This is a genomic window from Parvularcula sp. IMCC14364 (genome assembly GCF_030758415.1).
GTDB lineage: Bacteria > Pseudomonadota > Alphaproteobacteria > Caulobacterales > Parvularculaceae > Aquisalinus.
The window spans coordinates 2,269,192-2,730,564 of the sequence record NZ_CP132334.1 but is presented as its reverse complement, the minus strand read 5'-3'; the positions used below and the strand labels follow the sequence as shown (position 1 = coordinate 2,730,564).

Here is a 461,373-nt window from a genome sequence, read left to right as displayed (position 1 = left end):
CGTGTTTGGTGCTGCCGCATATTTTTTGTCATACATCCGGGCGACCCAGTAGCCACTCAGGATGAAAAAGATCATTACAGCGGGGCGGCCGATCTCAAGATTCGAGACATGGCTGATCACAACCGCTGTTGCCAGCAGGAGACGAAAAAGTCCGGGTTTCAAGAAAGACGCCAACACACTCATCCAGCCTTTTCGGGCAACTATGACGTGATAGGCTTAATATATCTTCACCATAACCGACCGCATCGACCGGTTATGGTGACTAAAGATGTGTGCTGATTAACCTGTCAGCAAGGGCTGTTAACAGCAGGTTACCGCCTCAGGGCTACCAGCTGCTCTTACCAGCCGCATTGGCGGCCTTGATTTTCTTCTTCCAGATATTCCAGCAATGGCTGGAAGTAGGAGAGAATAGCGGACCCATCCATTTCTCTGGTGCCGGTAAAGAGTTCCAGCGTGTCAGGCCATGGTTGGGCCTGACCCATTTCGAGCATGGCGTTGAAGCGCTCGCCCATCTCTTTCTGACCATAAAACGAGCAGCGGTGTAATGGTCCCTCCCAGCCGATCTGGTCACAGGCGGCCTTGTAGAACTGGAACTGCAATATATGTGCTAGGAAGTAGCGTGTGTACGGCACATTATTCGGGACATGATATTTGGAACCCGGGTCGAAGGCGTCTGCCGGGCGGTCATTGGGGGGGCGGATGCCCTGATACTGCTCGCGCAGTGACCACCAGCCGTCATTGTATGTGTCGGGCGTCAACTCACCGGAGAAAACCTGCCAGCGCCATTTGTCGACCAGAAGGCCGAAAGGCAGGAAGGCAATTTTTTCCAGCGCCTGTTGCATCAGCAACTCGATATCGCCATCCGCGCCGGGCACGTCGTCTGCCGATAAAAGGCCGATCTGCTGGAGATATTCCGGCGTGATGGACAGCGCAATCATGTCACCAATCGCTTCGTGGAATCCGTCATGGGCGCCGTTCTTGAACAGGAGAGGCTGGTCCTTGTAGGCGCGCTGATAATAATTGTGTCCAAGCTCGTGGTGAATGGTGCGGAAGTCTTCGCCATCCACATTGATACACATCTTGATACGGATATCTTCCTGGTTATCAAGGTTCCAGGCCGAGGCGTGGCAGACAACCTCGCGGTCATCCGGCTTCACAAACTGGGAACGCTCCCAGAAGGTCTCCGGCAAGGGCGCGAAACCAAGCGAGGAGAAGAATTCCTCTCCGGCTTCAACCATCCTGATCGGTGTGTAATCGTTCTCTGCCAGCAGGGCATCAAGATCAACGGTAGAACTGCCGCCGGTGCTTTGCGGCTTTACGATATCGTAAAGTGAGCCCCATTGCTGGGCCCACATATTGCCCAGTAGATCTGCCCGGATGGGCTCATCAAGCGGTACAACATCGTCTCCATACTGCTCATTCAGTTTATATTTTACGTGGCACTGGAGATTTTCATAGAGGGGTTCAACCTGCCCCCAGAGGCGGTCGGTCTCTGCGGCAAAAGCGTCCGGGTCCATATCATAGCCGGAGCGCCACATCTGCCCCACATCGGCATAACCAAGCTCACGTGCGCCCGCATTGGCGATTTCGACCATACGGGTGTAGCTGGCTTTGCTGGCTTTGGCTTCGGCGCGCCATTTGGTCCAGACTTCTTCCAGCTGGTCCGCATCGCGCAGGTTGCGCATCAGGAGTTCGGTCTCATTCTGCGGGACGGTTTCGCCCTCAAAGTCGATCTTGCCAGTAGAATAGGCTGAACTGAGGGCGGTGTTGATATTGGCAAGTTCCGTGGCCGCCCCGTCTGTTGACGGTGCAGGAATAGTGATGCCACCACGCAGGATATCGACCTTGCGCTGCAAGTCAGCGGGCAGATCAAGGCCCTGGAATTTCTTGGTTTCGTTGGCCAGTTCTACCATCTTCTCGGTCAGGATGGCGCTGTCTTCCGAAACAGCAATTTCGTTTTCCTCGTTGATGTCCGTCGCATAAGCCCAGTTGACGTCAGCCGAACGGGCAAACAACACATCAAGCTCAGCTTCTGCTTCGTTGATAAAGGCGCGCACATCCGCAACTGTTGGGCCAGCCTCTTCTTCAACGGCTGGCGCAGGTGGATTCTCAATCGGGGCCTCAGTTGTGCCCCCACAGGCTGAAAGTACAAACAGTGAAGCACCGGCAAGGCTTGCGCCGGTCAGTCTTTTGGTGGAAATCATGATATCCCTCATTATTCTTTTAAGAATTTGGGCAGGCGCCGCGCGGCCCTGACGCTGGGGAGAGTTTATCATGGACAAGGCCAGAGTCCAACTCTGCCAGAAGTGAGGCCAGCCGGGTGCGTGATATGATTTGCCACGTTTTTCGGCATAGTTTCCGGCACTGGTTCCCGATCGTCATCACGGGATGGCCGCATCCATGGCGACAGGTGCGGCCAAGGCGCAAAAGGGCGGAAACTGAAAAAATGAAAGACATGATGATTGACCTGTTCCTCCGATCGAAACATAGAACAAAAAGAAAACAAAGTCAATTATAAAGTTGTGATAGCCGTTCTGGAGAGGCGCGCCGGGCGTCATCGGGCATCATTCAGGAATGCCCAGGAAAGCTCAGATAAAAGTAACAGGGATGAAAAGGAAGTCAGGCCCCGGATGACAATCTTGCTGATGGTCCCGAGGCCTGGAAGGAAGATGCGTATCAGCCGCGGCACATGGCGCAGATCTTGTTGCCAGCAGGGTCGCGCAAGTAAGCCAGATAAAGTTTGAGGTCATTATTTTCTCGCCAGCCGGGCGCGTCCTCAATGGCTGTACCGCCATTTTGAAGACCAGCCTTATGAAAAGCATCTGCTTCTTCGGGCGTGGCCGCGGCGAAACCGATGGTGCCGCCATTGGCGCCGCAGGCTTCCTTGCCGTCGATTGGTTCTGACAGCATGAAAATGTTGCCATTGTGGATATACATGGCGCGCCCTTTCGGGTCTACGCGGCCGGGTTTGATCCCAAGTGCCCCAAGCGCCGCATCATAAAAAGTTTTTGATTCTTCGAGATTCTTTACGCCGATCATCAAGTGACTGAACATTCTGGTTTCCTCTTTTTGTCTTGCCTGAAGAGGTCACTCATATCGCTGCCTTCCGGTGATGTCTAATGCGCGTGGCAGTGCGATCCTGTGTTCAATCGGTCATCCCGGCCCCTTTCACACGAGCCGGGATGACCAGAGGAGATTACTCCACCCGCTCTCCATAGATATCCAGCTCAATCACGTCGCCAGTAGCAAATTCAGTCACCGGTCCGAACTGGGTCTCCTTGTCGCCGACAACTAGATAAATCATTTCCTCTTCGTCGAGATATGTTGCGGCGATCTTGCGGAAATCATCAAGTTGCATACTGATGAGCTCCTGCTGTTCATCCTCCACATAGGTATTGCTTTTGCCATATTTCGAAATCTGGCGCAGCGTGCCGAGTTTCGCGTTCAGGCTTTCAAAGGCGCGGGTGTTTTCCTTGATCAGCTTGGACTGTGTGGTTTCCACATCAGCCTGTGTAAAGGTTTCACCATAGGATGAGATCATGTCTTCGATGATCATCAGTGAATCCTTGGTGGCATTCGCCCGCACGCTGGTGCCGGCGATGAACGGGCGCGCCGTCAGACCATTGCCGATGGAGGAATAGGCGCCATAGGTATAGCCTTTTTCGATCCGCAGTGTTTGCGCCAGATCACCACTGATGCCGCCGCCCAGTTTTTCGTTTGTGAACTGAATTTTATTAAAGTCAGGATGGGCCGTTGGCACAGTCAGCTTGCCAATATAAAGGACACTCTGCTTGGAGCCCGGCACATCAATGAAATATGTTGTGCCGTCTGTGTTCTGCTCCGGAATATCATAGGTGGGCACTGGTTGGTCCGGGGCGGCAAAATCATCCGCGAAAGTAGCAAAGGCTGCTTCTGCCCTGGCCTGCGAGACTGCACCGGCGATGTGAATGCGCGGGCTCATGGTCTTCATACGTGCATAATGATCCTGCAAATCAGTCAGAGTCAGGGTGCTGACAGTCTCTGCCGTGCCGTCTGTTGGCAAACCAAGCGGATGGGCATCGCCATAGATGAGCTTGTTGAATGACAAGGAGGCAATCGCATTCGGGTTGGCTTCGCGCCCCGTGATGGCAGTCAGGGCGGCGGATTTTACGCGCTCGAAATCCGCTTCTTCCCAGCGCGGCTGGGCAAGAATTTCTTCAACCAGCGCGACTGTATCTTCAAAATTACGGGCGAGGGACGTGGCAGAGATAGTCACCTCCTCCGCAGACGCACTGACAGAAATGCCGGAGCCAAGCAGGCCAATCGCCTGTTCGAGCTCGGCGGCTGTGCGGGTTGCCGTGCCTTCATTCATGAGGCGCGCCAGCAGGCTGGAGACGCCTTTCTGCGCCAGCGGATCAAGGCTGCCGCCGCCATTGATTGTGATATCGAAAGTGACCAGCGGCGTTTCACTGTTCTCTATGCCAAGCACGCGAATCCCGTCGCCAAAGCTGGCTTCCCAGACATCGGGCATACTGACGAGCGGCAGTTCACCAAAGGGAGGCTCAGAGCGGTCATATTTGCTCGGGGTTTTCTCATAATCACCAATTTCGCCGCGCGTGACGTTCTCGCTGGCATTGTCGGCCTTCACTTCTTCAATGAAAACCTCTGCGAGCGCTGAGCCCTCAATGGCCAGGTCAGCTTTTCCTTTCGGCACAAAGCTTGTGATGACGGCAGGTTTGTCATCGATATATGTGTCATACACCCGCATGACATCCTCTGCCGTGACGGCAGTGAGCAATTCGGCCTGTTTGATGGCATAGGCCGGATCGCCCGCAAATTCATTGTCGATGGCCATGGTGTTGGATTTACCAAGCACCGTAGACAGACCGGAATACAGAATGGTTTCCTGTTCTGCCTTGATGCGCTGCAGGTCTTTCGGGTCAACGCCATTGGCCTCGAAATCAGCCAGTGCCGTTTCAATGCCATCCATCACATCATCAAGATCAGTATCTGCCTTGCCACGCACACGGATGGTGAAGGTGCCGGCGATTTCGTCAACGCTGGAATAGCTGCTGACATTCGGGGCCAGTTTTCGGGTGTCCACGATTTCGCGATAGAGCGGTGAATTCTTGCTGCCTCCCAGAATCTGGCCGAGAACATTCAGGGCCAAAGCATCCGGATGGTAATCTTCGACAGTGGGGATGGTGATGCGCAATTCCGGCAGACGGGCGAAGTTGTCTTCAAACCAGAGCGTCTTTGTCTCGGTGAGATTGGCTGGCATCGGCTCAAGCGGCGCGACATCCGGTCCGCGGCGAATTTCACCAAACCAGCGCGCCACTTTTTCCGTGGTCTCTTCGAGGTCAATATCTCCGGCGATGACCAAAGTCGCATTGGCGGCGCCATAATACTCTGTGTAGAACTCTTTCAGGTCTTCAAGCGTGGCGGCCTGTAGGTCCGGCAACAGCCCGATCGTGGTCCAGCTATATGGGTGACCTTCCGGATAAAGGTTTTTGCGGATTACTTCGGTTGTGTAGCCGTAAGGCGCATTGTCATAACGCTGGCGTTTCTCGTTCTTGACGACCTGAATTTCAGCATCAAGGGCTGCCTGTGTGACTGTGTTTATCATATAGCCGAGGCGGTCTGAGTCGATCCAGAGGATTTTGTCAAAAGCGTCTTTGGGCACCACTTCATAATAAATGGTGCCATCGCTCCAGGTGCCGCCATTGCGCTGACCGCCCCAGTCCGGGATTGCCTTGCGGTTCCAGCCGCGCGGCACGTTTTCGGAATCATTGAAGGCCATATGCTCGAAGAAATGCGCAAACCCGGTGCGACCCGGTTTTTCACGGTTTGAGCCCGCATGGATGACTGTGGTCACGGCCACAATCGGGTCCGATGTATCACGGTGGAGAATGACTTCCAGGCCATTGTCCAGCGTGAATTTTTCGTAATCAAGCTCGAATTTATCTGCAGCAGTTGCGGCTGCAGTGTTTGTCTGTGTGCTAACAGGTGTATTCTCACAGGCCGTCAGTGCGGCCATGGTGCCCAGTAATAACAGGTGTTTCAGCTTCATGATGTCCCTCTCATGCGGCTTTGGCCGCGTGTGTTTGTTGATTGAACTATATCATTCCGGCAGGGGCCTGTCAGGCCGGATCAGCTCTGACGGTGCGCTGTATTTTGCCGTGCGTAATGTGTCATGACCGGGCCCATGGCGAGCCCGGCGATAAATCCGCCGAGATGTGCCTGCCAGGCAAGGCCGCCCTGCATCCACAGCGCCAGAACGATGTTCAGGATAATGAGCCCGGCGATGGTCTGGAACACGGGCTTGAGCGACAGACCACGGGCGCGGCGGATGACGCCATCCCAGTATTGCCACACTGCAAGAAAGCCAAATACGGCGCCCGAGGCACCAATCGCGGGGATATTCGTATCTGCGAGCAGGGCAAAACCGATGCCGCCCCCGATCGCGCAGACCACGAACAATAAAAGCATCGCATTCACACCCGCCTGTTCAGCGATGAGCTTGCCGATAGAAAGGAGAATTACACTGTTCATCAGCAGGTGAAAGAGATCTGCATGCAGAAGGGCATGGGTGAGATACATGGTATAGGGTTGTAGCGAGAAGACCGGCTCTGCGGCACCGGTGGTCAGTGGATCCCAAAAAGCACCATAGAGAAACGCAAAGCCTCGCCAGTCCGGGGTGCCCACCAGTCCCTGGTCCGCACCTGTCAGGAAAAGTTCAATGACGGCCATGATGGCGATGAGCATCCACAGTGCTTTTGGTACATCGCCAATCGTTGGGGGGCGGACGGATGTATCAATCCTGTCAGGTGCGCTGCTCACACTTTCTCACTCAGCCGGATAGCGAGATGACAGCCTGCCTGAATTGCACCTTTCAGCAGGCTGTAGCCGGGTGCATCTTCCGCCCCTTCTTCAAGCGCTGTATCTTTGTGCTCCAGTTCGTCTTCGCGAAATTCAAGGATGGTATCGCGCAACTCAGGTTCCGTGTCGCCGAGCTCTTCAGCCTGTTCAGCATAGTGCTGCTCGATGACTTCCTCGACAGCGGAGGTGCAGGCCATGGCAGCTTTCTCGCCCATCAGGGCTGTGCCGGCGCCCAGTGCGAAGCCGGCGACGTTCCAGATGGGAGCGAAGACTGTTGGGCGGGCTCTGTTATCAGCAAGCAGGTCGTCAAAAGCACTGAGATGCTTCTGCTCGCTTTCTTCCATCTCCTTGAGCAGGTTTGAGAGGCGGGCCTTGTGTGGCAGGCGGTCAAAGACGGCGCGCTGCCCCTTATATATCTGCACCGCGCCATATTCGCCTGCGTGGTCAACGCGCAGCATCTCCTGCAGCCGCTTCTCGCGTGCGCCGGGGCGGTGGGCATTGATGAAAGTTGCCTTGCTCATAGACAAGACTTAGGCGTTCCAGCCGCGCCCGGCAAGGGTGGCCGTGTCTGAGGCAATGTTGCGCCAGGCCCCTGCAGCCGCCAGCATCATCAAGCCCAGTGAGATCAGAAAGTTGTAGCCCGCCATGGAGATGCCAAACAATCTCCAGGCAGCTTCCGTACACGGCACGACTGTATCCCCGAGCGCGTCCAGGGGATTGATCGGGCCACTGAGGTCCGTCGTGGCACTGCAGGTTTCCGGGCCCGGCCACCATTTCCACTCGACACCAGCATGATATCCGGAGAGCCAGGTGGAGTAGCCATAGACAAGTATCATAACAATGAGCCCGATTGTCAGGGCGCGCGTGGAATTGGTTACGACAATGACCCCGCGCGCGATGACAAAGACGGCAAGGGCCGCCCAGTGCACTTCACGCTGGTCGAGGCAGAGGGCGCAAGGGGGAAGGTCACCCACACGCTCGAATAGATGCGCCGCTGCCAGCAATCCCGCACTGGCAAGCCCGCAAATGAGTAATGCGCGTACAGGGATCGTCAGCAGGTAGAAAAACTTGCCCATCATGATGATACCAGACCCAGGAGCCAGTCCTTGGCAAAACTTATTGCTTCTGCGCCGAAAAAGACCAGAGCAGCAACCCACAATAACCCGATCAGAAGCCCGAGGATAATCAACAATCCGTCACGTTCAATCAGGCCGACAGACGCTATGGCGACCCCCACCCCCGGGGTGGAATTGGTCAGGGGCAGCGGTACCAGAATGGAGGCGCAGGGAATCAGCAGCAATGCGCCGGTGATCCGCATACCCACACCATCTGACAGGGCCGTCAGGCGCGGGTGCGTGACACGCTCAATCCAGCCGAGATAGCGCTCCGCCCGTCTCACCGTGCCTTTCATCATGGAAACCTGAAACTCACGTTTTGCCAGCCCCGCAGGCAGCCAGGGAGCCTCCTTGCCCATTGCCATCTGGGCTGCGAGTGCCAGCATTGGCAAGGCAACAATCTGGGGCAGCAGGTAGACAAATGGCAGGCAACAGGGCAGCGCCAGCAGTAAGAGCATCATGCCATAGGCGCGCTCATCCAGCGCCTCGACAAGTGCACCGAGGGATGCTTTGGGGCCATCCGGTTTCTCACCTTTGGCGGCTTTTTGTGCAGGCCCGGTAGTGTCGGTGCTGGGCTCACTGTCGGCCGGGTCCTTTTCAGAAGGGCGCGTAGTGGCCCTATCTGCCGCCCGGACTGCCAGTTCATCCAGCACAGCATGGAGTTTCGCGGCTGCCGAACGCGGCTGTTCTTTGCTGTCGGAGGAGGTACAAGGATCGGACGGTGACATGAACAGGCTTTCGCTTAAATGCATCGATATTGCTTTACGCCAACATGCGGGCAGAGACCAGTGCGATAAACAGGTGTGCCAGTTGCCATCCCAGCAGGGCTCTGTATGTAACAATTTATCAGACTTGCCGGGAGATTATGCGGTAGACTTTACGTTGTTACTGGCGCGGGGAGTTCAATGCTCTATTATACAAATCTCTTGCAGGCTGGTCTGAAGTTTTCCGGACAGCAGCTCATTGCAAACAGTTCCCTTCTTATTGCAATGCTGACTGTTTTGACCGCGCTTTACAGTGGTTTCGCCATGGCGATTGGCTCTTACGGCTATCACGTGGATGGGCAATATCAGCTACTCAGTACCGCAGTACTGGCAGGGTCTGATGGTGTTCTTGGTCGTGACTACGTACTCTATCTTGGTATCCTTCCTGGTAAAATCCTGTCTCTGTTCATTTGGATGGAAGCCGGCTGGTTTGTTATTTTTTGCTCGTTTCTTTCTGTGCTGGGCTGGATGATCATGACACGGCTTATTACTGCCGTCTGGAATGTGCCGCCACAGCGAATCTGGTTTGTGACACTGGTGTCGTTTGCCGCGTTTATATTCGTCAATGCTTTTTATATTACAGAGCAGCGCTTGCTTATCCCGGATAACAGTGCGCTGAGCTATCGTTTTGTCTTTGCTGTATGCCTGTTTCTGGGACTAAGCCTGTTGTTGGCGCGCGCGCGACTGCCCCGGCTTAGTATCGCGCTGGGGATAGCGCTGATGCCACTGATCTCATTTGATTATGGCTTGCCTTTGGGCGTATCAGCCGGAATTTATATCGCGATCAAGAACTGGTCCCGACCGATGGAGATTGTCAGGATCGGCCTGATGGCTATTGGCATGTTCCTGGCCATGGTGGCGTTTTTTACGCAGTTTCATCTGATTGACTTTGTTGAGCGGTATCGCGGTGTATCAGACGGGCAATACTGGTACTTCCAGAGTTATACAAACAAGATCTATGATTTTGAAACATTTTTGAACGGTATCAGGCAGTATATTGTTAAGAAGCCGGAATATTGGCTCCTGATATTTGCTACATTGGCAACAACGCGCCGACTAATTTTTGTCAACATTGCCATTGCGCTATTCGCTGCTGCTGTGCTGCTGGAAACGGTGGGCCACAGATCCGACCGGTACTATTATCCATTTTACAACGTTAATATACTGATCTTTATTGTTGTGAGTGTCAACTTTATCGCTGACAGGCTGGTAAGGTTAGGCGGAAATAAGCTGCCACTGGCTGATATCTACCAGTTGGTGCTGGCTGTTCTTGTCGTTGGTGGCGTCATGACGGCTACCTCCGAGCGTTTCGACAAGCAGGTAGAGCATCTCAAATCGGCCTACCGCACCTATAGCGGATTTATCAGCCCTGAAATGCATGCCTACTTCTCCCAGCATGAGGAAGTCCCAATGATCATCGGGGATTATTATTCTCCGGTGACCCATGTTTATAATGCGAATGTGCATACCAGTTCCGCCCTAGCACTGCATGCCCTAGGGGAGAAAAACAAGAGGGACTGGCAACGTATCCTGAGCGGCAATCAGGATATTGTGGTTCTGACTACAAGCCCGGATTACTCGCACTGGCATTTGTGGAGCATTATGCAGCAGACATGGTTCTACGATACTGTCGTGACTCACTACAGGCCGGTCATGTCTGATGCGCAACATGTGGTCTGGGAGGGTCGGCATGAAGCAGCGGTATGGGCAGATACCGCCCACACATGCACCGTAATACCAGGTGACAGCACAGTTCAAATGGAAGTAGAATTTGATCTGCCGGATACAGAGAAAATTTATAAAGTCACGATACCGGTAACATATACAGGTGATCATTCCCTGTGGCGGCTTAGATGGCGCAATGGCACCATGCTACGCGGCAAAAGTTGGCGTGATTTCGGAGCGCCAGCCCGTTCGGATAGCATTTCTTTTATCATCCCCGGCGGCAGGAGTGAGCTGAATATAAGGGCTGTCCGTGGCAGGGGGGGGCAGGCTCGGATCGACAAGTGCCAAATTTCGACGATCAGTGATATCGATCCCGCGATGCTTTTCCCGGCGCAAATTCTGGCCAATATGCTCCTCAGTATGGGAAAGGTATTTGGGGAATACTCTGAATATACAACGCCTCTGGACTTTACAGATAGTAACTGGACCAATGGTGTGCTGACGATAAATCAGAGTGCCGTCCTGTTAGTCAGTGCGGCAGATTTACTGGCACCATATTACGAACAGGGAATGCTGGTAGAGTTGTCCACAGGGGAGGTCAGGGGGATAGAATATGTGCGGCGGTCACCAAAGTATATCGAGATCTGGATGGATGGTGAAAAGCTTGAGCCATCCTTGCACGGTTCACCAGCGAAATTCCGCCTTGCACGACCTTAACCGGCTGTTCTTGTCAACTCCGCCAGTGCAAGGTGGCGGGCTGTACGGGGTTGGTGAAGGCCTCGCCTGAGGTTTGAGCGTCGTCCCAGGCTTTCTTGAGGCGATAATACCATTTGGCCTGAACATCTGCGTCATTGATCAGCATCAGGCGCGGATTGTATTGCAGGCCCTCCTTCTGCATCATGACGATACGGTGGTCCTGCCGCAGAAACGCCCGGCCCATGGGGATCAGGATCAGTTTCAGGAAGTTGAACATCGGGTTGGTCCAGAAGAAAGTCTGGGTGACTTCCGTATGATCTTCGTCAATGGGCGTGACGGTTGTTAACCCCAGGACTTTATGCTTGCCAACGGTGATCAGTTCCGTGCGGATGCCGGGAAGGCGGAAAGCGATTTCTGTCACTGGCTTGCCACCCAACAGTTTGTACCCGGCCGAGTTTGATGATGGTTCATGTGCGACCATGGTGAATCCCAGTTCAGACGGGGTAAATTCCTTGGCCTTCTGATGAATGGAATCAGAGGTGCGCCACCACCATGCCTGATGGACGAAGGGTCCGTGGGCTGGGTCCATCAGGCCGATCACGGCATTGTCAATATGGCAGTCAAACATGATGCGGTCGCGCATGCGTGGGCGATGATCCAGTTCAATGCCGGGGAGTGTGGGGGGCAGGGGAATATCTGTCTCCGGATCGTCTGTGAGCGCTGGCCGATCCTCTGCGTCGGGCATGAAAACCCAGACCAGTCCGTTTTTCTCGGCCACCGGATAGCGCTGCACCCTGATTTTCTCGACATCAATCTCCTGTCCGGGCACGAGAGACGGGATGGCGGCACATTTGCCGTCTGCGCCGAAGCGCCAGCCATGATATGGGCATTCGACCTGATCCGAGGACACGGTCTCTCCCACGGCGCTGTCGCCCGGGCCGAGCAGGCGTCCGCCCGATAACAGCACGCCGCGATGGGGGCAGATATCGCGCAGCGCGAAAACCTCGCCGTCTTTTTTGCGGCCAAATAGCACTGGCTCGCCCAGCAATTTCTTGTGGATCATCTTACCCGGCTTCAGGTCAGAGCCCTGAAAAGCAAAATACCAGATATTGCGCAAAAACATGTGGACAGCTCCAGCTGCAGGTTACTGGTCAATGCCCTTACAGGCGCAAGCTGCAAGAGGGCAAGAGGAGGGCGATAGCTTATGATGTGTTTTGCCCGATCCAATCCAGGAAGGGCTGGTGTGAGTGCGCCCCGCTGATCGGGAGGGCGACAATACAGGGACATTCATAAGGATGCTCTGTCAGAATCATGTCGCGGGCCGGGGCAGCTTTTTCGGTGGTGGTTTTGACAATCATCACGACTTCCGTTGCCTGTTCCACTTTGCCTTGCCAGTCATAAACAGAGGTCATGCCCGGCAACAGGTTGACGCAGGCTGCCATGCGGTCGGAGATCAGTTTCTCTGCCAGCGCTGCACCGGTTTCATGGTCCGGGGAGGTGACATATAGCAGGATCGCGTCGGCCATGTTGAGACCCCTGCAGGATCAGAAGCGGTAGCTGGCCCCGGCCTCGAGCACGGGATAGAGGTCAAACTCGTTGATGTCGTCCTCCAGCGCCTGCTCCTCTGCTTCAAGTTCGGCCAGGAAGAGCGGATCATTGGAGAGGGTGCCGCCAACAGAGCTCAGTTCCACATCCGGGGAATCAGACAGGATCACGCCGCCGCGCACAAACCACGACCAGCGGCGCTGCGTGTAAAAAGTTGTGTCCCAGCCAAGGCCGAAAAACGGTGCCACGTCAGCCGCGCTCACATCACCGACCAGGGTCCCGACCTGTGCGGCCGTGAAGGTCTGGCCGCCAATTTCGACCGTGCCGGTTGGCACTGCGCGAAGGCCCGCACCGCGCTCGCCAAAGTACACGCCGGCGCTGAACATGAAGGCATTGCGAAACGGGTGGTAATCTGCCGCGACAGAGACGGTGGAAGCATCAAACTCGACCCCATATTCGATGCCGTCATAATCCTGATCGCCAATATCGCCCTTGAGGTAGTTATAGCCGCCGCGTGCGACCAGGGTGGAGGTCAGGCTCGCCTTGGCTTCCAGGCTGATGCCGTTGGTGCCAAGGCCGATGCTGCCAGCAGCGCGGCTGTCCTGCGCGCTGGCTGGAAAAGTGGCTGCCAACAGGGCAAATGGGGCAAGGGCAAAGGCGGTGAAGAGCTTCATTTGGTGGCTTCCTCTTGTCGGACTATTGATTTTGACGAGAGCGTCGCCGGGTTCTTCTTTATGCCTGATTAATCCATTCCCTAAAAAAAGCCCGCTTCGGGGAAATCCTTGGCAAAATAGGGTGGGCAAAACCGGGTGACAAAACAGGGTGGTAGAGTCTCAGTTTGAATTCGATGGCAATTTCTCACCAGAAGCAGAAGTAGCCAGTCTGCAATCTTATGTCCGAACCCTGTATCATTCTTGCCGTAAAATTCAGCTGACCAGCGCATAGGCTCATCTAAGTTATGGGCGTCGTCAGCAAGGCTCGCCCATCTTTGAACCCTAGGCCCGTCCAAGTTGGAAACCCTGGAAGATCGAGATGAAATTCGATTACCTTGTCAGGTATAGAGACAAACAGCGTTTTATCACCACTTTCAACTTCAGTTAGAACAGATTCATATTGTTCTAGAAGGTCATGCAAATCACCGTCCGACGCTGCTATGAAAACTTCTCGCCTTATTTCCACCGGCGATTTTAGTTCTCCTAAAGCACGCCCAGGTATCGCTAGTTTTTGAACGCCCATAGCGTCTAAAGCTGACATTACTGGAATTTCTTCAAACGGTGGTAATTCAGAAACAAGAGTTCGCAAATGCTTATAGATTCCGGCTGTTATCTTGAGTGGCCCAAGTTTGGTCAGTATTTCTGGTGGCATATATTCGTCCGGCAGTTCGTGCTCAATGATTGCTTCAATTGCGGGCACAAGCACTACGTAATTTTCAAGTCTACGCAAACAGGCCCATGATCCTGGTGCGCAACCCGAAAAACCACAACATTCGCACAAGATAGTTTGGAAACTGTCGGGCTCGAATGAAAAACGATATAGGTTGTTGATTAAACAAACACCGTCAACGTTGATTTGGTTTGTTTCAATTTTCCCTTGGCCTGAATCCAAAAAATCAAACGTGCGCGGCTCTGAAGTTATCTTTTCTACCTCATGAAACATCGGTTTCAAATCCAAACTTAAGTACGGTAACAAGGGTGCAACTTACGTCACAAACCAGACGTCTGGTAGCCTAACCGCAACAGCAACTTCGGGCCAATAGCAGCCCTCCAGTTTCAAACTGAGACACTACCAACAGGGTGATTGTGTTGACAGGCATGGTCCTTTTGCGTAACTGCACTCGCTCAAACGGGTGATGTGTGACCGCCGTTGAAAAATGTGTACTGGAAAGGCCGGCGCACCGGAGCACATCGTAAATGAGGATCTGATGTCCAATCGCATCAATGCGAAATACAAGATCGACCGTCGTGTCGGTGAAAATATCTGGGGTCGCCCCAAATCTCCTGTCAACAAGCGTGAATACAAGCCGGGTATGCATGGCCAGCGCCGCGCGGGCAAGCTGTCTGACTTCGGCATCCAGTTGATGGCGAAACAGAAGCTGAAAGGCTATTACGGCAATATCAACGAAAAACAGTTCAGCAAGATTTACAAGAATGCTGCTGCCATGAAAGGCAACACGGCCGAGAACCTGATCGGTATTCTTGAATCCCGCCTTGATGCGCTGGTTTACCGCGCAAAGTTTGTGCCGACCGTTTTTGCCGCGCGTCAGTTCGTCAATCACGGCCATGTCATGGTCAATGGTGTGCGCACCAACATTCCGTCCTACCGCATGAAGGTCGGCGATGTGGTGGAAATCCGCGAAAAGTCCAAGAATATGGCGCTGGTGCTCGAAGCCCTGCAATCGCCTGAGCGTGACATTCCGGAATATGTCGATGTGGACCCGAAGAAAATGACTGCGTCCCTCATCCGCATCCCTGAATTCGCTGAAGTGCCCTATGCTGGCACAATGGAGCCAAACCTGGTGGTGGAATTCTATTCATCATAAGAGCGACTTCTTCCCATAAAGATTTTGCAGAAAGGCCTTCGCGATATCCGCGAAGGCCTTTTTTGTTAGAGGTGTTTTTACCCCCTTATTGAAACGGGTTGCTGCCTGTTTCTGTCGTGCTAGACTGTTCCTTGGGAAGGGGTTCTTGGGGTATGGAAATTCTGCAATATATTGTCGGTGGTGCACTGGCGCTGGCCCTTGTGCTGGTGGCGGCCATGCTGTTGCCGCTGGGGCGGCTGCGCGATCTTTTGCCCGGGCCGTTCCGGCAGCGCGGTGACTATCGCGGGCCATTGCTGCATCGCCCCACATTGCAGGATCAGCCGGGTGAAAAGTCGGCCCAGACCAACCCCGATGGCGGCGTGACGCTGATCACCGTGCATGGCACTTTTGCCAATGATGAGGCAGATAGTGGCGAGAAATGGTGGCAGCAAGGCTCTGACTTTCTGGTTGCACTGCAGGGGTACATCAAGGAGCCGCTGACGATCCTGCCGTTCCACTGGACCGGGTGCAATTCCGAACTGGACCGGCGCAAGGCCGGCAAAGAGCTGGCAGCGCTGATCAAACAGCAGCCCGTGGCACCTGTCGTGGTGGGCCACAGCCATGGCGGCAGCATCGGCATTCATGCGCTGGCGCGGCTTTATATGGCAAAACAGGCGCAGGCCACGGACATGATCCGCGGTTTTGCCACCATTGGCACGCCGATGATCCGCTTCAAGAGCAACGCCAACCCGTTCACCCGGTTCAACATTATCGGGCGCCTGATGCTGCTGGTGGCGGTCAGCCTGTCCATTCTGGCGCTGGTAGGGGCTTTCCCGGTTGATGAACTGATTGCCATACAGAACGGAGACCAGAGCGGTATTCCACTGGATGAAAATGGCGAGCCCAAAACCCTGATGACCTTTCTGATGGAGGGGCTGAAATCCCTCGTTACCTTCGGCTGGACGGAATATACCTCCATGAATTTCTGGTCCGCGATTGCCGTCTTCATTATCCTGCGCCTTTATGGCCGCCCCAATGCCATGCGTCAGAAATATCTCCAGCGCAATGCGCTGGCAGGTGTCTTCGGCCACAAACAGTTCTCGGCCAGTCACCGGCAGGATGAGGCGATCCGTATGCTGCGCAAGGGGGCGCTGTTTGAACCGAATCTGGTGGACAGCCAGACGATTTTTGTCGGCGTGTTCTCTTTCGTCTCCTTCCTGCTGGTCGGCCTGATCTATCTAGCGTTTATCCTGCAGGCAGTGGCCACGGATTCACATTACTGGCGCTCTGGTGATGGCGGCATCATGAGCCAGCAGAATTATGTTGTCGCAACGGATCAGGTGATCCAGCTGAAAGTTGAGGACGCGGCGCGGCAGAAAAAGATTTATGATCTCTTCGCGCCAAAGATATTGCATACGCGCAATGACCTGCGGGCTATTCCGTTTGCAGAATTGTGGGAGAGTGAGGCTGTTGCCGCTGTTCTGGAAAATGATGGTCTCTCCTGGATGCAGGATATCATCGCAGATCTGCCGGCAGAAAAGGGATATGTGCTTGTGCGGGCCGAGGATGAAGCGGCCCTGGCAGATTTGATCGCCACACGAATCGGGTTGACGGCGGACCTTGCCTCCATTCTGGGCGGGGATTTCATTCCGGACAATATCGAGTTCATTTTCTTTGCCTCTCTTGGGGAAGATAACAATGAAGCAAGCCGGAGCCTGCCTGTTTTGCTGGCGGTGCTGCCGGCCAGTGAGATGGAGCCATTGCTGAAATATGATGGCGGCCTGGGCCAGTGGGTGCTGCCCAAGGACACAGCTTTCCTGACCTCCAAACGCACGGCGACAGTGTTTGAGCGCCGCTGTGATGATAATGAAGGTACGCTGGCGCCGTTTGTCTGTCGTCTGTTTTATGCAGAGCCTGACCCATGGCAGCGCAGCCTGCTTTACAGGGGGGACTCGCTGGCAGAGGAGATAGAAAACTGGTTTACAGATCTATCGGGCATCACCAATGAAGTCACGCGCGCCTACGTGGCCCTGTTCACCATCATTTTCCTGGTAGGCGCAGCGTCAATCTTCTTCACCCTGATTTTGCGTCCCGCCCTGTCGAGCTATCTGACTGATACCATTAAAGGGACAGCTTATGGGAATGACGGGTACGGAGAAAAGGTCCATGACGTGATGCCGGGGCTGGATTTTGCTGATACCACTGTCGGGAACCTGCCGGAGACGGTGCAGCAGGAGATGATCGAGAATTCCATGCGCGATGCGCCTGATGCGATCAACCGGTTGCGCCAGTTGCTGGAAGATGGCGACATGGGCGAGGCTGGTGCGGACCCGATGATTATGGCAACGAAATTCGACAAGAGTGAGTTGATCCATAATGCCTATTTTCACTCACCGCTGTTCATTCAGTTCATGGCCGCCCTGATGATCGAGCGTTTCGGCCTGACGCCGACAGATACGTTCAAAAGTGACCATCAGGCGATGACTTATCGCTATATCCTGTAAGCGCATTTTGTATGCAGGAGACGACGATACGCCCGTTCAACCTGGAGGATGTGCCAGAGTTGGTGCGCGTCTTTCGCCGCTCTATTGCAGCGTTGGGGCCGCGGGATTTTGCGCTGGGCGATGTGATGATCCATAATTATGCCATGGCGCTCGATCTTGCTACCATGGCGGAAAAGCCACCGGATTTACACACGCCGTGACCCTCACGCTAAAACTGACCAGCTTGTGAGTTGGCAGCGCGTCGGCAGGGCGCTACATCCCGTGCACAGGAGATTTATTATGACGCGTCAACGCAAGATATTCTGGACATTCATCACGCTGGCCGTGCTCGGCGCATACTTCATCCTGTTTTTCTGGATGAAATCTGCGGGTGTGCACGCCAAGGCGGAAGAGGCACCGGCCTCTGCGCCGGCGGTGGAAGCATTACTGCCGGGAGAACTGGCCTATGCCTATTTCGCGGGCGGCTGCTTCTGGTGCGTCGAGAAAGACTTTGAGAAACTCGATGGTGTGGGCGATGTGATCTCCGGTTTCATGGGCGGTGCAGAAGAAAACCCCGTCTACGGGCGTCTGCAACCCGGCAGCTTGCACCAGGAAGCGGTGAAAGTGCCGTATGATCCCGCGCTGGTCTCCTATCGTCAGCTTGTGGACTATTTCTTTCGGCATATTGATCCTTTGGATGATGGCGGGCAGTTCTGTGACCGGGGGCATGAGTATAAAACAGGCATCTGGGTCAGCACCGTGCAGGAGCGTGAGATTGCCGAGGCGGCAAAAGCCGAGGCTGAACAGGAGCTGGGCGAGGCTGTCGTGACACCAATCTATGATGTGGTGCCGTTCTGGCAGGTGGCTGACTACCATCAGGATTTCTACAAGAAAAACCCGCTGCGCTATAATACATATCGGCTCGGCTGCGGGCGCGATGCCCGGGTGAATACGGTCTGGGGTAAATAATGCAGGGCGTCGTCCGGGGAGTTTTATGATGGCCAAATTTCAAAAAACAGTTTCTGTGCTGATGCTGCTTTCCGGCATATTCGTCCTGTCCGGTTGTATCGGGATTTCAGACGGGCAAGAGACCACTGACGATTTTGCGACGGATGGCCTTGATAGTGCGATATTTGCCGGGGGCTGTTTCTGGTGCGTGGACAAGCATTTCGAGAAGGTCGATGGCGTCACCGAAGCGATTACCGGCTATGTGGGCGGCAGCGGTGTTCACCAGAAGCATGAGCAATGGAAAATTGCCGGTTACCGGGAAGTCGCGCAGGTCTGGTACGACCCGTCTGTGGTGACATACCGTCAGCTGGCAGACTATCATTTGCGCCATATTGATCCGCTCAACGCCAATGGCCAGTTCTGCGATGAGGGTAATTCCTATTTCGGCGCGCTCTACTTTTCAACTGAAGATGAGAAAGCAGCGGCGCTGGCTGCGATTGATGCCGCGTCCCAAGAGCTTGGCGCGGATGTTGTTACATTGGTGGAACCTGCACAGCGTTTTTATGCAGCTGTGCCGCATCACCAGGACTACTACAAGAAATACAGCCTCAAATATAATTTCACCGTCTCGCGCTGCGGCCGGGAAGAGCGCCTGCGCGAAGTCTGGGGTGATGCCTATTCAGGGGGATGATCAACCGGGCAAAGCGGCGAGGTCTTTGACCTCTTGAAGCCGTCTGCGGCTCAGGCTGCTGCGCCAGCCAGTTCCTCACGCAATTCAAGGTCCCGTGCAGCGGCCCTGTCTGCGATCGCCAGATATTGTGCCGGAATGCCAATATTGAACTGTGCCCTGACTTCCTCCAGCGGCAGATGAAACAGGTTTTCCCAGTCTGCGCCCATCAGCCATCCGGCCCGTTTGCCCAGCTCATATCCTTCGCGGAAGCAGGCAAAAACCGGCATACCGCTGAACTGGCCCTTGATGTTCAGGCTGACCACTGTCCCGAGATAGGCAAAGCCCAGCACGCGAATTTGTGCATAGGTAAAGCCGAGCAGGGCAGCTTCACCAATGGCATCCCGGCCATAGCCGGTCATGACATGCCACAGGTCATGTGCATGGCGAAGGCGCATCCGGTTGATGATCCTGTCTTCGGAAATATGAGACAGTTCTTCATCCGCAGCTTCAATTTCTGCCTGAAACCCTTCCGGAGACAGACCTTCCCGTGAAACGAAATCAAGATAAGCCCGGCCTAAACTATCTTCCGGACACTGGCGCAGATAATCCCGGTCGCACAAGGCTTCGTAAAGGCTGCGCTTTTCCGCCAGCACAGCGCCGCCAGCAGGGGTTGTTTTGAAACGCTGAAAGTTCTTTTCACTTTGGCCGCCGTCAAGGGCGCTCATGATGCGGAAGACCTGTGAGGTATCCTCCTTGTTTTTTGTAAAAGCGAAAGTGGCTTTCAGTGCCTTCAGGGGGTGGAAATTCATATTATATCTGGGATCAGTTGTACTGGTCATGTGTTTTCTCCGTAAGGGTCACAATGCTGCAGGGTGACGAATGCGCTTCGTCGTTCTGCAGGAGTTTCTGGCGCGCTTTTGCCACGGCCGCTGCGTAATTTTCATCCTTCATCATGTCAGGCTGGATAACGGCGCCCATAACGAGCAGCACGGTGCGCAGCGTGTCTATCAGCGCTTCTACTTTCCCGTCACTGTCCGGATCCTGCCGAACCTGTGGGATGTAACTGGAAAAGGCGGTAAAAATATGTGTCAGGACGATACCGTTCTCAATCCGGAAATACTGGGCAAACCGCTCTGCAATCAGGATCCACATGCGCTGGCGCGCTTCGCCGATGACCTGGGCGATATCGCTTGAGTTTCCGCGCGCTTGCGACAGGGCAGCGAGAATCGCACCGGAGTTGCGGCTGTCATCAGTGAAAACATCGCGTACGGATGTCATGAAGGCATCCAGTTGCTCAAGTGGGGACTGCATCTGTTCTATGCGCGCAATATAATGCCGCTCATTGCGGGTAAAAGCCTCATCAATCATGGCTGAGAGAAGCCCGGCCTTGTCGCCGAAATGATGGTACAGTGATGTGGCGGAGACGCCTGCCTGTTTGCAGACCGCTGAAATGCTGAGCGCGCCATAGCCGCTCGTGCCGAGGATATCCAGTGCAGCTTCCAGAATTTTCTCGCGGCTGCGCGCGCCGCGGGCAAGCCGCTGGTCGCTGTGCTCGCGTATGGCAGTGGGGTCTGTGCTGGTCTGTTTCATATGGGGCAAATAAATTGTATCGTTCGATACATAATATGTAATGATCGTTACATATGTCAACCAGAAATATAGATGCCCATATCCGGCACTGGCAGTACGGCCCAAATGAGTGCCCGGCATAATGGGGTAAGGGAGGCGGTGCGCCTTCAGGCTGTGGTGGGAATTTCCGGCGCGTCATGGTCATCCGCTTCACCATGAGGGTCCTGATGAAGAAGGATGTCAGCGCCGGGGAACGTACCGTGCAGTTGCGCCTCAACCCGTTCGCTGATCTCGTGTGCATGGCGCAACTGGATATCGGGTCTGAGTTCCAGATGAAGCTGGATGTAAATCCGCCTGCCGGCACGGCGTGTGCGCAGGTGATGAAAACCCAACACGTCACCATCGGCCATGACAATCTGGCTGATGCGCTCCCGCTCAGGCGTTGAAAGCTCTTCATCCATCAACTGCGGCAGAACCCGGCGGCTGATCGAGAGGGCGGACCAGCCGAGAAAAACGGCAGCCAGAATGCCGGCAATGGCATCTGCCCGTAACCAGCCAAAATGCAGCGACAGAAAAATCGCCAGAAGTGCGCCGGCATTGGCAATCAGGTCCCCGGTATAATGTGCCCGGTCACCTTCCACGGCAATGGAGCCACTCTGGCGCAGGGCATAAGTCTGGAAAGCCACAAGCCCGGTGGACAGGACAAGCGACAAAAGCATGACCCAGATGGCCAGGTTGCCGGCGGCAAGTGGTGCCGGGGTGACCAGGCGCATGATACTTTCATTCAGCACAAAGAGAGCTGATCCAGTGATCAGGATAGCCTGTGCAAGGCCGGTAATTGCCTCGGCCTTGTGATGGCCAAAGCGATGTTCCGCATCTGCCGGTTCAGCAGCCCAGCGCACGCCGATGAACGCAAGGCCACTGCCGATCAAGTCCAGCGCGGAGTCTGCAAGTGAGCCAAGAATGGCGGTGGAGCCGGATAGTTGCCAGGCAATCAGCTTGGTCGCGATCAGGACAAGGGCAACACCGATGGACAGAACTGTTGCGGCCAGGGCCCATTTACTGCCTGTTTCATGATGGTCAAAAGAGCCGTGCATAATGCCAGAAATAGGCAGCTTGCAAGGGCAAGTCAAAAATTATTCTGTAGAGTGAGAATTACTCTCAGTTCTGCAGTTGCATTGCCGGTTTCAGAAAAGCCGTATGCTGGTCAGAATAAGACTGATGTCTTCTTCGCGCCCGGCAGAGTCCGCTGTCCAGATATGGATTTCCGGATATGGGGTAATATCAGCACGCTGAATGAAGGCTTGATAGGTCTGGCGCTCATAGAACTGGCTGAAACGGGCATCGGCGCCGCTGCTGCGCAACGGGCGCAGCTCTTCTTTGTGCTCGTAGGGCACATTGGCCGCGCGGCCTTCAAAGATATAATAGCGGGCACTTTCCATCTGGATGAGATACAGCGTTGAATCGCCGATGGGGTCACGCTTGACGACCTGCGAAGGTGCGGTGAGGCAGAAAGAGGCCCCGCCGGCAAAACAGTTATTGCGGTAAGAAGCATTGCCCCTGTCCGCCCCGCCGGAGGGCGATGAACTGCAGGCGGCAATCATCAGTGCCAGGCCTGTTATCAGGATACGTTTCAACATGTCTTACCCCTTACTACTTTACGTCGGATTACTCGCTGCCTGCTGACAGGAAGGCCGGACCTTCTCCCAGCACAGCCGGGTCAATGTCACCGATATTCTTCTCTTTTTTTCCATCATAGTCCAGTGCTGAAAGGACACGTCGGATGGCATTCAGGCGCGCGCGCCGTTTGTCATTGGAGCGAATGATCGTCCAAGGGGTCCGCGCGTCATGCGTGCGCTCAAGCATCAGGTCACGCGCCGCGGTGTAATCATCCCATTTGCTCAGGGCCTTGATATCAATCGGGGAGAGTTTCCAGATCTTGAGCGGGTCATGCCGCCGGTCGTGAAACCGCTTGAGCTGCATTTCCCGCCCCACATTCAACCAGAACTTGAACAGAAAGATACCTTCCCTGACGATCATGCGCTCAAAATCAGGTGCTTCCTGCAGAAAGGTCTGGTGCTGTTCCGGTGTGCAGAATTCCATGACCGGCTCGACACCCGCACGATTATACCAGGAGCGGTCAAACAGGACCATTTCGCCACTGGTCGGGAAATGTCGCACATAGCGCTGGAAATACCACTCGCCGCGCTCCCGGTCGCTTGGTTTTGGCAGGGCGACGACACGTGCATGGCGCGGGTTCATGTTCTGGGTAATGGCCTTGATGGTGCCGCCCTTGCCAGCCGCATCACGGCCTTCGAACAGCATGATGATCCGTGTACCCTTTTCCTGCTGCCAGTATTGCAGCTTGATCAGTTCTTCCTGCAGGGTTTCGAGTTGATCCTCGTAATCATCACGGTCGAGTTTTTCTTCATACGGGTAGCCGCCAGAGGACATGTCATTGTCCTTGATCCAGCCTGGAAGTTTTGGCTCATCAAGATCGAAAACATGTTCCTTGCCATCCAGTTGAAACTTGATGGGGTCTGAATAGTTTTTGGTCATTCTGTGGGTATGTCACTTTCATCAATTTCCCGGACCATGTTGATATAGACCGGTTCGACAGGGACTTCGCCGGCGAAATCACCGCGTCCCTCTGTCGGCACGAAGCTGATAGTATCCACAACGTCCATGCCATACACCACTTCACCGAAGACAGCATAGCCCCAGTCGAAGGCATATTCCTTGCCCTGATGGTCCAGTTCCGGGTTGTCTTTCGTGTTGATAAAAAACTGGGATTGCGCGGAGTCCGGGTCATCATTGCGGGCCATGGCAATGGTGCCGCGCAGGTTTTTCAGCCCGTTATCCGCTTCGTTGGTGATCGGGTCTCTTTTGCCCCGTTGGTACAAGGAGCGATTATAGCCACCCCCTTGTATCAATCTGCCAGGGACGACGCGATGAAAGATGAGCCGGATATAGTAGCCACTCTCAGCATAGGCGAGAAAGTTTTCGACTGTGACGGGCGCTTTTGTCCTGTTCAGCGCAAGATAGATATCACCTTCGCTGGTCTCCATTTTGACATGGACCAGCTCATCTTCCGCCTGCGCACTGGCGGGCAGAACGAGCATCAGGCAGGCAAGGCACAGGGCGATAATACGCATAAAAACTCCGTTAATCCTGAGGTCGGGTATCTTTCCGCATCTGGTTGATGCGGTCAACAAGGGCATTGGTGGAGCTATCATGCTGGGTGCAGGCGGGCTTGGTTTCGCCGAGATCGCCAAGTTCCGTCAGAATGTTGCCTGCCAGCACTTTGCCCAGTTCCACACCCCATTGGTCAAATGAATTGATGCCCCAGATATGTCCCTGACAGAATATCTTGTGTTCATACAGGGCGATGAGAGCCCCGAGTGTTTCCGGTGTGAGTTTCTGCATCAGGATTGCGGTTGTCGGGCGGTTGCCCGGAAATTTCCTGTGGGGGGCAAGGTTTTCGATCTCAGCATCGGATCTGCCGCTGGCCGACAATTCGGCAACGACCTGCTCCAGTGATTTGCCGAGCATCAGTGCCTCCGGCTGAGCGAGGAAATTTGCCAGAAGTTTTCTGTGATGATCGCCCCGCTCATGATGGCTGATAGCCGGGGCGATGAAATCTGACGAGATGATATCCGTTCCCTGATGAATGAGCTGGTAGAAAGCATGTTGGCCATTCGTGCCCGGTTCACCAAAAATAACCGGGCCTGTTGCGTGCGATGTTGCCATGCCATCGCGCATCACGGACTTGCCGTTGGATTCCATATCGGCCTGTTGAAGGTAGGCAGGAAGCCTGTGCAGTGACTGGTCATAAGGCAGAACCGCATGTGCGCTAATATCGAGAAAATTCCGGTTCCAGATACCAATCAGTGCCAGCAGTACTGGCAGGTTGTCACGCAGGTCAGCTATTTCGAAATGTCGGTCCATCTGCGCGGCGCCAGCCAGGAGACGGGCGAAATTGTCAAATCCGGTTTGCAGGGCAATCGGCATACCGATGACTGACCAGAGGGAATAGCGCCCCCCAACCCAGTCCCAGAAGCGGAACATGTTGGCTGTATCAATACCGAATTTACTGACCGCCGCTGCATTGGTGGACAGCGCGATAAAGTGCTTCGCGATGTCTGCCTGCCCGGCACCGGTGTCCAGAAACCAGTCCCTTGCCGAATGGGCGTTCGTCATCGTTTCCTGTGTGGTGAATGTCTTTGACGCAATGACGAAAAGCGTCGTTTCCGGATCAATACTGGCGAGTGTGCTGGCAAGGTGAGCACCATCCACATTGGAAACAAAGTGGGTTTTTCTGCCTTCAATATGATAGGGGGCGAGCGCTTCCGTCACCATGACCGGCCCAAGGTCGGAGCCTCCAATGCCGATATTGACGACCGTTTTCAGCGGTTTGCCGGTATGGCCCGTGAACGAGCCGGTATGGATACGATCACAGAAGTCGCGCATCCGGACCAGTTCGCCCTGTATCAATGGCATGATATCTTCGCCATCAACGTGATACTTGCCCTGTGCAGTATCGCGCAGCGCGACATGCAGGACAGCCCGGGTTTCGGTGCTGTTGATCTTCTCGCCAGCCACCATGTCGTCACGGCCCTGTTCAAGCCCCACATCCCTGGCAAGGCTGATCAGGTTATCCAGAACATCGTCCGTTATCAGATTTTTCGAATAGTCAACGAACAGGCCAGCGGCGTTGCCAGCATATTTTGTGGCGCGTTCAGCATCGGCGTCAAACAGACTGGCAATGCGCTGCTTCTGCGCGTCTTCTGCAAGAGCCTTGAGGGCTGCCCAGGCAGGGCTGCGGTCTGGAGAGGCATGAATCATGGGTTTGCTTTCAGGTTCGGGCATTCTCCACCGGATATACTATGGGGCTGAGGCACACCCAACCAAAAAACCCCGGCACGCTGGCCGGGGTTTTCGGAACTGGATGAAAAGTGAAAGACAACAGATCAGTATTTAACGCTGCAGCCATAAGGCGTTGTCTGTTTGGTGGGCACTTCCTGCCCGGAAACGACGCTGTTGACCGCTGTCAGAACATAGTTCTCGGCGTTGTCGATATCTGCGAGATTGGCGGAGCGGATCGAGTCAATCGCACCAGCATAACGCAAGGTGCCTGTGCGATCTGCGACAAACATGTGCGGCGTCGTTTTGGCATCAAAAGCCTGACCCATATTGCCATCTTCATCGAGAATGATGTGGGTTGGCTTGGCACCGCGTGATGTTGTCAGCTCGCGTGCTTGTGAGGCTGAAACATGGCCCTGCTTGCCGGGCGCGGAAGAAATCACGGTAATCCAGACCGCGCCTGCTTCTTCAGCAGCAACTTGTGTGTTCTGCATGTTGGACTTGTCGGCGTGGTAATGCTTGCGCACAAACGGACAATCGTGGTTGGTCCACTCCAGTACATAGACCGTGTCAGCGAGCGTTTCGTTGCTCAGGGTTACGCCATCAATCGTGGTTTCGTTAAAAGCAGGCATGGCTTCGCCGACCTTCGGGCTGGCGCTTGCGGGCATGAAAGCGGCGATGGCAGTGAGGCTGATGGCGATGGCAATGGTTTTCATGAGAAACTCCTGATGTTGTAATACTGCATTATAGGCTGGCAAATGTTTCCAGCATCAACTTGATTGATAACATTTGCGGGAGCACGACCGGCTGGTCTGCGCCGGGGGCATAGAAAAGATATAGCGGCACGCCGGATCTGCCTTGTTCTTCAAGGGCTTGGGTTATTTCCGGGTCCTGTAACGTCCAGTCAGCGACCATGTAGATGACACCTTTTTCATGAAAGGCCTCGACCACAGGTTTCTGGGTCAGCACGCGCTGTTTGTTGAACTGACAGGTGACACACCATGCAGCGGTAAAGTCAATAAATACAGGCGTGCCGGCAGTACGGTAGTCGTTCAGCGTTGCCGGGCTGAAAATTGCTGTCGGCAATTCGCTGACGTCACCTTCGCCAGGGGCAGAGCTGGCGCTGAGGGCAGTCTGTTTTTGCGGTTCAATGCCGCTGATCACAAAGGCGCTGCCTATGAGGGCCATAATGGCCAGGCCACGCGAAACCCAGCCGCCAGATGGTTTCTGGCTGCGGCCAAAGGCCCAGGCGGCGAAGGCGACCAGCAACAGGGCAATCAGTAACAGGACGAGCCCATCCGGTCCGGCCTGCAGGGTCAATGTCCAGATCAGCCAGATCAGGGTCGCAAACATGGCAAAAGAGAGTACCTGCTTGAATGTCTCCATCCAGGCACCGGGTTTGGGCAACAGGCGGGCAAGGCCCGGCACCAGCGAAATGAGCAGATAGGGCAGGGCCAGGCCGAGGCCCATGACCGCAAAAACGGCAAGGCCAACCGCTGCCGGTTGCACAAGGGCAAAGCCAACCGGTACGCCGAGGAATGGCCCGATACATGGCGCCGCGACAGCCACCGCGAGAAGGCCGGTAAAGAATGCCCCGGCATTGCCGCCTTTTCCGGCAAGATTGCTGCCAACCCCCTGCAGGCTGGTGCCAATCTCGAAAAGGCCGGCAAGGTTGAGGCCCACAAGGAAGATCACCACGGCAAAGGCTGAAATCACCAGCGGTGACTGGAGGTGGAAGCCCCAGCCGACCTGCTCGCCTCCGGCACGCAGGGCAATCAGTATCCCTGCCAGTATCAGGAAGGTCACGAGTACACCAGCCGTGTACAGAAGACCCTGTAAGCGGATTGTTGCCCGCTCCTCATGCGCCGCCTTGGCCAGATGTGCAGCTTTCAGGAAAACAACAGGAAACACGCATGGCATGATGTTGAGAATGATACCGCCAAGGAAAGCGAGCCAGAGAATGCCGATCAGGCCTGCCTCAGGCGCTGAGGAGGCATTGTTTGCAGGTATGCCCACCTGGTCTGAAGCGTGGTCTGCTGCCTGGTCCGTAGAAGCAGGCGATAAAGAGCCCAGTCTTTGCGCGGCGTCTTCCGGGGTGTCACGCTGGGGCGCTGATATGGTATATCCACGAATGGCGCGCCCCTTGCCGACTGTCAGCACACCATCAAGACTTTTTGTTTCTGCCGGATCATACATGAAGCCCGCGTCAAAAACGATGCTCAGCCCATTGCCGGTGGCGGCCACATCTTCCGGTCCCGAAGCGTCCACCATGTCGACGACAAAAGGGAAATAGTGAATGTCGCTTGAATCATCGAACTGATCTGTATCCAGATGTAAAACAGGTCTCCCGTTGAAGTCGAAGAAGCCGGCTTCAAAGTCGGCCTCGACCGGCTGGTCCAGTTTGGCATTCTCGATGACGGGGAAGCCCTGCGGGTCCGGTCCAGCCGGCTCGGCAACAACCGGAATGCTCAAGGTGAAATCACCACTCTCCGGGATGCAGATGTCGGCGCAGATCAGCCAGGTGGCCTTGATGCTGAAATCAGCATTCGTGCCGGGAACCGCCTCCGGTGGGGCGGTCAGCTCGACCAGAAATGTCGGCTCGCCTTCATGGCCATAATTGACAAGTGTTTCGAGCGGCAGACGATGTGGCAACGGGTAGAGTGGGTCGCTGGTGCTGAAGCCCGCCGGTGTGGTCCAGCGCAGATCAAGCGGCAGACCGGATTCACCGGGGTTTACCCAATAGACGTGCCAGCCATCGCGCAGTTTCTGGTGGAAGCCGACCAGAATGGTCTCGCCGGGCGCAATGCCTGCCTTGGCACTGAAAAACTGACTGACAGCATTGCCGGTCGTCACTTCGCTGGAAACGGCCTGCGCCCGCGCCGTCGGCGAGAAGGCCAGTGATATGGCGACGAACACAAAAGCGAAGAAAACCGAAATACGCTGCATGGCATTACCCAATTTGATTGCAAGGCTATTTGGCCCATCCTGACGGATAAGACCATAGCCCGCTAATCTGCCTCGCAGTGTTGTTATGACATGAAAAAAGCCGCGCCCGTGAAAGGCGCGGCCTGATTATTGTGAAAGCTGATGCAATCTACTGTTTGGTCAGTGGCTTCAGGATTTGATCAGGCTTGAGATCATGGCGGCGTACACGGCGGTCCATGATTGTGCGCCAGTTGGCCATGGACATCAGTTGCGCATAGAGGATCGGCAGAATGTTGGATTTGCGCAGCTCGATGAACTGCTCATCTGCCATGTCTGTCAGGCGTTTCTCTTCAACACCGATATATTGTGCGAAGGGCTGTGGGTCACTGCCTTCAGGCGTGAACTGTGCAACCTGTGTGGCCAGCAGATCATATTCTGCCAGCGTCTTGGCAAATTGTTGTGTGGTCAAACGGTCGCGCTCGTAATTGGAGCAGTATTCCATGACGCGCTTGGTTTCGTCGGATGGCTCATCCTTGTTAAAAAACTTGGCATCAGGTTTCTTGGTGATGCCCTCATATTCGACATCCACGACGATTGCCATGCGGTCAGAATTCTGGTCACTGGCCAGCGCGAAAGGATAGCGACGAATATAGCCGGGAATGTAGCAATTCTGTTCCCACTCACCCTTGTCATCGACAAACAGGTTGATGTCGTCGATCAGGCCAACAACGGCCATTGGCATCGGGTTTTTCTCATCAGCGAAAATGATCGGGTAGTGCTTTTGCGCCAGCGCAATTTCCGAGATGGTCAGGGGCACAGCACGCACGCCTTCACAGAAAGCGAAAGGCCGGTCAGGGCGCTTCACGCCAAGCGATCCATGTGATTCTTTGGTCAGCAGTTCCGGTTTGCGGAACAGGAACATTTTGCCTTCAATCTGTGGGGTGTCAGCCACTGGTGGCACTTCGCTCATTTTTCGTTTCTCCATAATGCTGATAATTTTCAGCCATTTCTTATCTGAAGCAGTCTCATAGCAAAAAGCATACCCGCGTCCAACTGTTTATCGATCTTTTGACCCATACTGGTCAGGCCTGAAATACTCAGGCAAGCTGCTTTGCGACAAGCGTGGCCAGCCTGTCCGGTTTCTCCATCGGCACCAGATGACTGCTGTCCGGCAGGAAGGTAGTGTTGATACCTCTTGCTGCCAGCCTGTCGCGGGCTTGTGCCATGACGGTGGACTCATGCTCGGCGATAAACACATGCACCTGTGTAGCGCTCCCCTGCACTGTGTCGAAGGCAGACCAGACATTCTGGCCCTGTGCGGCAAAGGTGGCGCTCTCCCAGGCGGGGGCGCAGGACAGGCGCATTTCATCCTCCTGCGTCTGCAGGCCATCTTCGAGATAGTCTTCCAGTACGCCAGGTGCCCAGCGCCTGAAAAATCCCTTGCGCCCATAGGTCTCAAGTGCAGTTGTTCTGTCCGGCCAGGTGGCGCGGCGCTGCGCGGCCTGCTTGGCAATCGGAAACATCTTGCGCAACACAGGTTGCAGGGGCGACATGGCGATCCATCTTGTCCAGTCCGGAATGATCACCGGCTCAATCAGCACAAGGCGGGTAACCCGAACCTTGCCGCGCGCCGCCACCAGCAGGCTTGTCGCGGCGCCCATTGAGTGACCCATCAGACGCCAGCCATCTTTTGGTTGTGGCAAGGAGAGAAGATATTGTTCCAGATCTTCGGCATAGATGTGCCAGTTACGCAACGTTGACGGATCTGCCGGGAGGCTGGTGCGCCCGTGGCCCCGCATGTCCGGCGCAGTGATATCATAGTCTTCTGCCAGGGGTGTCAGAAACTGCTTGTAGACACTGGCACACATGCCGGTGGCGTGCACGAACAGCAGCGGGGAATTTGCCGGATTTTCCCAGCGGCGTAAAGCCAGGGTGCCGCCGCGGCCAGCCAGCGCCGCGTGCTCATGGGTTGGTGCCTTGTTTGCCGGATTGCTCATCGGGCCTCTTGCAGCGCGAGTGTGTAGACAAGCTGGAGCTGGCGCACATCCTGTTCTGCACGGTGCGTATGGGGCTCTGTTTCGTTTGCCTGCGCAAACAGGTCCTCTGGTGTGGTGTCCGTGACAGCGCTGATAAGGGAGGCAATGTTATTGAGCCGGAAATTGGCCCGCACGCCGGCAGCTTCATAAAGACGATAGAGCCAGAAGCCGTCAAAACTCGGGGCATCAGAGTACACATCGGCATTGGCAAAGGCTGCATTCAGTACCAGCGCCACTTCCAGCGCAGCCGTGCCCTGCCGGACCAGTATGTCCGGCGAGATACCATGCAGCTCTTCTGCTGTTTTTTCCCACGCTTCCAATGACCACGAGGCGTGCGGCTTGACCAGCATGGAGCGTGCAGGCCAGCCATGAAATCCCCAGCCGACCTCGATTGGCCAGGATTTGGGGCCAAGGCCGGATGCTTCCAGATCAATAAAGGCGATTTGCCGACCGCTGATCGGCGGGAGCGTTTCACTCATTCCCGGATATGGCTTTTTGCTTGTTGTAGTTGCGCGAACCTAGAGTGCGCGCCCGGCAAGTGCAAAAGAAATATCGCGAGAATTTTCAGAGTGAGGGCGGGTCAGCCCTGCGCATCTTTCGGAACGTAAGTCCCTGTTTCCGGGTTCTTTTCGAACTCCAGCACGTCACTGTCGACTTTACCCTCAGCCTTACGTCTGGCATCGCGCAACGCGTCCTCGAATTTTCCGATCCGTTTGCGCACATGACGCACGGCTGCGGCGGCACCAAGTGTTGCCGCTGCGGTGGCAATAATGGTGGTGATAGCGGACATGACGGTGTTTCTCCTTATTGGCAGGATAGTAACACCGTTGCCCGCCCTTGGCGAGTCGGTGGCCATTAAACTGCGGCAAGCTGACAAATGGCCCGGCATGCGGCTGGCACGGTCAAAAGGGGGGCTGTCGCGGCCTTGGCAGTTGCTGTTTTATGGCAAGCGGCCCAGAAGAATAGGGTGAGGGCGCGGAAAAACTGCCGCCCGACTTATTGAGGAGAAGCAGATGTTTTTCAAATTTCCAAAAGCTGCAGGTGACGCCCTGAGAAATGTTGGCGGCAATATTGCTGATGCCATCAAGGACAAGTTCTCTAAAGACGACAAGGTCAAGGAACTTGATGTTGAAGAGATCAATGTCGAGGAGAAGGCTGAAGGTAAGGTTGTCATCAGTGGCAAGGCCAAAACACAGGCGGATGCTGAAAAAGCCATCATTGCGGCAGGCAATAATGCTGGCGTTGAAGAGGTTGAGTCTAGGATCGAAGTGGCGGAAGCGGCACCGGAAGCCAAAATGTATGAAGTCAAATCCGGTGACACCCTGTCAAAGATTGCCAGGGAATTTTATGGCGATGCCATGAAATATCCTGCAATTTTCGAAGCCAATAAACCACTCCTGTCCGACCCGGACAAAATCTATCCGGGCCAGGTGCTGCGCATTCCGCCGCTTGACTGATAGCGCCGGCCTACAGCCCGAACCGTGACCACTGGGTTCGGGTTTCCAGCGTATCAATGATTTCGTCCGCACTCACCAGTGCGGACGGCATTGCCTGAGGGTGTTGGGCAAGCAGTTTCTGAATCAGACTGCGCTCATCTGTCTCAATACGCTTGATCTTGATATCCTTGCCATATTTCTCCTGGAGCACGCTGCGCACATCGCCGATTTCATCAATCAGGCCATAGCTGCGGGCAGCATCCGCGTGCCAGTATTCTCCGGTGAAAATATTCTTTTCCGTGGTCAGTTTGTCGCCGCGTCGCGCCTTGACCAGATCAATGAAAATCTCGTGCAGGGCATCCATCAGCACCTGATGGCGCTCAACATCTGCTGGGTCTTCCGGTTTGAAAGGGTCGAGCTGGCTCTTGTTTTCACCGGCAGTATAGATACGCCGTTCAATGCCCAGCTTGCTCATTGCTTCGGGAAAGCCAAAGCCGCCGCCGATCACACCGATTGAGCCAACAATCGAGCTCGGGTCGGCGTAGACTTCATCCCCGGCAATCGCGAGGATATAGCCACCAGAGGCACCAACATCTTCGACAAAAGTCAGGACCGGGATTTCCTTTTCCTTTGCCAGAAGGCGGATGCGGTCCAGAATCAGCCGGGATTGAACGGGAGAGCCGCCCGGAGAATTCACGCTGAGGGCGACCGCCTTCAGATTGCCCGGTGCAAAAGCCTCGTCCAGCGCCTTTTCCACGCGCCGTAAGTTCAGGCTTTTGCCCGTGCGGCTTGAGGTGGCAATGACGCCGGACAACTCAAGATGGGTAACGACGGGTTTGGGCGCGCCGGTAAAGGGTAGCGCATCCCAGATCTTGCGGGGGATATCGGTTATTTTTGTCATGACAGGTGATGTAGGTATGCACGGGCGTGGCTGCAACAAATCTTTGAAAACAGGTGACTTTCTGTTCTGTTCAGCCATATTCACGGAACAGGCGCATATTGATCTCGATTATTGCGCCTGACATTGTTGTCTGCGAAAAGATGTACAAATGAGAATGAAGAAGGAGCTTCGCGGTGGGCGAACCGGCGAAAAGCATTGAGCGCGATCGCGACTTTACCGGGGCGGTGCTGGCCCTGCGAGGGTTGACAGCGGTCGATCTCGAGCGCGTCAACACGACCATTCTCGATCATATGCAGTCTTCCGTGACGATCATCCCGGAGGTTGCCGGGCATCTGATCAATGCAGGCGGCAAGCGTCTGCGACCGGTTGTGACGCTCGCGGCGGCGCGGGCCCTCGGTTATGACGGGGCACATCATATTTCTCTCGCTGCGGCGGTGGAACTGATCCACGGGGCCACGCTCTTGCATGATGATGTTGTTGATGCCAGCAAGATGCGCCGCGGCCTGAAGACGGCCAATCTCGTCTGGGGCAACAAGGAAAGTGTTCTGGTCGGAGACTTTCTTTTTTCAAGATCCTTTGAACTGATGGTCAAGACGGGCAGCCTGAAAGTGCTGCAGATCCTGTCACAGGCCTCGTGTGTTATCGCGGAAGGGGAAGTCCTTCAGTTGGCGACACAAAAGAACACGGCGTCCACCTTTGAGATGTATCTGGATGTGGTGAAAGCCAAAACAGCAGAGCTGTTTGCTGCGGCGGCGCAAGGCGGGGCTGTCGTTGCCGGTGCCAGCGAGGCGCAGGAAGAGGCTTTCCGCCAGTACGGGCTCAATCTTGGCATCGCCTATCAACTGGTCGATGATGCGCTTGATTATGCCGGGAATGAACAGGCACTGGGCAAGACGGTTGGTGATGATTTCCGCGAGGGCAAAATCACACTGCCTGTGGTCTATGCGATAGCGGCTGCCCGCAATGAAGAAGAGAAAGCCTTCTGGGAGCGTACAATCGGTGAGACCCGCCAGACAGAAGAAGACCTGAAAACGGCCATGAGTTACATGAAGCGGGATGATACGATCAGCCGGACCCTCGCTTGCGCCCGTCAGTATGCTGATAATGCGTTATCTGCGCTCGGGCAGTTACCCGGCAACGAAATGACAACCGCGCTGGCTGATCTGGCAGATCTTTCAGTCGCCCGCGCGTCCTGACTGTTCTTCGAGGCTGTTCTTACCTGACAGAATAACAAGCGCTGCTGCGAGAAAGAAGCAGGTGAGCGCCAGCGGCGCGAGAAATTTAAGCCCGGGGTCAAGCCGTTGCGTGACGAAGGCAAGGACAGCGGAAATGGTGCATAATCCGACATAAATGGATGCCACCTGAATATGGCTCATGCCACGCTGATTGAGGCGCTGGTAAATATGCTCCTTGTGGGCCTGGTGCAGCTTTTCACAGCGCAAGGCCCGGTTTGCCAGCGTGACCGTGACATCCAGAATAAAAGGTAGAAAGATGATCGGCAGAAAGACCGCATCAACCGACCCGGGACTGCCTTGAATACCCCCCGCGCTGACCGCCAGGACGGCCAGCAAAAACCCGAGCCCGTGACTGCCGGTATCCCCCAGAAATATCTTTCCGTGTGGAACATTGAGCAACAGGAAACCACAGGTTGCTGCGGCGGCGATGAGGCAAAGGGCAGACAGACCCGCCTGACTGGAACCAGCACAGGCGATCGCCATGGCGAGCAGCGCGACAACTGCGCAGCCCCCCGCAATCCCGTTAAGGCCGTCCATGAAGTTGAAGACGTTGGTAAAGGCAACAATCCAGATGACGGTGATGAGGAAGCCGAATGCCCCAAGTGGCACAGCCCCCAGCAAGGGCAATGGCAGTGTGTTGACCTGGCCAACAACAAGCGTGGCGGCAATGGCCAGTACAGTCTGACCGGCAAACTTGATCAGGGGACTGGGCGACCAGAGGTCATCAGCAAGCCCCAGAAGCGCAGCTCCCGTGCTGAAGATCACAAGCGCCATCCCATTCGCGTCGGGTATGCCGGACACGAGAGAGAGGCAGAGGGCGACAGCCACAAATGCGCCCATAATGGCAAGGCCGCCAGCACGGGAGGTTGGCACATTGTGACTTGAGCGGGCGACAACCCTGTTCTGCAACCATGATCGGGAGATGGCAAACCGGCAGACAAGAAAACTGCCCGCGGTTGCAGCCATTACTGCGGCCAAGATCTCCGGTCGCAGGAAAATGATTGTGTTACTGATTACCGAGGCAGTCATTCGTCAGATTTACACCTTTGCTGCTTTCCCCCACCAGCCGTTGCGCCGGGCTGACTGAGCTGCCGCCATAGCGGCATCAGCCGTTTCATACAACGCAAAACAGGTCGCCCCGCTGCCGGACATGCGCGCCCATATCACGCCGGACTGTGCCGACAACATGGCCAGAACAGGGGCAATTTCTGGGCAGAGCTGTTCTGCAAAGGGGTGCAGGTCGTTGCGTGTCTCCTGACCGAAATTACTGATATCCCTGAAACGCGGCAGCACCGGCAAGTCAGGCGCGGGCCTGCGCGTATCAAAGCGCCGGAATACCTCTCCCGTGGGCACTTCGTGCAATGGATTGACCAGGCATATCCATAAGGGCGGCAGTGCCGGGCCGGGCGCTACGGTCTCCCCCGCGCCGGTCATGATGGCTGTGCCGGTGTCCGACAGGTGGGGCATCAGGCAGACAGGTCCGTCTGCGCCAATCCCGAATGCGAGTGACAGCAGTGCGGCATCGCTGAGATCGAGATGCCAGAGCTGGCGGAGCAGAAACAGGGTTGTCGCAGCGTCAGACGTGCCCCCGCCAATGCCGGAGGCGGCCGGCACATTTTTTTCCAGGCTGATATGCGCAGTTTTGCGGGTGTTCCCCATTTTCTGCAGGGCGCGTGCTGCCTTGAGAATCAGGTTTTGCTCTGCTGGCAGATCACCCAGCTGAGCTGCGAAGGGCCCGGTGATGCCAAGCGTCATTTCATCGGCGGCGGTGACGGTGATCAGGTCCCCATAATCAGGAAACACAGTGAGGCTGGCCAGTTCATGCAAGCCATCGGATCTTACACCGCCCACATGCAGGCACAGATTGACCTTGACGGGGGCCAGTTTCTGCAAGGAGTCAGGCACGGGCGCTGCAATCAGCGTGCGCTGCCTGCAGCGATCGAGGCAGCCGGACTGACCACTTCATCGGCCAGCTTGCGCTCTATGGCTGCCTGCAGGTCTGTATCTGGATCAAGCGAAAGGGCCCGCCGCCATTCATAGCGGGCTTCGACGGGGCGGCCTGTCTGCCAGTAGGCATCGCCAAGATGGTCCGTAATCACCGCGTCTGATGGCTCCAGCGTAACGGCTCGCTCGAGATGCTTGACCGCTTCGGCATAGTTCCCCCGCTGATAATGTGCCCAGCCCAGACTGTCCGTAATGGCGCCGGATGTTGGCTCCAGTGACAGGGCTTTTTCGATCATGTCGAAGGCAGCATCAAGGTTCTCACCGCGCTCCGCCCAGCTATAGCCCAGGAAATTCAGGACATAGGGCTGGTCCGGGGACAGCTCGACGGCCTTTTTCAGGTCTGCTTCGCCGTCTGCCCATCGTCCGGCTTCGATGCGTGTCGCACCTCTGGCGAAATAATAGCGCCAGAGTGAGAAGCGCTCGGATTCCGAACTGGTGAGCTGCTCGGCGATCCGGATGGCTTCTGTCTGGGCGGCGTCTGCTTCTTCATCTGCACCCGCATCGGTCAACAGGCTTGCCACCTTGCTGCGCGCGTCAGGCGTCAGGGTGTCCTTGCCGGTAAAGTCCTGCAAGGAGCTCAGTGCCCGGTCATTTTCGCCGAGCAAAATCCAGGCGTCGGCAATATCCATCTGTGCGAATTCATAGAATGGATTGTCAAAATCTATCTTTTCAAATGCTTCAATCGCCTGTTCCGGCTGTTCGTAGCTGGTGAAGATAGCGCCAATAACATAATGCGCTTCATCCAGATCCAGATTGAGATAGGCTGCCAGTTGGGCAAAAGCGAGCGGCGTGTTCAGGGCAGCCTGCATGTTGTTGAAGCCAGCGCGCTGTGCAGCATTCTGTTGGCTGATGATCTGTTCGTAAGACCCCCAGGCAAAGGAATAGAAGGCAAGGGCAGCGCCCTCACGGCCATTATTCACGGCGCGAGGGATTTTGGTATTTTCCAGTTGCCGTGTGGTGCGGCTTTCGCGTGCCAGTGGCTCCCCAAGGCGGGCAAGGCCCAGCCTGCCTGCCCGGCGCAGAAGGCCGGTATCTTCGGACAGTTTGCGGTACAGGGACAGCGCCTGTTCACGTGTATTTTCACCTGTCGCGGCGCCGCGCCCGAGAAAATCCGCATAGGCAACAATGGCGCTTTGTGGCGAGATCGCCGACAGGGCGAGTTGGTAAGCCGCTTCCGCTTCCTCCTCGCGCCCGCCAAGATCAAGCATCATCGCCTGATGCAGCGGCGTGAACGAGGGATAAATATCCGCGCGACCAGAGGGGTTCATCGCCGCCAGTCCTGCATCCAGCCCCTCTGTTTCATATACCATCCATGCATTCACCAGATAGGCCAGGGTGCTGGCGGCACGCCCGTCAAAATCTTCTGACAGCAGCGCCTGCGCGGCCTCATAGTCTCCGCTGCGGATCAGCTCCGCGGCGACGGTGAATTCCGGTTTGGCAAGGCCTGGCAACATGCCCGCGGACTGGTCGAGGGTGGCATCAGCTGACTGGAATTCAGGCAGCAGCAGTTTCTCGGCGTAAGGGGTGGCATCAGAGATATTGCCAGCCGCCAGTTCATAGAAAAAGGTGCGCTGTAAAAGGCTTGTGTCCTGCGGCGCAAAGGCTGCGGCACTGCTATAGGCTTCGGCGGCAAGGCCAACCTGCTGCTGGCTGGCGGCATAGCGCGCTTTCAGATATTGCCCGGCAGCCGATGAATTATCAAAAGCTGCCAGATCATAGCTGCCGACACCACTGGTGCAGCTGCTGGTCAGCAGCGTTGCGGCGACGATGGCGATGAAAGACGGACGGGCAACAAGCCTGTTCAGCAATGTCAAAACGGCACTCTCCTCAGCGGCGCGGGCAACACGCCTGACGCGAATATCTATATGACCAGACGCCCCCGCGATGCGCAAGGCATCCTCTGGTTACATATTTGGATAGTTTGGCCCGCCAGCGCCCTCCGGTGTTTTCCAGACGATGTTTTGGGACGGGTCTTTGATGTCGCAGGTTTTGCAATGCACGCAGTTTTGCGCATTGATCTGGAATTTGGACGCACCATTTTCCTCAACAAACTCATACACTCCGGCCGGGCAATAGCGCTGGGACGGGCCGGCATAGACCGGCAGGTTCACGTTCACCGGCACGCTGGCCTCTTTCAGGGTCAGGTGCACTGGCTGGTCTTCTTCGTGATTGGTGAAGGAAAACGCCACATTGGTCAGGCGGTCAAAGGAGATCACCCCATCCGGTTTGGGATAGGTGATCGGTTGATGTTCGGATGCCGGCTCGGTGGACTGGGCATCGTTCTTGCCATGGCGCAGGGTGCCAAACGGGGACCAGCCGCCGGTCAGCGTATTGATCCACAGGTCCATGCCCGTCAGGGCGATGCCCCCGGCCACGGTGCCAAGGTTTGACCATAGCGGTTTGGCGTTACGGACTTTTTTCAGTTCATCATAAACCCAGGAAGAATTATATTTCTCCGTATAGGCTACAAGTTCGTCACCCTGTCGCCCGGCCTGCACCGCGTCATAGGCCGCTTCCGCGCCCATCATGCCGGTTTTCATGGCATTATGGTTACCCTTGATCCGTGGCAGGTTGACGAAGCCGGCAGAGCAGCCGATCAGCGCGCCGCCCGGGAAGGTCAGCTTTGGCACAGACTGGAAGCCCCCTTCGGTGATCGCCCGCGCGCCATAGGCAACGCGCTCGCCCCCTTCCAGATAGCGCAGAACATCCGGGTGATGCTTGAAGCGCTGGAACTCCTGATACGGAGAAAGGTAAGGGTTCTTGTAGTTCAGATGCACCACAAAACCGATGGAGACATAATTGTCGCCGAAATGATAGCAGAAGGAGCCGCCACCGGTGGCGTTGTTCAGGGGCCAGCCAAAGGTGTGCTGCACAAGGCCCGGCTTGAAATTCCCGTCCGGCACTTTCCACAATTCCTTGATGCCGATGCCATATTTCTGTGGCTCGCTGTCCGCATCGAGATTGAATTCGGCAATTAACTGCTTGCCGAGGGAGCCGCGCACCCCTTCGGCGATGAGTACATATTTGCCGTTCAGTTCCATGCCGGGCTCGTAGGAGTCTTTCTTCTCGCCGTCGCGGCCAATGCCGACCTCGCCAACGATGACGCCCTTGACCGAGCCATCGTCGCGTTTGAGATAGTTGCTCGCCGCCATCATCGGATAAATCTCGACGCCCATACCCTCGGCTTTTTCGGCCAGCCAGCGGCAGACATTGCCCATGGAGGCAATATAGCAGCCATGATTCTTGACCATGCCGGGCATGACGAACAGCGGCAACTGCAGGGACCCGGCGGGGCCCATCAACAGGAATTTCTCGTCCGTGACTTCCGTCTCCAGCGGGCATCCCTGTTCTTTCCAGTCCGGGATCAGCTCATCCAGCGCCTTGGGGTCCACCACCGCGCCGGAGAGAATATGCGCGCCCACTTCGGAGCCTTTCTCCACCACCACAACAGAGGTTTCAGTGCCGTTCTGCGCGTCCAGCTGTTTCAGGCGAATCGCCGCGCACAGGCCAGCTGGCCCGGCGCCCACAATCACCACATCAAATTCCATGCTTTCGCGTTCAATCGCTTCGTCGCTCATAATGCCTTACCTGTTCAGGTTCTTATCTGCTTTGACAGATACCTAGGCAGATTTCGGCAGAAAATCCATGGGGGGCCGCAGTCAAGCTGTTATCAAGCCTTTACGCAGTCACGCTTTTATCGGGTGCATGTTTTCGCCACTGGCGGCAGGGGGGGGGGGGCGTGCGCTGCCGCTTATTAGAAGCAGCCCGCAGATACCTCACAAGTCAGCGCAGGATTTTTCCGGGTCCTTGTTGACGATGACAGAGCGCAGATAGGCGCGTTTTTCGTCGCTGCTGGTCAGCTCGGAGGCGTCAATGCGGGTGTCTGTGGCGTAGGTCTCGAAATAGTCCTGATAATTGTCCTGGAAGCCACGACAGCGCTGTCCTTCTGGTCGGCGCTGGTTGATCCGGCCACGGATATAAGGCTCTTCACCTGTCTGCATGGCATAGCCGCGCTGGCAGCTTTCCCGCGTGGCAAAGCGCATTTCGGCGCGGCGGCCAAAGGGCGAGTCCTTGCCGAACAATCTGAAATATAGCGGCCCGACCTTATCCGTCCCCATGGTGATGAAAAAGCGGTGCAGCGCCCCTGATTTATTGAAGGCCAGTTCCTCTGAGAACATTGCCTCGGCGCGTTTGCGCTCGGCCTCGCCGCCGCCAATGGCAAACAGCCAGTCATGGATAATGGCCCCGGCATAGGTCCGGTCGCTGCGCAGGAAGGCGGACATGCCTTTCACGGAGAGAAGATCCGTGACGAAGCCTGCCGGGATGAGGAAAATCTCGCCCGTTTTTTCCCGGCAATAGAGAATATCCTCTTTCAGCACGAAATTGCGGCGTGTGCCGTCGCGCAAGAGATCCGCATCGTCATCCTCGTCAGAAACCACGGCCAGCTGGTCGTACAGCTCCTGCAGGGCACCACTCAGGACCGCAACAGGCGGGGGCGCCGCCGGCGCGGGGGGCGGGATTGAGCTCAACGCGAACTGTCGTGCGCCGTTTTCATCATACGTGCCGAGAATAAAAATATCACCGTAAAGGGATTCGTTCGGCAGAAATATAAAGGGCTTGTTCTGGAAGGAAACGAGCTCATAAGGCCACATGCGCAACGGCTGATCCGGAAAATCCGTAATCGGAATTTCAAATGCGGAGAATTCTTCATTCCAGAACGCATTCATTGTCGTGGGCGGGATAAGCGCATAAATGACGGCGCAGTCAAACGGCGCAAGCTGTTTCGCCGCGCGGCGGGGCAGGCAGAGAATTTCCAGGGCTTCCTCTCTGGTCAGGGCGCGCTGGTCCAGTTCCAGGGCGAAGCTGTCCTCATCATCGCGATAGGAAAAGTCGATGCGGCCGGTCTCCGGGTCGCGGCTGTCAAAGATGAGATTCTCCATGATGAGGTCGACAAGCGCGGCGAATGTCTTTTCCAGTCGCGCGCGTTCCTTGCGCGTCAGCGTTTCTTGCTGGTTCTGCGCCAGTGTCGTGAATTCTGTGCGCAGGTCATTCTGTTCACGGAGCAGAATTTGATCTTCGAGGGAGCGGTTGCGCTGATAACCCCCGAAAGGGTCCTGCCGCAGGGTGTCATCGACTCTATCTTCATCCGGTGTGGTGCGTTCATCCGCGAAGGCGGCCAGTTCCGGTGGCAGGGCCAGATCTTGCGTTATGGTGTCACGAGCCGGTGCTGCCGCCCTTGTGTCCGCTGACGGGCCCCGGGTGTTGGCACAGGCTGTCAGGCTGGCCGCGGCAAAGGCCGCCAGGGCCGCCAGTAAAAATCGCTGTTTCATGGATGATCCCTCTTCCCGTTGCCATGAGCCTACGCCAGCGAGAGGCGCTTGCAAAGAGGCGGGTGTCTGCCTGCCGCCCGGCCCATCTTTCACGTCGATTTCGACCCGGCAGGGATGGCGCCCCCCTGCAGCCATCCCTATATTCAGGGCGTAGCGAAAGCTACCGTCAACAGGGGAGACATTGTCATGAATGACTACATGACCCGCTATTCTGACGCCGGCCCAAGCCTGGCTGGCAACAACAATAATGGCCTGACACAGGCCGCTGCCGCGATCGCTTATGCCGGGGCGTTGCCGTTGATAATCGGCGCCATTCTGGTCTGGGCACGACCGATGGATATTGGCCCGCACCTGATTGATCTGATAATCCTGTGCGGCGGCGCCTTGCTGGCCTTTTTCGGGGGCATCCGCTGGGGCATCGCCGTGATGCATTCAACCGGGCCGACCTTCACCAACCTGTTCGGCGGTATCATGCCGTTACTGATTTCCTTCCCGATCTTCCTGATGGAGAACGATCTTGTGCGATTGCTCATCATCGTTGTGGCATTGCCGTTGCTCCTGTTCGATGATCTGCGGGCAACCCGCCGCGGCTCCGGTGCGCCGGACTGGTATCTCGGCGTCAGACTGCCGCTGACCGTGATGATGGAACTCGCCTTCGCCGCCACGCTGATCTTCGTGATCGTGAACTGATTGTTGGCTCCAGGCCAGGCGACGTCATATCGATCCGTCAGCATGTGGTAATCCGTAGGGAGACTTTAAGTGCGGCACAGGCGAGAACGCAGCACCGGGCCTGGGCCTATTCAATTCTTGAAAGGCTGGCATCTCGGCGCATCAACTTTCTAAAATTTGCCGTTCGGCAATTCGAGCGACGGATCGCACACCCACCTCTGTGCTGGGACACAACTCAAGCCGGCAAGTTGATTGCAATTTAGGGTGTGGACTCAATTGATCCAGCATTTTGCTGCGAAGAGATATATCATGTTGATGAAGTTCCTTCGAGATTTCTCGAACCGTGTAGCCAGCCGTCTCATGTCTTTCATTTTGTAGAAGAACCGCTCGACAATATTACGCATGGCGTAAAGGCTGGTGTCATGCGGGACCGGATTGCGCGCATTGGACTTGGCGGGAATAACCGCCAACGCACCTTCATCGGCGATATCGCGCCTGATCTTCGCACTGCCATAGGCTTTGTCCAGGACCATCGCCAGAGGCGGCATCTCCCAGTCGAGGAAGACATTCATCACCTGGCTGTCATGAACATGGCCGCCAGTGACCTCAATGCGCAATGGCCTGCCATTTTCATCTACGGCCACGTGAACTTTGCTTGTGCGACCGCCCCGTGAGCGTCCAATATCTTCCGCCAGTTCCCCCTTTTTGAGCCACTCGCTGCGCGGTGAGCTTTGACAATCGAGGCGTCTATGAAGATCAGACTGTCCTCACATTCTTCAGCGAGCGCATCGAATATGCCCTTCCAGACGCCGCGCTCGCCCCACCTGTTATACCGATTGTAAGCAGTCGTGTACGGTCCATATCGTTCCGGCAAGTCCCGCCATGGCGCGCCTGTGCGCAAAATGTAAAAGATGCCGTTCAGGATCGTACGATCATCTTTGCGCTTCGGGCCGCGGCTAACCTTTGGCAACAACGGTTCAATCACCGCCCATTCTTCATCCGACAAATCAAACCGCGCCATTTAAGACTCCCTTTCGGAAATCCCTGAATCACGCTTTGCACAAACAAATCAATCAGTTAAATTGGGTACAGACCCTAGTTGACCAATCGTCATGTGTATAACGTACTGAAATTGCGGGAACCCGCTGCGATTGTAATTGTACTGGCGACACGTTTGGATATTGTTTTATTGCTCATCTTTGGTCTGGCAGGACTGGTCATCGGCGGTGATCTTCTTGTGCGCGGAGCAGTCGATCTTGCCCGACGGATCGGCTTATCTCCACTGGTAATCGGCCTGACTCTTGTTGGGTTTGGCACCTCCACGCCAGAGTTGGTGACCAGCCTTCAGGCGGCGTTTGCAGGCTCACCCGGAATCGCGGTCGGAAATGTGGTGGGCAGTAACATTGCCAACATTCTGCTCATTTTGGGATTAGCTGCCGTACTCGCGCCTGTTGTTGTTGAACGCAATGCTTTCCGGCGGGACGGTGCCGTACTCGCACTTTCAGCATTGATGTGCCTGGTCGCCGTGCAATATGACTCCCTGAGCCCCACGGTGGGTATGGTCTTCATCACTGCTCTTATTGCTTATGTTGCCGTGACTATCATCCGGGAGCGAAGGTCCGTAGCGGCCGAGGCGTCCATAGCGATTGCACAACCGAAGGGCTTGGCAGAGGGAAGTGTTTGGAAAGACCTTGTCTTCGTCGTTGGGGGTTTAGGACTGACAATTCTTGGCGCGAGGTTTCTGGTCACTGGCGCAATCAGTATCGCCTCAAGCTTTGGTGTTTCTGAAGCCGTGATCGGCCTAACAATCGTAGCCGTGGGCACATCGTTGCCAGAACTTGTCACGACCATCGCCGCGGCACGACAGGGTCAATCCGATATTGCGTTCGGCAACATTGTTGGCAGCAACATCTTCAATGTGCTTTTTATTATGGGTGCCACAGCTCTCATCAAGCCGATCGAAGTGCCTGCCTCAATCGCGTCCTTCGATATCTGGATAATGATCGGTGCGACTGCACTACTACTATTATTTGCGGTGACCCGTTGGAGGATCAGTCGAATCGAAGGCGCTCTCTTGTTGCTGGCTTACGTCGCCTATACGGCTTGGCTGGGTTTGGGAGCCGCAAGTTGAAATGATTGCGTCGGATGAACGTGCGCCACAGACCGCTCATTGTTCATTCTAAGACGATCAGTCAGAGTGTTTGGCCAGCCCCCATTTCAGCCTCTTGCCGCACTCCGCCCCCCTTCATCCTTCATGTTGTCAGCGTAAACATTAAAATCTATGGGCCCCCCTTTGTCAGCCTTTAGTCTGGGTCTCCCGGCGCATTTCGCGCCTCAAAAAAATGGAGACCTCCTTATGACCGAATCAGCAAGGCTTACAAAGTTTCGACCAAGGATGAGAGCTGATCCAATGCAGTTCCCCACCCATTCAGAAAGCCCATTTCCTCGTGCTGCTGACGGTCGGCATCGTTCTTGTGTAAAGCCGTGGCAGTATACAGCGTTCCATCCGGGTGCTCTTTTAGCGTAATTATAGCCGTGAAAAAGGCTGTTTCATTTGGTCGCCAACCGCCGCGCAGAGCGTCTGTGAACACGATCCTTTCGTATTCCACGACTTCCAGAAAACAGCCTTCGCCTCCTTCCATAACGGTCCCATCGGGTAAATGCATCGTCGTATCGAACCCGCCTCCGGTGAACATGTCGTGCTTGTTGGAGACCGTCTTCACTGGAGCAGGTGCCCACCATTTGACGAAGTGCGAAGGATCTTTCCAAGCCTGCCACACCGTCGTTGGCGGGGCTTTGATAACGCGTTGAATGGTTAAATCATTTTCTGTTGTCATCGTTAGACTCCTGTAGTTCTAGGTTTTCTGCGTATTCTGCCAGGCGATCGGTGCGCCCTTCCCAAAGCATACGTTGCTCCTCGAGCCACCCTTGAGCTGCATTCAAAGACTGTTGTTCGATCTTGCAGGTTCGGACACGTCCGGTTTTTTGCGAGCTGATCAATCCAGAGGTTTCAAGCACTTTGATATGTTTCATGAACGAAGGCAGCGCCATATCAAATGGCTTTGCGAGATCGCTCACTGCCAGTTCGCGCCGTCCAAGTTGCTGCAGTACCGCACGGCGTGTCGGATCTGCGAGCGCATGAAAAACGGTGTCGAGGTTTGTTTGAAAGTTATCCATTTGGCTAATTATAAAGGTACTCAATAGTTAGATCAATGGCTAAGTTTCTGATTTGCCTGCCTTGAGAGAGGTCAGCCAGAACAAATGGCGCAGCGTCCAAAACTCGCCCAACTCCTATCACTCGGCATCGGCGTTGAACTGTCTGTAATTAGCGAATACCCGCCGGTTGTGAAACTCAGGGGCTGGCAAAGGCAGGCCACTTACCTGGCAGGCAAGCGCTGGTCGCTTGTGCGCGATGGCGCCCCTTCAGCCTCATTCCAGCCCCCATTTCAGCCTCTTTCTGCACTCAGCCCCCCTTCAGGCCTCATGTTGTCAGCGTAAACATTAAAATCTATGGGCCCCCCTTTGTCAGCCTTTAGTCTGGGTCTCCCGGCGCATTTTGCGCCTCAAAAAAAAGGAGACCTCCATATGACCGAAGCAACAGCCGCATCAGCCCCACTCAGCCACGGCCGGGACCTTCTGCTCACGCCCCAGTCCCGCATCACCAACCTGCAGACAGCCCTCGACAGCCTGACCCTGCAGATCGCCGATCAACGCAGCCTGTTCAATCCACAGGAAAAACGCGTGCGCCTGTTGCAGGATCAGGTCCGGCTCGTGGCCAGCCAGATCCGCTCTTACGAGAAACTCGAAGCCCTGAAAAAAGACATGGGGTTGAAAGTCACCATTGCCGAGGCGATGGCTGTGTACAACCAGCGGACCTGTACGCCCTCCCCAGCAGATGACGCACATGCAACAAGCACGGCAGACACAAAAGACACAGACGCCAGCGACACAGCCCACGCCCGCACCACATCACCCACAAAAAAATCTGACCGGACCGCCACGCCCGGCAATGAGATAATAGAGGCAGCTATCCCCGTTACAGGGGCGAACCCGCCGCAATCGGCCTCACCGCAGCCAGCCGCCGCCGCACAAGAAGACGCCTTGCCCGGCCTCACGCCGAAAAAAAATCTCAACCGGGCCGAACGCCGCCGTCAGGCAAAAGCTGTGCGCAAAATGCCAGCCGTGACAGCCGACCTGTTAAACGAGATCACCGCCATGGCCTGACCCGAGGATGGCCCCAGGGAGGGCACACGCAATCAGCCGGGCAGGGAGTGGGCCGAAGCGGGCATTGTTGCCCTATATAATTTAATGTGCAGTAATTGATTAGTTGATTGTCCGCGGGAAATCGAATGCTGAACTTCTTCAAATCTGTGCTTTTAGCTGCAATTGCCACAATTCCTGTATTCGCGGTCACTCTACCAATCCAAGCTATGCTCACCATGATGGTCGTTGACCTGCAACATGAGCGTAGCTTGTCGATAGATTTTACTGATTTGATGTCCGTAGGTGAATTCTTAGGGATTGCAGCGCTTGGGGGAATTGCCGCTGTCTACGCACTTGTAGTTGGCAGTATTGGCGCCATTATCGTCGACAAATTCTTCATCCCAAATGGCGGATCAAAAAAACAATATGCGAGAACTTTTGCAATTGTGGGCTTCATTGGTTCTGGGTTGTTTGCATTCATTTTCGCAGTCCCAGCTTTAATTGCCGGGTATGTTGCCGGCTGGGTTTATGGCGCAAATAGAAAACTTAACAATTGAACTCCGCGACATTCTTTGAACCAAAAATCAGCCGACTTTTTCAACACCACCGCGACTTTCGGCCATTGAATTCAAACTGTGTCGCGCCTCTGGGCCGACCGGCGGTGCGTCTTCTCTTGCGTCCAGTGTGTGATTTACATCACTTCAAATCGGCGTGAGAATACCCATTTATATCATGTAAGATAAACGCAACACATACCTAACCAGAGAGGAATAAAGTGTCACTGACACCTGTCATTCAGTCTTTCACCTTCATCATCTTATCCGTGCTGGCAATGGCCGCGCTCATCATGATCGGCATCGCTTAAGCCGAAAAAAAAACTGATACCAATATCACACCCATGAATACGGGGCCGGTCACGACCGGCCTTTTTGCTGTCCAGCTCGCGCCATGTGACTGGCTGCTCTTCCCGGGCGGCTGATGCCGGAATGGGGTTGCCGTCCCCGGAAATGTTGTAATCCACAACAATCAGCCAGGTTATTGACAGACTGTGATCTTCATCACTCGGATTTTGGCAGATCATTCCCACCTGTTCTTCATGAGGAAACGGGAAAGGAACCAGCCAGTGTTTATGTCCATTATCATGTCAGCCGGTGTAACAGGGTTCATTTTTGGCCTGCTGGTTCTGCTGACCATGATCGGGTTAGTATTGCCTGTCTGAGCCGCCGGGGCTGTCGCTTCTAAAGCCCGAACAGGTTGGGCAGGAAGGTGACAGTCTGCGGTACAAAGGTGATCAGCAACAGAACAGCCACTTCCACGAGAAAGAAAGGCAGGATGCGGGCGATAATCTTCGCCATACCCACCTGGGCGACATTCTCCACCACAAACAGGCACAGCCCGATCGGCGGCGTGATCAGGCCGATCATCAGATTGAAAATAACAATGATGCCGAAATGGGTGGGATCGATGCCGAGACTGACGGCGATCGGGTGCAGGATGGGCACCAGCACCAGCATTGCGGCAATGCCTTCCAGAAACAGCCCCACCAGCAGAAACAGGATGATCACCGCCAGCAGGAATGTCCATTGGGCGTCCACATAAAGCAGCACGAAGTCAGAGATCATGTTAGGCACACGGTTATAGGTCAGCAGCCAGTTGGCGGCAGCAACAGCCGCGATAATAATCATGATCACCGCTGCATCGCGCATGGCCCGCGCGAACACCCCCGGCAGGCGACCGGGCTTGATCTGGCGATAGACAAACAGGCCGATAAAAAGGGCACAGGCGACGGCAAAACTGGCCGCCTCTGTTGGCGTGACCACGCCAGCCAGGATCGTGCCGACAACAAAAACCGGCATCAGGAGCGGGATCACCGCCTCCAGAACGATTTTCCAGGCCGGGCCATGGTCCTCATCATCCGTGCCCCTGGCGTAGTCACCGGCGACGATCATCACATAGGCGGAAAGGAAGACCGCGAGGATCAGCCCCGGCACCACGCCGGCGAGAAACATCGCCGGGACGGAAACGCCCGTGACCGTCAGGGCATAGATGATCACCGGGATGGACGGGGGAATGATCGGGCCGATGACGGAAGAAGCGGCTGTCAGGGCAGCCGAGAAATCACGCGGATATCCACGCCGCTCCATTTCCGGAATGAAGATACGTCCCAGTGCAGAGGAATCAGCAATGGCAGAGCCGGAAAGCCCGGCGAAGATAACCGAGGCCCAGATATTCACCAGCGCCAGCCCAGCGCGCATCCGCCCGACCAGAAAACTGGCAAATGCGATGATCCGCCGGGTAATGCCGGATTCGTTCATCAGTTCACCAGCAAGAATGAATAAAGGGATCGCCAGTAGCGGGTAGGAATTCAGCCCGCCGAACATCTGCGTGGCGACAATGCGGATATGATAGGGAAATTCCCCCGTCGCCATGAAATACACAAGTGCTACCACGATGGCGAAAGCCACTGGCACGCCGATGACAAGTGCAGCGATCAACAGGGCATAAACCATCATCTCGCCCCTGTCTGTGTCGTCATGTGTGTGTCCGGGGCGGCTGGCACTGTGCCGCTGATCCGGTCGAAAAATTTCAGGAGCGCAGCAAGGCTAATCATCGCGCCGCCAAGGCACATGGCGAATTGCCAAGGATACATCTGGCCGAAAAAGGCAAGGGCGTCGATGCCCGTCGCCTCAGAAATGCTCCGGGCACTGCTGACAAGACCCGAAGATTCAATGTTGCCGCGGCGCTCGGCAAACAGCCAGCCGGAATAGCCCAGCATGGCTCCGGCGCCGACCATCACAATATCCACCCCGGCGTACACCCAGCGTTTCGCCGTTGCTGGCAGCGGATCCACAAAGATCGCGAGCCGGACATGCCTGTCCTGCAGATAGCCGAGCGCGCACCCGAACATGACGCCAAAAATGGCCAGATAGACCGGCAGTTCCTCACCCCATTCAAAGGACTTGCCAAAGGCATAGCGCCGGACCGCGTTGACGAACACGATCAGAAACATGAGGCCAAGGGAGAGTGCAGCGCCGATAGCAAACACCCTCTCTGCCACTTTCATCACGCTGCTGAGGAGCTTGCGCATGACCTCAGTCGCTGGCCGCGCTGACGGCTGCTTCAAGTCTGGTGATCCAGTCCGCATCGTCGCCCAGCTCCTGTTCCAGCCAGGCAATCACAGCAGGGCGCGCGCGGGCCCGGAACTGTCCCAGTTCTTCCTGCGTTGGAACATGCACCTCCATGCCTTCCTCGATGACGGTGGACAGGCTCTCTGCCGTATTGAACTGCTGGATCGCGCGGCTCATGGTCCCGGCAATGCGTGCCGCGCGGGCGACGACAGCCCGGTCTTTCTCCGGCAGGTATTGGTAGAATTCATCATTGATCAGAATAAAATCAACCGCGTAATTGTGGCCGTCAAGGATCATGTAGTCCTGCAACTTGTGCAGGTTGTTGTTATAGATTGTCCCGACGGGGTTCTCCTGGCCGTCAGCCACGCCGGTGGTGAGGGCATTGGGCAGTTCAGACCACGCAATCGGTGTGGGCTCTGCGCCAAGGGCCTTGACCATTTCGATATAGAGCGGAATGGGCTGTACCCTGATTTTCAAACCCTTGAGGTCCGCAGGTGTTTTCACCGGGCGTTTGCTGTTGGTGAAGTTGCGGAAGCCTGTTTCACCAAAGGCCAGCGTGCGCAGGCCTGTACGCTCCAGGCAGGTTGCTGCGAGTTCCGCCCCAAAAGGCCCGTCCAGAACATCCCATGCGACCGGCGCACTGGTAAAGGTGTAGGGTATGTCCAGCACATAGGCCGGCTTGCAAAGCTTTGAGAGGGCGGCAGACACAATCACAATCTGGGCTGTGCCTTCCTGAGCCTGTTGCACCAGATCATCTTCATCGCCCAGGGCTTTTGCGGGAAACAGCTGCACCGTGATATCTGTTTCATTCTCGACAATATTCTTGAAAATTTCCGCCGCGGCACCCTTTTTGGACTTCTGCCATTCTGCGCCATCCACATGCGCCAGACGGATGGTGATATCCCGCTGCGCCGCTGCCGGACTGACCAGTGCAGCGGATATCAGGATAAATATGATCGTGCGAACCAGGCCCCTCATGTGGTTCTCTCCCTTGTAGCTTTGGTGCAGCCTAGCCCAGGCCGTCCGGGGCTGACCAGAGGGCAAACGAGCGCACTGGCTCCGGGCTCCATTTTGCGGCAAACTGCCGGGATGACCAGAACAATCCTGATCTATGCCGTGGTGATGGCCGGGGCTGCTTTCCTGCTGGAATGGCTGGAATTCAGGCACCTGACCCACGCCTATTCCGCAGAGATTTACATCGTGCTGATCGCTGTAGGATTCACTGTGCTGGGGGCCTGGGTGGGGTATCAGCTGACGCGCCGGCGGGTGGCCGCTGGCTTTGAGCTGAACACGGCGGCGCTGAAGTCGCTCGGGGTCAGTGCCCGCGAACATGAAGTCTTGTCCTTGCTGGCAGACGGGCAGAGCAACAAGGAAATCGCGCGCAGTCTGGAAATTTCCCCGAATACAGTGAAAACGCATCTGGCAAATCTGTACGAGAAACTGTCGGTGCAGCGCCGCACACAGGCCATCCAGAAAGCGCGGGAGCTGGCGCTCATTCCCTGAAAAGCCACTCTGAACGGGTGAATATCGCCTGATCACCCGTTCGGGCGATAGATTTTCCGGGGGATAGCGGGCTTCGTAGGCGCTATCATGCCAAAAAAGGAGGGCACAGAAATGATACGTATCGCACTGACCTACGGCGCTATTGCCGGGGCCGTTATCATCACCAGTATGGTGATCGGGTTTGCGCTGTCTGACGGGAAGGGGTTCGGCTCGTCCCAGATACTTGGCTATCTGTTCATGATCGTGGCGCTGTCGCTGATCTTCATTGGCATCAAGCGCTATCGCGACAGGGATCTGGGTGGGGTAATCTCTTTTGGCAAGGCGTTTCAGCTGGGCCTGTTGATCTCGCTGGTGGCCAGCGTTGCCTACATCATCTGCTGGGAGGCGTATCTTGCCGCCACGGATTACAGCTTCATCACGACATATGTTGATGGCTTGCTGGCAAAATACGAAGCAGAGGGGATGCCGGCTGATGAGATTGCCCGCAAGGCAGAAGAGCTGCAGCAGATCAATGAGATGTACCAGAACCCGCTGACGCGCATCCTTATCACCTTTACGGAAATCTTTCCGGTCGCGCTGATCGTGACACTGGTGTCCGCCGCAATCCTGCGCAACCCGAAAGTGCTGCCAGCACGCGGTTAAGCTAAAACAAGCCTCTTGCTTGATTCTGTTTGCGTGCCCCGGCATAGAACCAGTCCCGGTTTTGTACCGGGCACGTTTTATTGAAGGCCCGACATGACGGAATCTGCCGAGACTATCAGACAGACTGTTGTCGAGCTGCTCTCTCATGTGAGTGGCTCGAAAGAGGTGCGCACCTATCTGCAGCGTTTTGCCGGGCTTGATGCCGAGCGTTTTGGCATTATCAAGATCGGCGGTGCAATTCTGGAAGAGCAGCTGGAAGAAACTGCCGCGGCACTTGCCTTCCTGCATCAGGTCGGATTGACACCCGTGGTGATCCATGGCGGCGGGCCGCAGCTGGACAGGGCGATGGCGGAAGCCGGGCTGGTACCGGAGAAGATCGACGGCTTGCGGGTCACAACCCCAGAGGTGCTGGAGGTGGCGCGCAAGGTCTTCCTTGCCCAGAATCTCAGGCTGGTCGAAGCGGTGCGCGCGCGGGGGGTTGAGGCGCATACGTTGAATGCCGGTGTTATTGAAGCTGATTATCTGGATCAGCAGCGCTTCGGGCTGGTGGGGCAGGCGACCGGTATCCAGCAGGATCTGATCCGCTCCGTGATTGCCTCCGGTGCAGTGCCGATCCTGACCTGCCTTGGCGTTACGCCGGGCGGGCAGATCGTCAATATCAATGGCGATGCGGTTGTCACGGCGCTGGTACATGTCCTGCAGCCGATGAAAATCATCTTCCTGTCCGGTGCCGGCGGCTTGCTGGATGACGGGGGTGAAATCATCGACACGATCAATCTGACCACTGATTACGAGCCGTTGATGCAGGCTGACTGGCTGCATTCCGGGATGCGTCTGAAGCTGGAGGAAATCCGCAAGCTGCTGGGGGATCTGCCGCTTGAAAGCTCGGTGTCGATCACCCGCCCGCAGGAGCTGGTGCGAGAGCTGTTTACCCATGGCGGCTCGGGCACCTATATCCGTCAGGGCGAGGGCATTGTTGAGTACACAGATCGCACCGCGATTGACGGTGTGCGCTTGAGTGCTCTTGTCGAAGAGAGTTTCAGTCGGCAACTGAAACCTGACTGGTGGGATGGTCTTGATCTGCGACAGGCAATTATCACCGAACAATATCGGGCTGCTGCGGTGGTGACGACCCTGCCGGGCGGGGGTGTGCCATATCTCGACAAGTTTGCGGTGGCAGAAAGCGCGCGGGGTGAAGGTCTCGCCAAGGGTGTATGGCAGCAGCTTGAACGGGCCGAACCACACTTTTTCCTCCGCTCCCGGAAAGATAATGGTTTCAATGATTTCTATCATAACCAGACGGACGGGGCTGTGCGCCGGGGGGAGTGGGTTGTCTTCTGGCGCGGCGATGTTGACCTTGTCTCTGCCGCGCAGACGATTGACCGGATAGCTGCATTGCCCGAGAGTTTTGACTGAGGGCAGGCCCGTCAGGGGATTTATCACTGTCTTGATTTTCCATGGCGAACGGCGACATGAAATTCTGCTATGCGCAGGTTCATTTTATCGGCTCTTTTCACGGCATTTTGCCTGTCTGTGGCTTCAGCACAGGCAAATGACAGCCGCGCTTTGCCGACCTTCGATAATGTAAAGGTTGGTGAGGCGCCGGGGGTATCCCGGGTGATCGTAATGTGTGGCCGGGCATGTGCCGCGCAAAAGCAGCCCGATGGGCGCTTTTATCTTTCAGGCGTGTCCGGCGCGCTGGATATTGATATGCGTGAGGCGGGAAAGTTCGTTTCTGCCCTGAATATACTTGATTTGCGCACCGGTGCTGTTCTGTCTGTCGATACAGCAGCACCGCCCATCCGTAGCGAAATTGCGCCATGTGGGCAGACGACAGTGTGCGTGGACTTTTATCATCCGGCGGGGACGGTTTCCCCGGATGTTGCCCCTGCTTCCCTGCAGGGAAATACCCAAACACGGCAAGCGTCCGCCCCTGAAATGGCGCGAAGGGCTGCACCAGAGCAGAGCGCCCCGGCCCAGCGGTCGCGCGCTTTGGGTGATGAGGTAAAGTCTCATCAAGAGACTGTGGCGCACAAGCAAAAAACGGCGCTGCTTGAGATGCCTGCTGATACGCAGGCCTGCACAGCCTATTATCAGCGACTGCAGCAGAATGGCTGGGATATGGCCGCTTACAAGAAGGTTGCCCTTTGTGCTGCATCTGCCGGTGATATAGCCCGCGCACGTGATCTTTTTGAGCGCTATCTGAAGGCCTTCCCGGATGATGCAGAGGCTGTCTCTGCCTATGCCAGTCTCGCCCCGGCAAAGCGGAATGTGGGCGCTGCTGCGGAGCATAACATGCGCTATGGCTTTTGACGGCTGCAAACCCTATAGTTTGGCATTGAATTAAAGAGGATACGGACGAATGCAGCGTTTTGGGATCAATGGCTGGCGGGTCGAGGACATGCCGGATGTGTCGGGCAGGCGCTATGCCATTACAGGCGGGAATAGCGGGATCGGCTTTGAAGCGGCGCGTGTTCTTGCCGGTGCCGGGGCAGAGGTTATCATCCTCTGCCGTAGTCCGGAAAAAGCCGACAAGGCTGTCGCCCAAATCAAGGCAGAAGCCCCACAAGCTGATATTCGCGCGATCGGACTTGATCTTGCCGACCTGTCTTCTGTGGCACAGGCAGCCAGCCTGCTGACGAAAGAGACAGACAGCATTGATGGCCTGCTGCTCAATGCCGGGATCATGATGCCGCCCAAGCGTGAAGTGACGCAGGACGGGTTTGAAATGCAGATCGGTGTCAATCATCTTGGGCATTTTGCGCTTGCCGGTCAGTTGTTCCCGCTGGTGGAAAAGGCGCAAGGGCGCATTGTCAGCGTCGCAAGTATTGCCCATAAATATGGGCGCAAGCGGATCAATTTCAAGGATCTGCAATCAGAGAAATCCTATAATCCTGTTCTGGCCTATTCGCAGAGCAAACTGGCCAACCTTCTTTTCACTCATGCAGTGAGCAGACGCCTGAAAAAGGCGGACAGTGCTGTTGTCGCGGCCGCCTGCCACCCCGGCTATTCTGCGACCAACCTGCAGTTTACCGGGCCTGGCAAACTGTGGAAGCCTGCCTTTGGCCTGATGAATATCATCTTCGCCCAGAGCGCAAAATACGGTGCCTACCCCACATTGTTGGCGGCAACAGACCCGAAAGCCAGGAGCGGCGGCTATTATGGCCCGACCGGTTTTCAGGATATGGGTGGCCCGGTCCGCGAGACAGAACCTGAAACTTTTGCCCGCGACAATAAAGCCGCCGATCAACTCTGGCAGGTATCCGAAGAACTGACCCGTTTTTCTTGGTAAACAGATTATTAGCTTTGTTATCAAACTGGATAAATGATCGTTATCATCTGACGATCAACAAAAACTCAACTTTTAGTATGTAAGAGCCTTCTCATACGTTTCTTTTTCTCAAGGGAGCAGGGCATATGAAAGGTATCGTTTTTACCGAGTTGATGGAACTTGTTGAGGATGCGCAGTCGCCTGCCTTTCTTCAGGAAGCCATCAATGAAGCCGACCTCCCGTCGGGTGGGGCTTATACGTCAGTTGGGACCTATCCCGTTTGCGAGATGGGGGCACTGGTTCAGGCCTTATCCCAGAAGATGAGTGTGCCTGTAACTGATTTGATGAAAACATTCGGCAAGCATCTTTTCGGACGATTTGCGCATATCTATCCGCAGTTTTTTGCCGACAGTTCGGATGCATTCAGTTTTCTGGCCTCCATTGAGGATCATATCCACAAGGAAGTGCTGAAGTTATATCCTGATGCTGAACTGCCGTCATTTGAAGTGACAGAGCATAGCGCGAACCGTTTTGTGATGATCTATAATTCCAGCCGGCACCTTGGTGATGTCTGTGAGGGGTTGATTGTTGGTTGTCTTGAGTATTTTGCCGAGCCAGCCAGCGTGACCAGAAAAGTCCTGGCAGACGACGCTGTATCCCGCATTGAATTCACCATTGTGAAGAACTGATATGTCAGAAAGCCTTTCAACATATGAAGCCATAGCGCGCCGTGAAAAAGCCGGGCGTAAAGCTGCCGAAACGCTTCTCGAAAGCAAGAGCCGAGAATTATACAACAAACATGTTGAGTTACAGAAGAATACTGAGCAGCTGGAATATTCCAATTCTATTCTGTCAGGCATCATGGCAACAGTTCCGGACAGTATCATTCTTTGCACAAAGGAATTTGTTGTCGAAGGCGTAAACAAGGCTGCTGAAGACTTGTTGCAGGTGAGCGCTGCGGATATTCACGGCATACATCTTGACAGTATTCTGTCCGGACTTGGCAGCAGGCTTGAAGATTTGCAGCAGGGGCATTTTCTGTTTGAGCAGGAGTATGTCAAATCGGGTGGTAGCTTTACAGTCCCGGTGGAAGTCAGGGGATATAAGGGGCCTGTTGGCAGCAATATCCATTATCTTCTGGTCTTCAATGATATCAGTACGAGACTGAAGGCAGAAAAAGCACGTACTCAGATGGCGCAGCAGATTGATGAGGCACGCCGGCTTGAAGCTATTGGTGCATTGTCCAGTGGCATAGCTCATGAAATCAATACGCCCATTCAGTTCATTGGCGATAACCTTGATTATCTGGTGGATGGTCTTGGCAAGATATATAAGTCGTATGCTCTCTATGAGGCTCTGCGGAAAGTTGTTTCCGGTTCCGGCATTCTGGATTTCACCTCGGAAATTCAGCAGATCAATGAGTATAACAGCACCATCTGCCTTGAGTCTCTTGTCAGTGAGATCGGGGAAGCGCTTGCTGAATCGCGAGATGGTATCCGGCAAGTCAGGGATATTGTCCTTCTGATGAAGGATTTTGCGCATCCGGGCACCGGGGATGACGATGAGACGGATCTGAATATTGTTATTGAAAATGTCATCCGGATATGTCGCAGCAGACACAAGACCGTCGCAGATATTAAGCTGGAACTGGACGAGAACCTGCCCAAAATACTGTGCCGTAAGGGGCAGGTGCAGCAGGTTCTTCTGAACATCGTCATTAATGCCATCGATGCTGTGGCAGACACTGAATCGGGTTATGGTCGTATCCGTATTCAAACAATGTCCAGCGAAAATTATGTATCTGTATTGATCAGCGATACAGGCGCGGGCATTCCCGATTCGTTGCGCCAGAAGATTTTTGACCCGTTCTTTACGACCAAGCCTGTTGGCAAAGGCACCGGGCAAGGGCTTGCCCTTGCCAAGGATTGCATCATCAAGGGACATGACGGGAAACTGACGCTTGTCGATATTCCCGGTTACGCAACCACGTTCCTCATTTGCTTGCCGATACAAAATAATCTGCTTACTAATCTTTATGGAGATGTAGAAAATGCCAGTGCCGCCTGAGAAAATTCTTCTTGTCGATGATGAACCGCGCCTGCTTGCCGGGTTGCGTCGGCGCATGTCCATGGATTTCAATATCATTACTGCCGAACGGGGCGCGAAGGCGCTTGAGTTGATTGCCGAGCATGATGACATTGGCGTTATTGTGGCTGACATGAAAATGCCGGAGATGAACGGTATTGAGTTGCTGAAGCGTGTCCGGGCAGAAGCGCCTGATATTCGCCGGATCATGCTGACCGGGAACTCTGATGAAGAGACAGCCATTGCCGCCGTGAATGAGGGGCAGGTGATGCGCTTCCTGCGTAAGCCGTGTGAAGCAGATGTGCTGAAAGAGGCGATCAGTCACGCCTTGAGCGATTATCAGTTCGCCAGGCAGAAGGCGGCGGAAGCAGGTGATCAGCTAGCTGATAATGTGCCAGCTGAAGCCGCACGGGACGCATTTCTGGCCATGATGAATCATGAGCTGCGTACACCGCTTAATCATATTATTGGTTTGGCGCATGTTCTGGAAGGTGACCATGGCGGGGTCAGTAATAATGATGCCGATTCAATCGCGCTCCTGTCGCAGATCAGAGAGAGCGGCAGCGACATGCTGCTGCTTGTCAACCGGATGCTTGAATTTGCGCGGCTGCGATCTGAACAGAGCAATGAAAAGCCCAGCGCTTTTGACCTGATTGCCTGCCTGCAATGGGAGATCAATGCCCTGCGCCCGAAGCTCAAGGCAAAACGCATCACCATTTCGCTGGACAGCCTCCGCCGCCATGTTGATGTTTTTGCCCATAAGCCTGAAATCACGATAGCCATGCGGGAATTGCTCAGTAATGCACTGAAATTCAATCGTCCAAATGGGCATATCAGTGTCATGGTCAAGACCGGGCCGGATTGCGTGCTGGTGCGGGTGGCGGATACAGGCGTTGGTATTCCGGAGGCCGTACTGAAGGATGTGTGCGAACCATTCAAACAAGGTGACAGTTCCCTGTCCCGTGAACATGACGGGATCGGCCTTGGACTGGCGCTGGTTTCGACGGTTGCCAAGGCAAACCATGGCTCCCTTGAAATCACGTCGAATGATGCTGCCGGGACGAGTGTTGTCATGTCCTTGCCGCGTGCTGAGGAAAATGTCGCTCGCGTTGCCTGAGGGCTGTGGGTTACCATTCTATCTTCTCCCCGTCATAGGCGAAAAAGCCGCCGCTTTGTGACGGGCTTTTCTGGTCCATGACCTGCAGTAACTGCCGGGCGCTCTCAGCCGGGGTGAATTTTTCATATGCCGTGGTGAAGTCACTGCTCAGGGCTGTGTCCACAGTCCCTGGATGCAGGGCAAGGCAGACCGATGAAGGTCGGCTGCGGGCTACATCAATAGCGGTTGTACGGACAATCTGGTTCAGGGCGGCCTTGGCGGCGCGGTAGGAAATCCAGCCGCCCAGGCGGTTATCGCTGATGGAGCCGACCCGTGCGGACAGGAACGCCAGTACTGACTTGCTGTCTCGGGGCAATAGCGGCGCGAAATGGCGTGCGACCAGCGCCGGCCCGAGGGCGTTGATGGCGAAGACTTCTGACATGTCGGCCATATCGAGATGGCGGATGCTTTTTTCCGGTCCCTTGCCAGCCGGGGCGAGGATGCCACTGGCGACGAATACCAGATCGGCTGTGCCATGATTTTTTTTCACCTGCGCCGCAGCGTCGGCGATGCTGGCCGAGTCCGTCAGGTCCAGCGCCGGGGCGCTTTCGCGGGACAGGGCGACGAGGGTGCCGCAACGCGGATTTTTTTTCAGCTCGGCGCAGGCCGCGCTGCCGATGCCGCCACTGGCCCCGATGACAATGGCGGTGAACTTATCGCGCAGACTTTCCATGGTGCCTGCCTAATAGACCGCCGGGACGCCGATCAGCAGCGGATGCAGCCAGATCATGAAGATGACATAGGCAGCGAGCCCGCCAAACAGGGCCACACCGTCATAGACCATGGGGCGGGCCCCAACCGTCGCGCCGGCCACGCCGCGTTTTTTCAGGGAAATCCGGTCGAGAATGGCCCAGACGAGAAACCCGCCAAACAGCAGGACTTCATGCAATAACCCGTTGCTGAACAAGTGGGCGAGGGCCCAGATTTTTATTGCCAGCAGCATCGGGTGCCGGGTGAACGCGGCAATGCGCCCCGGCAGGCCATAAGCAACCAGCAGGATGAATACCGGGATCATCAACTCTGCGGTAAAATTGGCGAGCCAGGCTGGCGGCACGTATAGGGACACCGGCGCCTGCCGGGCGAGGCCGAACCCCCAGATGATGAGGCCAAGGCCAAGGAAAGAGCCGAGTGAAAACAGTCCCTTGTAGCCGCCCGCACCAAAGCGCTCATGCAGGCTGGCGCGCAAGCCCGGCATCGCCGGAATTCGGTGAACGCCGAGAAAAAGGATCAGCCCGATGATAAGCGGCAGGTGAGACATGGTGCACTCCAGTGATTTTTTTTGGAGTATAACCGGCGTCACCCCTGGCGGCTATGGTTGCTGCTTTTGGTGATGGCGCCGTGCTGCCTGTTTTATGGCGGCAGTTCGGGACAGGGCCGTGCGCAGGGATTTCAGGCTGTTGCGGGCCTGGGCCGGCAATGTTTCGCGGGCAAGCAGCAGGTCGATATTGTCAAGATCTGTGCTCTCGACATCTGTGCCCTCACAGGGATTTTGATCCAGCAGCACCTCAAGCTCCGCGTCTGCCGGGGAAGAAGCGAAAGGGGCTGGTGCCGGACCGGCAGCTGCGCGGGCAGTGTGTCCGGCGCTCTGGGCAGAATTTTTTTTCTGCAGATTTTTCTGCGGCTTTTTTGGGGCCTTTTTCTGCATATTTTTCTGGGTCTTCCGGTGACGCGGCGTCTTGCGCGACTGGTTGCGCTGTTCTGCGTTGCCCTGATTTTCCCTTGCGTGGTCTGGGGCGGTGGAAACCGGCCTTGTGGGAGAAGCCGGAGTGGCGGGGATCGGGTGCTCCCCGGTTTGTGCCTTTTCCGCCTGCAGCCGGTCAAAGGCAGCCCCTGCTTTTTCGTCCCGCTCATGCAGGCGGCTCACCCGGCCAATCAGCTCCTCATGCATGGTGAAAAGGTGCTGATAGCCACGGATAATGCTGGTCACCATGCGGGTCTTGTCCAGCACCTGTTTGACGCGTTTTTCCTCGACGCTTTCCTGCTCGCTGCACAAGCCCATCACCTGGCGCGAGAGCCGGTCGAGCATCAATTCGCTGTACTCAATGCGCTGCAGGGTCTGGCCGGAGGCTTCGCGTAAGGCGCGCACCGGATCAGTGCCGGAAATATAGCTCTCCCGGTCCGCTTCCGCCGTCAGGTTTTGGCGTCGCCATTGGGCTGTTTCTTCATCTACCGGATAGGCGGCCGTGAACGCGGCGGCGTCTTCCGGCAGCATTTCAGTATCTGCCGGGTAAGCGGAGAGGTCACCCTCCGGGATGATGGTATCGCTTTCGGGCGGGCTGATCTCAGAGTCATACATGCACGCATCTCCTGCTGGATTTATCTCGAGGGGCAGCATGTTAAGGGCTGGCAGAAGGGGGCCCATAAGTTTTTCGGGGGGGTAGGCTCTCAGCGCTAATTAAAGCCGTTTAATTAGCGCTGAGAGCGAGTGACTCAGAGCCTGATCCAAAAGTATCTGGGTGATTTCAACGACTTATGATTCTCTTTGTTTGCTTAAGACACGGAGGATCAGATGAGTTGGAATGAAACCACCCGCACATATTATGACCGCAGTTTCCTGCGCTATGCAAGTGATCTGACGGACGACGAATGGGCTTTGATTGAACCTGAAATACCTCTTCCAAATCGGATGGGGCGTCCTCGCAAGTGGCCGATGCGGGAGATCATGAACGCCTTGTTGTATATCGCGTCTACTGGCTGCCAATGGCGCATGTTACCAAGGGATTTCCCGCCTTTTTCGACGGTTCAGAAATATTTTTATTGGTGGCGTGATGACAGATTGCTGGAAAAGATCAATCACCGCCTGCTGTTTGAATGCCGCGAAGCACACGGCAGAAGCCCACACCCCAGCGCAGGTGTGATCGATAGCCAGTCGGTTAAAACCACAGAAAGTGGCGGTATTACTGGCTTTGACGCGGGCAAAAATATAAAAGGCCGCAAGCGGCATATTCTGACGGATACGGAAGGCTTTCTGGTGACAGCACTTGTGCATGCCGCGGATGTACAGGATCGCGACGGCGCACCAGCGGTGTTGATGGAAGCGCGAGACAAATTTCCATGGCTTCGCCATATCTTTGCCGATGGTGGCTATGCGGGAGATAAGCTAAAGCGCAAACTTAAAAAAGTCGGTCCATTCCGGATGGAAATCATCAAGCGATCCGATAAAATGAAAGGCTTTAAAGTCCTGCCCCGGCGATGGGTCGTAGAACGCACATTCGCATGGTTAGGGCGATCACGCCGTCTCGCCAAGGATTGGGAACGATGCTGGACCTCAGCTATCGCATGGCTATTCATGGCTCACATCCGTATCGCAACAAGACGACTGGCAAGAGCATGTTTCATATGAAAGACTTTTGATTCAGACTCTCAAGTAGCGGTTTCTTCCGTACTGAAGTATGGTCTTTGGGAATGGATAAAAGAGAGGGTGTTGTGTTAAAGTCAGCGCTTCTTGCCAGTTTAGTCTTATTGCAACTGCCGCATTCAGAAATGTCAGAGTGGTGCAAAGCTGATATGGGCAGGAGTAACTTAATCATTTCCTGCAAGTGGGGAACAAACGATCAAGATAATTTATCCGGTTCGCCGGGGGGGGATGTAATTTCAGGTAAGTATGGTGATGATGTCATTCTTGGTTTGCGTGGTCCAGATCATCTTTTTGGCGGAAGTGGTTATGATAGGATTTTCGGAGGTGAGGATAATGATTATGTTGAAGGTGGAGGCGGCGATGATGACTTGCACGGCGACGAAGGAGCTGACACTTTAAGGGGGCAATTTGGTAATGATCGTCTGTCGGGTGGGTTGGGGCCTGACCTTTTATTAGGTGGTGAGGGAGTCGATCTGCTCTTCGGCGGGGAGGATGATGATACTCTTTATGGAAATAGGGCTGCCGATGTCTTGTTCGGTGAAGAAGGTGACGATCTGTTATACGGTGGGCGGAATAATGACATTATCTTTGGTGGACCAGGTAATGACTTCTTATCTGGTATGGGGGGCGCGGATACTTTCCTTTATGAGCCTGGTTCAGGTCAGGATATTATTGTAGACTTTAGTGCTAATGATGCTCTTGATTTGTCAAGGTTTGGCTTCTCTACAGTTGAGATTGCTATGGCTTTTATGAATGAAGTTGATGGAGACATTATTTTTGTATACAAAGGTGCTGAACTATTAATTTCTAATTACAAACTTTCAAAAATTGCGAATCAAATTTTTGTTCTCGATCCGGCGTAAGTCGAACTGTCAGATTGAGTCAAAAAGGTATTTTCAAGGGCAAAGTAAATGGGAACCCTGGTCTGTTTCACCAAGTCCATATTTTCAGGATCTATTAGAGCTTTGCAGCCTACAGCTATTCCGGCGAATTTGGATTCGCCACGCATTATTTCTTTAACATGTTTTATAAACATTGGTTGTCCATATCGTTCTATTTCTGCCTCTTGGGCGATGATTTCAACTTGATTAGCTTCGCAACATGCTTCCAGAAGTATATGTTGAGAGCTGGTGCTAACATTTTTCCCCCCTCTGATGTACTTGAGGAAGGACTTGTGCTTACTGACACGTGACCTGAGATCACCATGTACATCCAGGGCAAGATAATTATTATAGTCTTTAGTTGAGGTTATATCTCCGGAAGGGCCAAAGCGGAAATCAAATGATATTCTAGTTGTTTTTGTTTTATTCTTTAGGGATGCATGAAGTACAGTAGAACCAAATACAGCTATTTGCTCTTTTGCAGGCAAAACAATGGAAGGCTCGTAACCAAGCAGATCGAAGTCTTTTTGCAATAATTCTGGACTATTTGTATAGTGATTAAGTAACTTGTTGTTATGTTCGAGACTTTGGAGAGTTTCAAATGTTGCCCCAGCAACTACCCCTTGAAGGGGTACCCATGCAGTAAAAAATTCTTTACCGTGCCCATACCAGTAATCTGTATGCCAGCTTGTTCCGTGACTTTCGGGCTTGAAAATTCTGGGGGTTGGTTGGGATTGGATAATGAATTTTCCTCTTGGAATGGCGTATGCTTCGCAGAGTTCACTAGCCAGTTGTGCGTATACCTTCCTGAATTTACTGGTGGAAAAAAAATCCATCAAATCCCTTCTGGAAGGTTCGTGCGATGAAAGGCTATCCCTCCTTTTTAAAAGATCCAGCCATAATTCCTCGAAGGTTTTCCTGTGTCGGGTGTTTATGTATGTCACAATATCTGAGGTATAACTGCCAAACATACATCTTTGTCCCTATTGATACCCGCGAACACTTTATGATTGACACTCATGAGCAATACACCCCTAAGGAATTAAAAAAGCAAGTAGATTTTTGGGAAAAAGTCATTTTCTGCCGATGGAATTGGAAAAACACCCCGTTTAGAAACGTGAGACGTATGTGCCATGACTAAAGATCAAACTACCAACGAGAATGGAGATAGTTCGCAAGCTAATAATGGTACACCTGTTCTGGAGCTTGGCTTGGCTAAAGGTGTCCCTGTCCAGCAACTCAGCCGTGCTCCAAATTTTGGCGCATTGGGTTGGCGCGAGACGATGCGCACGACTGGTCTCTCGGTAGAGCCTGAACTGGAACTTGATCCTGAGAAGGTAAGGAAAACTTATTCCTTGGGACATTTCTTCCACGAAAAACATCATTCATATTATGGCATGCCATGGGTGATGGGAAAAGTTTACTTTGATTTACTTAAAATCAGAGGTCTGATGAAAAATCATAAAGTTCTAGATGCTGGCTGTGGTGCAGGTCGTATTGGTATACATCTTATAGATTACTTGGATCGAGGAAACTATCATGGTTTCGATAGCCACAGGCCTTCTTTAGACGCTTTTTCTGCATATGAAGTACCCTTGAGAGACTTGCAGAATAAAAGCCCGAACATATATGAAGACTATATGTTCAGTGTAGAGGGTATTGGGGTTAAGTTTGATTACATTCTTGATTTTTCTACAACAATTCATATTGAAGAAAATTTTCGCAGGGATATTTATCTTAAATTTCGCGATGCTCTTGCCCCTGGGGGGAGTATCATCTCTGCCCCTGGGACCATATTATTCCAGCAGCCCGAATTGAAGTCACTTGGATTTTACCATAGCCATAGACGACGACTGAAGGTGGAAGGTCTTGAAGAGTTTCATCGGGCTAAGGGAAAAAAAAGGTCGGAATATACATCTTGGAATGAAATTCAGACCCGTTCATCCTGATTGTACGCTTTGTAGCGGGTTACGGCTTCCTTGATGATTTCTTCGAGGGTCATGTCCATTGTGCCATTGGCAATGGACTGCTCTATCATCTGCTCAAAAGCGGCTTTGGAGGCTTCGCGCAAGGCGCGCACCGGATCAGTGCCGGAAATATAGCTCTCCCGGTCCGCTTCCGCCGTCAGGTTCTGTTGTCGCCATTGGGCTGTTTCTTCATCCACCGGATAGGCGGCCGTGAACGCGGCGGCGTCTTCCGGCAGCATTTCAGTATCTGCCGGGTCAGCGGAGAGATCACTCTCCGGGATGATGGTATCGCTTTCGGGCGGGCTGATCTCAGAGTCATACATGCACGCATCTCCTGCTGGATTTATCTCGAGGGGCAGCATGTTAAGGGCTGGCAGAAGGGGGCCCATAAGTTTTTTTTGGGGGGGTAGGCTCTCAGCGCCAATTAAAGCCTGTGCGTTCAATGGGTCGTCGCAACACATACGATAAATTCGATATGTGGAGCGACAGTGATGAGGAAGAAATACGTACGGGTTGGCTTTACACCGGCTCAAAAGGCAGAGCTGTGGGAGCGATGGCGACGCGGCGAACAAATGAAGTCGATCGGGCGAGAGTTCGGAAAACCATCTTCGAGCATTTTCAAACATATTCGTTCGACGGGTGGGTATACTCCGGTTGAACGTCGCCGCGCGCCCGGCTGTTTGAGTTTGGCTGAGCGTGAAGAGATTTCTCGAGGACTTATGGTGGACCGATCCATCCGATCGATTGCACGCGCTTTGGGGCGTGCTGCTTCAACCATCAGCCGGGAGATCAAGCGCAATGGTGGCGCCAGGCGTTACCGCGCGGTCAAAGCAGATAAGCGCGCCTGGAAGCAGGCCCTACGTCCGAAGCCTTGCAAGCTGGCCATGCATGATGAGTTGCGGCAAGTTGTAGTTTGCAAGCTTCAGCGCCATTAGTCACCACAGCAGATCGCCGGCTGGTTAGCGCGGGCGCACCCAAGGCAAGAGGCGATGAACGTGTCTCATGAAACGATCTATCGAAGCCTATACGTACAGGCGCGCGGTGTGCTGAAGAAAGAGCTCGTGCAGTATTTACGAACGTGTCGCCAGTTACGCGGTTCAAGACATGCGCTTAAAGGCAAAGACCCACGCGGACAGATCAAGGATGCGGTCTCGATCAGCGAACGACCTGCTTCGGTGGAGGATCGCGCCGTCCCCGGTCACTGGGAAGGTGACCTGATTTGTGGTCCCAAGCATAGCTTCATCGTGACCCTGGTTGAGCGTCACTCGCGCTATGTGATGCTTGCAAAGGTAGCCAACCGGCGCACTGAAACCGTCGTCGATGCGTTGATCGAACATGCCAACAGAATCCCAGACGAACTCTATAAATCCCTTACCTGGGATCGAGGCCATGAACTGGCAGAGCATAAGCGCTTCACTGTTGAAACGGATATCGAAGTCTATTTCTGCGATCCGCAAAGTCCATGGCAGCGCGGCACGAACGAAAACACCAATCGGCTATTGCGCCAATATCTCCCCAAGGGAACGGATCTGTCAGTGCACTCCCAGGAGCAGTTGGACGCGATCGCCAGAGAACTAAATGAGCGCCCAAGAAAAACACTGGACTATGAGACCCCAGCTGAGCGATTAAATACCTGTGTTGCGATGACCGGTTGAATCGGCACCGTTTAATTAGCGCTGGAGAGAGGGCGCGCAAATGGCGGATGAAGCCGAAGTCGTAATGTGCCCTACGCACTGGAAATGTGACGTCTCTTAATGGTATTTATGTTCGGGCAGGAAGTTGAATATGATTATGAACTTTGGCTGTAATTGTGAAGCGATTAGGAGTCGGTAATGAAGACTAAGGGTAAGACAGTGACTTCACTGATTGGATTGGTTTTATTCGTATGTGCATTCACTCCAAGCATGGTGGCAAAAAACTGTGATTACAGAGGGCAATATGTATGTCTCGAATTGCCGGTTGGGGCTAATGTTCTCTACACAGCTGGTGTGGACTTTTATGTTCATGAAGTTGCCATCAAGGGGGAGATTGTCGCCTCGATTTATGAGGGAGCTGCACCGCAAACCCTTTCTCAGTTGTCCGGTAGCTTAACAACTCAGGAGATACTAGGTGGACAGTTTAATGCGGTTACATTAGATTCTAATGATAAGAGCATCTATCTGCTCCAAATGGGCGAACCGCATAGCCAAGATTTTGTTGAGGTAACAAGTTTTACATCCAGCGGTCTTTTCTCGGTTACCCAGAATATATCAATTATCCAAAATTGAGCAAGTTGGGTGTATGAAGCCCAAAGCGTAGTACGCCAAACCTGATTATCCGGTCTGACCATAAGTTTCGCTAAAGGCTGCACTGTCTTCTAACGACTGCTCATATTGGTAGCTTGACGTCCATCAAGGTGGCGCTGATTTTGTCTGCTTACGGAGCACTTCATGAGTGCGGTGTGTTCCGGAGATTTGTCCCGTATCTGCGCAGCAGCATTTCATGCCGTAGCGCATTACGGGATGACGCGGGGAGGGATTTCTGCCCTGACCTCTGGATGCTTGAGAGGGCAGGGTCTGTTTTGCGTTATCCCCCGATACGGGCTTGTACACGGAAGGTCTGGGTGTTTTGGGAGACGCTGCCGACCATGCCGACAGACCAGTTATCTGAGGTTGAGCTGCGCATCTGGAAGCCGCCGCCAAAGGCTGTTTCCAGGCCACCAAAGCCGTCGTCATAACCGCCAAAGCCGCCGGCGATTGTCCAGGTTTCATCCTTGTTCAGATAAAGGTCGGGGATCGCGGCGAGAGAGGCGGTGCCTTCGCGCAGCTCGCCGATGGCGCCTGTGTTGATGGCGATGGCCGAGGCGTTGAGGTCAATCAGGCTCGAATTGGAAGCGATGGCGGCAGAGTTTGCCGAGATAGCTGTGGCGTTTGACGAGACGCTGGTTTGCAGGGCTGAAATATTATTAGCGTTCGTCGTAATTGCGGTACGGTTACTGATAATATCTGCCGAGTTGGTGTTAACCTGCGCCTGCAGGGCCCCGCCATCGCTGGCGAGATTGCCGTTGGCATCTGTTGTAACAAGCTCAATCGCGCCGGACTGGGCTGCGGCGCTTTCTGCCGAGGTGATGCCAGCCATGGTGACCGTGTTACTGCTGGAGCCGACCACAATCTGGTCTGCTCGCGTTGTCGTTGCGCCCTGACCGATAGCGACGGAGTTGTCGAACTCGGCCGATGCGTCCGCGCCGATGGCAACAGCGCCTGCGCCAGAGGCACTCGCGCCAACACCGTCATTATTTGCATCAGTACCAAGAGCAATAGAGTTGCTACCAGAGGCTGTGGCGTTCTCGCCAATCGCTGTCGACTCAATGCCGGTCGCTCGTGAGTCTTCGCCAAGCGCCGTTGCCCCTTCAGCCGAGGCGAAGCTGCCCTCGCCAACGGCCGTGGAGTCCTCGCCAAAAGCCTGGGCATTTGCGCCAAGCGCTGTCGCGTCATCTGCGCTTGCTGTGGCGGAATCACCTATGGCCGTTGAGTTTTCTCCCGTGGCAGAGGACTGGCCGCCAACAGCGACGGCAAAATCCTCATCTGCTTCCGCCCCAAAGCCCACAGCGGTGGCACCAAGACCATCAGCCTCCGCGCCCGCCCCCAGTGCCGTAGAAGCAGTGCCGTTGGCAGTTGATTCATAACCAAGGGCAGTTGAATCATCGCCTGTGGCACCAGTGTCGTCTCCGACTGCTGTTGATCCGTCCCCGGATGCATCAGCGTTGTCTCCTACCGCAGTGCTGTCATCGCCAGTTCCATCAAGACTGCCACCTGTAACACTGTTTTCCAGAGTTGTGAGGCGGGCATCCAAACCGCTGATCGCAGCCGTGTTCGTAGTGATATTGGATGTATTTATATTGACTGATGCAGAGATAATGTTCAGTTGGCCGACATTCACGGCGTCTGTATCTTCTGTCCCGTCTGCCACATTGGTAATCTGTCGCTCATTACCGTCAGAACCGACGGAAATGCTGTCTTCCCGGTCTGTAACGGACCCGGCGCCCAATGCCACGCTGTTTGCGAAAATCGCCGATGTGTTGGCCCCGAAAGCCAGGCTGTTGTCAGCCGCGGCTGAGCTCAAAGTGCCAAGGCTAATGCTGTTGACCCCGCTTGACAGGGCATCGTTACCCATCGCGATCGCGCTTTCTTCTTCTGCACGGGCATCAATGCCAACCGCGACGCTGTTATCAGCTACTGCATCCGCAGACGGGCCAAAGGCAGAGGCGTTTTCACCGGTTGCGTCCGAGTTATTGCCCATAGCGATGGCATTTCTAGCCGTCGCATTAGTGTTGGTGCCTATTGCTATGGCTGTTCTGGCGGTGGCGTTTGCATCACTGCCGATGGCGACGGTTTGTTGCGCTGTTGCGTCGGAAAGTGCACCGATGGCGATCGCAGAGAAGCCACTGGCGAGATTATCTGTTCCGATGGCGAGGCTTCTCTGCGCAGTGGCGATGGAAGATTGGCCCAGCGCCATGGATGAGTTGCCGCTGGCGACGGTATTGATGCCAAGAGCCACAGTGTCCGTATTGCTGGCCTGGGCGCCGTAACCGCCCGCGAAGGCCGCGCTGCCGGAGGCTTCTGTATCTGCGCCAAGGGCGACGGCGTAATCACCGCTCGCCTGAGCGCCAATGCGGACACTGGTATCAGAAGCGTCATCGACATCATCTCCGTCGCTGCCAATGGCGATGGCACCTTCGCCGGAGACAATAACACTCCGACCAACTGCAATGGCGCGTTCACTGGCTGCCATGGCACCGGCGCCAATGCCCAGCGCGTCGGCGGCTGTGACAAAGGCGCCAGCACCGACAGCAGTAGAATCCTCGCCAAACGCAGAGGAGGCATTGCCGAGAGCCGTGGCATCAGCGGCTGATGCCACGGACCGATAGCCGATGGCTGTCGCGCTGCCGCCACTTGCTACGGCAAGCGAGCCGACAGCTGTTGCCTGAACATTTGTGGCTTCTGCGGCCGCCCCGATAGCGGTTGAGGCGCTCCCGCTGGCAATGCTCTCTTCGCCGATGGCTGTGGCGCCGCTGCCGCCACTGGCTTCTGCATCTGTGCCGCAAGCGAGATTGCTGTCTTCGCTGCTGTTGTCTGTGGCGTTTGCAACACCATCGGCAATGCCGTCGCCGTCCGTGTCGAGGGTACAGGTCTCGGCATAGGCCGCTCCTGGCAGCATGGTCCAGCCCAAGGCTATCCCTAGGCATATTGTACTTACACTGAGAAAAGTTTTATTGAGAAAACAGGTCTTCATTTCAAGGTCCCTTCACCATAGCTCCACTGATGGGGACAGCATACAGGGCAGTGGGGGAATGACCAGAAATCTCATCCTTTTGCGGCGGTTTATGTGCAAAATTTTCTTCTTACGGGTCGGGCCTGGTGGTGGATGCTATATCGCTGCTCGCATTTGCTGTATTAAACACGCGGGAAACCGCGGCATGATGTGGCGGTGTTATGGCGAGAGGGACAGGTGAGGATACGCATTGCCCACGCGGAAGATGGCGCTGAGATTGCGCGCCTTTATGCGCCTATTGTCAGGGACACATTCATTTCTTTTGAGGAAACGCCGCCGGGCGCTGATGAGATGGCGCAGCGCATTGAGGCGACGGTGCGCACGCACCCCTGGCTTGTGGCGGAAAGTGATGCGGGCATCAGGGCCTATGCCTATGCCACGACACATCGCACGCGGGCTGCATATAAATGGTCCTGCGATGTCAGCGTCTATGTGGCTGAGGCGGCGCGGCGTCAGGGCCTTGCTTGCGTTCTTTACGGGCAATTATTCGCGACACTGACGAAACAGGGATTTGGCAGTGTATTTGCCGGGATCGCGCTGCCAAATGCAGCCAGCGTGGCCCTGCATGAGCAGATGGGGTTCAGCCCCGTGGGGGTCTATCCGCGTGTTGGCTTCAAGCAAGGCGCGTGGCGGGATGTGGGCTGGTGGGGGCGCGCGTTGCAGGCCCTGCCGGATCAGCCGTCACCGCCCCTGGCTTTCGGCCAGAACCGGGCGTGTTTCTATGACACGGTGCTTGCCGGTGGGGCGTAGGCAATCAGCGTGCCCGGGTTTGGGCCAAAATTGACGGTTGCGAAAGTAAATGCAAAGGCAGAAATCGGGACGTAAACAGCCTAATAACAAGCGCATTAGTCGCATGCAGAGCTACGACGATAAGAACCAACCTCGATTGAAGAGAAATCCCCAATACGTTCCGTCAGGAAGCCTGATTGACAGTTCATAATCGACATCGCCAGAGCTATCTGGAAATACGATAAGTGAAATCGAGGGCGAGAACGACAGTTCAACTTGTTTCGAGGAGCCGTCGGTGAATTGCGGAAGAGGTTTGTCTAGAAACCACCTCGGTCCATAAGCTCTAAAATTGCCATCGGATACGGTGTCGGAAATTAGGGGGCACTGACCGTCAACTATAAGTCGCCAGTTGTCACTCTCGACATGCAGCGTCAGTTCTCCGTGCACGGTGCGGCGACCATTTTTTAACAACTCAATTTTCGGAATGCCATACTCAAACCATATGTGTGTACCAATGCTGCGCCAGACATGACAGCAGCGGAGATCTTCGTGCGTACTTATTTCCTTCGGAAAACCCATTCTGGACAGCTTACCTGCGCGCGCCTATTCGGTAAAGCATTCGTCCGATAAAAGCTCCTGTACCGCCATTGGCGGTATGCACGGAATTGACCGTTCTTGGCGAATGCCCGTCGTTCAAATTGGGCGTAGCGCCTGGACATTTTTCGGCAGGGCTGCGGGCTCTTTTGTTCTGGCTGCCTGTTATTCATCTGTACGGATGAAAACTTCTTCTATGCTCAGGTCAAAGGCTTCGGCGATATCGAAGGCGAGGGGCAGGGAGGGGTCGAAGCGTCCGTTTTCAATGGAGTTTACGGAGTTTCGTGAGACCCCCAGATGTTCTGCCAATGCTGCCTGGCTCCAGCCGCGTGCCTGGCGTAATTCCCGGATATGGTTTTTCATGGTCGCCTAGCGGGCCGGGCCTGACATGCGCGCGCGCCACAGCATGTTGAGGGCAACGGTGCAGATTGCCTGGGTGGCGATCACGGCCATAAAGCTCAAGGTTACAATCATCAGGACAAGGTCTTCCTCAAGTGACGGGCCGTCAGCAAATAACATGACCACGCCAAGCAAGGCGTCGTGCACAGCCGGGACAGCGAGCAATATGGCGATGAGGCTGCCGCCGCTGATCCAGCCCCACTGGCTTGCAAAACGTGCCGCGCTGCGATGCCATTCATCCATCTCCTGATCTTTTACCGCTGCAATGATCAGACTGCCAATGACCACGATTGTGGTCGCGATGCCTGTGGCGAGGAAAACAATCGCGTCTGGCTGGTTGCTGAGCCATGGCAGGGACGCGAGAAAAGCAAGGGGCGCGAGCACGACAAGGATGCCGAGCCATCTGGTGGAGGCCGCCATGGCAGGGGATGTCTTTTTCATTTCCGTCTCCTTTTTTTCAGCGCTTCAGGCGCGCTGCCCGCTGGCTGGTGTAATGTGACAAGTAAACTTTGCATATCTGGTGGCAAATGACAAGTTTATTTGTCATATTTTTGCGCCCAGCCCTTTGCGGGCCTGTTCTGATCCTGGTGACAGCGCGCTGAGAGCGGCAGTGGCGGGTTTGCAGGAGTGGCCCTATATCTGCCGGGATGGAGTTGGACGCATGACACAGCATTCCCTTTTTGACGATCAGCCAGCGGCGGCGCAGGCGGGAGCCCCGGACTGGGTGCCGACACGGGCTGCCGGGCTGGCGCGGTTGCAAGCGTTCCTGCCCCATGCGGGCCGGGCCTATGCCAGCACCCGCAATCATGATTACGGCCCGGCGCGCCGGAACAATATCTCCTGCCTGTCTCCATGGGTCCGGCACCGGCTGCTGCGTGAAGAGGAGGTGCTGCGGGGAGTGTTGAAGAGATACAGCCTCAGCACAGCAGACAAGTTCGTGCAGGAAGTTTTCTGGCGCAGTTATTTCAAGGGGTATCTTGAACAACACCCTGATATCTGGGCGGACTATCAGCAGGGGCTTGACCAGGCGCTGGAAAATCTCGCAGGCAATAGCGGCTTGCGCGGGGCCGTTGAACAGGCATGGGCCGGGCAGACCGGCATTGGCTGTTTCGATGCATGGGTGCAGGAGCTGACAGAAACGGGGTATCTGCACAATCATGCGCGGATGTGGTTTGCCAGTATCTGGATTTTCACCCTGAAACTGCCCTGGGTGCTGGGGGCGGATTTTTTCTACCGTCACCTGCTGGATGGGGATGCGGCGTCCAACACATTGTCCTGGCGCTGGGTTGGCGGATTGCATACGAAGGGCAAGACCTATCTGGCAAGGGCCAGCAATATAGAGAAGTACACGGATGGAAGGTTTGCGCCGGCAACGGGCCTTGCTGATGAGGCCCCCGCGCTGGACGAAACGCTGCCAGCGCCCTTCCGGGCGTTTGTGCCGCCACCGGCCCCGAAAGTTGATGCACCTTTCGTGCTGCTCGTGACGGAGGAAGACTGCCAGCCACAGAGCCTGTCACTGCCTTTTGCGCCGGCCGCTGTGATCGGCCTGGTGGCAACGGACACGCGCTCCCCCCTGCCGGTTGGCGCGCGGGCAAAAGATTTCGCGCAAGGGGCCGTGGTTGACGCCGTTGAGGTGGTGGCGGCTGAGGGGGAGATCATCAGTCAGGTGAGCACACGCGATGACTGGGCAACGGCGCTGATGGAGATGGCGACACGCGCCGGGGCAAATATCGTGGTGACGGCTTATGCGCCGGTTGGTCCCGTCGCGGACAAGCTGGCGGGGGTGGCAACCATTTTGGCTGATAATGGCATCACACTAGTGCAGCTATTGCGCGATTACGACAGCGCGTGCTGGCCACATGCCCGCAAGGGCTTCTTCGGGTTGAAGAAGAAAATTCCCGTGTTGGCGGCAGAGCTGGGGTTGTGCGGATAAGTCGGTATAGGGAGGTATTCGCTCAGCCCATTGAGTCCACCGCATCGCGGTGACCGTGTTTGCGACGGTCCGCATTGCGGGTGCTGAAAGCGAGGGTGATCCAGCTTGTATGAATTGCGAGACCGATGAGGAAGACGGCGATGCCCGGCAGGGGCCCGAGGGTCATGCGGTCAAACAGTTCCTCCAGGCTTGTCAGCGGGGTCGGGTGGATGATGATCTTGCCATAATAGGCCAGTGCCTGAAAACTCAGTATCCACATGTAATTGCGGCGCAGGCGGCGACCCAGCGCGCGCCAGAAACCGATATGATATTGCGGGGTGAGATAGTCCTGCGCCAGTACATCTTGCCACTCGCCCGGCTCCGGCGTGGAAGAGCGCAACAGCATCGGGGCGTAGAAATTAGTCTCGATCCAGCGGGCCCTGGCGCGCCAGACATTGAAATAACGGTAACGGCGCGCTTCCAGAATCAGGAACATGAAAATCAGGATACCAACAAGCAGCAAAGGCAGGGGCGAGGCATCCGGGCTGGCGAAGCTGATCGACATGGCCAGACCGAGGGTGACCACGGACCAGTTTGTGGTGGTGTCCAGGCGGGTGCGCCAGATGGTTGAGCGGTAGACTTCACCCCGGTAAAGATGGGCGAGGGCGCCAATCGCCGCAGAATCGAGATTATTGCCCGTGCCGCCCGGCGGTGTCTCCCAGTCTTTCCAGTTATTTTCCATGGGCGTATTTGTCGGCAGTTTCAGCCCCGTTGGCAAGGTTGCATTTTGCCAGTGCGCTAAAAGCGTATCACTGGCAGATATGGCTCGCCGAAGACCGCAAGCGAAAAGCCGATACTGAGGCCGAGCCAGGCATAGAAGACATAAAGCCAACCGGGTCTGACAGTGCGGGCACTGAGGATCATCAGGAGCAGCAGTGACCCGGTGACGATGGCCGGGAGTGTCCATTGCCCAAGCCCCAGATCAAGGCTGATGCGCATCTCGTCATTCGGGTTGTTCATGCTGACAATGGCCGCCATCAGCCGCTGGATAGCGGCAACCACGACCAGATGCAGGCCAAGCATGGAGGCACTGCCCCGCGCCATCAGGAAACCGATGATGCCCTGACCATATGTCAGGGCGGGACCGGCAGCGGCGATCAGCAGGGCATGACCCGGCTCAACCGGGCCGACAGGGCGCACATGATTGATGGTGGCAACAGCTTCATAGCCAAGGGCAATGGCCATGATGAAATGGGCGGCCTCATGCGCGATGAAACTGAGAATAACGATAAGGACAATGGACGTAATCGTTTTCATGCAAATTCTCCTCTTCGCCCAAAGCACAGCTTAAGCAGGCTAATGGCTAGAGGCAAGTTCCGGAGCGGGGGTTGACTTTATGCGCTACATTTGTAGCATCGCGACAAATGTAGCGCTTTGAGGTTTGACCATGCTTGACCATTTGCCGCCGCGGGAACGCGAAATTGTCACACTACTTTATGAGCGCGGGGCCATGAGCCCGGCTGCGATCAGTGAAAACCTGTCAGAGGCTGTCAGTGCCCAGGCCGTGCGCTCCATGCTCTCGCGCCTGGAAGGCAAGGGCTATGTCAACCGGCGGCGCGAAGGGCGCGGCTTTGTGTATGCGCCAAAAATTCCGGAAGATACGGCGCGCCAGACCGCGTTGCAGAAGATTGTCGGCACGTTTTTCGGTGGCTCCGCTGTCAATGCGGCGTCGGCCCTGATCGGCATGTCTGACAAGCTGGAAGACGGCGATATTGAGCAGCTTGAAGAGATGATTGCGAAGGCGCGGGCTGGTAGTGATCCGTCATCTGACGAAAAAGGTGAGGTGTCATGATGTTGTGGGCGGTGGAACTTGCATTGAAATCTGTTGTGGTGGCCGCGCTGGTGCTGTTGGTGCTGTAGCTGTTACGCAAACGATCTGCGGCTGAGAGGTCTTTTATGGTCCATAGCGGCTTTGTGGCGTTGTTGTTTTTGGTGCCGGCAAGCCTGTTATTGCCGGGTGTATCTGTAACCCCGGTGAGCGGATTTGGCACCGCCGAGAGTCCTGTCCTGAGTGATGCGGATCGGCAGGTTCGGGAACTGGTGGCGGAGGCGACATCGCGTGCCCCCGAAACAGATAGTGCTGTGGTATCAGGGCAGGGAGAGGCCGCAGACGGGCCTTTCGTGGTCATCAGTAAAGAGATGGTTGCCGCATGGGCCCCGCAGTTGGTGCTGGCGATCTATGCGGTGCCTGCTGCGCTGATGCTGTTGATGATCCTGTTCAACCTGACGGAGCTTGTGCGCATTCGTCAGTCCTCCGATGTGGTACAGTCGCCCGTATGGCTGAGTGCGCTGGCGCAGGCGCAGTCTGACTTCCGATTCCGGGAAGGGGCGGCGCTGTTGATCAGTGAGAAAGTCAGTTCGCCGATCAGCTGGGGGTTCATCCGTCCGGTGATTGTTATTGACCCGGAGACAGTTGACGCCAGCAGCGACCAGGCAGCCGGTATTATTTCCCATGAACTGGCCCATGTGATCCGGGGGGACTGGCTGAAACTGTTGATTTCGCGCGCTGCTGTGGCGGTTTTCTGGTTCAACCCGCTGGTCTGGCAACTGGCGCGTCAGGCCCATCAGTTGCGCGAAGAAGCAACGGATGATACCGTTCTGATGAATGGTGCCAGCCGGACGGGCTATGCCAAATTGCTGGTGGATGCGGTGCGTCATGACAATACGCACGGGGTTGCTGCGGCCCATGGTGTTGCGGCGGGCAAAAACTCCCTGCGCCAGCGTGTCGAGCGGGTGCTGGATGAAAATGCCCGGCGTCAGGCGATGGCATTGCCCGCTGGTCTTGCGGCGCTCGTGGTCATGCTTTTATGCGCGGCCCCGGTTGCGGCCCTGACCTTTCAGGAAACAGCCCCGACCTATCCGCCGCTGCTTGCCAACATGCCGGAGATTGTGGAAGCGCCTGCCTTGCGCGTCACGCCGCCTGCGCCGGTTCTGCCTGATGTTTCTGTGCGGATGGAAAAAAAGGCACCGGCGATGCACGCGCTGGCACATGACCCCGATATTGACCAGCTTGTTGAAGCAAAAATTCATGGGGTCACGCCGACTTATGCCGAGGAAATCGCAATGGCCTATCCGGGTCTCGACAACATCACACTGGATGCGCTGATCGAGTTCAGGATTCACGGGGTGAGTGCAGACTATCTGCGCGGCCTCCAGCGCGCCGGATTTGGCACACTGGGTGTTGATGAAATTGTCGAGGCGCGTGTTCACGGCATCAGCGCAGAATTTGCACGGCAGATTGCCGATGCCGGTTTCCCGGATCTTGATTTTGACGACTTGCTGGAATTCCGGATCATGGGCGTGACGCCAGACTATATCCAGTCTTTCCGGGACATTGGCTATGACGATCTCGATGCTGATGACATGATCGATATGCGCGCCCATGGCGTGGACGTGCGCACTCTCAAAAAACTTTCCGACCAATAAGGATATTCCACATGCGTATCATAAAAAAAACAACAGTCAGTGCCGTGGTGGCAAGTGGTGCCCTGCTGCTGGCAGGTCTGGGATTGCCCGGTTCGGGCGTTGCCCAGGCAGCTGATGGCGCGATTGACTGGCGCATCACGCCCGCCACTGATGCCCTGCCAGAGGGACATGTAAAACTGCATTTGCGCCAGATCACCACACGTGGCGGGCAGATGAACAGCAGCGATCATTTTCCCCTTGAGGACCTTGAAGGGTTGCGGGCGCAGGACCTGAATGCTGCGGGCAGCCGGGAGGTATCCTTTGCCATGCGCCGCGATGCCGGGGAGCTGACCTGTGACGGGCAGGCGGGGGAGGGGGCCGGGATTGGCCTGTGCGATTTTGCTCCGTCATCAGCATTTTCTGATGCATTGGTGGCGCGTGGCCTCGATGCGCCCAAGGAAAGCGAGATGTTTCTGCTGGCCCTGCAGGACGCGAGGATTTCGCTGCTGGATGACATGAGCGCAGCTGGATATGACGTGCCTGAACTGGATGATTTCATCGCACTGGTCATTCATGGGGTAGACGGTGATTATGTGCGCGAGCTTGCGTCCGTTGGGGTGCGGCCTGATGATCTGGTCGGCTTTCGTATTCATGGCGTGACAGCCGATTTTGCCCGTGCCGTGCGCGATATGGGCCCCGGTTTCGCCGATCTTGACAGTGATGACCTGATGGCGATGCGGATACATGGCGTCACGCCAATCGTTGCAAACGAGTATGCGGCGCTTGGGTTTGATGGTCTTGAGCCGAAGGAACTGATCGCCTTTCGCATTCACGGGGTGACACCGGCTTTTATCGCTGCTGTCCGGGATATGGGGTATGAAGATATTACCGCGGATGAACTGATCGCGTTCCGGATTCACGGTATCAGCGCGAGCTATCTGGAGGCGTTTACCTCGCGCGGTTATGCGCTGCCGGCGCCGGATGAGGTTGTGTCGATGAAGATCGCCGGGTTTGACCCGCGCCGGATGAAGAAAAGCGCAGAATAGGCATTTTGCCGTTGCCGGCCGAATGGCTCTCTTGACCCCCGGGTTGACGATCAGTAGCGTCCGGCCAAACTGATCCGGGAAAGATTTATGGCCATGGCCGACGGTGAGAAGAAAGACCAGTCCTTTCAGGGGCTTATCATGACGTTGCAGCAATATTGGGCGGCTCATGGCTGCGTGATTTTGCAACCCTATGACATGGAAATGGGCGCGGGCACGTTTCACCCGGCGACAACCTTGCGCTCGCTGGGGGAGAAGCCCTGGAAAGCGGCCTATGTGCAGCCCTGCCGCCGCCCGACCGACGGGCGCTATGGCGCGAACCCGAACCGCTTCCAGCATTATTATCAGTTTCAGGTGGTGTTGAAACCGTCCCCGGACGATATTCAGGAACTCTATCTTGGCAGTCTTGACGCGCTCGGCATCGATCGGGCGATTCACGATATCCGTTTCGTGGAGGATGACTGGGAGAGCCCGACGCTGGGGGCCTGGGGCCTTGGCTGGGAAGTCTGGTGCGACGGGATGGAAGTTTCCCAGTTCACCTATTTTCAGCAGGTTGGTGGTTTTGACTGCAAGCCCGTGACCGGCGAATTGACCTATGGTCTGGAGCGCCTCGCGATGTATGTGCAGGGTGTCGATAACGGGTATGATCTGGACTTCAATGGCGCGGGTGTCACCTATGGGGATGTTTTCCACCAGCAGGAGGTTGAGTTTTCCGGCTACAATTTTGAATTGGCAAACACGGATGATCTGCTCGACCAGTTCCGGGAAGCGGAAGCGGCCTGCCTGAAAACGATTGAGGCAGGCAAGGCGGCTGGCAAGTCTTACGCGCTGCCGGCCTATGACCAGTGCATCAAGGCGTCACACCTGTTCAACCTTTTGGATGCCCGGGGTGTGATTTCCGTGACGGAGCGCCAGTCCTATATTCTCCGTGTGCGTACTCTATCCAAGGCCTGTTGTGAAGCGTGGCTGGAAAGCCCGCAGGGGCGCACGCAGGGCGCTGGTGTCGTGGATTATGACTAGCCGTCTGCAGGCTGGCCTTGGCGGTGTCGCGTGAGGGCGGTTGTTGCGCCTGTGCTTATATAGGGCAGCGAATGTGTGAAGGCAGGCTTGCAAAACAGCCTGCAAACCCCACATATTTTGTAAAGGGAGGACCTGGCATATGAAGCTTGAAGATATTGCCCTGATCGGGATTCTGATTATTTCCGGCATTGGTGTCTTGTTTTATGGTGTGCTGATTGTGCTTGGCACTATCGCGACATTTCCGTTCGGCCTGCCCATTCTGGCGCTGGGCGGCATATTTGTGTTTGTCTTTCTGGGCGTCGTCCTGCAGCGGATGAACAACAAGGAAGACGATTATTATGAGAAGAACATAAAGGAGTAGGCGGATGCTTGTGGCAACTGTGGAATATGTGGCTGGCAGGGATGTGGTGGAAACGATCGGTATCTGCCGGGGCAATGTGATCCGGGCGAAACATGTGGGTACTGATTTTGTGGCCAGCCTGCGCAATCTTGTCGGCGGGGAGATGACGGAATATTCCAAGCTGATGGCGGAAGCGCGCGAGCAGGCCTATGACCGCATGGTGCGCCACGCGGAGGAACTGGGCGCGGACGCCATTATCGGGATGCGCTTTACGACGTCGACCATTACGCCGGGTGCTGCAGAAATTCTGGCGTTTGGTACAGCCGTGAAGCTGGCGTGAGGGAGGCGGGCATGAAAAAAATTATTGCAGGCTTTCTCGCCTTATCCATGACAGCCTGCGGGGGAACACCTGTGGAAGAAGCTGCCGTTTCCGAGCTTGGCATCAAAACCTCCGCCCCCGGTCTGATTGAATTGATGCAGAAGGTCTCCGGCCGTGATGATGCTGACTGCATGAGCCCTGCTGAGAATGTCAGCGTCTGTGTCGTCAGTGAGGGGCGCGAAGTCTACAGCTTTACGTTCGGCGAGCATCCGGCTCATCCTGCGGCCTTGTTCAGGGGCTTTGTGGAAGTGGAGGCGCAGGACGCTTTGCAGCTTCAGCAGCGGGGCTGGTATGCTGGTGATGAAGCTGCGGCGATGGCGTTTTTCGAGCGCCGCGTTAGGAGTGCAGAGCAGCCCAGGCGAGAGTGATGGTTAGTCTCGGTCTGTTCTAGGCGCCGAAAACTCTTCTCCATATGTGCCGACGCAAGTGGCATATCGTACATCCAGTATCTGTATTTTGCAAGCGGATCAGCTCTTCCCGGTCGGGCATTACAGCAGGGGTTTTGATATCCCAGGCGAGGTCTAACCGCTCCAGAAACTTGATGAACCACCATCCGGGATCAGGTTGTCCGGGTAACAGGCCTATTTTTGCTGAACCCGGATAGGCATGATGATTATTGTGCCAGCTTTCCCCCATGCTGATAAGCCCGGCAACCGGAACATCCTTACCCTGCACACTTGCGCCCAGGACACGCCAGCTCATTCTGTCATTACGATGCTTTGTTTCGTGATGCGCGAAATAGCCAACCAGCCAGTGGCCCGTTACACTTATTGTGACGCGTAGCGCCACACCCCAGATGAGCCACGGTAAGCCACCCAGAAACAGCAGCAGCAGCGCAAGCGGGAGTTGTTGCCATATCCATGTTCGCTCCATCCAGGCATAGACTTTGTCATTACGTAATCGGTCCTCAAGCCTGAACTCTGGTTCATTCTCCAGTGCGACATCACAGTGGCATTGCCAGAAATAATCCTGCCAGATGCCACGTGCGTGGCACAGATAGTCATGACACGCCGGTTGGCGTTGTGCCCAGTCGCGCAGATCATGTTGCCGGATCATGCCGATGGGGCCAGCCATCCCGACAAGTGTACCCAGCCAGACCAGAAAGTATTCCAGCCAGAGCGAGCAGTCGAAGCTGCTGTGAATCAGACGCCGGTGCATACCGACAGAATGCCCCGCGCATAGTGTTGCTCCTGTCAGTACAAGGAAAACAAGGAGCGCTTCAAGGCTGAAGGTCAGTGGTGCGCCAATAATGGCAACTATCGTCATTGTGCCAATCCAGACTGACTTGGCCGGTTTCCAGATGACGTGCCCGCGTGCCGGATCTTCGTTGTTTATGGCAATGATGCGTTCAGACCCTTTCACCAGTTTCATGATGTACTCTCCTGCTCCTCAACATCCCGTAGAGCTTTGCTTTTTCGCTTGCGTTCGTATTTTATGGGGCGAGAGACCGGGCAGACTTCCTGCACATAGCCATTCAATGTGTTGACGAGGTTATCGGCAACAAGAGCATAGTGGGTATACTGACCAGCGCGCCTGCCCGTAATGAGCCGGGCATTTTCGAGAATTTGCAGATGTTTTGATATGGCGGGCTTGCTCATTTCAAATCGCGCTGCGATTTCGCCAGCAGTCAGCTTTCCCTCTGACAGATAAGCGAGAATTTTGCGTCTCGGGCCAGAGGCAAGCGCTTCAAAAACAGCATCCATGAAACTGATTAACCTTCTAAATAATTAACTAATAGGTTAATTATTTCGGCCTGTCTATATGGCGTTTGAGTCAGCATATCACATTGGGTAGATATATTAGCGATTGCGATGCCCTAATGCAGTGTTGCGTTGGCGGGGTCAGTGTCATCGGCCATGGCGGCGAGGCGCTGGAAATAGTCGGCGAGTTCTCTGGCGGCTGACAGGGGCATGACGAACTGCACTTCTTCCGGCTTGAAGGCCGGGTCTGCAGATGGTTTATGCTGAAAAGTGACCTGCACGGCGACCTTGTCGTCCTGAATCAGGGTTGTGGACGCGGTCTTCATCAGCTTGAAGGTGACGCTGCCGTCCTCATTGCGGGTCCAGACATCATTGTCTTTTTTCATCATTCCTGCCTTTCAGCGCCCGGATGTTTGCAGCGCCCAAGTGTTTGGTAAGGCAAAGCCTAGCTTCTAATCCCGTAGCGGGCAAGGCAGCACGGGTCTGGGTAGTGTCTCAGTTTGAAATTGGAGGACGGTTATTGGCCCATATGCGGCATTGAACGCTGGCCCTCGGTGGTCTTAGGCGCGACCACAAGCTGACGTTTTCAGCGCATCATTACGTCCTTTATAGTTCACTAAATTTCGTGGACATGTGTGCCGCGCATTCGGAGCCGCAAGACAACAGCGACTAGGGTGTGGACTCAATTGATCCAGCATTTTGCTGCGAAGAGATATATCATGTTGATGAAGTTCCTTCGAGATTTCTCGAACCGTGTAGCCAGCCGTCTCATGTCTTTCATTTTGCAGAAGAACCGCTCGACAATATTACGCATGGCGTAAAGGCTGGTGTCATGCGGGACCGGATTGCGCGCATTGGACTTGGCGGGAATAACCGCCAACGCACCTTCATCGGCGATATCGCGCCTGATCTTCGCACTGCCATAGGCTTTGTCCAGGACCATCGCCAGAGGCGGCATCTCCCAGTCGAGGAAGACATTCATCACCTGGCTGTCATGAACATGGCCGCCAGTGACCTCAATGCGCAATGGCCTGCCATTTTCATCTACGGCCACGTGAACTTTGCTTGTGCGACCGCCCCGTGAGCGTCCAATATCTTCCGCCAGTTCCCCCTTTTTGAGCCACTCGCTGCGCGGTGAGCTTTGACAATCGAGGCGTCTATGAAGATCAGACTGTCCTCACATTCTTCAGCGAGCGCATCGAATATGCCCTTCCAGACGCCGCGCTCGCCCCACCTGTTATACCGATTGTAAGCAGTCGTGTACGGTCCATATCGTTCCGGCAAGTCCCGCCATGGCGCGCCTGTGCGCAAAATGTAAAAGATGCCGTTCAGGATCGTACGATCATCTTTGCGCTTCGGGCCGCGGCTAACCTTTGGCAACAACGGTTCAATCACCGCCCATTCTTCATCCGACAAATCAAACCGCGCCATTTAAGACTCCCTTTCGGAAATCCCTGAATCACGCTTTGCACAAACAAATCAATCAGTTAAATTGGGTACAGACCCTAGAACCGGAACGGCAGAAGGAATTATTTCTTTATATAGAATAGTATTTGGATCTACGAGTAATAACTTCGAGAGTAAGTTAATACTTAGAGTCTGAATCAAAAGTCTTTCATATGAAACATGCTCTTGCCAGTCGTCTTGTTGCGATACGGATGTGAGCCATGAATAGCCATGCGATAGCTGAGGTCCAGCATCGTTCCCAATCCTTGGCGAGACGGCGTGATCGCCCTAACCATGCGAATGTGCGTTCTACGACCCATCGCCGGGGCAGGACTTTAAAGCCTTTCATTTTATCGGATCGCTTGATGATTTCCATCCGGAATGGACCGACTTTTTTAAGTTTGCGCTTTAGCTTATCTCCCGCATAGCCACCATCGGCAAAGATATGGCGAAGCCATGGAAATTTGTCTCGCGCTTCCATCAACACCGCTGGTGCGCCGTCGCGATCCTGTACATCCGCGGCATGCACAAGTGCTGTCACCAGAAAGCCTTCCGTATCCGTCAGAATATGCCGCTTGCGGCCTTTTATATTTTTGCCCGCGTCAAAGCCAGTAATACCGCCACTTTCTGTGGTTTTAACCGACTGGCTATCGATCACACCTGCGCTGGGGTGTGGGCTTCTGCCGTGTGCTTCGCGGCATTCAAACAGCAGGCGGTGATTGATCTTTTCCAGCAATCTGTCATCACGCCACCAATAAAAATATTTCTGAACCGTCGAAAAAGGCGGGAAATCCCTTGGTAACATGCGCCATTGGCAGCCAGTAGACGCGATATACAACAAGGCGTTCATGATCTCCCGCATCGGCCACTTGCGAGGACGCCCCATCCGATTTGGAAGAGGTATTTCAGGTTCAATCAAAGCCCATTCGTCGTCCGTCAGATCACTTGCATAGCGCAGGAAACTGCGGTCATAACATGTGCGGGTGGTTTCATTCCAACTCATCTGATCCTCCGTGTCTTAAGCAAACAAAGAGAATCATAAGTCGTTGAAATCACCCAGATACTTTTGGATCAGGCTCTAAGAGACAATAATTGTTGCACCGGTATGCTGAACAGGCGGGCACCCTTGTATTCAAATGAGGAAACAATCAGACTTGCACCAGCAACAGAGAAGGCAGCGCCTGCCCATATAATTGCTGTTACGGTCACGGCTTGATGATAAAGCGCAGCATAGATACAGGCGACACCGAGCAGGCTGATAAGTGCTGCAAGCGCACTGCCTTCAGCGGCAGAATTCAGCAACTCCCGTGAGACGGGGTTGTCTTCCCTGTTAATTGAACTGCGCACGTACTACCCTCTAGACGAGCAGACGTTACTCAAAATCGCTTAACATCCGGTATATGGTTAAATGGTTGTTCTTTAGTGCCCATATCCACCTCAGGTAGAGCTGGAAGCCGCCAGGGCTTTCAGCCCCTCGCGCCAGTTTGGGTAGAGAAATTTATAACCCAGGTCCTGCTTCAGGCGGTCGTTCCTGATACGCTTGTTCTCAGCATAGAAACTTCTTGCCATATCTGAAAGGTTGGCGTCTTCAAGAGAGACCAGTGGTGGTTTTTCACGATCTGACAGTTGTGCCGCATATTCGATAACGTCCTGTGGGGGGGCAGGTTCGTCATCTGCCAGATTGTAAAGGTTATGAGCGGGCAAACAGTTCGTGGCGGACCTTTCAAGAATAAGCCGCGTAATGGCTGCAATATCTTCTACATGGATGCGATTAAAAACCTGCCCTGGTTTGAAGACACGACGGGCGTCATCGCCCTGTCTTTGTAATGTTACCAGAGCATTTCGCCCAGGCCCGTAAATGCCGGAAAGTCTGAGAATGGTAACCGCAATGCGCTGTTCCTCGCTGAACGTGCGCCATTGCTTCTCAGCTTTCAGGCGTTGCCTGCCACGAGTCAAGGTGGAGACAGGTTCCGTATCCTCATCAATCCAGTCTCCCCCATGATCACCGCATACGCCTGTGGAAGAATAGTAGATAACACTGCGCAAGGCAGTCATCCTGCTTTTGACTTTTTTTATCATCTCAAGTGAAGGGCAGCCATTTGTGTCAGGGGCAGTTGAGACGAGAATTTCAGTGACATTTGAAAAATCAGTATCAGGAATGCCCTTGGCAGCGTCCCATATAAGAGGTTTGATGCCTTTTTTATCTAGTTTTTCAGCTTTTTCGCTTGAGCGGGTTGTGCCGCTCACCAGCCAGCGCTTTTCGAGCATTGCTTTTGCCGTGTATCCAGCTGTGTAACCCAAACCGAGGCAAAGCAGGTGGTTATGGTTCGGCGATTTATCCGTCATCCTCGTTTTCCAGATGTTCGAGAAATCCCCGCGCAGCATCTTCGATCAGATCGAAAACATGTTCAAAGCCATCAGCACCACCATAATATGGATCCGGTACTTCGCGCTCTGAGCAGCCTGCAAAATCGAGGAACAAACGAATATCACATTCCCTGTTGGCAGGGGCCATGGCCAGAAGTGAATGGTGGTTATTGAGATCCATGGCCACCAGATAATCGAATTCGTAAAAGTCAGCGAGGTCTACCTGGCGGGCACTTAGTTGTGACAGGCCTATCCCGCGCCGTTTTGCCGTCGCCTGCATGCGCGCATCAGGTGCTTTGCCAACATGCCATGCGCCCGTGCCGGCAGAGTCACAATAAACATCGAAACCTGCTTCCTTTGCCCGGGCGCGAAAAACGCCCTCAGCAGCCGGTGAGCGACAGATGTTCCCAAGGCAGACGAATAGAATACGCTTCATCGGGCAATTATGCGTGCTTTGCTGCGTCCTGTCATCCTGTTAGAACAAGCCATGGACCTTTCAGACAGAATTGTTGTTCTGACCGGCGCCGGCATCAGCGCTGACTCTGGCGTGCCGACCTTTCGGGACAGTGGCGGTATCTGGGCGAAATATCACTACCGCGATGTTGCAACGCCGGAAGGGTTCGCGGCGAACCCTAATCTGTTGCATGAGTTCTACAATCTGCGACGTGCAGGGCTTCCAACTGTGCAGCCAAACCCTGCGCATGATGCATTGGCACAGTTGGCGCAAGCGAAGCGTGAAGCAGGTGGCTGCCTCACACTTGTCACCCAGAATGTGGATGATCTTCATGAGCGTGGTGGCAGCAAAAGTGTCTGGCACATGCATGGAGAGTTGACCAAAGCCAGATGCACCAGTTGTGGCACCGTCCGGGAATGGGCCGATGCGTTGTCTGTAACTGTCTCCTGTCCTGATTGCGCAGAGCGCGGCACGTTGCGCCCACATATTGTCTGGTTTGGGGAAGTGCCGATGTTGATGGAAGAAATCGCCGAGGCTGTTGCAGAAGCAGACCTGTTCGTCTCAATCGGTACGTCCGGTTCTGTTTATCCGGCAGCAGGATTTGTGGGGGAGGCGAAGTCGCTCGGCATTCCCTGTATGGAAATCAACCTTGAGCCATCTGAAAACGCCCACCTCTTTGACGAGGCTTTTTACGGACCGGCGGCTGAGCAGGTGCCCGTCTTTGTTGGTCGATTGATGTCCGCTGTTAGCAGATAGTTGCTAGTGGCAGGAAACATCGGTGGGTGTGATTTGCGTCACATGCGGATCGGGAATCCGTGTTTAGCGTGGTTTGAACGATAGATGATCGAAAAATCAATCAGGCTCAGGCGGCCACAATCGATCATCCTCTTGTGTTGAAGGGCTGGGCAGCTCAGCAAATACAAGGACGGAAGTGTCAGTCATCGAGATGTAAATCTCACTCAGCAGGGATGTAAACCGGTGCGTGTGGTTCTCCCCAACAAACGCGCCTGTAGTCTAGGAGACTGATTATGCTGGGTAAAATTATACAGAATATTTTCGCTATCATCCTGCCACCTGTTATTGTGGCATTCCGCCGTGGCGGTGGTCTTTACCTCGTGATCAACCTTGCGCTGACTGTTTGCGGGTTTATCCCGGGCGTCCTTCACGCGCTCTGGGTTGTGAATAGCCTGGAAGAGGATGATGAAGACGTTTCAACAACTGGCGCTGCGACAATCAGCGCGAGCAGTCTCGTTTAAGGAAAAGATGTTCGCCTTGCTTACCCATTGCGGGGCGACGCATTTTCATCTGACGTCAGATGAACAGGCAGACTGGCCGGATTTCTCTCTCCCCCTTGGAATCTGGCTGGTCTGTTTTTTTCGGCGGCCTCAGTCTCCCATACAACCGTCTGGTTTGTAAATGCGATGTGTGGCTGCCGGATATTTGAGTAGCAGCGCCTTTTGTCTGGTTGGGCGTATGGTGAAACTGCCGCCGCAATTCGGGCAAATACCCTCCAGCTTTTCTTCCGCGCAGGTTTTGCAGAAGGTGCATTCGAACGAGCAAATACGCGCTTCTGTCGATTCTGGCGGCAGATCTTTGTCGCAGCACTCACAGCCGGGTCGCATTTCAAGCATCATCAACTCCCTGAAGATAGCTGGGTGAGTTCCTCCAGCGCCCAGCGCGCGGCTTCTCGCACCAGTTCGGAGGCATCATTCATGTTATGTTGCGCCACTGCAATCAGCTCAGGGCTGGCGCTGCTATTGCCTATGGCGATCATGACATTCCTGATGAAGCGGTCACGCCCAATGCGTTTGACGGGCGATGCGCGAAAGTGTTCCCGAAAGCCAGCATCATCCAGCATCGCCAGCTCGACGAGCAGAGGGGCTTTCAGGCTGGCGCGTGTATGAAACGCCATTTCTTCTGTTTGCTGTGCAAATTTATTCCACGGGCAGACCGCGAGGCAGTCATCGCAGCCATAAATGCGATTACCCATCGCTTTGCGAAATTCTGTCGGGATGTGCCCTTTGTGCTCGATTGTCAGGTAGGAAATACAGCGCCGCGCATCCAGTTGATAGGGTTGGGGGAAGGCGTTGGTGGGGCAAATATCAAGGCAACTCTGGCAACGGCCACAGTGATCTGCTTCCGGATTGTCTTCAGGTAAATCAAGCGTTGTAAAGATGGCACCGAGAAATAACCAGGAACCGAATTCCCGTGAAACAAGATTTGTGTGTTTGCCCTGCCAACCGAGGCCGGCTTGCGCCGCAATCGGTTTTTCCATAACCGGTGCTGTATCCACAAAGACTTTCACTTCGCAGTCATAGGTGGCGCAAAGCCATCGGCCGATACGCTTCAGGCGCTTCTTGATAAGGTCGTGATAATCCTTGTTCTGCGCATACACGGATATATTTGCCATCTCCGTGTATGTCAGTTTCTGCAGGGGATCTGCATCAGGTCCGTAGTTCAGCCCAAGCATGATGACGGAACGGGCAGCAGGCCACAGCGCATCGGGTGAGCGACGCTGTGATTGTCGCTCTCGCATCCATTCCATGGAGCCATGATGGTCGGCAGTGAGCCAGTCAGAAAGGCCATCACCCACTTTGCCGGGCAATGTCGCGGTGGTGAAGCCCACGGCGTCAAAACCTTCAGCAAGTGCCTTGGTTCTGATCTCTTCTTTCCCGTTTGTGGTCAATTTTCTGCCCTGCTTCGTCTGGCACGTTTCTTTCATATTGGAAGGCAGGAGTATAGAGAGCATGTCCCACGCCCCCCTGCAGTACAATCCTGCACCTGAAGATCAGCCGGAACAAGACAGTGCAGCACCCTCGCTGATGCCGGGGCGCATGGCTTCCCTGTTTTATTTCAGGACAGGTCCCCTGATCGCCACAGGTGTCTCGGCTGTTGTGGTAATGCCTTTGTTGTTTCTCGTCTTCACATCTGCGTCGCTGTTTGTTGTCGATCCGCCGATGGATGTGCTTGCGCTCTGGCTCGATGCGCGCGCTCTTGTGGTGGAACCGCCGTCGCTTGATGTTGCTGCGCGCAGCCTGGGAGAGGGCAGCTTCGTCTACCTGATGCTGGTGAACGTCGCCACCCTGTTCGGGGGCACGCCAGGTGAAGCGCTTCTCAAGGCGCAAGGCCTGATGGCAATCCTGCTGCTCTTGCCGCTTGCCTATGGGGCTGCCATGCGCTTGCCGTTGTTGCCAGCTTCAGCATTGACCTTGTTCATCCTGATGATCGTCATGGTCCCGGCGCAAGGCGTGTTGTCAGCACCGTCGATGTTTTCAATGGCCGTGTTCCTGTGGTTGAGTCTTGTACTCTGGGTACGTCCTCACAGGTCGATGTTGCGCTGCGCGCAAATGGAAGGCTTGTGTGCAGGGGTTGGTCTCTGGTTTCTCTACATGACAGCCCTGCCGCTTTTTTTCGCCGCTCTTACGGGGGTCACGGCAACGCTGGTACTTCAAGGCCGCCGTGGCCTCGTCTTTATCCTGATGGCTGTTGCGGTTTTCCTCATTCTTGCAGCCTGTGCTGAATTGTTGAGCCAGATGGTACTCGCGCAAAGCCTCGCCGCCTTGCGTTTTGAAGGGTTGGGTATTGCTCCGATAACGGCCCTGCCGGGTTTATCCCACCTGCTCGCACTGAGTATCATCGCCATAGCCTTGCTGACACGCGCTGCCAATCATGCGGTCATTACAGTCTTCCTGCTGTTGATGGTTCTGGCAGGAAGTGCTGCCAGCCTTGCCTTTGGCATGGACCCGCTGCCTGTGCTGCTGCTTGCAGCATTTGCCGCCACATTCGCGCATACGAGTTCTGCGGAGCGCCATGCGATCGGGTCCAGCCCCCGGCCCGCCCTTGCTGGCGTATTCTCCCTGTCAGCCATGTTGTTCTGTGCCGCTGGCTTGGCGATCGTGCAGGGAGGCGCATCCCTGAGCCATCAGTACAAAGCGCAGCCAATGGCAGAAACAGCACAGCTGGGGTTTTCTTTCGCGCAAGAGCCGCATTATGCAAAACTCATCCTGACGCGACAGCTTGATCCTGTTGTGCTGACACAGGGGATCAGTCTTTCCGCCGCAGATCAGGCCTTGCTCATGGGAGAGGGCCTGGCGCTGGCGGCACGTCTGCATTCACAGCAGCAAAAAGTTGCACTGGTCAGCGGCGGTAATCTCTCCCTGCTGGCGGAGGGCTTTCTGTCCCCGAAAGAGACAGCTCAGGTCGTACTGGCGCCAAGGTTGGTCATTGACCAGCGTACTGACGAGGCCAGAGTGTCGGCGCAGGCTGTTCTCTATACCCAGTACAGAAAAGCCCCTAAAACAGAACAGCTCTCGCCAGCATATGATCTTTGGATCCGGCAATAACCGGGGCAGATCAGGCGCGCTTGCCCCAGGCAATGAAATGCGGGTTATCAAATTCTCGCGCCACCTTGCCATAGGTGAGGGGGCCGGCCTCATCAGTCCCGTCCAGCGCGTTGACCAGACCACCCGCAGCCTCAAGCACGGCCTGACCGGCACCTGTATCCCACTCCATGGTGCGGCCCAGCCTTGGATAGACATCTGCTATGCCTTCAGCGACCAGACAGAATTTGAGGGAAGACCCTGCAGGGGTAAAATCTTTTGCGCCCAGAGCAGTTAACAGCTCTTCTGTCTCGGGTGAGCGGTGGCTGCGACTGGCAACGGCGATGAGATTATCCGTGTCCACGCGGCGCGCAGAAATCTCTTTTGCCGGTCCTGCCTCGGACATGTTTTGTCCGGGCGCGACGATGCGCAGCCACGCGCCGGTGTCCTGTGAGCCTGAATAGAGCTTGTCACATCCTGGCGCATAGACAACCCCCATCACGGGTCTGCCATCGCGGATCAGAGCGATATTGACGGTAAACTCGCCTGTCCTGTTGACGAACTCCCGGGTGCCATCAAGGGGGTCAACCAGAAAGAACTGATTGCCCAGTACCGGGATATTGCCTTCGGATGCGGCTTCTTCGGCCAGTACCGGCATATCAGGCGCGAGTTCTGCCAGCCCTTTCAGAATAAGGGCCTCTGCCAGTTTGTCCGCCTGCGTTACGGCAGAACCATCCGCTTTTGTATCAACGCCGAAGTTGGTTTGATAAATATCACTGATGACCTTGCCCGCCTCAAGGGAGATACGGGTCATGCCTTCCAGCAAAACTGAATCCGTCATGCTTGATCCTGTCCGATTATTGTGGGTGCAGGGCTAAGGGGCATGACGACAGATGGCAAGTATTATTGGCTGTTCGCGCAGGCAAGTTGCCTGGCGGACCGGGCGAGTAGCCGGTCGGCGACGACCTGAGCGAGCAGGCGATTGCCGGTCGGGGTCAGGTGATAATGCCCCTGTTCCCAATACAGTTTCGTGTCCGGCCTTGCGGCTTGCCGAAAAGAGTCGACGGGTGAAATGAAATGCGGTTGCGCGACAAGCTGCGCTGGCAACAGGCGGAAGGCGGAGCTGAACGATGTGCGCGTGTGGAAAGAGGGAATATCCACAACGAAAAATGCTGCATCATTCTGCGTGGCGACTTGTTCTGCATGGGTCAATAGCGCAACATCAAGAGGACTGGCATCGGGCCGGTCCGGCTGGTCCAGCATGGTCACTTCCTTGCTGACGGCGGTCACCGCTGTGTTGACCAGTGCACCGCCTGTCAGTGTATGTTTGATGAATGTGGCGGCCTTCTCGCGCGTTGCGGCATAAAGATGGCTGTTCTCGCTGACACTCTTGTAGAGCGGCATACGCTCAAGAAGCTGACGTGTACGAATGGCAGGCATGTAGGCTGCGCCGGTCTCTTGTAGCTGCCCGGCTTGATAGGCGTAAAGCCCGGCGCGCAGATTGTCGGCCGGGTCCGTGTGATGCCATTGAAACAGGACGATGTCCGGGGTGAAGGACAAGCCCTTGCTTTCAAGGGTGCGCAGCATCTCCGCTGTGCCGAAACCGGAAACAGCAAAATTCAGCACTTCCACCGGGCAGCGTTCGGCCCGCAGGGCCTGTTCCAGTTGCCAGGCAAAACTGTCCTGAAGGTCAGATTCATAGCCCATGAAATAGCTGTCACCAAACAGGGCAACACGCGTCACGCCGTGAGGTTTCTCAAGCGGATAGGATAGTTCGGCTCTCAGGCCCTGTTCATTGATGCGGATGGAAACACGCGTTTCCGGCGTCACCTGTGCGTAGTCAGCACCCGGCACGTTCATACGGATGCCATAGGGGGCAGCAGTGACATGGCGCGGGATGATTGCCTGTGGTGCCAGCAGGCGCAGGAAGGTTTCGGCAAAAATCAGCGCATAGCCGATGACGAGAATGCAGAGAATGGAAATGTGAAACGGTTTCTGCATGGGCCTAAAAATCGAAATAGATGAATTGCTGTCCGCCATCCGCTGACAGGAAGAAGATGCCACAGATCAGGAACAGCAGGGCATTGAGACCGGCAAACTGCCGCAGGGAAACAGAGCCCTGCTCTGATGCTCTCATCAGCGGTGGCATGAATTCCAGCTTGCCCGTGGTTGCCTGCATTGTCTGCACAAGCAGCAGGGGCCAGAGATAGAACAGCAACTGGCCGGTTTGTGGCAGGATGAAGAGTTCTGTGAAAATGGCACCGCTGGTCACGGCGCTGCCTGCCACAGCCATGGCCGTGAAGGCGTCCCCGATGCTTTGTGTCCGGAAGAAGGTCCAGCCGACGAGTGTCAGAACGGTCATGACAGCCCAGGCACCAAGATTGATACTGAAACTTCTGGCAGTCGGCCCCTGCTGGCGGGCAAGCCAGGCATCAACTGACAAAACGCGGTACACGGCGAGGATGGCGCCGTGGAATGCGCCCCAGGCAATAAAGGTCCAGGCAGCGCCATGCCATAAACCGCCCAGCAGCATGGTGATAAACAGGTTCCTGTATGTGAGGAGCCTGCCTTTGCGGTTGCCGCCTAGCGGGACATAGAGATAATCCCGCAGCCAGCTGGACAGGGAAATATGCCAGCGCCGCCAGAACTCTGACGGGGTGCGGGAGAGATATGGCAGATTGAAATTCAGCATCAGGTCGAACCCGATCATGCGGGCCAGCCCGCGCGCCATGTCAGAATATCCGGAGAAGTCGCAATAGATCTGAAAGGCAAATGCGATGATACCCACCAGCATAAGGACAGGTGCTGCTTCTGCCGGACTGGCAAAAGCAGCATTGGCAATGGGGGCGATATTGTCCGCGATGACGATTTTCTTGAACAGGCCCCAGGTGAATAACAGCGCGCCGCTGGTTGCCTTGTCGCCATCCCACTGGCGGGTGTTTTCAAATTGGGGCAGCAGGTTTCTTGCCCGCTCTATGGGCCCGGCAACAAGCTGGGGGAAGAACGCAACATAGGCGGCAAAATCAATCAGTCGCTCGGTCGGCTGCATCTGCTTGCGATAGATGTCGATTGTATAGGACAGGGTCTGGAACGTGTAGAACGAAATGCCGACCGGCAGAATGATCTGGACCAGAGACTCGTTGACGTTCATCCCGAGCGAGGAAAAGGCCTGCACAAAGCTTTCCGTAAAGAAACCAAAATACTTGAAGATGCCAAGGAGGCCGAGATTGAGTATAATGGATGTCACCAGATAAGCCTTGCGGCGTATGGGGCCGGAAAGTTGATCGAGACGGCGCAGCACAAGCCAGGCAACAGGCAACAGGCCAAGGATAGCGACGAGATAAATCCAGCTTGTGGCAATAGTCGGGAGTGTGGCGATGCAGGCAACTGCCAGTAACAGGCCAGCGGCCTTTGCCAGATGCGCGCGGCGATAGCGCGGGCCCGCAGTGCCCAGGCCACAGATAAAGTCACAGGCGGTTGAGAGAGCAATCAAAATCAGGAAGCGTTCATCCCACCAGCCGTAAAACAGATATGAGGCACCAAGGATCAGCCCGTTCTGCAGGCGCAACTGACCGCGCATCAGCCAGTACAGGCAGAAGAAGCAGGCAAAGAACAGAAAGAATATGCCTGAGTTAAATAACACGTCCCTGACACCTCATCCTGTACCGTGATGGTACAAATCCGTTAACAGATGATTATATGCGTCCAACTGCTGGCGGATCAAAGATAATGCTTTATTGCCGGGGATCAGTTAAAAAGACGTGCACGCTTTACCGTTTATTATGCATGACCTGATAAACCTGTTTCCAGAGTAGTGTTTGGACGTAGTATGGTAGAGTATCAGCAGGCGCTTGAGGGAGCGGGCTTGCGGGCGTTTACACGTCGGCAGGCAGGATTTTCCCGAAAAGTTTGTAGTGACATTTCCGCGATCAGTACGGTGGCGGTTGTCGGCATATCCTCGCTTCTGGCGTCGCTGTTGCTTGGTGTTTACAGCGAGCCGTCGAAATATCTCAGTGTCGGCATCCTTGGCGGAATCCTGATAGCGGAACTCTACAGCCACAAGGGATATTACAATTTTGACCGGTTGCTGAGGCCATGGGCAGTGCTGCCGGGTATTCTTTCCCTATGGGCATTGGCCCTCCTGATACTGACCTGTTTTGCGTTCCTGACAGATATTTCGCAGGACTTTTCGCGGCGCTGGCTAGTTTACTGGTTTGTGATCGGAGGTGCAGGCGTGGCGATCAGCCGCTTTGCCATGGCCTATCATTTTCAGGGCATGTGCCGTGTGGGGGGCTCGCTGAGCCGGCGTGTGGCTGTTGTCGGGGCAAGTACTCTGGCAGAGAAATTCATCAGTCTTTCCACAGAGGAAGATAAATCTGTGCAGATTATGGGCGTTTATGATGACCGTCATGGTGACCCGCAGCGTGCCGGGGGGCTGGCGATCAGTGGCAGTGTGGATGATCTTGTGGATAGTGCCATGCATGGCGGGTTCGATGATATTGTTATCTGCCTGCCATGGTCTGCCACGGACCGGATCAATGAGATATTCCGTCGGCTGTCTGTTTTGCCAGCCAATACTGTCGTATGCCCTGACATGCTGTGGCTCGAGAACAAACATGGCGGTATTTCGCATCTGGGCGGTGTGCCGTTGCTCAACATTCACCGTCGCCCGCTGGAAGGGTGGGGCGGCATTCTGAAGGCGGCTGAAGATCGGGTCGTTTCAAGCCTTTTGCTGGCGTTCCTGTCACCGTTGATGTTGCTTATCGCCTTGCTGATCAAGCTGGACAGCCGGGGCCCTGTATTGTTCAGCCAGAACAGGCATGGCTTTCAGCACGATGTTTTCAGGATACATAAATTCCGGACAATGACAGTTATGGAAAATGGCGCTGATGTGCGGCAGGCCACCAAGGGAGATATGCGCGTCACCCGTATCGGCGCTTTCCTGCGGCGGTATTCGCTGGATGAGTTACCGCAGCTCTGGAATGTGCTGAAAGGCGATATGTCGCTTGTTGGACCACGGCCCCATGCGGTGGCGCATAATGAGCAATATGCGCAGGTAATTGCAGATTATGCCGGGCGCCACCGGGTGAAACCGGGTATCAGTGGCTGGGCGCAGGTCAATGGTTGTCGGGGGGAGACATCTGAAAACGAGATGATGGAAGAGCGTGTCCGTCATGATCTCTATTATATCGAAAACTGGTCATTATTCCTCGATATACGGATTATACTGATGACTATATGGGCTGTGCTGTTCCCCAAGAACGCTTACTGATTATTTCTTCGCAAGCTGAGCGAGGCTTTATCGCTGCGGCTCATGTATCCAGTCTTTTTCTGATGGCGTTACTGACAGACCGTGGTGCCCGTTTTGCAGGTTGATCCGTTGCTTCGTCCGCGTCATCCTTGATGTTTTCCATGCTTAAGGAAAGCCTGCTGTCGCCGCTGCCATTCACCCCCGAGCCCGGGCAAGCCGGTGAAGATGAGAGCATTCTGCTCGTGGCATAAATGCTGGCATCCGTATGATGACCGTTTGTGTTATGGTTGATTGCGTCATGCCCATTCGAGGCAGGTATGCCCGTGCCTTCCCGATCCGTTTTTGCGCTGCTGGAGGCAGGGCGCAGCGAGGCGACGAGGGCTTCCTCGTCTGTTGCCGGGGCCGATCTGAGCGGCCTGTTGACCGATACAGATTCTTCTGATGGGGAAGCTGTACCAGGATCGTCTTCCGCCGGGGTATCCCCGAGCGGATATAAGGTCCAGCCTTCCCAGTCTTCTTCAGCGGCTTCGCGCCAGACATTTTCTTGTGATGCCGGGGGGGAGGGCGTGCCCGGTGTGCGCGTCATCACTGGCAGTGCTGTTTCAGCGGCGGCTTGATTGCGGCATCCTGGCGCTGGCTCGGCCACTGACATTGATACGGACACTGGCGGGCTGTCTTGAGGAGTTTCATCCTCACTGTCGGGCATTTTTTCGAGGCGCAACTGATCGACAGGCGGCTCTTCGTCAATGATATTGGTCAGGTCCTCGCCTGCATCTTCCGTGATATAATCCCAGAGGTCGAAGATATGCAGCAGCGCTTCGGCGCTGATCGCCCGGCCGGAGTGAAAGCTGGTTTTGCCTTCGCGGTTGACGTGAATGAGATGGAAGCCTTCTTCCGCATTGAGGGTTTTGCGCAATAGCTGATTGTCGAGCCAGTCATAGGCTTCGCCATTTTCTGCCGGCGCGAGGTCGCCATAGATTTCGATAATCTTGAACTCTGCTTCCAGTAGCGGATTGAGAATGCGGCGCAATTCGCGGCGCTGTTCCCGGCAGACCGGGTCATCCATATCCGGCCCGATCAACATCAGCGAGCGCGACAGGCTGAATTCGGGACGGCTGGAAGATTCGGTTACATCGACAGCCACATCAAGGGATTTCATGGCCCTCGGGCGCAGGGCAAAGATGCCGGCGGCAAGGCCAGCCAGCAAGCACACCACTGCGATGAGGAACGTCATTTCCAACCCGTCACCGTTTCCGTTCTGTCATATATCGCACAAACAGGTTGTGCATCGTTTAATGCCCGGAACAGCAGCTGGATAAGCCGACAATCGTCCCAGGGCGAGCAGGATCATACAAGGGGCACACTAACATTGCCCGATTACACTAAAGCTGTGGCATTGAAAACCGTGTCAACAGGTTTTAAGCCAATTAACAGGCAATTCCTGCCCGCCTGACGATCCTCCTTCTACTGCTGGTTGTGTTCTGTCACGGGCGTTCTACGAAAAGGTGATTCATGAAAGTAATAATTCTCGGTGGTGACGGCTTCTGTGGCTGGCCGACAGCCTTGCATCTGTCTGCGCGTGGCCATGAGGTGTTGATTATTGACAATCTCTCGCGCCGCAAGATTGATGTGGAACTGGAAGTGGATTCCCTGACACCGATCCAGCCCCTTTCCACACGCCTTGAGGCCTGGAAAGAAATTTCCGGCGAGAGCATCCAGTTTGAAAACTGTGACATTGCTCATAACTACATGCGCCTTCTCTATCTGATGGAGAAGTTCCAGCCTGATGCGATTGTGCATTTTGCCGAGCAGCGTGCAGCGCCATATTCGATGAAATCCTCCTGGCACAAACGATATACGATTGACAACAATATCAATGCGACCAGCAATGTGCTGGCGGCGATTGTTGAATATGAAGGTGACCCGCATTTGGTTCACCTGGGTACCATGGGCGTCTATGGCTATGGCACGGCAGGGATCAAAATTCCCGAAGGCTATCTGCCAGTGAAAATCGAAACCGAAGATGGCAGTCACATCGCGCAGGAAATTCTGTACCCGGCCAATCCCGGCTCTGTCTATCACATGACCAAGACGCAAGACCAGTTGCTGTTTGCGTTCTATAACAAGAATGACGACTTGCGCATCACGGACCTGCATCAGGGCATTGTCTGGGGCAGGCAGACGGCAGAAACCCGCAAGGACGAGCGACTCATCAACCGTTTCGATTATGATGGTGACTATGGCACAGTATTGAACCGCTTCCTGATGCAGGCGGCGGTTGGCTATCCATTGTCCGTTCATGGCACTGGCGGGCAGACGCGAGCTTTCATTCATATTCAGGACACGGTGAAATGTATTGAACTGTCGCTGGAAAACCCGCCCCAGAAAGGCGAGCGCGTGCATATCCTCAACCAGATGACCGAAACGCACCGGGTGCGTGATCTGGCGCAACTGATTGCCGACAAAACCGGTGTCACCATCGAGAATGTTGCCAACCCGCGCAATGAAGCCGACGAGAACGAGCTGGTGGTGGAAAACCGCCGCCTGCTCGGTCTTGGCCTTGATCCGATCACGCTGGATGCAGGGTTGATGGAAGAAGTGACCGACATTGCCAACAAGTACGCAGATCGATGTGACAAGACCCGCATCCCCTGTGTTTCCTACTGGAATGACGCCCGCAAGGAAACGGCGCAGGCGTCTGACTGAGGCGTCTGGCTGAGGCCGTCACGCGTTGCGGCCTGCTTTTGACAGGGCTTTGGCAAGTGCTTCGGCGGCCTGGGTGCCGGAGCGCTGGCCGCTTTGCGGGCCGGGACTGTTGCCCGTGCTGCCACCCGGATTGATCCCGCCCTGACCCAGCACCCGCAAGATGGCGTTTTCGATTGGTTCACGGACCAGCTCTTCCGCCGCGAGGCGGGCAAGGTCGTTCAGTATCTCCTCGGTCATGCTGCGGAAGGAGAGGCTGCCGTTTTTTGCCGCTGTGGCCAGTTCTTCTTCAATGTGACGGGCGGTGCGCGTGAAGGTCTCTTCCAGCAGGTCGGCAAGCGGCAACATTTCTTCGCGAATGGCGCGGGTGAGCTCTTGCGTTGCCGCGCTGTCAGGGGTGGGGCTGGTTTCACTCATGGGTTATTTCTCCGTGTTGATTTCGCTGTGTCTATTCTTCCGTAAGGGTTATTTTTCCGGCGGACTGTAATGTCAGCGCGGCCTGCACTTCCCCGGCATATGGCCCGGTCAAATCGAACCGGGTCAGCCTGAACGGCCCGGCAAGCTGGCCAATGCCGGGCAGGGTTACCTGCCAGTCTGGCGCTTGCCCGTCGAAGAATGCCTTGCGGGCCTGAGTCATGCCGGGATTGGTGGTGAACAGACCGCGCGCGGTAAGGCGGGCAAAGTTGAGACCGGCACCGGGCACCTGTTCGCGCCAGCCCGGAGAATGAAGATGCGTTGCCTCAACCGTCTCTGTCCGGAGCGATATGCTGGTTGCACTGAAGCCGGTGACCGGCAGAAACCCTGCGGGCGACTGGCCGTCACTGATTTTCAGGACAAGGTCTTTTCCGGCGTGCAAGGTCATGGGATGTGCACCGGCTCGGTCACGGCGCGATAGCGCATGACCGCGTGAAACGTCTCCGCATCAGCTTTCTGGAAAATATCGCCGAAGACATAGCGCAGGCAGACAAGCCGGGCACCAGTGACGTTCAGCGGTGCGTCCTGCAATATGTCGTAGACGGCGGACATGATTTCCTTCACCTCGGCACGGCCCTCATATCGCGACCAGGCATGAAGGCGCAGATCATGCTCGATGGCGCCGGGGATACCATCCAGCGCGCGCAAGCGGGTCTCGCCGATGGTGAGATAGGGGAAAACAACCTCTGGCGGCGGCTGATCATACACCCTTGGCGGGCTGCCGATCAGGGTTGGCAGGACAGGGTCGCTGGTCAGCGCCAGCCACAGGGCTTCCTGCAGGGCAAGGGCGGGTTTTGTCAGCATCAGGAAATTTCCTCCGTTTCAAGAACAAGATAAGGTTGTCGGTTGGCAGCAGGCAGGATCGAGCGGATGGCAAAAGCTGTGCCGTCGATGTCCAGCCGCGTGTCAAAACTGATGCTGTCATCGGCGCGCAGGCGCAGCCGCAGGCGGCGGATGCCGATTTGGCGCAGGCCTGTGCGCGCGGCTCTGGCGCGCCGCTAGATCAGTTCCGCCCAGAGTTGCCCGGCGGGCTGCCAGGTTACGCGGAACCCGCCCGCCCCATCGGGTGTGCGCACGGCTTCCAGCTTCGTGATTTTCGTGTTGAACCGGCCGATCACAGGGAGACCCTCCGGAAGGGGGCGAGCAAGCTGGTGACAGTGGCGGGCACGGAGGTGAGCCGGTCATTCTCATAGGGCTCACGGCGCGCGTGATAATGCGCAATGAGCAGGAGCATGGCGTGAAGTAGGGGGGCGGGCACCTCCTCGAAGCTGGGCCAGCCTGCCGTGAAGGTGATCTGTATACGATCGCTTTCTGGTATTGCCGTCTGCCAGACAATGCTGCCCGGCAATCCCGGCAACAGGGTATAGTCTGTTGCCGGAAGGGGCTGCCAGCCGCTGCTCCCGGTCAGGGTAGATATCTGTGTGACCGCCGTGACGGGGCCACGCGGCAGGGAGAGCGTGCGCGCGCTCCCACCAACTGTCGTTATGCCGGGTGATACGCTGCCGGGATATATCCAGCGAAAGGTCTGTGTCAGGATGGACAGACCTGCCAGCCGCTCGATCTGTTGACGGGCCGTTGTTGCCAGCCGTGTCAGGAGTGCGTCTTCATCCGTGTCTGCTGGATCAAGGCGCAGTTGCGCCCTGATCTGGCTGAGGGTGACGGGCTCTGTCGTCGTGGCTGTCAAAATCTCCAGCGACATGGCGCGTGCTCCTCAGTTGGCGGAAAATTTGAGGAGCTTAATCGCGGCAAAGTCCTGCACACCGCCGCCCACACGTTTGGTTGTGTAGAACAGGACGTAAGGCTTGACTGAGAACGGATCGCGCAGGACGCGAACACCAACCCGGTCCACGATCAGATACCCCCGGGCAAAGTCGCCAAAGGCAATCGAATCGCTCCCGGCGGAAATGCCCGGCATCTCCTCGACTTCCGTGACCGGATAGCCCAGAAGCGTGGAAGCTCCCCCGGCCTGTAGTGACGGCTGCCAGAGATAGTTGCCGTCATTGTCCTTGAATTTGCGCAGGCGTCCGAGGACGGAGCGATTCATGACAAAGCGGGCACCGGGGCGATAGGCGCGTTTGGGGGTGTAGATCAGATCGACCAGTGTATCGAGCGGGCTGGCACCGAAGTCACCGTCCACGCCGGTGGCGATATAGCCAAGCTGGCCCCAGCTTTCACTGCCTTCTGTCACTTGCGTGTAATCACGAAAGCCACGCGGCGTGTTGTTGCCATCGCCATTGACGAAGGCGGCGCTTTCCTGCGCGGCAAATTCCGCCTGGACCTCATCCGCGATCCAGCGCTCAAGATCGACAATCGCATCATCGAGCAGAACCTGGGTGGCGGCGGGCATGGCGTATAATTCTATGACCGGGAAATCGACAGCGGCAAGGGTGGGCGAGGCGGTCTCGGGCCGGTTGGCTGTTTCACCAACCCAGCCCGCGGCGGCTCCCGCAATCGAGACGGGCTTGCGATAATTATTCGCGCCGATCTGACGTACACTGGCAATCTGTCGCAAGGATGAGATGTCGCGCACGGCCGCGGTGATCAAGCGCTCTGTCTCCTGTGGGGCGAGATAGCCGCCATCGGGGTCTGACCCGGCGGAAAGGGACTTTGCGTCATCGGGCAAAAGCCCGCGCGTGTCCCCGCTGCGCACATAGCGGTTGAATGCATGGCGCTGTTCATCCGCCTGCGGCAGGCTGGTGCCATCGCGCGCCGGGCGGCTGCCGGTAAGGGCGAGCCGGTCGAGCCGGGATTTCTGCTCATCAAGCGCCGTGTTGATGCGGTCGAGTTTTTCCGTCGTCAGGATATCGACGGATCTGGTTGATTCCAGTTCTGCCAGACGACTGTCATTGGCGTGTTTGAATTCCTCAAAAGTGGCGAGGAAGTCATGCATGGCCTCGGCGATGCCTGGCTCTGCACGGTCAGGCTCATAGGCCCGTGTTTCAAGGGGGGTATTCTGTGTCATGCGTTGTTTCCTTTTGTTTTCAGGTGAGATGTGTCAGGCAGCGTGTTGCCTGGTGAGGGTACGGAATTTTTCTGCCGGGCCTTGTGCCGATCCGATCCGGGTGATCCGTGCCCCCGGCATCATGGGAAAGGTCACGATGGAAATTTCCCACAAATCCAGTTTCAGGATGGTGCGTCCGCCTTTATGACGGCGGGCAACCCTGGTGTTGAAGCCGATGGACAGGCCATTGAGGGCACGCCCTGTGAGCAGGGTATGCGCCTCTCTTCCGTGCGGGCTGTCCAGCAGTAACTCGCCGTGTACGAACAGGCCTGTTCTGTCTTCATGGAGATGAAGCCAGCGCCCGATTGGTGTGCGCGTGTCATGCTGCCAGAGCAGGCGGATGTCTCGCGCCTGCGCATGGGCAAAGGCACCGGAGCGGATGATATCACCGCCAAGGTCCGGCCGGTTGAACAGGGCGGCATAGCCTTCGATATTGGCGGTCCGGCTCACTGGGCGTTCTCGTCGATCTTGCGCTCAATGCGCTCCAGGGTCTCGCGCATGTATATGTTCTGCGCCTCAAGCCGGGCGGTGCGCTCGATCAATTCGCCGGTAATATCGGCCCGGCGCTCGAGCTGGCCAAGGCGTTCACTTGCTGCCCCGGCCCAGAGCAGGGCAGTGATGGTCTGCACAATGAGGGTTGCGAGAAGTGCCAGCGCAAGTTTGGGGTGCAATATGGGGGTGAGGGGGTCTTCGGTCATTGGTGGTATCCAGTCTGGTCATCTTCCGGGGGCGTGGCGGGGTAGCCGAGGGCGAGGCGTTTTTCTGCAACGGTCAGGAAATCCGCCTCGAGAATGTGGCCAAGGCGCTGGTCAGCACCGGGCGACAGGGCATCCATCTGGCTGGCGTCACTGGCAATCTGCAGACTGGTGCGCGCCGGGCAGAGCCAGCCAGTGAGCGCGGCGCTGAGTTTGTGGCTCAAGGGCATCACCGTCTGCCGCCAGAAGGCGATATTGGCCTCCCGGTAATTCGCATAGGTATTATCGCCGGGGATGCCGAGCAGTTGTGGCGGCACACCAAAAGCAAGGGCGATATCCCTGGCTGCGCCGTGGCGCAGATTCATGAAATCCATATCTGCCGGACTGAGCGACATTTGCTTCCAGTCGAGGCCGCCATCCAGCACCAGCGGGCGCCCGGCATTGTCGCGCCCCTGCCAGCCTGCTTCCAGTTCTGCTTTCAACTGGGCGAACTGCTCCGGGGTGAGATTGCCGGCCCCCTCCGGCCCTTTATAGACCAGCGCGCCAGATGGCCGGGCGGCGTTGTCCAACAGGGCCTTGTTCCAGCTGCCGGCGGCATTGTGGATATCAATGGCCGTTGCGGCCGCTTCCAGCGGGGCAAAGCCGTAATGGTCATGGAGCGGATGAAACAGCTTCAGGTGCAGGACTGGCAGAAAGCCATCAGAGAGCGGTGTAAAAACAGACTTGCGCCCGGCAACTTCGTATTCATAGCCGGCGGGCCAGCCATCGCGCCCGGCGCGAATTTTCATCCTGTCCGGGCGCAGGGCATATAGCTCACGCACGTCCCCCTCAATGCGCACGGCTTCGAGATAGGCATTGCCGCTGGTTTGCAGATAGCCGGTCAGTTCCTCGATCAGCTCAGCGCCGGACTGGGCCGGGTTGGGCTGGGCGAGCACCCTTTGCAGTGTGTGCTCACATAGCGGCCCTTTCGCATCGCGCAGGCACAACGGCACAGAGGCGACAGCTTCGGAAATCATCCTGATGCAGCGATAGGCGATGACATTGCGCATATAGCCGGTGCGGGCGAGTGCCTGATAGTCGCGCGGTGTCCACACAGGCTGGCCGGCAGCGTGCAGGGCGATGAGTGGCCCCGTCTGGCTGGCTTTTGCCTCTGCCATCTGCGGCGTGGCGGTGGCGAGGGCGGATTTGATCTGTGTCCATAAATTGTTCATGTTTTGTTCCTTTTTGACTATGCCCCAAAGCGCTCTGTAGTCAGATGATGGATCCGCGGGCTGGCATTTTCAGGGCCGACCATCAATTCTGTCAGGGCCCAGACAAGGGCATCCAGTCGATCCGGACTGTGGGCTGACTGCGGCGTGTGTGTGAGAAGTTGCTTTTCCAGCTTGGGGAAGGTGCCCGCATGGGCAACACGGCGCTGCTCATACAGGAGGGAGACAGGCTCAGCCCGCAGATGCTTGCCCCTGCTGGCGTGGACCTTGACGACCTTCATGCCGGGCGCGGCATTGCGCAGCACATTCACCGCCATGTCGCCGCCCTGATTGGCTTCGACCACGATCCGGTCTGCTGTATATCTGGTGCAGGCCGCGGCAGCGCGTGCGGCCCAGCCAAGCGGGGTCAGGCCGCCTGCGGAGCAATCTTCCAGCACCACGGCCAGCCCGTCGCGCCTTGTGCCAAGGCGGCCCGCAACAATGATGCCGCATTCGGCTGCATCATCTGCGCTGCTTGCGGGCGGGTCCACGGCGACAACGATCTCGTTCAGCTGCGCCAGCGGCGGCACCTTGCGGGCGCGCGCTTCCTCAAGCAGGGTCCGCTGCCAGAGGGCGCCGCGCACATCCTCAAGGATTTCGCCCTGCAGTTCCTGCGCGCCCAGGCGCGTGCCTTCATATTGCGCCACAATCTGTGTCAGGAAGGCCGGGGCAAGATTGGCAGTGTTGTCATAGGTCGTCATATGCGTCATGGCGGTGATCTCGCTGTCACGCAGTTTGCGCAGGGCTGGCAGGGGCTTGGGCGTTGTGGTGACGACTTGTTGCGGGGCACTGCCATCCCGGCCTTTCAGGCGCAGGGTCAGTTGCAGGTTCGACCAGGTGTCTTCCAGCTTGCGCCAGCTGGCCAGTTCGTCAGACCACGCGGTATCAAACTGATACCCGCGCAGGCCATCGGGGTCAGCCGCGGAGAAGCAATGGGCTTCCGCGCCATTGGGCCAGACCAGCTTGTGCCGGGAGGGCAGCCAGCGCGGCTCGTGGCCGGGCGAGGCAATGGCGAGCAGGCCGGACAGACCTTCGACCATCACTTCACGGACATTTTCAAAACTCTCACCCACAAGTGCGACCTTTCGTGCGATATTGCTTTCAATGCGGCTTTTTACCCACTCGGCCCCGGCCCGGGTTTTCCCCGCGCCGCGCCCGCCCAGAACCAGCCAGGTTGTCCACTGGCCTGCCGGTGCGCGCTGTTCCGGCCGGGCGAGATGTTTCCAGTTCGTCTGAAGCTTGCGCTGGATCAGAAATAATCTGCATATCAACCAGCGTATCGACATCCAGTCCTGCGATATCAGCAAGGACAGGAGCAAATTTGTCTTGAGCTTCTTTATCTCTGGCCACAATTTCCTTAGCCGTCTCAACGTTCGGGTCACCTTTTGCTGCTTGGTCATTGGCGTGTCTTTCCAGGGTTTGGGCGCGCGTTGCGGCGATGGCGATGGTGCCAATGGCGCGGGCACGCTGTTGCAGAAGTTGTTCTGTCTGCTTGGCGGTGCCCCCGTCCGCAGGCTGATTTTCCCAGTGCTCAAGTGTCTGGTCGAGCACACAGTCCACCAGCCGCTGCAGGCGACTGGAGCGCCGGACCGGCGCCAGGGTTTTGTCCGGCCGGTGCGTCGGGGTGTCAGGCGATGTTTTCATGTCATAGCTCCGTTGATCTTGACCGGCGCCGCCGGGCGCTGGCTCATTCAGGAGCGATGACTATATGGCCACGGGAGAGGGGGCCCATAGATTCAGGGGTTTGTCAGTGGAATCAGAGGGTTAGCCTGTTTAGACCAGGCCCATAAGTTTTTTCATCACGTTTTGTTTCAGATGAAATGGGCGGGTGGACGCTGTCCTAATTAAGGGCATTTATCTAAGAGCGCCGCTAATTAAATTTTGGGGGACAAATTTAATTAGTGGTGAAGGGAGGGGGCAAATGGCCAACTACGCTTAGCGTCATCCGCACTACTGCCTTGGAGGCAGGAATACTTCCTCATTTTAAAGTGAAAATATTATTTGACATTCGTCCGCCTTCCTATCATTAGGGTGAAATGATTACGCGTTTTACATATCCATTACGATATTACTCCCTGTAAGGGAGTATTTGCGCGCGCCCTGTTGGGGCCAAATTTCATATATTCAAGCACGCGATTGAACGTTGAAGCATTTGTTTTCACGTGGCGATCGATTGCGACTTTCAGGATGGTTGGCAGAGTGGTAAATGCGCCGGGCTGTAAACCCGGTCCCCTGTACGGGGTTCGGTGGTTCGAATCCACCACCATCCACCAAGTTATTTGGCCTTTGTTCCGCAAGAGGACGTTACTAAATATCGCGGTTCAGAGTCGCATTCAGGAGGCGTGTAATGATGTCAAGAGAAGGTGTGTGTGTGAACTCTGATAAAATCAGCGCATCAATCGTAAACAGCCACGGCCCTTCAGTCGTGTGGAGCATTACCCGTTCTGTTCACGGATCAAGGTCAGGAGGTCCAGACCGGCAAAAAGGGTTCGGGCTTTTTCGGTGAAATACGGACGGATTAAGGTTAGCAGCTGGATCATCCCCTGGCGGCGGCTATGGTCGAGGTCGATCTGGCCAGCCTCACGTATGCGCACATAGTCGAGCCAATGGCGCCCGACGATGAAGCAGGAAGTCACCAGGGCTTTGACGTCCGTCTCAGACAGATCAATCAAGCCCAGCCGCTCCACCCGCAAGAGCCGCTCTTCTGCACGGCTTTCTATGGCGCGATAGGTCAGCTGTAATCGGGCCAGCATCTCGTCCTCCTGCAAAGCCTGCAAGGGGTCGCGCAGCAAGTATCGAAATTCCCAGAGAATATCGAACATGCCAAAGAAGTGCTTTGCCATGCCATTCGGGTTCTCCATAATCTCAGCAGCGAGATGATTTTCAAGACGTGCCTCCAGGGCATCCAGATGGGCGACCACCAGGTCCTGCTTGGCTTTGAAGTGATACCAGAGTGTCCCATCAAGAACCTGGGCCGCTTCGGCCAGCTGGGCTGTCGAGACACGGTCAAATCCGCTTTCGTTGAAGAGGACAAGACTCGCCTGGAGGATTTTTCCCCTGGTCTTGGTGCCAAACAGAATTTGTGTTTCAGCTGTCAGGTCTTGTTGCGGGGCTGATACTTTTTTCATGGGAGAAAATGACGGGTTCTTTTTCAGGCTTTTGCGTTGCCTGATCATAGAGCTGATCTGCCTTCGGATGCAAAGTCCCATACAGCCGATCCCATATCACCGTGTAAAGCCCATAATTGTAGCGATAGGTTCTGTGATGCTGATTGTGGTAGGCGGATTTGTTGAGCCAATATCCAAACGGACTGTTTGCCAGAAACCGCGGCATCACTTCATAGCCGAGATGGCCATATACATTGTACACGAGCGACAACAGCCCGGCCGTGATGAGCGCAATCGCATGCAAGGGAATGATGAAAACGAGCACCAGGAGGATTGCTATTTCCAGCACGGCTTCAAAGGGGTGAAAGGCAAACGCGGAAAAGGGGCTGGGGTTTGTCGACAAGTGATGCGTTTTGTGTACCCGGTTATAAAACGCTGGCTCATGGACAATTCTGTGCATCCAATAGAAATAAAAGTCCTGGATCAACAAAACGACAGGCACCTGCAGGATCAGCCAGATAAGGCCATATGCATACGGATCAGTATATAACTGTGTCCAGCCGGCCGAAGTCATGACGAATATCAGGCCGACGACTGCGACAAAGATCAGCGTGCTCAGCATGGAATAGGCAATCTCGCGCATAATCTGTTGCCGGGAGAAGTCCCGGTTTTGCAATCTTCTCCAGGGGGCAATCTTGCCAAGCAGCGTGGATATGCCGAACCCGGTCCCTGCCACCAGAAAGTAACGCACCGCGATTAGCGCAAATACGACCCCGGCGATGGCCCCCCATCGCAATGCAACTGGCCAGTCACCAATGATGGGAGAAAGAAAGTCTGTGAGCATGATAACCTCGTTTTTGGGCATTTATCCAAATTTGGGCATTTGCCCAATAAATGTCAAGAGGCTGTTACGCAAACAGGGAGGCGGCGTCGGCGTGAAGAGTTGTCGTGCATGTGCCTGCCTGCCGCATGTCCGTAATCAATCGCTCACTTTTTGCTTGACAGGCGCCTGTGGCCCCGCTAGATGTGAGTGAACGATCACATAAAGGGAGGCCCGCCTTATGCCCGAGGCTGCCATACAGAAAAAGACAACGCCTGGCCGCAAGCCGGCCAGCAAGAAGAAAATGAGTGCTGCTGAACAGCGCGGCGTTACCGCCGTTGACGGCACAACCAAAGCAAAAATTGAACGTGCGGCGCTGACCCTGTTCCAGCAGGGCGAAATGGAGAAGGCAACCACGCGGGCGATCGCGGCGCGGGCCGGCATCTCCGAAGGGGCGCTGTATCGTCATTACACCAGCAAGGAAGAAATCTGGGAAGGCCTGTTCTTCACCATCCATGCGCGCCTGGGCGACCTCGCCATGGCGGCGGCGATGAGTGATGACCATGTGCGCGGCCAGGCGGCGGCGCTGGTCAATGCCTATTGCCGGGTGGCGGATGATGACTGGCAGCTTTTCTGCTTTCACCTTTTATCCTTACACAAATTTCTGCCACGCGAACATGACCTGACGCGCGACCCGGTGGTTGCCTCTGAAATGATCGTGCAGAAAGCAATGGACAATGGCCAGATTCGCAAAGGCGACCCGGTGCTGGTCTCCGGCATCGCTTTGGGGGTGGTGTTGCAACCGGCCCTGCACAAAGCCTATGGCCGCCTGCCGGGCAAGATGATGGATTATCAGACGCCGCTAACGGATGCTGTGGTCGCTGTCCTCAATCCGTTTGACTGAGTTGATCCGGTTCAATCCATGCGCTCAATCTTGTTTCAGGGAGCCTTCTGGCTCGTCTCGGTCTTCTTCGTGTTCAGCGGTGCTGTCTTGCTGCTGTTGCCGACACGGCGTCCCCTGATGATCTGGGCACGCCTTTATACGCGCAGTGTCTGCCTGTTAATGCGGCTGATCGGCGGCATTGACCTGCAGGTGCGTGGCCGGGACAGGCTGCCGCAAGGACCGATGATTGTGGCCAGCAAGCACCAGAGCTGGGGCGACGGGTTCTTCCTGTTTTCGCAGTTTGACGATGCGGCCTTCATCATCAGCGACCAGTTCCTGAAATATCCGCTGATTGGCCGGGTGTTCCGCAAGATGCAGGCGGTGGTGGTGGATAATCAGCGCGGCGGCCCGGCGGGGCGGGACGGCCAGTTGGCCGGAATGATCGAGGATTTACGCGCGGCGGCGCGCCCGGTGCTGGTCTATCCCGAAGGCAAGCTGTCGGCCCTTGGCCAGAAACACCGGTATCGCCGGGGCGTTTATTACGTCTACAAACTGTATGAATGTCCGGTGGTGCCGGTGGCGACAAATCTTGGCGTGCGCTGGCTGGACAAGAGCTGGTCTTTTGTACCCGGCCCGGCAGCGATCGAGTTTCTGGAGCCGATCCCGCCAGGTCTGCCGCAGAAAGAATTCATGGCGCTTCTGGAAGCGCGTATCGAAACCCGCAGCCGTGAAATGCTGCCTGAAACCTGTGCGAACGGTGCGGCGCAAGCCGCCTGAGCCTGAACCCGACTAAAGGATAATCTCATGCGTTCCTTCTTTTTCCGTCTTGCCTACTGGCTGACCTCGATCTTTTTTGCCCTTGGGGCGATCCCGCTCCTGTTGATTCCCGGGCGGAAGGTCATGATGCTGTGGATCCTGGGCTACACCCGCACGATGTGTTTCTGGATGGAGCATGTGGCGGGCATCAGGCTGGAGGTGAAAGGCCGCGAGAACCTGCCGGAAGGCCCGTGCATTATCGCCGCCAAACACCAGAGCTGGGGCGACGGTTTCCTGATGTTCTCGCAGTTTTATGACCTTGCGTTCGTGACCGGTGACCATCTGGAGAAGTTTCCGGTGGTCGGCAGTATCCTGAAGAAAATGGGCAGCATCATCGTCAATAATTGCGGTGGCCCGCTGGAGCGCGAGAAACTGCTGGCAGATGCCATGGACAAGGCCAAGGCAGATAACCGCCGCATCCTGATCTATCCGGAAGGGCACTTGTCTGAAGTGGGCAAAAAACATCGCTATCGCAAGGGCGTGTTTTACATGTACAAGGAATATGGCTGCCCGGTGGTGCCGGTGGCGACCAATCTGGGTCTGTGCTGGCCGCAACAGAGCAGTAAGGTAAAGCCGGGCACGGCAACGATCGAATTTCTCGATCCGATCGAGCCGGGCATGGAGAAGGGTGAGTTTATGCGCCTGCTGGAAGATGAAATTGAAACGCGCTCCTTGTCGCTGCTGCCGCATTTGCGCGCCGCGCAGCCGGGCAGCATGTCAGAGGCGCAGTCTGGAAAAGAGGCGCAGGCCGCCAAAGAGCCGGGAGAGGCCGCATGAGCAGTACCGGGATGAATATTGCAGGTGACGCGGCTGGCGAGACGGGCGGCAATTTTTTCTTTCAACGCCGCTTTCTGCCCATGTGGACGGCTTTTGTGCTCGGCGTGTTTACGGACAATATGCTGAAACAGGCCCTGTTGATTGGCCTGACCTACAAGGTGCTGACGCTGCCGGGCATTTCTGACCCGGCGGTGATCCTGCCCTTTGCCGGGGCGCTGTTCGCCATGGCGGTGTTCATGTTCTCGCCACTTTCAGGCCAGATCGCGGATAAATACGAGACGGCGTTCATGTTCCGGCGCACCAAGTTTATTGAATTTGTCCTGATGCTGATGGCCGCTGTGGGCTTTCTGCTCAATAACGGCCTGATCCTGATCCTGACCCTGTTTTTCATGGGCATCCAGTCGGCTTTTTTCTCGCCGGTGCGCATTGGGGCCATGCCGAAATATCTCACGCCGGGGGAACTCGTGCGCGGCAATGGCATCTGTTATGGCGGCCTGTTTGTCGCCAACCTGACGGGGTATGCCGTGGGCGGCGGATTGATTGAAGCCGCGTTCGGCCCATGGCTGATTTCCGCCATTCTGGTGCTGATGGCAGCTGCCGGCTGGGGCGCGGTCCTGTTTGCGCCGCGCGCTGCGGCAGATTCGCCGGACCTGAAAATCAACTGGAACTGGTTCAGCCAGGTGGGCAGCATGATCCGCATGGTGCGCGAAGAGCCGCCGGTCATCCGGCCCCTGCTGGGCGGCGGGATTTTCTGGTTCATCGCCGCCGCGATCACGGTGGCTTTCCCGATTATCACGATTGACGTGCTGCAGGCCAAGGGGACCGTGGCCACGGTCATGATGGGCATTTTCGCCGTGGGCGGACTGATCGGCGCCGCGATCACCACCCTGGTGCCCAAGGCCAAGTCCGGCCTGTCTCTTTCTGTGGGGGCGTTCGTGGTGGCAATCCTGATCAATGTCGCGCTGTTTGCCGTCAGCGAGATGATGTCGGTCCCGCGCGACGGGGAATTGTTGGGGGTCGCGGCATTTTTTGCCGAGCCCGGCGGCATTCTGCTGGCAGCATTATTCGTGGTGGCCTCGGCGGCCATGGGCGTTTTTCTGGTGCCGCTACAGGCCGCCGTGCAACGCCGGGTGCGCGAAGCACACCGGGCACGGATCATGGCCACCAGCAACATGCTGAACGCCTTTGGCGCGGTGCTCGGCTCCATGTTCGTGTTGCTGATCGCCATCACGCCCATGCGCCCCCATGACCTGCTTTTGGTGATCGGCGCGCTGGAACTGCTGGTTGTTTTGTACATGCTGTGCCGCACCGCCGCCGTGCCGGAAGGCCTGTATGATGAGGTGCTGTCAGGCAGGTGAGGCCGGGATTGGCCGTAGTGGCTATTCACCAAGATCTTAACGGTTGTCTTCATGCGCTCGGACTTTGGCAAGTGCGTAGTATTTGCCGCCGGAAAATGTGGTAAGGTTTGCCTGTGAAATTACTGTGGATCACTTTTATTTCCTGCCTAACCATTGTCGGCTGCCAGTCGGATGGCTTATCCCCACTCACCTCTTCAACATTGCCGGCGGATCCAGAGCACCTTCGCGCCGAGGCAGCAGGCCAGTTTCAAGTGGCCCGTTTTTGCAGTGAGCTCCGTATAACGCCAGGCCCTTTTGAAGAACAGCGTCGCTCACGCCGGTGCACCGCCCACCTGATGTTTGACGAAAGCAACGCGCTTCTAGTGCGAGGATCGTCGGGAAGCCTAAAGCGCCTGCGACCAAATAATCAGACTGACGACGCGAATCTGACATTGGAGGTTGAACCGGAGGCGAATGCCACTTTCGCCGAAAGCCGCCGGTTGGAGGTGAATGGGCCAAACTACTTCCTGCCAACTGTCGGCGGATCAGAGACCGGACCATCATCCATGCCGGTAGCGCGGACGGTAACCTTCGCGAGTTATCCACCACCGGCTTCTGCGCGCCAGTGGTTCGGCCCGATCGCGGTGCGTGAGGACGAAGCGACTGTCTGGTTGCGGCCGACCTTCGATGATTACGATGCAGATCGGTCGGAAGAGGACGCCCGCCTGATTCAACTGATAAATCAGGGGCGCACCCCTTACGTGCCTATTGCACATGAGATCGGCCTCTTTCTTGGGGATGCACCTTCTGTACTAGGAACGTTGTCACTGCCACGCCAAGGGGGTCGCGTTCGGGCTACATTCTCGCGCGACGGTGACGCGGTGTTCGGTAATTTCGACGGTGGAGTGTGTTGGCGCTGGAACCTGACCCGCACTGAGTTCGAAACTTTGACCTGTTCAACGGATCTGGCTCTGGCTTCGGTGGCCTGTGCAACATGCGCCGTTGAAGGCTGGCAAATCGTTCAAATCAGAGACGCTCGAAATGATTTACGGGTCATCAAGGAAGTAAATTCCCAGTCCGGTGCCCAGCGTGCCCGTCTGTGGAGCCGAACGCGCAACGAAACGCTGGCCAAATTGACCATCGCATCGAAGGCCAGGCCAGCGGGAATAGATTTCGACACGGATGTCGAGATATCTGATGATGGGGAATGGCTTGCAGTGGTTGCTAATAACGGAGAGGTGTTCGTGTTCCAAATACGAGACCTGATCAGTTCCTGATATTGTCTGGCACCGTCCCGTCGTTCTGCCTGTGCTTGAAAACCTGAATGCATATCAAAAAAACGCCGCTGATTGCGGCGTCGTGCCGGAAGGCCTGTATGATGAGGTGCTGTCAGGCAGGTGAGGCCGGGTTTGGCCCAAAATTGACGGTTGCGAAAGTAAATGCAAAGGCAGAAATCGGGACGTAAACAGCCTAATAACAAGCGCATTAGTCGCATGCAGAGCTATGACGATAAGAACCAACCTCGATTGAAGAGAAATCCCCAATACGTTCCGTCAGGAAGCCTGATTGACAGTTCATAATCGACATCGCCAGAGCTATCTGGAAATACGATAAGTGAAATCGAGGGCGAGAACGACAGTTCAACTTGTTTCGAGGAGCCGTCGGTGAATTGCGGAAGAGGTTTGTCTAGAAACCAACTCGGTCCATAAGCTCTAAAATTGCCATCGGACACGGTGTCGGAATTTAGGGGGCACTGACCGTCAACTATAAGTCGCCAGTTGTCACTCTCGACATGCAGCGTCAGTTCTCCGTGCACGGTGCGGCGACCATTTTTTAACAACTCAATTTTCGGAATGCCATACTCAAACCATATGTGTGTACCAATGCTGCGCCAGACATGACAGCAGCGGAGATCTTCGTGCGTACTTATTTCCTTCGGAAAACCCATTCTGAACAGCTCACCTGCGCGCGCCTATTCGGTAAAGCATTCGTCCGATAAAAGCTCCTGTACCGCCATTGGCGGTATGCACGGAATTGACGGTTCTTGGCGATTTTAAGCCGCTCACGGGATGACCGGTATTGGGTCACAGAGCGGGAATTAGACTTTGAACTCGCGGTTTGCTATTTTCTCCCAGGTTGTCGTGCAAGAGTACGGTGCCAAAGACGTCGCGACGAAAATATCAATGGATGGAGGCGCAAATGGCAAAACACAGAGTCTGCTCTCAGGCACCGTCCCGTTGTTCTGACTGCGCCTGAAAACCTGAGCAGATAACAAAAAAACGCCGCTGATTGCGGCGTCTTGTGGATGGACTGAATTTTGCTGCATCTGCTTTGTCCTGCCAGTTCGGGCAGGGCGCTCTTGTCAGATTATCCGGGCCACATAAACCGGGCCAGATCATCCGGATCAGATCATCAGATCGAGGCTGCTTTCGATCACGGCGGTGCGGTTGGACAACGCGCCATAGGCCTCTGCGAATACTTTCAGCATGTCCTGCGGGCTTTGCTGCAGCGGGTCATTGTTTTCGCTTGGCGGTGGCAATGGCACATAATCCGGCAGTAGTTCGGATGTTTTCACCGGCAGGGTGAACGGCTGCAACAACTGCTCGATACCGTCATCCGCGCTGCCAAGAGACAGCGTGGCCGAGAAGCCGGTGAAGGCGTCGCTGGCGCTGGCTGCACTGTCTGCCGCCTGTCGCTGGTCCTGGGTGATGAAAGTGATGCCGCTTTGCTTGCCAGCCTGTTCAACCGGCGGAAAAGACGCGCTGGAAAAACCAGTCTGTGCAGCGATGGTTGTAATAACCCCTGCCTGCACCTTGTCGGGCGGTGCAAACAGGCCACCATTTATGCCTGTAATACCTGACATTACCATGTCTCCCTGCCAGCTCGTCTGGCGTTAACAATTGTAAACAGCCCATACGGACCATTCACACTGGAGGTATACACGCCAGACACTAATAATTCGTGAAGACAGGGGGCAGGTATCGCAATATGGCGGGAACCCCTGTCATCAGGGTCCACCGGAAGCGTCCAAACCGTGCTGTAACCGCCAAAAATGGCGGAAAAACCACTTTTTCAGGAAAATGGTTAATAATTTATGTGCCCCCCTCTGTCAGCCCTTAAAGTGTCTCCCCCTTGAACGAAGGAGACAGAAAAAATGGCTTTTCACGACATACGGTTTCCACGCCATATCTCGCTTGGTGCGGAAGGCGGGCCAATGCGGCGCACGCAGATTGTGACACTCGCGAGCGGGGCGGAAGAACGCAACAGCCCCTGGGAGCGCGTGCTTGGTGATAAGCATCCCACGACAGAAATGCTGAAGCAGAACCTCGATTCATTTTTGAAATTTAGGGGCTAAATCATCTTGTGCGGTATACTTGCGATACGCACAAAGTGCGTTGCTGCATGTAGCAGGTGGGATTATATCTACCTAAAGCATACAAGGGAAAAAAGGGTTGGCCAGCGCGTAAGTTTCGCGCCCATCCCTGAAAATTCAGGACAGGGACTGTTGCATAAATGTCAACAGGGGGTTGGTTTTGTGAAAGTCTTGTGAAACCCGCGTCTGGCGACAGGCTTTGCTCTTAACAGGGTCTGAAAACCGGGCTAGTGACAGCGCGACATCAAGGTGTCAGGGAAACCGGATATTCAGCGCGCCTTATGGCTTGGGCAGCCAGCCGCTGTGTATCCATTGCGCTTCATGCTGATCCGCGGGCTGCGGGTTGCTCTGGAGCATTCAGGGAGAGACTTATGGCATCCGTACTCAAACGGGTATTTGATCTGTTTTTTATCGTGCTGATCGGGCTTGTGCTGCTTTGGGCGGCGTATAATTTCATGTCTGGCGGCGAAACGAACGCGCAGGCTGACTCAGAAGCTGCGCCGGCAGCTCTGACGCTCAATCAGCAATAGCGCTGAACTACTAAAGATTACGAATTTGCAAGTTGGCGATCCCGCGCAACTCTGCCCTGATAGGGGAGAGAAGAATGAGGGGTCGACATGCTTAAATCCGTTTTCAGCCTGATACTGTATTGCCTGCTGCCGGTCGCCGCTTTGGCAGGACCAGAGGCGGCAGAACCAGAGGATGCGCACGACCGGGTCGTGACCCATGGGGAATTCGCCACCAAAGACAGTGTGCATCATGCGGCCATCAAGGCGGCGGTCTATGACTATTTTCATGGTCAGGGCGAAGCCTCGGCGGAACGCCTGAACCGTGCTTTTGCCGCAGATCATGCCAGCATGGTCGGTGTGACCACCAATGAAGCGGGCGAGGCCGTGCTGCGCTCGTGGAAGGACATGGGCGAGATCATCACCGCCTGGTCAAGCAATGACAATCCGCCGGGCGCGACCCGTGACGGGGAGATTCTCAGCGTCAGTGTGGTGGATGACCGTCTGGCGGTGGTGCTGTTCCGTTCAACCGACAGGTTTTATGATGCGCTGACCCTGACACTGATTGACGGTGAATGGAAAATCATCGCCAAGGGCTTTGTCCTGCAATAGCCCGCGCAGTCCAGCCGACGAAAAACCTGTTCCCCTCTTGCGAAATTCGCTCAATGACCTGACATAGAGCCTTGGGTGCGTCTTGGGCGCGCCTTGCGCTGTGTAACCGATCACGCATGACCGGCAATCAAGAGGACCAGGTTTGGCCAGAGACCCGTATTCAGTTTTGGGCGTCAGCAAGTCGGCGGATGAGAAAACCATCCGCGATGCCTATCGTCAGCTGGCCAAGAAATACCATCCTGATCGCAACCCCGATAACAAGCAGGCCGAGGACAAGTTCAAGGCCGCGTCTGCCGCCTTCGATATTGTCGGCGACAAGGAAAAGCGCGCGAAATATGATCGCGGCGAGATTGGCCCTGACGGGAATCCGCGCGGGCCTTTTGCGGGCGGTGGTGGATGGCAGGGCGGGGCGCGTGGCGGGCCGCATCAGGCCAATGGCGGTTATGGCCCCGGTGCCGGGCAGGGGCGTCATCAGGGTTATGACGATATTGGCGACATTTTCTCGGATATTTTCGGCGGCGGCGCTGGCCGCGGGCAAGGCCCGATGCAGGGGCGCGATGTGCGCTACCGCATGGATGTAGAGTTTGCAGAAGCGGCCACTGGCGTGACCAAGCGTGTGACCATGCCCGACGGCAAGACCCTGAATGTGACCATTCCCGAAGGCCTGCGCGATGGCCAGACCCTGCGTCTGCGCGGCCAGGGCGAGCCCGGTTTCAAGGGCGGCCCGGCGGGGGATGTTTATGTGGAAGTAACCGTTCGCCCGCACAGGTTCTTCGAGGTCGAGGGCGACAATGTGATGCTGGAAGTGCCTGTCACCCTGTCAGAAGCAGTGCTGGGCGCGAAGATCGTCGTGCCAACGGTGCATGGTGATGTGTCTGTCGGTGTGCCCCGGGGCACCAGTTCGGGTGCCTCCCTGCGGCTGAAAGGCAAGGGCCTGAAGAATGCCAAGACCGGCAATACCGGCGACCAGATTGTCCGCCTGAAAATCGTGCTGCCGGAAACAACCGATGAGGAATTCGAGCAGTTCATCGCCAGCTGGCAGGGCGACAAAGACCAGAACCCCCGCGCCCGGATGAAAGCCTGAGGCAGGGTGATACTGACCTGCCCGGTTTGACAATCTGGCGCGGCTGCGATGTGATGCTTCCTCACGGCCTGTCATCAAGGCTCGATCAGTTGAGGGGACCCCCATGAAAAAGATTATCAGCGCCGTTATTCTGGCGATTGTCATACTGGTGCCGGCTGCCGGCGCCCAACAACAGCCTGACAACCTTAACGGCGTGATGCCAAACCTGTCTTTCGTGACCGTTGAGCCATTCCTGAACGAGCTTGGCTATGTGACCGAGCAGGGACAGTTGAACGATGGCAGGAAAGTGCTGCGGGCCACGCGCGATGACCGGGAGTTATTCTTCGAGGCGCGGGCCTGCCAGCGGGATGGCAGCAACTGCGCTGGTCTCGATATGTTCGCCATTGTGCGGGACAGCAGCACGTTGGATGCCGTCAACGCCTTTAATGGCGTTGTTCCGTACACCAAGGCATTTTATGCCAATGATGAGTTTGTGCTGCTCAATCGGTACCTGATTGCTGACTTCGGCATGATACGCGGCTCCTTCGCGGTCAATCTTGGCGTTTTTGAAAACTCGATCAATGAGTGGTTTCTGGTCAGTGAGGAACTGGTGACTGCGGTGGATTTCAAGCCGTTGTTAACACCGCCCGCTGTTGTGGATGAAAAGATCACCAATCTGGTCAGCCTGTCTCAGGAAAAGGAAGGCACGTTCAACGTCAAAGCCGCTCTGGGGTCAGGCCGCAGCGGGACATTCGACTTGCCACAGGCGAGGCAGCGTCATCAGCGTGATTGATTGACGCTCTCCCTGATGGCCCCCCCTGATGCGCCCCCACCCCTGATGCTAGGTGGGCTGTTGCAAAAAACTTATGGGCCCCCGCCAGTTTGGGCGTAGAATTTGCGTTGACTAAAAAGCCTTTGACGGTCTGCCTGGTCGCGTGACTGTCGGGGACGGCCCAGAAATTCAGGAAAACGCATGAAGTTTGTCACCATTGCCACGATCAGCCTTTTCGCCCTGACGGGCTTTGCGCATGTGCCGGGTGAAAAAATGGCGCAGCCACGACCGCCACAGGCAGCCCTTGAGGCTTGTGCGGACAAGGGCGAAGGCCAGAGCTGTCGCGCCACTGTCTCCGGGCGGACGCATACGGGTGTTTGCCGGACCCCGCCGGGGCAGCAGCAGCGCGCCTGCATTCCTGATCATATGACCAGCGGGCGAAGCAGTGTGCGCGGGCCAGATGATAACAGGGCGCTTGATGGCGGCGCGCCGCAGGGCGGTGGGCGCCGTCATATCACTGTTCAATCTGGTGGGACTCCCGATCTTTATCCCGCAACGGTGCCGCCGCTCACCCGCAGTCATGTGCGCGCGCGCATGGAGGGTGACTGCCGCCTGATTACGGCCAATGGCATTGCCGGGCATGAGACCGGGCCATTTCCCAATCCGGGCAATCCAAACCGTATTACCGAGCAACCTCATGAATTTTGTGTGCCCGCCATGCCGCGTTTTGCCAGCCGGATCACCGTGCTTGGCCTTGGCAGATTCGGCATTGGTCTAAATGGTGTGCCGTTTGATCCGGGGGCGGCGGAATTCTATCTGGGGAACAGGCGCGGAGGCTGGCAGTATGAAGCGCTTTCCGGCGCTATCGCCCTCGGGCTTGATGCCAATTATGCCCATGTGCAGCCTGGCGGTGCCTATCATTATCACGGTTTGCCTGCGCTGTATCTGGAAGGCGCGGGCCTCAATCCCGGTCAGCATTCGCCCCTGATTGGCTGGGCGGCTGATGGTTTCCCGATCTATGCCCTGTACGGATTTGGCGCCAACGGTGTCGCCGTGATCGACGTGACTTCCAGCTATCGGTTGAAGCAGGGTGCCCGGCCCGCAGGAGCGGCCAGCCCCGGCGGCTTTTACGACGGGACGTTTGTCAGCGATTATGAATATGTCGAGGGGGCCGGTGTGCTTGATGAATGCAATGGCCGGGTGATGCGCACGCCGGAGTTTCCGGAAGGCACCTATGCCTATTTCCTGACACCGGGCTGGCCGGTCATTCCGCGTTGCTACCGGGGCACGCCCTCAGCCGATTTTGCTGATCCCGGTCCCGATGCCGATCCCGATGCCGATCCCGATGCCGATCCCGATGCCGATCTGGGGCCGGGCGGGCGAGCGCTGCCGCGTTAAGAATAAGTTTACCTTTTCGCGGGGGGCATTGCTTGCGACTCGGACGCGAACACCCGTAACCAGTAATCTGGTTGAAATTCGGCATTAAACCCGGTGAGGGGAGAGCAGTGACGGCACCTGCCAAGATACAAAAATTGCGCGCAATTTTTGCTGCCGCGCCAGAACCTGTATTAGAGCAGTTGCGCGTCGCCATGGCTTTTGGAGAGAGGTCAGCAGCAGACAGCTTTCCCTATGGTGAAGTCTCAGACCTGATTGAGGAAGTTGCCGCGCAGCGCGGTCTCTCCATTTCCGAGCAGGCGCAGGAGCGGGAAACGGATTCCGGCGCCGGTGAGGGCGAGGAAGATGTTGATCTTGTCTTCAAGCCGGAGTCCTTTGAAGATGACGCGCCGCTGGTTCTTGAAGAAGAGGCGCGGGTTGACCCCGAACCTTATGTGCCGCCGGTATTCTCACCGCCGCGTAATGCCATGCACGCTTTCTTTGGTGCTTTCGAGCCATTGATTATTGATCCGCCGCGCTTCTTACCGCGCATTGACGGCTATATCTGTTCCACATCCCTGCCAGCGATATGGCGTTTGCTGAACGAGGAGGCCTCTGGCGGGGTCATCCGGGATGCCTGGCTGAAAGCGGAAATGCTGGACGAGCCGGAAGAAGAAGAATTCTATCGCGAGATTTCCGATCAGATGCATCTTGCGGCCCGCAGTGTGCTGGACGACCTGACCGCGCGCTCGCGCGAAGACCCGGCAATCCGCCGCGCCCTGATCAGTCGCCTCGGCTCCAATGCCATTTTTGGTGACCTGGTGGAATTCAAGACCCTGCTGCCCCTGGCTCGTCGGTTGCAGGAAGCCTTCACCCGGATGTTGCCACTGCTCCATATGCTGAGTGAAAAGAATGTGACTGCCATCGTGGATATTATCGCCGCTGAGGCGCGGGGCAATGCAGCGCTGGCTGGCTATCTGCAGTTGTCAGCGGTTTCCTGCCTTGCGCAGCCCTGGCAGGCGTTGCGCTTGCTGGTGCCGTTGCAGGCGGCGGATTTGCCGGGCGGCGCTGAAAGCTGTCTGATTGCAGATCATCTGATCGCCTTTGTCTCGGCCCAGCCGGAATGGCTGGAGCGCCTGATCCTGAAGGGCAGCTTTACGCCCGAAACACTTGATGCTGTCACGGCGTTTGCGGAAACCCTGAGTGGCATTTCCGCTGAGATCGACAGCCTTGACGACAAGCATGATTTTCTGGAGCGGCTCTCGCCAACCCGTACAGCCGGTGCTGATCTGTTTGGCGGTCTGGTCAAACGCGCGCTTGCAACGATCCATGATGTGCTGCCATTGCGCGATGGCGCTGATGGGCGTCTTGAGCCTGATGCCGGCTGGCTGGCGGTCTCCCAGCAGCGGGCAGATATTATTGAAGCGGCCAACGCGGCAGCCATTTTCCTGGTCGGGGCGGATGCGACCGCGGCTGTATTTGACCAGCAGGCTCTGCTGGACAGGGCGCGTGAGCGGGCCGCACAGGAAGTGACCGCCTTTGCCGAGCAGCTTGCCGAAGCGATTCGCCGTGCCGGCAGCGAAAACCGTCAGCAGGTCTCACGGTTAACGGGCCATGTTTCAGATCTCGTCCGCCACCTTTCCGGGGCAGATGTGGCCGAAAGAGTGCGTGAGCAGTTTGATGTTGCCCTCAGGGCAGCCTGAACCGGGGGCGAAAATTGCGGTTTTCAGTTGCCTGTACTGTCAGAAAGCCTTTTAAAACATGGGGTTAAGGCTAAACGGATTACCGATGTTTAATCCATTCGCCACTGCACGGTAATGAAGGAAAACACATATTCCATGTTGAACGTGGCCCCACTGGGCCATGGGGGTAATGCAGAATACGAAAAGGTTGCCGGTGCTGTATCATCAGTGCGGTAGTGATCGTGATAACGGAGCGTTGAAAGAATGAACAAGTACGGTGTGACAAAAATACTGTCGAGATCCACAGCCATTGCGGCCCTTGCGGCGACGGCCTTTGCGCTGTCAGCCCCGGTGCAGGCACAGGCCCCGCGGTTAATGACGCCAAGTCTGGGGATTGGCGGGCAACTGTCTTTTGCCGATCTGGTTGAGCAGGTCAGCCCTGCTGTTGTCAGCGTGAACACAGAAGCCTCTGTGCCGCGCGCGGTCCGCCGGATGCCGGAAGGGTTTGACGAATATTTCGAGCGCCGGTTCGGGTTCGATTTTGGTGACCAGCTAGAGCAGGAGGGCGAGGAGCGCCGTGCCGCTGGTCAGGGGTCAGGCTTTTTTATCGACCGTGAAGGACACATTGTCACCAACCATCATGTGGTGGATGGGGCTGACACTATCACCGTGCGCCTGAATGACGGCTCTGAACTGGAAGCTGAACTGATCGGCAGCGACCCGGCAACTGATCTGGCTGTGCTGAAAGTGGACAGCGATGCAGGCCAGCCATTTGTGGAATTTGCAGACAATGTGAACTTGCGCGTTGGCGACTGGGTGCTTGCCGTTGGCAACCCGTTCGGTCTTGGTGGCACCGTCACCAGTGGCATCGTTTCTGCGATTGGCCGCACCAATTATGCCAGCAGCTACAGCGATTACATTCAGGTGGATGCGCCAATTAACCGGGGCAATTCCGGTGGGCCGACATTTGACCTGAATGGCCGGGTGGTAGGCGTCAATACGGCAATCTATTCTCCGACAGGCGGCAGTGTCGGGATCGGTTTTGCGATCCCGTCAGAGACGGCACAGTTTGTCGTCAGTCAACTGATCGACAAAGGCTCCGTTACCCGTGGCTGGCTGGGTGTTGAAATCCGTCCGTTTGACAACAATCATGCGGCGGCTGTCGGCCTCCCGGATGCCAAGGGGGCGCTGGTTGTCAATGTTCAGGACAATACGCCCGCGAAGAATGCCGGCATGGAAAGCGGCGACATCGTCCTCAAGTTTGATGGTGAGGAAGTTGCGGACGCGCGTGAGCTGACACGGGCCGTTGGCGGTGTTGAGCCGGGCCAGACAGTGGACATGCTGGTGTATCGTGAAGGGCGCAACCGTACACTGAAAGTCAAACTGGGAGAGCGTGACGAGGCAGCTCTTGCCGGGGTCACGTTGCCGGAACCTGAAGAACAGCAGGAAGCAGAGGACGAACTGGCCGAAAATCTGGGTGTCAGCTTCCGTAGTCTGACCGCTGATGATCGGGAAGAGCTGAATCTTGAGCCAACTGTGGCCGGCGTTGTTGTCACCAATGTACTGCCGGGCAGTCTGGGCGCTGAAGCATTGTTGACACCGGGTACGGTTATTCTGGAAGCGGATCGTCGCAAGGTGACATCACCGGCCGATCTTCAGAAGAAGATCGAGAATGCGACAAAGTCCGGCAAGGAAGCACTCCTGCTGCGTGTTCATGTTGGTGGCCGCAAGGACTTCCGCGCCTTGCCGCTCGAGGAAGAAGAATGAGTCTATCCGGCTGACGGATAAGAGATGATTTTCATTGTCCGGGCTGCGGCCCGGACAAGTGTTTTGTTGACACAGCCCTCAGTGCAGGGCTGAACTTAGTTTCACCGGATAGGGCGCCGGCTGATGAAGTGGAGAGCTGAATGCGTATTCTGGTAATTGAAGACGATGCAGATGCTGCGGCCTTTCTGGTGAAAGGCTTGCGCGAGGCGGGACATTCCGTCGATCACGTCCTGGACGGGGCAACAGGCCTGAACATGGCAGAGAATGGTGGCTATGATGCTTATGTCATTGACCGTATGCTGCCGGAACTGGATGGCCTGACATTGCTGGAGCGTCGCCGCGAGGCAGGTGACGAAACGCCGGCCCTGTTCCTGTCCGCCCTCGGAGAAGTTGATGACCGCGTGGCTGGCCTGCAGGCTGGCGGTGATGATTATCTGGTCAAGCCCTATGCCTTCTCGGAACTACTTGCCCGGGTTGAGGCGCTGGGTCGCCGCCGTGCACCGACCAATGCGACAACAAAGTTCAGTGTTGGCGACCTTGAAATGGATATTCTGTCACGCACGGTGCGCCGCGATGGCCGAAAGATCGACCTGCAGCCGCGTGAATTCCGTCTGCTGGAATATCTGATCCGTCATGCGGGGCAGGTTGTGACGCGGACCATGCTGTTGGAGAATGTCTGGGAATATCACTTCGATCCGCAAACGAATGTTATTGATGTGCATATTTCGCGGTTGCGCGGCAAAATCGACAAGGATTTTGAAACGCCTCTTCTCAAGACTGTGCGTGGTGCCGGCTATACACTTTCAGACGAGGATTAGACCGGCACGGTGCGGGCATGATGGATGAAGACACACCTTCAGGGCCGCGCCAGCCCAGCATGTTGCGACGGCTGACGCGCACCACATCATTCCGCTTTGCCCTGATTACAGTCTCCTTGTTCATGGTCTCCGTGATGTTGCTCGGTGCGTTCAGTTACCGTGCGACGATCGGAGCTGCCATCACGGGGGTTGAAGATCAGATTGATGAGGAATTTGAAAATCTGCAGAAGATTTATCAGCTTGTCGGTCTTGCCAGCCTGCGCGGCACGGTAAAGGCGCGCGCTTCCAGCGAGAACCGGCTTCTGTTCAATCCCTATTCCAGTGATAGTCTGTATATCCTCATTGACAGCAAGACCAAGCAGCTGCCGGTGCGCGATCTGGAAGAAGTGCCCTCTGAGGCGCTGACATCGGACGGGGCCATCGAATTTGAATATCGGCGCGACAGGCGCAATCTTGAAAACACTTTCCTTGAGCCTGAGAGCTTTGAAACGCGCTATGCCATTGGCCGTCTCGAGCGATTTTATGATCCGCAGACTGGTGAACTGGAGGCGCTGATATTTCTGGCACGCGATATTTCTGACCTTGTCAGTATCAGGATGGCTGCGCGTGATGTGATCCTGACAATGGCGCTTGGCACGCTGGTGCTGGCGCTGTTGCTGGCGTTCTTTTCGAGCCGGTCGTTCCTTGTCCGGATTGACCGGGTGAACCGGACCGCTGAGGCTGTCAGGGCTGGTGATCTCTCACGGCGCGTACCGCTTTCCGGTGCACAGGACGAATTTGACAGTCTCGCCCAGAATCTCAATGCCATGCTGGATCAGATTGAACGGCTGATGGACGGGATGCGGCAGGTCAGCGACAATATCGCCCATGACCTGCGCTCTCCATTGACCCGTATTCGCAACCGGCTGGATACGGCCATCACCAAGCCGGACGCAGATACGCAGGACATTCTGCACAAGACCGCCGGCGACGTAGACCGGCTGCTGGCAACATTCAATGCCCTGTTGTCGATCACGCGCATTGAAGCGGGTGAGCAGACGAAGAAGCGTATGCAGAGAGTTGATCTGATTTCAGTCGTTAATGAAGTCCTTGAATTGTATGAACCAGCCGCCGAGGAGGCGGGGTTTGATCTGGTCACTGATCTGACGCCTGCACCGGAAGTATTGGGCTCGCGTGAGTTGTTGTCACAGGCACTGGCCAATCTTCTGGATAATGCTTTCAAATACGGCGTTCTGCCGGACCAGGAAAACAAGGACAGCCGCATCACGCCGCGTATCGAGATCAAGGTGGCCCCACGCCCCGGCGGCGGTGCGCTGCTGAGCGTCGCAGATAATGGTCCCGGTGTCCCGGCCTCTGATCGCGCGCGTATCCTCAATCGGTTCGTACGCCTTGAACAGAGCCGCTCGACGCAAGGCTCCGGCCTGGGCCTGTCCATGGTTTCCGCCATTATCAGTTTTCATGACGGCAATCTCACGATCGGTGACGGGCTGGCACGTCCTGCGATTGATGCAGAGGCGGATGGGATCGCGGGCGGGGCTGGCGCGGGTCTTGGGGTCCGGATTGCTTTTCCAGTAGCCCCGAAAACGCGCGCAACCAGTGCGACAAAAGCCGCCAGACCGTCACCGGGCAGTGATTCGCCGGGCATTCAATCGTCCTGACCTCTTATTTGTCAGGTTTTTACTGGATTTTATGTAATTTCCTTCTTGAAACCCAGCAAAAATCAGGGCTTTGTTCAAGCATCCGCTTACGGAGTTCGGGGCGGCAATTTTTTAACTGAATGGAACGAAAAATGAGCAAAGCAGAATTTATCGCAAATGTTGCCGACGCAGGGGATATGAGCAATGCAGAAGCAAAGCGCGTTGTAGAACTTGTCTTCGGTGAAATAGAAAAAGGCCTGAAGAAGTCCAAGAAAGAAGGAAAGTACACAATCGGTACTTTCGGCACTTTCACCATCACCAAGCGCGCCGCCCGCAAAGGCCGCAATCCGCGCACAGGTGAGGAGATCAAGATCAAGGCATCCAAGTCCCTGCGTTTCCGCCCGGCAAGCAATCTGAAAGAAGCAGCAGGCTGTAAGTAGCGCACACGCACATCGATGTGGAAAAGCCCGCATGCAGCATGGCAGCGGGCTTTTTTATTGCCTATAATGCTGATTGAAGCAGAAACAACAAGAGATCATGTCTGACAGCGACGCATTCAGCAGCCAGATCGGGGACATTGATAAATCCCAATGGCCACGGCTGCATGACGAAATGGTTCGTGCACGCCTTGAAACGGCGCTGAATTTAGACAGTCTTGATGCATCAGTGTGCGACCTGCTGGTGAAAGCGGCCAGTGGGTCGCCATATCTGGAGCGCCTGTTTCTCCGATGGCAATCACACTTGCCGCTATTGCTGGCCGCGCCGCCCGAGGAATTGACGGAGAGCATTATCCATGATGCGCTTTGCTGCACTGGGCCCGCCGAAACAGTCAAGGCTGATTTACGCAAGTTGAAGGATCGGCTGATGATCGTACTTTCCCTGTACGATCTTTCAGGTGTCTGGTCGGACTTGCAGGTCATGGACACATTGTCCCGTTTTGCTGATGCGGCTGTTATTGCTGCATTCAATTCTGCCTTGCAGGAAGTGATGCAGGTGACTGTGCCGGGCGCAGTTCAGGAAAGCGGTATGGCGGTGTTGGCCATGGGCAAGCATGGCGCGTTTGAGCTGAACTATTCAAGCGATATTGACCTTGTCGTTTTTTATGACGCAGGCCGGTTACAGACCTTCCTGGAGCGCGACGGCGTGCCGGAGCGGCTGCGCGATGCCAGAAAAGTTGCCGCGCGTGTAACGCAACTGGCTGTGAGTATTCTGCAGGATCAGACGGCGGACGGATATGTATTCCGCACTGATCTTCGTCTACGGCCTGATCCGGGTACTTCCGCAGCGGCCGTGACGATTGAGGCGGCAGAACGCTATTACGAAAATTACGGTCAGAACTGGGAGCGCGCAGCTTTCAGCAAGGCACGGATTATTGCGGGTCATGCTGACGTGCAGAAAAAGATAAAGGCTTTTCTGACGCCGTTCATCTGGCGCAAGTATCTCGATTTTGCGGCGATTGAAGATATTCATTCGATCAAGCGGCAGATACACGCTGTAAAAGGTATGGGCGGGTTTGACTTCGCGGACCATGATATCAAGCTGGGCCGGGGCGGCATCCGAGAAGTTGAATTTTATGTTCAGACACAGCAGTTGATCCTTGGCGGACGCAATCCTGCATTGCGCGAGCGCACCACGCTTGGGGGTCTTCAGGCGCTGGCAAGTGCGGGGCATATTCGCTGGGATGTGGAGCACGAATTAAGAGACGCCTATCTGTTTCTGCGCTGCCTTGAGCATCGCTTGCAGATGGTGAATGACGCACAGACGCATCAGATACCAAAAGATCCGGCGCATATTTTGCGCGTTGCACATCTTGCCGGGTATGATGATGCGGATGGCCTGAAAGCAGATACGTTGAGTGCCTTGAATACCGTTCATGATCACTATGCTGAACTGTTTGAAGAAGGCGAACGTCTGACACTTGAAAAAGGATCACTCGTTTTCACCGGGGTGGACGATCACCCTGATACGCTGAAAACACTTGAAAATATGGGATTTGATACGCCGGCTTCTGTTTCCTCGGCCATTCGGAAATGGCACGCAGGCGGAATTCGGGCAACGAGATCGGCAAGGGCGCGTGAGATACTGACCCGGCTTGTGCCGGTCATTCTGCAAAGTCTGTCGCGGACAGACACGCCGCAGCAGGCGTTTCAGGCCTTTGACCTTCTGTTGAGGCAACTGCCTGCAGGGGTGCAGTTTTTCTCCCTACTGCAGAGCAATGTGGAAATCCTGGATACGTTGATCCGTCTGTGTACGCTGTCGCCGCGTCTGGGGCAAAGCCTTGCATCCCATGCGCATCTTATTGAGTCGCTGGTCAGTGAAACATTCGTGAGTGCCGTCGTTGAGGATGATCGCAGCGATACAGAACCTGAGGATCTGTTGGCCCTGGTGCAGGAAGCCGGGAATTTTGAGGACCAGTTGAACACGCTGCGCCGCGAGGTGCGCGAAGCGCGTTTCCGCGTGACCTATCGTATGCTGATGACGCAGACATCTGTGCGTGATCTGGCGCGGCATTATTCAAGACTGGCTGATGCTGCCATTGAAGCGGCTCTGCCAACCGCTCATGTGGAAATGTGTCGCAATCATGGCCCTGTGACGGGGGAACTGGCCGTTATTGGACTTGGGCGCCTTGGTGCAGACAGCCTGACCATCGTCTCTGATCTTGATCTGATTTTTGTTTACGATACGCCGGATGGCGCGCGTTCGTCGCATGAGCGACCGCTGGATGCGGTCAACTGGTTCACGCGATATGTCAGGCGTTTTGTGACCGCCCTCTCGGCCCAGACGGAAGAGGGCAGTCTCTACGATGTGGACATGGCGCTGCGCCCGTCCGGCGGGGCGGGACCGGCTGCCGTACGGTTGCCGACGTTTCGGCGCTATTATGAAAGTGATGCCTGGACCTGGGAAGAAATGGCCATGGTCAAGGCCCGCGCCATCGCGGGTGATGCCGGTTTGGTGCAGACTATTGATGCCGAGATAGAGGCCATTCTGACGCGAAAGCGCGATGCGGAGAAAGTGCGCGGCGATGTGCTGGCGATGCGCTATCGTCTGTTGAAGGAGAAGCCACCAGCCCATGGGTTTGACCTCAAACGTCTGGCCGGTGGCCTGACCGATATTGATTTTATCTGTCAGTATCTGGCGCTTGTTCATGGCGCAGAACATGGGCGCTTCCCGCGGCATATTGCTGACATGCTGCCGGTTTTCGCTGCGCAGGGGATTATGTCCAGCACGCACCAGGCTCAGCTTCTGGGGGCCTGGCAGGATTATGAGATTGTGCTGCAGTTACGCCGCGCCGCGCTTGGCTATGCGCGCCAGGGGCAGGATATGTCTCAGGCCCTGCTTGAGGTCATCGGCTGGCGCCTTGGTGGTGAACAACCAGAACAGATCGAAGACCGCCTCATCACGCATACACAGCACGTAAAAGCCGTGTTCCGCGACATTGTTGGCCCGTTTTGACAGGGAAGTAAGCAAAAAAGGCGGATATTGCGACAGGTTGCCGGGCCTTCTATCGTTAGAGACACGTACCCGCTGGGATGAGTAACAATTTGGTCGTTCATGATCCTGACCTTGACTATGTGCGCGGCGTTGCCAGAGGGGACGCCGCTGCTGCGCGTGTGCTGGTCGATGCCTATGGAGACCGGCTGATGGCTGTTGCCTATCGTATGCTGGGCACCCGCGATGCTGCAGAGGACATCGTGCAGGAGGCTTTTATCCGCATGTGGAAACATGCCTGTACCTGGCAGCCGGAGACAGCTGTGTTTTCGACCTGGCTTCACCGGGTGACGATCAATCTGTGTTATGATCGTCTGCGCAAGGCATCAACCCGGTATGAGCACGCGGCTGGAGATGACCTGCCCGACAGTGCAGACACGCGGGCAGACGGGTTGCAGTCTCTAGAAGAGGCAGAACGGGCGGTATTGTTGCGGGCTGCACTGGAGCGATTGCCGGAGCGGCAGAAGACAGCCCTTGTGTTGTGCCATTTTGAAGAGATGACCAATGCAGAGGCGGCGGAGATTATGGAAGTGTCTGTGCAGGCTGTTGAGTCCCTGCTGGCACGAGCGCGGCGAGGCTTGAAGGGCGATGTGGTTTTGCAAACCGGTCTGTCAGGTGAGGCAGATAATGATACCCGGGAAACTGATATGCGTGCAGTGTAAGGAGTATATAGAGAATGCGTGATCCTGATAACAACAGTCAGATGGAAGAGAGCGCCGTTGCGGCCAGTGTTGATCTGCTGACCAGGCAAGACCCTGTGCCGGCCTTGAGTGATCGTGCACGTGATGCCATTGTCCAGGCCGTTGCAGCCAACGCAGACATGGCGCCGGAACGCGCCTCCGTTGCTGTCAGCTTTCTGGAAAATCTGTCACGGCGCTTTTCCGGTGGTCTTGAAGCATTGTTGCGCCCGCTTGCGCTTGGTACCATGGGCGCAGCTGGTGTGGCCGGTCTGGTCTTTGGCGGGCTGATGGGCACGCCTGCCGCCTATACTGATCTGACCCCTGAAGAAGAACTTGCCGGTTATTATGCGGTTGCCCTTGCTGATAACGGCTTATTCGATAGTGATCCTGCGGAAGGGACAAACTGATGCGTAACCTGTTGCTTCTCGCCTCACTGGCGATCAACATATTCATTGTCGGACTTTTTATCGGTGACAAGATCGGTAACGGGGCAGAGCGACGTGGCCCGGAGGGGCAGCGTCCGCCTTCTGCTGCGCAATGGGCTGTTGCGGGCAGTAATGATATTCTGCCGATCAGGTCGCTTGAGACATTGCCCCCTGATTTGCGCCAGCAGGCCCGGCGAACCATCCGGGATTCCCTGCCGGAATCCCGCAGGATGCAGCAGGAGATTGCGCGCCTGCGGGGCAAGGTTGGTGATGCGCTGCGTCAACCCGAACTGGATACGGAGCAGTTTGCACAGGCTGTAGACGCCCTGCAACGCAAGCAGTTTGAGCAGCAGCAACTGACGGCGGCTACAATTCAGAAAGTGTTGACAGATTTACCGGATGCGGAGCGGATTGCCTTGCTGAAGCGTATTGAAGAATATCGCCAGAAGCAGCGTTTGGAGCATCAAGAGAAGCGCCAGCGTGTTGGCGAAAGGATGCGCGAGCGTGCGCGTGAGCGGATGCAGCAGCAAGAGAACGCACCCTCAGACGAGGAAGAGTAAACGTCAGCCGTTACAGCGTGTAACGGCGGCTTTTGTGTTCTGGCGTTTTTCAACAGCATCATAAGCCTGTAAATGCAGGTCGCTGGAGAGAATGTTCAGGCCGTCAGTGGCAAGGCGCGCATATTGTGACGCATCGCCGGTGCGCTCGACTTCTTCATCCAGTGTGCGAAAAGACCCCCATGCAGCACTGACACCACGCGCATTCAACGCGGCCCAAAGAGCTGGCTCTTCACCTTGTGTGCCGGTCCAGGCTGTGATCCTGCTGGCGGGCAGGCCCTGTCTTTCAAGGCTGTCGAGACGCCCAGTATCAAAAATCTGTACAGATATCGTTGCGTCCGGGTCAGCTGAGGCTGCGCGCAGGGCATCATCTGTGGTGTAGGTAATAACCATTGCGTGCCGCAGGGCATCCATGGCGGCGACCACATCGACAACGCCATCAACTGGAGTGCCCCGTTTTACGTCAAGTTGCAGGATGGCCCGGTCTCTTGCCCAGTCGAGGGCTTGTTCAAGCGTCGGGATTGTAAAATCGGTCAGACGCCCCCGGTTATCGCGCAAGTTCAAGTCCTGTAGCTCAGTATAGGTTGTTTCTGACACCAAGCCTGTGCCATTGGTTGTGCGCTCCAGGTCTTCGTCATGCAGGAGAATGAAGACACCGTCGGCTGTTGTCCTGACATCGGTTTCAATCAGCATCGGACCGTGATCCAGCGTGTTCTCGAATGTCTCTATGGCATTTTCCGGAAACCCGCGGACAGGTCCTCCGCGATGTGCGCTGATAAGCATCACATCCTTGTCACGCAAGCACGTTAGGTACTCGGCAACGGAGGTGTACGGATTTTCAAAACCGGCTGCCAAACTCTCAGAGTTTGCGGCACCTGTGGTTTGCTCAGCGCTGACTTCCGTCATTGGCTCAGCAGGGTCAGTCGTCAGAGCGGCCTCAGGTGTGCAGGCAACCAGACATGTAGTTGTCACGAGGGCAAGAAGATACCTGTTACGGAAACACATCACTCAAAACTCCCTCTTGAGACATGCAGTATAGCGGCTCAATGTGACAGGCGCATGTGCCTTTTTGCCTGTCACTATTCAGGGAAAATTATTCAGCTGCGGTATCGTTGGCAACAGCGAGGCTGATGCCGGGGGAGGGCGTTGGCTCCTTCGTCAACACCTGTGTCTTGCCGTCCAGCAACGCGGGCAGGCTGACAGTGATGCCGGAACGGCGCGGCAGGGTGAAGGCGGCAACCGTGCCGCGGTTGGCTTCGCTGGCAAGCGCCAGGATACCATGCTGCAGCTCCATCAGGGATTTACACAATGCGAGGCCAAGGCCGGAGCCACGATTGGCCTTTGACAGATGATCACCCAGCAACTCAAAGGGTTCGCCCAATTTTGGCAAGCGGTCCTTTTCAATGCCAATGCCTGTGTCAGCTATCAGTACGGTAATTGAATCAAGGTCAGCCTGCGCGGTGATGCTGACAGAGCCGCCTTCCTGCGTGAATTTTACGGCATTGGAAAGCAGGTTGATAAACACCTGTTTGGTCGCACGGGAATCTGCCCAGACAGATGGCAGGCTCGAGATCGAGGCTGTCAGGGTGATGTCCTGGGCGCGCGTCTGCGGCTCTACCAGTCGCAATCCTTCCTGCAGGATACGCTCGAGGTCTACCGGGCCAATTTCCAGTTCCATGCGGCCAGCTTCGATTTTTGACATATCGAGCACATCATCAATCAGCGCCAGCAGGTGACGGCCACTTTGCAGTATGTCGTTGACATATTCTGCATACTTCGCATGCCCCAGTGCGCCGTACAGTTCTGACTGCATGACTTCTGAAAAGCCGTTAATGGCATTGAGGGGAGTGCGCAGCTCGTGACTCATATTTGCCAGAAACTCTGACTTGGAGCGGTTGGCTTCTTCCGCGCGCAGCTTCTCGCGTTCGTAACTCTCGACAGCATCGCGCAGCTCGACCTGTGACTGCTCGAGACGCTCCACGGTCATTTCCAGTTCGCGCTCTTTGCGTTTCTGCGCTTTGGCGCGGCGCTTCATGTCAGTGACATTCGTGATGATGCAGACCCAGCCATTTTCGGCAGTGCGCCTGCGGGCCACATGTCCCCAGCGGTTACCCGGCAACTCAACCTCAACGGACTGTTCGCTGCCATTTACAGGTGGTGAGAAATTGCGCGTGATCAGTCGGCTGATAGATGGATCAGGGCTTGCTTCTGCAATCATGCTGACGGTCATGCCGGTTGTCAGGCGTGTCGGCGGAATGCGGCAGATGTTACAGAATTTGCCGTTCCAGGCGGTCAGGCGCCCCTGTTCGTCCCAGAGCAGGAAGGCTTCTGGAATACTCTCAATGGCATCCTTCATCCGTGCTTCAACCTGCGTCAGTCGGTCATCGCCGAGGGCTGTCTGCCCGATCGGCAGGATCAGGCCGCCAGCACCGGACTCCTGTGCGTCAACACTGGCCAGCACCCACTGCCAGTCGTTCTCTGCTGTTCTAAGGCGGAACTGCCGCGCGCTTTGCGTCTCATTGCCGGACCACAGGGCAATCGCCCCGCGCGCATCTTTTGGGTGCACAATGGCAGTGGCCTCGCGCAGGGCGCAAATGCGCGGGGTGTGTTCAAACCCAAGCTCTGACATCAGGCTGGCCGGCAGGGTCAGTTGTGCGGTAATCTTGTCGTAAGACCAATGGCCGCAGCCTGCTTCACTGAACTGCTCAAGCTCCTGACCAAGCTGACGCAGCCCCAGACCGGCATTTTGGATAGCCCGCGCCTGTCTCAGGAAAGCCAGCACCATGGATCCGGCGATCAGGCAGATAGCCAGGAATGCAAGGCCGTACAGCGTCCAGACGGGTACGCGGTCATGTATATCAGCAGCCGGCGACAGCGCCAGGATGACACGGCCATCTTCCATGGGTCTCCATGTCGCAAGGACCTTGCCAAACGGCGCAATGCCAATGGCTTCACGGTCAAAAAGGGCGACGCCGGATGCGGACAGGTTAAGGCGTTCCAGATTGGTCGGACGCACCACGTAACCTTCAACGGCTCCGGCAGCGATATAGGAAGTCCGGTCCGCTGAAATGTCATAGACGGCAGTATGCTCACCCACAGCGTTGGCTGTGAGCAAACGCTTGACCTGTGTTGTCGTGACTTCGGTGCCCGTCATGGCAGCGTTCGTACGCAGCGCGCTGACCATATCGGCTGACTTTGTGGCGATGGCATTCTGGGTGAGTTCTGTCTCAATCCGCCGGGAATCGCTCTCCTGCGCGGCCTTGGTGAACAGGACCAGAGCGAGGCTGACAAAGAGCACCGCGCCAAGAACAATCGCCATTCTGACGGAAGGAAGGGCGATCCCGCTCAAGCTGTCCCTTTCATAGGGCTCGGCAACCAGCATGTCTGTTTCCGGCATGGGTAGGGCCGTCTCAGCGGCCAAGTGGGCAGCCTGATCCGGCTCGCTGTCAGCGATGTCGAGCTTCAGGGTAGAGCGAAGTGTTTTGCTTATCGTCATGGTTGGGGCATACCTGCGAAAGTGAACGCACTATTTACACTTTTGAAACTATTCCTATTCGCGGCTTCGTGTCACGCGTGAAAGGGTTAACAAAAGTCACTTTTCAGGTGTGTTTTCCCCAAAATCCAACAACTTAGGGGCTATTCTCCGTCAGCCAGCCGTTCAGCCATTTCATAGACATTCTTGGAGAGACCTTCTGTCGCACACAGGGCTTTCAGCTTTTCTGAGAGCTTGCCGCGGCGACCCGGCTCCAGTCGGCGCCAGTTCTCCGTTGCTGTCAGCAGTCTGGCGGCAACCTGCGGATTGACCGGATCCAGCTCCCTGATTCTGTCGAAGAAGAACGCGTAACCGCTGCCATCGGCCAGGTGGAAGGTGCCGGGGTTTTCCATGGCAAATGCGCCGATCAGCGCGCGCACTTTGTTCGGGTTGCGCAGGTCAAATGCTTCATGGGCCATGAGGCGCTGAATCTCTGCGAGGGCGCCGGGCAAACCCGACAGGGCCTGCCAGGCCAGCCACTTGTTCACGACCAGCGTTTCGTGCTGCCATTTCGCGTAGAACCCGGCCAGAATCTGCTCCCGTTCAGGACGGTCCGCAAACGCTGCAAGGGAAACGGCGGCGGCTTCATCTGTCATGTTGTCAGCCGTTTCGATCTGTTTCTGGATCAGGGACATGACCTCGTCATCCGGTTCTGCCATCAACAGGGCGAGTGCCGTATTTTTCAGTCCGCGCTGCCCGGCCTGTTCTGCTGCTGGCGAATAGGGCGGGGCTGTGCGGTTTGCTTCCCATGCCTGCATCAGCAGCGGGCGCAGTTGTTTCAGCAGAATGGAGCGGAAGGTCTTGCGGGCGGTCCCGATAGCCTCCGGGTCAATAATTTCCACACTGCGCACAATATCGCTTTCTGTCGGCACCCGAAGGATTTCGGCCTTGAAAGCCGGCTCGAGCGTTTCGTCCTGCAGGATGACGCCAAGCGCGTTCGCATAGGCGAAGACAGCTTCTTCCGGTTGGTCGATTTTCCCCTGTCCGGCGAAACTCTTGATGAGATCCTGAGCCAGCAAATGTGCCTGCGACCAGCGATTGAACGGGTCAGTATCAGACTGGATCAGGGTCAGGCGATCTGCCACATCAAGGGCCTGCTTCAACCGGACGGGAGCCGAGAAGCCCCGGCACAGGGAAGGAACGGGCTTCTCTGGCAAGCCTGAGAAGGTCAGGGTTTTTGCCTCGCCCTCCAGTTCAATCAGTTCTTCATCTGTCAACGGACCGTCTGTGCCAACCAGGGCCAGTTTGACAGGGATATGCCGTGCCGGTTTTTCCGGTTGTCCCGGCGTCGGGGCGGTTTTCTGGGTCAGGGTCAGAGTGTAGTTGCCATTATCCCAGTTGTCAGTCACCGAAATTTCCGGCGTGCCGGCATCTGAATACCAGCGGCGGAACTGACCCAGATCGCGCCCGCTGGCTTCTTCCATGCAGATCACGAAGTCGTCGACAGTGGCCGCCTCGCCATCATGTCGGTCGAAATAGATGTCCGTTGCCCGGCGAAAATCATCTGCGCCGACCAGTGTTTTCATCATACGGACCAGTTCTGCGCCTTTGTTGTAGACGGTGGCCGTGTAGAAATTATCAATCGTGATATAGCTTTCAGGCCGCACCGGATGTGCCAACGGGCCTGCATCTTCAGGAAACTGGCTCTGCCAGAGGCGTCGGACATCCTTGATGCGCTGAACAGGGCGCGAGCGCTGGTCGGCAGAAAATTCCTGATCGCGGAAAACAGTAAAGCCTTCCTTCAGGCAGAGCTGAAACCAGTCACGACAGGTGACGCGGTTGCCGGACCAGTTGTGGAAATATTCGTGCGCGACAATGCCCTCGATCAACTCGTAATCCATGTCCGTCGCTGTTTCAGGACTGGCGAGCACATAGGCTGAATTGAAAATGTTCAGGCCCTTGTTTTCCATGGCCCCGAAATTGAAATGGTCAACGGCGACAATCATGAAAATATCGAGATCATATTCCCGGCCGAATGTTTCTTCATCCCACGCCATGGAGCGCTTCAACGCATCCAGGGTATAGTCACATTTACCGACATTTTCCGGTTGCACGAAAACGCGCAAGGTAACGTCACGGCCCGACTTGGTTTGGAATTGATCTTCCACATGAGCAAGATCACCAGCCACCAGCGCAAAGAGGTAACAGGGCTTGGGGTGCGGGTCTGACCATTCGGCAAAGTGCCAGCCAGGGCGTTCATCGGACTCAGGCAGATCACCGCTCTGGACAGGGTTGCCATTGGCAAGCAGGACGGGATTGGCAGCTTTTTCGGCTTCAATTCTCACATCATAGGTAGACAGAACATCAGGGCGATCCATATAGTATGTGATATGGCGGAAACCTTCTGCTTCGCACTGGGTACAGAACATGCCATTTGACATATAAAGACCCGACAGGGCCGTATTGCCAGCCGGGTTGATGAATACTTCAGTCTCCAGCGTAAAACTGACTGGTACACGCGGGATAATGAGCTGCGTATCAGTAACTTCATACTGATCTTCCGCCAGTGCCTGTCCATCAATACGAACAGCCACGAGCTCCAATCCTTCGCCGTCAAGAATCAGCGGTTCGCCTTCGGCCCTGTCCGGCGCGAGGCCGATCTGCAGGCGTGCCAGCACTTTGGTCTTTTGTGGTGAAAGCTCAAATTCAAGCCGGGTATGACGTATGCCATAATCGGGTTGCTGATAGTCCTTCAGCCAGGTTTTGTTGACCTTGTCCGGGGCAGTGTCGGTTTTCATCTGGTTTTAGCTCTCTCAAAAGGCGAAACGCCCTGATAGCAGGAATGTTGCTGCGGCAAAACACTTAAACGGGGCATCGTTCAGGATGACTTTCCAGACTTGCGCCGCGCGGTGGCATACCGGACGCAAACAGGGCAATCGGTGCGGCCAGACCAAATGCCGGGAATTTAATCGCCGTCAGCAGGTATTTGGCCTGCAAAAGTCCCTCTGTGCCAGCAGGACTGCGGCTTATTGCGGGTCTGAGGTCAGGCCCGGGAGGCTGAATGCGTCCCTGAGCAACAAGCGTGAGGCGCGTGATCCGGTCAGGGATGGTGTTTTGGACGCACCTCTGGGGAGGCCGTACGTTTGTTTTACCACCGAAGGTAGTCTCAGGTTGTGCCGGGATCGGCGATATCATAGCGGTTGAGGTCATTGGCGCGGATCAGTTCATTGATCGCGTTGATGTATTCATCGGCGTTACCGGAAATATAGCCACCCACATATTGTGCAAGCGCGGCGCCTGACGCATCGTCTTTATCACCGTCTGTCATTTCAGCGCTTTGTGTACGGAATTCTGAAAAAACCGGGTGAGAGTTCAACAGGTCAGCATAATCGCGTGCGGCATCTATAATGGTTTCATAATTTGCCCCAGCGCGACCGCCAAAAATGGCGTTGCGTTGCATCAGGCCGTCTGCGCCGCCCCAGCCGGTTGCCAGAACAGACTGGGAAATCGCCAGTGAGGGCGGGATCTGGTTGATCCGGGCAAGGAGGTCGCCGGTCTCTTCATAGCGGCCCTTGTATTTACGGGCGAGGATATCGCGGCGTGTCTGTTCTTCCAGTGACAGGGCGGTTCCGTCAGCCTCCTTGTTCAGCATGGCGAGCAACTCTTCGCGTTCAGCAGCAATCTCACGATTGACCTGCGTCATGGCAAGGGCGACCACATCTGCATAGACGGGCTGTCGGTCTGCAACTGACAGGTCTGAAAAGTCTGCCGGGAAGGTGGCGATGAGACTGTCTTCACCTGCGCCAAGCATCTCGCCAGCGCCAACCATGGCGATCAGCTCCGAGCTGCTCTCCGGTTCCATGAAAATGTTCCGTACAGGGGAATTGGCGACAGCAAACCAGACGCCTGCCAGCAGCACCACGCTCATGGAACCGAGACGCGAGAAAACCTCTCCCCGATCAGGCGGCGCTGTTGCCTCACACAATTGCAGTTGCCGGGCCACAAGGGGCGCGGTCCAGCCCTGTACCACGAGAGAAACCAGAACGACGGCAAGGGCTACGGAGATATAAAGACTGGCATTGGGCGCGCCGCCAAGCAATGGCAGGATACCAAGAAAAACGGGTGTGGCACCGCGCAAGCCTGTCCAGGCGATGAACCCCTTTTCAGGCACTGTAAACTTGAAGGGCAGTAACAAAAGGAAGCTGGCCGCCGGGCGCGCAAGCGCGAAAAGAGCAATTGCGGTGATCGCAGCAGGCAGGGCCACGACAGCGATATGCGAGGGGGTAACGTAAAGGCCCAGCATCAGGAACAGGCCAGTCTGGGCCAGCCAGGCAAGTCCGTCGACGCCCGGCGCGGCATCTTCTGCAACCACGGGCGCGCGCCAGGCAAGGGTGACGCCTGTCAGGTAAATCGCCAGAAAGCCGCTGCCGCTCAACAGGTCCGCAAGGCCAAAAGCCAGCAGACCCAAGGCAATCGTCAGGATGGCTTTCAGGCCGACAGGTAACTTCACATGCCGGAAAAGATCAGCAGACAGAAGCCCGACACCATAGCCGACAAGGGCTCCCGCCGCGAGCATATATACCGGTTGTACCACCCATTCCCAGGATTGCAGGGGTTGGCCAGCGAGCGTTTCCACAAGACCGATCACCAGAATAATGGCAATCGGGTCGTTAAAGCCGCTTTCCACCTCCAGTGTGGAGACGACTTTTTCGGGCAGTTTGATACCACTTGCTGCCAGGGCAAAGACAGCCGCCGCATCGGTAGATGAAACAATGGCCCCAAGCAGCAATGCGCTTATGAAACTCATGTCAAACAGCAGCATGGCAACGGGGGCGACAATGAAGGCAGTCAGCACCGTTCCGGGTACGGCAAGCATGACGCCGGGGCGCAGCCCCTGTTTCAGGATGCGCGGTTTGGTGCGCAGGCCCCCTTCAAACAAAATGACAGCGATGGCAGCACTGCCAAGAAAATATGCAAGTGTAGACTGATCAAATTCAATGCCGCCTGGTCCTTCACGCCCTGCCAGCATACCCGCCATCAGGAAGATGAGCAGCATGGGCGCGCCCAGACGGCTGCCGGCCGCACCGACCAGGATGCCACCTGCGGCAAACAGGGCAAGCGTGAAGAATATGGGGCCGGTATCGGGCATGTCGGGGGTGTTCTCTCCTCGACAGTCTCCTACAGCAGTTTTGTTGGAAAATCCATCACTGATAGGCCCTGTAGGGTTTTAATCCCTGTACGCTATTTTATCCCGCAAGGCGCATTGGCTCAAGGCCACTCAAGGCCAGGGCAATATTTGGTTGTGCGGGCTTGCGCGGCATCACGCCGGTCGCAGCTTTGGCAAATGCTGCGATATGCGCCGGTGTTGTGCCACAGCACCCGCCGATGATGTTCAGCAGGCCGCTTTCCAGCCACTCACTGATATGGACGCTCATGCTTTCTGGAGTCTCGTCATAATCACCCATCGTGTTAGGCAGGCCTGCATTGGGATAAGCCGAGACATAAGTGTCAGCGATGCGGGAGAGTTCATCTACATAAGGGCGCATCAGATCAGGACCAAGCGAGCAATTAACGCCAATGGCCAGCGGGTTGGCGTGACGCACCGAGGTCCAGAATGCTTCGGGCGTCTGGCCGGACAGGGTGCGGCCGGACTGGTCCGGGATCATGACAGATATGATCAGGGGCAGATTGGCACCAGTCTCTGCATTGCTCTCCTCAAGCGCGAAAATGGCGGCCTTTGCGTTCACGGTATCGGTAATCGTTTCAAGCAGAAACAGGTCTACGCCACCTTCTGCGAGGGCATCTATTTGCTCTCTGTACGCTGTCTTCAGTTCATCAAAGTCTACATTGCGGGCACCGGGGTCATTTACATCCGGTGAAAGAGAGGCGGCCCGGTTTGTCGGTCCGATTGCCCCGGCAACAAAACGCGGCTTTTCTTGCGTGGCAACTTCATCTGCTGCGGCACGCGCGAGTTTTGCGCCTTCGAAATTCATATCGCGCGCGATGTCTTCCATGGCGTAATCCGCCTGGGCAATGGTCGTGGATGAGAATGTGTTGGTCTCAATAATATCGGCCCCGGCTTCCAGATAGGCGCGGTGCATGTCGCGAATGATGTCGGGACGGGTCAACTGCAACAGGTCGTTATTGCCGCGCAACTCTTTCTGCCAGTCCTTGAAGCAGTCGCCGCGAAAATCTTCTTCCGTCAGCTTGTAATTCTGAATGAAGGTGCCAGCGGCCCCATCGAGCACCAGAACGCGTTGTTCCAGCGCAGTTTTGAGCGCGTTGAAGCGGGAGTCACGGGAACTGGAATCGGACATGGGAGGGCAACCTGTTTCTTGGACAAATCATATAAAGATATCTTTATATGATTGCAAGCATCCGGCCAGAGGCCCCGGGCCAGAATATGCGGCCAGAATACAGGGCCAGAATACAGGCAAGTCAGGCTTGCAGCTTTCAGGATGCCCGCGTCAGGCGGTAGTTTTCGATGGTCAATGGCTGATTGATCGTGATTTGTGTCAGGGCGGTACCGCCAACAGACGCCAGCAGCTCATCTGCCGACTGTTTCTCATCGCCCACCAAACTGTGATAAAACCCGAGCGCCCGTTGCAGCATCCATTGCGTGTACGTCATGATGACGCGGGTGCCTGTAACGCCCTCCACACTGAAGTCGTGAAAGCCGATGCCGCGCGGAATGTCAGTATCCGGGTTTTCCTGTAACCATGTATCAAGATGGCTGACAGTGCTGGCCAGAACGGGAAGTTGCTCTGCCATCATGCGCTTCAGAACCGGCAGAAGCGTCTGTGGTATTTCATCGTCAGGCAGGAACGCTCCGCTCAGCGGTTCAGCCGGCTCCTGAATCCGTTCTGCCCAGCGCGCGACATTCGGCCCGTGCTCTTCCATGATCCGTCGAGAAGCGGGGTCGCGATACTGATGCGCATATAATGGGCCTGTCAGGCCAAAATCCCCGATAGAGGGGCGCGTGCCAAACAGATAGGGATAGTCAGCAAAATGAGCATCAAGATCGTGCAGCAGCGCCTCATAGGATTGCTCTATGGCCGGCGCTGTTTCCTCGGTGATGCCAAGGGGCAAACAGAAGCCGCGAAACTTCTCTGACAATTTTTCGCCAAGAGCCAACTGGTCTGCCTCTGTGGCTTCGGGCATGGCATTCTTGCCGAACTGTGCCATTGCCCAGTCGCGGTTGTACTGCCAGCGATAATGCATGGCCGGGATAACCAGCCAGTCATCGCCATAGATTTCGAGCAGCAAGGCAGCAAGTTTCTGCTTCGGCGTAGAGGGGTACACGGACGGACCGCCAAGTTTTTCCTCAAACCAGTCAATGATGATTGTTGTGTCCTGCAGAGTCTCGTCTTCAGGCGTGGTCACAATCGGGATGATCGGATATCCGACCCTTGGCACGATTGTGGACGTGTAGACCGCCATGGTTGAGCGGATTTCCTCAAAGGGCACGCCTTTCCAGCGCAGATAAGCACGCGCCTTGCCGGTAAACAGGGAGATTTCCTGACCATAAAGAGTGTAGCTGTCAGTCATCAGAAACCTGCCTGCCTTCAAGCTGTATGCTGATCAATCCCAGCTTTTTGCCCCGATCACAAATCCACCATCCAGCGGGATCACAGTGCCTGTGATATAATTGGCTGCTGGTGAGGAAAGGAATGCCGACAAACCGATGATGTCTTCGGGTTGACCAATGCGGCCCAGTGGCATCGCGGAACCAACGGCAGACTTGCCCTGGTCGCTGCCGAGAACAAAAGCTGTCATCTTGCTCTCAAATGGTCCCGGCGCAATGGCGTTCACAGTGATCTGGTCTTTCGCCAGCTTGTTGGCCAGCACTTTGGTCATCTGGTGCACGGCTGCCTTCGAGATTGGATAGGCGTAGTTTTCCCAGACGGGTGTTGTCAGGCCTTCTACCGAGCCGATATTGATAACGCGCGCGGTGCCATTGTCTTTTGCGGCTGCCCGGAGTTGAGGCAGGAGTTTCTGGGTGAGGAAAAAGATTGACTTCACATTGAGGTCAATCGTCCGGTCCCAGCCTTCTTCAGTATATGTCTCAAGTGGTTCCGCCCAGAGCGCGCCGGCATTGTTGATGAGAATATCAATCTTGTCTTCGCGCGCGGCAATCCAGTCACCAAAGGCATTCACCCCTTCGTTTTCTGACAGGTCGAAGGGAGCAGCTTCACAACCGAGTTTTTCCTGAATGGCCGCGCAGGCATCTGCCTTGCGTGACGTGACATATGTTTTCACGCCCATATTCACAAAGCCGGTTGCGATCATTTCACCAATGCCGCGCGTACCGCCGGTGACAACGGCGGTTTTGCCTGAAATGTCAAAAAGGTTTCTGTAGTCGGTCATCCGTAAATCTCCCTGTCTTCATTTTTTACCCACCTTGTGCGGGCTGCCGCTTTTTGACAAGCAGAACACTCAGTTGTTCCGGCAACCTGCCCTCAGGCCTGACGGCCCTGCGTAATCTGTCTTGCGAAAAGCTCTGCGGCTTCAGGGGCGAGGCGGAAGAACAACTCTGGCTCGATCAGTTCAATTTCCATCAGGATCAGATCATCCGCGCGGATGATAACATCAACGCGGGCATAATCAGCGGGAGCAGGGAGGAGTGTGAGGAGCTCTTTCGCCCTGGCAACAGCCCATGATGGGGGCGTGACCAATTCGGCGCTGCCGCCAAACTCTTCCTGACAGCGGATGTCACCTGCCTTGGGGCGTTTGCAAACGGCGTGTGAAAATTCACCCGCAAGGAACACAAGAGAGGTTTCTCCCAGTGTTTCAATCTCCGGCACCAATGCCTGCACCAGCATGTCGCAGGTGATGCCCGTCAAGGCCTGCTCGAGCATTCTCGTGTTGTGCGTGGCCAGCCGGGCCAGCCCCTTGCTGCTGGCGCTGATGATCGGCTTGATGACCATTTCTTCAAGCCCAAGATTTGCCGCTGCTGCTTGAATCTCTGCAACTTCTGGCCTGGCGACCAGGGTCGGCGGCAAGGGCGCGCCCTTCTTCTGCAGGTCCATGAGATAGGTCTTGTTCATGTTCCAGCGCATCAAGGGCACAGGATTGCTGACAGGCATGTTATCTGCCTCAAGATCGTCAAGCCAGCGTTTGAACTTAGTGGCGTGCGCTGTGTAATCCCATGGTGTGCGGATGACCACCAGATCTGTTTTCTGAAATGGCGAAAAAGGACCGTTCCAGGGAGCGATGGAAACGGTTGCTCCACGGGTTTCAAGAGCTGTGCGGAACAATGCGTCTTCCGGGATCAGCGCTGGCATTTCCAGGCAGGTCACCAGGGTAATGTGCATGGGAAGTCTATTCCACCAGTGGCGGAAAATCCGAGTCCAGATCAACCGGGCAACTGCGAGTGCCAAGTTCCGTCACGACATCCTTGAAGGCGATGCGGGTTTTTGTATAGGTCGAATTGGCCTTGATTTCCGGCAGCAGGTTTTCTTCGCGTTCAGCTTGCAGGGTGGCCTGTTGAATTGCGGCATAGTCCTGCGTCAGCTGATCCGACAGAGTCTCATATTGTGTGCACAGTTCTTCGAGTGTTGGGGCTCCTGCTTCAGAGCTACGTGGGTCAGTGGAACTGGCGTCAGGGGTATCGGCCTGCGCCATTGTCACAAAGGCCATTCCGGCAAACAGGATCGGGAAAACCATCTTACAACTCCTAACGCACCAGCGCCTTCATGATTGCTTTTTGCACATGCAGGCGGTTTTCCGCTTCATCATAGGCGATACAGGCGGGCGAGTCGAATACGGCGTCGGTCATCTTCACGTTCCGGCGCATGGGCAGGCAATGGCTGACGAGTGCCTCATTGGTCAGCGCCATTTTCGGTTCATCGACGATGAAATGCTTGTGGGCGTCGCGGATCGGTTTTTCCGGCTCCCAGTTGCCGAAATAGGGCAAGGCGCCCCAGCTTTTGGCGTAAATGACATCAGCGCCCTGATAGGCGTCGGTGATGTCATGCGAGATGGTGACAGTGTGCCCCTGAGCCTCTGCATCAGCCCGCGCCTGTGACATATAGCGCTCGTCCAGAATGTATTCCGGCGTGGGGCAGAGCAGCGTCACATCCATGCCGAACTTGGCTGCAATAACGAGCGCAGAATTTGCAACAGCGGTGTTCAGGGGCTTGGGGTGATAGGTCCAGGTCAGGACAAATTTCTTGCCATCAAGCGCGCCGCGCCCCTGTTTCTCAAAATGTTCCTGCAGCGTGAGAATATGGGCCATTTCCTGACAGGGGTGGGTGATGGTTTCCATGTTGATCACCGGTACGCTGGCATATTTGGCGAAGCTGTTCAGAATCCTGTCCTGTCGGTCTACCTGCCAGTCGATAAATTTCGGGAAGGCGCGTATGCCGATGATGTCACAATAGCGAGACAGAACGCCGGCGGCTTCCGCGACATGTTCTTCAGCTTCACCATCCATGACCACGCCATCTTCAAACTCAAGTGGCCACATGCCGCCCGATGGGGACAGTACCACGGCATGGCCGCCCAGTTGCTGTGCGCCCACATCAAAAGAGGTGCGTGTACGCAGGGAGTTATTGAGGAACAGGAGTGCGACAGTCTTGCCTTCAAGCGCCTTGCCATAAGGGGACTCTTTCAGGCGGCGGGCATCATCAAGCATTGCCTGCAACTCATTGCGCGTATAGTCCCCGGTATTGAGAAAGTGTTTCATGAATGGTTCCTGACCGCGAAGGAAGCAGGACGATACCAAGTGTGGCCGACAAGTAAAACCTTGCTGTGCCGGTTTACCTGCTGATAGGGTGCGTGAGGGCGTGTTCAGGATTAGTGAGGGTATTTATGTTTCCACTCATCAGGTATGTCGCGGCCTTTTTTCTTTCCCTTCTGCTTTCTCCGGCGGCCTTTGCCGACGACTATGTTGTGCCGGGCGAATTATGCCGTGGCTATTTTCTGGTCCCCGTCACCCTGAATGAGGAACGGGAAGACTCAACGCTCTGGTTCATTTATGACACAGGCGCCTCACGTACTATTGTTGACCCCGATTCTATCGCGCGGGTTTCGACCACCCTTGTCAAACCCGGGCAAACGGCGCGGATGAGTGATGCGCGCTCAGGGGCGCTGAAGTTCAATGTCTTTCGGGCACGGGTGCAGGAGCTGGATCATATCATCGGGGCGTTTGGTCGACCTATTGATGGCATCATGGGATATGACACGTTCCAGAAATTCCTGCTGACACTGGATTATCCGGCGGGAGAAATGCGGGTAACAACCGACATGAGCCTGCCGTCACCAGACAACCGGGAAGTCTTTTCAACACGCGGCCCGGACAAACGCCCCTGGCTGGATGTGTATTTTGACGGGCGCAAGCGTCGTATGCTGATCGACTCCGGGTCTGGTACATCGTTCGGGGTCAACCGGCTGGAGCGATACGATACGCTGACAGAGCCGGTGCCAACGCGGGTTGCGCAGCGGCTTGACCGGGTTGAATATATTTCAAGCGCCCGTTTTGACGGCACTGCGCGCATTGGCGGCTATGATTTGCCCCAGCCGATCCTGCACGGGTTTCCGCGCACGGAGTTGATCGGCGAACAGGTGATGCGGCATTTCGTCTGGACATTTGACGTGCCGAACAGGCGGGTCCGGATTACGCGCCCTGAAGATACACCGATCAGCTTTCCGTCCGATTATGGCCTCGGCGCGAACATGACAGTGAGTAAAGACGGTCTGCTTGTGGGCGACGTCTTTCCGGGCAGTGCAGCCATGGGGGCGGGCCTGCAATCAGGTGATGTCATCACCTCTATCAATGACCAGCCTGTTTTTGACCGTGGCTGTAGTCAGGTCGGTGCTGCGCCGCGTCCCGTGAAACTGGTTTATCGCCGGGAGGGCGTGGAACAATCCGTGACGGTCATGCCCGAGGTGATGGTGGAGTAGGTATCGTGCAGACCAGATGAGCCGGGAAGGGTTCGTTTTCAAGTGGCAGGTGGTGCACAGCCTGAATTCGAGGGCTGTCCCGTTCCCGGCTATCTGTTGCCAGCCAGACGAATACAGGGCAGTGCCCGACTGGCAAGGTGTCAGCAGGAACAATCAGGGAAGACTTGTTCCTGTATCTGATACTAGCTGGTGCGTGGGCAATGGTCTGTGATGTGCGTCACAGCCTGAAACCGGGGCTCTGGTCGTGTGTGGCTCGCATGAGTGCGCAGGGCGCGGCGCAAGATGTTGCTTTTACTGGTATTAATTTAGCGAGACTCAGCCGTTTTTCCGGATTGCCCATTCAACATTCATATTGCCGACTTCGGCATCTGTTTCATCGAAGAATGTGACCGTGACCCTGAAACGGGCCTTGCCGTCTTTTTCCACAAGCGCCCGTAAAGTCTCGCCACTCTGGTCGGTTTTGCCGGTTGCGCGCAGACCGCCCTTCGCTTTTTTTGTATATTGAATGCTGGCTTCAGCGGCGACCGGGGTCAGGCCAAGAATCTGATCAGCGAAAGCGCCGGTCATGGCTGCGCCAGAAACCGTCTCGCCGAGGGAGTACATGACGCCTGCGTGCATCGTCTGGATGTGGTTCATCAAGTCAGGCCTTAACTCAAGCGTGCCCTCTGCGGTGCCGTCCCCCATGTCGGTCAGGACGACACCAATGCTTTTGGCAAATGGCACCATTTCAATCAGCTGTATTTTCATCGCGTCGCGCATGTTCATGAGGTATCTCCTTGTTTGCGGGAGGCTATGACCCATGGGCTCGGACTGTCAAAATGCTTGCGCAGTTGGCGCTGCTGATGGTGGGCATGAATTATGTGGGGCGAAAGCGCTCCAGGAGGTTGCTGGTGCCGACCCCGCCTGCTTGCGTTGCGCCGCCGATGGCATAAATCCAGCCGTCGATCGCCACCCCGCCAAGGCCATGACGGGGAGTGCGCATGTCGGTTGAAGCTGCCCATTCATCTGTTTGCGGATCATAAACCCAGCATTCGCGGTAAACACCGCCGCCATTATTGAAATACTCGCCCCCAAAAGCATAAAGACGCCCCTGTACAGTGGCAGCAGCAAGACCGCCCTGACCCTGCGGCATCGGGCTGCCAGTGCGCCAGCGATCCTCCACCGGGTCGTAAATTTCTAGGTCCGTCACGTTCCCGCCGGTAACCGTGCGCCCGCCAGCGACATACAGCAGTCCATCAATGACAACGCCTGCGGCGCTGTTGCGTCTGGTAAGGGCAGGGGCCGCACGCTGCCACTGATCAGTGGCCGGGTTGAACACAAGATGTCTGTCTGTATCCACATGATCATTCCAGGTCTGGTTCCTGTCGCCGCCCGGTTTGCGCCCGCCCACCACATGGATCAGATCGCCGATGCTGGCGCAGACTGTCTCTCCGTGCACCTCAGGGGCTGGCGTCAGCGTATCCCACTGATCGCCACCGGGCGTATACACCCAGCTTTGATCCTGTGCTGCCCAGCGCTCCTGCGCCGTCAGTGCCTTAAAGCCACCAAGGGCATATATCTTGCCTTGATGGCCAACCAGATTGGGATGATGGCGCGCTTCGGGTAAGCTGGCAGCGAGATCCCATTTGTCCAGAGAAGGATCGTACACGATGTGCATATCCGAAACGCCGGTAATGCGATCAACCTCTGCCATATAGCCACCGGCCAGGTGGATTTTGCCATTCAGGACGGTCGGATAGATTTCCTGCAATTTGAGCGGCAGCGGCGCGCGGGTCTGCCAGCTTGTCTCACCAGCCTCTGCGGCGCGGCTGAAGCCGGGCATCCCGGTTAGGCAAAGCGCTGCGCCATAAGTGAATGACCGCCGCGTAACGTTAGTGTTCGAAATAGCCATGATTTGCTCCCGTTTTATCAAGTCTAGGCGCCTGCAGATTTCACGGCAAATATAATGCCTGTAATAAAACCTGCCTTGCGGCCCCCGAAGGTCCGCTCTTTCCGGGAAGTGAGGTGACGCAAGTGGTGCACTGGGCTAAGGGGTGGTGCATGACAGATATTTCCCCCCAGATTGACTGGCTCGCCCGTCTTGTTGCCCATGATACGACATCCTCGAAATCCAATCTCTGCCTCGTGGAGGATGTGGAGGCATACCTGCACGGACTTGGTGTGACGACGAAACGTGTGGCCAATGAGGATGGCAGCAAGACAAATCTTTATGCGGTTGTCGGGCCAGCGGTTGAAGGCGGTGTGGTTCTGTCAGGTCATACGGATGTCGTACCCGTAGCCGGGCAGGACTGGCTGACGGACCCGTTTGTCCTGACGGAAAAAGACGGACGGCTCTACGGGCGGGGCACATGTGACATGAAAGCGTTCTCTGCGATCGGTCTGTCACTGGTGCCTGAAATGCTGGCAGCGAATTTGACCCATCCCCTGATCTTCGCGCTTTCCTATGATGAGGAAGTTGGCTGCCTTGGAGCGCCGGATATGATTGATGAAATTGCCCGGGAAGTCCCCGCGCCTTCAGCCGTGATTGTTGGGGAGCCGACAATGATGAAAGTGATAGACGGGCACAAGGGCATCTCTTCTTTCAGGACGCAAGTTACAGGGTATACGACCCATTCAAGTCAGGCAAATCGTGGTGTCTCTGCCGTGATGATGGCGGCACGGATCATCAGTTTCATTGAAGGACTGTCGCGGGAGCTGGAAGAGAATGCCCCGCCAGCCAGCACATTTGACCCGCCGCACACAACCATGACCGTGAATGTGGTGCAGGGCGGTACGCAACTGAACATCATGGCGGGTGCCTGTTCGTTTGACTGGGACATGCGCAGTGTGCCGGGGGATGACGTGGGGGAAGTGTTTGGGCGCGTGCAGTCTTTTATGACGCAGGTTGAAACGGAAATGAGGGCAAAGCATGAGAGCTGTGCCATCACAACCGACTGGATGACCCGCGCGCCGCATCTTGCGCCAAAACCCGGCAACAGGGCGGTGGAGCTGGCGCAGGCGCTGACCGGGCAGAACCACACGGAGGTTGTCTCTTACGCAACTGAAGGCGGGCAGTTTCAGGAAGCCAATTTTCATACAGTCATCTGCGGGCCCGGGTCAATCGACCAGGCGCATCAGCCGAACGAGTTCATTTCGCTGGCGCAGGTCGAGGCTGGCACGGCTTTCATGCGCCGACTTATCGCGCGCCTGAGGGGATAAAATTTAAGACCTCTTTCACCTGTCTCAACAAGGTATGAAAATATGGGGTACTTTAATCATTTGGTTACGAAAAAAAATCCGGAAGCTGAGTAAAAAAGATGCAGTTTTTACCTGCACTTAATCCTGCTGGCGCAGGTTCACCTGAACGAACTGTCTTTGCTCAGGAGAAAATAGTGACGGGTAAACTTGTAACACGATGCCGGGCCTGTGGTTCCAAATCACTCTCACCGGCTTTTTCCCTCGGCGATGGACGGGATTATGTTTTCTGCGATCCGGACAAGGATGTGACAGCCTGTGGCCTGCTGCAACAGGCAACTATGACGCAAAGGGATGACAACGCTGTGTGTGAAGGCGTCTCGCGGTCGCATCGTCACAGACTGCGCGCTGCCGTCTCCGAGGCTATGGAGATGGTCACGACGCGTGATGGGCTTGCGCTCGATATTGGCTGCGGCGATGGCACGCTGACGTCTTTCTATCCACGCTGGATAGAAGCTGTCAGTGTTGACGTTGTAACGCCGGTTGAGGGGGCCAGCGACTGGGCCAAGGTGGTCACAGGGGCGTTCCCCGAAAAACCGGCCCTGTCCGCCATTCGCAAACATGCAGGCAATCGCAAGTTTGATATTATTACGGCGATTTCTGTTCTTGGCGAACAGTCAGCACCCGGTCAGTTCCTGTTGGCAATACGCGAGCAACTGGTGGATGACGGGATTGCCATTGTTGAGACAACCTATGCCTCTCTGGCATTGATGCGCAACCATGTGGATGCTTTTCATGAACAGGCAGAAGCTGTTTATACGTTGACAAACCTTGAAGCAGAAGTGCGCAAGGCTGGTCTCAAGATTGTGCGCGGGGCGATGACGGAAACGAATGGCGGGTCAATACGCCTGTTCCTTGCCCATGATGGCTATGCAGGCCATGATTATGTTCCGTGGCTGGAGCAACTTGCGCGCCTGTGGGATGAAGAATCTGTCCTCAACCTGGCCAACCGCGCAACATTCCAGGCATTTATTCAACGTGTCGAACGGAATAAAAGCGAGATGGCTGATATTCTCGATAACATGGAACGCTATAATCTGCACGCCCATGTTATCGGCGCAGACACTGCGATGCGGGCGCTGCTCGACACATATGGTATCAATGGGAACCATGTTTCCTTCGTCATCGGCCGTGGGCCAGATGAAGGGCGCACCCCCCGGAACCTGCCGGTCGGAGACGGGTTTGTCGAGGTTGTTGCAGAAGAAGATGTGCGTCTTGCCCAACCGGACTACCTCTTTGGCTGTGCATCGCAACGACGCGAAATTCTGGAGCACTGGCGCGATGCGATTTTCAATGGCGTAAAGGTTGTCTTTTTGACACCGGAAGTCGAAATCATCGATGACCGCAATTACGGTGCTGAGCTTGGCAAGGCGCTGGCGGTTACTGATGGGCCTGGCAGCGTTGATACATTGAAAGCTGTTCTGTCTACGGTACGCAGACCACGCCTGGTTGCTGTCAACACGGCGCTGGAAGCCTGATTTCAAAAAAGCTATCTGCCGGTTGTGATGAACCGGCGGTCACTGCCTTCCAGAACAACAGCTGTCAGCTTGCCGGTATTGAAGGCACCCGTATCAACATTGATACGCCAGCTGATGTTTTCCGGTTTGTCTCTCGGGGTGTGACCGTGCACGATGCAGCGGTTAGGCCAGTTATCCGGATTTGCTTCGTAAAACTCACGGCGTATCCATAGGAGGTCGCGCTGGCGCTGTTTTTCTATCTCAATGCCCGCGCGCAGACCGGCATGTACAAGAATGTAATCACCGGCAATATACATGTTTTCAAGCGAGATCAGGAAGTCGAGATGCTCGTCCGGCAGTTTCTCTGCCAGCTCGGTGCGCAATGATTCAGGGGAGCGCCCCTCGACCCCTTCAAGGCCATAGCTTTCGAGTGTTTGCTGCCCGCCCCAGTCAATCCAGCCTTCCATGTCGTCCGGGTCAGCCAGAAAATCGACCATGGCCTCCTCGTGATTGCCGCGCAGGAAGACCGTATCCGGGAACTGAAGACTGAAATCCATAAGGGTCTGCAGGACCTTTGCTGATGCTGGCCCCCGGTCAACATAATCCCCTAAAAAGATGAATTGCGGATCGACATCAGGCGCTTCGGCAAAATCATCATCCGGGTCACCAGCGAAGTCGGCCTGGCATTTTATCAAAAGCTGTTGCAGCAGATCGTCACGGCCATGGATGTCCCCGATGGCGAACAGTCTCTTGCCATCAGGGGCGTGAATTTCCTGTTCCGCCTTGCCGTCTGTTGCTTTTTGCTTCTTTTGCATTTGCAAGAAATAGCAGCCTATAGTTAATAGTTTCTGTTGCCTCGTTTTCTGCTGGCATTACCAGACGCAACGGGGCTTTCATGTTATCGGGCAATCATCTAATGCTGTGTGCGTTGGAAGGTATGAGAAATGGTCATAGCAGTTACAGGCGCTGCCGGATATCCTGGCTCTCACATGCTGCTTTCCCTGGCAGAAGCAGAAGAGGCCTATGTTCCTTTTGATACCGCCCGGATGCTTCAACGCACTTCGGGTAATATCGAACAGCTTGTAGTTGATCCACTGGCAGACCCTGAGGGGCTGGCACAGAAGTTCAAAGACAGGGAGGTGACGGAGGTTATCCATTTTGCCGGTGGTGGATTCGTGCCTCTGTCAATCGATGATCCGCTTACCTATTATCGAGATAACACACTGACAGCCTATACGCTGATATCGGCCTGTATGCGTGCCGGGGTGAAACGGCTGGTTCTGTCATCGACCGCCTCCGTTTATGGCGTGCCGGAGCGTATGCCGATCAATGAAACGGCACCGGTCTCACCAATTTCACCTTTTGGTGCTTCCATGGCGATGGCTGAACGGATTGCGGCTGACGTGGCGGCGGTCAGCAATCTCGACATTGTGGTGCTGCGCTATTTCAATCTTGCGGGCGCAGACCCCGCCTGCCGGGCAGGGGAGCGCGGGCGCCCGCGCCACCTGATAAAGGTTGTCGCCCAGATTGCCGTTGGCACCCGGCAGGAAAAATTACAGATTTATGGAGATGATTATTCGACGCCGGATGGCACCTGTGTCAGGGATTATGTGCATGTTTCTGACATGGCAGATGCGCATCTGGCGGCATTGAATTATCTGCGCAAGGGCGCGCAGACCGTCACGCTCAATGTCGGGTATGGATATGGTGCCTCAGTTCTGGATGTGGTGGCAGCCGCAGAACGTGTCATCGGGCGCAAGATTGATACCGAAGTCGCCGACCGGCGCGCAGGCGATCCGCCCTTGCTGATTGCCGATAATGCAGAGATCCGGACCGTTCTGGACTGGGCCCCGCGTTTTGATGACCTAGACTATATCGTACAGTCAGCGATCGACTGGGAACAGCACTGCAAGGACGAATCAGTGCAGTGATGATTTCCCTGAAATTCCTACTCAAAAGCTGGTGGATCAGGCTTATGCGTCTAGCCTATGGAATTCTCCTCGTTTTGATCATTGTGCTCAGTCTGCTGCCGACAGAGGACGCGATACCGGGCGGCAATCTCATATTTGGCTTTATCGCAAAAATACTTCTTGGAAGTGCAGACTATGCAGACAAGATTACGCATGTGGCCGCATATGCTGCGATCACCTGTGTCGGGATGCTCGGGATTATTCGCCCGCTGGGCCGTTGGCTGTTCATGCCACTGGCCATGTTATTGCTCAGCGGGCTGCTTGAGTTCGGGCAGGGCGCTGTTGCGGCAAGAACACCAGACCTGATGGATTTCGTCGCCAATCTTGTCGGCGTGACAGGCGGAGCGATTGTTGCCGGCCTGCTGCTGGCCGTTGCGCATCAGCAAACGAAACGCAAGCCCGTTACTGTATGAGGGCGGTCATCATCATCCCTGCACGCTATGCGTCAAGCCGGTTACCGGGCAAGCCATTACTGGCAGAAACAGGCAAGCCGCTCATTCAGCATACTTACGAGCAGGCAGCGGCGTCAAAAGCCGATGAGGTGATCGTCGCGACAGATGATGAGCGTATCGCAACGGCGGTTCAGGCGTTTGGCGGCAGGGTTGCCATGACATCAGCAGACCATGAAAGTGGTACAGCGCGCGTCGCAGAAGCTGCGCGTGATCTGGAAGCTGATATTATTGTCAATATGCAGGGCGATGAACCAGAGACGGAGCCGGACAGTCTCAACCATCTGATAGATGTACATGAGCGGGCATTGTCCGTGGCTGAGCCAGCTTTTGTCTCGACACTGGTTTGCCCTTTCAGCCCTGAGCCAGTGACAGGCCCCGGCTCACCGGAAGACCCGTCCTGTGTGAAAGCTGTGTTGTCAGGCGAGCAGAATGGTTATCGAAGGGCGCTGTATTTTTCACGCGCTCTTGTACCGTTCCCGCGTGATGATAATGGACGCATCAGTGACCCAACAGCTTATTATCTGCATCTGGGTGTCTATGCTTTCAGCATGGACAGTTTGCAGGCTTTCTCATCCTTGCCTGCCAGCGCGCTGGAGCATACTGAGAAACTTGAGCAGTTACGCATTCTGGAGGCAGGTCACAAAGTCGCCGCCGGGGTGATCAGTTCCGCCCCGCCGGGCGTGGATACGCCAGAAGACTATGCGGCGTTTGTCCGCCGACAGCAGCAAGCCAGTGAGGGGCATTAGCCCCGGCTGCGGGGTTTGACCGAGTTAAGATAGGCAGAAATCTTTTCCTGATCGTGATGGTCAGCATACTCGATCACCGTCAGTTTCTTGCCATGATGATAACTGGTGTAGTTCAGGGACGCCCCGTTCTCGACCAGCAACTTGACCAGTTCCACATTGTTTTTATCAATGGCTGCCATCAGTACACTGCCATGTTGGTCAGAAACGTAATTCGGATCAGCGCCATGTTGAAGCAGTTTTTTGGCAGCAGAAACATAGCCATGTGAGACTGCTTCCATCAGGGCACTGTGGCCATCAGCAACCAGATTGATGTCGGCTCCCTTGTCGAGCAGCCACATCATGGTTGCAAGGTCACTGTTATGTGTCGCGGCGATCAGCGGTGTTTCCTCGCCCTCCTGACAGTTGAGGTTTGCGCCTTTCCGAAACAGCTCAAGTTTGGTTTTGTGGTCCTTATCATAGATAGCCTCCATAAAGTCGCTACAGCAGAATTCACTATCAGCCTTGCTACTGCTGTATGACGTACGGGTATCATAATTATAGGCAGGCACCCCAAGGGCGGACCGGGTACTGGCATAGCTTGCCTTGATTTCCAGATCTTTCTGTCTATGCAAGGTGTATTCATATGCTTCTTCAACCACCGGCAATACCGCGGAAAAAGCCGTCCGGGGGGAGAGAACAAACAGCAGCACAATAACCGCCATCGCGCCCACAAGATTGGTCAGTTGTGGCCTGCCGAGGCGCAGCTGGCTCTGATAATCGGCATTGATCAGCCTCTTGATACGGTGGGAGAAAAAATTACCACGGCCGCTTTCAAACGCACCAACGGCGAGCAGGTTTTTGTTTGCGTCGGGTTCACGGATGAGCGCTTCTACGCTGTCCAGCAGAGAGCTGGCATAGTGCCGCGAGCAACCTGCTTTGCGCACCGCCCGATCATCGCAGGCCATTTCCCGCTCCGTGCGCAGATTTTTACAGGCGCCGTGCATGAAAGGGCTCCACCAGTAGAGCGCCAGCAGGACGCGCTGACCAAAGGCACACAAAAGGTCACCGCGTTCAATATGCGCAAGTTCATGGGCAAGCACATGGCGTAACTGTTCACGGGGCAGAATTTTGACCAGATGCGTTGGCAGCAGAATGCTGGGCCTCAACAAGCCCACAGCCATGGGGCCGTTGACCTTGTCGGTCACGCCAACACGGGCATATTCCGGCCAGTCCGGTGGCAGAATAGTGGCAGCATTTTCAAGCGGTTTGCTATCAGCGCGAAGCTTTCTGGTGGTTTTCCACGACATGAAAAGGCCGCACAGGGCGCGTACAGAAACGAAAAACCAGAGCCCGACAAGAACGGCCATAATCAGGGATCTGCTGAGGAAACTGTTATCAATCGTCTGTGTGACAGGTTGAACGAGTGCCGGGTCATAGCGATAGGCGTTGTTGAGCGCCGATGCCAGCGGCCCTGTTTTGCCTTCGGTGATCGCGATTTCCTGGCCCACCATGAGGCTTGGCATGAAGTTCAGGCTTGGTGTCGGCAGAAGTGTCAGGATGGGCATGGCCCCCAGAAGGAATACTGCAACCGCCCAGATCCATGAGCGATGCTCGGCGCTCCATTTATCTTTCTGATAGAGCAGCAGGCCCACAATGGAAAATATGAGAACGCCCTGCCAGACATGCCGGAAGGCTATTTCGGCAATCCACTGCAATCCTTCCATCCCTCGACCCCTTCAGATTATCAGTTTTGTTCTGTTTCGTGCTCGCTGAGCTCACGCCGCAATTCTGCTAGATCTTCCAGATCGATGCCTTCGATCTCGACAAGATGTTGTGCCAATGCCTGGGATGATCCCCCGAAAAACCGTGTCACAAGATTGGACAGGGCTTTCTGCCGTGCTTCAGCCTGGGAGATGAGGGGATAATAGATAAATGCCCGCCCTTCTTTCTCGTAACCGGCATACCCCTTGTCAGCCAGAATTTTCAGGATGGTGAGCACCGTTGTATAGGCCAGCTTCTTCTTCTGATTAAGCTGCTCATGCACATCGCGCACCGAGGCCTTACCGGCTTCCCAGAGGATGAGCATCACTTTCTGCTCGGCTTCAGTCAGTGAAACAGATGGTTTTCTTGGCATAAATACCTGCTTTCCGAAGATAGTACCCTCATGCGGATACATTTCAAACTATAAATTTAGTTAACATAAACCAAAAGGCAAGCATGTGCTGCATTCGTCAGTCGCGTGCGCCCGCAAAGACCTTTCGTTAACGATACTCTGATATAGCAAAGCCGTGACCGTGATGGATTGTGTCTGACGGCGGGAGGTAAGGCGTGACGGGGCTGACCAAGCCAGCAAAAGAGATGTCTGATATCGCACAACGCGCTTACCAGAATAGCCGCGACAAAATCCTGCTGCATAATACGATCAATTCGCAGCATGTTTCTGTCGCGAATGCTATTATTCTGGCTATTCTGCTGATCAACCAAAGCCCGTCCAGCCATCTTTTTGTCTGGATTATTGCCGTCGTCTCACTGACAATTCTCAGATATGCTTTCGGCAGGGTTGCTTCGAACATCAAGCCCGGCCTGTCATCTGTGCACCGTGTCACTCTCGATTCATTTAGTGCCCTCAGTGGTATCTGCTGGGGATTGACGCCGTTTCTGCTGCCGGCCAGTGCGGAAGGCATTTCCAGAGAACTGGTTGTGTTCATGATCGCTGGCATGACCGCTGGGGCGGCGCTTTCCTATGCATCGCATATTCGCTCGGTTATCGCGTTCAATTTGCCTGCGCTGTCGCTTCTTGCCTGGTTCCATTTGCTGCGTGGCGAAGCCGGCGATTATGTCATGTGCGCGGTGCTGGCGGTATATTTCTTTGCCACGCTGAGCTTGTCGCGGCGCGCCAGTGAGGTCTTGTCGCATGCCGTCACCAACGGGATTGCGGCCCAGACGCGCGAGCAGGAACTGAATGAAAAAGAAGCGGCGCTGAAAGACGAAGTCATCCGGCGCAAACAGAAAGAAGAAGAGTTGAAAAACACGCTTGCGCGCAGCCAGCGGGTTAATCTCAGTCTTGAAATGATTACCAAGGACGTTCTGGCGCAGCGCGAACGCAGCGACTCGGATGTGTTCGACGTATTGTTGCGCCGCTCAGCAAATGCTCTTGATGTCAGCCGGGCCAGTATCTGGCTGTTTACGGATGACCAGAAAGCACTTGAGAGATACAGGCTCTTTCATGATCGCCGGCATGTTGACCGGACGCCGCAGCGTATCGAGATTTCACAATGCCCAAGTTATTTTCAGGCGATATCAGAAAATCGTGTGGTCGATGCAAGTGATTCCTGTGCTGACCCGCGCACCAGATGCCTGGCGGAGGATTATCTGGTCCCGCTTGGGATTCAGTCATTGCTTGATGCGCCTATTGTGGACGGTAAATCCCGCCGTGGTGTGATCTGTTTTGAGGCGACGACCGAGCAACGAAGCTGGACGCCGGACGAAGTGGCTTTTTCCGGCTCTATCGCCCAGTTCATTGGTATGCTGTTGATGGCGGACAAAGCAGACGCCATGACGGAAAGCCTGCGTCTGGCGCTTGATGAAGCCAGACATGCCAGTGCCACAAAGTCATCTTTTCTGGCCAATATGAGCCATGAGATCCGCACGCCTATGAACGGTGTTCTGGGGGCGGCCGCCGCTCTGAAAGGGTCCGACCTTGATGCAGACCAGGCGAATCTGGTCGATATTATCCACGGATCCGGCGATTCGCTGATGACCGTGCTCAATGATATTCTGGATTTCTCCAAGATTGAGGCGGGACAGGTCAGTATTGAGCAAAGTAAATTTTCTCTGCGGTCTGTGATTGAAAAAGTTGAGTCTGTGCACGGCCTGAAAGCGGCTGACCGCGGACTTGAATTCTCGGTGGCTGTGGAAGAAGGTGTCGCTGACCAACTGGTTGGTGACTCGCACCGGCTCGCACAAATTCTTCATAACCTTGTTTCCAATTCCATCAAGTTCACCCATGAAGGCGGTGTCTGGCTGAATGTGCAGGCACAAGAGGATGACAATGACCCGGAAAAAGCCGCTATACTGATTACGGTCGAGGACAGCGGCATCGGCATGACGCCTGAAGAAAAAGAATATGTCTTCGATAAATTCGCGCAGGCTGATGATTCCACAACCCGCAATTATGGCGGCACCGGTCTTGGATTGTCGATTATCCAGAGTCTGGTCGAGGCGATGTCGGGTACGCTTGAATGCGAGTCAGAAAAAGGGCGCGGCACGGCATTCTATATCCGCTTGGCGCTGCCGCTTGCCGAGGGGGCAGAGGCAGAGGCCGACGAGGAAAATGAATGTGTTGTCGGTCAATTGGCGCAGAAAATATTGCTGGCAGAAGACAATGTGACAAACCGGATGGTTCTTGAAGCTCTGTTGAAGCCGTTTGATCTGTCTCTGACCTGTGTTGAGAATGGCCAGGAAGCAGTCGAGGCGTTCCAGGCAGACCGGTTTGATCTTATACTGATGGATATCCAGATGCCGGTCATGGACGGGACAGAAGCGCTTGCGAAAATCCGCGAAATCGAAGCGCGCGAAGAGCTTGTGCCAACGCCGATCATTGCGGCCACTGCCAATGCCATGGTTCATCAGATCGACGAATATATGAGCATCGGTTTTGACGGTCACCTCACCAAGCCAATCCGCATGGATGCGCTCATGAATGTTCTGCAGATGGGGCAGAATGCAAGCCACCAGAAAAATGGCGGGCAAAAAGCAGTCAGTCAGCGCGCTTGACGTATTCGACTGTCGTGGTGTTGACCACGATCCGCTCACCTGTTGTCATGAATGGGGGCACCATCACGCGCAAACCGTTATCCATCATGGCCGGCTTGTAGGATGAAGACGCAGTCTGCCCTTTTACGGTTGGCTCCGTTTCCACAACTTCCAGGACAACATGCTCAGGCAGCTGTATCGTCAGCGGGCGTCCCTCATGGCTTTCAACAATAACCTGCATGCCGTCCTGCAGGAAAGCAGCCCGGTCGCCCAGCATGTCGGCGCTGATATTGATCTGCTCATAGTTCTCTGCGTCCATGAACACATGACTATCACCTTCCGGATAGAGATAAGTGTGATCCTTTTGTTCAAGGCGGACCCGCTCAACTGTTTCTGAAGCGCGGAAGCGCTCATTCAGCTTGCGCCCGTCAAGCAGGTTCTTCAGCTCAACCTGCGCATAGGCAGGGCCCTTGCCCGGTTTGACAGCGTCTGTCTTGACAGCAACCCAGAGAGAGTCCTGATGCTGAATAACATTACCGGGACGGACTTCGTTTCCATTGATTTTCATACAGCACCCTTTTGCTGAAAGCCTTGAATTTGCAGGCTTTTGGCACGTTCAGGCAGGACCCGCAACCACTGACAGAGATGTTACAGCAAAGAATTGCTGCGCCGCAGCAACGAATTAGGGTTGTCTCAAAGCGGCGGTTCAGCTTTAACCATTCTTAACGGCTTCACAAAAATATCATAAACGAACGCCGATATATAATAATAAGAGGGTAGGAGACTTCCTGCGATAATTACCGGACCTGCTGCTTCAAGCGCGGTCCGGTTTTTTATTGGTCCGAGTTCCGGGCGCTATTCCAGCACATCACGCAACCACGGCCCATAGGGTGTTTCACCAAGGAAGGTGAGCTGCGATTGTGCTGATACCCTGTTGATCTCTTCCTGGGGTCTGAAACTCGGGTGGACGGCACGGCGCAAAGGTCTTTGACCGGGCGCCAGGGTAATGATTTCGGCAATCGCCTCAGGCACATCCATGGGATCAGTGTTTCGGCCACTGCCGTCCTCTGTGCCCATGCGGGGGATCAGGTCGGGTTATGCTGCCAGCCGCTCCTCTTCGCTGCGGTCTTTCAGGGCGGCGGTTAAGGTTATCATCATTGGTCGTCATGTTGACTTCTGCTGTTCGTGCTCAGTCATCAATGCGGATATCACCGATTATGATGTCACCGCTGCCACTTGTGCGTACACTGCCTTCATATTCACGGATGAACACATCACCGCTGCCAGAGATACTGACATCTGGATTTGTGGCAAGACCATTGAATTTGAAGTCGCCTGACCCTGAGATACGCACTCGCAGGTCTTCGGCGCGCCCCCGGCGGATATCCACATCGCCATTGCCGGTGATACCAATTTCAGATGGGCCATTGAGCTCATTGATGACGATGTCGCCAGAGCCACGAATGGAAATATCCGCACCGCCGTTGACATTACCAGCCTCAATATCGCCGGAACCGGCAATCTGGAAAATGCTCTCCCCCTCAATATCTCCGGTAATGATGTCACCGCTGCCGCGGATATCTGCCCTGAAGTTGCCGGCGATTTTCTTGACATCTATATCACCCGATCCGGCAATGCTTAAGTCAGCAGACTGAACATTGTTGAAGGCAAGGCTACCTGATCCGGCAATTCTGGCCTCAAGGTCTTCCGCAACAGAAGCGAAGATCAGGTCACCACCGCCGGTAATGCGAATATCGGCAGCTTTAACATTGCCTACAGTCCCTTGCACATAAAGCGTATTGCCAATCTGAACATCGCCATTGATATTCCCGACGGTCAGATGAACAGCCGCCCCTGCAAGGCTGAGGTCTGTGCCTTCCGGGACGGTGATCTGTATAACCGGGTAGTCTTCAAGGAATACCTTGAAGGCGTCCTTGCCGTGACGCTGCCAATCCATTTTGCGCCAGAATGTGCGCTGGTCCGGCTTTTCATTGCTGTACAGGCGCACAGCATTGCCATTCTGTTCTGCCTGAACCGGTTCCTTGTCCGCACTGCCGTTGTCGATCGTCACGGATATATCTGCACCATCGCCTGTCATGATACTGACGGTTGCAATGAAATCTTCGAGCACGATCCGGTCACTGCCGGTGAAGGTTTCTGTCGCTGACGCAGCAGGGCTGATCGCGGATACCAGCAGCAGGGTAAGCCCTGCCAACAGGCTGGACGCTTTCAGATGCAGCGGCGTGACGTATATTCTGGCTGATTGCAGCATTGATATTCTCCTCTCAGATCACCCTTTGTCAGCATGTGAGAGGATCGGCTGTGATTTTGCAATATGCAAATCGGTAAGGTTCGAGGGTCTGAAAGCTGCAACAGCCGCAATGTTGCGCCGCAGCATAGCTGCTGCTTTGCCTGTCGGGGCGGGGTGTTTTCGATTATATGTCCCTGGATCATGATCTGAATTTTATTTTGATCCCTGTACGGAGGTGAATATGCCGTTGAAGTTGACCGCAGAGGAAGTCAGCAGTTTCCTGATTGAGTTGTTCCCCGGCTGGAGCAAATATTATGATGTCCTGTCGCTCGATGAGCAGGGTATGAAACTGAAAATGTTTGTGCAGGAACGGCATCTGCGCCCTGGTGGCACGGTTTCGGGGCCCGCTGTTTTCGCCATGGTGGATGCCGGTGCCTATCTGTTGACGATGGCTCATATTGGCCGGGAGGCCATGACAGTGACGAGCAACTGCTCGATAGACTATATGCGCAAGCCTGCGGCAAAATGCGACATCATTGGCGACTTCAGGCTGCTGAAACTGGGCCGGACATTATGTGTCATGGATGTGCTCGTCTATTCGGAAGGGGACCCGGCGCCGGTCGCCCGGGCCAATATAACATACGCTATTCCGCCTGTGGGCACGCAGCCCGAGTGACGTTTGCTGTCTGCCAGGAAAGCGCGTAAACCAGAGAGAAAACGCAAGGAGGGTCGTGATCATGAAAGTTAATGGATTGCCCGTATGGGGCATATTACTGGGCGGATTCGTCTACTGGTTTTTCGGGTTTATTTTTTACGGCGTTCTGTTCACCGATGTCTGGATGAAGGCAGAAGGTGTCAGTCTTGCAGAGGCCGAAGCCGCGGCGGCGGCCCCCGGTGGCATGTGGTGGATGGTTGGTGGCTTTGTCATCTCTCTGACGATCACAAAAGGTGTGGCGTATGTGCTGAAATGGCGCGGCTGGCCGAATTTGCCTGGTGCCCTTGGAACCGCTTTCCTGCTCTGGGCGTTCTTTGCCGTGACCATGCTGGGCTATGATCTTGTCTATGTGCCCCGTCATGACTGGGCCGGTTTCTTTGTTGATATCGGGTACAATTATCTTGGCATGTCTGCTGCAGCGGTCATCATTACGTTGATGCGCTAGAAAAAAACCGGTGCCAGAAGAGTTGAAAGAGGCTGTCTTACCATGAAGGCTTCGCCATCACAGACAGATCACGGCCTTTTGCGGCGTGTTCTGTCACTGGGCGCGCGCCTGATAGCGCTTGGCATCGCCCTCACCATTTTATGGGTGATGCTCTACCGCGTTGTGCCAGTACCGGGGACAACCCTGATGGGTTGGCGCAGTATGCAGGGGCAGGCCATCAGCCGCGACTGGGTACCGCTGGACGATATTTCACCGCAACTCGTGCGTGCTGTCATCGCCGCCGAGGATACCGGATTTTGCCAGCATATCGGGTTTGATGTCGAAGCTATAAAAGTCGCGATTGCAGATGCGCGGGCTGGGTCCGGCTGGCGGGGGGCGTCCACCATATCCCAGCAAACCGCCAAGAATGCCTTTTTGTGGCATGGCCGGGACCCGCTGCGCAAACTGGCGGAAGTGTGGTTCACGGGCCTGCAGGAACTGATCTGGTCCAAGCGGCGCATCATGGAGGTCTATCTCAATGTGGCGGAATGGGGCGACGGCAATTTCGGGGCAGAAGCCGCAGCACAGGCCCGTTTCGGCAAACCGGCATTAGAGCTGACCGCCTATGAGGCGTCGCTGCTGGCCGCTGTGTTGCCAAGCCCGAACCGATGGTCGGCCAATCCGCCGGGGCCTTATGTGGCCAGCCGGGCCGAAACATTGCGCAAGCGTATGGCGACTGTGCGGCGCAATGGGCTTGATACCTGTATCTACTAGATACGGCAGACCATTGTGCAGTATTTCACTGGTGTGCAGAATTTCACTGGCCTGTCCCGGCGGCGGGTTTTATGCTTCGGGAAAATCTGGAGAGCCCCGATGAGTGTTTTCAAATCAATCGCGATGACTTCTTTTGTGCTGCTGCTGGCTGGCTGTGTCACGCCCGCGCCCAGCCGTCCTGTGGCCGATGTGCCTGTAGCCGGACCGGGTGAGACGGCACCGGCTGTTTCGGCCCGCGCCCCGCGTATGACGGACTGTGATCGTGTCATCCCGATCATGGCGCGCAACACGGCAGAGGGTATCGCGAAAGAGGATCAGTGGATTGCCCGAAATTATCCCGGTAGCCAGACAATCGCGCGGCGCCTGACCCAGTGTAATGGCAAGCAGGCCGAAGTCATCACCCTGCGTGATCGCAATGGCCTCGATGTGATGGTGACGTTCGATATCTCGTCCTTCTTCGGCAAGACATCCACCGGCGATGATCTTGACGATCTGCTGGACGGCTGAGTTAGCTGCCATCACTGCCTGAATTCGGTTGCGCTGCACAACGTGCGCGCCTAAACAGCCCGGATTATGCCAGACCTCCTGCTAGAAATTTTTTCGGAAGAAATCCCGGCCCGGATGCAGTCGCGCGCCGCCACTGATCTGCAGAAACTGGTGCAGGATGCGCTGTTTGGTGCCGGTTTCATGCCAGAAGGGGCCAAGGCATTTGCCACGCCGCGACGCCTGTCGCTGGTCGTGACGGGCCTGCCGGGCGCGCAGCCAGATCGCAAGGAAGAGAAAAAGGGTCCCCGTGTCGGGGCACCCGACAAAGCGGTCGCAGGCTTTCTGAAATCTGCCGGGCTCTACAGCCTCAATCAGTGTGAAAAGCGTGCCGACAAAAAAGGCGAATTCTATGTCGCCGTCATCGACGAGAAGGGCAAGCCCACAGCGTCGGTGATCGCCGGTTTTCTCCCGGAGTTAATCCGGAAGTTCCCCTGGCAGAAATCCATGCGCTGGGGCGACGGAGATTTGCGCTGGGTGCGCCCCATGCACTCCATTCTGTGTACGTTTGACAGCGAAATTGTGCCCTTCGAGGTGGAAGGCATTATCGCCGGGGATCGCACTTATGGCCATCGCTTCATGGCCCCGGCTGAAATTCAGGTGCGCAGTTTTGAAGATTATGAAATGGCCCTGTCCCGCGCCAAGGTCGTGCTGGATGGCGAGCGCCGGGTTGAGCAGATTCTGGAAGAAGCGAAGGGCCTCTGTGCCGCGCAGGGCCTGGAACTGGTCGAGGATCAGGGATTGCTGAACGAAGTTGCCGGCCTTGCCGAATGGCCCGTGACCCTGATGGGCAGCTTTGACGAGAAATTTCTCAAGCTGCCGGATGAGGTGCTGACAGCCACCATGAAAGGGCACCAGAAATATTTTTCTGTGCGTGACCCGAAAACCGGTGCGCTGACCAACCGGTTCATCTTTGTCTCAAATATCGAAGCGCCAGATGGCGGCAAGGCCATGCGCGCCGGCTATGAGCGTGTGCTGACAGCCAGATTGTCGGATGCCTGGTTCCTCTACAGCCAGGACCTGAAGACGCCGCTGGAAGATCATGCAAAGAAACTGCATGAGGTGACGTTCTTTGAAGGCCTAGGCATGATCGGTGACAAGGTTGATCGTGTGGCGGCACTGGCGCGCGAGATCGCGCCGACGGTCGGGGCTGATCCGGGATTGGCCGAAAAAGCAGCCCGCCTTGCCAAGGCTGACCTCGTCACTGGCATGGTCTATGAGTTCCCTGAATTGCAGGGCCTGATGGGCCGGTATTATGCTGAAGCACAGAATGAACCAGACCAGATAAGCAAAGCAATCGTCGACCACTATAAGCCTGTTGGCCAAAGTGATGAAATTCCTTCAGGGTCAGTAAGCGCTGCTTTGTCATTGGCTGACAAGTTGGATTCGTTGGTAGGTTTTTTTGCCATCAACGAAAAACCGACCGGGTCTAAAGATCCTTTTGCCCTTCGCCGGGCAACTTTGGGCGTTATACGTATTGTTTTAGAGAACACTCTACGCATTCGGTTGGGGGAAAGGCTGCAACCATCCTTACAACTGTACAAAAATAATCTTTCAGAATCATTCGGTCCAGGTTCAGTGAGCGAACTGTTGCCCTTCTTCCATGACCGCTTGAAAGTTTATCTCAAGGACAAGGGCCACAGACACGATCATGTGGATGCTGTGCGTCACCGCCCGGATGGTACGCTTGAAGATGACCTGGTCCTGATTGTGAAAAAACTCGAAGGCCTTGAGGCTTTCCTGCAAGCAGAAGACGGGGCGAACCTGATTGCCGCCTATAAGCGCGCGGGCAATATTCTGAAGGCGGAAGAAAAGAAAGAGGGCGCCTCATTTGCGCCTGCCGTGGACGCAGGCCTGTTGCAGGAACCAGCGGAAAAATCGCTCCATGAAGCGATGACCAGAGCGCAAGCTACCTTTGGCCCTGCCATTGAGCAGGAAGATTTCAGCACGGCGATGACGGCCCTTGCGGCCTTGCGCGGGCCGCTTGATGCGTTCTTTGAGGATGTGACGGTCAACGCTGACGATGATAAGCTGCGCCGCAATCGGCTGGCGCTGCTTTCCTCCATAAAACAGACCTGTGAACAGGTCGCAGATTTCTCACGCATTGAGGGTTAGACGTATGACGACGGAACAGAAATGGGTGTATAATTTTGGCGGTGGGTCATCTGACGGGGACGCTTCCCTCAAGAACCTGCTAGGCGGCAAGGGCGCGAACCTTGCCGAGATGGCCAGCCTCGGCCTGCCGGTGCCCCCGGGTTTCACGATTACCACAGACCTCTGTACCCTGTATTATCAGAACGACCGCAAGTGGCCGAATGGCCTTGAGCAGATGGTTGATAATGCTGTCGCCAGAATTGGCGAGGTTGTCGGCAAGGTCTTTGGTGACACCGGGAACCCGCTGCTTGTTTCAGTTCGCTCGGGCGCGCGTGCGTCCATGCCCGGCATGATGGATACGGTCCTGAATCTCGGTCTCAATGATGAAACAGTTGCCGGCCTGGCGACCCTTTCCGGCGACGAGCGTTTTGCCTATGACAGTTACCGTCGCTTCATTCAGATGTATTCTGATGTTGTGCTGGGCGTCGGCCACCATACATTTGAAGACCTTCTTGATACCTATAAGGAGGAAAATGATTTCTTTCTGGATACGGATCTGAAAGCGGCAGACTGGAAACAGGTTATTGCTTCATACAAACAGGCAGTGGAGCAGGAACTTGGTCGCCCCTTCCCGCAGGATGTGCGCGAGCAGTTGCGGGGCGCGATTGATGCCGTTTTTGGCTCATGGCGTAATGACCGCGCCAACACCTATCGCCGACTGCACAATATTCCCGAAAGCTGGGGCACCGCGGTCAATGTGCAAGCCATGGTGTTCGGTAATATGGGCGAAAGCTCCGCCACAGGCGTTGCCTTTACGCGCGACCCATCCACGGGTGAAAATGCCTATTACGGAGAATTTCTCATCAATGCCCAGGGCGAGGATGTTGTCGCCGGCATTCGCACGCCGCAGGCACTGACCAAGCGCGCACGTGAAGCCATGGGCGATGATGCCGCGTCTCTGGAAGAGGCCATGCCGGAGACATATAAGGAGCTTGAGGCTGTTTTCCAGAAACTGGAAAAGCATTACCGGGATATGCAGGACATCGAGTTTACCATCCAGCAGGGCAAATTGTGGATGCTGCAAACCCGCAACGGCAAGCGCACCGCCAAGGCAGCGCTGAAAATTGCTGTTGATATGTGTGATGAAAAGCTGATCACGGAAGAAGAAGCTGTGATGCGTGTCGAACCTGGCTCGCTCGACCAGTTGCTGCACCCGTCGCTCGACCCTGATGCGCCGCGTGATCAGTTGACCAAAGGGCTGCCAGCCTCCCCCGGTGCAGCCTCCGGGGAAGTGGTGTTCAATTCAGATGAAGCAGAGCGCCTTGCGCAGGAAGGCCACAAGGTCATTCTTGTCCGTGTTGAGACAAGCCCGGAAGATATACACGGTATGCATGCTGCGACAGGTATTGTGACCGCGCGCGGCGGCATGACCTCTCACGCGGCCGTTGTCGCGCGTGGCATGGGGCGCCCGTGTGTTTGTGGCGCGGGCGAGCTGCGTATTGAAAAAGACGGCTCCAGTTTCTCCGTCGCCGGACGGCAGGTTGCCAAGGGTGAGAAAATTACGATTGATGGCAATACAGGGCAGGTTTTCTTTGGCGAGGTGAAAACGGTGCAGCCGGAGCTTTCCGGTGATTTTGCGAAAGTCATGACCTGGGCAGATAAATGCCGCCGCATGAAAGTGCGGGCCAATGCAGAAACGCCACTTGATGCCCGCACCGCTCTTGATTTTGGTGCGGAAGGGATTGGCCTTTGTCGCACGGAGCATATGTTCTTTGATGCCGAGCGCATCATTGCAGTGCGTGAAATGATACTGGCTGAGAGCAAATCCGGGCGCGAAGCTGCACTCACCAAGTTGCTGCCAATGCAACGGGGTGACTTCAAGGAATTATTCGAGGTTATGTCAGGCTTTCCGGTAACCGTGCGGTTGCTTGACCCGCCACTGCATGAATTTCTGCCGCATTCGGATAACGAGATTGAAGAGGTCGCCAAGGCTTCCGGCATGGATGCAGAGAAGCTGAAGGCGCGGGCACACAGTCTGAAAGAATTCAACCCGATGCTTGGTCATCGTGGGTGTCGTCTTGGCGTGTCATACCCGGAAATCTATGAAATGCAGGTGCGCGCCATTATGGAAGCGGCTTGCGACGTGTCTGCCGGGGGTGATCCGGTGACGCCGGAAATCATGATTCCGCTGGTGGCGCAGAAAAAAGAACTCAGCCTCCTGAAGGAACGTGTTGATGCAATCGCAAAGGCGGTGCTGGCAGAGAAGGGGCAGGAACTCGACTATATGGTTGGAACCATGATCGAATTACCGCGCGCTGCGCTGACGGCTGACAAGATTGCGGAGGATGCAGAGTTTTTCTCTTTCGGAACCAACGACCTGACACAGACAACCTTTGGTCTGTCACGCGATGATGCCGGCACTTTCCTGCCGGATTATATCCGTCATGGCATTCTGGAGCGGGATCCTTTCGTCACGCTCGACCAGGAAGGGGTTGGCGAGCTGGTGGAGATTGCGGCAGAGCGCGGGCGCAAAACCAGACCGGATATCAAGCTGGGTATCTGCGGGGAGCATGGCGGCGACCCCGATTCGATCCATTTCGTCGAAAAAGTGGGTTTGGACTATGTTTCCTGCTCGCCATACAGGGTGCCCATTGCGCGCTTGGCAGCAGCACAGTCGGCGTTGGCAAAATAAAAAATCCCTTATGATTCAGTGGGTTAAAAATTTTGTGCGTTGCAAAAAAGTCACGCCTGTTGAAATGTGCTGAGTGGGTGCCACGTTAACCATTAACAATGCTGCATAATTTGCAGAAAATGCTTGGCATGGCTTTTTCAGAAAGGCATAAGCCGCTTTCGAATTCGCGAGTTTACAACTTGTTGGGGTAGTTTTGCGATCCTTGTTGCGTTAAGAGTTTCGTGGGTTGAATTGGGGTTCTCCCAAAGAAGGTTTTGATCGGGCGTTAAGTCCGGGACGATGTGATATGATATTGCACGCAGAAAATAACTCGGGCCTGAACTGGGCCATGCGCGGTTGGATGGCATCATTCGGTGTCACCCTGTGCCTGATGCTGTTCGTTTTCCTTGGCCATGCTGACTATCAGAAAGCTGTCGCAGCAGACATCCAGAACGAAGAAGAAGCTGCGCTTGCTGCCGTCGCCCAGGAATTCACTGCCTGGCAGGAAGCAAAAAGCGACGCCGCGCCATCCGCTACTAATTTTATCGACCTGGTGCAGGATACGTCGAAAGGGCTGACCGAGCTCGTCTCCTTTGATTTTTCTGTTATTGACCGTGCACAAGTGAGCGCCAAAGAACAGAGATGCCTGGCACAGGCGATCTATTATGAAGCCGGGTTTGAACCGGTGATCGGCCAGATGGCCGTGGCTGACGTTGTGCTCAACCGGGTTGAGAGCAGCTATTATCCCAATACAGTCTGCGGCGTTGTCTATCAGGGCTCGCATCGCAAGACCGGGTGCCAGTTCTCTTTCACCTGTGATGGGTCATTGAACCGTGGCCGTCACGAGCCAACCTATGCGACTTCCCAGAAGATGGCGGGTGCCATTCTTGCCGGTGTGCATATCCCGGTCAGTAACGAAGCTACGCATTACCATGCGGATTATGTCTCACCTTACTGGGCACCGAAGCTGACAAAAACCGCCGAGATTGGTGCGCATCGCTTCTACCGCTATCCTGACAAAAACAGACTCGCCATCACCGACGCCGCTCAGTAGCGCTGTTCTCAGGCAATATAGTCCAGGCCCAGATCGAGATTTGGTGCTGAATGGGTGATCCAGCCAGAAGATATGACGTTTACCCCCGTTTCGGCGATTGCCCGCACGGTTGAGACAGTGATGTTGCCGGAGGCTTCGAGAGTGGCCCGTCCTTTTGTCAGTTTCACAGCTTGTGCAAGTTGATCCGTGGACATGTTGTCGAGCAGAATCACGTCTGCGCCTTCCCGCAACACTTCCTCCAGTTGCGCGAGTGTATCCACTTCGATCTCCACCTTGACCATATGTCCAATGCGGGATTTTGCAGCCTTGAGAGCGTTGGTGATGCCGCCACACGCGGCAATGTGGTTATCCTTGATCATCACAGCATCATAAAGGCCAAAGCGATGATTGAAGCCGCCACCACAAGTCACGGCATATTTCTGGAAGGCGCGCAAGGTTGGCAGCGTCTTGCGGGTACAGACGATTTTTGCGTTCGTACCAGCCACAGCTTCGACCAGTTCATGCGTTGCCGTGGCAATGCCGGACAGGTGCCCCAGAAAGTTAAGCGCGACGCGTTCTGCGCTCAGGATGGCATGAACTGACCCTGTAATTTCCAGAATATCATCGCCTGTGTTGAGCATCGCCCCATCTGCACAGTGCCGGGTCAGTGTCACGCCAGGGGACACCAGGGTAAAGGCAGCCTCCGCCAACTCCATGCCAGCCAAGCGGCCTGTTTTACGTGCCCGGATGACGGCTTTGCCCTGCGCATCAGTCGGGATGGTGGCCAGTGTGGTCACATCACCGGCATCACCCAGATCTTCAACCAGAGCAGACTGGACGCTTGTTTCAATCAGGCGGCGGGGTAGGGGCAGATGTGGTGCCATCTCAAGTCTCCTCGTACAGCTGGGTTACGGGCATTGTGGTGACCTCGACGGAAAGCTGTTGGCCGCGTCGTGTCATGATGCTGTGTGCGGGCGCTGTTTCATCTGGAAAATCTGTACGCAGATGTGCGCCCCGGCTTTCTTGCCGTTTGAGGGCACCTTCAGCGATCAGATGAGCGGCGATCAACATATTGAGCCCACCGCTCGTCATCTCATTTGTAGCAAGGTCATCCCTGATAGTGGATGTGAGGTCAGTCAGGCCCTCTGCGTCGCGTAGAATACCTGCCTTGTGGGCCATGTTGTTGCGTAGAGATGTTGCGAGTGCATTGTCTGCCGGTTTTGAGGGCAGGCCCAGGCGGTTCGTCAGTTGACTGATTTCAATGGCATCAGTACTGGCAGTGCTGTGTGATATGGCGATGGCCGCGCGCTCTGCGAAAACCAGCGCTTCCAGCAGGGAATTGGATGCCAGTCTGTTCGCCCCATGAATGCCGGTACAGGCAACTTCGCCCACGGCCCATAATCCGGAAAGCGTCGTCTGACCATCCAGATCCGTGCGCACACCGCCCATATGATAATGTGCAGCGGGGGCGATTGGCAGCAAATCCGTGACGGGATCAATGTCAGCGTTGCGGCAGGCTTGATAAACAGTTGGAAACATTTCGGGAAAGCGTGCCCCGACAGATGATCTGGCATCAAGATAGGCGCCATCACCTGACGCAATAGCCGAGGCGACGGCGCGCGCCACAATATCTCTTGGTGCCAGTTCCATATCATCATGCACGCCCTGCATCAGGCGCTGCCCGGATCCGGTCACCAGAAGTGCCCCTTCGCCGCGCAGGGCTTCCGTGGCGAGCGGAGCAGGGTCAACACCCACATTCAGCGCAGTTGGGTGGAACTGGACGAATTCCGGGTCCATGATTTCAGCCCCGGCGAGCCATGCCATAGCCATGCCATGGCCTTGCGCACGTACAGGATTGGTGGTGACGGCATAAAGGCCGCCAAGGCCGCCTGTCGCCAGCACCGTTTGCGTTGCCGTCATCATCAGGCGTTCGCCTCTGGCAATATCGACAGCCAGTATGCCGGCAGCGCTGCACTGGCTGTCACGCAGGATTTCCTCTGCGACAATCCGTTCCCTGATCGTGATATGAGTTGCCTTTTGCGCCGCTTTTGTCAGACCAGCCATAATGGCCGCACCAGCCTGATCGCCCGAGGCGTGAACGATGCGGTCGCGGCCATGTGCGGCTTCGCGCCCGAGCTTGAGTTTGCCTTCATCATCCGTATCGAAAGAGATGCCGAGCCGGATCAGGTCCTCGACTCGCGCAGGTCCTTCTCTGGTCAGCAGGCTGGCGGCGGGCGCGTCAACCAGTCCGGCGCCAGCGGTCAGTGTGTCCTGCAGATGAAGGGCAGGGGAGTCTTCTGTGCCCATGGCTGCCGCAAGGCCACCTTGCGCCCAAGTGGAGGAGCCACCGCGCCCCAGCGGCGCAGCGGTTACGATTGTCACCGGTCGCGGGGCCAGTTTGAGAGCGGTAAACAGGCCTGCGATGCCTGCGCCGACAATCAGCACACTTTCGTCTGGCAGGTTATATGTTGTGGGCAGGGAAGCCATCTGGTCCTACGCGTAAAAAAGTGCCGCCGGGATAATCCCTGACGGCACCAGTTTTGTCATTGTATCAGGAGAAACCAATGACATTAAACTCTGGCTTCAATAGCCATAACTTCCGGCTTCCCGACATGCATGTAAGTCGACTGGCCTTTCTTCATCGGCAGATCGATCATGCGTTGTACGGCGCGTTTTGCCTTCTCGGCAATTTCTGGCGCGACCTCAACCTGATGTTCCATATTTTGCAGCGCTTTCAGGATGCCCGGCAGCGTGATGCGCTTCATATGCGGACACAGATTGCAGGGGCGCACAAAATTCACTTCCGGGTTTTCCAGAGCCACATTATCGGACATGGAACACTCCGTAATAAGAACAACATTGTGCGGCTGGTTATCTTTTACATAGCCGCTCATGCCGCTCGTAGAGCCCGCATAATCAGCTTCTGCCAGAACATCCGGCGGGCATTCCGGGTGCGCCAGAACAACAACATCCGGATTGCCAGCGCGAATTTCACGAATGTCGTCAGCGGTAAATCGCTCATGCACTTCGCAGGCACCGGCCCAGGTAATGATCTTGATATCTGTCATGGCCGCGACATTTTTAGCCAGATACTGATCTGGCAGCAGCATGACCTTGTCGACATTCCATTCTCTGGCAATCGCCTCGACAACCTCAACTGCATTGGATGATGTACAGCAGATATCTGTTTCCGCTTTTACATCGGCTGTGGTGTTCACATAAGTCACAACAGGTATGCCCGGATATTTCTCCTTGAGCAGACGAATATCGGCACCCGTAATGGAAGAGGCAAGCGAACATCCCGCTTCAAGGTCAGGTATAAGGACGGTTTTTTCAGGGCTCAGGATTTTTGACGTCTCGGCCATGAAATGCACGCCGGCCTGGACGATAATTTCCGCATCAGTTTTCGCGGCTTCTTTGGCCAGCATCAGACTGTCGCCCTGAAAATCGCCGACACAAGCGAAAATTTCCGGCGTCATGTAATTATGGGCCAGGATCACCGCATTCAGTTCTGTCTTGAGATCGTTGATCGCGGCGATGTAGGGCGCATGTTGCTCCCATTCCAGTTGCGGGATCAGTTTCTCGACCAGCGGATACAGGTGATCGGTTTTGGATTTCACCTCGGCCGTATATGGCAGGTGGTCCAGATCAATTTCATTCCCAAAAGCAGGCATTGGCGCCTCCATTCCCTTTTAGTGTTCGGAGCATCTGGAAAAACGCCGCAGATGCGCGGATTATCTTTAATGCTCAACTAGAGCATATATAGGAACCAAAAAACAGCCCATCAAGGGCAAAGGCAGAAAATAGCTGCGGAATATCTTAAGTCAAGAAAACAATATGCCATAAAAATCAATGAGTTAAGAGGTTCTGTCTACAGGTCGGGCGACGGGGTCTGGCGCAATCTGGGTAAAGTCAGACCCTTGATCGTGCGATCCTGTGCCGTTTTGCCGCTGGTGCTGTTGCGATCAAGGGTGAACAGGGCCGCCGGGCGCCCGCCCGTTTCAGCGCTGACATTGCCGGTTTTGCGCACGAGGCCCGCATTATCAATACCCCGGCGAAAGTTCTGCTTATGCAGGGGAAAGCCGATGATCGCTTCCACGCTGCGTTGCAGGTCCAGCAGCGTGAAGCTGGCGGGCATCATTTCAAAAATAATCGGGCGATACCGCAACTTGCCACGCAACCGGCCAATCGCGGTGGCCAGAATGCGGCGGTGGTCAGAACTCATGGCTGCGTCCGCAACCTGTAAAGTCGGTGTTGTGACCCGACCATCGCGGGCTGCTTCGGAGACAATGCCTGCTTCATAAAGAAGCTCGTAGCGATCGAGCGTGCGCTCTTCTTCCCAGCCAGTGGCTTCATAGCCAAAGGCCAGTCTTACCCGGTCCAGACGCAGGCGCTGCTGGCTTGTATCTTCAATGCTGGTTATCCAGTCCTGCAGGGCTGGTATGATCTGTGCGGCAAGAATTGGCGGCTCGCCATTGCGCCAGTCTTCCCAGGGAAAATGATCGTACCAGTTGCGCCAGGCTGTGGCTTCCATCTCAATCGGGTTAGCGCCCGGCGCAAGCGCCAGATACCCCACTGAAACGATCCTGTCGGCCTCACTGCCGCCGCGCAAGACAGCGCTGGGCGCTTCGCGGCCTTTGTCCCCGAAGGTGTAGAGTTGCTCCACATAGCCAAGATGCATCCGCGTCTGCTCGGTTACGAAAGCGCGCAGGCCCAACTCAAATGTCCGGTGCCGTTGCGGATCGAATGGACCATAGGGCAGACCCCAGAAACCTTCATCAGAGCGTGCGCAAAGGACCAGCGGTGTGTCGCCCTCAACAGCGGCAAGAACGGCATTGAGACCAATAACCAGATGACCGTCTGAAGAGCTGCTGTCAGGTTGCATGACATCCTGATAGATCAAACCTGAAAAATACTAAAGCTATACCGGTATTGCAGTTCTAATCCTAGTTGAAGCGGATACGGACTTCCGTGCGGCGATTTGCACGTAGCGGTACACCGTCTTTCGTCTGTATCGCCGGGTTTTCTTCACCGAACGCATCATACGTGATGAGCTCTTCTGGGATGCCGCGTGCCACCAGCGCTTTGCGTACTGACACGGCACGTCGTACTGACAGAGCATCATTATAGGCATTGCTGCCCGCTCTATCCGTGTTGCCCTCCAGGATGACTATTTTGAAGCTGAGGCCGTTCGTGCGGGCAATCGCATCATCAATCTTTGCCATCTCTTCGGGCAGGATATTGGATTTATCGAAATCAAAATAGATTATAAAGTCAACCGGCTCAGGTGGTGGCATGTCAACTAGAACTACTGGACATTCATCCATCATTTCAACCCGTCTACCATCGGGGCACTCTTTATACTGTACAGGTTCTATATAAGGCTCAGACGTGGCAGCAACAGGATTACTGCGGCGCATTGGACGCCCCAGTGGAATGTCAACCCAGGCTTCAACGGTATAGGCATTGTATTCCTGTGCGCCAAAACCATCATATGAAGCGGCGAACCGTGCAGAATTACCATTTGCCCAGTTTAGTTGAACCGCACTTTCAAATCGTCCGCGTAGAGCTTCATTCGGTACGGGAATGTTAGAGAAGGCGATGTCGTCCGGCGCCTCAAAATCCCAAATCGCAGCGACTGAGAATTGTGGCTCGATAGTTGTTCCATCCGGGAACGCATGGCGATAGGCAAGCTCTGGTTCGAACTCGGCGCGCCCCAGCTCCAGCGTTTGAGAGGGAATAGCTACGCCAGTTTTGCTTATGTAATCATTGATGCTCTCCCGAAAATAGGAAACGGACAGCGTTGGGGTTATCCGCCAGTTTTCCTGGAATACCTTGTTACCTGTCAATGCAATGCGACCGAGGGTTCTGTCGGTATCGAATTTGTCGTCCTCTACCAGTTCTTCGATGGTCAGGTTATTACTGGAAGACCCTAAGGCCGCGCGGGCATTCAGAAAAAGGTTTTTGGACAAGCGTGCTGACAAGTAAGGGCCGGCCATCCATCCGGTGCCATCTACTTCCTGAAACAGTCGCTCCTGTGTTTCGTCATCGAAGAAGTTTATTTCGTCGTTGGCACGGTCGAAACTGATTAGAGCCCCGAGGATTAGGTTATCACTCACATGGAAGTCAGCTCCCAGGTGAACTATGCCATACTCACTGTCGATATCCAGTTGTGTACCGAACCCGGCAACACCGTCATCAGCTTTGGTATAATGTCCCTCGACCCACAATTGCAGGCCCTTTTCCGGGGTGATCGCGTCTGTGCGTTCGGTTGAGGCGGCAAAATCGAATTGCACATTGCCGCCTGTAGCATTCATGGCGTAACGAACAGGCTTGCTGTTTTTTGTAGAAACGCTGTCATTGTTTTCCCAGAGAACTTCAGGGTTACGGCGATAGAAGTTTGTCCTATCCGGTTCTGCGTTCAGCATGTTACGGGCGCGACGATAAGCGAACCCTTTTGTGGCCTTCATACTCATATGCCGCACACGATCTTCATCAACCAGGTCTTCACTGATGAAGGTACAGATTATTTCCTCGTTCGGATCAAGGTCAATAGTCGCCCGGCGATTATCGAGGCTTGTGCTGCTTCCTTGATCTGCGTCACCCACACAATTTATTCTGACCAGGCCATAATCCTCATTCACCGCCTGTGTCACAATGTATGTGTCTGCCGCCAGGTCAGAGAAAGCTTCGCTTCCGGTTTGATTGACGGTCTGAATAGAGAACAAGCCGAGATTGTTCGATGAGAAACTGAAAACAGATTCATCATTATCGATCTGCTTTATGATTGTGATCGACCCTGGTCGCTGCTGGTTCGTAAAGGTACAGATGACATTAGAACCTGGTGCTAAGGTGACTGACAGGATCCCTGTTGTGGTGTCGCCGCTGTCACCATTGTCACAGGAGATATCTGTAATGTCGAAGTCAGTATTCAGTGTTTCGCTAACAGTAAACGTCCCCGCGGTCTGATCAGTAAAAGATATTGAGGCTGGTTGTGATGCTCTTGGCATCAGGTTGAAGCTGCCGAAGTCACCGGTAAAGCCGAAGGTTCCTTCCACGTCAGAAACTTTCGTAATAGTGAGTGAACTGCGCAATTGCGCATTATTGAAGGTACATTCAACATCAGCACCTGCAGTGAGGTTAATTTCAAGAACGCCTGTAGAGAGGCTGCCTGTGTCACCGTTGTCACAGCTGATATCTGTAATGGTGAAATCCACATTCGGTAATTCTGTTACTGTGTATGTCCCCGCGGCAAGACCAGATACAGGTGAAGTAGAGTCGGTCGTACCAGCTGCCGGGGATAATATGAACGACTCAAGGGTTGGAATATCGCTGGTAAAGCTGAAGTCACTGGCAACGTCCGAAGCTTTTGTTATGGTAATGGAACCGGTTTTCTGTGTGTTGTTGAAGGTACAAGTCAGGTTCTGTGCAGGTGACAAGGAGACAGTAACTGCACCCGTATCCGTATTACCGGTAGTACTGTCATTGCAGGAAATGCTGGCCAGGTCGAATTCGGGATTGCCACGTTCGGTTATCGTATAAGTGCCTGCGGCAAGGTCAGGGATTATTCGAGCGTTAGTGCCGCCGCTTGTAGTAAGGTCAAAACTGCCAATAGGGTCGGTGCCTGTGAAGCTGAACGTTCCATCTACATCTGTATTTTTTACAATCGTAATTGAACCGCGGCTTTGCAGGTTTTCGAATGTACAGACAATCGATTCACCCGGATCGAGATCAATTGTTATAGTACGATTGGGAACGTCAACATCAGAACCATTATCTATATCACCTGTGCAAGTGATATCTTCCAGCGTAAAATCACTGTCTGGTAGTTCAATGATTGTATAGGACGATGCTGCCAGGTCCAAGAATTCTCTCTCGCCTGTGCCACCGGTAACATCAACTGAAAAAACTCCGAGACCGCCGGCGAAGTTGAATGTCCCATCGGCATCAGATGTTTTCATGATACTAATCGAGCCGGTTTTCTGCGCATTAATGAAGGTACATTCAACGTCCGTTCCAGGATCGAGGTTGATCTCTAGAGAACCAGTTGACGTATCGCCGGTGTCCCCGTTGGTGCAGCTGATATCGGTAATGTTGAAATCCATGTTGGTAAGCTCTGTTACCGTATAGGCTTCTGCCGCCAGGTCGGTTATCTGGGCTGTGGAAGCGGTAGAGCCAGCATCCGGGGATAGCGTGAATGCATCAAGACCTGGAATGTCACTGGTGAAGTCAAAGTCACCGGCAAAGTCGGAAGCCTTGGTGATGGTGATAGAGCCAGTCAGCTCGGAATTTGTGAAAGTGCACGTTGCATCCTGACCTGAGTCCAGAAAGAAAGTGACGCTGCGATTTGCCAGATCAGGTGTAAAGGTTGTGTTGCATCTAATTTCATCCAGGCTGTAATTCGGGTTTTCAGCCTCAGTGAAAGTGTATGTTCCCCCAGTCACCGGTGTAATCAATGATGACCCCGTGTTGCCGGAAGTCGTAATGTCGAAATCGTTAATCGTTACGGCATTCGACTGTTCGGAACCGCTGAAACTGAAAGTTCCATCTGCTCCATTTGTGTTTTTGACAATCGTAATGCTCCCTTGTGCAGCAGGAACACAGGAGACTTGAATCTTACCCTCAGAAAAATCACTATTCTGTAGAAGTGATAAGGTGAAAGAGCGGTTGCTATCGCCTGGAATTGCATAGTTGCGGGTTTCCACGGCATCAATAACTTCAGGAGGAAACGTAACGGCTTCTACTCCGATGGTATCGTCTAAAACTTTAGCATCGATGGTGTCTTCTCGGGTGTCAGGGTTGGGCCCGGTTGCATCAATGACGAATTGTAGCGTTTCGTCAGCCGCAAACTCGTCACTAAAAGAAAGCTCCTGCAACTGATCATTAGGGCTATCTGTGTATAAGGGGTCAAAATCAAAAGTGCCGAGATTAGCTTCCGTACACCCGTTTGAGGGGCTGGTGATGCTCTGCGCGGTGGCCTGCGACGCGAATGTGGCAAGAAGCCAAAGCATCAAGATGATAGCAGAGCTGCACTTTGCTACTGTGAAGCGTGCGGATAAACACAGTGCACCTAATAGTGCGGAGACCCCATACTCCATGACATACCCCAAAAATTGTCCCCAAGACGCTTTAACTAATCATAAACAACCGGCTACGTCTATGATCTTGAGAAAAGCAGTTAACGGATAAATTCTAGCAGGGCGGGAAATGTCAAAGATTGGCGCCCCTCCGGGTTGTGCCGGGCAACTTGGTTATTTTCGTTATCATTTCGGAAAATTATACTTGCGTTGTATTTGCTCCTGCGATGTCCAAAGTTTCAGGCAGAAACGGGACGGAAAAGGTGTGGCCCGCAAGGCACTCGTTGCCCATGCCAATATGGTCGATAGCGTTGATCATGCGCCCGTCACGGCCCAGAAGCTCATCCGCTTTTGCGACCATCATCAGGCTGGGTTCCACATTCTCGCTTGAGGCACGTAACTCTTCTGCGATCATCTGTTCGTCTTTTTCAGGGGCGAGCGCGCATTGCAAAATGAAGGCAGCGGCGGGGGAGCGGCTCAGCCCAAGGCGACAGTGAACCAGAACGGCGCGGCTCCAATCGATGGTCTGTGCAAAGTCCAGCAGGGTTTTTATTCTGGCCGTTTCCTGCTCAGGGCAGGGCGGCATCATCATTTCTGCCACGGCCATGGAAAGGCTCAGGCGCAGATGCTGACCGGCCTCCACACCGCGCATGGTCGGGGCTTCTTCACCCTGATCCAGAATCGAGATCGCGCTGGCTGGCTGGTATTTTTCAACCGCAGCATCAATCTCATCATATGGGCAGACAACAATCATAGCTATGATAATGGGATGCGCGGGCCTGACTTGCCAGTCGCATCATATCACAATCAGGACAGTGCCTTGGCATGTTCCCGGTAAAGCTTTTCGAATCTTTCCAGGTAAAGCGCTTGCGATGCCTGCGTATCAAGCGCCTTGATTTCAACAGGCGCTATGCCGCGTGGGGCGGAGAATATCTTGCGCGCTTCAGCATCCTCAAACCCGGCAATCTGGCAGGCCTCAAAGAAGGCGCAGGCCCGGTCAGCCCGTTTAATGGTTTTCTCAATCGCCTCGGGCAGGTCTGCCGGCAAGCCAAAGCGCACATGCACAGCACGTTCCAGGCCTATTTCGACCTGTTTGTATTTGGCCCCCAGGGCTGCCTTAAAGGGGGAAATGACATCGCCGATGACATATTCCGGTGCATCATGCAGCAGCGCAGCCAGCCGCCATTTGACAGGCCAGCCCGGTTTCAACTGCGTGCAAATGTCTTCGACGATCACAGAATGATGGGCAACATTGAAAGGCAGTGTACCCAGAGTCTGACCATTCCAGCGCGCCACGCGGGCAAGACCATGGGCGATATCCTCGATTTCGATGTCCAGCGGCGACGGGTCGAGGATGTTGAGACGGCGCCCTGATAACATGCGTTGCCAGGCGCGGGGCGCCTCGCCTTTTTTCTGGTCAAGTTTGGCCATGTGCGTGTCAGGCAGCTTTCCGTACAATGACAGAACCGGCAGAATATCCTGCGCCAAAGCCGGAGATGACACCAACCTCGCCGACGCCAAAACCGTCACGGTGTTTGTGGAACGCAATGATAGAGCCGGCGGAGGATGTGTTTGCATATTCATCCAGGACAACCGGTGCTTCCAGTTCAGTGGCATCACGCCCCAGAACCTTGCGGGCGATGAACTGGTTCATGCTCAGGTTGGCCTGATGCAGCCACATCCGCTTGAGATTGTCTGTGCTGACACCATTATCGGCCAGGTGTTCTGAAATAAGCGCACCAACCATCGGCACAACATCTTTGAAAACCTTGCGGCCTTCCTGCTTGAACAGTTTGTCTGTATCCGGATCGGAAATATCAAGCTCGTCGCTGGTATGGTTCAGGAAGCCGAAATTATTGCGAATATTGTTGGAGAAAAGTGTTTTCAGCCGTGTATCAATAATGTCCCAACTATCAGGCGTGGGGTCGCCTTCTGCGCGCTCAACGATGACAGCGGTTGCCACATCACCAAAAATGAAATGCGCATCCCGGTCACGGAAATTGAGGTGAGAGGAGCATATTTCCGGATTGACCATCAGTACACGCCGGGCCCCTGTCTGTAACAGGCCGACGGCGTTCTGTATGCCAAAAGCAGCGGAGGCACAGGCAACGTTCATGTCGAAGCCATAGCCATCAATTTCGAGTGCCTGCTGCACTTCCACAGCCATGGCCGGGTAGGCGCGTTGCATATTGGAGGCTGCGCAGATCACCGCATCAATATCACTGCTTTGCAGGTCAGCGTTTTTCATGGCCTGGCGAGCCGCCAGAACGCCGATTTCTGCCATGATGGAGAGCTCGGTGTTATGCCGCTTTGGCAGCTTTGGCCGCATACGATCAATATCAAGGATACCTTCCTTGTCGAGGACATAGCGGGATTTGATGCCGGAGGCCTTTTCGATGAACTCGGCGGAGGACGGGTCCTTCGGGTCATCGGGGTGGTTGGCGTTGTGTTTTTCTACCCACGCATTGAAAGACGCGACAAGTTCTTCATTCGTAATGGTATTTTCGGGCGTGAAAAGCCCGGTACTGACGATGCGGGCAGGGATAAGCTCAGGCATGAGTCCTCGGATTGTTGGCGTGTCATCATTATGTGATGTTATATTGCGCCTTTCCAGCCGCAAGGGCAAGCGCCGCTCAGGTCTCAAGCAGCCATTTATACATGATATGCGCATCAGTCAGGCCCAGCCTTTTATGGTGGAAGGCCTTTGCAATAGTGCCCACAATTTCCATGCCGTTTTTCTGCCAGACATGGAGGGCCGCTTCATTACTGGCGATAACCAGATTATATTGCATGGCCGAAAAGCCCAGCTGCACAGCTATCTGCTGTGAGTGCTGGCAAAGCCGCGATGCGATGCCATGGCCCCTTTGAGTTTCAGCAACAATATAGCCGCAGTTGCACACATGATCGCCGAGCGTTGGCTGGTTCGGTCTGATGTAATAGCCACCTGCGAGCGTACCGTCCGGCAGGAAGGCATTATATGTGACACGCGGTGACGTCAGCCAGTAATGGCGGGCATCGGCTTCGTTGATGTCAGGCGCGACAGGGTAGGTTTCGCCTGCTGCAAATACGGGCTGGATCATTGACCAGACCTGTGGCCAGTCGTCGTCGACGCAAGGGCGCAGGTGCAGGTCAACTCCGGTCACGAGGCGCGTTATCCCAATCTGCGCACGGGCACATGGCGGTGGCAATCAACTGTATGGTCGTTGACCATGCCCACGGCCTGCATGAAGGCATAAACAATCGTTGGTCCACAGAACTTGAACCCGCGCTTTTTCAAATCTTTCGAAATGCGCTCACTCAGCGGCGTTTTGGCAGGTACATCGTCAAGCTCTTTCCAGACATTCTGGAGGGGTTTGCCATCCATATACTGCCATAGATAATCGGAAAAATCCTCACCGGCTTTCTCCATACGCAGATAAAGCTGGGCATTGGTGATGGTGCCTTCAATTTTTCCCCGATGCCGGATGATACCTTCATTTTGAAGCAGCCGTTCAATATTCTTTTCCTTGAAGCGGGCGATCTTCAGCGGATCGAAATCTCTGAACGCCTTTCGAAAATTTTCGCGCTTGTACAGGATGGTGCGCCATGAAAGACCAGCCTGGAAACCATCGAGGATCAGTTTTTCAAACAGGGCCTTGCTGTCATATTCCGGCACACCCCATTCTTCATCATGATACGCACAATATTTTTCATCGCCCTGGGGTACCCAGCCGCAGCGTATTTTTGTCATGTGACATCTCCCAGATAGGCAGGTTGCAGCAGCGTTATCGGTACATTTGTTTCAGTGGTCGCATCGCCAGAGGCTTTTGCCCGCCGGTCGAGGCGCACCATTGCAAGGCCTTTTTCGCCGCTGGCTGCTGTAATTTCGCCGATAGTGCTTTCGCCAGCCTTGATGGCCTGGCCCACTTCAAGTGGAGCGCCGTCTGTGTTGACAATCCAGGTGCGCTTACGGATTTCACCCTTGCGCTTCATGCGGCTTGCGACTTCCTGACCAACAAAACATCCTTTTCGGTAATCAATACCGTTCAGGGCATCGAAATTTATATCCAAGGGAAAAACTTGCTCCGCACCAAAACCAGTTCCAAAAAACGGCACCCCCAGGTTCAGGCAATGCGCGTCATGAGCCTTCTGGTCAGCGGGTGATGCATCAACGTGTTCATATGCTGCAAGCTGATCCGCAGCGACAAGCAAGCGCTGCCCAAGGCTGGTGAGGCGTGGATCATCGTGGCTCGCCAGCCCATCAGGGGTGAGGCTAACCGGCTGCGCGTCCTGCGACCAGATCGCCCCGACCCGCCAGGCAAATGTGGCATCCGTTACGTCAACACGCGCGCGTAATTTATAGAGTTTCAGCCTTTTGAGCAGCGTTTCGGCGATGCCAGCAGCACAGTCCAGCAGAAGGTTGCCCTGATGCCGGATTACAAAAAAATCGGCGATCAGCTTGCCCTGCGGTGTCAGCAAGGCCCCATAACAGGATGTCCCGTCTGTCAGGTTAGCAACATCCTGGGTCACAATGCCTTGCAGAAAGCTGACCTGATCGGTGCCGCAGACGGATATTATGGCTCTGTTGTCAAAAAGGGTCTTTACCAGGGGCATAAGAAAGGTGAAGGAGCTAAGTGGAGACTAACTGTTATAGAAAAAGCAGACCATTTTCAATGAAAGGGAACAGGTAAATCACGATGACGCAAAATAAATCCATTAAACCGGCCGTCGGGGCCGTTGTTTTTCGTGGTCAGGAAGTCCTGTTGGTCAAGCGTGGCAGGCCACCGTTACAAGGTCACTGGTCGATTCCAGGTGGCAAGATTGAGTTCGGTGAGGCTGCAGAAGATGCGGTACGCCGGGAAGTCATGGAGGAGGCCGGTATCGAGATCGAGGTGATTGGTTTGATCGACGTGTTTGAGGCTTTACCACAAAAGGACGAGGGCGGACATTACATCATGATTGATTATGTCGCGCGCCATATCAGTGGGGAGCCTGTTGCATCTGATGATGCTGAAGAAGCAGCGTTCCTGCCGTTTTCCGAAGCCTTGAGCCGTCTTGCCTGGGACCAGACACGCACGGCTCTTCAGCAGGCAAGGCTTGCATTACGCCGTGCAGAAGAGAGGCACGCAGAAAAAAGTCAGGCCTGACTTCAGAGCAGGCTGACTTTTTCCCGTGCCAGTTCATGTTCAACCATCGCGGCAAAATCGCGCAAGTCGTTGATCTGTTTCTCGCTAAGTTCACGCGGTTGAGTATCCAGTATGCAGAGCGTTCCAATCGCGTGGCCGCTTGGCATACACACAGGCACGCCAGCATAGAAGCGCACTTTTGGCTCGCTGAGCACCATCGGGTTTTCGGCAAAGCGCTCATCTTGCAACGTATCCGGCACGATCATGACTTCCCGTTTCAGGATTGCGTGAGCGCAGAATGACTGGTCCCGGGAGGTTTGCTCGACTGCCGTGCCCGTTTTTGACATGAAAACCTGCGTCTCAAGATCAACTGCCGTGATCAGGCAGATCGGCGCATCAAAATAGGATGAAACCAGGCGCGTGATGCGGTCGTAACGCTCTTCATTGCGTTTTGACATGAAGCCGAAGCGCTGGATTTCTGCAAGGCGCGCTTCTTCGCCCTTGATCAGTGGCGCACGCACCCATTTGCCAGCCTGCTGCAACAGCGCAGCTCTTATCCGGGTGCGGAGATATTCGATTGAGAATGGCTTGATGATCCAGTCCCGCAATTCTTCCGGTTGCGTTTCGGTGCAGTTTTCTTCTGAAGAAATCGCAATAACAGGCACAGCCGATCCGCCGGTATCCACGCGGTTGCGTATGGCGCCTACAACATCATCGAGGTCAAACAATTCGAGGTCCATGTCAGCGACGAACAGGGACACGGGTTGTGCGGCGATGGCTTCTTTAATTTCATCAGCTGTCTTGGCAATGATCATTTTGATCGAATCCGTTTTCAGGATGTCGGTCACGGTTTTAACTTCAGCTGGTGTGCCGAAATTAAGCAGGACAGCGTGCGTCATCAAGGCGGTCAGCGGGCGGGAGAAAGCATCGACTTCCGAGTCGCGCACAGGCTTTACGGAGACAGGCTGGATCTTGTTGGTCTGGCTGTTCCCCTTGATGCCAATCATGGTGCCTTGCGTGGCAGCCTCGGCCTTGATCTTGTTCTTGCCGCCAACACGTTTGTGCACGGATTTGACAATTGCATCAATCTGCTTGTCTGTACGCAACGGGTCGTGGTGTGTGAACATGAGTTTTTTTACATCGGCATATTGCGCCATGCGATAGGCATATTCATACGTGCTGTGCCCCCAGCCCATTTTTGTCTCATATTCATCAGCCGTGTACTGTGAATCATGAATCACCAGATCAGCTTCCGCGAGGAATTCGGCATGTTCATGGTCATTGCCGGTGATATTGCCGTGGCCCATGGCACAGGCGTGTGAATGTGGTTCATGGTCACAGGAATAAACGACAGAAGCGCCATCTGCCTCCAGACGATAGCCCAGCGTAAGCTGCGGGTGGTTGAGATAGCGGGCGCGCACCGTGATGTCCCCAATCCGGAATGAGCCTTCGACGAGATCATGGAAATGAAGCTTCGCGGCCATGTATTCCATGGAGACCGGGAAGTAGGTGTATTGCATCTGGTCGGACAGGGCCTGATTCATGGTCGGGCCAAAGCCGCTGGGACCATAGATGTGCCATTCATTACCGGGGACAAAATACGGCGTGAAAAACGGGAAACCCTGAATATGATCCCAGTGAGTATGACTGATAAGCATATGGCCGCTTACCTGGCCGTTGAATTCCTTGACCAGTTGCTGGCCCAGAGGGTGCACGCCGGTCCCGCAGTCAATCACGATCAGTGTGCCTGATTGTGAGCGCACTTCCACGCAGGATGTATTACCGCCGTATTTCAGCTTGTCTTTGCCGGATGTGGCGATGGAGCCACGCGTTCCCCAGAATCTGACCTGCATATGGGGTCCCCCCGAATCTTTTTCTCGGCGCGCTATCCCCTTCACGCCGTTATTTCAGTACCAATACCGTACAGGTGGTACAATATATCAGGTTATTGCGCATCCAGAGACAAAGCAACCAGATAATCGCGGTCTGAACCAGGATAAACAAGGCAAAACAAGCGTATGATAATTACCAGCTGCCAGTGTTCTCCATGCTGGCCCATGGTTCCATAGGAGGCAGATTTTCGCCGCGCTGCAACAATTCGATCGAAATACCGTCAGGCGAGCGCACAAACGCCATGTGCCCATCGCGCGGTGGGCGATTGATGGTCACGCCCTTATCCCTTAATTTTTGGCAAAGCGCATAAATATCATCGACGCGATATGCCAGATGGCCGAAATTGCGCCCCCCGTCATACTGTTCAGGATCCCAGTTATAGGTAAGTTCCACCATCGGGGCTTTTTTTTGCTCAGCCAGTTCGCGGTCCCCGGGGGCGCAGAGGAAAACCAGCGTGAAGCGCCCTTTGTCATTTTCATAGCGACTGACTTCTTCTAGCCCCAGCTTGTCGCAGTAGAAGTCGAGGGAGGCGTCAAGGTCCGAGACCCGGACCATCGTATGCAGATATTCCATTGGATTTCTCTCACGGGGTCGTTTGTGGTAAAAATATTGACCTTGCCACGGTGTGGCCAGATACCTTGTCCAGGGTAATGCGTAACAGGGAGACTGTCATGGGCCGTTGGTGTTATTTGATTATTTTGTCGGTGTTGTACACGATCAGCCCGTCACATGCGAATGATGATATTCAGCGCCAGCTAGACGCTGGACTCTCTGGTGCCAGAGACGCCGAAGGGCTTGTCGGGGCGGGCGCCATCATTGTTCGTAATGGCACTGTTGTTGCGCTCTCGGTTGATGGCGTGCGCCGGAATGGCAAGCCAGACCTAATTGAGCAGAATGACAAGTGGCATCTCGGCTCGGTGACTAAATCTATGACGGGTGTCCTGATCGGATTGCTTGTTGATGAGGGCAAGGTCAGTTTTTCACAGACTTTGCCTCAGTTGCTGCCGGACCTTGCCAATGAGATGGACGCTGGGTGGCAAAGAGTTACCCTGCACCACCTTATGACGCACACAGCCGGTATGCCTGGAAACTTCCCATTGTCAGCGAAGCTGAAATGGCCGGAAACTCATGAAGAGGCGCGTCTGGAGCGTCGGAAGGTTTTTGCTGCGATGCTGGCCAAGGCACCGGCAACACCACCTGGTGAAAAGTTCCAGTATTCCAATGCCGGGATCAGTCTGGCTGGTCATATTGCGGAGAGCGTCACAGATATACCCTATGAGACGCTAATGTTGGAAAAGGTCTTTCAACCGCTGGGACTTGAAAGTGCCGGTTTCGGGGCCCCCGACGGAGATAACCCGTGGAGTCACGCCTCACGGTTTTTCATCAAGATGGCCATGAATCCGGCGGATGGGGCAGACAACACACCCCTGATGAGTCCGGCGGGCCGAGCCCATATGTCCCTTCAGGATTTAGCCATCTATGGCCAACTGCATCTTGATGGATATCAGGGGCGCAGTGATTTCCTGATGCAGGATACGTGGGATATTCTGCATACACCTGTTCTGGATGAGTATGCCCATGGCATCGGTATTATGGAGCGCAAATGGGCTGGCGGCACCCTGATCTGGCATAATGGCACGAACACGATGTGGTATGCGTTGCTGCTGGTCTTCCCGGAGGCCGAAACCGTCATGGCGTTCACCAGCAATGACGGAAAGTTTCGCGAAGCAGAGCAGGCTTATTTCAACCTCGCAAGGGACATGATGACTTATATGCAACAGCATTCAGAGGAGGAGTAAAATATGAAAACCCTCACTGTTATCGCTGTTTTATCTCTCGCTCAGGTCATCGACCCAATCGCACAGGGCGATATATCAGTGGACACGCAGATATATTCCTTTGCCGAGCGTCAGCAGCAACTGATCGACATGGCTGAGCTCCTCGGGCAAATACATCATCTGCATCAAACCTGTCAGCCTTATGACTACTTTCCCGAGCGCTACAGGAACAGGATGAAAGAGCTGGTGACGCTGGAAGAACCAGTCCTGACAACCAGGAATGACATGGTAGCGGCATTCAATGACGGATTTCAGTCCACAAAGGCCCGCTTTGATTATTGCGGCCCAGAGGCAGAAACCGAGATGCGCAAACTCGGAGCAGATGGCACAGAGCTGACCCGGCAACTGGCCGGGCCATTCCGCCGTCCTGAACTAACAGACAAAAGCGCCGATTGACGGCATCGTAAAATCAGCGGCCGCGACTAATGCCTTGGGCACTGAAATCAAATGTTTCTACAGTTGTACCAGTCTCGATGGGCAGGCCGTTGCGGCGCCAGCCGCTGAAACCGTCCCGGATATAGATGATCTGCTCAAAGCCTGCATTGCGCAGCACAGGGAATGTCCACTCGGTTGGCGGTGAAATATTGTCATACACCAGGATTGGGCGGGTTGAATCGAGGCGACCGATTTCGCTGATGAAGTCGTCATCATGCAGGTAAATATGGATTGCGTCTTCGATATGGGCCGCGTTGTATTGATCATCGCGGCGCACATCCAGGATCAGGACATTTTCCGTCTGTTCAATGAAGAAAGCGGCTTGTGGTGACTGGAACAGGCTGTATGTGGCAGTCTCTTCCAGCTCATCGGCACGGCTCACACCAGTCAGGCAGACCATTGCGCTGCACAGCGCGGTCATAATGAGTAAGACATTTTGCCGCAACATGGCGGACCCCCTTTGGCGACATACTGTCGCCGTTACAGTGTCTCCTGGAACCTGACGGGCTCTCCAATCGCGCTGCCAACAAGTTCCCCGTTCGCCATGACTTGCCGACCCCGAATAATGGTCCCCATCGGCCAACCCTGGCAGGTCATCCCGGCATATGGCGTCCAGCCACATTTCGAGGCAACCCAATCATCTTCTATTGTACGCTTTTCCTGCAAATCTACCAAGGTAAAATCGGCATCATAACCAATGGCGAGGCGGCCTTTGCCGGCAATGCCGAAAATGCGGTTCGGGCCGTGGCAGATCAGGTCCACAAGCCTGGAAAGGCTCAAACGGCCTTCAGCGACATGATTGAGCATGACCGGCAGCAGCGTCTGTACGCCGGGCATACCGGAGGGTGATTGCGGGTAAGGTTTTGATTTTTCCTCAGAAGTGTGGGGGGCGTGGTCTGTGCCGATAACGTCAAAAACGCCTTGTGCCACGCCATACCAGAGGCCCTGACGGTGATGGGCGTCGCGCACTGGCGGGTTCATCTGGGCATAGCCTTTGAGCCTTTCATAGACTTCCGGCCCCTCCAGAGTCAGGTGCTGAGGTGTGACCTCGCAGGTTGCGATATCGTTGTTGGCAGCCAGCAGCGGTACTTCCTCAGCCGTCGAGATGTGCAGTACGTGGATGCGCCGCTTTACCTCGCGGGCGATGGCCAGCAGGCGCTGTGTGCATTTTAAGGCGGCTTCAGCCGACCGCACTTCGGGGTGCGAGGTCCAGTCACCTTCGCGTGCAAGACCCGCATTGGCGCGCAATAATTCTTCATCTTCAGAGTGGATCGCCACGCGTCGGCGGCCATGGCGCAGCACTTCGCGCACGCCGTCATCATCAGGCACCAGAAGGTCGCCTGTAGAGGCTCCCATGAAAATCTTGACACCGCATATACCGGGCAGCAGTTCCAGTTCCGCCAGTTCGCGGGCATTGTCGTGGGTAGCCCCGACATAAAAGGCGTGGTCGCACCACATGCGATGATGGGCGCGCGACAGTTTGTCGTTGATAGCCGCTTCCGTCACGGTCAGCGGGCTCGTATTCGGCATTTCAAACACAGTGCAGACGCCGCCAAGCACGGCCGCACGGGCCCCGCTTTCCAGATCCTCCTTGTGTTCATTACCCGGTTCACGAAAATGTACCTGGGTGTCGATAACGCCCGGCAGGATGTGCAGGCCAGTGCAATCCATAATCTCGCCGGCATCCGCCTGCTGCAGGCTGCCAATCTCCGCAATGCGTCCGTCACGCACACCCACATCACGCAGGCCTTCGCCATCATGATTGACGACAGTGCCATTTCTTAAAATCAGATCGAATGTTTTGGTCATGAAGGAAGGCTTAGCTTTTTTTGCCGGACCCGGCAAATGGGGAAGTGGCAGTTCATGCAAAGCTGTGCTTCTTGATGGTCAAGTATCGTTCTTTTTTTTCTCTCGGAAGCGTATTTCATTCCAGGAAACGTGCTTCGACCGCCCCTGCCTGAATTCTCTGAAATACTCATCGAGTCCTTCCACTTCCAGTCGTCGACGGTGGTAGTGTTTGAAACCAAGTTCTTTTAGATGAGGTTGTTGCAATAATATTGATCCGGGGGCCGATATAATCCTGCCCCCTTTTGCCAGCACCTTTGCAAACTTAAGATATGCTTCCTGGCGGAGATCATCATTCAGGTGCAGTGTAGTCGAGAAATCAAGGATCACATCAAACTGCGTGCCGATTTCTTCAAGGCTGAAGAGGTAATCTTCATACAGATTTGGTTTTTTACCTGTCAGATCATTCATTGGCACTTCGTATTGAGCAAAGGCGTCGAGCGACGGGCGGTGCGAGTCGGTGCCGTAGTAATGACCAGTTTCAAGGTATTCAATCAGATGGATACCAACCCGGCCAGCCCCGCACCCGACATCCAGCACTTTGTCCTCAGGTTTCAGTTCGCGGTCCACCAGCATGTCAAAATAGATTTTGCCCATAATCCAGGGCATCCCGTAAGTGAGGTGGTGTTTCTCCAGGATAAATTCGCTCAAAGAATAAGCATAGTCCGTCTGGCCGTCCTTAATTTCGAGAGTTCGTCTGGCCGACTGACCGGAAGTACGCATTGTTGTGCGCCAGTTTTCTACAGCGTGGTAAGGGGCCTTGCTCAGTTGGTGCACAGAGCACCCAACGCCAAGCCGTAACTTCTTGATGGGTGCACCAGACTTGTTGGCCTCTTGCTTTTTGTCCAGCATTTCATCCATAATTTGACAGATTTAACTCCGTAAACTCGTAACGGTCTTAAGGTAAACTCTGGCGCAATGTTAGCAAAATAGACGATTGATTCGTTTTGTGGTTTTCCACTAGCACACGAAGTTTAAAGCCGGTTATCATAAAAAAGGCGGGCATGTTGGCCCACCTTTGGTTTTCTGACTGTGTAGTCGCCGGGTGGGTTACAGCGCGGCTTCCAGTTCCGGTAGAACATCAAACAGGTCTGCGACCAGACCGTAGTCTGCAACCTGGAAGATTGGCGCTTCTTCATCCTTGTTGATGGCAACGATGACTTTGGAGTCTTTCATGCCGGCAAGGTGCTGGATCGCGCCGGAAATCCCCACAGCGATATAAAGCTCCGGGGCGACAACCTTGCCAGTCTGTCCGACCTGGTAGTCATTCGGCATATACCCGGCATCGACAGCCGCGCGGGATGCACCAATCGCGGCGCCAAGTTTGTCCGCAACCGGATAGATCAGCTTCTCGAAATTCTCGTTGGAGGCAAGGGCGCGTCCACCGGAAATGACAATTTTGGCCCCTTGCAATTCAGGGCGGTCAGATACCGTCAGCTCCTCTTTCACGAAAGCCGAGATTGACGGGAAGGTCACGCCATCACCGATTTTCTCGATACGGGCAGAGTTGCTCATCTCAGGCGCGGCAAAAGAAGTGCTGCGTACTGTGATGACTTTCTTTGCATCAGAGGACTTTACCGTCGCGATGGCATTACCCGCGTAAATCGGGCGTTCAAAAGTTTCAGCGTCTATGACGGCTGTCACATCAGAAACCTGCATCACGTCCAGTTTGGCGGCAACGCGTGGCATGAAGTTTTTGCCGGATGTCCCCGCGGGCGTCAGCAATACATCATAGTCTCCCGCAAGGGTGAGGATCAGCGCTTCATAATTTTCCGCAAGCTGTTTTTCATAAGCGGCATCATCGGCGTGCAAGACCTGACGCACACCAGCGATCTGGGCGGCTTCTGCGGCCACCCCATCGCTGCCAGTGCCAGCAACAAGCACATCAATATCACTGCCGATGGCTGCTGCCGCCGTAACGGCCTTGCCAGTGGCATCAGACAGGGAGTCATTATCGTGTTCTGCAATAACAAGAATAGCCATGATTTATAGAACTCCTGCTTCGTTTTTGAGTTTGTCGATCAGTTCTGCAACGCTCTCGACCTTGACACCGGCTTCGCGTTTTGGTGGCTCTGTCACCTTGACCTTGGTCAGGCGAAGGGCTGTATCGACGCCATAATCAGCAGGCGTCTTTTTATCGATCGGCTTTTTCTTCGCCTTCATGATGTTTGGCAAAGAGGCATACCGTGGCTCATTCAGCCGCAGGTCCGTTGTCACAATCGCAGGCAGGTTGAGGGCAACAGTCTGCAGGCCACCATCTACTTCGCGGGTGACGTGCAGTTTATCGCCTTCCTTGCTGACCTCCGAGGCGAAAGTGCCCTGCGGCCAACCAAGCAGCGCGCCCAGCATCTGACCGGTCTGGTTGCAGTCATCATCAATGGCCTGTTTGCCGAGCAGCACGATTTCCGGGCTCTCTTCCGCGACAATCTTCTGGAGAATCTTGGCGACAGCCAGCGGCTCCACTTCATCATCCGTGTGAACCAGAATACCCCGGTCGCCGCCCATTGCGAGACCCTGGCGGATCTGATCCTGCGCTTTTTCGGGGCCGATGGAGACAAGGACGATTTCCTCGACAGTACCGGCTTCTTTCATTTGAACGGCCTGTTCGACAGCAATTTCATCGAACGGGTTCATCGCCATTTTGACATTGGCGAGATCGACATCGCTCTGGTCGGCTTTGACGCGGACCTTCACATTATAGTCGATCACGCGTTTGACAGGGACAAGCACTTTCATCTGTGTTTCTTTCTCCAGCTGATCGGTTGAAGCGCCAGGCAGGCGCATGATTGGGGCGCACCCTAGTCGTGTGCAGGGGGAAATTCAATGTGGCGATGCAGCATTGTCACGAACGGTTTTTGCCAGGCTGCCAGAGGATTTCCCTCCCGAGGGACAGGCTGGTTTTGCGCGCGGCGATAAATAGGAAGTCAGACAACCTGTTCAAATAGGTTGTGACAGTCCTGTGCGCCATATCCCCCTCCGGCGCGTTCTCGCCAAGGCGCCAGACATCCCGCTCGGCGCGGCGGGCGATGGCCCGGGCCAGATGGAGTGCCGCCGGCGCCTGTCCGCCAGCTGGCAGGATGAAAGAGGTGAGGGGAGGCAGGTCGTCGTTCAGGGCGTCCATCTGCTCTTCCAGCCAGGTTGCCTGAGCCGGATCAAGCCGCAAGGCGCCTTCCATCTCATCTGGCGTCGCAAGGTCTGCCCCCATGTCGAACAGGTCATTCTGGATATGCGAGAGCAGTTTCTTGAGTGCATCGTCATCAAGACTGGCCAGCGCCAGGCCGATGGCTGCGTTTAACTCGTCAACGCTGCCAATCGCCTCGATGCGGGGCGATGTTTTGGCGACACGCGCACCAGAAACGAGGCCGGTATCTCCGGCATCACCGGTTCTGGTGTAAATCTTGTTGAGTTTGACCATGGCGAAACTGTTCAGCCTAACTGCCTTGTGATGCCAGCCAGACAAACAGCATCAGCAGCGCGATGGCTATGGCTTGTGCTGTCACCCGCAGGCGCATCAGCTTGTTGGAATTCTCTTTGGCAAAATCCCCCCCTCTGGCGAGGGAGTAGATACCCATACCCAGAAATACCAGCGTTGCCAGCATGGCAATGGGAATGAGGAAATAGAGCAATACGGTCATGATCTGTGTTCCTTTTCAGGCTCAACACATAGTGTCGCACGTCCCGTTTGTCGAATGAGATTGTATCTTACGGCAGCAGGCGTGTCAGTTCGCGCTTTCAGTGCCGGCAATCCCCTTGCCGAGGTCGCCTTCCTCAGAGCGATGGATGCCGACCTGGCTCATCAGATATTTTTTGATGTGAATATCCGGTGGTGCTACCGCGCCAAGGCCACCGTCCGTGACATCAGCAAGAAGCGGTGACTTCAACTCATCCTGCCGAAAGTTCATCCGCACACTGTAGGTGCGTTCAACCTGGTTGCGCAGATATTTCTGGGCATCATACCAGGCCGCCTTTTCCGGTGTTTCCTGACAGGTCGCCAGTTCTTTGCCTTTGGCGCCCCAGCGGCGTTCCGGACAGTGATAGGGGTCAAAAGACAGGTCAAAAAGGCGGTCCATGATGTGGTTCATGTTGAGCACAACGGTCGATCGGTCCATCCGCTGGTAGGTGATCTGACAGCGCTTCTTTTCGTCATCAAATGCGTTCAGCAGATCGCCCGTGAGATTGTTGCCAGTATAGTCAACGCCCGGCTGGCCATAACGATGCTTGGTGATCAGGTCTTCCGTTAGCCAACGCAACTCACGAAAGGCAGTCTTCAGGCGTGCATCGCGTGAGGGGGTGGAGAAACTCTCCCAGGTGCCATAGGTACCATAGATATTTTCCGGCAGGCGTTCCGGCGCATCTTTCAGGTGAACACCTTCGCGCACAGCGGCATCAACGGCCACTTTGCGGGCTTTCAGGTCACCGCAGATGGCTGTCATGGCGTTGCGCAGTTCACGGATCGGGTCAAAAGCATAATCCGGGTCAGCCAGACTGCGCCGTACAAATTCGTAATAATTCAGCACACGGTTTTCATACTGAAACTCAGCCATAGACCAGTTACGTGTGTCCTCCGGTCCATTGCCAACATATTGCACCATGGAGAACCCGGGCAGGTCCTCATTGGCAGTGGCCACAATGCGCCCGCCCACATATGAGCCATCGCTTGTCTTGGTGGCTCCGACCAGTCTGATCGGGCGCCATGCTTTCAGGCCGCCGCCAAATTCTGGCCCTGTGCGCATGAAGTTGGCGCCATAGGTAGTCCGGGAGATGGAAAAGTCAGGGTGGGAGGAGAAAATCATCACCCGGCCGTCTTCTTCAACCTCATAGACAAGGCCCACATGCCCATAGACATCATAAACAATGGAGCCGGGCACCACATGCTCCCGGTCGATTGCCACGGGATAGAAATCATCAAAACCTTCCGGCGCCCCGGTTACAGGGTGTGTACGGAACATGGCTGTTGACACTTCTCCCCTGATACGGCGCAGCAGGCCCGGTGCATTGACCGGCTTGCTGCCGCTGCGGGTAATAACCGAGCGTCGGCTGGCGACAATGTTCCCGGCAGAGGAATAGCGCGGGTCTTCGCCGGCTCCGTTGGCCGTGCGCATGGCATCCTGATAGGACCATGGCAGCCCGTTTTTCCAGGCATAATATCCGCGCAGGAAATAGGCCATGTCGGCGCAATCCCCGAGATAGATCGTATCATCTTCAAGATCACGGTACGGATTGGCCGGGTCGCGCAGGCATTCATCTATTGAGGCGCATTTGGTCCGGCCAAGGCTGGTGACGAAAGCCTCATAGCCGCGTTCATCGGCTTCGTCCCATTCTGTCTTGTAAATCTTCCAGGCGCTGCCGGTGTTTCTTGCCGGTGGAATCAGCTCGCGCAGCTCCATCGGGTCCCGGGTGGAATAAACGCCATCCTCGGTTATGATATAATTGTAGCTGTCAGCCGGCACCGCCGGGTTCAGATAGGTCGGCTGGCCGGGCACTTCCTCATCGGCCGCGATAATCAGGGGCGGAAATTCATAGATATGGGGAGATTGCGCCGCTGCCTTGCTGGCAAAAAGGGCAATCGCTGCGAGCGTTATCACTCCCGGTATTTTCAGGAAACCCGACTTGTACACCACCGACACTTCCCCAATTAGCGACAAAAATAACTGTAGCCTCAACTAAGGCTGTCGTTAAGTGCATAACAGGCAAGAATCTGACCATAGTGACCCGAAAGCGCCATCGCAGGCAGTGTCATCTGGAAAAATCACCCCAAAACACTGCTTTCAAAGAGGGAACGGTACACATGGCTGACTTTTCAAGTCTGGAAACAGCAGATTCCGATTCCTACATCTAGAACACAAGGTAAACAAAGAGAGGGATAATATATGGATCCGGTAGGCATTTTCGTGGGCATCCTGGTGGTGCTGTCAATTTTCATTCTGTTTTCAACGGTCAAGATCGTGCCGCAGGGCTTTGAATATACGATTGAGCGGTTCGGGAAATATCAGAAAACCCTCAGTCCGGGCCTGCACCTGCTGGTGCCATTCATTGATGCTGTGGGGCGGAAAATGAACATGATGGAACAGGTGATTGATATTCCGTCTCAGGAAGTGATCACCAAGGACAATGCCATGGTGCGGGCTGATGCTGTGGCCTTCATCCAGATTATGGATGCCGCGCAGGCAGCCTATGAGGTCTCCAATCTGCCCCGGGCAATCGAGAACCTGTCCATGACCAACGTGCGGACCGTGATCGGCTCGCTGGATCTCGATGAAGTCCTGTCCAAGCGCGATGACATCAATGGTCGGCTTCTCTCCGTCATTGATGCGGCGACAAACCCGTGGGGCGTTAAGGTCACACGTGTCGAGATCAAGGATCTTACACCGCCAGCGGATATTACCGAGGCAATGGCCCGGCAGATGAAAGCCGAGCGCCTCAAGCGGGCGGAAATCCTGACGGCCGAAGGCGAGAAGCAATCGGCAATCCTCCGGGCCGAAGGCGAAAAGCAGTCTGCCATTCTTGAGGCGGAAGGGCGCAAGGAAGCCGCGTTCCGCGACGCCGAGGCGCGTGAACGTGAGGCACAGGCTGAAGCGCAGGCAACTGCTGATGTCTCTGCGGCTATCGCTGAGGGGGATGTGCAGGCCGTGAATTATTTTGTGGCCCAGAAATATGTGGAAGCCTTTGAAAAACTCGCGATCTCGCCGCAACAGAAACTGGTCATCGTCCCGGCGGAAATGACCGGACTGGTCGGGTCTATCGGCGGTATCGGTGAGCTGACCAAGACCATCCTGGAAAAAGAGCCGCCGCGGGCAAATGGCTCTGTGCCGCCATCAACCAGCAGCAATTATTAAGTACTGGCGTATAAGGAGGGATTGATCTGATGGGCGATATCATCACATTTTTGGCGGAGATGCCATTCTGGTACTGGTGGGTTCTGGCCATTATTCTGCTGATTGCCGAAATCACAACCGGCACCACATATGTTTTATGGCCGGCCACAGCCGCCGTGATTGTCGGCGTGGCGGATATCTGGTTACTGGATGGTCAGTGGCACATACAGTTGTTTCTTTTTGCCGCGATAACATTCGTACTCACCATTTATGGTACACCCTTTGCAAAAAGATGGCTTCAATCCGGCAAGACCGACCACGAAAACCTGAATAAGCGCGGTGCCCAGAAGGTCGGCCAGCGCGCTGTCGTCTCGGTGGCTTTTTCTGGTGGCAAGGGCAAGGTGAACTATGGTGACACCCAGTGGATTGCTGAAAGTGACACTGACCTTGCAGAAGGCACGACCGTTGAAATAGCAGATGTGCGCGGTGCAACCATGATTGTCAGGGTACCAGCATAACCCCTGACAAGCCTGAATGGGGATACACTGATTATTCAGAATATCACCATTGCTGATCTGACAGATGATATTGTCATCTAGGGTCAGAATTTGAGGCTAAAGGCTGGCCCCGAAACCGATCAGGTTGCCAGCCGGGTCCCAGACATGGAATTCGCGCATCCCGTGCCCCGGTTGATCGACCGGGGCATTTTCAATCCGTCCTGGTGCAAAGCCGTCTTCCCGTGAACGAGAAAGAAGGTCTGCATGGAGATCATTCAGGGCCTGCACACTGGATAATTCTGTATAGCAGGCCGTATTCTCGGCAATATGCCGCTCTGCACATTGCCAGAAATGCACTGTCAGGGCGCCGCGGCGCACGATCGCATAATTGCCATTGTCAAAAACAGCATGGTTGGGGAACCCCAGATGCGTCACATACCACGCCGCCATCTCGCCCGGGTCAGGGGCGGCAAATTTTGGCGCTGTTTGCGATGCGTCCAGTGGGTCAGACATGGGTACCCGGATCAGGTGGCTGATTTCACGCTTTCAACCCACTGCTCCACACGGCGCTCAAGAATGGTCAGCGGCATGGCACCGCCACCAAGCACAGTGTCGTGGAAGCCCCGGATATCAAAATCATCGCCAAGTTCTGCTTCTGCATTCCGGCGTAGTTCCTGAATTTTCAGCATACCAATCTTGTAGCTTGTCGCCTGACCAGGCAGGACGATATAGCGCTGAACTTCCGATCCGGCCTGAGCTTCGGGTGCTGCCGTGTTGGCAAGGAAATACTCAACAGCCTGTTCTTCGCTCCAGCCTTTGGCATGAAGGCCTGTATCAACGACAAGCCGGACGGCGCGCCACATTTCAGAACCAAGCCGGCCAAACTCTGACAGGGAATCTTCGTATGTCCCCGGCATTTCCTTGGCAAGCCATTCGGAATAAAGCGCCCAGCCTTCCACATAGGCAGTGAAGCCAGCCTGTGTCCGGAAGGTCGGGACACTCTCCAACTCCTGTGCAATGGAGATCTGCATATGATGTCCGGGCAGGCCTTCATGATAGGCAATCACCTCAAGTTCACGCTTTGGCAGCGCGCTCATGTCAGACAGGTGCGCGTAATAGATACCGGGGCGTGCGCCATCCGGCGTGCCAGGGAAATAATGCTGGGCAGCACCATCCTGTTCTCGGAAGGCTTCGACCCGGCGAACTTCAAGGTCTGCCTTGGGCAAAATGCCAAAATATTCTGGCAGCACAGCCTTGATCTTGTCGATGGCAGCCGTAGCCTCATCAATATAGCCCTGACGGCCTTCATCTTCGTTCGGGAAGTAGAGGCGATCATCGTCTTTGTTATCGCGCAGGAATTTGAAGAATGCGGGCAGATCGCCGTCAAAACCAAACTCGTCCTTGATGGTGATCATTTCTGTGCGCAGTCTTGCCACCTCTGACAGACCAATTTCGTGAATTTCATCCGCTGTCAGATTGGTTGTCGTCTGGTTGGTCAGGCGCTCATTGTAATAGGCGATACCATCCGGCAGCGCGCTGACGCCCTGTGCGTCTTCGGTGGTGTTGACAATGTCCTCTTCCTGCCAGGCAATCAGTTCCTCATAGGCAGACTGCCAGTCACCAGTCAGGGCGGTGCGGGCTTGCGCTTCAAACTCATCAGCCCTGTCCTGACTGATGATTTCACGCTCGACAAGCGATGCCAGTTCGGACTGAACATCGGTCCAGATGTCGCTGTCCTTTTCGCTGTCGTCAAAAGGAACGCCGGTAATGATTTTTGACGCTTCATCAATCACGAATTCGAATGAAAAGCGCGGGGGGCGTACACCGCGTTCTGCATTTTCTTTCGACAGGTCAATCAACTGGCGCAAGGCGCGCGCTGATTCATTGATCCGTGAAATATAGGCTTCCATGTCGCTTTCGGTCTCGACATTGTGGAAGGTGATCAGCAGCTGCGGGAAGAAAGAGTGAATCGACTGCATCTGCTCGAAAATATAAGCATTATACTGGAATGGCACGGCGGCTTCGGCCAATTCCAGCTGATATTCCCATATGTCCCAGGAGATCTGGGCTTCCGGCGTCAGCTGGTCGTAATCGAACGCTGCTTTCATGTCGGCGACACTCTGGCGCTGCCAGTCCAGCTGTTCTAGCTGCGCGGCGCGGGAGAACTGGTCAATCTTGTCGTAATCAGTCTTGCGCCCGAGGAAAGTCTGCTGGATCGGGCTGAAAGCGAGCTGCTCCTCGAATTTCTCTTCAAACCAAATATTCAGTCGCGCAGATTCTGCGTCCATTGCCGCAGCGTCAGTGACCTGCTCAGCAGTGACAGCTGATGTTTCTGCTTCTGATGCTGGCATGACGGCATCTGTATCCGCGTTGCCACAGGCAGTCAGCATGGTGGTGGCGAGTAATATGGAGAGTGTTTTACGCATGGATTTTCCCTTTTTGTCCCCTTTGATTTCGCCTCTTGCGACGCATATTGATGGTGCTATCGCATATCCGGCCAATTGCGCAAACTTACGAAAAGATTAGTTAACACACGCGGGCAATATTCAGGTGATCGGGCTGATAGTTTTAGCGTGTGTTAACTCAAACTTGTCATGATGGGATATTGAGATGTTGAGATGCGCAAGAAGAACAACCGGCTGACAGAGCGATTTCAGACAATCGCGAGCACTAAACCTGTAGTGTCCACTGCACCACGGGTCCGGTCAACGCGTATGCCGCGCGATAATGAACGCATAACCTGTTACCGCTATGGCAAGATCAAATATGGCAATTTCGAGCCTGTGCAGGTTGTAATCAAGGATGTCAGCCCGAATGGCGCCCGGATTGTTCTGGAGCACGCCAGCAAACTGCCTGACATGATCCTTCTCAAAGCCCCCTCATCAGGGATCAAGTCCAGATGTCTTGTGGTCTGGCAACGTGGGCACACTGCGGGCCTGAAATTCATCTAGGCAGAAAATTTTTCCTGGTGAATGCCACCCATGGGCAGGGGCAGGGGCGGTGCATGTCTCAGCGTGTGGCGACCGGCACATCACCCGAATAATCATAAAATCCGCGTCCGGTTTTGCGCCCCAGCCAGCCAGCTTCCACATATTTGATGAGAAGTGGGCAAGGGCGGTATTTGGAGTCTGAAAGTCCCTCATATAGCACCTGCATGATGGACAGGCAGGTATCCAGACCAATGAAGTCTGCCAGTTCGAGCGGGCCCATTGGGTGATTGGTGCCAAGCTTCATGCCAGTATCTATCGCCGTAACAGTGCCAACACCTTCATAAAGCGTGTAGATCGCTTCATTGATCATTGGCATCAGAATACGGTTTACGATGAAAGCCGGGAAATCTTCTGACACCGCCATGGTCTTGCCAAGGCGCTCCACCAGCATCTTGCCAGCTTCAAATGTTTCCTGACTGGTCGCAATGCCCCGAATAACTTCCACCAGCTGCATCACCGGCACTGGGTTCATGAAGTGCAGACCGATGAACTTCTCTGGCCGATCGGTAGAAGCGGCGAGAGCGGTGATCGAGATGGAGGAGGTATTGGTGGCAATCATTGCTTCCGGCTTGAGGTCTTTTGACAGGCCGCCGAGGATTTTCTTTTTCAGATCAGGGTTCTCGGTGGCGGCTTCGATCACCAGATCACAATCGGTGAGGTCTGCCATGCTGGTCGATTTCTGGATGCGCGCCAGTGTGGCATCGGCGTCTGCGGCTTCCAGCTTTCCCTTGGCCACCTGACGGCCAAGATTTTTCTCGATAATGCCAAGAGCCTTGGTGATCTGATCCGCATCAATATCGTTCAGAACGATGTCAAAGCCCGCCAGCGAGAAAACATGGGCAATGCCGTTGCCCATCTGGCCAGCACCAATAACACCAATTTTCCGAATATCTGCCATATGCGATCTCCCTGATCCTGATTGCGGATTTTATTGGAGTCGACTGTAACAATTTTTTGCAGTGCAGCAATACTCAATGCCAGTGGTCAAGCTGGTTCAAAGGGTCTGGTTCAGTCAGGCGCAGCTTGTTGCTATCCCGGTCAATCCTGAGTAGGACGTTGATCTTTCTGGCGCATAAACGAGAGCAGGTTGTAATAGTATGCAGGTTGAGCAGGCACAGATCATTTCCTACAGGGATTTTCATAGGTCCGTGAACAAACGGATCAAATGGCATGAGTTTAATCTCAACTGCATGATTTCCCTCAAGCATCGCTACCTATATGTAGAAACGCCAAAGGTGGCCTGCAGCACCATCAAGCTTGCTCTGATGAAGCTGGAAACGGAAGGCCTGAATTACGATGCCAAGGTACCACATCCCACATTATTCGAATCGCCCGTTGTCAAGCCTTATCACCTGAGCGATGAACTGCTTCACGAAGTATTTTTCAGCGATAAGTTCTTCCGGTTTTCTTTCGTCAGAAATCCGTACACGCGCGTTCTGTCTGCTTACCTTGACAAGATTGATCGCAAGAAGAACCCTGTCAAACAGGTCAGACGTGCTTTGGGCCATGATGCAGAAGCAGACGTTGATATCACCTTTGAGCAATTTCTTGATGCTATCAACCTGACCAAACAGCGCGACCAGGACAAGCATTGGCGACCCCAGAGCGAGTTATTGCTTAATGGCTATCTTGATTTTCATTATCTCGGCAGGTTTGAAAACTTTGAGGAAGACTGGCGAAACGTGGCTGAGCGCATCAACCCCACTATGCTGGAAGACATGCGCGATATTCCCTGGCATGCGACAAATGCAGACGATCAGCTTAAGGAATTTTATACACCTGAACTGACAGAAAAATTCATGCACAACTATGCTAGTGATTTCGAGTTGTACAACTATGGCAAGGCAATATCAGGTTGAGGGGCGGGTGCTGCCATTGGCTTTTGAGCGCCGGGTGGCTCTGGCTTTGGCCTTGCTGCCAGCTTCGGAAACGCGGGTGATCCGTGTCCTGCGCCGTTTTGGCTTTTGCGCAGATGCCTGTTCGTCCTCGGCTGCCGTATTGACCTCAAGGCGCCGGGTGGCTGCCGCCAGTAATTCCTGAAAAGACTTCTCAAGGCATTCAATAAAAAAGGCGACATCGGGCATGATCTCACGCGATGAGGTTACGCCGAATGTAATCTCGCCATTATAGCTCGGTGTAGAGATGAACAACCCCATCCCGTTGGCCAGCGGAGCAAGGCCATAGCCGGTCACAAGTTTTGCTCCGCAGAAATAAAGTGGCAACTGCGGCCCCGGCACGTTGGAGATTGTCAAATTACTGATGTTCTGTGCGGCGTTGGAATTCTGAATGACCAGTCGACTGGCCAGCGCCATGGTGGCAGCTGGTACATGCTGGGTCAGGTCTGTCATCAGGCGGGCCGCGAGCCCTTCCTTGGCTGCCTTGGTTTTGCGGGTTGAGAGCACAATCGCTTTCAGCCGTTCCACCGGATGAGCGATGTTGGTGTGCAATGGCACTGTCATCGCAGAAATATTATTGCCGCCGCCAGCGACACCGTCGGCTCCGTCATTGCCGCGTGTGTTGATCGGTGCCGTCGTCACGAGTGACTCAGAGGGCAGGGCATCTTTGGATTTCAGGTAACGCCGCACGCCGCCACTGCAAACGGCGAGTACCACATCATTGACCTTGGCTTCAGGATAGGCTGTACGGATGATTTTCACATCAGACAGCTTGAACCGGGTCGCATCGAAAACTTTCTGCTGGCCAACCTTGCCGTTAAAAACTGTCTTCGGCACGCCGCCTGTCTTGCGAATGCGCGCGCGCCCGGCATTGATCAGGGCACGGGATATCTGTGGGCTTGACCGCATCACGGCCTGTGTCATGCGCACCGGCGAGCGGGCATTGTTGACAGCTGCCCGCATCAGCGTGCCCGGCAGGGTCGGCGCGTGTGTGCCATGGCCGCCCATGACAGGTTCAACCGGCAGGCCAGGAATGCCATCTGGCGTCACGTCCCACAATGTGCCGAGAAACTGTGCGGCTGAGGCACCATCCACAGCGGCGTGATGCAGTTTGAAGATCAGCGCGAAGGAGCCTTTGGGCACACCTTCCAGATTGTCGAGTCCTTCGACAATATATGCCTCCCACAAAGGGCGTCCCATATCGAGCGGCCGCGAGTGATACCGCGCCACATGGATACAGAACTGCCGCCAGTCTGCCGGTTCCGGCAGCCGCGCATGGCGGACATGGTTTTCAATATCAAAATGCGGATCTTCCACCCAATAGGGAAAATCCAGTTCCATCGGCACACGCATCAGGTGGCGGTTATAGATCGGCGAATGGGAGAGGCGGCTCTCGAGTTTTGCGATGATATCCTTGAACCGCACCGTGCCGCCGGGCGCCGTAGACTGGTCACAAATCTGTACCGCCGTGATACTGGCCACCACATCGGCATCTTCCATATACAGGAACTGGGCGTCCTGTGCGCTTAACTGGTCCATCGTGGATACCTGCTTACCTGCCGTCCCGATAATTGAGGGCGGCCATGACTTTCCGGTTGCCTTATAATGGTCAACTCTTTCCTCTCACTTAAGACAGGGTGAAGCAAAAGTGAATGCTGGCGCAATAGGTGCACATTCGCCTCGAGCTGAGTTGCCCTCTGGGTGATGCAGCGCACATGCGTAACAGAAAATTTACTTTACCACTGACTCGGCGGGCCGTAATTTTTGTTTATCGGGCCGCATGATGCGACCCTATCTGGAGATTTATATATGAAACACTTCCTTTTCGCTGCTTCAGCCATGTTGCTGGCCACAGCCTGCACGTCCACAGGCAATATCGAGCGCAACACTGCTGGTGGCGCGGCTGCCGGTGCCGTCATTGGTGCCATCATCGGCAACAATGTTGGTGACGGTGATGCGGAAACAGGCGCTGTCGTCGGCGCGGTTATCGGCGGTGCTGCCGGTGCATCTCGTGGTTCCAACCAGGATGCGATGACCTGTGGCCGTACAGAACGTCGCCGCCCTTATAGCCAGTTTGGAGCTGGTCAGCCATTGCAGTGGGACGCACAGTATTCCCGCCGTTTCTATGTTGATACAGCTTCCGGCCGCACATATTGGGAAAACGGTGAAGTCCGCACCTGCTAGTCTCAGCCGGATAAACAATCAGAGGAAGGCGCTCGAAACGGGCGCCTTTTTTTGTCGTGTATTTAAGAGCTTCCTGACGCGGATTTCTCCGTGGGCGTTAGGAAAGCAGGTCAACGGATACATTGCTTGCATATCAGTATGCGGGTCTGCCCCTTCTCATTCAGGGCGAACAGCAAAATAAAGCAGCAACAATCCGGGAGGTAACCGATGCAATATCTTGAGCAGTTTTTTGCCGGCTTTCCGGCGCTCGAGGGTGCGAGTGTCTGGCTGGCGGTCACGGTGGCGTTCTTTGGCATCATTCTGCTGGCCGTGATTGCCGATATCGTGGCGCGGCGGATTATCGTTGCGGGCATCCATCGTTTTCTGGCCGCATCTGACAGCGAGCGCGACAACATCATTCTGCGCAATAAGGTGTTTGAGAGCCTGTCCCATCAGGCCCCCGCCATTGTGATCTATATGCTGGCACCGGAAGCTCTGGCGCAGTGGCCTGCGGTCGGTGCGTTTGTGGAGACGGCCGCCCTCGTTTACATGGTGGTCAATGGTGTCCTTTTCTTTGATGCACTGATCAATTCTGGCCAGGAGATATATCGCACCTACTCCATCTCGCGTCAGTTTCCGATCAAGAGTTTCGTGCAGGTTGCCAAGATCGCGCTGTATTTTCTGGGGCTGGTCGCCATTCTCTCACTGGTTCTGGGGCAGTCTCCCCTGTCGCTGCTGGCCGGGTTCGGGGCGCTGACGGCCGTCCTGATGTTTGTGTTCAAGGACCCGATCCTTGGCTTTGTCTCCGGCATTCAGCTCTCCGCCAATCGCATGGTTGCAGTAGGGGACTGGATTGAGATGCCTAGTTACAATGTCGATGGCGACGTGATGGAAATTGCGCTAACAACAGTGAAAATCCGCAATTTTGACAAGACCATCACCACTGTTCCGACACAGGCATTGATCTCCGAGAGTTTCAAAAACTGGCGTGGCATGACTGAAACAGGCGGGCGGCGGATCAAACGGTCGCTGAATATTGATGTTTCGACAATTCGTTTCTGTGATGAAGAAATGCTGCGGCGTTTTTCAAAAATTCAGTTTCTCGCCGAGTACATCACCGACAAGCAGGCCGAACTTGATGCCTATAATAGCCAAAAAGGGGCGGACCCGGAAACGCTGGTCAATGGTCGCCGTCTGACCAATGTGGGCACATTCCGTGCCTATGTGGAGGCTTATCTGGATAACCACCCGAAAATCTCGAACAGCCTGACCTTTCTGGTGCGCCAGCTCCAGCCAACAGAAAACGGTCTGCCCATAGAAATCTATGTCTTCAGTCTGGATACGAACTGGATCAATTATGAAAAAATCCAGGCAGATATTTTTGACCATATTCTGGCAGCTGCACCGGAATTTGACCTGCGCATATTCCAGAACCCGACTGGCGGAGATTTCAGATCATGGCAGCGGGTTGTGGCGCAATAGCGGGTCTGGCCTGATCAACCGGATGCAATACCGGCAGGGCAGGCTGGCGTGTGGGCGGCGCTGAAGCTGGCAGGCAATCAGGAAATATCCCTTCCACTTCGAGCGCAGCGGCAAGGTCATCGCACCGCGACTGGACCGCCGTCTGTCCTGGCCAGCGCACGAGCCAGCTTGCCCGGGCCAGGAACTCGCTCTGGCGTTCGTTCTGGCTGGCCCATATCAGGCCGATCAGGGCTTTTTCGTCAGGTGAAATCCGGGTCGCGCAAGGGGGTGAGAGCAGGAGAGGGCGCCGCGCATGTTGATTGATCGCCTCCAGAAAGCTCTGAAGTTTACTCAGGCTGCAGCCTGCAGGCATCGGCCTGGCAAATCCGCGTGCCCTGTCTGCCCCGCAAGCGATGATGCGCATAGCTCTGATCAGTGTCAGGTTTGGCATGAAAGTTTCTCCTGTGCGTTGCCATGAGGGCCATAGTGTTGCAATTAAGAATGATTATCAATATAAACTTCCAATAGAAACTTGCTGATGAAAATTCATCACTTTCCCCGGTGCGTCCGCAGCTGGGGATTGCTATACTCATGCCCATAACAAGGAGATACATTATGGGCCTTCTGCTGCTCATTCTTGGCGGGCTCGCCACGGCCATATTTGTTGCCAGTCGCGTTATCGGGGCTGCGCGCGACGGTCAGGACGCGATTGATGACGTAAAAGGAGCGGTACGCCGGGGAAAATGGTCGCGTCAAATCGACCAGCGCGTAATCGAAAATGTGAATGATCCACGCGACTCGGCAGCCATACTCATGGTACAGATTGCTTCTTATGAAGGAGAGATCACTACCGGCCAGAAGCAGAAGATGATAGAATTGATGACAGAAGGCTTCGGGGCAACGCCGGATGAAGCCGAAGGGCTATATTCGTTCGGGCGGATGGCGATTGGTCAGATAAATGATGCGGCCAACTCCCTGGGCAAATTGATGCGCCCGGTCAAGGATGCGCTGACATTGCAGGAAATGAAAGACATGATCCGTATGCTGGAAGAAGTTGCGGAAGTTGAAGGTAAGCCCAGCGAGCGCCAGCGTGATCTCATTGTGCAGGTGCGGCGCGCCCTGTCGCTGGACAGGGCCTATCAGGCGTAATCCTTCACGCCAGACGGTATTCTGCGTTCAGAAGGCGTGTGCCATTCTGCACGACACGGCCCGTTGCAACATGGCGCTCAAGATGTGCCTGCACATTCAGCGCAGCGGCAATATGAAGTGATTTGTCTACGTCTTTATACATGTCAGCGACCATATCCATGATCCGCGTTTTGCCTGATGCCAGTTGTGCCAGTACCTGTTCATCACGCATCTCCCGATGTTGCTTCACAGCGTGGACGAAATTCTGCGGGTCTGTAACAGGCGCGCCATGTGTGGGATAATAAATCATGTCGTCACGCGCGGCCAACAGGTCAAGGCTGTGATAGTAATCTGTCATGTTGCCATCAGGGGCAGCCACAACAGTCGTTGCCCAGCCCATGATGTGATCGCCCGTAAACAGGGCTCGCTCCGTAGGCAGAGCAAAGCAGAGATGGTTGGAGATATGCCCGGGGGTTGCCAGTGTTTCCAGTTGCCATTCGTCTGTCTCAAGAACACTGCCATGAGCCAAAACATGGTCAGGCCGGTACTCAAGGTCTGCCCCTTCATCAAGGGCCGGCGCGCCAGTGCCATCACTTTCGGGGTGGGCTGTGGCACCGTAAACACGCGCGCCGGTTGCCTGTTTCAAGGCAGCAACGCCGCCACAATGATCCTTGTGGGTATGGGTCACGACAATATGCGTGATCTGACCGCCGCCCGCAGCTGCCAGCAACGCCGCCAGATGCGCGTCATTGACCGGCCCCGGATCAATCACGGCAATATCGCTGGTGCCTATCAGATAAGTACCGGTGCCGGTGAATGTAAACGGCCCCGGATTATTGCAAATTACCCGGCGCACCAGCGGTGACAGTTGGTCAACCTGCCCATAGGCAAAGTCAAAGGCCTTGATGAAGGGAATACTCATGCCGAATTGTGTGCCGTGAGTCGCGCTGTAACATAGTCGCGAAAGCTGTCAGCAAGGGCGCGCATGGCCACCAGCTTGTCATGGCGTGGCAGGGCCGTTGGCGGCCCCATGTCAGTCTTGTTGACATCGACAATATATATGCGCCCGTCCCTGCGGTCTCGCAAAACATCCATGCCGCCAAAGTCGAGGTTCATGGCCTGGGCGAAGATGGTTATTTTACGCTGCTCATCGGCAGAAAACTGCTCACTGGCTGATGTCACGACAACGCGGAAATTGTCATTCGAGAAACGCGCATTGGCCTTGCGCTGTTTCAGGTAAACGGTTGGCAGGTTGCCCCCAACAATCGGTGTACGAATGTCTGTGTAGATGCGCCCGTCTTGCGTGTTGTCGATCAGGTGCTGATACACCTGCCCGTCAGTTGAGGGGAAATAGGGGCAGGGTAAAATTTGCCCGTCATGCACGCCGTTGCGCTCGGATTTGCGCAAGGCAAGACCGTGATGGGTGCGGGGGTCAACATGCAGGGCATAGCCGAAAACACGCTCGAATGTTTTTGCCACCATGCTCTTCCGGATATCAAGACAGGCGCCGTTCAGAACAGGCAGGTCTACGGCGTCAAAAGGCAGGGCGGCAACATGCTCACTGTCCTCAAAATAGAACAGGATGTCAGCATCCGCCGGATTGCGGACAATATCGAGGTCTGCCAGATGGCTAACCGCCCAGATGGCATACCAGGGGTAGGGCATCGCCGGTGCAAAACTGATCCGTATTCGCTGTGATCTTTCCCGGCCCAAGCGCTGCCGGGCGTGACGGGTGGCGGAGATGGCCGACACTTCGGCTGCGAAACTGGCACCCCTGGCAAAGTCGCGCAGAAACTCTCCGGTCACCGGAATGCGCGCGCCGGTCTGCTTGACCACAATACGACCATTGCGCCAGGCAAAATCAGTCAACGCATATTCCTTAAAGGCAAAATCTCTCAGCATACCCGCATCACCACGACAGACTGACCTGTCATCATGGGCAATTCTGCCATGATGGCGCGCTGCTCTAAAGTAAAATCTGGGCTGGCTGGCCCCACTTTTGCGGGTGTCACGCGTATGTGTATCAAAGGTAAACAGCGCATTAACTTTTTTCTGTGGGGCCTGGCCTTTCTGGTTCTGATGACCCTTGGAGATATTTTGCTGTCCCGTGCCAATGCACAGGAAGCTGAACCGCATCGCGTGGGTTCATCAGAGATGGGGCCGCACGCAGAAATAGGCGGCGTGGTGCTGGGCGAAAATCTCGGCGGCGTACTCGATCGCATTTATGTCGCCGCCCCGCCAAACTGGCAGTTTACTGTCAGTGTCGCGCCGGGCAGCTTTCTGGATTGTGGTTCTGGTATGGCTGTTGCCCAGACTGATGAAGACGGGCGGGATGTTTTCCCCATGACATGTGGCGTCACCCTGCCGGAGACGCTGGTCATTCCCTCAGCCAGCAAGCCAGCGCGCGTTATCATCCATTTTTAAGTGATTGCAGCATTTGCTGCTGGGCACTGATATCATATCCAGCGGACCCGGCTTCTGCGACCAGCGTTGCCACATCCTCACCTGACTGTGCGAGTGCCATGGCCCTGACCATGACAGAGCGGAACCCGCTTTTGCAAAAGCCAAGTGCTTTCTGTTTATCAGCTGTGCGGGCGTTGAACAGCGCCAGATCTTCGTGGCTCAGGCCGCCTGCGCCGACTGGAATATGCACATAATCAATACCTGCAGCACCAGCTGCAACAGCGATATCCTGCGCGCTTGGCTGGCCTGGCTCTTCGCCATCGGGCCGGTTATTGATGATGATATCGAATCCCTGTGCGGCAATATTGCCGACCTGCTCCGGCAGTATTTGCCCGGCGGCGTAGAATGTGTTGTTGAGTTTCTGCATCGTGTAGTCCGTCCTTACTGTTGGATATGGCGTTTACAGGGCAGTCAGCGCCGCGTCTATCGGGGCATTTTTTGCAAAAAACAGCATTGCAGAAATCAGATGATGCGGCTATGTGCAGCTTCCTCAGTTGGGGCGTCGCCAAGTGGTAAGGCAGCGGTTTTTGGTATCGCCATGCGGAGGTTCGAATCCTCCCGCCCCAGCCATCTATAATCACTCTCACACTTTTAGCGGACTTTATTGAACCGTTGCACAACCCGTCGCAACCGGCTAAAGTGTGATTTCATAACAGTGCTATAAGCTGTCAAGTGGCGTGGGAAGGAAGAAATCCGGCTTTTTTGAACCGGATTGAAATAAAAGCGTTGCCTTTTGGTGATAATTTTTACAATCATTGAATGGGGCAATGTAGGGATAATTAAGATTTCCCCTTTAGCTACGTGACACTAATGGTGTCATTTTGGATTTGTGCGGCGCTGGCAAGGCGTCGTTCATAAGGTTTGAAGCGGCGATCGTGGTGATCGTCTCATAGTGACCGAAGCAATGCAGTAGGTGAGCAGATGATAAAAAAGATTGCTTTTTTGGGAACGGCCATGGTTATGGCCACTGCGATGGCCGCGCCGGCAGCCGCCCAGTTCAATTCCGCGCTTAATGAAGCAAGACGCACTCAGGATGAGGCCAAGGCCTCACAACAGCGTGTCGAGCGGCTTGATGATGAAACATCTGCCATTCTTGGTGAGTATCGCGCCAATCTGAAGCAGTTCGAATTGCTTACGCGCTTCAATGAGACCCGTCGGGCCGAAATTGAAAGCCAGGGTCAGCAGATCGGACGCATCCAGGAAGATCTGGAAAATGTCTCCACCTTGCAGCTGGCCATGGTGCCACTGATGGAAGACATGCTTGATAATCTTGAAGCCTTTATCAATGCAGATATGCCGTTCAACGAAACCGAACGTCAGGATCGTCTCGCGCGTCTGCGCAGAATGATGGCTGACTCAGAGGTTTCTGCAGCGCAGCGCTATCGCCTGATTGTTGAGGCTTACCAGATCGAAAACGAATTTGGTCGCACCGTAGACACATACGAAGGTGAAGTGGACACACCCGAGGGAGCACTCGCTGTTGAGTTCCTGCGTATCGGCCGCACCGCTTTGGTCTACAAGAATGCTGATGATTCCATTCTTCGTATTTACGATCGCGATACCGGTGATTTTGTAGACCTCGACAAGTCATTCCTCGAGGATGTGCGCTTCGGTCTTCGTGTTGCCAAGGAACAAACCGCACCTGACCTTCTGACGTTGCCTGTCAAGGCACCGATTCAGGCTCAGTAACAGCGACGAGACAAAGGATATAGTATCATGAAAGTTATTCGTACTCTGGGCATCTCACTTATCGCTGGTGCGACAGTTTTGACAGCAGGTGCCGCAAGCGCGCAGACTTCCCTGCAGGATGTTCTGAACAATGCACGTCAGGAGCGGGCAGCCGTTGCCGAGCAGAATCGCCAGCGTGAAGCTGAGTTTCTCTCTGAGCGCAACACGCAGCAGCAGAAGCTCTCTCAAATCCGCGGTCAGGTTAATTCAGCTACGGCTGAAAGTGACCGTCTGCAGGCTGAATTTGATGCCAACCGCGCTCAGATTGCTGAGCTGCAAACGCAGTTGACTGAAGCGCAAGGCGAGTTTGCCGAATTGTTCGGTGCTGCGCGTTCTGCGGCGACTGAACTGGCTGTACAGCTTCAGGGTTCTATCATCAGTGCCCAATATCCGGGCCGTGTTGATCCTTTATTTGAAACAGCGCAGAGCGAGACGCTTCCTCGTATTGAAGAGCTCGAAAATCTCTCCATCACGTTGCTGCAGGAAATGACAGGTCAGTCTGAGGTGGTAACATTCGATGCCATCGTGAAAACAGACAATGGCGAAGACAGTACTCGAAGCGTTACGCGCATCGGGCCTTTCGCGGCATTCTCTAATGGTGACTTCCTAGTCTACAAGGAAGGCATCCAGAAACTTCAGTTCCTGGCACGCCAGCCTGGTGCCGGTGCAAATGATGCAGCGCGTCGTGTGGAAAATTATTCTGGCAACGGCTATGTTGCTGGTGTGATTGACCCGTCACTGGGCACACTGCTTGAGCTTGCTGTACAGCGTCCATCCCTGCGTGAGACAATCGATCAGGGCGGGCCTGTTGGCTACACAATCCTGTTGGTGCTAGCGATTGCCGGCGCCTTCGGTATCTTCAAGCTTCTCTCCATCCTCGGCACATCCGGTGCGGTGCGTGGCCAGATGCGTAAAAAAGCTGCCGGTAAAGGTAATCCTCTTGGCCGCATCATGATGGCTTATCAGTCCAACACATCAGCTGATGTGGAGACACTGGCCCTCAAACTTGATGATGCCGTCCTTAAGGAAGTGCCAAAACTCGAAGGCGGCTTGAACCTGATCAAGGTGGCCGCTGCCGTTGCACCTCTCATGGGTCTGCTCGGTACGGTTATCGGTATGATCCGGACATTCCAGGCGATTACACTCTTTGGTACAGGTGATCCGCAAATCATGGCGGGTGGTATCTCTGAAGCGCTTGTGACCACTGTTCTTGGTCTGGTTGCAGCTATTCCGCTTCTGCTGATCCATGCGTTTGCAGCTGGTTCTGCGCGCAGTGTGACGCAGGTTCTGGAAGAGCAGGCTGCCGGCATGATCGCCGAGCACGCCGAGTCCCGGTCTTAAGGCTAATTGAGAAAGGAGCTCGGCTATGCTCGAGGTCTTGAATCCAGTAAACGCCTACGACTCGATCAGGGAGTTCCTGCAGGCTGGTGGCGATGTTCTTTTCGCCATCATGATAGCCACCTTTATCATGTGGGCACTCATCCTGGAGCGCGTGATCTTCTTCACAACTGCCAGCGCAGGTGTGCGTAAGCAGGCAGTGCGGGCCTGGTCTAATCGCAAGGATCACGCATCTTGGTATGCGCTGGCCGTGCGGGACAAGTTGTTGTCTGAGGTCAAACTGGCGTCGACGCAAAACATTACCGTCATCAAGGGGCTGGTTGCTATTGCTCCCTTGCTGGGCCTTCTGGGCACCGTGACCGGCATGGTTGAAGTGTTCAACGTCATGGCTGTTACAGGGTCTTCCAATGCCCGCTTGATGGCAGGCGGTATCTCCAAGGCAACAATCCCGACAATGGCGGGTCTGGTTGCTTCACTGTCCGGTATTCTGATGCTGAACATTCTGGAAGCGCGTGCGCGTGCTACTGTTCGGGATACATCAGAAGAGCTGGACAAGACGGTTGGGTAAGGAGCAGGTTTTATGATGAATCGTAAGCGTATCAGGCCTGCAGCCGAGGAGTCTGAAGTCAACGTCACGCCGTTGCTCGACATTGTCTTCATCATGCTGATCTTCTTTATCGTGACAGCGACATTCGTTTATGAAGATGGCTTCTCGCCAAATTTACCTGAGCCGACACCTGAAGTACCACAGAATCCGCCACCAGCCTTGCTGCTGTTCGTGCAGGAAGACGGGTTTGTGCTTGTGGATGACGTGCGGCTGATTGATCCACGTTCGGTGAAGCCGGTGGTCGAGGAATTCCTTGCCTCCAAGCCAAGGGGGGTCGTTCAGATTACGGCTGCCCTGGAATCAGATAGCGGCGTTGCCGTAACTGTACTGGACCAGGCAAGGCAGGCAAATCGTGCCGCGCCAATCGTTATCGCCAAAGCTGCCGAGTAACGGCGCAGGTGGTTTTGTAAGTAGTTGACTGTAACAGGGGCCTAAAATGGCAAGAAGACAAATCAGCAATGCTGCAGCAGATGATGAAGACGTAAACGTCACGCCTTTGCTCGACATCGTGTTTATCATGTTGATCTTCTTTATCGTCACGTCCACCTTCATCAAGGAAACGGGTACAGATGTTCTGCGACCAGATGCGCAGACTGCTGACAAGATCAAGCTGATCTCTCTGCTTGTTGCGGTGAATGAGAATGACGAGATCTGGATCAACAAGGAGCTGGTATCTCTCGACGAGGTAGAGTTCAAAGTGCGTGAGCTGCGTCGTGAAACTCCAAAAGGGTCTGCTGTTGTTCAGGTCGATCAGAAAGCAAGATCAGAGCTGATGATCGATGTTATTCAGAAAATTAAAGATGCGGATGTTGATGTCATCAATATCGCTACGCTGGAAGAATAAGGAGAGCGTCGGATGCAATCCCTGGTCAGACTGATACTTGGCACACCGCTGGCGCTTATCTTCACCGCCGCCCTCTTTCTGGTGATGTACGCCCTCATTACTGATGATAACCTTCAGCTTGATGACGAGCGTGATGCTGTCAAAATCGACCTGGGGCGCAAAATTCAGGATACTGAAATTGCGAACCAGAATGCCTTTGATCGGCCTAATCTTGATCAGCCACCACCACCACCACCTGCAATCAATACAGCTGATTTTCAGCCAGAAGTGCAGGGTGTGAGCGCCGTAACCCCTGAGTTTGATTCTAACCTCGACATAGGCACAGGCTTTAACCCGGACCGTGATGCACAGCCACTAGTCCGCATCCCGCCGCAATATCCTGATCGCTGTCAGGGGCGGACAGACCCCGGCGTTAGAAAACGCGTAACGGTTGAGTTCGATGTGACGCCGGATGGGCAGACTACTAATCCAAGAGTGATTTCTACAGATGACTCTTGTCTTAATAGGTATGCTGAGCGTGCAGTTCTGAACTGGAAATATCAGCCGAAGATTGTGAATGGTAATGCTGAGCCGCGCATTGGTGTTCGAACGACTTTCATCTTCATTCTTGAAGATGGATAATTCTCAGGCCCAGAATTAATCTGTATGCTATATATGTGAGTGTGAGCAACGTGATGAGCAAACTGAAAATGAATAGTCTAAAAGAAATACTGGCCTCTCTGTCATTAGGGATGTTCTTTCTTTTTGCGAGCTCTGATCTCATGTCGGCTCACGCCCAAAGTGATACGCTTAGCACGGGCACCGCGCGGGAGCTTACTAAAGCATTTGAACTAATTCAGGCAGCAGGTGATAATGCGGGCGACCCCGAATTTCGGCAGGCAATCGCAATTATTGAGCAGCTATTCCGAGATCGCGGTGACAGGATGACACCATATGACAAGGCCACATCCTACGAGTTACTCGGTAACTACAAGTTTCAGATCCAACCCCCTGATTATTCTGGTGCCTTACGTGCATTTGAGAATGCACTCGCTCAGAATGCTCTTCCGGAAGCTCGCGCCACGCAGATACGATATAATATAGCGCAGCTATATTTCCAGGAAGAACGTTATCCGGAAGCCCGTCGATTTCTTCAGGAATTCATCCGCATTCAACAAAATGCGGGCGTTAGCATAAATTCCAATACCTGGTATTTGCTTGCCGCTGCCAATACCGCACTGGAAGATTATCGTGGGGCACGGAGCCCTATGGAGAATGCATTGCGCGCTCACGAGCAGGAAGTTGCCGCTGGAACAACCACGCGGAAGAAGAGCTACTACGATTTGATGAATGCTATTTATTCTCAAGTAGGGGCTAATTCTGAACGTGGTGATCTGCTCGTACGTATGATTAGCTTCTTTCCGGAAGACACGTCATACTGGACACAATTGGCTGGATCGTATTCTCAGGCGGGACGCGATGAAGATGCTGCTGCTGTTGTTGAGCTAGCTTACAAGAATGGTTTTATTACCGATGAGACACGTATCATCCAGCTCGTACAGTATTACTCACTTTTGAATAACCCTTATCGGGGCGGTGTATTGCTTGAGCGGGAAATGGCGGCTGGTAATGTCCAACGCACACAGAAAAACCTCGAGTTGCTGGCCCAGATGTGGAACCTTGCGCGTGAGCAGAAGAAAGCTGCGGCGGTTTTGACGGAAGCAGCGGCTATGTCTGCAGATGGTGAACTTTATTACCGTCTCGGGCAGGTTTATTTTGCGGACGAGCAATGGCGTGAGGCCGAAGAAAACCTCAACAATGCTCTGAACCGTGGTGGCCTCACAGGTCGTCAGCGCGCCAATATCTGGCTGCTGATCGGCAATGCGCGATACAATATCGATACCAACAGTCCAACACAGCGCGCGCGTGCACGTGAAGCGTGGCGCCGCGTTGGCAGCACATCTGGTGCGACAAACGCTGACCGTCAGGCTGCAGCTGGCTGGATCAACTATGTCAATGCGGTTGAGCGTACAGAATGTAATCAGGATACAGTTGAGCGTACCGTGAAGCTCGATAACTATCGCAAAGACCGCGCATCATGCGAATCCATCATCGCTATCGCTGACCGCGCAGATACTGACTTCTCAACCGGTTTCTCTCAGGAACGTATTGAGCAGTGCCGTGCCTTGATCAGCAGTGTGATCGACGAGGATACGTCAATCATCACCTATGCGGATGGAACAGTTGACGGCGAGCCAGCTCCAGGATTCTGTCAGTAAAGGCGGCTCCGCGAGACTGTACTGGACAACAAAAAAGCTCTCCTTGATGGGAGCTTTTTTGATTCCTGCACGTCAATGTCAGCGATCTAGTAGCTCGGGTCTGCTTGTCCGCGAAAAATACCATCTGTCGTACCTTCATCGCCTGATTGGCGACAGGCGCTGTATCCCTGGCGCCACCCGGAGCGATAACCTGCATCATCTGCAAAAAGCGCTTCGTCGCGAATCAGCTTTGTGGAGAAATTCTTCTCGGATTCTACCGCGCTCTGACATCCATCCGAATATCCAGCCGGAAAAAGGGGGCTTTTCTCAAAGGCGGGTGCCCGGTCACTGACGCACGCTGTTAGCGCCGCGCAGGCGCTGGTCATGACGGAAAGGGCAAAAATCTTTTTCATTACAAATACTCCTGAACTTTACTTCTCATAAGGCATAAAGCGGGCCACGCCTAGCACCGCCTTAGCTTTGCGCGCAGAAAGCAAGCATTAACACTCCGGCGCTAGATTACCGGCACAGGAGTTCCGTCATGCAACATGCCAGTAAGTTTTCAGCGCAGGATACGCCCGCCGCCGGTGCTTCAACTGCTGTACCTGTCAGCGCCAAGCCAGTGCGGATCCGGCAGACGCTGGTACGTAAACTGGCTGATCTTGTGGTGTTGCCACAGGAAAAACTGACCCAGAACGACCGCGATTTTATCGCAGACATCCTTGCGCGCTCTCTTGAGCAGGTTGACACAGCCACACGCCAGGAAATCGCAGAGCGAGTCGCAAGTTTTCCCGAAATCCCCGTACAGTTGCAGAAATATCTGCTCACCTCCGAGGCGCAGGTTGCAGTCCCGGTATTGAAGAACATGCCGCAGATACAGGAATCGCTCCTGTATGATGCCTGTCAGGTTGGCCCCGCGCATCGCGCGCAAATCGCCTGGCGTGATGACCTGACGCAATCGATTATTGATCAACTGGTCACCTTCGGCGAGGCCGACGTGCTGAAACAGATACTTCGCCAGGACACAGTGGTGATCTCCCGTAATGCCATGGACTTGCTTGTGCGCCGCTCGGAAGTCGACGCGGATATCCGCAGCGCCCTGCTGCGACGGCCAGAGCTGCGACTGGATCACGGGCTTGCCATGTTCTGGTGGCTGAAAACTCCGCACCGCAAGTCTGTGCTGGCGCGCTTCGCCACCGACCGCAGCATCGTACAGGACGCCATGCATGACCTGTTCGTCGAAACCTTCACCAGCGACACCCCTGACCTGCATGTGAAATCCATCCTGACATTGATTGACCGGCGGCACCGCCCACGCGGGCGCAACGGAGAAATGGTGACCATGGAAGTGGTTGAGCGGACACTTGAGTTCGCCCGGCAAAACCCCGCTGATGATACATGTCATGCAGTGGGTATGCTTGCCGGTGTCAGCCAGGAGACAGCAGCACGGGTTTTGCGGGATTTCAGCGGCGAGCCTTTCGCGGTTCTGTGCAAGAGCATCGGCCTTTCACGCAAGGCTTTCCTGACCCTGTTTGATAATGATCTGCTCCAACAGGGGACCACACTGAATTACTCGGAAGAGAAGGTCGAAGATCTGCTTGGCGTCTTTGACAGTATCGCCCGCGATTACTCCCGCACCATCCTGCGGTACTGGGACTGGTCGCAGGACATCATGGAAGAATTGAGCCAGACCGCGCAGGAGCAGAAGGGCTCTGACAGTGGGAATGGGTATTTCGGCGCGGTCTGACATAAAACCAGCTGTGTCGACCCATTACCTCAAATTTTACCTGCCGTCCTAACCGGCCCTTAAGCACACTATGTCATAAGCATAGATGCTGGTTGTGGCCTTGCGTATTTTGGCTGCGACCGGCTTTTTTGTTTCTCCTGCGCTTGTTTGCGCGCTGCCCCCTTGCCAGATTCCTGAATAGCCCGCTAAGTACAGCTTAAGGGATTGATTTCGTCGTGAATTTTGTCATTTTCCACCAGTTCGCAAGGTGGGCTGACGCTCTACATGCCGAACAGGAAAAGACGTTGCAGTCGCAGGGGCATAACAGACAATAATGTTGCGCTACATCCTCAGAATAGCTGGAAGACACATCGCGCTCGCTATCGTGCTCGGCCTGTTGTGGTTGGCGCTGTCCGGTGAAGAGCACTGGGGCAATCCGACGCTGGCAGTCTTTGGCGCAGGCTCTGTCCTGTTATGTGTATGGCTCGCAGATCGCGCCGGGATGCTGGACAGGGAAGGCGTCCCGACCCGGATCTTCCCGGGCATTCTCAGTTATATGTTCTGGCTGACGCTGGAAATCGGCAAAGCGAATGTTGCGGTTGTCCGCCATGCCCTCAGCCCGAAGCTCTCTCTCAGCCCGGGCATGTTGCGGGTGCCGGCCTATCAAGCTAGTGATATGGGCAAGACCATCTTTGCGAATTCCATCACGCTCACCCCGGGCACCGTCACAGTTGATGTGTATGAAGGCAGTATTCTTGTTCATGCACTGACGGAAGAGTTGGCGGACGTAGACGGGATCACCTCAATGGGCGAGCGTGTCTGCGCACTGGATGTTCCGGAAGGGCGTGAATGGGCACGGCAGAAGCGGCTTGAAGCCATGCAGCCAGCGGCGCAAAGGCAGGACAACTCATGATGTTCATCGTTGCTGCTATTGCCATTGTTGTCGCAATGGTCCTCACCTTATTGCGTGCGATCCTGGGGCCGACGCTTTATGACCGGGTTCTGGCCGGGAACAGCTTCGGCACCAAAACCGTGCTGCTGCTGGGCTTGATGGGATATATGACGGGCCGCCCCGACTTTCTGGATATTGCACTGCTCTATGCGCTGATCAATTTTGCCGGCACGATCGCCATTCTCAAATTCTTCCGCTATCGCGACCTCTCTCCGACAATGCAGGATGTGCGCAAGCGCAATGAGGAGGGGGCATGATGGCCGCGGTGATCGACTTTCTCAGTTGGGCCCTGTTCCTGATTGGCGGGCTGTTTGTCTTCGCCGGCGCGCTTGGCCTTGTTCGGTTTCCTGACTTTTATACACGCATCCACGCGGGCGGCGTGACAGACACATTCGGCTCGGAGTTGATCCTGCTGGCCATGGCGTTGCAGTCAGATGATTTTACCACGATCATGAAGCTGTTTTTTATTGCCCTTTTTCTCTTGCTGACCAGCCCCGTTGCAACCCATGCGATTGCCCACTCTGCCTGGGTCGGCAAGCTCAACCCGCTGATCGGCAAAAATCTGCGCTACCCTGACAAAAGGGGGGATCTGTGATGGAATATCATACAGAGCCGACGCAGATTGTCTTTCTCAACGTCGCTATCCTGACATTGCTGCTGGTAACCGCGGTCACCATGGTGCGTGTGCGCCGTTTGTTTGCCGTGGTCATGCTGTCCGGTATTTACAGTCTTTTGTCTGCCCTGTTTTTCGTATCGCTGGACGCGGTTGACGTTGCCTTCACGGAAGCTGCTGTGGGTGCCGGCATTTCAACTGTCCTGATGTTGTCGGGCATGTTGCTGACTGCGCGGCGGGAAAAGCCTGTCGTCCCCGGTCATCGCCCACTGGCCCTGTTTGTCTGTGTCATTACGGGCGGTGTTCTGGTCTGGGCTTCAACTGATATGCCAGCCTTTGGCGATCCCGAAGCACCGGCCAATGCCCATGTGGGCAGACAATATATTGAACGCACACCATCAGATATTGAAGTACCAAATCTGGTGACAGCCGTGCTCGCCAGCTATCGGGGTTTTGATACGCTGGGCGAAGTGCTGGTGATTTTTACAGCCGGTGTGGGTGTGATGCTGTTGCTTGGCTCCGGCAGTATGCGTGGTGGTCGCAAAAGTGAAGACATTCCGCCGCAGCCTCAGGCTGAACTCGCGGCGGGCGAGGTGAAGCAACCACCCCGGGAAGGAGGCCCGTCATGATGGGCCATGTCGTCCTGCGGATCACGATCAAGATCCTCTTTGCCCCGATCATCCTGTTTGCGCTGTATGTGCAGTTTCACGGTGATTATGGTCCGGGCGGGGGCTTTCAGGCTGGTGTTATCTTCGCTGTGGCGTTCATCATGCACGCCCTTGGTTTCGGGATCGACAAGACGAAACAGGCTTTGCCCCCCAAAGTGCTGCCATCAATCATGGTGTCAGGGGTATTGTTATACGCCCTCACAGGTGTCTGGAGCGTGTTCTACGGAGGTAATTTTCTCGATTATGACCTGATCCAGCCGGAGTCACACCATCATGCCGGGCAGCATATCGGCATTATCCTGGTCGAGTTCGGTGTTGGCCTGGCCGTGGCTTCGACCATGCTGACTGTCTTTTATCATTTCGCGGGCCGCGAGCCGGAAATCGCGGATGAGGATTGGTAGGGGCTGGTGATGATCGAGTTTATCCTGGAGCGTTATAACTACCTGATCGTCATTACGCTGATGATGATAGGTCTGTATATTGTTTTCAGTCGGGGCAACCTGGTGAAGACGATCATCGGCCTCAATATCTTCCAGACATCCGTTTTCATTTTCTATATTACCGTTGGCAAGGTTGCGGGCGGTACCGCGCCAATTCTGCTTGGCGGCTATGGCGGCGGGCATGGCGATGGCCACGGAGATGATCATGGTAAAGGCAATGGCGCTGATTACGACAAGGCGCATGACACAGCCAACCACGGCGTAGTTGGTCAGGGCGCAGCCAGCCAGGGCCCAGCCAGCCAGGGCCAGGGCGATCATTCAGCCGCGAGCAGCGTTTATCCGGGCAACGACCTGGAGGCAGCTATTCGTTCCGCAGGAGATGAGGCGCAGGCAGCCGATAGCGCGTTGCGCAGTGTGCCGGCAGAATTTGCAGATGCCACCAATCAGTTGCAGGGGGAAGCAGGGCTGGCGGCTGGCGACACACTCAACCAGGCATCCACATCCCTGCACGATTTGCCCACGGATGTTGCTGATCATGCGGGTGATCACGCCAATACATTGCACCAGACCGGCGGCGCTCATGATGGTGATCCCCATGGGGCAGATTATGCCGGTGAGGCAGCAGCTTATGCTGGTGAAATTCTGTACTCGAACCCGCTGCCGCATGTCCTGATCCTGACGGCGATTGTTGTTGGTGTTGCAACAACAGCCGTGGGCCTTGCTCTGGCCGTGCGCATTCAGGAAGCCTATGGCACGATTGAAGAAGATGAGCTGGAAGCAGAAGATTACAAGGCTGAGTTTGGCCGTCCCATCACGGAGGAGGCGGCCTGATGAGTATAGCCCCCGGTCTTGAACATCTGCCAGCGTTGCCAGTCGTCATCCCGATGATTGCCGCGCCGATTGCGCTGTTGATGCGCCCCGGCACAACGCCTTGGCTCTGGGCCTCGCTTGTCAGCTGGGCCACGCTGATCTGCACCATTCTTCTGCTCGATCAGGTCTGGCATTCCGGCCCTATTGTCTATGAAATGGGGGGATGGGCCGCGCCGCTTGGGATTACCTATTATATCGACCTGGCCAATGCGCTTATCATGATGCTGGTTGCCGCCATGGCGTCGGTTGTCTTTCCGTATGCCCGCACATCTGTTGAAGCAGAAATTGACCGCCGCCAGATACCCGCTTTTTACACGGCGCTCCTGATCTGCATGACCGGACTGCTGGGTGTTGCCGGAACGGGTGACGCATTCAATGTCTTCGTCTTTCTGGAAATCTCGTCGCTCTCCACCTACGCGCTTGTCGCCATGGGCGCGCGCAAGGATCGCCGTGCCCTGACGGCTGCATTCAACTACCTGATCATGGGCACCATTGGCGCGACCTTTTATGTCATTGGTCTTGGGCTTTTATATCAGGCGACAGGCACGCTGAACCTGCTTGACCTTCATGACCGGCTGGCCAATCAGGATAATAAGGTGGTTGAAGCAGGCTTTGCCTTCATCATTACCGGGATTGGTCTGAAGCTGGCCATGGTGCCGTTGCATCTCTGGCTGCCAAATGCCTATTGCTATGCCCCGTCATCAATCTCGGCGTTTCTGGCTGCGACAGCGACCAAGGTGCAGCTCTATCTGATGTTGCGCTATGTGTTTTCGGTCTTCGGATTTGAATTCCCGTTTCTGGAAGTGGCCCTGAATGCGTTCCTCATTCTTGGTATCACCGGCATGTTCTATGCCTCGATCGTGGCTGTCTTCCGCGACAATGTGAAACAGATGCTGGCCTATTCCTCGATCGCCCAGATTGGTTATATGTTATTGGGTATATCCTTTGGCACCGTGGACGGCGTTGCCGCCTCCCTGATCCACATTTTCAATCATGCGCTGATGAAAGCTGCTCTGTTCATGGGGGTTGGGTGCGTCGTCCTGCGCCTTGGCTCCAGCCATTTCCATGCTTTCAGGGGACTGGCCAAGCGGATGCCCTGGACAGCCTGGGGGTTGATCCTTTCAGGTCTCAGTCTGGTTGGCGTGCCGCCGACGGTCGGGTTCATTTCTAAATTCCAGTTGATGGAAGCGGCCTTCGAGACCTCTACTTTTATAGATCCGTTGCTGGTCGTGCTGTTGATCGGTGCCAGCTCGTTGCTGGCGGCGGTCTATATCGGTCGCCTCATCTATACGATGGTTCTTGAACAGCCGCCGGAAGGGGCAGCCGCCATACCTGAAGCGCCGTACACGATGCGTGTTGCGCTATGGTTGATGGTGCTCGCGAATTTCTACTTCTTCTTCCACACCGATCTGACGGTTGATGTGGCGCATCAGGCAGCAGAATCCCTGATCTGCATGACGGCTGGCTGCGGGGGCGCATACTGATGTTGTCTCTCGTCTCCCATAACATGGCTGTCTATCTCGCATTGATTGTGCCTGTCTTCGGCTTGCTGGGTATCATGCTGGCGGACCGGCACCCGAATATCCGTGAGGGTGTGACCCTCATTACCGGCGTCATCACTTTCTACATGGCGCTGACAATTTTTGCTGCTGTAGGCGAGGGAGCACAGCCCGGCTTTGAATTTCTTGAGATCATGCCGGGCCTCAAGCTGTCGTTCCAGGTCGAGCCACTGGGGGCCATGTTCGGCCTCATTGCCTCCGGATTGTGGATCATCAATTCTCTTTATTCGATTGGCTATATGCGGGGCACGAACGAAAAGAGCCAGACCCGGTTCTATATGTGTTTCGCCATCGCAATCATGGCGGCGCTGGGCATCGCCTATGCGGCAAACCTGCTGACCTTCTTCCTGTTTTACGAAATTCTGACTCTCTCCACATTCCCGCTGGTGACGCACAAGGAGAATGCAGCAGCCCGCAAGGGCGGCTCGGTCTATCTGGGTATTTTGCTCGGCACGTCGATTGGTCTTCTGTTACCCGCCATCATCCTCACCTGGGTGCTGACCGGCACAACAGAGTTTTCCCTTGGTGGAATACTCAGCGAACGCCTCGACGCCAACTCGCCGGTGGTGATGGTCCTGCTGCTGCTTTATGCTTTCGGTATCGGCAAGGCGGCTTTGATGCCGATCCATCCGTGGCTGCCCAATGCCATGGTCGCACCAACACCTGTATCAGCATTTCTTCATGCTGTCGCCGTTGTGAAAGCCGGTGTGTTCGCTGTGCTGAAGGTCGCTGTATATGTCTTCGGGATAGATTTTCTGGCGGCCGGGACAGCCTCCGATGTTATCATGTGGCTGGCTGCTTTTTCCATCCTTGCGGCCTCTGCCATTGCCATGACGCAGGATAACCTGAAGGCGCGCCTCGCCTTCTCCACGGTCAGCCAGCTTTCCTATGTGACGCTTGGCGCCATGCTCGCGACGTCCATGGGCGTGATGGGGGGAGCCACACAGATTGCTGCCCATGCCCTTGGCAAAATGACGCTCTTCATGTGCGCCGGCGCGATCTATGTCTCGCTGCATAAATCCCTGATCTCGGATATGCGGGGCACCGGGTGGAAAATGCCGGTTACCTGGACGGTTTATATCGTCGGGGCCTGCTCGATCATTGGTCTGCCGCCTATGGCAGGTGCCTGGCCAAAATTCTTCCTGATGCTGAGTTCCGTGGAATCGCAACACCTGCTGCTGATCGGTGTCTTGATCCTGTCGAGCCTTATGAACATTGTTTACCTGCTGGCCCCGGCCGTGCGGGCCTTCATGGACCCGCCCCTTGGTGGCGGTGCAAAACCGCGCGAAGTTACCGAAGCACCGTTTTTCTGCCTGCTGCCACTGATCCTGACTGGCATTGGCACCGTGATCCTGTTCTTCCTAATGGGGCCACTGACAAATTACCTTGAACCGCTGATTGCCGGAGGGGTGCAATAATGGACCATCCTGAAATCCGTGAGGATGAAAAATCCGTTTGGGAAAAGCCGGGCACAATCCGTGTGATCTGGCTTTTACTGATTATCGGCTGTGTCTTGTTTGCCAGTGCGGGCTTCCTGCTCGCTGCACAGGGGCAACTCGTTTACAAACCGCATTTTGAGGACAAGACCGGTATTGCCGCCTTTTTTGGCAATATGGCGGACAACTTCCCGGCCTTTTACGCATTGGTCGGTTTTGTCAGTTTCTCCTTCATTGTCTTGGTTGGTCAGCATTTGCGCAAAATTCTGATGCGCCCGGAAGATTATTATGACTCGCCGGAGGCTGAAGGCGACGACAAGGAGATTGAAGCATGATCCCTTCCTTCCTGTCACCAGACATCAGCCCGGCTCTGATTACGATCATTGCCGGTATTGCCATCGCCTTCCTGCCGCAACTGTTCCGGAACGTGATTGGCCTTTGGGCTGTCATTCTCGGGCTGTTGCATCTGCTCAGCTATCAGGTGCCAGCCGTCGGGGAAGGCGCGCTTTTCGCCACATCCAGTTTCATGTCGCTGGACATGGTGGGTGTGCGAATCGACAAGCTCAGTTTTATCTTTGCGGTGATCTTCCATATCGCCGCGTTCATTAATGTCATCTATGGCTGGCAACACGCCACCCGGCTCGAAGCCTCCATGGGGCTCATCTATGCTGGGGCTGCTATTGGCGGGGCGCTGGCCGGTGACCTGCTTACGCTTTTTGTCTACTGGGAACTGGCGGCCCTTTCATCCGTGTTCATCGTCTGGGCCGGTGGTGGCCATGCCGCGTTCAAGGCCGGGATGCGCTATCTCGTGATCCAGGTATTGTCGGGCCTGTTTCTGCTGGCGGGCATTGCTGTGCATCTGGGGCAGGGCAATGACCTTGCGTTCAACGCCTTCACATGGCGGTTCGAGGATGGAGCGCTGAACCCGGTTGCCATCCTGATCCTTATCAGCTTCGGTATCAAGGCTGCCTTCCCGATCATGCATACCTGGCTGCAGGACAGCTACCCGAAGGCCAGCGCGGTCGGCGCTGTGATGCTCTCAGCCTTCACCACCAAGCTGGCGGTTTACACGCTGGCCCGTGGCTTTGCCGGGGTAGATATCCTGATCTGGATTGGCGCGACCATGACAGCTTTCCCCGTATTTTTCGCACTGATCGAAAACGACCTGCGCAAGGTGCTGGCCTATTCGCTCAATAACCAGGTCGGTTTCATGGTTTGCGCCATTGGCATTGGCACGCCGCTGGCGCTAAATGGCGCCGCCGCCCATGCCTTTGTGCATATTCTCTATAAGGCGCTATTGTTCATGAGCATGGGGGCCGTGCTCGTCCGTGTCGGGACAACCAAGGCGACAGAACTTGGTGGCCTGCACAAGTCGATGCCCTGGACGACCATTTTCTGCATCATCGGGGCCATGTCGATCTCGGCCTTCCCGCTGTTTTCCGGTTTCGTTGCCAAGTCGATGATCACGCTGGCCGCGTCCGAGGCGCACCTGCTGGTCGCTTATTTCATACTGCTTTTCGCCAGTGCTGGTGTGCTGGAACATTCCGGCATCAAGATCCCGTATTTTGCCTTCTTCGCCCATGACCAGTTTGCCCCATCTGTCACCGGCAAGGCGCGCCCGAAAGATGCGCCCGCACCGATGATGATCGCTATGGCGATCGCTGCCTTCTTGTGCGTGTTTATCGGGATACAGCCGCAATATCTGTTCGCCCTTTTACCGTTTGAAGCAAAATACACTGCCTACACGGCGGCTCATGTGGTCACGCAGATGCAGCTCCTGCTATTCGCCATTCTCGCTTTTGCACTGCTTGTGAAATACCGTCTGTATCCGGCGGAAATCCGTTCCTGGAATCTGGATGTGGACTGGTTCTGGCGTGTGCCTGGCCGCAAGCTGTTGATGTGGGGTATAGGTGTTGTTGCCTCGATCTGGCATACATTCTGGGGGGCAACAGTCAGTGTCACGCAGGCGATCATCCGTGGCATGTATGCGACCCACGGGCCCGAAGGGGCTTTGGCGCGGTCATGGCCGGTGGGCTTCATGGCTCTGTTTACGGCCATTGTTCTGGCCGTGATGCTGATCGTCACCTTCCTGACGAGCTGATTATTCTGACATTGGAAAAGCGGGAGCCCGTCTGCACACCTTGTCGAAAGGGGGGAGGTGAGATGTGCATGGGGCTCCCGTAAGCTATGGGTTCGGGGAGGGACTTAGAACCGATACCCAAGGCCAATACCGAAGACGACCGGGTTCAGATCGACATCAACCTTGTTGATGGCACCGCCACTGTTCAGGGTCGCGGTTGTTTCCATCTGGATGTATTTCACGTCGATATTGGCAGACCATTTCTCATTGAGCGGAATATCAAGCCCGGCCGCCAGGGCAATGCCGAAACTGTCGTCAAGATCAATATCCGTAGGGCCGACCGCGTTGGTCAGATTATCGGTGGCGTCTGCATCATAGAAAATGGTGTAGTTCAGACCCACGCCGACATAGGGCTGGAATTTTTCACCCGGTGCAAAACGATATTGCAGCGTCAGGGTTGGCGGCAGGGTTTTCACGTCGGCAATCTTGCCAAGTGGTGCCAGAATGCCTTCCCCGTGCAGATCATGCGGGCTGGTACCGAGGATCAATTCGGCACTCCAGTTTTCATTGAAAAAATACGTGAAATCGAGTTCTGGCACCCACGCATCGTCGATAGAAACAGAACCGCCCGCAAACATCGGCAGTACATCGCCAGAGCTTTCCTGCGGTGCCACGTTGATGGCGCGGGCCCGCACCAGCCAGTCGCCGTCGCCGGCAAAAGCGGGTTGAATCATGCTGCCAAGGGCAACGGTTGTCAGTAATGCAGTTCGGATCATCATGGTCAGTCCCCATTTCTTTGCTGTAACTGTCAGATTTCAGATAGGAAAAAGGGCCGGACCTTTTTTGATCTAGATCATCGAATCCGGAAGTTTCTCAGGCCACATTGTCCCCGTTGAAAGGGACAGGAATCATGAATCTGCCACTTCGCCCGAGAGATGCGAAAGAGGGTACCCGCGTCAGTCGCTCGCTTGGCTGCGCCTTGTGTTCTGTGCGCGAGCGGTCCGTCTGTACGGCGATGCACCAGAAGGACCTGCCAGAAGTCGAACAGCGCATGGCCCGCCGACATGCCCAGGCCGGTACGGCACTGATGACAGAAGGTGAGCCAAATGAGACGCTCTTTGTGTTGGTGAAAGGCAGCATCCGCCTCAGCAAGCAACTGGAGGATGGTCGGCGCCAGGTCACCGGTTTCCTGTTTCCGGGCGATATGCTCGGTATGCGCAAGACGCAAACGGCGGCCTACACGGCAGAAACCCTGGAAGACAGTTACCTATGCCGCTTCACCCATGGCTTTCTCGATCAGGCGGCGGAGCGCGCGCCCGCTGTTTCAGACAGACTTCTGCACCGCGCCCAGCATGAATATCACCGGGCGCAGGAACATATTGTCCTGTTGGGCAAGCGAATTGCCATCGAACGAGTTCAGTATTTCATCGAGATAGTGGATCGCGCCATCGGGCATGATGATCCGGCGCGCGGCCGGCTGGTACCGCTGCCAATGCCGCGTCAGGACATTGCAGATTATCTTGGCCTGCGGCTGGAAACGCTCAGCCGTACGCTTGGGCAGTTGCGCAAGCAGGGCCACCTGTTGCTGGTCAACAAGCATTTTCTGCTCCGTGCTGAAACCGGCAACGCCCCCCTGATCTGATTGCAGGATTGCCCCTTCCCACCATCGAATGTTCGTGATATGTTCTAATTGCTGGGATGGTGGACCAGAAACTTATGTGCCCCCCTCTGTCAGGCCTTATGGTCGGTCGCCCGATTGGATGAGGCCGCAACTGGCGGCGGGAGCGTTGCACAATGGAAAACCAGCCCGACTGGATGAAAACATATGACCAGATGCAGATATTGTGGCGGGATGCCTGTGCCGCCGTGGTCCGAGATATTGTGGCCGATGCGTTCGACATCGCGCCGGAGATGATCCACTCAAAGGCGCGCGGGCGGGAATATGTCGCCCGGGCACGCATGGTGGCAATGTATATGTTGCATACTACCTGCCGCATCTCCCAGAAACAGACGGGTCAGGCATTCGAGCGCAGCCGCAATGCGGTTTCTCATGCCTGTGCCAGGGTTGAGGACCTGCGCGATGATGAATATGCCGACATCATGCTGGATCTCATGGCCCGTCATATCAAGGCGCGCGTCGCAGAAATCGGTGTGCCGTCACTGCAGGCCGTGGCGGAGGAGCCGATCGAAGGACCGGCAGCCGACGTGCTGAAAGCACGCATCGTTGGCGGCGAAGACATGCAGGATCTGCCACTGATCAAAACCGCCAGCGGCAAACGCCTTCAGGTGGTGTTTCTGAAATGACTCAACACGGATCATGTTCCCCTTGCAGCGCCTCATGCAACCAGGGGCCGAGCGTGGAGACAATCACCGTTACGCCTTCTGGGGTCGGGTGGATGCCATCCTGCTGGTTCAGTGCCGGGTCACCGATGACACCGGCCAGAAAATTTTCCAGCAGAGGCACGCAATATGCCATGCTCAACTCATCGAAAACAGCATTGTATTCTGCGGCAAAAGTCGCCGTGGCGTTGCCAGGTGCGCGCAGGCCCGCAATGCCAACCCAGATCCCGCGGCTTGTTGCCTTGTCCAGCATCTCATCAAGGGCCGCTCTGGTCACAGCCGGGTCGATGCCGCGCAACAGATCATTGCCGCCAAGGGCTATCAGCACCCCATCCACCTCCGGCCCCACGGACCAGTCGAATCGTGCGGCAGCGTCCTGCATCCTGTCGCCGGAAACCCCGGCATTGATCACATCAATGTCCCCGCGTGCGCGTGTAGGGAATGTATCGAGCTTCGCATCGAGGCTCTGCGTCAGCAGGCGCGGATTGCTGAGACCAAAACCGGCGGTGATGCTGTCGCCCAACATCACAAGTCTGAAAGTGTCTGATTTTTCAGTGTCAGTTGACGCTTTGTCAGTGGTAACCCGTACGAATACTTCCATATCTTTTGAAGTATCGGGAGGGCGCGTCTCACCCGCAGTGACATCAGGGGCCGCCTCGCCACAAGCGGTGAGAAGCAGAAACAGAATTGAAAGTGAAAGCCGCATGAGATTGCCTGAGGGTAGAGCGCCGAAACTTTTTGCACGTTCGTGGCATATCCAGCCACGCAAGAACCATAAGAGGTCTGCAGCATGACGGCCAGTAAACTTCGTGTCATCCCGGCCTCTGCTGGCGAAACCGTTCTCCGGACCACCGACCTGCAACTGACATTGTCAGGCGCAGCGGGGTCTGTGGAAATCCTGCGGGGTATCAGCATCGACATGCGTCAGGGTGAAGTGGTGGCCGTGACCGGCCCGTCAGGGTCTGGCAAGTCATCCCTGCTGGCGGTAGCCGCCGGTCTGGAACCTGCTACCGGCGGCACAGTGGAGCTTTTAGGGCGTAACATTGGCGGGCTTAGTGAAAATGACCTGGCCCGGTTGCGCCGTGGCCGCATCGGGATCATCTTCCAGTCCTTTCACCTGCTGCCTAATCAGACAGCCCGGGAAAATGTTGCCGCTGCCATCGAACTGGCTGGCGAGAAAAATCCTGGCCGGGCGCGGGATCAGGCGATAGAGGCGTTGAACCGGGTGGGCCTGGGCGATCGCCTCGGCCATTTTCCGCGCCAGCTTTCCGGCGGGGAGCAGCAGCGTGTTGCAGTGGCGCGCGCAGCGGCCATCAAGCCTGACATTATCTTTGCTGATGAGCCAACAGGTAATCTCGACCAGCGCACAGGCGGCGGCGTCAAGGAGTTGTTGTTTGAGACAGCCCGCGCGCAGAATGCCGCGTTGATGCTCGTCACCCATGACCGGACTCTGGCCGGAGAATGCGACCGGATCATTGCGCTGGCAGATGGCAAGGTGGTGACCTGATGGATATCCGCTGGCCGCTGATCCTGTCTCTGGCCCTGTCGGATTTGCGCGGCGGTGCCAAAGGGCTAACGACCTTCATCACCTGTCTCGTGCTAGGCATCTTTGCGATTGCGGCCTCTGGTTCTGCCGCGAAAGCCTTCCAGACCGGCCTTGCCGGTGAGTCGCGCCTTTTATACGGCGGTGATATTCGTCTTTCCTTTGCCCAGCGTACCCTGCCAGCTGAAGCTGAGGCCTGGCTTCAGGCGCGCGGGCAAGTGACCCAAATGACTGTTGTGCGCCTGATGGGCGAAAGTGATGCAGCCCGCCGCCTCGTGGAACTGGTTTTCATTGAGGATAACTATCCCCTGCTGGGGGACATCAGCGTTGATCTGCCAGACGGCGCGACAGACTGGCGCAAAGCGCTTGAGAGAAAAAATAATCAGTGGGGGGCGCTGGCCTTTGATCGTGTCTTCAATGAATTATCAACACAGGCAGGTGACAGCCTGACCCTCCCGCAATCCGGCATCATGATAACCGGTCAGGCGACCAAGCTGCCGGACACATTGACCAGCGGCTTTGCCTTCGCCCCGCGTCTGATTGTCTCAGCGGAGGCCATGCCGGCGCTTGGTGTGCTGGGGGCGGGCTTCCGCTATCAGACAGAATATCGGGTGCTGTTGAATGATGGTGCGACCATGGACGCCTTTGTTGAGGACTTCAAAGCAGCGTGGCCGGATTATGCAACAGACGTGCAGACCAGAGAGCAGGGCGTCAACGGGTTGTCCGGTGTGATCGGTCAACTGGAATTGTTTCTGGGCTTCATCGGTCTGTCGGCCCTCATCGCGGGCGGGCTTGGTGTTTCTGCCGCAGCACGCGGTATCGTGGAAAGCCGTCAGAAATCCATCGCAACACTGAAAAGTCTGGGGGCGACAGGCGGCGAGGTGCAGGCGGTTCTGGCGGTTCAAATCGGCCTGATGGCCGTGATTGCAATTATTATCGGCCTTGTTGCCGGTGCCCTGACCCCTCTTGGCATTCTGGCACTTTATGGTGATCGTCTTCCATTTCCAGCTAATGCGGCAATTTTCCCCGAGCCATTGATATATGCAGCTCTTGCCGGCTTTGTCGCCGCCTTTGCGTTTGCCGCGATGCCCCTCGGGGCAGGCCGGGTGACACCGCCATCTTCCCTGTTTCGCGCCGGGCAAGGGGCAACACCTGCGCGCGAACGGGGGGGCGCCCTTGCCCTGTTTGTGCTGTTACTGATTATCGGGGCGCTTGCCAGTGATGTGCCGCAAATGGCTTTTGTGCTTGGGCTTGGGGCAGCGGTCAGCTTTTTCATTTTCTGGGGCCTTGGCAAGCTTGTGCAAATGGCGGCGCGCGCGCTTCGGCCACGTGTGGGTGGTTTTGCCGGGCAGGCCGTGGCCGGGCTGGCCGGTCTTGGCTCGCTCGCACCGCGCTCTGCCCCGGCACTGGGGCTTGGCGCAGCGCTGCTCTTTGCATTGGTGCAGATACAGTCGAACCTGATCTCTCAGATCAGGGATATTGCGCCGCAGAATGTGCCCTCCATGGTGCTGTTTCAGGTGCCCCTCGACAAGGTAGAGGCGGTGGATAGAGCGGTTGCAGAATCTGCTCCCGGCCTTTCGGCGGAGGATTACCGGCGCACACCGATGATTTCTGCTCGATTGATTTCGCGCAATGGCGCGCGCCTGAACCCGGATGACATGGAAGACAATCGCTGGTTTCTGGAGGACGGTCTTGACGTGACCTATGCGGCAACGCCGCGCGAGCCGGAGCGGCTTGTCGAGGGAGAGTGGTGGCCTGCTGACTATACCGGCGCGCTTCTGGTGTCGCTGGAAATCGAAGTCGCTCAGGAAGCAGGCATCGGCGTCGGTGATATACTCACCTTTGACATACTGGGCCGTCAGGTTGATGCCCGGGTGATCAATTTGCGCAGTGTGGACTGGGGCGGTTTTGGCGGCAATTTTGCCGTGATGTTTTCACCCGGCACGCTGGAAGCCGCAAATCCGAACAGCATTGTACTCATGCGCCTGTCTCCCGCTCAGGATGATCTTGTGGCAGCGGCTGTAGCAAGGATTGATCCCGGCATTACAATCTTCCGTGTGCGGGAGGCGCTGGATGCAGCCGCGCGCATCTTTGGCCAGTTGACCGTTGCCATTCGGGTTATTGCGCTGGTCGCCCTTTTTTCCGGCATAGCGGCCTGCTTTGCGGCACTCACCGCCGGGATGCGCGCCCGCATTTATGAAGGTGCCATCCAGCGTGCCCTCGGCGCAGATCAAGGTCAGCTTGTCGCTGCAACAAGTCTCGAAATTGCCTTGACGGCGCTGGTGGCTGTTATTGCCGGTGGCCTGATTGGCCTCTTTGCCGCCTGGTATCTTGTTGTACAGGTTTTTGAAGCGACCTGGGTTGTGGCGTGGGCGGAACTTTTAACCGTGCTTGGTATCACAGGCGTGCTGGGCGCCATCGCCGGCACGGTCATGGCGTGGATTGCGACCAGCCGGTCACCGCACAGTATTCTGACAGCCGGTGAGCTGAGATAACGGGCAACGAAAAAAAAACCTCACCCTGCCTTGTTAAAGGAGATGAGGTTGGCATGTGCAGCTTTCGTCAGGCGCTGGTCTGAGCACGAATACGCTCGATCATTGAGACAAGTCCGTTAGAGCGTTGCGGCGTAATGTGGTCCTGAAGATCGAGTTTGGCCAGCTCGGCTTTCGGGTCAATGCGGGCAGCATCAGCTTTTGTCTGCCCGTCATAGAGCGCAATCAGGAGCGCGATCAGGCCCTTGACGATATGTGCATCACTCTCGCCACGGAATTTCAATATGCCGCCATCAACGTCATCAAATGTCAGCCAGACCTGGCTTGCACAGCCACGCACCTTGTTCGTATCGGTCAGTTCTTCATCCGACAGCGGGGCAAGCTGCCCGCCAAGGTCGATGATATATTTGTAGCGCTCCTCCCAGTCATCGAGAAAGGAGAAATCATCTATGATCGTTTGAAAGTCAGGTATGGTCATCTCTGTCAGGCTCATCAAAAAAAGCCGCCCGAATAGCGGACGGCTTTGTCAGATATAGGGCTTTTTTGCTCCAGCGCTAGCGGGCACCTGCATTGGCGACCCAGCCGACGCAGGAAGAAACTTCGCCAAGACCGTGCTTGCCAATACAGAATACTTCTTCTGTGGAGGTGCGGGTGGCAGAGATACATTGGTCCAGATTCAGTTTCGCAGAATAGTAGCAGCGACGGGTGTTTTCACTTTTGGCATAGCCATTGACGATCGAGTCCGTCAGGTCGCCTACGGAATATCTGGCAGCCAGAACAAGCGCACGTGTCATGATTGGCCGGGCCTGCGCATTGCGGATAGGTGTCGCCACGCTGGATGACCAGGCCGGGCCCCACATCCGGTCAAACTGTTGCAGGCCGGGTGTGCGCACGCCGCCAGCCATAGTGGCCGGCAGTACAGGCGTTGCCATGCGTGCCCGGGAATAGGAGTAGTTTTCGGCTTCATAAAGCCGTGTCGGGCCATCACTGCTGAGTGCCCGTTTGGCCCAGCCCTTGTTCTGCATGGCATAAGCTTCGCTGATATAACGCTGCCCGATCCCTTCGATATAGGTCGCATCCTTGGCAGACATCATCCGGATCGCGTCCACAGCCGCTTCAGCGCCCGGCAGGTTGCGGATGGACGTAGGGTTGGAGCGCAGCTCGGCAAGAAAGCCTTCCCGGTCTTGCGCTACGCGAGCCTGGATGGATTCAACAAAGGCGGGCGTATCCGCCGCAACCAGAGCCGCATAGGCGATCCAGCCGGAGGAAAGGTCTTCCGGTGTATGAGAAGCAAGCCGGTTATGGGCATCACGCGAGACATTAGCGTTGTCGATCGGGGTGGCATCAACAATCTGCGCGTCATTCCGGAATTCGATATATTTGGCGGCGCGGGCCTCCAGGGGCGTAATTTCAGGCTGCACAAGTGTCTGCGCGCTCGCAGCGCCGAAAGCGGCGACGGCGCAAGTCATTGATGCTATTGCTGATTTTATCATTCTGGCGGGAGTTACTCTTCGGGTCTGCTGAAAAAAATCCTGCTGCCTGTCTGCCCTGCCTGACATGAATGTCTCCTTACGCTTGCCTAAACTCAACTGACCCCAAACACGGGTACGATGATTAACACATTTCGGGGAAAGTGAATCACTGAATTTGGCTTTAACAAAAAATTTATCTGATACCGGCGGGCCCGTCCTTGAAAACGCAATAAATACAGGCACTTCGCCCACTCAAAAGAATAATCCGCGGCTCTTTAGGAAGCATTAACATTTGTTGGTCAAAGGTTAATCCAAGATGATCAGGGCTGTTAAAAGTATACTGCCTTTCGCATATCCTGACCGGCTCTGGTCAGGTGACAGCGATGACGTGATCGCGCTGCACCGGCCGGATGGCAGATTGACCCGGGTCTCTGAATCCGTGCGCCATCTCCTCGGCCACACCCCTGAAGACCTGAACCAAAAATCCCTGACCAACATGCTCGCGCCTGCAGACCGCGCGCGTGTCATGTCGCTTTTCGCAGAAGTTGCGGAAAAGGGATCAAAGGGCCGGACGGAATGCCGATTCCTGACAGCGGATGGCCGCGTGCGCTGGACGGAAATTGCCGTCTCGGCAGACCGTGCCGGGCGCATACGCAGTATCATCCGGGATATCACCGATCGCCGTCAGCGCGATCTCGCGCTCCACGCCGCGCGCGACAAGGCAGAGACAGAAGCAGATTCCAGAGCCGGTTATCTCGCCGACCTTAGTCACGAAATTCGCACACCACTCAGCGCCATGATCGGATTCGCCGACATGATGCGCAACGAGACATTCGGCCCCGTCGGCCACGATAAATATGCCGAATATGCCGACCTCATCCACAAAAGCGGCGAACACCTTCTCTCGCTCGTGTCGGATCTGCTCGACATGGCGAAACTGGAAGCGGGCAAATTTACCCTCGATAAAGAGCCCGTTGATCTGCAGAACCTGATTACCGATTGCGTTGAAATCAGCAGGCTGGGCGCCGAAACTGCAGGACTGGATCTCAATGCCGATATAGCGCGTGATCTGCCAGCGGTTGTTGTTGATGCCCGCGCGGTGCGTCAGATCCTGCTCAACCTTCTGTCCAATGCGATCAAGTTCACCCGTCAGGGCGGCATTACTGTGCGCTTGCGTTATGATGAAGACCATCTCTGGTTGTCTGTCAGTGATACCGGCATCGGCATGAGCCGCGAAGCGCAGCAGCGCATCGGCGCACGCTTTGCTCAGGCGCATAAGGAAGGCGTGCGCGGCGCTAAAGGCACTGGCCTCGGGCTTGCCCTCTGCCACGCCCTCACAGAGTTGCATCATGGGGAGATGCGGCTGGTCAGCGAAGAAGGCACCGGCACACGCGTTTCAGTCTGCCTGCCACGTATCGATGCTCCTGATGCGGATGCTGCAACAAAGGACGATGCCTTTGCTGCGCTGGCTACAGCCTTGGATACTCAACTCTCCACAGAGAAAATGGCTGGCTGAAGCTACCGCCCTTTCAGGGCTTTTGCGGCTTTGGCTTCGTGGCTTTGATGTTTGATAAAAGCCGGGAGAAGGGCCATTTTGCGCTTAGCGGGAAGGCCATCTGCAAGTCTGAAAATGTTCTGGTAGAAAAAAGCCATCGCGCCAAAGCCGTTCAATGCCTTGATCAGCGGAATGCCTGAACCCGGGCCCAAAATTCCAGGACCAATGGCCAGCTCCTTTTCATAAGAGTGGGCGCTTGCAACGTCCCCTGACAGTAACTGTTCCGGCAATGCCGTATCTACGCATAATGGTCGCCCGAGACCGATCACGTCAGCAGCCCCGCTGGTTAGCGCCTCATCCATACCGGCGCGGGAGCGGAAACCGCCCGTCACCAACAATGGCATGGTGGCGATTTCGGCAATTCTCTCGGCATAGGCGATAAAATAGGCTTCGCGCGCTCTGGTTGAGGCGCTGATGCCTTCTTCAAAGACTGGCTCCATACCTTCAATGCCCATCATTCTGGGTTGCTCATAGTTACCGCCAGAAATCTCAAGCAGGTCAATACTGGTATCGTTCAGCCAACGGACGACCTGCAGGCAATCCTCAAGGGAGAAGCCACCTTTCTGAAAATCGGATGAATTGAGTTTCACAGAAATGGGAAAATCGGGACCGACTTTATCGCGCACGCTACTGACGATACGCAGAAGCAGTCTGGCGCGATTTTCAAGGGAGCCGCCCCATTCGTCACGGCGCAGGTTCGTCAGCGGGTTCAGGAATTCAGACACCAGATAGCCGTGCGCGGCATGGATTTGCACGCCTGTAAACCCTGCCTCCTGCACAACACGCGCTGCTTCCACAAAACGGTTGATAACGTCTTCAATATCTTCCGCGCTCAACGCGCGCGGTCGGCCAAACTGTCCGCCAGGCAAGGCCAGTTCGATGGCAGAGGGACCAACAGGTTCAGTGGCCACGATCTTCGGTGACTGGCGCCCGGCATGGGAAATCTGCGCCCAGATATGTGCGCCGTGCTCGGTTGCTGCCGAGGCATAACGTCCAAGGGCGGCCATCTGTTCGGCAGTCTGCGGACCGTCAATCGCCACATTACCGGGCCTTTCGAGATAGCGCCGGTCGACCATGATATTGCCCGTCAGCAGCAGACCGGCACCGCCGCGGGCCCAGCGTTGGTAGAGCGTGACATGACGTTCCGTGGCCCGGTTATGGTCATCGCCGAGGCCTTCAGTCATGGCCGCCTTGCACAGGCGGTTCTTCAGGGTCGCCCCACAAGGCAACGTGATCGGGTCGTTGATAGCGGTCATGGGCAGCACTTTCTGTTGCAGTGTTTGTGCGCAATCACATAATCGCAATCAAGGGTATTTATGCGGATTTTCTCAAGTCTGGTTAAAGTGCACCAATACGCCTGCTCAGCGAATACCTGGCGACAATCAGATCTCGCTCGGCACTGATGCGGGCAACTTCTGCATTGGCCAATTCAAGGTCTGCATCCAGAATATCAAGGCGTGTCCGTTGACCCACCTTGAATTCTTCGGTCACTCCCTTGCGGGCCTCACGCGCCGCTGTTACCTGTGCCATGCGTGCTGACAGAACTGATGCGCTGCTGAGTGTGTCGCTGAAAGCCGAAATGGTCTGTTCCCGAATGATACGATCTGTTGCCAGAACACGGTTGCGAGCTGCGGATGATCTGGCTTTGGCGGCGCGTGTCTGTGCGTCAGTGCTGCCGCCGTTCCACAGGGCCATACGGCCGGTCAGGAAGACGCCATATTGCTCTGCTTCTCCAAGGGCTTCACCAAAACGCTCACCATCGGCATAGGCGGCACGGGCTTCAAGCCCGATTTGTGGCAGGCGGGCGCCGCGCGCTTCCCGGATGGCGTATCTGGCCGCGTCCGCTCTTTCTTCTGCGGTTGCCAGATCAGGGTTGTCGCGCAGGGCGAGCGCAATGGCTTCTTCAAGTGAGGCTGGCTGATTTTCTGGCGCAACTGGCAGGGCAAGCGCGGCGCTGGCCTGTTGCCCGAAAACGCGCTGATAGGCAGCTTCAGAACGTGCGAGGGCTCCCGCTGCTGCCACACGCTCAGCTTCTGCAAGCGCAGCTCGGGCTTCTGCCTGTTTCAGGTCCGTGATGGTTGCCAGTCCCAGCTCGCGGCGTGATCTGGATTCTGCAAGACGCTCCTGTGCCAGAGTTTCGTTCCGCTCCCGGACAATCAAAATCTCCCTGTCGCGGACCAGATTGGCTGTTGAAATGATACCGGCGAGGAATATATCCTGCCGCGTCGCTTCGGCATTGGCTTCAGCGGCATTGCGCAAGGCAGCAGCTCCGCCAATAGCGCCTGAAACGCGCCCACTGGTAAACAAGGCCTGTTCCAGTACAGCGGCCGCACTGTTCGGGTTGCGCGTCCCGCTGAACTCTCCAGGGATGCCATCAATCCGCAGGGTTTCTTCCAGTGTTCCACTCTGTCCTTCGATGCGTATTTGCGGCAGCAGGGCACCGCGCGCTGCGCGCAGGTCAGCTTGTGCGGCATCGCGTTCAGCTTCTGCGGCAGCAATTTCCGGATTGGAAGTGGCGAGCGCCTCAAGAGGATCAATGGTTTCAGCAGACGCTGATGATCCCAGCACTAACAGATAAGCGAGTTCAAGCATGGAGTGCTCCTTCAAGGCTGATTTTGGCCGGACGCCCGTCTATGAAGGCACGCACAGGACGCCCACGTGTCACAACCAGAAAGGCCTGGGGCACAAAGAAGAATGAGACGATCGTTGAAAGCAGGACGCCGCCGGCAATGGCGGTCGCAAATGGTGGCCAGAAGCCACCTTCCGAAAGGATGAGAGGCAGGAACCCGGCAAAGGTCGTGAGAGTCGTTGAGGTGATATGACGGGCCGTTTCAAGGACGCCGTCACGGATCGCGTCAATATCACCGGCAACGGCTGCCGGATCATTCCTCAGCCCCGAGAGGATAATGATGGCAGCATTGATTGCCACTCCCATCAATCCCATCAATGCAATGATTGGCTGGAAGCCGAAAGGATAGCCAAAGACAGTCAGGCTCAGCATCCCTAGACCCATCGCAAATCCTGCAACAGCAAATACGATTATCATGAGGCGGAAGGAATTAAAGGTGAGTACAATCGTGGCAATGGTTGCAATGACAATCAGGCCGACCGAGGCAAGCAGGTTGCCCACGGCATCAGAGCGCGCTTCGGCATCACCGCCGAACCCGTATGAATAGCCGGGGGGCATAGTGAAATCCCGCTCTGCGGCCAGTTTCTGAAACGCTTCCACAGCCGTCGAAGGCAGCGCATCAGGCCGAACATAGCCGGAGATACGGTTTACGCGCTCTGCCTGGTAATGTGTAATCGTGGCCGGGGCAGGGCGCAGTTTCAATTCACCCAGACTGCTGACTGGCGTTGCCGCAATCGCCTGCCCGGCGGCGGCAGGGTTTGTTACGGTGATGGAGCCGACTTCATCAAATGTGCGCCGGTACTGATCACTCAGGCGCACTATAACGGGAATTTCTGTTTCCCCTTCAATAATGCTGCCCCCCTGAGCTCCCTGCAGTTTTGATGACATGGCACCGGCAACCTGTCCAAGGGTCAGGCCTGCCTGCCGGGCGCTGTCTTCATCTGCTTCAAGCCATAATTTTGGTTGTCCGCCCGGTATGGAGGCTTCTGTAGCAACGATTTCCGGTATCTCCGCAAAAATGGCCCGTGCCTGTTCGCCCAGTTCCTGCAGTGTGCCGAGGTCGCGGCCCGTGATGCGCAATTCCACCGGCGCCTCCGTTGGTGGCCCCTGAACGATTGTCCGTACAAGGACCTGCACATCCGGCAAAGCACGCTCAAGGGCGTCCTGCATCTCGCTCTGGATTTGCTTGAGGCCTTTGAGAGAGCGGGTCGTCACCATTGCCTCGGCGTAATCCTTGGCACCGTCAGTATTCATGATGACATTATAGTAAAAGGAGGGAGCTGAAGAGCCGACAAACCATTCGGCGGAGACAATCTCGGGATGCGCTTCCAGAACGGCATCCGCTATTCTGGTGGCGGCGACCGTGGCTTCAATGCTGGATTGAGGGGACAGTTTCAGCTCAACATGAAACTGGTTTCTGTCTGCTTCCGGAAAGAACTGGGATGGCAGGGTCGTTACTCCGATGAATCCCAATATCGGGAAGACCATCGCTGCCATCATAGAAAGGCGTGGTGCCTTCAAAGAGAGTTTGAGGACAGATGAAAAAGCGCTGCCAATGAAAGGGACAGTCAACCCCACACCCCCGGGGTTGGCGTCTGTCGCGACTTCTGGTTGATGTCGCGGTTTGCGCAAAATCAATCCTGCCAGTGCAGCAATGACGGTAATCGCGATCAGATAAGAGGAGATCAGCGCGATAATCACACTGTCCGCAATGGGGCCGACAAACTCGCCGGCTGGACCCGGCAATAAGGTAATTGGCAGGAAAGCAAGCACGGTCGTAATCGTCGAGCTGAGCAATGGCACCCACAGACGCTCCACAGATTCAGCCACGGCCGCCCGGGCACTCAGGCCTTTCGAGAGGCGTCGGGCGACAGCATCAGAGACGACAATCGCGGCATCAACCAGCAGACCGAGCGCAACAATCAGTCCGGTAACGGACATCTGATTGATGGGCTGACCGATCAAATTCATCATCATCAGAGAGGCAAGCGCCGTCATCGGGATTGCGAAGGTGACAAGCAGGGCCGAACGGAATCCAAGGGTAAAGAACAGGATAATGACCACCAGTCCCACACCGAAAAGCAGGTTCAGAATCAGAGTACCGAATCTTTCACCAGCGTATTCTGCCTGGTCAAAGATGGTGCGCAGTTCAATCCCTTGCGAAAGATCGGAGTCGAATGCGGCCAGTTCCTGGCGGACCTGCTCAGACCATTGTCCGACCCGAAGGCCTGTCTGCATCCGCGTACCGACAACGACCGCTGCGCGCCCGTCCACATAGGCAAGGTTGCTAGCGGGTGAGACAAGGCTTCGGCGCACTTCTGCGATATCACCGATACGGATGATGCCTGAATTTTCAGAAAATGACACAGGGATACTGCGCACCCGGTCCAGCGTGTCGAGTTCGCCGCGCACTTCTATCGGGTAGACATTGGTCTCCCCGAAGAACTGACCGGCTGATCCTTTTGAGTCAGCATTGGCAATGACCCGGGCTATAGCGCGCTCATCAAGGTCAATGGACTGCGCAATATCGCCTGCCAGTGATACTTCTATTTCCTCGCTTGAGGTACCGTGTATGGCAACATATTCTGTTCCCGGTACATCGCGCAGGCGTGACTGCAGTTCTTCAGCTGTCCGCTTCAAAATCAACCGGTTCGGATCACTTTCGGCATCCCAGATCAACGCCGTGATGACAGTGTAGGCATAGCCGCGATTATCAATAAATTCCGGCTCCAGCGCGCCTTCGGGCAACCTTGCAGCAGCATCAGAAACCGCATCGCGAATTTCAGAGAAGGCACCTTCGGTATCTTCCACGAGATCGTTCAATACAACGGTGACGGAGGAAAGGCCCACGCGTGATGTTGAGTTGATTGTATCAATTTCCGGAATTTCGCGCAGTTCGTCTTCGATACGCTGGGTAACAAGGCGTTCAACTCTTTCTGCGCCAGCCCCGGGGAAGGGCGTCAGGATAGTGGCGGCCCGATTGGTGATCTTCGGATCTTCTTCCTGCGGCATGGTGAACAGCGCCGTCAGTCCACCAACGAAGATCAGCAGGATAACAAGCGCCAGTGCCCGAGGCGCGTCAAACAGGAACGGTCTCATGACGCCCCCGGCAATGTCGTTGCCGTTTCGACAATCGTCACGCGCTGACCTGGCACAAACCTGAATGGTGCTGCCGTGACAACGCGATCACCTTCTTCAAGTGTGCCCGTCACAAAGACACGCGAATCTCCGATATGGATTATCTCCACATCCTTGCGTGCAATGATCTGGTCGTCGTTTTCATTGTCTATAACAATGTATACGGACCATAATCCGCGATAGCTTTCATTCAGCGCTGTTGCAGGCACCCATATGCCCGTGGCAAGGCGCTCCTCATCCAGTTTCAAGCGCACCAGCCCGCCGGGTACAAACCCGGGGTCTTCGGTAATTTCAAAGCGTGCCGTTACGGTTTGTGTGGAACTGTTGATCGCGTCACCAATCCCGGTGAGTTCTGCGTCAGCGAACAGGGTTGCTGCTTCCAGTGTGTGGGTATCACCGATGCGCATTCTGGCAGCAAAACTTGCGGGAATGCCGATCAGGGCGTCCAGTTTGCCGCTGGCATTGATCCGCACAATGGGCTGGCCCGAATTCACCGTTGCACCACTATCCACATAACGCTGGACGACAACCCCGTCGAAGGGTGCGCGCAAGACGGCATCGTTCAGATCCTGCCGGGCTGTCGCGAGGGATTGTTCGAGCTGGCGGGCGCGGGCGCGCAGGGCATTTCTTTCCGCTGTAATGTCGTCAAGACTTTGTTCGGTCGCATAACCATCGCCGACCAGACCTTCGATACGGCTGATCGTTGCCTCGGCTCTTGTCAGGGAGGCAGCGGCTTCATCCAGGGCAGCCTGCAATTCCCGTTGTCTGTTGCGCAGGCGTACCGGGTCAAGCTGCGCCAGTGCCTGTCCAGCCGTCACGCGGTCTCCAATTCGGGCGCTGACATCTGCGACTTCACCGGCAACCTGAAAGGCCACGTCAGAGACCTGCGCTGCTTCGATCCTGCCGGGGAAGCGGCGTGACGCGCTATAGCGATCCTGAATTTTTGCGGTTTCGACGGCCACCGGCAGCGGGCTGGCCGTTTCAGTATCTTCGCCAGCATTCAGGGAGAGGATGCCCGTCCCCATCAGGGCTGCCATGGCAACAATCACCACAAAACTGAGAGACCACAAAGTCACTCGCTGCAATGTCTTCAAAAACCCACGCATGGCATTATCCCTGTTTGGCGATCGTCAATTTATGATATATGACAAATAATGAAAAAAGTCACAAGTCATAATTTGAGATGACACAGACAGCGATTATGGATAGTGTCCCGCTCTTCTTGGAGATTCAGAATGCCGCGTGTAAATCTAAGTGAAAGCGAAGCCCGGACCCTGATTTTGGACAAAGCGAGAGAGCTTTTTCTCGATATCGGGTATAACAAGACAACGGTCGCAGATATTGCCCGCGCCTGCGGTTTCAGCTCAGCCAATGTGCATCGGCTCTTTGGTACCAAAGGCGCCATCAACGAAGCGATTGCCGAGCGCATGTTGACGGAAAAACTTCAGGACGTGCGCAGCGCCATCGCCAGAGAAACAACAGCCCGCGGTAAACTTGTTGCCGCGCTCAGCACCGTACATCAGAGCACGCTGGAAACATTCACAGAAAAAAAGCGCGTTCACGACATGGTGGCATGCGCCATAGACGAGCGCTGGCAGGCAATCCGCCGCTACCGTGTTGCCTTGCTGGACATCACCCGCTCAATCGTCCGTGAAGGAATGGAGAGCGGCGAATTTCAGGTTGATGATCTCGAAGCTGCGGCCATGGGTGTGCATATGAGCATCTTCCGCCTGTGCCATCCGGTGCTGGTTGTGGAAATGCTGGGGGAGCCGGATGAAGGCCACATGGACACGCATATCGACTTCATTCTGAAAGCCCTTGGCGCGACCCGCGCCGGGCAGGTGAAGCATTCTGCAATAGCTGAATAATGAAAAATGGTGCCCCAGGGGCGGCATCTAAATAAATAAATAATATATTGAAATATATAGAATATATAGAATTTAGTATATGAACGTACCCCCATTTATACCCCCAAAATACTTTTCGTGCCTATTAAAAATCCAACCTCGGCTTAAAACGAGCGTCTATATACGCTCAAAGATTGGGTCCTTAATCAAGGGTTGCTGCTCAATAGGGGCTTCGTCAACTTCATCAACCCTTATGCCTTCAGCCAGATAAATCTCGGTTTCGGGCACCTTCGGTGTGATTTCTTCCGGCGAATATCTCCTGCCTCATATCTCCCTCGAAGCAGCCGTTTGTTTCAGGGGCAGTCCAATGGTCACAGGATTGGTGCAGCGAGTCCAGTAAGCGCATATTATGCATCATTTTATGTCAATTTTTCAGTGACCGACTTGCACAAGTACCGAGTGGTGTCTGCATGCTACATTTCAAGGCATCCCGCCGACAAATCCGCTCGTGTCTGACCTTGCCACAAGGCAGATATGGACGCCCACATGGCGACAACCCTGTCGAGGGCATGACAGGTTTTTTGCCACCTCATCCAGATAGACATCCCGGTGCATGACTTTGATTATCAACCGTGTCGGTGACTCCTTCCAGGTATGCCTGCAAAGGATGCACTCGCATTGGCGCGGATCGACACGCCTGCTTGGTTTATCGTTCGTTCTCGCCAAAACGGATCCTGCCGTACCTGTTCGACCGTCTTGCATTTGGCCTCATGCAGGCGAGGTTCCCCGAAAACTAATGCCATGAAACGATAGCGCTTGAGTGGTTTTTTCCCTCGCGGATTAAGTTTCCGAGACGAGAGCAAGAAGGATGCCAAGTGGCTCAGGGGATTTGGGATGAATTCTTCCGGAACCAAATTCTTGTATGTAGGCTGAAGCCTCGGAACTCATGAGCCGTGCCATTGATAATGAGCGCTCCAACGCTGCTACCTGACCCTGCCAAAGCTCTACTGGGCCACTTTCGGGCGGAGAGCTTCTACGACGTTCAAGTGCCAGTTCCCTGTTTAGAATCTCGGCCTGGAAGTGTCCGAAGATTTGCATGGCAAGGTACTCAAGAGCAGGACGGGAACGCTCCAAGGTCGCAGATTGATAACTTTTCGCCTCTGTATTAAGTTGACTGAGATGGCTAGACCTCACTGTGCGCGCAACCTCTGGCCTCTCAAGCGCAGATAGCGGCGTTTTTCCACGAGCCACTGCATTGTTGGTAGACGACGTTAACGGCTGCAGGCAAAGGTCGAGTTGCTCAGTCGATAATCCGGTCCAGCCATCCTTCCCTTTGACGGAGCCGATGCGCAACATTTGCGCCGGCACTTCAAGCCGCACCCTGCGCTGAATTGAACGCAACAGGACCTGCAAATGCCGACGGTCGGCGGTTAGCGACTTCCTTTGAGCTTCAGTCGGTGCCGACGCCAAGATCTCATTTGCAGCGGGCGACCAAAGTGGTGGCAGAAGCTCGTCGGGAAAGGGATCCAGACTAACGACAGTCGCTATTACTATCGGACCGATATCCCGTGCTGGATGCCCTTCTGGAAGCCGCACGCTCGTCTGGACAACTGGCTTCGTGAGTCCAAATTGTTCCATGACGCCGGTCGAGTAACCGTGAACCAAAGCATCATGCAAATCGCCCCCGTGATCGAGAAAATGCAGTGGGCGAGCGGATTTCGAACCCTCGGCGGATCGCTCGCCATCATCAGTGAAAACGCCCTTGCGCGGAGGAGCGGTAATTGCTGAACGCCGGTAAATGAAAGGTACATGCCCCGTCATCCAGTTGTCCCGAGACGCTCCCGGCAGCAAGAATGGGCTGTCACCTGCACGCCCTCTCTCGCCAACTCCGTGGTACCAGATTGTCTGGAAGCCGTATCCGTCCACTTTGTCGACACGACCTCCCACATCGAAATCGGTCGAACTCGAGATTGCCCTGAGCCATGCGCCTATCGCGCGCTCTTCCTTGCGTATCGGCGTATCATTTGGACGCGCTCGATCATTCATCATTGCGGGAGCTGGGCAGGGCTGCTCATGCCAACTTTCGTATTCTGTCGACGCCCGCCTCAGTGTGAAGGGATCAGCTGACGCCAAGCGAGTATGCAGACCTGTCCCCTTGCCAGCGAGCGGTGATACGCCACGAGTTATTTGGCGTTTGATTGCAGCTTGGCCTAGTGAAGCTTGAACCTCAGTCAACTCGGACGGAGATAATGGAGGAAGAGGTGAATCGAAAACTCCAAGGGACGAAACCAAGTCGGCAATTGCTGCTTCTTGCGAACCTTCAAGCAGGATCCGCCAAATCTCAATTGTACGCTTGGCCCCCTTTCTATCACCTGTGGAACGGAGCCGGTCGACTCGACCGATCAACTGATCAATACTGTCAACCTCCCAAGGCAGAGAGAAAAAGATGATGCCTTGTGCGACGTGATGAAGATTGAGCCCTGCTTGCACCCAATCCCCCACAAGTAACAGGCGGCTGTCCCCGGACAACATAGGAGCAAGTGTCTCTTGAATTTCTCTCAGGTTGGTCACGCCTTCGACGTCTGTCGAAGCGGGACGGCGCAAGACCGAGATCGCATCCGCAAGATCGGGAAAGTAGCGAGGCAGCGCTGTCTTCAGCATATCGATGGTCGGGTTGTCACCACATACAATGATGAACGCCTTGTCCGGATTCCCGCCCCACTGAGCTGAGAGAATATCGAGGAGCGCGTCCAGGCGGCTGTCTCCAGGGTTCTCGAGCGAAGCAATACGCGCCTCTTCCGCCATCTTGCCGAGAGTGCCGCCACGCGTGGTCAAATCAGCCAAGACCGTACGAGCAGCCCTTGCGCTTCGCAGAAGAGCTTTGGCTGACGTCCATGCCGAACCTTGAAGTCCCTGCTCGGGATCGGCGTCCTGGAGAAGCATACCGGCAATTTCAAATCGCAACCGCTCCGGCGCCAAAGGCTGAATTCGGATTTCGTGGTTCCTTCGTTTAGGAAGGTACTCGCCCCAATCTGCGCGTCCATTTCGTATTACTCGCCGTCCCGCCCCTGCTCGAACGAAGCCACAGGTTCTTTCGAGCAAATCCTCTGGGTTGCGTATCGCTGAAATGGCCTGCGCCTCGCGATCTTCCAGAATCTCGTCAAGCGGTCGGCCCTCGATTCTGGCGCGAAAGGCAGCTTCAGGTTCGATCATCCGCAGAATGGGATCGCGCCACGAGGGATCGCCAAGTCGGGGTGTGGCCGACAGTACCAGCACCTGTCGAAACTCGTCCGCAACTTGAGACACGAACTGGATCGCATCGCGTGGCATGGTTTGCGGCTCGTCCACGATCAGCAAATCGAAGACAGTAGGGTCAGCGCTGATAGTACGTGCTTCCTGTCCACTTCGAGTCATAAGATCACGCGGTCTGGCCAGCGTGATTGGCGAAGTCTCGTCATCGCTTCCATCAATGGTCCCGGCTATCGCGGGCATTACGTGACCGCGAATCCAAGCCTCCTCTTGCCATTGCGACAAGAGATTGTCCGGTGCGATCACGAGAGTTCTGTGCGACGAATCTTGCCATCGCAAGGCATTGATTATCATCAGCGCCTGGACTGTCTTCCCGAGGCCGACCTCGTCAGACAGCAAATGCCGAATATGGCTGTCGCCCAGCACCCGGCGTACGGTCGCAAGCTGATGAGGTAACGGATCGGCGGCTACACCGAGAGCGCCTCCCAAGCCAATGCCAAGAGCGGATGTTTTGCGACGTAGAGCCTGTAGCCCGTTTATGAACCGCAGATATTGATCCATTACATTGGGCTCCCGTCTGGCATGTCCAACAGAGCCAGTTTTCGGCGGAGTGCAACGTAGCGGACAGCGCGACTGGTCTGTATGTCTGAAAGGCCCTTTGCCAGAAATCGGGGCCACTCATCTGCTTCGATCATCGCTCGCGGCGAAAGCCACAATTGCAGCATTGTCCGCAATTCGGCCCTACCAAGCCATCTAAGCCCCGGTCGTCGGAAGGCATCGACGTGGCAGGAGTCGAGCAGATCGACAAGATCATCCTCGGTAAGTTCAGCATACCAGGTATTCGTCAGTGCCTTCCACCGCGCTTCTGGCAGGATAAGGTGCCGGAACATTGGTAGAAGCGGGATGTCCCGAGCGCGTTCCAACGCCTTGCGCCATGTCGTCGAGGAACGGGCCATGTCGACCTCTTCGAACGCTTCGCGACCGCCAGCTTGTACGTGTCTACGCAGATCCTCATATGCATCGATAACCGCGAGATCTAGGTCGCCAGCAAGTTCGTCGTCCAATCGGGCCAGTGCGTCTGTTATATCGGGTACCGTTTCCCTCAGACGTGCGATCAGCCGGTCCCGAAGAAAAAGCTGGTCCGAATTGGATTCGATCTCTGGCAGATCCTCGCCTGAAACGAGACCGAGTGCCTCAGCACTTCTCAAAAGTGCGCCGTGTTGAGACAGGATCGAAAGATCGATGCCGGATTCGAGCTTGCGCCATGCCACGCCACAGAGCAACTCGATCAGTGTTTCTTCCAGGGATTCAACAACCGACCAGCGTCGCCAGTTACCGAATTGATCGCTCGCTTGGGCGAGTTGCCATGCAACATTGGCACGCGCAAGATCAATCAGGCCAACGCCATTATTCCGCGAGCTTGCCTCTCGCAAAAGCGCAGGAATTGAGGTGGAATCGGCTTCGTGCATACCAATGTGAAATTCTGACCTCTCTGAGATGATCAGGCCTGACGCTAGCGCCCCGTAATCTATGGCATCGGGGAGAATAAGCCGAGTGCCTGCAGGGACGATTTCTGACGTACACGGGATCGGAGACTGCAGGGTTGCAACCATGGAAGGCAAAACCCTGCCACCTTCATTTGTACTGATCCACTGATCCAAGTCCGTGTCATGGTGAAATTCGCGGTGCATTGGAGGAAGCGAAATGCTGAGTTGCATAAGACCATGAACATCTACTGTCAGGCGCAGGTCGGAAAGGCCTGCGGAGCCTTCAGCCAGCTGCGCCCGCAGCGCTCGAATTAGGGGTGAGTGCCCAGTTATTCGAGCAGGAAGTCGGTCAATGACACCCTCGGAAATCACCTCGGGTACCTCGGCCGATCGGAGCCGTAGCCTTACCGGGACTTCCTCAAGGTTGAGCGGTGCCGTAATCCTGATTTCCAAACGCCCAGCCTCCAGATCGGAGATATTGGCGTTGGTGGGAATAATACTGATCGATGCGGGCTCCAGGTCGGGTGGCTCGACAACTTCGAACCCAACTCGATCATGGTCATCGCCATCTGCAGGTCCAACCCAGTGCCTGCCTACACCAGGCTCAAAAACGGACCAGTCATCCTCTTGGAGATGGAGCGTTTCGCTGGCAGGCTGAACCCCGTCGAGCAGCAATGTTCGATGTGTCAAGCTCTGCGCGGCAAGTACTGGAACGCCACGCAGAAAACTATTCTGAGCACCCGACATTAACAGACCGAGAAGTGGTAGCGACGGTGCCTTATCGGAAACCTTGAAGCCATTTCGTCGCAGCAGTTCGACATCAGCTCCCGAAGATGTCTCAAGCCAACGAAACTCTGGCGTGCCATCGCGGTCGATCCGCAGCAATTGGAGCATTGAGGCATTTGGTGCAAGGGCTTCGTCCGGAAAGATGGCGCGGGCAGTCCGTTCGCCCCGCTCGGTGAGGAAGAAAGCCGATTGCCGGGGCTGCAAACTCTCAAGCGCCTCATAAGCGGGACCTTGCTCGACATGTGCTGCATCGCCACGGGATAGAGGGTCGGTAGGCATTCCGGTGAACTTGCCTAGCCCGATTTCCCCACCGGCGAGAAATGAACGGAGCGCGATGGTCTGATCGCTTCCTGAAGCCCTTATCCGGTCTCCCTGAATACGCAACGCGGCGATCACCTCATCACGTGATTGGGACGGCAGCGCAGGCCCTCTGACCAGAAGCTGCTTCGGCACGCTGTCAACAAGCGTGATTACGAATTGAGACGGCGCAATCGCGGTAACACGAGCTGATCTTCTTGCTGCAGCCTTGCGCGCTTCCGAAATTGCGCGATGTGAACTGAGGTCTTTCCTTATGTCATTGTCAATCCGCTGCAGGATACCGTGAGAAAGCCAGCCTTCTGCATCTGGCGCAAGAAGACGCCGCATGACCTCTGCAGCAATATCTTCCTGCTGCAACCAGTTCTCGAATCGACGACTGGCGTGCCCGGCAGCCAGCATTTTGAGATACTCAAGCAGGCCATCCATGTTTTCCGCCGAGATCCCCGCTCTAACGGATCGTCTCAGGGCATCCGTCAACTGCGGCTGTATCTCCAGCGGAACTAGCGCGTTGCCAATCGGCCAAGCGATATGCGGGAAATGACGCTCCCAAGGACTGTCACCCGGCCTTACCAGTCGAAAACTCCGATGTCCCAGATGAAACAAGCGGGACAATCCTGAACGGAACGCCGACCCGGCTTCCACGCCGAGTTCCTGAGCCAAGACCGGCCAGAAATCGGTACCCGTTCCACGGTACCGATAACCCACCTCAGTGGCCATGACGAGAAGTGGCAGATAGCTCCAAGACCACGCAGCGCCTTGTAGCTGGGGATCGGCTTCAAGCTGACCAGAGACTGCCGTTCTCAGCCCTTCCAGTGCGGCTTCGTCAAGGCCATGCTCAATTGCAAAAAGAGGAAGCTGGCCTCGCGCATCGGCAAGGTCTGCGAAATGATCGGCAAGTGCCTCATGTCTGTCTTTTAGCGCATTGCCGATATACATTTGTATTTCCCGAACTCGCCACTCTGTTGCCGAGTTTTAGTCCCATAAAGAATTTCACGGCACGATATAACCGTGGCAAGGTTGACTGCTAAGCAATTGAACGTCAATCGTCTTCCTGTGGTACTTTGCGAGGCATTCTGTGAACATCGAACACACTTTGATCACCGGCCTTCGTATACCATCGGGGTCCGGACCTCGCACCAGAAGAGCGATTGCGGATCTGGTGCGCCGTGTCGTAAGCGCCCGCCGTGGCGTCAGTCGGATTGTAGTGGTGGAATGGATTCAGCAGTTTATCGAGGGACCAGACCGTTCGGAAGCCTCGGCACTCGTCGAAAGCGTGATTGATGTTCTGTGTGAGATCAAGGACGTCGGTTTCGGAATGACACTTGGCGAGCCAGTCCTCGTGGCTTTGCCCGTACGTCGTATCGCGCTGCCTGACGGCAAGGTCGTTGCCATAGGAGATCATCGTATCGAGAGCGGCATGGGTTCTGAATATCTGGTACCAGATGTTGATGAGACCGCGACCGAGACTCTGATCGATTTCCTCGACTCCTTCGAAGGCTCGGCTGTCTTGACCGGGGCATCCGCTCTTTCTCCGAAGGGACGATGGACCGGCGATGGTGCGATGACTCCAGCGCTTCGCAGAGCGCTAACATTGAGCGGCGTGTTTGATCCTGTGACCCTGGAGTGGTCAACGAGCGAAGTGAATGCCGCCTTCATAAATGATTGGTTCGGACTCGCGGATAATGTCTCAAGCACGGATGCAGGCTGGGATGCAGATCAGCGCAGGGTGATCGAGGCGGATTCGGATGCCAGGCTTGTCGTTGAGGCGGGTCCCGGAACCGGAAAGACAGCCGTCGCCTGCGCGCGCCTCGCCTACCTGATCAACGAAGAAGATATCGAACCCAGCAATACCTGGATGATCAGCTTCACCAGGACAGCCGTGGCGGAAATCCGTGCACGGCTGCATTCCTACGTCGGCGATGCATCCTTTGGCATTCGGATCGCGACCATCGACTCGCATGCGTGGTCCATCCACTCTGGGCATGACCCGAATGCGAGGCTGACCGGATCCTACGACGAGAACATTACCCGCGTCATCGAGCTGTTGAAGGCTGATGAGGACGTGGCAGACGAACTGGCGCAGATCGAGCACGTTGTCATTGACGAGGCGCAGGACCTCGTCGGCCAGCGAGCGGACCTGATCGAGGCGCTAGTGGATCGGCTGCCTTCGGACTGCGGATTCACGATATTCGCCGACGAGGCCCAGGCGATCTATGGCTTCTCCGACGACATTATCGGGCGTCAAAAAGGGGGAGTTTCAGAGCCCGGCAAGCCGCTGCTCGACCGTTTGCGGGGCGTGAAGGCACTAGGCTTCACCACACTTGTCCTGACGGAAATATATCGAACGTCCTCCCCCGGGCTTCGCAAAATCTTCTCTGAACTGCGGAGTGATGTCCTCGACAAACAGAAGCACCGTGACGGATTGCACGTCGAGACAGCTGAAAAAATCCGGGCACTGGCCGACCAGCAAGGGCTGAAGTGGACGGAGATGAAGGTTGCTGACTTCTCCAGCAACGATCTTCTGCTCTTTCGAACTCGGGCCGAAGTCCTCATGGCGTCGCAGTTCTGTGATCTTCCCCATCGGTTGCGCCTGTCAGGATTCGGGGTAACGCTTCCGGCATGGCTGGCGATCTGTTTCGCAGACTTCTTAGACCCGTTTCTCGCCGAGCGACGCTTTCTCGACCTCTGGGCGGAGCGCATCGAGAACATGGCGGCGCCACAGTACGGGCCGGGCGAAGCTTGGCGGCACCTCATGCGCGTTGCAGGACGTATGGACGGCTCCGTCGACATGCAGAGGCTGAGGCGACGCCTTGGCCAGACCCGGCCCCCTGTCGAGTTGACTCTCCCCGAGTACGGTCTTCACGGACCTATCGTTGGGACGATTCACGCGAGCAAGGGTCGCGAGTCGAGCAACGTCGTTCTGCTGCTGCCGAACGGCGCGGAGTTCGAGTGCATCGAGGACGAGATAGAAGAGGCGCGCGTGCTCTTTGTCGGTGCCACGCGTGCACGCGCATCCCTCATAGTCGGGGAGAGCAACGCCTTCAGAGCATCGACGTTGCCATCGGGACGAGTTCATCGCTCGTCGAGAAACGGCAAGTCGACGATGGTCGAGATCGGTCGTGATGGCGACATCACCGCGCGGAGTCTCGTCGGCCGGAGTGAGTTTAGCCTTGCCGACGCCTCGGCGGGTCAAGCTTTTCTGGCCAAGGTCGCCGATGTGGTCACCACGTACAAATTGGAAGCCGATCCCGACCTCGATTGGCGCTACAGGATCAAGGCTGGTAGCGAGGGTCCCTGTGTTGGCGCCCTCTCGCGCAATCTCACGTACGACCTGTGGGAGATACTCGGGAACAAAAAACAGAAGAAAAGCCACAAGCCGCCCAGCTACGTGAACCATGTGAGAGGTCTGGGCTGTGCAACAATCGTAATGAGCCCGGACGACAATGAACTCGAGACATTGAATGAGCCTTGGGCTTCCTCCGGTTTCATCTTGGCACCGAGAATTGTGGCATTTCCACCATTTTTCTTTTTTGGCCGGAGATAGCAATCATTCAGGACAAAACCAACGAGGATGCCGCTGGGTGCCGTAGACACATTGGTGACACGGCTGAAGCGAGTGTTCAGGACCCAATTTCGAACGCGGGCACAGTAGTTGGAGCACGCCACTTGCTCACGGGCTGGGACGCCGAGCAGATGCGCGTGATCACTGCGGACAGTGATGCTCGGCTGATCGTCGAAGCAGGACCTGGTACGGGAAAGACGGCTGTCGCATGTGCTCGTCTCGCACACCTGATATCAGAAGAAGACATCGAGCCCAGCAAAATCTTGATGATCAGCTTCACCAGAGCAGCCGCAGCGGAAATACGTGCGCGCCTACACTCATACGTCGGAGAGGCATCCAATGCCATTCACAACGCAACAATCGACTCCCATGCGTGGGCGGTCCGATCTGGGCACGATCCCAATGCCCGTCTGACAGGGTCTTACGATGATAACATCGAGCGCGTAATCGCATTGCTGACGTCCGACGAAGATGTGGCTGATGAGTATTCCCAAATTGAGCATGTCGTAATTGATGAAGCTCAGGACATTGTTGGTCGCCGAGCGGAACTGATCGAAGCAATGATTAGGCAACTGCCAACTGATTGTGGAGTAACGATTTTTGCTGATGAGGCTCAAGCGATCTATGGTTTCTCAAAGCGCAATTCGAAGCGCGGCAATCATTTGAATGACGGATCGTTGCTAGAGAGGGTTCGCGCCAAAAATCTTGGATATTTTTCCGGCCTGCCTTTCCGGCAAGTTCATCGCACATCTTCGCCTCAACTCAGGACGATCTATTCGGACTTGCGCACCGAGTTGATGGAGTCGGAGCACCAGGTTCTAGAGCTTCGTGATTGGGTGGCGAATGCAATTGAAAGGCTTTCAGTCGGTGATTTTGAAAAATTCATAAAGAAACACCCCGCAGATTCACCGCAAGACCTTCTCGTTCTATTTCGAAATCGGGCAGATGTTCTCGACTTTTCCCAAGATCAGTCAGATGCTCACGGTCTTCGCCTTTCCGAATATGATGCAGGGTTGCCAGCATGGCTTTCGCTCTGCTTTTCGCATTACTTAGAGGCCTTCATTTCCGAGAAGAAATTCCGTGAGCTTTGGTCTATCAAAGTTAGCAGTCATGTTGGCACCCTAGATGAGTCGCGCGCCGCATGGTTGTCGCTCCTGAAATTGGCAGGTCGTCATGATGGGGTGGTGGATATGCTGCAATTGAGGCGACGCCTGGCGGGTGCCCGCCCTCCAATCGAGGTGGCCAGATCTGAGTTTGGGTTGGAAGGTTTCACGCTGAGCACAATCCATGCGAGCAAGGGACGTGAGGCGTATGTGGTGATCCTGATGATGCCCGAGGCCCGCAAGTCGCGGTCTGTCGAGGGTGTCGTGGAAGAAGCTCGCGTCCTATTTGTCGGCGCTACGCGCGCGCGCAACGAGCTTTACGTTGCGCCGAGCAAGTCCCTTTGGAGCGAAAAACTCGATTCTGGACGCGTCTACTGTTCCAATCGAAATTCTCGAGAACAACAGGTGTCTGTAGAAATCGGACGGAGCGGTGACGTCGAGCCGAAAGGTCTTATTGGTATAGCAGAGTTTAAATCCGCTGACGCCTTAGCCGCGCAAGATTTCCTCGCAGCTGCCGCAAACTCTGTCACTGCGTATCAACTACAGACGCACCCGGACAGCGAGTCGCGGTATGGTATTTTCTCGAGCGAAGCTGGGACATATGTTGGCAACATGTCAGCTTGCTTCTCGAGTGATATTAGAGAGATAGCGTCTAATTCTAGCAGCATGACCTACAGAATGCCTGACCGAATAGAAAATGTTAAAGCGCAGGGTTGTTCATCAATTGTGCTGGCACCAGAAGATAGTAAGAATGAAGCATTGCACGAACCTTGGGCGTCGTCCGGATTTTTGCTGACACCTAGAATCGCAGCATTCCCATTTTATAAAACTGACCGGAGTTAATGCTCATGCAGGACAAATCACAGGACAGGGATGTTGTCACGTATCGGCTCGCCGAGGACTTGGTCGGGCCGCGTGCAGAGAACGAGGAACTCACCTCGCGTCCGTCAGATGTCTATCTCACCGGCATCCTCTGGCCTCAGCGTACGGCGATGTTGGGGGAGGATGATGATCGCCTCGGAACCGCAGGCGCAGGCTCAGGCTCAGGAGAAGATAGCGACGGCGAGAACGATGCAGTCAGAACCGGATCTATCCAGAAGCCCTCTGTTGCGGGCGTATCGTTCAGCGTTGTTGCTTCGAGTGACATAGCGCAAGTGCGGGTCACCTGCAGCTTCGCCACGTACCGGATCGAAAAGCGCGACGACGTCGATATCTGGGTTCGCCAGCCGCATATGGTTGATATTCCAATCCTCGATCTCCAACCCGGCCCGACGCGCGGAATTGCGCTTGCCGAACACGGTGAAGGGCTGCCCAACGTCTCACTCAGTGTGCGATGCATCAATGCCGGCGGGTCCGTTCTGGTCACTCTTTCGCTCGTGAATTCGATAGTTCCAGAGCAGGGTCGAAACGAGATCGAGGCCGCGTCGCTTTTCCAGACGGCGCTTCGCATCGAACCTTGTGAAGGAACCCTGCTGGTGCCTAAGCCCCCTCGACGCGCGGCGTCGAGGCATCAAGGGAGGACCGATGGGGCCGCTTCAGTCAGTGACGAGGAAAGCGGGGCTCTGCTATACAGGAACGTAGCGGAGTTCGCTGTCGGGCATGTCTGCTCCGCGGATTGGGAATCGCCGGACTATGCAGCCGGAACGCGCCCCACTGCACGATGGGTCGGGACGACGTGGCTCCCTTCAGCAATAGTGGAAGGCGTCGATCCGAATGGTCACGCCTTCTTTTCCGAGCTTGGGAACGAAAGCGGTGAATTGGATCCGCTCTCGGCCGAGGCACTGGCCTATGCCGATACAGCGGCCCTTCAACAAGGGCTGCAGACCTTCTGCGACGCCTACGACCGCTGGGTACGGTTGCAGCGGAAGCGCTTGGACGACGCGTCGGACGTGAGCCCACAACTGAAGTCTGTGGCTGACGCGCATCTCGCCCAATGCGATGAAGCGCTTGGGCGTATGCGGGCATCAGTCGACCAACTAGGCGTCAATCCGCGCCTTCGGCGAGCCTTCCAGCTGGCAAACCTTGCCATGCATCTGCAGCATTCTTGGGACAGCTCCAAGAGCCACCACGGCCCTTTGCGCTGGCGTCCGTTCCAGCTGGGATTCCTGCTCCTCAGTGCGCCATCCTCGGTCATCCGTGATCACATGCACCGGGGCGTCATGGATCTCCTCTGGTTTCCCACCGGCGGCGGCAAGACCGAGGCATACCTCGCGCTGGTCGCGTGCATTGCCGTGTATCGTCGGCTCTCGGATGATCCGAGTGACCACAGCGGTGTCTGTGCCCTCATGCGCTATACGCTGCGCCTACTCACGACCCAGCAGTTTGCACGCTCTGCCGCGATGATCGTCGCCTTGGAGGCGATACGCTCCGGCCGAGTGTCGGCGCCAGACGGCCTGCCGCTTCAAGGTGACGAACCTTTCTCGATCGGCCTGTGGGTTGGAGGGGATGCTACTCCTAACAAGCGCACCGATGCATTCGCTTCTCTTCGAGGGTCTTCGGAGGTGGCTTCGCCAAAACAGCTCGCGCGCTGTCCGGCCTGCAGTGAGAAACTGACATGGTCAATGGCGAGCGCCACCTCACCCGTTGATGCCGAATGCACGAAAAACACGTGCAAGATGAACGGGGTCCTGCCTGTCTTCACTGTTGACGAAGATGTCTACGACAACCGGCCGACGTTGCTCATCGGAACGGCCGACAAGTTCGCTCAGATAGTCCGAGAAAAGCGAACCAATGACCTGCTTGGGGTTTCGGATGGCTCGCCGCCTGATCTCATAATCCAGGACGAGCTACACCTGATCTCCGGCCCTCTGGGGACGATCGCTGGAGCGTATGAGGCGGCTTTTGACTTGATGTTCGCCGCGCGCGGACATCGGGCGAAGGTCATCGGATCGACCGCGACGATCCGCAGAGCGTCGGAGCAGGTGTTGGCCCTTTTCGATCGCGAAGCATTCCAGTTCCCGCCGCCAGCGATCGATCACGACGATTCCGGTTTCGCGGTTCGCGACCGGCGGCCGAAGGCCGTCGGGAGACGCTATCTCGGCGTTACAACGGCCGGTCGATCGGCAAAGTTCACCCTGCAGGCCGTCGCGGGTTCCCTTCTGCAGACGGCCTATGCGGCATTCAGCGACGATGTTCGCCGGGACGCCTACTGGACGCTCGTCGGGTACTTCAACTCGCTTCGCGAGCTCGGCGGTGCGCTCGTCCTCATGCAGGACGACGTCACCGACAGTATCGCGCTAAATGCTGACGCTCGCTCCGAAGAGAGAAGACCTCTCAGCAACGTCGAGGAATTGACATCCCGGAGAACGCAGGAAGAAATCCGCGGGATGCTCGACCTTCTCGACATCAAGGTCGGGCTTCCGGGCGCTGTCGACGCAGTTCTTGCGACAAACATGGTCAGCGTCGGCGTGGACATTTCCCGGTTGGGACTGATGCTGGTCAACGGGCAACCCAAGACCATCGCCGAGTACATCCAGTCGACCAGCCGTGTCGGGCGGGGAGACGTTAGCGGACTTGTCGTTGCGGTCCTCAACAACGCCAAGGCGCGCGACCGTTCGCATTTCGAGACGTTCTGTAGCTGGCACCGCACCCTATACAGGGATGTAGAGGCGACCAGCGTTACTCCCTTTGCATCACGGGCTCGCGACAGGGCGCTGCACGCGGCGCTGGTTGCTGCGGTTCGCCACCTTGTTCCTGACATGCTCGACTCTCCCCGCATGGACGATGACGCAGAAGACCTCGCGATGGGCCTCATCGACCTGATCGTCGACCGGGCGAAGCGGATCGATCCAGAAGAGACTGCCGTGAGGGAAGAACTTGAACGCCGTCTCGACACATGGCGAGCAAGGTCCCCCACTGTCTACTGGAGCGACTACAAGGGGGGGAAATCCCTTCTCCAGAGCGCCGAGCGCGCAGCCGCTCGCCGGGCTGCCGGCCGCGATACCGGCGCTGCTTGGCCAACCCTCAACTCCATGCGGACCGTCGAGGCAGGAACCCCCTTCAGGATGGCCCCTGTCCTCAGGGCAAAGGATGATACACATGAAGAATGACCTTCAGGATCTGCGGCGAAGCGCAGTCGTTTCGACATTTGGTCCCGGCTCGGTGGTGGATTTCAGGGCAGGTGGAGGAGCCGTTTCGGCGATAGCAGCGGGACTCGAGGAATGGGACCGCTCCTTCCCTCCGGCTGGTCTGGCCCACCCGCAGGTCATTCGTGAGACACGCCTGCAAAAGAAACTTGGCGTGAAGGGATTCAGGACGCCCCCTGTGACCCTCGAACGGGGGAAGGATGACGATCCGGATACCAGGCGTCTCGTCGCTGTGCGTTTTCCAAAATGGCTACAGTGCCCCAGCTGCGATATCATCAAGCCGGAACGGCGATGGAAGAGCGATCCGGGCAAGGCCTACCGCTACTGCCCGACGTGCACGGAAAGATCCCATGGTGACAGCAAGGTTTTCGTCATCCCAGTCCGCTTCGTGATGGCCTGCAAGCATGGCCACGTAGACGAGTTCCCTTGGGACTGGTGGGTGGGGCACAGGCCGGATTGCGCGGTTTCGAAGCGCGAAAACCCAGAGCGTCATCCCGGTCTGATCCTGCGGTCCGAAAAACCCGGCCTCGCCGGCCTCATACTCAGCTGCCCGAAGTGCGGCGCGCGCAGGTCTATGGACGGCGTTTTCTCGAAGAAGACCTGGGAACGCGGGCCGAAATGTCGGGGGCATCGACCATGGCTTGCCGATGGCGATGAAACTTGTGGCAAGGAGCAGTACGCAGTCCAGCGAGGTGCGTCCAACCTTTACTTTTCGGTTACGGATTCAGCTCTCAGCATACCGCCCTGGTCCGACCGTCTTCAGGAAGTCTTAGGCGATTGGTGGAGTTCCCTTACGAATCTCGACGACCTGTCGAAGCTGGAAGAGTACATCGGCTTCTTGGCGAAGGGTGACCTGGAGAGCATCCTGAAGGAGTTGGAGATGTCACCCGCAGAACTGGCAGAGGCGATCCGGGCCCGCCTCACGTCATACGGGCAGCTGCGAACCGACGATCTGCGTCCGGCAGAATATCGGCAGTTCGTCACCGAGCCTGGTCGCAGTCGGACCCCCGACATCGACTTCGAAACCCGACGAGAAATCGTCTCCCCGGAGATAGCTCCATGGATCTTCCGAGTGGTGCGCGCTGTCCGACTTCGCGAAGTTCGCGCCATAAAGGGATTCACCCGGATCAATCCGCCCGGCGATCCGGATTCGCCCGAGGTGGCAAGGCTCTCGAAGGCTCCGCTTGAATGGCTACCGGCGATCGAGGTTCGAGGTGAAGGCATCTTCCTTGCACTAAACGAGGAACGGCTGTCGACTTGGGAGATCCGACCTGATGTCATTGCGCGCGTCTCCGAGTGCGAGGTTCGACATCAGGCGGACTGGAAGGAACGCTATGGCGATGACGCAAAGCCGCCGCAGGCGATCACCCCGCGCTACATGCTCTGCCACACCCTCGCGCACGTGCTCATGCGCCAACTGACGCTTGAGTGCGGTTATTCCTCTGCATCCCTTCAGGAAAGGATCTATGCCGGGACCGGCGATGAGCAGATGGCCGGGCTTCTTATCTATACCGCAACACCGGACTCGGACGGGACGCTCGGCGGGCTCGAACGTCAGGGAAAGACGGGGCGCATTGAGGGCATTCTGCAACGTGCGATCGACGCGATCGAGTGGTGCTCCTCCGATCCGCTCTGCATCACGGACATGATGGGTGCGGAAAACAGCTACTCGCATTCGGTATGCCACGCATGCTGCCTTGCGCCCGAGACGTCATGCGAAACGTTCAACAGCTTTCTCGATCGCGCGCTCCTGACCGGCGATGGGACGCGCTCGGGGCTTGGGTTCTTTGAAGATTTGGTCGCGAGGGCGTAATGGCGATACTTTGGCCCAGAACTATCCCACGATCCATTTTGGAAGATTCGCGCCGCAGCGCTGAGGTGCGGGTATATAACCAGCTTGCAAAGGCTCTCGATGATAGCTTTTCGGTTTTTTATACGCGCCCTTGGGTCGGACTTGATCGGCTTGGCAACGAAATTGATGGCGAATGCGATTTCCTAATCGCGCACCCGACACACGGAATTCTGGCGATTGAGGTAAAGGGTGGCGGCATAGAGTTTGATCCAGAAAGAGATCAATGGATTTCTGTGGACCGAGGGAATTTTCCACACAAGATCAAAGATCCAGTTGCGCAAGCAAGGTCCGCAAAACATGAGATAAGGAAACGCCTAAAAAATTCACGTCGATGGAATCCGCGCTTCATTCACGAAGCACAAGGAGTAATTTTTCCTCATTCCGAAAGGATCAAGGGAGATCTTGGGCCAGATCGCCCTCGCAAACTGTTCTGTTGCCAAGGGGAGTTCTACACCGATTTGCGCGGGTGGATTTCTCGCCGGATGAATGAGGGGCAGCGGCCACAAAACTGCGAAGACTTGGGAAAAGATGGCATGGCAGCACTGGAGGAGCTGTTGGCGAAGCCTTTCAAATTGAGCTTTGTAATTGGGGCGGCTTTGTCAGAGGCCGCTGAAGACTTTCAGGCACTTGAGCCCTCACAATATCAGATACTTGAGACAATTTCTGAGATCCCTCGCGCTCTTATCCGAGGTGGCGCAGGGACCGGCAAGACTGTGGTGGCGATCGAGGAAGCACTAAAATCCGCTGCGGCTGGACGGAAGACCCTTCTGACCTGTCACAGCCGCCCGCTGGCGACGAACCTCGAACGAAAGCTAAAAGATATTAAAAACCTCACGGTCGCCGGATTTCACGCACTTTGCGGGCACATCTCTCGCAAGGCTGGTGTCCCGCCACCTTCGAACATCAGTGAACGGGAACTCTATGAAAGTGCGCTGCCAAACGCGCTCTACCGCGCGATGGAAGTTCAGCCGGCACTCAAGTGGGACACTATCATTGTCGATGAAGGCCAGGACTTCAGTACCGATTGGTGGATCGCAATCGATGCCTGCCTGAGCCACGGTGGACACCTCCGCGTCTTCATGGACAGCAACCAGAGGGTCTACGAGCGCGCGGAGAATGGCGTTCATGATCTGAGCGTCGTTCCGGTTCGGCTTTCCCGAAACCTCCGCAACACTAAGAACATCCACAGTGCCGCTTCGGTGCATTATTCCGGCCCCGAGATAATCGCGGACGGGCCCGATGGCCTCGAGGTCTCGTGGATTAATGCCGAGAATCCCGATGCAAAACTCGAAGCCGCATACAAGGAGCTTCGACGGCTCGTATTCAAAGAGGAAGTCGCCCCTGGTGACATTGCTGTGCTTGTCAATGGGCCAGCCGCCCGGACGGGCTTCCTCGAGAGAAGTGGCGGAACAAGCATTCCTCTGACAGATGCCGAAACCATGGCGCTCGAAGACGTGGTGGTGGATACCGTGCGACGGTTCAAGGGTCTCGAACGACCGGCAATAATCCTGATTGTCAGCGGCGACGAAATGGACGGCCGCGAGCTGGCATATGTCGCGTTCTCGCGAGCGCGGGCCTATTTGTGCGTGGTGTCATCCCAAGGCGAAACCAAGTGGCTATCGGAAGGGTTGCAGGACACCTGAGCACACTCGTTGACAGGTCACACGGATCAGTTCAGAGCGCTCGAGAGGAGTCCGGCGATCTGCCTTGCTAGAAACGGCGGCACCGCGTTTCCGACTTGGACATACTGCTGGGTCCTGTTGCCCAGGAACAGGTAGTCGTCGGGGAAGCTTTGCAGCCGAGCGGCCTCGCGCACAGTCAGGCTGCGGCACTGCATCGGATCGGGATGTATGAAGTAATGTCCATCCTTGGAGATATGGCTCGTTACCGTAGTCGCGGCCGCGTCGGCCAGCTGGACTCGAAATCGATCACTGAAGACTCCGCTGTGCCAGTTCCGGTGATCCGGGCTGAGCATAAGCGGAAAATCGGCGGCTTTAGGGCTATAGCCGCGCACTGCCCCGAAGACAGCGGCGAACAGATACCGTCCCAGATCTGAGGCCATGTGCCCGCGCGTCTCGTGCTGGGAAATAGCCCGCAGTTCTGGCCGCTCGAGCCACCGCAGCATTTCATCGTTCGAGGTGCCATAGCCATCCGGCAGGCATGGCGCCGTCCGACGGCTCGGCGCGCCCGACTTCAAGCGCTTGGCAACGGATGAGAACGCCTCCCAAAGCGGGCCGTCCTCATTGCCCTTGTGGATGCTCGCCAAGAGTTTCGCCGCTTCGACGACCTCGTCTCGCCAAGCGGATGAATCGTCTCGACCACGACTTATCCCGCTGCGTAGCTCGGGCATAGTCCCGATCACGTCACTGACCGTTCGCGTCAGACCCGAGACGGCAATCTCGGCGCGCGCAGCCTTGCCCGAAAGGTCGGACCGAACTCCGACGATGATCACCCTGTGGCGCCGTTGCGGGACCCCGAACTGCTCGGCCCGCACGATGAAATCTGACGGTCGCGCTGCCTCTTGTAGGCTGGCTTTTCCATCTTCCACGCGGACTGCCAGCAGATCGTAGTGATTACCTTGGCCCGTACCAAGCGAGGACAGGTCCTCCATCAGCATCTCGAAGACAAGTCGGCTTTCGATAGTCGAGGACAGCATGCCCTTGACGTTTTCCATCACAAAAGCGGCGGGACGAAGCCTGTCGAGCACGCGAATATACTCTCGGAACAGGTAGTGCCGCTCATCTTCTTCAGGCACATAGCCGATCTTGCCCTTTGCCCGGGCGCGCCCGACCAGGGAATAAGCCTGACAGGGCGGTCCGCCGATCAGAATCGTATCGTCATAGTTTTTGCGCAGCTGTGCGATGGCACCGTCAATCGCCGTCGCAGCAGCCTCAGTGCCGAGTTCGAGTGCACGAGCCTCATCAATGGCAAGCTGCCACGCTTCGGCGTCGACTGCTGACCAATCAGGCTCGGGGACAAGCCCCGCATGGTAATCGATGAACTGGTCGGGCAAGGTGCCGTGAAGAGCCCGGTATTCACGAAGGAACGCGCGCAGCGTAAGGGTGCGATGGGCTGATGCCTCCTTCTCGACCGAGATGCCGATCCGGAACGGCGCATGTCCGTCCTCGACGAGAGAAGCAAAGCCCTCGCCAAGTCCGCCTGGACCGGCGAACAGATCGACAATGCCGAAAGTGGCTGACAAATCAGGCTCCTGACGAAATTCATTCCGTCGGTGTATACCAGGTTCCAGATCGAAGACTAGGGTGCACGTGACCGATATCGTAGACAAACAGACCCTCTCCCGGATGATGGCCGGGATCAAGGGGAAGGACACCAAGCCCGAACTGGTGCTTCGGCGGGCACTTCATGCGCGCGGCTTCCGTTACCGGCTGCATTCGAAAAATGTCCCCGGGCGACCTGACCTCGTGATTCCGAAGCATGACGAACAGTAAAATCGAAGTCATAGAGGTGAAGATACGAGGTGACGATACGAGGTGAACTCAGCAAGGTGAAGTCATTCAGGTGAAGTCATCAAGGTGAAGTCATTAAGGTGAAGTCATAGGCACCTCAAAAGATAGCATTCAAAGACGACAGTCTTCCAGCCCCGGTACTAAACTGCCTAAATGAGGGTGCTATAGAGTACCACTATTGTCCGGTGAACGTGTTTTTGGCATGGCGTTCCAAATGTCCAAATGAGGGCGTCACCACCACTGTCTGCCACTTCAAATGAAGCATGGGGAATGCCTATTCTCAACTCAGGGCGTTTGAGGTTACTAAATCAATCTAGGTTATTGGTGCACTCCGTATGGTAGGATAAGGATGTCATAGAAATGATGACGTGAAGGGAGCAAAAAACCCCCATTTCGGCACAGAATTGGTGACAGGGCGTCTTAGAATTGATGACGGGAAAGCTCATTTCTGCACAAGTTTTAGCACAGGCGGCATCCAATTAGGTTCATAAAGTATTGATATTGTTAAGCCTTAATGATTGCGCCATTTAACGAAACCCCCACACTGTCCTGCTTGGTGGTGAAAACGGCCCCTTGAAATCGCTCAGGCGAGTCACGGTACTCTGTCTAAATGAACCAGGAAAAAAGCTCAGAGAATATACCGATATATGTGAAGCGTTATGCGAGGATGCCCCATTGGACTATGCGGGAAGCCATAGCCCTAATATGTGGGATGAACCCCGACGAATTGACCGATTATACCGGGAAATACAGTAGGGGAACCACAGCATTTGACTTGGTTCGAGTAGCGCTATTGCGTGAAGAAATTGAAACAGTCAAACGCAAAAGTAACCCAATGTCTTCGACTTACCGCCCCCAGAAAATTTTCGAGGCAGCTAAATTGGCTGGATTGCGCGTCCCCGAGTACCTAATAAAAGAGGTCCAAAGATGTTATGCAAAACGGGAAGCAGTGCGCGAAGGAATTGAAAAGTCTGAAACATCTCAAGCTCGTAGTGACCTGACTACCACGGAACGCAACTCACTCCTGACCATTATCGCTGCTATGGCCAAGCGCGGCTATGGCCATGATGAAAACAACAAGAGCAAGAGTGCCGTCTCCGAAATTGTTAGTGATGCTGCGCTAATCGGATTGCGCATTTCAGATGACACTGTTCGCAAGTGGCTGGCGCAGGCAATCGCACACATGAAGGAAAACCAGGACATTCCCCCAAAGGCGGACTAATTCGGAAACCGAATCCGGTTTCATCAAGTGCTCGCAAACCCGCATTCGGCCACAGGCATGATTACACTTCGTAAGCCTACTTCATTCGAAATTGAATGGAGTCGAACCATGTCAGATACTGAATTCCCAAAAACCGGGCTCTTACGCCTGTCTTCCATCCTTGCCCCAGCCGGACCGATCCCGGTTTCCAAATCGACCTGGTGGCAAGGGGTGAAAGATGGCCGCTTTCCCAAGCCATTGAAGCTCGGCCCGAGCACGACGGTATGGCGCGCTGAAGACATCCACGCCCTGATACGCTCAGGAGTATAGGTCATGCGGTTGAGTGCCCAGCGTGCACGGCGCGTACACCTCCACCGTACCTATAAACTTGCCGAATTTGCGTTGGCAACCGGCACCTGTCGCGGCACGGTGCGCAACTGGATCAAACGCGGAATGCCTGCCATCGCTGGCAAGCCCACGCTCATACCAGGGCGGCTCGCCAAGCCGTGGCTGATCGAACAAATCAAAGCCAGAAAGAAACCGTGTGCGGTAGATGAATTGTTCTGTTTCGCTTGCCAAGAGCCTGTACGTCCGGCTTTCAATGAGGCGGAGATAGTCGAAAACCGGCACGGCGAAGCGGTCATGCGTGGCTTGTGTGCGACTTGTTCAACATTGATGCACAAGCGGGTTTCTGAAGCCCAAATTTCCGAAATTTGTCTTCATCTGATCGTTCAAGACGCGCGACGATCATCAACACTAACTGGATGTTTAGTTCCCCCCGTGAATTGTGCATTAGGAGCGCCCCATGAAGAGCCAAAAGTTCAACCCGGAAAATGAGCGCATGAAGCACACTTACGAGGTCTGGCTAAGGGAGGCGTGCGGCAAAAGCCAGCATACGTCAGAACGCGCCATTGCATCCGTTCACCGCTTCGAACAGCATAGCGGATACAGATCATTCAAAAAGTTACACCCTGATCAGATATGCGCGTTTAAGGCCACCATGATTTCACCCAAAACCGGCAAACCCCTATCTACATCAAACCGCTCTTCCATTCTTGCAGATTGCCGGGGCTTCTTCGCGTGGCTCGCCAGTCAGCCGGGATACAAATCTGCGATCCGGCATTCGGATTTGGCCTATTTCAATTTGACGGCAAATGAAGAGCGCGCGGCGAAGGCCGGCAAATTGAAAGACGTGCCTACCGCCGATGAAATTGAAGAGGCGCTGGCCGCTGCGCCGCATGAAACGGTGGTGCAACGCCGGGACCGGGCCTTGTTTGCTTTTCTCTGGCTGACGGGGGCGAGGGATGCGGCGGTGGTGTCTTTCAACTTGTCTCACGTGGACCTGAAAGAACGCGTGTTGCACCAGCTTGGCGCAGAAGCGAATACGAAATTTCGAAAGACATTTCCGACGTGGTTTTTTCCGGTGGGCGGGGAGGCCGAGCAAATCGTCGCGGGTTGGATTGAAGAGTTGCGTAACGAACATGGATTCGGTGTTAGCGATCCGATTTTCCCAGCAACGGAAACGGTGCGCAAGGGCAAGCGTGCATTTGGCGCGGTGGGGATCAGCAAGCGCGCGTGGCGCAATTCTCAACCGGTACGTGATGCGGTGCGCCGCATTTATGAGAATGCCAAGATTCGGTATTTCACGCCCCACCGCTTCAGGGATGCACTAACCCTCCTTGCCAGTGACTTCTGCCAAACACCCGAGGACGTCGCATCCTGGTCACAAAATCTGGGTCACGACGATGTACTCACCACACTCACAAATTACGGAAAAGTTCACCCCCACCGCCAAGCCGAGTTGATCAAAGGCATGGCGAGTAGAGAGCATGATTTAACGGGAGTCCCAACGAAATTGCTTTTGAAGGCTTTGGGAGAACGGACTCAATGAGTTTAGCAGTATTTTTCTCGGTGTGAGCTTACTCGTTCAGTTGCGAGCCCTCGGTCGCAAAGTCGATCTTCCCTCCAGTGATGCACTTGGAGACGACTGCTGCTTGAACCGGCCTTCAAATTCAGGAATGGTACGGCTCTACCAAAGGTGGCGGGGAATGGACGATTACGACTTTTTCAAACATCCCATCCTGAATAATCCATATGAGGAGCCAACCCGGCACCACGATCTGGATGAGAGCGGGCAGCCACGAAACACAGCGCCCATTGAGAGCCGACGTAAATGTGCTGATGTCACGCCGGTTCCGAAGGCGCGGCGCGGTCGCGGTGCGGACCAGCAGCAGGATATGCTGGTGGAAAAGTTGGGCAATCTCGACCCGACGCCGATCATCAACGAGATCCGCCAGCACGTTACCTCCTGGCGAAATCTGCCGACTTCCGATCAGTGGGGCGTAACGCCTGCTACCGCCAAGCTGCTGCGCCACTGGCGCGAGCACAAGTTCGCCTCGATTCGCCCGTTCTTCTGTCAGCGAGAGGCTGTCGAGACAGTGATCTGGCTGACGGAGGTCGCCCGCACCCAGAAACGCTATGCCCATATCTGGGACCACATCAAGGGCGGCAATGAGGAAGCCAACCCGGAGCTGATGCGGATCGCCATGAAGATGGCGACCGGCGCCGGCAAGACCACCGTCATGGCGATGCTGATGGCCTGGCAGACGGTCAATGCCGTGCGCTCGAAAAGCTCCCGCACCTATACGGACTCCTTCCTGATCATCACGCCCGGTATCACCATCTGCGACCGCCTGCGGGTGCTGCAGCCCAATGACCCGGACAGCTATTACAAGACCCGCGAGCTGCTGCCGATGGATCTGCTTCCGGATATGGGCCAGGCGAAGATCGTCATCACCAATTACCATGCCTTCCAGCGCCGCGAGAAAACAAAGCTCTCCAAGGGCACGCGCGGGGCGATCGAGGGCCGACGCGAAGAGAAGATCGACACGCTGGAAACCGAAGGTAAAATGCTGCGCCGGGCCGTCGGCGACCTGATGGGCAAGCGCGGCATCATGGTCATCAATGACGAGGCGCATCACTGCTATCGCCGGCGCGAGGATTCCACCGACGAAGATGACCTGAAAGGCGATGACAAGAAGACCGCCCAAGAAAACAACAAGGCCGCTCACCTCTGGATTTCCGGCATCGAGGCCGTCAAGCGCAAGCTCGGCGTGCGCGGTGTGTACGACCTTTCCGCCACGCCTTTCTTCCTGTCCGGCTCAGGCTATCCGGAAGGCACGCTGTTCCCCTGGACGGTCTCCGACTTCTCGCTGATGGACGCCATAGAATGCGGCATCGTCAAGCTGCCGCGCGTGCCGGTGCTGGACAACATGCCCACCGTCGATGGCAAGCCGGTCTACCGCAATCTCTGGGAGCATATCGGCAAGAAGCTGCCCAAGAAGGGCGTTGGCAAGAGCGGTGGCTACAACCCGGCCGACCTCAACAAGATCACCCCGCTGATCACCGCCATGGAGAGCATGTACTCCCATTATGTGAAAGTGAACGACCAGTGGGAAGCGGCCGGCCACGAAGTGCCGCCGGTTTTCATCGTGGTGTGCAACAACACCTCCACCTCGCGGCTCATCCATGACTGGATCGCTGGCTACGAAGTGCCTGAAACGGATGAGGCCCCGGCAACGGTTGTGCCGGGCCAGTTGAAGATGTTCAGTAATTATGATGAACACAGAAACCGCCATCCCAAGCCCAACACGCTGATCATCGACAGCGCCCAGTTCGAGAGCGGCGAAGGCGCCATCGACAAGACCTTCAAGGACGCCATGGCGCCGGAGATCGAGCAGTTCCGCAAGGAAGTCGGCGAGCGCGAAGGCGCAGAGGCGGCCAAGAAAATCTCCGACGAACAGCTCTTGCGGGAGGTCATGAACACTGTCGGCGAGAAGGGCAAGCTCGGCGGCTCGATCCGCTGCGTCATTTCCGTTTCCATGCTGACGGAAGGCTGGGACGCCAATACCGTCACCCATATTCTCGGCGTGCGCGCCTTCGGCACCCAGCTATTGTGCGAGCAGGTCGTCGGCCGCGGCCTGCGCCGCAAATCCTATGAGCTGAACGAGCACGGCCTGTTCGATGTCGAATATGCCGACATTATGGGCATCCCCTTCGACTTCACCGCCAAGCCGACCATCGCGTTGCCGTCTGCGCCGAAACCCGTCACCCGGGTGCGCGCCGTCAAGGACCGCGAAAAGCTGGCGATCTCCTTTCCGCGCGTCGATGGCTATCGCACCGAACTGCCGGGCCAGCGCATCACCGCGAAATTCACCGACGATTCCGTCTACCCCCTCACGCCGGAACGGGTCGGCCCGACGCGCACCCGCATGTCCGGCGTGGTCGGCCAGCAGGAGACCTTCTCGCCCGACAATCACCGCGACGAGTTCAAGCGCCCCAGCTCCATCGCCTATCGCATCGCCAAGCACCTGCTGATGACCAAATTCCCCAAGGAGGGGCAGGCGCTGAACATGAACCTGTTCCCGCAGGTCAAGCGCATCGTGCTGGAATGGCTCGATGGCGGCTATCTGCAATGCGCCGGTACCGAGCCGCATATGGCGACCTGGCCCGGCATCATCGACGAGGTCGCCGAGAAGATCTACATGGCCTGCCAGCCGGAGAATGCCGGCGAGGCCTCCGTCTCCGTCATTCTCAATGCCTTCAACCCGCGCGGCGACACCCGCTTCGTCAATTTCACCACCTCGAAGACCTGCTTTGCCACCGATCCGCGCAAATGCCATGTCAGCCATGTGGTCGAGGATTCCACCTGGGAAGGCGAGCTTGCCCGCGTCGCCGAGGACCATCCGCGCGTGCTGGCTTACGTCAAGAACCAGGGGCTGGGCTTCGAGATACCCTATCGCTACGGGCCGGAGACCCACAAATATATCCCCGACTTCATCGTTCGGGTCAATGATGGTCACGGCCCTGACGATCCGCTCAACATCATCATGGAGGTCAAGGGCCTGCGCGATGAAAAGGCCGTGCAAAAGGCCGAGACCATGAAGAAGCTGTGGGTGCCCGGCGTCAACAATCATGGTGGCTATGGCCGCTGGGCCTTCACCGAATTCCGCGGCGTCTTCGAGATGGAACAGGAATTCGCCAAACTGATCGACGGCTACGTCACGCAAACAGAACCCGCATAGAAAAGAAGACCGGACAATGGCGCGCAAATCCAAATCCCCGAAAAAGGTCGAGACGCTTTCCCACGAGCACGAGACCCGCAAGAACATTCCGACGGCGGAGCTGCAATCGATCAACGAGCAGCTGGAGGAGATGACGCCGGCAAAACCGGTCGCCTATCCCCGCGCACGGCCGCTGCCCAGGGGCGAGCACCGCGAGCGCGATGGCGATCTCGACCCGCAGATCGTCTGGAACGGCATGAAGATCAGGATCACCGAGGAACAGCGCCAGAAGCTGGCCGAGACCGGCGAGCTGGAATTGGGTGACGCCCAGCTGGTCTGGCGCGGCAAGGACACCCAGGACTGGTCCGACCTGATCGTCAATGTGCCGCCGGTCTATATGCAGGAAAAGATCCACCCCAAGGCGCTGATCGACGATCTGGTCCGCCGCTCAAAGGCAAAAGAGGAAGACGACGCGCCGGACCTGTTCGCCGATTTCAACGGCATCGATCCGGAGGCGCGTACCGAGTTCTACGAGCATGACCAGCACTGGTCGAACCGGATGATCCTCGGCGACAGCCTGCAGGTGATGGCCTCGCTGGCCGAGCGTGAACAGCTACGCGGCAAGGTGCAATGCATCTATTTCGACCCGCCCTATGGGATCCGGTTTAGCTCCAATTGGCAAGTGTCTACACGCTCCAGAACTGTGACGGATGGAAAATCTGAAAGCCTTACAAGAGAGCCAGAACAGGTAAAGGCTTTCCGCGATACCTGGAAGGATGGCATCCATTCTTATCTCACCTATCTGCGCGACCGGATGACGGTGATGCGCGATCTGCTGACGGAGTCGGGATCGATCTTTGTACAGATAGGCGATGAGAACGTGCACCGCGTTCGTGCGGTAATGGACGAAGTTTTTGGAGAGGAGTGCTTTGTTTTAGAAATTGTATTTAAAAAGACTGCAGGCCTTTCCAAATCGGCCGTTTCGGGAGTCACAGATTACATACTGTGGTATTGCAAAGATTCTCAAAGCACTAAATTGAGGCGGCTTTTTGATTTGAAACCGGAATTCGGAGATAGTGCATATTCAAGCGTTAGGTTGGCAGATCTTTCCAGCCGTAGAATGACGAAGCAAGAACGTGCCGGTGTGAAATCAATCCCGGAAGGGGCTTCTATCTTTCGCCAGCAAATCGCGCTTGCTGCCGGCCTAACACGGAGTTGTGTTTTCGATATTGATTTTCAAGGAAAGTCGGTACCGCCCAAACGTGGTGCTAGTTGGAAGTCAAATTTCGACGGAATGCATAGGCTTAAAAAGGCAGAACGGCTGCAAGAGAGCGGCTCAAGCCTCGCCTATGTTCGGTTCCTCGAAGACTTTCCAGTAAATCCAATAAACAATTTCTGGGCTGATACTGCTTCTGGAAGTGGTATGGACAAAGTCTACGTCGTTCAGACAAATGCGGAAGTAGTAAAACGCTGCATCCTCATGGCCACCGACCCCGGCGACCTCGTGCTCGACCCGACCTGCGGCTCCGGCACCACGGCGACGGTCGCGGAGCAATGGGGTCGGCGCTGGATCACCATCGACACCTCCCGCGTGGCCCTCGCCCTCGCTCGCACGCGGCTGATGAGCGCCAAATATCCCTATTATTTGCTCGCCGACAGCACCGAAGGCAAGCACAAGGAAGGCGAGCTGACCGGCAAGGTGCCGTCCGGCGACAGGGCGACAAGCGACATCCGCCAGGGCTTCGTCTATGAGCGCGCGCCCCACATCACCCTGAAATCCATCGCCAACAATGCCGAGATCGACGTGATCTGGGACAAGTGGCAGGAGGTGCTGGAGCCGCTGCGCGAGAAGCTGAACGCCACTCTCGGCCAGCAATGGGAGGAATGGGAAATCCCCCGCGAGGCCGATGACGGCATGCCGGACGGCGCCAAGGCGCTGCTCGAAAAATGGTGGGACGCGCGCATCGCCCGCCAGAAAGAGATCGACGCCTCCATCGCGCAAAAGGCCGATGTCGAATATCTCTATGATCGTCCCTATGAGGATAAATCCCGCATCCGGGTCGCCGGCCCCTTTACTGTGGAGAGCCTGTCGCCCCACCGCGTCGTCGCCATGGACGACCAGGAATTGCTGGACGAGCCGACGCCGCAGCAGAAAAAGCGCAAGAGCAAGCTCGCCCAGGAGGTCGATTTCGTCCAGGTGATCCTCGAAAACCTGCGCACCGCCGGCGTGCAGCAGGGCGCCAGGGAAGACCGCATCAATTTCACCACCATTGCCCCCTGGCCCGGAGAGATGGTCCATGCAGAGGGCCGCTTCATGGAAGGCAATGCCGAGCGCCGCGCCGCGATCCTGATCGGCCCGGAATATGGCACCCTCCACCGCACCGACATCATGGCCGCGGCGCGCGAAGCCTCGGAGGCGCGCTTCGACATCCTCATCACCTGCGCCTTCGGCTATGACGCCCATGCCAGCGACGTGACCAAGCTCGGCCCGCTCAACATCATCAAGGCCAAGATGAATCCCGATTTGCACATGGCCGAGGATCTGCGCCGCGACAAGAACGCCAATCTGTTCATGGTCATCGGCGAGCCGGATGTCGATATCATCGAGACCGGCGACGAGTTGCAGGTCCAGATCCACGGCATGGACATCTTCGTCCCCGCCACCGGCGAGATCCGCTCCGGCGAGACCGACGACATCGCCGCCTGGTTCATCGACACCGACTACAACGAAGAAAGCTTCTTCGTCCGCCACGCCTATTTCCTCGGCGGCAATGATCCGTACAAATCGCTGAAGTCGGCCTTGAAGGCCGAGATCGACGAAGAGGCCTGGGAGACGCTGAGGCGAGACACGTCCCGCCCATTCCCGCGGCCGGAAAGCGGCAGGATCGCAGTGAAGGTGATCAACCACTATGGCGATGAAGTGATGAAAGTTTTTAGCGTGTGACCAAAATGGAGCCAGGCAATGAACACATTGAAAATCTGATTGACGCCTATCTGGCCTGGCTCAAGGAGGATGGGCGATCAGCTCCCGCGGGAATTTATTGGCAGCGTGTGTGGGATATGATAGTACGCGATGTCGAAAGACAGCATCGTCCCAGGCTTCCTCTTGTGCTGTCTGGCATGTGGTACTCTTCTCATCAGGACAAGCAGGACCGACTGAAGGAACATCTTTTATTTTCGTTCAATAGAGGCAAACTCTTTCATGCATTGGCAATGCTGGAACGAATTCCGTCTGAAGGCTGGTGCCATGTCCAACCGGAACGGGAAAATGACTGGAACCGGCCGATGGCTGATGAAGCCCAATTTGAAGATTGGGACGAAAATGACGGATAACTCGTGTCAAGGTTTGAGAAATTGTATCTTCAAAAAGATAATTTGGACGTATTCGAAAGAGAGTGGTCCAGTGCCACTCTATGCTTCCTTTTAATATGAGTACGCAATTACGGGTCATGAACTTCCTCATCGCCGATACCTTCGTTAAAGCCGTCGCCAAGCTGGACAACCAGTCCCAGAAGGCCGCGAAGCTCACGGCGCTTGATTTGCAGATGGACCCGACCGGTAAGGGCAAATCATTCCATCGCATAGATAAATCGCGTGATGAGGGGTTCTGGTCTGTCCGTGCGAGCCGGGATATCCGCCTGATCGTGCACAAGGCCGGCGACCGCATGGTGCTTTGTTATGTTGACCATCATGACGAAGCCTATGCCTGGGCCGAGCGGCGGGTCTTTGAAACGCACCCGACCACCCGCGCCCTGCAGATTGTGGAGATCGAGGAACGCGTCGAGCAACCGCCGGCGCAGGATCTTGCAACCATTCCGGATCACCTGATCCAGCAACCAGTTCTGCCGCTCGCCGAATGTTCCGATGATGATCTATTGCAATATGGCGTACCGCCAAGCTGGCTGAAACGCCTGCGCAAGGCCGATACGGACCAGCTGCTCGACCTTGCCTCCCATCTTCCCCAGGAAGCTCAGGAAGCGGTTTTGGCGCTGGCCATCGGCGAGACGCCCCAGATGCCTGCGATCGAGCCTGAAGAGGCCGACGAGGCACTGCACCCGGATGCGCAACGCCGGTTCCGTTTTGTCGAGGGACGCGAAGAACTGGAGACAGCGCTCAACTATCCATGGGATCGATGGACCGTCTTTCTACATCCTTCGCAGCATGCCTATGCCTATCGCGATTATACAGGTCCGGCACGGATTGGCGGGTCTGCCGGAACAGGCAAGACAGTTGTCGCCCTGCATCGCGCCAAGTGGCTTTCAGAAAAGCCTGACGGCAAAGTCTTGCTGTCCACCTTCTCGCGGCCACTCGCAACCGCCCTGAAGCGCAAGATCGGGATCATGACTGGCGACGAGCGGAGCACCGTGCCCGCGATGCACGTCGCTTCCTTTGTGGATGCCGCATCAGAACTCTACACCTTGCACCATGGCCGGGAACCTTATCTGGCGAAAGAGGCGGACCAGCGCCGTATACTCGCAAAGCACACAGAGCATTTTTCCGACTTCTCAGATGCGTTTCTCTGGACAGAGTGGCGCGATGTGATCGACGGCTGGCAACTCGGCAGTCTGGAAGAATATCTGGATGTCAGCAGGACTGGCCGCCGCAGCCGTATCGGCCGGAAACAGCGAGAGATCCTTTGGCCAGCATTTGAAGCTACACGTCAACAACTGACGCAGCGGGGCATGAAGACCAGCGCCATGTTATTCGAGGAAGTCACGAATCTGTATCAGGACAAAAGTGACAAACCATATTCGGCAATCGTGATCGATGAGGCGCAAGATCTCGGCCCGCCGGAACTTCGCTTTTTTGCAGCGATCTCAGATCCGGGAAACAATGATCTCTTTTTCGCCGGCGATCTCGGCCAACAGATATTCCAACATCCATTCTCCTGGAAGCAACTTGGAATCGATGTTCGCGGTCGGTCGGCCACGCTCACGGTGAATTACCGGACCAGCCACCAGATCCGGAAGGCCGCGGACAAGCTCCTGCCGGAAGCGATGAGTGACCTTGACGGGATCACGTCCCGCCGCAAGGGGACCGTATCTCTGTTCAACGGCCCGGCGCCGCAGGTCATGAAGCTGGATGATCAGGAGGCGGAAATTGCGGCTGTTGCCAAATGGCTAGAAGAGTGTGTCGCGGAGGGCATCGAGGCGCACGAAATCGGCGTTTTTGTCCGCGATCGGGACCGCCTTTCCCGTGCCCGTGATGCGGTGGCCAAAGCCGGCCTGGAGATCGAAACCCTTAGCGGCTCCGAACGGGATACGGCAGAGCGCGTAGCGGTTGGTATTATGCACCTGGCAAAAGGTCTGGAGTTCAAGGTGGTGGCGGTCATGGCATGCGATGAAGAAGCCATGCCACTGCAATCCCGGATCGAGCAGGCGGTGGACGAAAAGGACCTTGATGAGGTTTATGACACCGAGCGGCATCTGCTGTATGTGGCCTGCACGAGGGCCAGAGAGCGATTGCTGATCACTGGCACGAGGCCGGCGTCTGAATTCCTCGACGACTTTGCAAACTGAATGGCGAGAAGTGGCTGACTGCGGGATTTTGAAGTATGTATTGGCGCTCAACTCTGAAGGCGTTTCAGTTTCTGGATTTCTGTTGCCCACCATTCCGCCATGCGCACACGCTCTTCCCAGTGCTCACTGCGGTCGTAGGCGCGGCGAACATCGTTTCCTTCGACATGGGCTAATGCCCGCTCAATTGCGTCCGGATGCCAGAGGCCGCTTTCATTCGCGAGCGTTGAAAAGGTCGCACGAAAGCCGTGTGCCGTCATTTCGTCTTTGCTGTAGCCCATCCGTCTTAGAGCGGCGTTGATAGTGTTGTCGCTCATGGGGCGCTTCCATGACCGTATTGAGGGTAGAATGAACTGGTAATTGCCTGAAAGCATTTTTAGCTCTTGCAACAATGCCACCGCATCCGTCTGTAGGGGCACACGGTGGGGGCGACGCATCTTCATTCGCTCGGCGGGTATCTGCCAGACACGTGCTTCAAGGTCGAATTCGGCCCAATGAGCGAGCCGCAATTCGCCCGGTCGTGGGTATAGTAGCGCGAGAAGCTGAAGCGCTATCTGTGTAGTTCGCTGCCCCTCGAAGTGGTCTATCGTACGGAGCAGCGCCCCAAATTGATCAGGATCGGTTATCGCGGCACGGTGGTTCCTGGGCGGGCGGCTGATTGCGCCTTTCAGGCCCGGCGTGGGGTCAGCCTCGAGCCATCCCAGTGCGATACCATAGCGCAAGACAGTGCCTATTACCGACCTGAGCCGGTTTGCAGTCTCCAAGGTGCCACGGGCCTCGACACGCTTCAGGGTTGATAGGATAAGCGAAGCCTTGATTTCAGACACCGGCGTTTTGCCAAAGTCGTTCGTGGCCATAGCCAGAAGCCATTCGTTCTTGGATATTGTGCTGGCCGCACGGCCCTCTTTGTGCTGTTTGTCGAGATAGAGAGACGCCAGCTTGGCAAAGCTGTGTTCGGTTTGGCGGTTCGTCTCTTCTGCTTGTTGCTTCTTTATTTCACCCGGGTCTCGACCTTCGACAACATGCTGTCGGGCTTCGTCGCGTGCCCGTCTGGCTGACTGAAGCGTCCTGTGCGGATAAGGTCCGAAGGAAAGCAACTTCTCCTTTCCGCCGTACCGGTACTTCATGCGCCAGAGCTTGGAGCCGGAAACGGCAACCTGAAGGTAAAGCCCGCCGCCATCCGCTAACTTATATGGTTTTTCTTTGGGTTTGGCGGCTCGAATTTGGCGGTCAGTAAGCGTCATTTGGGGGTATCTCGGTAGGTGTATCCTAAACAATGCCCCCAAATATACCCCCAATTCGGCCGGATTGTACAGGATGCCCCCAAGCCGCGTTGGACAACGATTTGGCTAAGGTATATGAATTTATTGACATTTTGGACAATTTAGGATGTGGAAAAATTTCAATATGGTGCCCAGGGGCGGAATCGAACCACCGACACACGGATTTTCAATCCGTTGCTCTACCAACTGAGCTACCTGGGCATACCGCTATGAGGCAGGTATGAAGACGACTATACCGTCGCCAGAATTCGGGTCTATAGGCGAAAAAGGGCAGGTTTGTCCATGCTCATTTTTGCTTCGATTTGCAATTATCTTGCCACGCAACTTTCACCACTTTGGAGATGGTGGGTATGGTCACACGCCTGACCGGCGTGCGTTATTGTGATACCTGATATGCACCACGCCAGTTGGCTAATGCGTGACGTTTACCAGCCATTCCGCTGATGCGTTGCCCAACGGATGGTGATAAGAGCCGGGAAAGTCAGGACAACAGAGCGCCGATAATGAGCAAGGACATTTACCAGAATCTTGACCAGCTTGGTCAGCAGACCGCCCTGCCGGCGACCCCTGAAGCCGCGCAGCTTGAGGCTGTCCCGAATCCGCATCCGGATGTGGATTATCTTGCCCGTTTCGTGGCGCCCGAATTTACCTCCCTTTGTCCGGTAACAGGACAGCCGGATTTTGCCCATCTCGTCATCGATTACTGTCCCGGCGACCATCTGGTCGAGTCGAAATCCCTGAAGCTCTATCTCAGCGCTTTTCGCAATCATGGCGCTTTTCACGAAGACTGTACGGTGGCAATTGCAAAAAGGCTGGTCGCGGTCATTGCGCCCAAATGGCTGCGCATTTCCGGTTACTGGTATCCGCGTGGTGGCATCCCGATTGATGTTTTTTATCAAACAGGTCTACCACCAGAGCATGTTTATGTGCCGGAGACCGGCGTCCAGCCATACAGAGGACGAGGATGATGCTGAAAAAACTGATAACTGTTTTTGCCACGCTGGGGTTGATGGGGTGTGAAACCATTGATGGTGGTCTGCTCAACCTGAACCCGGACCCGGACGCAGCCCCTGCTGTTGAAGCAGAACTTGCCGAAGAATCAGAAATGGCGGCAGCGTCCGATAATGAAGCGCCGTTGCCCGACGAGGTGGCCGTGCCCGAAGAGCAGGTGCGCGGACCCGGTGTTATTATTGCGGAGGCGGGCGTCGATGACTGGGTGCCTGTTGATCCTGAAAACACTCTGTATATTGATATACCACAGGGGCGCATCGTCGTGCAGCTCACGCCGGATCTGGCACAGGCGCATGTGAAACAGGTCAAGCAACTGGCCAGAGAAGGCTATTATGATGGCCTGAATTTTTACCGCGTGGTGCAGGGGTTTGTGGCGCAAGGCGGCGATGAAAGCGGCGACCGCAGAATTCGCACGGCAGCGCCATTCATGCAGGCCGAGTTCGACGAACCGATCCCGCGCGGACTGGCGTTCACACCACTTGGCAATGCGGATGGCTATGCCGATCAGGTCGGGTTTATCAATGGCTTTCCAGCCGGGATGAGCCGCCGGGAGAGAAAAGTCTGGCTCGCGCATTGTACCGGGGCGTTCGCTTTCGGGCGTGGTAACGAGCGCGACAGTGCCGCGACGGAGTTTTACATTACATTGCAGCCACAGCGCTATCTCGACCGTAACCTGACCGTTTTTGGCCGGGTTATCTGGGGGATGGAGCATGTGCAATCCATCACGCGTGGTGAGCCGGGTAATGGCGGTGTTATTGCGGATGCAACCAAGTGGACGCCCATTCGCGCTTTCCGGGTTGCTGCAGATGTGCCCGAGCAGGAACGGCTGCAACTTGAAACATTCAATACGAACACAGACCTGTTCCGTGAATTACTGGAGGCGCGCCGTAACCGTCCGGAAGCATTCTTTTATTACCGCCCGGACTTTCTGGACCTCTGCCAGATGCCATTGCCAGTTCGCATGACACCAAACGGCTAAAAGGGTGACGGGCCGCAAGATTGTCCATGATCCGCCTGTGCAACGTGGGCCATGGCTGGTGCATGGTGAAGAGACGGTCTTTGAAAATCCATGGCTGGCTCTGAAACGCTATCCCGTCACGCAGCCCAACACCCATGCGCCGGGTGAATACGGCGTGGTGCATTTCAAAAATGTCGCTGTCGGGGTTCTGCCACTTGATGAAGACGGTCACACCTATCTCGTGGGCCAGCACCGCTTTGCTTTTGATGCCTATAGCTGGGAATTGCCGGAAGGCGGTGGCCGACTGGATACGCTGCCAGAGGACACAGCCCGCCGCGAAATGGAAGAGGAGACTGGACTTGTGCCATCGGCTCTCATGCCACTTGGCAGTTGGCAGACTTCCAATTCGGTGACCGATGAGCGGGCAGTTGCCTTCATCGCAACAGGGTTAAAAGCCGGGCAGACAGCGCCGGACCCATCAGAAGTTCTTGCGCTGCGCAGACTGAAATTCGCAGACCTTCTCGCGCTTGTGATGCAAGGGGAGATAGCTGATGCATTTACAGTGCTGATGGTACAGACTGCTGTCCTGAAAGCACAGGCAGGGTTGCTGCCTGCAGAAATCAGTCGGCACCTGCTGACACAGGACTGAAGACAGGAGAGCGGCATGGCATCTGAAACAGCCCCGGCGCAAAACGGCTCAGCCAAAGACACGAATGTGATTGAATTGAATGTTGAAAAGACATGGGCGCGAATGCGTGTGGAAGCATCCGCCGCTGCCGCCCAGGAGCCTATCCTGGCGAGCTTTCTTAATGCCACGATCCTGCACCATAATTCGTATACCGCCGCCCTGTCATACAGGTTGTCACAGAAGGTGGCAGACCGGGAAATGAATGCCATGTTATGGCGGGAAGTCTGCGATGAAGCGTTCTCGGCAGAGCCTGCCATCGTGACAGCAGCACTGGCTGATATCCATGCTGTCTACGAGCGGGATCCGGCCTGCCGGGAGTTGATGCAGCCGTTTTTGTATTTCAAGGGCTATCAGGCCATTCAGTTACAGCGCATTTCAAGCTGGCTGTGGCGCAATGACCGTGAGGCGCTGGCGCTGTTTTTGCAATCACGCATGTCCGAGTTGTTCAGTATAGATATTCACCCTGCAGCCAGACTCGGACAGGGCCTGTTTCTGGACCATGCCCATAATGTGGTGATTGGTGAAACTGCTGTGGTGGGGGATGATGTGTCCATGCTGCATGGCGTCACGCTGGGGGGGACGGGCAAGGAAAGTGCCGATCGCCATCCGAAAATCGGCAATGGGGTGCTCATTGGCTCTGGCGCAAAAGTGCTCGGCAATATCCAGGTTGGGGATAATGCCAAGATCGCCTCAGGCTCCGTCGTTCTGGAGGAAGTGCCCGCAGGCTGCACGGTGGCTGGTATCCCGGCCAAAGTGGTCGGCAAATGTCCGGATCAGGAGCCAGCCAAGGAAATGAAACACGGCCTCTGGGTTATTTGATCCCTGTCAGGACAAAATACTCAGACTGTCATTGCAGGCGCAATGGCGTTGCGATCTCGGCTAGCACTTCCTCAAAGGTCTGCTTGATTTGAGCAGGCGTACTGGCTTCAATCACATATTTGCTCTGACCGGCACAGGTTTCAAACCTGTCTACACCAAAAGAGAGAATTTCCTAGAGTGCAGATCACTTGCTAAGGTGCGTTGGTGTAGAAACTTCTTTGAAAATCTCGTTCATGGCAACCCGGAGGGTTTGAGAATCAGATGCCTCATAGAAATGATCCTTACTGGTCGCGCAGTCTTTGAGGTGAGTCAGGTTGAGCGTATGACCGGTAGTACCGAACCACTCGGAGAGCTTGCCAGAACTGTAGCCGTTATTTGCCGGAAAGTAAGTTGTGTACAAAACGTAGAGTTCGACACCGTTATCTTTCAAACCCTTGCAGGCTTTCGGATTAACAGCCGTTGCACGCCTTCCACCGCCCCAGGGATACCATGGGTCGCTGGAATTGAATTCAGGGTCACCAGTGGCAATGAAATCGGCACCGTCTGTAATAAGTAGGGCAATCTGTTTCGGGCTTTCTTCAAGTTCGCCTATGCCAGATACTGGAATATAACTAGCTACTTCGCTGATGGATCGGTCAATCCTGGTAGGGTGGCCACGCCCCTTCAATACAGCATGTCGGTCAAATTCACCAGCAACCCATGAATAGTTATCACTACGATCGTCTTTGTCTGGATCTATGACTTCAGTAAGCGACCGGTCGAAAGTGTAAAACCCGATACGAATAACGCTATCCGGATGCTTTTTTTCTTCAATAATATCCAAGGCATCCTGCATTGCTTCATTGGCAACGTCCATTCGAATTTCGATTGGATGCTTGCGCCATTGGCTTATATTATTATGGCAGGCAAAAGCGCATGGTTTGTTATGCGTCCATGTTTGTGCCCCTAGATCATGCATATACTGAATATCAGAAGGGCTGGCGCCGATACCCATAGACTCTGATACATCGAGAATTACATTGAAATCTGTATAGGAGCCAATAGAGCCCTTGCCTTCAGCAATTCCTTTGGTCGAGATTTTGTTTTGGCCAAGTATGTTCATGAATTTTGTGGCGTAGTTATAAGTGTACGATACTTGTGCATTGATAGTACCGCCATCAACGCCACTAGCAATATTGTACGAAAGGTTTTCCTTGTTAACTTCTTTTGAAAGGCCATTTCGGAACATGTTGTTAGCAATGTTCTGCATTTCGGTTTCAAGCTCGGCGCGAGTCATGTTGTCAGCATTTCGACGTGCTGTGGCGACAGCCGCGATCACAGCAGCGTCAGCTGAGCGTTCAAGGTTCATACGCACCATGTATACGTATGAGAAATCCACGGCGGCTCCGGCAAGACCAATTAAGGGAACCATTGCCAGAGCTGTGATCATGGCGAACTGCCCAGTCTGATCAAGTATGAAAGAACGAATTTTTTTTACTAATTTCATTATCACTTGTATCCGTTCAGCAATTTATGCCTTCGCCCACAACAGTTGGTTCCCGCACAACAAGGTATCGGGACAGAATAAACCTGTTGTCATCTTCTGTCTGGGAAGCGTTTGCATAAAATTTTCTAAGTGGTCCATCTAGGTTATACCGCACACTTACCATAACTATTTCACCAGCATTTCCAGGGCAAAATTGACCAATGAAACTTTGGCCGAACCAATCTTGTAATCCAAAGACATTAGGGCGTGACATCACGCCTACTTCTATTTTATCGCAATCAAGCATTGGAGATGCCTCGAGGCATACAACTTGTGATTTGAAATCGCTTATGCTGTTTGCAACAGAGGTATTCTTTCGAATCTCCGTAGCGGAAGCATAGGCGACATAATCCAGATTTGCGACCTGTACTGTAGAGTACATAAAGAACATTATGCCGGAAAGGAGTGAAATATAGACAGGTGATAACAAGGCGAATTCTATAGCCACCGATGCTTTTTCTTCATATCTGAAAAAGTGTAAGAGCCTGATCCAAAAGTATCTGGGTGATTTCAACGACTTATGATTCTCTTTGTTTGCTTAAGACACGGAGGATCAGATGAGTTGGAATGAAACCACCCGCACATATTATGACCGCAGTTTCCTGCGCTATGCAAGTGATCTGACGGACGACGAATGGGCTTTGATTGAACCTGAAATACCTCTTCCAAATCGGATGGGGCGTCCTCGCAAGTGGCCGATGCGGGAGATCATGAACGCCTTGTTGTATATCGCGTCTACTGGCTGCCAATGGCGCATGTTACCAAGGGATTTCCCGCCTTTTTCGACGGTTCAGAAATATTTTTATTGGTGGCGTGATGACAGATTGCTGGAAAAGATCAATCACCGCCTGCTGTTTGAATGCCGCGAAGCACACGGCAGAAGCCCACACCCCAGCGCAGGTGTGATCGATAGCCAGTCGGTTAAAACCACAGAAAGTGGCGGTATTACTGGCTTTGACGCGGGCAAAAATATAAAAGGCCGCAAGCGGCATATTCTGACGGATACGGAAGGCTTTCTGGTGACAGCACTTGTGCATGCCGCGGATGTACAGGATCGCGACGGCGCACCAGCGGTGTTGATGGAAGCGCGAGACAAATTTCCATGGCTTCGCCATATCTTTGCCGATGGTGGCTATGCGGGAGATAAGCTAAAGCGCAAACTTAAAAAAGTCGGTCCATTCCGGATGGAAATCATCAAGCGATCCGATAAAATGAAAGGCTTTAAAGTCCTGCCCCGGCGATGGGTCGTAGAACGCACATTCGCATGGTTAGGGCGATCACGCCGTCTCGCCAAGGATTGGGAACGATGCTGGACCTCAGCTATCGCATGGCTATTCATGGCTCACATCCGTATCGCAACAAGACGACTGGCAAGAGCATGTTTCATATGAAAGACTTTTGATTCAGACTCTAATATTTTTTGGCTCAGCACTATGAAACTTTCATACTATCCCTATGAGGCGAATGTAGGTGATGCCGGTAAACTCTTATTTAAAGATTATACTGAATAATTTATATCAAATTTTATGGGTAACCTTAGGATGGATTTAACGTAATTGTACTATCCCGACTATTCGGGGATTAACTTATGCACTTACCTCATCAAATAGCACGATTTCGAAGATCGGATGACGGCGCGGCAGCCATGGAGTTTGTGATGGTTTTGCCGCTGTTGCTTCTGCTTCTGGCCGCGTCTATCGAGTTTTCCAGCTATTTCACTGTGTCGCGAAGAGCCGAGATGTCTAATAATTCAATGTTGCAAATTCTGGCTGACCAGGGCGCAGGGCAAGCCGGTGTAATGCATCATGTATGGTTTGTGCCCTCCTTGATTAACCATACGGCGCAATATGAATGGAGTTGGCATGGAGGATCGGAGTGGAGAACTCCCTTTGGGTTCACACAGATTATTTACCAAAAGAAAGACCCAGATTGTGAAGATGATGACTGTGAAATGCAACCGGTCAGGGATTTTATCTTTCAATTTGCTCTGGACGCACGCAATTGTAATGTTACACCATTAGAAGCTGGCGCACCAATTACAAGCCTGCAAAGCGCACCTTCCGCCGTTAGCGCTGAAGAGTTACCACTTTTTGTAGTAGGGCATGAGGCTCGTTATCGGCCCATGCTTGGAAGTGGTGTTCTCAACACTGTTGGTGATGGATATATCCGTATAAAGCGTTATGGCTTCGCCATGCGTTATGATGGTCAGCCGTACGAGTATCCTAATAATAGTCATGGTATGTACCGACAGTGCTGACAGCTTAACTCATCTATCAATATGGGTTTGTAGGAAACTGGTCATTCCAAATATAAACGAATTTTTACATTGTTCATTATGCTTCCGTTCATATTGAGGCCCTTAGCCAGAAGGTAAGGTGTGCAGCGTATTTTATTGACAAAATATAGCATTTATACTACATAATATATTATGAGCAGGAGCGCAAAAGAGGAAGAGCAGCCGGTTTACAACCGTCTGGCGGCATTGCGCACAGAGCGGGGACTATCCCGCAAGGACCTCGCGGTGAAGCTGGGGGTGCACTATCAGACGGTCGGTTATCTGGAACGCGGGGAATACAAGCCGAGCCTTGTGCTGGCCCTCCAGATTGCCAGCCTCTTCGACCTTCCGATTGAAGCCGTGTTTTCGCTTGAGCCAATGCAGTATTTGAGCGCGCAGGTTTTTGCCGACAGAAAGGCAGCAGAATGATGGATAAAGGAGATGAGCAGATGAATGAACGGGCAAAGGAACTGCGTTCTGAAATGCTGGACAAGGTTGAAGCGCGTGCAGAGGCAGCGATGAACGATGAGAGCTTTGACAGATTGCGCCCACAGCCGGTGCGTCGGGCACTGGGGTCAGCGCTTGTACTGTCGGCGTTAACGATCGCAATTACGGGTGTGCTGGACGGGCCATGGCTGATGCTGAACCTGGTCATTTTTGGCGGTCTCTGGTTTGTATTGGGTAGAGTTAATCGCGGTTTCACAGATTTTCCTGATGAACTTGTGGATGAACGGATACGCAGCACCCGCAACCAGGTTTATCGGTATGCATATATCTCGGTTGTTGCCTGTCTGGCGCTTGTGGTAATCATCACAGCCCTCGGGAATATTGCGTCTTTCGGGATCACACTTGGTGCAGAGCATTTTTTCGCTGGTGCCATGGCATTATTCTGGCTGACGCTGGTTATACCGGCTGTTATCTTTGCCTGGAAAGAACCGGAAATTTAATCCGTATCGGCGGTCAAGGGTATTTCCATTTTCTGGTCAATAATGACATCGCCTTTGCGAACAAGTTGGTAGGCCGCAGTATATGTCCCGTCCTGCCAGCCGATGGTCGGTTTCTTTTTGCCCGTATAAGCCCACCAGCTGATATTGTTGCGCGCATGGGTACGCCTGTTTTCGGCAAAGACACGCCCATCTGGTCCGATGACCTGCATCTGTTCTTCATCGCCTTCCAGAATACCAGAGACGTCCACCCAGAAGACGAGGGCCGGGGCCGCAGGGGTTAACTGAAATCTGTCATATGTGCCGCTTCGCGCGGCGTTGATTTCAACGGCACGGTCCGAGAACCCGCCAGACAGAAAAACCGCCGGGCGATAGGGCATTTTCGCCAGAGCAGAATCTGACCATAGTGGCACTGTTGCATCGCCGCAGACAAAATCATCTGTCAGCCCGACAAACGGGTCGAGTGCTTCCCCCTCATACCGCACAGTAAACTCCACATGCGGAAATTCCGTATTGCCTGACAGGCCGATTTCACCCAGCCTGTCCCCGGCGTGCACAATGTCTCCCGGCTGCACGCTGATGCTGCCCTGTCGTAAATGGCTGTATTGCGTCTCCCAGCCATTCCCGTGATCTATCACAACGCCATTACCGGCCTCACGGCCCTTGATCGCATCCGGGCCCGTTTGTCTGACGGAGATATCTGCCATGCCATCGCGCACAGCCTTAACCGTGCCATCAGCAGCGGCGATAACAGCGACGCCGTCTGCCATCTCCACCATGGTCGGAACGCGAAAATCCGTGCCCGTGTCACCGTCAAGGCTCAGATTGCCGCAGGCATAATCTGCCCGCGCCGGAGAGGGATCATGATCGACATATTTCTGGATGCTGCACACAGCTGTCAGGTCACACTCAACAGGCACTTCAAGGACCGGCGCTTCGAAAAACGTGATCAGGGCGGAGAGAAGTGAAAGAATCATCCGGTGGCTCTTACCCCCGGCCCAGGACCTGCACGGAGCCGTCATCTTCGACTACGCCCTGCACGCCAAGGCCGCCAATGGCGCGGCGGCGCGCGTTGATGGCTTCGATCAGGCGCAGGCGGCGCTGAAGTTCGTTCATCTCGCGGGCAAAGGCCACGCGCCGTCCTGTCATGTCGCGGGCCTCGTCACCCACAAGGCCGCGATGTTCCGCAAGCAGATATGCATGGGAAAAGATCTGTTTGGCAATCGCTTCCTCGCCGGTAATCTGTCGGCGCAAAACCGCTGCCTTGCCGAGTTTCAGGCAGGCTGCCACCAGTGACTTCTCATCGCTTTCCTCTCCCGGGCGCAGGCGCATGAGCGCTTCCGCCATCACGCTGTAGCCTTCAATATACGGCTTCAGCGCGCCATGGACGAAAAGGGGTGTGACCTTTTCCAGCACTTTTTCTGCGGGGCTGCCGCCACCGGCCAGCTGGCTTTCCCAGCCGGCATCGTGATGGCGCAGCTCTCTGTTGACGTCCTCCCGAAACTGATCTGACGGCGCATAGAAAAATTCGAACTTGAACAGGTCGCGTAAGGACAATGTCTCGTCCCAGAAATGCGTGGCGGCAAGGCCCGGTGCACTCTCAGCTGCTTTTGCCAGTGCCAGCTCGGCAATCGCTGCTGTGACGAAATGGTGCACAACCGTGTTTCGGTAATAGCTGACGGTAAACTGCTGTCCCTGGCCAATACCGAATAAAGGCTCCAACCCGGTTTCATGGCGCTCAAGCACGCCAACTTTTATCATCGCGCGGGCGACATCACGCAGCTTGTGGCTGCCACTGTCGCTAAAGTCATCCGTCATGGGAATATCACGCTGCCGGGCCCAGTCCCGCAATGCCTCAAGGTCAGCAATGATTTCCTCTTCTGTCAGCGCCTGCGGAGCAGCACTGATCATGGTCAGGGCGAGCACCCCGGAAGCGGAGAGCGGGGTCACTTCATTGCTGTTAACCGCTGCCTCAAAGGCGAGTTTCTGCAGGCGAACGGTCGCGGCTTCCTGTGTGGCTTCTTCATCTGCATCATTGGCACCCTCAGGCACTGTTGCGGGCAGGGAGGCGATGACCGGCCTGCCAAAAGCCATGAAGATGCGCCCCAGCGGTTTGCGTAACCCGGCAACATATCCAATGAACCATGCAAGGCTTTCCTTGCGCTTTATCGCGCCGCGCTGTTCGTCCTTGTACGATCCGATATCTGGAATAAGGTCATAATAAATGGAGACCGGCACGAGGTGCAGGTTGTCGATGCCGTTTTTCTCAGCCGCTTCTGTGACATATTTCAGGATGCCGTAGCGCGGCGGCATCAGTTTGCCGATGCGCGAGCGCGTGCCCTCCAGTGCCCAGGCGACGGGAAAGCGTTTTTCCAATAAATAGGATATATACTGACGAAGGCAGGCTTTATAGATCGGATCATCCTGAAAGGAGCGGCGGATGAAGATGGCACCACTTTTTTTGGCCAGTGTTCCCATGCCGGCAAACGCCATATTGATGCCACCGATTGTGTGTACCAGCGGGAAATTGCTCTGGCTTGTCTGGGCGATCAGGGCGGGACCATCCACATGAGACTTGTGCGTGAACATCAGCGCTGTCGGGTTATTGCGCACGATATCCCGAATTTCCCGCAGGTGCGTGTCATCTGTGACGATCTTGTTTTCATAGCCAAAGCCACACAGGCCACGCATGATTTTTGCCATCAGGGTGACATAGAAGCGGGTGGGGGTTGGCGCGATCTCTTTCAGGCAGCTGCGGGCGTGCGCTTCCACATCGTCCAGTGATTTGCCGGTCTGCCCGGCGAGGTCGCGCAGCTGCGCCTGAAAGTCGCGCCGGGCCATGATGGCGGGCACAACGAAGCGCGGCAGTTTTGCGCCGGCGCCCGGGACGCGGCGCTGTTCACGCTCTACAGTCAGCACGGCCTGACGGGCGACATATTCAACAAAAGCATTGTCATTCCGGTCACTGACGAATTTCTGCTCAAAGCGCTCAACCAGAGACTTCTTGGTCGCTGCTTCGCCGGCCACCAGCACGCAGCGCGTCGGATCGCCCGCCAGCACTTTTTGCTTGTTGCTCCGTTTGGTCGGGGCCAGCTTGTTGGAAAAGATGAAATCCTTGAACTTCAGGCGGGCGGCGTCTTCGCCACCTTCGGTTGTCCAGACGATGCCAAGCGGCACGATGAGATGATCGCGCGGGGCGTCAATGAATTTGTCAATGGGGGAGAGCGTTGCGGCGTCCTCGTCTTCCTGTCTGACACGCATACGGGAGATGGCTGCGGCGCTTGCTTCGGGTCTTGTGGTTTCAATCCAGCGCTCCAGCAGGTCGAACTCGAAGTCTTCTTCCGCATACAGGATGAAGTGTACAGGGCGCGTATTTTCATGCGGCCACGGATCGCCAATCTTACTCAGTCTGGAAATATCGGGTGCGTTCACGTTTCTCTCTCAGTGATCTCGATGGACTAGGGCGGGATGATCAGCCAGGTTCGGATTCAGCGCCGGTTTGTGTGCGCAGCAACCCCCGGAAAGCCTGCCGGGCAGTCGAGCCTTCGTGACAGACGCGATAGACTTCCAGCGAGATGGGCATTTCGATGTCATGCTCCTGGGCCAACTCCATCACCACCTTTGAGGTTTTGACCCCTTCGGCCACCTGGTTCATTTCTGAAATAATCTCATCAATCTTTTTGCCCTGGCCCAGTTTGAAGCCGACAGTGTGATTACGGCTGAGCGCGCTGGTGCAGGTTGCCATCATGTCGCCCATGCCTGCCAGCCCGGCAAAAGTGCTGGCGCGCCCGCCCATAACCCGTCCAAGCCGGGTCATTTCCGCCAGGCCACGGGTAATCACCGTAGAGCGGGTATTGACCCCGGCGCCGGAGCCATCGCCCATGCCAGCGGCAATGGCGATCACGTTTTTGAACGCGCCGCCAAGCTCGCAGCCGACCACATCCGTATTATGATAGACACGGAAGATGCCGTTGCCGAACACAGGCTGGAGCTGCTTCACGATCACTTCGTCCTCCATGGCGAGCACACTGGCGGCCGCGAAGCCATCAATGATTTCCTTTGCCAGGTTCGGGCCAGTCAGCACCCCCGGGGGGTGGCCGGGCAGCACTTCCTTGATGATTTCAGTCATCCGATAGCGGGTGCCCGGCTCAAGGCCCTTGGCAAGGCTGATCAGCGGCACCCAGGGGCGAACGTATTTTTTGACTTCATCGAGCGTATCACGCATCGCTTTTGAGGGGACGCCCAGTACAATGATATCCGCCTGCGCGACGGCTTCTTCCATATCGGTTGTGGCCTTCACGGCGGTGGCGATTTTTGCCCCCGGCAGATAGGTCGCGTTGGTATGATGGTCGTTTATTTCCTGCACGATGCTGGCGCTGCGGCCCCAGAGGATCGTCGGGATATTATGTGACATAAGCGAGGCGACAGTCGTGCCCCAGGAACCGGCACCCAAAACGGCCGCTGTCAGCTTCATAACAATCTCCCGTGTCGCCCGTCAGGGCGCGTGTCACCCTTTTGCGGGTGTTCTTATTGAAAACACACTTAAGCAATTCCGTCCGCAAACAGCAAGCTGCTGTTTTTCAAGGCAGAACTGTAACGGTCACTACGCCTTACTGGGTGGCGCGGCCGTTTGCCTTGCTGCGGGATTTGCTGGCCGATTTTGTGGCACTGTTCTTACGGGGGGTGCCTTTGCGTGTCGCCTTTTTGCTGGACGCTTTTTTCGCAGGCGCCCGTTTGCGGCTCTTTTTCGGCGTTGGCGCTGGTTCTGGTTGCAGATCCAGTTCAGGCGCCTCCGGTTCTGCAGGCGGCTCGGCATCTTCTGCGCTTAACGGCTCGTCCCAGTGATCGAGGGATATATCTTCCCCTGCATCGTCGAGCTGGCCCAGCGTCTCGAGGAAAAGATCGCGTATCTCATCAATATAGTCATCAAGATACTGGCGCTCCCAGTCGCTGGTGTCGATGGGCTCCAGCACGGTTACCTTGATGTCCGCGGCACGCGCAAAATTCTGGCCACGCGGCAGGGCATCAACCGCATTGTGAATCACGATCGGCACAATCGGCACGCCTGCCTGCATGGCAATATGAAAAGCGCCTTTCTTGAAGGCACCAAGCCGCGTGGAGACACTCCGTGTGCCCTCGGGTGACAGGGCGACGGAAAGCTTTTCTTTCTGCAATGCCTCAATAACCGGCTTCATGGCCTCGATGGCTTTTTTGGCATCGGACCGGTCAATCAGGATCACGTCGGCAAATTTGAATAACTGCCCGATAACCGGGAAGTCACCGATCTCTTTCTTGCCAATGCCAGTGAAATCGCGGCGCAGCAGTTTCGGGATAATCAGTGTATCAACCGAACTCTGATGATTGAAAATGAAAACAGCCGGGCGGTGGGACCAGAGATGTTCCTCCCCTTCCACATCAAGATTGATACCGGTAACGGCGGTAGCATAATCCGACCACAGGCTTGTCGCCATGTTCAGCATGTCGCGCTTGCGCCCGGTTGCAGCCCACATGGTCGAGGAAACCGCCAGGGCGGAGGGCAGGGCGCTATAGGCCATGCCGGTGCGTAGCATGGTGCCAACACCGGGGCGGCCCCGGCTGGTAAATTTATAAACCGGCCAGGAGCGTTCCTTGGCGATTTTGGCCAGCGGCTTGTTGGGGTTGAGAATGCGCGGGCGACCCACAGCTTCAACCAGCGGCAGGTCGTCATCACTGTCCGTATAGAAAAAGCTCTCGGAAAGTTTGCAGCCTTCTTCTGCGGCAAGGTCCTCGGCGGCCATGCGCTTGCCTTCGCCGAAACACGTCGGGCTGATCACATTGCCGGTGAAGATGCCGTCATCAACTTCCAGTTCCGTGCAGAGCAGAAACTCGATTCCAAGATCACGCGCCGCTGGCAGGATCTGGTATTTTGTGGCGGAAGAGATGATGGCCACCGTGTGGCCTTTTTCCAGATGCGCGTTCACGATGCGCCGCGCTTCCGGGTAGATTGATCCGGCGATGGATTTTTTATAAACCTCCTCGCCAAATTCCTCGAACCAGTATTCAGCGCGGCCTCGCAGGGTGTTGGCGGTCGCGTTCATCAGGGCAGAAAAGCCCACTTTCTTGGCGGCAAATTTCCGCACCGCTTCAAATTGCTGGACAAAATCCCGGGGCGAGAGTCCGCCACTCATGATCTGCTCGCGCAGGAACGCGGTTGCCGAATAGCCCGCGATCAGCGTGCCATCAAAGTCGAAAATTGCTGCAACCTGCGGCCCGCTTGGCGCGGCGGCAATATCATCTAGAATTTCCCGTAACTGTTTGTTACTGGCCATGTTTCACCATCCCTTTGCCTTACCAATACACGGTTAAGAGCAAAAGGTGAAGAATGAGTGAGGCAGAAGGCAAACGGGGTTGGGGCCCCGGTTGCGCCGAGCGAAATCTAAAATGAGGCAGAAGGCAAACGGGGGTGGAGTGTAAAAGAGCGATCTGGCGGGCTAAGTTGGCTTCAGCCCACCTGAGTGATCTTCCCCATATCAAAGCCGGTAAGCTGACCATGTCCGCTCTTTTCCGGGGGGAGTCTGTTCATGGGTTGGGGGGCTCAGGTCGAGGTTTAGCCTAAGGCTCTCGTTACGGTTGTGCTCATCAATATCAAGTCTTGATTATTTGCTTGCATGCTTTTCGCTAAACGTTACGTAAAATTGGCAGATAGCAGATGCAGAGTAAAATAAGTTAAGGAATTACAATTGCGTCACCCATCTCTGCAAAAAGCGTGTCTTTCACTCGAAAAGGCTACGCAGGCATACGAAACCCTGTGTACATGCAGGGATTTTAAGACATTTCGATTTGCTTGGGCTGATTTTTTGCAAGCTCATAATCATGTTTTTTCAATGTTAGCAAATTGGGCTAAGGATCGTCCAAAGCATAATGCGTGGTACGGATGTGTCAGAAAAATTCGACGCGAGGATGAACTCCTTTCGTATGTACATCAAGCTCGGAATGCATTTGAGCATGGTACTCAAGAGATACATGGAGAGAGTGGACCTAAATTCGTCTACAAACTAAAGGGACCGATGTTGTTGGTTCCGAATGGCATACAAATTCTTGGGGAGGTCACTGAAAGTCAAGAATGGAAACCACCGAGTCCAGAACTCCATACATTCATCAACTCTAAAAAAAGTTATGCACCGCCCAAGCGACATTTGGGTAGTCAAATTCCCGATCCAACCCCTCAGAAGGTAGCTGAGCTCGGGATAACTTTTGCTGAGCTTAAATTACAGGAAGCAGAAGAGCGAGAGTTAGAAGGATAAGTACCTTTATCGACTCATCAATTCTTCCAGCTGGTTGTTGATATGTTCGAACGCATCAATAATTTTGTCGAAAATGAAATCTAGTGCCCGTCCAGTTTCGTAACTTCCACACGAATGTCCGAAGCAATACCTTGGGACTGAGCAAAGCTCTTAGTCGCGCAGGAATAACATCTGCAGGAATTGGAAATTCGTTAATGTTGGTCATCACGAAAACTCATAGAAAATTCGGATTATTCAAAATTGATATATTGTGTGCATTAAACCGTACAATCACATTCGGTTTACCCCGGCAAGTCTTCTGGTCGGTCAATATCGGCCAGCACGGTGTGATCCGGCCAGTTGATCGTCAGCAGGCGGCTTTGCTCTGCGGCGATAATGTCGCGGGCCCCAAGCTCCCCCGTCAGCCCGGCTAGGGCGGGAAAAACATCTGCCGGAAACAGCACAGGATGGCCGGGTCTGCCTTCAAAGACGGGGCGGACGATGCTGCCAGGGGCACGACTGCCCTTACGGCCATGATTTCCATGTGCAGTAAACTGATCTACCACGGCTTGAAAAACAGTATCTGTCAGATAGGGCATGTCACCAAGGCAGAGGAAAACGCCCGCCACTTCCGGGTTCAGGGCCGTGGCACCGCAGGCAATCGAGCTGCCCATGCCCGTCTTGTAAGCCGGGTTATGCTGTACCCTGACAGCATAGGGTTGCGCGATTTGTGCGATCGCCTCGTGATCGTGCCCGCTCACTACGATGATCTGTCCAAGCCCGAGTTTGCAAACCGTATCAAGACTATGGGCGAGCAACGGCCTGCCATTGAGGGGGGCGAGCAGTTTATTGGCCGCACCAAAGCGCGACGACTGACCGGCGGCGAGGATAATGGCGGCGAGGTCATGCACCTTTTACGGGCTCACTTTTTCTGAAAGCGGCAATCACTTCAGCCAGAATGGAGACGGCTATTTCCTGCGGCGTGCGGGCGCCAATATCAAGGCCGGCAGGGCCGGAAATGCGGGCAAGCTGTTTCTCCTCAACGCCCATGCCGCGCAATTGTTCGCATCGCTGCGCGTGTGTTTTCTGGCTGCCGAGCGCTGCCAGATAAAAGCAGTCTGTACGGATAAGTTTGAGGAGCGTGGGTGGCTCCCATTCATGGTCATGAAACAGGAGAACGCCGGCTGACCACTGATCCGTGAAGGCGGGGCTATACCGCTCTGGCGTCGTCATATGGTCAACCGCTGTTGCAGGAAAGGAAGCGTCTGAAATATCCGTATCCGGCGTTGCGACATGCACCTCGAAATCGGCGGTCGCAGCCAGTGTGGCCAGCGCGGCAACGATCGGCCCGCGGCCAATGATCTGCAGGGCCGGGGCGGGTGTGTAGTTTTTGACCCATGTCTCATCTGGTGCCGGGTCCTGCGTGAAACCACGCATCTTCGGGGCTGTGTCAGCGTCACCCAGCAGGTTCAGGGCGACAGGCTGGCGCGCGCTGAGACCGGAAAGGACCTCCTCGATCGCGGACAGGGTAGGGGAACTGATCAGCACATCAATGCCCGCGCCGCAGGGCAGCTGAATATCCATGAAAGCAGATCCCTCACCATAGCGCAGCAATCTGGGTGTCCCGGTGCGGATCACCTGAACGGCTTCATCATGGATGGCCGCCTCAGCGCAGCCACCGGTGATATAGCCAAAATGACGGCCATCCTGCGTGACCGCGATCTGGCTGCCAACAGGGCGCGGCGAGGAACCATCGGCGCGTACTAATGTGGCCAGCGCAGCGCGGTGGCCCGCCTCCAGTTGCGCCAGATACCATGGCAGCACATTTTCATAGGTTTCTTTCATGTTCAGCATTGTGTTTTTTTCGGCGCTGCCGGGCAACCACAATCAGCAAGCATGACATGTTCTGGCGCTAAAGCTGCGGCTGACGGTTGTATTTGCCGGTGCTGCGTGTGATTCTGCGGTGAAAAACTACAGGGAGAATGTGCATCATGCCGGGGCCGCTGGAAGGTATCCGTATCGTTGAATTCGCCGGGATCGGGCCTGGCCCGTTTTGTGGCATGATGCTGGCCGATCACGGGGCGGAAGTCATTCGCATTGAGCGCGGCGGTATGCGCATTCCGCCCGTTGACCCGCTCGCGCGCGGGCGCAAGTCCATCGTCATCAATATCAAGCAGCCGGAAGGCGCTGAACTGGCGCGCAAGCTGGTTGATACAGCTGACGGGCTGATTGAAGGTAACCGCCCCGGTGTGATGGAGCGGCTGGGCCTTGGCCCGGATGATCTGCTCAAGCGCAATCCCGGGCTTGTCTATGGCCGGATGACGGGGTGGGGCCAGACCGGCCCTTATGCACAGGCGCCGGGCCATGACATCAACTATATTGCGCTTTCCGGTGTTCTTCATTCCTGTGGCCGGGCGGGTGAGAAACCGACGCCGCCGGTAAATTATCTTGGTGACTTCGGCGGCGGTGCGATGATGCTGGCTTTTGGCATGGTCAGTGCCTTACTCGCGGTGAAGAACGGTGCGCAGGGCCAAGTGATTGACTGTGCGATGACAGATGGTTCTGCTTTGCTGGCTAGCCTGACCTGGGGGTTCAAAGCCTCCGGCATGTGGCAGGATATGCCGGGACAGAATATCATTGATACCGGCTCCCATTATTATGATGTGTACGAAACGAAAGATGGAAAGTGGATTTCCATTGGCGCGATCGAAACACAGTTTTATGCGAATTTGCGCGATGCGCTTGGCCTCGATGACCCGGCCTTCGACGCGCAGCAGGACCCTGACAGCTGGCCGGAGTTGAAAGAACAGCTCACGGCAATTTTCAAAACCAGAACGCGCGATGAATGGTGTGCCCTGCTGGAAGATGCGGAGATCTGTTTTGCGCCGGTGCTGTCCCTGTCGGAGGCGCCTGACCACCCGCATAATCAGGCGCGCCAGACTTTCACGGAGGTGGATGGGCATAAGCTGCCCGCCCCGGCACCGCGCTATTCTGTCAGCAAGACAAGAGCCCCGTCTGCGGCCCCGGCGATTGGCGCGCATACAGACGAGATTTTGAGCGACCTGGGCCTCTCGGCATCACAAAGAGATGACCTGCGGGCAAGCAAGGCAATCAACTGAAAGGCGAGCAGAGCATGGCAAAGATTGAACACAAAGAAACAGCGCAGACACGCTGGAGCAGGTTCAAGCCGATCAAAACCGGCGAGGATTATGTGAATTCCCTGCGCGGGCGGGAGCTGACCGTGCACATGTTTGGCAAGACGGTTGATGATTACGTGGAGCACCCGATCATCCGCCCTTCAATCAATGCCCTGAGGAAAACCTACGAATTGGCCGTGGAAGACCCTGAACTGGCGACAGCGCATAGTGATCTTGTTGACGCGCCGGTGAACCGCTTTCTGCATATTGTAGGCGCTCCGCAGGATCTGGTGATGAAAAACAGGATGCAGCGCCGCCTCGGGCAACTGACAGGCACCTGCTTCCAGCGTTGTACCGGCCTTGATGCCATCAGTGTGCTGCATTCCATAACCTATGACATCGACCAGAAACACCAGACGTCCTATCATGAGCGTTTCCTGACCTTCCTGAAGCAGGCGCAGACAAATAACGTCATGATTGCGGCTGGCATGACCGACCCGAAAGGGGACAGGTCTAAGCGCCCGAGTGATCAGGCGGACCCGGACCTGTTCATGCGCATCGTCAAACGCGATGAGGACGGCATTTATGTGCGCGGTGCCAAGGCACATATGACGGGCGGTCTGAACAGTCACTGGATTGCGTTGATGCCGACAATGAATCTCAGTGAATCTGATCGTGACTATGCAGTGGCCGGTCTGGTGCCGGGGGATGCGAAAGGCATTACCTATATCTATGGCCGCCAGTCCTGTGACACGCGGGCCATGGAAATGGGAGAGATTGACAAGGGCAACGCGACCTATGGTGGCCAGGAAGTGCTGGCGGTATTCGATGATGTATTCATTCCGTGGGCGCACGTTATGATGGACGGCGAATATGAATTCGCGCAGGAAATGGTCGCGCGCTTCACCTCCTATCATCGGGCAAGTTATGTCTGCAAGACAGGCCTTGGCGATGTGCTCGTGGGGGCAGCGGCGTCTATTGCCGAATATAACGGGGCCGATCACGCCAGTCATATCAAGGACAAGCTGGTTGAGATGACCCATCTCAATGAGACGATCTATTCATCAGCCATCGCCTCCAGCCATGAGGCGCAAGAGCTGCCATCCGGCATCTATATCAATGACCAGATGCTGGCCAATGTCTGCAAGCATAACGTGACGCGGTTCCCATACGAGATTTCACGCTTCGCGCAGGATCTGGCGGGAGGGCTGATGGTGACCATGCCGGCGGAGGCTGATTTTGAGGATGAGACAACAGGTCCCATGCTGAAGAAATATCTGCGCGGGCGCTCCAACATGCCGGTGGAAGTGCGCCAGCGCATGTTGCGCCTGATTGAAAACATGACGCTTGGCCGCAATGCGGTGGGTTATCTCACTGAGTCCCTGCACGGGGCAGGGTCACCGCAAGCCCAGCGCATTCAGATCCAGCGTGGCATGGAGGTGGATACCAAGAAAACCTATGCGGAGGATCTGGCTGGTATAACAGGCCTGCGCGACGAGGAATAAGCAGGAGGGGGCCTGTTGACTTAAAGCCAGCGCCGCCAAGCAGTGGGCAGGCATCCACATTATCAGTTTCATAAGCTTCCCAACAAAAAAGCCGCTCAAACGAGCGGCTTTTCCGTTTGCTGAACTTTCAGCTGAGGATCAGTTACAACCTGTTTGATCAGGGTTGATGTCACACTCAGGACCTGTTGGGAAGTCTGGCTCGTTGCCAGCATCCGCCGCGTCTGTCGCGTCGTTCAGGTCTTCAAGAATTTCAGTTTCATCAATGTCGAAATTGATACCTGAATCTTCGGAGATGGCAGAGTCGCCACCAGATGCTTCATCAACATTGCCGATGCCACCTTCGCCGGTGCTGGCCCCTGTTGGCGCTGTGCGCAGATTGGAACTGAAGACATCCAGTGCCTCAACAGAAAGCGTGAACGGACCGAAGACGGTAGAGCCAGCGGCCGGCACAAAGGCCGCCTGGCCAGCTTCATCAAGACGCTTGCTGCTGGTTGTGGTAATCACGTCCAGTTCACCGCGCTTGTTCGTGCCCTGATTTTCACGGCCAGGGCCACGCAGAACAACCAGCAGGGCGTTGTCTGCATCGACACCCGATGTATCGTCGATCAGGCCTTCAGACCGCGCAAGGTCAACAGCATCCTGTCCGATAACACCTTCAATCATTGTGCCGCGTACACCCATGGTGGCGACAGGTGAGTTTAGCTTCACATTGTTCGGGTTCGACGCAATCTTGCCGGACATGAAGCGGAAAGTGCCGCGGGCGATATTTGCAGACATATTGCCGTCAGCGGTCGCCGGATTGTAGACAAACTCGTCGATTATGATGGAGGAGTTGGGACCGGCTGTGAAAACGGTCTCGTCTTTCAGCAGAATTTGCAGGGCACCTGCAGCACCACTTTCCACTTTGTCACCGAGGTAAACCTCGCCTTTGACGACCGCGTCACGCGGTGCTTCGCCAGCGGATTGCAGGGTCACATCGTTGCGCACAGCGGCATTGACGCCAATTTCAGTTTGCTGGGCAGCGGCCGGCATCAAGATAGATGCGGTTGCAGTCAGCATGGCGGCAGTCGCCACGCTTTTCAGGACAGTAGTGGGCACCATGGTCATATCTCCTCGTCTCCCGTGGTTGTTATGACCGCATTAACGGTCAAAATTCCAGATCAGCTGAACTTCAGCGCCTGTATTGTCGTAGTCGTAAACATCGAAATTTGCCTGACGGTCGTCATAGAAGACTGAAAATTCAACCCGCAGATCATCAAGTGTTTCCTGCAGATTGGCGTTTTCACTTTCGAAGACGGCCCCGACAGGCACGCCAACAGCGACGCGGGCATAATGCCGGTCTTCTTCGCGTGGCTCGGTTGCACCCGGCACAACAATTGTGTCCGGTGCGGCATATTCAACGTCACGATAGAAGTAACTACCAATCGCGTAGGAGCCGTTTTTGAAGCTGCGGCTGAGTGAAGTCGTGAAGAAGGCTGTGTCGAACTCGTAAGCTTCGAAATCAGCTTCTTTCTTCTGATAGCCGATGCCGACGCTGCCACGTGTCTGGCTGTCGAACTTATGGTTCACGGAGCCAATCACTGTATATTTGAGCCCGGCACGCTGATCTTCAAACAGGGTCTCTGTGTTGCCGATCGTGATGTTGTCATATTCCTGATAGCTCGCATCTGCATCAAGCTGGAGCGACGTTTGGGCCGTCATCTCACGGCGGACGCGGACGCTTGCACCGCCTTCACGCAGATACTGGTCACCGACAATATCAAGGTTCTTGAAATCAGCCAGAATGCGCCAGTCGTAAGGGCCATTGGCCCCCTCAAAGCCGGTGCGGGCGGCGATGAAGTTGAAATCAACGCGGCCGAAATCATCATAGCGCTTGCTGAGCGTGCTGAAGAGGGCAACAAATTTCAGATCCTGCTCGCCGCCAATTTCATATTCATACTTGCCGCGTGCGCGGAAAGTGAAGGCTTCATCAGACTGAGTAGGGGCATTATTCGGATCGATTGACGGGTCGTCATTATTGACCGCCACGTTATCATCATAGGTGAAGCCGACGGCAATGCTGCCGCTCAGCCTTGTCTTTCTCTGTTTGTTGTCAATACGGCCTTTGAAGTCTTCAAGCTGTTCCTGAAGTTGTGGAGACAGCGAACGCCCTTCAAGAATTCGTACTTCTCGCTCAGCGCCCGAGTAATCGGCGAGGCGATATAGCACTGCGGCATAGAACAGGCGGGCTTCGTCCCAGTTCGGGTCAGTCAGCAGAAGCCGTTCAAGCGTTGCAGCAGAAGCAAGAAGATTACCCGCAGCAGCTTCCTGGCGGGCGTAATCAATGTTCAACTGTTTGTCGTCAGGGTTACTGAAAACGTCGTCAAAGGTGATCGTATCCTGCGCCTGGGCAGCAGCCAGAGCGGAGATACTGGCGGAAACGGCCAGCGCAGCAGCGATTTTCGCAATGCGTCGGCTGGTTTCAGTCAAATTGGAAATAGCAAAAGTCACAGGATGAGTCCCCCTCCCTGTCAATGAGTACCACACTTATTTTTGAGTGTAGGATACTAAGTGAAACAAGAGCAAGCCCTCAAATACCATGCCAGAAATGTTTTTCTCCCACACCTTTATGGTGTGCCATGGCCGGATTAGCACCTCGGCAGTTATTTTCGGGCAATGTGTTGCTGGACGCCGGGGCCAACTCCGGGTTAAAGGTTAACAAATCGGCATTATGAGGGGGTTATCGTGGCTGATAATGCACAGAGAATTAGGCTTCTTGTCGGACGCAGCAAAAAGCTGATCCCGTTGTTTCTGGGGCTGGCAAGTGTGGTGCTGGCGCTTTTCTCTTTCTATAGTTTTCCCTCTGCCCTGAAAGATGTGGGCAATTTGCTGTTTGATGAATATCAGCGCCAGCAGCCGCGCGAGTATGTTGAGGCACCTGTTAAAGTCATCGATATTGATGATGAATCTCTGGAAGTGCTGGGCCAGTGGCCGTGGCCGCGGACAGATTTTGCCGATATGAGCATCAAGCTGGGCCAGATCGGCGCTGCGGCGGTGGTATACGACGTCGTGTTCTCTGAGCCTGACCGCACATCGCCGGGCAATATCGCCGGGATGCTTCTGAACAACGGTCTTTCTTTCGAGGCGTTCGACGCCATCACGGCCCTGCCTGACCATGATGCCTATCTCGGGCAGAGTTTTGCCCAGACCCAGACAAATATTGTCACAGGGTATTTTCTCACACCGCGTCTGGAAGAGGGCAGGGAGCAAGTGCTGCCGCCAGTGCGCTACGGCTTTGTAGAAATTGGTGCGAGCGCCAAAGATCAGATGCCGGCCTATGAAACATCTACGCGAACTTTGCCGGTAATCGACGAGGGCGCGCAAGGCTCCGGCTTCGTCAGTGTGGCCAGTATTGATGGCGGCGTGATCCGTAAAGCGCCATTGCTTGCGCGGATCGACGAACAGATTTTCCCGTCCCTGTCTCTGGAGGCATTACGTGTGGCAATCGGTGCTGGTACGATACAGATTAAAAGTTCTTCAGGCAGCGGGGAGTTTGGTAGTGGTAGTGAAGGCCCTGCTTTTGTTTCTACCGTTCGTATCGTTTCGGAAATTGGTGACTTCCAGATTCCGACGAATAGCCAGGGTGAGTTTCTGGTGCATTATTCCGAGGAACGCCCAGAGCGCCGCATTCCGGCCTGGAAAGTGATCAAGGCCGGGACAGGTACGCCAGGCGCCTATAGTATGCAGGAATTGCAGGAGCAATTAGCCGGACACATTATTTTGATCGGACCATCGGCACCCGGCCTGCTCGATTTGCGTTCCACACCCATGAACGGGTCGTATCCCGGGGTGCTGATTCACGCCCAGATGATTGAACAGATGCTTACAGAACAGTTTCTGGTCAATCCCTATTGGGGCCAGAGCGTTGTTGGTATTATCATCCTCGTCGGCGGGACAATCCTGGCATTCATGCTTTCATTCCTTGGTGCGGTGCGCGGGGGCCTGATCACGGTTATCTCCCTGATCGCGCTCTTCTTGTTCTCCTGGTTGCAGTACACGGAAAGCCAGATCCTGTTTGATCCGACCTTTGCGGCAGCAGCACTGGTTTTCATCTCCATGGTGACGATTATCTCCAGCTTCTATCTGACCGAATCTGAGAAAGCCGAGATTCGCGGCGCGTTTGACCATTACCTGTCGCCCGACATGGTTGACCAGATCGCTGAAGACCCGTCCCTTCTGCAGCTTGGTGGGGTTGAGAAGGACATTACCATCCTGTTCTGCGACATACGGAGCTTCTCGAAAATCTCCGAGCAACTGTCACCACAGGAACTGATTTTGTTCCTCAACAATTTCCTGACACCCATGACCGAAATTCTGATGGATTCAAAATCGACAATCGACAAATATATCGGCGATGCGATCATGAGTTTCTGGAATGCGCCGCTGGATGACCCGGACCATGCCCGCAACGCCTGTCGTGGTTCGCTGCAAATGATCCACACATTGCGGGAAATGAACAAGCAATTCCATAATGACCCTGAAAATGCACCGCTCCCGGTGGAGACGAATATCGGGATCGGCCTCAATTCCGGCCCCTGTAGCGTCGGCAATATGGGCTCGACACAGCGCTTTGCCTATTCGGTGCTGGGCGATGCGGTGAACCTGTCATCCCGCGTGGAAGGCCTGACCAAGCAATACAAACTGCACATCATCATCGGCAGCGCGACGGCTGAAGGGGCACCTGACTTTGCCCGCGTCGAGGTGGATCAGCTGCGCGTGGTCGGCCGCCAGGCACCAGAAACGATTTATACGCTGGTGGGCGACGAGAAAGAGGCGCAGACCCAGACCTATAAGGACTGGCAGCAACTCCAGACCGCTTATCTTGCTGCGTATCGTTCGCAGGACTGGGATGAAGCTGAGGGCATTGCGGCAGAAGCAAGACCACTGGCCGCAACATGGTTCGTGGACGGCTATTATGATGTCATGCAAACCCGCATCGATGAATATCGCCAGAACCCGCCAGGCGAAGACTGGGATGGCGTCTACCAGGCAACATCGAAATAGGCTTGCCCGGTTAGGGTACTGTTTCAGGTTTTCTGGGCTGCCTCAGGCAATCAGGTGTCTTGCAGACGTTAAGCCCGATGTGGATGGTTGCCTCTGTCATCCGGAAGGTTACCAGTCATTATCCTTAACTGTCTGATAACCTTAATGAAAATCTTCTTAAAAATTTGCTCTTCCTTAAACTGATCGCCGTATTCTGCCCCCAGTTTCTGGTGGGTACAGTATGCGTAAAATCTGTTTGAGCATGGTCTGTGTTGCGTTGTGGGGCATGGTTGCCGCAGCGCAGGCTGGCGATCAGGTGACCATTGAACTGTCGATGACAATCGCACCCAGCTGCAAGGTCACAGAGCAGGTCAGAACTGAATTGCAGGACAGACCGACAATCAATGTGCGCACGGCCTGCAATACGGAATATTTCCGCTTCATGCTGTCCAGCCCGTCAGATCAGTTACAGGTTGTCGCGGCGCAGAGCACCAATGCCGTAACAGATGTTCAGCCAGGTATGAATGAGGTTGCCGTCAGGCTGTATCGCCCTGGCCAGCAGGACTTTTCCTTTCAGCTTGAAGAAGCGCTACCGCCAACAGAGCCGGTATCAATAGAAATCATCTATTTCTGATTTGCCGCTGACAGGGCTCTAAAAGGGCACGAAAGTCAGTGTCAGGACATCATTATACTGTCCTGCAAATGTTTCAGGGAAGGGGGGGATTTCAATTCTCACCGTTTCGCTGTTGATCACGGCTGTATTGACATTGAGGGTGACCTCATCGCCGCCCTGTGGATCAATGGGTATACCGGATAAAAAGGCGTTATACGGAATTTCCCCAAAACTACTGCCTCTTTCATGTACGAGGTTACCCTCATTATCAGACATCGCAGTGACGGTCAGGTCTGTATTTGACCTGAACATGAAGCTGCTTTCGCCGGATGTGCCAGCTTCGAGTGTGCCAAGGTCGAGCTCAAGCTGTCCGTCACCGGCCTCTCCTTCAAAGCGCAATCCTGGCTCAACAGTGCTCAGCAGATTGAACGTGCTGACAATGGTTGTGCCAGATGACGCCTCAACCGTCAGGGTCTCGCCAAGGAACAGCCTGGCCAGCGCAAAATCACTCAGTCGTGCCCGCTGGGTGCCCACAGGCATCAGGTCAGTGGACTGAATAATATCGGTCGTGATCGCATTGCCGCCATCCGTCAGATCCAGCGGCCCGTTATTGATGGCATCGAGGAAAATGGGCTGTGTCAGACAGGTATCATCTTCATTAGATGAGGTTTTCTCGATAGAGAGCGAAATCACCAGCGGAATATCGTCCGATTGCGTGTAATTGCTGCCCTCTGTCTGGGTGATATCGAGGACGAGATTGGTGCAGGCCAGAGCAGATGGTGACAGCAGCAGTCCCGCTGTCATGATGGCAAGAGATGCGAGATACTTCATGCGCCGGGCCTCACGGTTATTTCTCCAAGATCAACATAGGCAGGATCTTCCCGGCCCACTGTAAACGTAAATTGCAGGTTTTTGCCAGCAACCGTACCAACATAAGTGCCGGGCTGCAGTTCATTGAAGGCAGCGCGGCCGGTCCTGTTGGTGAAAAATGGGGTGCGTTCGTCAGAACCTTCACGGCGCAGGCTGCCATAGGCAAGGGCAAGGGGTTCATCCAGATAACTCCGTCTGGCAACAACTGTGCGGAATGCTGCTGAGCCAACGGTGATGCGGGTGCCGGTCCGGGCACCTGGCTGGATGTAGTATCGACCGTCACCGATATTGTAGCCGGGCGGTGCATTCTTCACGCCAACCGTCAGGTTATCAATGCGGTAGGCGCCCCCTGGCTGGATAACGGCAGGGCCGAATATGTCCGCCTGTCCAAGGGGCGGGCCGGCATTGCCGTCATTGAGCACCACCTGTGCATTGGAGAGGGAGCCATGCTTGTCGACAAGATAGAAGCCACGCGAGGGGTCCCGGCCAAAGCCGAATTTGCCATCCGCATAGGCAATGCCGGACTGAGCACGGAATCGGGCATTCGTTCGTTCCGGCTGTCCGCTGGCATCTGGCAGGTTCTGGGTCAGGCTGATGTCAGTCTCGAACCGGTTGGTCTGGTACCCGAAATTACCGAAGATGTTTGTATCATTCGGCGTATCCTGCACGCTCAGGCGATAGTCATAATCAGGCACCTGCAGGCTCGGGCGACGGCTGAACTCGGCGCGGCTCGTTTCCGAGAGCGTGTCATAATTGGCGTTGGCGAACAGCCTGTTACCGAATGTTCGGGAGATATTGAAAAAAGCGCCAAAATCTTCCCGCCCGGTTGAGAGGTCTGTGTACCTGAAAATAGTGTTGAAATTCAGTCGCCCGAAACGACGGTTCACACCAAGTGAAAGGGATACATCAGGGTCATCGGCGGTGCGGCTTTGCGAATAGGATGTACCCAGAGAGATATTCGTGTCCAGAAATGCATCAAAATTATACGAGGCGTTGGTGTTGAACTCTGTATCTGACACAAAATCGAAACTGGAAAGTGTCGTGTAATCCTCGGAGAAATAGTCGAACTGTACCGACAGGAAATCATTTTCCAGAAACCGGTTAAATGGTCCGGCGCGATAATCAATGCTGCCGGCATAGCCCGTGCCAAATTCGTCGCTGAAACTGAAGGAGGAATCGAGCAATATAATGCCATTCAGGGCTGCCGTCACGAGCGAAGCGCCCAGTTGGGAAATTTCCTCTGAATAGGTGGCATTTGCTCCAAGCGTCAGGTTGTTGGTGATCCCCTGCATGTAAGTACCGGTAACAACAGGGTCTTCCGTGTAGGCAATATCAGACAGGTCTGCGTCATCACGCCGTACACCGCCAGAAATCGAAAACTGGTTCAGGCCTGGCTCCAGCAGGTTGATGTCCGTGGCAACGGAGAAATTGTCCACTTCGCGGCGACCAAATGAATCTTCCACAACGACAACCACATTATTGGTAATCTCGGTAAGGGGAATATCGTTCAGGGTCACAACACCAGGGTCTGCGCTGAATGTGTTGACCAGGATGCCGTTTGAATAAACCTCGATAATGGACGGGCGCTCAATCGTCAGCGAGGAGCGGCCAAGAGAGCGGACATTGCGCCGTGGTTGCAGCTGCGAGAAATTGCGCTCTACGGAAAAACCGAGAAAGTCAAAATCTCCGGCCAGCTGCAGCGGCGCAGAAAGCAGATCGCCAAAGGAATAGCGGATGGCGCGTTCAATATCATCCTTGAAGGCAATGATCCGCCCGCGCCGAAAGTCACTTTCCTCAGTGTTTGGATCATAGATATAGCTGCCACTGAAATCGACATTGATGCCGTCAATACCGCCGAAATTGGTAAAGCCGTTCAATTCCAGCCCGTATAGCGGGTCAAACTGGTCATCCAGCGTATCATTGGCGGAAAAAACGGTAGAAAGCCCGAAGGCAAAATTGGCAGCAGGCACCAGGGGCACATTAGGATCACGGAAGCGATCAGCCCCGGCAAATTGCTGGTTCTTCTGCAAGCCATCGGGCAACTGCGCCGCCACGGACAGGGTGGCCGGGTCGAGATAGAGATCGAGCCCGGTCATCTGCTCAATCCGCTCGATGGAGACCATCTCGTCGCCCATCGCCTCAAGGCTTTGGCGCATTTCGTCATTAATGGCGTCACCAAGACTGTTGGACAAGCCGCTCGGCGACACGGCTTTCAGTTCTTTCACGGTGGCCTGCGCCATCACGCCCGGTGCCCTGCGGCCCTCAATCAGAACCGGCAATGTCATGGTCACGGTGGGCTCTTCCGCCGCAGCAGCGGCCAGGTCAGCCTGTGCCTGTCTCTCGGCTTCTGCGCGGGCGGCTTCCTGTGCAGCTCTTTCGGCCGCTTCGCGTTCTTCGCGAGAAACAGGCGGAATGGCCGGCACCAGGGGGCGTATGCTTTCGGGTAATGTTCTCTCAGGCACGGCTCTGTCTGGCACGGTTCTATCCGGTACCTCCGTTTCAGTGCTCACATCACCTGCTGTGTCAATTTCCGTGTTGGCCCCATCCTCATCTGTCGTAACAGTCTGTGTTTCATCAGTCTCGGCAGGGGCAGCATCTTCTGCGATGCTGTCAGTGTCCGCTTCGTTATCAAGACCTGCACTTGCGTCAGAAAGGTTTGTATCGGTTTCATCTGCGCGCGTGCCGTCTGCACCACCGGCGATATCAGCGTCTGTGACTTCTTCCTGTTCTGTTTCATCAGGTTCTTCTACTGGAGCATCCGGTCCAGGGCGTGTCAGAAAAAATATCAACAGGGCTGTGGCCGCCAGCAAAAATAGCAGCGGTAAGCCTCTTCGAAAAAGGTTACTCATGATACTGAACTAAAAACTAGCGGCGAAATATTACCTGATGCTCGCCGTCAACTCCCCCTCAAGATTGATGTCCTGGTCTAATTCCCCAATATCCAGGCTGAAAGTTCTGACTGAGTTTGGTGGAATCAACGGATTGCCGACACCCTTGCCCGTCAGATCAATCTGCTTGCGCCCGTGGGCTGTTTCGACCACTACAGTCTTGCCAACAGTGGTGCCATAATCGTTGCCGCTATTCCTGATGGCGAAATCCAGTTTGTTATCATCAGTCTTTTCAATGCTGGATAAGGTGAGAGTAGCGTTCGGGTTATCAGCACGAATATAAAGTGCCACCCCGAAATTGTAAGCAACAGTTATCCCGGTTGCATCTTCCTGAACAACTGGGACCTCGGCAACTTTCATCACATAGGCAATGGTTTCCGCCATGCTTGGCTCGCCGATATACTGAACCCGGATTGATTGTGTACTTTGCGGTGCGATCAATGCCTGGGGTGGAAAAACGATAAAATCATCGTCGGCGGGCACAAATGTCTGTGTACCATCCTCGGCAATCAGTCTCTTTTCAACCAGAATTTCTACGGGCAGGTCGGTGGGTCTTGTATTGCGAACACGGATGACCCCAGCGCTTTCACCAGATGATGAGCTTAATGTCACCCGCATTGGAGTGACTTCATATGCAATAGCACTTAAGTTGAAAATAAAGAAAATAACAGAAAGTATTGAGGAAATATAATCCACTTTTTGAATTGATGCATTTATAATTATTCCTGAAGTAAGGGTTTTTTTACATAAGTCTATTATGGTGTATGTAGTGCCGCCATTTTCATCATGGATGTTATTACGGTGAAGAATTTGATGTAATGGATATTGTTACGGTGTCTGTATAAACACCTGCAAATACGCTGGTCTGGCTTATTGATCCCAGAACTTCACCTTGCTCAATGAGTACGCCATCAGCTGCGAAAGAGATGTTGCCCGGTACGCCAACCAAAAAATTTCCAGTTAGCTCTGTTTCAATAGGGGCCGTCAGTTCCCTCGATGAAAATTCAATGCCTTCTGTTCCGGTGTGTGTAACTGTGTATCGAATTTGATTTTCTTCCGTCAACGGCCCACCCAGCCTTTGCAGTTTCCCATTATTGGCGGAGCTAATGACGCGTGAGAAGCCTGACGGTTCATTGCAGGCATATGTTAATGCGAGGCTGGTGCCATCGTTGACATCAAGAATGATCCCTCCGCCTACGTCTGTTGTTGCATTCCCAGACAAAACGGCACTTCTCGTATTTCCGGTTACAACATCTGAGAGAGTGCCGAAGCTGAAATTCCCAGCGCTGCTGTCAGAATTATTGATAAGACTGAAGACACCACATTTCACATCGACAGTGCCTGTCAGATTCAAACTAATTGTATTGTCTGCATAGCTGGCTGACAGCGCTGTCAACCAGCTAGCTAGGCTCAGGACCTATTAATCTTGTGATCTGATACGAACGGTGATTCAAGATTGCAAAGGAGGCTTTGCAATGAGCGATTTGATTTGGTTATCGAAAGAGCAGTTGTCACGGATTGAGCCGTATTTTCCTTTATCCCATGGTGTTCCGCGCGTTGACGACAGGCGTGTATTGTCCGGGATCATCTTCGTGATCCGCAACGGTTTGCGCTGGCGTGATGCGCCGAAGGAATATGGTCCGCACAAGACTTTATACAATCGCTTTATCCGCTGGAGCCGCTTGGGCGTTTTTGATCGCATCTTTTCGAACCTGTCTGCGCAAGGGGACGTTTCCGAAACGCTGATGATTGACGCCACGCATTTGAAAGCCCATCGCACCGCGTCCAGCCTTTTAAAAAAGGGGCTTTTCCCAGGCACATTGGACGCACAAAAGGCGGCTTGAACTCAAAACTTCACGCCGTTGTCGATAACATGGGACGCCCGCTGATCATGTGCCTGACGGCTGGACAGACAAGCGATCATATCGGCGCAAAGCTGATCTATCCGGCACTGCCGGAGGGCGCGAAAACCCTGATCGGCGACAAGGGTTACGATAGCGATGAGTTTCGCAGTGCTCTCACCGCTAAAAACATTCAGCCCTGCATCCCACCGCGAAAAGGACGGCGTCATCCAGCGGAGTTTTGCGAAACTCTCTATAAACAACGCCACAAAGTCGAGATCATGTTCGGAAGACTGAAAGACTGGCGGCGCGTCGCCACCCGCTATGACCGCTGTGCTCACACATACTTCTCAAGCATCTGCATCGCAGCTACGATAATCTTCTGGATCAATCAATGAGTCCTGAGCCTAGGGTGTGGACTCAATTGATCCAGCATTTTGCTGCGAAGAGATATATCATGTTGATGAAGTTCCTTCGAGATTTCTCGAACCGTGTAGCCAGCCGTCTCATGTCTTTCATTTTGCAGAAGAACCGCTCGACAATATTACGCATGGCGTAAAGGCTGGTGTCATGCGGGACCGGATTGCGCGCATTGGACTTGGCGGGAATAACCGCCAACGCACCTTCATCGGCGATATCGCGCCTGATCTTCGCACTGCCATAGGCTTTGTCCAGGACCATCGCCAGAGGCGGCATCTCCCAGTCGAGGAAGACATTCATCACCTGGCTGTCATGAACATGGCCGCCAGTGACCTCAATGCGCAATGGCCTGCCATTTTCATCTACGGCCACGTGAACTTTGCTTGTGCGACCGCCCCGTGAGCGTCCAATATCTTCCGCCAGTTCCCCCTTTTTGAGCCACTCGCTGCGCGGTGAGCTTTGACAATCGAGGCGTCTATGAAGATCAGACTGTCCTCACATTCTTCAGCGAGCGCATCGAATATGCCCTTCCAGACGCCGCGCTCGCCCCACCTGTTATACCGATTGTAAGCAGTCGTGTACGGTCCATATCGTTCCGGCAAGTCCCGCCATGGCGCGCCTGTGCGCAAAATGTAAAAGATGCCGTTCAGGATCGTACGATCATCTTTGCGCTTCGGGCCGCGGCTAACCTTTGGCAACAACGGTTCAATCACCGCCCATTCTTCATCCGACAAATCAAACCGCGCCATTTAAGACTCCCTTTCGGAAATCCCTGAATCACGCTTTGCACAAACAAATCAATCAGTTAAATTGGGTACAGACCCTAGTGAGATCAGGACAAGTTTTTTCATTGAACTTCCTACGATACCGAAAAACGACACGATAATTGTGTGAGTCAAATAGACCAGAAACTTTACCAATATTAACAAAGGTTAATGATTTTGCGTCAACAGCAATGCCCCGGACAAATTTTCCGTATGTAAGAAATACGCCATCCGGTAACGTCTCGTTAACCATTTGGTAACGGACATGACTGATTCTTTAACCATAATCCTTTCGCCGCCCTGCTGTCCTGTTTTCCCGGAGTGACCCCATGCCCCTGAACCTGAGTGTGCCAACCGTGACTGAACTGAAACCCCGCATTTCTGTGATTGGCGTCGGTGGCGCTGGTGGCAATGCGGTCAACAACATGATTGAGAGCCAGCTGGAAGGCGTGGAATTCGTCGTGGCCAACACGGACGCGCAGGCGGTTGGTCTGGCGCTGGCGGATCACAAGATCCAGCTTGGCACCGCCTTGACGCAAGGCCTCGGCGCAGGGTCCCAGCCGGAAGTCGGCCAGGCCGCCGCAGAGGAGAGCCTGGCGGAAGTCATGGACCTCATTTCCGGCTCCAACATGCTGTTCATTACCGCCGGCATGGGCGGTGGCACGGGCACCGGTGCGGCGCCCGTCATCGCCAAGGCAGCGCGTGAGCGGAATATTCTCACCGTGGGTGTCGTCACCAAGCCATTCCATTTTGAAGGCGCGCGGCGGATGCGCATTGCTGATGCAGGCATTCTGGAGTTGCAGAAATATGTCGATACGCTGCTGATTATCCCGAACCAGAACCTGTTCCGCATTGCCGATGACAACACAACCTTCGCCGATGCTTTTGCCATGGCCGATGAAGTGCTGCATTCCGGTGTGCGCGGCATTACCGACCTGATGATCGTTCCTGGCCTGATCAATCTTGACTTTGCCGATGTGCGCTCTGTCATGTCCGAAATGGGCAAGGCGATGATGGGCACTGGCGAGGCAGAAGGCGACAAGCGTGCCTCGGAGGCGGCAGAAGCGGCGATCTCCAATCCGCTGCTGGATGAAGTTTCCATGAAAGGCGCGCGCGGTGTTCTCATCAACATCACCGGCGGCATGGACATGAAACTGTTTGAGGTCGATGAGGCCGCCAACCGTATTCGCTCGGAAGTTGATCCCGATGCGAACATTATTGTCGGTTCTACCTTCTCCAGTGAACTGGAAGGCAAGATGCGCGTGTCCGTGGTTGCCACCGGCATTGACGCAGAGCAGAGGCTGGTCGTGTCGAACCAGACTGCGCAGGGCACAGCGCCTGTTGCACCGCCTGTCCAGCAAGAAGCCCGCCCATGGCTGGGCGCGATTGCCCCGGCCACAACAGTGGACGTGCCGGACTTGCCCATGTCTGATCTCTCGGTTTCTGATGACGGCGATGTGACCATTCCGGCCACACATGAACTGTTCACGGAAGAACCAGCGGCACCTGCATCAAATGTGGGTCAGGCAAGGGCCACTGAAACCGGGCACGTGCCTGCCGCCGCCAGCCTTGCCGCCACAGAAGAGGCGACAAACCCGGTCGGCGATGTGCATGAGCGTATCCGCAAATTGCTGACAGAAGATGCCGATGAAGCAGACACCGGTACCCTGCGCCCGGCGACAGAAGCGGGCAACAAAGGATTGCGCAATCCGTTCCGTGAGGAGCAGAAGTCAAACCGCTCGCCACTCAACTCGGCCGTCAATCTGTTGAAAGAGACTTTCGGCGTGGACCAGCCCGCCACGCCCCCAGCGCGCAAACAGCAACCGCGCCGCAAGTCGGAAGCAGATGACCTGTTCCGCGAAGAGCGTGATCCGGATCTCGAAATTCCGGCCTTCCTGCGACGCAAGAACGGCCGCTAGAGAGTCCCCCAATTCAGGATCCGGCGCGCCCCTTGACCGGGCGCCGGATGTTACAGAAATTAACCTGTAATAACAGATGGTTAACCGCTGTCTGTAGTATTATGTAACATACCTTTATTTGAATGCGCGCGCCCTTGCGCATATTCACATTGTCCGGTGGGGGCAATTTTAATCCGGCCAATCTTAAGTATGGTCAGGCTGTAGTGTAGGGCGTAATTCCAGTGTTCGATCAGTTAGACACACATTCATCTTTTCTCATGCAAACCACTGTCAGAACATCTGTCTCTTGTGCGGGGACAGGGCTGCATTGTGGTGAGCAGGTGAATATGCAACTGCATCCGGCACCCGCTGGCACCGGCATCATCTTCCGCCGCATCGATCTTCTGACCTGCAATAGCCTGGATGCGCAAGCCGCTTCCCTGCATCAGGTTTCCATCAAGGCCTCACCGGCAAATGTGGCTGGTACCCAGCTTGGGACGTCGCTGGTGAATGACCATGGTATCGAGATTTCCACTGTCGAGCATCTGATGGCAGCCTTCGCAGGCTATGGCGTTGATAATGTCATTGTCGAAGTGGACAATGCCGAGCTGCCGATCATGGACGGAAGTGCCGAGCCCTTCCTCAAGCTCATCGAGCGCGCGGGCCTGCGCCAGCTGAACAGCCCGAAATTTGCCTTGCGCATCAAGGAAAAAATCAGTGTCCAGGACGGGGACCGCTGGGCCTATGCGCTGCCGCTGGATGAAGATGAAGTCCCAGGTTTCAATATCGATGTGCTGGTCGATTATATCGACCCGGCCATTGGCAAGCAGCGTGCCTCAATGACCGTCACACCGGCAGAGTTTCAGGCCAATGTCGCCCCGGCGCGCACCTTCTGTTACCTGAGCGACGTGGAGGCCATGCGCGCGCGCGGTCTGGCGCTGGGTGGCTCCTATGATAATGCCATCGTTGTCAATAACGGCCAGATCGAGAATGAAGGCGGCCTGCGCCTCAGCAACGAATTCGCGTCCCACAAGGCATTGGACTTGCTGGGCGACCTCTACCTGCTTGGTATGCCGTTGCAGGGCCGCGTCACCGCCTTCAAGCCGGGCCATGACATGAACACGCGCCTTGCCAGAGCCATTCTCGACAATCCGGACAAGGTCGAGCTGGTCAGCGTCAGCAATGCCGATGCTGAAAGCGTCCGTGCGCAGGCCTGATCCGCGCCCACGTTTCTGATTTTTAAGCCATTTTGACCCGCAACCCGCCCTCTGGAGGTTTGACCCGCCTGCGGTTTGCCAATAAGACATTCTGGAAAAGTGTTACTGGCATAAGTTTAGGAGCCATCGAATATGCGTATTGCAACCACTGTCTCTGTCAAAGCCCTTGCCGCCGCCTGCGCACTGGCTCTTGGTCTTGCTGCCTGCTCCGGTAACGACACGGACGCCCGGGATAAATTCGCGTATGTAGAGCGCCCGGTCGAGGCACTGTATCAGGAAGCTGTGGACAACATGGAGCGCCGTCGTTTCGACGAGGCGATCCTGTTCTTCGACGAGGTCGAGCGCCAGCATCCATATTCTTCATGGGCCCGCCGCGCCATGCTCATGTCAGCTTTCGTAAAATATGAGCAGACACAGTATGAAGACGCGCTGGCCGACATTGAGCGCTTCCTGTCTATTCACCCGGGCAACAAGGATGCACCGTATGCATATTACCTGCGCGCCATGTGCCATTACGAGCGCATCCGCGATGTGGAGCGTGATCAGGACATTACCCGAAATGCGCTGGAAGCCCTGAACGATGTCATGCGACGTTATCCGGACACGGAATATGCGCGCGATGCCCGCCTGAAGCTGGACATGACCTACGACCATCTGGCCGGCAAGGAAATGGAAGTGGGGCGCTTCTACCTGCGCCGCAACCAGCATGTCGCCGCGATCAACCGTTTCAATAATGTGGTCGATAATTTCCAGACCACCAGTCACACGGAAGAAGCGTTGCACCGTCTGGTCGAAGCCTATCTGGAACTGGGTGTCCTGCCAGAGGCGCAGCGCCATGCGGCAATCCTGGGGTACAATTATCCGGGTGGGGAATGGTATGAAGATACATATCGCCTGTTCCGCAGCCGCAATCTCGAGGACGTGTTCGAGGCCGCCCAGGAACAACGCACCGCCCAGGTCGACGGCTGAGCAATTCCAATACTGACATTTCAGTCTTTCTTCGCTGCGCTTTTGGCATAGCGGCAAGTAAACTTACACAGGCTGCCTGATCCGTTCTCATAAAACTGTTGCGGGAAAACTGATTGTTCTCTATATGTTCTATATCCGAATCCTGCTTGGGATGCCGTCATCCCCGCAGTGAATGGGAAAAGGAACGATGGATCTGGATTTTTCAGTTCGGGATAATGAGCGTCTTGAGGTATCCGGCAGCGCCGATACCTTATTGGGGCTGGCAGATAACGGCACTCCTAAAGCCGGGAACAAAAAGTCAAAACGCAGCCGATCATGCGCCAGCGTGAGATCAAGGTCGGCCTTGGCACAAGCACGGCTCAGGGAGTTGTTCATTCAGGATATTGTCCTGATCGAGCGGCTCACAATCCCGCTCGCTGACGGCCTGACGGCGCTCACCGGTGAAACCGGGGCAGGAAAATCCATCATGCTTGATGCGTTGGGCCTGGCCATGGGGGCTCGGGCGGACAAGTCTCTTGTCCGGCAGGGGGTAGCATCAGGGATCGTCAGTGCCGCCTTTGATGTGCCGACGGGGCACGCAGTCTGGCAGGCGCTGGCCAGTAATGGATTTGCGGAAGATATCAGAGATCAGGGAGAGATCATCCTGCGCCGTGTGCAGGAGGCTGATGGTCCCTCCCGCGCCTATATCAACGACCAGCCTGTCAGCATCAGTCTGCTACGTGAGATTGGTGCCGCGCTGATCGAAGTGCATGGACAACATGCGGGTCAGGGGTTTCTCGAAGTTGCCGCCCATCGCAGTCTGCTGGATGCTTTTGGCGGTCTGGAAGGACAGGTCAGTGCGGTTAAAGCGGCGTGGCAGCGTGTGCAAGCTGCGCGCGACACGCTGGATGAGAAAGAGGCGGCGCGCGATGCCGCCCTGCGCGAGGCCGATTATCTGCGTCATGTGGTTGAGGAACTGGGTGCATTGGCCCCAATGGCAGATGAGGAAGCCGCGCTTGCATCCCGTCGTGCGGCACTCATGGCCGCCGAGAAGGTTGCCGGCGAGATGGAAGAAGCTGCCAGTTTGCTCAATGATGATGCGACGGAGCGTCGCCTGACCTCTGTTCTGGCGCGGTTGGAAAAAATTTCCCCGGCTGGGCGGGAGGCTGCGGGAGAAGCCTCGGGCGCGATGACAGATACAGCATTGATGGAGGTTGTGACGCGCATTGATGCAGCGCTGACCGAACTGGCGGAAGCGCGGCAGACTGTTTCAGCCGCGCTTGAGAAATTTCAATATGATGCTGACGAACTGAACACAGTAGAAGAGCGACTTTTTGCCCTGCGTGCAGCCGCCAGAAAATATAATGTCCTGCCGGGGGACCTTCATCTGCATCTGCAACAGTCCGTTGAGGCCCTCAATCTCCTGGACCGGGACGAAGAGACCTTCGAGATCCTGAAAAAAAATCTGGCTGACGCGCGAGAGGCCTATGGCAAGCGTGCAGAAATGCTCTCTGCTGCCCGGCGCAAGGCGGCAGCAAAACTCGACAAGGCTGTCAAAAAAGAGCTTGAGCCGCTGAAGCTCGGCAAAGCGGTGTTCAAGGTCGAGGTGCAGACAGGGCAGGACTTGGCCGGCGCGACGGGCATCGACCGGGTGCAGTTTCTGATCTCGACAAATCCCGGGGCGCCGCTTGGTCCCCTGAAGCAGATTGCCTCAGGGGGGGAGCTGTCACGCTTTGTTCTGGCGCTCAAGGCGGCACTGATGGCACAGGAAAACCGGACCGTGATCATTTTTGATGAAGTGGATGCCGGGATTGGCGGCGCCGTTGCGGATGCGGTGGGGGAGCGTCTTGCAAAGCTGGCGGCCAATGCGCAGGTACTTGTGGTAACACACGCGCCGCAGGTGGCCGCCCGTGCCCGGGCGCATTTTCAGGTGGCTAAATCCGGCAGTAAAAAAATTACCACCCGCATTGCTGTTCTTTCACCCGAGCAGCGCATTGATGAAATCGCCCGAATGCTGTCAGGTGCAAAAATTACACAGGAAGCGCGTGCCGCCGCCGTCCGGCTGCTCGAGCAACCTGCCACTGGAGCAAAGAAGACAACTGCCTGATGACAGACCCGGTCAAAAGCACACAGCCAAAAGACGCCCTGAAAAAAAAATCTGTAGAAGCCCTGACCCGAGAGGAAGCCAGCGAGGAATTGGCGCGGCTCGCAGCAGAAATAGCGCAGCATGACGTGGCCTATCATCAGAAGGATGCACCGCAGATCAGCGATGCTGAATATGATTTCCTGCGTCGCCGTAATGAGCTGATCGAGGAGCGCTTCCCAAAACTGGTGCGCGAGGACAGTCCGTCAAAAAAAATCGGGGCGAAGCCGTCAGGCCGGTTCGAGAAAGTAAAGCATACGGTGCCGATGCTCTCTCTGGGCAATGCGTTCAATGATGAGGAAGCGCTGAAGTTTGATGAGAGCGTCCGCAAATTCCTGAATGTGCCGGATGAGGATGCCCTGGCCTATGTTGCCGAGCCCAAGATTGACGGTCTCTCAGCCAGTTTGCGGTACGAGGACGGGCATTTCGTCCTGGGTGCAACGCGCGGGGACGGGCAGGAAGGCGAGAATATTACCCTCAACCTGCTGACCATGCAGGCGATCCCCCGGGAAATAAAAAATGCGCCGGAAGTGCTGGAAGTGCGCGGCGAGGTCTATATGGCCAAAGCGGATTTCCTTGCCCTGAACGCGGCGCAGGAAAAAAAAGGCGAGAAGGTCTTTGCCAATCCTCGCAACGCCGCTGCCGGTTTTTTGCGCCAGAAAGACCCGGCCAATACAGCCCGCGTGCCCCTCGGTTTTTTTGCCTATACATGGGGCGCTGTTTCAGCCCCCTTCGCGCAAACCCAGTGGGATGCCTTGCAAAAATTTTCCGAGTGGGGCTTTGCCACCAATCCGGACACAGCTCTTTGTCAGAACATGCAAGAGGTGCTCGACGCCTATCGCGGGATAGAGCGGCAGCGTGCCAGCCTCGAATATGATATTGATGGCGTCGTCTACAAGGTGAACCGGCTCGATTATCAGGAGCGTTTGGGCTTCCGCTCGCGCACCCCGCGCTGGGCAACGGCGCACAAATTTCCCGCAGAGCAGGCGACGACCATTCTGGAAGAGATTGATATTCAGGTCGGGCGCACAGGGGCCCTCACGCCCGTTGCCAAGTTGCAGCCGGTCACGGTTGGCGGCGTCGTTGTCTCCAACGCCACATTGCACAATGAAGACGAGATCGCCCGCAAGGATGTGCGCAAGGGCGACACTGTTGTTGTGCAACGCGCCGGTGATGTGATCCCGCAGATCGTGGAGGTCATCCTTTCAGAACGCAAAAAAGGCGCAAAAAAATTTCAGCCCCTTGAGGCGTGCCCCATCTGTGGCAGCCATGCCGTGCGGGATATCAATGCCAACACGGGCAAGGAGGATGCCGTGCGGCGGTGCACGGGCGGGCTCATCTGTCCGGCACAGGCGGTAGAGCGCCTGAAACATTTTGTCTCCCGTCAGGCACTCGATATTGATGGTCTGGGGGCAAAGCAGATCGAAGCATTCTTCACGGATGGTCTGGTAAAAGAGCCAGCGGATATTTTCACGCTGGAAATGCGCGATAAAAAAAGCCTTACGCCGCTCAGAAACCGCGAGGGTTATGGCGAAACATCCGTGCGCAATCTCTTTGCCGGCATCAATGACCGCCGCGCGCCGGATCTTGCGCGGCTCATTTTTGCTCTTGGCATCCGCCATGTGGGGGAAACCACAGGCCGCCTGCTCGCGCAGACCTATGGCAGTTTCGAGGCTTTTCAGATCGCGGCAAAAAAAATCGCTGCTGGCGATCAGGCAGCAACGGATGAGTTGATTGCCGTTGATGGCATCGGCGGAACCGTTGTGGCAGCCCTGGGCGATTTTTTCGTGGAGCAGCATAATCTCGAAGCTGTCGAGAGACTGCTCGCGGAAATATCACCGCAGGTCGCAGAAAAAGTACAGTCAGACAGTCCCGTGTCGGGTAAAACGGTTGTGTTCACCGGCAAGCTGGAGCTGATGACACGCGATGAGGCAAAAGCCCGCGCCAGTGCCCTTGGGGCAAAAGTATCAGGCTCTGTCTCGGCCAAAACCGATATTCTTGTGGCTGGCCCCGGCGCCGGGTCAAAACTGACCAAGGCACAGGAACTTGGTATTCAGACGATGACAGAGGAAGAATGGCTGACCCTTATCGGCACTACATGATCCGGGCCTTGAAGGCCGCAAGTCATGCATTGGCTATTCCGGGTGATCAAAATCCCGTCACGCAGAAAGGTCAAAAAGCACTCAGGCGTGGAAATTTATTTCCGTAGGCTGAATAATTTTACCACAGCCCAGACGGGCACAACAATGACCGCGCCGACAGCAATATAAATCAGCGCCGTGCGCACAGTGCTCCAGCCGGTGTCGAGGAAACGCTCTGCCAGTTCGTAAATGCCTCTGGCGAGGCTTTCCCAAAGTTCAATCGGGGAAATGCCTGCCAGGGTCAGGACGGCACCGACCAGAAAACTTGCCACAAGCAGCACGGAAACAGTGCGCAACCTAGCACCGAAGCTACCCGTCCCACGGGTTGCCGGGCCATTATCGTGAAAGGAATTATCATCTACCATATAACTATATTAGGCATTCTGCGGCAGGCCTGCAATGGGTGAAAACAAGGCACGCCTGCTCAGCAGAGACAGTTCGTCAGCCCTGTTTCTGGATCTCGATCGTCGTCGGGAAGGGGATATTCACGCCCTGCGCGTCAAATGCTTCCTTGATTTTCCGGTTCATGTCCCATTTCACCGCGAAATAGTCAGAGCCTTTCAGCCACATGCGCACGGTGAAATCGACCGAGAAGTCACCAAGGCTGTTGACCTCAACGAGCGGGGCAGGCGTGTCCTGCACGCGCTCGTCATCCTTGATGATCTGCAGGATGATGTCACGCGCCTTGCCGATGTCATCATCATACGAAATGCCAAAGACCATATCGAGGCGACGGTCGGTATTCGCTGAATAGTTGGTGATCGTATCATCCCAGATTTTACCGTTCGGGATAATGATCTTCTTGTTGTCTACGGTTGCCATTTCAGTCGTGAAGATTGTGATGTCCTTGATCGTCCCGGCTTCTCCTCCGGCTTCCACATAATCACCGATTTTGAATGGCCGGAACGCGAGCAGCATCACGCCAGACGCAACATGGCCCAGCGTACCCTGCAGGGCGAGGCCGATGGCAAGGCCCGCCGCACCAATGACGGCGGCAAGGCTGGTTGTCTGCACACCGAAGCTGCCCAGCACCATAACCAGTACGAGCGCAAGAGCGGCATAGTAAACCAGACTGGAAATAAACCCGATCAGCATCGCATCGAGCTTGCCGGTGCGTGTCATGACTTTCCTGATGGCGCTCTTTATACGCCCGGCCACAAACAGGCCAATAATCAGGATAATGAGCGCACTGACCGCACTCATACCCCATTCAGCCGCTTTCTCCGCCAGTGTATTCATCAGCACCTGTACATTTTCAGAGCTCATATTGGCCGCATCGCCTGTATTTTCCTGCATCTCAATTCTCCTCTTTATTCCAGTTCACATTCGGTCAGATCGCGCCAGAGGCGCGTTAGTTCCCTATGCCAGAAGTACGTTCCCTGCATTACGCCAAAGGCGTATCATCCACATTGTGCCCGGTGACGCAGGGCATGATCGGCCAGCACACAGGCTGTCATGGCGACAGCCACCGGCACGGCGCGAATACCGACACAAGGGTCATGCCTGCCTTTTGTGACAATTTCTGTCTCTTCGCCTGATTTGGTGACAGTCTTGCGCGGTGTCAAAATGGAAGAAGTCGGCTTCACCGCAAATCGCGCCACGATGTCCTGTCCTGTACTGATGCCGCCCAGCACGCCGCCGGCATTGTTGGACAGGAAGCGTGGTCCGTCATGCCCGGCGCGCATTTCATCGGCGTTGCCCTCACCGGTCAGTGCAGCGGTTGCCATGCCGGCACCGATCTCCACTCCCTTGACGGCATTGATGGACATCAGCGCGGCCGCAAGGTCGGTATCGACTTTGCCATAGACCGGCGCCCCAAGCCCGGCGGGTACGCCCTGCGCGACCACTTCAATTATTGCGCCGAGGGAGGAGCCATCCTTGCGGGCCTTGTCGAGAATACCTTCCCACTGTTTTGCTGCCACGGGGTCCGGGCACCAGAGAGGGTTATCGTTGACGCTGTTCCAGTCAATCCGTTCACGGTCTATACCATGCGGGCCCATCTGCACCATGCCGGCGTGAATTTTCACCGCCCCGCCATAAAGCGTGGTCAGCACCTGTGCGGCGACAGCCCCGGCGGCCACGCGCGAAGCGGTCTCACGGGCGGAGGAGCGTCCGCCGCCGCGATAATCGCGCAGGCCGTATTTTGCTTCGTAGGTGTAATCCGCATGGCCCGGGCGATATTTGTCGCGAATATCCGAGTAGTCTTTCGAGCGCTGGTCCACATTCTCGATCATCAGGCAGATCGGTGTGCCAGTGGTGCGCGGCCCATCGCTGCGATCATCTTCAAAGACGCCGGACAGGATTTTGACGGCATCCGGCTCGCGACGTTGTGTCACGAATTTTGAGGTGCCGGGGCGGCGTTCATCCAGCCGTTGCTGGATCATTTCCGGCGTCAGGGTGAGTCCCGGCGGGCAGCCATCCACCACACAGCCGATCGCCGGCCCGTGGGATTCCCCCCAGGTTGTCACGCGAAACATCTTGCCAAACGTATTATCAGACATAAGTTTGTGTCATATCAATCACTTGCTCATACTACTAGACATGTTCCGGAGGCATTTCCAATGGCAGATGAAGGTCTGATCCCCAAAACGCCTACAGCCAAAGAATACAAGGCTGGCAAAGAGGCTTTCAACGTCGCAGAAGACCAGGGTGAGGTGTTCACGTCGGATGATCCTGTTGATCTGTTCATCAACTGGTTTCAACTCGCGCGAAAGCACGAAGTGAACGACCCGAACGCCATGTCTCTGGCCACAGCAGATGCGGGCGGCCTGCCGGATGTGCGCGTGGTGCTGCTCAAGGATGTGAGCAGGAGCGGCTTTTCATTTTATTCCAACAGCGAAAGCGCGAAAGGGGAAGAGTTGAGCGCCAACCCGCAGGCAGCATTGTGTCTCCACTGGAAATCCATCCGGCGGCAGGTGCGTGTGCGTGGCCAGGTTGAAGCGCTCAGCAACAGCGAATGCGATAACTACTTTGCGGAGCGCGCGCGGGGCTCACAGATCGGCGCCTGGGCCTCTTTTCAGTCGCGCCCTCTGGAAGACCGGGAAATTCTCCGCCAGCGCGTCACCGATTATGAGGAAATCTATGAGGACAGGCCCGTGCCACGTCCTGAAAACTGGATCGGCTGGGTTGTGCGCCCCCAGACAATAGAGTTCTGGGTCAACCGTCCTTTCCGCCTGCATGACCGGCTGCTCTTCACGTCGTCACCGGAAGGTTGGCAGCGATCCTGGCTGTATCCCTGATCGTTATTCTTTTGCCACGGTCTCAAGTGCGAGGGCGTGTAACTCGCCGCCCATCTTGCCTTTCAGGGCCTTGTACACCAGTTGGTGCTGCGCCACGCGGGACTTGCCGTTGAACGCCGCAGAGATGATCCGTGCTTTATAATGATCGCCGTCTCCGGCAAGGTCTTCAATCTCGACCTCAGCATCGGGCAGGGCTTCAAGGATCATGGATTTGATGTCTTCTTGTGCCATGGGCATGGTGGCTGTCTCCTTCTGCGGGGTCATGAGCGCGGGCAGTGTACCCTGATGAATATCGACAAGATCAATCAGGCCGATCATATCTTCCTCGTCCAGAATAATATCTTCACCACCGAACATTCCCAGTTTGGTGGCCTGAATACCGGCCATGGAAGCTTTCAGGATCAGGCTGTCGGCCGCATCAGTAGAGACAGCGACAAGGTAGCGTCCCTGATCTTCGCCAAACCAGTAAGCGGCCCGGCGCTCCTTTACCGGCGTTGTCAGCATCAGGCCAAGGCCGGCGCCCATGGCCATTTCAGCCGCTGCAACCAGCAGTCCACCATCGGCCACATCTGTCACGGCCGTGGGCAAGCCATCCTGAATGATCCTGCGGATGAACTCACCGGTCTCACGTTCTGCTTTCAGGTCAACCGGTGGCGGTGCTCCCTCAATGGAATCGAACAGATCACGCATATAGACTGACTGGCCAAGCCAGCCACGCGTGATGCCCAGCGCCAACAATGTGTCACCGGCTGTGGCCGTATCATTGCGGGCTGTGTGCTGAACATGTTCAATCAGTCCGACGCCGCCGATGGCGGGTGTCGGCGGGATCGCCTGACCGTTGGTTTCGTTATAGAGCGAGACATTGCCGGAGATCACTGGATAAGCGAGGGCTTCACAGGCTTCTGCCATGCCTTCGATGCAACCGACAAACTGGGCCATGATTTCCGGGCGCTCAGGGTTGCCGAAATTCAGGCAGTTGGTGATGGCCAGGGGCTTGGCACCTGCCGCGCAAAGGTTGCGCCAGGTTTCGGCAACTGCCTGTTTGCCACCTTCATGTGGGTCAGCCTTGCAATAGCGCGGCGTGACATCGGTAGAGATTACCAACGCTTTAGTTGTGTCATGCACGCGCACCACGGCGGCATTACCGCCCGGCGGCACGACAGTGTCGCCCATGACGGTGTGGTCATATTGCGACCATATCCACGACCGGGCGCAAAGGTCCGGTGTACCCAGAAGATTGGCCAATGCCATGAGCAGAGTGTCGCCACCGGGCTGGTCCGCCAGTGAAACCTCTTGCGCATTGAGCTCAGATGCAGCGCCGACTATCATCCCCGTCTCGGCCAGATTATCGGCCGCCTGCGTCAGGCCTGCGACCGCCGCTGCATCAGCTTCCGGGTGCAGCCGGACGTAAAGCTCTGCCTTGCCGGGAGCCGCTGACCAGCCGGCGGCTTCGACAGCGGTAATCTCGCTCAGCTTTTCCTCGATCAGGGCTTCGGCCAGCGCGCCCATTTCCTCAACGGGCTTGTCGGCACTGAGCGTGATCAGTGCTTCGCGTATGGTAACACGCGGATCCGCCAGCGGTGTCGGTTTCTCTGCCTTAGTATAAGGACGATCATAATTCGGGGCATCATCGGCCAGGGGCGGCACAGGCATGTCTGCCTGGATGTCGCCCAGATGCCGGATCACCAATCGACCCGTGTCAGTTGTCTCGCCGATCACGGCAAAGTCGAGATCCCATTTCTCGAATATTGCCCGGGCTTTTGCTTCTGCCTCTGGCTTGATGACCATCAGCATGCGTTCCTGACTTTCTGACAGCATCATTTCATACGCCGTCATGCCAGTTTCGCGTTGGGGTACTTTGTCGAGGTCCATGTCAAAACCGCCGCCGCCTTTCGCGGCCATTTCCACAGAAGAAGAAGTGAGCCCGGCGGCACCCATATCCTGAATGGCGATGATGGCATCTTCTGCCATCAGCTCAAGGCATGCTTCCAGCAGCAGTTTCTCGGTAAACGGATCACCAACCTGAACGGTCGGGCGCTTTTCTTCCGATGCATCGTCAAACTCGGCAGAGGCCATGGTCGCGCCGTGAATGCCGTCACGGCCCGTCTTGGCCCCGACATAGACAACCGGGTTCCCGGCACCGCGTGCAGCAGAATAGAAAATCCTGTGCTGTTCGGCCAGTCCCACACACATGGCGTTGACGAGGATGTTGCCATTATAACCGGCATCGAAATTCGTCTCTCCACCAACTGTTGGCACGCCCATGCAGTTGCCATAACCGCCAATCCCGGCCACTACACCAGACAGCAGGTGCCGCGTCTTCGGGTGGTCGATGGCACCAAAACGCAACGCATTCATGTTGGCCACTGGGCGCGCGCCCATCGTGAAGACATCGCGCATGATGCCACCCACGCCAGTCGCTGCGCCCTGATAAGGTTCGATAAACGACGGGTGGTTGTGGCTTTCCATTTTGAAAATGGCAGCGAGTTTCACGCCGTCCGGCCCATCGCCAATGTCGATCACCCCGGCATTTTCACCGGGCCCACAGATCACATGTTCTGCTTTCGTCGGCAGCTTTGCCAGATGCCGGCGAGATGACTTGTAGGAGCAGTGTTCCGACCACATCACAGAGAAAATGCCAAGTTCCAGCAAATTAGGCTCCCGGCCCATATGCCCTTTGATACGGTCATATTCTTCCGGCGTGAGGCCATGGTCGTTGATTACGTCAGGGGTGATTGTGGTCATCACAGATCATCCAAATGCTTGAATTGCGGAATTGAAAAAAGCTGTGCCGTCTTCACCGCCCAGCAGGGGTGAAATCACGCGCTCCGGGTGCGGCATCAGGCCGAGAACATTGCCTTTTTCGTTGAGGATGCCGGCGATGTTCCGGCTGCTGCCATTGGGGTTCGTCACATACCGAAAGGCAACGCGGTTGTCGCCCTCAAGGCGGTTTAGCGTTTCCTCATCAGCTGTGTAATTACCATCATGATGGGCAACCGGAAAATCTACATAGGGCTTTTCCGCCAAACCTTTCGTGAACTGACTGTCGCTGTTGCTCACCTGCAAGGTCTGCATTCCGCAGACAAACTCAAGCCCCGCATTGCGCATCAGGGCACCGGGCAACAGGCCGGTTTCCGTGAGGACCTGAAAGCCATTGCAGATGCCCAGAACAGGCACGCCAGCTTCTGCTTTTTTCACCACGTCCTGCATGATGGGGGAACGCCCGGCCATGGCGCCGGAACGCAGATAATCACCATAGGAGAAGCCACCGGGCAGCAGAATAAAATCTGTGTCCGGCAGACTGGTTTCACCATGCCAGACCATATCTGGCTTCTGACCGGTCGCCTGGTCAAGCGCGACAGCGGCATCCCGGTCGCAGTTTGAAGCAGGAAAAACAATGACGCAGGATTTCATGGCTTACCCAACCAGCTCAATCTCGTAATTTTCCATGACCGGGTTGGCGAGCAGCTTCTTGCACATATCTTCGACCTTGCTGCGGGCGCTTGTCTCATCTGTGTCGGTTAGTTCCAGTTCAATCACCTTGCCCTGCCGAACTCCTGAAACACCCTCGAACCCGAGACCGGCGAGGGCCCCTTCAATAGCGTTCCCTTGCGGATCAAGTATCGAGGGCCGCAGGGTTATATGAACACGCGCTTTCATCGCTCAGTCCTTCTTGTCGTCATTGTTGCTGACCAGCACAGGGCCTTTGGTATCGGATATTTCTTCGGTATCGGATATTTCTTCATTTTTGCGCAATATGCCCAAGCGTTTGGCAACTTCTGTATACGCATCGGTCAAGCCGCCAAGATCCTTGCGGAAGCGGTCCTTGTCCAGAATCTCTCCGGTTTCAATATCCCACAGGCGGCAGCTATCCGGTGAAATCTCGTCTGCCAGAATGATCCGCATGAGATCACCATCATACTGGCGACCAAACTCGACCTTGAAGTCAATGAGCTGAATACCAACACCTGCAAACATGCCGCACAGATAGTCATTGATGCGCAGGGTATAGGCCATCATGTCGTCTATTTCCTGCGGATTGGCCCAGCCAAATGCATTGATCTGGTCTTCGGAGACAAGCGGATCGCCCAGTTCGTCTTTTTTGTAGTAGAACTCAACCACAGGCCGGGCGAAAGGCTCGCCTTCCTTGAAGCCGAGCCTTTTGCAGATTGAGCCAGCCGCGACGTTGCGGATCACGACTTCGAGCGGAATAATCTCCACATGATAAATCAGCTGCTCGCGCATGTTCAGGCGTTTGATGAAATGCGTCGGGATGCAAATCCGCTCCAGACCGAGCATGACAAACTCGGAAATGCGGTTGTTGAGCACGCCCTTGCCTTCAAGCACAGCATGTTTCTGGTTGTTGAAGGCTGTGGCATCGTCCTTGAAATACTGGATGACGGTACCGGGCTCAGGCCCTTCATAGAGAATCTTGGCCTTGCCTTCGTAAATCTGCTTGCGACGCGCCATGCGGTGTTCCTTGAGATAAAGGGAATCGGCCTGCTTGCCGGAAAGCTTCGCTAGCATGTCCGGCAGGCTCTGCAAAGGGAGTCTTTTTGTACACCCGGCGCGGATTTCTGCTTTGTATGGCGCAGGTGAACACCATATGTAAGAAAGAAACTTTACCCCCGGAAGGAGATACCATGAACTCGTTTGATGATCGTCAGGACCGCTTTGAGAAAGAATTTGCCCACAGCGCTGAGCTTCAATTCAAGGTCGATGCAAGGCGCAACAAACTGGTTGGGCTCTGGGCAGCGGAACTTCTGGGCAAATCCGGCGATGAAGCCGCCGAATATGCCAAATCAGTCGTCATTGCTGATCTTGAAGAGGCGGGTGATGAAGATGTTTTCCGCAAACTGCGCGCCGACCTTGATCAGGCTCCGAAACCTGTTTCAGATAAGGAAATCAGAAGCAAGATGGATGAGCTGATGCCCGTGGCAAAACAGCAAATCCGCGACGGGGCTTGATCGCCCCTTACAGAAAAAGGGGCAGTCATGGGACGTCTGGACGGAAAAAAGGCTTTTATCACGGGCGGCGCCCAAGGTTTGGGGCGCTGTTTTGCTGAAATGTTTGCAGCCGAGGGCGCAGCGGTCGCCATCACGGATGTGCAGGCAGACGAAGTCCGCAAGACAGCAGAAGAGATCAACCAGGCGCATCCGGGCAAGGCTTTCGCCTTTACCCATGACGTGACCTCGAAAGAAGACTGGGAAACCTCCCTTGCCGGTGCAGCCGATGCGATGGGGGGAATATCCGTGCTGGTCAATAACGCCGGTATTGGCGGGGCCTGGGCAAATATCGAAACTGAAACATGGGAAATGTATCGCAAGGTCATGGACATTGATCTCGATGCGATTTTCGTCGGCACACAACTGGCGATGCCATACCTGAAGGATAACCAGCCGGGCTCGATCATCAATATTTCCTCTATTGCGGGCGTGCGCGCTGACGGAAATTTCCTTTCCTACAATGTTGCGAAAGCCGGTGTGCGGATGATTTCCAAATCCATTGGCCTTCACTGCGCCAAGGCCGGATACCAGATTACCTGTAACTCCATTCACCCGGTCTTCACGCGAACGGCGATTATCGAGCCGATGACATTGAGAACGGGATCACAGGAAGAGGGCGAGGCCAAGCTGGCCCGTCAAATTCCCATGAAGCGCATCGGGGAGCCATCGGATATCGGCTATATGGCGATTTATCTGGCGTCTGATGAAGCGAAGTTCATTACTGGCGCTGAATTCATGGCAGATGGCGGCATGACAGCACGCTGATGAGACGCTTTGCAGGCGCTGCCTGCCCACATTTGTGTGAACTGATGTGATTGGTATAATCACCAAAATTTGCGTCTCCGGTTGATATGTATTCAAGGGAACGAAATTATGGTGAGACATATTCTCGCAGTATTGCTGGCTGCGGCACTGATTTTTTTCGGGGTGCAGAAATTCGGGGCTGAGAATTTCATTTTTGAGCGTATCGCAGAGCGCTCCGGCATCAGCCTTTTTGAGCCGGGTGTACGCGTTCTGACTGGCCTTTTGGAAGTGACTGCGGGGCTGATGCTGATTTTACCGCGCACGCGCAGTTATGGTGCAGTGCTTGGCACAGCGCTCGTCGCGGGAGCGATCTTCTTTCACCTGACACCATGGCTCGGCATCCACACGCCAGCTTCTGCCGGGGGTGAGGAGAGCATTGGTCTGTTTATGACAGCGGTAACTGTGTTTGCCCTGTCACTCGCCAATCTGTTTTTGAACCGCACTGGCTTGCCTCTTATCGGCAGATGAATGCATCGGGCAACTGGCCCCATTCGGCCCAGGACCCGTCATAAAGGCAGGTTCTCTCATGCCCGGCAAGGGCAAGGCCCAGCGCCAGAATGGCAGCCGTGATCCCTGACCCACAGCTGACAATAACATCTGTGTTCGCCGTGATACCAGCTTGGCTCAGATGGCTGCGAATTTCCTCCACAGTTTTCATGTGGCCGTTTTCGATCAGACAGCTTGCGGGCAGGTTGTGTGAACCGCTTATATGTCCGCTTTTCAGGCCAGGCCGTGGTTCTGGCGCGCGGCCAGCAAACCTATCAGCAGGGCGCGCATCGAGGATCATGGCAGATTCATCGGCAACGATTTTTTTCAACTCTGTCAGTCCAATGACCTTGCCTGCCTCGAAGAAAGTTGAAAAATCTCCTGGCTCAATATGTACCGGCCCGCTTTCAAGCGGATATCCATGGTCAATCCAGGCCGGTAGGCCGCCATTGAGTATCTGCACATTCTGTACACCCATGATGCGAAGTGTCCACCACACGCGCGGAGCAGAAAAGATCCCGGTACTGTCATAGACAACCACCCGGTCGGTGCCTGAAAGACCCAGGTCACGCGCTGCTGCATCAAAATAGTCCGGCGAAGGCAGCATATGAGGCAGGGGACTTTGCTGGTCTGCGATGCCGTCTATATCAAAAAATACAGCGCCCGGAATATGCTGCGCCTCGTATTCCGTTTTGGCAACCCTGTCCGGGTCAAGGTGCCAGGAGGCATCAATGATTTTCAGATCAGGTTTGCCCAACGCTGCAAAAAGTGCGTCTGATTCAATCAGATAATCAGGCCGGTCCGGCAGGTCTTGTTCAATCAAGTTGCAGGGCCGCATCAAAAGCCTGGTGCATCAGGGCGACGGACATGCCTGCGCCGACCCGCCCCCGGAATTCACCATCGACCACAATCACCGCATAGCCGGTTTTGACATCATTCAGCGCGACCTTGTCGGCAACCCCCAGCGCTTCGGCTTTCTGTGCTTCCACCAGCAGGCTTTCATAAGTCATGTTGGTGTAGTCCAGACGGACAATATCAATTTCTCCATTGTCATACGTGTTCACCGCTTCTTCCAGCACAGGGTCGAGAATTTTGCAGGCAGAACACCACTCCGCCCAGTAGACCATGGCGGTGGCGTCTGCTGCACGCGCCTGTGATGACAGGGCGACAAGGAACAGGCTGCTGACGGCGGCAATTATGGATTTCAGGGACATGTTCGAATGCTTCCTTATGGGACAGGTGTATCTGCATGGGAACCTAATCGCAAACAGGCCGCATGCACAGTCACAATCAGGTGCGCAAAACCCGGTCAAGAGCAGGAATCCGGCCGACTTTAATTGAAAATAAAGACACGTCACGGATGATATGGTGGGGAGTTTAGGACAGGGATAAGCAATATGAAGCCTGACGTCATTCAGTCACTTGTAAATGAAATCAACGATGACCCGACCGTGCTCGCGCTGCTGTGCGGTATGCAGGACGACGCCATGATGCGGCTTATCCGGGCATGTGTCGAGATGGACCCCGAACATCGTCACGGCATTGCCGGCCTGATCGAAGGGCTCAAGGTCAGTTACGAAGAAGTTATTATCGAAAATGTGGTGGAAGTTGAACCATCACTTGAAACAGTCTGAGACTTGTTGCCGGCTAGAAGAATTTAACAGTCTGCCATTTTGATTATTCTTGCTTTAACCATAAGATCTTATTCTCTGTCCACAATTTTCAGGACAAGGGTGTGCCATGCATATTCATTATATTGAAGATGACGAACTTGACGCGAGTGTGCTGAAGCGTGCCGCAAAAACCAACGACACCCTTGATGTAACCGTCAGCAAGTCTCTTGAAGACCTCTCCGAGACGCTGGCGGCGCGGCCTGCAGACTGCATCCTGCTGGATGTCCTGCGACCTGAATCTGTGTCCATTGAAGATGATATTGCCAGAGTGCGGCAATATACAGATGCACCTATTGTCTTTATTACCGGGGGAAATGCCGGTGAATTGCGATTGCATGCGACGCGCGTTGGCGCTGATGCAGTTATTGACAAGGAAGACATTTCGCCGGCTGTGCTAAAGCAGATTTTCTACAATATCAGTGCACGCCATCAGGCGACACCTCAGCCTGTTGAAACTGCTGCCGCAAAGGGAACTGAGACACCAGAACCGGGTAAAGCACCGGCAGTTTCACTGAACTATCTGACTGACGGGCTGTCAGTTCTGCATGAGATCATGAAAGACAACGGCCACAACCGGACCGCTGATTTTGTTCAGGAATTACTGGAGACAAGCGAAGCCATCCGTGCCTACCTCACCAGTGATCTGTCAGGTACTGCTGAAATTGCGCTCCACACTATTTTGCGGCGTATGCAGAGCAGAGCGCGCGATATTGCGCGTAACAAGAAAATCCGTTTTTCAATGGAATGCGATAATACCTGGTACGCTCAGGCGGGCGATGAGACGCTGGCCAGACTCGGATTTCAACATTTTGTGGAGGGCGCGTTGCGGGCCTGTCCTGCCGACAGCCAGTTGCTCTTTTTCGCGGCCTGCCATGGCGAAGGCGTCAAGCTGATGCTTTATTTTGACAGACAGATTTTGCCGGATGCTTCCATCTTTTTCAGTGATGCCACACCGGCAGGCTCAATCGGGCAGGAATCACACTCTTCATTGCGCCTGGGGGCTGCCATTCTTGGCCTCAAGCCGGAAAACGTGCAGATCACGACATCTGGTACCGATCAGATGGTGACGGTTATTCTGTGAGGAACTTACCGGGTGCCTAACCCGTCAGCCTGACTTCATCCAGCCAGAATTCTTTCAGCCTCAGGACTGTTTGCTTGTAACCGCCCGGGCTGTCAGGCTTGACCAAATAGGCATTTGCATGTCTGGCATAGCACTCCTCAATATCTGTCTGACTGTCAGATGTTGAAAGGACAATCGCAGGAATTTTCTTCAATTCTTCATCAGACTTGAGCGCCGTCAGTAACTGCCGACCATCCATACCGGGCATATTCAGATCAAGGATAATGAAGCAATGGGAATGGTTCTCTTTCAACACGTCGAGCGCTTCCTGCCCATTACGGGCAGTGTCTATGATCAAGTCATCATTGTCCGCATCGGCTTCCAGGTATTTCTGGACAAAACGCAAATCAATCGGGTCATCTTCCACGAGCAGAATTCTTCTGGGCATATCTGCGTCCTTCAATAATAGGGTACTTCAAGAACGAAACAGCATCCGTCCTGATATTTCGGGTCTATGCGCAATGCGCCTTTGTGCAGATTTGCAATCCTGCGACAAAGCGCCAGTCCAATGCCTGAACCCTCAACTTCTTCTTTGTGATGCAGGCGTTTGAAAGGTTCGAAAACCTTTTCATGAAACTCTTGCGGAATACCAACGCCATTATCCTGTATACGGATTTCATGCACAAGTTTGACAGGGTTCTGCAGGGAACTGATCTTGATCACAGGGCGGTCAGCGCCGGCATATTTCACGGCATTGGCGAACAGGTTCTGGAACAGCTGTGCGAGCAGGTCTTCTGCCCCCAGCACAGTTGGTAATGCGTCAAATAAAATTTCGGCCTGGCTATCGTCCAGCACCTCTTCCAGTGATGCACTGGCTCTTTTGACAACTGAGGCAATATCCACAGGGAGAAGTTTGATCTGTTGTGTGTCGAGACTGAACAGGTGATACAGGTTTTTCACCATGGAGCGCATGTTCTGTACGGACGTTTCGAGATTTTTCAAAGTCTCAAGCGCGTCTTCGGATACAGCTGAATCAGCGATTTCGTCATGTAGTAATTGCGAGAACATGGCGGTTTGCCGCAATGGTGCCTGCAGGTCGTGGGCAGCGACAAAAGCAAATTCCTGCAGGTTCTTGTTGAGTTTTTCCAACTGTTCTTCGCGTTGTTTCAGGGTTGTTATGTCACTGGCAACAACAAGCAGCCTCTTTTCGCCGGAGGGAACCTCGAGCGGAATTTTATCGGTGCTGACCCAGCCCTGATCGCCATGTAAGGGCGTGTAGGATTCCACAATATTGCGCAGAGGCATGTTGCTGTTGATGACGGCGAGATCATCTTCATGATACTTTGCAGCCATTTCCGGGAAAAGTTTGTAGGTATCAGCATTTTCCAGGTCTTCCGGGTCTTCAAAACCCATTGACTTTGCAGCAGATGTGTTAGCGTGCAGGATCGTATTTCTGTCATCCTTGTACCAGATGCGTGCGGGCATGTTGTTGAACAGAATCTGCAACTCGTCCCGATTGTTGCGCAGCGCATTTTTTGATTCGATGAGTTTGATCCGTGCAGACAATATATCTGCCATCATGCTAGCATTATCCAGATCACTGTCAGAAAAGGGGCTGTTTTTTGCTTCAGGCCCCAGAAAACAGAGCGTTCCGTTGACCCGCGTCTCAGTCATCAGGGGCGCGCCGATATAGCAACCGAACCCGGCACGTGAAAACTTCTCGTGTACTGATTTCAAATCATGCAGCGCCACCGGTGCCTTTTCTCTCACCACCGCGGCGCAAACTGTTTCGCTCAACGGTAGCGTGTCTCCTGAGCTTACGGGCAGATTGCCGATTGTCTCAACAAGCTCATAGGTTTCGCCGTCATTGCGGGCATAGATGCCAAACGGGCAATCAAAAATTTTCCGCCCAATCTCAAGAATGCCCTGTGCGAACATATCAAGATCAAGGTCTGTATCAAGAGAAAGAAGGTGCAGTTCCTTCAGGGCAAGCTCGTAGCGCTTTGCGGGTGTGATTTGGGAGAAGTTTATCGTGACGCCGTCTTCACCGGTCTGCACCGCCTTGATGCGGAACCAGTCCTTGACGTCGTCCTGATTGTAATGGACTTCAAATTCCGCAGCCCGGCCCGTCGTCGCGACTTGATGATAGATGTCATAAAGCCCCTCGGCTTCATTGCCTGGAAATTCTTCCAGCAATGTTTTGCCGAGTAACTGCTCAGGTGTGCGCCCGGTTAAAAGGGCATTGGCTTCATTTGCGGCGACAAATCTGTAATCAACGACATCGCCTTGCTCATTCCGGACGGGCGTGAGGCTCAGGATCCCGGCTTCAGATGAATCGAGGAGTGACTGGTTGAACTGGGCGTACCGTCTTAGCTGTTCGGTGTGTTCACCGGGACGTACTTTCTCGCACGCGAAACAGACAAGCAGCGTCTTGTTCCCGGAAGATTCGATATGCAGACGGACCTCTGCGCTATAAACAGAGCCATCCTTGCGGTGATAGTCCGCGTCCATTTCTGGCATGGCTGCTGCCTGTCCGGCATCAGGGGCGATTTTGCAGGCAGAGAGTGCCTCAAACAGATCATTGCTGATGGCCCGCAGGGAAAGCTGTTCTGCTTCTGCAGCCGTGTATCCCAGATTGGTTCGTGCCTGTGCATTCGTGAACAACACATCCCCGCTGTTAGCATCAACCACCAGTGCCTCGCAGGGCAGGCTTTCCAGCACCGCCGCGGGATTCAGGGTATCAATGCCTGAGTTTTCTGCTCCGGCAGAAAAAAAAGCGGTTGTTGATCCGTCCATGGCATGTCGTCTTTGGGCAAAATTGGACAATACGATCTCGACTATAGGTGATGTTCGGCCGCCGCCACAACTATTAAGGGAAACTCTCGCGTTAGAATCATGTTTTAAGAAAAAAAATTTTCGGCAGGATTAAAATGATGAAAACCATTCTAGGTACTTCGCTAACCATAGTTTGGCTGTCTGCGGTTCCCGCGGTCTGCGCACAGGAAACTGGCAGTGAGTGGGAAGGGTCTGTTGAGTTCTCGGCAGCGAACGCGACAGGTAATTCGGAAACAACAAATCTCGGCTTAGGGCTGGTGGCCAAGCGCAAGGTCGGTCGGTTCCTGAACACGATCACCTCCGCAGCAAATTTTGCTGAGTCAGAATCTCTGGAAACGCAAAATAACTGGCTCGTTGCCTATCAGGTCGATTTTGACCTCGATGACCGGACATACGCTTACGGGCGGGCCCAGTACGAGGAAGATCAGTTTTCAGGGTTTGATAACAGACTGTTTCTCGGGGCGGGACTTGGCAGGTTCCTGATTGAGCAGGAAGGCAAGGTCTGGAAAGTGGAAGGGGGCCCCGGCTACCGGCTCTCCACGATTGAAACACCGGCACCACCTGTCCCGGCCGGTTTTGACGAAGAGGAGTCAGAATTCGCACTTTATGCTTCGAGTGACTTCGATATGACCATCCGGGAGGGCGTGGACCTGACCCATGATCTGGCCTCGACCTACACGCAGTCCAACACAACCGTGACAACTACTGTCGGGCTGGTGACGCAGTTGACAAATGCACTTTCCTCCAAGCTTTCCTACCAGGTTGATTACGAAACTGATCCGCCGGTTGGCCGCGAGGATACGGATACGCTGCTCAAAGCCTCGGTTCTGTTCACCTATTGAGCGGGCAGGCGAGGCGGATCAACGCCGCCGGAACGCAAAAAAATTATCATAGGATAACTCCTGCATTGCGTTACACTATAACTTTCTGCTAGGACGCGCCTTCAGGTAAGACAGCATCCTGCGTCGGATGCTTGTCGTGTACACAGGGCAGGGCGCAACCGGATGGTAACTCTTTTTCAGCTGATTGGCCGGTTTCTAAATAACATGGATGCCAGAGCGTGGGTGTCGCTGCTTGTTTCAGTGGCTTTATTGGCGTTTGTCCTGCTTATGCTTGTCTTTGGCGGCGAGCTTCTGCAGCTCGATCAGGGGCGCGTACAGGAATTGATGGTCGGCATCTCGGAGTCGCCATTCGCGCTTTTGGGCGTGATTTCTGTTTTCTGCCTGCTGGCGATGACTGGCTTTCCGCAGACGCTGCTGATTGCTGGCGCTGTAGCTGTCTTTGGCCCGCGCGATGGCGCGATCAATGCCTGGATTGCCACAATGTGTTCCGGCACGCTGACATTCATGATGGGTAATATCTTCGGCGGCCGCTTTGTCAGCCGTCTTTCTGCCGGGCGGGCAACCCGCATGATCGGCACGATCCAGCATCACGGCATTCTGTCCACGATGATGATCCGCTGGATACCCTCTGCTCCATTTATAGTTGTCAACGCGATGGCCGGGGCTGCACGTATTTCCATCCTTAAATTCTGGCTTGGAACAGGCCTTGGTATTATCCCGAAAATCATTTTCATTGCCGCGCTTGGCGGTCAGGTCGATGAGATACTCAAATTCTTCACTAACCGGGACCCGGAACATCTGTTTATTCTGGCGGCTATCATTGTTGGCTGGCTGGTTTTCCTGTTGTTCGTGCGGTGGCTTTTCATGCGCCTTCGGCTCCGCGACGCCGGGCAGTAAATCTGGCCTCGCAGCCTGACGGTGGTTGAAAATAATTAACCCTGTATAAGGCAAACAACTGTAATCTACTTACTCATATGCGTGTTGGGATATGCTATGACCAATATGCTCAGATAGTCGGGAAGTCAGATGTTATCGACCCTTTTTGGAATGCTCTCCGCCGACATGGCGATTGATCTGGGCACGGCCAATACCCTCGTTTATGTGAAGGGACGCGGCGTCGTTCTCAACGAGCCTTCAGTCGTGGCTATCGAAAACAAGGGTGGGCGCAAGATTGTTCGGGCCGTAGGCAACGACGCCAAGGAAATGCTCGGCCGCACACCCGGAGACATCGAGGCGATCCGGCCCATGCGCGATGGTGTGATCGCGGATTTTCAGGTTGCCGAAGCGATGATCAAGCATTTCATCCGCAAGGTGCATAACCGTCGCTCTTTTGCCAGCCCGCGCATCGTCATCTGTGTGCCGTCAGGTGCCACAGCGGTTGAACGTCGCGCGATTCAGGAAGCCGCGATGTCAGCTGGTGCCCGCAGGGTGGACCTGATTGAAGAGCCAATGGCAGCGGCTATCGGGGCCAATCTTCCGGTCACCGAGGCGACAGGTTCCATGATTGTTGATATTGGCGGTGGCACAACAGAAGTTGCGGTACTGGCGCTGGGCGGTGTCGTCTATTCCCGCTCTGTACGGGTTGGGGGCGACAAGATGGATGAGGCAATCATCAGCTATATCCGCCGCGAACATAACCTCCTGATTGGCGAGGCATCAGCCGAGCGCATCAAGAAGGAAGTTGGTGCAGCGATGATTGATGAGAGCGAGCAGACCAGAATGATCTATATCAAGGGTCGCGATCTGATGCATGGTGTGCCCAAGGAAGTAAAAATCAGTGAACATCAGATTGTGGAAGCGCTGCGCGAACCGGTGACACAGATTGTTGAAGCAGTAAAAGTCGCCCTGGAGGCAACCCCGCCTGAATTGGCGGCAGATATCGTTGATACGGGGATCATGCTAACAGGTGGCGGCGCTTTGCTGAAGCATCTGGACCGCGTCTTGCGGGATGAAACCGGCCTGCCGGTATCAGTCGCGGACGACCCCTTATCATGTGTGGCCATTGGTACAGGGGCTGCGCTTGAAAATGACAAGACCATGCGGTCGGTTCTGTCCACCGCCTAGCAAGGTAGCTGAGAAGTTGCGCACCTTTCAGGGTATCGGAGTTTGATGATGCAGGAACTCGGTTCTCAAAGCCGCGAAGGGCTTGGGCGGAAAAGCAACCGCCGGCTCAGCATCATTTTTCTGCTGGCCGTTTCCTTCATGATGTTTTCCTTCTCCTTGTACGGTGCGCAGGCATCTGTTTTTGAAAAAGCCCGGGAAACATTGCTGGATGCCGCAGAACCGGTCCTCAGCCTCTTCAATGCCCCGATAAGGTGGGTGGATAACCGGTTTGGGGATATTACGGACTATTTCAATTATCTTGAGCAGAACAAGCGTCTCCGGGAAGAGAATGCAGAATTGCGTGTCTGGATGAATGAGGCCGTCACTTTGCGCCAGCAGGTCGCCCATTACGAGCAGCTGCTGGAGATGCGCATGGAAACACCGGCAGAGCCGATTGATGCCCGTGTGGTTGGCGAAGCTGGTGGGCCCTATCGGCGGGCCTTGATTATCAATGCCGGGCGCAACCAGAATGTCGAGCAGGGGGATGCGGTGATTGATACGGCAGGCATGGTCGGCCATGTCGTGACCTCTGGCCGCTCTGCCTCCCGCGTCTTGATGCTGACGGATTTCTCCAGCCGGATTCCGGTCTTTGTCGAGGAAGCTGGCATTGAGGCCATTCTTGCCGGGCGCTTCCCTGACGAACCTGTTCTTCTGTTTCTTGAAACACGAGACGCGGACGAGATTGGCGCGGGTATGCGCATCGTCACGTCCGGCACGGGCGGTAAGCTGCCGCGCGGGATTCCGGTCGGCAGTATCGGCAATATGGGCGATGAAGAGATCACGGTCAGATTGTTTGCCAAATATAGCAGAACTAACGCCGTGCGCGTCCTCGACTACGAGTTTGTTGACGAGGAAGTCGGCAATGTTCTCGACGACGATGTTTCTGAACCAGCGCCGGACGGGGCAGCACCCCAATGATCCAGCCCGAACAGGGATTTGCAGGTATCCTGCGCGCTTTGACGCCAACCCTGCTGGGCTTTGTGGGTGTCTTGCTTTTGTCTTTGCCCTTGCGTCTGTTTGAAGGAACCGTGCCGACGCCTGTCTTCCCGCTGATCGTGATTTTTTTCTGGTCGCTATATGCGGCAGAATACATGCCGTCCGTTTCCACTTTCCTGATTGGTCTGTTGCAGGACCTTCTTCTGGGTGGGCCCATGGGTATGTGGGCGATCGCCTATCTGTTGACACAATATGCGATGATTACCCAGCGCAGTTACTTTTTGGGGCGCGAGCAGCATGTGGTCTGGCTTGGATTCCTTGTGGCGGCGTTGATGGCTGGCAGCATTATCTGGCTGGCCATGAGTATTTTTGCCAGTTCATGGATGCCTGTCTGGCCGGTCATCTGGCAGGTGCTGGTGACATTCGCTTTTTACCCTGTCATGGCGATAGCCTTTTCCAGCCTGCACGAACGGGTTATAATAGAACAATAGTATGCGCGTAGAACCCTTTGATACCCAGCGGCACATGATTTTCTCGCGCCGCGCAACCCTGTTCACCGCGGGGTCTGTGCTGCTGTTCGCTGGTCTGGGCGGGCGGCTCTATCAGCTTCAGGTACGTGACTATCAGCAATATCGCGGACTTGCCGACGATAATCGCTTCAACCAGCGGGTGATCGTGCCCATGCGCGGTGAAATCTATGATCGCTTTGGCGTGCCGCTGGCAACCAACCGGCAAAATTTCCGCGTGCTGTTGATTCCGGAGGAAGCGGGCAGCATCTCAGATGCGCTGGAGCATCTGGGACGGATCATCACGATCTCTGACAGCCAGAAGCAGAAAGCGGTGCGTGAGGCCCGGCGCGGGCGCGCCTTTACGCCCATTGAGGTGGCCAGCAATCTGACCTGGGATGAATTTACGAAAGTCAATTTCGAGTTGCCGAATTTCCCAGGGCTGCGGTCTGAGGTTGGGAACACGCGCAATTATCCCTGGAATGAAGCCATGGCATTTGTGGTCGGGTATGTTGGCGCACCCAGTGAAAATGATCTGCAACAGGAAGAAAACGAAGCGACCAGACTGCTCTATCGGCAGCCGGGTTTCCGCCTTGGTCGTGCCGGTCTCGAGCGCAAGCATGATGAGAAACTGCGGGGCAGCGCAGGATCGCTGACCGTGCAGGTCAACGCCCATGGCCGCGTCATTGAAGAATATCCTAATGACGGTGACAGGCCCGTGCAGGGGCAGCCGCTCGGCTTGACGATTGACAGTGAATTGCAGATTGAGGCCATGCGTGTGCTGGCCGAGCCTATTATCGAGCCTGAAGATGGTCAGGAGCCTGAGCCGGTCAGCGCCAGTGCCGTGGTCATGGACATTGAAACCGGTGACATCCTGGTCATGGCCTCTGTACCTGCGTTTGATCCGAATGAATTCAATGTGGGGGTCACCTCATCACGCTGGCGCGCGTTGAATGACAGTCCCTACAACCCGCTTCTGAACAAGACACTTAATGGTGTGTATCCACCGGGATCGACTTTCAAGCTGGTCACCGCGATCGCAGCACAGGAAGCGGGCATCAAGCCCTCATACAGGGTCAACTGCTCCGGCAAGATCTGGTTCGGTAATCGCTTCTTTGAATGCTGGAAGCCGGGCGGGCATGGCACCATGGATATGCGCGGATCGATCAAGCATTCATGTGACACATATTACTGGAATCTTGCCCAGCAGCTGGATATTGATCTGATTGCGGATGTTTCAAAACGCCTCGGCCTTGGCCAAACCTATGACCTTGGTCTTGGTACCCAGCAAAAAGGTATTGTGCCCAGCCGGGAGTGGAAGCAGCGATATTTCCGCTCCACGCCGGAACAGCAGACCTGGTTTCCCGGTGACACATTATCCGCCGCCATAGGCCAGGGCTATGTCGCTTCCACACCGTTGCAACTGGCGGTGATGACGGCACGTATTGCCAGCGGCAAGGATGTCTCTCCGCGGATCGTCAGGGTGGACGAGCGCGGTGTTGTGCCGCCACCGCCGTGTATGTCCCTGACGATCAATGATGAACATATGCAGATTATTCGTGATGGCATGGATGCCGTGGTCAATCAGTGGGGTACGGCATCGCGCTCACGACTGGAAAATCCGGAATGGCGTATGGCGGGCAAGACCGGCACCAGCCAGGTCGTCAGCCTGCAACGCGACCCGGTAACGGGCAAGCGTATCCGTAACGAAGATCTGCCGCGCGAAATGCGCGATCATGCTCTTTTTGTCAGCTATGCGCCTTACGAAAATCCGCGCTATGCCTGCTCGGTTGTAGTGGAGCACGGTATGGGCGGCTCGCGTACGGCCGGGCCGAAGGCTCGTGATATCATGCGCGCTGTGCTGCAAAAGGATCCGGCCATGCAACGCGCCTATGATCCGTCGCGCGACAAACCGGTTAAGCTGTCCGACTTGCAAAGAGCTGCGCAGCAGTCCGTCAGTGGAGGTATGCCGTGAGCACACTGATCATGATGGACCGCCGGCACGGGGTGCGCGCAAGGCTTGCTTCTCTCAACTGGTGGCTTGTTGTTCTGCTGACGCTTATTGCCGCGATTGGTGTCGCAACGCTTTATTCTGTGGCGGAGGGCGCCTGGGACCCGTGGGCGCGACAGCATACCCTGCGCTATCTTTTTGCGCTGGTGCTGATGATCGGTATCGGCCTGACACCGTTGCGGGTCTGGCTGTCACTGGCGTACCCGGCCTATTTCTCCATGCTGGCCTTGCTCGTGCTTGTGCCGTTTATCGGGGAAATCAATATGGGCGCGCGTCGCTGGATTGACCTTGGCGGGTTCCAGTTACAGCCATCCGAGTATATGAAGATTGCGCTGATTATGGCGCTGGCCCGCTATTATCACGGACTCGAATTCAAGAAGGTTTCCAACCCGCTTTACCTGTTCGTACCGCTGATGATGATTGGCGCGCCTGTCGGGCTTGTATTCCTGCAACCGGATCTGGGCACAGCGCTTCTGATTGGCGCGATTGGTCTTGCGGTGATCCTGCTGGCAGGTCTCAGCTGGCGCATGACGACGCTTGGCGCCATTCTGGCTGTAGTGGGAGTCATCGGCGCCATCCGCTTCGACCTTCTGAAGGCATATCAGATCAACAGGATTACCGCTTTTCTTGACCCGGAGAGTGATCCCCTCGGCTCAGGCTACCATCTGGCGCAGTCCAAGATTGCGATTGGATCAGGCGGTGTCTCGGGCAAAGGCTTCATGGGCGGTACGCAAAGCCAGCTTGAGTTTCTGCCAGAGATGCAGACGGACTTCATCTTCACGATCTTCGGGGAAGAGTTTGGCCTTGTCGGTGCCTTCGGCCTGCTGGCGCTATATCTGGCGCTGTTCATCATGGCGACCAACATCGCCATGAAGGCGAAATCTCATTTCGGCCGTCTGATGAGTATGGGGATTGGTCTTAACCTCATCCTCTATGTGTTGGTGAATATCGGCATGGTTATGGGGCTTGCCCCGGTTGTCGGCGTGCCGCTGCCGCTTGTCTCTCACGGGGGCAATGTGATGATTGCCATCATGGCAGGGTTCGGTCTGGTCATGAGTACGTGGGTTTGCCGCGATCAGGATACGCTGCGGACCAGTACGTCATATTATGGCAGTATCGATTAAAGGGGCCGAGTGCACTTTTCAGCAAAATTGCTGCCGAAAAAAATTATGACAGCAAAACTGTCAGGCAGCGATGGATTGCATGAGATCCTGAAAGGCCCCGCGCGACTGAGAGATATCGCCAGCAAGCTTTAGAAACGCTTGCTGCACGGTTTCGAGATTACGCTCACGCGCCCCGCTTTCAATCGTCTTTGCCCGTTCAGCGAGCTGAACGGCGCCAAGGTTCATTGCTGAGCCTTTCAACGCGTGAGCAGCTTTTGACATTTCATCGAAGTTTTGATCCCGGAAGCTGTCTCTCAACAGAACGAGCAGATCTTCACAGGAACTCCAGAAAGCATCAAGGATCGCATTGGCGGCATCAACCCCTGCAGCGGCCGCAAGTGTTTGCAGTTGCTCTGTATCAATAACGGTTGTTTGCGCGCTTTGCATCATACTCATACCTGACTGTTGCCGTACAATAAGCCCGAACGCCTTAAAAAGCCGTTAGCAGATAGACGGAAAAGCCACTGTCTATTCCTGTGCAAATTTGCTAAGAATCCTGAAAATTTGCTTAAATCACTGAACTGTAAGCGTAAAATCTGGAAGGGAACAACTATGGCGGGTGTCAGCAAAGCATCAGGACAGGAAAACTGGTCTTCTCGTGCAGCCTTCATTCTGGCGGCAATCGGATCAGCAGTGGGCCTCGGTAATTTATGGCGCTTCCCTTACGTTGCGGGTGAGAGTGGTGGCGGTGCTTTCGTGCTGATTTATATTCTCTGTATTGTGCTGATCGGTCTTCCGGTGCTGTGTGCCGAGTTGATGATTGGTCGCCGGGGTGGTGGTTCTGCCATCTCAGCTGTGACCAGACTGGCCAGAACAGAAGGGCATCCGGCTCTGTGGGGCACCTTTGCAGGGCTTGGCATTCTCGCCTCTTTCCTCATTCTTTCCTTCTACTGCATGATCGCCGGATGGGTTCTTTATTATGTCATCGCTATACTGGGTGATTTATTCAGCAACATTGCCAGCAATGGTTTGGGTGCAATTTCTGCCGGCGCTTTTGAAAGCAGTACACCAGAAGAGATCAGCGGACGTCTTGGTGCCTTACTTGCCAGGCCGGGTGAAGCAATCATCTACCAAGGTATTTTTGTTCTCCTTACGATCGGGATTGTCTCGCGTGGTATTAGCGGTGGGATTGAGAAAGCTGTCACAATCCTGATGCCTGCATTCTTTGTCATGCTGTTGATCCTGGTGGTCGTTGCTCTGGTACAGGGAGATGGTACTGCAGCGGTAAATTATCTGTTCAAGCCTGACTTCGCCGCGCTGGCCGCGGGGATAGCGGACCGATCGATCCTAAGTAATGCTCTGGGGCAAGCGTTCTTCTCCATCGGCCTTGGCTCTGCGCTGATGATTACCTACGGCATGTACATGAGCAAGGATGCCGATGTGCCTGGCTCAGCAGCCATCGTCTGTTCGGCAGATACAATCGTTGCCCTGATTGCCGGCCTTGCGATCTTCCCGATCGTTTTCCAGTTCGGGCTTGAGCCTGGCGGTGGTCCCGGCCTGATGTTTGGCACTTTGCCACTTGCCTTCCAGCAGATGCCGTTCGGGGCCGTTTTTGGCGCGGTGTTCTTCCTGATGGCGCTGTTTGCGGCCCTTACATCGTCAATTTCCCTCTTGGAGCCTGCTGTAGCCTGGCGTGACGGGGGAGCTGATCTTGCACCGGAAGCCAAGATGAAACGGCGTCTTCTGGCCTCAATAGGTCTTGGCGGTATCCTGTTTGCACTTGGTGTGATGCACATTCTGTCGCAGGTACCAACGGGACAGGCCAACTTCTTCAATAGCTGGGTACCGGTTGATTTCGGACCATTTGCTGGCAAGACATTCTTTGATTTTGTAGATGTGCTGACTTCACAATTCCTGTTGCCGATAGTTGCCTTGCTGACGGCTATTTTTGCAGGCTGGGTCGTTTCCAAAACAGCCTCGCGTGAGGAACTCGGATTCAAGACAGAATCCAGATATCGCGCCTGGTACTTCCTGATCCGTTTTGTGTGCCCGGCAGCGATCTTCCTGATCGTGCTGACGAGCCTTGGCATATTGTAAGAGCAAAAAGTCTTATACGGGATATGAACGGGGAGTTTCGGCTCCCCGTTTTTTATTTTTTGAACTTCTCTGTAGCTGCGATCAGGCCGGATATGATGCCCGGCTCGCTTGCTGCATGTCCTGCATCAGGGATGGTGACCAGTTCTGACTCGGGCCAGGCCTTGTGCAGCATCCAGGCTGTGCGCATGGGGGTCACAACGTCATAGCGCCCCTGAATGATAATGCCCGGAATACCCTTGAGCTTGTCAGCATTTTTGAGAATATGGTCGTCTTCCTCAAAGAAGCCCTTGTTGATGAAATAATGGTTTTCAATGCGCGCGAAGGCCAGCGCGAAATGGTCTGTGGCAAAACTTTTCATCCGCTCCATGGAAGGGTGAAGGGACACGGTTGAGCCTTCCCACACGCTCCACGCTTTTGCGGCTTCCAGCTGCTCGCGCCGGTTTTCGCTGGTCAGACGCTTCGCATAGGCGCCCAGCAAGTCGTCGCGTTCATTCGCTGGTATTGGAGCAATAAATTTTTCCCACGCTTCTGGGAAAATCCAACTGGCACCCTCTTGATAGAACCAGTCAATTTCGTCCTGTCGCAGTGTAAAAATACCGCGCAGGACAAGACCAGTAACCCGCGCAGGAAATGACTGCGCATAGGCCAGCGAGAGGGTTGATCCCCAGGAGCCTCCAAAAACCAGCCATTTCTCAATATCGAGATGGCTGCGTAACTGCTCCATATCCTCGATCAGTTGCCAGGTTGTGTTTTCCCGCAGTTCTGCATGGGGCGTTGAGCGCCCGCAGCCGCGTTGGTCAAACAGAATGATCCGGTATTTCTGGGGATCAAAATAACGCCGCATGGAGGGGGAGGTGCCACCACCGGGCCCACCATGGCAGACAACAACAGGTTGTCCATCGGGGGCGCCGGACACCTCGTAGTAAATCTCATGCAGTGTCGAGACCTTCAGCCTGCCGGTGTGATGCGGCTCAATCGCCGGAAAAAGGCCATATTTCTTGCTCATAGAGATTGTCGCTGAGATTGAATGAGTGTTAGTGTTTAGCAAGGGCAAATAAAAGAACAAGCATCTTGTCTCCGGTCGGCAGCCTTTACAGCCTGAGAGATGAGAAAATTTGTTCACAGTACGGGTGTGGTTGGGTCAATGAGTAGTGTTTCAGGACGGAAAGTTATCAGGCTTTTTTACACAATAGTTGTTATGGGCGTAGCAGCAGTCGGATTCTCTGGCTGCGCGTCAGTTAAAATTGCCATGCCGGGCGCTGCAACCGATGAAGCGGTTTCTCTTGCAGGCGTGCATGAGCGCGCAGCTCTGGTATCCGCGACCCGCCAACTGGACCGGACACCCTGGCCTGAAATCACCGAAGAAAATTTTTCTGGTCGCATGATGACAGCGCTTTTCGGCGGAGAGCAGAAAAATGATGGGGTCAGCCGTGATGCGGCTCTTGAAGCATATGCCGCGATGCTGGCGGCTGAGCGGAGCCCGCAGGCTGTTTTAATGCAGGATGCGAATGCCACGTTGCGACATGCAAGAATGGTCTCTGAGTCCGGTCGTCAGGCCGCCTATGCCATGAACCCGAGTTCGGGCGACATTTCCGTGCTGGAGAGCGCGATTGCTGATGTGCGTGAGTCCCGGGATATGTATGTCGGGACATTGCGGCTCCTGCGCAAGAAGGGCTTCGATATTGACAGGGATTTTGAGCAGGAGCTGAAAAAGGCTTTTACGCAAACCATTCAGGATATCGGTACATCGGCAGATATTGTCGCAGATCGCGTTTCTTCTGCTGCGACCGCCCAGTATGCGGATCAACAGACAGATCGCTGACGGTGTGAAGTCCATCGCCCGGTCAAAACCAACACGCGGGCGGCGTCAGTCTCTATCTTTCATATCATAACTGGGTTAGGGGTCAGGCAAAAGCTGACACCATCCCATGCTTCGAACACCTGCCACTCTTTACACAGCGCTCTATATCGGACAGTTCCTGTTTCTCGGTGTGCAGTTGCCTTTTTTTCCGGGCTGGCTGGAAGCGCAAGGTATTACTGCTGGCATGATTGGTCTGGTGATGGGGGGGGCTCTCATTTTGCGGCTTGTCCTGGGGCCGGTTATAGCGTGGTGGGCTGAGAACCAGCCCGATCAGCGCACCGCCCTGATGGCTGTATCCGCCATTATGGCAATCAGCTCACTGTTGTTGATGCTGCCACAGCCAGTCTGGTCAATATGTGTGCTGACCATCTTTGCCGTCTGGGCCTTTGGCTGTCTTGTGCCTCTTTCCGATACCGCCGTGATGCGGGCGGACAAGGCGGGGCTGGTGAATTACGGGCAGTCTCGCGGCGCCGGATCTTTTGCTTTCATAGTCGCAAATCTGCTCGGCGGATTTCTGATTGCCCAACATGGCGATAATGTGAGCGTCGTCTGGATGGGCATGACAGCCACCCTGACGCTGCTTGTCGCATACGCACTGCCCCAACGTACTGTTATGCTGTCCGGGAATGATCAGGTGCATACTACGGTGCGGCCCAATATCACCGAGGCCATGCGCCTGTTTCGCTCGCGTTCGTTCATCCTGATGCTGATTGCAGTTGGCCTGACACAGGGCACACATGCGGCCTATTATTACTTTTCTGAACTCCACTGGTCCGCACTTGGCTATCGCAGTGACCTGATCGGCCTGTTATGGACCCTTGGGGTGCTGGCAGAAATTATTGTCCTCTATAAAGGGCGCAGTTTCATACGTCGGCTGGGGCCGGTTGCCATGATCTCGATTGGTGCCCTTGGCGCGGTTATTCGCTGGCCCCTGACGGGCCTTTCACCCCCATTACCGTTGCTGATTATATTGCAGCTACTGCATGCGCTGACATTTGCCATGACCTATCTCGGTTCTGTGGAATTCATCTCCAGAGCTGTTCCTTCCGGTCTTTCCAATACCGGTATGACACTTGTCTCGACGCTCGGCGTTGGTGCGCTCACCGGGCTGGCGGCAATTTTTGTAGGTTTCGTTTTCAACGCTGATGCGCCATTGCCCGCTTATCTGTTGATGGGCGGCATGGGGGCCGTTGGCTTTGTTGCCGGCCTTTTACTGGCCCGCCGGTGGGATGGTGGTATTATCCGTACAGCACGCGCCTGATGGCTACGCCTGAGCACCAGTTACATAAGAGATAGTCAGAGATAGATTTGCTGGCTGCCATCCCACTTATCTTTGCCTTTGCCATCAGAATCTTTCTGTTCAAGTTCTGCTGTGTGCAGACGCTGTTCATAGAGACTCAGAAATGCCTGATGTGTGCCCGGTACTTCTTCCAGTTGATTGAGAAAGGCCTTTCCTTCCGCGATGTTGCCATCCCGCCAGGCATTCACCAGCCCGCGTTGTGTGTCAGCCATGCGCCGGAAAGTCTTGCTGGCTTTAAGGAAGGGGTTTCCCACAAGGCCGTAAATCTGCCTTGGTTGAGGGTTGTCATTGATCCGCAATGTATCAAGGTCGAGGAAAGCGAAATGATGTCGCAGGGCAGTAAAGACAGTCTCATCACAGACGATTGCCGGTCCGTACAGCCGGGAGCGCTCCCGCAAGGTGCCAGCCAGCGTGACAGATGGCCCGATAACCGCATATCTGTTGCGGGCACCACGGCCGACAGGTCCTGAGAAGCAGACATCGCTGGAGATCCCGATCTCAAGGTGACCCTGTTCAAAGGCCGAGCCTTTATCTTCGTCAGCAATGCGTGCCAGCGGGAAAGAGGCTTGCGAACTCTGCAGATCACGCGCCAGTGCGTTCATGTCTTCGATCATCTGCAAGGCACAGCTGCAGGCGCGCTCGATATGATTGGGGGCAAGCTCAGGCACATTCCAATAGCCCAGCAGGCGGCCATCCTCACCATAATCGACTGTGCCGCCAAGTTTGAGAATTGTCTGGCGCAGCTTGTCATTCGTCTTGGCACGAAACTGTATGTACTCATCCGGCTTATCGACAAAGTCGGCGATCATATCATCCGGGAGGCGGATTGAGGCCGATAGCACGGTTACCTGTCGGCGCACACCGTCCAACAGGCTTCGGCCTTTCTGCTTTTGCAGTTTGGCCATGGTCGTCGCCGGCAGGGCACCATGAAAGGCGCCGCGTACCTTGTCATCGCGCAGCACGGACGCGCCAAGGCTGCTCAGGCCATAACCAAGCTGTGCGCCAACCATGGCAAGGATCGCTGGTGCCGGGTCGATCAATGTTCCGTTGCCGGAGAAAACGAGCCAGGTGGCGATCATGAGCGTGATGCCTGCCACTGCAGTAAAGGCTGCCCCAATCACACCTGAATAGAACAGCAGACAGATAACGGCCGCAACGCCGAGCAAAAGGGCAAGACCGGCCTCCAGAAAGCCCGACCAGCCAGGGCGCGTCAGGCTTGCCCCGTCAGCGAGCTGGTCTGCCAGCAATACATGTATCTGTGCGCGTGTCAGGTCTCCACGCGGTGTCGGCACCGTGGCATTGCCGGAGACGCTTTCCCCGATAAAAACAGTTTTACCATCAAGGGACTGACGCCAGCTGTTATTACCGGCAATGACGCGCCACGCAGGAACGGTGGGCACGGATATATTTTGTGGAAAATACAGTCTGGTTGCACTCTGGCGGTCGAGCATGATCTCGTTGCCATTGACCGTGATACTGGCCAGAGGGTGACCGGCATTATGGATCAGGCTATCATGCGCTGTGGCCAGAATTTCACTTTCGCCTGCCATCAGGGCACTGAGCGACGTGGCCGGGACAGGCGCGCCATAGGCGTGCCAGATCAGTCTGGCGCGACGGAACACACCATCCGGGTCCACAGGCAGGGCGCTGACGCTCACCTGTGAGGCCGCTTCTATATTCTGCGAAATGCTGCCATTCGGCAGGCTGACGGGCAGAGACTGACCGTTCTGGGCTGGTCCGCTTTGCTGCAGGGTGATCCATTCTGCCCCTTCAAAAGAGGTGCGCATCCACCCTTGTGTGCCGCGCATCAGCGCGGCAGGATTTTCTGCCACAGCGATGGCAGAAGGCAGTTGCGCCAGAGCCTCGCCGAGCGCCACATCGTGGCTTGGCAGGCGCGCTATTTCAGACATCAGGGCCCGGTTATCTGCTGTACTGGAATTGAACCAGTAGCGGCCCACAATTTCCGGCGAGAGCGGGTCCGGCCCTTCGACCGGCACTGTGAGGACCACATTATCGGCACCGGACTCTCTGGCAATATTGACCAGTTGCGCCAGTTCCGTGCGCGGCCATGGCCAGGGGCCAATGCGTTCCAGACTGTCCTTGTCGATATCAACGATGACGAAGCGATCACTCTGCGCCGGGCTGCTCTCACGTGCATCCAGTCGCATGAACAGGCTGAAAATTGCCTCCCGGGGCTGACTGCCCGGTTGGAAAGCTGTTGTCAGGGCAAGGCTTGCCACCAGCAGAATGATGGCGATTGGCAGGATTGTCAGCCAGTTGTTTTCGCTCGCAAGTCTCTTTTCAAACACAGGGATGTCCCACTTTCGTTCTCATAATACAGCATACTATGCGTCACATTGTGCGATAGCTGAAAAAATCATGCCACAAAACGCACCTGTTAAGCTTTTAATTACCATGTATTTAGGGCTGGTTCAGGTTCTCGTGGCATAAAAGCATAAACATGAACCGGGTGCGCGGAGCAATCAGCGCCGTTTGGACAGGAACAGCATGGCCGAAGCAGCCTTTACAGCGACCGAAGAAAACGATGTCTGGCATCTCGCTGTGTCTGGTGCTTGGACGCTCGAAGCGGGGTTGAGCCAGATTGACAGCAAACTGCGCGCGTTTGCTGACGGGGCCATGGGGCAGAAACTGGAAATCAATCTGTCCGGGCTTGAACATCTCGACACAGCTGGCGCCATGGCGTTGCAACGCACCATGCGGGCCTGCTCCATGCGCGAAGAAATTGCCGAGCAGCCGTTATACGGGTTCAGCAACATCAATGACCGACACGCGCCCCTGCTGGCAGAAGCCTGCAATCATCTGTTGCCCTGCGAGATTGAAGTGGATACCGGAAACCCCTTCCTGATGCTCGTGGAGCGGCTTGGCCGCGGCGTTGCTTCAGTCGTGAAAGACACCAGGGATATTCTGAATTTTGTCTGGCAGGTCGTCAGCGGTATTGGCCGCATTATCCGGCGGCCAAGCCGATTGCGTCTGGCAGCGACTGTTCATCATATGGAAGAGTCAGGTCTGAACGCCACGATGATTGTCGGCCTGATGTCCTTCCTGATCGGGGCGGTGGTCGCGTTTATGGGCATTCGTATTCTGTCCCAGTTCGGGGCGGAAATCCTCACCGTCGAAATGATCGGTATTACTGTCCTGCGCGAGTTCGGTGTGCTGTTGACAGCGATCCTGATTGCCGGGCGTTCCGGCAGTGCTTTTACGGCGGCACTCGGGTCAATGAAATTGCGTGAAGAAATTGACGCCATGAAGGCCATGGGGATCGACCCCATGGAAGCGCTTGTTATTCCGCGTACCCTTGCAATGGTCATCATGATGCCGGCACTTGCGCTGATTGCCGCCATGCTGGGGCTGATTGGCGGCGCGCTGGTCGCTCTTTCTGCGGCAGAAATCTCGCTGAACCTGTTTTTCGCACGCATGCAGGACGTAATCCTGTTACAGAATTTCTTTGTTGGCCTGATCAAGGCACCGTTCTTTGCGTTCTTTATCTCCATCATCGGCTGCTATCAGGGCATGTGTGTGGAAGGCAGCGCGGAAGATCTGGGGCGGCGCACAACCATGTCTGTTGTGCAATCGCTCTTTGTGGTCATTTTTCTCGATGCCCTGTTTGCGATTCTTTTCCTGGAGCTTGGCGTATGACACAGGAAACGAGCAGTCATGAGCATGTCATAGAAATTGAAGACCTTGTCACCGGTTTTGGCGAGATCACTATTCATGACCATCTGAATCTTGCCGTCCGTCGGGGCGAGGTGATTGGTGTTGTCGGAGGCTCAGGCACAGGCAAGTCGGTCCTTTTGAAAACCATCATCAGTCTGATAAAACCCCGCTCAGGCAATATCAGGATGTTTGGCCAGAATGCCCTTTCCCTGAATGAAACGGAGCAGCGGCAGCTTGATCGACGACTGGGCGTGCTGTTTCAGGATGGCGCCTTGTTTTCTGCCATGACGGTTGCGCAGAACATCATGGCCCCGTTGCGTGAGCATCTTGATATATCTGATGCGCTGGCCAGTGAAATCGCAGCGATGAAAATAACCATGTCTGGCCTGCCACTGGACGCAGCGATAAAATACCCGTCAGAATTATCGGGGGGGATGCGCAAACGGGCAGGTCTTGCCCGCGCTTTGGCGATGGACCCGGAAATCGTTTTTCTGGATGAGCCAACCGCAGGACTTGACCCGATTGGCGCGGCAAAATTTGATGAACTGATCCTCAGTCTGCAGGATACACTGGGTCTTACCGTGTTCATGGTGACCCATGATCTCGACAGCCTGAACCGGATTACTGATCGCGTGGCTGTTCTGGCTGACCGGAAAGTATCGGCAATCGGGCCGATTGAAGAGGTGCGGCAGGATCCACATCCATGGATCAGGGAATATTTCTCCGGCCCGCGGGGCAGGGCAGCCATGGTATCAACCGTGCAAGCAAGTGAAGAAGCAACAGGCTAAGCCTGAGTGAAGAGAGTAGAATAATGGAAACATCAGCAAATTATCGGCTTCTGGGCACATTCGTGTTGGCAGCAGTGGTTATCGGGATTGGCTTTTTCTACTTCCTGGCACCTGCGGAAAATGACACGATCGAGTATGATGTTGTCTTCAACGAGCGTGTGTCCGGCCTGTCAGAAGGCAGCGATGTGCGCTTCAACGGCATCAAGATCGGTGAAATCCGCAGCCTCAAACTGGCCCCCAACAATCCTGAACAGGTTGTCGCCCGTGTCAGGGTGACGCGCGATGCACCGATCAAGGTTGATACGCAGGCGGAGATTGAGCTGGTTGGGGTGACGGGCCTAGCCATCATTCAGTTCACAGGCGGGAAGCCTGAAAGTCTGCTGCTGCGTGATGTTTCGCGACAGCGCATTCCGCGCATTGTGGCCAAGCCCTCTGCGATTGCTGATATTATTGATGGCGGTACAAACATCATCGCCGGGGCGCAGCGCGTTCTGGACCAGAAGAATACAGACACCCTTGCGAGAATTCTTGAAGATGTGGAAACCATCACGGACAGTCTTGCCAGCCGCGAAGAAGAAATCGGCAAACTGTTCGATAATGCTGCCAGTGCAGCGGAAGATTTTGCTGTCTTTGCGGAAAGTCTCAGCGAAACATCTGACAGTCTCGAGACGGTGATCATCTCTATGGAGCAAGTGTTCAACCGTGATGTGCCACAAGCCATTATCGAGTTTGATATCGCCGTTGCGGATGCTCAACTGTTGATGACCCAGCTTAACGGCCTGCTTGATGAAAATCGCGAAGCGATAGAGGCTTTCGCCCAGCAGGGGTTGGGTGAGGCAACCGGTATCATGGCAGATTCCCGTCGCCTTATCAGGACACTTGACGGAATGCTCCGTGAAGTCGAGCGTGACCCGACCAGATTTTTCTTCGGTGATACACGCCCCGAAGCTGCGAACTGAGGAGGCCTGAATGAAAGTGCCGATGAACAGAACGACGCGAAGATTGCGCAGGTTTGCGCTTGCAGCCGTTTCAATGATGGCTGTCGCAGGGTGTCAGTCGCTTCTTGTGGGCAATGGCGAGACACCACCACGCTACACGCTGTCGCCCGTGCCCGGCACTGTTGCTGCGCAAACGCAGCTGGCGGCACGCCTTGTTATTGCCGATCCTGTGGCAGAGGCTGCGTTTGAAACGTCCAGGATTGCCCGATCCCCTGAGCCGTTGCGATATGAGTATTTCGCGAACGCAGAATGGTCTGACCGCGCCCCGAACCTGTTTCGCATATTTCTTGTCCGGAGTTTCGAAAATAACGGTCGCATTCAGGCGGTGGGCGACAGGGTGACCTTACCGATTGGAGATTTTATTCTCGATACGGATATACGCAGTTTCCATGTGGAAATGCAGGACGGGCAGAACATTGCGCGTGTGGCTTATTTTGCCCGCCTGTCTGACCGGCGCAATAACAGCATTGCGTCACGTCTGTTCGAGGTTAATGAGCCGGTTAACGGCAGCGCTTTACCGTCCGCCGTTGAGGCGTTGAATAGCGCCGTCAACCGGGTCGGCAATGAGACTGTTGTCTGGGCAATATCGGAAATAGAGCAAAACATGCAGGCGGCGGATGTAGAAAGCTGATCCAGGCCTCAGGCTACTTAGCTATAATTTATGGTGCCGCCGGTGAAGGCTCAGGAAAAATAATCCATCGCATTACCAACGATCAGATAAACCTGCCCGATGGGTGAGCCGAGATAATCGTCAATCAGCGTGTCACCATCCTGTTCACCAGTTGCTGGTTCAAGCAACTGGTCGAATGTTTCCAGAAACTGATATACGTCCTGACGAAATGCCGGACGACGGGATGTTTCAAGACGAATACGATCCTTCACGGCCTCTTCGTCACGCCGCAAGATAATATGGGCAAAGATATTGCGCTCGCCACCTTCGAAGCGGGAGATAATTGCAGGCTGTGGCTCGCCGTAAAGCTGACGCTCAATATCGCGCATGAAATACTGCATTTTGCGGACAAGCCCGATAGCATCCGAATTCCCGGCCGGGTTGGTGCTTTTATCTGTGCCGGTATTTTTAACAGCAGTGCGCTCAAGTGTGAGGGGGTCATCTGTTACGTCAGCGGCTGCCAGAATGTCACGCCATGACTTCTCCTGACGTGTGCGGCGCACTTCTGCACTGTCGCGGGCAGCAGCTGCGGCATCTTCTTTCAGGAGCATCGGCGCATCGGCAGTCTTGCCTGTATCATCCCCCAATGCGAGAATACTGCTGATGGACAAAGGCTTGCGGGCAGGCTGGTCGTCATGGCGGCGCATCGGTCTTGCCCGGCTGTCCTGCGTCTGTTCCAGTTCGCTCATGCGTGCTGTCTGCTCTGCAATGGCTGATGCTAGGCGCTCTGCACGCTCTCGCTGGTCCTGAATCATGTCTTCAAGTTTCTGACTCTCTGCTGCCAATCTTGACTGAGCCTCTGACAGGACAGACGTATTGGCTTCGATCAGTTTGGCCATTTCAGCTGATTGTTGCGCTGTGTCTGTTTTCACTTTGCCAATCCGCTCGGCGCTGGTGGATACCGCATTCTCCTGTGAGGAAAGTTGCTCAGACACTGTAGAAAAAGCACTCAGGGTTTGTTCTGCTTTCTGTTCGAGGGTCTCCAGCCGCGACTGAATAGCCTGCTCCGCCTTGCCAAAGGCCTCCAACGAGATATCAGAATCAGTCCGGTCAAGCCCGGACTGTTCTGTGATGGCCTGAACCAGCCTGTCCGCTTCCTTGTTGAGGCTTTCTGTCAGGGAGATTAGCTGTGACCGCTCTTCAGCAATCCGGGTTGCGGCTTCGCCAGAACTTGTCTGCACGGATGTTGCTGCATGTTCCATCGCCGTGATCTGTTGCCGGATCATCTGCTCAACCGTGTCCAGTTTTTCCAGTGCGTCGGTAGAAAACAGACCTGTGCCTGTTTTTTCCGAGAGGGCGGTCAGCAATGTATCAGCCCGCTCCTGCTGGCTGACGATGATGGCTTCAAGGCGTTGTCCTTCGGCTTGCAGGCGTTCCTGCACCGAGGTCATGACCTGAGTGTTATCATCAAGCATCTGACGGATCATATCTGTCTGCTCTCCGGCCCGGGAAGAGATGGTGTCCAGCCTCTGTGCGCTCTCGCTGATGATGCCTTCTTTCTCGGCCAGTGCTGTGGTCAGGTTATCAAAGGCACCCAGAGCTCTCGAAGAGATCGCCTCAAGCGTTTCGATGCGTGTTGTAAGCTTTGCCTGCGCCTCTGCAAAGCGCGAATCGTCAGAGGCCATATCGGCGCTAGTGCGTGCATTTTCTGAAATGGTATCGGCAAAGCGGCCCGCCTCTTCATTCAGCTCCTGCATCAGGGACATCAGCTGCTCGCGCTCTTGCACAAGGCGTTCTGCGTTGTTGCCGGTTGCATCCTGTAGCAGCCCGGATGTTGTGCTAACGGCTGTGATCTGTTCACGGAGCATGGTTTCGACGGAGACGAGGCTGTCAATCGCACCTGAGAGCGCAGGGTTGTTTTCGGTCTGCTCATTGATGGAGGTCGCCAGTTGTTCAACCCGCGCGCGCTGGTCGGTAATCATCTGTTCCAGTTTCGCGTTTTCAGCGTTCAGGCCTTCCTGAGTCTGGGCGATGGCTGTTACATTCTCACCAAGCATTGCTGCGAGATGGCCGGCCTTTTCACTGGTTTGTGTTGTCAGTGTTTCGAGACGGGCACTGCTTTGCGTGACCGCCTGTTCCTGCGCTTCAATGGATCCGGCAAGTTTTTCAAAAGCGCTCAGCGCATTCTGCGCAACCGTTTCCAGATCCCCAAGGCGTGTTTCAAGGCCGGAATGTGCGTTTCGGGAAATCGACTCAGCAAAGCGCTCCGCTTCCTGATTAAGCTGTTCGGTCATCTGAATCATCTGATCGCGTTCAGTCTCAATGCGGCTGGCGCTTTCGCTGGAGGCTGTCTGGATCGTGCTGGCGGCAGTGTTGATTGTTTCCACCTGCTGGCGGATCATTTGCTCCACCATGGAGAGGCTCTCAAAGGCTTTTTCCAGCTCCGGGTTGTGTTCGGCCTGCGCGGCCACGGTTTCAGCCAGACGCTCTGCGCGGTCTTTCTGGTCCTGGATCAACTGCTCCAGCCGTTGGCCGTCTGCCTCCAGCCGTTTCTGGGCTTCAAGTATGTTCTCGGCATTTTCCTGTAACAGGTGCCGCAGATAACTGGTCTTGCCGTCAGCGGCTGACGCCAGGCTGTCGAGGCGGGCGGTGCTGCGGCTGACAGCACTTTCCTGTTCCTGCATAGTGTCTGCGAGGCTTTCAAAAGCTGTCAGGGCTTTGGCGGCCGTATCTTCCAGTCTGGTCAGTCTGTTTTCGAGATCAATTTCGGCCCCGGCGATGCGGGAATTGGCAGTCTCAGAGGACTCAAGGCCAAGGCGCGCCTTTTCGGCAATCGCTTCGGCAAATTTCTCCGCCTCGAGGTTCAACTTCTCCGTCAGTTGCATCAGTTGCTGGCGCTCACTGGCAACCTTGTCTGTGTTGTCATGTGACGCGCTTTGCATCGCTTCCGCAGCGCTGTCGATTGCCTTGATCTGTTGCCGGATCATGCTCTCGACAGAAGCAAGTTTGCCAAGGGCTTCATCCAGATGCACATTCAGGGAGTCGATCTGTCCACGAACGGCGGTGCCAACGATCCTGATATTCTGTGCGGCGCTGACATCCGGTTTCAACAGGCTCACGGCTGAGAATTCCAGATCTTCAGCTTTCCCTGCCATGCGCAAGCCAAGCGACAAAATATGTCCGATCACGTAAATCAGTATCGGGATCGTGACCATATAAAAGAAAACCGGCATGGTGAAGCCAAGACGGAAGCGGAACAGGCCGGTCTGGTTGTATTCCGCAAGGCTCGTGCCCAGCGGCCAGCCAAACAGGAAACAGCCAAGAAACGCAAAGGCTGCGACGCGAAAACCGAACTGTACCAGTTGCGCTCGACGGTTCCAGCGTTCTGATGGTCTGGTGAAATTGCCCACAGTGTGCTCGGGGTTCTTTTCTGTTCCTTCCACGGGGGTGCGAAGACTATGCACATTGCTGTCATCCTCGGCTGCCGGGAAGTCAGTCTCGTCATTGACGCTCATAGATTAGGGCCCACGCCGCTTGCGGTTCAACACATCTCGGCTTATTCACCAGAACAGGCTGGCGCCTTAGCCGCGATTTACCTTATGTGCCAGATATAACAGTCTTTTTGGCTGAGATGGTTAACGTCTGGTATGAAATGGGAGGTCTGGTGGCCTTATTTTCTGCTTTGGCGGCCAGAACTGGCCATCAGTCACTGATGATCCGGTAATTTTGGAGACAGACATGACGCGCGATCACCATTCGGACGCGGCTCAGGCGGAACTGGCTCTGTCAGCAGGGCAGGAACTGCCTGCACACACAGCGAAGCTGCGCACTTTTCTGGAAAGCAGATTGTTTCAGAATTCCATCCTGCTCTTGATTGTAGCTAACGCGGTCACGCTGGGGATGGAGACCTTTACGGAAATCCGGGCTGAGTATGCGCTCCTTCTGTATCGGGCCGACCTTATTTTTCTGGCTATTTTTGTCATTGAGCTGCTGATGCGCATTTATGCCTATCGGCGGCAGTTTTTCCGCAATGGCTGGAATGTCTTTGATTTCATCATCATTTCGCTATCCGTACTGGCCTTGCCAAACGCCTTTTCGGCCTTCCGCGCCTTTCGCGTTCTGCGGGTTTTGCATCTGGTCACCGTCATGCCGCGTATGCGTGTCGTGGTCAGTGCGCTGCTCGATTCAATACCCGGTATTTTTTCGGTCGGCGTGGTGCTGGTGCTGATCCTGTATGTGTTCGCCGTTATTTCCGCGAACCTGTACGGTCCGGATCACCCCGACCTCTTTGCAGATGTTTTCACCGCCATGTACACGCTGTTCCAGGTGATGACGCTGGAAGGCTGGCCGGATGTGGCCAGCGCGGTGGCTGAGACGCATCCGTCGTCGTGGATATTCTTCGTCATCTTTGTGCTGATTGCCACCTTCACTATGCTCAACCTTTTTGTCGCGATTGTTGTGCGCGTGGTTGAGGAAGACTCAGAAGACCTGGAGCACGTGCTGGTGCGCGAGAATGCGGAACTGCGCGAGGAATTGCAGGAAGTGCATGGTGAAATCGTTCAGCTGCAGGAGACCATGTCACGCATGGACCGGGCTTTGGCGCTGGCATTGCAGGACTTGCCAGCCGCAAGAGCGGACGACCGGGACAAGACCTGACAGGCCTGCCGGCTACTCATCCCCTGCCCATCCGGGTAACCGTTTGGCGAGGAAGGCCGCAAGGCCCTCGCGCGCTTCAGTGCTCTTGCGATGTTTGGCGCCGCGCCGGGCGGCATCTTCCACCAGTTTCTTGTTCAGTGGCTTGTCCTCGCAATAGCTGATGAGTTCCTTGCTGGCCTCTATCGCAGCCGGCCCGCCTTTCAGCAGTTGTTCAACAAACCCGCCAACCGTTGCTTCCAGTTGCGCGCGCATACACACGGCGTGGATCAGGTGAATATCCTTGGCTCTCTCCGGCGTGAAGCGCTCCCCGGTCAGCAGATAGCGCCGCGCCAGATGCGCGCCGATCCCGTCAATGATGAAAGGGGCAACAATCGAGGGGATGGCACCGAGATGCACAGCGGGCAGGGCGAAATAGGCTTCTTCGCTGGCAACAGAAATATCGCAGGCAACCGCAAGCGCGACGCCGCCCCCAACGCAGGGCCCGTCAATCATTGCCACAGTTGGCACGCGCAAGTCCTTGATCTGTAACAGGAGGTGCGCCAGCCGTCGGGATACATCATCCGAACCGGCCTGCGCCATGCGCTCCATCCATTTGATATCCAGCCCCGCGCAGAAGCAGTCATTCGCGCCAGTGAAAATGACGGCCCTGATCTCTTTTGAGGTGTTGATATTTGCCAGTGCCGAACTGAGCGCGTTGATCATGTCATCATTCAGCGCATTGCACACATCCGGCCTGTTCAAGGTGATGCGGGCCGTTCTGTTATCTGTAATATCAATCCTGACCGTATCGTTATCCATGCCCTGTCTCTCGCTTCCGGCTTTTCAGATTACCGTTTCGGCTACACTCGAGCAAATAGCTTGCCAGTCAACAGGTAATAGCGATCAGGCGTAGTAGCGCTTGCGTCTTGCGGCCGCGGCGCGCTGGATGAAAAAACTCGCCAGTGATCGCGAGGATGCTCTGGTGATGAAAACGCCGGTCCATACGCAGGTTGCGCCGATTGTCATGACGATCTCCTGATCGGCCAGGGCCGGGCTATCAATGAGGCAGAGCAGGAAGAGTGCTGATGCAGCACCGGGCGCGCCGCCAAACCAGGCGAGAAAGTGCTCTTCTTCGGTTGCAAGTTTCAGCGATTTCAGGGCAATCAATCTTGGCACAATGCGCAGCAAGGTGACGGCAAACAGCGCAAACAGGATCACCAGCGCATCAGCCTGTAACAGGCGTGGGCCAAGCACGAAACCGAACAGGACAAATGCCAGCGGCTTGGCGATCTGTTCATAACCGCTATGCAGCACGAACCGTTCTGACCTTTTCAGGCTGGATTCTTCTGACCACATGAGACCTGCCGCACACACAGCAATGATGGCGCTGCCGCCGAGCAGGGAGGCAAGACAGAAGGCGAGTAATCCGGCAGTGATCGTGACACCCGGCTTTGCCAGAGGGCTTTTTCTGTTCACCAGCCATTTATAGCCGCGTCCGCCCAGAAGGCCAATGGCCCCGCCAATGGCAAATCCGATTGCGGTGCGGAAGATTCCTGTTTCTACAATATCGCCGCTGGTGAGATGCGGGGTCATCGCTGCAGTTTCAATCATCACAGCAATCGGCAGGCCAACAACCAGCGCAGCAGCACTTTCAAGCGTAATACTTGCCTTGATGCGTTTGGAGATGGATGATTCCCGGAAGACACGGCGCTCAAGACTGGCGCCGTTCAACATCAGGGCTGCGCCAATGACGAGGGCTGACCAGACCGTCACGGAAGGGGAAAGGACAAACACGGACAGTGCGACGATCACCATGAAAAAGGGACCGGCAATGACCGCAAGGCGCAAGGCAGCCGGGGAGTTGAGATGCAGACGGCTGATGCGGAAATGGAGAGCAGCTGAAAACACAAGCAGCGCCAGACAGGCCTCCGCAATCAGTTTGACGACACCGGCGTCAGACATGGGCAGGCCGGTATATCTGTACAGAATACCCGCAAGTGTCGAGATGGCGAGCACTAACGCGGGGCGCTGGGTCAGGCTTGCCATGGCACCGGACCTGACAAGGGCAAAAAGTGTCAAGCAGACAACAGCTGCCAGAATTGAAAGCATCACAGCAGGGGACATATACGTAAACTTTTGAACTGTTATGCGAATCGTGAAGCGATGCGCTCTTTCAGGCAACAGTTTTTTGTCAGGTACTGAAAAAAACAGTACCCGTGATTGATTTTGGACGGTTGATCTTAATCAAGACCGGTAGAGAGATTATCCCAATCCTGATGACGCGATGCCCTCAGTTCACGCCATTTTCGTTGCCATGAGCGTGGCCAGAAATGCGTTATACGGTATTTTTTCTGCAGAAAATTCCGACTCTTGGGGCGTTTGGGGCGCAACAATCTTTCCGCGATATATTTTTCTGTGCTGTCAAAATTGAAAGGACCGTCTGCGGGGTCTTCGTGATGAACCGTAGGGTCCAGCTCGACTGTGTGCCGGAAAGCCTCGTCCAGCACTTCATCTTCAGATTTCAGATCAGCTTCAGAAAGTGGCTCGGCCTCGTCTGATGGCGCGCGGGTTTGTGCACTAAACACAAAGTGATAGTCTCGCGGCGATATCTCCGCTGCGGCATCGGGCGTGCTGTCGCCTTCTTCACTTCTGTCCGTAATTTCTATTTTATAGGCAGGGTCTGGCACGCTGTCTGCCATGGACAGATTCAGGCCCGTTCTGTCAGCATCCAGCACGGCTGCCTCTTGAGAAGTTTCTGAGACTGTCTCTGCTGGTTCTGCGGGCTCTTCTGTTTCCGCCCCAACCTTATCCAGCACTTCTGCGTCGGACAGAATCAGCGCGTCTTCGGCCGCATCAATACCATCGTCATCTGCCAATTCTTCATCCACCAACTCCTCGGTCACGCTCGACGGCGCAGCCGCAGGGGCACTTCTGCCAAGGGCAGCCTGTGCAAGAGACCCGCCCAGCAGCAATCCCGCTTCTGGTGCAGCATCTTCGTTTTGAACAGGTCTGGCAGGGGCTTCAGTTGCTTTGGCCGGTTTATTTTTCAGGGCAGGCGTGATGGACGCGGCGAGATCTTCCTCGTCATAAACTTGCGTCAGTCTTTCCTGCAGTCGGCGGGCATTTTCTTCGGCGTGTTCGCGCGCTGCGGCTTCTTCCAGCAAATGCTGTTTTTCAGCCAGCTCCTGTTCTGCCTGTTCGGCAGCAGCTTTCTGGGCCGCGGCTTTTTTTGCTGCCTTGCGTTTGGCGGCAAGGCGCAGTTTACGTTTTTTTTCTGCGGCGATGGCTTCGAGGTCTTCTGCGCCGCTTTGAGCATCATCATCAGACTGTGCACTGTCGACCTGTGCTTCATTCATTGTCCCCATCGACGCGGGGTCAGCTTGCGCTTCGGCATCCAAGGTCTGTGCTTCTCCCGCCAGACTTCTCAGTTGCGCCTTTGTGGCGTTTTCCAGAGACAAGGCACTGCGCACTTTCGCAATCATCGACGGATCAAAACCGTCAGCCTTGCCGATACTGGCAAGATAATTCCCCTGCGCTGCGTCGAAGCCCAGGCTGACCAGCGCTTCCAGTGATGCTTGATCTTCGACCCCCACGGCAACGGCCATGGCGTCATTTTCCTGCGCCAGTTCGAGGAGTTCAGAAATCGCCGTGAGGCCAGGCCCGCCGCGTACCGTGCGGGCAAAGCGCAGGATCGCAGAACCGCCTGTCTTGATCTCAGCGAAGGGAAAAGGCTTGAGGGCGCGCAGTTGCTCATTGGCGCGTCCCCGCATTTCGATTGCGAGACGCACGCCGGTAGCTTTCAGGCCATCAAACAGGTGCTCTGCTTCAGCGGCCGGATAATTATTGGGAATGGTTGGGCATTCCAGGGTCAGCAATTCTGCTGGGAAACCGCTCTCTTCAAGCAGTTCGTCAAGCCATGCCGGGAATGTATCGTCCAGCAAGTCTGCAAAAGCCAGATTAACAGAAAAGCCAGGGCCATCTGTGCCGCGCCAGTTCAGGTATTGTTCAAGTGAGCTTTCCACGACATAGCGGGTCAGCTCGTTCATGCGACCCTGATTTTCAAAAAAGGAGATAAAGGCGCCCGGCGGCAATACGCCAAGCCCTGGATGAACCCAGCGGACAAACGATTCCATACGCAGCAGCGCGCCGTCGGAAAGGCTGAAAATAGGCTGGAAAATGACCTCGAAGTGATTGTTATTCAAGGCATTATCAATATCGATGCTTGTCAGCCTGACTGCCTGTGCACCCATCGTCGTGTCCTCCTGCCCACTGTGGCGATCGCATTCTGCTGATCGTACTCAATACCGGTGACACAGGGTAAGTTGCCGGTCTTAATACGGTCTAAACAGGCGCAATCAGATCACGCCGGGGCTAGCAAGCCTTCATGCAGTGAGTCGCTATCTGGTTGCGAGTCACGCACTCGTGTGTGCTCTGGCAATCCGGCAACGCGACCAATGTATCACTGGCACTGGAACTCTCTTGCGCAAATGGCCAGCCTGCGCCGCTCCCGCCCTGCCTTCGCGACAGGACCGCCCAGCGCTGTTTCAGCCTCTGTCGATGGTTCCGTTGAGCAGGTTGTCGTTTTGTTGTGCGTGCCATATCAGCCTCCTTTCATTTCAAAGAGCGCGAAAGAATAAGGCCTCGCCAAAGGGGGCCCATAAGTTTTTTTGAAAAGGAGGGAAGCGTTGTCCTGACACACTTACGGGCTGGACCGAACGGCGCTTCATACCACATACCCGGGACCTGTATGCCTATCGTGGATGACAGGATCGGACTTGCGTGGCCTGCGTAATTGCTACACTCAATATATGCCATGATCCCGTGCGACCTGATGGGCATTAGTGCCAGCCCACCGGCAACAAGGAGAGCAACCCATGCAGAAATGGATCGTCCGGATTACGTTCTGGCTTGCCGCTGTCATCGCTGCGCCTATTGGTGCAATGGCGGGTGAAGCGCGCGTTGCTGTTGCTTCCAGCTTCGCCAGCCCGGCCCGTGATCTGGGCACGGCCTTTACCGCCGAAACCGGCCATGAAGTGATTTTCAGTTTCGGTTCCACGGGGCAGCTTTACGCCCAGATATCGCAAGGAGCGCCTTTTGATCTGTATATGGCGGCAGATCAGGCAAGGCCCGCCAGAGCCGTTCAGGCGCAATTCGCCAGCGCGGACAGTCAGATCACATATGCCTTGGGCCATCTTGTATTGTACAGCGCTGACAGGGACACAAGTGCCGGTGCAGGCCTCCTGTCACAGGATACGTTCAGACGACTGGCAATCGCCAATGCCAGCACAGCGCCTTATGGTGCCGCTGCTGTTGAGGTGTTGAAAAAACTTGGCGTCTACGAACAAATAAAACCTAAAATCGTTCAGGGGTCAAACATTGCGCAGACCTTCCAATTTGTACAAACCGGAAACGCAGAACTGGGCTTTGTCGCCCGCTCGCAGCTTGCTGCTGGCAGTTCAACCAGATTCTGGCTGGTGCCAGCCCATCTCCATACGCCGCTGCGCCATGATGCGGTGCTGCTCCGTCATGGGGACAGTGAGGTGGCCAGGGCCTTCTGGACATTTCTTCAGGGTGAAACTGGTCGTGCGATCATCACACGTCATGGCTTTGATGTGCCGACTGTGGAACAAAAGACCGCAGGCTGATGGAAGGTATTCTCCCCACAATCCGTCTGACGTTAATGCTGGCTTTCGTGAGTACTGTCATTCTGCTTCTCATCAGCACACCCGTTGCCTGGTGGCTGGTGCGCTCTCAGGCAAAATGGAAGGAAGTGGTGGCCGCGATTGTTGCCCTGCCGCTTGTCCTGCCACCAACTGTACTCGGCTTTTACCTCTTGATCGCACTGGGCCCGCAAGGGCCGGGGGGCTGGCTGGCCGGGCTTTCCGGTGGGCGCTCCATGGCGTTTACTTTTGAAGGACTGGTGATCGGGTCAGTCATCTATTCCCTGCCCTTTGTGGTGCAGCCCTTGCGCAATGCGTTTGAGGCGATTGGCAACAGGCCTCTGGACGTGGCTGCAACATTGGGGGCCAGTCCGGCGGACAGGTTCTGGTCAGTAGCGGTGCCGCTGGCCTGGCCGGGGTTTATCACCGGGGCGGTGCTTGGCTTTGCCCATACGATCGGGGAATTTGGTGTCGTTTTGATGATCGGTGGTAATATCCCGGGGGAGACGCGGGTCATATCGGTTGCCATCTATGATTACGTGGAAAACATGCAATGGCGCGAAGCACATATCCTGACGATTGGTATGCTGCTTTTTTCTTTCCTTGTGATTTTCAGCACCATGAGCCTGACCCGTAAGGCTGGGCGGATTGGCTCGTGACGCAAAGCGATGCAAAAATCGAAGGTCACTTTACCGGCGCACTCGACGCCTTTCAGCTTGAGGCGAGGTTCAGTTTCCCGGCGACTGGCGTTACCGGCCTTTTCGGCCCTTCAGGCTGTGGCAAGACTTCTTTCCTGCAATGCATAGCCGGCCTGCGGCGTGTCTCTGGCAGTCTCACTGTCGCAGGCACGGTGTGGCAGAGTGACGCACAGCGCATTTTCAGGCACCCGCATCAAAGACAGATTGGCTATGTTTTTCAGGAGGCAAGTCTGTTTCCACATCTCAGTGTCGCGCAGAATTTGACATTCGGTCAGGCGCGCGCGCGTCAGCGCGGGGTGTCAGAGCAGATCGATGAGGGCGATGTGATCCGCTTTCTCGGCTTGAGGCCGTTGCTGGCCCGCCAGCCGGGAGACCTCTCTGGTGGCGAGCGCCAGCGCGTGGCGATTGGCCGGGCGCTGCTCTCCCAGCCGCGCCTGCTCCTTCTTGATGAACCGCTGTCAGCGCTGGACGCAACGGCGCGTACAGAAATCATGACCTGCCTTGAGCGCCTCTCGTCGCAATTTGCCATTCCGGCGCTTTATGTCAGCCACGACATGCGTGAGCTGGAGCGGCTGGCAGACACGCTTGTGCTCATGGAAGCAGGACAGATTGTCGCTGCCGGGTCATTGTCAGCGATTCAGTCTGATCCATCCCTGCCGCTACTGCACATGATTGATGCAGCGGTAACAATGAAGGGGCGAGTACAGAGCATTGATGAGAGTTATCACCTCTTACAGGTCGGTGTGGACGGCGGCACACTTACTGTCTCCGGAAAAGATATGTCAGAGGGGGACACCTGTCGGCTGAGTATCAAGGCAAGTGATGTCAGTTTCGTCACCCGTCCTGCCCGGGAAACGTCCATACTGAACTGCCTGCCAGCCCGCGTCGTCAGTATCGACACATGTCAACGGGACCCGGCGCACCTTATGGTTCTGGTGGTATTGGACGACAGGGGAGAGGGGGAGCATATTGTGGGGCGTATCACACGCAAATCCGGTGACCGGATGGGCCTAGAGCCCGGTAAGCCGGTTTTTGCCCAGATAAAATCTATCGCGGTGATGCGCTCGGCTAAGCCACCTTGTTAACCAGATTTCAGCCAGACTTTCACCTTCCGAGCTGGTTTGCTATACTGACAGTCAGAAACAGGGACGATCCCATGAAAAGGCAGATCTTGCTGAGCTTCATATTCTCACTGAGCGGGGCGCTTCTCGCAACACCAGCACTGGCTGAGATGTGCCCGAAGGATGATGAGTTGAAACAGACCCGTGGCAGTTACGTGTTTGAAAATGGTGATGCAGCCTTCGTCAATGTCGTGGCAGAATGGGTTTCTACCAGTGTCTCTCTGGACGACAATGCCAGAATCGCAGGGCGTGTCGCCTGTACTTATTCCCTATACGATGGATCAGGGGCGGGACGACAGGAAATTGTTGCGCTGGTGCCGCGTACCAGCGGGGCTGTTCTCACCAATCCTGAATGGGATCTGACCCGCAACGCTGCAAGCTGTACGCGCGAGCGCCGCTTGTGTACCTGGGTCAGGTAGACAGGCTTGGCCTAGACAGGCAGGGCAGCATATTTCATTAGCCGGATCACATCCTTGCGCACCTGACTGCCGAATGTGGCGCCTGCCTTGCGGAAGGCCCCTCTGGATTTCCTGAATTTCAGGGAGATTGAGCGGCTGGCCCGCATGGCAAGCACCACGTCTGTTTCAATCAGTTCGGCACTGCCGCGCAGGCCGCTTGCCATCTGCCACTCCAGCTCAGCAAAGGCCTGACGAAAATAGTCCACACGAAAATGTTCAATCGGCATTTCGTACAGCACCTGCGCGCCGCAGACGATTTCCGTCCCGTCCGCTTCTTCCAGCGGCGTGAGGTCAATTTTGCCGTCTTCTTCCAGCGCGCCATATTGAATAATCAGGATACTGTCATTGAGACTGTTGCCCTCACGAATGCGCACATGACAGCGCTGGCGGGAGGTTTCCGCCAGATAGCGCGTGTCGGTTAACTCGCCAGCTTTACTGGCAAAGCCCTCGACAAAACTGTCGAGTTTGTCCTGCTGCAGGGGCACTCTCTTCTCCGGGTCTCCTGCAGTTAAAATCAGCCACGCAATGCAGTCAGTCAAGTTACAGGTATGTGACAGCGATCAATTATTTTCCAAACACGCGGGTGAAAATCGTGTCCACATGTTTGGTGTGATAACCGAGATCAAACAGGGCCTCGAGCGATGGCGCATCCAGATGCGCTGTCACGGTTGCATCAGCCTTGAGGTTATCCAGAAACTGGCCTTCACCGCGCCAGGCCGGCATGGCGTTGCGCTGGACGAGCCGATAGGAATCTTCACGCGAGACACCAGACTGGGTGAGCGCCAGCAATACCCGCTGGGAATGGATCAACCCGCCAAGGCTGTCCATATTGGCCTGCATCCGCTCGGGATAGACAACCAGTTTTTTGATCACACCGGCCAGTCGATGCAGGGCAAAATCCAGATGGATTGTCGCATCGGGCCCAATGCCGCGCTCGACAGACGAGTGGGAGATGTCCCGCTCATGCCACAAGGCGACATTTTCCAATGCCGGGATCACACTCATCCGCACCAGACGGGCAAGCCCGGTCAGGTTTTCAGTCAGGATGGGGTTGCGTTTGTGGGGCATGGCAGAAGAGCCTTTCTGCCCCGGTGAAAAATATTCCTCGGCCTCAAGCACTTCGGTGCGTTGCAGGTGCCGTATCTCCGTCGCGATATTCTCGATAGATGAGGCAATCACAGCCAGCGCCGAGAAATAGGCAGCGTGCCGGTCACGCGGAATGACTTGGCTGGAAACGGGCTCAGGTTTCAGGCCAAGCTGTCCCGCGACATATTCTTCAACCGACGGGTCGATATTGGCAAATGTCCCGACCGCCCCGGAGATGGCGCAGACAGCAATCTCCTCACGGGCCATTTCAAGGCGTTTGCGCCCGCGATCCATCTCCGCATAAAATCTGGCCAGTTTGATGCCGAATGTGGTCGGCTCGGCGTGGATACCGTGGCTGCGTCCGACGCAAACCGTATCTTTGTGTTCCTCAGCCCGAGACTTCAGGGCGTTCAGCACACGGTCCATCCCCGTCAACAGCAGGTCAGCAGCACGTGTTAGCTGCACTGAGAGACAGGTGTCCAGCACATCAGAAGAAGTCATGCCCTGATGCACGAAACGCGCTTCTGGTCCGACAATTTCCGCCAGATGCGTCAGGAAAGCGATGACATCATGCTTCACTTCCCGCTCGATCTCATCAATCCGCTCAACATCGAACGTGGCCTCGGCGCCCTTGTTCCAGATGATGTCCGCCGCCTCAGCCGGAATAGTGCCTAGCTCTGCCATGCGGCTGGCGGCGTGGGCTTCAATCTCGAACCAGATACGGAATTTGGTTTGCGGCTCCCAGATGGCCGCCATTTCAGGGCGTGTATAACGGGGGATCATGTCTGTTGATCTTTCGTCTGGAGTGGAAAAGGCGTTTGGTAATCTCTGACGAAGCCAGACGCAAGGTTGACCTTATGCCGTGACCACCGGAAAGTGTGAGCTATTGAGGAGAACAGGATGCGTCTAGCTCATATACTTGCCGTCTTTGTGCTGGTTCTTGCCGGTTGCGCCTCCGGTGGGGCGAGCCTGCCAAGTGACGAAGGTTTTGATATCACCGGCTATTTTGATGGCCGCATTCTGGGGGATGGCATCATCGAGCGCAATGACAGGGTGGTCAGCCGCTTTGACATGATCGTGGATGCCGAGTTCGACGGCCAGATCCTGACACTGGATGAGACCTTCCTGTTCGACAATGGCGCAGATTTTCGCCGTGTCTGGCGTCTTGAAAAAACCGCCCCCGGTGTCTGGACAGGTGGCGCTGAGAATGTTCAGGGCACAACAGCGATCAGGATTATAGATGGCGTGGTCCACATGCATTATGTGGCAGCGTTCCCCTATAATGAGGGCATGATCAGTCTGCGGTTCAATCAACGACTGATCCCGATGCAGGGGGATGCTGTGCTGAACAGATCGCGACTGTCCAAGTTTGGCATCCCGGTTGGCACGGTCACGGTAATCTTTCAGCCGGAAACATGATCCCCAGTCCGGGCGCTGTCTGGTGACGGTCGAGCTAGAGGGCGTTCACGGCATATGCAGCACGGTGGGGAGCAGGAGGGCCTAAAGGTCTGACGTGCACCCGCCCTCAAGGCTTTCAATCCAGGCGACAATCAACTCAACACCTTCATCATGGGCAAGGGAGCGGCCAAGTTCCGGCATCATCTCAGCCGGATTGGTCGAGGCCATCCTGTAGGTGAAAATGGACGCATCCGGATCGCCTGGCACAATGTCAAAATGCCGCCCGCCTGTGCCCGTGCCTGCCGCAATCGGTGTTTTGCAGATACCCAGATTAGGTCCATACGGATCATCAGGCTCCAGATGCAGCCCTGACGTGTCTGCCGCTCCGACAGTATTGTGACAATGCGCACAGTTGGCATCGAGATAAGCGCGCGCGCGCCGATCCAGGCTTTTTGAAGTATCTGTCCAGACAGCATTGCGCGGCGCATTATGCGGGGCGGGGGCGCTTTCAAGCAGACCTGCTGATTGCCAGTGAACAAGCTGGTTTTCTGCACCGCTATCATAAACGAACGGGCCATTCAGGTGGCGTGCTTTGGGGCCAATCGGCTGGATGGCGCGAGTTGTTGCATTGGTGGCGTGGCAGCCGGCACACTGGTTCACATCCGGCACCAGATAGGCGAACTCTGCCGCGTCTTCCATAGCCGCATCCCTGACCAGCGTCAGGCGTTTGATTTCGCCGGCTCGCTGCAACATGGCATCTGTCTGATCGTCGTTCCAGACATAGGGCAGGGCGACCCAGCCGCTCTCGCGCCGGGCCAGCACCCGCGTTTCAATCAGCCGCACATTTTCCAGCGTCAGTTTGTTTTCAGGCAACCCGTCCGGTCCGTCAGATTTCAGCACCAGTCCCTCAAAATCGCCTTCAGGCGTCTCGTAATAGAATGTCTTGGTGATGACGGTGCCAACTGGAAAATCCAGAACCTCACCCTCGCGATAGGCAGCTTTTGTGCCATCGGGCAGCCAGACAGTGCGCAGCTTGTGGGCGTAGTCTGAAAAAAGTGGTGTATTCAGATCATACGGCATCACGTTTTCTGACAGGGCCAGCGTGCCATCGGCAATGGTCACCTGCCCCCAGGCGCTCAAGGTATCGGGGTTGGTGTCAGCATGGAACACAGGCTGGGCCTGCTCACCAGAGCAGGCTGTCAGAACCACCAGCGCCAGACAGGAACCGAGAAACGTTTTCATCAGAGATCCAGACTGACCGCAGGCAGGCGCTCCAGCGTACAATTATGCTGGGCTGTATCTACTGTCGGGTTATCATTGCCGTTTGGCATATCCACATTCAGGACTTCCACATCACCATTATCAATGCAGATACGGTCCTCACCGGCCAGAACACCGTCAGGATATTTGTCCATGTTCACATAACCATCCCAGAGAACATCAGGGAAGCTACCGTTCAGACCAAACATCATGGTTTTCAGGGCTTTCAGGTCGAGACCGTCAGGAGCATTTCCACCGCCAGAAAGTTCATTGCCATGCACGAAAATACCCTCTGGATAAGGATCGAAATCTTCCTGTGTTGAGAGCCCTTCATACCCGGCAGAATAAACGCTGGAGATAATGATGTTGGCTGTCTTGTTGTCAGCAATCCGGTTATCGAAAATTTCAACCTTGTCATTGGAGTTAATGACGACACCGGAGCCAGCCGGCACACTGGCCACCGGGGTGCCAGGATGGCCGAAATTGCGCGTATTATTCTCATAAACGTCGTTATTATAGACCCGTGTGCCATAGCCGGGCTGTGGCAGGTTCGGCATGTTGAACACGAGAATGCCGCCCGTATTATTGGTGGCGATGTTTTCGTACACATCGGCTCCGATGGAATTCTCGATTTCCAGACCGGCAACATTATATTCCACGCGATTACGACGCACAATGATGTTCCGTGACTGGCCGACATAGATACCGGCATCAGAAGCACCGATTGCGACACTGTCTTCAATCAGTACATTTTCACATTGAACCGGATACATGCCATACGCTCCGTTGGAGGTTTTGGGCTCACCGTTCCACGCAGTGCGGACACCGCGAATGACGACATTTTTGCTTTCGTTGATTTTCAGCGCATCCCCTTTGGTATCTTCAATCGCCAGATTCTCAATCGTGAAATTGTCACCCGTGACCAAGAGCCCTTCGGCCCCGGCAACCTGTCCCTTGAAGGAGAGAACAGTTTCATCCATCCCGGCACCCCGGATTGTCACATTATCCACGGAGAGCGAGAGGCTGCGGTCAAAGCTGTAATTACCAGCCGGGATTTCAATCACGTCACCGGGCTGGGCGTCCAGAAACTGCGCCCGCAAGGTTGCGGCATAATCCGCTGCTGCGGTTGAAGCGGCGCTGTCTCCTTCACCGTTCCCGGCGTCTGTTTCGGTGTTCTGCCCGCAAGCTGCCAGCATCAAGACGCCTGTCAGCGCAATTATGGATGTTCTCAAAGTCAGCATATCCAACCCTCCTGTTATTTTGAGGTAATCTCGCCTGTCTTTCATCCGGATGCAAGACAGCAATGCGGCTGCCGGTCAGCGGTGGTGTTCCACATGGCTGTCGATCAAGGCGCGGTTATAGACCGCGAGCGCGCGCACCTGCGTAATATAGCCGATAACGTGGTTACGATCCTTGGCCGTCGTGACCGGCATCCCATCGAGATCTTTCTCCCGCATCATCGCCAGTGCTTCTCCCAGAGAGTGGGAGGCGTATACCCGCTCCGCCTTGTCATCGAGCGGCGCTGCATCGGCAGGCATGGTCCGCATCACATCGCGCACCCGTATGGTCTGGAGAATAACGCCCTGTGGCCCTTCGGAGAGGTCATAGCCACGCTGGTTTAGCTGCCAGTGGAACCAGGAACTGCCGAACGTCGCCTGCGCAATCATGGTCGCAATGCCCACCGCAAACATCAGCGCCACCGTCATCTGATAGTCACCAGTCAATTCAAAAACGATCAGCGTGGTCGAGATCGGCGCTCCGAGAATCGCGCCGGAAACGGCACCCATGCCGACCATCGCATAAAATGTCGGACTGGCCGCAATATCGGGAATGAACAGCGCCAGTGTTGCCCCATAGGCTGCCCCGGAAATGGCGCCAAAAAAGATGCCGCCAGAAAACACGCCCGTCCCGAAGCGACAGGACAGGCAAACAGCGGTCGCCACAATTTTCAGGATGAGGAGAGCAGTCAGCAGCAAGATGGAATAGCTGCCATAAAGCGCTTCCGTTGTCGCTTCATAACCAACGCCCAGCACTTCTGGAAAATACAGTGCCACAGTGCCCATAAAGACCCCGGCGACAGGGGGTAAAAGGGCCGGTTCGATTTTATATTTTGCAATCTTGCGCCTGACCCATTTCTGGCACGAGGCTGTGAGTTGCAGAAACGAGAAGGCGACAATGCCGCAGATTATGCCGAGAAAGGCCGCCAGCGGAAAATCCGCAAGACCGGAGGTGCCATAGATAGGCACAAGAAATCCGTGCACATCCAGATCGAAAAAACGCTGATAGGACTGCACCACAATGGTGGCTGTAATGCTGGCGAGCGCGACCGGCCCGAAGATCGACAGCGCGTAATTGCCGAGCACGACTTCCAGCGCAAACAGGACCCCGGCAATGGGCGCATTGAAACTCGCGGCCACGGCGGCGGCGGCCCCGCAGCCAAGCAGTGTGCGGGCATCCTTGCCGGAGATTTTCCAGCGCTCTGACAGGGCGGTGGAAATCGCTCCCCCAAACAGCACCGCCGGGCCTTCCCGACCGGCAGAGGCACCAGAGCCAAGGGCCAGCGTGGCAATCAGCGTATTGGCCATTCCGGCCCGGAAGGAAACATGACCCGGTGGGCCAGCGCGCGCTTCAATTACTTCGGCAACGCCCTGGCATTTGGTGTCCGGCAGCCATTTCAGCCGTCTTGCAAGATAGAGTAGCACCCCGACGAGTACGCCGCCGATCACCGGCGCCAGCCAGATGCGGCCAGGATCAAGTTCGCGTGCCGAGCTGGCGATCATCCGTGTGCCCTCGCCATAGGCAAGCCGGGTCAGCCACTCGATGCCTTGCGTAAAAGCCATGACTCCGTGGGCGGTAATCAGGCCAATCACGACAGCCAGTATCCAGACTTTGTAATTGGCAATATTCGCCCCGCGTTGCAGGGAATGGCGCAGCCACAGGCGGATGCGGGAACTGCTCGAATGCGGTTTGAGCGGACGGGTGGGCATGGAATTTTACCTACCATGCTTCGGGATTTCTGCCAGCGCCAATCCGGGCAATCCGCGGCCTATCGCGATCATCTGCCCATTATTTTGCAGATTCTTCTTTCAAGCGTTTCAGGATGTAAAGGCGCAAGGCAGAGGAGAGGTTGTGCGGGTCTGCCGCGCTCATGCGCTCGCGATCTATTTGCGCAATCAGGCTGGCAAGCGAGCGCGCCTCCAGCGTGGCGAGGCGCGAAAGCTCATCCCAGAACGGCTGTTCAAGGGAAATGCTGGTGCGGTGCCCCGCGATTGAAACTGATCTTTTTTTCATTACTGCGCCAAAGGTCGTATTGGCGGCAGAAGATCAGGATTTGGCCCAATCGTCTACGCCATGCTGGCGAATGCGGGAGGAGGCGAGCTCGATCCCGTCGATGATGCCGGCCATGTGAGAGAGTGCGCCTTCGCTGCACTGCGCCGGATCTGCGCCGATGGCGCGGTAAAGATCCTGCAGGTCGATGTTCCGCGCGTACATGAACTGTGCCAGTTCAATACGGATGCGGCCTTCGGTCGGTTTGTCAGACATGTTTTCGTCCTCATTTTATACACAACTTGTCCCAGCCTAACCCGGATGGCGCAGTGGGCAAAGTCATTGATAATGGGGCATCAAGAATCATGCCGCGCAGCTACTTGTTCACAGCAGGCCTTCCGTGCGGAAGCTGTAATGCTGCCCCCGGCCGATCACCAGATGGTCATGCACCCTGATGCCCAGCGGTTTGGCCGCCTGCACAATTTGTGCTGTCATCTGAATATCTGCGCCCGAAGGCGTCGGGTCGCCGGATGGATGATTATGTACCAGAATGATGGCGGAAGCATCCAGGGCCAGGGCGCGTTTCACGACCTCGCGCGGGTAAACCGGCGTATGATTTACCGTGCCGGTTTGCTGTTTTTCATCCGCAATCAGTGCATTCTTGTTGTCCAGAAAAAGGATGCGGAACTGCTCTATTTTTTCATAGGCTGTCGCTGCTGTGCAGTAATCTATGAGCGCCTGCCAGGAAGACAGCACCTGCCGTTTCAGGATATTCTGTTGTGAGAGTTTGAGCGCCGCCGCCTGTACAATTTTCAGCTCCGTCACTACTTTTTCGGAAATGCCCTTTACCTCCTGCAGCCGGGCAGAGGGCGCGGCCAGCACATCGGCAAAACTGCCGAACCGCTCGATCAGCTCCTTGGCAAGGGGCTTCACGTCCCGGCGCGGGATCGCCCGAAACAGAACAAGTTCCAGCAACTCATAGTCTTGCACACCATCAACACCGGCTTTGACAAAGCGCTGGCGTAACCGGTCGCGATGGCCGACCATATGATTGGCTTGAGAATTGCCCTCGCCCTCAGTCATCGGCTCGCGCCATCAGATCGCGTATGGGGGCTGATCCAGGCCCTTGGGTGAGGCGGTGAAGACTTCAAAACCGTCTGCCGTAACGCCAATGGAATGTTCAAACTGTGCCGTGAGGGAACGATCCCGCGTCACGGCGGTCCAGCCGTCTTTTAGCATTTTCACATCCGGCTTGCCCGCATTGATCATTGGCTCAATGGTAAAAAACATGCCCTCGCGCAGGGGAATATCCGGCGCACGGTGAATCTGCAAAAAGCTGTCGCGGTATTCCGCATAATGCACAACATTCGGCGCATCATGGAAGACGCGGCCCAGCCCATGGCCACAGAAATCGCGGACAACAGAGAATCCGGCAGCTTCCGCATGACTCTGGATGGCCCGGCCAATATCGCGCAAGGTGTTGCCCGGTTTCACGGCCTTGATGCCTTTCCAGAGGGACTCAAAGGTGACATCCGTCAGCCGTTTGGCCAGCACTTTTGGCTCGCCGGCAAAGAACATTCGGCTGGTGTCCCCATGCCAGCCATCAACGATCACGGTTACATCGATATTGGCAATATCCCCGTCTTTCAGCTTCTTGGGGCCGGGAATGCCATGGCAGATTACATGGTTCAGTGAAATGCAGGTGGAATGCCGATAGCCGCGATAACCTATAGTCGCCGGCACAGCGCCGTGATCCATCACGAATTCATAGGCGCGGCGGTCCAGGTCTTCTGTTGCAACCCCCGGCTTCACATGCTCTGCCAGCATATCAAGGCAGGACGCAGCCAGCTTTCCGGCCTTGCGCATGCCTGCAAAATCTTCCGCCGTGTGCAGGCGAATTTCCCCGGTGCGCCGGGGTGCTTCTGTCATTGTGTCTGTCATAAAGGCGAATGTAAGCGGCTTGGCCGCAAATGTGAAGCAGGGAGGCGTTCTTTACGCCGCAGGCTACGGCGAATATGCTGGGTCAATCAGACAGTGAGTGCCGCCATGAACGAAGATACGAAAACGCCTGACGTCGAGAACAATTCCCGCTCACGCGGTGCATTCAATATAGGCACGTTCCTGCTGGTATTCGGCTTTATCTGGATCGTGTTCGACAATATTGCGCTCGCCGTGCTGTTCGGCCTGATCATGGCGGGCGGCTCGGAAGTGGCCCAGCGCGCGGCCAGCAAGAAGTCCGATCAGGACTGACAGTCTGCCGCGCGTGTCTCAGGTGTCATCGCGTATGCGCCTAGTAGATACATATCGCTATGTGCTCTGTATGCGCGCCTAAAAGCAGTAGTCAGACGGCACCTGCGCGCTTTATCAGCAAATGCGTGTGAGCGCCTGACAGGCACTATGTGGCACCTGATGACAGCTACACTAAAGCACCGCATTGCCTTGCAACGCCTCATGGGCAACAACGGCAGCAAGAAGACGGAGCCCATATATGACAGAAAAATGCCTGATTATCGGCGCAAGCCATGCTGCTGCCCAACTGGTCTTTTCCCTGCGGCAGGAAGGCTGGACAGGCGAGATTGCCGTTTTGGGGGAGGAAGCGGCGCTGCCCTATCATCGCCCGCCATTGTCGAAAGATTTTCTCGCCGGTAACAAAAGTCTGGATGACCTGCTGATCCGTCCGGCTGAAGCCTATGCCGCGGCTGATATCCGGTTTGCGCTTGGCACCCGGGCCAGCCGGATTGAGCCGGAGGCGCGGTTGGTGCATGCGGAAAATGGTGATGCCTATGATTATACACATCTGGTCATCGCCACCGGGGCGCAAGTCCGCCATCTGCCTGTGCCGGGAGCAGAACTGCCGGGTGTCTTCTATCTGCGCAATTATGCAGATGTGGAAAAAATTCAGGCCAGCATGGCCCCCGGCCGCCGGGCTGTCATCATCGGGGGAGGCTATATTGGCCTTGAAACCGCAGCCAGCCTGACGGCAAAGGGCATGTCAGTTACAGTAATCGAGGCAATGCCGCGCATCCTGCAGCGGGTGACCGCGCCGGTGATGTCGGCATTCTATGCCCGCGTGCACCGTGAAGAGGGCGTGACGATTGTTGAAGGCGAAGCGGTCAGCGCTATCGGCGAAGAAAGGGGGGTGCTGACGGTCAACACGGCAGAAGGCAGTGCCTTTGCAGCGGAGATGGTGATCGTCGGTATCGGCGTTGATCCCTGTACGGCCCTTGCACAAACAGCAGGCATCGCGTGTGACAATGGCGTCCTCGTCAATGCCCATGGCGAGACGTCCGTAGCAGGTATATATGCAGCAGGCGATGTGACCCGCCACCATAACCCAATTTACGACCGACAGGTGCGCCTTGAATCCGTGCCCAATGCGACCGAACAGGCGAAAATTGTGGCGGCGGCCATTTGCGGCAAGCCGAAGCCCTATAACAGCCTGCCATGGTTCTGGTCCGATCAGTTCGACCTGAAACTCCAGATTGCAGGGCTATCGGAGGGGTATGACGATATTGTCCTGCGCGGTGACCCGAAGGCCGGGCGCTCTTTCGCAGCCTTCTACTTTGCCGGGGAGCGCCTGCTGGCTGTCGATGCCGTGAACCGGCCCCAGGAATTCATGCTCGCCAAGCGGCTGATCCCGATGGGGACAATACTGGACAAGGCAAAACTCTCAGACGACACCGTGCCGGTAAAAGACTTTATGGTGAGGTAGGGGAGACTTAAATAATTCTGTCTGTGCAGAAATTATTTTAAAAATAAGGCGTCATCTGGTCGGCGTTAGCGTGCTGCCTGAGCTGTTTTTACGAGCAGTTCAGCCTGATTGTGCGTACCCGTTTTGGCAAGGATCTGCTTCAAGTGCCAGCGTGCTGTCTCATAGGTGATGTCCAGTGCGTCAGCAGTTGCGCGCAGATTGTAGGATTCGGAAAATGATGTCAGCAGGGCCTGCTCCTTGGCAGACAGGCCATAGGTTTCAGACACCACGAACACGCCGGAAAGTGTTGGTGTCACTGGCAGGTCAACGCAGATGACGGCGAGATTGTCTGTCATGGTGCGAAGGCGCATCTGTGCAGCCTCGGGCAGCGGGCTGGCACGTAAAATCACAGGTGCATTATATCCGGGGTCTTTCAGCGGAAAAGCCTGGCCGATCCCCTCATGCAGTACGCTGTTCAGGGCAGCTTCCAGGCGGTTCTGGTCAGCGGGTGCGGCGGCCTGCAGGCGGTTATGGGTAACCTTCAGCACTGAAGTGCGGGCGGCTATAGTCTCTGCTGCATTATCCGGTCCCAGAACGCGGCCCTTGTCGTCCAGGATCAGTACCAGCCCTGGTGCCTGACCGGATATTTGAAGGCTTTCCCTGATCGCATGCTGGGTCAATTGCCAGTTCATCTTAACGGCATTGACCAGATGGGGGATGAGTGTCTGCAGCATGGCGCCCTGCGCTGGTGTGAAGGCGTCCTGTTTCAGTCTGCGTTGAAAGCCGATGGCAGACTGAATGCCGGCATTGTCATCCAGAATAGACACAAGTGAATCGCCGATATCGGCCGTGACCAAGTGATCGTGATAATACTCGGTATGCGTGATTTCAGAGATTGGTTTCAACTTCTGGACGTGTATGGCCGTGCCAGGCAGAACGCTCTGTAATGGTCCCCACCATGGATCCTGCCGATGATAAATTTCATTATAGGCTAGCAAGCGCTCAGGGTCATGATTGTGCTGGACTGTGCTCGCCATGACAGAAGAAGTGTCGCCCGTGACAAAAACGGCTTTGTCGGCCTCAAGCAGGCTGGAAATTGCTGCAAGTGCGTTGGGCCAGTGTTCGGGTGCCATCACTGCCTGATAGACGAGCGCAATCGCAGTATTCACTTCACTATACTTGTCCACGAATTCCCCGACTCGATGCTTTTTTGTAACATTATTATCAAGCTACTGCATCTGTGTGGCACGTCAGTATGACACTTTCATGAAGATTTCAAATACTAATTCGTGATGGGATAATATAACATACGGATTTTGTTGAGTAATTTTGCTTCTTTCAATGCGTATCATCGCTCAAAAAGCGGAATTTTTCATGTTTTGTTAAGAGCCTGATCCAAAAGTATCTGGGTGATTTCAACGACTTATGATTCTCTTTGTTTGCTTAAGACACGGAGGATCAGATGAGTTGGAATGAAACCACCCGCACATATTATGACCGCAGTTTCCTGCGCTATGCAAGTGATCTGACGGACGACGAATGGGCTTTGATTGAACCTGAAATACCTCTTCCAAATCGGATGGGGCGTCCTCGCAAGTGGCCGATGCGGGAGATCATGAACGCCTTGTTGTATATCGCGTCTACTGGCTGCCAATGGCGCATGTTACCAAGGGATTTCCCGCCTTTTTCGACGGTTCAGAAATATTTTTATTGGTGGCGTGATGACAGATTGCTGGAAAAGATCAATCACCGCCTGCTGTTTGAATGCCGCGAAGCACACGGCAGAAGCCCACACCCCAGCGCAGGTGTGATCGATAGCCAGTCGGTTAAAACCACAGAAAGTGGCGGTATTACTGGCTTTGACGCGGGCAAAAATATAAAAGGCCGCAAGCGGCATATTCTGACGGATACGGAAGGCTTTCTGGTGACAGCACTTGTGCATGCCGCGGATGTACAGGATCGCGACGGCGCACCAGCGGTGTTGATGGAAGCGCGAGACAAATTTCCATGGCTTCGCCATATCTTTGCCGATGGTGGCTATGCGGGAGATAAGCTAAAGCGCAAACTTAAAAAAGTCGGTCCATTCCGGATGGAAATCATCAAGCGATCCGATAAAATGAAAGGCTTTAAAGTCCTGCCCCGGCGATGGGTCGTAGAACGCACATTCGCATGGTTAGGGCGATCACGCCGTCTCGCCAAGGATTGGGAACGATGCTGGACCTCAGCTATCGCATGGCTATTCATGGCTCACATCCGTATCGCAACAAGACGACTGGCAAGAGCATGTTTCATATGAAAGACTTTTGATTCAGACTCTAATGGATTTGTTGCTACAGGTAACCTAGGCTCAGGACTCATTGATTGATCCAGAAGATTATCGTAGCTGCGATGCAGATGCTTGAGAAGTATGTGTGAGCACAGCGGTCATAGCGGGTGGCGACGCGCCGCCAGTCTTTCAGTCTTCCGAACATGATCTCGACTTTGTGGCGTTGTTTATAGAGAGTTTCGCAAAACTCCGCTGGATGACGCCGTCCTTTTCGCGGTGGGATGCAGGGCTGAATGTTTTTAGCGGTGAGAGCACTGCGAAACTCATCGCTATCGTAACCCTTGTCGCCGATCAGGGTTTTCGCGCCCTCCGGCAGTGCCGGATAGATCAGCTTTGCGCCGATATGATCGCTTGTCTGTCCAGCCGTCAGGCACATGATCAGCGGGCGTCCCATGTTATCGACAACGGCGTGAAGTTTTGAGTTCAAGCCGCCTTTTGTGCGTCCAATGTGCCTGGGAAAAGCCCCTTTTTTAAAAGGCTGGACGCGGTGCGATGGGCTTTCAAATGCGTGGCGTCAATCATCAGCGTTTCGGAAACGTCCCCTTGCGCAGACAGGTTCGAAAAGATGCGATCAAAAACGCCCAAGCGGCTCCAGCGGATAAAGCGATTGTATAAAGTCTTGTGCGGACCATATTCCTTCGGCGCATCACGCCAGCGCAAACCGTTGCGGATCACGAAGATGATCCCGGACAATACACGCCTGTCGTCAACGCGCGGAACACCATGGGATAAAGGAAAATACGGCTCAATCCGTGACAACTGCTCTTTCGATAACCAAATCAAATCGCTCATTGCAAAGCCTCCTTTGCAATCTTGAATCACCGTTCGTATCAGATCACAAGATTAATAGGTCCTGAGCCTAGACCATATTGATATTGATAATGACGATAACGTCTTCCAGACTGTTGTAACAGCTGCCGTATCCATTGGTGGTTTTGGTACCTATACAGTCACTTCAGATGGTGTCTGGACTTATGTTCTGGATAGCGAGAACGAAGATATAGCGGCTCTTTCTGGAGGCGAGACTCTCGTTGATACGTTTGAAATTCTGGCTGAGGACGGCACTTCCCAAACGGTAACAATCTTCATTTCAGGTGCCAAGAACCTGATTATTGGTACAGAAAATGCGGATGAGCTGAACGGATCCGATGTTGGTGATGATATTCGCGGCTTGGGCGGTGATGATATTATCAATGGTAATGATGGGCGTGATTGCATTGATGGCGGCGACGGCGATGACCGTCTGTTTGGTGGCCTTGACAATGATGAGATATTCGGTGGTGCCGGTTCTGATTTCATCGATGCTGGAGACGGAGCTGACTTTGTTGAAGCTGGCGGTGGTCGAGATGTGATCCTGGGTGGAGATGGCGCGGATCTGATTTTCGGTGGTGCTGGTGATGATGAAATTCACGGTGGTTCTCAAATCGACTTCATTGAAGGCAATGGCGGTCGTGACCTTATCTTCGGAGACAATGGTGCCGACTTCCTGTCTGGTGGTGGTGATCGAGATGAGATCCACGGCGGCCGTAATGACGACCATATTATTGGTGGTGATGGTGCTGATGTCATCTTTGGGGGTGAAGGTGATGACCTGATTGAGGGGCGCCGTGGCAGTGATACTATTTTTGCTGGTGAAGGTGATGACCAGATCATAGGCAATGGCCTGCGTGATACGATCTTTGGCGAAGAAGGCAGTGATAACATTCGTGCAGGTGGCGGAGATGATATTGTGTCCGGTGGCTTTGGCGACGATATTATCTCAGGTGATGCTGGGTCTGATGTCCTGGATGGTAATGAAGGAAATGACCTTATATTCGGCGGCGGCGGTAACGATACAATTAACGGTAGTGAGGATGATGATGAAATTTCTGGTGGGGGTGGAAATGACATCATCTCTGGTGGATCAGGTACTGATATCCTGACTGGCAATGGCGGTAGTGATACGTTTATTTTCACTATCGGCGATGAGCAGGACCTGATCACTGATTTTCAGGATGATGTTGATGTGCTTGATCTGCAGGGTTTCGGATTTGCAGATATATCTGACGTCACAGCGCAGATGTCTGAAGTAGATGGGGATGTGATCTTCGCTGATGGCGACGATATTGTAACCATTGAAAATATTACCATTGCAGCTCTGACAGACGACATCCTGTTCTAGGCAGCAACAATCAACTATCGATAATCCCTTTAAGGGCGCTGAGAAGTCAGCGCCCTTGATATTTTTTGTTCGTAACGCAAAACCTGGGCCGCAAAATCTTCTCTCGCGACTATTGAAATTGCTTGAAATAAACTGATTTTCCTGTATTCGAACGCCTTCAACTGACCAGGAAAGAGGTCCTTATGTTCGCCCGCTAATCGTGCGTTGTTTGCCCAGTCAACAACATGAACAGCGCGTTAGCCCAAATGTTGTGACAAGGAGAAACGCTGATGGCGCTTCGCGATCCCAGATTTGACGGTGATGTTATTCCCGTCTCTTTTGCCGGGACCTCCCCGGATAATGCAGACCATTTTATTGTCCGTGACGGTGTTGAGTATGCGGGCAATCATATCATTATAGATTTGTGGCAGGCATCGAGACTGGATGACGTGCCTTATATGGAAAAAGTATTGCGCAAGGTTGTTGAAACCTGCGGTGCAACATTACTCCATATCCATTTGCACCATTTCACCCCCACGGGTGTTTCGGGCGTTGCTGTGCTCGCAGAGTCCCATATCAGTGTTCACACATGGCCAGAGCGTCAGTTTGCTGCGTTTGACGTGTTCATGTGCGGGGATGCCAGACCAGAACTGGCTGTGCCGATATTGCAGGATGCATTTGGGGCAGCGCGTGTTGACGTGAACACGATCCGTCGTGGTCTGGTTGCGGAGCAAATTCGTGAAGCAGTTTGAAGAAACGCTTTACGATGCTGTTAGCCAGCAATTCCGCATTGATAAGCTGTATTTCGAGAGCAAAACCGATCACCAGCACCTGATGATTTTTCATAATGCCCAGCTCGGTCGTGTCATGACCCTTGATGGCGTTGTGCAGACAACCGAAGCAGATGAGTTCATTTATCACGAGATGATGACGCATGTGCCGGTATTGGCCCACGGCAATGCAAAACGGGTGTTGATCATTGGAGGTGGCGACGGCGGTATTTTGCGCGAAGTCTGTCGGCATAATATTGATCATGTGATGCAGGTTGAAATTGATCAGGCTGTTGTTGATATGGCAAAGCAATATCTGCCTAATCATTCAGCTGGTGCATTTGATGATCCGCGCCTCGATCTTGTTATTGCGGATGGTATGGAATTTGTCAGGTCAACGGATCGCACATATGATATCATCATAGTAGACAGTACGGACCCTATTGGCCCCGGAGAAGTTCTTTTCACAGAGGACTTTTATGCACAGGCCAAGCGATGTCTGGCTGATGGCGGGGTGATGGTTACACAAAATGGTGTGCCATTCTTTCAGCCTGATGAGCTGAAAAATACACATCAACGCCTGCAACAGCGCTTCAGGGATGCGCGATTTTACTGTGCGCCAATCCCAACTTATTATGGTGGCTTTATGTCTCTTGGTTGGGCAACGGACGACAGGGATTTATGTAAAGTCTCCGCAGAAGTGCTGCGGGGGCGTCTGGATCAGGCTGCGTTTTCCTGCCGATACTACACCCCCGAGATTCATGCGGCCTCGTTCGCTTTGCCGCAATATATGCGCGATATCTTGGTGAATTGATCTGATGGCTGATGAGCGGCCTGTGAAGGTTGGTAGTACCGATAATGAAGAGGCCTTGTATCGCGACCTAGCCAGAGAGTTTGGTACACCACTTCTCGTTTATGATCAGACTGTCGTAGAACAGCATTACAATGCCTTGAGTGAAGCACTGCCTGGAGTCAGATTATTCTACGCAGTCAAGGCATTGCCTCAGGCACAGGTTATTCAGACCATTGACCGACTTGGTGGCGGTTTTGATGTTGCGTCAGGTGGCGAAACGGATCTTTTGCTTGGTCTGAAAGTTTTTGGCCGACGTACAATACATACGCACCCAGTCAAGAAGGACGAGGAGATTCGCACTGCCCTTCGCTATGGTGTCACAACCTTTGTGATAGACAATACGTATGAGTTGGAAAAGTTTATCCCTTATCGCAGCCGTGTCGGGCTGGTCTTGCGGGTGAGTTTCCGCAGTCCCGGCGCGATTGTTGATCTTTCCCGAAAGTTTGGATGCAACCTTGCTGAAGTGTCTGCGATTGTTCGGCGCGCCAATGAACTGGGAGTGCATGTGAAGGGGCTTAGCTTTCATGTTGGGTCTCAGTGTACTGATGCCAATAAGCATGTTGAGAGCATAGAAAAGTGTAGTGCCGTCATGCATCAGTTGAATGCTGAAAGCAGCAACCTGATGAATGTGCTTGATATAGGTGGTGGTTTTCCAGCCGATTATGACCGGAAAGGCGTTCGTATAAGTGAATTCTGTGCGCCAATACGAAGGGCTTTAGCGGGTTTACCACCTGACTGGGATATTCTGGCGGAGCCGGGACGGTATCTGGTAGCTGCAGCCGTTACCAGCATCACATCTGTGGTGGGGCGTTCTGTCCGGGACGGGCTTAACTGGTATTACCTTGATGATGGGGTGTATGGATCGTATTCAGGTCAGATTTACGACCATGCCTGTTATCCGTTGCAGGTTTTTGGCGAGGGTGACCTATACAGAAGTGTGCTTGCTGGCCCCACTTGTGATTCCATTGATATCATTGCTGAAGATATCATGTTGCCTGCTTTACATACCGGTGACCTTGTGATTGGCCATGAAATGGGGGCCTATACTGCGGCAACGCGTACCCGATTTAACTCACTACCGGATGCAAGGTTTCTCGATCTTGCCACAAGAAAAGTCGTTGATTGAGAAGCATTGCATTAAAGCGACCTGGTGATGATGAGAGGTATTTTATCGCGCCACTGAACTTGGGCCCCTATCCCGAAAATAGTCTCGATCTGCGTTTCTGTAACAGTTTTGGCGGGGGGGCCATCGGCCATTATCTTTCCTTCTTTCATCCAGATCAGGCGATCTGAAAAACGCGCAGCAAGGCTGATATCGTGCATGATGACCAGGGCGCTGTTTCCTTCCCGTACATAGTTTTGGATCAAAGACATGATCTTGAGCTGGTGTTTTGGATCAAGTGCAGTGACGGGTTCATCTGCCAGCATAATGGGTGTCTGCGCAGCAAAAACTCTCGCACAATGAATACGCGCAAGTTCACCGCCAGAGAGTTGATCCGTAGGCCTGTCCTTCAAATGCTGGATTTCACATTTTGCGAGTGCATCATTGATTATCTCGGCATCATCGAGTGACAAGCGCCCCATGGTGCCACCCCACGCGAAACGACCCATGGCGACTGTGTCAATGACGCGCAACGGCCAGGCCAATGGCCTTGCTTGCGGTAGGTAGGCGATCAGTTTTGCGAGATCCGTATGCGGCACCTCCTTAACAGGTTGACTATCAATGCAGACAGAACCAGCTGCGATTGGCAGGAGCCCCAGTATGGCTTCCAGTAGGGATGTTTTTCCTGCTCCGTTGGGGCCTATAATAGCTGTCAGCTGTCCGGCAGTCTGGGTCAGGCTGACCTCTTTCAGGACAAACTGTTCCGCCTTTCTGGCAGAGACACTATCCAACTTCAGATCAACCATGATTGCTCCTTAGTCTGGAGGCAATCCAGATGAAAAGAGGCGCCCCAAAAAGCGCAGCAACCACGCCCAATCGCAGTTCGCTATTCGTTGGGATCAATCGGACACCAATATCAGCCAATACCAACATTATGCCGCCGAGTAGTGCTGCTGGCCAGATCGTTCGTGCAGGATCATATTTCATAAGTGGCCTGACCAGGTGGGGGGCGACAATTCCGACAAAACCTATCGCACCAGCTATCGCAACAGCTGCTCCAGTTAAGAGCCCTGTGCCAATGATCGTAAAAAGCCGTGTACGCCGCAGGTCCACACCCATACTGTGTGCGGTATTTTCGCCAAAGGCGAGCGCAGCGAAGTTTCGCTTTGTGATCAAGATAAAGACGAGGCCAATGGTCATGAAGGGGAGAATGAGGGCGATGTCATTGTAGCTACGGTTCGCAACCGAGCCAAGCGTCCAGCTGATCAATTCAGCTAGGCTGAATGGGTTGGGGGCAAGGTTCAGAAGTAACGCCATCAAGCCGCCGGCAAAACTGGAAAGACCAACGCCAATCAGAATAAGTGTTGTGATGGATGCATGGCGGAAAGCGGCAACTGAGAGCAGGGCTGTCGCTGACATCGCGCCGGTTATTGAAGCCAGAACCGGTATTAAAGGAGAGAAAACCGCAAGGCCGTAAAACAAGGTCAGTGTAGCGCCCAGAGTTGCGCTAGCAGAAACGCCCAGAACACCTGGTTCAGCCAAAGGGTTACGCAACAGCCCCTGTAATGCAGCGCCGCTCATGCCAAGTGCCGCACCAACAATAAAAGCTGCCATAGCCCGTGGTAGCCTGATTTCCCATAGTACAATTATATCCGCGGCTGTGCCGGTTCTCAAAAAAGCCCCAAGCAGTCTCTGCGGTCCCATCGCTGTGCTGCCGATCATACAAGCAGCCATTACACTGATGATAGCAGACAGCGCCAACCAGAATATGATGCTCCTGTCAGTCATTGGCAGACTTTCCGACGGGGGTCTGTGTGGCAGACAGCGCTTCAACCGCATTGGCGACAGGCCATGCAGCACAGGCCGTCCATGCACCAGGTAAATTGACAATCTTTATGTCAGCAAGCAAACGCTGCACTACAGGGTGCCTTGTGGGCGTCCAGATATCGCTTACCATATCGGATGTTTCAAAAAAACCGGTCGCGATTATGTCAGGTACTTCGTAGACCAGCTCTTCCAGTGGGAGGCTGCTCGCCCAGCCATTTTCTGTACGGAAGTTTTCATGACCTGACCGGGTAATAATATCATCAATCATAGTATTTTTGCCAGCCACAGCACCTTTTGATGTCAGGTATAATACGCTCGATATAGGCGAACCGTGCCTCGTCTTTGCAGGATTGTGTTTCAGTTGCTGAATGAGCGTGAGTCCGCGTTCTTCATAACCAAGAGCATTTGCAGCTTTGACGATGATAGTTTCAATGTCGGTAATATTGTTGGCGTAACCTATCTGGACAACCTGAATGCCCGACCTTTCAAGCAGACTGGTGATTGTTGCTCCGCCGCCATAACTGCGCACGACAACATCTGGTTGTTGAAGCAATATATCTTCCGCACGTGGCCTGACTTTAGGTAGGCCTTTTGCCTGCGCACGAAGATAGGAAAATGAGGCTTCAGAATCCGGAGAGAGGCCAATTATTTCTTCACGGGGGAGGAGCGCCATAACATATTGATCTGAGCAATAGTCGAGGCTGATGACGCGGCGCCTTTTGTCACCATCAGTATTTTTACCATCTGATCCTGCGCTACATGCACAGATCAAGATTATGAGTGCTGCACAGATAAAGCGCATGTCAGTTTACTTTAAGGCCAATAAAAAACTGGCTGCCCGGTTGCTGAAAGCCTGTAACATCTTCAATATCTGTGTCAAAAATATTCTCTCCCCGGAACGTCAGGGATGTATGTTTGCCCATGCGATAACTGGCGGTCGCAGAGACTGTCGTGTACGCGTCCAGGGATATATCTCGCTGGGGAAAGGAAAAGAATATGTCCTTCTGTTGGCCGACATAATCTGCCGCGAAGCCTATCTGCATCTTTTCATTGGAGGCAGGCAGCCAGTTTAAGCTCAGGCTTCCGGTGGTCCCGGGTACCCTTAACTCGGTTTCTTGCTGTTCATTTTCCGAGGAAAGATTTGTATAGGCAGCATTCAAAAGAAGCGATTCTTTGAGAGCCCATTCCAGACTGGTCTCAATACCTTTTCTTTTGCTCTTGCCATTCCGGTTCAGGGCTATCGATGTGAAATCAGCGTTGAAGTTTGTGAAAATCTCGTTTTCAAGTTCGGCTTCAAACCATGTCATCGAGAGACGTGCAGGGCCAATACTCTGGGTCAAACCGACTTCGTAGCTGCTTGATCTTTCAGGCTTCAGATCAGGATTCTTTAGAAAGTTGGCTGGAAAAAAACCAAACAACTCTGTGAAGGTCGGGTTTTTAATGCCTTGTCCTGCACCAGCACGTAAGCGTGTTGTCTTTGTCAGTTGGTAAGCGACACCGGCACGCCAGGTGTTTGCATTTTCAAACATATCGTCATTATTGTCATGCCGAGCAGAAGCCTGCACTGCCCAGCGATCCGTGTTCAGCAGCAGTTCGATAGCAGTACCTATTGTATCAAATGTCTGCTTCTGGTTGGCGTCCCCGAAAACAGTGTTCGCTGAAGTCCTCTCATACTTTTCGCTTTCGACGTCGATCAGTCCGTTTACAACAAGATCGTATCCGGAGGAGGAGAATGTGACAGATGGACTGTATGAGAGTCTTGCTCTTTGTCCTGTTGTCTTGTCATCAGTATTTCCCGAAGAAACATTATCCCTTTCAACACGGGTATATGAGCCTTGAATTTGATGACTGATATTCGTCCACTTACCTGACAGGACCACGCCGCTGGTAAGTTGTCTGCTGTCAGTCTGGGTATCTGTGTCTTCAAGTGTGCCGTCAAAATCTGTGTCGGCATCAGTCTCAACTTCATCTATTGCTATGCGCAGTAATCCAGTTGCAGACCAGTTTTTGTTTAACTCCATGCGGCTATTTGCCATGAAAGTTAAGCTTTCACTTCCATCCCTGGTGCCTCCCGTACCTGATGTATCCACACCATCTGTTTGAAACCCGGCTGTGCCCAGAGAGAGGCCGAGCTTTCCTAAGTCGATGAAGTGTCGCCCGGACGCGCGCAGGGTATTGTTTGAGCCTGTTTCGGCTGAGGCAGCGGTGCCGGGGGCAGAATCTGAAACCACATTTATCACACCACCAATAGCATCTGACCCATAGAGGGCAGACTGTTCTCCTCGAAGTATTTCTATGCGTGAGATGTTCAGGCTGGGCCATAAGCCAAAATCTGTTTCCCCTGTCACAGGATCAGATATTTCGATGCCGTCCAACAGTACCAGCGTGTGATTTGCTTCTGCACCACGTATTCTGACCTGCGTGAGGCCGCCCCGCGCACCAGCACGGGAAACGCCAATGCCAGGTGACGCCCTTAGCTGATCAGCAATGTAAGGAGCTTTGCGAATGTCCAGATCGTCTGCATCAATTACCGTGATGCTGACCGGCGTTTCTTCTATTGATGAAGGACGTAAGCCTGTGACGAAGATCTCATCTGTTTCGAAGGCGTGGCCAGCAGCTGAATAAGACCCCAGGATAAAAGGGCAGGCGAAGCATATAATCATGCGCAGCATCAATCTCTCCATACCAAACGACAGATGTCGCGGCGTTGAAGGCCTGCGCATGTCGGCACAGACAGTTCCACTCATGTCGCTGCAGAGGAAAAATCATATCCGGCCCCGGTGGCTATTCCCGGCCTGAGGCGAGCGACGTGATGGCAGGTTTCCTGGCTTGCGTCTTGATCATGCTTTGCCGCCTTCCCGAGAAACTCAGTGGCATATGGCAAGCACCTGTCGCTTACAGTTGCGGGTACAGCGCTGGCATCTCACCAGCTTCCCTCTTAGCCCCGTCAGGGCACCATCAGCCCTGTCATGAAGTTAATATCGGGTTGGTGTCAAGTGCCGGACTGTGACTGCGAAGCACCGCAAGGGGGGAATTACTTATCAGGCTAGAAACGGTACGAGGCGCCAGCTTCCAGAATGGGATAGAATTTGTATTCGTCAATATCGTCCTGCGCAGAGGCTTCTTCAACTTCCAACTCGCTGATCAGGGCAGGGTTATTTGAAAGCGTACCGCCTACAGATGTTAGCTCGATATTGGGGGAGCCTGAAACTGTGACCCCGCCGCGCACAAAATAGGACCATTTTTTCTTCGTATAGAATGCATTATCCCATCCAAGACCGATGAATGTCGCAATGTCATCCATCGCGGCCACACCGACAATGTCGCCAACCTCGCTAGCCGTGAAAGTCTGACCACCAATCACGACACTATCTGTTATATTGGCATCGAGGCTTAATTCGCGTTTGCCCATGTAAAGTCCGATACTCATCATCCATGGGTTCTTGAATGGGTGGTAGTCAGCTGCCATTGAAAGAGTGTTGATGTCGATCTGGCTATCGTACTTGATTCCATCAAGTTCCTCACCGTTAAGCTCAAAGTTCAGCCAGTTGACGCCGCTTCTGGCAACGAGCGTGCTGCTGAGTTTGGCTTTTAACTCAAGGGTAACGCCGGTTGACCCGCCGCCAAAGGCGCCAGCAACACGACCTGCTTCTTCGCTTTCAGCAAGCGCTGAGGACGGGAGTAACAGCAGGCAGCAAATCCCTGATAATAATGTACGACTGATCATGGCTTAAACCCGAGAAGCTATGATTTAAGGTTTACAAAAGATTTCGTTAACGGGTCATTAACGATTGTGTACGGGATAAAATGATCAGGCGGAACGACGGACTTGTTGCGCGGGGAGCGGTTGTTTCAACCGGGTCAGCACCTCCTGCTTGGAGCCATCCATGGTTATTTCGCCCTGATCCATTACGATAACACGATCCACAAGGTCGAGTAACTTCATCCTGTGTGTACTAATGACCAGCGTTGTCTCTTTCAGATTCTGTGTCAGTGACTGAATGAGTTGCTGCTCTGATGTATGATCCATCAGTGAAGATGGTTCATCCAGAGCAAGGATAGTTTTGGGCTTTAATAAAACTCTTGCGAGACCAACTGACTGGCGCTCACCAGCAGACAGGAATTCTCCGCGTGGCCCAACTCTCATGCTGTATCCATGTGGGTGTCGCCGTGCAAAACGCTCGACACCGGATAGTTCAACGGCGCGATTGAACTCTTCTTCTGTATAATCCTCTGTACCAAGGCAGATATTGGCGCGGAGACTATCGTTAAACAGAACGATTTCCTGCGGCATAAAGCCGACTTCCTGACGCAGACGGCGTGGGGAGTATTGCCGTGCGTCATATCCGTCTATCACCATTGTACCGGAGCTTGGCAGGTAGAGCCTCGGAAACAGATGCAGTAACGTGCTTTTGCCGCTGCCATTTTTTCCAATGACACCAATTTTTTCACCGGGCTTGATTTCCAGATTGATATTCTTGAGGGCCTCGACATCTGTGGATTCGTGTCGGCACCCGACATTATTCAGTTGCAGATGGCCACGAAAGGTCCGGCTTTCTCCGCCATCCTGCTCACCGCCTTCCTCCTCTTTCTCCGAGATCATCGAGAATGTGCCTTGAAGGATTTCCTTGAGTGTCCAGATTCTGGATGTTTGATCGACCAGCTGACCGATGGGCATGATTGCCCGGCCAACCAGAATGGTTGAGGCTGCGAGGCTGCCGATAGTCATCACGCCCGCATCAATCCTCAGCACACCAAGGACAAGTGTGCCAACGATTGTCGCCTGCACCACGGAGTTCAGGATGTTAGCAGAAAATCGCACATTCTGTCTGGCGAGATGTCCTTTGATAGCCGCAGCATCAATCACACGTTCAAATTTTCTGAGCAGCGAGTGCTCCGATCCATTGGCTTTTACCGCCGTCAGGGAGTCAAATGTTTCGGAGATCATGGCGGACGCCGCGCCGCGCAATATTGAAGCCTGTTGGGCGTTTTCTCTCGAATGCCACGTACCAATGAAAATGACGGATGCCACAATCATGATGCCGATCAAAGGTGCCAGCACCACATAACCACCGATATTGGCGATAATTGCCAGAACCACGAAAGCGAAGGTAGTGTCAGCGATTATGGACGTCAGAAATGCGGGCATTAACAGGCAAATGGTTTCAAGTTCTGATTGCACGTTACTGACTTCGCTGGCCGACGAAGGCTTCCTGGAAAGGCGTATGGTCAGGAGCCGCCTGTACAGATTCATCTGCAGGCGGTGCGCAATACCCAGGCCAATAGCATCTGTCAGTTTGCCTTTTACAAACCGCAAGCTCAGATCTGCACCCAGAACAAGTATAAAGCCGATTGTAAGGGCCTGCAGGCTGGCAAAGGCCGAATGGGGTACGACCCTGTCGTAAACGGACATGATAAATAATGGCAGGGCGATAAGGAAGATATTGCAGATAATCGCAGCCAGCAAAAGTTGGCTGAGGGCTGCTCTGTCATTCTTCCAGATGAGATTGAACAACCATCTGAGCATCTGATCAGGTGAGGTGGTACTAGCATGCACCTGTTCGACCATGTTGGGGCGGGCTTTGATGAAATGGCCCGAAAGGTGCTGGTTCAGTTTCTCGGCGCTGACGCAGGACTGGTCCTTACCTTCAATGATGTACCCGGTATTTGTTCTGTTCCAGATAATGAAGGACGCAGCGGATTTCGTGACGGCAACGATGGGAAAGTCCGTGGCTTTCAGCTGGCTCAGGTCTACTTTGGCAAGTTCCGTTTCAATGCTTGCTTCGCGGGACAGCATTTCAAGGGAAGTTCGCCCGGGTTTTTGCCCATATTCTCTGATCGCGTTCTTTTCTGACCGTCCGTTGCCAGGATCAAAATGAGTTGCGAGGCGGTTGATGGAGGCAGGTAATGGAATAGCGTCTGGCAATTTGCCTGTACTGAAGGTGCCTGACAGCAAACGGTTATCGGTCGTGTTTTTGCCGTTAGGTCGCCTTTGGAGACCATTCATTGCCGCAAGTCTTTTTTTCAGCGATTCCAGCATGCCCATAGTCCTGTTCCGGTCAGCCAAGTACGACCTAGTGTTTAACGCTACGGAGGAATTAGTAACGATTGGTTAATGCTTTCTGATTAACCAAGGTTAAGAATTTATGGATGTGTCAATGAGAGAAGGCGAACAGGAAACCGATTTCGGCCGTCTCGAAGAGCATGGCATTGTGGGCCACAACAGGTTGATCGCGAAAGAGGGAAGCGTTCAACTCTTGTATACTATTGCCTTGTTTCTGTTGATTTTTCTGGTCTGGGCGTCCGTAACAAGTGTTGACCGCGTTACCAGAGGGAGTGGTCGTGTGGTGTCTCAGGAGCGTAACAACTTCGTCCAGCACTATGAGGGCGGGATCATCAAACAGATCCTTGTTTCCGAGGGCGAGAGAATCGAAGAGGGGGCGACCCTGGTTCGTATCGAGAACAGCTTTGCACAAGCTGAACTGGATTCTTCCACTTTGGAGCTCAGCACGCTTCGTATCCGCGCCAGTCGATTAAGGGCCGAGTCTGAAGGGCTTGCCGAGATCAATTTCAGTGAGGAGCTGGCGAGTGGCTTCCCCGATCAGATCATTCAGGAAACAACATATTTTTCCCGCCGCCGGGAAGGGCAGGCTGAAGTTCTCAGCGTTATTGACGAGCAGATCGAGCAGAAAGAGCTTGAGCTCTCTGAACGTCGTTCGCATCTGGCAAACCTCATCCGTGAGCAGGAGTTGATGTCCGAAAGATTGATCAGTTTGCGAGAATTGAGCGGACGTGGTGCTATTTCAAGAAACGAGCTGTTGCAGGATGAGACCCAATATCAGCAGATTGTAACACAAGTTTCAAACCTCGAATTCCAAATACCGCAGACAGAGGCAGGTCTTGCTGAAGTTAAGGCGAGGCGTCGCGAATCCGAGTCCCGGTTCCGGTCAGAAGCACAGCGTGAGTTGCGGGAAACCGAGGTTAAGATCGAGTTGCTGGACGAGCGTATTTCTGCCCTGCAGGACAGGAGCCAGCGGTTTGACGTTACCGCTCCAACAAGCGGTGTTATCAACAAGCTGTTCGTGAATAATATTGATGGTGTGGTGCGCCCTGGGCAGAACATCGCCGAGATTGTTCCGGATAACGCGGCAGTAGAAATTGAAGCAAAGCTGCTGCCAAGTGATCGAGCGCAGATATGGCCTGGCCTGCCGGTTATTGCCAAAATAAGTGCGTATGATTTTTCGACCTTTGGTGGATTGCCGGGTAAAATACTGGAAATCTCACCAGATGCGCTGGTTGACGATGATGGTAATGTCTATTTCCGTGTACGCATTGAGGCAGAGACGGGTGATCTCGGTGAAGACACTTCTGTTGTGCCGGGAATGCAGGCCGAAGTTGATATTCTGACAGGCAAGCAGACAATACTAAGTTATTTATTGCGTCCTGTGCAGAACATTCGCGAAAATGCGTTTAGGGAGTGAGATAACTCGTGATGCGCAGGATGCGGCAATATATCACAAGGAAATATCACTGGGTGGCAGCATTGGCTGCCAAACGCTTTTATCCTGCGCTAAAACCAGCAGCAGCAATAACTGGTGGCATCGTTGTGTGTATAGCCGGAAAAGCGTTCGCGTCCAATGACGGGCCACCAGCTGGGAGTTATTTGTCCTATTATGCAGCGCGCGCGCCTGAGGGTGCTTCTGTGCTGTTAGATCGGCCTTCGATCCGGCAACAATTGTATTTGTCTGAAGGTAACGCAGATCAACTAAAAAAGGCTGTTGAAACTGGCCCGGTTGGCACGACGAGACCAGACGACAGTCTGGACGAGCTTCTTTTTAATCCTCCTGATACAGATGGGTTGTCTCTGGAGTTGCGAGATGTTCTTGCTTATACTTTAATGAATAATCCTGATCTCGGGATTGTTTACTGGCGCCTTCAGGACAGGGATGCTGCCATCAGGGGGGCGAAAGCGGCCCTTTTGCCGACGGTTGAGGCTGGTTTTGGTACAGGAGTTGAGTCGGTTTCGGGGGAGAGGGTCGCTTCAACAGACGGCCTGAATCGTCAGGAGGCATCGTTTCGGATTAGCCAGTTACTGTTTGATTTCGGGCGATCCATGCTTGCCGTACAGCGTGCTGAGGCATTGTATAACTCGCAGGAGTTTCTCTTTCGGGATAAGGTTGCTGAAACTATTCAGGCGACCATCATCGCTTACCTCGATTTGATGGCCAGTACCGAGTTGCTTGCAAGCAGTCGGGAAAATGTTACTGCTCATGAGCGCATTTATAATCTGGTGCGCCTGAACGGTGAAGGCGGCAATGCGACCGAAGCCGAAGTTAATCGCGCGCTGACTCGACTTGAGCGTGCGCGCACAAACATGATTGACTTTGAAAATCGCCGTGAGGCAGCTATTGGTGCTTTTCGCCGAATTACAGGTCTTGAGCCTGGAACGCTCGTGCGCCCACAGTTTGATATGTCGTCTGCCTACGACCTGAATGAGAGCAACCTTGATTATGTTCTCTCCCGCCACCCTGCTCTTGAATCTGCATTTCGGGATTATAACTCGATAGATCATCAGCTTGAATCCGCGAAGCTCGCCTATCTTCCCGAGGTGCGTCTAGATGTCACCGGGAAGTATCAGGACAAAGTGCTTGGTGATACCCCATGGCAGCAGGACGGGCGCGTCATGGTGACGGCGTCATGGAATGTTTATGATGGCGGGCTGGCAAGTTCGCGCAAAGATCAGCTGGTCGCGCGTCGCAATGAAGTCGAGCAGCGTATGGCCAAGGTGAGAAATGAGCTGCGGCAGGATGCATACAATATCCTTAGCGTACTCAGGACCAGTCAGAACAAGACGTCCATATTCGAAACACAGCTTGCTGCCAGCATGCGTGTGGTTGAATTGTATTTTCTGCAATTTGAGGCTGGGCGCAGAACCCTTTTTGAGCTGCTGGATGCGCAAGCTGACCTGAATCAGGCACACGAAGAGCAAATTACCAACAAGTATGAGAATCTGTCGGCTGGTTTCGCCAGTCTGCGCCTTCAAAACAGGCTGACATCCACGATTTCAGAGCAGTTTTCCCTCGATCTGGAAACATCTGAGTAACCAATTTCAGGTCTACTGAGGTGTGAAAAACCGCGCCACTGCTGCGTCTGACGTTTACGGCCAAGGGCTATTGGGAAGCCCTTAAACCAAGGCGTCAGGTGTTACTGCCCATTTCACCGGGTGGTTGCCAGTCAGCTGGTGCATTGGAGTAGATCGATATGGCAAATTTGCCTGAAACCGATGCAAATATGACGACTGCAAACAGGGAAACTGCGACTGGTGCCACAGGTGTCGGTGGTGTTTCTTCCACCGTTGAAACGATCACCATCGAAAAACCTGAAGCCGGATTGAAGGCAACATATCGCCTACAGGGCAAGCAGCCTGTTTTCGAATTCAATTTCGATGATGTGGCTGTCGAGCTTGTTGATGTCGATATCGTGCTGACTTTTGCTGATGGTGCGCAGATTGTTCTTCTGGAAGCTGGTCTTGAGATCGCGCTGGATGAAACCATGCAAATGCAGTTCACCGATGTGCTCATCTCCGGACAGGAGTTGCTGGGGCGCGTCGGAGAAATCAGTGTCGATGATGACTCCGAAGTCAACTTGAGTTCACTGGATGAGCAGCAAGCTGGCGGCGATGAGACGCCAGAGCCCCAGCAGGTCATAAAAGTTGTTCAGAAAGAGATTCAGGTTGAAGTCGAGGTGGAGGTTGAACCGCCAAGAGCAGCAGAGCTTGATCTGATCGATACTGAACTCGGCAGCACAGACAACGAAGAGGATCGGTCCCGTATCGAGGAGAAGCTCTCCAACTTTACGGGGCGATATAACAGCCCGGAAGACTCTTCTGCTGCTGCGACAAGTACGGATGAAGAATCCGAAACATCTGTTTTTGATCTGGGCGTATCTGACATTACCGTTGAACTTTTTGGTATTACACGCCAGTCCTCAACGGGTCAGATTACCGGTGGGGCAGAAGTACGCGGCGGTACTGCTGAAGAGCCAGCAGATGAGGATTCCAGTTATGCCGCGCAATTCCGTACGGAGCTTGTGACTGGTACCGATCAGGATGATATTATCTATGCGGATGACCCTGATATAGCCCCAAGCAATACAAGTGCCCGTGTATTCGAGGTCACCGTCGACATTCCGTTTGAGGGATTCACCCCTACGGGTGCTACGATTTCCGGCCTTCCACAGGGTTGGGTCATTCTCAATGCAGAGGAAAATGGTGGCACTTACAGAATTCAGGTAGATCCTGATGATCCGAATCTTTTGATTCTGGAAATACGGTATGTCCTTGAAGACCCTACATCCGAGCCTGATGAGGATGGTTATTTTGGCAGTACCACGCTGACCATTCAGTATGATGTTATCAGCGATTCCGGCCAGCTTGGCACGACAACGGCGACGACCCAGATTGTCCAGGCTGTTGTGGAATCGGAGGAAGATCAGACTGCGACCGACCCCATTACGGGGGATCAGATTGTTGTGCTGGCGGTGAACCCGCCCGGAAATGATATCAATGCCGGTGATGGTGATGACATTGTTTTCGCCGGTGTTGGTGCGGATCGTATAGATGGTGGTGGCGGCACTGATTTTGTCTCTTACGAAATCTCCAATCGTGCAGTTTTCATCAATCTTTCTACTGGTGAAGCTGAAGGCGGATATGCTGAAGGCGACCAACTCATCAGTATAGAGGGTGTTGGTGGTTCCAGCTTCAATGATGTTCTGATCGGCAGTAATGGTGACAATCTTTTTGAAGGTGGTGCCGGAGCTGACCTCATTGATGGTCTTGGTGGTATTGATACAGCCTCCTACGCCTCCTCTGACGAGGCAGTTCTGGTTGACCTAGAACAGGGAATTTTCTTTGGCGGGCACGCTGCAGATGATCGACTTGTCAATATAGAGAATATAATCGGATCAGCATTTGATGATACGCTGATTGGCGATGCTGGTGATAATGAACTCTCAGGGCTGGCGGGCGATGACCTGTTGATCGGTGGGCTTGGTGCAGACCTGCTCAATGGCGGTAACGGTTTTGATACGGCTGATTATTCAGGCTCTAATGGCGCGATCACCATCGACCTTCTCAACGATATTGGGCTCGGTGGTACCGCAGAGGGAGACATTCTAAGGTCCATAGAGAGGATCGAAGGATCTGCATTCGATGATGAGATCAGTGGTGATGACGCTGATAATATCTTTTCTGGTAACGCGGGAGACGACACGCTCAGGGGGCGTGGTGGTAACGATACGCTGATTGGTGGTGATGGCGACGACACACTGATTGGTGGTGATGGCGACGATCTTTTACAGGGCGGCGCCGGTTCCGATACTGCGGATTATTCTGATGCTGCAGCCGGTGTTGCGGCCAGTCTTTTGACTGGTACTGCGACGGCAGGTGCCAGTAACAATGACACGCTCGAGGGGATTGAGAATCTGACAGGTTCTAACTTTGCCGATCGTCTCACTGGGTCTGATATAGGAAATATACTAAGCGGTGGTGCCGGTGATGATACGCTCATTGGTGGCGCTGGCGCCGATACGCTGGATGGTGGTGCAGGGAATGATCTTGCGGATTACCTTACATCCTCTGATGCCGTTTTCATCAATCTTGCTACGGGTATAGCATCAGGCGGTGACGCAGATGGTGATATATTAATCAGTATTGAAAGTGTCAGCGGCTCTGGCTTCGCTGACATACTTATTGGTAACGCTCAAGATAATGAGTTGTTTGGCAATGGCGGTAATGACATTCTGATAGGGGGTGCTGGAGCCGACCTTCTGAGTGGCGGCGATGGTACAGATACTATCGATTATACGTCTTCAGTAGGCAGTGTAACTGTAAATCTGGGCTTGGGTTTCGGCGTCAATGGAGATGCAGAAGGCGATACCTATATTGATATTGAGAATGTCATTGGCACCAATTTGAATGACAGTATTACTGGTGATGATCGCGCCAATACGCTTGAGGGGCGCGGTGGTGATGACATACTTTCCGGTGGAGCTGGTGCTGACATTCTTCTCGGTGGTGCCGGTTTCGATATTGCTGATTATTCTGGCTCAACAGCTTCTGTTTTTGTCAATCTGGCATCCGGGCTCGGCGCAGGCGGTGATGCCAATGGTGACCTTATTATTGATATTGAAGGCGTCTCTGGTTCCAGTTTCGACGATGTACTGACGGGTAATGAAGCAGATAACGTCCTGTCTGGTGCGGCTGGTGACGATGAACTGGATGGTGCCGGTGGGGATGATATCATCAGTGGCGGACTTGGAGATGATCTGTTGCGCGGTGGCGCAGGTGCAGACAATCTGGATGGCGGCAGCGGTACAGATACGGTTGATTATAGTGGTTCTGCAGTAGGCGTTAGCGTCAACCTCGATACTGGCGCGGCTGCTGGTGGTGATGCACAAGGTGATACACTTCAGAATATAGAAAATATTATAGGTACGGCTGCTTCTGATACTCTGACTGGAAACGATCAAAGTAATGAATTGACTGGTGGGAGTGGCAATGACGTCCTGGCGGGCCTTGAAGGAGCTGACGTTCTTGATGGCGGCGGCGGACAGGACCTTGCGGATTATTCCGCATCTGCCGAAGGCGTAACCGTTGACCTTGCATCCGGTGCCGGTGTCGGGGGGGACGCGTCAGGTGATACACTCATCAGCATTGAAGATGTGACCGGTAGTAATCAGGATGATGTTCTGATTGGTAATATTGGTGCCAATACACTTCGTGGTAATGCGGGTAATGATCAGTTAAGCGGTGGATTGTCCAATGACCAGCTCTTTGGTGGTGTCGGCAATGACGTCTTAACTGGCGGTGCCGGTGCTGATATTGTGGATGGTGGAGATGGAAGTGATACAGCTTCATATGTTGACTCCACATCAGCCGTATCCATTAACCTGGCAGACGGCACAGCCAGTGGCGGAGATGCCACAGGGGATGTGCTGACCTCAATCGAGAACCTCTCAGGTTCTTCGCAGGACGATCAGCTTGTCGGGAATGCTCAAGCCAACACGCTGCTAGGTAATGGCGGCGATGATTTATTATCTGGCGGTTCTGGTGATGACACGTTGCTTGGTGGTTCAGGAGATGATGTTCTTGAGGGCGGTCTTGGCGGAGATGTCCTTGATGGTGGTGTCGGTTCTGATACGGCCGTTTACACGCTTTCATCCGCTGCTGTTTCAGTCAATCTGGATACACTGACAGGCTCTGGTGGCAGTGCGGATGGTGATACCTATCTGAGCATCGAGAATGTGACGGGGTCGGCGTTTGACGACACCCTGATCGGCAGCACAGAAGACAATGTGCTTGTCGGTGGCGCCGGTGACGACACACTAATCGGTGGCTTTGGTGCTGACACGATTGATGGTGGCGCGGGTACAGATACAACAAGCTATACGGACTCACTTGCTGCCGTTTCAGTCAACTTGCTGACAGGTCAGGGCTTTGGTGGTTCAGCCGAAGGTGATCAGTTGATTGCCATAGAGAATGTCACCGGGTCAGATTTTGATGATACGCTGATCGGGAACAACTCAGCAAATGTTCTGACAGGCGGTGCCGGTAATGATATTCTGGAAGGGGGAATTGGTGCTGACTTCCTTGAAGGTGGTGCAGGTCTTGATACCGCCCAGTATCTGGGATCATCTGCTGCTGTCAGCATAGACCTTCTTGCCGGTACGGCGACGGGCGGTGATGCAGCTGGCGATACGCTGAGTTCGATTGAGAACCTGTCAGGGTCAGCTTTCAATGATGTACTTGCCGGAGATGCCGGGGCGAACGTTCTGTCCGGCAATGCAGGTGATGATACGCTGCGCGGTCGTGGCGGTGACGACACACTTTCCGGTGGGTCTGGTGATGATCTTCTGCAAGGCGGTGCCGGATCAGATATTCTGGATGGTGGCACCGGTGAAGACACTGCAACCTACGATGATGCTGGCGGGGCCGTCACGATTGACCTGACGGCTGGTACGGGCACAGGTGATATTGCCGAGGGTGATGTTTTTACCAGTATCGAGAATGTGATTGGTTCTGCCTTTGACGATGTACTGATCGGTAATGGCGATAACAATGAGCTTTCCGGTGGTGCAGGCAACGATATCCTCATCGGCCTGGAAGGCGGAGACAGACTCGATGGCGGAACGGGGCAGGACACGGCCAGCTATGCCTCATCAGCTGGTGCAGTCACGATTGATCTGTCAGCTGGTACGGCCAATGGCGGTGATGCCTTTGGTGATATACTAATTAGTATAGAGAATGTTATTGGCTCCAGCCAAAATGATGTGCTGACTGGCAATGCCCAGGACAATATTCTGGATGGTGGCGCCGGTAACGATACCTTGCGCGGCAATGAAGGCGCAGACGACCTTCGCGGCGGGGCTGGCGTTGATACTGCAGATTATTCAACCTCAGATGCTGCTGTTACAGTTGATCTGCAAACGGGTACTGCCACTGGTGGCCACGCGAATGGCGATGTTCTGGTTGATATTGAGAATGTAACTGGCTCTGCCAACGGTGATGTTCTTACAGGTGATGCTGGCAACAATGTGCTGATCGGTCTTGGTGGTGGTGATACACTGACGGGTCTTGCCGGGGATGATAACCTTCAAGGTGGTGCAGGTAACGACACGCTGCTTGGCGGCGCAGGGGCAGATCTGATAACCGGCGGTACAGGCATCGATACGGCAAGTTATCAGGGGTCAGGGGCTGGCGTTACTGTAGATCTTTCAACAGGCGTGGCGACCGGGGGTGATGCTGAAGGCGATACACTGAGTGAAATCGAGAACCTGATTGGATCGGATAACGCAGATATACTGACGGGCAGTAGTACCGCCAATGTCATACGTGCCGGTGATGGTGACGATACGCTTGCCGGGCTGGGCGGCAATGACATTCTTGATGGCGGCGTTGGCATAGATACGGTTGAATTTACGGCTTCAACTTCGGCTGTTTCTGTTGACCTCTCAGCTGGCACTGCCAGTGGAGCAGGTACCGGCACAGATACACTCATCAGTATCGAGAATGCGATCGGGTCCGAGTCCGGTGATGTTCTGAGCGGCTCTGGCGGCGACAATGTGCTTGAAGGTCGCGGCGGTGATGATACGTTATCCGGTGGCGCCGGAGTTGATACTCTACTTGGCGGTTCGGGAGATGATGTTCTGGAGGGCGGTCTTGGCGGCGATGTCCTTGATGGTGGTGTCGGTTCTGATACGGTCGTTTACACGCTTTCATCGGCAGCTGTTTCAGTCAATCTTGATACGCTGACAGGCTCTGGCGGCAGTGCCGATGGTGATACCTATCTGAGCATCGAGAATGTGACGGGGTCGGCGTTTGACGACACCCTGATCGGGAGCACCGAGGACAATGTGCTTGTCGGTGGTGCCGGTGATGACACCCTGATCGGTGGTTTTGGTGCTGACACGATTGATGGTGGTGCGGGTACAGATACAACAAGCTATACGGACTCACTTGCTGCCGTTTCAGTCAACTTGCTGACCGGTCAGGGCTTTGGAGGTTCTGCCGAAGGTGATCAGCTGATTGCCATAGAGAATGTCACCGGGTCAGATTTTGACGATACGCTGATCGGGAACAACTCTGCGAATGTTCTGACGGGCGGTGCCGGTAATGATATTCTGGAAGGCGGCATTGGTGCTGACTTCCTTGAAGGTGGTGCAGGTCTTGATACAGCACAGTATCTTGGGTCTCTTGGTGCTGTGAGCATAGACCTTCTTGCCGGTACGGCGACAGGGGCAGATGCAGCTGGTGATACGCTGAGTTCGATTGAGAACCTGTCGGGGTCCAGTTTTGATGATGTACTTGCCGGAGATGCCGGGGCGAACGTTCTGTCCGGCAATGTAGGTGATGATACGCTGCGTGGTCGCGGCGGTGCTGACACGCTGTCTGGTGGTGCGGGTGATGACCTGTTGCAGGGCGGTGCGGGGTCGGATGTTCTGGATGGCGGTTCGGGTACAGATACAGCAACGTATGATGATGCGACGGGGGCGGTAACGGTTGACCTGAGTGCCGGTACAGGGACCGGTGATATTGCCGAGGGAGACACATTCAACAGCATCGAGAATGTCATCGGCTCTGCTTTTGACGATGTACTGATTGGTAATAGTGACAATAATGACCTTTCCGGTAGTGCCGGGAATGACACTCTGATCGGCGGCGAAGGCGCTGACAGACTGGACGGTGGCGCAGGTCAGGACACGGCCAGCTACGCTTCATCAGCAGGTGCAGTTACGATTGATCTGTCAGCTGGTACAGCCAATGGTGGTGATGCCTTTGGTGATGTCTTGATCAGTATAGAGAATCTGATTGGTACTAATCTGAATGATACGCTGACTGGCAACGCTGAAGATAATACCCTGGATGGTGGTGCCGGTGATGACACCCTACGAGGGAACGAAGGTGCGGATCAGCTTATTGGCGGTGCCGGTGTTGATACGGCTGATTACGCGACCTCTGATGCAGCCGTAACTGTTGATCTGCAGAATGGTACTGCAGCGGGCGGTCATGCGACGGGCGATACCCTGACCGGTATTGAGAATGTTACCGGTTCTGCCAATGGAGACGTGCTCACAGGGGATGCTGGTAACAATGTTCTGATCGGCCTTGGCGGTGCAGATACCCTGACCGGCCTTGACGGGGATGATGATCTTCAGGGCGGTGCTGGTAATGACGTTCTGATCGGTGGTATCGGGGCTGACCTGATCTCTGGTGGTACCGGTGTTGATACAGCCAGCTATCAGGCCTCGAGTGCCGGTGTGACGGTTGATCTCTCCACAGGTGTTGCCACAGGTGGTGATGCTGAAGGCGATACGCTGAGCGAGATTGAGAACCTGATCGGGTCAGACAGTGATGACAGCCTGACCGGTGATGACAATGCCAATGATATCCGGGCGGGAACAGGTAATGACCTTCTGGCCGGTCTTGGCGGTAATGACACGCTGGATGGTGGTGCGGGTACTGATACGGTGGACTTCACCGCATCTGGCTCATCTGTGTCGGTTGACCTTGGTGCGGGCACGGCGAGTGGTGCCGGTACAGGGACAGATACGCTGATCAGCATCGAGAATGCGATCGGGTCCGAGTCCGGTGATGTTCTGAGCGGCTCTGGCGGCGACAATGTGCTTGAAGGTCGTGGCGGCGATGATACATTATCCGGTGGCGCCGGAGTTGATACTCTACTTGGCGGTTCGGGAGATGATGTTCTGGAGGGCGGTCTTGGCGGCGATGTCCTTGATGGTGGTGTCGGTTCTGATACGGTCGTTTACACGCTTTCATCGGCAGCTGTTTCAGTCAATCTTGATACGCTGACAGGCTCTGGCGGCAGTGCCGATGGTGATACCTATCTGAGCATCGAGAATGTGACGGGGTCGGCGTTTGACGACACCCTGATCGGGAGCACCGAGGACAATGTGCTTGTCGGTGGTGCCGGTGATGACACCCTGATCGGTGGTTTTGGTGCTGACACGATTGATGGTGGTGCGGGTACAGATACAACAAGCTATACGGACTCACTTGCTGCCGTTTCAGTCAACTTGCTGACCGGTCAGGGCTTTGGAGGTTCTGCCGAAGGTGATCAGCTGATTGCCATAGAGAATGTCACCGGGTCAGATTTTGACGATACGCTGATCGGGAACAACTCTGCGAATGTTCTGACGGGCGGTGCCGGTAATGATATTCTGGAAGGCGGCATTGGTGCTGACTTCCTTGAAGGTGGTGCAGGTCTTGATACAGCACAGTATCTTGGGTCTCTTGGTGCTGTGAGCATAGACCTTCTTGCCGGTACGGCGACAGGGGCAGATGCAGCTGGTGATACGCTGAGTTCGATTGAGAACCTGTCGGGGTCCAGTTTTGATGATGTACTTGCCGGAGATGCCGGGGTGAACGTTCTGTCCGGCAATGTAGGTGATGATACGCTGCGTGGTCGCGGCGGTGCTGACACGCTGTCTGGTGGTGCGGGTGATGACCTGTTGCAGGGCGGTGCCGGATCAGATATTCTGGATGGTGGCACCGGTGAAGACACTGCAACCTACGATGATGCTGGCGGGGCCGTCACGATTGACCTGACGGCTGGTACGGGCACAGGTGATATTGCCGAGGGTGATGTTTTTACCAGTATCGAGAATGTGATTGGTTCTGCCTTTGACGATGTACTGATCGGTAATGGCGATAACAATGAGCTTTCCGGTGGTGCAGGCAACGATATCCTCATCGGCCTGGAAGGCGGAGACAGACTCGATGGCGGAACGGGGCAGGACACGGCCAGCTATGCCTCATCAGCTGGTGCAGTCACGATTGATCTGTCAGCTGGTACGGCCAATGGCGGTGATGCCTTTGGTGATATACTAATTAGTATAGAGAATGTTATTGGCTCCAGCCAAAATGATGTGCTGACTGGCAACGCTGAAGATAATACCCTGGATGGTGGTGCCGGTGATGACACCCTACGAGGGAACGAAGGTGCGGATCAGCTTATTGGCGGTGCCGGTGTTGATACGGCTGATTACGCGACCTCTGATGCAGCCGTAACTGTTGATCTGCAGAATGGTACTGCAGCGGGCGGTCATGCGACGGGCGATACCCTGACCGGTATTGAGAATGTTACCGGTTCTGCCAATGGAGACGTGCTCACAGGGGATGCTGGTAACAATGTGCTGATTGGCCTTGGCGGTGCTGATACGCTCACCGGCCTTGCAGGGGATGATGACCTTCAGGGGGGGGCTGGTAACGACGTTCTCGTTGGTGGCGTAGGGGCTGATCTTCTCTCTGGTGGCTCGGGTGCGGACACAGCCAGCTATCAGGGTTCAGCTGCAGGCGTTACCGTGGATCTTTCTACAGGTGTTGCCACAGGTGGTGACGCAGAAGGCGATACGCTGAGTGAAATTGAGAACCTGATTGGCTCTGATAATGACGATAGTCTCACGGGGGACGGAAACGCCAACGATATCCGGGCCGGGACAGGCAATGATATTCTGGCAGGGCTCGGAGGCAATGATACTCTGGATGGCGGTGCCGGAACGGATACTGTTGACTTTACGGCGTCTGGTTCTTCTGTGTCTGTCGATCTCGGCGCTGGCACTGCCAGTGGGGCAGGTACCGGCACAGATACACTCATCAGTATCGAGAATGCGATCGGGTCCGAGTCCGGTGATGTTCTGAGCGGCTCTGGCGGCGACAATGTGCTTGAAGGTCGCGGCGGTGATGATACGTTATCCGGTGGCGCCGGAGTTGATACTCTACTTGGCGGTTCGGGAGATGATGTTCTGGAGGGCGGTCTTGGCGGCGATGTCCTTGATGGTGGTGTCGGTTCTGATACGGTCGTTTACACGCTTTCATCGGCAGCTGTTTCAGTCAATCTTGATACGCTGACAGGCTCTGGCGGCAGTGCGGATGGTGATACCTATCTGAGCATCGAGAATGTGACGGGGTCGGCGTTTGACGACACCCTGATCGGGAGCACCGAGGACAATGTGCTTGTCGGTGGTGCCGGTGATGACACCCTGATCGGTGGTTTTGGTGCTGACACGATTGATGGTGGTGCGGGTACAGATACAACAAGCTATACGGACTCACTTGCTGCCGTTTCAGTCAACTTGCTGACCGGTCAGGGCTTTGGAGGTTCTGCCGAAGGTGATCAGCTGATTGCCATAGAGAATGTCACCGGGTCAGATTTTGACGATACGCTGATCGGGAACAACTCTGCGAATGTTCTGACGGGCGGTGCCGGTAATGATATTCTGGAAGGCGGCATTGGTGCTGACTTCCTTGAAGGTGGTGCAGGTCTTGATACAGCACAGTATCTTGGGTCTCTTGGTGCTGTGAGCATAGACCTTCTTGCCGGTACGGCGACAGGGGCAGATGCAGCTGGTGATACGCTGAGTTCGATTGAGAACCTGTCGGGGTCCAGTTTTGATGATGTACTTGCCGGAGATGCCGGGGTGAACGTTCTGTCCGGCAATGTAGGTGATGATACGCTGCGTGGTCGCGGCGGTGCTGACACGCTGTCTGGTGGTGCGGGTGATGACCTGTTGCAGGGCGGTGCCGGATCAGATATTCTGGATGGTGGCACCGGTGAAGACACTGCAACCTACGATGATGCTGGCGGGGCCGTCACGATTGACCTGACGGCTGGTACGGGCACAGGTGATATTGCCGAGGGTGATGTTTTTACCAGTATCGAGAATGTGATTGGTTCTGCCTTTGACGATGTACTGATCGGTAATGGCGATAACAATGAGCTTTCCGGTGGTGCAGGCAACGATATCCTCATCGGCCTGGAAGGCGGAGACAGACTCGATGGCGGAACGGGGCAGGACACGGCCAGCTATGCCTCATCAGCTGGTGCAGTCACGATTGATCTGTCAGCTGGTACGGCCAATGGCGGTGATGCCTTTGGTGATATACTAATTAGTATAGAGAATGTTATTGGCTCCAGCCAAAATGATGTGCTGACTGGCAACGCTGAAGATAATACCCTGGATGGTGGTGCCGGTGATGACACCCTACGAGGGAACGAAGGTGCGGATCAGCTTATTGGCGGTGCCGGTGTTGATACGGCTGATTACGCGACCTCTGATGCAGCCGTAACTGTTGATCTGCAGAATGGTACTGCAGCGGGCGGTCATGCGACGGGCGATACCCTGACCGGTATTGAGAATGTTACCGGTTCTGCCAATGGAGACGTGCTCACAGGGGATGCTGGTAACAATGTGCTGATTGGCCTTGGCGGTGCTGATACGCTCACCGGCCTTGCAGGGGATGATGACCTTCAGGGGGGGGCTGGTAACGACGTTCTCGTTGGTGGCGTAGGGGCTGATCTTCTCTCTGGTGGCTCGGGTGCGGACACAGCCAGCTATCAGGGTTCAGCTGCAGGCGTTACCGTGGATCTTTCTACAGGTGTTGCCACAGGTGGTGACGCAGAAGGCGATACGCTGAGTGAAATTGAGAACCTGATTGGCTCTGATAATGACGATAGTCTCACGGGGGACGGAAACGCCAACGATATCCGGGCCGGGACAGGCAATGATATTCTGGCAGGGCTCGGAGGCAATGATACTCTGGATGGCGGTGCCGGAACGGATACTGTTGACTTTACGGCGTCTGGTTCTTCTGTGTCTGTCGATCTCGGCGCTGGCACTGCCAGTGGGGCAGGTACCGGCACAGATACACTCATCAGTATCGAGAATGCGATCGGGTCCGAGTCCGGTGATGTTCTGAGCGGCTCTGGCGGCGACAATGTGCTTGAAGGTCGTGGCGGCGATGATACATTATCCGGTGGCGCCGGAGTTGATACTCTACTTGGCGGTTCGGGAGATGATGTTCTGGAGGGCGGTCTTGGCGGCGATGTCCTTGATGGTGGTGTCGGTTCTGATACGGTCGTTTACACGCTTTCATCGGCAGCTGTTTCAGTCAATCTTGATACGCTGACAGGCTCTGGCGGCAGTGCGGATGGTGATACCTATCTGAGCATCGAGAATGTGACGGGGTCGGCGTTTGACGACACCCTGATCGGGAGCACCGAGGACAATGTGCTTGTCGGTGGTGCCGGTGATGACACCCTGATCGGTGGTTTTGGTGCTGACACGATTGATGGTGGTGCGGGTACAGATACAACAAGCTATACGGACTCACTTGCTGCCGTTTCAGTCAACTTGCTGACCGGTCAGGGCTTTGGAGGTTCTGCCGAAGGTGATCAGCTGATTGCCATAGAGAATGTCACCGGGTCAGATTTTGACGATACGCTGATCGGGAACAACTCTGCGAATGTTCTGACGGGCGGTGCCGGTAATGATATTCTGGAAGGCGGCATTGGTGCTGACTTCCTTGAAGGTGGTGCAGGTCTTGATACAGCACAGTATCTTGGGTCTCTTGGTGCTGTGAGCATAGACCTTCTTGCCGGTACGGCGACAGGGGCAGATGCAGCTGGTGATACGCTGAGTTCGATTGAGAACCTGTCGGGGTCCAGTTTTGATGATGTACTTGCCGGAGATGCCGGGGCGAACGTTCTGTCCGGCAATGTAGGTGATGATACGCTGCGTGGTCGCGGCGGTGCTGACACGCTGTCTGGTGGTGCGGGTGATGACCTGTTGCAGGGCGGTGCCGGATCAGATATTCTGGATGGTGGCACCGGTGAAGACACTGCAACCTACGATGATGCTGGCGGGGCCGTCACGATTGACCTGACGGCTGGTACGGGCACAGGTGATATTGCCGAGGGTGATGTTTTTACCAGTATCGAGAATGTGATTGGTTCTGCCTTTGACGATGTACTGATCGGTAATGGCGATAACAATGAGCTTTCCGGTGGTGCAGGCAACGATATCCTCATCGGCCTGGAAGGCGGAGACAGACTCGATGGCGGAACGGGGCAGGACACGGCCAGCTATGCCTCATCAGCTGGTGCAGTCACGATTGATCTGTCAGCTGGTACGGCCAATGGCGGTGATGCCTTTGGTGATATACTAATTAGTATAGAGAATGTTATTGGCTCCAGCCAAAATGATGTGCTGACTGGCAACGCTGAAGATAATACCCTGGATGGTGGTGCCGGTGATGACACCCTACGAGGGAACGAAGGTGCGGATCAGCTTATTGGCGGTGCCGGTGTTGATACGGCTGATTACGCGACCTCTGATGCAGCCGTAACTGTTGATCTGCAGAATGGTACTGCAGCGGGCGGTCATGCGACGGGCGATACCCTGACCGGTATTGAGAATGTTACCGGTTCTGCCAATGGAGACGTGCTCACAGGGGATGCTGGTAACAATGTGCTGATTGGCCTTGGCGGTGCTGATACGCTCACCGGCCTTGCAGGGGATGATGACCTTCAGGGGGGGGCTGGTAACGACGTTCTCGTTGGTGGCGTAGGGGCTGATCTTCTCTCTGGTGGCTCGGGTGCGGACACAGCCAGCTATCAGGGTTCAGCTGCAGGCGTTACCGTGGATCTTTCTACAGGTGTTGCCACAGGTGGTGACGCAGAAGGCGATACGCTGAGTGAAATTGAGAACCTGATTGGCTCTGATAATGACGATAGTCTCACGGGGGACGGAAACGCCAACGATATCCGGGCCGGGACAGGCAATGATATTCTGGCAGGGCTCGGAGGCAATGATACTCTGGATGGCGGTGCCGGAACGGATACTGTTGACTTTACGGCGTCTGGTTCTTCTGTGTCTGTCGATCTCGGCGCTGGCACTGCCAGTGGGGCAGGTACCGGCACAGATACACTCATCAGTATCGAGAATGCGATCGGGTCCGAGTCCGGTGATGTTCTGAGCGGCTCTGGCGGCGACAATGTGCTTGAAGGTCGCGGCGGTGATGATACGTTATCCGGTGGCGCCGGAGTTGATACTCTACTTGGCGGTTCGGGAGATGATGTTCTGGAGGGCGGTCTTGGCGGCGATGTCCTTGATGGTGGTGTCGGTTCTGATACGGTCGTTTACACGCTTTCATCGGCAGCTGTTTCAGTCAATCTTGATACGCTGACAGGCTCTGGCGGCAGTGCGGATGGTGATACCTATCTGAGCATCGAGAATGTGACGGGGTCGGCGTTTGACGACACCCTGATCGGGAGCACCGAGGACAATGTGCTTGTCGGTGGTGCCGGTGATGACACCCTGATCGGTGGTTTTGGTGCTGACACGATTGATGGTGGTGCGGGTACAGATACAACAAGCTATACGGACTCACTTGCTGCCGTTTCAGTCAACTTGCTGACCGGTCAGGGCTTTGGAGGTTCTGCCGAAGGTGATCAGCTGATTGCCATAGAGAATGTCACCGGGTCAGATTTTGACGATACGCTGATCGGGAACAACTCTGCGAATGTTCTGACGGGCGGTGCCGGTAATGATATTCTGGAAGGCGGCATTGGTGCTGACTTCCTTGAAGGTGGTGCAGGTCTTGATACAGCACAGTATCTTGGGTCTCTTGGTGCTGTGAGCATAGACCTTCTTGCCGGTACGGCGACAGGGGCAGATGCAGCTGGTGATACGCTGAGTTCGATTGAGAACCTGTCGGGGTCCAGTTTTGATGATGTACTTGCCGGAGATGCCGGGGTGAACGTTCTGTCCGGCAATGTAGGTGATGATACGCTGCGTGGTCGCGGCGGTGCTGACACGCTGTCTGGTGGTGCGGGTGATGACCTGTTGCAGGGCGGTGCCGGATCAGATATTCTGGATGGTGGCACCGGTGAAGACACTGCAACCTACGATGATGCTGGCGGGGCCGTCACGATTGACCTGACGGCTGGTACGGGCACAGGTGATATTGCCGAGGGTGATGTTTTTACCAGTATCGAGAATGTGATTGGTTCTGCCTTTGACGATGTACTGATCGGTAATGGCGATAACAATGAGCTTTCCGGTGGTGCAGGCAACGATATCCTCATCGGCCTGGAAGGCGGAGACAGACTCGATGGCGGAACGGGAATTGACCTGGTCGATTACTCAGCGTCAACAGCTGCAGTCGGTGTTAATCTGCAATTGGGCGTTGGTGCTGGTGGAGACGCCCAGTTCGATATCTTTATTGATATTGAAGACGTCATCGGATCAAACTTCAATGATGTGATAATTGGTACGGCCGGTCAGAATGTTCTGACAGGCGGTTTGGGTGATGATTCCCTGTCTGGTGAAGCAGGAGATGACATGCTGCTTGGTGGTCTTGGTGATGATACCTTGATTGGTGGTGCGGGCGCTGACTTGCTGGACGGTGATGCGGGTACGGATACAATCAGTTATGAATCTTCCGATGCTGCTGTAACCGTTGACTTGGCTGGTAATCTTGCGACTGGCGGCCATGCAAACGGTGATACATTCTCCAGTATTGAAAATATCATTGGTTCAACATTTAACGACACACTCTCCGGCGACGCAAATGCAAATACTCTGACGGGCGGGTCGGGTGACGATACGTTATTTGGCGGGGCGGCGGCAGATATTCTGCTTGGCGGTGCTGGTGCTGATACATTCCTCGGCAGTGTGGACGGGGATGTCATAAATGGTGGCAGCGGCTTCGATACAGTCGATTATTCGGCGTCGTCAGCAGCTGTGTCCGTCGATTTGCAAATCGGACTTGGTGTTGGCGGTCTTGCTCAGGGTGATGAGTATACTTCAGTTGAGAATGCTGTAGGGTCCGGATTCAACGACACATTGATTGGTACGGTTGGCGCAAACATACTGGATGGTGGCGCTGGGAATGATTTTCTCGAGGGCGGTGCCGGGGCTGACAGTCTGATCGGCGGTGCTGGCGTTGATACTATCAGCTATGGTAACTCCGATGCCGGTATTGATATTTCGTTGGCGCTGGGCACAGCTAACGGTGGTCATGCGTCAGGCGATACATTTTCTGGTATCGAGAATGTTGAAGGGTCACTACAGGACGATATTATTGAAGGCGATGCCGGCCAGAATGTATTATCCGGTCTTGCCGGCGCAGATACACTGAAAGGCCTCGCGGGCGACGATACATTGGAAGGTGGCGCCGGGGATGACACGCTGATTGGTGGGCTCGGTGCAGATACTCTTGAGGGGGGCTCCGGAAGCGATACCGCATCTTATGTGGATTCTTCTGTTGCTGTGACGGTTGATCTATCGACTGGAACTGGCCAGTTCGGCACAGCTGCAGGTGATACATATGTGAATATTGAGAATCTGACTGGCTCTGATTTTGACGACCTTCTGATCGGTGATGCGAGCAGTAACAGGCTTGATGGTGGTGCTGGTGATGACCGCCTTATCGGTCTTGGCGGTGCGGATGAACTGATCGGTGGTGCCGGTACGGATGTTGTTGATTATTCCGGTTCATCAGGAGCAGTTATTGTTGATCTTGGCCTTGGTGTCGGCACAGGGGGAGATGCGCAGTCAGACACATATAGTGGTATTGAGGATGTCATCGGATCAATTGGTGATGATGTTCTGAGTGGTAACAATGATCAGAATTTCCTTCAGGGTCTTGGGGGCAATGACACGATCAGTGGCGGGTTCGGTGATGATCAGCTTGAAGGTGGTGATGGTAATGACTTGCTGCAGGGCGGCGCTGGTGGAGACATTATTGATGGCGGAGCGGGCGTAGACTTTGCTGATTACAGTGGTAGTTCTGATGCTGTAAACATCAACTTGCAGACAAATACTGTGTCTGGCGGCACGGCAACCGGCGATACGCTTATATCGATCGAGAGCCTGATTGGTTCAGATAATGATGATACATTGACTGGCGATACTGGAGTGAATGAACTTCGTGGTGGTGCTGGCAACGATACGCTTAGTGGCGGCGCAGGTGATGATAACCTTCAGGGTGAATTCGGCAATGATACACTTATAGGCGGTGTAGGCGCTGACTTTCTTGATGGCGGGCTTGGGTTTGATACCATTGATTATACATCTTCAAGTCAGGGTGTATCAGTATTCCTCAACTCCGGTCTGGGTTTCAATGGTGACGCAGCCGGTGATACAATAATCAGTATAGAGAATGTTATTGGGTCAAATCAGAATGACGTCATAACTGGCGACAATATCATCAATGTATTGACTGGTAATGCAGGCGATGACCAGATTGAAGGTGGTGATGCTGGCGATGTTCTGGATGGGGGTGCGGGTGTTGATACCTTATCTTACGCCGGTTCAGATGCTGCTGTTACAGTAAATCTTTCGACTGGTTTCGCCTCTGGCGGTCATGCCGAAGGGGACATATTCTCCAATTTTGAGAATATCGGCGGCTCGGCAAATGACGATACGCTCACAGGTGATGCCGCCGCCAATGTCCTTTCCGGCGCTTCAGGCAATGACGTGTTGGCGGGACTTGCTGGCGCAGATACACTGAATGGTGGTATCGGTTCTGATACAGCCGATTATTCTGCTTCGACTGCCGCTGTTACGCTAGACCTACTGACGTCAACATTTTCTGGCGGCGATGCGGCTGGGGATACGCTCCTCAGCATCGAGAACCTTATTGGTAGTGATGGAGATGATTCCCTCACAGGCGATGGGAATGATAACCGCCTTGAAGGTGGTGATGGCAATGATACTGTTTTCGGTAATTCTGGAAACGATACGCTGCTCGGCCAGGAAGGTGACGACATCTTGAATGGTGGCTTCGGGGCTGATGTTCTCGATGGTGGTGCCGGTATTGATACCATTGATTATACAACGTCTACACAAGGTGTAAGTGTCAGTCTGACGACGGGAATTGCCCTTGGCGGTGAAGCTACGGGTGATACACTGATCAGTATCGAGAATGTTGATGGAACGCTTCTTGATGATACTATAGAAGGTGACGGCTCTACGAATGTTCTGCGCGGCTTTGCTGGCAACGATTCGCTCGATGGCGCTGGCGGTGATGATACGCTGGATGCAGGTGATGGTGATGATCTCGTGCGCGGCGGGAGTGGTGCTGATACCCTCATTGGCGGCAGCGGTGTCGATACGGTTTCCTACACCGGCTCTTCTGCTGGCGTCACCGTGAACCTTGCGACAAATACAGCTTCGGGCGGTGATGCAACAGGCGATACGCTTGCAGGTTTTGAAAATATTACAGGCTCTGATAATGCAGATTTTCTCACGGGCGATACCAATGCCAATGTGCTGACAGGCGGCAGCGGCAATGACATTTTGAATGGTGGGTTCGGCGCAGATACTTTGGCTGGCGGTAGTGGTACTGACACTGCCGATTACAGTACTTCGGCTGCAGCTGTAACGGTCAATCTGACGACGAATAGTGCCACTGGCGGCGATGCGGCGGGCGATGTGCTGACCAGTATAGAAAACCTCATTGGCAGCGATAATAATGATAATCTGACCGGGAACAGCCTCTCCAACGTGCTATCCGGCGGCGCAGGTGATGATACTCTTAGTGGCGCGGAAGGCAACGATACACTTGAAGGGGGGGACGGTACGGACACTCTATTTGGCGGTGTTGGTGCGGATGTACTTGATGGTGGTGCCGGCGTCGATACGGCGAGTTATTCTTTATCGCTTCAGGCAGTGACGGTTGACCTTGTTTCAGGCACAGGTTCTGACGGTGATGCGACCGGCGATACTCTGACCGGGATTGAGAATCTGGTTGGCTCCAGTTTCAACGATACATTGTCCGGTGATGGCGGTGCCAATGTGCTGACTGGCGGCGGCGGTGACGATGTTCTTGAAGGTCGTGGTGGTGCTGACGTTCTGCAAGGCGGTACAGGTGAAGATACAGCCGATTATTCTGCGTCAGCTGGCGCTGTCACGATTGATCTGACTGCTGGTACAGCCAGCGGCGGTGATGCTGCTGGTGATACGCTGTTCAGTATAGAAAATGTTATCGGATCAGATCAGGATGATGTGCTGATCGGTGATAACCAGTCCAATATCCTGGATGGTGGTGCCGGTGACGACACCCTGCGCGGTCTTGAAGGTGCTGACGACCTTCGTGGGGGTACAGGTATTGATACAGCCGAATATACAGGCTCCAATGCTGCTGTTACGGTTGATCTGCAAAGTGGTACCGGCACAGGTGGTCATGCGACCGGTGATATCCTGTCCGGTATTGAGAATGTCACGGGCTCAGCAAACAATGATATTCTGAGTGGTGATGCAGCAGACAATGAATTACTTGGCGCTGCGGGTGATGATACATTGACGGGCCGTGCTGGCGATGATGTTCTTGATGGCGGCACAGGCAATGACTTCCTTCTTGGTGGTTCTGGTGCTGACCAGATTACAGGTGGTGCTGGCACGGACACGGCCAGCTATCAGGGCTCAAGTTCCGGTGTAAGTGTAGACCTTGCTGCTGGTAGCGCCAGTGGTGGAGATGCTGCTGATGATGTTCTGACCGGTGTTGAGAACCTGATTGGCTCCGATAATGCAGATACCCTGACAGGTGATGCGAATGCGAATGTTATCGAGTCCGGTGATGGTGATGACACGCTGGCTGGTCTTGGTGGTGATGACACCCTTGATGGTGGTGTCGGGTCTGATACGGCGGACTTCTCGGCTTCTGCGTCTTCTGTCACGGTTGACCTTGCAGCGGGCACAGCTACTGGTGCTGATATTGGTACAGACAGTCTTCTCAATATCGAGAATGCTATTGGCACAGCGGCGGACGATGTTCTTGTCGGCTCTACGGATGACAACCGTCTTGAGGGACTTGGCGGCAATGACGCGCTGACAGGTGGTCAGGGCGCGGACACGCTTCTGGGCGGTGATGGTGATGATACGCTGACAGGCGGTGTTGGTGCGGATGTACTTGATGGTGGTGCCGGCGTCGATACGGCGAGTTATTCTTTATCGCTTCAGGCAGTGACGGTTGACCTTGTTTCAGGCACAGGTTCTGACGGTGATGCGACCGGCGATACTCTGACCGGGATTGAGAATCTGGTTGGCTCCAGTTTCAACGATACATTGTCCGGTGATGGCGGTGCCAATGTGCTGACTGGCGGCGGCGGTGACGATGTTCTTGAAGGTCGTGGTGGTGCTGACATTCTGCAAGGCGGTACAGGTGAAGATACAGCCGATTATTCTGCGTCAGCTGGCGCTGTCACGATTGATCTGACTGCTGGTACAGCCAGCGGCGGTGATGCTGCTGGTGATACGCTGTTCAGTATAGAAAATGTTATCGGATCAGATCAGGATGATGTGCTGATCGGTGATAACCAGTCCAATATCCTGGATGGTGGTGCCGGTGACGACACCCTGCGCGGTCTTGAAGGTGCTGACGACCTTCGTGGGGGTACAGGTATTGATACAGCCGAATATACAGGCTCCAATGCTGCTGTTACGGTTGATCTGCAAAGTGGTACCGGCACAGGTGGTCATGCGACCGGTGATATCCTGTCCGGTATTGAGAATGTCACGGGCTCAGCAAACAATGATATTCTGAGTGGTGATGCAGCAGACAATGAATTACTTGGCGCTGCGGGTGATGATACATTGACGGGCCGTGCTGGCGATGATGTTCTTGATGGCGGCACAGGCAATGACTTCCTTCTTGGTGGTTCTGGTGCTGACCAGATTACAGGTGGTGCTGGCACGGACACGGCCAGCTATCAGGGCTCAAGTTCCGGTGTAAGTGTAGACCTTGCTGCTGGTAGCGCCAGTGGTGGAGATGCTGCTGATGATGTTCTGACCGGTGTTGAGAACCTGATTGGCTCCGATAATGCAGATACCCTGACAGGTGATGCGAATGCGAATGTTATCGAGTCCGGTGATGGTGATGACACGCTGGCTGGTCTTGGTGGTGATGACACCCTTGATGGTGGTGTCGGGTCTGATACGGCGGACTTCTCGGCTTCTGCGTCTTCTGTCACGGTTGACCTTGCAGCGGGCACAGCTACTGGTGCTGATATTGGTACAGACAGTCTTCTCAATATCGAGAATGCTATTGGCACAGCGGCGGACGATGTTCTTGTCGGCTCTACGGATGACAACCGTCTTGAGGGACTTGGCGGCAATGACGCGCTGACAGGTGGTCAGGGCGCGGACACGCTTCTGGGCGGTGATGGTGATGATACGCTGACAGGCGGTGTTGGTGCGGATGTACTTGATGGTGGTGCCGGCGTCGATACGGTAGATTACACCGCTTCTTCCGTTGCCGTCACGATTGACCTTGACGCCGGGACGGGCATCGGTGGCGATGCGCAAGGCGATACGTTTACAGACATAGAGGATGTGCGCGGATCCGCATTCAATGATATTATTCTTGGCAATGCCTCTGCAAATACCCTGACGGGTGGTGCGGGAGATGATACGCTTGACGGCCGCGCGGGAGACGATACGCTTCTGGGCGGCGGCGGTGACGATGTTCTTGAAGGTCGTGGTGGTGCTGACGTTCTGCAAGGCGGTACAGGTGAAGATACAGCCGATTATTCTGCGTCAGCTGGCGCTGTCACGATTGATCTGACTGCTGGTACAGCCAGCGGCGGTGATGCTGCTGGTGATACGCTGTTCAGTATAGAAAATGTTATCGGATCAGATCAGGATGATGTGCTGATCGGTGATAACCAGTCCAATATCCTGGATGGTGGTGCCGGTGACGACACCCTGCGCGGTCTTGAAGGTGCTGACGACCTTCGTGGGGGTACAGGTATTGATACAGCCGAATATACAGGCTCCAATGCTGCTGTTACGGTTGATCTGCAAAGTGGTACCGGCACAGGTGGTCATGCGACCGGTGATATCCTGTCCGGTATTGAGAATGTCACGGGCTCAGCAAACAATGATATTCTGAGTGGTGATGCAGCAGACAATGAATTACTTGGCGCTGCGGGTGATGATACATTGACGGGCCGTGCTGGCGATGATGTTCTTGATGGCGGCACAGGCAATGACTTCCTTCTTGGTGGTTCTGGTGCTGACCAGATTACAGGTGGTGCTGGCACGGACACGGCCAGCTATCAGGGCTCAAGTTCCGGTGTAAGTGTAGACCTTGCTGCTGGTAGCGCCAGTGGTGGAGATGCTGCTGATGATGTTCTGACCGGTGTTGAGAACCTGATTGGCTCCGATAATGCAGATACCCTGACAGGTGATGCGAATGCGAATGTTATCGAGTCCGGTGATGGTGATGACACGCTGGCTGGTCTTGGTGGTGATGACACCCTTGATGGTGGTGTCGGGTCTGATACGGCGGACTTCTCGGCTTCTGCGTCTTCTGTCACGGTTGACCTTGCAGCGGGCACAGCTACTGGTGCTGATATTGGTACAGACAGTCTTCTCAATATCGAGAATGCTATTGGCACAGCGGCGGACGATGTTCTTGTCGGCTCTACGGATGACAACCGTCTTGAGGGACTTGGCGGCAATGACGCGCTGACAGGTGGTCAGGGCGCGGACACGCTTCTGGGCGGTGATGGTGATGATACGCTGACAGGCGGTGTTGGTGCGGATGTACTTGATGGTGGTGCCGGCGTCGATACGGTAGATTACACCGCTTCTTCCGTTGCCGTCACGATTGACCTTGACGCCGGGACGGGCATCGGTGGCGATGCGCAAGGCGATACGTTTACAGACATAGAGGATGTGCGCGGATCCGCATTCAATGATATTATTCTTGGCAATGCCTCTGCAAATACCCTGACGGGTGGTGCGGGAGATGATACGCTTGACGGCCGCGCGGGAGACGATACGCTTCTGGGCGGCGGCGGCGATGATACGCTGATTGGTGGTGCCGGAGCAGACGTTCTTGATGGCGGTGCTGGCGATAATACAGCGGATTACACTTCATCAACAGGTGGTGTCACCGTGAACCTGGCAACAGGGACAGGCATCGGCAGCGATGCGCAAGGCGATAAATTGTTCAATATACAGAACCTTGTTGGGTCATCACAGGGTGACACATTGATTGGTGATGACAATGACAATACACTTGATGGTGGTGCCGGTGACGACACTCTGATCGGTGGTCTTGGTGCGGATGAGCTGATTGGCGGTGCGGGTGTCGACCTTGCGGACTATTCCGGCTCTGGTGCTGGTGTGACGGTCAATCTTGATCTGCAGCAAGGAAATGGCGGTGAGGCAAATGGCGATACTCTGACGGGTATCGAAAACGTCACAGGTTCAAGCCATGCAGACGATTTGACAGGTGACAGTCAAAGCAACGAGCTAAGAGGTCTTGCCGGAAATGACATACTCCAGGGCGGCGGCGGTGATGACAGCCTCTTTGGTGATGATGGCGATGACACACTAATCGGCGGCGTAGGGGCTGATGCTCTCGATGGTGGCGTCGGTATTGATACCGCCAGCTATCAGGACTCTGCAGCCGGTGTAAATGTGGATTTGAATGCCGGGACCGCGAGCGGTGGTGATGCGGCTGGTGACACTCTGGCCAATATTGAGAACATCACGGGTTCTGCCAATAATGATACGCTGGCAGGCGATGCGGTATCAAACGTACTGAGCGGTCTGGATGGTGATGACACACTGCGTGGTGGCGCCGGTACTGATACACTGGACGGTGGAGATGGTAATGATACGCTGGCTGGCGGTGCGGATGCCGACTCGTTGATCGGGGGTACCGGTTCCGATACAGCAGATTATACAGCGTCTGCAACAGGCGTCAGCGTGTTTCTGGATACTGGCATTGGTGTCGGTGGAGATGCCGATGGCGACACGCTTTCTGGCATAGAGAATGTTACAGGCTCAGATACTGGTGATGATACTCTGCGTGGTGACAGTTTTTCAAACACACTCAGCGGCCAGGGTGGGAATGACGTACTGACCGGCCTTGCTGGCAGCGACGTATTGTCCGGCGGGGATGGTGATGACATACTGGCCGGGGGAGCAGATGCTGATATCCTGCAAGGGGGTGCCGGTTCTGACACCGCAGATTATTCATCATCAACTACTGGTGTGACTGTTGATCTGAATGATGACAGTAATAATGCTGGCGGGGATGCTGCGGGCGATATCTTCTTCGACATCGAGAATGTTACAGGTTCAGGTGCTGTAGACAGTATTACGGGTGATGCCGGGGCAAATATTCTAACTGGTCTTGCAGGCGATGATGTACTGACCGGCCTTGCTGGTGCCGACACGCTTGATGGTGGCGCTGGTTTTGATACGGCGGATTACTCTGCATCTGCTTCTGCGGTCACGATTGATTTGGCTGCAGGAACAGCAAGCGGTGGTGATGCCACCGGTGATACGCTTCTTGATATAGAGGCGCTGACAGGGTCTGATTTTAATGACAGCCTGACAGGCGATTCGGCTGCCAATACGCTGATTGGTGGCGCCGGAGACGATACTCTGATCGGTGGCGCGGGTGCCGATACGCTTACTGGTGGTGCTGGTACTGATCTTATAGATTACAGTACCTCTGCAGGTGCCGTGACGGTAAATCTGACGACAGGCGTAGGCAGTGGGGGCGATGCCAATGCCGATGTCATTACCGGAGTAGAGAATGTTATTGGCTCTGGCGGTGATGATACCCTGATCGGTTCTGCGGTTGCCAACAGACTGGAAGGCGCGGATGGAGCTGATACGCTAAGAGGCGCAGGAGGAGATGACACTCTTCTGGGTGGGGCTAATGCAGATATTCTTGAAGGGGGCGCTGGTGCAGACGTCATAGATGGTGGCACAGGCGCTGATACTGCAAGTTATGAGAATTCAGCAACGGCTGTAACGATTGATCTTGAGACAGGTACAGTTTCTGGTGGTGATGCCACAGGTGATACACTGATCGATATTGAAAACCTGCTGGGGAGCGCCAACGACGATAGCCTGACAGGCAATGACGCGATAAATGTAATCAACGGTGGAAGTGGCAACGATATCATTATCGGCCTTGGCGGTGCTGATATCCTGGACGGCGGCCTTGGCACTGACGTAGCTGACTACTCTGCTTCTGCTGCGGGCGTATCCGCACAGCTTTTTGTCGGTAATCTCGGCGTTGGTGGAGATGCTGAGGGCGACACGCTGGCAAATATCGAAAACCTGATCGGCTCTGATTTTGATGATAATCTGCAAGGCAACAGCGGCATCAATACGCTGACTGGTGGTGATGGCAATGATATCCTGAACGGACGCGAAGGAGCGGACACGCTGGATGGCGGTATTGGCTTTGATACTGTAACCTACGAAACGTCTTTGGCTGGTGTGACGGTTAATCTGCAAACAGATGTAAATACCGGTGGTGATGCTGCGGGTGATTCCATCAGCAATGTCGAAGAGGTCATTGGCTCGTCCCTCGCGGATGACCTGACTGCGGCTGATACTGGCAGCACGCTGCGTGGTGCCTCTGGCAGTGATACGCTTCGTGGCGGGAGTGGTGTTGATCAACTCTTTGGTGACGGTGAAGACGATATCATTGAAGGTGGGGGCGGCGCTGATGCCATTGATGGTGGCGCGGGTAACGCTGACACTGTTTCTTACGAAAATTCTGCTGCTGCCGTAACCGTGAATCTGCTGACTGGCGTCAATACAGGCGGTGATGCTGCCGGTGATACGATCGTAAATGTTGAGAACATTACCGGGTCGGCAAATGATGACTCCCTTACGGGCAATACCATCGCAAACACAATCAGGGGCGGAGATGGTAACGACCTGATTGAAGGGGGCGGTGGAGCTGACATTATCTTCGGCGGCGGCGGTATTGATACAGCTACCTATGTCAATTCAGCTTTTGCTGTTACCGTGAATCTCAGCAACAGTGCCAATTTTGGTGGTGATGCTCTTGGTGACCAGTTGAATGAAATCGAAAATGTTACAGGTTCGATTTTCAATGACAGCATCACAGGTGATAGCCAGAACAATGCCCTTGATGGTGGTGATGGTGATGACTTCCTTGAAGGCCTGGGCGGCGCCGATGCGCTGACCGGTGGTCTTGGTACAGATACGGCCAGCTATCAAAGTTCAGCTTCTGGTGTGACGGTTTCTTTGCTGACCAATACTGGTACTGGTGGCGATGCTCAGGGTGATACTTTCTTCAGCATCGAGATTATTGAAGGATCTGATTTCGCAGATACGCTTACAGCTGCGATTGGTGGATCTACACTTTTCGGTGAAGGTGGTGATGACACGCTCATTGGGGATGCGGGTATTGATACGCTCTTCGGTGGCGATGGGAATGATACTTTCTTTGGCGGTGATGAAGCTGATGTCATCTCAGGCGACGGTGGTGACGATATTCTGCACGGTGAAGGCGGTGATGATACGCTGAATGGTGGCGACGGAGACGACACTTTCCGCGGTGGTGCCGGGGCTGACAGCTACTTTGGCGGCAATGACTCAGACACAGCTGATTATTCGCTTTCTGATGCTGCCGTGACGGTGAACCTGCAAGCGGGCACTGGTATGGGAGGGACCGCTCAAGGTGATACTTATGACAGTATCGAGAATATTATCGGGTCTGATTTCGATGACACCCTGACAGGTGATACCGGTGAAAATACTATTGATGGCGGCGAAGGCAATGATACGCTGATTGGCGGCTTTGGCTTTGATGACCTGGATGGCGGTTTGGGGGTTGATACTGCCGACTATTCTGCCTCTTCTTCGGGTGTAACAGTGGACCTCTTGGCCGGAACCGGGGCAGGCGGTGAGGCGCAGGGTGATACGCTGATCAACATCGAAAATGTCACTGGCTCTAACAGTAATGACGTGCTTCGTGGTGATTCTGGCGACAACGTACTGACTGGTAGAGGTGGCAATGACACATTCGTCGGCAATGGCGGTAATGACACCTATGATGGTGGTGCAGGTGGAAATATCACAAACGGTGATGTTGTGACTTACGCTAGTTCCACATCAGCTGTGACGGTAAATCTTGCTAACATAGCATTGAATGTCGGTGATGCAGCAGGTGATACGTATATAGACATTGAGCGTTTTGTTGGCAGCTCATTCGATGACACCATGATTGGCGATACAGTTGCTGTGGGCTTTTTCGGCGGTAACGGTAATGATACACTCACAGGCAGTACCGCGGGTGACAGGATCGACGGTAACAATGGTAATGATATCATTGACGGTGGTGATGGCAACGATGATCTGCGCGGAGACGCTGGTAACGATATCATTGACGGTGGTGAAGGGAATAATACCATCCGCGGTGGTGGTGGTAATGACACCATCACGGCTGGCTCAGGGAATGATAATATCATCCTCAATGATGGCAATGGTGACAATACTGTCGATGCTGGCGGTGGGAACAATACTGTTACAGGCGGTGAAGGCTCGGATAACATCACGACTGGTGCAGGTGTTGATACCATTACAGGCGGTGGTGGTAATGACACGATTGATTCCGGTGATGGCGATGATGAAATCAGCGCCGGTGCCGGTGAAGATCTGATCTTGGCATCTGAAGGTGCGGATCAGATTGACGGTGATGCTGACTTTGATACGGTTGATTATTCTGCTTCAACTTCTGCCATCACGCTTTTCCTGAACGGTACTGTCAGTACAGGCGGTCTGGCCGATGGCGATATCGTTATTCAGGTGGAGCGCGCTATTGGCTCTGACTTCAATGACTATATTGAAGGCTCTGACGTGGATGATAACGTGATCGAGGCCGGAGATGGTGACGATACGCTTGTTGGCGGCGGCGGTGCTGACGTGCTTGATGGTGGTAATGGCAGTGACACAGCCTCTTACGATAATTCCACGGCTGCCATAACGGTTAACCTTGCAACAGGCGTGGCCACAGGCGGTGAAGCTGAAGGTGATACATTTGTTTCTATAGAAAATATATTTGGCTCTGAAGGGAACGACAACCTGACAGGTGACACCAACAATAATATTTTCTCTGGTGATCTTGGAAACGATACCATCTTGGGCGGCGATGGGAATGACACACTGAACGGTGGTATCGGGAATGACACCATTGATGGTGAAGGTGATGATGATATCATCAATGGCGGTACTGGTTCTGACAACCTGACTGGTGGCGCTGGCAATGACACGATAAATGGTGGCGATCAGACTGATACAATCTTTGGCGGTGATGGTGATGACATCATTGATGGAGGCAACCAGAACGATACGATCCACGACGACGCTGGTAATGATACAGTTACAGGCGGAAACGGTGATGACTTTTTTGTCGCTGGCGATGGAGCTGATGACTATACAGGTGGATCGGGTGCTTTTGATACGATTGATTTCATCAATGCAACGGCGGGTATTACGGTTGACCTGTTAAATGGTGTAGGCATAGGTGATATTGCGGATGGTGACACTTACGCTACCATTGAACGAGTGTTTGGATCTAATTTTGGTGATACAATCATAGCGGCTGCATCGGGTACTGAACGAGTTCTTGCGCGCGGTGGTGATGACACGATTTTCAGTGGCGGCAGTGATGAAAGAATTGATGGCGGTAGCGGTAATGATACTGTCGACTATACAAATTCCGGCTCTGGCGTAACAGTAGGCTTGGATGGTAGCCAGGTTACCGGCGGACATGCGACCGGAGACATTCTCAGTAATCTGGAAAACGTCACAGGATCGAATTTCAATGATAGCCTGACCGGTAACAGTGCAGTGAATATTCTCGATGGTGGTACTGGCGATGACACCTTGGAAGGACTCGGTGGCGCAGATGAGTTGATCGGCGGGACTGGTAACGATACCGCTTCCTATGATGAGTCAACGGGTGCTGTTACAGTCGACCTAGTTGCGGGCACCGGTGCTGGAGGGCACGCAGACGGTGACACACTCGATTCAATAGAGAACGTTATCGGCTCCGATTTTGATGACACCATAACAGGCGATGCAAACGTCAATATACTGAGTGGTGGTGCGGGTCTGGACATAATAAGAGGTGGTGCCGGCGATGATGTTATCAATGGCAATGCTGATGAAGACAGCCTCTTTGGTGAAGATGACAACGATACCCTGAATGGCGGTTCAGCTGATGATACACTTGACGGTGGTGCCGGCAATGACGTCCTAAATGGCGGTACGGAAGATGATACGCTAATCGGTGGTGCTGGTACTGATACATTGAACGGTGACAATGGCGATGATATCCTGATTGGTGGCGCAGATGCGGACGTACTCGATGGTGGTGCAGGTACAGATACTGTGGATTATTCAGCATCTGGTGCCGTGACTGTCGACCTGACGGCGGGAACCGGTGCTGGTGGTGATGCTCAGGGTGACACACTTACAGACATTGAGAACGTGATTGGTTCCGCGTTCGATGATACAATTACTGGCAATGCCGACGATAATGTACTGACTGGTGCAGCGGGGAATGATAGTTTTATCAGCACTGCCGGTGCAGATACATACAGTGGTGGTGCTGGTACTGACAGCGTAGATTATTCTGCTGCCGGGTCTGGCGTCACTGTTTTCACGGATGGCACATCAGGCATTGGCGGTGAAGCAGAGGGCGATACACTCAGCAGTATTGAAACCGTCGTCGGCACTGGCTTCAACGATACGTTGGTTGGTACAGGGGGCAGCCAAACGCTCCGCGGTGGTGACGGTGATGACATTATTGTTGGTTCTGGTGGTGCCGATACGCTTGATGGCGGTAACAATACTGACACCGTAGACTATTCTGCTTCCACGAGCGCTGCAACAGTTGACCTGAATGCCGGATCAGGCAGCCAGGGTGATGCAACTGGTGATACGTACACAGATATTGAAAATGTTACAGGGACGTCTTTCAGTGATACGCTAACTGGAAGTAGTGTAGCGAATGTCCTGACCGGCGGCAGTGGCGGGGATACGCTTAATGGTCTGGGTGGTGATGACACCCTGTTTGGTGATAATGGAGCAGATATACTGATCGGTGGGGCGGGCGCTGATAGTCTGACAGGTGGTGCGGGAACGGATACCGCCAGTTATGAGACAGCTGGCGCTGGCGTCACGGCTAATCTGGCAACCGGTGGCACGGCGGGGGATGCCGCAGGAGACACATATGCTACAATCGAAAACCTGACAGGGTCTTCTTTTGCCGATACCCTCACGGGTGATGCAAATGACAATACAATCATCGGCCTTGCTGGTGGTGATGCGATTGACGGAGCCGGGGGTACTGACACTGTAGACTACAGTGATTCAAATGGCGGGGTCACAATCAGTCTTGATGGCGCAGCAGGCAGCGGAGGTCACGCTGCAGGCGACACACTGAACAATATAGAGAATCTGACAGGTTCGGACTTTAACGACATCCTGACAGGTGATGCTGGCATCAACATCATAAATGGTGGTAGCGGAAACGACACCATCGAGGGGGGGGCTGGCGCTGACGTGCTTGACGGGGAAGCTGGCGATAACACGCTTTCTTATGAGTCTGACACGACAGGGGTAAATGTTGATCTTGGTACCGGTGTTGTCTCTGGCGGTGACGCACAAGGTGATACAATCAACAATTTCGTCAATGCCTCGGGCGGGTCCGGGAATGATATTCTGACCGGGAACGGTGCCGCGAACATACTCACCGGTAATGGTGGTAATGACACTTTGAGCGGTGAAGCAGGCAATGACGCGCTGAGTGGCGGTGCTGGTAATGATACATTGATCGGTGGTGCTGGTGCGGATGACCTGAATGGCGGCGTTAATACTGATACAGCAGATTACTCAACATCTAGTGCAGGGATAACAATCACTCTTGACGGTAGTGCGGGCAGTGGTGGTGATGCGGCCGGAGATACGCTGATCTCCATAGAACGTATCATCGGCTCTGACTTCGCAGACAATGTTACCGGCACAGCCACTGCGGAAGAGCTTCTCGGTGGTCTTGGAAACGACACGCTCGAGGGTGGTGCCGGTGCGGATATTCTGAACGGTGAAGGGGGGACAGATACCCTCTCATACGCATCAGATACATCAGGTGTCACAGTCGACTTGGGGACGAATACCGTATCCGGAGGAGATGCAACTGGCGACACGATCAGTAACTTTGAAAATGTAACTGGTGGCGCCGGAAATGACACCCTGACGGGGAGTTCTGGTGCGAATATTCTGACCGGTGGGTCTGGTAATGACACGCTGGTTGGTCTTGGCGGTGCTGACACGCTTGCTGGTGGTGCCGGTACAGACACAGCCGACTATTCAGCCTCTACGGGCGGCGTTACGGTTGATCTTGCTGCAGGAACAGGTTCCGGTGGCGATGCTGCCGGAGATACATTGAATGGTATCGAAAATGTTCTTGGTACAGCGGCAGATGACGCGCTTTCTGGTGACGGAAACAATAATGTACTGACGGGTAACGGCGGTGCCGATACGCTGTCTGGTGCAGGTGGCGATGATACGCTTTCTGGCGGTGCAGGAGATGACACGCTCAGTGGTGGTGCCGGTGCAGACGATCTCGATGGTGGTGCCAATATCGATACTGCTGATTATTCTGCATCAGGTTCAGGCGTAACGGTTGATCTCGGGGCCGGTACAGGCCTTGGCGGTGATGCCCAGGGTGACACACTCACAGGAATTGAAAATATTCTCGGTAGTGGGGCTGCTGATACGCTGACTGGTGATGGTGGTGCAAATGTGCTCACCGGCAACGCAGGCGCAGATAATCTGTTTGGTGCAGGCGGTGATGATACACTAAGCGGTGGTGCAGGCGATGATACCCTTGAAGGGGGCGCGGGTGCTGATGACCTTGACGGTGGAGCAAATACAGACACGCTCTCTTATGCGTCTGACACAACAGGCGTAACGGTCAATCTTGCAACGAATACTGTCTCTGGTGGTGATGCTACAGGTGACACAATCAACGGCTTTGAAAACGCAACTGGCGGTTCGGGCAATGATGCAATGACCGGTAATGCATCTGCAAACACACTGATTGGCAATGGTGGCAACGACGCCCTTTCTGGCGCTGACGGAAATGATACGCTTAACGGTGGCAGCGGGAATGATACGCTGAATGGCGGAGCTGGTGCTGATACGCTTATTGGTGGCGCAGATACTGATACAGTTACTTATGCAACATCTTCTTCTGGCGTTACGGTCAGTCTGGATGGTAGTGCGGGTACTGGTGGTGATGCACAAGGTGATACACTGAGCGGTATTGAACGTGTTATCGGTTCTAATTTCAATGATCAGATTACCGGTACGGCCGCGGCTGAAGAGTTACGCGGCGGCACCGGAAATGATACGCTTGAAGGTGGTGCGGGTGCTGACGTTCTTGATGGCGGCGGAGATACCGATACACTTTCTTATGCGTCTGACAGTAGCGGTGTGAACGTGAATCTCGGCACGAACACGGTTTCCGGTGGTGATGCTGCCGGTGACACGATCAGCAATTTCGAGAATGCCACAGGCGGTTCCGGCAATGATACCTTGACGGGGAGCTCTGCTGCAAACGTCCTGACAGGTGGCTCAGGCAATGACACGCTTGCAGGGCTTGGCGGCGCTGACACGCTCGCTGGTGGTGCGGGCAACGATACGCTTGAAGGCGGTGCGGGGGCAGATGATCTTGATGGCGGCGCCAACACAGATACTGTATCTTATGCTTCTGACACCGCGGGTGTTTCTGTTAGTCTGAATACCAATACAGTTTCCGGTGGTGATGCTGCTGGTGACACGATCAGCAACTTCGAGAATGCCACAGGCGGTTCCGGCAATGACACTCTAACGGGGAGTTCTGCTGCAAACGTCCTGACTGGTGGCTCAGGCAATGATACGCTTGCAGGGCTTGGGGGCGCTGACACGCTCGCTGGTGGTATTGGTACTGATACTGCGGATTATTCTGCATCAGGTGCCGGTGTGACAGTTGATCTTGGAGCGGGCACTGGGTCTGGTGGTGATGCTGCTGGTGATACATTGAGCGGCATTGAAAATGTTATTGGAACGGGCGCCGCAGATAGTTTGACTGGTGACGGTAATGATAATGTACTCACCGGCAATGGCGGCGCTGACAACCTTCAGGGCGCTGGCGGTGCCGATACTCTCGCTGGTGGTGCTGGTAATGATACGCTTGAAGGTGGTGCGGGTGCTGACGTTCTTGATGGCGGCGGAGATGCCGATACACTTTCTTACGCGTCTGACAGTAGCGGTGTGAACGTGAATCTCGGCACGAACACAGTTTCCGGTGGTGATGCTGCTGGTGACACGATCAGCAACTTCGAGAATGCCACAGGCGGTTCCGGCAATGATACCTTGACGGGGAGCTCTGCTGCAAACGTCCTGACAGGTGGCTCAGGCAATGACACGCTTGCAGGGCTTGGCGGCGCTGACACGCTCGCTGGTGGTGCGGGCAACGATACGCTTGAAGGCGGTGCGGGGGCAGATGATCTTGATGGCGGCGCCAACACAGATACTGTATCTTATGCTTCTGACACCGCGGGTGTTTCTGTTAGTCTGAATACCAATACAGTTTCCGGTGGTGATGCTGCTGGTGACACGATCAGCAACTTCGAGAATGCCACAGGCGGTTCCGGCAATGACACTCTAACGGGGAGTTCTGCTGCAAACGTCCTGACTGGTGGCTCAGGCAATGATACGCTTGCAGGGCTTGGGGGCGCTGACACGCTCGCTGGTGGTATTGGTACTGATACTGCGGATTATTCTGCATCAGGTGCCGGTGTGACAGTTGATCTTGGAGCGGGCACTGGGTCTGGTGGTGATGCTGCTGGTGATACATTGAGCGGCATTGAAAATGTTATTGGAACGGGCGCCGCAGATAGTTTGACTGGTGACGGTAATGATAATGTACTCACCGGCAATGGCGGCGCTGACAACCTTCAGGGCGCTGGCGGTGCCGATACTCTCGCTGGTGGTGCTGGTAATGATACGCTTGAAGGTGGTGCGGGTGCTGACGTTCTTGATGGCGGCGGAGATGCCGATACACTTTCTTACGCGTCTGACAGTAGCGGTGTGAACGTGAATCTCGGCACGAACACAGTTTCCGGTGGTGATGCTGCTGGTGACACGATCAGCAACTTCGAGAATGCCACAGGCGGTTCCGGCAATGATACCTTGACGGGGAGCTCTGCTGCAAACGTCCTGACAGGTGGCTCAGGCAATGACACGCTTGCAGGGCTTGGCGGCGCTGACACGCTCGCTGGTGGTGCGGGCAACGATACGCTTGAAGGCGGTGCGGGGGCAGATGATCTTGATGGCGGCGCCAACACAGATACTGTATCTTATGCTTCTGACACCGCGGGTGTTTCTGTTAGTCTGAATACCAATACAGTTTCCGGTGGTGATGCTGCTGGTGACACGATCAGCAACTTCGAGAATGCCACAGGCGGTTCCGGCAATGACACTCTAACGGGGAGTTCTGCTGCAAACGTCCTGACTGGTGGCTCAGGCAATGATACGCTTGCAGGGCTTGGGGGCGCTGACACGCTCGCTGGTGGTATTGGTACTGATACTGCGGATTATTCTGCATCAGGTGCCGGTGTGACAGTTGATCTTGGAGCGGGCACTGGGTCTGGTGGTGATGCTGCTGGTGATACATTGAGCGGCATTGAAAATGTTATTGGAACGGGCGCCGCAGATAGTTTGACTGGTGACGGTAATGATAATGTACTCACCGGCAATGGCGGCGCTGACAATCTTATCGGCGGCGCTGGAAACGATACACTTCTTGGTGGCAACGGCAATGATACGCTAACTGGCGGTGCCGGTGCAGACGATTTGGATGGCGGTGCTAATACAGATACTGCAGATTATTCCAGCTCCAGCTCTGGTGTAACAGTTGACCTCGATGCAGGCACAGGTTCTGGCGGTGATGCTCAGGGTGATACGCTCACAAATATTGAAAACATCACAGGCTCTTCTCAAGGTGATGTGTTGCGTGGCGACAGTGGTGATAATGTCCTTAATGGCGGCAACGGCAATGACACTATCGATACCAATGGTGGAGCAGACACTGCCAATGGCGGCGCTGGTAACGATACTTTCCTGATTGATTATGATCTGATCGATACTTCAGCAGCGTCCATCAATGGTGGAACTGGTCAGGACACGGTCGTACTCGAAACTGCCTCAACAGCGACTGTAGATGAGGTTGGGTTGTTTGACATTCTGTCAGATGTGGAAATCATTGATTTCTCTGACGGTAACGTTGATGCCGACCTTGATCTTGATCTCTCAGATATCCAATCCGTGACTGACAGCAACAACAGCCTCAGCATTCTGGTGAATGCAACAGGGGACATAGTAGATGTGACGGGCTTCTCATCTGTCTCGACGGTTGGTTCGACAACCACCTATACGTGGACTGACGGTGGTGGTGGGGTTATCGGTGAGCTTGCTGTAACGACAGTTTAATGAACCTGAACTTTAGGTCACTCGTTTTTCATCATGCATGATGCTAGGAAAGTCTGGGGCATGAAATTGGCGCTGGCGTCTCGTTAGTGCTGACGGCAACAGGTCACATTCATAAAGCAGGCCAGAGAAAAGGCGCCAGTTTAATTGATGCTTGAGCGGAGAAGATCCTAGGCTCAGGACCTATTAATCTTGTGATCTGATACGAACGGTGATTCAAGATTGCAAAGGAGGCTTTGCAATGAGCGATTTGATTTGGTTATCGAAAGAGCAGTTGTCACGGATTGAGCCGTATTTTCCTTTATCCCATGGTGTTCCGCGCGTTGACGACAGGCGTGTATTGTCCGGGATCATCTTCGTGATCCGCAACGGTTTGCGCTGGCGTGATGCGCCGAAGGAATATGGTCCGCACAAGACTTTATACAATCGCTTTATCCGCTGGAGCCGCTTGGGCGTTTTTGATCGCATCTTTTCGAACCTGTCTGCGCAAGGGGACGTTTCCGAAACGCTGATGATTGACGCCACGCATTTGAAAGCCCATCGCACCGCGTCCAGCCTTTTAAAAAAGGGGCTTTTCCCAGGCACATTGGACGCACAAAAGGCGGCTTGAACTCAAAACTTCACGCCGTTGTCGATAACATGGGACGCCCGCTGATCATGTGCCTGACGGCTGGACAGACAAGCGATCATATCGGCGCAAAGCTGATCTATCCGGCACTGCCGGAGGGCGCGAAAACCCTGATCGGCGACAAGGGTTACGATAGCGATGAGTTTCGCAGTGCTCTCACCGCTAAAAACATTCAGCCCTGCATCCCACCGCGAAAAGGACGGCGTCATCCAGCGGAGTTTTGCGAAACTCTCTATAAACAACGCCACAAAGTCGAGATCATGTTCGGAAGACTGAAAGACTGGCGGCGCGTCGCCACCCGCTATGACCGCTGTGCTCACACATACTTCTCAAGCATCTGCATCGCAGCTACGATAATCTTCTGGATCAATCAATGAGTCCTGAGCCTAGTCAGTGTGCACAATGACCGAGTTTACGTAATCCTGCTCATGCGCTTCCTTGACGTGGATATTAATCTGCGGCGCTTCATAACCATTATCCAGCAATACATTACGGATAGACATGGCGCGGTAATACGCAAGCCGCTTTGCCTTCGTATAGGCCGTAATGTTAGGGTCGTAGTAGCTTGATATTGAGAGTGACTTGTCCTGTAAGGTCGCGCTGTTTTCAGCGAGATACTCAGCGACCATGCCTTTCGACTGTTCGTCAACCTCAACCGTCAGGCTTGAGAAGCCAAGCTTCAAGGCGTTTTCGGTTCGTCTGACGGTTGATAGTTGCGGATCGGCCTCATCTGAAATTGGTTTGTCGGCAACTTCAATTTCCAGTTTGAAGGGCATGTTAGGGGGTGTTTGTTCACCAACTTGCACCGGCACTTTTGCGATGCTCAAAGACATGATGAAAATCGCGATCGCCAGAATAATCAGCAAAAAAGTGACCACCATGACGATGGTTGACAGGGCATCAACAAACCCTGGCCAGTGATTTTCTTCCTGCGCTTGTGCCACTTGAGTATTTTACCGTTACTTAACTCTTTTTTCAGACGCTCGGTCTGCATAGTCAGTAACCTTATAGCCCGTTCATGGTTAAGGCTAAATTAAGTGCTGTAGAATAATAGTACGGACACGACTAATGAGCAGGGTATCATCATGAACAGCTTGAAGGTGCAATCAACCAGGATATTTATTATCCTCGCTATCATGATTGCTATGTCTGTATGGCAGTTTGATTTTATAAGGAGTGGTGTTGAGGCTAATCCGCCACTGAACTTCACCATTTTGGGTACTTTCCTCTTTGGTGTCATCCTTGTGGGACAGGCGCAGCTCACGCTTAGAAATGAATATCACGCATTTTATGCGCTTGTGGAAATGTATGATGACACTCGGCAAGCTGAGCAGAATCCTGATGCCCACATGGCTGCGAAATATGCAAGATGCAGACAGCTTGGTATTGTCTTCAAGAAACCACTCATTCTTGGCCAGTCTTATCAGTTGCTTTCAGAGCAGTTGCTGAAAGACAAGGAATTGCAGATCTCTGCATCAACCATGCAGACACTTCTGGCAGGTATTGACGAAAGATTGAATGATGTACGCGCACTGATTGGCTATATTTCCGGCATTCTCGTTTTCCTTGGCCTGATCGGTACATTCGTTGGTCTCATGGTTACGCTGGCATCTGTCGGTGATATTCTTGGTGGCCTGGATCTCACGGCCGGTGACCCAACGACTGTGGTTGCAGGTTTGATGACAAGCCTACAGAAGCCACTCGGCGGGATGGCCACGGGCTTTTCATCTTCGTTGTTTGGTCTCGTAACATCGCTGGTTCTGAGCCTTATGTTGCAGCTTTTGGTGAAGACTGGCGGCGCTTTGAAATCAGATTTTTCTGACTGGTTGTCGAATGCAGTGGAAATTCATGAAGGCATGGAGCGTGCTGATAATGCGGGAGGCTACCCGGCACAGATCGAGGAGCGTCGTCTCGCATTGTTGATGCGCACAGCCCGGCATTGTGTAAACATGACTAATGCCCAGAGCAGGGCGATCCGTGAATTAACGCGCACAGTCGATAAGCTCGTTATAGAGGCAAATGATAACCGCCAAATGACAACTGAAATGACTGGCTCTTTGAGGACACTGTCTGATCAAAGTAAAGTTGTGCATACGGCGCTTGCCAGATCTATTGAGGCATTTCATCAGGTTTCGCATACAACTGATTTGCGTAATGAGTTGACCGAATTAACAGCACTTATTGCGGCCGAACAATCTGAGAAAGAAGACCAGAATTCAAAGATTCTGCGCCTCATGTACAAAAAGATGCATACGCCTCAACCGGTAGAACCAGCCTCAGATTTAGAACAGCAAGGTGCTGAGCTGTCTAAGGAACTGAAGGAAGATTCAGAGGAGCTCAATATAGCACAGCTCAAAAACATGCTTGGGGCGCTATACCGAAGTCAGAAAAAAGGTTCTGCTGCGGAGGGGGCTAAAGCAGCTGATCATACTACTGATATTCGAGCAACCGGATCGAGAGGTTAGTCATGCTGGAAGGGTTATTGAAAAAAAGAGCGCCAGAGGCAGAAAAACAAACATCACAAGTTGACCCTGTCGCTTATTCAAGTGCGAGCTATACACCGCCCTCGACCAAAGTATCTGCCAAGCTGGCTAAGAAGTTGCAAAAGGATGTGAAGCGTCACAAGGATCGTCGTCAGGCAGAACGTCATGAAAGTTTTGCGATTGCCCGCCTTAACTTCCCTAACCGTGGTTTCTCCCTGGACGGTGCCATAGTAGAAGTATCTCCCTTTGGACTGACATTCCGTCCGGCAACTCACTACCTCGAATGTCGCAAGGATTCTTCTATACAGATCGTATTCGAAGATATTCGCAAGAACGGTATTATTCGCTCAAGCAGGTTTGATGGCTATGGCATCCAGCTCCTAGATAAATTGACAAAAGAAGAGCTGGAGTTCATTTTTTCCACCAGTGACGAGAACCTGTATTTTGAAGCTTCATAACTTCAAAAGATATACTGTACGCTTCTCTAAAAAAGTCTGCTTAAGCAGACTTTTCCACGATCTGGTCAATCCGGCCAAAAATGGATTGTCCTGTATGATTCAGCATCTCGATCTCAACCCGGTCTCCGAATCTCATGAACGGGGTCGAGGGCTGGCCATGGTTGATTGTCTCAATCATCCGTATCTCTGCAATACAAGAGTATCCTGCTCCCCCCTCTGCGATAGGTTTGCCAGGTGTACCGTCTTCAAGTTTGTTTGAAACAGTACCAGAGCCAATGATCGTACCGGCCTCAAGGGGGCGTGTTCGGGCTGCGTGGGCAATAAGTTGGCCGAAGTTAAACGTCATATCGATGCCAGCATTTGCCTTGCCAAATGCGGTGCCATTGTAGGTTACCAGCAGCGGCAAGTGCAGTTTGCCATCTTTCCAGCTTTCACCAAGTTCGTCAGTTGTTACCGCGCAGGGGCTGAAAGCACTGGATGGTTTCGACTGGAAAAATCCAAAGCCTTTGCTCAACTCACCGGGTATTAAGCCCCGCAAGCTGACGTCATTTACCAGCATGACAAGTTTCACATGTGATAGCGCATCTTTAGCCGATACGCCCATTGGCACATCGTCTGTAATGATGGCAATTTCACCTTCCATATCAATGCCAAAGCCTTCGTCCTGAGGCATCTGAATATCTGCGCGGGGATCCAGAAAAGAATCGGAGCCGCCCTGATACATCAAGGGGTCAGTCCAGAAAGAGGCTGGCATTTCGGCACCGCGGGCTTTGCGCACGAGTTCAACGTGGTTCACATAAGCGGAGCCATCAGCCCATTGAAACGCACGCGGAAGAGGAGAGTGGCATCTGTCCTGCTCAAACTTCTCGCCTTCTGAAGGATTACCGTTGAGTTTGTCGGCAAGTTTCTGCAATTCAGGTACTGCGTCCTGCCAGTTATCAAGAGCCTGCTGCATCGTCCCGGCGACGTGGTCAGCAGCAAGGCAGCGGGTTAAATCGGTCGAGATAACATACAGGGCGCCGTCTCGTGTATCATTTTTCAGTGTGGAAAGCTTCATTGGGTTATATCATCCAGGCGTGTCGTTTAGTCATGATCTTCGCGGGCTGCTTCATGCAGCCATGCTGCATGCTGTGGGGCTTTCTTGGTTCTCGACCATTCTTCCAGCATGTCGCCCGCGACCCGGTTCAATTCTGTTAACTGATCCTCAGTACCAGTATCAGCTGCAACCTCCAAACGATGCCCGTTCGGATCAAAAAAGTAGATGGACTTGAATATCCCGTGATTGGTTGGCCCAAGCACGTCCAGGCCCATCGCTTCCAGATGTTTCTTCATGGTCAGCAGGTCATCAAGAGATGCTGTGCGCAGTGCGATGTGCTGCACCCATTCAGGCGTGTTCAGATCCCGGCCCATTTCAGGCTGCTGCGGTAATTCAAAAAATGCGAGGACATTATTGTTCCCGACTTTCAGGAAAACATGCATATACGGATCATAGGCGCCAGTAGAAGGCACATGGTCCTCAGCAAAGGCAATGTCGAATTCCGCGCCAAGCGCTTTTTCGTAGAATTCGACAGTCTCCCTCGCATCCTTGCACCGATAGGCAACGTGGTGAAAACCATCAAGCTTTGGCAGGGTCATGATGCGGCCTTTTCTTCAACGCTCAAAACGCCGCGATTGATCTGGTCGCGCTCTATGGACTCGAACAGGGCTTTGAAGTTGCCTTCGCCAAATCCGTCATCGCCCTTGCGCTGAATAAATTCGAAGAAAACCGGACCGAGCTGTGTTTCAGAGAAAATCTGCAACAACAGACGGGGCTTTCCGCCTTCCGTTGTACCGTCCAGCAGGATGCCACGGGATTTCAAGGCGTCAGTATCTTCGCCGTGATCTGGCAGCCGCTCGGACAGCATTTCGTAATATGTTTCCGGCGGGGCTGTCATGAAAGGAATGCCGCATGCCTTGAGGTTGTCCCAGCAGGCCACAAGATCATCACAAGAGAACGCGATATGCTGTATGCCTTCGCCATTGAAGTCACGCAGGAATTCCTCGATCTGGCCTTTCCCGCCTTCACCTTCTTCGTTCAGCGGGATACGGATTTTTCCATCAGGTGCTGTCAGGGCTTTTGATGTGAGGCCGGTATATTCACCTTTGATGTCGAAAAACCGGATTTCCTTGAAGTTGAACAACTTCTCATAGAAGTCGGCCCAGTACGCCATGCGGCCTGTATATACATTGTGTGTAAGGTGATCGATGACGTTGAAACCCGCTCCTTTTGGCTGGCGCTCAACCCCTTCGAGATACTCAAAATCTATGTCATAAATGTCTGGGCCATTATCAGTATAACGATCGATCAGATAGATGATTGCGTTACCGATACCGCGAATGGCAGGAAGACACAGTTCCATCGGCCCTGTCTTAACCTCAACTGGCTCTGCACCTTGCTTGATCAGATAGTCGTAAGCCTGCTTTGCATCGCGAACCCTGAATCCCATACCGCAGGCCGAGGGGCCGTGCTCTCTGGAAAAGAACCATGCAGCAGAACGTGGCTCGTAGTTTGTGATCAGATTTATGCCGCCCTGGCGCCATAACGTCACATCCTTGGAGCGATGGCGTGCAACTTCTGTAAAGCCCATGGATTCAAACACACCCTCGAGAATACCTTTCTCGGGGCTCGAAAATTCAATGAACTCAAACCCGTCAAGGCCTGCCGGATTTTCGAAAAGGTCAGCCATGATATTCTCCCAAGGATAAATTTTGTTGCAATTCAAACAAGTTGTGATAACAACTAATTATTGTTCCCCTTGCTGTCAAGTGTATTATGGAAGCCATCAAACTTGAGACCTTTTTGCCGTATCAGCTGGTATTGCTGGCGGACCAGATTTCCCAGAGAACATCTGTCATTGCGCGAGAGCAGAGCAATCTCAACCTCTCTCAATGGAGGGTTATGGCAGCTATTGCGGATCAACCCGGGGCAAGTGCACAGCGTATTGTTTCTGTCACGCCCATGGATAAAGGTATCGTCAGCAGGGCGGTTAAGTCCCTGATCGATCAGGGGCTTGTTTTGAGAAAATCGTCTCATACAGATGGCCGCATTGGTCACTTGCACCTTTCTGAAAAGGGGGAGCGTCTGTATTCAAGCATTTCAGGGCAGGTACAGAATTTTGCTTCAAGGCTTGAAGAGGGCCTGTCGCGGGAGGAGCGCGACGCATTTGTGATCATGCTGCAAAAGTTATCTACCACATTTTGACAAGGCTGAGATTGCCCTTCATGCTACTCTCAAAAAGGGGAGTGCCTGGATATGAAGAACACATTACTTACATGCTTCATGGTTGCGATGTTGTCTGCCTGCACATCTATATCAGAGTCCGTAACGGTAGCTGAACCATCCCCCACAAGAGCTGAAATAACGATGGGCGATGGCAGCGATAACTGGATCAAGACAAAAGGTGCGACGCGCAACGGCTCAACGTTCATTTTCCCGGAAGTCAAGATAGACGGGAATGGATGGCTGGTGATGCATCCGTTTACGGACGGTAAGCCTAATGGCAAAATATATGTTGGGCACACTTACATTAAAGACGGACTGAACACGAATATCAGCATTTCAGTTGATCCTGAACCCGTCTCTGGTGAGATGTTTATCGTCATGCTTCACCGCGATGTTGAAGAAGACCGGATCTTCGATTTCGTATTTGTCGACGAGTATCACGTCGAAGACAGAGCCGTTTTTGAAGGCACCAAAATGATCGCGCACGCCTACCAGGCGCCGTGATCAGGCTTCCTGTTCTGCAATGAATTTTTCCGCTTCAAGGGCGGCCATGCATCCCATGCCTGCAGCAGTTACTGCCTGACGGTAGGTTTCGTCTGTAACGTCACCTGCGGCAAAAATCCCGGGGATATTGGTTGCGGTAGAGTCAGGTGCCGTGATGACATATCCGTTTTGTTTCATGTCGACTTTTCCTGAAAAAACTTCCGTGGCAGGGGCATGGCCAATGGCAACGAAAAAGCCATGCACCGGGAGTTCAGTTCTTTCACCATTTTTCAAATTCTTAAGCCGCAGTGCCGTAACACCCAAGGGGTCTTCCGTGCCAAGAACTTCCTCAACTTCGTTATCCCATATCACTTCGATCTTCTCGTGATTAAGTAGCCTGTTCTGCAAAATGCGCTCAGCCCTGAGGCTGTCGCGGCGGTGAATGAGAGTCACTTTTGACGCGAAGTTGGTCAGGAACAGTGCTTCTTCAACGGCTGTATTGCCGCCACCAACAACGGCAACTTCCTTGCCCCGATAGAAAAATCCATCACAGGTAGCACAGGCCGAAACGCCGAAGCCCTGAAATTTCTGTTCGGATGGCAGGCCGAGCCATTTGGCCTGAGCGCCAGTCGCAATCACGACACTATCGGCTGTATATGTGGTGCCGCTGTCACCGGTCAGCCGGAAAGGACGAGCTGTAAAGTCCACGTCAGTTATAATGTCAGATATCATCTCCGTGCCGACATGCAGTGCCTGCTTTTCCATCTGCTCCATCAACCATGGTCCCTGTATCACATCAGCAAATCCGGGGTAGTTTTCCACGTCTGTGGTGATTGTCAGCTGCCCGCCGGGTTGCAGACCTTTGATCAGCACAGGCTCAAGCATGGCGCGGGCGGCATAAATGGCTGCTGTGTACCCGGCAGCCCCTGAGCCGATGATAAGGACTTTGGCGTGTTTGCTTGCGGCATTGTCTGACATGATGGCTGAACTTTCGTTCTGTTTTTCTGAAGGCGCATATGTACTGCTTGCTGATGCCGGTTCAAGAGGGGGCAGCATGTCATTCCCCAACCATCGGCTCACGATTTCGCGCGCGGCGCGATCTGTTTCGCGTAAAGGTTCATAGGTCCAGCTTTCCAGCGGAAGAGACACGAGCCTGACAATCTCTTTCTCCTGAAGGTCGCGATGAAAGCGCGCAAATTTTTCACTGCCACCTGACATTGGCAGAAGTGAGACTGGTTTGCCAGTGAAAGCTGCATCGGTGATCATGTTAGTGCTTTCTTCTGTAACCAGAATATGGTCGGCGATCCCGAGGAAAGCGAAATATGGATTGGCCAGATGGCCGAGCGGAGTGCCGTCCCATAGGAAAATGTTTTTCCCCTCAAGCCGTAATCGAAGCTGGCGTATATTTGCTGCGCCTGTGCGGCGCGATGTCGTGACCAGAATGGTTGACCCATTTTCCGACAATCGTTCGATCGTGTCGATGATATTATTGAGATGTTTTCTGTCGAGCCGATATGCCTTGCTGTCACCACCGATAAGAACAGAAATAACCGGCCGATCTTCCAGGGATAACAGGGTGCGTAGCTGTTCTGCTTCGGCAGTGATTTTTGCGCTATCAAGCCGGTTCGGCGCGCCATGTATGGGAAATACATTCTCCGCATCCAATGCATCGTGATAGGGAGGGACGACAAGGTCAAAGTTTCTGGCCGGATGACGTGGATCCTGTGTCTGGACGACAAAGCTGTGTCCTGATCTTTTGGCGGCAATGGACAGGGGGATGGTCAGCCGGCCGCACGCTATCCAGAGATCAGGCATCGTATCAGCAACAGCCGTGTTCGCAAATTCAGCGTCATCGCCATTCTGGTCTGTTACAGATGCCACCTTGCCAAAAGGATTTTGTCCCCATGTCCAGGCAGGCAGAAATTTCCATGGCCATTTCACGTCAATGCGCTTGATGCAAATTTCCAGCGGAAAGGTGCGCCCTATCGCTTCGGCAAGCCCGAGTGCCTGGTTCTCCATACCGGCGCGACCATCACTGATGACCCAGCATTTTTTTTTGGCATCATTTTGCATTCGGGCTGCTTATCAGCAAATGCTGGTCTTGGCCAAATTTTAGCGATAGCTTTGAAAGCGGGTTTACCCTTGTCTGTTAATCTGGGGCGTATGTGTAAAACGATCAAAACTAGTCTTGTTTCAGCGTTGATTATCCTTGCTATGGCGGGCTGTGCGAGCACTGACAGCAATGCTGTCGCGCCTAAATTTTCAACACCGGTTGACGGTAAAGTCTATTCAGGGTTTTCCCTTACCAAAGACAGACTTGGCGGGCAGGGGGGGCGTATTCATCATGGCATAGACATCCCCGCGCCGACCGGGACGCCTGTCAGGGCGGCTGCGTCAGGGCATGTCCGCGTTGTTGGCCGCCAGAGTGGCTATGGGAACATCATCATTATCGACCATAGTGAGGACTGGCAGACGCGGTATGCACACCTGTCTGAGTTTTTTGTCTCTGAAGGAGCGATGGTTTCTGCCGGCTCGACGATCGGTCTGGTCGGGCAGACAGGCAATGCCACCGGTCCGCATCTGCACTTCGAAATACGGGATAAAGGACAACCCATTGACCCGGAAAAATTCCTGTACTGAGGAATTTTGCTTACCCTATTTGAATGCCACGCCAATAACTTCGTATGAACGTGACCCGCCTGGCGCAGCAACTTCCGCGCTATCGCCTTCTTCCTTACCGATTAGCGCGCGGGCAATCGGTGAGGATATGGAAATCCTGCCCATGTCGAGATCAGCTTCGAAGTCGCTGACGATCTGGTAGGTCTTCTCCTCGTCTGTATCCTCATCGGCGATTGTGACTGTAGCGCCAAAAACCACTTTTTCCCCTGAAAGTTTGGTGACATCGATGACCTGCGCACGGGTATACTTGTCCTCAAGCTCCATGATCTGGCCTTCAATCCAGCCCTGACGCTCCTTGGCGGAATGGTACTCAGCGTTCTCTGAAAGATCACCATGCGCCCGCGCTTCAGCTATGGCTTCAATAATTGCAGGGCGCTCGACAGACTTCAGATGCTTGATATCTGCTTCAAGTTTTTCGTATCCCTGCTTGGTGATAGGGAATTTATCCATGTCTGCTGCTTTCTCTCGTCTGGTGTGTCATTTTTTTGCGTGTCCGGTGAAACGAACACAAATACCCGCATCAACGATGCGGGCTTGAACTTCTCTTGTAATCAGGATCACTGATAATAAGCCTGCAGGGGCAAAACTTCAAGTACCTCTTTTTGCAGAACTTCCAAGGCACGCACGGTCGCACGGGCGCCAGACATTGTCGTGATGCAGGGAATTTTCTGCTGCAGGGCTGTCGTTCTGATGGAGCGTGAATCCGAAACGGATTGCGCTGTTTCCGTCGTGTTAAAAATCATCTGGACTTCGCCGTTCTTAAGAGCATCGACGATATGCGGCCGCCCTTCCAGCACTTTATTGACGCGCTTTACCGCCAACCCCTGTTCACTGAGGAAGTCTTGTGTGCCGCCTGTTGCAATCAGGGTGTATCCAAGATCGATCAGTCGCTGGGCAGGCTCGATCAGCATATGTTTGTCAGAATCTTTTACGGAGACAAACACGCAGCCTTCCAGAGGTGTTTTTACGCCGGCACCAATCATGCTTTTGGCTCTGGCGCGATCGAAATCGCGGTCTATTCCCATCACTTCGCCTGTGGAGCGCATTTCCGGGCCTAGTACAGTGTCCACGCCGGGAAATTTCGAGAATGGGAAGACGACTTCTTTCACGGCGACGTGTTTATAGGTCTGCTCTTTGATGACGAATTCGCTGAGCTTTGCGCCTGCCATCAAGCGGGCGCCAATACGGGCAACCGGTAGGCCAATGGCTTTCGCGACAAATGGTACGGTGCGTGACGCGCGTGGGTTTACTTCGAGGATATAGATTGTTTCACCCTTGATCGCATACTGAACATTCATCAATCCGACCACCCCAAGTGCTTTGGCAAGTTCTTTTGTTTGACGTTTCAGCTCTTCAATCGTCTCATCACTGAGCGTATAGGGGGGTAGTGAGCAGGCACTGTCGCCTGAATGCACGCCAGCTTCTTCAATATGCTCCATGACCCCGGCGATGATCACATCCTGCCCATCAGAGAGCGCGTCCACATCAACTTCAACAGCATTCTGAAGATACTGATCCAGCAACAATGGCAGCTTGGGGGTAATCTCGATATCTGCATTTTTCAGATAGCGTTCCAGATCAACAGGCCCGCGTACAATCTCCATGGCCCGCCCGCCTAAAACGAAGGAGGGGCGCGTCACAAGAGGATATCCAACCTCAGCCGCTATTTCTGTCGCGATGGTCCTGTCGCCAGCGGTGGCGTTTTTGGGCTGGTTCAGTCCCAGAGATTGCACAAGCGTCTTGAATTGTTCTCTGTCCTCAGCGAGGTCGATTGCGTCTACGCTCGTACCCAGAATGGGCACGCCAGCACGATCCAGCCCCGCGGCCAGTTTGAGTGGGGTCTGCCCTCCATACTGTACAATAACACCTTCCAGGGTGCCTTTCTTCTGCTCCACATGGATCAATTCTAAAACGTCTTCTTCTGTCAGAGGTTCAAAATACAGCCTGTCGGATGTATCATAATCTGTAGACACCGTTTCCGGGTTACAGTTGACCATAATCGAGTCTATGCCTGCATCAGCAAGTGCAAATGCGGCATGGCAGCAGCAATAATCAAATTCTATGCCTTGCCCAATCCGGTTTGGACCGCCCCCAAGGATGATCGCCTTGCGCGTCTCTTCCGGTTGGCTCTCACATAATGCATGCTCCCCGCTGACGGGCTCATAGGTCGAATACATGTAAGGTGTTTTTGCAGCAAACTCTGCCGCACAGGTATCAATTCTCTTGTAGACAGGGTGAACGTCCAGATTGTGTCGGTGCTGGCGTACATCCTCCTCGGTGCCATCGCATAATTGTGCAAGACGTTTATCAGAAAAGCCCATGGCTTTTAGCTGTCGCAGGCTTTGCGCGTCTGTCGGTAAACCGCGTAACGCAACGCGCTCCTCTGCATCAACAATCCCCTGGATCTGGTCGAGAAACCATGGGTCATAATTAGTGATGATCCGGACCTGTTCTATCGGCAAGCCAAGGCGGAAGGCTTCAGCCGTCACTCTCAGACGCTCGGGCGTGGGGGCTGCAAGGGCCGCACGTACAGCGTTTACGTCATCATCGCCGCCGATGCCTTCAATGGCGATAGGGTCAAGGCCGCATAAGCCTGTTTCAAGGGAGCGCAGCGCTTTTTGCAGGGATTCCTGAAAGGTGCGGCCAATGGCCATGGCTTCGCCAACCGATTTCATCGCGGTAGTCAGGAGCGGCTTGGCGCCGGGAAACTTCTCGAAGGTGAAGCGCGGAATTTTAGTGACAACATAGTCAATGGATGGCTCAAAGCTTGCTGGCGTTGCACCTGTTATATCATTGTCCAGCTCATCCAGCGTGTACCCGACAGCCAGCTTTGCAGCGATTTTGGCAATCGGAAAGCCGGTTGCCTTGGAGGCAAGCGCTGACGAGCGAGATACGCGCGGGTTCATCTCGATGACGACCAACCTGCCATCTTCAGGGTTCACCGCGAATTGTACATTTGACCCGCCGGTCTCAACACCAATTTCGCGCAATACGGCAATAGAGGCGTTGCGCATGATCTGATATTCTTTGTCCGTCAGTGTCATTGCTGGTGCGACGGTGATTGAATCGCCGGTGTGCACGCCCATCGGATCAACATTTTCGATTGAACATACGATGATGCAGTTATCCGCCTTGTCGCGAACAACCTCCATCTCATATTCTTTCCACCCGAGCAGACTTTCATCGATCAGGATCTGTCCGACTGGAGAAGCATCGATCCCGGCACGGATAATATGCTCGTACTCTTCCCTGTTATAGGCCACGCCGCCGCCGGTGCCACCAAGTGTAAAGGCGGGCCGGATAATGGCCGGAAGGCCAATTTCATCAATATAGCGAATGGCTTCCGCCACAGCACCAGCCCGGTCATAGCCGGTGACAGTACCGTTTTCATCAAGCACCGGTCTGGCGGAAACCGTCGTGGCACGCGGATTTTCGAGACCGATGGAGTCCATTGCCTTGCGAAAGCGTTCTCGATTCTCTGCCTTGTCGATTGCGTCGGCCCGAGCGCCAATCATCTCCACACCGTATTTCTCGAAAACACCGGCTTGCTCAAGGTCCAGCGCACAATTCAGGGCGGTCTGCCCGCCCATGGTGGGCAGCACGGCATCCGGGCGTTCGCGTGCAATGATTTTCTCCACAAACTCCGGTGTAATAGGCTCCACATAAGTTGCATCAGCCAGTTCCGGGTCTGTCATGATCGTCGCCGGGTTGGAGTTGACGAGAATGATCCGGTATCCTTCCGCCTTGAGAGCCTTGCAGGCCTGAACGCCGGAATAATCGAACTCGCAGGCTTGACCGATCACAATAGGACCGGCCCCGATAATGAGGATGGAGGAAATGTCTGTTCTTCTGGGCATGAATTGACCTGATTTCGCGCAAATTGCGGCAGGTTTAGTCAGCCACAGGCGAGTCTTCAAGCGCTAATAACGCTGATGACAGATACCAGGCTTTAACTGCCAGCAAGAACATGATCTGCGACAAAAGGATTGCTCTTTCGCTCGGCCCCGAAAGTGGACATTGGGCCGTGGCCCGGCACGAAGCGCATGTCGTCGCCAAGCGGCCAGAGTTTTTCCACAATGGAGCGGATCAGTGCCGGCGGATCACTCATGGGAAAGTCCGTGCGTCCGATGGAGCCTTGAAAGATGACATCCCCGACCAGGGCGATTTTCACCGACTGGTTGTAGAAAACAACATGGCCAGGCGTATGGCCGGGTGTTGTCACCACGCCGAATTCATTGCCATCAAGTTCAACAATATCGCCATCTTCCAGCCAGCGATCAGGGGTGACGTTGCGATTGTCGCCCGGGAACCCATACTGGGCCGCGAACGTCTCGATCTGATCGAGCCAGAAAGTTTCTGGTTTGGCTGGCCCTTCAATGGTAGCCCCTGTGCGCTCCTTGAGGTCCATCGTGGCACCGGCATGATCAAGATGCCCGTGAGTCAGCCATATTTTCTCTATGGTAGCGTCCATCTGTTCGGCCGCAGAAAGCAATTTTTCCGGCTCACCACCGGGATCAACAATCGCAGCTTTGCCGGAGGCGGCACGAATAATCGAACAATTTTGCTGGAATGCCGTGACGGGCACAATTTGTATCTGGAACGGTGGTGTTTGCGTATCGGTCATGGGGCTCACATAAAAGCTGCCAGCAACTTTTCCAAGTAGTCTGTCAGCGGCGATTGGAAGACTCGCTTTTGCTGATCTATATATGCTATTCTTGAACGACTCGTCAGAGTGAATGTTCTCACGGGAGAGTTCGCACGACATATTTGTGCGGCGCCGAAGGAGCAACCGCCCCGGAATCTCTCAGGCACCAGGGACCGTGAAACATACTGAAGGCTGGAAAAGGGCTTGAAGCCCTACCGACGGAGCAAGCGGACCTGTGTCAGGTCTGGCGGAAACTCTCAGGTCTCACCGACAGCCGGGGCAGCGCGATTAGAGGCGCAACCCAGAGGTGAGGCTGTATGTCTGAAGAAAAGACAGATTTGAAAAAACTGCCCCTGCATGACCTTCATGTGGAGTTGGGCGGCAGGATGGTACCCTTTGCAGGCTATGAAATGCCCGTGCAGTACCCGCTTGGTGTCATGAAAGAGCATCTGCATGTGCGCGAGAAGGCTGGCCTTTTTGATGTATCGCATATGGGGCAGTGCTTCCTGAAAACCCGGGAAGTCGAGCATGGAAGCGCTGAAGCACATAAGAAAGTAGCCGCGGCCATCGAAACGCTTGTGCCGGGTGAAATTGCCAAACTCAAGGAAGGCCGGATTCGTTACTCCCTGCTGCTGAACGATATGGGCGGCATAGAAGACGATTTGATGATCACCCATATGCCCGGCGATAATTATCAGGGCTGGCTATATCTGGTGGTGAATGCTGCCGTGAAAGAGCAGGATTTTGCACTGCTGAAAGAGAAACTTGGCGACCGGGCCGAGCTTGATGTCAAAACCGATCTTGCTCTTTTGGCGCTGCAGGGGCCCAAGGCAGCAGATATTCTTGTCTCGCTTGGCGTTGATGTGGCGGAAATGCCCTTCATGTCAGCAAATGTTGCCCAGATGGATGACATCTGGTTTTTCATCAGTCGCTGCGGGTATACGGGTGAGGACGGTTTTGAAATATCCGTACACGATCATCAGGCAGAGGCTGTCGCGCGCAAACTTTTGGCGCATCAAGATGTTGAAGCGATTGGACTTGGCGCGCGGGACAGCCTGCGGCTGGAAGCCGGTCTGTGTCTTTACGGCCATGACATGACTGCAAAAGAAACCCCCGTAGAGGCAAATCTCACATTTGCGCTTGGCAAACGGCGGCGCGCCGAAGGGGGCTTCCCCGGCGCAGACCGCATTCTCTCACAACTCTCAGCAAAGCCGGAAAAAATGCGTGTGGGGATCAAACCCTCTGGCCGCGCGCCAGCGCGTGAGGGGACAGAAATTCAAAACATGGATGGCGTCAGGATCGGTGAAATCACATCAGGTGGTTTTGGGCCTACCTTTGAAGCGCCAGTTGCCATGGGGTATGTGGATATTGACCATGCTGATGTTGGGGCGGCGGTGCAGTTGATGATCCGTGGCAAGGCAGTACCTGCCGAAGTGGCAGAAATGCCCTTTGTCCCCCAGCGTTATTATCGAGGTAAGTAAGGGAAGCGAGGATTATAAATCATGACACTGAAATTTACAGAAGACCATGAATGGGTAAAGCTTGAAGGTGATACTGCAACTGTTGGCATCACCCCCCATGCCGCCGAACAGCTTGGCGATGTTGTGTTTGTAGAACTGCCGGACAAAGGAAAGGCCTTTAGCCAGAATGACGACATGGCGGTGGTTGAATCCGTTAAGGCGGCATCTGATGTTTATGCACCGATTTCAGGAGAAATTCTCGAGGTGAATAACGATATTGTGGATGCACCTGAGAAAGTGAATGAAGACCCGGCAGGGGCGGCCTGGTTCGTGAAAATCAAGCCATCTGACGTATCTGAGCTGGACAAGCTGATGGATGAAGCGGCGTATAAAGAATTTATTGGATAACCTGTTGAAGCCTGCGCGGTAACGGGCTGGAGTAATTGTTATGAGATATTTGCCATTAAACGAGATTGACAGGGCGCAGATGCGTGAGGTCATCGGTGTCACCGACATTGATGAGCTGTTTGCGGATGTGCCAGGCGAAACGCTGAACCCGACACTCGATCTGCCGGATCACCAGGGCGAGTTGCAGGTTGAATCACTCCTGGGCGAGATTGCAGCAAAAAACCGTGCAGCCGGCGCAGGACCGTTTTTTGTCGGGGCAGGGGCCTACAAACATCATGTGCCTGCGACAGTGGACCATATCATTCAGCGCTCGGAATTCCTCACGTCCTACACACCCTATCAACCAGAAATTGCGCAAGGCACGCTGCAATATCTGTTTGAATTCCAGACGCAAGTAGCTGCGCTCACTGGAATGGATGTGGCGAATGCCTCCATGTATGATGGCTCGACGGCCTGTGCTGAAGCGGCCCTTATGGCAAAGCGTATCACCAAGCGTGGGCGCGTCATCATGTCTGGCGGACTTCATCCGCACTACGCCTCGGTGACCCGCACCAATTCGGAACTGATCGGGGATGAAGTCGTTCTGGCACATGCCACGCCAGACGGGAAAGGCGAGATCCTTGACCTGATTGACGATGACACGTCCTGCGTCATTGTTCAGACGCCGGATATTTTTGGAAATGTGCGTGACCTCACACCGATCGCAAAAGCAGCGCATGATAAGGGTGCTTTGCTGGTTGCGGTGGTCACTGAAGTTGTGTCGCTGGGCGCATTGAGAAGCCCCGGCGAGATGGGGGCGGATATCGTAGTTGCAGAAGGCCAGTCTATTGGTGTGAGCCTGAATTATGGCGGGCCTTATGTGGGGCTCTTTGCCACGCGTCAGAAATATGTACGCCAGATGCCTGGGCGCCTTTGCGGCGAGACAACGGATGCTGCCGGGCAGCGCGGGTTCGTGCTGACATTGTCAACGCGTGAGCAACATATTCGTCGGGACAAGGCAACGTCGAATATATGCACCAATTCCGGCCTGTGCGCGTTGGCCTTCACGGTGCATATGAGCCTTCTGGGCGGGGCGGGCTTGCGTCAGTTGGCGACATTGAACCACGAAACGGCCTGTGCTGCTGCCGATACGCTGTCTGCAATACCCGGTGTGGAACTGGTCAATACGTCCTTTTTCAATGAGTTTACACTGCGACTGCCGCGCAATGCGGAAGACGTGGTTGAAGAGCTTGCCGCGAAGAACATTCTTGCAGGTGTGCCTGGTGGTCGTCTGTGGCCGGAGGAAGAGGATAAATCTGATCTGCTGATCGTCGCCGCTACGGAATATGTCACCCCTGCTTATATAGAAGCTTTTGCGACGGCCTTGAAGGAGGTGTTGTAATGTCCATGAATAACCAGGGTCGTCCCACCCGTCCGGAGACTGACGAGATGACTGAAACAGCTACCTTCACGGGCAACCGCGCCCTGCAGATCGAGGAGCCTCTGATCTTTGAAGCGGGAGACATGCAAGGCACTGGCGTTGACCTGCCTGCGCCAAAGGGTATCAAAAATCGTCTTGGTGGCTTGGCGCGTCAGGACAATATTGGCTTGCCTGGTCTCGCTGAGCCTGAAGCAATGCGCCATTTTGTCCGCCTCAGTCAGAAAAACTATGCCATCGACATGGGACCATTTCCGCTTGGCTCCTGCACAATGAAGCATAATCCGCGCCTTAATGAAAAAATGGCACGGCTGCCCGGTTTTGGGGACATTCACCCCCTTCAACCAGTGTCGACTGTACAGGGCGCGCTGGAGTTGATTGATACACTGGCGACCTGGCTCAAAGAGATGACAGGGATGCCTGCCGTGGCCATGTCACCAAAAGCCGGCGCGCATGGCGAATTATGCGGCATGATGGCGATCAAGGCCGCGCTTGAAGCACGCGGAGAGGCCGCAACCCGCATTCGTGTGCTGGCACCTGAATCCGCACACGGCACAAATCCGGCAACAGCCGCCCAGTGTGGCTTCAAGGTTGACTCTATCCCGGCTGACAAGACGGGCCGCGTAGACCTTGAGGCATTCCGCGAAAAGCTGGGGCCTGATGTCGCTGGCATTATGGTCACCAACCCGAATACGTGCGGGCTCTTTGAGCGGGACATTCGCGCTATCGCAGATGCTGTGCATGAGGCCGGTGGCTATTTCTATTGTGATGGCGCCAACTTTAACGCCATCACCGGCAAGGTGCGCCCGGGAGATCTGGGCATTGATGCCATGCATATCAATCTGCACAAAACCTTTTCTACCCCGCATGGCGGTGGTGGTCCCGGTTCAGGCCCGACAGTCCTGTCAGCGGCGCTGGCCCCATTTGCTCCCATTCCATATGTCGTGTCCGGTCAGGATGGATTTGAGCTGGTCGAAAAACGTGCACAGGATGAGGGGCAGAGTTTTGGGCGCATGACGGCGTTTCATGGCCAGATGGGCATGTTCGTCCGGGCACTGTCATATATGCTGAGCCACGGTGCAGATGGCCTGAAGCAGGCCGCAGAAGATGCTGTGCTCAATGCAAATTACGTTCTTGCTCGCCTGAAAGATGAAATGACACCGGCCTTTGAAGGGACGTGTATGCATGAGGCGTTGTTTGATGATCGCTTTCTGGCAGATACAGGTGTTGATACGCTCGATTTCGCCAAAGCGATGATTGATGAAGGATATCATCCAATGACGATGTATTTCCCGCTTGTTGTACATGGGGCGATGCTGATTGAGCCAACAGAATCTGAATCAAAACAGGAGCTTGACCGTTTTTGCGATGCGCTGCTGTCCCTGGCCAAATCGGCAAAAGCTGGAGAGACAGGCAAGTTCAAGGCTGCGCCCGTTCACGCGCCGCGTCGGCGGCTGGATGAAACAGGGGCTGCGCGCAAGCCTGTCTTGCGCTGGACAGCGCCAGAGGGCGACGCCGCAAGCCTTGCAGCTGAGTAGTGACTTTTACAATAGAGCCGGTCCGCAACGCCACAGATCTGAAAGTGGCGGCCCGGCTTTTCTGTGAGTACGCTGAGGATCTTGGCGAGGATCTCTGTTTTCAGGGTTTTGAGCAGGAACTGGCAACTCTTCCGGGGTGTTATGCACCGCCTGAAGGCGATATTTTTCTGGCAAAACTGGCTGATGGTACGCCGGCTGGCTGTGTGGCGTTCCGCCCCATGGCGGATGTGGCCATTTGTGAAATGAAGCGCATGTATGTGCCCCCGGCCGGCCGGGGGCAGGGTATAGGCAGGGCATTGGTCAAAAAGGTCCTCGCAGCTGCCCGTGCTGCAGGATATCACATCATGCGTCTGGACACTCTGCCGCGTCTGGAAGCGGCGCTGCATCTTTATGCAGACGCAGGGTTTTCCCAAACCAGTGCATATTACCAAAACCCGCTTCCCGGCGTGGTGTATTTGCAAAAGCAACTTTGAATTTGCTCGAAAACTCCCGAAAAACTAAGAATTAGGTGCTCATTTAAGCAAGGGTCTTGTCTGGAAAGGCCCGTTGACACGTAGATAAAGCGGGGATTTGGGGGAATCCTTCGCGAGAAGCTGTGAGGTTTCCTGATTTATTTCTATAGTAAATGTTTCGTTTTTCGAATGATTGCGCTATAGCGGCTTCATCGAGTTGCCGTACAGGCGCTCACCCGGGGCAATATAAGCTGAGATTTAGTCGAGATGCAGTCTGCATCGTCATCCAGTTACGATCCCATATTTTGACTTTTAAGGAGTATAGTTGTGAAATTTTCCAGGACTGGCGTATCTGCGATCGCCGTAATTGCTGTTTTATGTTCGCCTGCCGCCGCGCAGGTCGACGAAATTGTCGTAACAGCCACCAAGCGGACAGAAAGCCAGCAGGACGTGCCTGTAACGGTGCAGGCGCTGGGCGAGCAAAGGCTTGATGATCTTCGCATCGACGTTTTCTCGGATTATCTTGTGCAGCTACCGGGCGTTACCGCTGGTGGCTCCGGACCTGGCCAGAACACAATTTACGTACGCGGGCTTGCCTCCACGACCCCTAACCTCACAACTGCTGGGGTTGCTGGCCTTGCTCCCAACGTGGCGCTTTACCTTGATGAGCAGCCTGTTTCACAGCCGGGACGTAACCTTGATGTTTATGCTGTTGACCTTGAGCGGGTGGAGGTTCTCTCCGGCCCACAAGGCACACTGTTCGGTGCCAGCTCCCAGGCAGGCACCATCCGCCTGATTACCAACAAACCACGCCTTGGTGAGTTTTCTGCCCGTGCCAATTTCGGCACGTCCTTTACGGAGGAAGGGGAAGAAAGCTATAAAGCGGATGTTACAATCAACATTCCGGTAAACGATCAGTTTGCGCTGCGCGGCGTTATCTATAATGATCAGCAGGGGGGCTATATTGATAATGTTCAGGGCTTCCGCGATCTGTCAGAGTCAGCCAGATATCGCCCTCAGGGGACTGTGCGGGCAAACGGGACAGTGGTCGGGCCAAACCGGGCCGGTTTTTCTTCCACTAATCCGAGCAACAATATCAATTTTGAAGCTGCGGATAACAGCGGCCTTGTTGAAGAGGACTTCAACGATGCCAGCTATGCCGGTTTCCGTCTGAGTGGTCTTTATGAGTTCAATGATGACTGGAATTTGCTCGTTGCGCATTCGCGCCAGCGCATTGAATCTGATGGCGTCTTTTTTCAGGACCCTGAACTGGATGATCTTGAAATTCAGCGTTTTGAGCAGGATGAAATTGAAGATGACTACCACAACACGGCCTGGACAGTAGAGGGCCGGTTGGGCGCGCTGGAAGCCCTTTACACAGGAGCTTTCACAAAGCGTGATACCGAGCAACGTGTTGACTATACGGATTATCTTTTCGTTGGTCAGTATCTGCCCTATTATATTTGCGATTACTACACGACCTATAGCACAAGTGCGCCACTTTCCGGCACCTGCCATGAGCCAAACCTTTATGTTGCCTCAACCACAGAAACGGAAATCCTGACGCAGGAATTGCGCTTCAATACTCCCGCCGAACATCGTCTGCGTGCCACATTCGGTGCTTTCTATAGTGACCTTGAACTGCTGGAGCGCAATGATTTTGCATATCCAAGCAATCAACAGGTGGACGCCAACAACGACGGTATCCCGGATGGGTATCCGCCAAACTTCGCACAACCCACAGCTTTTGCGACCAGTCGTGACGCCTTCCCGGCTGATGTGGTTTTCCGCAATGATATTAAACGTACGGACGAGCAGATTGGTTTCTTCGGCGAGGCAACTTTCGAGTTCAATGAATTCTTTGCCCTGACGGTTGGTGCGCGCCAATACGACATTGAGGTAGACTTTGAGGGGAGTGCGAACGCTTCTTTCTGTAATCTGTTCAGTCAGGTTGATGAAAATGCTTTTGGTACCAATATTTCTGACCTTTACGATGGAGATGGTGTATTTACGTTCATCAACAGCTGTGATGACAGCTTGCGTCAGACATATGCACTGGATTCTGCCTCCAATCCGCCTCCGGGCGCTATTGTTGTGAGCAGTCAGGCTGATATTGAGGCGACAGGTCTGAGCAGTTCTCAGGCATTTCAGGTTTTCAATGCCCTCAACGCACCAGACAAGGCGACAACAGACGGGGTCATTACCAAAATCACCGGTACCTGGACGCCGAATGATGATGTCCTGATCTATGCAACATATTCTGAGGGCTTCCGTCCCGGTCTTCTGAACCGCCCTGGTGGTGCAGCAGGACCCAATGGTTTTACCGTCCCATTTGCACTTGATACCGATGATGTGAAAAACTATGAGCTCGGCTGGAAAACAAATCTCGCTGACAATCAGGTTCGGTTGAATGGTAGTCTTTTCTTTGTTGAAATCGAGAAGTTGCAGACTACTATTTTTGATCCAAGTGTGACCAACCTGTTCTTCTCGGATAATGCGGCCAATGCGGAAATTACAGGTTTGGAAGCAGACTTTGAATATGCGCCGGTTGATGTGCCCGGCCTGAACATCACGGGTGCCTTATCCATTCTTGATACAGAGATTACCGAGGTTCTCACGCCAACGAATGATGTGGTTGCCGGGACTTCTCTGGCTTATGCCCCTGAATTCCAGGGCAACATTCGGGCGCGATATGAGTGGGATATGGAAAGCAGTCCATACACTGCACATGTCCAGGGGCAGGTCACGCATTCCAGTGAGTCTTTCAGCGACATCATTACGATCAATCGGGCAGAAATCGATGGCTGGACTGAACTGGATCTTTCTGCCGGTATCCGCGATGAGAAATGGTCCGCAGTATTGTTTGTGGATAATGTCACGGATGAGCGTTCTGAGTTGAATAACAATTTCGTATTCGACCGGGAACGCGTAACTGTCAGTCGTCCCCGTACGGTGGGCCTGAGATTTTCTGTAGAATACTAGACTTCAAGTCTGGCTGACGTGAATGAGTAAGGGGAAGGCGCATCATTTGATGGCCTTCCTTTTTGAGTTTTCAGAAAACGGTGAGCGGTGACGGAAAACGGCGAGACATCAGGCGGGCAGCTGAAGCAGGCTCAGAAACTGATTTATGAAAACAATTTCGGGAAAGCTCTCGAAGTTATAAGCGATATATTGTCCGATGAGCCCGAGAGCATTGACGGTTTATACATGAAGGCCGTTTGTGAGCGTTATCTTGAACGCCATGCACCTGCACTGAAGACACTGGAAAATCTGAAAAAATTTGCACCTGATTTTGGGCGTGCCTGGCAGGAAGAAGGGCATGTTTTCAGGGAGCTGAACAAAGTTGATATGGCTTTGCATGCTTATGTGCAGGCCAATCGCAGCAACCCGGCGCTGACGGCCAGTTGGCAATGGCAGGCGAAATTGTTCCGTCAGGTGGGGGATGCCGCGCAGGCCTCACAAGCTGAAGCTCAGTTACGGCGGTTGACCAGCTTGCCACGAGAACTGCTTGCGGTGACGAATTTCATTCACGAAGGCAAGTTGCAAAAAGCAGAAGATCTGTGCCGGATTTTTTTACAGAAACACCCCCGAGATACAGAAGCCATGCGCCTGCTGGCAGAAATAGGTACGCGTTTCGGAATTTATCAAGATGCCGAGTTTCTACTCGAAAGTGCCGTTGAGTTTGAGCCGGAAAATGTGCAGTTGCGTCTGGATTATATCCAGGTTCTGCGCAAACGGCAGAAATTCGAGGCGGCTCTGGAGCAGGCGAAATACCTTCATGGTAGGGAGCCGGACAACCCTCTATTTCAATCTCATCTGGCCATCGAGTCCATGCAGATCGGTGATCATGAGACAGCTTTTCAGTACTTCGACAAAGTCCTGAAAAAAGTTCCCAATGATGCAGCGACACTAACGTCAAAAGGTCACGCTCTGAAAACGTATGGCCGCAATGAAGAAGCTGTTGCCAGCTATCGTGCAGCCTATGAGGCGATGCCGGAGCATGGTGATGCTTTTTACAGTCTGGCAAACCTCAAGACCTATAGATTTACTGATGACGAAATCGGCAGGATGAGAAAGGCTGTTGCAGGATCTCATCTGACCCATATGCAGCGCGTTCACTTCAATTTTGCTTTGGGTAAGGCTTATGAAGACAGGGCTGATTATGAAAAATCCTTCGAATTTTATCAGCATGGAAATGAGTTGAAACGCCTTCAGAGCCGGTATGATGCGGATAAGATGACGGCTGAAATCAATGCCCAGAAAGAGATATGCACGCCTGACCTCTTCAGCAAGCACGTGAATAAGGGTTGCGCTGCGCCTGATCCGATCTTTATTGTCGGGTTACCGCGTGCCGGCTCCACATTGCTCGAACAGATACTTGCCACGCATAGTCAGGTGGATGGTACGTTGGAGTTGCCCAATATCCTGTCACTGGCTCATCGTCTTCGTGGGCGTATTTCGAGTGCTGAAGAAACCAGATACCCATCAATTCTGCATGACCTGACACCAGAACAGCTTGCGACCTATGGTGAGGAATACATCGCCAATACGCGCATACACCGTCAGCAAGCGCCATTTTTCACGGATAAGATGCCAAACAACTTTCGTCATATTGGACTTATACATCTGATCCTGCCAAACGCCCGAATCATTGATGCACGCCGCGAACCAATGGCTTGCTGTTTCAGCGGGTTCAAGCAACTGTTCGCAGAGGGACAGGAATTCACTTATGGCCTGCGGGAAGTTGGTCAGTATTATCGCGATTATGTCAGCTTGATGCAGCATTGGGACAGCGTGCTGCCCGGGCGTATCCTGCGTGTGCAATATGAAGATGTCGTGAGCGATCTGAGGGCGCAGGTTATGCGCATTCTCGATTTCTGCGGCTTGCCGTTCGAAGAGGCCTGTGTCGATTTTTACAAAACGGAACGGTCTGTGCGCACGGCCAGTTCCGAGCAGGTACGCCAGCCAATCTATCAGTCTGGCGTCGCCCAATGGAAGCATTACGAAGAATTTTTATCCCCCTTGAAAACAGCCCTTGGCCCGGCACTAACGGAGTATCAAGCATGAGTGACGATAACGAGATTTTGCCGGAAGATGTTGCTCCTGAAGAATCCTGTTATGATACAGAGTATCAAACGGGTCAGGATAATATAGATTTCCTGGGGCTGGATCTGCACAATCCGGTTTTTTTCGTCAGTGCTGGCCTCATCCTCAGCTTCGTTGTCGGTGCGCTTCTTTTTCCTGATGCAGCCAGCGTGTTTTTGACCGGTGCCAGAAGTTGGACACTGGATTATTTTGACTGGTTCTTTGTTATCGCGACCAATCTCGTTTTTCTTTTCTGTGTATTTATCGCCTTCTCCCGGTTCGGGAAAATCAGACTGGGTGGGGACGATGCAAGGCCAGAGTTCAGTACCAAGTCATGGTTATCGATGTTGTTCTCTGCTGGCGTTGGCATTGGCATGTTGTTTTATGGTGCAGCTGAGCCAATGGCGTATTACACGGACTGGTTCGGCACACCTCTTGATGTCGAGGCGATGACGCCAGAGGCACGGCGGCTGGCCTTCAGTGCAACGATTTTTCATTGGGGGATAACGCCATGGGCAATTTATGCGGTTATTGGGCTGGCCCTGGCATTTTTTACCTTCAACAAGGGATTACCCCTGACGATACGCTCTGCATTTTACCCGTTATTCGGGGAGCGTGTTTGGGGTTGGCCAGGACATCTGATCGACATTCTCGCCGTCATTGCAACCTTGTTCGGGTTGGCAACCTCACTTGGTCTTGGTGCCCGGCAGGCCGCCAACGGTCTTGAGTTTCTGTTCGGCATAGATGGCTCCATCGGCACCCAGATACTGCTTATTGCCGGGATCACAGGCTTGGCTATTTTCTCTGTCATCCGGGGCCTGGATGGCGGTGTCAAAATACTCAGCAATGTCAACATCGTGATTGCGATCCTGTTGCTGCTGTATGTGATTATTGCAGGGCCGACAGCAGCGATCCTGCAGAGCTTTGGCACCAATGCCGTGAATTATGTCCTGGACACGCCGCGGCTCAGTAACTGGATAGGTCGTGATGATACAGAGTGGTTCCATGGCTGGACCATCTTCTATTGGGCCTGGTGGATTTCATGGTCCCCATTTGTCGGGATGTTTATCGCCCGTGTTTCGCGCGGCCGGACAATCCGTGAATTTCTAGGGGCCGTCATGGTTGTGCCGGTCGTTGTCTCTGTTATCTGGTTTTCCTCCTTTGGCACCGCCGCGCTTGAGCAGGTAGACAGCGGCGTTGGTGCGCTGCCTGATGGCATCAGTGAAGTATCTCTGGTCTTGTTCCAGATGCTGGAAAATCTGCCCTTTTCAGAAATTGCTTCCCTTGTTGCGATCCTGTTACTGATTGTTTTCTTTGTCACATCCTCGGATTCAGGGTCACTTGTCATCGACAGCATTACAGCCGGTGGCAAGCTGCATGCGCCTGTGCCTCAACGCGTGTTCTGGGCCTCAATGGAGGGGCTGGTGGCCATCGTGCTGCTTGTGGGCGGAGGCTCTCAGGCACTGACCTCGCTCCAGGCTGGCACGATTGCAGCGGGCTTGCCATTCACGCTTGTTCTACTGGTCTGTTGCGTCAGTCTTTATCGTGGCTTAATGACGGAAATGCCGTCCCGAAAATGAGGCTGGCCCAGCTCACGATTACGAGGTGATTGCGACATGTCTGAACGCTCCGATGCCGCCCTGATTGCGCTGCGCCAGATTTTGCGGGCAACAGAGATCAATTCACGTGCACTGGCAAAATCGTCCGGCTTGACGCCATCACAACTCATCCTGTTACAGGTCCTGTCCAAATCCGGAAAGGAGACCGCAGGCAGAATCGCAAAGGAAGTTTCTCTCAGTCAGGCAACTGTCACGACGCTGATCGACAAACTGGAAGCGAGGGGCGCTGTCACCCGTTGCAAGGATGAGCAGGATAAACGCCGTGTTATGGTGGAACTGACAGGCATTGGTCGCGCAACTCTTGAAGAGACACCAGACAGTCTGCAGGAGCGATTTGAAATACGTTTTCAGAAACTTGCAGACTGGGAGCAATCCTTCCTCATCGCGGCTCTGGAACGCGTCGCCCTGTTACTGGATGCAGAAGACCTCGACGCCGCCCCGGTCCTTGATGTCGGCGGCATAGCAACCCCGGGCACATGACCAATAAACATCTGTGAGAATGGCGCACCGGGGAAGATTCGAACTCCCGACCCCTTGATTCGTAGTCAAGTACTCTATCCAGCTGAGCTACCGGTGCATTTCACGCAACAGATTCTGCGTTGCGAGTGACCGTATAAAGCGCAAAGCAGGGGCGATTGCAAGGATAATTCACGCTGAATTCTTTCAGGGTTTTACAGCCTCTTCTGCGGTATACACCCCGCGCGCGATGGCGCGGGCCAGGCAGTCTGCTGCAAGAGTACCGAGTCTTGTCATGCTGAGCGGCGCGGGCTCCGGCAGGTCCAGTCGGCCTGTGCCGAGGGCGAATACAACGTCCCCATCGGCAGGGGCGTGAACCGGACGGATGGCACGGGCAAGACCATCCTGTGCCATGATCGCCAGCCGTTTTGCCTGCGGTTTGGAAAGCGCCAAATTGACAGCCACAGCGGCGATGGTGGTATTGGTTCGCGCTATCGGCATTCCGATCTTGGTATCCGGCGGAAAGCCTTCACTTGGCGGCATATCCTTGCCCGGTCGCCGCCCGCCAAATTCATCATTCAGTTCATAAGGCCATGCCCAGAAGCAATCGCTGCCCGGCATATAGGGGGAGCCGAAACTGTTGACCGCCGCGATGGCACCAATCTGCCATCCATCTTCAGTAATATATGAAGCGGTGCCGAGGCCACCCGGATAGGCGCCCGCTCTGGCACCAAACCCTGCACCGGCGCGCCCCTGTTTCACTTCCGGGCCCGCGGCGGCATATGCCTCGGCGCCGAGTGCTGTGTAGGGAGGCTTGTCACCCCAATCCTTGTTGCCGCTATTGGCGAGGTCATAGAGAATCGCCGCTGGTACAATGGGTGAGACCGGCACACCCTCCTGGGGGATGAGAGAAAAGCCCCGCCCGTCTGCGCCCATGGCCGCCGTGACGCCGTCAGCTGCCGCCAGGCCATAGACAGAGCCACCCGAAAGCACGAGCGCGTCAATTCTGTCCACCAGCGTTTCCGGTAAAAGTGTGCCCGTTTCGCGGGTGCCTGGCCCACCACCGCGAATATCTGCCCCGCAAACACAGGGCGGATCAGGCAGGATGACACTCACGCCGGTCATGGCATCAGGATCGACAGCCTCACCGACTAATATGCCGTCAACATCGGTGATGGCGTTGCGGGGGCCGGGCGCGGCTTTTGCTGCTGTCATGATTTTTCCTGTCATTGCTTTCGCCTTCAATTGCGAAATGAGTCGAGGCGAGGTTACAAAGGCGCGATAATACGTGCCGTTGCTGGAAAGGACCACCATGTTGCGCAAATTGATGACTGGCTCACTGTTTCTGTTGGCCGCGTGCGGCGAACAGCCAGCGCCCTCGGGAAATGCGACCGTTCCGGAAATACCTGAAAGCACCCGGCAATATGCGGTTGCTGCGGCGCATCCACTGGCGGCTGAGGCTGGTCTTGATATTCTCGCGCAAGGGGGGACCGCAGTTGATGCGGCGATTGCTGTTCAGGCCGTGCTGAGTCTGGTGGAGCCACAGTCATCTGGCCTCGCAGGGGGGGCTTTCATGCTGCATTATGATCCGGCTACGGAGAAACTGACGTCCTATGATGGGCGTGAAACGGCCCCTGCCAGTGCAACACCGGAGATGTTCCTGAATGAAGATGGCACGCCTATGGGTTTTTATGATGCCGTCACCGGGGGCCGTTCTGTGGGGGTGCCGGGCGTCGTGGCCATGCTGGCAATGGCACATGAAAAACATGGCGCGTTGCCATGGGAAACACTTCTTGCGCCGGCGCTAGACCACGCGCGGGAGGGTTTTGCTGTTACGCCGCGTCTTCACCAGAGTATCTCCAGAATGGCGACCCGTGGCCGACTTGGGCAGAGTGAAAAAGCTGCGGCATATTTTCTGGATGCGGATGGTGAGCCTTGGCCTGTCGGCCATGTGCTGAAAAACCCGGCTTATGCCACCACATTGCAGTATCTTGTTGATGAAGGTCCCGCTGTCTTTTATGCGGGGCAGGTTGCCGAAGAGATGGCCCTTGCCGTCAATGCTGCTGCTGGCGCTGCGACAATGACGCTGGATGATTTCCTGAGCTATCAGCCTCTGGAGCGCACACCGGTATGTGCGGCATACCGTACAAAGAAAATTTGTTCCATGGCACCGCCCAGCTCCGGTGGTGTCACCGTATTGCAGATCCTCTTGCTCCTTGAGCAGACAGGCTTTGCAGCTAAAGCACCCGCATCACCTGCGGCCTGGCATCTCCTCTTGGAGGCGAGCCGACTGGCTTATGCGGATCGTAACATTTTTCTGGCGGACCCTGTCTCCATGGGCGGAGCAGACTTTAGTGCCGACGATCTTGTCGGGAGCCTTTTGAGGGCTGATTATATTAGCGACAGGGCGGCACTGATCCAGGAAGACCGTTCTTCGATTGAGGTAAGTGCCGGTGATCCTGTCTCCTATTTGAGTACTTCAGCAGAAACACCGGGCAAGGACGCTTCACCAGAGCCGCCATCGACCAGCCATTTCTCGATCATTGATGCCGATGGTCGGGTTGTCTCCATGACAACGTCGGTAGAGTTTCCGTTTGGCAGCCATCTGATGGCAGGTGGCATGATACTGAATAATCAGCTAACAGATTTTTCCTTCCTGCCTGAGCGAGACGGAAGGCAGGTTGCCAATGCAGCGGCCGCGGGCAAGCGACCGCGTTCCTCCATGTCACCGGTCATCGTTCTGAATGAGGACGGGTCCGTTTATGCTGCGCTTGGCTCGCCGGGTGGATCAGCGATAATCGGCTATGTGGCCAAAACACTTGTTGCCCTGATTGATTGGGAAATGTCTTTGCAGGAGGCAATAGATCAGCCGAATATTGTGGTGCCCCGCGGCGGCGTGCTGGTGGAAGATAACACCCTTGATGAAGCGCGTCTGGCTGATCTTGAGGCTTTTGGCCATGCGGTTCAGCAACAGGACCTGAACAGCGGCGTTTACGGGTTTGTGCTCAAAGCTGATGGCAGCATCGAGGGAGGAGCGGACTCACGTCGTGAAGGCGTCGTCCTGACCGGGCAGTAATCTGGCCATGAACAGTCAACTCACCAGGGATAGAAGATATTCTCCATAGCTTGATTTTTCCAATGGCTGTGCCAGCTCTCTTAGCTGGCCTGCATCAATGAAGCCTTTGTGGTAAGCGATCTCTTCAGGACATGCCACGCGTAACCCCTGGCGTTGCTCTATGGTCTCAATAAAGTTTGAAGCATTGAGAAGAGATTCATGTGTGCCGGTGTCCAGCCAGGCATAGCCACGGCTCAGGCGTTCAATCGTCAGTGTCTGTGCCTGCAGATACAACATGTTGAGGTCGGTAATTTCATATTCACCGCGCGCTGACGGTGTAAGCGATTTCGCTTTTTCAACGACGCTGTTATCGTAAAAATAAAGTCCTGTAACAGCCCAGTTTGATTTTGGACTCTTGGGCTTCTCTTCTATTGATGTGGCCGTGTCATTTTCGTCGAAACTGACAACGCCATAGCGCTCAGGGTCGCGCACATAATATGCAAACACCCGTGCGCCTTCAGTCAGGGCCGCTGCGGAAGTCAGCTTTTCCATCAATCCTGATCCGTAGAATATGTTATCACCGAGTATGAGGCAGGCCGGGTCATTACCAATGAACTCTTCACCAAGAATAAAAGCACAGGCGAGGCCGTCCGGTGATGGCTGCTTCACATAAGAGAGGTTTATTCCCCAGGCGCTACCATCACCAAGCAAAGCCTGAAATCGGGGCTGCTCCTCAGGAGTCGTAATAATCAATATATCCCGAATTCCGGCCAGCATCAGGGTGGACAGGGGATAATAGATCATCGGCTTGTCATAGACAGGCAATAGCTGCTTCGACATGGCAAGTGTCAACGGGTGAAGGCGTGTGCCCGCCCCGCCGGCCAGAATGATCCCTTTCATGAAGTATGCTCCTTACGGATAATGTTTCTGGTTGTTTCCCTGACCCGGTGTTCCCATGGCACAGGCTTGATGCCAAGGTCGTCTGAAAGTTTACCCATATCGAGTACGGACCAGGCGGGCCGCTTTGCAGGTGTCGGATATTCATCAGTTGAAATGGAAGTGACAGGAATGTTCTCGCCAGTTTCCTGTTGCAACTGGTCAAAAATGGCACAGGCATATTCATACCAGCTTGTCTGGCCAGCACCTGTATAATGATAAATGCCTGAAATTTCCTGGCTGATTTCCTCACGACGGGCCAAATCAGCCATTTTTATCAGTACTTCCGCAATATCGGCAGCATGGGTGGGGGAGCCTTTCTGGTCTTTGACAACCTGCACTTTACCCTGTTCGCGGCCAACCCGCAGCATGGTCTTCAGGAAGTTACGATGCGTTTCGCTGTAGACCCAGGCCGTACGCAGAATAATGTACCTCGGGTGTAAGGATATAATCTGTTGTTCTCCTTGCAGCTTACTCATGCCGTAAACTGTTTGCGGGTTTGTAAGGTCATCTTCCCTGTATGGCCGGTTCAGGTTGCCATCAAATACGTAATCAGTAGAGATATGCAGCAGCACGCAATCGTCAGAGCTGGCCTTGGCAAGATTGGCAGGTCCTGCGGCATTTAACTGATATGCAGCATTCTGGTCGCTCTCAGCTTTATCTACATCAGTATATGCCGCACAATTTATGATAATATCAGGTTTGATCTGCCCGATGGCTGACATGGTCGCATCTGCATCAGTTATATCAAGTTGCGTGTGGTTCAGGGCAAAGGCGTGGAATCCGAAGTCGCCAGCACGCTGCACCACTTTAGAGCCTACTTGCCCGTTGCGTCCGGTAATCAGAATTTTCTTTTTCAAGTTTAACACGTCAGGCGGTAACTTTCCCCAGGCGCTCGCCAGCGTATTTTCTCTGTCTTATGTCCTGCCACCAGTTCTTGTTATTGACGTACCAGTGTACGGTCTTTTCCAGACCTTCCCCAAAACTCACAGTTGGCGTCCAGCCAAGCTCGGTTTTTATTTTTGAGCAGTCGATGGCGTAGCGAGCATCATGCCCTGGTCGGTCAGTCACAAAAGTGATCAGATCTTTGTGCGGCCCTTTGCCTTGCGTTATTTTATCCAGGCTTTCGCACAGAGCGTGCACAACCTCCATATTTGTATGCTCTGCATTACCGCCAAGATTATAGGTGCTGCCAGGTACGGCATTTTCACTAACCTGTATCAGGCCATCGGCATGATCTTCGACATACAACCAGTCCCGTACATTCATGCCAGTGCCATATACGGGCAGGGGTTTCCCCTCAAGTCCATTGATAATCATCAGGGGAATGAGTTTTTCAGGAAACTGGTAAGGGCCATAATTGTTGGAGCAATTAGTTGTGATCACTGGCAGTGCATATGTCTCCCCCCATGCCCGGACCAGATGATCGGAAGCTGCTTTGGAAGCAGAATACGGAGAGTTGGGCGCATACGGTGTCTTCTCCGTGAAAAGGCCTTCTGCGCCCAAAGAGCCGTAAACCTCATCTGTGGAGATATGCTGGAAGCGAAACCGTCTCTGACCTTCAGTGTCCAGTCCGCGCCAGTAGTCCAGAGCCGCGGAGAGAAGATTGAATGTGCCGATGATGTTCGTCTCGATGAAGGCAGCAGGCCCGTCTATGGACCGATCAACGTGAGACTCAGCGGCAAAATGCATGATGATGTCCGGGCGCCAGCCGGCGATGGTTCCTCTGACAAGTTCTGCATCGCGAATGTCGCCTTGTACAAACTCATAGCGTTCGTGATGTGCCACCGCGTCCAGCGATGACAGGTTGCCTGCGTAGGTCAATGCATCAAGGTTTAATACCTTGTATTTTGTATTGGATATGAGCTGGCGGATGACGGCTGAACCAATAAAACCGGCCCCGCCTGTGACGAGATATCTCATTGATGTACTTCCGGTTCTTTCAGGCAGGCGACAGAAAAAGGTTTTATAGCGGGGTCATACCTAAAATAAACCGCGCTTTCAGTGAGAAGTGGTGCTGTGCGGTCCTTGTCAGACAGGATGATACTCTCATCGGGAAAGGGCCAGCTTATATTCAGCTCGGGGTCATCCCAGGCCAGGCTGGCTTCCCTGTCCGGCGCAAAATAATTGTCCACTTTGTAGACTACTTCTGTATCCGCTTCCAAAGTGCAATAGCCGTGTGCGAAGCCACGCGGGACCAGAAGTTGCTGCCAGTTTTCGGCAGACAGCTCTGCACTCACATGCTGCCCGAAGGTCGGAGAGCCATGGCGAATATCAACGGCCACGTCCAGAATAGCGCCTTTGACGACCCTTATTAGTTTCGTCTGCGCTGCGTCGCCGTACTGGAAATGCAATCCCCGGATGACAGCTTTATGTGCCGATCGCGCATGGTTGTCCTGAATGAAAGGCGTGGAAATGTTCAACGCCTCCAGCCACTCCTGACGAAAAGTTTCAGAAAAAAAACCGCGATCATCACCAAATTTGGGCGGCGTGATAAGTATGATCTCGGGAATGGTGAGGTGTTTTAGCTCCATGTGCTCTCTAAACTTTTCCAAAACTGCGTCACTAGGTCCGATATTAAGTAATCATACGGGTATTTTCATACCATTAAGCATCTGAAAGAGCGGCAAAAAACACTATATGCGCTGGCTTGCCCCGTATTTTGCAGGCAATGGTTGTGCTGAATACCCTCAGCCCTGTTTTGATTCGGAAAAAAGGTTACCTGACTCTTAATCTATGGCATGATCCTTGCCAGATGGAGAACAACGATCACCATTTTGGAGTATGGATATGGCTGACTTTACGGGAACTAACGGTAACGACCTGATCGAGGGTACTGACGGTGCTGACACAATCAATGGCCTTGGGGGAGATGATGTCCTTCGCGGTCTGGCCGGTGCAGATACGATCTCAGGTGGCAATGGGGATGATGAAATTTCTGGCGGCGACGGGAACGATATCCTGAGCGGCAATAACGGCAGTGACTTCCTCTTCGGCGGCAGGGGCGATGATACCCTGCGCGGCGGTGCCTCGCGCGACCAACTCTTTGGTGAGATCGGGGCTGACATTCTTTTTGGCGGCGGCGGTAATGACGACCTTTTCGGCGGTGACGGCAGTGACAGCCTTAATGGCGAAGGCGGCAATGACTTCCTGAGTGGTGGCGCAGGTGCTGATTTCCTCCATGGCGGCAATGGCAATGACCGTCTCGAAGGAGACGATGGCAATGATGAGATCCGTGGTGGTGACGGCGATGACTTCATCGATGGTGGCGTCGGTGATGATGACCTAACCGGATCCGGTGGTCAGGACACCATCTTTGGCGGGGCTGGTGCTGACATAATCCGCGGCGCAACAGGTAATGACATTCTTTTTGGTGGTGCAGGGCGTGACTTCATCATTGGCGGTAACGGCTTTGATGTCATTGAAGGCGGCAGCGGCAGTGATCGCATAGAAGCCAATAAGGGCAATGATACCGTTTTAGGTCAGGGCGGCGATGACATCATCAATGGTGATGGCGGGGCTGACACCATCTTCGGAAACGGTGGCAATGACACTCTGGAAGGTGGTTCCGG

General features: G+C 54.8%; 390 protein-coding genes, 4 tRNA genes, 6 pseudogenes and 2 riboswitches (2 of these 402 cut by a window edge). Of the genes and pseudogenes, 197 read left to right on the top strand and 203 right to left on the bottom strand.

Features of this window, described 5'->3' with window-relative positions; all coding sequences use genetic code 11:
* From RAL90_RS12700 to RAL90_RS12665, 8 genes are all read right to left on the bottom strand, one after another.
* A protein-coding gene (locus RAL90_RS12700) for an acyltransferase (RefSeq protein WP_306251194.1) crosses the window boundary here: on the bottom strand, positions 1-162 show its beginning. It extends 834 nt beyond the left edge of the window; only the first 162 of its 996 coding nucleotides appear in the window; the start codon lies at positions 160-162; the stop codon falls past the left edge of the window.
* Between the two features lie 176 nt (positions 163-338).
* A complete protein-coding gene (locus RAL90_RS12695; RefSeq protein WP_306251192.1) occupies positions 339-2,204 on the bottom strand; it encodes a M2 family metallopeptidase in 1,866 nt (621 codons plus the stop codon).
* 472 nt (positions 2,205-2,676) lie between these two features.
* Complete coding sequence (locus tag RAL90_RS12690; protein WP_306251190.1) at positions 2,677-3,054, bottom strand: VOC family protein; 378 nt, start codon at positions 3,052-3,054, stop codon at positions 2,677-2,679.
* A gap of 142 nt (positions 3,055-3,196) precedes the next feature.
* Positions 3,197-6,049, bottom strand: coding sequence for a pitrilysin family protein (locus RAL90_RS12685; protein WP_306251188.1), 2,853 nt, complete (start codon positions 6,047-6,049; stop codon positions 3,197-3,199).
* Between the two features lie 80 nt (positions 6,050-6,129).
* Entirely contained in the window at positions 6,130-6,819 is a 690-nt protein-coding gene (locus RAL90_RS12680; RefSeq protein ID WP_306251186.1) for a rhomboid family intramembrane serine protease, read from the bottom strand.
* Complete coding sequence (locus RAL90_RS12675) at positions 6,816-7,379, bottom strand: demethoxyubiquinone hydroxylase family protein (protein WP_306251184.1); 564 nt, start codon at positions 7,377-7,379, stop codon at positions 6,816-6,818. Before RAL90_RS12675 ends, RAL90_RS12680 begins: the two co-directional genes overlap by 4 nt.
* 9 nt (positions 7,380-7,388) lie before the next feature.
* The gene (locus RAL90_RS12670) at positions 7,389-7,937 is read right to left on the bottom strand and encodes a disulfide bond formation protein B (protein WP_306251182.1); all 549 of its coding nucleotides are present in this window, start codon (positions 7,935-7,937) and stop codon (positions 7,389-7,391) included.
* A complete protein-coding gene (locus tag RAL90_RS12665) occupies positions 7,934-8,725 on the bottom strand; it encodes an exopolysaccharide biosynthesis protein (RefSeq protein ID WP_306251180.1) in 792 nt (263 codons plus the stop codon). Before RAL90_RS12665 ends, RAL90_RS12670 begins: the two co-directional genes overlap by 4 nt.
* Before the next feature lie 153 nt (positions 8,726-8,878).
* Between RAL90_RS12665 and RAL90_RS12660 the strand changes: the two genes are divergently transcribed.
* Complete coding sequence (locus tag RAL90_RS12660; RefSeq protein ID WP_306251178.1) at positions 8,879-11,119, top strand: hypothetical protein; 2,241 nt, start codon at positions 8,879-8,881, stop codon at positions 11,117-11,119.
* Between the two features lie 13 nt (positions 11,120-11,132).
* Here the strand turns inward: RAL90_RS12660 and RAL90_RS12655 are convergent, their stop codons facing one another.
* The 4 genes from RAL90_RS12655 to RAL90_RS12640 form a co-directional block, all read right to left on the bottom strand.
* On the bottom strand, positions 11,133-12,221 hold the full coding sequence (locus RAL90_RS12655) for an aromatic ring-hydroxylating dioxygenase subunit alpha (protein ID WP_306251176.1): 1,089 nt from the start codon (positions 12,219-12,221) through the stop codon (positions 11,133-11,135).
* 79 nt (positions 12,222-12,300) lie between these two features.
* Positions 12,301-12,624 carry a divalent-cation tolerance protein CutA gene (cutA, locus tag RAL90_RS12650; protein WP_306251174.1) on the bottom strand — a complete coding sequence of 108 codons (324 nt, stop codon included), beginning with the start codon at positions 12,622-12,624 and terminating at the stop codon, positions 12,301-12,303.
* Between the two features lie 18 nt (positions 12,625-12,642).
* On the bottom strand, positions 12,643-13,317 hold the full coding sequence (locus RAL90_RS12645) for a hypothetical protein (RefSeq protein ID WP_306251172.1): 675 nt from the start codon (positions 13,315-13,317) through the stop codon (positions 12,643-12,645).
* 277 nt (positions 13,318-13,594) lie between these two features.
* Positions 13,595-14,299: a hypothetical protein gene (locus RAL90_RS12640; RefSeq protein ID WP_306251171.1), complete on the bottom strand. Its 705-nt coding sequence runs from the start codon at positions 14,297-14,299 to the stop codon at positions 13,595-13,597.
* Between the two features lie 265 nt (positions 14,300-14,564).
* Between RAL90_RS12640 and rpsD the strand changes: the two genes are divergently transcribed.
* The 5 genes from rpsD to msrA (RAL90_RS12615) all read left to right on the top strand — a co-directional run bounded on the left by rpsD (position 14,565) and on the right by msrA (RAL90_RS12615) (position 19,283).
* On the top strand, positions 14,565-15,182 hold the full coding sequence (gene rpsD / locus RAL90_RS12635) for a 30S ribosomal protein S4 (RefSeq protein WP_306251169.1): 618 nt from the start codon (positions 14,565-14,567) through the stop codon (positions 15,180-15,182).
* A gap of 152 nt (positions 15,183-15,334) precedes the next feature.
* A complete protein-coding gene (locus RAL90_RS12630) occupies positions 15,335-17,665 on the top strand; it encodes a triacylglycerol lipase (RefSeq protein ID WP_306251166.1) in 2,331 nt (776 codons plus the stop codon).
* An 11-nt stretch (positions 17,666-17,676) separates the two neighbouring features.
* Positions 17,677-17,865 (top strand): hypothetical protein, encoded by a 189-nt coding sequence (locus RAL90_RS12625; RefSeq protein ID WP_306251164.1) that lies wholly within the window; start codon positions 17,677-17,679, stop codon positions 17,863-17,865.
* Positions 17,866-17,944: 79 nt separating this feature from the next.
* Positions 17,945-18,613 (top strand): peptide-methionine (S)-S-oxide reductase MsrA, encoded by a 669-nt coding sequence (gene msrA / locus RAL90_RS12620; protein ID WP_306251162.1) that lies wholly within the window; start codon positions 17,945-17,947, stop codon positions 18,611-18,613.
* A gap of 28 nt (positions 18,614-18,641) precedes the next feature.
* Positions 18,642-19,283, top strand: coding sequence for a peptide-methionine (S)-S-oxide reductase MsrA (msrA, locus tag RAL90_RS12615; RefSeq protein WP_306251160.1), 642 nt, complete (start codon positions 18,642-18,644; stop codon positions 19,281-19,283).
* Positions 19,284-19,333: 50 nt separating this feature from the next.
* Here the strand turns inward: msrA (RAL90_RS12615) and RAL90_RS12610 are convergent, their stop codons facing one another.
* The 13 genes from RAL90_RS12610 to RAL90_RS12550 form a co-directional block, all read right to left on the bottom strand.
* Complete coding sequence (locus RAL90_RS12610) at positions 19,334-20,101, bottom strand: Coq4 family protein (RefSeq protein WP_306251158.1); 768 nt, start codon at positions 20,099-20,101, stop codon at positions 19,334-19,336.
* Positions 20,085-20,957, bottom strand: a complete 873-nt coding sequence (locus tag RAL90_RS12605) for a TetR/AcrR family transcriptional regulator (RefSeq protein WP_306251156.1) — start codon at positions 20,955-20,957, stop codon at positions 20,085-20,087. Before RAL90_RS12605 ends, RAL90_RS12610 begins: the two co-directional genes overlap by 17 nt.
* 41 nt (positions 20,958-20,998) lie before the next feature.
* Positions 20,999-21,928 carry a cation diffusion facilitator family transporter gene (locus RAL90_RS12600; RefSeq protein ID WP_306251154.1) on the bottom strand — a complete coding sequence of 310 codons (930 nt, stop codon included), beginning with the start codon at positions 21,926-21,928 and terminating at the stop codon, positions 20,999-21,001.
* A 90-nt stretch (positions 21,929-22,018) separates the two neighbouring features.
* Positions 22,019-22,471: a hypothetical protein gene (locus tag RAL90_RS12595; protein ID WP_306251152.1), complete on the bottom strand. Its 453-nt coding sequence runs from the start codon at positions 22,469-22,471 to the stop codon at positions 22,019-22,021.
* A 28-nt stretch (positions 22,472-22,499) separates the two neighbouring features.
* Positions 22,500-23,390 carry a polyphosphate kinase 2 gene (ppk2, locus tag RAL90_RS12590; RefSeq protein ID WP_306251150.1) on the bottom strand — a complete coding sequence of 297 codons (891 nt, stop codon included), beginning with the start codon at positions 23,388-23,390 and terminating at the stop codon, positions 22,500-22,502.
* A complete protein-coding gene (locus RAL90_RS12585; protein WP_306251148.1) occupies positions 23,387-23,986 on the bottom strand; it encodes a peptidylprolyl isomerase in 600 nt (199 codons plus the stop codon). Before RAL90_RS12585 ends, ppk2 begins: the two co-directional genes overlap by 4 nt.
* Positions 23,987-23,996: 10 nt before the next feature.
* Complete coding sequence (pgi, locus tag RAL90_RS12580) at positions 23,997-25,676, bottom strand: glucose-6-phosphate isomerase (protein WP_372340478.1); 1,680 nt, start codon at positions 25,674-25,676, stop codon at positions 23,997-23,999.
* A gap of 125 nt (positions 25,677-25,801) precedes the next feature.
* Positions 25,802-26,410, bottom strand: coding sequence for a redoxin family protein (locus RAL90_RS12575; RefSeq protein WP_306251144.1), 609 nt, complete (start codon positions 26,408-26,410; stop codon positions 25,802-25,804).
* Positions 26,411-26,438: 28 nt separating this feature from the next.
* Complete coding sequence (locus RAL90_RS12570) at positions 26,439-28,640, bottom strand: protein-disulfide reductase DsbD (RefSeq protein ID WP_306251142.1); 2,202 nt, start codon at positions 28,638-28,640, stop codon at positions 26,439-26,441.
* Positions 28,641-28,788: 148 nt separating this feature from the next.
* A complete protein-coding gene (locus RAL90_RS12565; RefSeq protein ID WP_306251140.1) occupies positions 28,789-29,589 on the bottom strand; it encodes a SapC family protein in 801 nt (266 codons plus the stop codon).
* Positions 29,590-29,716: 127 nt separating this feature from the next.
* Complete coding sequence (locus tag RAL90_RS12560) at positions 29,717-30,616, bottom strand: alpha/beta hydrolase (protein ID WP_306251138.1); 900 nt, start codon at positions 30,614-30,616, stop codon at positions 29,717-29,719.
* A complete protein-coding gene (locus RAL90_RS12555; RefSeq protein WP_306251135.1) occupies positions 30,613-31,134 on the bottom strand; it encodes a hypothetical protein in 522 nt (173 codons plus the stop codon). The genes RAL90_RS12560 and RAL90_RS12555 overlap by 4 nt, the downstream gene beginning before the upstream one ends.
* A gap of 101 nt (positions 31,135-31,235) precedes the next feature.
* The gene (locus RAL90_RS12550; RefSeq protein WP_306251134.1) at positions 31,236-31,445 is read right to left on the bottom strand and encodes a hypothetical protein; all 210 of its coding nucleotides are present in this window, start codon (positions 31,443-31,445) and stop codon (positions 31,236-31,238) included.
* 223 nt (positions 31,446-31,668) lie between these two features.
* Between RAL90_RS12550 and lysM the strand changes: the two genes are divergently transcribed.
* Positions 31,669-32,112: a peptidoglycan-binding protein LysM gene (gene lysM / locus RAL90_RS12545; protein ID WP_306251132.1), complete on the top strand. Its 444-nt coding sequence runs from the start codon at positions 31,669-31,671 to the stop codon at positions 32,110-32,112.
* 10 nt (positions 32,113-32,122) lie between these two features.
* On the opposite strand, the gene RAL90_RS12540 is transcribed toward lysM, so the two are convergent.
* Complete coding sequence (locus RAL90_RS12540) at positions 32,123-32,992, bottom strand: S49 family peptidase (protein ID WP_306251130.1); 870 nt, start codon at positions 32,990-32,992, stop codon at positions 32,123-32,125.
* Here RAL90_RS12540 and RAL90_RS12535 point away from each other — a divergent pair.
* Both RAL90_RS12535 and RAL90_RS12530 read left to right on the top strand, forming a co-directional pair.
* A complete protein-coding gene (locus RAL90_RS12535; RefSeq protein ID WP_306251128.1) occupies positions 32,991-33,113 on the top strand; it encodes a hypothetical protein in 123 nt (40 codons plus the stop codon). The two genes, RAL90_RS12540 and RAL90_RS12535, sit on opposite strands and share 2 nt — an antisense overlap.
* A gap of 52 nt (positions 33,114-33,165) precedes the next feature.
* A complete protein-coding gene (locus tag RAL90_RS12530) occupies positions 33,166-34,188 on the top strand; it encodes a polyprenyl synthetase family protein (protein WP_306251126.1) in 1,023 nt (340 codons plus the stop codon).
* Here RAL90_RS12530 and RAL90_RS12525 read toward each other — a convergent pair.
* The 5 genes from RAL90_RS12525 to RAL90_RS12505 all read right to left on the bottom strand — a co-directional run bounded on the left by RAL90_RS12525 (position 34,168) and on the right by RAL90_RS12505 (position 41,561).
* On the bottom strand, positions 34,168-35,256 hold the full coding sequence (locus tag RAL90_RS12525; RefSeq protein WP_306251124.1) for a glycosyltransferase family 4 protein: 1,089 nt from the start codon (positions 35,254-35,256) through the stop codon (positions 34,168-34,170). The genes RAL90_RS12530 and RAL90_RS12525 overlap by 21 nt on opposite strands.
* Before the next feature lie 9 nt (positions 35,257-35,265).
* Positions 35,266-36,132, bottom strand: a complete 867-nt coding sequence (locus RAL90_RS12520) for a 4-(cytidine 5'-diphospho)-2-C-methyl-D-erythritol kinase (protein ID WP_306251122.1) — start codon at positions 36,130-36,132, stop codon at positions 35,266-35,268.
* A gap of 11 nt (positions 36,133-36,143) precedes the next feature.
* Entirely contained in the window at positions 36,144-38,123 is a 1,980-nt protein-coding gene (locus RAL90_RS12515; RefSeq protein WP_306251120.1) for a tetratricopeptide repeat protein, read from the bottom strand.
* Between the two features lie 12 nt (positions 38,124-38,135).
* Positions 38,136-39,809: an electron transfer flavoprotein-ubiquinone oxidoreductase gene (locus RAL90_RS12510; RefSeq protein WP_306251118.1), complete on the bottom strand. Its 1,674-nt coding sequence runs from the start codon at positions 39,807-39,809 to the stop codon at positions 38,136-38,138.
* Between the two features lie 198 nt (positions 39,810-40,007).
* Entirely contained in the window at positions 40,008-41,561 is a 1,554-nt protein-coding gene (locus RAL90_RS12505) for a DUF1353 domain-containing protein (protein WP_306251116.1), read from the bottom strand.
* 186 nt (positions 41,562-41,747) lie between these two features.
* Between RAL90_RS12505 and RAL90_RS12500 the strand changes: the two genes are divergently transcribed.
* A complete protein-coding gene (locus RAL90_RS12500; protein WP_306251114.1) occupies positions 41,748-42,251 on the top strand; it encodes a DUF3429 domain-containing protein in 504 nt (167 codons plus the stop codon).
* Between the two features lie 251 nt (positions 42,252-42,502).
* Here RAL90_RS12500 and RAL90_RS12495 read toward each other — a convergent pair.
* Positions 42,503-43,251 (bottom strand): annotated as a pseudogene (locus RAL90_RS12495) (IS5 family transposase).
* Between the two features lie 153 nt (positions 43,252-43,404).
* Here RAL90_RS12495 and RAL90_RS12490 point away from each other — a divergent pair.
* A complete protein-coding gene (locus tag RAL90_RS12490; RefSeq protein WP_306251112.1) occupies positions 43,405-44,361 on the top strand; it encodes a calcium/sodium antiporter in 957 nt (318 codons plus the stop codon).
* 244 nt (positions 44,362-44,605) lie between these two features.
* Here RAL90_RS12490 and RAL90_RS12485 read toward each other — a convergent pair whose 3' ends face one another.
* The gene (locus RAL90_RS12485; protein WP_306251110.1) at positions 44,606-45,067 is read right to left on the bottom strand and encodes an SRPBCC family protein; all 462 of its coding nucleotides are present in this window, start codon (positions 45,065-45,067) and stop codon (positions 44,606-44,608) included.
* Complete coding sequence (locus RAL90_RS12480) at positions 45,051-45,407, bottom strand: helix-turn-helix transcriptional regulator (protein WP_306251108.1); 357 nt, start codon at positions 45,405-45,407, stop codon at positions 45,051-45,053. The genes RAL90_RS12485 and RAL90_RS12480 overlap by 17 nt, the downstream gene beginning before the upstream one ends.
* A 408-nt stretch (positions 45,408-45,815) precedes the next feature.
* On the opposite strand from RAL90_RS12480, the gene RAL90_RS12475 reads away from it, so the two are divergent.
* Together RAL90_RS12475 and RAL90_RS12470 are read left to right on the top strand one after the other, a co-directional pair.
* Positions 45,816-46,454 carry a hypothetical protein gene (locus RAL90_RS12475; RefSeq protein WP_306251106.1) on the top strand — a complete coding sequence of 213 codons (639 nt, stop codon included), beginning with the start codon at positions 45,816-45,818 and terminating at the stop codon, positions 46,452-46,454.
* Positions 46,455-46,579: 125 nt separating this feature from the next.
* Positions 46,580-46,990 carry a hypothetical protein gene (locus RAL90_RS12470; protein ID WP_306251104.1) on the top strand — a complete coding sequence of 137 codons (411 nt, stop codon included), beginning with the start codon at positions 46,580-46,582 and terminating at the stop codon, positions 46,988-46,990.
* 260 nt (positions 46,991-47,250) lie between these two features.
* Here RAL90_RS12470 and RAL90_RS12465 read toward each other — a convergent pair whose 3' ends face one another.
* The 4 genes from RAL90_RS12465 to RAL90_RS12450 all read right to left on the bottom strand — a co-directional run bounded on the left by RAL90_RS12465 (position 47,251) and on the right by RAL90_RS12450 (position 50,539).
* Positions 47,251-47,514: a hypothetical protein gene (locus RAL90_RS12465; RefSeq protein WP_306251102.1), complete on the bottom strand. Its 264-nt coding sequence runs from the start codon at positions 47,512-47,514 to the stop codon at positions 47,251-47,253.
* A 157-nt stretch (positions 47,515-47,671) separates the two neighbouring features.
* Positions 47,672-48,946 (bottom strand): TRAP transporter large permease, encoded by a 1,275-nt coding sequence (locus RAL90_RS12460; protein WP_306251100.1) that lies wholly within the window; start codon positions 48,944-48,946, stop codon positions 47,672-47,674.
* Positions 48,943-49,521: a TRAP transporter small permease gene (locus tag RAL90_RS12455; RefSeq protein WP_306251097.1), complete on the bottom strand. Its 579-nt coding sequence runs from the start codon at positions 49,519-49,521 to the stop codon at positions 48,943-48,945. The genes RAL90_RS12460 and RAL90_RS12455 overlap by 4 nt, the downstream gene beginning before the upstream one ends.
* A gap of 4 nt (positions 49,522-49,525) precedes the next feature.
* Entirely contained in the window at positions 49,526-50,539 is a 1,014-nt protein-coding gene (locus RAL90_RS12450; protein WP_306251095.1) for a DctP family TRAP transporter solute-binding subunit, read from the bottom strand.
* A 111-nt stretch (positions 50,540-50,650) separates the two neighbouring features.
* Between RAL90_RS12450 and RAL90_RS12445 the strand changes: the two genes are divergently transcribed.
* The 8 genes from RAL90_RS12445 to RAL90_RS12410 all read left to right on the top strand — a co-directional run bounded on the left by RAL90_RS12445 (position 50,651) and on the right by RAL90_RS12410 (position 58,179).
* Complete coding sequence (locus RAL90_RS12445; RefSeq protein ID WP_306251093.1) at positions 50,651-51,064, top strand: response regulator transcription factor; 414 nt, start codon at positions 50,651-50,653, stop codon at positions 51,062-51,064.
* A gap of 111 nt (positions 51,065-51,175) precedes the next feature.
* Positions 51,176-51,706, top strand: coding sequence for a DUF4199 domain-containing protein (locus RAL90_RS12440; RefSeq protein WP_306251091.1), 531 nt, complete (start codon positions 51,176-51,178; stop codon positions 51,704-51,706).
* Between the two features lie 93 nt (positions 51,707-51,799).
* The gene (locus RAL90_RS12435) at positions 51,800-53,122 is read left to right on the top strand and encodes an acetylglutamate kinase (RefSeq protein ID WP_306251089.1); all 1,323 of its coding nucleotides are present in this window, start codon (positions 51,800-51,802) and stop codon (positions 53,120-53,122) included.
* Positions 53,123-53,191: 69 nt separating this feature from the next.
* Entirely contained in the window at positions 53,192-54,019 is an 828-nt protein-coding gene (locus RAL90_RS12430; protein WP_306251088.1) for a tetratricopeptide repeat protein, read from the top strand.
* Positions 54,020-54,068: 49 nt separating this feature from the next.
* Complete coding sequence (locus RAL90_RS12425; protein WP_306251086.1) at positions 54,069-54,998, top strand: oxidoreductase; 930 nt, start codon at positions 54,069-54,071, stop codon at positions 54,996-54,998.
* 125 nt (positions 54,999-55,123) lie between these two features.
* Complete coding sequence (locus RAL90_RS12420) at positions 55,124-55,666, top strand: heme NO-binding domain-containing protein (protein WP_306251083.1); 543 nt, start codon at positions 55,124-55,126, stop codon at positions 55,664-55,666.
* Between the two features lies 1 nt (position 55,667).
* A complete protein-coding gene (locus RAL90_RS12415) occupies positions 55,668-57,044 on the top strand; it encodes an ATP-binding protein (protein WP_306251081.1) in 1,377 nt (458 codons plus the stop codon).
* Complete coding sequence (locus RAL90_RS12410) at positions 57,028-58,179, top strand: hybrid sensor histidine kinase/response regulator (protein WP_306251079.1); 1,152 nt, start codon at positions 57,028-57,030, stop codon at positions 58,177-58,179. Before RAL90_RS12415 ends, RAL90_RS12410 begins: the two co-directional genes overlap by 17 nt.
* Positions 58,180-58,189: 10 nt before the next feature.
* Here the strand turns inward: RAL90_RS12410 and RAL90_RS12405 are convergent, their stop codons facing one another.
* The 3 genes from RAL90_RS12405 to RAL90_RS12395 are packed head-to-tail and all read right to left on the bottom strand — an operon-like array spanning position 58,190 to position 60,514.
* Positions 58,190-58,891 (bottom strand): SDR family NAD(P)-dependent oxidoreductase, encoded by a 702-nt coding sequence (locus RAL90_RS12405; protein WP_306251077.1) that lies wholly within the window; start codon positions 58,889-58,891, stop codon positions 58,190-58,192.
* Positions 58,892-58,900: 9 nt separating this feature from the next.
* Positions 58,901-59,476 (bottom strand): NnrU family protein, encoded by a 576-nt coding sequence (locus RAL90_RS12400; RefSeq protein WP_306251075.1) that lies wholly within the window; start codon positions 59,474-59,476, stop codon positions 58,901-58,903.
* Between the two features lie 51 nt (positions 59,477-59,527).
* Positions 59,528-60,514: a hypothetical protein gene (locus tag RAL90_RS12395; RefSeq protein WP_306251073.1), complete on the bottom strand. Its 987-nt coding sequence runs from the start codon at positions 60,512-60,514 to the stop codon at positions 59,528-59,530.
* Positions 60,515-60,727: 213 nt separating this feature from the next.
* Between RAL90_RS12395 and RAL90_RS12390 the strand changes: the two genes are divergently transcribed.
* Complete coding sequence (locus RAL90_RS12390; RefSeq protein ID WP_306249540.1) at positions 60,728-61,561, top strand: IS5 family transposase; 834 nt, start codon at positions 60,728-60,730, stop codon at positions 61,559-61,561.
* Positions 61,562-61,623: 62 nt separating this feature from the next.
* A complete protein-coding gene (locus RAL90_RS12385; RefSeq protein WP_306251072.1) occupies positions 61,624-62,439 on the top strand; it encodes a calcium-binding protein in 816 nt (271 codons plus the stop codon).
* On the opposite strand, the gene RAL90_RS12380 is transcribed toward RAL90_RS12385, so the two are convergent.
* Positions 62,412-63,293, bottom strand: a complete 882-nt coding sequence (locus RAL90_RS12380; RefSeq protein WP_306251070.1) for a hypothetical protein — start codon at positions 63,291-63,293, stop codon at positions 62,412-62,414. The two genes, RAL90_RS12385 and RAL90_RS12380, sit on opposite strands and share 28 nt — an antisense overlap.
* Positions 63,294-63,590: 297 nt before the next feature.
* On the opposite strand from RAL90_RS12380, the gene RAL90_RS12375 reads away from it, so the two are divergent.
* Positions 63,591-64,406, top strand: coding sequence for a class I SAM-dependent methyltransferase (locus tag RAL90_RS12375; RefSeq protein WP_306251068.1), 816 nt, complete (start codon positions 63,591-63,593; stop codon positions 64,404-64,406).
* Here RAL90_RS12375 and RAL90_RS12370 read toward each other — a convergent pair.
* Positions 64,388-64,747: a hypothetical protein gene (locus RAL90_RS12370; RefSeq protein ID WP_306251066.1), complete on the bottom strand. Its 360-nt coding sequence runs from the start codon at positions 64,745-64,747 to the stop codon at positions 64,388-64,390. The genes RAL90_RS12375 and RAL90_RS12370 overlap by 19 nt on opposite strands.
* 168 nt (positions 64,748-64,915) lie before the next feature.
* On the opposite strand from RAL90_RS12370, the pseudogene RAL90_RS12365 reads away from it, so the two are divergent.
* A pseudogene (locus RAL90_RS12365) lies at positions 64,916-66,079 on the top strand (IS30 family transposase).
* Positions 66,080-66,256: 177 nt separating this feature from the next.
* On the top strand, positions 66,257-66,691 hold the full coding sequence (locus RAL90_RS12360) for a hypothetical protein (protein ID WP_306251065.1): 435 nt from the start codon (positions 66,257-66,259) through the stop codon (positions 66,689-66,691).
* A gap of 298 nt (positions 66,692-66,989) precedes the next feature.
* On the opposite strand, the gene RAL90_RS12355 is transcribed toward RAL90_RS12360, so the two are convergent.
* Positions 66,990-69,632 (bottom strand): hypothetical protein, encoded by a 2,643-nt coding sequence (locus tag RAL90_RS12355; RefSeq protein WP_306251063.1) that lies wholly within the window; start codon positions 69,630-69,632, stop codon positions 66,990-66,992.
* 279 nt (positions 69,633-69,911) lie between these two features.
* Here RAL90_RS12355 and RAL90_RS12350 point away from each other — a divergent pair, with 279 nt between their 5' ends.
* Positions 69,912-70,484, top strand: a complete 573-nt coding sequence (locus RAL90_RS12350) for an arsinothricin resistance N-acetyltransferase ArsN1 family B (RefSeq protein ID WP_306251061.1) — start codon at positions 69,912-69,914, stop codon at positions 70,482-70,484.
* Between the two features lie 738 nt (positions 70,485-71,222).
* Here the strand turns inward: RAL90_RS12350 and RAL90_RS12345 are convergent.
* Positions 71,223-71,420: a helix-turn-helix transcriptional regulator gene (locus RAL90_RS12345; RefSeq protein ID WP_306251059.1), complete on the bottom strand. Its 198-nt coding sequence runs from the start codon at positions 71,418-71,420 to the stop codon at positions 71,223-71,225.
* A gap of 6 nt (positions 71,421-71,426) precedes the next feature.
* Entirely contained in the window at positions 71,427-71,897 is a 471-nt protein-coding gene (locus tag RAL90_RS12340) for a hypothetical protein (RefSeq protein WP_306251056.1), read from the bottom strand.
* A gap of 220 nt (positions 71,898-72,117) precedes the next feature.
* Between RAL90_RS12340 and RAL90_RS12335 the strand changes: the two genes are divergently transcribed.
* Positions 72,118-73,389, top strand: a complete 1,272-nt coding sequence (locus RAL90_RS12335; RefSeq protein ID WP_306251054.1) for an FAD-binding domain-containing protein — start codon at positions 72,118-72,120, stop codon at positions 73,387-73,389.
* Between the two features lie 22 nt (positions 73,390-73,411).
* On the opposite strand, the gene RAL90_RS12330 is transcribed toward RAL90_RS12335, so the two are convergent.
* Both RAL90_RS12330 and RAL90_RS12325 read right to left on the bottom strand, forming a co-directional pair.
* On the bottom strand, positions 73,412-74,146 hold the full coding sequence (locus RAL90_RS12330; protein ID WP_306251052.1) for a DUF2270 domain-containing protein: 735 nt from the start codon (positions 74,144-74,146) through the stop codon (positions 73,412-73,414).
* A 20-nt stretch (positions 74,147-74,166) separates the two neighbouring features.
* Positions 74,167-74,685, bottom strand: coding sequence for a hypothetical protein (locus tag RAL90_RS12325; RefSeq protein WP_306251050.1), 519 nt, complete (start codon positions 74,683-74,685; stop codon positions 74,167-74,169).
* A 130-nt stretch (positions 74,686-74,815) separates the two neighbouring features.
* On the opposite strand from RAL90_RS12325, the gene RAL90_RS12320 reads away from it, so the two are divergent.
* The 7 genes from RAL90_RS12320 (at position 74,816) to RAL90_RS12290 (ending at position 79,983) form a co-directional block, all read left to right on the top strand.
* A complete protein-coding gene (locus RAL90_RS12320; protein ID WP_306251048.1) occupies positions 74,816-75,220 on the top strand; it encodes a BlaI/MecI/CopY family transcriptional regulator in 405 nt (134 codons plus the stop codon).
* Positions 75,221-75,324: 104 nt separating this feature from the next.
* Entirely contained in the window at positions 75,325-76,854 is a 1,530-nt protein-coding gene (locus tag RAL90_RS12315; RefSeq protein WP_306251046.1) for a M56 family metallopeptidase, read from the top strand.
* Between the two features lie 11 nt (positions 76,855-76,865).
* Positions 76,866-77,879, top strand: coding sequence for a hypothetical protein (locus tag RAL90_RS12310; RefSeq protein WP_306251045.1), 1,014 nt, complete (start codon positions 76,866-76,868; stop codon positions 77,877-77,879).
* Between the two features lie 93 nt (positions 77,880-77,972).
* Positions 77,973-78,896, top strand: coding sequence for a glycine--tRNA ligase subunit alpha (locus RAL90_RS12305; protein ID WP_306254057.1), 924 nt, complete (start codon positions 77,973-77,975; stop codon positions 78,894-78,896).
* Between the two features lie 139 nt (positions 78,897-79,035).
* The gene (locus RAL90_RS12300) at positions 79,036-79,257 is read left to right on the top strand and encodes a hypothetical protein (protein WP_306251043.1); all 222 of its coding nucleotides are present in this window, start codon (positions 79,036-79,038) and stop codon (positions 79,255-79,257) included.
* A gap of 4 nt (positions 79,258-79,261) precedes the next feature.
* Positions 79,262-79,576, top strand: coding sequence for a YbjQ family protein (locus tag RAL90_RS12295; protein ID WP_306251041.1), 315 nt, complete (start codon positions 79,262-79,264; stop codon positions 79,574-79,576).
* A gap of 11 nt (positions 79,577-79,587) precedes the next feature.
* Positions 79,588-79,983, top strand: a complete 396-nt coding sequence (locus RAL90_RS12290) for a hypothetical protein (protein ID WP_306251039.1) — start codon at positions 79,588-79,590, stop codon at positions 79,981-79,983.
* A gap of 19 nt (positions 79,984-80,002) precedes the next feature.
* On the opposite strand, the gene RAL90_RS12285 is transcribed toward RAL90_RS12290, so the two are convergent.
* The 8 genes and pseudogenes from RAL90_RS12285 to RAL90_RS12250 all read right to left on the bottom strand — a co-directional run bounded on the left by RAL90_RS12285 (position 80,003) and on the right by RAL90_RS12250 (position 85,564).
* A complete protein-coding gene (locus RAL90_RS12285) occupies positions 80,003-80,986 on the bottom strand; it encodes an acyl-CoA desaturase (RefSeq protein ID WP_306251037.1) in 984 nt (327 codons plus the stop codon).
* Positions 80,983-81,318 (bottom strand): metalloregulator ArsR/SmtB family transcription factor, encoded by a 336-nt coding sequence (locus tag RAL90_RS12280; protein ID WP_306251036.1) that lies wholly within the window; start codon positions 81,316-81,318, stop codon positions 80,983-80,985. Before RAL90_RS12280 ends, RAL90_RS12285 begins: the two co-directional genes overlap by 4 nt.
* 113 nt (positions 81,319-81,431) lie before the next feature.
* A complete protein-coding gene (locus RAL90_RS12275; RefSeq protein WP_306251034.1) occupies positions 81,432-81,701 on the bottom strand; it encodes a hypothetical protein in 270 nt (89 codons plus the stop codon).
* Positions 81,702-82,000: 299 nt separating this feature from the next.
* Positions 82,001-82,719 (bottom strand): annotated as a pseudogene (locus RAL90_RS12270) (IS5 family transposase); the annotation flags it as partial.
* A 211-nt stretch (positions 82,720-82,930) separates the two neighbouring features.
* Entirely contained in the window at positions 82,931-83,764 is an 834-nt protein-coding gene (locus RAL90_RS12265) for an IS5 family transposase (RefSeq protein WP_306251032.1), read from the bottom strand.
* 68 nt (positions 83,765-83,832) lie between these two features.
* Complete coding sequence (locus tag RAL90_RS12260) at positions 83,833-84,108, bottom strand: hypothetical protein (RefSeq protein WP_306251030.1); 276 nt, start codon at positions 84,106-84,108, stop codon at positions 83,833-83,835.
* A gap of 90 nt (positions 84,109-84,198) precedes the next feature.
* The gene (locus RAL90_RS12255; RefSeq protein WP_306251028.1) at positions 84,199-85,107 is read right to left on the bottom strand and encodes an SDR family oxidoreductase; all 909 of its coding nucleotides are present in this window, start codon (positions 85,105-85,107) and stop codon (positions 84,199-84,201) included.
* Positions 85,097-85,564 carry a low molecular weight protein-tyrosine-phosphatase gene (locus tag RAL90_RS12250; RefSeq protein ID WP_306251026.1) on the bottom strand — a complete coding sequence of 156 codons (468 nt, stop codon included), beginning with the start codon at positions 85,562-85,564 and terminating at the stop codon, positions 85,097-85,099. The genes RAL90_RS12255 and RAL90_RS12250 overlap by 11 nt, the downstream gene beginning before the upstream one ends.
* A gap of 51 nt (positions 85,565-85,615) precedes the next feature.
* Between RAL90_RS12250 and RAL90_RS12245 the strand changes: the two genes are divergently transcribed.
* Together RAL90_RS12245 and RAL90_RS12240 are read left to right on the top strand one after the other, a co-directional pair.
* Positions 85,616-86,338 (top strand): NAD-dependent deacylase, encoded by a 723-nt coding sequence (locus tag RAL90_RS12245; RefSeq protein WP_372340477.1) that lies wholly within the window; start codon positions 85,616-85,618, stop codon positions 86,336-86,338.
* A gap of 272 nt (positions 86,339-86,610) precedes the next feature.
* On the top strand, positions 86,611-86,838 hold the full coding sequence (locus tag RAL90_RS12240) for a YqaE/Pmp3 family membrane protein (RefSeq protein ID WP_306251021.1): 228 nt from the start codon (positions 86,611-86,613) through the stop codon (positions 86,836-86,838).
* 129 nt (positions 86,839-86,967) lie between these two features.
* Here the strand turns inward: RAL90_RS12240 and RAL90_RS16370 are convergent, their stop codons facing one another.
* Both RAL90_RS16370 and queG read right to left on the bottom strand, forming a co-directional pair.
* Complete coding sequence (locus RAL90_RS16370) at positions 86,968-87,213, bottom strand: DUF1272 domain-containing protein (RefSeq protein WP_372340476.1); 246 nt, start codon at positions 87,211-87,213, stop codon at positions 86,968-86,970.
* 2 nt (positions 87,214-87,215) lie between these two features.
* Positions 87,216-88,304, bottom strand: coding sequence for a tRNA epoxyqueuosine(34) reductase QueG (gene queG, locus RAL90_RS12235; RefSeq protein ID WP_372340475.1), 1,089 nt, complete (start codon positions 88,302-88,304; stop codon positions 87,216-87,218).
* A gap of 25 nt (positions 88,305-88,329) precedes the next feature.
* On the opposite strand from queG, the gene RAL90_RS12230 reads away from it, so the two are divergent.
* The gene (locus RAL90_RS12230) at positions 88,330-89,925 is read left to right on the top strand and encodes a hypothetical protein (RefSeq protein ID WP_306251017.1); all 1,596 of its coding nucleotides are present in this window, start codon (positions 88,330-88,332) and stop codon (positions 89,923-89,925) included.
* Between the two features lie 10 nt (positions 89,926-89,935).
* Here RAL90_RS12230 and cysQ read toward each other — a convergent pair whose 3' ends face one another.
* From cysQ to RAL90_RS12215, 3 genes are all read right to left on the bottom strand, one after another.
* A complete protein-coding gene (cysQ, locus tag RAL90_RS12225) occupies positions 89,936-90,742 on the bottom strand; it encodes a 3'(2'),5'-bisphosphate nucleotidase CysQ (RefSeq protein WP_306251015.1) in 807 nt (268 codons plus the stop codon).
* A gap of 62 nt (positions 90,743-90,804) precedes the next feature.
* Positions 90,805-91,902: an SGNH/GDSL hydrolase family protein gene (locus RAL90_RS12220; protein ID WP_306251013.1), complete on the bottom strand. Its 1,098-nt coding sequence runs from the start codon at positions 91,900-91,902 to the stop codon at positions 90,805-90,807.
* A 4-nt stretch (positions 91,903-91,906) separates the two neighbouring features.
* Positions 91,907-93,544, bottom strand: coding sequence for an MBOAT family protein (locus RAL90_RS12215; protein ID WP_306251011.1), 1,638 nt, complete (start codon positions 93,542-93,544; stop codon positions 91,907-91,909).
* Between the two features lie 186 nt (positions 93,545-93,730).
* Between RAL90_RS12215 and RAL90_RS12210 the strand changes: the two genes are divergently transcribed.
* Positions 93,731-95,173 carry an undecaprenyl-phosphate glucose phosphotransferase gene (locus RAL90_RS12210; RefSeq protein WP_306251009.1) on the top strand — a complete coding sequence of 481 codons (1,443 nt, stop codon included), beginning with the start codon at positions 93,731-93,733 and terminating at the stop codon, positions 95,171-95,173.
* A gap of 40 nt (positions 95,174-95,213) precedes the next feature.
* Here the strand turns inward: RAL90_RS12210 and RAL90_RS12205 are convergent, their stop codons facing one another.
* Positions 95,214-96,386 (bottom strand): hypothetical protein, encoded by a 1,173-nt coding sequence (locus tag RAL90_RS12205; RefSeq protein WP_306251007.1) that lies wholly within the window; start codon positions 96,384-96,386, stop codon positions 95,214-95,216.
* 278 nt (positions 96,387-96,664) lie between these two features.
* Between RAL90_RS12205 and RAL90_RS12200 the strand changes: the two genes are divergently transcribed.
* Positions 96,665-97,858: an NAD-dependent epimerase/dehydratase family protein gene (locus tag RAL90_RS12200; protein WP_306251005.1), complete on the top strand. Its 1,194-nt coding sequence runs from the start codon at positions 96,665-96,667 to the stop codon at positions 97,856-97,858.
* An 18-nt stretch (positions 97,859-97,876) separates the two neighbouring features.
* On the opposite strand, the gene RAL90_RS12195 is transcribed toward RAL90_RS12200, so the two are convergent.
* The 9 genes from RAL90_RS12195 to RAL90_RS12155 all read right to left on the bottom strand — a co-directional run bounded on the left by RAL90_RS12195 (position 97,877) and on the right by RAL90_RS12155 (position 104,558).
* Positions 97,877-98,272, bottom strand: a complete 396-nt coding sequence (locus tag RAL90_RS12195) for a phage tail tape measure C-terminal domain-containing protein (protein WP_306251003.1) — start codon at positions 98,270-98,272, stop codon at positions 97,877-97,879.
* Between the two features lie 31 nt (positions 98,273-98,303).
* A complete protein-coding gene (locus tag RAL90_RS12190; RefSeq protein ID WP_306251001.1) occupies positions 98,304-98,717 on the bottom strand; it encodes a phage tail protein in 414 nt (137 codons plus the stop codon).
* Positions 98,714-99,133, bottom strand: coding sequence for a DUF3168 domain-containing protein (locus tag RAL90_RS12185; RefSeq protein WP_306250999.1), 420 nt, complete (start codon positions 99,131-99,133; stop codon positions 98,714-98,716). Before RAL90_RS12185 ends, RAL90_RS12190 begins: the two co-directional genes overlap by 4 nt.
* Before the next feature lie 310 nt (positions 99,134-99,443).
* The gene (locus tag RAL90_RS12180; RefSeq protein WP_306250997.1) at positions 99,444-100,028 is read right to left on the bottom strand and encodes a phage head-tail connector protein; all 585 of its coding nucleotides are present in this window, start codon (positions 100,026-100,028) and stop codon (positions 99,444-99,446) included.
* A gap of 12 nt (positions 100,029-100,040) precedes the next feature.
* Positions 100,041-101,291, bottom strand: a complete 1,251-nt coding sequence (locus tag RAL90_RS12175; RefSeq protein ID WP_306250995.1) for a phage major capsid protein — start codon at positions 101,289-101,291, stop codon at positions 100,041-100,043.
* Positions 101,292-101,324: 33 nt separating this feature from the next.
* Positions 101,325-101,780 carry an HK97 family phage prohead protease gene (locus RAL90_RS12170; protein ID WP_306250993.1) on the bottom strand — a complete coding sequence of 152 codons (456 nt, stop codon included), beginning with the start codon at positions 101,778-101,780 and terminating at the stop codon, positions 101,325-101,327.
* Positions 101,777-102,028 carry a hypothetical protein gene (locus RAL90_RS12165; protein WP_306250991.1) on the bottom strand — a complete coding sequence of 84 codons (252 nt, stop codon included), beginning with the start codon at positions 102,026-102,028 and terminating at the stop codon, positions 101,777-101,779. Before RAL90_RS12165 ends, RAL90_RS12170 begins: the two co-directional genes overlap by 4 nt.
* Positions 102,025-103,236: a phage portal protein gene (locus RAL90_RS12160; RefSeq protein WP_306250989.1), complete on the bottom strand. Its 1,212-nt coding sequence runs from the start codon at positions 103,234-103,236 to the stop codon at positions 102,025-102,027. Before RAL90_RS12160 ends, RAL90_RS12165 begins: the two co-directional genes overlap by 4 nt.
* Positions 103,237-103,253: 17 nt before the next feature.
* Positions 103,254-104,558, bottom strand: coding sequence for a DNA-packaging protein (locus tag RAL90_RS12155; protein ID WP_306250987.1), 1,305 nt, complete (start codon positions 104,556-104,558; stop codon positions 103,254-103,256).
* 899 nt (positions 104,559-105,457) lie between these two features.
* Between RAL90_RS12155 and RAL90_RS12150 the strand changes: the two genes are divergently transcribed.
* A tRNA-Tyr gene (locus RAL90_RS12150) sits at positions 105,458-105,545 on the top strand.
* Positions 105,546-105,579: 34 nt separating this feature from the next.
* Here RAL90_RS12150 and RAL90_RS12145 read toward each other — a convergent pair.
* From RAL90_RS12145 to RAL90_RS12135, 3 genes are read right to left on the bottom strand one after another with little or no spacing between them, the layout of a single operon-like run.
* Positions 105,580-105,708, bottom strand: a complete 129-nt coding sequence (locus RAL90_RS12145; protein ID WP_306250985.1) for a hypothetical protein — start codon at positions 105,706-105,708, stop codon at positions 105,580-105,582.
* A complete protein-coding gene (locus RAL90_RS12140; RefSeq protein ID WP_306250982.1) occupies positions 105,708-106,400 on the bottom strand; it encodes a TetR/AcrR family transcriptional regulator in 693 nt (230 codons plus the stop codon). Before RAL90_RS12140 ends, RAL90_RS12145 begins: the two co-directional genes overlap by 1 nt.
* A complete protein-coding gene (locus RAL90_RS12135) occupies positions 106,360-107,223 on the bottom strand; it encodes a sterol desaturase family protein (protein ID WP_306250981.1) in 864 nt (287 codons plus the stop codon). Before RAL90_RS12135 ends, RAL90_RS12140 begins: the two co-directional genes overlap by 41 nt.
* Positions 107,224-107,440: 217 nt before the next feature.
* Here RAL90_RS12135 and RAL90_RS12130 point away from each other — a divergent pair, with 217 nt between their 5' ends.
* The 5 genes from RAL90_RS12130 (at position 107,441) to RAL90_RS12110 (ending at position 112,289) form a co-directional block, all read left to right on the top strand.
* Positions 107,441-108,103, top strand: a complete 663-nt coding sequence (locus RAL90_RS12130) for a TetR/AcrR family transcriptional regulator (protein ID WP_306250979.1) — start codon at positions 107,441-107,443, stop codon at positions 108,101-108,103.
* A gap of 18 nt (positions 108,104-108,121) precedes the next feature.
* Positions 108,122-108,859 carry a 1-acyl-sn-glycerol-3-phosphate acyltransferase gene (locus RAL90_RS12125; RefSeq protein WP_306250977.1) on the top strand — a complete coding sequence of 246 codons (738 nt, stop codon included), beginning with the start codon at positions 108,122-108,124 and terminating at the stop codon, positions 108,857-108,859.
* Positions 108,860-108,886: 27 nt separating this feature from the next.
* Positions 108,887-109,675 (top strand): 1-acyl-sn-glycerol-3-phosphate acyltransferase, encoded by a 789-nt coding sequence (locus RAL90_RS12120; RefSeq protein WP_306250975.1) that lies wholly within the window; start codon positions 108,887-108,889, stop codon positions 109,673-109,675.
* Entirely contained in the window at positions 109,672-111,033 is a 1,362-nt protein-coding gene (locus RAL90_RS12115; protein WP_306250973.1) for an MFS transporter, read from the top strand. The genes RAL90_RS12120 and RAL90_RS12115 overlap by 4 nt, the downstream gene beginning before the upstream one ends.
* A 431-nt stretch (positions 111,034-111,464) precedes the next feature.
* Positions 111,465-112,289 (top strand): hypothetical protein, encoded by an 825-nt coding sequence (locus RAL90_RS12110; protein WP_306250971.1) that lies wholly within the window; start codon positions 111,465-111,467, stop codon positions 112,287-112,289.
* A gap of 224 nt (positions 112,290-112,513) precedes the next feature.
* On the opposite strand, the gene RAL90_RS12105 is transcribed toward RAL90_RS12110, so the two are convergent.
* Both RAL90_RS12105 and RAL90_RS12100 read right to left on the bottom strand, forming a co-directional pair.
* A complete protein-coding gene (locus tag RAL90_RS12105) occupies positions 112,514-112,960 on the bottom strand; it encodes a hypothetical protein (protein ID WP_306250969.1) in 447 nt (148 codons plus the stop codon).
* A 456-nt stretch (positions 112,961-113,416) separates the two neighbouring features.
* A complete protein-coding gene (locus RAL90_RS12100) occupies positions 113,417-113,875 on the bottom strand; it encodes a hypothetical protein (RefSeq protein WP_306250967.1) in 459 nt (152 codons plus the stop codon).
* A gap of 291 nt (positions 113,876-114,166) precedes the next feature.
* Between RAL90_RS12100 and RAL90_RS12095 the strand changes: the two genes are divergently transcribed.
* The 15 genes from RAL90_RS12095 (at position 114,167) to RAL90_RS12025 (ending at position 129,770) form a co-directional block, all read left to right on the top strand.
* On the top strand, positions 114,167-114,367 hold the full coding sequence (locus RAL90_RS12095; protein WP_306250965.1) for a DUF2460 domain-containing protein: 201 nt from the start codon (positions 114,167-114,169) through the stop codon (positions 114,365-114,367).
* A 389-nt stretch (positions 114,368-114,756) separates the two neighbouring features.
* Positions 114,757-114,915 carry a hypothetical protein gene (locus tag RAL90_RS12090; protein ID WP_306250963.1) on the top strand — a complete coding sequence of 53 codons (159 nt, stop codon included), beginning with the start codon at positions 114,757-114,759 and terminating at the stop codon, positions 114,913-114,915.
* Between the two features lie 87 nt (positions 114,916-115,002).
* Positions 115,003-115,503, top strand: a complete 501-nt coding sequence (locus RAL90_RS12085; RefSeq protein ID WP_306250961.1) for a nuclear transport factor 2 family protein — start codon at positions 115,003-115,005, stop codon at positions 115,501-115,503.
* Between the two features lie 142 nt (positions 115,504-115,645).
* On the top strand, positions 115,646-116,587 hold the full coding sequence (locus RAL90_RS12080) for a J domain-containing protein (RefSeq protein WP_306250959.1): 942 nt from the start codon (positions 115,646-115,648) through the stop codon (positions 116,585-116,587).
* Between the two features lie 103 nt (positions 116,588-116,690).
* Positions 116,691-117,359 carry a YbjN domain-containing protein gene (locus RAL90_RS12075; protein ID WP_306250957.1) on the top strand — a complete coding sequence of 223 codons (669 nt, stop codon included), beginning with the start codon at positions 116,691-116,693 and terminating at the stop codon, positions 117,357-117,359.
* 180 nt (positions 117,360-117,539) lie between these two features.
* On the top strand, positions 117,540-118,736 hold the full coding sequence (locus RAL90_RS12070) for a YHYH protein (RefSeq protein ID WP_306250955.1): 1,197 nt from the start codon (positions 117,540-117,542) through the stop codon (positions 118,734-118,736).
* Positions 118,737-118,843: 107 nt separating this feature from the next.
* Positions 118,844-120,415: a hypothetical protein gene (locus RAL90_RS12065; RefSeq protein WP_306250953.1), complete on the top strand. Its 1,572-nt coding sequence runs from the start codon at positions 118,844-118,846 to the stop codon at positions 120,413-120,415.
* 243 nt (positions 120,416-120,658) lie between these two features.
* Positions 120,659-122,161: a Do family serine endopeptidase gene (locus RAL90_RS12060; RefSeq protein WP_306250951.1), complete on the top strand. Its 1,503-nt coding sequence runs from the start codon at positions 120,659-120,661 to the stop codon at positions 122,159-122,161.
* 140 nt (positions 122,162-122,301) lie between these two features.
* Complete coding sequence (locus RAL90_RS12055; protein WP_306250949.1) at positions 122,302-122,979, top strand: response regulator transcription factor; 678 nt, start codon at positions 122,302-122,304, stop codon at positions 122,977-122,979.
* Between the two features lie 17 nt (positions 122,980-122,996).
* A complete protein-coding gene (locus RAL90_RS12050) occupies positions 122,997-124,637 on the top strand; it encodes a HAMP domain-containing sensor histidine kinase (RefSeq protein ID WP_306250947.1) in 1,641 nt (546 codons plus the stop codon).
* A gap of 119 nt (positions 124,638-124,756) precedes the next feature.
* The gene (locus tag RAL90_RS12045; protein WP_372340382.1) at positions 124,757-125,056 is read left to right on the top strand and encodes an HU family DNA-binding protein; all 300 of its coding nucleotides are present in this window, start codon (positions 124,757-124,759) and stop codon (positions 125,054-125,056) included.
* Between the two features lie 97 nt (positions 125,057-125,153).
* Positions 125,154-128,069: a bifunctional [glutamine synthetase] adenylyltransferase/[glutamine synthetase]-adenylyl-L-tyrosine phosphorylase gene (locus tag RAL90_RS12040; protein WP_306250944.1), complete on the top strand. Its 2,916-nt coding sequence runs from the start codon at positions 125,154-125,156 to the stop codon at positions 128,067-128,069.
* Between the two features lie 77 nt (positions 128,070-128,146).
* Entirely contained in the window at positions 128,147-128,767 is a 621-nt protein-coding gene (locus tag RAL90_RS12035; RefSeq protein WP_306250942.1) for an RNA polymerase sigma factor, read from the top strand.
* 14 nt (positions 128,768-128,781) lie between these two features.
* Positions 128,782-129,192, top strand: a complete 411-nt coding sequence (locus RAL90_RS12030; RefSeq protein ID WP_306250940.1) for a hypothetical protein — start codon at positions 128,782-128,784, stop codon at positions 129,190-129,192.
* Positions 129,192-129,770: a periplasmic heavy metal sensor gene (locus RAL90_RS12025; protein ID WP_306250938.1), complete on the top strand. Its 579-nt coding sequence runs from the start codon at positions 129,192-129,194 to the stop codon at positions 129,768-129,770. Before RAL90_RS12030 ends, RAL90_RS12025 begins: the two co-directional genes overlap by 1 nt.
* 3 nt (positions 129,771-129,773) lie before the next feature.
* On the opposite strand, the gene RAL90_RS12020 is transcribed toward RAL90_RS12025, so the two are convergent.
* The 11 genes from RAL90_RS12020 to RAL90_RS11970 all read right to left on the bottom strand — a co-directional run bounded on the left by RAL90_RS12020 (position 129,774) and on the right by RAL90_RS11970 (position 143,926).
* Positions 129,774-130,772: a glycerophosphodiester phosphodiesterase family protein gene (locus tag RAL90_RS12020; RefSeq protein ID WP_306250936.1), complete on the bottom strand. Its 999-nt coding sequence runs from the start codon at positions 130,770-130,772 to the stop codon at positions 129,774-129,776.
* 88 nt (positions 130,773-130,860) lie between these two features.
* Positions 130,861-133,263 (bottom strand): PAS domain-containing sensor histidine kinase, encoded by a 2,403-nt coding sequence (locus RAL90_RS12015; protein ID WP_306250934.1) that lies wholly within the window; start codon positions 133,261-133,263, stop codon positions 130,861-130,863.
* 140 nt (positions 133,264-133,403) lie between these two features.
* Positions 133,404-136,037, bottom strand: a complete 2,634-nt coding sequence (gene pepN, locus RAL90_RS12010; RefSeq protein ID WP_306250932.1) for an aminopeptidase N — start codon at positions 136,035-136,037, stop codon at positions 133,404-133,406.
* Positions 136,038-136,101: 64 nt separating this feature from the next.
* Positions 136,102-136,236, bottom strand: coding sequence for a hypothetical protein (locus tag RAL90_RS12005; protein ID WP_306250930.1), 135 nt, complete (start codon positions 136,234-136,236; stop codon positions 136,102-136,104).
* Between the two features lie 169 nt (positions 136,237-136,405).
* On the bottom strand, positions 136,406-138,388 hold the full coding sequence (locus RAL90_RS12000; RefSeq protein WP_306250928.1) for a potassium/proton antiporter: 1,983 nt from the start codon (positions 138,386-138,388) through the stop codon (positions 136,406-136,408).
* Between the two features lie 97 nt (positions 138,389-138,485).
* Complete coding sequence (locus RAL90_RS11995) at positions 138,486-139,556, bottom strand: homocysteine S-methyltransferase family protein (RefSeq protein ID WP_306250926.1); 1,071 nt, start codon at positions 139,554-139,556, stop codon at positions 138,486-138,488.
* A gap of 136 nt (positions 139,557-139,692) precedes the next feature.
* On the bottom strand, positions 139,693-140,787 hold the full coding sequence (locus RAL90_RS11990; RefSeq protein WP_306250924.1) for a glutathione S-transferase family protein: 1,095 nt from the start codon (positions 140,785-140,787) through the stop codon (positions 139,693-139,695).
* 33 nt (positions 140,788-140,820) lie between these two features.
* A complete protein-coding gene (locus RAL90_RS11985) occupies positions 140,821-141,606 on the bottom strand; it encodes an SDR family oxidoreductase (RefSeq protein ID WP_306250922.1) in 786 nt (261 codons plus the stop codon).
* Positions 141,607-141,698: 92 nt separating this feature from the next.
* Positions 141,699-142,553, bottom strand: a complete 855-nt coding sequence (locus RAL90_RS11980) for a RimK family alpha-L-glutamate ligase (RefSeq protein ID WP_306250920.1) — start codon at positions 142,551-142,553, stop codon at positions 141,699-141,701.
* 7 nt (positions 142,554-142,560) lie between these two features.
* The gene (locus RAL90_RS11975; protein WP_306250918.1) at positions 142,561-142,905 is read right to left on the bottom strand and encodes a hypothetical protein; all 345 of its coding nucleotides are present in this window, start codon (positions 142,903-142,905) and stop codon (positions 142,561-142,563) included.
* A gap of 10 nt (positions 142,906-142,915) precedes the next feature.
* The gene (locus tag RAL90_RS11970) at positions 142,916-143,926 is read right to left on the bottom strand and encodes an N-acetylornithine carbamoyltransferase (protein WP_306250917.1); all 1,011 of its coding nucleotides are present in this window, start codon (positions 143,924-143,926) and stop codon (positions 142,916-142,918) included.
* Positions 143,927-144,051: 125 nt separating this feature from the next.
* Between RAL90_RS11970 and RAL90_RS11965 the strand changes: the two genes are divergently transcribed.
* Positions 144,052-145,143: a PDZ domain-containing protein gene (locus RAL90_RS11965; protein ID WP_306250915.1), complete on the top strand. Its 1,092-nt coding sequence runs from the start codon at positions 144,052-144,054 to the stop codon at positions 145,141-145,143.
* Between the two features lie 315 nt (positions 145,144-145,458).
* Here RAL90_RS11965 and RAL90_RS11960 read toward each other — a convergent pair whose 3' ends face one another.
* Entirely contained in the window at positions 145,459-145,908 is a 450-nt protein-coding gene (locus RAL90_RS11960) for a PaaI family thioesterase (protein WP_306250913.1), read from the bottom strand.
* Positions 145,909-145,999: 91 nt separating this feature from the next.
* Entirely contained in the window at positions 146,000-147,034 is a 1,035-nt protein-coding gene (locus RAL90_RS11955; protein ID WP_306250911.1) for a kelch repeat-containing protein, read from the bottom strand.
* Between the two features lie 149 nt (positions 147,035-147,183).
* Here RAL90_RS11955 and argE point away from each other — a divergent pair, with 149 nt between their 5' ends.
* Positions 147,184-148,341, top strand: a complete 1,158-nt coding sequence (gene argE, locus RAL90_RS11950) for an acetylornithine deacetylase (protein ID WP_306250909.1) — start codon at positions 147,184-147,186, stop codon at positions 148,339-148,341.
* 173 nt (positions 148,342-148,514) lie between these two features.
* Positions 148,515-149,855 (top strand): methyltransferase domain-containing protein, encoded by a 1,341-nt coding sequence (locus tag RAL90_RS11945; protein WP_306250907.1) that lies wholly within the window; start codon positions 148,515-148,517, stop codon positions 149,853-149,855.
* Between the two features lie 11 nt (positions 149,856-149,866).
* On the opposite strand, the gene RAL90_RS11940 is transcribed toward RAL90_RS11945, so the two are convergent.
* Positions 149,867-150,649 carry a metallophosphoesterase family protein gene (locus RAL90_RS11940; protein ID WP_306250905.1) on the bottom strand — a complete coding sequence of 261 codons (783 nt, stop codon included), beginning with the start codon at positions 150,647-150,649 and terminating at the stop codon, positions 149,867-149,869.
* A gap of 129 nt (positions 150,650-150,778) precedes the next feature.
* On the opposite strand from RAL90_RS11940, the gene galE reads away from it, so the two are divergent.
* Genes galE through kdsB form a run of 3 tightly spaced genes read left to right on the top strand, consistent with a single transcriptional unit; the run spans position 150,779 to position 153,002 of the window.
* Positions 150,779-151,765, top strand: coding sequence for a UDP-glucose 4-epimerase GalE (gene galE, locus RAL90_RS11935; RefSeq protein ID WP_306250903.1), 987 nt, complete (start codon positions 150,779-150,781; stop codon positions 151,763-151,765).
* A gap of 44 nt (positions 151,766-151,809) precedes the next feature.
* Positions 151,810-152,217 carry a hypothetical protein gene (locus RAL90_RS11930; protein ID WP_306250901.1) on the top strand — a complete coding sequence of 136 codons (408 nt, stop codon included), beginning with the start codon at positions 151,810-151,812 and terminating at the stop codon, positions 152,215-152,217.
* Entirely contained in the window at positions 152,214-153,002 is a 789-nt protein-coding gene (gene kdsB / locus RAL90_RS11925) for a 3-deoxy-manno-octulosonate cytidylyltransferase (protein ID WP_306250898.1), read from the top strand. The genes RAL90_RS11930 and kdsB overlap by 4 nt, the downstream gene beginning before the upstream one ends.
* Here kdsB and RAL90_RS11920 read toward each other — a convergent pair.
* Together RAL90_RS11920 and RAL90_RS11915 are read right to left on the bottom strand one after the other, a co-directional pair.
* Positions 152,999-154,705 carry a M56 family metallopeptidase gene (locus RAL90_RS11920; RefSeq protein ID WP_306250897.1) on the bottom strand — a complete coding sequence of 569 codons (1,707 nt, stop codon included), beginning with the start codon at positions 154,703-154,705 and terminating at the stop codon, positions 152,999-153,001. The genes kdsB and RAL90_RS11920 overlap by 4 nt on opposite strands.
* Before the next feature lie 20 nt (positions 154,706-154,725).
* Positions 154,726-155,115 (bottom strand): BlaI/MecI/CopY family transcriptional regulator, encoded by a 390-nt coding sequence (locus tag RAL90_RS11915; RefSeq protein WP_306250895.1) that lies wholly within the window; start codon positions 155,113-155,115, stop codon positions 154,726-154,728.
* A gap of 194 nt (positions 155,116-155,309) precedes the next feature.
* Between RAL90_RS11915 and RAL90_RS11910 the strand changes: the two genes are divergently transcribed.
* Positions 155,310-157,757: a GAF domain-containing hybrid sensor histidine kinase/response regulator gene (locus RAL90_RS11910; RefSeq protein WP_306250893.1), complete on the top strand. Its 2,448-nt coding sequence runs from the start codon at positions 155,310-155,312 to the stop codon at positions 157,755-157,757.
* Here the strand turns inward: RAL90_RS11910 and efp are convergent.
* The 3 genes from efp to RAL90_RS11895 all read right to left on the bottom strand — a co-directional run bounded on the left by efp (position 157,741) and on the right by RAL90_RS11895 (position 160,008).
* The gene (efp, locus tag RAL90_RS11905) at positions 157,741-158,304 is read right to left on the bottom strand and encodes an elongation factor P (protein ID WP_306250891.1); all 564 of its coding nucleotides are present in this window, start codon (positions 158,302-158,304) and stop codon (positions 157,741-157,743) included. The two genes, RAL90_RS11910 and efp, sit on opposite strands and share 17 nt — an antisense overlap.
* A gap of 287 nt (positions 158,305-158,591) precedes the next feature.
* Positions 158,592-158,813, bottom strand: coding sequence for a hypothetical protein (locus RAL90_RS11900; RefSeq protein WP_306250889.1), 222 nt, complete (start codon positions 158,811-158,813; stop codon positions 158,592-158,594).
* A 112-nt stretch (positions 158,814-158,925) separates the two neighbouring features.
* Complete coding sequence (locus RAL90_RS11895) at positions 158,926-160,008, bottom strand: GIN domain-containing protein (RefSeq protein ID WP_306250887.1); 1,083 nt, start codon at positions 160,006-160,008, stop codon at positions 158,926-158,928.
* A 220-nt stretch (positions 160,009-160,228) separates the two neighbouring features.
* Here RAL90_RS11895 and RAL90_RS11890 point away from each other — a divergent pair, with 220 nt between their 5' ends.
* From RAL90_RS11890 to RAL90_RS11860, 7 genes are all read left to right on the top strand, one after another.
* Entirely contained in the window at positions 160,229-160,663 is a 435-nt protein-coding gene (locus RAL90_RS11890; protein WP_306250886.1) for a PaaI family thioesterase, read from the top strand.
* A gap of 61 nt (positions 160,664-160,724) precedes the next feature.
* Entirely contained in the window at positions 160,725-161,147 is a 423-nt protein-coding gene (locus tag RAL90_RS11885) for a DUF1761 domain-containing protein (RefSeq protein WP_306250884.1), read from the top strand.
* 42 nt (positions 161,148-161,189) lie between these two features.
* Positions 161,190-161,900, top strand: a complete 711-nt coding sequence (mtgA, locus tag RAL90_RS11880) for a monofunctional biosynthetic peptidoglycan transglycosylase (protein ID WP_306250883.1) — start codon at positions 161,190-161,192, stop codon at positions 161,898-161,900.
* Positions 161,901-161,999: 99 nt separating this feature from the next.
* Positions 162,000-162,407, top strand: coding sequence for a hypothetical protein (locus RAL90_RS11875; protein WP_306250881.1), 408 nt, complete (start codon positions 162,000-162,002; stop codon positions 162,405-162,407).
* 66 nt (positions 162,408-162,473) lie between these two features.
* Entirely contained in the window at positions 162,474-164,558 is a 2,085-nt protein-coding gene (gene glyS, locus RAL90_RS11870; RefSeq protein WP_306250879.1) for a glycine--tRNA ligase subunit beta, read from the top strand.
* A 4-nt stretch (positions 164,559-164,562) separates the two neighbouring features.
* Positions 164,563-167,229: a pyruvate, phosphate dikinase gene (gene ppdK, locus RAL90_RS11865; RefSeq protein WP_306250877.1), complete on the top strand. Its 2,667-nt coding sequence runs from the start codon at positions 164,563-164,565 to the stop codon at positions 167,227-167,229.
* A 286-nt stretch (positions 167,230-167,515) separates the two neighbouring features.
* Positions 167,516-168,262 (top strand): cell wall hydrolase, encoded by a 747-nt coding sequence (locus RAL90_RS11860; RefSeq protein ID WP_306250875.1) that lies wholly within the window; start codon positions 167,516-167,518, stop codon positions 168,260-168,262.
* A gap of 8 nt (positions 168,263-168,270) precedes the next feature.
* Here the strand turns inward: RAL90_RS11860 and nadC are convergent, their stop codons facing one another.
* The 11 genes from nadC to RAL90_RS11805 form a co-directional block, all read right to left on the bottom strand.
* On the bottom strand, positions 168,271-169,125 hold the full coding sequence (gene nadC / locus RAL90_RS11855) for a carboxylating nicotinate-nucleotide diphosphorylase (protein ID WP_306250873.1): 855 nt from the start codon (positions 169,123-169,125) through the stop codon (positions 168,271-168,273).
* 1 nt (position 169,126) lies between these two features.
* Entirely contained in the window at positions 169,127-170,728 is a 1,602-nt protein-coding gene (locus RAL90_RS11850) for an L-aspartate oxidase (RefSeq protein ID WP_306250871.1), read from the bottom strand.
* A gap of 83 nt (positions 170,729-170,811) precedes the next feature.
* Positions 170,812-171,915 carry a quinolinate synthase NadA gene (gene nadA, locus RAL90_RS11845; protein ID WP_306250869.1) on the bottom strand — a complete coding sequence of 368 codons (1,104 nt, stop codon included), beginning with the start codon at positions 171,913-171,915 and terminating at the stop codon, positions 170,812-170,814.
* Positions 171,916-172,112: 197 nt separating this feature from the next.
* Positions 172,113-173,126: a hypothetical protein gene (locus RAL90_RS11840; RefSeq protein ID WP_306250867.1), complete on the bottom strand. Its 1,014-nt coding sequence runs from the start codon at positions 173,124-173,126 to the stop codon at positions 172,113-172,115.
* A gap of 61 nt (positions 173,127-173,187) precedes the next feature.
* A complete protein-coding gene (locus RAL90_RS11835) occupies positions 173,188-177,252 on the bottom strand; it encodes an autotransporter domain-containing protein (RefSeq protein WP_306250865.1) in 4,065 nt (1,354 codons plus the stop codon).
* A gap of 265 nt (positions 177,253-177,517) precedes the next feature.
* Positions 177,518-178,072 (bottom strand): tyrosine phosphatase family protein, encoded by a 555-nt coding sequence (locus tag RAL90_RS11830; RefSeq protein ID WP_306250863.1) that lies wholly within the window; start codon positions 178,070-178,072, stop codon positions 177,518-177,520.
* A gap of 53 nt (positions 178,073-178,125) precedes the next feature.
* A complete protein-coding gene (locus RAL90_RS11825; RefSeq protein ID WP_306250861.1) occupies positions 178,126-178,749 on the bottom strand; it encodes an HD family hydrolase in 624 nt (207 codons plus the stop codon).
* A 7-nt stretch (positions 178,750-178,756) separates the two neighbouring features.
* Complete coding sequence (locus RAL90_RS11820) at positions 178,757-179,875, bottom strand: beta-ketoacyl-ACP synthase III (protein WP_306250859.1); 1,119 nt, start codon at positions 179,873-179,875, stop codon at positions 178,757-178,759.
* A gap of 76 nt (positions 179,876-179,951) precedes the next feature.
* Positions 179,952-180,461, bottom strand: coding sequence for a GNAT family N-acetyltransferase (locus RAL90_RS11815; RefSeq protein WP_306250857.1), 510 nt, complete (start codon positions 180,459-180,461; stop codon positions 179,952-179,954).
* An 8-nt stretch (positions 180,462-180,469) separates the two neighbouring features.
* On the bottom strand, positions 180,470-181,048 hold the full coding sequence (locus RAL90_RS11810; protein ID WP_306250855.1) for a DNA-3-methyladenine glycosylase I: 579 nt from the start codon (positions 181,046-181,048) through the stop codon (positions 180,470-180,472).
* The gene (locus tag RAL90_RS11805; RefSeq protein WP_306250854.1) at positions 181,045-181,911 is read right to left on the bottom strand and encodes a folate-binding protein YgfZ; all 867 of its coding nucleotides are present in this window, start codon (positions 181,909-181,911) and stop codon (positions 181,045-181,047) included. The genes RAL90_RS11810 and RAL90_RS11805 overlap by 4 nt, the downstream gene beginning before the upstream one ends.
* 83 nt (positions 181,912-181,994) lie before the next feature.
* On the opposite strand from RAL90_RS11805, the gene RAL90_RS11800 reads away from it, so the two are divergent.
* Positions 181,995-182,444, top strand: a complete 450-nt coding sequence (locus RAL90_RS11800; RefSeq protein ID WP_306250851.1) for an NUDIX hydrolase — start codon at positions 181,995-181,997, stop codon at positions 182,442-182,444.
* A gap of 2 nt (positions 182,445-182,446) precedes the next feature.
* Here the strand turns inward: RAL90_RS11800 and RAL90_RS11795 are convergent, their stop codons facing one another.
* Positions 182,447-184,276: a GAF domain-containing protein gene (locus RAL90_RS11795; protein ID WP_306250849.1), complete on the bottom strand. Its 1,830-nt coding sequence runs from the start codon at positions 184,274-184,276 to the stop codon at positions 182,447-182,449.
* A gap of 172 nt (positions 184,277-184,448) precedes the next feature.
* Positions 184,449-184,889: a VOC family protein gene (locus RAL90_RS11790; RefSeq protein ID WP_306250848.1), complete on the bottom strand. Its 441-nt coding sequence runs from the start codon at positions 184,887-184,889 to the stop codon at positions 184,449-184,451.
* A gap of 98 nt (positions 184,890-184,987) precedes the next feature.
* Between RAL90_RS11790 and RAL90_RS11785 the strand changes: the two genes are divergently transcribed.
* Positions 184,988-186,115: a serine hydrolase gene (locus tag RAL90_RS11785; RefSeq protein WP_306250846.1), complete on the top strand. Its 1,128-nt coding sequence runs from the start codon at positions 184,988-184,990 to the stop codon at positions 186,113-186,115.
* A gap of 3 nt (positions 186,116-186,118) precedes the next feature.
* Positions 186,119-186,550 (top strand): TIGR02301 family protein, encoded by a 432-nt coding sequence (locus RAL90_RS11780; protein ID WP_306250844.1) that lies wholly within the window; start codon positions 186,119-186,121, stop codon positions 186,548-186,550.
* Between the two features lie 13 nt (positions 186,551-186,563).
* Here the strand turns inward: RAL90_RS11780 and RAL90_RS11775 are convergent, their stop codons facing one another.
* The 8 genes from RAL90_RS11775 to RAL90_RS11740 all read right to left on the bottom strand — a co-directional run bounded on the left by RAL90_RS11775 (position 186,564) and on the right by RAL90_RS11740 (position 194,055).
* A complete protein-coding gene (locus tag RAL90_RS11775; protein WP_306250842.1) occupies positions 186,564-187,037 on the bottom strand; it encodes a rhodanese-like domain-containing protein in 474 nt (157 codons plus the stop codon).
* A 32-nt stretch (positions 187,038-187,069) separates the two neighbouring features.
* Complete coding sequence (locus RAL90_RS11770) at positions 187,070-188,398, bottom strand: dihydroorotase (RefSeq protein WP_306250840.1); 1,329 nt, start codon at positions 188,396-188,398, stop codon at positions 187,070-187,072.
* A gap of 78 nt (positions 188,399-188,476) precedes the next feature.
* Complete coding sequence (locus tag RAL90_RS11765) at positions 188,477-189,295, bottom strand: class I SAM-dependent methyltransferase (RefSeq protein WP_306250838.1); 819 nt, start codon at positions 189,293-189,295, stop codon at positions 188,477-188,479.
* Positions 189,296-189,484: 189 nt separating this feature from the next.
* Positions 189,485-190,417 (bottom strand): electron transfer flavoprotein subunit alpha/FixB family protein, encoded by a 933-nt coding sequence (locus tag RAL90_RS11760; RefSeq protein WP_306250836.1) that lies wholly within the window; start codon positions 190,415-190,417, stop codon positions 189,485-189,487.
* A 3-nt stretch (positions 190,418-190,420) separates the two neighbouring features.
* A complete protein-coding gene (locus tag RAL90_RS11755) occupies positions 190,421-191,170 on the bottom strand; it encodes an electron transfer flavoprotein subunit beta/FixA family protein (protein WP_306254056.1) in 750 nt (249 codons plus the stop codon).
* 106 nt (positions 191,171-191,276) lie between these two features.
* Positions 191,277-191,849, bottom strand: coding sequence for a cob(I)yrinic acid a,c-diamide adenosyltransferase (locus tag RAL90_RS11750; protein ID WP_306250834.1), 573 nt, complete (start codon positions 191,847-191,849; stop codon positions 191,277-191,279).
* Between the two features lie 16 nt (positions 191,850-191,865).
* Complete coding sequence (locus tag RAL90_RS11745) at positions 191,866-192,069, bottom strand: twin transmembrane helix small protein (RefSeq protein ID WP_306250832.1); 204 nt, start codon at positions 192,067-192,069, stop codon at positions 191,866-191,868.
* An 84-nt stretch (positions 192,070-192,153) separates the two neighbouring features.
* Positions 192,154-194,055, bottom strand: coding sequence for a hypothetical protein (locus RAL90_RS11740; RefSeq protein WP_306250829.1), 1,902 nt, complete (start codon positions 194,053-194,055; stop codon positions 192,154-192,156).
* A 249-nt stretch (positions 194,056-194,304) separates the two neighbouring features.
* Here RAL90_RS11740 and RAL90_RS11735 point away from each other — a divergent pair, with 249 nt between their 5' ends.
* Positions 194,305-195,270, top strand: coding sequence for an SPFH domain-containing protein (locus RAL90_RS11735; protein WP_306250827.1), 966 nt, complete (start codon positions 194,305-194,307; stop codon positions 195,268-195,270).
* A 29-nt stretch (positions 195,271-195,299) separates the two neighbouring features.
* Positions 195,300-195,767 carry an NfeD family protein gene (locus RAL90_RS11730; RefSeq protein ID WP_306250825.1) on the top strand — a complete coding sequence of 156 codons (468 nt, stop codon included), beginning with the start codon at positions 195,300-195,302 and terminating at the stop codon, positions 195,765-195,767.
* 96 nt (positions 195,768-195,863) lie between these two features.
* Here RAL90_RS11730 and RAL90_RS11725 read toward each other — a convergent pair whose 3' ends face one another.
* Together RAL90_RS11725 and RAL90_RS11720 are read right to left on the bottom strand one after the other, a co-directional pair.
* Positions 195,864-196,259 (bottom strand): hypothetical protein, encoded by a 396-nt coding sequence (locus RAL90_RS11725; protein WP_306250823.1) that lies wholly within the window; start codon positions 196,257-196,259, stop codon positions 195,864-195,866.
* A gap of 11 nt (positions 196,260-196,270) precedes the next feature.
* Positions 196,271-198,172: a DUF885 family protein gene (locus tag RAL90_RS11720; RefSeq protein WP_306250821.1), complete on the bottom strand. Its 1,902-nt coding sequence runs from the start codon at positions 198,170-198,172 to the stop codon at positions 196,271-196,273.
* 192 nt (positions 198,173-198,364) lie between these two features.
* On the opposite strand from RAL90_RS11720, the gene RAL90_RS11715 reads away from it, so the two are divergent.
* Positions 198,365-198,697, top strand: coding sequence for a PilZ domain-containing protein (locus tag RAL90_RS11715; RefSeq protein ID WP_306250819.1), 333 nt, complete (start codon positions 198,365-198,367; stop codon positions 198,695-198,697).
* Between the two features lie 58 nt (positions 198,698-198,755).
* Here the strand turns inward: RAL90_RS11715 and RAL90_RS11710 are convergent, their stop codons facing one another.
* Positions 198,756-199,634: a 3-hydroxybutyryl-CoA dehydrogenase gene (locus RAL90_RS11710; RefSeq protein WP_306250818.1), complete on the bottom strand. Its 879-nt coding sequence runs from the start codon at positions 199,632-199,634 to the stop codon at positions 198,756-198,758.
* Between the two features lie 199 nt (positions 199,635-199,833).
* Here RAL90_RS11710 and RAL90_RS11705 point away from each other — a divergent pair, with 199 nt between their 5' ends.
* Positions 199,834-200,595: a sulfotransferase family protein gene (locus tag RAL90_RS11705; protein ID WP_306250816.1), complete on the top strand. Its 762-nt coding sequence runs from the start codon at positions 199,834-199,836 to the stop codon at positions 200,593-200,595.
* Here RAL90_RS11705 and RAL90_RS11700 read toward each other — a convergent pair.
* Positions 200,587-202,170, bottom strand: a complete 1,584-nt coding sequence (locus RAL90_RS11700; protein WP_306250815.1) for a wax ester/triacylglycerol synthase family O-acyltransferase — start codon at positions 202,168-202,170, stop codon at positions 200,587-200,589. The two genes, RAL90_RS11705 and RAL90_RS11700, sit on opposite strands and share 9 nt — an antisense overlap.
* 270 nt (positions 202,171-202,440) lie before the next feature.
* Here RAL90_RS11700 and RAL90_RS11695 point away from each other — a divergent pair, with 270 nt between their 5' ends.
* Entirely contained in the window at positions 202,441-202,815 is a 375-nt protein-coding gene (locus RAL90_RS11695; protein ID WP_306250813.1) for a YMGG-like glycine zipper-containing protein, read from the top strand.
* A gap of 207 nt (positions 202,816-203,022) precedes the next feature.
* Positions 203,023-204,276 (top strand): mechanosensitive ion channel family protein, encoded by a 1,254-nt coding sequence (locus tag RAL90_RS11690; RefSeq protein ID WP_306250811.1) that lies wholly within the window; start codon positions 203,023-203,025, stop codon positions 204,274-204,276.
* On the opposite strand, the gene RAL90_RS11685 is transcribed toward RAL90_RS11690, so the two are convergent.
* On the bottom strand, positions 204,245-204,706 hold the full coding sequence (locus RAL90_RS11685) for a hypothetical protein (protein ID WP_306250809.1): 462 nt from the start codon (positions 204,704-204,706) through the stop codon (positions 204,245-204,247). The genes RAL90_RS11690 and RAL90_RS11685 overlap by 32 nt on opposite strands.
* Before the next feature lie 164 nt (positions 204,707-204,870).
* Here RAL90_RS11685 and RAL90_RS11680 point away from each other — a divergent pair, with 164 nt between their 5' ends.
* Positions 204,871-205,404 (top strand): TerB family tellurite resistance protein, encoded by a 534-nt coding sequence (locus RAL90_RS11680; protein WP_306250808.1) that lies wholly within the window; start codon positions 204,871-204,873, stop codon positions 205,402-205,404.
* 4 nt (positions 205,405-205,408) lie between these two features.
* Here RAL90_RS11680 and RAL90_RS11675 read toward each other — a convergent pair whose 3' ends face one another.
* Together RAL90_RS11675 and RAL90_RS11670 are read right to left on the bottom strand one after the other, a co-directional pair.
* Entirely contained in the window at positions 205,409-206,305 is an 897-nt protein-coding gene (locus RAL90_RS11675) for an MBL fold metallo-hydrolase (protein WP_306250806.1), read from the bottom strand.
* Positions 206,302-207,252: a hypothetical protein gene (locus tag RAL90_RS11670; RefSeq protein WP_306250804.1), complete on the bottom strand. Its 951-nt coding sequence runs from the start codon at positions 207,250-207,252 to the stop codon at positions 206,302-206,304. Before RAL90_RS11670 ends, RAL90_RS11675 begins: the two co-directional genes overlap by 4 nt.
* A 147-nt stretch (positions 207,253-207,399) precedes the next feature.
* Between RAL90_RS11670 and RAL90_RS11665 the strand changes: the two genes are divergently transcribed.
* A complete protein-coding gene (locus RAL90_RS11665; RefSeq protein WP_306250802.1) occupies positions 207,400-207,807 on the top strand; it encodes a hypothetical protein in 408 nt (135 codons plus the stop codon).
* Here RAL90_RS11665 and RAL90_RS11660 read toward each other — a convergent pair.
* Positions 207,794-208,213, bottom strand: a complete 420-nt coding sequence (locus tag RAL90_RS11660; protein ID WP_306250801.1) for a TIGR01244 family sulfur transferase — start codon at positions 208,211-208,213, stop codon at positions 207,794-207,796. The genes RAL90_RS11665 and RAL90_RS11660 overlap by 14 nt on opposite strands.
* Positions 208,214-208,341: 128 nt before the next feature.
* Here RAL90_RS11660 and RAL90_RS11655 point away from each other — a divergent pair.
* The 8 genes from RAL90_RS11655 (at position 208,342) to RAL90_RS11620 (ending at position 214,621) form a co-directional block, all read left to right on the top strand.
* A tRNA-Gln gene (locus tag RAL90_RS11655) sits at positions 208,342-208,416 on the top strand.
* 351 nt (positions 208,417-208,767) lie between these two features.
* Positions 208,768-209,535, top strand: coding sequence for a DUF3450 domain-containing protein (locus tag RAL90_RS11650; RefSeq protein WP_306250799.1), 768 nt, complete (start codon positions 208,768-208,770; stop codon positions 209,533-209,535).
* 27 nt (positions 209,536-209,562) lie between these two features.
* A complete protein-coding gene (locus RAL90_RS11645; RefSeq protein ID WP_306250796.1) occupies positions 209,563-210,915 on the top strand; it encodes a MotA/TolQ/ExbB proton channel family protein in 1,353 nt (450 codons plus the stop codon).
* 25 nt (positions 210,916-210,940) lie between these two features.
* Positions 210,941-211,480 (top strand): MotA/TolQ/ExbB proton channel family protein, encoded by a 540-nt coding sequence (locus tag RAL90_RS11640; RefSeq protein WP_306250794.1) that lies wholly within the window; start codon positions 210,941-210,943, stop codon positions 211,478-211,480.
* A 12-nt stretch (positions 211,481-211,492) separates the two neighbouring features.
* The gene (locus RAL90_RS11635; protein ID WP_306250793.1) at positions 211,493-211,909 is read left to right on the top strand and encodes a biopolymer transporter ExbD; all 417 of its coding nucleotides are present in this window, start codon (positions 211,493-211,495) and stop codon (positions 211,907-211,909) included.
* Between the two features lie 46 nt (positions 211,910-211,955).
* Complete coding sequence (locus tag RAL90_RS11630; protein ID WP_306250791.1) at positions 211,956-212,363, top strand: biopolymer transporter ExbD; 408 nt, start codon at positions 211,956-211,958, stop codon at positions 212,361-212,363.
* Between the two features lie 12 nt (positions 212,364-212,375).
* Positions 212,376-212,984: an energy transducer TonB gene (locus RAL90_RS11625; protein WP_306250789.1), complete on the top strand. Its 609-nt coding sequence runs from the start codon at positions 212,376-212,378 to the stop codon at positions 212,982-212,984.
* 68 nt (positions 212,985-213,052) lie between these two features.
* Positions 213,053-214,621, top strand: coding sequence for a hypothetical protein (locus RAL90_RS11620; RefSeq protein WP_306250787.1), 1,569 nt, complete (start codon positions 213,053-213,055; stop codon positions 214,619-214,621).
* An 86-nt stretch (positions 214,622-214,707) separates the two neighbouring features.
* Here RAL90_RS11620 and RAL90_RS11615 read toward each other — a convergent pair whose 3' ends face one another.
* The gene (locus RAL90_RS11615) at positions 214,708-215,013 is read right to left on the bottom strand and encodes a hypothetical protein (RefSeq protein ID WP_306250785.1); all 306 of its coding nucleotides are present in this window, start codon (positions 215,011-215,013) and stop codon (positions 214,708-214,710) included.
* Positions 215,014-215,141: 128 nt separating this feature from the next.
* Here RAL90_RS11615 and RAL90_RS11610 point away from each other — a divergent pair, with 128 nt between their 5' ends.
* From RAL90_RS11610 to RAL90_RS11560, 11 genes are all read left to right on the top strand, one after another.
* Positions 215,142-216,347 carry a DUF2336 domain-containing protein gene (locus tag RAL90_RS11610; RefSeq protein ID WP_306250783.1) on the top strand — a complete coding sequence of 402 codons (1,206 nt, stop codon included), beginning with the start codon at positions 215,142-215,144 and terminating at the stop codon, positions 216,345-216,347.
* 313 nt (positions 216,348-216,660) lie between these two features.
* On the top strand, positions 216,661-217,239 hold the full coding sequence (locus RAL90_RS11605; RefSeq protein ID WP_306250780.1) for a Na+/H+ antiporter subunit E: 579 nt from the start codon (positions 216,661-216,663) through the stop codon (positions 217,237-217,239).
* On the top strand, positions 217,239-217,535 hold the full coding sequence (locus RAL90_RS11600; RefSeq protein WP_372340474.1) for a monovalent cation/H+ antiporter complex subunit F: 297 nt from the start codon (positions 217,239-217,241) through the stop codon (positions 217,533-217,535). Before RAL90_RS11605 ends, RAL90_RS11600 begins: the two co-directional genes overlap by 1 nt.
* Positions 217,532-217,873 (top strand): monovalent cation/H(+) antiporter subunit G, encoded by a 342-nt coding sequence (mnhG, locus tag RAL90_RS11595; protein WP_306250774.1) that lies wholly within the window; start codon positions 217,532-217,534, stop codon positions 217,871-217,873. Before RAL90_RS11600 ends, mnhG begins: the two co-directional genes overlap by 4 nt.
* Positions 217,873-218,520, top strand: coding sequence for a DUF4040 domain-containing protein (locus RAL90_RS11590; protein ID WP_306250772.1), 648 nt, complete (start codon positions 217,873-217,875; stop codon positions 218,518-218,520). The genes mnhG and RAL90_RS11590 overlap by 1 nt, the downstream gene beginning before the upstream one ends.
* Positions 218,517-218,960: a Na(+)/H(+) antiporter subunit B gene (locus RAL90_RS11585; protein WP_306250770.1), complete on the top strand. Its 444-nt coding sequence runs from the start codon at positions 218,517-218,519 to the stop codon at positions 218,958-218,960. The genes RAL90_RS11590 and RAL90_RS11585 overlap by 4 nt, the downstream gene beginning before the upstream one ends.
* A 9-nt stretch (positions 218,961-218,969) precedes the next feature.
* Entirely contained in the window at positions 218,970-219,830 is an 861-nt protein-coding gene (locus tag RAL90_RS11580) for a sodium:proton antiporter (RefSeq protein WP_306250767.1), read from the top strand.
* Positions 219,830-221,353, top strand: a complete 1,524-nt coding sequence (locus tag RAL90_RS11575) for a monovalent cation/H+ antiporter subunit D family protein (protein ID WP_306250764.1) — start codon at positions 219,830-219,832, stop codon at positions 221,351-221,353. Before RAL90_RS11580 ends, RAL90_RS11575 begins: the two co-directional genes overlap by 1 nt.
* Positions 221,353-222,846, top strand: coding sequence for a proton-conducting transporter membrane subunit (locus RAL90_RS11570; RefSeq protein ID WP_306250762.1), 1,494 nt, complete (start codon positions 221,353-221,355; stop codon positions 222,844-222,846). Before RAL90_RS11575 ends, RAL90_RS11570 begins: the two co-directional genes overlap by 1 nt.
* Complete coding sequence (locus RAL90_RS11565) at positions 222,846-223,199, top strand: hypothetical protein (RefSeq protein ID WP_306250760.1); 354 nt, start codon at positions 222,846-222,848, stop codon at positions 223,197-223,199. Before RAL90_RS11570 ends, RAL90_RS11565 begins: the two co-directional genes overlap by 1 nt.
* Complete coding sequence (locus RAL90_RS11560) at positions 223,196-224,965, top strand: Na(+)/H(+) antiporter subunit D (protein ID WP_306250758.1); 1,770 nt, start codon at positions 223,196-223,198, stop codon at positions 224,963-224,965. The genes RAL90_RS11565 and RAL90_RS11560 overlap by 4 nt, the downstream gene beginning before the upstream one ends.
* A gap of 104 nt (positions 224,966-225,069) precedes the next feature.
* Here RAL90_RS11560 and RAL90_RS11555 read toward each other — a convergent pair whose 3' ends face one another.
* Positions 225,070-225,723, bottom strand: coding sequence for an OmpW family protein (locus RAL90_RS11555; RefSeq protein ID WP_306250756.1), 654 nt, complete (start codon positions 225,721-225,723; stop codon positions 225,070-225,072).
* Between the two features lie 131 nt (positions 225,724-225,854).
* Here RAL90_RS11555 and RAL90_RS11550 point away from each other — a divergent pair, with 131 nt between their 5' ends.
* Both RAL90_RS11550 and RAL90_RS11545 read left to right on the top strand, forming a co-directional pair.
* Entirely contained in the window at positions 225,855-226,586 is a 732-nt protein-coding gene (locus RAL90_RS11550; RefSeq protein WP_306250754.1) for a Crp/Fnr family transcriptional regulator, read from the top strand.
* 152 nt (positions 226,587-226,738) lie between these two features.
* A complete protein-coding gene (locus tag RAL90_RS11545) occupies positions 226,739-227,248 on the top strand; it encodes a helix-turn-helix domain-containing protein (RefSeq protein ID WP_306250752.1) in 510 nt (169 codons plus the stop codon).
* A gap of 1 nt (position 227,249) precedes the next feature.
* Here RAL90_RS11545 and RAL90_RS11540 read toward each other — a convergent pair whose 3' ends face one another.
* Entirely contained in the window at positions 227,250-227,990 is a 741-nt protein-coding gene (locus RAL90_RS11540; protein ID WP_306250750.1) for an arylesterase, read from the bottom strand.
* Between the two features lie 84 nt (positions 227,991-228,074).
* Between RAL90_RS11540 and RAL90_RS11535 the strand changes: the two genes are divergently transcribed.
* The gene (locus RAL90_RS11535) at positions 228,075-228,791 is read left to right on the top strand and encodes an ABC transporter ATP-binding protein (protein ID WP_306250748.1); all 717 of its coding nucleotides are present in this window, start codon (positions 228,075-228,077) and stop codon (positions 228,789-228,791) included.
* Positions 228,791-231,322, top strand: coding sequence for an ABC transporter permease (locus RAL90_RS11530; protein ID WP_306250746.1), 2,532 nt, complete (start codon positions 228,791-228,793; stop codon positions 231,320-231,322). Before RAL90_RS11535 ends, RAL90_RS11530 begins: the two co-directional genes overlap by 1 nt.
* 67 nt (positions 231,323-231,389) lie before the next feature.
* Here RAL90_RS11530 and RAL90_RS11525 read toward each other — a convergent pair whose 3' ends face one another.
* A complete protein-coding gene (locus tag RAL90_RS11525) occupies positions 231,390-231,812 on the bottom strand; it encodes a SufE family protein (protein ID WP_306250744.1) in 423 nt (140 codons plus the stop codon).
* A 61-nt stretch (positions 231,813-231,873) separates the two neighbouring features.
* On the bottom strand, positions 231,874-232,788 hold the full coding sequence (locus tag RAL90_RS11520; protein ID WP_306250742.1) for a hypothetical protein: 915 nt from the start codon (positions 232,786-232,788) through the stop codon (positions 231,874-231,876).
* A 319-nt stretch (positions 232,789-233,107) separates the two neighbouring features.
* Here RAL90_RS11520 and RAL90_RS11515 point away from each other — a divergent pair, with 319 nt between their 5' ends.
* The gene (locus RAL90_RS11515) at positions 233,108-234,307 is read left to right on the top strand and encodes a PAS domain-containing sensor histidine kinase (protein WP_306250740.1); all 1,200 of its coding nucleotides are present in this window, start codon (positions 233,108-233,110) and stop codon (positions 234,305-234,307) included.
* 2 nt (positions 234,308-234,309) lie between these two features.
* On the opposite strand, the gene RAL90_RS11510 is transcribed toward RAL90_RS11515, so the two are convergent.
* The 4 genes from RAL90_RS11510 to RAL90_RS11495 all read right to left on the bottom strand — a co-directional run bounded on the left by RAL90_RS11510 (position 234,310) and on the right by RAL90_RS11495 (position 241,219).
* Positions 234,310-235,602 carry an NADH:flavin oxidoreductase/NADH oxidase family protein gene (locus tag RAL90_RS11510; protein WP_306250738.1) on the bottom strand — a complete coding sequence of 431 codons (1,293 nt, stop codon included), beginning with the start codon at positions 235,600-235,602 and terminating at the stop codon, positions 234,310-234,312.
* Between the two features lie 82 nt (positions 235,603-235,684).
* Entirely contained in the window at positions 235,685-236,938 is a 1,254-nt protein-coding gene (locus tag RAL90_RS11505; RefSeq protein WP_306250737.1) for a TolC family outer membrane protein, read from the bottom strand.
* The gene (locus RAL90_RS11500; RefSeq protein WP_306250735.1) at positions 236,931-240,074 is read right to left on the bottom strand and encodes an efflux RND transporter permease subunit; all 3,144 of its coding nucleotides are present in this window, start codon (positions 240,072-240,074) and stop codon (positions 236,931-236,933) included. The genes RAL90_RS11505 and RAL90_RS11500 overlap by 8 nt, the downstream gene beginning before the upstream one ends.
* Entirely contained in the window at positions 240,071-241,219 is a 1,149-nt protein-coding gene (locus tag RAL90_RS11495; RefSeq protein ID WP_306250733.1) for an efflux RND transporter periplasmic adaptor subunit, read from the bottom strand. Before RAL90_RS11495 ends, RAL90_RS11500 begins: the two co-directional genes overlap by 4 nt.
* Positions 241,220-241,348: 129 nt before the next feature.
* Between RAL90_RS11495 and RAL90_RS11490 the strand changes: the two genes are divergently transcribed.
* On the top strand, positions 241,349-241,981 hold the full coding sequence (locus RAL90_RS11490; protein WP_306250731.1) for a TetR/AcrR family transcriptional regulator: 633 nt from the start codon (positions 241,349-241,351) through the stop codon (positions 241,979-241,981).
* A gap of 819 nt (positions 241,982-242,800) precedes the next feature.
* On the opposite strand, the gene RAL90_RS11485 is transcribed toward RAL90_RS11490, so the two are convergent.
* Complete coding sequence (locus tag RAL90_RS11485; RefSeq protein ID WP_306250729.1) at positions 242,801-245,770, bottom strand: SNF2-related protein; 2,970 nt, start codon at positions 245,768-245,770, stop codon at positions 242,801-242,803.
* Positions 245,770-248,736, bottom strand: a complete 2,967-nt coding sequence (locus RAL90_RS11480) for a hypothetical protein (protein ID WP_306250727.1) — start codon at positions 248,734-248,736, stop codon at positions 245,770-245,772. Before RAL90_RS11480 ends, RAL90_RS11485 begins: the two co-directional genes overlap by 1 nt.
* Before the next feature lie 271 nt (positions 248,737-249,007).
* Between RAL90_RS11480 and RAL90_RS11475 the strand changes: the two genes are divergently transcribed.
* From RAL90_RS11475 to RAL90_RS11455, 5 genes are read left to right on the top strand one after another with little or no spacing between them, the layout of a single operon-like run.
* A complete protein-coding gene (locus tag RAL90_RS11475; protein WP_306250725.1) occupies positions 249,008-251,344 on the top strand; it encodes a UvrD-helicase domain-containing protein in 2,337 nt (778 codons plus the stop codon).
* A complete protein-coding gene (locus RAL90_RS11470) occupies positions 251,269-253,308 on the top strand; it encodes a UvrD-helicase domain-containing protein (protein WP_306250723.1) in 2,040 nt (679 codons plus the stop codon). Before RAL90_RS11475 ends, RAL90_RS11470 begins: the two co-directional genes overlap by 76 nt.
* Before the next feature lie 5 nt (positions 253,309-253,313).
* Entirely contained in the window at positions 253,314-256,514 is a 3,201-nt protein-coding gene (locus RAL90_RS11465) for a helicase-related protein (RefSeq protein ID WP_306250721.1), read from the top strand.
* Positions 256,504-258,363, top strand: coding sequence for a DUF1998 domain-containing protein (gene drmB, locus RAL90_RS11460; protein WP_306250719.1), 1,860 nt, complete (start codon positions 256,504-256,506; stop codon positions 258,361-258,363). Before RAL90_RS11465 ends, drmB begins: the two co-directional genes overlap by 11 nt.
* A 38-nt stretch (positions 258,364-258,401) precedes the next feature.
* Positions 258,402-260,045, top strand: a complete 1,644-nt coding sequence (locus RAL90_RS11455; protein ID WP_306250718.1) for an NERD domain-containing protein — start codon at positions 258,402-258,404, stop codon at positions 260,043-260,045.
* A gap of 26 nt (positions 260,046-260,071) precedes the next feature.
* On the opposite strand, the gene RAL90_RS11450 is transcribed toward RAL90_RS11455, so the two are convergent.
* Positions 260,072-261,604, bottom strand: coding sequence for a DNA cytosine methyltransferase (locus RAL90_RS11450; RefSeq protein WP_306250716.1), 1,533 nt, complete (start codon positions 261,602-261,604; stop codon positions 260,072-260,074).
* Positions 261,605-261,671: 67 nt separating this feature from the next.
* Between RAL90_RS11450 and RAL90_RS11445 the strand changes: the two are divergent.
* The 9 genes and pseudogenes from RAL90_RS11445 to RAL90_RS11405 form a co-directional block, all read left to right on the top strand.
* Positions 261,672-261,842 (top strand): annotated as a pseudogene (locus RAL90_RS11445) (very short patch repair endonuclease); the annotation flags it as partial.
* Positions 261,843-262,482: 640 nt separating this feature from the next.
* Positions 262,483-263,094 (top strand): hypothetical protein, encoded by a 612-nt coding sequence (locus RAL90_RS11440; RefSeq protein WP_306250712.1) that lies wholly within the window; start codon positions 262,483-262,485, stop codon positions 263,092-263,094.
* A gap of 108 nt (positions 263,095-263,202) precedes the next feature.
* Positions 263,203-263,403 carry an AlpA family transcriptional regulator gene (locus RAL90_RS11435; RefSeq protein WP_306250709.1) on the top strand — a complete coding sequence of 67 codons (201 nt, stop codon included), beginning with the start codon at positions 263,203-263,205 and terminating at the stop codon, positions 263,401-263,403.
* 3 nt (positions 263,404-263,406) lie between these two features.
* A complete protein-coding gene (locus RAL90_RS11430) occupies positions 263,407-263,910 on the top strand; it encodes a hypothetical protein (protein ID WP_306250707.1) in 504 nt (167 codons plus the stop codon).
* On the top strand, positions 263,879-264,964 hold the full coding sequence (locus RAL90_RS11425) for a tyrosine-type recombinase/integrase (RefSeq protein WP_306250705.1): 1,086 nt from the start codon (positions 263,879-263,881) through the stop codon (positions 264,962-264,964). The genes RAL90_RS11430 and RAL90_RS11425 overlap by 32 nt, the downstream gene beginning before the upstream one ends.
* Before the next feature lie 157 nt (positions 264,965-265,121).
* Entirely contained in the window at positions 265,122-268,157 is a 3,036-nt protein-coding gene (locus RAL90_RS11420; protein WP_306250703.1) for a BPTD_3080 family restriction endonuclease, read from the top strand.
* A gap of 16 nt (positions 268,158-268,173) precedes the next feature.
* On the top strand, positions 268,174-271,080 hold the full coding sequence (locus tag RAL90_RS11415; protein WP_306250701.1) for a site-specific DNA-methyltransferase: 2,907 nt from the start codon (positions 268,174-268,176) through the stop codon (positions 271,078-271,080).
* The gene (locus RAL90_RS11410; RefSeq protein ID WP_306250699.1) at positions 271,077-271,469 is read left to right on the top strand and encodes a hypothetical protein; all 393 of its coding nucleotides are present in this window, start codon (positions 271,077-271,079) and stop codon (positions 271,467-271,469) included. Before RAL90_RS11415 ends, RAL90_RS11410 begins: the two co-directional genes overlap by 4 nt.
* Before the next feature lie 116 nt (positions 271,470-271,585).
* Entirely contained in the window at positions 271,586-273,655 is a 2,070-nt protein-coding gene (locus RAL90_RS11405; protein ID WP_372340473.1) for a 3'-5' exonuclease, read from the top strand.
* A 47-nt stretch (positions 273,656-273,702) separates the two neighbouring features.
* On the opposite strand, the gene RAL90_RS11400 is transcribed toward RAL90_RS11405, so the two are convergent.
* Both RAL90_RS11400 and RAL90_RS11395 read right to left on the bottom strand, forming a co-directional pair.
* Positions 273,703-274,896, bottom strand: a complete 1,194-nt coding sequence (locus RAL90_RS11400) for an integrase arm-type DNA-binding domain-containing protein (protein WP_306250694.1) — start codon at positions 274,894-274,896, stop codon at positions 273,703-273,705.
* A 164-nt stretch (positions 274,897-275,060) separates the two neighbouring features.
* A tRNA-Phe gene (locus RAL90_RS11395) sits at positions 275,061-275,136 on the bottom strand.
* 302 nt (positions 275,137-275,438) lie between these two features.
* Here RAL90_RS11395 and queF point away from each other — a divergent pair.
* From queF to cysE, 4 genes are read left to right on the top strand one after another with little or no spacing between them, the layout of a single operon-like run.
* On the top strand, positions 275,439-275,903 hold the full coding sequence (gene queF / locus RAL90_RS11390; protein ID WP_306250692.1) for a preQ(1) synthase: 465 nt from the start codon (positions 275,439-275,441) through the stop codon (positions 275,901-275,903).
* The gene (locus tag RAL90_RS11385) at positions 275,900-276,925 is read left to right on the top strand and encodes a peptidylprolyl isomerase (RefSeq protein ID WP_306250690.1); all 1,026 of its coding nucleotides are present in this window, start codon (positions 275,900-275,902) and stop codon (positions 276,923-276,925) included. The genes queF and RAL90_RS11385 overlap by 4 nt, the downstream gene beginning before the upstream one ends.
* Positions 276,926-276,929: 4 nt before the next feature.
* Positions 276,930-277,553 (top strand): NUDIX hydrolase, encoded by a 624-nt coding sequence (locus tag RAL90_RS11380; RefSeq protein WP_306250688.1) that lies wholly within the window; start codon positions 276,930-276,932, stop codon positions 277,551-277,553.
* 15 nt (positions 277,554-277,568) lie between these two features.
* Entirely contained in the window at positions 277,569-278,411 is an 843-nt protein-coding gene (cysE, locus tag RAL90_RS11375; protein WP_306250686.1) for a serine O-acetyltransferase, read from the top strand.
* A gap of 184 nt (positions 278,412-278,595) precedes the next feature.
* Here cysE and RAL90_RS11370 read toward each other — a convergent pair whose 3' ends face one another.
* Positions 278,596-279,897 (bottom strand): TadE/TadG family type IV pilus assembly protein, encoded by a 1,302-nt coding sequence (locus tag RAL90_RS11370; RefSeq protein ID WP_306250684.1) that lies wholly within the window; start codon positions 279,895-279,897, stop codon positions 278,596-278,598.
* 16 nt (positions 279,898-279,913) lie between these two features.
* The gene (locus tag RAL90_RS11365; RefSeq protein WP_306250682.1) at positions 279,914-280,384 is read right to left on the bottom strand and encodes a hypothetical protein; all 471 of its coding nucleotides are present in this window, start codon (positions 280,382-280,384) and stop codon (positions 279,914-279,916) included.
* Between the two features lie 109 nt (positions 280,385-280,493).
* Here RAL90_RS11365 and RAL90_RS11360 point away from each other — a divergent pair, with 109 nt between their 5' ends.
* The 4 genes from RAL90_RS11360 to RAL90_RS11345 all read left to right on the top strand — a co-directional run bounded on the left by RAL90_RS11360 (position 280,494) and on the right by RAL90_RS11345 (position 283,158).
* Complete coding sequence (locus tag RAL90_RS11360; protein WP_306249540.1) at positions 280,494-281,327, top strand: IS5 family transposase; 834 nt, start codon at positions 280,494-280,496, stop codon at positions 281,325-281,327.
* Positions 281,328-281,581: 254 nt separating this feature from the next.
* Positions 281,582-282,193, top strand: coding sequence for a TadE/TadG family type IV pilus assembly protein (locus tag RAL90_RS11355; protein ID WP_306250680.1), 612 nt, complete (start codon positions 281,582-281,584; stop codon positions 282,191-282,193).
* 171 nt (positions 282,194-282,364) lie between these two features.
* Positions 282,365-282,640, top strand: a complete 276-nt coding sequence (locus tag RAL90_RS11350) for a helix-turn-helix transcriptional regulator (RefSeq protein ID WP_306250678.1) — start codon at positions 282,365-282,367, stop codon at positions 282,638-282,640.
* Positions 282,637-283,158, top strand: a complete 522-nt coding sequence (locus RAL90_RS11345) for a hypothetical protein (RefSeq protein ID WP_306250676.1) — start codon at positions 282,637-282,639, stop codon at positions 283,156-283,158. The genes RAL90_RS11350 and RAL90_RS11345 overlap by 4 nt, the downstream gene beginning before the upstream one ends.
* Here RAL90_RS11345 and RAL90_RS11340 read toward each other — a convergent pair.
* The 4 genes from RAL90_RS11340 to RAL90_RS11325 all read right to left on the bottom strand — a co-directional run bounded on the left by RAL90_RS11340 (position 283,155) and on the right by RAL90_RS11325 (position 289,463).
* Positions 283,155-284,132 carry a M23 family metallopeptidase gene (locus RAL90_RS11340; protein WP_306250674.1) on the bottom strand — a complete coding sequence of 326 codons (978 nt, stop codon included), beginning with the start codon at positions 284,130-284,132 and terminating at the stop codon, positions 283,155-283,157. The genes RAL90_RS11345 and RAL90_RS11340 overlap by 4 nt on opposite strands.
* Positions 284,133-284,142: 10 nt before the next feature.
* Positions 284,143-286,587 carry a 1-acyl-sn-glycerol-3-phosphate acyltransferase gene (locus RAL90_RS11335; RefSeq protein WP_306250669.1) on the bottom strand — a complete coding sequence of 815 codons (2,445 nt, stop codon included), beginning with the start codon at positions 286,585-286,587 and terminating at the stop codon, positions 284,143-284,145.
* Between the two features lie 40 nt (positions 286,588-286,627).
* On the bottom strand, positions 286,628-287,629 hold the full coding sequence (locus RAL90_RS11330; RefSeq protein WP_306250667.1) for an NAD(P)H-dependent glycerol-3-phosphate dehydrogenase: 1,002 nt from the start codon (positions 287,627-287,629) through the stop codon (positions 286,628-286,630).
* 136 nt (positions 287,630-287,765) lie between these two features.
* Positions 287,766-289,463, bottom strand: a complete 1,698-nt coding sequence (locus RAL90_RS11325; RefSeq protein WP_306250665.1) for an HAD-IB family hydrolase — start codon at positions 289,461-289,463, stop codon at positions 287,766-287,768.
* A 411-nt stretch (positions 289,464-289,874) separates the two neighbouring features.
* Here RAL90_RS11325 and RAL90_RS11320 point away from each other — a divergent pair, with 411 nt between their 5' ends.
* A complete protein-coding gene (locus RAL90_RS11320) occupies positions 289,875-290,438 on the top strand; it encodes a hypothetical protein (RefSeq protein WP_306250663.1) in 564 nt (187 codons plus the stop codon).
* Between the two features lie 281 nt (positions 290,439-290,719).
* Here RAL90_RS11320 and RAL90_RS11315 read toward each other — a convergent pair whose 3' ends face one another.
* Complete coding sequence (locus RAL90_RS11315; RefSeq protein ID WP_306250661.1) at positions 290,720-291,328, bottom strand: nucleotidyltransferase family protein; 609 nt, start codon at positions 291,326-291,328, stop codon at positions 290,720-290,722.
* Complete coding sequence (locus RAL90_RS11310) at positions 291,321-292,271, bottom strand: XdhC family protein (RefSeq protein WP_306250659.1); 951 nt, start codon at positions 292,269-292,271, stop codon at positions 291,321-291,323. The genes RAL90_RS11315 and RAL90_RS11310 overlap by 8 nt, the downstream gene beginning before the upstream one ends.
* A gap of 137 nt (positions 292,272-292,408) precedes the next feature.
* Between RAL90_RS11310 and RAL90_RS11305 the strand changes: the two genes are divergently transcribed.
* Positions 292,409-293,536 (top strand): CaiB/BaiF CoA-transferase family protein, encoded by a 1,128-nt coding sequence (locus RAL90_RS11305; RefSeq protein WP_306250657.1) that lies wholly within the window; start codon positions 292,409-292,411, stop codon positions 293,534-293,536.
* 14 nt (positions 293,537-293,550) lie between these two features.
* On the top strand, positions 293,551-295,059 hold the full coding sequence (locus tag RAL90_RS11300; protein ID WP_306250655.1) for a 4-hydroxyphenylacetate 3-hydroxylase family protein: 1,509 nt from the start codon (positions 293,551-293,553) through the stop codon (positions 295,057-295,059).
* Between the two features lie 138 nt (positions 295,060-295,197).
* Here RAL90_RS11300 and RAL90_RS11295 read toward each other — a convergent pair whose 3' ends face one another.
* Both RAL90_RS11295 and RAL90_RS11290 read right to left on the bottom strand, forming a co-directional pair.
* Positions 295,198-296,160, bottom strand: a complete 963-nt coding sequence (locus RAL90_RS11295; protein ID WP_306250653.1) for a FecR domain-containing protein — start codon at positions 296,158-296,160, stop codon at positions 295,198-295,200.
* 39 nt (positions 296,161-296,199) lie between these two features.
* A complete protein-coding gene (locus tag RAL90_RS11290; protein ID WP_306250651.1) occupies positions 296,200-297,549 on the bottom strand; it encodes a surface lipoprotein assembly modifier in 1,350 nt (449 codons plus the stop codon).
* Between the two features lie 234 nt (positions 297,550-297,783).
* Here RAL90_RS11290 and RAL90_RS11285 point away from each other — a divergent pair, with 234 nt between their 5' ends.
* Both RAL90_RS11285 and RAL90_RS11280 read left to right on the top strand, forming a co-directional pair.
* Positions 297,784-300,102, top strand: coding sequence for a CHASE2 domain-containing protein (locus RAL90_RS11285; protein ID WP_306250649.1), 2,319 nt, complete (start codon positions 297,784-297,786; stop codon positions 300,100-300,102).
* 220 nt (positions 300,103-300,322) lie between these two features.
* Positions 300,323-300,715, top strand: coding sequence for a hypothetical protein (locus RAL90_RS11280; RefSeq protein WP_306250647.1), 393 nt, complete (start codon positions 300,323-300,325; stop codon positions 300,713-300,715).
* Between the two features lie 18 nt (positions 300,716-300,733).
* Here the strand turns inward: RAL90_RS11280 and RAL90_RS11275 are convergent, their stop codons facing one another.
* From RAL90_RS11275 to RAL90_RS11260, 4 genes are all read right to left on the bottom strand, one after another.
* Positions 300,734-301,525: a hypothetical protein gene (locus RAL90_RS11275; RefSeq protein WP_306250645.1), complete on the bottom strand. Its 792-nt coding sequence runs from the start codon at positions 301,523-301,525 to the stop codon at positions 300,734-300,736.
* Entirely contained in the window at positions 301,522-304,413 is a 2,892-nt protein-coding gene (locus RAL90_RS11270) for a fimbria/pilus outer membrane usher protein (protein ID WP_306250643.1), read from the bottom strand. Before RAL90_RS11270 ends, RAL90_RS11275 begins: the two co-directional genes overlap by 4 nt.
* 30 nt (positions 304,414-304,443) lie before the next feature.
* Positions 304,444-305,070, bottom strand: a complete 627-nt coding sequence (locus tag RAL90_RS11265; protein ID WP_306250641.1) for a fimbria/pilus periplasmic chaperone — start codon at positions 305,068-305,070, stop codon at positions 304,444-304,446.
* 178 nt (positions 305,071-305,248) lie between these two features.
* Complete coding sequence (locus RAL90_RS11260; RefSeq protein WP_306250639.1) at positions 305,249-305,848, bottom strand: hypothetical protein; 600 nt, start codon at positions 305,846-305,848, stop codon at positions 305,249-305,251.
* A 79-nt stretch (positions 305,849-305,927) separates the two neighbouring features.
* Here RAL90_RS11260 and RAL90_RS11255 point away from each other — a divergent pair.
* Positions 305,928-306,691, top strand: a protein-coding gene (locus RAL90_RS11255; RefSeq protein ID WP_306250504.1) for an IS5 family transposase whose coding sequence is annotated in 2 segments (ribosomal slippage) — positions 305,928-306,261 and positions 306,261-306,691 — 765 coding nt in all. Because the reading frame shifts where the segments join, the coding sequence is not laid out codon by codon here.
* A 25-nt stretch (positions 306,692-306,716) separates the two neighbouring features.
* On the opposite strand, the pseudogene RAL90_RS11250 reads toward RAL90_RS11255, so the two are convergent.
* Positions 306,717-307,435 (bottom strand): annotated as a pseudogene (locus RAL90_RS11250) (IS5 family transposase); the annotation flags it as partial.
* A 371-nt stretch (positions 307,436-307,806) separates the two neighbouring features.
* On the opposite strand from RAL90_RS11250, the gene ftsZ reads away from it, so the two are divergent.
* The 5 genes from ftsZ to ligA all read left to right on the top strand — a co-directional run bounded on the left by ftsZ (position 307,807) and on the right by ligA (position 315,785).
* Positions 307,807-309,396 carry a cell division protein FtsZ gene (gene ftsZ, locus RAL90_RS11245; protein ID WP_306250637.1) on the top strand — a complete coding sequence of 530 codons (1,590 nt, stop codon included), beginning with the start codon at positions 307,807-307,809 and terminating at the stop codon, positions 309,394-309,396.
* Positions 309,397-309,653: 257 nt separating this feature from the next.
* Entirely contained in the window at positions 309,654-310,592 is a 939-nt protein-coding gene (gene lpxC / locus RAL90_RS11240) for a UDP-3-O-acyl-N-acetylglucosamine deacetylase (RefSeq protein ID WP_306254055.1), read from the top strand.
* Positions 310,593-310,724: 132 nt separating this feature from the next.
* The gene (locus RAL90_RS11235; RefSeq protein WP_306250635.1) at positions 310,725-311,561 is read left to right on the top strand and encodes an outer membrane protein assembly factor BamD; all 837 of its coding nucleotides are present in this window, start codon (positions 310,725-310,727) and stop codon (positions 311,559-311,561) included.
* Positions 311,562-311,748: 187 nt separating this feature from the next.
* On the top strand, positions 311,749-313,647 hold the full coding sequence (gene recN, locus RAL90_RS11230; RefSeq protein WP_306250633.1) for a DNA repair protein RecN: 1,899 nt from the start codon (positions 311,749-311,751) through the stop codon (positions 313,645-313,647).
* The gene (gene ligA / locus RAL90_RS11225; protein ID WP_306250631.1) at positions 313,647-315,785 is read left to right on the top strand and encodes an NAD-dependent DNA ligase LigA; all 2,139 of its coding nucleotides are present in this window, start codon (positions 313,647-313,649) and stop codon (positions 315,783-315,785) included. The genes recN and ligA overlap by 1 nt, the downstream gene beginning before the upstream one ends.
* A gap of 95 nt (positions 315,786-315,880) precedes the next feature.
* Here the strand turns inward: ligA and RAL90_RS11220 are convergent, their stop codons facing one another.
* The 3 genes from RAL90_RS11220 to aroC all read right to left on the bottom strand — a co-directional run bounded on the left by RAL90_RS11220 (position 315,881) and on the right by aroC (position 318,325).
* Positions 315,881-316,189, bottom strand: coding sequence for a DUF6460 domain-containing protein (locus tag RAL90_RS11220; RefSeq protein ID WP_306250629.1), 309 nt, complete (start codon positions 316,187-316,189; stop codon positions 315,881-315,883).
* A 76-nt stretch (positions 316,190-316,265) separates the two neighbouring features.
* Positions 316,266-317,120: a mechanosensitive ion channel family protein gene (locus RAL90_RS11215; RefSeq protein ID WP_306250628.1), complete on the bottom strand. Its 855-nt coding sequence runs from the start codon at positions 317,118-317,120 to the stop codon at positions 316,266-316,268.
* A 104-nt stretch (positions 317,121-317,224) separates the two neighbouring features.
* Positions 317,225-318,325 (bottom strand): chorismate synthase, encoded by a 1,101-nt coding sequence (gene aroC / locus RAL90_RS11210; RefSeq protein WP_306250626.1) that lies wholly within the window; start codon positions 318,323-318,325, stop codon positions 317,225-317,227.
* Positions 318,326-318,385: 60 nt separating this feature from the next.
* Here aroC and pdxH point away from each other — a divergent pair, with 60 nt between their 5' ends.
* Positions 318,386-319,063, top strand: a complete 678-nt coding sequence (gene pdxH / locus RAL90_RS11205) for a pyridoxamine 5'-phosphate oxidase (RefSeq protein WP_306250625.1) — start codon at positions 318,386-318,388, stop codon at positions 319,061-319,063.
* Positions 319,064-319,066: 3 nt separating this feature from the next.
* Here the strand turns inward: pdxH and purL are convergent, their stop codons facing one another.
* The 4 genes from purL to purC are packed head-to-tail and all read right to left on the bottom strand — an operon-like array spanning position 319,067 to position 323,533.
* Complete coding sequence (gene purL / locus RAL90_RS11200; protein WP_306250623.1) at positions 319,067-321,808, bottom strand: phosphoribosylformylglycinamidine synthase subunit PurL; 2,742 nt, start codon at positions 321,806-321,808, stop codon at positions 319,067-319,069.
* A gap of 6 nt (positions 321,809-321,814) precedes the next feature.
* Positions 321,815-322,477: a phosphoribosylformylglycinamidine synthase subunit PurQ gene (gene purQ, locus RAL90_RS11195; protein ID WP_306250622.1), complete on the bottom strand. Its 663-nt coding sequence runs from the start codon at positions 322,475-322,477 to the stop codon at positions 321,815-321,817.
* A 3-nt stretch (positions 322,478-322,480) separates the two neighbouring features.
* Complete coding sequence (gene purS / locus RAL90_RS11190) at positions 322,481-322,723, bottom strand: phosphoribosylformylglycinamidine synthase subunit PurS (RefSeq protein ID WP_306250620.1); 243 nt, start codon at positions 322,721-322,723, stop codon at positions 322,481-322,483.
* Between the two features lie 3 nt (positions 322,724-322,726).
* Complete coding sequence (gene purC / locus RAL90_RS11185) at positions 322,727-323,533, bottom strand: phosphoribosylaminoimidazolesuccinocarboxamide synthase (protein ID WP_372340472.1); 807 nt, start codon at positions 323,531-323,533, stop codon at positions 322,727-322,729.
* Between the two features lie 173 nt (positions 323,534-323,706).
* On the opposite strand from purC, the gene RAL90_RS11180 reads away from it, so the two are divergent.
* From RAL90_RS11180 to RAL90_RS11170, 3 genes are all read left to right on the top strand, one after another.
* On the top strand, positions 323,707-324,030 hold the full coding sequence (locus tag RAL90_RS11180; RefSeq protein WP_306250617.1) for a DUF1476 domain-containing protein: 324 nt from the start codon (positions 323,707-323,709) through the stop codon (positions 324,028-324,030).
* 27 nt (positions 324,031-324,057) lie between these two features.
* Entirely contained in the window at positions 324,058-324,834 is a 777-nt protein-coding gene (locus tag RAL90_RS11175) for an SDR family oxidoreductase (protein ID WP_306250615.1), read from the top strand.
* 108 nt (positions 324,835-324,942) lie between these two features.
* On the top strand, positions 324,943-325,341 hold the full coding sequence (locus tag RAL90_RS11170; protein WP_306250613.1) for a DoxX family protein: 399 nt from the start codon (positions 324,943-324,945) through the stop codon (positions 325,339-325,341).
* On the opposite strand, the gene sseA is transcribed toward RAL90_RS11170, so the two are convergent.
* Positions 325,328-326,197: a 3-mercaptopyruvate sulfurtransferase gene (gene sseA / locus RAL90_RS11165; RefSeq protein WP_306250611.1), complete on the bottom strand. Its 870-nt coding sequence runs from the start codon at positions 326,195-326,197 to the stop codon at positions 325,328-325,330. The two genes, RAL90_RS11170 and sseA, sit on opposite strands and share 14 nt — an antisense overlap.
* The gene (locus RAL90_RS11160; protein WP_306250608.1) at positions 326,175-326,573 is read right to left on the bottom strand and encodes a thioredoxin domain-containing protein; all 399 of its coding nucleotides are present in this window, start codon (positions 326,571-326,573) and stop codon (positions 326,175-326,177) included. The genes sseA and RAL90_RS11160 overlap by 23 nt, the downstream gene beginning before the upstream one ends.
* A gap of 183 nt (positions 326,574-326,756) precedes the next feature.
* Between RAL90_RS11160 and RAL90_RS11155 the strand changes: the two genes are divergently transcribed.
* On the top strand, positions 326,757-326,993 hold the full coding sequence (locus tag RAL90_RS11155; protein WP_306250606.1) for a hypothetical protein: 237 nt from the start codon (positions 326,757-326,759) through the stop codon (positions 326,991-326,993).
* A 106-nt stretch (positions 326,994-327,099) separates the two neighbouring features.
* Positions 327,100-328,113 carry a response regulator gene (locus RAL90_RS11150; protein WP_306250604.1) on the top strand — a complete coding sequence of 338 codons (1,014 nt, stop codon included), beginning with the start codon at positions 327,100-327,102 and terminating at the stop codon, positions 328,111-328,113.
* A gap of 16 nt (positions 328,114-328,129) precedes the next feature.
* Here RAL90_RS11150 and RAL90_RS11145 read toward each other — a convergent pair whose 3' ends face one another.
* Both RAL90_RS11145 and RAL90_RS11140 read right to left on the bottom strand, forming a co-directional pair.
* Positions 328,130-328,540, bottom strand: coding sequence for a response regulator (locus RAL90_RS11145; protein ID WP_306250602.1), 411 nt, complete (start codon positions 328,538-328,540; stop codon positions 328,130-328,132).
* 11 nt (positions 328,541-328,551) lie between these two features.
* Complete coding sequence (locus tag RAL90_RS11140; protein WP_306250601.1) at positions 328,552-330,888, bottom strand: ATP-binding protein; 2,337 nt, start codon at positions 330,886-330,888, stop codon at positions 328,552-328,554.
* A 134-nt stretch (positions 330,889-331,022) separates the two neighbouring features.
* Here RAL90_RS11140 and RAL90_RS11135 point away from each other — a divergent pair, with 134 nt between their 5' ends.
* The 7 genes from RAL90_RS11135 to rodA all read left to right on the top strand — a co-directional run bounded on the left by RAL90_RS11135 (position 331,023) and on the right by rodA (position 338,449).
* Positions 331,023-331,769, top strand: coding sequence for a YdiY family protein (locus tag RAL90_RS11135; RefSeq protein ID WP_306250599.1), 747 nt, complete (start codon positions 331,023-331,025; stop codon positions 331,767-331,769).
* Between the two features lie 162 nt (positions 331,770-331,931).
* Entirely contained in the window at positions 331,932-332,666 is a 735-nt protein-coding gene (locus RAL90_RS11130) for a TVP38/TMEM64 family protein (protein WP_306250597.1), read from the top strand.
* 129 nt (positions 332,667-332,795) lie between these two features.
* Positions 332,796-333,833, top strand: a complete 1,038-nt coding sequence (locus RAL90_RS11125; RefSeq protein ID WP_306250595.1) for a rod shape-determining protein — start codon at positions 332,796-332,798, stop codon at positions 333,831-333,833.
* A gap of 45 nt (positions 333,834-333,878) precedes the next feature.
* On the top strand, positions 333,879-334,790 hold the full coding sequence (gene mreC, locus RAL90_RS11120) for a rod shape-determining protein MreC (RefSeq protein WP_306250593.1): 912 nt from the start codon (positions 333,879-333,881) through the stop codon (positions 334,788-334,790).
* Positions 334,787-335,299 carry a rod shape-determining protein MreD gene (gene mreD, locus RAL90_RS11115; protein WP_306250591.1) on the top strand — a complete coding sequence of 171 codons (513 nt, stop codon included), beginning with the start codon at positions 334,787-334,789 and terminating at the stop codon, positions 335,297-335,299. The genes mreC and mreD overlap by 4 nt, the downstream gene beginning before the upstream one ends.
* Before the next feature lies 1 nt (position 335,300).
* Positions 335,301-337,289 carry a penicillin-binding protein 2 gene (gene mrdA, locus RAL90_RS11110; RefSeq protein WP_306250589.1) on the top strand — a complete coding sequence of 663 codons (1,989 nt, stop codon included), beginning with the start codon at positions 335,301-335,303 and terminating at the stop codon, positions 337,287-337,289.
* Positions 337,286-338,449: a rod shape-determining protein RodA gene (rodA, locus tag RAL90_RS11105; protein ID WP_306250587.1), complete on the top strand. Its 1,164-nt coding sequence runs from the start codon at positions 337,286-337,288 to the stop codon at positions 338,447-338,449. Before mrdA ends, rodA begins: the two co-directional genes overlap by 4 nt.
* Positions 338,450-338,509: 60 nt before the next feature.
* Here the strand turns inward: rodA and RAL90_RS11100 are convergent, their stop codons facing one another.
* Positions 338,510-338,884: an Hpt domain-containing protein gene (locus RAL90_RS11100; RefSeq protein WP_306250585.1), complete on the bottom strand. Its 375-nt coding sequence runs from the start codon at positions 338,882-338,884 to the stop codon at positions 338,510-338,512.
* A 156-nt stretch (positions 338,885-339,040) separates the two neighbouring features.
* On the opposite strand from RAL90_RS11100, the gene RAL90_RS11095 reads away from it, so the two are divergent.
* Complete coding sequence (locus RAL90_RS11095) at positions 339,041-340,525, top strand: sodium-dependent transporter (protein ID WP_306250583.1); 1,485 nt, start codon at positions 339,041-339,043, stop codon at positions 340,523-340,525.
* Positions 340,526-340,577: 52 nt separating this feature from the next.
* On the opposite strand, the gene pip is transcribed toward RAL90_RS11095, so the two are convergent.
* Positions 340,578-341,531, bottom strand: coding sequence for a prolyl aminopeptidase (gene pip / locus RAL90_RS11090; protein ID WP_306250581.1), 954 nt, complete (start codon positions 341,529-341,531; stop codon positions 340,578-340,580).
* A gap of 192 nt (positions 341,532-341,723) precedes the next feature.
* On the opposite strand from pip, the gene RAL90_RS11085 reads away from it, so the two are divergent.
* Both RAL90_RS11085 and RAL90_RS11080 read left to right on the top strand, forming a co-directional pair.
* On the top strand, positions 341,724-342,347 hold the full coding sequence (locus tag RAL90_RS11085; protein ID WP_306250579.1) for a hypothetical protein: 624 nt from the start codon (positions 341,724-341,726) through the stop codon (positions 342,345-342,347).
* A 106-nt stretch (positions 342,348-342,453) separates the two neighbouring features.
* Positions 342,454-343,647 carry an MFS transporter gene (locus tag RAL90_RS11080; protein WP_306250576.1) on the top strand — a complete coding sequence of 398 codons (1,194 nt, stop codon included), beginning with the start codon at positions 342,454-342,456 and terminating at the stop codon, positions 343,645-343,647.
* 35 nt (positions 343,648-343,682) lie between these two features.
* Here RAL90_RS11080 and RAL90_RS11075 read toward each other — a convergent pair whose 3' ends face one another.
* Positions 343,683-345,995 (bottom strand): adenylate/guanylate cyclase domain-containing protein, encoded by a 2,313-nt coding sequence (locus tag RAL90_RS11075; protein WP_306250575.1) that lies wholly within the window; start codon positions 345,993-345,995, stop codon positions 343,683-343,685.
* Positions 345,996-346,194: 199 nt separating this feature from the next.
* On the opposite strand from RAL90_RS11075, the gene RAL90_RS11070 reads away from it, so the two are divergent.
* The 4 genes from RAL90_RS11070 to RAL90_RS11055 are packed head-to-tail and all read left to right on the top strand — an operon-like array spanning position 346,195 to position 349,778.
* The gene (locus RAL90_RS11070) at positions 346,195-347,343 is read left to right on the top strand and encodes an ABC transporter permease (RefSeq protein ID WP_306250573.1); all 1,149 of its coding nucleotides are present in this window, start codon (positions 346,195-346,197) and stop codon (positions 347,341-347,343) included.
* A complete protein-coding gene (locus RAL90_RS11065) occupies positions 347,340-348,149 on the top strand; it encodes an ABC transporter ATP-binding protein (RefSeq protein ID WP_306250572.1) in 810 nt (269 codons plus the stop codon). The genes RAL90_RS11070 and RAL90_RS11065 overlap by 4 nt, the downstream gene beginning before the upstream one ends.
* 23 nt (positions 348,150-348,172) lie before the next feature.
* A complete protein-coding gene (locus RAL90_RS11060) occupies positions 348,173-349,108 on the top strand; it encodes an MlaD family protein (RefSeq protein WP_306250570.1) in 936 nt (311 codons plus the stop codon).
* Positions 349,109-349,118: 10 nt separating this feature from the next.
* The gene (locus RAL90_RS11055) at positions 349,119-349,778 is read left to right on the top strand and encodes an ABC-type transport auxiliary lipoprotein family protein (RefSeq protein WP_306250567.1); all 660 of its coding nucleotides are present in this window, start codon (positions 349,119-349,121) and stop codon (positions 349,776-349,778) included.
* 50 nt (positions 349,779-349,828) lie between these two features.
* Here the strand turns inward: RAL90_RS11055 and RAL90_RS11050 are convergent, their stop codons facing one another.
* A complete protein-coding gene (locus tag RAL90_RS11050; RefSeq protein ID WP_306250566.1) occupies positions 349,829-353,272 on the bottom strand; it encodes a hypothetical protein in 3,444 nt (1,147 codons plus the stop codon).
* A gap of 223 nt (positions 353,273-353,495) precedes the next feature.
* Between RAL90_RS11050 and RAL90_RS11045 the strand changes: the two genes are divergently transcribed.
* Positions 353,496-354,413 (top strand): ion transporter, encoded by a 918-nt coding sequence (locus tag RAL90_RS11045; protein WP_306250564.1) that lies wholly within the window; start codon positions 353,496-353,498, stop codon positions 354,411-354,413.
* 12 nt (positions 354,414-354,425) lie between these two features.
* On the opposite strand, the gene RAL90_RS11040 is transcribed toward RAL90_RS11045, so the two are convergent.
* From RAL90_RS11040 to RAL90_RS11030, 3 genes are all read right to left on the bottom strand, one after another.
* Positions 354,426-355,211: an enoyl-CoA hydratase-related protein gene (locus tag RAL90_RS11040; protein WP_306250562.1), complete on the bottom strand. Its 786-nt coding sequence runs from the start codon at positions 355,209-355,211 to the stop codon at positions 354,426-354,428.
* Between the two features lie 84 nt (positions 355,212-355,295).
* On the bottom strand, positions 355,296-356,471 hold the full coding sequence (locus RAL90_RS11035) for a cation:proton antiporter (RefSeq protein ID WP_306250560.1): 1,176 nt from the start codon (positions 356,469-356,471) through the stop codon (positions 355,296-355,298).
* A gap of 161 nt (positions 356,472-356,632) precedes the next feature.
* Entirely contained in the window at positions 356,633-358,642 is a 2,010-nt protein-coding gene (locus RAL90_RS11030; protein ID WP_306250558.1) for an EAL domain-containing protein, read from the bottom strand.
* Positions 358,643-359,266: 624 nt separating this feature from the next.
* On the opposite strand from RAL90_RS11030, the gene modA reads away from it, so the two are divergent.
* The 4 genes from modA (at position 359,267) to RAL90_RS11010 (ending at position 362,290) form a co-directional block, all read left to right on the top strand.
* A complete protein-coding gene (gene modA / locus RAL90_RS11025) occupies positions 359,267-360,037 on the top strand; it encodes a molybdate ABC transporter substrate-binding protein (protein ID WP_306250556.1) in 771 nt (256 codons plus the stop codon).
* Positions 360,037-360,711, top strand: coding sequence for a molybdate ABC transporter permease subunit (gene modB, locus RAL90_RS11020; protein ID WP_306250554.1), 675 nt, complete (start codon positions 360,037-360,039; stop codon positions 360,709-360,711). The genes modA and modB overlap by 1 nt, the downstream gene beginning before the upstream one ends.
* Positions 360,708-361,835: a molybdenum ABC transporter ATP-binding protein gene (modC, locus tag RAL90_RS11015; protein WP_306250552.1), complete on the top strand. Its 1,128-nt coding sequence runs from the start codon at positions 360,708-360,710 to the stop codon at positions 361,833-361,835. Before modB ends, modC begins: the two co-directional genes overlap by 4 nt.
* A 71-nt stretch (positions 361,836-361,906) precedes the next feature.
* The gene (locus RAL90_RS11010; protein WP_306250550.1) at positions 361,907-362,290 is read left to right on the top strand and encodes a hypothetical protein; all 384 of its coding nucleotides are present in this window, start codon (positions 361,907-361,909) and stop codon (positions 362,288-362,290) included.
* Positions 362,291-362,301: 11 nt separating this feature from the next.
* Here RAL90_RS11010 and RAL90_RS11005 read toward each other — a convergent pair whose 3' ends face one another.
* Positions 362,302-362,814, bottom strand: a complete 513-nt coding sequence (locus RAL90_RS11005) for a hypothetical protein (protein ID WP_306250548.1) — start codon at positions 362,812-362,814, stop codon at positions 362,302-362,304.
* A gap of 79 nt (positions 362,815-362,893) precedes the next feature.
* Complete coding sequence (gene purB / locus RAL90_RS11000) at positions 362,894-364,198, bottom strand: adenylosuccinate lyase (protein WP_306250547.1); 1,305 nt, start codon at positions 364,196-364,198, stop codon at positions 362,894-362,896.
* A gap of 117 nt (positions 364,199-364,315) precedes the next feature.
* On the opposite strand from purB, the gene RAL90_RS10995 reads away from it, so the two are divergent.
* Entirely contained in the window at positions 364,316-364,834 is a 519-nt protein-coding gene (locus RAL90_RS10995) for a DUF3833 family protein (protein WP_306250545.1), read from the top strand.
* 81 nt (positions 364,835-364,915) lie between these two features.
* Here RAL90_RS10995 and RAL90_RS10990 read toward each other — a convergent pair whose 3' ends face one another.
* The 7 genes from RAL90_RS10990 to map form a co-directional block, all read right to left on the bottom strand.
* Positions 364,916-366,055, bottom strand: a complete 1,140-nt coding sequence (locus RAL90_RS10990) for an SO2930 family diheme c-type cytochrome (RefSeq protein WP_306250543.1) — start codon at positions 366,053-366,055, stop codon at positions 364,916-364,918.
* Positions 366,055-367,305, bottom strand: coding sequence for a parallel beta-helix domain-containing protein (locus RAL90_RS10985; RefSeq protein ID WP_372340471.1), 1,251 nt, complete (start codon positions 367,303-367,305; stop codon positions 366,055-366,057). Before RAL90_RS10985 ends, RAL90_RS10990 begins: the two co-directional genes overlap by 1 nt.
* Positions 367,306-367,389: 84 nt before the next feature.
* Positions 367,390-369,060: a chloride channel protein gene (locus RAL90_RS10980; RefSeq protein WP_306250540.1), complete on the bottom strand. Its 1,671-nt coding sequence runs from the start codon at positions 369,058-369,060 to the stop codon at positions 367,390-367,392.
* A 79-nt stretch (positions 369,061-369,139) separates the two neighbouring features.
* Positions 369,140-369,364: a ribbon-helix-helix domain-containing protein gene (locus RAL90_RS10975; RefSeq protein WP_306250537.1), complete on the bottom strand. Its 225-nt coding sequence runs from the start codon at positions 369,362-369,364 to the stop codon at positions 369,140-369,142.
* A 33-nt stretch (positions 369,365-369,397) separates the two neighbouring features.
* Complete coding sequence (locus tag RAL90_RS10970; protein WP_306250535.1) at positions 369,398-369,616, bottom strand: hypothetical protein; 219 nt, start codon at positions 369,614-369,616, stop codon at positions 369,398-369,400.
* A gap of 108 nt (positions 369,617-369,724) precedes the next feature.
* A complete protein-coding gene (gene radC / locus RAL90_RS10965) occupies positions 369,725-370,423 on the bottom strand; it encodes a DNA repair protein RadC (RefSeq protein ID WP_306250534.1) in 699 nt (232 codons plus the stop codon).
* Positions 370,424-370,435: 12 nt separating this feature from the next.
* The gene (gene map / locus RAL90_RS10960; protein WP_306250532.1) at positions 370,436-371,269 is read right to left on the bottom strand and encodes a type I methionyl aminopeptidase; all 834 of its coding nucleotides are present in this window, start codon (positions 371,267-371,269) and stop codon (positions 370,436-370,438) included.
* 117 nt (positions 371,270-371,386) lie between these two features.
* On the opposite strand from map, the gene RAL90_RS10955 reads away from it, so the two are divergent.
* Both RAL90_RS10955 and RAL90_RS10950 read left to right on the top strand, forming a co-directional pair.
* The gene (locus RAL90_RS10955; RefSeq protein ID WP_306250530.1) at positions 371,387-371,590 is read left to right on the top strand and encodes a hypothetical protein; all 204 of its coding nucleotides are present in this window, start codon (positions 371,387-371,389) and stop codon (positions 371,588-371,590) included.
* A gap of 238 nt (positions 371,591-371,828) precedes the next feature.
* Entirely contained in the window at positions 371,829-373,052 is a 1,224-nt protein-coding gene (locus RAL90_RS10950) for an NAD(P)/FAD-dependent oxidoreductase (protein ID WP_306250528.1), read from the top strand.
* A 65-nt stretch (positions 373,053-373,117) separates the two neighbouring features.
* Here the strand turns inward: RAL90_RS10950 and RAL90_RS10945 are convergent, their stop codons facing one another.
* The gene (locus RAL90_RS10945; RefSeq protein ID WP_306250526.1) at positions 373,118-374,218 is read right to left on the bottom strand and encodes a helix-turn-helix transcriptional regulator; all 1,101 of its coding nucleotides are present in this window, start codon (positions 374,216-374,218) and stop codon (positions 373,118-373,120) included.
* 275 nt (positions 374,219-374,493) lie between these two features.
* Between RAL90_RS10945 and RAL90_RS10940 the strand changes: the two genes are divergently transcribed.
* Positions 374,494-375,327 carry an IS5 family transposase gene (locus tag RAL90_RS10940; protein ID WP_306249540.1) on the top strand — a complete coding sequence of 278 codons (834 nt, stop codon included), beginning with the start codon at positions 374,494-374,496 and terminating at the stop codon, positions 375,325-375,327.
* Between the two features lie 58 nt (positions 375,328-375,385).
* Here the strand turns inward: RAL90_RS10940 and RAL90_RS10935 are convergent.
* A protein-coding gene (locus RAL90_RS10935) for an IS5 family transposase (protein WP_306250504.1) occupies positions 375,386-376,149 on the bottom strand; the annotation gives its coding sequence in 2 pieces (ribosomal slippage) (positions 375,386-375,816 and positions 375,816-376,149; 765 coding nt in all).
* 61 nt (positions 376,150-376,210) lie between these two features.
* Between RAL90_RS10935 and RAL90_RS10930 the strand changes: the two genes are divergently transcribed.
* The 4 genes from RAL90_RS10930 (at position 376,211) to RAL90_RS10915 (ending at position 380,246) form a co-directional block, all read left to right on the top strand.
* Positions 376,211-377,518, top strand: coding sequence for a VCBS domain-containing protein (locus RAL90_RS10930; RefSeq protein WP_306254054.1), 1,308 nt, complete (start codon positions 376,211-376,213; stop codon positions 377,516-377,518).
* Between the two features lie 269 nt (positions 377,519-377,787).
* Positions 377,788-378,249, top strand: coding sequence for an adenosylmethionine decarboxylase (speD, locus tag RAL90_RS10925; RefSeq protein ID WP_306250524.1), 462 nt, complete (start codon positions 377,788-377,790; stop codon positions 378,247-378,249).
* A complete protein-coding gene (gene speE, locus RAL90_RS10920) occupies positions 378,236-379,081 on the top strand; it encodes a polyamine aminopropyltransferase (RefSeq protein ID WP_306250521.1) in 846 nt (281 codons plus the stop codon). The genes speD and speE overlap by 14 nt, the downstream gene beginning before the upstream one ends.
* A gap of 4 nt (positions 379,082-379,085) precedes the next feature.
* Positions 379,086-380,246, top strand: coding sequence for a type III PLP-dependent enzyme (locus RAL90_RS10915; protein ID WP_306250519.1), 1,161 nt, complete (start codon positions 379,086-379,088; stop codon positions 380,244-380,246).
* A gap of 11 nt (positions 380,247-380,257) precedes the next feature.
* On the opposite strand, the gene RAL90_RS10910 is transcribed toward RAL90_RS10915, so the two are convergent.
* The 6 genes from RAL90_RS10910 to RAL90_RS10885 form a co-directional block, all read right to left on the bottom strand.
* Positions 380,258-381,028 (bottom strand): ABC transporter ATP-binding protein, encoded by a 771-nt coding sequence (locus RAL90_RS10910; protein ID WP_306250517.1) that lies wholly within the window; start codon positions 381,026-381,028, stop codon positions 380,258-380,260.
* Positions 381,021-381,956 (bottom strand): iron ABC transporter permease, encoded by a 936-nt coding sequence (locus tag RAL90_RS10905; RefSeq protein ID WP_306254053.1) that lies wholly within the window; start codon positions 381,954-381,956, stop codon positions 381,021-381,023. The genes RAL90_RS10910 and RAL90_RS10905 overlap by 8 nt, the downstream gene beginning before the upstream one ends.
* A gap of 46 nt (positions 381,957-382,002) precedes the next feature.
* Positions 382,003-382,722 carry an ABC transporter substrate-binding protein gene (locus tag RAL90_RS10900; protein ID WP_306250516.1) on the bottom strand — a complete coding sequence of 240 codons (720 nt, stop codon included), beginning with the start codon at positions 382,720-382,722 and terminating at the stop codon, positions 382,003-382,005.
* Positions 382,723-382,852: 130 nt separating this feature from the next.
* Entirely contained in the window at positions 382,853-384,721 is a 1,869-nt protein-coding gene (locus RAL90_RS10895; protein ID WP_306250515.1) for a TonB-dependent siderophore receptor, read from the bottom strand.
* Between the two features lie 124 nt (positions 384,722-384,845).
* Positions 384,846-385,024, bottom strand: a riboswitch (cobalamin riboswitch).
* Between the two features lie 71 nt (positions 385,025-385,095).
* Entirely contained in the window at positions 385,096-385,776 is a 681-nt protein-coding gene (locus tag RAL90_RS10890; protein WP_306250513.1) for a hypothetical protein, read from the bottom strand.
* Between the two features lie 84 nt (positions 385,777-385,860).
* Positions 385,861-388,089 (bottom strand): ATP-binding cassette domain-containing protein, encoded by a 2,229-nt coding sequence (locus RAL90_RS10885; RefSeq protein ID WP_306250511.1) that lies wholly within the window; start codon positions 388,087-388,089, stop codon positions 385,861-385,863.
* A gap of 118 nt (positions 388,090-388,207) precedes the next feature.
* On the opposite strand from RAL90_RS10885, the gene RAL90_RS10880 reads away from it, so the two are divergent.
* From RAL90_RS10880 to RAL90_RS10865, 4 genes are all read left to right on the top strand, one after another.
* Entirely contained in the window at positions 388,208-389,530 is a 1,323-nt protein-coding gene (locus tag RAL90_RS10880; RefSeq protein WP_306250509.1) for an HlyD family type I secretion periplasmic adaptor subunit, read from the top strand.
* Positions 389,531-389,583: 53 nt separating this feature from the next.
* Complete coding sequence (locus RAL90_RS10875; protein ID WP_306250508.1) at positions 389,584-391,152, top strand: TolC family protein; 1,569 nt, start codon at positions 389,584-389,586, stop codon at positions 391,150-391,152.
* 158 nt (positions 391,153-391,310) lie between these two features.
* A complete protein-coding gene (locus RAL90_RS10870; protein WP_306250506.1) occupies positions 391,311-426,740 on the top strand; it encodes a hypothetical protein in 35,430 nt (11,809 codons plus the stop codon).
* A 238-nt stretch (positions 426,741-426,978) separates the two neighbouring features.
* Positions 426,979-427,742, top strand: a protein-coding gene (locus RAL90_RS10865; protein WP_306250504.1) for an IS5 family transposase whose coding sequence is annotated in 2 segments (ribosomal slippage) — positions 426,979-427,312 and positions 427,312-427,742 — 765 coding nt in all. Because the reading frame shifts where the segments join, the coding sequence is not laid out codon by codon here.
* Positions 427,743-427,751: 9 nt separating this feature from the next.
* Here the strand turns inward: RAL90_RS10865 and RAL90_RS10860 are convergent.
* Positions 427,752-428,309, bottom strand: a complete 558-nt coding sequence (locus RAL90_RS10860) for a hypothetical protein (protein WP_306250503.1) — start codon at positions 428,307-428,309, stop codon at positions 427,752-427,754.
* 141 nt (positions 428,310-428,450) lie between these two features.
* Between RAL90_RS10860 and RAL90_RS10855 the strand changes: the two genes are divergently transcribed.
* Positions 428,451-429,830 carry a hypothetical protein gene (locus tag RAL90_RS10855; RefSeq protein WP_306250501.1) on the top strand — a complete coding sequence of 460 codons (1,380 nt, stop codon included), beginning with the start codon at positions 428,451-428,453 and terminating at the stop codon, positions 429,828-429,830.
* Positions 429,831-429,832: 2 nt separating this feature from the next.
* Positions 429,833-430,306 carry a hypothetical protein gene (locus RAL90_RS10850; protein WP_306250499.1) on the top strand — a complete coding sequence of 158 codons (474 nt, stop codon included), beginning with the start codon at positions 429,833-429,835 and terminating at the stop codon, positions 430,304-430,306.
* A 40-nt stretch (positions 430,307-430,346) separates the two neighbouring features.
* Here the strand turns inward: RAL90_RS10850 and RAL90_RS10845 are convergent, their stop codons facing one another.
* The 3 genes from RAL90_RS10845 to hppD are packed head-to-tail and all read right to left on the bottom strand — an operon-like array spanning position 430,347 to position 433,032.
* Positions 430,347-431,363: a fumarylacetoacetate hydrolase family protein gene (locus RAL90_RS10845; protein WP_306250498.1), complete on the bottom strand. Its 1,017-nt coding sequence runs from the start codon at positions 431,361-431,363 to the stop codon at positions 430,347-430,349.
* Positions 431,364-431,389: 26 nt separating this feature from the next.
* On the bottom strand, positions 431,390-431,941 hold the full coding sequence (locus RAL90_RS10840) for a VOC family protein (RefSeq protein WP_306250496.1): 552 nt from the start codon (positions 431,939-431,941) through the stop codon (positions 431,390-431,392).
* Positions 431,938-433,032 (bottom strand): 4-hydroxyphenylpyruvate dioxygenase, encoded by a 1,095-nt coding sequence (gene hppD, locus RAL90_RS10835; protein ID WP_306250494.1) that lies wholly within the window; start codon positions 433,030-433,032, stop codon positions 431,938-431,940. The genes RAL90_RS10840 and hppD overlap by 4 nt, the downstream gene beginning before the upstream one ends.
* An 86-nt stretch (positions 433,033-433,118) precedes the next feature.
* Between hppD and RAL90_RS10830 the strand changes: the two genes are divergently transcribed.
* Together RAL90_RS10830 and RAL90_RS10825 are read left to right on the top strand one after the other, a co-directional pair.
* Positions 433,119-433,547, top strand: a complete 429-nt coding sequence (locus tag RAL90_RS10830; protein WP_306250492.1) for a MarR family winged helix-turn-helix transcriptional regulator — start codon at positions 433,119-433,121, stop codon at positions 433,545-433,547.
* Positions 433,548-433,598: 51 nt separating this feature from the next.
* Positions 433,599-434,072 carry a hypothetical protein gene (locus RAL90_RS10825; protein ID WP_306250489.1) on the top strand — a complete coding sequence of 158 codons (474 nt, stop codon included), beginning with the start codon at positions 433,599-433,601 and terminating at the stop codon, positions 434,070-434,072.
* Here the strand turns inward: RAL90_RS10825 and trxB are convergent, their stop codons facing one another.
* Positions 434,073-435,029 carry a thioredoxin-disulfide reductase gene (gene trxB / locus RAL90_RS16365; RefSeq protein ID WP_372340470.1) on the bottom strand — a complete coding sequence of 319 codons (957 nt, stop codon included), beginning with the start codon at positions 435,027-435,029 and terminating at the stop codon, positions 434,073-434,075.
* A gap of 102 nt (positions 435,030-435,131) precedes the next feature.
* Positions 435,132-436,070 (bottom strand): annotated as a pseudogene (locus RAL90_RS16360) (mitochondrial fission ELM1 family protein); the annotation flags it as partial.
* Positions 436,071-436,214: 144 nt separating this feature from the next.
* Between RAL90_RS16360 and RAL90_RS10815 the strand changes: the two are divergent.
* Positions 436,215-436,691 carry a M23 family metallopeptidase gene (locus tag RAL90_RS10815; protein WP_306250485.1) on the top strand — a complete coding sequence of 159 codons (477 nt, stop codon included), beginning with the start codon at positions 436,215-436,217 and terminating at the stop codon, positions 436,689-436,691.
* Positions 436,692-436,706: 15 nt separating this feature from the next.
* On the opposite strand, the gene greA is transcribed toward RAL90_RS10815, so the two are convergent.
* The 3 genes from greA to RAL90_RS10800 form a co-directional block, all read right to left on the bottom strand.
* Positions 436,707-437,180 carry a transcription elongation factor GreA gene (gene greA / locus RAL90_RS10810; RefSeq protein ID WP_306250483.1) on the bottom strand — a complete coding sequence of 158 codons (474 nt, stop codon included), beginning with the start codon at positions 437,178-437,180 and terminating at the stop codon, positions 436,707-436,709.
* Positions 437,181-437,287: 107 nt separating this feature from the next.
* The gene (gene carB / locus RAL90_RS10805; RefSeq protein ID WP_306250481.1) at positions 437,288-440,587 is read right to left on the bottom strand and encodes a carbamoyl-phosphate synthase large subunit; all 3,300 of its coding nucleotides are present in this window, start codon (positions 440,585-440,587) and stop codon (positions 437,288-437,290) included.
* A gap of 92 nt (positions 440,588-440,679) precedes the next feature.
* Positions 440,680-441,354 carry an MBL fold metallo-hydrolase gene (locus RAL90_RS10800; RefSeq protein ID WP_306250480.1) on the bottom strand — a complete coding sequence of 225 codons (675 nt, stop codon included), beginning with the start codon at positions 441,352-441,354 and terminating at the stop codon, positions 440,680-440,682.
* A gap of 111 nt (positions 441,355-441,465) precedes the next feature.
* A riboswitch (glycine riboswitch) is annotated at positions 441,466-441,561 on the top strand.
* A 131-nt stretch (positions 441,562-441,692) separates the two neighbouring features.
* Between RAL90_RS10800 and gcvT the strand changes: the two genes are divergently transcribed.
* The 9 genes from gcvT to RAL90_RS10755 all read left to right on the top strand — a co-directional run bounded on the left by gcvT (position 441,693) and on the right by RAL90_RS10755 (position 453,834).
* A complete protein-coding gene (gcvT, locus tag RAL90_RS10795; protein WP_306250478.1) occupies positions 441,693-442,856 on the top strand; it encodes a glycine cleavage system aminomethyltransferase GcvT in 1,164 nt (387 codons plus the stop codon).
* Between the two features lie 27 nt (positions 442,857-442,883).
* A complete protein-coding gene (gcvH, locus tag RAL90_RS10790; protein WP_372340469.1) occupies positions 442,884-443,243 on the top strand; it encodes a glycine cleavage system protein GcvH in 360 nt (119 codons plus the stop codon).
* A 40-nt stretch (positions 443,244-443,283) separates the two neighbouring features.
* Complete coding sequence (gcvPA, locus tag RAL90_RS10785; RefSeq protein ID WP_306250474.1) at positions 443,284-444,624, top strand: aminomethyl-transferring glycine dehydrogenase subunit GcvPA; 1,341 nt, start codon at positions 443,284-443,286, stop codon at positions 444,622-444,624.
* Complete coding sequence (gene gcvPB / locus RAL90_RS10780) at positions 444,624-446,198, top strand: aminomethyl-transferring glycine dehydrogenase subunit GcvPB (protein WP_306250472.1); 1,575 nt, start codon at positions 444,624-444,626, stop codon at positions 446,196-446,198. Before gcvPA ends, gcvPB begins: the two co-directional genes overlap by 1 nt.
* Positions 446,198-446,671, top strand: a complete 474-nt coding sequence (locus RAL90_RS10775) for a GNAT family N-acetyltransferase (RefSeq protein ID WP_306250470.1) — start codon at positions 446,198-446,200, stop codon at positions 446,669-446,671. The genes gcvPB and RAL90_RS10775 overlap by 1 nt, the downstream gene beginning before the upstream one ends.
* Positions 446,672-446,977: 306 nt before the next feature.
* A complete protein-coding gene (locus RAL90_RS10770) occupies positions 446,978-449,632 on the top strand; it encodes a TonB-dependent receptor (RefSeq protein ID WP_306250468.1) in 2,655 nt (884 codons plus the stop codon).
* Positions 449,633-449,719: 87 nt separating this feature from the next.
* Positions 449,720-451,717 (top strand): tetratricopeptide repeat-containing sulfotransferase family protein, encoded by a 1,998-nt coding sequence (locus tag RAL90_RS10765; protein WP_306250465.1) that lies wholly within the window; start codon positions 449,720-449,722, stop codon positions 451,715-451,717.
* A complete protein-coding gene (locus RAL90_RS10760; protein ID WP_306250463.1) occupies positions 451,714-453,315 on the top strand; it encodes a BCCT family transporter in 1,602 nt (533 codons plus the stop codon). Before RAL90_RS10765 ends, RAL90_RS10760 begins: the two co-directional genes overlap by 4 nt.
* Before the next feature lie 36 nt (positions 453,316-453,351).
* Positions 453,352-453,834 carry a MarR family winged helix-turn-helix transcriptional regulator gene (locus RAL90_RS10755; RefSeq protein ID WP_306250461.1) on the top strand — a complete coding sequence of 161 codons (483 nt, stop codon included), beginning with the start codon at positions 453,352-453,354 and terminating at the stop codon, positions 453,832-453,834.
* A 20-nt stretch (positions 453,835-453,854) separates the two neighbouring features.
* Here RAL90_RS10755 and RAL90_RS10750 read toward each other — a convergent pair.
* Together RAL90_RS10750 and RAL90_RS10745 are read right to left on the bottom strand one after the other, a co-directional pair.
* A tRNA-Arg gene (locus RAL90_RS10750) sits at positions 453,855-453,931 on the bottom strand.
* Between the two features lie 86 nt (positions 453,932-454,017).
* The gene (locus RAL90_RS10745; protein WP_306250458.1) at positions 454,018-455,040 is read right to left on the bottom strand and encodes a P1 family peptidase; all 1,023 of its coding nucleotides are present in this window, start codon (positions 455,038-455,040) and stop codon (positions 454,018-454,020) included.
* 82 nt (positions 455,041-455,122) lie between these two features.
* Between RAL90_RS10745 and ggt the strand changes: the two genes are divergently transcribed.
* Positions 455,123-456,886 (top strand): gamma-glutamyltransferase, encoded by a 1,764-nt coding sequence (gene ggt / locus RAL90_RS10740; RefSeq protein WP_306250456.1) that lies wholly within the window; start codon positions 455,123-455,125, stop codon positions 456,884-456,886.
* A 15-nt stretch (positions 456,887-456,901) separates the two neighbouring features.
* Here the strand turns inward: ggt and rfbA are convergent, their stop codons facing one another.
* The 4 genes from rfbA to rfbC are packed head-to-tail and all read right to left on the bottom strand — an operon-like array spanning position 456,902 to position 460,335.
* Positions 456,902-457,765: a glucose-1-phosphate thymidylyltransferase RfbA gene (gene rfbA / locus RAL90_RS10735; protein ID WP_306250455.1), complete on the bottom strand. Its 864-nt coding sequence runs from the start codon at positions 457,763-457,765 to the stop codon at positions 456,902-456,904.
* Positions 457,762-458,661, bottom strand: coding sequence for a dTDP-4-dehydrorhamnose reductase (rfbD, locus tag RAL90_RS10730; protein WP_306250453.1), 900 nt, complete (start codon positions 458,659-458,661; stop codon positions 457,762-457,764). Before rfbD ends, rfbA begins: the two co-directional genes overlap by 4 nt.
* A gap of 10 nt (positions 458,662-458,671) precedes the next feature.
* Positions 458,672-459,724, bottom strand: a complete 1,053-nt coding sequence (rfbB, locus tag RAL90_RS10725; RefSeq protein WP_306250451.1) for a dTDP-glucose 4,6-dehydratase — start codon at positions 459,722-459,724, stop codon at positions 458,672-458,674.
* Positions 459,721-460,335 carry a dTDP-4-dehydrorhamnose 3,5-epimerase gene (rfbC, locus tag RAL90_RS10720; protein ID WP_306250449.1) on the bottom strand — a complete coding sequence of 205 codons (615 nt, stop codon included), beginning with the start codon at positions 460,333-460,335 and terminating at the stop codon, positions 459,721-459,723. The genes rfbB and rfbC overlap by 4 nt, the downstream gene beginning before the upstream one ends.
* 256 nt (positions 460,336-460,591) lie before the next feature.
* On the opposite strand from rfbC, the gene RAL90_RS10715 reads away from it, so the two are divergent.
* Positions 460,592-461,373 carry the 5' portion of a calcium-binding protein gene (locus RAL90_RS10715; protein ID WP_306250448.1) on the top strand. 703 nt of this gene lie beyond the right edge of the window, so 782 of the gene's 1,485 nt are visible here — the first part of the coding sequence; its start codon is at positions 460,592-460,594; its stop codon lies beyond the right edge, outside the window.

Coding starts and splice junctions, on each gene's coding strand:
- RAL90_RS11125 (WP_306250595.1), top strand. CDS start 332,796: ATGTTATCGACCCTTTTTGGAATGCTCTCCGCCGACATGGCGATTGAT.
- RAL90_RS12630 (WP_306251166.1), top strand. CDS start 15,335: ATGGAAATTCTGCAATATATTGTCGGTGGTGCACTGGCGCTGGCCCTT.
- RAL90_RS11690 (WP_306250811.1), top strand. CDS start 203,023: ATGCAATATCTTGAGCAGTTTTTTGCCGGCTTTCCGGCGCTCGAGGGT.
- RAL90_RS12070 (WP_306250955.1), top strand. CDS start 117,540: ATGAAGTTTGTCACCATTGCCACGATCAGCCTTTTCGCCCTGACGGGC.
- mtgA (WP_306250883.1), top strand. CDS start 161,190: ATGAAGGCTTCGCCATCACAGACAGATCACGGCCTTTTGCGGCGTGTT.
- RAL90_RS12315 (WP_306251046.1), top strand. CDS start 75,325: ATGGTCCATAGCGGCTTTGTGGCGTTGTTGTTTTTGGTGCCGGCAAGC.
- RAL90_RS12380 (WP_306251070.1), bottom strand. CDS start 63,293: ATGGATTTTTTTTCCACCAGTAAATTCAGGAAGGTATACGCACAACTG.
- hppD (WP_306250494.1), bottom strand. CDS start 433,032: ATGGCTGACCTTTTCGAAAATCCGGCAGGCCTTGACGGGTTTGAGTTC.
- RAL90_RS10745 (WP_306250458.1), bottom strand. CDS start 455,040: ATGACAGGAAAAATCATGACAGCAGCAAAAGCCGCGCCCGGCCCCCGC.
- RAL90_RS12395 (WP_306251073.1), bottom strand. CDS start 60,514: ATGTATGACTCTGAGATCAGCCCGCCCGAAAGCGATACCATCATCCCG.
- RAL90_RS11560 (WP_306250758.1), top strand. CDS start 223,196: ATGATCCCTTCCTTCCTGTCACCAGACATCAGCCCGGCTCTGATTACG.
- RAL90_RS11350 (WP_306250678.1), top strand. CDS start 282,365: ATGAGCAGGAGCGCAAAAGAGGAAGAGCAGCCGGTTTACAACCGTCTG.
- RAL90_RS11100 (WP_306250585.1), bottom strand. CDS start 338,884: ATGAGTATGATGCAAAGCGCGCAAACAACCGTTATTGATACAGAGCAA.
- RAL90_RS12175 (WP_306250995.1), bottom strand. CDS start 101,291: ATGACACAGAATACCCCCCTTGAAACACGGGCCTATGAGCCTGACCGT.
- RAL90_RS12185 (WP_306250999.1), bottom strand. CDS start 99,133: ATGCTGACAAAACCCGCCCTTGCCCTGCAGGAAGCCCTGTGGCTGGCG.
- RAL90_RS11895 (WP_306250887.1), bottom strand. CDS start 160,008: ATGCTGCAATCAGCCAGAATATACGTCACGCCGCTGCATCTGAAAGCG.
- queF (WP_306250692.1), top strand. CDS start 275,439: ATGAGCAAGGACATTTACCAGAATCTTGACCAGCTTGGTCAGCAGACC.
- sseA (WP_306250611.1), bottom strand. CDS start 326,197: ATGCGGCCCTGCAACTTGATTGAACAAGACCTGCCGGACCGGCCTGAT.
- efp (WP_306250891.1), bottom strand. CDS start 158,304: ATGAAAATCAATGGAAACGAAGTCCGTCCCGGTAATGTTATTCAGCAT.
- RAL90_RS11520 (WP_306250742.1), bottom strand. CDS start 232,788: ATGACTTGCGCCGTCGCCGCTTTCGGCGCTGCGAGCGCGCAGACACTT.
- RAL90_RS11980 (WP_306250920.1), bottom strand. CDS start 142,553: ATGCACATTACCCTGGTGACCTGCCTGGAAATGCCAGCGCTGATCCCG.
- RAL90_RS12090 (WP_306250963.1), top strand. CDS start 114,757: ATGGCATCCGTACTCAAACGGGTATTTGATCTGTTTTTTATCGTGCTG.
- RAL90_RS11430 (WP_306250707.1), top strand. CDS start 263,407: ATGCGGTTGAGTGCCCAGCGTGCACGGCGCGTACACCTCCACCGTACC.
- RAL90_RS11585 (WP_306250770.1), top strand. CDS start 218,517: ATGATGGGCCATGTCGTCCTGCGGATCACGATCAAGATCCTCTTTGCC.
- RAL90_RS12360 (WP_306251065.1), top strand. CDS start 66,257: ATGAAGACTAAGGGTAAGACAGTGACTTCACTGATTGGATTGGTTTTA.
- modB (WP_306250554.1), top strand. CDS start 360,037: ATGGAAGGTATTCTCCCCACAATCCGTCTGACGTTAATGCTGGCTTTC.
- RAL90_RS11885 (WP_306250884.1), top strand. CDS start 160,725: ATGAAAGTTAATGGATTGCCCGTATGGGGCATATTACTGGGCGGATTC.
- RAL90_RS11530 (WP_306250746.1), top strand. CDS start 228,791: ATGGATATCCGCTGGCCGCTGATCCTGTCTCTGGCCCTGTCGGATTTG.
- RAL90_RS11710 (WP_306250818.1), bottom strand. CDS start 199,634: ATGGCAGATATTCGGAAAATTGGTGTTATTGGTGCTGGCCAGATGGGC.
- RAL90_RS11990 (WP_306250924.1), bottom strand. CDS start 140,787: ATGACTGACAGCTACACTCTTTATGGTCAGGAAATCTCCCTGTTTACC.
- RAL90_RS11535 (WP_306250748.1), top strand. CDS start 228,075: ATGACGGCCAGTAAACTTCGTGTCATCCCGGCCTCTGCTGGCGAAACC.
- aroC (WP_306250626.1), bottom strand. CDS start 318,325: ATGTCTGATAATACGTTTGGCAAGATGTTTCGCGTGACAACCTGGGGG.
- ligA (WP_306250631.1), top strand. CDS start 313,647: ATGACAGACCCGGTCAAAAGCACACAGCCAAAAGACGCCCTGAAAAAA.
- RAL90_RS11645 (WP_306250796.1), top strand. CDS start 209,563: ATGAAAGTTATTCGTACTCTGGGCATCTCACTTATCGCTGGTGCGACA.
- RAL90_RS11130 (WP_306250597.1), top strand. CDS start 331,932: ATGGTAACTCTTTTTCAGCTGATTGGCCGGTTTCTAAATAACATGGAT.
- RAL90_RS12420 (WP_306251083.1), top strand. CDS start 55,124: ATGAAAGGTATCGTTTTTACCGAGTTGATGGAACTTGTTGAGGATGCG.
- RAL90_RS11150 (WP_306250604.1), top strand. CDS start 327,100: ATGCATATTCATTATATTGAAGATGACGAACTTGACGCGAGTGTGCTG.
- RAL90_RS11660 (WP_306250801.1), bottom strand. CDS start 208,213: ATGCAGAAACTCAACAACACATTCTACGCCGCCGGGCAAATACTGCCG.
- RAL90_RS12180 (WP_306250997.1), bottom strand. CDS start 100,028: ATGTCGCTGGAGATTTTGACAGCCACGACGACAGAGCCCGTCACCCTC.
- RAL90_RS12475 (WP_306251106.1), top strand. CDS start 45,816: ATGACCGAAGCAACAGCCGCATCAGCCCCACTCAGCCACGGCCGGGAC.
- RAL90_RS10895 (WP_306250515.1), bottom strand. CDS start 384,721: ATGCTGCGCATGATTATATGCTTCGCCTGCCCTTTTATCCTGGGGTCT.
- RAL90_RS11805 (WP_306250854.1), bottom strand. CDS start 181,911: ATGCCCCTGGTAAAGACCCTTTTTGACAACAGAGCCATAATATCCGTC.
- RAL90_RS11145 (WP_306250602.1), bottom strand. CDS start 328,540: ATGCCCAGAAGAATTCTGCTCGTGGAAGATGACCCGATTGATTTGCGT.
- RAL90_RS11435 (WP_306250709.1), top strand. CDS start 263,203: ATGTCAGATACTGAATTCCCAAAAACCGGGCTCTTACGCCTGTCTTCC.
- RAL90_RS12220 (WP_306251013.1), bottom strand. CDS start 91,902: ATGCAGAAACCGTTTCACATTTCCATTCTCTGCATTCTCGTCATCGGC.
- RAL90_RS11860 (WP_306250875.1), top strand. CDS start 167,516: ATGATATTGCACGCAGAAAATAACTCGGGCCTGAACTGGGCCATGCGC.
- RAL90_RS11695 (WP_306250813.1), top strand. CDS start 202,441: ATGAAACACTTCCTTTTCGCTGCTTCAGCCATGTTGCTGGCCACAGCC.
- RAL90_RS11030 (WP_306250558.1), bottom strand. CDS start 358,642: ATGGGTGCACAGGCAGTCAGGCTGACAAGCATCGATATTGATAATGCC.
- RAL90_RS10840 (WP_306250496.1), bottom strand. CDS start 431,941: ATGACCCTGCCAAAGCTTGATGGTTTTCACCACGTTGCCTATCGGTGC.
- modA (WP_306250556.1), top strand. CDS start 359,267: ATGCAGAAATGGATCGTCCGGATTACGTTCTGGCTTGCCGCTGTCATC.
- RAL90_RS12565 (WP_306251140.1), bottom strand. CDS start 29,589: ATGAGCGAAGTGCCACCAGTGGCTGACACCCCACAGATTGAAGGCAAA.
- RAL90_RS12690 (WP_306251190.1), bottom strand. CDS start 3,054: ATGTTCAGTCACTTGATGATCGGCGTAAAGAATCTCGAAGAATCAAAA.
- ftsZ (WP_306250637.1), top strand. CDS start 307,807: ATGCCCCTGAACCTGAGTGTGCCAACCGTGACTGAACTGAAACCCCGC.
- RAL90_RS11770 (WP_306250840.1), bottom strand. CDS start 188,398: ATGACCAAAACATTCGATCTGATTTTAAGAAATGGCACTGTCGTCAAT.
- pip (WP_306250581.1), bottom strand. CDS start 341,531: ATGAGCAAGAAATATGGCCTTTTTCCGGCGATTGAGCCGCATCACACC.
- RAL90_RS12660 (WP_306251178.1), top strand. CDS start 8,879: ATGCTCTATTATACAAATCTCTTGCAGGCTGGTCTGAAGTTTTCCGGA.
- RAL90_RS11685 (WP_306250809.1), bottom strand. CDS start 204,706: ATGCCAAACCTGACACTGATCAGAGCTATGCGCATCATCGCTTGCGGG.
- RAL90_RS12115 (WP_306250973.1), top strand. CDS start 109,672: ATGAGCAGTACCGGGATGAATATTGCAGGTGACGCGGCTGGCGAGACG.
- RAL90_RS10975 (WP_306250537.1), bottom strand. CDS start 369,364: ATGAAAAAAAGATCAGTTTCAATCGCGGGGCACCGCACCAGCATTTCC.
- RAL90_RS12240 (WP_306251021.1), top strand. CDS start 86,611: ATGCTGGGTAAAATTATACAGAATATTTTCGCTATCATCCTGCCACCT.
- RAL90_RS12385 (WP_306251072.1), top strand. CDS start 61,624: ATGGATAAAAGAGAGGGTGTTGTGTTAAAGTCAGCGCTTCTTGCCAGT.
- RAL90_RS12450 (WP_306251095.1), bottom strand. CDS start 50,539: ATGAGGGGCCTGGTTCGCACGATCATATTTATCCTGATATCCGCTGCA.
- argE (WP_306250909.1), top strand. CDS start 147,184: ATGACAGATATTTCCCCCCAGATTGACTGGCTCGCCCGTCTTGTTGCC.
- RAL90_RS12390 (WP_306249540.1), top strand. CDS start 60,728: ATGAGTTGGAATGAAACCACCCGCACATATTATGACCGCAGTTTCCTG.
- RAL90_RS11505 (WP_306250737.1), bottom strand. CDS start 236,938: ATGCTTGAACTCGCTTATCTGTTAGTGCTGGGATCATCAGCGTCTGCT.
- RAL90_RS11715 (WP_306250819.1), top strand. CDS start 198,365: ATGCGCAAGAAGAACAACCGGCTGACAGAGCGATTTCAGACAATCGCG.
- RAL90_RS12130 (WP_306250979.1), top strand. CDS start 107,441: ATGCCCGAGGCTGCCATACAGAAAAAGACAACGCCTGGCCGCAAGCCG.
- RAL90_RS12670 (WP_306251182.1), bottom strand. CDS start 7,937: ATGATGGGCAAGTTTTTCTACCTGCTGACGATCCCTGTACGCGCATTA.
- RAL90_RS11780 (WP_306250844.1), top strand. CDS start 186,119: ATGAAAACCCTCACTGTTATCGCTGTTTTATCTCTCGCTCAGGTCATC.
- RAL90_RS11960 (WP_306250913.1), bottom strand. CDS start 145,908: ATGAACATGCGCGACGCGATGAAAATACAGCTGATTGAAATGGTGCCA.
- RAL90_RS12445 (WP_306251093.1), top strand. CDS start 50,651: ATGACCAGAACAATCCTGATCTATGCCGTGGTGATGGCCGGGGCTGCT.
- cutA (WP_306251174.1), bottom strand. CDS start 12,624: ATGGCCGACGCGATCCTGCTATATGTCACCTCCCCGGACCATGAAACC.
- RAL90_RS11055 (WP_306250567.1), top strand. CDS start 349,119: ATGAAAGTGCCGATGAACAGAACGACGCGAAGATTGCGCAGGTTTGCG.
- RAL90_RS11580 (WP_306250767.1), top strand. CDS start 218,970: ATGATCGAGTTTATCCTGGAGCGTTATAACTACCTGATCGTCATTACG.
- RAL90_RS11915 (WP_306250895.1), bottom strand. CDS start 155,115: ATGCCAAGAAAACCATCTGTTTCACTGACTGAAGCCGAGCAGAAAGTG.
- RAL90_RS11170 (WP_306250613.1), top strand. CDS start 324,943: ATGGTGAGACATATTCTCGCAGTATTGCTGGCTGCGGCACTGATTTTT.
- recN (WP_306250633.1), top strand. CDS start 311,749: ATGGATCTGGATTTTTCAGTTCGGGATAATGAGCGTCTTGAGGTATCC.
- RAL90_RS11790 (WP_306250848.1), bottom strand. CDS start 184,889: ATGGAATATCTGCATACGATGGTCCGGGTCTCGGACCTTGACGCCTCC.
- RAL90_RS11345 (WP_306250676.1), top strand. CDS start 282,637: ATGATGGATAAAGGAGATGAGCAGATGAATGAACGGGCAAAGGAACTG.
- lpxC (WP_306254055.1), top strand. CDS start 309,654: ATGCAAACCACTGTCAGAACATCTGTCTCTTGTGCGGGGACAGGGCTG.
- RAL90_RS12160 (WP_306250989.1), bottom strand. CDS start 103,236: ATGAACAATTTATGGACACAGATCAAATCCGCCCTCGCCACCGCCACG.
- RAL90_RS11235 (WP_306250635.1), top strand. CDS start 310,725: ATGCGTATTGCAACCACTGTCTCTGTCAAAGCCCTTGCCGCCGCCTGC.
- RAL90_RS11480 (WP_306250727.1), bottom strand. CDS start 248,736: ATGTATATCGGCAATGCGCTAAAAGACAGACATGAGGCACTTGCCGAT.
- RAL90_RS11760 (WP_306250836.1), bottom strand. CDS start 190,417: ATGGCTATTCTTGTTATTGCAGAACACGATAATGACTCCCTGTCTGAT.
- RAL90_RS11730 (WP_306250825.1), top strand. CDS start 195,300: ATGGGCGATATCATCACATTTTTGGCGGAGATGCCATTCTGGTACTGG.
- RAL90_RS11640 (WP_306250794.1), top strand. CDS start 210,941: ATGCTCGAGGTCTTGAATCCAGTAAACGCCTACGACTCGATCAGGGAG.
- RAL90_RS11270 (WP_306250643.1), bottom strand. CDS start 304,413: ATGAGTAACCTTTTTCGAAGAGGCTTACCGCTGCTATTTTTGCTGGCG.
- RAL90_RS12460 (WP_306251100.1), bottom strand. CDS start 48,946: ATGATGGTTTATGCCCTGTTGATCGCTGCACTTGTCATCGGCGTGCCA.
- RAL90_RS11575 (WP_306250764.1), top strand. CDS start 219,830: ATGAGTATAGCCCCCGGTCTTGAACATCTGCCAGCGTTGCCAGTCGTC.
- RAL90_RS11570 (WP_306250762.1), top strand. CDS start 221,353: ATGTTGTCTCTCGTCTCCCATAACATGGCTGTCTATCTCGCATTGATT.
- RAL90_RS11355 (WP_306250680.1), top strand. CDS start 281,582: ATGGAGTTTGTGATGGTTTTGCCGCTGTTGCTTCTGCTTCTGGCCGCG.
- RAL90_RS11360 (WP_306249540.1), top strand. CDS start 280,494: ATGAGTTGGAATGAAACCACCCGCACATATTATGACCGCAGTTTCCTG.
- RAL90_RS11180 (WP_306250617.1), top strand. CDS start 323,707: ATGAACTCGTTTGATGATCGTCAGGACCGCTTTGAGAAAGAATTTGCC.
- RAL90_RS11810 (WP_306250855.1), bottom strand. CDS start 181,048: ATGACAAAAATACGCTGCGGCTGGGTACCCCAGGGCGATGAAAAATAT.
- RAL90_RS12525 (WP_306251124.1), bottom strand. CDS start 35,256: ATGACTGCCTCGGTAATCAGTAACACAATCATTTTCCTGCGACCGGAG.
- RAL90_RS11495 (WP_306250733.1), bottom strand. CDS start 241,219: ATGCGTGGGTTTTTGAAGACATTGCAGCGAGTGACTTTGTGGTCTCTC.
- RAL90_RS12125 (WP_306250977.1), top strand. CDS start 108,122: ATGCGCTCAATCTTGTTTCAGGGAGCCTTCTGGCTCGTCTCGGTCTTC.
- RAL90_RS11010 (WP_306250550.1), top strand. CDS start 361,907: ATGAAAAGGCAGATCTTGCTGAGCTTCATATTCTCACTGAGCGGGGCG.
- msrA (WP_306251162.1), top strand. CDS start 17,945: ATGACGCGTCAACGCAAGATATTCTGGACATTCATCACGCTGGCCGTG.
- RAL90_RS11330 (WP_306250667.1), bottom strand. CDS start 287,629: ATGAAGCTGACAGCGGCCGTTTTGGGTGCCGGTTCCTGGGGCACGACT.
- RAL90_RS12575 (WP_306251144.1), bottom strand. CDS start 26,410: ATGAAAACCATTGCCATCGCCATCAGCCTCACTGCCATCGCCGCTTTC.
- pdxH (WP_306250625.1), top strand. CDS start 318,386: ATGGCAGATGAAGGTCTGATCCCCAAAACGCCTACAGCCAAAGAATAC.
- RAL90_RS11325 (WP_306250665.1), bottom strand. CDS start 289,463: ATGGCCAGTAACAAACAGTTACGGGAAATTCTAGATGATATTGCCGCC.
- purB (WP_306250547.1), bottom strand. CDS start 364,198: ATGATCCCCCGTTATACACGCCCTGAAATGGCGGCCATCTGGGAGCCG.
- RAL90_RS11750 (WP_306250834.1), bottom strand. CDS start 191,849: ATGGTCAAACTCAACAAGATTTACACCAGAACCGGTGATGCCGGAGAT.
- gcvPB (WP_306250472.1), top strand. CDS start 444,624: ATGTCCATGAATAACCAGGGTCGTCCCACCCGTCCGGAGACTGACGAG.
- rfbA (WP_306250455.1), bottom strand. CDS start 457,765: ATGAAAGGGATCATTCTGGCCGGCGGGGCGGGCACACGCCTTCACCCG.
- RAL90_RS11405 (WP_372340473.1), top strand. CDS start 271,586: ATGAACTTCCTCATCGCCGATACCTTCGTTAAAGCCGTCGCCAAGCTG.
- purQ (WP_306250622.1), bottom strand. CDS start 322,477: ATGAAATCCTGCGTCATTGTTTTTCCTGCTTCAAACTGCGACCGGGAT.
- RAL90_RS11425 (WP_306250705.1), top strand. CDS start 263,879: ATGAAGAGCCAAAAGTTCAACCCGGAAAATGAGCGCATGAAGCACACT.
- nadA (WP_306250869.1), bottom strand. CDS start 171,915: ATGCCTGCTTTTGGGAATGAAATTGATCTGGACCACCTGCCATATACG.
- RAL90_RS11975 (WP_306250918.1), bottom strand. CDS start 142,905: ATGGTTTTCCCGATCCTGTTTGCCGGAATGGCCTTTGTGACAATGGCG.
- RAL90_RS11610 (WP_306250783.1), top strand. CDS start 215,142: ATGCAACATGCCAGTAAGTTTTCAGCGCAGGATACGCCCGCCGCCGGT.
- RAL90_RS11370 (WP_306250684.1), bottom strand. CDS start 279,897: ATGAAATTAGTAAAAAAAATTCGTTCTTTCATACTTGATCAGACTGGG.
- RAL90_RS11500 (WP_306250735.1), bottom strand. CDS start 240,074: ATGAGACCGTTCCTGTTTGACGCGCCTCGGGCACTGGCGCTTGTTATC.
- cysE (WP_306250686.1), top strand. CDS start 277,569: ATGGCATCTGAAACAGCCCCGGCGCAAAACGGCTCAGCCAAAGACACG.
- RAL90_RS12020 (WP_306250936.1), bottom strand. CDS start 130,772: ATGTGTTTCCGTAACAGGTATCTTCTTGCCCTCGTGACAACTACATGT.
- RAL90_RS11400 (WP_306250694.1), bottom strand. CDS start 274,896: ATGACGCTTACTGACCGCCAAATTCGAGCCGCCAAACCCAAAGAAAAA.
- RAL90_RS11600 (WP_372340474.1), top strand. CDS start 217,239: ATGTTCATCGTTGCTGCTATTGCCATTGTTGTCGCAATGGTCCTCACC.
- RAL90_RS12135 (WP_306250981.1), bottom strand. CDS start 107,223: ATGCTCACAGACTTTCTTTCTCCCATCATTGGTGACTGGCCAGTTGCA.
- RAL90_RS11800 (WP_306250851.1), top strand. CDS start 181,995: ATGACGCAAAATAAATCCATTAAACCGGCCGTCGGGGCCGTTGTTTTT.
- RAL90_RS12060 (WP_306250951.1), top strand. CDS start 120,659: ATGAACAAGTACGGTGTGACAAAAATACTGTCGAGATCCACAGCCATT.
- RAL90_RS11300 (WP_306250655.1), top strand. CDS start 293,551: ATGGCAAAGATTGAACACAAAGAAACAGCGCAGACACGCTGGAGCAGG.
- RAL90_RS10855 (WP_306250501.1), top strand. CDS start 428,451: ATGAACAGCTTGAAGGTGCAATCAACCAGGATATTTATTATCCTCGCT.
- RAL90_RS12325 (WP_306251050.1), bottom strand. CDS start 74,685: ATGAAAACGATTACGTCCATTGTCCTTATCGTTATTCTCAGTTTCATC.
- RAL90_RS12310 (WP_306251045.1), top strand. CDS start 76,866: ATGCGTATCATAAAAAAAACAACAGTCAGTGCCGTGGTGGCAAGTGGT.
- lysM (WP_306251132.1), top strand. CDS start 31,669: ATGTTTTTCAAATTTCCAAAAGCTGCAGGTGACGCCCTGAGAAATGTT.
- cysQ (WP_306251015.1), bottom strand. CDS start 90,742: ATGACGGATTCAGTTTTGCTGGAAGGCATGACCCGTATCTCCCTTGAG.
- RAL90_RS12425 (WP_306251086.1), top strand. CDS start 54,069: ATGCAGCGTTTTGGGATCAATGGCTGGCGGGTCGAGGACATGCCGGAT.
- gcvT (WP_306250478.1), top strand. CDS start 441,693: ATGTCTGAAGAAAAGACAGATTTGAAAAAACTGCCCCTGCATGACCTT.
- drmB (WP_306250719.1), top strand. CDS start 256,504: ATGAAGAATGACCTTCAGGATCTGCGGCGAAGCGCAGTCGTTTCGACA.
- RAL90_RS11420 (WP_306250703.1), top strand. CDS start 265,122: ATGGACGATTACGACTTTTTCAAACATCCCATCCTGAATAATCCATAT.
- RAL90_RS11890 (WP_306250886.1), top strand. CDS start 160,229: ATGCCGTTGAAGTTGACCGCAGAGGAAGTCAGCAGTTTCCTGATTGAG.
- RAL90_RS11065 (WP_306250572.1), top strand. CDS start 347,340: ATGACACAGGAAACGAGCAGTCATGAGCATGTCATAGAAATTGAAGAC.
- RAL90_RS12335 (WP_306251054.1), top strand. CDS start 72,118: ATGACACAGCATTCCCTTTTTGACGATCAGCCAGCGGCGGCGCAGGCG.
- RAL90_RS11525 (WP_306250744.1), bottom strand. CDS start 231,812: ATGAGCCTGACAGAGATGACCATACCTGACTTTCAAACGATCATAGAT.
- RAL90_RS11615 (WP_306250785.1), bottom strand. CDS start 215,013: ATGAAAAAGATTTTTGCCCTTTCCGTCATGACCAGCGCCTGCGCGGCG.
- RAL90_RS12655 (WP_306251176.1), bottom strand. CDS start 12,221: ATGTTTTTGCGCAATATCTGGTATTTTGCTTTTCAGGGCTCTGACCTG.
- RAL90_RS11080 (WP_306250576.1), top strand. CDS start 342,454: ATGCTTCGAACACCTGCCACTCTTTACACAGCGCTCTATATCGGACAG.
- RAL90_RS11735 (WP_306250827.1), top strand. CDS start 194,305: ATGGATCCGGTAGGCATTTTCGTGGGCATCCTGGTGGTGCTGTCAATT.
- RAL90_RS12405 (WP_306251077.1), bottom strand. CDS start 58,891: ATGGAAAGTCTGCGCGATAAGTTCACCGCCATTGTCATCGGGGCCAGT.
- ppdK (WP_306250877.1), top strand. CDS start 164,563: ATGACGACGGAACAGAAATGGGTGTATAATTTTGGCGGTGGGTCATCT.
- speD (WP_306250524.1), top strand. CDS start 377,788: ATGGCGCTTCGCGATCCCAGATTTGACGGTGATGTTATTCCCGTCTCT.
- RAL90_RS11635 (WP_306250793.1), top strand. CDS start 211,493: ATGATGAATCGTAAGCGTATCAGGCCTGCAGCCGAGGAGTCTGAAGTC.
- RAL90_RS11340 (WP_306250674.1), bottom strand. CDS start 284,132: ATGATTCTTTCACTTCTCTCCGCCCTGATCACGTTTTTCGAAGCGCCG.
- RAL90_RS12095 (WP_306250965.1), top strand. CDS start 114,167: ATGGCTTTTCACGACATACGGTTTCCACGCCATATCTCGCTTGGTGCG.
- rfbB (WP_306250451.1), bottom strand. CDS start 459,724: ATGAGATATCTCGTCACAGGCGGGGCCGGTTTTATTGGTTCAGCCGTC.
- RAL90_RS11440 (WP_306250712.1), top strand. CDS start 262,483: ATGAACCAGGAAAAAAGCTCAGAGAATATACCGATATATGTGAAGCGT.
- RAL90_RS11675 (WP_306250806.1), bottom strand. CDS start 206,305: ATGAGTATTCCCTTCATCAAGGCCTTTGACTTTGCCTATGGGCAGGTT.
- RAL90_RS12340 (WP_306251056.1), bottom strand. CDS start 71,897: ATGAAAAAGACATCCCCTGCCATGGCGGCCTCCACCAGATGGCTCGGC.
- RAL90_RS11785 (WP_306250846.1), top strand. CDS start 184,988: ATGGGCCGTTGGTGTTATTTGATTATTTTGTCGGTGTTGTACACGATC.
- RAL90_RS11835 (WP_306250865.1), bottom strand. CDS start 177,252: ATGCTTTGGCTTCTTGCCACATTCGCGTCGCAGGCCACCGCGCAGAGC.
- kdsB (WP_306250898.1), top strand. CDS start 152,214: ATGAGGGCGGTCATCATCATCCCTGCACGCTATGCGTCAAGCCGGTTA.
- RAL90_RS12485 (WP_306251110.1), bottom strand. CDS start 45,067: ATGACAACAGAAAATGATTTAACCATTCAACGCGTTATCAAAGCCCCG.
- RAL90_RS10915 (WP_306250519.1), top strand. CDS start 379,086: ATGGCTGATGAGCGGCCTGTGAAGGTTGGTAGTACCGATAATGAAGAG.
- RAL90_RS11840 (WP_306250867.1), bottom strand. CDS start 173,126: ATGCAACCTGACAGCAGCTCTTCAGACGGTCATCTGGTTATTGGTCTC.
- RAL90_RS11265 (WP_306250641.1), bottom strand. CDS start 305,070: ATGCGGGTGACATTAAGCTCATCATCTGGTGAAAGCGCTGGGGTCATC.
- RAL90_RS12695 (WP_306251192.1), bottom strand. CDS start 2,204: ATGATTTCCACCAAAAGACTGACCGGCGCAAGCCTTGCCGGTGCTTCA.
- RAL90_RS12040 (WP_306250944.1), top strand. CDS start 125,154: ATGTCTGACAGCGACGCATTCAGCAGCCAGATCGGGGACATTGATAAA.
- RAL90_RS12055 (WP_306250949.1), top strand. CDS start 122,302: ATGCGTATTCTGGTAATTGAAGACGATGCAGATGCTGCGGCCTTTCTG.
- RAL90_RS11085 (WP_306250579.1), top strand. CDS start 341,724: ATGGGCGTAGCAGCAGTCGGATTCTCTGGCTGCGCGTCAGTTAAAATT.
- RAL90_RS11900 (WP_306250889.1), bottom strand. CDS start 158,813: ATGGGCACAGAGGACGGCAGTGGCCGAAACACTGATCCCATGGATGTG.
- RAL90_RS12155 (WP_306250987.1), bottom strand. CDS start 104,558: ATGTCGATACGCTGGTTGATATGCAGATTATTTCTGATCCAGCGCAAG.
- RAL90_RS11995 (WP_306250926.1), bottom strand. CDS start 139,556: ATGTCCGATTCCAGTTCCCGTGACTCCCGCTTCAACGCGCTCAAAACT.
- galE (WP_306250903.1), top strand. CDS start 150,779: ATGGTCATAGCAGTTACAGGCGCTGCCGGATATCCTGGCTCTCACATG.
- RAL90_RS12280 (WP_306251036.1), bottom strand. CDS start 81,318: ATGGATGCTGTTTTTGAAGCGCTTGCCTCTGGCCCGAGACGCAAAATT.
- RAL90_RS12570 (WP_306251142.1), bottom strand. CDS start 28,640: ATGCAGCGTATTTCGGTTTTCTTCGCTTTTGTGTTCGTCGCCATATCA.
- RAL90_RS12140 (WP_306250982.1), bottom strand. CDS start 106,400: ATGAAAAAAGTATCAGCCCCGCAACAAGACCTGACAGCTGAAACACAA.
- gcvPA (WP_306250474.1), top strand. CDS start 443,284: ATGAGATATTTGCCATTAAACGAGATTGACAGGGCGCAGATGCGTGAG.
- RAL90_RS12210 (WP_306251009.1), top strand. CDS start 93,731: ATGGTAGAGTATCAGCAGGCGCTTGAGGGAGCGGGCTTGCGGGCGTTT.
- RAL90_RS11280 (WP_306250647.1), top strand. CDS start 300,323: ATGCGTAAAATCTGTTTGAGCATGGTCTGTGTTGCGTTGTGGGGCATG.
- RAL90_RS11820 (WP_306250859.1), bottom strand. CDS start 179,875: ATGCCTGAGCTTATCCCTGCCCGCATCGTCAGTACCGGGCTTTTCACG.
- RAL90_RS12245 (WP_372340477.1), top strand. CDS start 85,616: ATGGACCTTTCAGACAGAATTGTTGTTCTGACCGGCGCCGGCATCAGC.
- RAL90_RS11275 (WP_306250645.1), bottom strand. CDS start 301,525: ATGAAGTATCTCGCATCTCTTGCCATCATGACAGCGGGACTGCTGCTG.
- RAL90_RS11920 (WP_306250897.1), bottom strand. CDS start 154,705: ATGGAAGGATTGCAGTGGATTGCCGAAATAGCCTTCCGGCATGTCTGG.
- RAL90_RS11305 (WP_306250657.1), top strand. CDS start 292,409: ATGCCGGGGCCGCTGGAAGGTATCCGTATCGTTGAATTCGCCGGGATC.
- RAL90_RS10885 (WP_306250511.1), bottom strand. CDS start 388,089: ATGCTGGAATCGCTGAAAAAAAGACTTGCGGCAATGAATGGTCTCCAA.
- glyS (WP_306250879.1), top strand. CDS start 162,474: ATGCCAGACCTCCTGCTAGAAATTTTTTCGGAAGAAATCCCGGCCCGG.
- RAL90_RS12505 (WP_306251116.1), bottom strand. CDS start 41,561: ATGAAACAGCGATTTTTACTGGCGGCCCTGGCGGCCTTTGCCGCGGCC.
- RAL90_RS11850 (WP_306250871.1), bottom strand. CDS start 170,728: ATGGCTTCCCTGCCCACAACATATAACCTGCCAGACGAAAGTGTGCTG.
- RAL90_RS10970 (WP_306250535.1), bottom strand. CDS start 369,616: ATGTCTGACAAACCGACCGAAGGCCGCATCCGTATTGAACTGGCACAG.
- RAL90_RS12025 (WP_306250938.1), top strand. CDS start 129,192: ATGCGTAACCTGTTGCTTCTCGCCTCACTGGCGATCAACATATTCATT.
- RAL90_RS12585 (WP_306251148.1), bottom strand. CDS start 23,986: ATGCGTATTATCGCCCTGTGCCTTGCCTGCCTGATGCTCGTTCTGCCC.
- RAL90_RS11965 (WP_306250915.1), top strand. CDS start 144,052: ATGTTTCCACTCATCAGGTATGTCGCGGCCTTTTTTCTTTCCCTTCTG.
- RAL90_RS12440 (WP_306251091.1), top strand. CDS start 51,176: ATGATACGTATCGCACTGACCTACGGCGCTATTGCCGGGGCCGTTATC.
- RAL90_RS11490 (WP_306250731.1), top strand. CDS start 241,349: ATGCCGCGTGTAAATCTAAGTGAAAGCGAAGCCCGGACCCTGATTTTG.
- RAL90_RS12045 (WP_372340382.1), top strand. CDS start 124,757: ATGGAACGAAAAATGAGCAAAGCAGAATTTATCGCAAATGTTGCCGAC.
- RAL90_RS11985 (WP_306250922.1), bottom strand. CDS start 141,606: ATGACCGACTACAGAAACCTTTTTGACATTTCAGGCAAAACCGCCGTT.
- rpsD (WP_306251169.1), top strand. CDS start 14,565: ATGTCCAATCGCATCAATGCGAAATACAAGATCGACCGTCGTGTCGGT.
- RAL90_RS11045 (WP_306250564.1), top strand. CDS start 353,496: ATGACGCGCGATCACCATTCGGACGCGGCTCAGGCGGAACTGGCTCTG.
- RAL90_RS12000 (WP_306250928.1), bottom strand. CDS start 138,388: ATGCCCGATACCGGCCCCATATTCTTCACGCTTGCCCTGTTTGCCGCA.
- RAL90_RS11555 (WP_306250756.1), bottom strand. CDS start 225,723: ATGATGATCCGAACTGCATTACTGACAACCGTTGCCCTTGGCAGCATG.
- RAL90_RS12370 (WP_306251066.1), bottom strand. CDS start 64,747: ATGTATGACTCTGAGATCAGCCCGCCCGAAAGCGATACCATCATCCCG.
- RAL90_RS11070 (WP_306250573.1), top strand. CDS start 346,195: ATGGCCGAAGCAGCCTTTACAGCGACCGAAGAAAACGATGTCTGGCAT.
- RAL90_RS11625 (WP_306250789.1), top strand. CDS start 212,376: ATGCAATCCCTGGTCAGACTGATACTTGGCACACCGCTGGCGCTTATC.
- RAL90_RS12120 (WP_306250975.1), top strand. CDS start 108,887: ATGCGTTCCTTCTTTTTCCGTCTTGCCTACTGGCTGACCTCGATCTTT.
- RAL90_RS11875 (WP_306250881.1), top strand. CDS start 162,000: ATGAGTGTTTTCAAATCAATCGCGATGACTTCTTTTGTGCTGCTGCTG.
- RAL90_RS11485 (WP_306250729.1), bottom strand. CDS start 245,770: ATGGATCAATATCTGCGGTTCATAAACGGGCTACAGGCTCTACGTCGC.
- RAL90_RS11705 (WP_306250816.1), top strand. CDS start 199,834: ATGCAGGTTGAGCAGGCACAGATCATTTCCTACAGGGATTTTCATAGG.
- RAL90_RS11095 (WP_306250583.1), top strand. CDS start 339,041: ATGGCGGGTGTCAGCAAAGCATCAGGACAGGAAAACTGGTCTTCTCGT.
- ppk2 (WP_306251150.1), bottom strand. CDS start 23,390: ATGACCAAAAACTATTCAGACCCCATCAAGTTTCAACTGGATGGCAAG.
- RAL90_RS12305 (WP_306254057.1), top strand. CDS start 77,973: ATGGCCGACGGTGAGAAGAAAGACCAGTCCTTTCAGGGGCTTATCATG.
- RAL90_RS12320 (WP_306251048.1), top strand. CDS start 74,816: ATGCTTGACCATTTGCCGCCGCGGGAACGCGAAATTGTCACACTACTT.
- trxB (WP_372340470.1), bottom strand. CDS start 435,029: ATGTCAGACAATGCCGCAAGCAAACACGCCAAAGTCCTTATCATCGGC.
- RAL90_RS12510 (WP_306251118.1), bottom strand. CDS start 39,809: ATGAGCGACGAAGCGATTGAACGCGAAAGCATGGAATTTGATGTGGTG.
- RAL90_RS12685 (WP_306251188.1), bottom strand. CDS start 6,049: ATGAAGCTGAAACACCTGTTATTACTGGGCACCATGGCCGCACTGACG.
- RAL90_RS11175 (WP_306250615.1), top strand. CDS start 324,058: ATGGGACGTCTGGACGGAAAAAAGGCTTTTATCACGGGCGGCGCCCAA.
- RAL90_RS10845 (WP_306250498.1), bottom strand. CDS start 431,363: ATGAAGCTTTCCACACTGAAAAATGATACACGAGACGGCGCCCTGTAT.
- mreC (WP_306250593.1), top strand. CDS start 333,879: ATGATGCAGGAACTCGGTTCTCAAAGCCGCGAAGGGCTTGGGCGGAAA.
- RAL90_RS12085 (WP_306250961.1), top strand. CDS start 115,003: ATGCTTAAATCCGTTTTCAGCCTGATACTGTATTGCCTGCTGCCGGTC.
- RAL90_RS12195 (WP_306251003.1), bottom strand. CDS start 98,272: ATGAGTGAAACCAGCCCCACCCCTGACAGCGCGGCAACGCAAGAGCTC.
- mrdA (WP_306250589.1), top strand. CDS start 335,301: ATGCGCGTAGAACCCTTTGATACCCAGCGGCACATGATTTTCTCGCGC.
- RAL90_RS12455 (WP_306251097.1), bottom strand. CDS start 49,521: ATGCGCAAGCTCCTCAGCAGCGTGATGAAAGTGGCAGAGAGGGTGTTT.
- RAL90_RS11415 (WP_306250701.1), top strand. CDS start 268,174: ATGGCGCGCAAATCCAAATCCCCGAAAAAGGTCGAGACGCTTTCCCAC.
- RAL90_RS11720 (WP_306250821.1), bottom strand. CDS start 198,172: ATGCGTAAAACACTCTCCATATTACTCGCCACCACCATGCTGACTGCC.
- RAL90_RS12030 (WP_306250940.1), top strand. CDS start 128,782: ATGCGTGATCCTGATAACAACAGTCAGATGGAAGAGAGCGCCGTTGCG.
- RAL90_RS11700 (WP_306250815.1), bottom strand. CDS start 202,170: ATGGACCAGTTAAGCGCACAGGACGCCCAGTTCCTGTATATGGAAGAT.
- RAL90_RS12430 (WP_306251088.1), top strand. CDS start 53,192: ATGCGCAGGTTCATTTTATCGGCTCTTTTCACGGCATTTTGCCTGTCT.
- RAL90_RS12435 (WP_306251089.1), top strand. CDS start 51,800: ATGACGGAATCTGCCGAGACTATCAGACAGACTGTTGTCGAGCTGCTC.
- RAL90_RS12035 (WP_306250942.1), top strand. CDS start 128,147: ATGAGTAACAATTTGGTCGTTCATGATCCTGACCTTGACTATGTGCGC.
- pepN (WP_306250932.1), bottom strand. CDS start 136,037: ATGAAAACCGACACTGCCCCGGACAAGGTCAACAAAACCTGGCTGAAG.
- RAL90_RS16370 (WP_372340476.1), bottom strand. CDS start 87,213: ATGCTTGAAATGCGACCCGGCTGTGAGTGCTGCGACAAAGATCTGCCG.
- RAL90_RS12285 (WP_306251037.1), bottom strand. CDS start 80,986: ATGAAACTGGTGAAAGGGTCTGAACGCATCATTGCCATAAACAACGAA.
- RAL90_RS12595 (WP_306251152.1), bottom strand. CDS start 22,471: ATGTTGAAACGTATCCTGATAACAGGCCTGGCACTGATGATTGCCGCC.
- RAL90_RS10815 (WP_306250485.1), top strand. CDS start 436,215: ATGTGTAAAACGATCAAAACTAGTCTTGTTTCAGCGTTGATTATCCTT.
- RAL90_RS11140 (WP_306250601.1), bottom strand. CDS start 330,888: ATGGACGGATCAACAACCGCTTTTTTTTCTGCCGGAGCAGAAAACTCA.
- RAL90_RS10940 (WP_306249540.1), top strand. CDS start 374,494: ATGAGTTGGAATGAAACCACCCGCACATATTATGACCGCAGTTTCCTG.
- RAL90_RS12375 (WP_306251068.1), top strand. CDS start 63,591: ATGACTAAAGATCAAACTACCAACGAGAATGGAGATAGTTCGCAAGCT.
- RAL90_RS11775 (WP_306250842.1), bottom strand. CDS start 187,037: ATGTTGCGGCAAAATGTCTTACTCATTATGACCGCGCTGTGCAGCGCA.
- RAL90_RS11385 (WP_306250690.1), top strand. CDS start 275,900: ATGATGCTGAAAAAACTGATAACTGTTTTTGCCACGCTGGGGTTGATG.
- RAL90_RS11155 (WP_306250606.1), top strand. CDS start 326,757: ATGAAGCCTGACGTCATTCAGTCACTTGTAAATGAAATCAACGATGAC.
- RAL90_RS11745 (WP_306250832.1), bottom strand. CDS start 192,069: ATGACCGTATTGCTCTATTTCCTCATTCCCATTGCCATGCTGGCAACG.
- RAL90_RS10995 (WP_306250545.1), top strand. CDS start 364,316: ATGCGTCTAGCTCATATACTTGCCGTCTTTGTGCTGGTTCTTGCCGGT.
- RAL90_RS12190 (WP_306251001.1), bottom strand. CDS start 98,717: ATGACCTTGCACGCCGGAAAAGACCTTGTCCTGAAAATCAGTGACGGC.
- mnhG (WP_306250774.1), top strand. CDS start 217,532: ATGATGGCCGCGGTGATCGACTTTCTCAGTTGGGCCCTGTTCCTGATT.
- RAL90_RS11540 (WP_306250750.1), bottom strand. CDS start 227,990: ATGCGGCTTTCACTTTCAATTCTGTTTCTGCTTCTCACCGCTTGTGGC.
- RAL90_RS12560 (WP_306251138.1), bottom strand. CDS start 30,616: ATGAGCAATCCGGCAAACAAGGCACCAACCCATGAGCACGCGGCGCTG.
- RAL90_RS11970 (WP_306250917.1), bottom strand. CDS start 143,926: ATGAAACACTTTCTCAATACCGGGGACTATACGCGCAATGAGTTGCAG.
- RAL90_RS12200 (WP_306251005.1), top strand. CDS start 96,665: ATGAAAGTAATAATTCTCGGTGGTGACGGCTTCTGTGGCTGGCCGACA.
- rfbC (WP_306250449.1), bottom strand. CDS start 460,335: ATGGAGCTAAAACACCTCACCATTCCCGAGATCATACTTATCACGCCG.
- RAL90_RS12165 (WP_306250991.1), bottom strand. CDS start 102,028: ATGACCGAAGACCCCCTCACCCCCATATTGCACCCCAAACTTGCGCTG.
- RAL90_RS11050 (WP_306250566.1), bottom strand. CDS start 353,272: ATGAGCGTCAATGACGAGACTGACTTCCCGGCAGCCGAGGATGACAGC.
- RAL90_RS12535 (WP_306251128.1), top strand. CDS start 32,991: ATGACAGGTGATGTAGGTATGCACGGGCGTGGCTGCAACAAATCTTTG.
- RAL90_RS12345 (WP_306251059.1), bottom strand. CDS start 71,420: ATGAAAAACCATATCCGGGAATTACGCCAGGCACGCGGCTGGAGCCAG.
- RAL90_RS11550 (WP_306250754.1), top strand. CDS start 225,855: ATGAATCTGCCACTTCGCCCGAGAGATGCGAAAGAGGGTACCCGCGTC.
- RAL90_RS10900 (WP_306250516.1), bottom strand. CDS start 382,722: ATGGCGCTCCTCCCCCGTGAAGAAATAATTGGCCTCTCTCCGGATTCT.
- RAL90_RS12250 (WP_306251026.1), bottom strand. CDS start 85,564: ATGAAGCGTATTCTATTCGTCTGCCTTGGGAACATCTGTCGCTCACCG.
- RAL90_RS10825 (WP_306250489.1), top strand. CDS start 433,599: ATGAAGAACACATTACTTACATGCTTCATGGTTGCGATGTTGTCTGCC.
- RAL90_RS11295 (WP_306250653.1), bottom strand. CDS start 296,160: ATGGTGCCCACTACTGTCCTGAAAAGCGTGGCGACTGCCGCCATGCTG.
- RAL90_RS12050 (WP_306250947.1), top strand. CDS start 122,997: ATGATGGATGAAGACACACCTTCAGGGCCGCGCCAGCCCAGCATGTTG.
- RAL90_RS12610 (WP_306251158.1), bottom strand. CDS start 20,101: ATGACCAGTACAACTGATCCCAGATATAATATGAATTTCCACCCCCTG.
- RAL90_RS11665 (WP_306250802.1), top strand. CDS start 207,400: ATGTGTATCAAAGGTAAACAGCGCATTAACTTTTTTCTGTGGGGCCTG.
- RAL90_RS12480 (WP_306251108.1), bottom strand. CDS start 45,407: ATGGATAACTTTCAAACAAACCTCGACACCGTTTTTCATGCGCTCGCA.
- RAL90_RS10850 (WP_306250499.1), top strand. CDS start 429,833: ATGCTGGAAGGGTTATTGAAAAAAAGAGCGCCAGAGGCAGAAAAACAA.
- RAL90_RS12275 (WP_306251034.1), bottom strand. CDS start 81,701: ATGAAAAAAGACAATGATGTCTGGACCCGCAATGAGGACGGCAGCGTC.
- RAL90_RS12555 (WP_306251135.1), bottom strand. CDS start 31,134: ATGAGTGAAACGCTCCCGCCGATCAGCGGTCGGCAAATCGCCTTTATT.
- RAL90_RS11755 (WP_306254056.1), bottom strand. CDS start 191,170: ATGAAAGTGCTTGTCCCTGTCAAACGCGTGATCGACTATAATGTGAAG.
- RAL90_RS10950 (WP_306250528.1), top strand. CDS start 371,829: ATGACAGAAAAATGCCTGATTATCGGCGCAAGCCATGCTGCTGCCCAA.
- ggt (WP_306250456.1), top strand. CDS start 455,123: ATGTTGCGCAAATTGATGACTGGCTCACTGTTTCTGTTGGCCGCGTGC.
- RAL90_RS12410 (WP_306251079.1), top strand. CDS start 57,028: ATGCCAGTGCCGCCTGAGAAAATTCTTCTTGTCGATGATGAACCGCGC.
- RAL90_RS12645 (WP_306251172.1), bottom strand. CDS start 13,317: ATGAAGCTCTTCACCGCCTTTGCCCTTGCCCCATTTGCCCTGTTGGCA.
- radC (WP_306250534.1), bottom strand. CDS start 370,423: ATGACTGAGGGCGAGGGCAATTCTCAAGCCAATCATATGGTCGGCCAT.
- RAL90_RS10955 (WP_306250530.1), top strand. CDS start 371,387: ATGAACGAAGATACGAAAACGCCTGACGTCGAGAACAATTCCCGCTCA.
- queG (WP_372340475.1), bottom strand. CDS start 88,304: ATGAAAGAAACGTGCCAGACGAAGCAGGGCAGAAAATTGACCACAAAC.
- RAL90_RS10980 (WP_306250540.1), bottom strand. CDS start 369,060: ATGCCCACCCGTCCGCTCAAACCGCATTCGAGCAGTTCCCGCATCCGC.
- RAL90_RS10880 (WP_306250509.1), top strand. CDS start 388,208: ATGAGAGAAGGCGAACAGGAAACCGATTTCGGCCGTCTCGAAGAGCAT.
- RAL90_RS11510 (WP_306250738.1), bottom strand. CDS start 235,602: ATGACCGCTATCAACGACCCGATCACGTTGCCTTGTGGGGCGACCCTG.
- RAL90_RS12205 (WP_306251007.1), bottom strand. CDS start 96,386: ATGACGTTCCTCATCGCAGTGGTGTGCTTGCTGGCTGGCCTTGCCGCC.
- RAL90_RS10830 (WP_306250492.1), top strand. CDS start 433,119: ATGGAAGCCATCAAACTTGAGACCTTTTTGCCGTATCAGCTGGTATTG.
- RAL90_RS11565 (WP_306250760.1), top strand. CDS start 222,846: ATGGACCATCCTGAAATCCGTGAGGATGAAAAATCCGTTTGGGAAAAG.
- carB (WP_306250481.1), bottom strand. CDS start 440,587: ATGCCCAGAAGAACAGACATTTCCTCCATCCTCATTATCGGGGCCGGT.
- RAL90_RS12300 (WP_306251043.1), top strand. CDS start 79,036: ATGAAGCTTGAAGATATTGCCCTGATCGGGATTCTGATTATTTCCGGC.
- RAL90_RS11630 (WP_306250791.1), top strand. CDS start 211,956: ATGGCAAGAAGACAAATCAGCAATGCTGCAGCAGATGATGAAGACGTA.
- RAL90_RS10755 (WP_306250461.1), top strand. CDS start 453,352: ATGTCTGAACGCTCCGATGCCGCCCTGATTGCGCTGCGCCAGATTTTG.
- RAL90_RS10990 (WP_306250543.1), bottom strand. CDS start 366,055: ATGAAAACGTTTCTCGGTTCCTGTCTGGCGCTGGTGGTTCTGACAGCC.
- RAL90_RS11515 (WP_306250740.1), top strand. CDS start 233,108: ATGATCAGGGCTGTTAAAAGTATACTGCCTTTCGCATATCCTGACCGG.
- RAL90_RS11060 (WP_306250570.1), top strand. CDS start 348,173: ATGGAAACATCAGCAAATTATCGGCTTCTGGGCACATTCGTGTTGGCA.
- pgi (WP_372340478.1), bottom strand. CDS start 25,676: ATGATTCATGCCTCTCCAGACCGCAGCCCTGCCTGGGCAGCCCTCAAG.
- RAL90_RS12295 (WP_306251041.1), top strand. CDS start 79,262: ATGCTTGTGGCAACTGTGGAATATGTGGCTGGCAGGGATGTGGTGGAA.
- purS (WP_306250620.1), bottom strand. CDS start 322,723: ATGAAAGCGCGTGTTCATATAACCCTGCGGCCCTCGATACTTGATCCG.
- RAL90_RS11620 (WP_306250787.1), top strand. CDS start 213,053: ATGAATAGTCTAAAAGAAATACTGGCCTCTCTGTCATTAGGGATGTTC.
- RAL90_RS12265 (WP_306251032.1), bottom strand. CDS start 83,764: ATGAGTTGGAATGAAACCACCCGCACATGTTATGACCGCAGTTTCCTG.
- RAL90_RS11650 (WP_306250799.1), top strand. CDS start 208,768: ATGATAAAAAAGATTGCTTTTTTGGGAACGGCCATGGTTATGGCCACT.
- RAL90_RS12470 (WP_306251104.1), top strand. CDS start 46,580: ATGCTGAACTTCTTCAAATCTGTGCTTTTAGCTGCAATTGCCACAATT.
- RAL90_RS12075 (WP_306250957.1), top strand. CDS start 116,691: ATGAAAAAGATTATCAGCGCCGTTATTCTGGCGATTGTCATACTGGTG.
- RAL90_RS11955 (WP_306250911.1), bottom strand. CDS start 147,034: ATGGCTATTTCGAACACTAACGTTACGCGGCGGTCATTCACTTATGGC.
- RAL90_RS12550 (WP_306251134.1), bottom strand. CDS start 31,445: ATGTCCGCTATCACCACCATTATTGCCACCGCAGCGGCAACACTTGGT.
- msrA (WP_306251160.1), top strand. CDS start 18,642: ATGGCCAAATTTCAAAAAACAGTTTCTGTGCTGATGCTGCTTTCCGGC.
- RAL90_RS11590 (WP_306250772.1), top strand. CDS start 217,873: ATGGAATATCATACAGAGCCGACGCAGATTGTCTTTCTCAACGTCGCT.
- RAL90_RS12145 (WP_306250985.1), bottom strand. CDS start 105,708: ATGCTCCACACGACTGAAGGGCCGTGGCTGTTTACGATTGATGCGCTG.
- RAL90_RS11465 (WP_306250721.1), top strand. CDS start 253,314: ATGCAGGACAAATCACAGGACAGGGATGTTGTCACGTATCGGCTCGCC.
- RAL90_RS11830 (WP_306250863.1), bottom strand. CDS start 178,072: ATGATTGTTGTCTGCCCATATGATGAGATTGATGCTGCGGTTGAAAAA.
- RAL90_RS11605 (WP_306250780.1), top strand. CDS start 216,661: ATGTTGCGCTACATCCTCAGAATAGCTGGAAGACACATCGCGCTCGCT.
- greA (WP_306250483.1), bottom strand. CDS start 437,180: ATGGATAAATTCCCTATCACCAAGCAGGGATACGAAAAACTTGAAGCA.
- RAL90_RS10870 (WP_306250506.1), top strand. CDS start 391,311: ATGGCAAATTTGCCTGAAACCGATGCAAATATGACGACTGCAAACAGG.
- RAL90_RS11940 (WP_306250905.1), bottom strand. CDS start 150,649: ATGCAAAAGAAGCAAAAAGCAACAGACGGCAAGGCGGAACAGGAAATT.
- RAL90_RS12290 (WP_306251039.1), top strand. CDS start 79,588: ATGAAAAAAATTATTGCAGGCTTTCTCGCCTTATCCATGACAGCCTGC.
- RAL90_RS11160 (WP_306250608.1), bottom strand. CDS start 326,573: ATGTCCCTGAAATCCATAATTGCCGCCGTCAGCAGCCTGTTCCTTGTC.
- RAL90_RS12100 (WP_306250967.1), bottom strand. CDS start 113,875: ATGTCAGGTATTACAGGCATAAATGGTGGCCTGTTTGCACCGCCCGAC.
- purC (WP_372340472.1), bottom strand. CDS start 323,533: ATGGCGCGTCGCAAGCAGATTTACGAAGGCAAGGCCAAGATTCTCTAT.
- map (WP_306250532.1), bottom strand. CDS start 371,269: ATGACAGAAGCACCCCGGCGCACCGGGGAAATTCGCCTGCACACGGCG.
- RAL90_RS11215 (WP_306250628.1), bottom strand. CDS start 317,120: ATGCAGGAAAATACAGGCGATGCGGCCAATATGAGCTCTGAAAATGTA.
- RAL90_RS11795 (WP_306250849.1), bottom strand. CDS start 184,276: ATGCAGGTCAGATTCTGGGGAACGCGTGGCTCCATCGCCACATCCGGC.
- RAL90_RS11680 (WP_306250808.1), top strand. CDS start 204,871: ATGGGCCTTCTGCTGCTCATTCTTGGCGGGCTCGCCACGGCCATATTT.
- RAL90_RS12465 (WP_306251102.1), bottom strand. CDS start 47,514: ATGATCTGCCAAAATCCGAGTGATGAAGATCACAGTCTGTCAATAACC.
- RAL90_RS12665 (WP_306251180.1), bottom strand. CDS start 8,725: ATGCATTTAAGCGAAAGCCTGTTCATGTCACCGTCCGATCCTTGTACC.
- RAL90_RS12400 (WP_306251075.1), bottom strand. CDS start 59,476: ATGTCTCACCTGCCGCTTATCATCGGGCTGATCCTTTTTCTCGGCGTT.
- RAL90_RS12230 (WP_306251017.1), top strand. CDS start 88,330: ATGTCCCACGCCCCCCTGCAGTACAATCCTGCACCTGAAGATCAGCCG.
- RAL90_RS10905 (WP_306254053.1), bottom strand. CDS start 381,956: ATGGCTGCTTGTATGATCGGCAGCACAGCGATGGGACCGCAGAGACTG.
- RAL90_RS12015 (WP_306250934.1), bottom strand. CDS start 133,263: ATGACGATAAGCAAAACACTTCGCTCTACCCTGAAGCTCGACATCGCT.
- RAL90_RS11310 (WP_306250659.1), bottom strand. CDS start 292,271: ATGCTGAACATGAAAGAAACCTATGAAAATGTGCTGCCATGGTATCTG.
- RAL90_RS11545 (WP_306250752.1), top strand. CDS start 226,739: ATGGAAAACCAGCCCGACTGGATGAAAACATATGACCAGATGCAGATA.
- RAL90_RS12500 (WP_306251114.1), top strand. CDS start 41,748: ATGAATGACTACATGACCCGCTATTCTGACGCCGGCCCAAGCCTGGCT.
- RAL90_RS12640 (WP_306251171.1), bottom strand. CDS start 14,299: ATGTTTCATGAGGTAGAAAAGATAACTTCAGAGCCGCGCACGTTTGAT.
- nadC (WP_306250873.1), bottom strand. CDS start 169,125: ATGGCACCACATCTGCCCCTACCCCGCCGCCTGATTGAAACAAGCGTC.
- RAL90_RS10890 (WP_306250513.1), bottom strand. CDS start 385,776: ATGATCAGTCGTACATTATTATCAGGGATTTGCTGCCTGCTGTTACTC.
- RAL90_RS12675 (WP_306251184.1), bottom strand. CDS start 7,379: ATGAGCAAGGCAACTTTCATCAATGCCCACCGCCCCGGCGCACGCGAG.
- RAL90_RS12625 (WP_306251164.1), top strand. CDS start 17,677: ATGCAGGAGACGACGATACGCCCGTTCAACCTGGAGGATGTGCCAGAG.
- RAL90_RS12415 (WP_306251081.1), top strand. CDS start 55,668: ATGTCAGAAAGCCTTTCAACATATGAAGCCATAGCGCGCCGTGAAAAA.
- RAL90_RS10800 (WP_306250480.1), bottom strand. CDS start 441,354: ATGACCGATACGCAAACACCACCGTTCCAGATACAAATTGTGCCCGTC.
- RAL90_RS12105 (WP_306250969.1), bottom strand. CDS start 112,960: ATGGGTTTTCCGAAGGAAATAAGTACGCACGAAGATCTCCGCTGCTGT.
- RAL90_RS12255 (WP_306251028.1), bottom strand. CDS start 85,107: ATGACGGATAAATCGCCGAACCATAACCACCTGCTTTGCCTCGGTTTG.
- mreD (WP_306250591.1), top strand. CDS start 334,787: ATGATCCAGCCCGAACAGGGATTTGCAGGTATCCTGCGCGCTTTGACG.
- RAL90_RS11930 (WP_306250901.1), top strand. CDS start 151,810: ATGCGTCTAGCCTATGGAATTCTCCTCGTTTTGATCATTGTGCTCAGT.
- RAL90_RS11220 (WP_306250629.1), bottom strand. CDS start 316,189: ATGGTAGATGATAATTCCTTTCACGATAATGGCCCGGCAACCCGTGGG.
- RAL90_RS10760 (WP_306250463.1), top strand. CDS start 451,714: ATGAGTGACGATAACGAGATTTTGCCGGAAGATGTTGCTCCTGAAGAA.
- RAL90_RS10910 (WP_306250517.1), bottom strand. CDS start 381,028: ATGGTTGATCTGAAGTTGGATAGTGTCTCTGCCAGAAAGGCGGAACAG.
- RAL90_RS11765 (WP_306250838.1), bottom strand. CDS start 189,295: ATGGATGAAATGCTGGACAAAAAGCAAGAGGCCAACAAGTCTGGTGCA.
- RAL90_RS12600 (WP_306251154.1), bottom strand. CDS start 21,928: ATGCACGGCTCTTTTGACCATCATGAAACAGGCAGTAAATGGGCCCTG.
- RAL90_RS11135 (WP_306250599.1), top strand. CDS start 331,023: ATGATGAAAACCATTCTAGGTACTTCGCTAACCATAGTTTGGCTGTCT.
- RAL90_RS12540 (WP_306251130.1), bottom strand. CDS start 32,992: ATGACAAAAATAACCGATATCCCCCGCAAGATCTGGGATGCGCTACCC.
- RAL90_RS11040 (WP_306250562.1), bottom strand. CDS start 355,211: ATGGATAACGATACGGTCAGGATTGATATTACAGATAACAGAACGGCC.
- purL (WP_306250623.1), bottom strand. CDS start 321,808: ATGACCACAATCACCCCTGACGTAATCAACGACCATGGCCTCACGCCG.
- RAL90_RS11825 (WP_306250861.1), bottom strand. CDS start 178,749: ATGGCCAAACTTGACCAGAAAAAAGGCGAGGCGCCCCGCGCCTGGCAA.
- RAL90_RS11725 (WP_306250823.1), bottom strand. CDS start 196,259: ATGTCTGACCCACTGGACGCATCGCAAACAGCGCCAAAATTTGCCGCC.